The organism is Paenibacillus sp. FSL H7-0943 (genome assembly GCF_037963265.1).
Taxonomy (GTDB): Bacteria; Bacillota; Bacilli; order Paenibacillales; family Paenibacillaceae; genus Paenibacillus_AQ; species Paenibacillus_AQ odorifer.
In genome coordinates this window covers 6,113,176-6,574,548 of record NZ_CP150148.1, presented here as the reverse complement: position 1 = coordinate 6,574,548, position 461,373 = coordinate 6,113,176, and the positions used below count along the sequence as shown (strand labels likewise).

The window sequence follows — 461,373 nt, the reverse complement described above, 5'->3', positions numbered from 1 at the left end:
GATTGACAAGGCACTATGGCATGAATAATATGGAACTTAATCACAAGCCAATTGGAATCGACTGGACAGCCGGAGATTCAACGAAAGACGCGTAAATTGCGTCCCGTTGAGTCTCTTTTTTTTTACTTTAGAGAAGGGAGAGTTACGGATTTAAGGTACAAGAATGTAGTGAAGGGGTTTCTTATTTTATTTGAAAAGGATGGTACACATATGAAAAAGCTTTCGATCTCTTTGGTTGCCGCCGCTATCGTCTTCTCCGCATTGACGTATGCCGCGGTATCCGCTAACAAAAAAACAGCAGAGGCAGCACCCATTCAAGAGAGTAGTAATACAGCAGTAACCGCAGCAGCTTTACCAGCAGCTACTTCTGCGGTAGCAGTTGTTGTTCAGGCAGAAGCTACTGCAGCTCCTGTAACAGAAGCTGTCCAGCCGGAAGCTTCGGCTCCAGCAGCTGAGACAGTCACGGCAAAAGCGACTACGGCCCCAGCCGCAGCTGTTGATTCTGCGGCGAAGGTTGTGGCTTCAGCAGCTCCAGAAGCGGGTGCAGCTCAGCCTAAAGCAGCTGCATCCCCGGTTACGGACACCGCTAAGACGGCAACAGCTGCAACAACGGTATCTGCATCTGTTAAACCGCAAACCAGCGCAGCAACGCCTGCGCCAACTGCTGCGCCTACGACTGCTCCAAAAGCAAACGTAACCGCTAAAGCCGTTCAGCCGACTGCCGCTCCTGTTGTATCTGAACAGCCTAAGGAAACCGCAGCTCCCGTAGCAAAAGCAACGGAGACACCTTCCAAAAAGGCTATAACCTTCTCTACCACAGAGGTAGTTAAGGCGACCCCGGCTCCGGTAGTTGAGTCTTCTCAACCGAAAACATCGTTTTCTGCACCTGCATCTACAGTCAGCGCGCCAGCAGCTGCTCCAGTGGAAACGGTTCAGGCACCCGCACCGGCACCAGCCGCTGAGGAAGAGGTTTGTCCTTGATGAGCAGCAGGCTCATTCAGGATTCCTTTCAGCCCATTCATCCCATAAACCTATTTAAGGCGAGGTGCACATAATGATACGACCATTAACCTTCAAAAAAATTGTAACGCTGCTGCTGGCAGCCTCCCTGCTAATCCTGCCTACTCAGGCAGGGAGAGCTTATGCTAATTCGGATACCGCAGAAGCGATAACCTCTTCCCAAGGCGGCGTTAACCAGTTTGACTATTTCAGTCATGTCTATGACCGTCTAAATGATGCTAACCATGTATTTAAAACAGCGACGTATGAAGATATCGTTCATCTTTTTGAGAGTGAAGGCACATACGCTGTTCTGGTTGGCGGCGCTTGGAGTGAGAATACACAGGCCGATATCGGCTTTATCAACGAGGCAGCCAAGGAATATGGCATCTCAACGATTTATAACTTTGATACTAAGCTGGACGGGGACACCCTTCAGATTGCAGACAGCAATAATAAATTTGCCTATAAATATGTTGATCTGGTCAACAAGTATTTGAAGAATTTAAATCTGTCTTCCAAAGATGATCCAGAACGCAATGTCAGCTATACCAATACAAACGGGGAAGTTGTGACTGCTAACAAGCTCGAGTCTCCATTCTTATTGGTATACAACAAGGATCACAAGGATGCACAGGGAAATAGTGCTCCTGTCGTATCCTATCTGGATAAGAGCTATTCGTGGAATGAGTTCCTGACGAACGGAACACTTGATGCGGCGAAGGTTAATGCGTATAAAACATCAGTAAGTGAGGTGCTGGGTGCCGCTTCCCGATATGACACTATCGACGAGTCGGCTTATATCAAGGCTGCATTTAATAAGAACTATGAAGGGGAAAATGAGGGCAAACCTACGATCTTCAACGAAGCGGATGGCACGCTTGTTTATGAACATGTGACCTATCATCAGCTGAAGCAAATTTTAGCGAGTGAGGGAAACTATGCGATTTTGTTAGGCGGCTCGTGGTGCCCTAACACGCAAGCGGTGATTAAATATATCAACGAATATGCCAAAAAACATAATATCCATAAGATCTACTTCTTCGACACTAAGCTGGATGCTGGTGTGACCGTTGCTGAGCCTAATAACAACAGCGGCACTAAGGGCAGTGCGAATCCGCATAATAATAATGAACTTCAGATTAGAACCACCAATCATCCGTATGCGCAGCTTTATGTTGATCTGGTTCGTACTTATCTGACCAATATCAAGACCGAAAACAATACAGCTGCTAAACCAACTGTAATTAGTTATGTAGACGGACTTGGAAACACTGTGAGCGGAGACAGACTTCAGGTTCCATATCTGTTCACTTATAACAAGGACAACAAGGATGCAGGAGGCAAAAACACACCGATTCTAGGGCATGTTGAACTTATGTACAGCTGGACGAATATCCAACCGGATTACGTGCAGGCTAATTACCCAATCGGAGCCAGATACAATAACACTACAACAGCGCTGGATAAAATATTCTCCAGACTCGAAGCTGTGCCGGCAGGACTTACGGGTGTAGCACCAACTGCGGCCGACAATAAGGATGGGCAAATTGTAGGCACCAGTTCAGCATTGGAATTTAAGCTTGCTGGAGACGAGGCTTACACCCCAGTTTCGGGATCAGCCATCACAGGGCTTGCACCTGGTGTTTACAAGGTAAGATATGCCGCAACATCGGGCTATCAAGGGCCAACTTCCGCAGCTGGACCCACAATCATTCCTTATAATGCTGGCGAAGACGTAAGTGTGGAAGTTCCTGCTTACACCCATCAACAAGCAGCTCCGATAGGACTGGTGGGCGTAGCCCCTACTTCTGAAGCTAATGATGATGGGCAAATTACGGGTTCAGCGGAAGGACAGGAGTATAAAGGCGTTGGAGAAGCTGATTATAAGCCTGTAACAGGTGCGGCTATCACTGGTCTTACTCCGGGCTTCTATAATGTGCGATATGCGGCAAAAGAGGGATACAGCGTTGGTAAAGACGCTACAGTTGAAGTCCCGGCATATGGTGAGCAAGCGGCACCTACAGGATTAGTAGGTGTAGCACCAACCAGTGCAGCTAATGACGACGGTAAAATTATAGGAACTACGAAAGCACTGGAATATAAGCTGTCTACCGTTACCGATTATGTCTACGCATCAGATGTAGAGATCGTTGGACTTGTGCCGGGTATCTATCAGGTAAGATACGCAGCTAAAGAGGGATTTAACGCGGGTAGAGCAGCAGATGTAATCGTTCCAGCATTCACTGCGGAACAAGCAGCTCCAACTGGGTTACAGGGAGTTGCTCCTACCTCAGCAGCGAACAACGATGGAAGAATTACGGGAACCACGACAGCCTTAGAATATAAGCTGTCGAGTGTAACTAATTATGTGTATGCACCAGATAAAGAAATCACAGGATTAATACCGGGCACGTATCAAGTGAGATACGCAGCCAAAGAAGGTTATAAGGCAAGTCCAGCGACTGACATTGTGGTTCCGGCCTATGTGCCTATTTCAGATCCTGGAACAGGTGGAACAGGTGGATCGGGTGGCAATTCTACACCGAGCACGACTACACCAACACCATCAGCAAGCCCGCAACTGGTTGCTACGGCAACAGCAGGGAATACCGTGAACCTGTCAGCAACAGCGGCAACTAAAACGGATAAAACCACAGGAGTTACTACTGCTACGATCACAAAAGAAACGGCTGCTGAATTTGTGAGTCTCGCTAAGAAGGCAGAAGCTGATGGGAAGAAAGCTGTTCTTGAAATTAAAGTTGCAGCTACTTCGGATACTCAAACAGCTGATCTTATACTTCCAAGAAGCATAATTAATGAGTTAGCCGCCGGAACGAAGGCGGAGATTACCATTGATTATGAGAATGTGGGTACGATTACGTTTGATGCCAAATCATTGGCGAGCATTAGTGCAGCTTCAGATGCCGGAGACATCATTATTAGAATCGCGAAGGTGTCATTAACGGCAGAAGGCAAGGCTGTTCTCGGAGACAGACCGGTTTATGACTTGTCGGTTATAGCGGGTGAAAGCACGATTTCCACCTTCGGTGGGGGCAGTGTTCGTGTCAGCGTACCGTATGTGCTGCAAGCGGGAGAACGGTCAGATGCAGTTATTGTGTATCACATTAACAGCACTGGAAGCTTGGACAATGTACGTGGAAATTACAATGCCGCTAAGGGAACTGTAGATTTCGTAACCACACATTTCTCCCAATATATTATTGGATATAATCAGGTGAGCTTTGCAGATGTTCCAGATGCATCGTGGTATAGCCATGCAGTAGGTTTCTTAGCAGCACGCAGTATCACATCTGGTACGGATGCTGAACATTACAGTCCGAATGCTGCAATCACTAGAGGGCAGTTCATCGTCTTGTTGCTCAAGGCTTATGACATCACACCGGATGCCATTGCTGCTGATAATTTTGCAGATGCAGGCAATACGTATTATACGAATTATCTTGCTACAGCTAAACGTCTTGGGGTAGCAACGGGTTCGGGAGATAATCAATTCCAGCCAGATATTCAGATCACTAGGCAGGAGCTATTTACACTCTTGTACCGCTCGCTTGTAGCGCTAGGTGAACTGCCATCTGAGAAGACAGCGGCCACGCTTGCCGGCTTTAGTGATGCTGGACAGATCGCTGGTTATGCACAAGAAGCCCTTCAAGCGCTGGTAGAGAGAGGCGTAGTGACCGGAGCGAACGGTAAACTCAATCCAAAAGAAGTCACTACAAGAGCAGAAGCAGCACAGGTTATTTACAATTTGCTATCCAAATAATCAGCCACTAAGACATAGCGGACGTCACGTAAGTAGCGTTCAACTATGAATGCGGCGACTTGGTTTGACTAAGACAGCAGAGCAGCGGTTCCTCCTTTATTGGAGTATCGCTGCTCTGCTTTTTTGTTTGTTAGCTGGCTGGTTGCACTTGCCCTCATGCCCTCATGCCCGCTTGATTCAGCAGTTCATTCATTATCGACGCGGCTTTCGGACCCAGATGACGTTATTTCCCACTTTCCAGCCTTTGGGGCATAGTTTCGGACTCCAGCGACGCTATCGCTTAGAAAAAGGTGTGTTTATGGTGTTTTTCATGCTGATAGCGACTATGGGGTCCTTTAGCACTCCAAATGTGGTAAAAAGCCGCGTATAAGGTCAGCTGTGTCCGATAGCGTGCTCGCTCTCTTACTTATAAATGCTACCCAACCAAACGTACACTGATCTTAGTCCGGTTTGCTCAAATAAAGGGGGTGCCAACAGCCATTTCGTGGCATCGGTGGTGCTGCCTTTCGCTATAAATCTCTAGTGGGTGGCCTAATGGCCACACTTTTTTTAACTAGACATAAGATTAGCAGACTAAATCATGGAAGAGGATTCTACTAAATGATACAATTATTGTAATTACATAAAGTAGTAATATTTCACATTATTGATTAGTTACTAGAAAGGGGACTGAGATATGGGTTTAGCTGACGATCCGGTCATAGCGATTTCAGGTTTATGGATGAACTATACAGACCGAATGGTGCTAAAGGGAATTGATCTTAAGGTATATAGAGGACAAATTATTGGTTATATCGGTCCTAACGGGGCAGGCAAGAGTACAACGGTGAAGATTATGCTCGGTCTGGTAGAAGGATATAACGGTAAAGTGGAGATTTTCGGTAAGGATATTGCCGATGGAGATGTTTCTTACAAGAAACGTATAGGTTATGTGCCGGAGGTAGCCGAATTATATGATAGCCTCACTGCAAGAGAGTATCTAACCTTTGTTGGCGAGCTGTATGGGCTAGGTCGTGCGGAGGCGGACTACAAGGCCAAAAAATTAACTACACTGTTAGGTTTGGAGAAGTCTTACGATATGCGGATTTCTTCGTTCTCAAAAGGGATGAAGCAAAAGGTGTTGCTTATCTCCAGCATGCTGCATGACCCTGATATTTTATTCCTGGATGAACCGCTGAGTGGTTTGGATGCTAATAGCGTGATGATAGTGAAGGAGATTTTTGCATCGCTGGCAGCAAGGGGGAAGACCATTTTTTACTCCTCACATATCATGGATGTGGTTGAGAAAATCAGCAGCCGGATCATTTTGATTGATGGCGGGGATATTGTGGCGGACGGAAGTTTTGCAGAGCTGAAGGAGAAAGGCCGCGAAGGGACGCTTGAAGATATTTTCAATCAATTAACCGGATTTGATAAATACCGTGATATCGCTGGTGAATTTGTTGCGGTCATGCAGGAGCAAGAGGTATCCTCTTATGACTGATTTCTTCGTGCTGAGGCTGTTGGATAAGCTGCGGGGTGCCTTTATAAGATTTGGAGTCGATTACGACACCATGCGGAGTATTTTACAGATCAAACTGACCATGGACGGAAGAAGAACGCCTACAGCGCTTGCAGGTATGCAGAAAAAGGAGAACGCTAAAGAAGGTTCACCCTTGCGATTACAGTGGATTTATTTACTATTTGGTTTAATATTAATTCCGCTAACGCTATCCAACGATCACTATATGCTGCAAATGAGCTTAACCTTTGGGATCATTATGTTTTTTGTCTCCACAACCCTGATCTCTGACTTTTCTTCAGTAATGCTTGATTTACGTGATAAAAATATTCTTTTTTCCAAACCCGTCAACCGTACTACCTTAAATATGGCCAAAACCATCCACGTTCTCCTCTACTTAGGGACAGTTACATTGTCGATCACTGGTCCATCTTTGGTATTTAGCCTATTTAAGCAGGGGATCGCTTTTTTTCTGATGTATGCGGTGACAATTGTCTTGTTAGACTGTTTTATCCTCGTAATAACTGCACTGCTCTACCTGATGATCATGCGGTTTTTTGATGGGGAGAAGCTCAAGGATATTATAAATTATACGCAAATCCTTCTGACGATCGGAATAATGGTGGGCTATCAATTCATCTCCCGGTTGTTCAACCTCACTGAGCTTGGCGCTGCTTATCATCCTGCTTGGTGGCAGTACTTTATTTTTCCGGTTTGGTTCGCGGCTCCGTTTGAACTGTTGCTTGGTGGAGCGAGAGAACCCTATTACTTCATTCTTTCAATGCTGGCTTTGATAACCCCACTTGTACTGATCGCAGCCTATATTAAGCTGATGCCACAGTTTGAACGGAATTTGCAAAAGCTGGCGGAGCAAGGCTCCGGTGGAAAAGACAAGGGCCAGATCGCAGAGTGGCTCTCGCGCAGAGTATGCAAGGAACCGGCAGAGGGGATTTTCTTTCGGTTTACTTGGTCCATGATGAAGAATGAGCGCGATTTTAAGCTGAAGGTCTATCCTGCACTTGGCTTTTCTATCGCATTCCCGTTTATTTTTATATTTGGTATATTGCAGAATAGTTATGATGGTTCCCTTAAAGGTTCAAAAGTGTACTTGTTAATCTATTTCTGCACGATGTTAATGCAGACTGTAATACAGATGTTACGCTACTCTACAAGTTATAAAGGAGCTTGGATTTATAGGCTGATTCCTTTACCCGATAGCACGCCTATTTACCGTGGGATGCTTAAGGCGGCACTGCTACGGCTAGTCTTGCCTTTATTTGCTGTAGATGCGGTATTGTTCATTCTGTTGTTCGGTGTGCACATTGTACCTGATTTAGTAGTGGTATTATTCGCCATGCTGATTTTCTCAGTCATCTGCTTTCGTGTTTATCCCCGGAGCTTACCTTTTTCAGAGCGTTATGAGGCAGCCAAACAAAAGGATTATACTGGAGTCGCCTTCATGCTTATGTTTTTGCTGATGGGGATGGCGGGTATTCATTATGTCTTCACTTTATTTACCGGAGGAATTTACATCTATCTGTTAGTTCTGGTAGTTTTGAATCAATGGTTATGGCGAAAGACCTTCCCCAAAACCCCATCAACCACAGGTCACATATCCAACTTTTCGGGGTGAGTGAATGCGTCAAATATGGACATTTTTTGCCGACATAAAAAAAGGGTATAAATTCCAGTATTTTCTTAGACAATCGGCTGAATACAAGGTAGAATACATCTAAAGTTGCTTTTCAGGGATAACCTATAATCTTTACGCACTCTTCCATTTATCTGATATTCGTGTACTGATTTTTTACTTGAGAAATACGCTGCAGCGATTACGGTATTCAAAACCGGTGAAGAGGTTAACTAATGGATAAAATGGGAATCCACTATAACGTTTGGATTGTTTTACTATCATTTGCGCTAGCGGCGACTGCAGCTTATTCCGCGCTGAATCTGATCTCGCAAGTCCCTCGTTCGTTTGGGAAAGTTCGTCGCTTATGGTTAATATCGGGGGCATGTGTACTCGGTAGTGGCATATGGTCGATACATTATGTAGGGATTATGGCGAGCCGATTTCCTTTTAGCGTGAATTATTATCCAGGCAGGGCTGTATTATCGTTATTGGTTGGTGTGTTGTGCTGCTATTCGGCATTCCGGATTACGTTTGTGCCACGTTTAAGAAAAAGTTGTTTAATAGTTAGTGGTGTTCTTCTAGGCAGCGGAATTTCGGCTATGCATTATATCGGAATGTCCTCCATGAAGATCGCAGCGGAGATTCATTATGAGATATGGACTCAGACATGTGCTGTAATCCTCGTTATGCTCTCGTCTTTTATCGGATTATTTCTATTTCACAAGTTTAAAGACTATGTGGGTTTTAACCGCTGGAAGTTATACTCTGCTCTCTTTATCGGATTTTCGGTGACTGGATTGCATTATACGAGTGTAAGGGCGACTCATTTTGAATATAACGGTCTACTAGGCAATACAACTTTTTTTATGGAGACTGATGTTATTCTTTTAATGGGAGTGTCCTTGGTAACGCTATTTATGCTTGCGATTTCTGGTGGTGCTGTATTTCTGGACCGGCATGTGCTGGAACGGATGGCTTATTATGATCCACTAACTGATCTTCCGAACAGGCATGGCCTGGTACGTTATTTTAAAGATGAATTTTTCGGGAGTAGATCTGGCGCCGTATTTTTTGTGGATCTGGATCGGTTTAAGTCGATTAATGATACGCTTGGACATGATATAGGGGACTTGTTACTGCGAGAGGTCGCTATAAGATTAAGACGCTCTGTAGGAAGTAAAGGCAAGGTCTTTCGTTTGGGCGGAGATGAATTCCTGATCGCTCTTCCAGATTGTACTGTGGAGGATGCGCAAGAGGAAGCAGAGCACATTTTATATGAGCTTAAGAAATATTACAGTATTCAAGGTAATGAGCTATATGTTACTGCAAGCGTGGGGATCAGTATGACCCCTATGCATGGAACTGACCGCTCAGCGTTAATGAAGGCAGCCGATACAGCTCTTTATACCTCTAAGGATTCGGGTAAGAATAAATTCAGTGTGTTCGATCAGGAGATGAACCGCCATCAGCTGCGACGGATGTCGCTGGAGAAGGATCTTCGTAAAGCGCTGGCACGCTCCGAGTTTATGGTTGTGTACCAGCCGAAATGGGATTCGTATATGAACGTTACCGTGGGTCTTGAAGCACTGCTGCGTTGGCGGCACCCTGAACATGGGATAATCTCCCCGGCTGAATTCATTCCCATTGCAGAGGAAACGGGACTGATTGTCCCGATTACCTATTGGATGCTGCATGATGTATGCAGCCAGAACATGCTTTGGCATAAGGAAGAGATAGCAAATGTCGCAGTCTCTATTAATATGTCAGCACGGATGTTTGAGGGCGGGGGCTTATACGATGTTGTAGAAGAAGCACTCACACGTTCAGGTCTAGAGCCGCATTTCCTTGAACTGGAGATTACAGAGTCCATTGCGATGAATAACATGGAAGAGACGGTTGCGCAGCTCTCCAGACTTCGGGCACTTGGGGTAAGGGTATCACTGGATGACTTTGGGACAGGCTTTTCATCCCTTGGTAATTTAGATGAGATTCCAGTGAACACACTCAAGATTGATCAAGTGTTTATTCGTAAGAGCAAGATGCATTCCAAGAAAGCCATTATCAGTAATATCATTGCGATTGCCACCAATCTTAATATGGAGGTCGTGGCGGAAGGTGTGGAGACACCAGAGCAGATTGAGCTGCTGCAATCCTTAGGCTGCAGAGTGATGCAGGGTTATTATTATGGGCGGCCAATGCCGGTGCATGAGCTGGGCCAGTGGTTTATAGCGAATACAGCAGTATCGTAGCAGATGATCTCAATACATAGAATAAGGGGCTAGCGTCTAAGCAGAATATCTCTGCTTGGATGCTAGCCCCTTTGCTATTAAGAAACCTTAAAGCGTTCAATCAGAATTTGCAGCTTCTCAGCTAGTGAGGACAAGAAAGCTGCTGCAGACTCAACTTCCTCCATTGCGGCAAGCTGTTCTTCTGAGGAAGCGGATAATGTCTCTGCACTGCTGGCTGTCTGATTAGCGACATTTACGATATTCTGAAGGGTTGTAACGAGACGGTCGGAGATCAGCGAAAGCTGGCGAACCGTTCCTGAGATCTGCTGGCTTTGTGAGGCCATTCCCGAGACAGACATTTCAATCTCCGAGAAGGACTGGCCTGCCGTGGCAATCATTTCTCTGCCGTGCTCCATCTCTTCTGTAGAGCGTTTCATAGTTTCTCCTGCCTGATCCATCTGGTTTACGATGATGTTGACCAGTTGGCCAATTTGCGCAGCGGAATGGGCTGAGCGCTCAGCAAGCTTACGTACGGAATGGGCAACGACCGCAAACCCTCTTCCCTCTTCTCCAGCTCTTGCGGCTTCAATCGCTGCATTCAGGGACAGGAGATTGGTTTCTTCTGCGATGCTGGCAATAGTACCCACGATATTTTCAATTTCTTTGGAATAACCACCCAAGGTTTCAATAATGAGTGCTAGGTCGGTAATACTGTCACTTACGACTCTCATCTGCTGTGTGGTGGAATCCATTGCCTCACGGCCTGTACGCGCTTTATTAGCGTTGCTGACCGCATTATTCATTGCGTTATCTGCATTGCCTGCAATCTCTGTGATGAAATGAGACAGGTCTTGTACAGACTTATATTCACCCTCCATATTCTGCAGCTGCGAATTCGCGCTATCGGCAAGCTCAATCGTAACATTGACGCTATACTCACCGGCCCGGTTGGTTTCCTGCGCACTGGCGGAGAGCTCTTCGGAAGAGGAGGCTACCTGCATGGAGGTCTCATTGACCTCGGTAATAAGTAAGCGCAGGCTTTGGGTCATGTCATTGAAATCACGGGCTAATGTACCAATCTCATCCTTGCTGTTGAATAAAATAGGATTATGAGTAAGGTCGCCCTGTGCAACAAGATTGACCCCTTTGGACAGCTTCGTTAACGGACTAATCATTCGGCGGATTAACAGATAAGCTGCCACAATAGCTATAACCAGAATGGAAGCACCGATAATAAAAGGCTGAACAATGATATCTTGAGTTCGTTCTTGAATTATGGAGCCATCGAAATTAATAGCCATCAGCGCAACTATAGGTTTAGACGGATCATGATCCTGATAGATGGGGCCGTAACCTGTCTTAAGTGAGGTACCTTCGTATGTATAAACCTTGGAGTAGGAGGAATGCTTGGACTCAGTGATATGTTGCTTAACTTCAGCTGGGAAATAAAAAGTATCGCCTGCTTTATAACCTCTAGCCTGGAAGCTTGAATCTGCGGCAAGTACTTTTCCGTCTAAGGATAAGATGAATGCCTCTTTAAAAATAGCCTTATGTGCTACAATCCAACCGATTCGATCCTCTACAGCCTCCAGTTTACTTTGATCGCCTGCCAACAATGCGGAAATGTCTGCGGGGTCAATCAGGCCGGTTGTAATATTAGCGCATCCTACCAATTCGATACCTGCGGCTTCGTCTACTTGCTTATAAGCTGTACGGTATCCGAAAAACCCGATGGATGATCCTACAAGAAGTAAGACGACGAACATCATCCAAGTTAATTTAGTTGCTAATTTCATTCTTCGCACCAACCTTGACAAATTATGTTCTCAGTGATAATAGCTCTCACCTCTACGATTATATCGTATTGATATGCTTATAACCTTACATGGAATATAGTATTTCTGTGTCGGAAATTGGAGAATGGTGGAAGTTTGCGCTTTCCATCATGCTTTCAATGGTTTAGTAGACAAAACCATTGAATCATAACCAGTTCTAATGGTACGCTTGAGTTATTAAAAACGGATTGGGGTTGAACAAATATGCCACATCAAATAGATCCGTTAATAGATCGTCTAGGACTATCCATGTGGAGAGTACAGCGTAAGATTATGTCTCAAATGTCTTTGCACAAAGAACTCGGACTTACGGTGCCACAGATGGGTCTGTTAAATATGATAGCGAAAGAAAAGAAGTCGCGGGTGGTACAGCTGGCAGAATGTATGGAGGTCAAATCCAGTGCGGTGACGGTGATGCTGGACCGTTTGGAGGTGCTGGGTTATATCAAACGTGAGCCGGATGGGAAGGATCGGAGAGCGGTTGTAGTGACGATCACCGAAAAAGGTCAGCAGGTGCTCGAAGAAGGACATTTCCGGTCCAAAGAACTGCTGGCGGAGCATTTATCCATACTGAAGCCCGAAGAACTACGCAACTTTGCAGAGTATTACCGTATGATCGAGGACCAGAAGCGTTAGTCAGCTAAGCTTCGGAATGGATATCTTTATAAAAACAGCAGAGCAGCGGTTCTCCTTATTGGAGAATCGCTGCTCTGCTGTTTTTGTTCGTTGGCTGCCTACGCCCTGTAATTTATTGTTTAGGTTGTTTGTCAGGCAACTGAGTGATATAGCTGTGGGAAAGCTGTAAAAGCCTCAAGGCACGGTTATATTCGTCTTCAGTGGCACTCGGCGTTGTTCCATTGTTATAAATAGAGTACTGAGTGTTGTCTTCAAAGCTGTTACCAGGAATAAGCAATCCTGAGCTGGCAATGAATGAACCAGAAGGTAAATAATATCGTTCTGGCAGCAAATTATAAGTCTGACTGAGTAGATCTTGACCAAAATATACGTTATTCTCTAATGAAATCCCAAGCAGACTGGCTGCGGTTGGCATGATATCTACTTCCCCGCCTACTTCGTCAATGGTCTGCGATGCTACGCCAGCACCTGCATGAATAAGCAGAGGGATGTTCATCATATCCGCATAACTGTATTCATGACCATAGATTTCAGTCATCAATTCTTTATCATCATGATCGAGGGAATAAATCGGCAATCCCATATGATCTCCATAAATCATGATTACACTATTGTCCCAGACACCATTTGCTTTTAGCTCTTCTACAAAATGTCCAAAAGCATCATCCGCATAGTTCTGGGAACGGATATAGTCACCAACAAAAGTACCTTCATAACGCTCCGGCAGCTTCATGCGGTATTTTTCTTCCGGAATAGTAAAAGGGTGATGCGCTGACATTGAAATGACTTGAGCGTAAAAAGGCTGCTCCTGTTGGTCCATTTCTTTTAGTTTATCGGCTGTCTTACTGTAGAGCGTATCATCAGAAGCTCCAAAGAAGAAGACATCATCTTCACCAAAAAATTTGCGGTCATAATAATGATCGAAGCCGAGGGAGTCATACAGCTCGCCGCGGTTCCAGAATTCTACGACATTGGTGTGGAAGGTTGCAGTCTGATATCCATTTTCTTTAAGCACGCGTGGCAGACTTGGAAGTACCTTATCCACATAAGACATCGTTGCCGCTCCACGTGGAGGGATGTAGAAGGAAGTGTTAACTACGAACTCTGCATCCGACGTATTCCCTTGGCCAACCATTTGATAGAAATTAGGGAAGTAAAGACTGTCCTTCATTACCTTGTTCAGGTTCGGTGTAATTTCTTGACCGTCTAATTTAAGTCCCAGCAAGAAATTCTGGAAAGATTCCATTTGAAGAATAATAAGGTTCTTGCCTTTAGCGATGCCTTGAAGTGGAGAACTAGCCGCAGTATTAATCCCCTTCAATTTGTTGATGGCATCTTGTGTAATGTCACTTGAATCGACTAGCTCAGGCTCTTCTTTAGCGAAGATCGTATAAGCTTCATAATTAAGAATTCCCATTTCTTGAGCTTTCTTAATTTCGTTCATACTGGCCTTATTAGGCAAGATGTTGAACAAACATAAAGCAAGTGAGACTGCAAACAGAACACTATACTTAAGTTTTCCGCCACGGCGGTGGTTGATATTCTCTTTCTTATAGACCCGGCCTTTTTTATTAAAGAAGAAATAGACGCCAAGAATAATGATGTCTGTAAAAATCAGCAGGTAGTATGGATCCATTAGTGAGAATACGCTGTTGCTGACGGCGGTGACTTGATTCACCTGCTCCGCTGCATGGTAAGTCACAATAACACCGTAATATTTAAAATACATAATGGCTGCGAAGAAAATGGCTGTCACTAATAAATTTACGGTCATGTAATATCCGAGCTTGCGCTTGGAACCAAAACGTTCAATGATACAGAAGAGCGCCCAAGCAAAGGGGATTTCAGTTAATAATGATTTCCAGGGCAATATATCGTCAAAGATTACGCCCCATGCCAAGAAAGCTTTTAGAATAAAAATTATTGTGAAAAACACAAAAGGTTTAACGATCCACTGTTTAAAGTTAAAGGATGACACAGCTTCGCCTTCTTTCTACATGATAAAACGCCATTTCCCGGCTAGGAAGAAACAGCGCCCAGACAAAATAATTCCATAGTAATAAAATTTATTATGCAGGGCTAGCTATAGAATGTCAAAAATCAAGAACCTAAGTATAAGCTTAGTGGAGCGCGTAAAGTTGAACACAAAGGGTTGAAGCTGACGCTCCTGCTCTCATGCAGGGTTATACAACGAATTCAGGACTAAAATGGAAATTGGGAACAAAAAGGATATATGGATAATAAAAGGAGGTGATGCTGGATGAGCTCTACAGTAGCTTTATCAGTTAGAACTCTCGTTGAATATGTTTTTCGCAGCGGAAGCATTGAACCTGGCTTTCATGGAACGGGCGCTATGGTCGAAGGCACAAGAATTCATCAGAAGATCCAAAAGCAATATAAGGAAGGTGACCGCAAGGAGGTTTATTTGAAAACGGAGATTCCTTATGGAAACCTGCTTTATGTTGTAGATGGGCGTTGTGATGGATTGCTTGTCTCGGAGGATGGGAGCTTTACGGTCGAAGAAATCAAATCAACCTCCGGACTGCTGGATTTACTGGATGAAGGACATGAGGTTCATTGGGCACAGGCGCTGATGTACGCATATATGGTGGCTCTGGAGCAAGAGCTTTCTTCTATTCAGGTTAAGCTTACCTATGTCCACCGGGCCACTGATGAGCAAAAAAGCTTGTACCGAACGTTGTCTTTTGAAGAACTGATTTCATTTGTGAATGACACAGTGGCTAGATATGCTCCATACGCTGAGATGATGGTTCGTCATGATGCTAAGAAGGAGCAGAGTCTTCGGGGGTTGAGCTTTCCGTTCTCCTCTTATCGAAAGGGACAACGTCATTTTGCAGGAGCTGTATACAAGTCCGTCGTGGAAAAGGTCAGTCTGTTCGCTCAAGCCCCCACAGGTATCGGGAAAACAATGTCGACGTTGTTCCCTGTCCTTAAAGCGATGGGCGAAGGACAAGCTAAAGGATTGTTCTATTTAACGGCAAAGACGGTTACCCGTTTTGCCGCGCAGGAAGCCATCTCGCTGTTGCTAACGCAGGGTCTTCAGCTGCATGTCATCACACTTACCGCTAAAGAGAAGGTCTGTTTTCGCGAAGAGGGGATATGTGGTAAGGATTCCTGTCCTTATACGGATGGTTATTATGACCGGATCAACGAGGCATTAATGGATCTGTTAGAGCATGAGACGCTGATGAGCAGAGACACCCTTGCACTGTATGCTCACAAACACAAAGTGTGCCCATTTGAGTTCTCGTTGGATGCAGCCTATGCCTGTGATGCTGTGATCTGCGATTACAATTATATATATGATCCTCGCATCAGTCTGAAACGGCTAACAGAGGAAAGAAAGAGAGAAACGGTACTTCTAGTAGATGAAGCACATAATCTGGTAGACCGGGGACGGGAGATGTTCTCCGCCTCTTTGCTGAAAGCCCCTTTCCTGGAAATCCAGCGCCAATATAAAGAAATGAACCGGAATTTGAGTACAGCCGCTAAATCGGTGAATGCTTTTTTCATCTCCCTTCGCAAAATTTGCAATGAAGAGGGGCAAGGGCAGTGGGACTCGTTCCCGGAGGAGCTGCCGGCTTTGCTTGAGATATTTTCTTTGGAGGCGGAACAGGAGCTTATTCACCCGAGCTCCAGTATTGTCTCACTGAATGGGGAAGGAGAAGGGGAAAATGTCCTCTTGGATACCTATTTTGCAGTTCAGGGCATGCTCCGCACCTTTAAGACCTATGATGAACGCTACATTACCTATGCGGAGGTTCGTAGAGGGGATGTCTATCTCAAGCTATTCAATTTGGATCCCTCGCATCTGCTACGGCAGATGTCCAAGAGCTTTCGCAGTCAGATCCTGTTCTCAGCTACACTTTCTCCATTATCTTACTACCGGGATATGATTGGTGCAGCGGAGGAAGATTACAGTTTAACCGTGTCTTCCCCTTTTCAGAAAGAGCAGTGGGAAGTAACCGTCTTACCTGTCTCCACACGTTATCATGACCGGGAAGCCTCCCTAGTTCCGTTGACAAAAGCACTGAGCCAAATGGTCTCTAAAAAGGGCAACTATCTGGTGTTTTTTCCTTCGTACCTCTATTTGCAAAACGTATATCAGGCCTTTACGGAGTATTACCCTGAAATCCGGACATTGATGCAGGATACTGGCATGAGCGAGCAAGCTAGAGAAAGTTTTTTAGCCGCATTTAGTCCAGATAATGACGAGACGTTATTGGGATTTGCTGTACTTGGAGGGATTTTTTCAGAAGGTGTGGATCTGCCAGGGGATCGCCTCAATGGGGTTATGGTTGTTGGCGTTGGCCTGCCACAGCTTGGTCTTGAACGCAATCTGCTGCGTCAATATTTTAATGCCAGAGGAAAAAATGGCTTTGATTATGCCTATGTCTATCCGGGAATGTGTAAGGTACTCCAAGCCGGAGGCAGGTTGATTCGCAGCGAGACGGATACGGGCATTATCGTGTTGGCGGATGACCGTTTTTTGCAGAGTCCATATATGCATTTGCTTCCCGAAGAATGGAGAGATTATCTTATACGCTCATAAGAGGTTATAATCTACGAAAGGGTATTCATAATCAATCGGCAGGAGGAAATAATATGACATTAAAAGTGGGTATTGTGGGTACAGGTTGGTTCTCTAAGGTACATGCTGATTTGCTGGCAGGGATGGCTGATGTCCAGTTGCAGGCAGTCTGTGGAAGCAGTAAAGCCAAAGGCGAAGATATGGCACGTCCATACGGAGCTGCTGGATATGGTGATATTACAGAGATGTTGGATGCAGAGACGCTTGATGCTGTTTATATCTGTGTGCCTCCACAATCTCATGGTGCGATTGAACGTTCATTAATCAAGAGGGATATTCCTTTTTTTATAGAGAAGCCGCTTAGTATGACTACTGAAATTCCTGCCAGCTTGCTGCAAGATATTAAAGAACATAATTTATTGACCTCGGTAGGCTACCATTTCCGCTATCAAGAGAATGTTAAACGGCTCAAGGAAACACTACGTGGTGACAAGATCGGTATGGTCATGGGCCAGTGGATGGGCGGCATGCCGGGCGTAGCTTGGTGGCGTGATCAGGAGCAATCTGGAGGACAGTTCACCGAGCAAACCACTCATATCGTCGATTTGGTGCGTTATCTGGCAGGAGAGGTAAAAGAAGTATACGGCATGTTCGGAAATCGAATTATGCATGAGCAGCATGAAGGTGTGAGTGTAGCCGATGTAGGTACCGTATCTCTGAAGCTTGAGAATGGAATCATAGCTAATATTTCAAATACATGTGTGCTGCCTGATCCGGTAGGAAGTGTAGGTCTTAGTTTCTATAATGATCGGGGATTGCTGGACTGGAACCCGGATCGTCTCTTGGAAGTGCGAAGTGGCAATAGCACCGAATTTGAAAACACAGGAAATCCATATTTAGTGGAAAGTGAAGCTTTTCTGTATGCTGTACGGACAGGAGATCGTTCGCGTATTCTCAGTGACTATGAGGATGGATTCAAGACGCTTAAAGTAACTTGTGCGGCTTACGAGTCCGCACAAAGTGGACTTCCGGTTAAATTCTAAGTTTGGATTCTTAAAAAAAGGACATGCCGCCTTAGATGTGCTAAAGAGACATGTCCTTGGCTCAAGCTGGGTTAGCCTAGTGGAGGAATATTGCGAGTAAAGCTGGCGCCACACCTATGGATAACAGCGCGGACAGAATCATCGCAATACTGGAGATGGTTCCGGTCAGTGAACTAAGCTCGAAGGCCTTGGATGTTCCTGTACCATGCGCAGCGGTTCCCAGCGATACACCACGCGCGATTTCATTGTCAATGCGGAAGATGCGGAGTACTGTAGGGCCCATCATTGTACCGAGTATCCCGGTAATGATGACGAAGACTGCAGTAATACTCGGTACACCGCCGATACTTTGCGAGATGCTCATAGCGATCGGTGTAGTCACCGAACGTGGAACCAGACTGGCTGCCAGATCGCCGCTGACATGCAGCCATTTGGCGAGCAGAATGGAAGAGATCACCGCTGTTATCGTCCCTGACAGCACGCCTGCCGCAATTTCGGCGGCGTGCTTTTTGAGCACCTTGAAGTTTTTATGCAAAGGGATTGCAAAGGCCATAGTTGCCGGTTGCAGCAAATCCGTCAGCCATTTGCCTCCCGCATTGTAAGAATCATAAGTAATGCCTGTGATGAGTAAGAAGATAATCATAAGCACTGGTGTAATGATCAATGGAGAGGTGTACACTTTGCCACTAGAAGCATAAATGCGTTTCGCCAGTAAATATACAGCAACCGTAAGACCGAAGAATAATAGAGCGTTTAACATGATCCTTTCCGCTCCTTTGCTTTGTAAATTCTACTGGTAAGTAATCCGGAACTGGCCATTACAACAATCGTACCCAAAATGACCACCGCGAGGATTCGTAAACCATCAGTTTCCAGAATATTGGCGTATTTCATTACGCCGATAGCAGATGGAATAAAGAACAGCAAGAGCTCAGCCAGTAGCCAAGAAGCACCAACTTCAACCCAATTCAGATGAATGACACCAAACTCAAGCAGAAGAAACAATATAATCATTCCGAGTATGCTTCCGGGAATAGGGATATGCAAAAATGGGGTTACAGCATTGATTAGTAATGAGAATAGGGTGAGTCCCGCTACCTGCAGCAAGCCTATAACAATCTTTTTCATAAGGCTTCGCTCCTTTCATGATAATGAAAGTTTACATCAATTGTTTTCATAGGTAAAATGAATAGATTGAATAAATGACATTCCTTTTGTCTATGGATCGGAGGTTGGAAAATGGATATCCGACAATTAGAATATTTCGTCCAAGCAGCACGAATGAAAAGCTTTACTCGGGCTGCCGAATCCTTATATATTTCACAACCTACGATCAGTAAAATGATCCGGAATATGGAGATCGAGCTGGAGGCTGATTTGTTTTACCGTGAAGGGAAAAGTGTCCGGCTTACAGATGCAGGGGAAATTCTGTTCACCAAAGCGCAAAATATCGTGGAGTCGTTCGCCAGCTTGTCTTCTGAGCTGGATAGCTTACGAAATTTGGAGCAGGGCCACATCCGCATCGGTCTGCCTCCAATGGTAGGAGCGAGCTTTTTTCCTTCGGTGATTGGTCAATTTCATAAACGTTATCCGCAGGTTACTATTCGTCTGCATGAGGATGGCGCGAAAAAAGTGGAGGAAGATGTAGAAACGGGCTTGTTGGATATCGGAATGGTTGTGCTGCCTGTAAATACAGCCAAACTTCATTGCTTCACCTTTGTTGAAGAGAAGCTGAATCTTATTTTACCTGTTGGACATAGATTGGCCGAGGCAGACCTTGTTCCGTTAAGTGAACTAGCCGAAGAGGAGTTTGTGCTGTTCCGGGAGGATTTTACGCTGCATGATCGGATTATTACGGAATGTGTGAAGGCGGGATTTCAGCCTAAGGTTATCTATGAGAGCTCCCAATGGGACTTAATTAGCCGTATGGTGGCTGCCGGAATGGGAATCGCATTGCTGCCAGAAACCATTTGCCGGGATATGGATCGTTCACGATTGGTCGTTGTGCCTTTGACGGATCCGGTAATTCCGTGGCAGCTTGCTATGGCGTGGCGTAGAGACCGTTATTTATCTTTTGCGGCACGCGAATGGATTGCTTTTGCAAAGGGACTTTTGCGAGAACAGTATCCAAATGAGCTCTCTGACGAACTTGCGGAGGACTCTGAATAAGTAGTAATTCCGTTTTTGTTAGAAGCTCTACAATTTTTCTTTTTTTTGAAAATATGTTTTTTGGTATCATGACTTATGATAGGAGAAGATGTTGATAGAGAGAAGGAGAGAGATGTGACACAAAATCCAAATTCCTCCAAGAATAATCATAGAAAAGATTATAAAGAAGATGAGCTACTTGTAACTATAGAGAGTCTTAGATGTGAATTGCTGGAGGTTGCAGAGCAACGGAGTCTTAGTGACCGTGCTGTTCTAGAGCTCAGTGAGCGATTAGACAGCTATATTTTGCTGGCACAAAATAAGATGATGGAAAATTTGCGCAACCGGAAAGCCGGCATTACATCCTATAGTAGAAGTTCCAAAACCGCCATCACTGTTAGCTAAACTACCAACAACATAGAATTATAATACTATGAAGATGTTACTGATCTAGAGGAGCGTATTAGGCTCCTCTATTTGTCGTACAATCTATTTGTTGTACAATCCATAACTTTCACCTATAATGTCAATTAATAGAATCTTTTCAAGTCAAACTTTGGGGGTGCCGAGTGGAGGGAAAGTTAACAACTATACGCTCAGAAATTGAGAAAAATTTGTCCCGCTCCGGCCATAATCTCGCCTCATTTTCAAAAATTTGTGGCCTGAATCGAGGCAGCCTCAGTGCAATTCTGCATGGAAATCCGCCGAAGCCTATGTCCTTGGGACAAGTAGATGCAATTATAAAAGCCTTTGGTTTTCCAGAAGGTTGGTTATATCCTCTATATGTTGATGAATGCTTCAATGATGAGAAGGTCTCACGCCGTAGAGTGGAGCCTTTTTTGATTCGTTGTGCTGAATTGGGCAAACAGAATTGCATTGATGAAACTATAAGCAGATTATTAGAGTCTACCAAGCCGCTGGATATCATTTATTCTGTTGCTGATAAATTATTCAATAAAGGCAAAGTTAAGGAATCTATGTTTTTTTACAAGATTGTAGTAGAGAACGAGTCGGATAGTTATAGTGAACGTCTCGCGATTAGTCATTATCGTAATTTTAAATTTTTGCAAACACTTGATATGGAGGAGAAGCTACGCGCAGTCATTAGCTTTAGTCCTTTTAGGGGGCGCCTTCCGGAAAATTTGCAATTAGATGGTTTATTGATGCTGACACAGCTATGTTTCGCCCTTCGCAGATGGGAAGAAATGGAGATCTATGCTGATGAGTTGAGAGCTTTAGCCAATGCAGTTTACCGCCAAGAACTGCGGAGGAGCGGAGACAAACGAAGAGAAGAACTCTGTACGGAACGTCCGCTCGTTGTTTATTATGGACACGGATATTTGCTTAAAGCAATTTCGTTGACGAAGCAAGGTCAATATGAAGCGGCGAAGAAATATACCGCTGGTTATGCAGACTTAGGCTGGTTTGAGATGTTGGATGAAGTAGGCCAGCAAGCTGTAGAACAATTCCGATTATTTGCAGTTGGGAACAGTTTCACACTGGAAATGTTGGAGGGGAACGTAAAAGTTGTACCAGACTATGTAGCTTTTTTGGCTGAGCACCCCGGAGAAATATTGCCAGGACTCATTATTATTATGGAATCGGCTAATCATTACAGATTTTCTGTAGACGATGTGCTTAAACGTTTTGCACGGGAAATGTTACGATTTGAACAGTTTGAAGATCCCATTAATATTGACCGATTATATCGGTTGTACTATCAAATAGCCATGTATCTAATAAACAATGGACAATATATTACGGGTGTGGACTATATCATACAGTCTTTAGAGTTATCTATTAAGACTAATAATGGAATAGACTTCATTAAGTGCGTGACCTTGTTTGAGACCAATAGGGACTATGCAACTCTGAATCAACAGGAGAAATACAGAAAGCTGATAAGGGAGGTGAGAAAAGATGAAAAAATCTCTATTGATGATGGCAGGCATTTTAGCATTGTTTAGCTTCATCATTATCGGCCCAGTTGGTTCCGGAAGTAATGGACCAATCACAACTTATGAGCACGGAGCAGGATTCTAAAGGTTATCCTTGGCAATATTTTATATACAGATACATATACGCATAACTACTCCCTTGCACTCGTGCTGGGGAGTTTTCTTTTTCGTAATAATTGATAGCGTATTCATAATTTGACAAAGTAATCTGGCGAAAATATAATTAGGTAGCCTAAATAATATAGTGTTTAATAATTAGTTGACCTAACTAAAACAGAGGTGAAGGAAATTGGGATAAACGGAGGAAATACAGAAAATACTGAAAATTCAGTCGCACACGGGCTTTTTGCGGCGATGAAACGCCTGCACAAAGCTCAATGGCAAAAGGGCGTTGAGGGCCACAAGCCAAGTGAGATGACTTTAATGATATGCATTGAAAAATGGAATCATTCTGATGAAGAGGGTCTCAAGGTGTCTGAAATCAGCCGACTACTTGGATTCACTCCTCCTACCATCACGCAGCTGATTAACAGTCTTGAAGCGAAACAGATGGTGGAAAGACGCGCGGATCCTTCGGACCGAAGAGTTGTACGCGTGAAATTAACGGAAAGTGGAAAAGAACTCACACGAAAAGCAGAACATTATCGTGATGTGATGCTTGATAAGCTTGTGCAACACTTAGGCGAAAAAGACACTAAACAGCTCACAGAGCTATTGCTTAAGGTACATGAATACGTTGAGGATAATCCACCACCTGATTGGGATAGGCTACAAATGAACGGAGATGAGAAGCTTGATTAAATTATTTAAACAACTGAAGCCTTTTAGGGTAGCTATTGGTGCTGTATTAATCCTTGTATTTTTGCAGTCCATGGGCGATTTATACCTTCCTACTCTGATGTCCGACATCGTCGACAAAGGGATTGTTCAAGGAGATCGCGCTTATATTTGGAAAATAGGTAGTTTCATGCTCCTGGTTGCAGGTGGCGGTGCTTTATGTTCGGTAATTGCCAGTTACTTATCGGCAAAAGTGGCAGCCGGGTTTGGTAAACTCACCCGTGCACGAGTATTTAACCATGTAGAAAATTTTACGCTGCATGAATTCGATAAGCTGGGTACAGCTTCCTTGATTACACGTACAACAAATGATATTACACAAGTTCAAACGGTACTTACTATGATGTTGCGCATGATGATCGGAGCACCGATGATGATGATTGGTGGTATCATCATGGCAGTATCTGAAGATGCTAAATTATCATTGATTTTTGTAGTCGTTATTCCTGTACTTGTAGGGGCGATCTTCTTTATTGGGATGAAGGGTCTGCCACTGTTTAAAGCCATTCAGATTAAGCTTGATAAATTAAACCTGGTGCTGCGTGAGCATCTGACAGGTATTCGTGTTATTCGTTCTTTTAACCGGATTGATCATGAGAATAGACGTTTCACCGAAGCTAACCGTGATCTTACGGATACAGCTATCAAGGTCAATAAAATCATGGCCGGCCTGATGCCGCTGATGATGATTGTAATGAACTTTTCTATGATTGCTATTCTTTATTTTGGTGGAATACGAATTGGTGATGGCGACTTGCAAGTTGGGTCCCTGATGGCATTTATCCAATATGCAATGCAAATTATGTTCTCTCTGATTATGGTATCGATGATGTTCGTGTTAATTCCGCGTGCTTCAGCTTCAGCCGTGCGTATCAATGAGGTGCTGGATATGCAGCCTGAATTTACAGATCCTACTGAGAGTGAACTGCATACAACAGCTCAAGCTACTAAAAAAGATGGACGCGATTCTTTGCGTGGTTTTGTTGAGTTTGAGAATGTATCTTTTTCCTATCCAGGGGCAGAACAGCCTGCACTTTCGAAAATTAGCTTTAGTGCTCGACCGGGTGAAGTTACCGCAATTATCGGGGGTACCGGATCGGGTAAATCTACACTGCTTAGCCTGATTCCAAGATTCTATGATGTTAATGAAGGTGCTGTACGCGTAGACGGAGTGGATGTACGTGAGATGACACAGGAAGAGCTGCGGAGCAAAATCGGTTACATCCCACAAAAAGCAGTATTGTTCTCGGGTACGATTAATGAGAACATCCGCTACGGTAAAGAGGATGCTACGGATGAAGAAATCATTCATGCATCTAAGGTGGCTCAAGCCTACGATTTCGTATCCGCGATGAAGGATGGGTTTGACTCGGAAATTGCTCAGGGCGGGAATAACGTCTCAGGTGGTCAGAAACAGCGGTTGTCCATTGCTCGGGCGCTTGTGAGAAAACCTGAGGTTTATCTGTTTGACGATAGCTTCTCAGCTCTTGATTTCAAGACAGATGCCAAACTTCGCGCGGCTCTCAAATCTGAAACTACGGAATCCACCGTATTGATCGTAGCTCAACGGGTTAGCACCGTTATGGATGCGGACCGGATTATTGTAATTGATGAGGGTGAAATTGCTGGAATGGGCACTCACCGTGAACTGCTCGAGAGCAGTGATGTGTACCGCGAGATCGTATCCTCGCAGCTGTCAGAGGAGGAAATAGCATGAGCGAACAAAACAGAGAACATAAACCTGCAGCTCCCCGCGGCCATAAAGGACCGGGTGGACCGGGTGGTCCTGGAATGAGGATGCCGGCAGAAAAAGCTAAAGATTTTAAAGGTACACTTCGTCGCCTGATCAAATACTTGCGCCCGCGTATGGTTCAATTGATTATTGTACTAATTATGGCGATTGCCAGTACGGTGTTCAGTATCTTCAGTCCAAAAGTTATGGGTAAAGCTACAACCAAACTGTTCGAAGGTGCTTACGGCAAACTGATGGGTGTAGAGGGTGCCTCCATTGATTTTGGATATATTAATGATATTCTGATCCTGCTCGCGGGATTGTATCTGCTTAGTGCTCTGTTTAGTTACATTCAGCAGTATGTAATGGCTGGTGTAGCGCAGAAGGTAGTTTATGACATGCGTGAGCAGATCAACAGCAAGCTGGAGCGTTTACCTTTAAAATATTTTGACTCCCGTACACACGGGGAAATTCTTAGCCGTGCTACGAATGACGTGGATAACATCAGTACCACGTTGCAGCAAAGTTTAACGCAGCTAATTACTTCAATCGTCACTATTATTGGTGTTATTGTGATGATGCTTACCATCAGCCCATGGCTGACGTTAATCACGATTACTACGTTGCCACTCAGCTTTATTGTGATTATGGCGATCTCTAAACGTTCGCAGACTTATTTTGTGAGACAGCAGAAATCGCTTGGCCAGTTGAATGGTCATGTAGAGGAAATGTATACGGGGCACCGGATTATTAAAGCTTTCGGCCGCGAACCGCAGTCGCTTAAAGATTTTGATGAAATAAATGATAAGCTTTATGATTCTGGCTGGCGGTCTCAATTTATGTCAGGTATGATTATGCCGCTTATGATGTTTATCGGTAACTTGGGTTATGTGCTTATCTGTGTTGTGGGTGGTATTTTTGTTACTAAAAAAATGATTGATGTCGGGGATATCCAAGCCTTCATTCAATATTCACGTCAGTTCACCCAGCCGATTGCACAAACGGCTAATATTGCTAACATTATTCAATCCACCATTGCTTCCGCAGAACGTGTATTTGAACTTCTGGATGAAGAAGAGGAAGTTAAGGAAGTTAATAGTACACTTGTGAAGCTTGATGAAGGTGCTCCGGAAGGTTCCGTTGAGTTCCGTCATGTGAAATTCGGCTATAAAGAGGATGCTATTCTGATTGAGGACATGAATATTGAGGTTAGTCCAGGTCAGACTATAGCGATTGTCGGTCCTACTGGTGCTGGTAAAACCACTTTGATTAACCTGCTGATGCGCTTCTACGAGCTTAACGACGGGGAAATTATCATTGATGGCGTCAACATTACCGACATGAAACGGAGTGACCTACGTAGCAAGTTTGGTATGGTGCTTCAGGATACCTGGCTCTTTAACGGTACGATTCGTGACAACATTGCTTACGGTCGTGAAGGTGCATCTGAAGCTGATGTGGTGCGGGCTGCCAAAGCTGCGCATGCCGATCACTTTATCCGCACACTTCCGCTTGGCTACAATACGGTGTTAAATGAAGAAGCTTCTAATATTTCACAAGGACAGAAGCAGTTGATTACTATTGCTCGCGCTATTCTGGCCGATCCATCGATCCTTATTCTTGATGAAGCAACGAGCAGTGTCGATACACGGACTGAATTGCTGATTCAAAAAGCGATGAATGCGCTGATGCAAAACAGAACAAGCTTCGTTATTGCCCATCGTCTCTCGACGATTCGTGATGCGGATCTCATCCTTGTCATGAATCAAGGTAGTGTAATCGAGAAAGGCAACCACGAAGAACTGCTGGCCCAAGGCGGATTCTATGCGGATCTCTATAACAGTCAGTTCTCTGAAGGAGATTTGGACGTAGGCTAAATTGAAGTGAAGAAAAAAGTATAGATAACCCATAAACCCCTCTTTTCACATGTTGCTGATTTTTTATGTGAAGAGAGGGGTATTTTATATGTGATGATGTGTTTTAATTTTTCTGAAAAATAAAAAAAGTTTGATTAAAAATTAAAGCATATATATGATAGAATAAAAAATGACCCGCGGCTCATTTTTAAGGCTGCAAGGTAAAGGAGAGGATGAAGGGAATGTCAGGCTACGGAAAATGGGTGGCAGGAAAAAAGACGAAGTGGATTACTCTTCTCGTATGGATAGTGCTTGTAGGTGCACTTACCCTGTTATGGCCTGCAGTGAATTCTCAGGTTGCTAATAATGCGCCTAACCTCCCAGATGATTCACAATCGGTACAGGCAGCAGCTATTGCAGAGCAAGAATTCCCTAGTGGAAGTGGAGTGCCTGCGCTGCTCGTATGGCATAGAGAAGGTGGGCTTTCACAAGATGATTTAGTACATATCACTGCTGTGTACAAGAAGTTGGAGCAGCAACCATTGCCCCATCAGAATTTTGTTCCCCCATTAGGACAACTGCCGCCACAGGCATTACAAGCCTCGTTATCTGAGGATCTTAGTACGCTGGTAACCCCGGTGCTTTTTGATAAAACAGCAGATAGTGATCAGCTTGGCGAAGCTGTGACAGAAATGAAGAAGATCATAAACACAGAGACGGGTGGAGACCCCTCCGCGGCTAAGGTGGATGGAAAAGACCTGAGTTTACGTGTTACGGGTCCAGTGGGCATCTCCATAGATGCTTCAGGCCTGTTTCAGAACGCAGACGTTTCCTTGTTAATTGCTACGGTTATGCTTGTGCTGGTGTTCTTATTGGTGATTTATCGTTCACCGATCTTGGCTTTTATTCCACTTATTGCGGTTGGATTCGCTTATGGTGTAACTAGTCCGATTCTTGGAAAAATGGCGCAAGAAGGCTGGATCACAGTGGATTCACAGGCTGTCTCGATTATGACTGTTTTGCTATTCGGAGCTGGTACGGACTATTGCCTGTTCCTGATCTCACGGTTCCGGCAGTTGTTGAAGGTAGAAGAGAGTAAGAGTCGTGCGCTTCTTCGCTCCATTACCGAATCTTCAGGCGCCATTGCTATGAGTGGCTTCACCGTCGTGCTCGCGCTGTTTGCGTTATTGCTGGCTAAGTATGGAGCTTATCATCGTTTTGCCATTCCATTTAGCGTATCTATCTTCATCATGGGAATTGCCAGTCTAACCCTCGTACCAGCACTGCTGGCAATCTTCGGACGGACCTCGTTCTTCCCATTCATTCCGCGCACACCGCAAATGGAGGTAGAACGGGCTAAGGCTAAAGGCAAACCTATTCCGGAACCCAAAGTTTCCCGTAAAAAAGGAATTGGCGGTTTGGTAGTAACCCGGCCTTGGGCTATCGTAGGTGTGACCGTTATCGGACTGGGGATTTTGGCTTCATTCTCCAGTGGCATCAAATTTACGTATGATATCCTATCCTCTTTTCCTAAAAATATGGAGTCCCGCGAAGGTTTCGACCTTATTGGCAAACAGTTCTCTCCCGGAGAATTAGCTCCAGCGAAGCTGATTATTGATACCCAAGGAAAAGCGAGCGGAGAGGATTTAAAGGTCATTCTTGGCGGACTCACCTATGTGGACACGGTTTCCGATCCGCAGCAGGGGGCAGTAAACAAAGATATTGTTGGTTTTGATATTGAATTTAAAAGCAATCCATATTCACTAGAAGCGATGGGTCATATTCCTACCCTTCTTGCTACCGCAGAGCAGGCATTAATCGATGTAGACGTTGCGAACCCTGCGGATCACGTGTGGGTAAGCGGACAGACGGCAACACAGCACGACACTAAAGAGATTGGAGATCGGGATACCGATCTGATCATACCCGTGGTCATCGGAATGATCACCGTACTGTTGTTGATATATCTGCGTTCAATAGTGGCCACCATCTATCTGGTCGGCACTGTTATTCTCTCCTTCTTCTCAGCGCTTGGCTTAGGCTGGATTATCATTCACTATGTGATGGGAGCAGATGCTATTCAGGGAGCGATCCCACTGTATTCCTTTGTTTTCTTGGTGGCACTTGGAGAAGACTACAACATCTTCATGATCTCGAATATCTGGAAAAAGCGTAAAACCATGCCGCTTAAGCAGGCTATCGCGGAAGGAGTGAATGAGACCAGCTCGGTAATTACCTCTGCCGGCCTCATTCTGGCAGGTACATTTGCTGTATTGGCAAGCTTGCCGATTCAGGTGCTTGTGCAGTTCGGTATCATCACCGCTCTTGGTGTTCTGCTGGATACCTTCGTGGTTCGGCCGTTCCTTGTACCAGCTATTACAACGCTCTTTGGCCGTTGGTCGTTCTGGCCGGGTAAACATCAAGAGGTGGAGACCCCTCAGCCAGATGTAAGTAAATAATGAGTTTATAAACAAACAGGGATGTCTCAGAGCCATATTGGCTCCGGACATCCCTGTTTGTTTTAGGCTTGGGCACAGGACATCGCTGGATAATAGCGCTGCTTGTACCAACTAACTTAATTGTATCTATTAGGCTAATCAATCAGTCTGCTTGACGATAGTTATTCTAAGTATTCACTGTGCTAATTAGTATCTAGAAGCGATAACTGTGTTAATTAGCGGCTGATTGTCTTAGCCAAGAGGTAAAAGACAATTAGCTTGCTCCATCAGTTAACCAAAAGGTAATAGTCAATTAGCGCGCTGCATTGGTTAGCCCAGTGGTAGAAGAGAAATAGTCCGCTGCATTGGTTAGCCAAGTGGTAGAAGACAATTAGCTGGCTGTAACGGTTAACCGAGTGGTAGAAGACAATTAGCTGACTGCATCAGTTAGCCAAGAGGTAAAAGACAATTAGCTAACTGTACTTATCGGGCAACTATCCCGTACACACTGCTGGTTCCATCAAGCTACGGCTCTGTTTGGGGGTCCAAATACTTAGTTACCGGGCGTGCGGCTGATCATTAGTTCATATTTATCGATGGAAGCACCCAGGATTGCGTCATTACCACCAGCACCACGGTGCGACTGACGGAAGGACTCGCTGGAGGTCCAGCCTTTGAATGCATCCTCATTCTCCCATACGGTGCAGATTTTTAGTTCCTCGACACCTTCCTTGGCATTTCCACGCCAAACCTCCATACGTACAAACCCTGGCATATCCTGCACACCATTATTTCCTCCGAAACGTTGAGCAATAGCTTCGCCGTGGCCTTCTTTTACTTTAATAGTATTAGTTACTACCAGCATGATAGATAAACCTCCGATCAGAAAGTTAGTATATTTTTCAGGACATTGTGAATCGAAATAGTATAACATGGGAACCTCGAAAATTAGCCAATATCTCAAGGTAACATCGTGATTATCAACTAACAAAATAAAAGACCATCCCACAAGACACAAGAGTGCGGGCGTTTAATTGCACTTTGTACACTTAAATTATCCGTAACACCAGAAACGATCGAATAAGTGTATTCTCTGCAACTAATTTATGCGAATCTGGTGAATCGCCGAGATTAGCCTTCTTTTAACTGTATAGAGTGCAATTAAAGTATGATTTCTCCTCTAATTGCGCTGAATAGATGTACAAAGTGCAACTATTATCTATTTAAACGTTAAGTATTGTGCAAACTCAGGTACCTGCGAAAAATCAAAGTGTCTACTGCAAGTAAAGTGGCTATAGCAAGTTAAAGTAACTACTGCACGTTAAAGTAACTACCGCAAGTAAAGTGCCACCTCAACCGTAATGTTACTCTAAGCCAAAGTGCCAACCCAACTCCAAAGTTTTTACTCAAAACCACACCACCATTACAGCTAGCACCTAATTCCAGTCCCAGTTCCCTAATAAAGCCCCCAAATGAAGTTGCATTGCAGAATGTGCAACAGAATAGCCTGAATGTTATCTGAATAAGGCAGTCTGTTGCATTCTGTACAATAGAATCAAGCCCAAATCGCCTAAAAGGAGGGGAGCCACTAAACTGATTGCACCACGTGCACGTGCAATCACCCAAGGCTTCACCCTCGTCTAGAGCGATTCTATTGCACAAAGTGCAATCACCCCGGATCACCCGGCTCCCCCCGCGTCCAGCGCGATTTTATTGCGGATTGGTGGTCCATAGTCCTGCTGTTTTTAGGAAGACGCGATCCGGCAGCTTCAAAGCTGTCAGTGCCAATTCAGCAACATCTTCAGGTTGCATCATGCGGTCTTCGTCACCGATTTTAAGTCCAGCATTGGAAGCTAGGCCAGTGTTGACGGTGCTTGGAGTCAAGGCTACGACGCGAATATTGTGTTTGCGCACTTCTTGTGCGAGGGCTTCGGTCATGCCCATGAGAGCGAACTTGGACGCGCAATAAGCAGAGCCTGTCGCGAAACCGCGTTCTCCGGCTGTGGATGAAATATTGATGATATTTCCGCCATTTTTCTCAATCATCGCAGGAAGTGCTGCACGGGTTACGTAATAAGTACCGTAGAGATTAACTTGGATGTGGCGCTCCCAGTCTGCAGGGTCCATTTCTACTAAAGTGCCGAATTTTGCGATCCCGGCATTGTTGATTAATGCATCAAATGCTCCAAGCTCATTTTGCAGGGAAGCAACAGCACGTTCAGCTTCTTCGCGTATGGCGATATCGGCCACGGCAATGCTGACTTTAACGTCATATACTTCCGTTAAGGCTGATTTTAACGCTTCGAGATCACCTGAAGTTCTGGAGATCAGGCCTAAATTAGCACCTTCCTTAGCCAGTGCCATAGCCAAGGCTTTTCCGATCCCTTTGCCTGCACCAGTAATTACAACACTCTTTCCTCTCAAATCCATCTCTATCGTCACTCTCCTTCAAACTTTTTTGAAGCAGCTGCTTCATTCAAGTCTTATTATACCTGAATGCTATAGGGCAATTACAATCGCCCCTTAGAAAAGGGACTGTAAATTTTCATGAAGCCGAACTGCCTTTTCATGAAAAGTATTATTCATGGAGTTTCGTCAGCGGTACCGACGCAGGGCCCTCTAAAACTTCGCCATCGTAGGAGAAGCGGGAACCATGGCAAGGGCAATCCCAAGAGCGATCCCCGTTGTTCCATTCGCATTCACAGCCCATATGGGTGCAGGTTCTATCCACCAGATGAAGTTTACCTTCTGGATCCTTATAAGCTCCCACACGTTTGCCATCATGGAACACAACGGCTCCTTCGTCAGCTTCTAAATCAGTGGTCTTTTTATGGACGATTTCCACTTTGCCCGCCACGAGCTCTTTTGCCACATTGGCATTTTGCACGATGAAGTTTTTTAGGCTGGTGCCAGCTTTGAAGCGGGACGGATCGTACAATTCGGTATATGGATTATCTTTGCGCTGAATCTGATCCGAGATGATCTGTGCGGCCAGCGTACCGCTTGTCATGCCCCATTTTCCAAAACCTGTGGCGATATAAATTTCTTCGTTGTCTGAAATCTTGCCGATGTAGGGCACCCTGTCTAAGGTGATTAAATCCTGTGCTGCCCAGCGGTAAGGGATTGTTTTGATGCCGAGCAGATTTCCTGCGAAAAGCTCCAAATTCTCATAATGTCCTATCGTACAGATGCCTTGGCCTGTCTTATGATTGTCTCCCCCGACAATGACCAGATTCCTGCCTTCCCACTCTACTGCACGCAGAGAACGGGTGGGTTCGCTTGCGCTTAGATACATTCCACCCTCAAAATCCGTTTCAGGCTGGATCGCCAGACAGTAGGAACGTTCAGCATGCAGCCGCGAGAAATATAATGCTCCTCCATCGTAAAAGGGGAAATGAGAAGCTGAAACAGCGTAGCGGCAGGTAATCCGATACTCGTCCTTTTCAGTAAAAAGCGTAAGCTTATCGTTCTTCTCCACCTTATCCGCCATCATCGTATGCTCATAGATTACGCCACCTTTATCCTGAATGACCTTCAGTAGCCCCTTTAGATATTGCAGCGGGTGAAAGCGGGCTTGTCCTGGTAATTTAATGGCGCCACTGGCCATCAGAGGGATAGAGACGTTATCTAGCCACTCTCCGGGCAGCCCCAATTGTTCATAGGCTTTATACTCTTCCTCCAGCTGTTTAAGCGACTTATGATCTTCAGCATCTGCGTACAGAAAAGCTGCCTCCTGTTTCATGCCGCAGGATACTTCAAGCTCATCAGCCGTATTCTGGATCCAATTCATAGCCTCGCTGTTCGAGCGATAATAGAGCCGGGCTTGCTCCTGCCCAAAATGCTTTATCAAATGATGATAGATTAACCCGTGCTGTGCTGAGATTTTTGCACTGGTAAAACCCGTTGTGCCACTTAGAATTTCCCCGGCTTCCAAGAGCGTGACTTTGTAGCCTGCTTTGCTGAGGAGATAGGCTGTTGTAATGCCTGTAATTCCACCGCCTACCACTGCGACATCTGTAGAGATATCTTCAGCCAGCTTTGGAAAAGCCGGTAAATCCGTGGTATCTCTCCATAATGATTCCGGAAATTGTGGAAGACTTTGCGTTATCTTACGGTTTGGGTCCATCTATTATCCCTCCATCTTTACAATATTCATCTCATTTATTACCACAGTCCTGTGAAAAGAAACTTCCCATTCCATCGTGCTGTGCATGAATTCAGAGAAACAGTGCCAAAATAAGGTGGGAACCGGGACGTAAAGGATAAAGAGGAGGGATGATGTTCCATGTCAGATCAACAGGATAAGGACAATATTTCTCTGGAATGGATCAAAGATCAGCTGAACGGGTTCGCGGATTTAATCGATAAGACGATCGTTACCTCATTTGGGCAGGTCGACCTACTTTATATCAAAAGCGTTGCGGATTCGCAGATCCTCAGCCGAAATGTAATTGCACCGTTCTATGAGATGGAGAATATCAACGCTTATCAAAATTACATTTTGACGTATCCAGGCAGTGAAGAGGCGACTACAAAGGATAAGGCGATTGAGCTTTTGCTTAGCGGATATATTCTTCTGGGCTTGAAGGATACGTTCTGTTTCTTTGATGCTATGAATACGGAGATCAGCGGGGTTAATGAAACATCTGCAGAAAGCATTTCTCAGGGGCCTTCAGATGCACTAACTGAGGATATTGCAGTGAATATGAACATGATTCGTCGGCGGTATCAATCCACCAATCTCAAAATGGAGACGATGGTCATCGGCGATGTCTCCAAAACAAAGATAGCTATTTTATACGATGACACTCGTGTTGACCATAACGTTTTAAAAGAATTAAGGGAGAAAATGGGGACGTTAAAGGTTGATATTTTGCAAGCTACCGGAGAACTTGAGAAGTTTATTAGCAGTGATAAATTAAGAATACTCCCCAAGTCCATTATCACCGAAAGACCGGACAGGGTTGTGTTTAATTTGTCTGAAGGAAAAGTAGCGATAATGCTGGATACTACGGGTTATGCGATAGTGTTGCCGTCTATTTTTAATGATTTTTTCACATCCATGGATGATAAAATACAATTTCCTATCGTGGGACGTTTTCTGAAGCTGTTGCGGATTATCGGTGTAGGCATGACACTTTGGCTGCCTGCATTCTATGTAACCCTCACCTCGTATAATCCAGAAATTATTCGGGTGCAGATTGCACTGCTTATTTCGGGTAGTCGTGCAACAGTACCTTATCCATCTTTTGTGGAAGTACTTTTAATGCTCATGATGATGGAGTTTCTGACTGAGGCGAGTTTACGGCTCCCCAAGGCGATTGGTCCAACGGCTACAACTGTAGGAGGTCTGATCTTGGGGCAAGCGGCGACGGCAGCAGGGCTAGTAGGGAATATCATGATTATATTGGTCTCTGCGGTTGCGATATCCAATTTTTTAATTCCGCTGAATATGATGAGCTTGTCGATACGCGTGCTGAAATATATTTTCCTTTTTGCCGCAGCTTTTTTAGGGTTGATTGGTGTAGTGGTCTGTGTAGTGGGCTTTGCCATGTATTTATGCAATCAGCGCAGCTTTGGACAACCCTATTTCCGATTGTTTTTTCTAGATAACCTGGGCAAGAAGAAGGGCGGGGGGCATTGATGGCCAAAAGCCGTTATTTCTACTGTCTTTTTCTGATGAACAGCTTGATCAACATCATTAATTTTGTTCCAAGGGAACTAATAGACAGACGTTTTGGTGGTGCTTTGATGTCCATACTAATCGGAACGATCTTGGGCACTTTGTTTGTCTATATATTTACTGTTCTGATTGCTAAATTCCCCGGCAAGGGGTTTCCGGAAATATTTCACTCTTTGCTTCCTAAGAAGTTAGCCAGAACCTTACTGGTCCTTTTTGCCGGCTTATGGTGTGTGGCCGGGGGAGTTACATTGCTTTCTTTTGTAGATATCACGCTGCGGTTTATCAGCCCGGATTCGAATCCTTATACGGTTGTGATCAGTTTTTTAGTCTTGGTCTGCATCTGCTGTCGCTTCGATTCTCTATCACTCTTGTATGGGCTTGAAATCATTCTCAGCGTAACTTTACCGTTAATTATTTATGGCCTCGTAAAAGCGTTGCTCAATCCGGACTTCAATTGGGATTCTGTTCTGCAGATTACTACATATTTCTGGCATAAGCCGGACCTAATGAGCCTTGCGGCGGCTACCTTTTCGTTCAGTGGTTACTTAAATCTGGCCATATTTAATCGGGTATTTCATGGGCTGAAGCTGAAACATGTCTGGATTTTAGGGGTGGAGGGTCTTTTCGTATTGCTCTTGACTTTTTTAGTTCCCATCGGCTATTTCGGAACCGTTGCTATTGATAGGCATGTATATACATGGTTCTCGACGGCTGACAGTATTCGGATGGAATCCTTTATTATTGAACGGATGCTGTTTATTTTTTATTTTGCCTATTTGAGTTTATCTCTGGTGAGTGTAATCGTTCATTGGCATGGAGGTTTAGAGCTTTTTAAAGGTGCCCTTTCATCTGCAAAAAAACAGTCCCAAAAAACAGAAAGCTGGAAAGAGTGGGGCATCCTAGGCTTGTTTAGCGTGATGGTTCTGTCCTTAATGGGGCTGGATCAATATCAACTTAATATGTTTGGTGCCTGGTTTCTGCAAATTCGCTGGTTTGGTGAGATGTTCATCATCGCTCTACTGTTTTATTGTTATCGCAAAGTTAGGAGGGGGAAGCTATGAGAAGAGTACTTGCTGGAATTGGGATTACCTTACTCCTGCTTCTCCCCGGTTGTGACTTCAAGGAAATTGATTTGCGGATTTTTGTGCTAGCGATCGGCGTTGATGAAGGTACAGAAGAAGGGGATTTTAAGATTAGCTTGAAGCTTGCTATCCCTCAGGGGGATGTCACCAAGATTGATGAGAAGATGCAGATCTTGACGGAGGAGTCTCCAAGCATTTCGGAAGCCCTCCGTAGAATGAAATCCAGAGTGGAAAAGGAGCTTGATTACTCCCATTGTAAATCAATTATTTTGGGGGAAGGGGTTGCCCATAAAGATATTCTCCATGTTATGGACTGGGCTGTGCGACGTAGAGATATCCAGCTTATTGTCAATTTTGCAATAGGGCGTCCGGAAGCACTTCAAGTGCTGAAGGTAAGACCCGAATCGGAGCGGATTCCATCGAATTCTCTTATTCTGGCTATGAGTGGACAAGGCACGGAGTCTCCATTTATTTCTAGTGTGTATTCCTTTCAGCTGATGAGAAATATCTTTGAGGAGGGGATTGATCCAATCCTGCCGATTATCGAGGCTAAAGGGGATAAGGAGTTTTTAATTGATAAAATTGCTCTGCTGAATAACGAGAAAATCAAAATGGTTCTTACGCCCAACGAAACCCGGCTATATAATCTGTTATCACGCCCGAATCTGCGAACCAACTTACCCGCCCATTCCGAAGGCATTATGTATCAATACTACACAGAGAGATCATCTTCAGACTACAAAATCCTGACTCCAGAGCATGGGAAAGCTACTATTCGTTATCGTATTAAGATAAAAGGTATTCTCGAAGAGAGCAGTAGCCCCGATTTGGTGACACATCACATGTTGAAGAAGATCCAGGAAGCCGGGGAAAAGGAATTGGAAGCGGATATCTTAGCATTGCTGACCAAAATTCAAGCCAGTGGCCTAGATCCCTTTGGTTGGGGGCTGCATTATGGAGCAAGGCATTTTAATAACGATACGGAAATGAAAGTGTGGAAGGGGCTCTATTCAGATCTTAAATTTGAGATTAAAGCAGACGTGAATATTAAATATTCAGGGATGATCAAGTAGCTGGGAAAGTAAGGTGTGGATAAAAATGGGATTGACGTTCCCATTCACAAGATTTATACTTGATCTAAAAATAAGTTAGAGGATGATAGTAATGAAAAGTCTAAATTTGACCTCCCAACGTCAAGCCGTTTACGATATCGTCCTTAATTCACATGACCATCCTACTGCTGCGGAAGTAATGAATCGGCTAGTAGAGCAGGGACATAGCTTAGCATACGGTACGGTATATAACTCTCTGCGTTATCTTTCAGATAAACAAATGATTCGTGAGCTTAAGCTTGGTGAAGCTGCCAGCAGATATGACGCACGTATGGATGATCACCAGCATATCATTTGTGAGGTTTGTGGAGCAGTGGATGAGGTTATGAATCAAGTTCCGCGTGAATGGATGAATACAGTGGCCAAGGATACCGGTTATACCATTGGTCATGCTCATGTAGTATTCGGGGGCGTCTGCCCAAACTGTAAGAACAAAAAGAATAATTAGGATAGAGGTGCCGGAGCCTGTGCTGCGGTAATAATATGTATATCCGGAGAGACCGCTTTCATTGAGGCGGCCTTTTTTGTTGCATTTATATGACAATTCTCAAAAAAAATGAGAAAAACAAAGAAAGATAGGAGGAAAATCGGTTCCTAAAACAGATTTTAAATTATATATTAAGTCTGGTAAATGTATCCTTGCCTAAGACTCAGATGAGAGAGAGATGATGACGTCTATGAAAAAAAATGCGGGTATGACTATCCGTACCAAGTTAATTCTTACATACCTAATAATACTGCTGCTGCCCAGTATTATAATAGGCTGGCGAACCTATCAAGCTGCCAGCCAGGAAGTGGAAGATCAACTGGTGAACAATGCTACCGAAAGTGTGTTGGCCGTAAATGAAATCATTAACTCTAATATTCAATCCAAAATAGATGCGATTTCTTATTTTGCCGCGGAGTTTTCATCTGAGGGGACTTCCTCTGCTGTAAAAGCCAGACTGAAGGAATATGTGGCGCTGCATCCGGATGTACTGGACATTTATGTGGGTACAAGCAATGGCAAGGCTATTCATGCTTTAGATGCTAAGCTGCCAGAGGGTTATGATCCAAGGCAGGAAAGCGCCTATATTAATTCTCTGAAGCAAGGAAAAGGGGCTGTGATTTCTCCAGCTTTTCAAACCGTAAATAAAGAAACCGCGATTGCGATATCAACGGTTCTTAAGGGCGGTGATGGGGTGATCACAATGAATCTCAACCTGTCTACTTTAGGGGAGCTGACCTCAATTAAGGTGGGCAAGGAAGGTTATATCCTCATCGTTGATAACAGCAAGAAGTTTCTAGTTCATCCTACAGAGGCTATCGGGCAGGAATCGTCAGATGATTTTGTAAAGAAAATGTTCGAGAAAGAACAAGGGGTCTTCGATTATGTCTTCAAGGATACGTCCAAAAAGATGACCTTTATGGTCAATGAACTGACGGGTTGGAGAATCGGAGGTACGATCAGCATTGATGAGGTTAACTCAGCAACTAGTGGAATTCGCGATACAGCTCTGCTTGTTATTGTAGTTTCCGTTCTGCTTGCGCTGGTTGTGATCTATTTTAATATTCAATCGATTTTGAGACCGCTTTTCCGGCTGCGGAAAGCAACTGCGGTGATAGCCAAAGGTGATCTGTCGGAAGACATGGGTGTTTTCCGTAAAGATGAAATAGGGCTGCTGGCAGAGAATTTTCAATTAATGGTGATCAGCTTGCGCGAGATGATCATTGGCGTGCAGGAGATGACAAGCAATGTATCCTCCTCAGCGGAAGAACTGACGGCTAGTGCGGATCAGACTGCCCAAACGATTGAGCAGGTGACCATAGCGATTCAGGACGTAGCGGCAGGGACGGAGCGACAGGTGGTTAGTGTACGAAAAGGAATGGAGAGCACTGCCGCTACAGCTAGTGAGGTCGAGCAGATTTCCACATATATGGAGCAAGTATCCACAATGATGGACAAGACTTCACTCTCAGCATCAGAAGGTAATGATTCGGTTATCAGCGTGGTGGACAAAATCAATGGTATCCATGAAACGGTCGGAGAGCTGGGCAGTGTAATTGACAAGCTGAATGAAAGAACCAGTCAAATTGAGGGCATTGTTGGTGTCATCACCGGGATTGCCCGCCAGACCAACCTGCTGGCCCTCAATGCTTCCATTGAGGCAGCCAGAGCCGGGGAACAAGGGCGTGGATTTGCGGTGGTTGCTGCCGAGGTGCGTAAGCTGGCAGAGGAATCAGAGAGATCCGCACATTTGATTGCCGAACAGATTACCGCTATTAATAGTGAAATGCTGCTGGTAACTCATACGATGGAAGACACCAGACAGCGCGTATCCGAAGGTATTGAGGCTGTGGATACTTCCGGACGTTCTTTCTCTCGTATCCGAAGAGCAGTAAAGAGTGCCGCGGAGAAGATTGAAGCCATGGGTGGGGTTGTGCAGACTTTATTGGTGGAATCTAATGATATGGAGAAGGCTATTGGGGAAATTCGCGGCATATCGGAAGAGGCGGCTGTGAATACGGAAACTATCGCAACTGCCGCACAAGAGCAGCTTGCTTCTGTAGAGGAGATGGCATCCTCGTCTACCGACCTTAGCCGTCTTGCAGAAGAACTGCAGAAGCTGGCGAGCCGCTTTAAGATAAACGCTTCTGGTAATAAGAATGATTTCTGATAGGAGAACCGTGCTTTTTATCTTCCCTTTTGAACTCCTTTGCAAGTATACTGATAAACAATAATGTTGGGTTAGGCAATGGAGAGAGGAGAGATAATAGGAAATGGCAGAGCAATTAAAAGGGTTCACTGTCGCCTTGGCGGGTCCACGCAAATCGGAAGAAATGGCCAAGCTGGTTCAGAATATGGGGGGAACGGCAGTATGCCGACCTGCTCAAGGGACTGTATTTCTAGATGATGAGGCATTGCAGGAAGGTTTGAATGCATGGATCAATCAGCCTCCTTACTTGGCGATCCTGACTACAGGGATGGGACTTGATGCTCTCTTCGATATGGCTGAGCGAATGGGGATCGAAGAACGTTTCTTAGAAGTACTTTCTGGTTCTATTATTGCCGCACGGGGTTATAAGACAGTGAATGCTTTGAAAAAAAGAGGACTTACGCCGGAGGTTCGTGACGACGACGGAAGTACAATCGGATTGATTCGTGGGCTTCAATCCCTGAATTTGCAGGGGAAAGAAGTCGTTCTTCAGCTGCACGGCGATCCAGCTCCTCATATGCTTGCATGGCTGCAGGAGGCTGGGGCTACTACCCGCCAAGTGCTGCCGTATCGCCATACCCCACCTGAGCCGGGCGAACTGGAAAGATTGCTTCTAGAAATCATATCAGGCAAAATTGATGCCGTGGCTTTTACGAGTGCACCACAGTTTCGTTTCCTCTGTCAATTTGCCCGGGAACAGGGAAAGCTGGAAGAAATGCTGAAGTCTTTTGAGGATAAAGTGCTTGCTGTTTCTGTAGGGCGGATTACCTCTGAGGCGCTTAAAGAAGAGGGCGTACAGCGTATCATTATGCCTGAGCATGAACGGATGGGAAGCATGATTGTAGAGCTAGGCAAATATGTGGCGGCGAATCGCTAAGTCACAAGTTGCGTCAGCTTTACACGAATGACGTTATCACACAGAAGCATTCCCGCCTGTTATCATGGCCGGGGATGCTTTTTTACCCGGAAAAATAAGCCCAAAGAGCAATATACCTGCCATCTGCATGGACATTCGCGGCAGTTTTCCTTAGAATATAGGCAACATGTGACGAATAATAACAACGAATAAGGAGGAGGATCCCATGGACAAGAGAAAATGTCTATTACTTGGTGATTACACCCATCCCCGGTTTCATCCACTTCAAGGAGTGGACCAACAAATTAGTGAGATCTTAAATGATTTATTAACCGTGCAATGTTCAGAAAATAAAAAATTAATGCGCATTGAGCATTTAGCAAGTTATGACCTATGTATTGCTTACAATGAATTGTGGAACGAAACAGTCTCCCCTCAACAAACGGCTGGTTTGCTCAGCTATGTAAGTGGAGGAGGCGGACTCATTGTTCTTCATACGGGAGCTTCGCTGACGAAACGTAACGAGCTTGCACAGCTAATCGGGGGTCGATTTAACGGACACACAGCTTACGAACCCCTGAACTTCAAAGTGCTAGAGCATGACATCACCGAAGGTGTGGAAGATTTCCAATTGGATGAGGAGCCCTATCATTTTGAATTTGACCCGTTCACAGAACGGACTATTCTGCTTCAATATGAATCTGAGGGGCAATGGATTCCAGCTGCATGGTGCCATAGCTATGGTTTAGGACGAGTAGTATTCCTTATGCCTGGTCATCATGAACCTTCCTTCCGTCATCCGGCACTACGTAAACTAATTCTACAGGCGGCTACTTGGGCTGCCCGTATTCCGGTCACTAACTAAGCAATGTTGTGTTTTTTTTGAAATACGTACACAGTGGGGTATACTTTAATCATAAACTCCGTTATGTAATGAAACGGAATCTTTGGGAGGAAAGTGCCATGAGTGATTTGTTTAAAAAAGCGATCTCTTTAGGAGTGGGCCTCACCATTGTCAGTAAGGAAAAAGTAGAGAAGGTTGTTGAAGAACTAGTGAAACGCGGGGAGCTTGCTCCTTCGGAATCTAGGGCTCTCGTCGATCGGCTAATTGAACGTGGTGAGGAAGAACGAGGCATGTTCAAATCTGCTGTACAAGAGCAAGTACAACGCGTGCTGAAGGAAATGAATGTGCCTGTACAAAACGATATTGCCGAGCTGGAAGGGCGAATTGCAGTATTGGAGCGCCGGTTGGCCGAGCTAGAGGGGATTTCCCATCTAGAGGGAACATCGGCGGAAACGCGTTCGGACTAAATGGCAGTACGCATTAGACATGCCGGACGTTACCGGGCAATCGCCATGGCGCTTATGCGCCATGGTTTTGGCTATATGGTGGAAGAGCTGGGGCTCTATCACTTACTATCCCTTCCACGTCGTCTTGTAACGCAGGAAGCACACACAAGCCTTACGCTTGGGGAGCGGATTCGGCTGGTGCTGGAGGATTTGGGTCCAACCTTTATTAAGCTGGGACAACTCGCCAGTACCCGTTCAGATCTGCTGCCTGATTCTATTATTCAGGAATTGGTAAAACTACAAGATAATGTGCCTCCTTTTCCTGTCGACCGCGTGCGCGCGATCATTGAGCAGGAACTGGATCAGCATATGGATGAAATCTTTAATTCTTTTGAGGATACGCCACTTGCTGCGGCATCCATCGGTCAGGTGCATAGGGCTGTGCTTCACAGTGGACAAGTCGTAGCTGTTAAAGTTCAACGTCCGGGTATTCTGCGAACGATGAGCAGGGATTTGGAAATCCTCAAAGATTTAAGCACGCTTGCTGAAAAGCGGCTCGCTTGGGCGAGGCAATATCAGCTGTGCCGTATGGTAGAGGAGTTCTCGAAATCGCTGCTTGGCGAGCTGGATTACAGCCAAGAGGGGCGTAATGCAGAGAAAATCGATCAGCAGATGGATTATGAGGGAGTGTACATCCCGGATATCTATTGGGACTATACGTCAACACGAGTGCTGACGATGGAATATGTGGTAGGGACAACGCTGAGTCGTCGCGATGAGTTGCTGAGTAAAGGCGTTAAGCTTAAAGCCATTGCTCAGCAACTTGTGGAAATGATGCTTAGACAAATCTTCATTCATGGTTTTTTCCATGCTGATCCTCATCCGGGCAATGTTATACGGATGGGTGATGGAAAGCTGGCTTTGATTGATTTTGGCATGATGGGTCGGCTGAATGAGGAGATGAAGGAGCAGCTGTCTGCACTTATTATCGCTCTGATGCGCAAAAATACGGATGCGATGGTCCGGGCAATTTTGCGTCTTGGAGTCATTCCTGAGGATGCTGATCGAAGTGCGCTGCATGATGATATGGATCGGCTGCGGGATGAATATTATGATGTTCCATTTAGCAAAATGAGTATAGGCAAAGCCCTGAATGATCTGTTCGGCATAGCGCGAAAACACCGTCTAGTGCTGCCGCCGGATTTGACGATGTTAGGGAAGACAATGCTCACGCTGGAGGGAGTCATCAGCAACTTAGATCCAACTATCAGTATTTTGGAGATGGCGGAACCCTTTGGGCGGGAACTTGTGAAGCAGCGCTTTAGCGGCAGTCGATTGCAGCGTAAGTTCCTGGGAGGCGTAGCCGACTTAACAGAGAGTCTGCTGGAGCTTCCTGGGCAGGCTAAGCAGTTATCCGCGCTGATCAGTAAGGGAAAGATAAAGGTGGAGATTGTGGCACCTGAGATGCAGAATCTGGAGCGTAAGCTGGACCGGGTAGGTAACCGTTTAGCATTCAGTATTGTGATGCTCGCGTTTAGCATCATCATGACAGGACTCATTATTGGTACTGCGATGCGTGGACAGCCTTCAGTGTTATGGAATTTCCCTACAGTGGAGGTTGGCAGCGTAGTGGCACTTCTGATGTTCTTGTGGCTGATCTATGCGATTTTTAAATCGGGAAGGTTCTAGCTTAAGGGATTTGAATAATTATTCTTCAGCAGTTTCACACAAATGCCTTTCTATCAAGTACAATATAAAAGATAACTTTCTAAGCTTAACTTTACTTCTATTGTATAAAGTGGAATGGAACGCAAATGGAGTGCCGTCTTAACGTCCGGTGGATCGCTGCTGCCCAGAAACCGAACTTTGACCGCACTCTTTTAACGGGTCAAGGGATACATGGGACGGAAGGATGCCGGTGACGGTGTTCTTCCGCTTTTGTTTGAATATAGCTGAATCTGAAGCATATGCCCCAGAACAGGACAGCCTATGCAGGCTGCCTCATACAGGGCTTTTGAAGACGGAAGTTAAGAAAGAGATGTAATCAAATTAAACCGAGAAAATAGTGAGGTGGAGAATTTGCCGGGATTTAAAGATTTAGGAGTTTCAGAATTACTGTGTACATTGCTTCAAAGTCAAGGCATTGTTAAGCCTACGCCAGTGCAACAGGAAGCAATTCCGCCATTGGTGCAGGGCTTGGACGTAATAGCTAGAGCGAAGACAGGTACAGGGAAGACCTTGGCCTTTTTGCTGCCAATTATGGACAAGATCCATACGGAGCGGGCTTACCCTCAGGCGCTGATTATGGCTCCAACACGTGAGCTGGCTTTGCAAATTACAGAAGAGGCACGCAAGCTGGCGCGTCATACGGATATCAAAATATTGGCGGTTTACGGTGGTCAGGATGTAGAGAAGCAACTGCGCAAGCTGGAAGGCGGCAGACATCTTATCATCGGTACACCGGGCAGACTTTTGGATCATATGCGCCGGGAGACGCTGGATCTTAGCGGCGTAAAAATGCTCGTTCTGGACGAAGCCGATCAAATGCTGCACATGGGCTTCTTGGAGGATGTTGAGACCATCATTACGGCTGTCCCTTATCGTCGTCAGACTATGTTGTTCTCCGCGACAATGCCTGATCCGATTAAACGTCTCGCTGCTAATTACATGAAAGAGCCACTGGATATCATCATTAAGAGTGGTTCGCCGATTCCGCTGGATAATATCAAACAGCAAGTAGTGGAATGCTCGGACCGTAATAAAGAAGAAGCGCTCAAATCCCTCATTGAACGGGATCGTCCTTACTTGGCTATTATTTTCTGCCGGACGAAACGACGGGTATCCAATTTGAACGAAGCGCTGCAAGCAGCCGGTTATGAATGTGACGAGCTGCACGGTGATTTGTCCCAAGGTAAACGTGAAGGCGTGATGAAAAGATTCCGTGATGCGAAGCTGCAGCTGCTTGTAGCGACAGACGTAGCAGCTCGGGGTCTGGATGTTGAAGGTATTACTCACATCTTTAACTATGATATGCCGCTTGATGTGGATAGCTATATTCACCGGATCGGCCGGACTGGCCGTGCTGGAGGCAAAGGGCTTGCAATTACTTTCGTATCTCCACGTGATCAAGAGGGTCTGGATTTGATCGAGCATGGCATCTCGCAGCGGCTGGATCGCCGCCGTTACGAGAAGGATGAATTCGGCGTTGGCGAATTCATCCCTGTGCAAGGCGGCGGACGCCACGGCGGTCGCCAAAGCGGCGGCGCTGAGGCAGCGCGCACGGGCCGCGGGCCGAAGACCGGCGGCTCTGGCCGCGGAGGAGCTCCGCGCGGCGAAGGCGGAGCGCGGCAAGGTGGCCGTGGCCGCGGTAAAGAAGCAGGCGGCTGGGGCGCGCCTGCAGAAGGTCGCCGCGGTCGTTCCGATGCGGCGGCGGGCAAGCGTGGCGGCAGCGGCTATGACGCTGCTGCTCCTAAGGGCGGCGGCAAGGCTGCCGGCGTAGTGCGAGTAGGCGGCGGCTATGGCGCCTTCGCCTCCCGAGGCGAAGCGTCTGCCAGTGGTAACGCGGCAACGCCTAGCGCTGGTTCGCGCGGTGCGAACCGGAAGGGCGGACCAAGCACTGGCTACAGTGAGAACGTAGCTAGAGGTGCGGACGGCGGTGCCTACACTGGAGGCACTCCACGTGGCGGCTTAGGCAGCGGCTACGGTGCAGGCCCGTCTAGAGGCGGCAAAGGTGGTAAAGGCAGCAAAGGCGGATACGCCGGTGCCAAGGGTGGCGCTGCTGGCAAAGGCGGCCGCAACAGCGGCGGCGGATCTTCACGCGGTGGCCGTAGCAATGGATCCGGTGGCTTTAAAAGCGGCGGTCGCGGCACTTCCAGATAAAGTTAGTAGAGTTTTATAGATGAAACTTGTTACCATAGGGTAGTTAGCGCTGAAGCTAATGACCTATGGTAACCTTTATTTTATAGCGTGGAACATATTGATTTTTATATTAAAAATAGGTTCTTAGTGAAACATTTATGAAGGAAAGCCTGTCTAATAGATAAATAGAATGTTCGGCTTCGAGGAGGAAGAACTTACAGATGTCAAAAAAATTTAAAATTATAATCTTGTTAATTGTCGTTATTGCTGTCGGTTGGGGAATAGGAAAGTACACGTCTCCTTCTGCTTCGGAGAGTAACGGTTCAAATATAAATGTGGGGGATAATCTTCAAGGTGAGCCTGGGGAGACGGGGGAAAGTGATGGAGGGGGGATTACAGACCCGGCAGTAGCTGATCCATCGGATACACCAGATCCATCAGAACCCTCTAGTCCGCCTGAATCAGGCGGTGATAATGCAGGTAGTGTTCCAGATCCTATATCTGCAGAGCCTGATAGTATTACAGTGATGGTAAATAAGCAGTATGGTTTGCCTGATAATTATAAACCAACGGATCTTGTCTATCCTGATGTCCGATTTACCTTCAAAGAGAAAATCGAAAAGCGTATGATGCGCAGCGAAGCCGCTAAAGCCTTGGAGAAGATGTTCGCAGGTGCAGAAGAAGACGGAATTTATTTAGCAGGCGTTTCTGCCTACCGCTCACAGGCAACCCAGACGACTTTGTATAACCGTTATGTGGAGAGAGACGGGGAAGAAAAAGCCCGTACTTACAGTGCAGTCCCTGGCTATAGCGAGCATCAGACCGGGCTGGCTATTGATGTCTCGGGAAGTGATGGCAAGTGTGCCGCCGAGAGTTGTTTTGGTGGGACGAAGGAAGCCGAGTGGTTGGCCAAGCATGTAGGGGAATATGGTTTTATCATCAGATATCCTGAAGGTAAGCAAGACATTACCGGATATAAGTACGAGCCTTGGCATATCCGTTATGTAGGTAAGGACATTGCTGCCTATATCAATGAGAAGGATATTACGTTGGAAGAATATTATGACGCAATTCCGGTATCGAAATAACACAGACGCAGAGGGCAGTCCTATGAAATTTGTAGGGCTGCTTTTTTCTATGGCAATAAAAAAAGTTCAGAAGTTGCATTCCCTTACAGTTCGGGTAAGATACGTAGTGTAGTCTAAGTAAAAGGAAAGAAGGGGAATAAAGATGTCGATCTACAATTTTGCCGGCGTTACACCTTCGGGTAAAGAAGTGCCGTTTGCGGAGTATGAAGGTAAGGTGCTGCTGATTGCTAATACGGCTAGTAAGTGCGGACTTACGCCACAGTATGGAGATCTTCAGAAACTATACGAACAGTATAGCGATCAAGGACTTGTAGTATTAGGATTCCCCTGCAACCAGTTTGCGGGCCAGGAGCCAGGTACGAGTGAAGAGGCTGAGGAATTCTGTCAGATTAATTATGGAGTTACCTTTCCGGTATTCGTCAAAGTTGATGTTAATGGACCGGATGCCAGCCCGCTTTTCAATTATTTGAAGGAGCAGCAGCCTGGTGCTGGGGACAGCAGCGACATTAGCTGGAATTTCACGAAATTTCTAATTGATCGCAGCGGCAATGTAGTGGCTCGTGTGGAGCCCAAAGAATCGCCGGAAACGATGAAACAACATATTGAGTCACTACTGTAGATCCATTATGGGGTCAGTTGCAGAGTGATCTTCCAAGTATCCCTTCGACTCGGTTTCGACCGATGCTCGCGGGGATTTTCTTTTTTTAAAGGATTAATGGAGATTGCCTTGAATTTTTATTGTGATAAATTATACTTGACGCTTTAAAAAGACGATGTATCCTTTGAAGAGAATATAGCAACTGAGCGAACATGCATAAAAAAGCGGAGTACAGCAGGATAATAACGGCAGGAGGGTTTTATACAAGCATGAAGTTAATTACAGAGGTAGCAGCACAAGCAGGAATCGACGAGCAGCATCTGGAACTATACGGCAAATATAAAAGCAAACTCTCACCTTCCTTATGGGAGGATATGAAAAACAAGCCAGATGGCAAGCTGGTTCTGGTCACTGCGGTGAATCCGACCCCTGCTGGCGAGGGTAAGACCTTAACAACCATCGGGTTGGCGCAGGCAATGAATGCAGCAGGTGTGAAGACCGTGGCTGCTTTACGTGAGCCTTCGCTTGGGCCTTGCTTAGGGATGAAGGGCGGTGCAACAGGCGGCGGGAAGTCGCAGATTGTTCCGGCTGATGAGATTAATTTGCACTTTACCGGTGACATTCATGCGGTAACTTCTGCGCATAATTTATTGTCCGCAATGATTGACAATCATATCTTCCAAGGCAATGAGCTGGGACTGGATCCGCAGCGTATCGTTTGGAAACGTGTCATGGATATGAACGACCGCAGCCTGCGCAGTATTGTGACTGGGCTCGGGGACGGAAATGGAGCGGTACGGGAAAGTGGCTTTCAGATTACAACGGCTTCTGAGATTATGGCTGTGTTATGCTTATGCGATAACCTTATTGATCTCAAGAAGCGTTTAAACCGTATTCTGATTGGTTATGACCAAGAGGGACAACCGGTAACAGCCGAGCAAATCGGGGCCGTTGAAGCGATGACAGCGCTGCTTAAGGAAGCAGTTAAGCCAAACTTGGTACAGACTCTGGAAGGTACGCCTGTTATTGTACACGGGGGGCCGTTTGCGAATATCGCTCATGGCTGCAGCAGTGTTATTGGCACTCGTTATGCCCTTAAGCTGGGAGATGTTGTAGTCACCGAAGCAGGCTTCGGAGCGGATCTTGGTGCAGAGAAATTCATGGATATCAAATGCCAACAGGCTGGGTTAACCCCTTCTGCTGCTGTTCTTGTCGTAACTGTTAAGTCCTTAAAATATAACGGTGGTGTGCCTAAAGGCGAGCTTCTAACCGAGAATCGGACGGCGCTGCGCGCGGGATTGGTGAACTTAGAACGTCATGTAGAGAATCTCGGTAAATTTGGAGTCCCTGTTTTAGTTGCCATAAATCATTTTGAAGGGGACAGTGAGGGCGAGATTAATGATGTACTGGAGGCCTGCCGCAATTTAAACGTGCCGGCTGCGATCTCAAAAGTATGGGCGGAAGGTAGTGCAGGTGGACAGGAGCTGGCTTCTGAACTGAACAAGCTCTTGGACAATAGTGGCCCGAGCCAGTTTGCTCCTCTGTATGAGAAGGATCTCGACATTTCATCCAAAATCAACAAAATTGTCCGTGAGATCTACCGCGGGGCAGAAGTGAACTTTTCTCCGGCGGCTAAGCGGAGTCTGGCGGTTATCGAGCGGCTTGGGCTAAATGATCTTCAAGTATGTTTGGCGAAGACGCCTTATTCCTTCTCCGACCAGCCTAGACTCCTCGGAGCACCGGAAGGCTTTACGATTGGTGTCCGAGATATTACCCTTTCGCTTGGTGCAGGTTTTGCGGTAGTTATTACAGGCAATATCGTTACGATGCCAGGTCTGCCAGCTAAGCCAGCCGCTGAGGGACTATGGATGGATGAGGACGGAGAGATTCACGGTTTGGTGTAAAAGTTTTTTAATCAAAGGCTTCTCCTTGTTGGTATTAGAGGGGAAGCCTTTTTTTATGCTTCCTTTGGATTCCTGCAAATGCGGATCATAATGTACCTCCCACGTGGCAAAGCTAACGGAGTCGCATTCGGCAGCAGTGGCGGAAAAAAACTTAAAATTGTGAACAATATGAGGATATAGGTAAAAAAGACTTGTAATGTGATAAATATCACAATATAATCAGTTTATAAAGTGAAATAAATCACAACTAGCCCATTGTTGATCAGATTCCATCATTGATCGGTCATGCAAGTCAAATATATAACCCGATTGTCCATTTGAAGGAGGAAGAAATAATGAAAGTAGCTGTCATTGGATGTACCCATGCCGGAACCGCCGCAATTGTAAATACTGCCCAGCTTTACCCGGATGCCGAGATTACTGTATATGAGCGTAATGATAATATTTCCTTCTTATCCTGTGGAATTGCCTTGTATGTAGGTGGAGTGGTTAAAGACCCAGAGGGGCTATTCTATTCTTCACCAGAAAAGCTTGCAGAGCTTGGCGTAAAGACCAATATGCGTCATGAAGTAACTGCAGTGGATACGAAGTCCAAAACATTGCGTGTACGCAATCTGGAGACAGGCCACGAGTTCGCTGACACCTACGATAAGCTGATTATGACTACAGGTTCATGGCCGATTGTGCCGAAGCTTGAAGGATTTGAACTCGAGGGGATTTTACTTTCCAAGAACTATGATCATTCCAACACTATTATAGAAAAAGCTAAACAAGCGAATAAAATCACCGTCGTCGGCGCTGGATATATCGGCGTTGAACTGGTGGAAGCTTTTCAAATGAATGGCAAGCAAGTTACGCTAATTGATGGTGAAGATCGCATTCTGAGTAAATATCTGGACCAAGAATTTACTGCACCGATCGAACAATCTTTTCAGGATCATGGGATTAAATTGGCACTGAATGAGAAGGTCAGCTCTTTTGCAGGCAAAGACGGTAAGGTAACAAAGGTTATTACAAGCAAAGGTGAGCATGAGACAGATCTGGTCATTCTCTGCATTGGTTTCCGTCCTAATACTGAACTCTTAAAAGGTCAAGTCGATATGCTGCCTAATGGTGCCATTGTAGTCAATAACTATATGCAGACTAGCTGCCCGGATGTATATGCCGCTGGCGACAGCTGTGCGATTCATTACAACCCTACAGGCAAACACGCCTATATCCCACTGGCAACCAATGCCGTACGGATGGGAACCTTAGTTGCGCGCAACTTGGTAACAGAGACCATTCCTTATATGGGTACACAAGGAACTTCGGGCATTAAGATTTATGAAGACAATATCGCTGCAACAGGGCTTACTGAAGAAGGAGCTAAGGCTGAAGGAATGGACGTAGAAACCGCCATGATTATTGATAACTACCGTCCAGAATTTATGCCCACCTTTGAGCAGGTTCAGTTAAAAGTAGTGTTTGATCGCGCCACACGCCGTATTCTCGGGGCTCAAATTATGTCCAAGATGGATCTGACGCAATCGATCAACACAGTGTCTGTATGTATTCAAAATCATATGACAATCGACCAACTAGCCTTTATCGATTTCTTCTTCCAACCGCATTACAACAAACCTTGGAACTTCCTGAATACAGTAGGTCTTCAAGCGCTGCCGACAACAGTACCAAGCAAAGAGGCTGTAACGGTTTAAAAAGAAACGATTGTTTCTGAGTGATTTATCGACGGAAAAGACAACCTTATAAAGCTAGAAAAGCAGCGATTCTCCTGTAACGGGAGGATTGCTGCTTTTTTTGTTAGGTGCAGAATGATTAGCTGCTTGGGTAGATGCAATCCAATGGCTTCGGTGATGGTAGCGAGCCAAATGTGCTCAAAAGCTACGAATAGGGTCAACTGAGTCCGATCGTGCCGAGTCATCGCCCCCTGCAGAAGCTTTCTGACTCAGGAGCTCTGTATAAGGTCATCTGAGTCCGATCGTGCTGAGTCATCGCCCTCCGCAGAAGCTTTCGGACTCAGAAGCCGCTAATTAGCAAATAATCGCCGTTTGAGCGTGGTTTCGGACTCCAATGCAGCTATTACATAGAATGAGGTACAACTAGTGTGTTTTTCGTGCCAATAGCGACTATGGGGTCCTATAGCGAGCCAAATGTGCTCAAAAGCTACATATAAGGTCAACTGAGTCCGATCGTGCTGAGTCACCGCCCTCCGCAGAATTTATCGGACTCATAAGCCGCTATATAGCAATTAATCACCTTTTGAGCGTGGTTTCGGACTCCAATGCAGCTATTACATAGAATGAGTTACAACTAGTGTGTTTTTCGTGCTAATAGCGACCATGGGGTCCGATAGCAAGCCAAATGTGCTCGAAAGTTACGACTAGGGTCAACTGTGTCCGATCGTGCTGAGTCATCGCCCCCCGCAGAAGCTTTCGGACTCAGAAGCTGCTAATTAGCAAATAATCGCCGTTTGAGCGTGGTTTCGGGCTCCAATGCAGCTAATACATAGAATGAGTTACAACTAGTGTGTTTTTCGTGCCAATAGCGACTATGGGGGCCTATAGCGAGCCAAATGTGCTCAAAAGCTACGAATAGGGTCAACTGAGTCCGATCGTGCTGAATCATCGCCCTCTGCAGAATTTTTCGGACTCAGAAGCCGCTATATAGCAAATAATCGCCGTTTGAGTGTGATTTCGGACTCCAGTGCAGCTATTACATAGAATGAGGTACAACTAGTGTGTTTTTGGTGCTAATAGCGACTATGGGGTCCGATAGCGAGCCAAATGTGCTCAAAAGCTACGAATAAGGTTATCTGAGTCCGATGTCCGGGTGTGGGCCAAATATGCTCAAAAGCTACGATTAGAGTCATCCGAGTCCGATAGAATGCCGATAGTGAAGTATGACGATAGTGAGGTATGACTACAGTGAGGTATAGCTACAGTGAGATCTTGCTGCATATAAGGACAACTGTGTCCGATAGCTGCTGCGTACGCTCAAATGTAATCCAACGAAACAAGATATGCTGGCTTAGCCGGTCATACACAAACTTCTATTTGTGCACAGGTCGCAGTAAATTTGACATGTCAGTGAAAACTTTCACTTAGTTTTCTCAAAGTGATAATTATCACGTTAATGTGTTTTACGACACGCTACAATGGTCATAAAGGAACAAATTTGAAGTAAATAGATGAAGGGGATAGGAACCATGGCTTATAGCAAACCGCAGCAAATTGCCGAAGTAACTGTAGAGAACGGCATAAAAAAAGCTCATAATCCGCTAAGTACCGTACTTATTCTGGGCTTTTTGGGAGGAGCGTTTATTGCGCTCGGGTTTTTATTAGATATTCGCGTCATTGCTGGCGCACCACAGGAATGGGGTTCCATTGCTAACTTTATCGGAGCCGCAGTTTTCCCCGTTGGGCTGATCATGGTACTCCTTGCAGGTGGAGAACTGCTGACAGGGAATATGATGGCCGTGCCGCTCGCTTTTATGGCTAAGAAGATTTCTTTCTGGGAAGTTGTGAAGAATCTTTTGCTCATTACGATTAGTAATCTGGCAGGGGCATTATTTGTAGCTTATTTCTTCGGTCATGTGGTGGGTTTAACTTCAGAGGGTGTGTATTTAGAAAAATTGGTGGATATGGCTGGTCATAAAATCGATGCAGAATTCTTTCCGGCATTTGTTTCGGGTATCGGCTGTAACTGGCTCGTTGCGCTGGCCGTATGGCTCTCTTATGGAGCAGATAACTTCAGCGGCAAAATCCTTGGTATTTGGTTCCCGACGATGGCCTTTGTTGCGATCGGATTCCAGCACGTTGTAGCTAACATGTTCCTAATTCCAGCAGCTATTTTTGAAGGTTACTATTCATGGGGGCAATACTTCACTAACTTTGTTCCCGTCTGGCTCGGAAATCTAACGGGTGGGGCAATATTTGTCGCAGCTGCCTATTGGATGGCATACTTGCGTAAAGCACCTACGGCTATTCAATCCGTAGATAGCATGTCCGGCAGCAGTGTCAAAAAACACGCTTAAGCTCGTCTTATAGAGCACTCCATAGAACATTCAAGGTCTGCCTTATTGGTGGCGTTAATGTTTTAGGGGTGCTTTTTGTTATGTAGACACAAAAAAATCCGCCGTGATATATCCGCGCTCGGGGGAACGAAATCGGATCACGGCGAATTTTGAAGGGGGAGTGTTTCTAGGCTCTATTACCCCGTCTTTCTAAAAGCGAATCAGTTTCTTCTTGTTTAGTTTGCTTTACGGACGACAGCCACGGCTTTAAAATAAGAATAGATATTAGAACTAGGGAGGACTGCGGACGTGAACCCCAAGGAAGACGGGATATTTCATGCGATATGTGCGTCTTATCCTCTAGATTTCATGCGTACTTTATCACGATAAAACGTCAATGTGTATGCTTGCTCATAGCCCTGTTTTGGGATGATACTGGATGAATTAATGACACATATATAACAGGGGATGTACACTACTTATGAAGTTTTTACAGGCATATCCAAAAGAAGTGAAAATATTTCTAATTGCCAGCCTAATTAACGCAACAGGTAGTGCGCTGATGTGGCCGCTCGTTACGATGTATGTATTTGATGAGCTTGGACGCAGCATGTCAGATGCTGGACTGGTGATTCTTATTCAATCGGTTGGTGGGATCGTGGGTCAACTACTCGGGGGCTCACTCTATCATAAGGTAGGCGTTAACCGGCTGATTGTCGGAGCGCTCGCCATGAATGCTTTGGCACTGTTCACCTTGCCGGCAGCTAGTAACAACTGGACGTTATTTATGGTAGCAATGGGACTGGTAGGATTATTTAATTCCTTATCATTACCTGCCATTCAGGCATTTATCGGCTTTCGTTTCACGAAGCAGCGTGGTGAGCTGTTTAATGTTATTTATGTCGCCAATAATATTGGTGTAGCACTGGGGACGGCATTAAGCGGGTTTTTGGCCGATATTTCCTATATGCTAAGCTTTGTAATGAATGGTGTAACTTCGGCGGTATTTGCGGGTTTCTTTTTTATATATCTGAAGAAAATCGGTGGAGAACCTGCGCATGAGGTAATGGGGCATCAGAAGAATGAACCAGAGAAACAATCCACGTGGAAGCTAATGGGGCATACTCGTATTTATCTTTATATGGGGATCGGTTCTTTGTTCCTGCTTCTCGGTAACTCTATCTGGAATACAGGGGTATCTCCGTTCATTATTTCAGAGGGCTGGCCTAAGAAAACTTATGGTTTTCTCTGGACACTGAACGGTATTTTGATTTTTGCAGCTCAGCCATTGGTAACAATGATTAAGCGCTGGTTCGCGTCTACCTCAACGGCGCAAATGACTGCAAGTGCCCTGTTTTATTTGGGTGGCTATGCGTTTCTTTTGTGGATGCCTAATTATCCTGGCTTAGTGCTCGGAATGGTGCTTGCTACACTGGGAGAAATGCTGATTTCTCCAGCGATGCCATCCTTTATCTCGGATCATGCGGGGCGCAGCGCACCGTTTTATTTGGGACTAAGCGGAGGGATTGGTGCAGTCGGGAGAGTCATTGGCCCTTACTTCATGGGCAGACTGTATGATAGTGGTGGTTTGGCACCAACAGCCTGGCTGGCCTGTGCGATGGCGCTGCTGTCTGTAGGATTTTTCGTCATCCATGCTTTATTCAATCGTAAAGGCCATTCGTTAGAGCGGTCCCTAGGATAACTATATGAATTCTATAGAGGTGCAAGGCAAGGGGTGTACATCTTATGAAACAAATCAACAAGGCAAGGTTAACTATTAGACCATCAGAGATTAAAGACGTGCGAGAACTGATTGATCTGGACCATCTGATTTGGACAGAGGATACTAGCCCGGGACCTATGTTGTGGCGCTCACAAGAAGATTTCTTACTGAATGCTCCCCCGGGATCACAGCTCGTAGCGCTGCAAGATGACAAGCTATGTGGATATGTCGGGTTTGGCTGCCCTAGTAGAATGGAGAGCAACCGGCATGTGTGCGAGGTTAATATTGCTGTTCATCCGAACTATCAACGTTTAGGCATCGGCCGGCAGCTCATGGAAGCCATTAAGGAACACGCTGCGGCGCATGCTATTCGTAAACTTCGCCTGCGTGTATTATCCTGCAATGAATCAGCGATTTCTTTTTACAGGGAATGCGGTTTTATGGAAGAGGGGCGTCTGCGGGAGGAGTTTTATCTTGGCGGCCGTTATGTGGATGAGATATTTATGAGCTGCATGCTGACAGGAGGAAATGGATATGGAGATCGTCTCGCTTAATGTCGGTCGGCCGGTGACGGTGGATTATCGGGGAAAACCTTTGGAGACCGGAATTTATAAAACGCCTGTAGATGGATCAGTTCAGCTACATACCAATGGATTTGTTGGAGATGGCCAGGCAGATCTTAAACATCATGGAGGTCCTGACAAGGCGGTATGTGCCTATCCCATTGAGCACTATCCTTATTGGGAACAGCAGCTGGGAAAGAAACTGGAGTACTCGGCTTTTGGAGAAAATATCACCACAACGGGTCTACTGGAGACAGAGGTGTGTATTGGCGATGTATATGAAATAGGCACCACTTTGCTTCAGGTTAGCCAACCACGATACCCTTGCTTCAAAATCTCACAAAAGCATGGACCCGCAGATCTACCGGCTCAAGTTCTGGATACAAGGTATAGCGGATTTTACTTACGTGTACTTCGTGAAGGAATGATTTCAACCGGCGATGCAATTGTCAAAAAAGAAAACGGAGACAGCAATGCTTCCGTGGCGCATGTACTGCATTTAATGCAGGTTGGGCTGCAAGAGGAAGCTGCTCTGGCAGAGCTTGTGGAGCTGGAAGCTCTCTCAGCCGTAGTACGGAACAAGTTTCGAAAACAACTGGGTATGCCAGAGATCTAATCTTGGTCTGCACAATAAAATAAACCTGGGGGCGTATGCCAGCCAGGTTTATTTCTGCTTACGTGTTTGTTTAACTTTGCTTTGCTTAAGTAACTTAGCCGAGCAGCTGCCACTCACTACGCAATAAACCATATACGGCGTGATTCACGTAGCCATCGGGCAGCTTTTCTGCCTGTCTGATCACACCTTCGAGCACAAAACCAAGCCGTTCAGGAATTGCCCGGCTAGTTACGTTGGCGGTTGCGCAGCGAATTTCTACCCGCTGCAGCTCCATTTCAAGCAGGGCGTAGTCTACTAGAACTCGGCAGGCACTGGTCATATAACCTTTGCCTTCATATCCATCACCAAGCCAATAACCAATCCCTACGGAACGGTTATGCCAGTCAATCTGGTGATACCCAATGACGCCAGCGAGCTCGCCTTGGACCCAAAGTCCAGCAGTGAAGGCGCCATTGTCGGTGCCTTGTTTTATAGCATTCTTAATGAAATTAAGGGTGTGATCCTGTTCCGTAACGGCATCAACCCAAGGAAGCCATTGCCTAAGTCGTTCCCGCGAGCGCTCCACTAACGCGAATATGTGCCTAGCATGCTCAGGCATGAGTGGCTTTAAGATAAGCTCTTCGTCGATGACATAATTAAACAAGCGGTTGCCTCCTTTTCGGCACAAGGCCTTATGTATGATTATGGATTTTTTCTTATGATTATCATGCTACTCTATCGCCCGCAGAGAAGTCAAAAGGTCTAAAGATGCTAAAAATTGGTCCAGGCCATGTGCCCCCTTTTATTGAACAATCTACAGTTAACGGGTATATTAGTAGGAAACATGTTTATACAAGAAGTAGTGTAACACTACAGAACGAAAGGTTGATAGCTGTGGAGAACCGTACTACCCCCTCCAATTTTATTAAAAATGTTATTACCGAAGACCTCCGTACGGGTAAAGTAAAAGAAGTTGTCACACGCTTTCCGCCGGAGCCGAACGGTTACTTACATATCGGACATGCCAAGGCGATTTGGATTAACTTTACACTGGCGGACGAGTTCGGTGGCAAGACTAACCTAAGATTTGACGACACGAATCCTGCCAAAGAAGATACGGAATATGTGAACTCCATTCAGGAAGATGTAAAGTGGCTGGGCTATGAATGGGAAGAGCTGCGTTTTGCATCGGATTATTTTGAGGAAATGTACAAACGTGCCGAATTATTAATTACTAAAGGTAAAGCTTATGTAGATGACCTCAGCGCGGATGAAATTCGCCAATTGCGGGGAACGCTGACGGAGCCAGGACAGAACAGCCCACATCGTGAGCGCAGCATCGAAGAGAATTTGGATCTGTTCCGCCGTATGCGGGCAGGGGAATTCAAAGATGGTGAGAAGGTTCTTCGTGCCAAGATCGATATGGCTTCACCAAATATTAATCTGCGTGATCCTGTCATCTATCGGATTACTCATGCGCATCACCATAATACAGGGGATAAATGGTGCATCTACCCGATGTACACGTTCGCTCATCCACTTGAGGACGCCATTGAAGGTGTAACTCACTCCCTTTGTTCGCTTGAGTTTGAAGATCAACGCCCATTTTATGATTGGGTCGTAGCGGAATGTGAGATGCCTTCTGTTCCGCATCAATATGAATTCGGCCGTCTGAATCTCGCTCAAACCATGACTAGTAAACGTAAGCTGAAGCTGCTGGTAGACGAAAAACATGTGGATGGCTGGGACGATCCGCGGATGCCAACGATCTCCGGCCTGCGCCGCAGAGGATATACGCCGGAAGCGATTCGTAAATTCGTGTACGAAGCAGGGATCTCCAAGAGTCAGGGTCTAGTGGACCTGCAAATGCTGGAGCACTTTATCCGGGAAGACCTTAAGTTAACTGTGCCTCGCACCATGGCTATACTTCGCCCGCTTAAGGTTGTTATCACCAATTATCCGGAAGGCCAAACAGAATGGCTTGAAGCGGAGAATAATACAGAGAATGAAGAAATGGGTGTACGCCAAATTCCGTTCTCTCGTGAGATTTATGTTGAGCGCGACGACTTTATGGAGAATCCGCCCAATAAATATTTCCGCTTGTTCCCCGGCAATGAAGTACGCCTGAAGCATGCTTATTTCATCAAATGTAATGAAGTCATTAAAGATGAGAATGGCGAGGTTGTTGAACTGCATTGTACGTATGATCCGGAAACAAAGAGTGGCAGTGGATTTACAGGCCGTAAGGTAAAAGGTACTCTGCACTGGGTAGAAGCTAGTCAAGCTGTGCCTGCAGAATTCCGTTTATACGAGCCACTGATTTCTGCTGAAGAAGTAGATGAAGCTGCAGAAGTTGAAGGTCTGGATTCCACGGTAGAGAAAGCGGAGCCTAGCTTCTTGGATCAGCTTAATCCTAAATCCATTGAAATCTTACAAGGTTTTGTGGAACCCGCGCTTAAGGACAGTGTGGCTCAGGATAAATTCCAGTTCTTCCGTCATGGCTATTTTAATGTAGATAGCAAATATTCGGCGCCTGGGCATCTCGTATTCAATCTTATCGTTTCACTGAAGAGTTCATTTCAGCCTCCAAAACAAGGCTAACACTTGATTCGTTCAGGTTCTTTATAATAAAACAGGCACAAACGTCCCGTTTAGGTACGTTTGTGCCTGTTTTTTATATTTTCGCTTATAATATTTCGATGTGAGAGAGTTCTTCCTCATCCTCTGTAGGGGGCCGGTAGCCTCCACGGTTTACAAAGAGCCACATGAAAGTAAAGCCTAGCGTTCCAAACAGTGTCAAGAAGACACCCGCTTGATACATGCTCTGTGCCCCTAGATTTTGATACATCCACCCGCCGAGAACTCCTCCAACAATACCGGCTATACCGCTCCAAGTCAGTGTGTAGAGCGCTTGTCCTGAAGCACGGTAAGGTCTTGGAATAAGAAGCATGGTCAGTTGAGTGCCTACATAGAAGAAACCACCAAATGTTATGCAGTGTAAAATTTGAATGAGCACTACTTGGAGGGCTGTAGTCGCGTCCGCCATGAACCACCATCGTAGTACGAATAAAGCGCTAACCAGCGCAAGCCAGCCGAGCAGAACAGATATTTTACGTTTAAGGAATCGGTCGCAGAGAACAAATACACCCACTTCCAAAATAGAGGAGAGGAATACTGCGAGACCAATCATTCCCTTGGAGCCGCCTAGGTCCGTAATATACAAAGACATGAATGTAGTGTTCATGGTGTTCGGTATGGAAACTAGGATACCAAACAATATGAAACACAAGAAAAAGGGATTATAAATTAGTTTGCTGAAGCCTCTATACGGCATAGGAGCCATGCCAATGGTATGGTTAAGTTTCGGTAATGCAAGAATGGATAACATTGATGCACATAGTAAGCCTGCAAACAGATAGGACAAGATAGATACACCAGCCCAATCAAGGACCAATCCGGCGGCAATTGCAATTAGTGCCCACCCCAATGAACCCCAAAGCCGAAAAGAACGGAAGCGATAGTTAGTTCCGTCAATATAGCTGAGAATCATCGTATTGCTCTGAGCAAATAACGGTCCTTGGAAGAAATAGAACAAAAGAATGGAGATGTAGATCATCTCATATGTATTTGCCCGAAACATAAGCTGGGATAACACTAACGTTCCGATTAACATAAGCAAAACGATTCTCCGGATATTCTGGTATCGGTCAGTCCAGATTGCCCAGAATGGATTTGCAAAGATGGATACTAGCGCACCCATAGAAAATACGGCACCGATCTCTAATTTGTTCATCCCTACATCCAGCAGGTATAGTTGAAAGAAGCTGGAGAAGAGGACCATGGTTCCGTATACAAAAAAATTGAACCATTTTAAAGACGTGAAAGAAGATGGATAGTTAACGCCTTTCCGCAAATGCGTCACTCCTTTCCCACTAGATGTCTTGCATGGATATACTGACCAATATTAGGCCCTTCTATCACTGTAACACGTGTTGAAAAGGGATACAAACTTCCTTTTTTACTTTTTTACATTTTTTTAACGTTTATTTAAATTTGATCCGCTAAGTGACAAAAAACGCATATAACAAGTTTGCAGGTGGTAGAAATGTTAAGAGTTCGCTCCTCCTTATTAGGAATATGCCTGAGGATTATCCTATCTACGTTTGTATAAAAGAGAATCAATGGGTTTAACTTCAGTTTACAATTCAGGGCTAGGATGGGGTTAGGCGAAACAGAGAAGATACATTCTTCTCGCAGATTCACCAAGAAAAGGGGAGTTTTTGCATGAAAAAATCCGAAGCTAAGGGGAAAACGGCGCTGAAGCCATTCCTCACATTATTAAAAGAAACCAAGCCTTCATACGGCTTATTGGCAATAGCCATTGCACTAAGCATGATCTCGACATTGGTTAGTCTGGTGATCCCAATGTTCACCAAAAATCTGGTGGATGGCTTTTCTTTGGCTTCTGTCAGCAAGCTGCAAATTGTGGGCATAGCGGGTGCTTTTATCGCGCAGACGATCGCCGGGGGAATCTCTATCTATCTGCTGAATTATGTAGGCCAGAAGATGGTTGCAGGTCTTCGTGACCGGTTATGGCGTAAATTTTTAGTGTTGCCAGTAGCTTATTACAATGATAATAGGACAGGAGAAAGCGTCAGCCGGATGACGAATGATACAGGGATCATCAAAACGCTGATCTCTGAACATCTGGCCAGCTTATTTACCGGAGTGATTTCCATTGTGGGCTCCATTGCTGTGCTTTTATTTTTGAACTGGAAGATGACGCTTGTTCTGTTCACCGTTCTTCCACTATCTGCGTTGATTTTGGTGCCGCTTGGACGGCAGATGTACAAAATCTCCAAAGGCATGCAGGACGAAACAGCTTCTTTTACCGCCACACTTAGTGGTGTATTGTCAGAGATCCGTCTGGTGAAATCCTCGGGTGCAGAGAAAAAAGAGTACGAAGCAGGCAAAACCGGAATTATGAACCTGCTCTCCTTTGGCATTCGTGAAGGCAAAATCAGCGCTATGATCAGTCCACTTGTCTCTTTTGTCTTTATGATGTTACTTGTGGTCATTATCGGTTATGGCGGAATGCAGGTATCTTCCGGTGCTTTGACAGCTGGAGAGCTGGTAGCCTTTATCCTGTATCTTATTCAGATTATTATGCCGCTTACTCAATTGACCACGTTCTTTACACAGATTCAGAAAGCTAAAGGGGCATCAGAGCGCATTATTGAAACCCTGGCAGCAGAAGAGGAGGTATATGAGGGCCAGGAAGAGGCGAACGGTGCAGAGGGTCCTATCTCGGTAGAAGATCTAAGCTTTGGATATAAAAATGGTGAGAATGTGCTAACCGATGTAAGCTTCCGGATGCTTCCGGGTCAGGTGACGGCTATTGTTGGACCGAGCGGGGGCGGCAAGACTACATTATTTTCACTGCTCGAACGATTCTATGAGCCTCAGAAAGGTATGGTTAAGCTAGGCGATAAACCAGTGTCAACCTTCTCATTACGCTCATGGCGGAAACTGATCGGGTACGTCTCACAGGAAAGCCCATTGTTGGCAGGTACGATTGCTGAGAATTTAACCTATGGATTGGATCGAGACGTTAGCATGGAGGAGATGCGCGCAGCAGCAGCAATGGCTTATGCAGATGGCTTTATCGATGAGCTTCCTGAAGGATATAATACGGATGTCGGTGAGAGAGGTGTGAAGCTCTCGGGTGGACAGCGGCAACGGATTGCTATTGCTAGAGCGCTGCTGCGGAATCCAAAGATTCTTATGCTTGATGAGGCGACCTCCAGTCTGGATAGCCAATCAGAGGCCGTAGTGCAGAAGGCACTGTCCAATTTGATGAAGGGCCGGACTACGATTGTAATTGCGCACCGTTTGGCTACTGTTGTAAATGCTGAGCAGATTATTTTTATGGAAAAGGGCCAGATTACCGGGATGGGAAGACATGAAGAACTGCTGGAAAACCATGAGCTATATCGTGAATTTGCCACCCAGCAGCTGCAGATGAATAACCTTGAGATTCAAGACAATAAAGAGGAGGCTCCAGTGATACATGACAAAAATACTAGTAGCGGACGACGATCCGCACATCCGTGAATTGGTAGAAGTATTTCTGAGAGCTGAGGGGATGGATGACATCTATGGAGCTTCTGATGGACTGGAGGCTCTTCAGATTCTGGAGAGCCATAACATAGACTTAGCCATTATTGATGTGATGATGCCCAATTTGGATGGCTGGGAGCTGTGCCGGAAGATGCGCCAAACCTATGATTTTCCGATATTGATGCTGACGGCTAAGGGAGAGACCTCACAAATTGTGAAGGGCTTTGAGCTGGGAAGTGATGACTATCTCGTCAAACCCTTTGAGCCAGTGGTGCTTATTGCGCGAGTAAAGGCGCTGCTCAAACGTTACCAAATCTCTGCTGCACAAAGTGTGGGGATTGGCCGGCTGCGAATGAATCGTAAAACCTACGAGGTATCCTCAGCGTATGGAGAAGTCACCTTGCCGCTTAAGGAATTTGAGCTGTTATTTAAGCTGGGCAGCTATCCGGGGCAGACATTGACTAGAGACAGGCTAATCGAAGAGATATGGGGTTATGATTTTGAAGGGAATGAGCGGACGCTCGATGTGCATATCAACCGTTTGCGCGAACGGTTCGCTCCTGATAAATACGGGTTTGTTATTCGTACCATCCGCGGATTAGGCTATCGGTTGGAGGCAGAGGCATGAACCGGTTTAAGGAGCTTCTTAAGCGGATTGGGATGACTTTTATTTACTTCGGTGGTGTTGGGATTAGCTGGAGTGCAGCTTATTTCTTGATGAACTGGATATATGGCAGGGTTGGACGCCCCTCTTCGGAGTATTTGACCCAGTTAATCGGCGTGATGGTCGGAATTGTGATTTTGTTTTTGATGGCATTGGTAACCTCCAAGTTATTCCGGGGCTGGGAACGTGTTTTTTATAAATCAATTATCGAAGGTTTAGGGCGGATTGCTAAGGGTGATTTCAATGTGGTACTTGATAATACAAAGGACTACGGTGATTTCGGTGAGATTGTAGAGAGTATCAACGTAATGGCCAGCGAACTGAGCCAGATGGAGACCATGCGTCAGGATTTTATCTCTAATGTATCGCATGAAATTCAATCTCCGCTAACCTCTATTCGGGGGTTTGCTCTTGCGCTGCAGGATGAAACTCTGAGTGTGAAGAGCAGGAGGCACTACCTTAATATTATAGTGGCTGAGAGTACCCGCGTATCTGGGCTCAGTGATAATTTATTGAAGCTGTCCGCGCTTGAATCGGGCAATTTTCCGTTTGAAAATCAGATTTACCGCCTGGATAAGCAGCTTAGAGATACGATTCTGGCTTCTGAACCACAGTGGTTGGAGAAAAAAATAGAGGTAGAGGCTGAACTGGAAGAAGTGAATGTATCTGCTGTAAAAGATTTAATGAGTCAGGTTTGGACTAATCTGCTGCATAACAGTATCAAGTTTACTCCGCAGAACGGTTGCATCCATATTAGCCTTCGCATGGTGGATGAGCAGGTAGAGGTGGAGATTCAAGATAGTGGGATTGGCATCTCGGAGGAAGATCTGCCTCGGATCTTCGAGCGTTTCTATAAGGCAGATAAAGCTAGAACCGCAAGTGGTGGCGGTAGTGGACTAGGTCTGTCATTGGTTAAAAAAATCGTTGAGCTGCATGAAGGTAAGGTAACTGCAAATAGTCGCCCGGGGGATGGGACAGCGTTCAAGGTGAGCTTGCCAGTACGAATGAAATAAACTTGCTGTATGTGAAAAACAGCTGAAGCCGGTATTCTGGGTGGATTCGAAGACAATACCTTCCGTCCTGAGAAAAAGGCTACAAGAGCCGAGGAGGCGGCGACTATTTCTAAGCTGCTCGAAGCTCTATCTCTCTAATAGTGATTGAATAGCTCATCGCTAAGCTTTAAGCACAACGCCGCTTTCCCAGATCGTTCAGTGGGAAAGCGGCGTTTTTTGTATTTATGCAATTAAAAGAGGAACTATAATACCGGGATGGACGTTTATCCACCAATTTGAGACATGCGCCGAGCTGTCGGCGTGTGGCTCTGTGCTTTTTTCTCCAGAGCTAAGGCCATTTCATGATTATGGGGTTTGTTGCCCAGCGCTTTCCGGAATAAGGCCTGCACAGCAGCAGGATCGCTTATCAAAGGGCGGACATTGTATTCATCTGCCCAATACAGGCAAGCTTTGATGTGCCCATCTGCGGTAAGTCTCAGGCGGTTGCAATTATCGCAGAAGTGCTCGCTCACCGGATGAATCAGGCCGAATGTACCAGGGGATCCGACAACCCGCCGATTCTGGGAAGGGCCATTCCCGGAGGGCATTTCTGCCGCTTCCGTTTCCCAACCAGCCTCAGTACAAGCTTCTACAACCCTTTCCAGAGGCAGATAAGTTTGGCGCCAAGCATCAGTAGCACTGCCAATCGGCATGTATTCTATAAAGCGTACATTTAGAGGACTCTCCAGCGTAAGGGAGATGAAGTCTTTGATTTCGTCGTCATTAATTCCTTTCATCAATACAACGTTAAGCTTTATCGGTTGAAGTCCGGCGGCTTGTGCGGCCTCGATCCCCTTTAATACCTTGGCGACTTCGCCGCCACGAGTAATCATAGAAAATCGATCCTGCCGTAAGGAGTCTAGGCTGATGTTTACCCGTGACAGACCGGCTTCTTTTAGCTGTGCTGCTTTGGCTGGAAGCATTAAACCATTTGTAGTCAGCGAAATATCTTCTATACCTGGGATCGCAGATATCATAGCAACAAGCTTTTCCAGATCTTTGCGGACAAGAGGTTCTCCACCAGTTAGTCGTACTTTACGTAATCCAAGAGGGGCTAGCGACTTAACGACTGCGGTAATTTCCTCGTAACTCAGAATCTCGTCCTGCGGTTGGAATTGCATCCCTTCCGCTGGCATACAATAGATGCAACGCAGGTTGCAGCGGTCGGTAACCGAAATGCGGATGTAATCGTGTAAACGTCCAAAAGGGTCCGTCAGCGGCTCCATGGCGTTGCTCCCTTCCTTTAAATCTGGCTGATAAATTGCTCTTATACTTTCTCGTATACACGCATAACGTCCCTAATAGGACAGAACGCGAAGATGTTTATACTTGTTTAGAATTTTAAAGATCGCTTGGATTCACGTCAATGAGCAAAGTTCTGGACGACAGGGTTTCATTACATAAAACTGGACAAACTAGATAAGAAGATAACGCATATTGAACAACGGAAAGTGTGACAAAAGTACGACAAATAAAGTTTTTAGACATAGAATGCTCACGGAAAGCGCTTTTAATATCCGATATAATCTAGGTGCGGATTAGTTTTAACGTTCACTTTTGCGAAAACAGATAGGATACCGGAAACCGCACGTCGGTAATGTGACGGAGAGTGACCGGGAAACCATTGAGGAGGATTTGCAAAATGAGTACACATACTGTTCCATCGCTCACCGTTCCGGAGGCTTTTAGCCGTTGGTTGGAAAGTCGGGGATTAATATATCAGCTTTTAGTGGATTTTTTGGGTAGAAAACCATCACTCTCTCTAGTGGCTCAATGGAGCCGCAATCGCCAGATGAGTGTAGCGGCTGAGATGACGGAAGGCGGTCGGGAGCTGAAGCGCTATTTGAGTCAGGAACCGAACAAGCTGCCAATGATATGCGAGAAAGAGAGCAAAGAATATAAACGGCTTATGCAAGAACAGTCCGTTAGTTCTTTTAAATTGCGCGAAGCAGCGATTTTAGGACGCTCGGAGGATTTCTGTAACGTGCTTGCGGATGTGTACACCTCCGCTGGAATTGTATTCAATAAGTGTAATGGTGAAGCCGATGATCATATTGCTATTGAGCTCGAATTTATGGCAGTCATGCATGAGCGTATGCTTTACAATAGCTTTTCAATAAGAAGTGCTATGGAGCTGCTTGATATTCAGGAGTCCTTTTTGGAAAAGCATCTACTGCAATGGACACCGCAGTTCTGTCAGAAACTGAATGCAGCAACGGATAGTCCGCTATATCTAGGCCTCTCACATATGCTTGAGGAATTTCTGCCACTTGATCTGCAAATGCTTCGTTCCTGGAGAGCTTCACTGGAGAGCAGTGCAGCTACAAGCATTTAATATTAGAAAGCCCGGCCTATCCATTAGGTCGGGTTTTTGCGTGCTGGTCAAGTAGGTATGAAGCTTTAATAGAAGTTCTGTAGCAAATAGAAGTACCGTGTGAAGCATCCTAGTGATGATCTAATTAAACTCCGATAGAAGTAGAGGCTGAAGCACCAACTGAAGTAGTAATTGAAGTACCAACCGAAGCGCCTTATTGTTGCCCAACTGAAGCACCGATAGACTAATTGAGGAATTTATCCCTGGAATATTAGAGTTTCTCGTCATCAGACTAAAAATGAGGGAAAACCTCCCTAAAGTATAGCTGTTTCGGTGGTAATTAAAGAAATCCCCCTTATTATCAGGGAGGAAATCCCTAATTTCGTTCATTTAGAGCGAATATTGGCTTTTTTCAGGGAGTTTTTCCCTAATTAGTTTAAGATCCACTCCGCACATCGCCCAAACACAGAACGCAGTAAACACAAATGTACGCCGTCCAAACGACCCACGCAGATCACCCGCTGTATACCGCACATCGCAAACGTTCACGGTACATTAGCCTCCACCACGCACAAACGCACATCATCCACCGTTCTCTAATCAGCACCCTAATGGCGTTGAACATTGGCACAGCACACAGTCTATTGGCTAAAGCAAGAATCCGCTGTGCAGCCTTTTACTAAAAAAAGAAGCTGCCTCATAAGTAGAATTCACTACTTTGGAGACAGCCTCTCGTGTGAGCCTATTTACTTGTTCACATCATAGTTCTAATCAATTACCTTTTTGCTGCGGAATTTCATCAGGAATTCATACACGACTGGCACTACTACAAGTGTCAGAAGCGTGGAACTGACCAAACCACCGATTACGGTCACGCCGAGGCCCTTGGAGATAATTCCTGCACTGTTTTCAAGTCCAGTAACCAATGGCAGCAATGCACCGATCGTTGCAAGTGCAGTCATCAGGATTGGACGTAAACGTGTGCCACCTGCTTCAAGCAAGGCTTGACGCGTAGTGAGTCCTTCTTTTTCCTTATGAATAACGCGGTCGATAAGGACAATCGCATTCGTTACTACGATACCAATCAACATCAGCGCACCCATGAGCGAGGACACGTTTAAGGTTTCTCCAGCGATCAGAAGGGCAACGAGTACCCCGATCACTGTGAAAGGAAGTGAGAACAGGATAGCGAATGGTGCTAATCCACCGCCAAATGTAACCACAAGCACGAAGTATACGATGGCAATAGCAGCCGCCATAGCAATTCCTAATTGACCAAACGTATCATTGATCTGCTCGGTTACACCGCCGAAGGTAACAGTTACACCATCAGGCAATTCCATAGCGTCTATTTTTTCTTTCACGCTGTTCGAAGCGCTATTCACGTCACTCGAAATAATTTCGGCAGTAACATCTACCTTCATTTTACCGTCCATACGAGTAATCGAGTCAGGGGAGGAGCCATTTTCAATTTTAGCGACTTGCCCGATTGGCACGGAGATGCCTAGTGGGGAAGTCAAAGTAGCCTCTTCCATTTCTTTAATACTCTTGTACGTTTCTTTATCTGTTTCGATATAGACTTTGTAGTTCTTGCCGTCCAATTCTACTTCTGTGAGCACTGGACGTGTGCCTGCTGGACTCAGCTTCATCGCAATTTGTCCGGCTGTAAGTCCAAGGGAGCTAAGCTTCTGTTGATCCGCTACAATCGTATATTGATCGTAAGCTTCCTTGAGACTTGTTTCTGCGTCTTTGAAATTAGTGGTGTCAGCCTGTACGATTGAGGCAATCTCATCCGCGACTGGCTTCAGCTGATCCAGTTCATCTCCGAATACATTCACGGTCAGAGTGCTTCCACCCATGCCTCCACTCATCAGAGCGGACATGTCACCCCATACACCATCTGGCACTTCTGCGGTCAAACCTTCAATAAGCTTCTCTTTAACAGCTTCAAAATCAGGAGTGTCACTATCATAAACGATGAAAAATAGTCCTGAATTGCTGGATCCACCCATACCCATCGGGCTTCCGCCGCCAATGGAATATTGCATTTTGTCTATATGCTTCTGCGCTAAAATGTATTTTTCAGCTTTCAGACCTTGCTCTTGAACTTCCTCAATCCGTTGTCCAGCCTTTGGTGAATAAGTAAGCATTACGGTTTTATCCTCTTGGGATGGCATAAAGCTTACACCAATAGGTTTGATTAAGAACAAGCTGCCTGCAAGGAGAAGAACGGCAACTCCAAAAGTAACGAGCTTATGAGAAAGACACCAGTTTAGAATCTTTTGATAACCAGCAGAAAGTTTGTCTGGTTTCTCGCTGTGAGTTTTTTTACCTTTCAATCCATTACGGAACAACGAGTGAGCCATTGCAGGAACTAGGGTAATCGCAACTACTAATGAAGCGAGCAGGGCGAAGACCATGGTTAGAGCGAAAGGCAAGAACAGCTCACCAACCATACCACTAACCAAAGCAAGTGGTAAGAACACCGCGATGGTTACAATTGTAGAGGACATGATAGGCACGAACATTTCACGTGTGGCCGCACTGATTAATTCTCTACCCTTCAGTTTCTCACCAGATAAGGAGAGCCGTCGATATATGTTCTCTATGACTACAATCGAGTCATCGACTACCCGCCCAATCGCGACCGTCATCGCTCCCAGTGTCATCATATTAAGCGTAATGTCCATCTGCCGCAGACACAGCACTGCGATCAGCAGGGATAATGGAATAGAGATGATAGAAATAATCGTCGAACGAATATTCCGCAGGAACACCAAAATGATAATTACTGCGAATAAGGCACCAAATACCGCTTTGGATAACATCGTATTTACGGAGTCCTCAATGGGCTTACCTTGGTCAAGTAGAACAGTAAGGTCAATGCCTTTATATTGTGCTTTTAATTCTTCAGTTTTGTCTTTAACGCCATTTACAACATCAACAGTGTTGGCATCATTGGCTTTGACAATCTGAATACCGATCGATTCTTTACCATTTGTACGGGAGATGGATTCGGAATTGCCCACAACCTCAATCGTGGCCAGCTCTCCGAGCTTCACGGTTGGAAGTCCCATACTTGCAGCTCCGCCAGGAGCAGCATTTCCAGCACCAGCACCAGCAGCTCCGTTAGCAGCACCAGCATCAACGCCGGCAGCTCCAGTAGCTCCAGCACCAGCAGCGTTAGCGCCAGTTGGCATTACCGGAATGGTCACATTTTTAAGATCCTCAACGGTAGTGATGTTGCCATCCACGACAACTGCCTTTTGAGCCTTGTCCATCTCGAATAGTCCGAGTGGAACACGGAGGGAAGAGCCTTGAATGATACCTTTAACGGTATCTTCGGTCAGTCCATATTGATTGAGCTTATCTTGATTGAATTTGAGTGATACTTCTTTGACGTATTGACCAGAGATTTGGATAGAAGCGACACCCTCAACATCCTCCAGGGCCGGGCGAATATCGTTCTCAGCAATACGGGTCAGTTCCTCAAGATCCTGGGTATCCCCGTTAGAAAGACTGAGGGAGACAACAGGCATTGAGCTAAGACTAAAGCGGGAAATGGAAGGTTTCTGCACATTGTCTGGTAATGAGACTTCATTTAGTGATTCGCGCACTGCTGCTGTAGCATTATCCAGATTTGTTCCATAATCGAATTCAATTTGGATACTGGAGGCATTCTCCAAAGAAGTGGAGGTGATCGTCTTTACACCATCCACATTGCGGAGCTTTTGCTCCAACGGTTTGCTGACATCATTAACGACGCCTTCTGGTGCGGCCCCCGGATAAATGGTTGTTACGCTAAGATAGGGTATACTAATATTAGGCAAGGTTTCTTGCTTCATCGTCAGTCCGCTATATAAACCGGCAAACACAATAATTATCGTCAGAAGCCAAATGGCAAATTTGTTCCTGAGCGAGAAATTAATTAAGCTTTTCATAAGTTTCTTTTCTGCTCCTCTCGGCCCTCTTCTTTACGAAATAGGGCGCCATTATAAAAAATCATAATACTCACTATCCATGACTTTCTCTCTACCGAACTCTTCTTAGAGTCAATTAACGAAATACACATGAATTGTGCGGAATTGAGGCAATTAGCTTCCTCAGCTCTTCCAATTCTGCTGTGAGCTCAGAGCAGGATTGGAGGTTGGACAGCATCCCCTGAATGATTGCTTTTCGCGGGTGAGGGATAAGCACTTCACCTTCCAGAATGTTGAGCGATTCCAGCAGATCGGCTGCTTCTTCGGATGCTATACTATCTAGTTTACTGATCGCAGTCTTCATTTCTTTAATGAGCTGTAATGGATTTTTTCGTTTGTTCTCCTCGTTCTCCGCCATCCAGTTTGCTAAAGTAGCAGAGTTGATTAGTGGAGCCTGTTTACTAGTAAGCAAGCCAGACACGATCATATCCATTAAATTCATTAGATGATCTGCCATATCGGCAATAGGTACCTGCGTATCCTTACGAAAAATAACCGCAATATAAGATTTGATGAGACCATGTCCGATCATACATAAATCTCCGGTATAGGGAACGACGTCTTTTCCGTAGAGCAACTCCATTTTTACCTGGAACCATCTTAAGAAGGAAGCGTTGTTTCTACGCAGCCAGTCCGGGACTTCAGTATCAAATCCTTTGCCCGCAACCTCCTGAATTTGACGCTGCAAGAACTCACGTAATTCGTACACATGACTTAGCAGAATTTCTATCTGATTCCTAAGCTTCTCACGTGGTGTTCGTCGGGTTTCCTGTTCTTCACGTAACAAGGGGTCCCGAATCATCCGATAACAATAAAGGAAGATACTGCGCTCCAGTTCTTCTTTTGATTTAAATACCAGATATAAACTGCCCTTCGAAATCCCGCATAATTCAGCTATCTCTTGCATGGATGTGGACGAGGAGCCTTTTACAGCGAATAACTGCATAGCAATCTTAATAATCTGCTCCTGCTTATCAACAGTTTTATCATTCATTAAAGGATTAACCTCCTTTCTGACTACCCGGTTCTATAATTGACTAGTTGGTCAAAATAATTATATTCTATACAACCAGGCATTACAAATATCGGAACAGAAGGGTTACATTTTTGTCGTAAATAGATTTTAAACAGTAATTTGCTAGGAAGAAATGTGTTCTTCATGTAATATATAAAATGTGTCAATTTCGTGTTGCTTGTATGAATAAGAAGGTAGGTAGAGTATGAGAAGAGGACTTCAATCTATAATTATCATTGGGGCATTCATAGCATTTTATTATTTTGGTTTCGGCATTTTTGGGAGTACTGCGGGAACGATTATTAGTATCTTCTCCACTCTGACAGTGATTTCGATTAGCTTGGCTATTTTTATGGAGAACCGTAATCCTTCTACAACAATGTCATGGATCTTATTGCTTGCGTTGATCCCGGTGCTGGGACTGGTCTTCTATTTTCTATTTGGGCAAAATGTGTTCAAACGCCGTAAATATGATAAAAAGGCACAAAGAGACCTTATGGCCTACGAAAGAATTGAGAATGACGCTTTACGTACGCACCAAGATTGGTCAGTCTTTGATCCCTCGCGCCAAAAACTGCTGCTGTTATCCAAAACTTTAGCACGTACTCCTATTTCCTTCGCATCAGAAACACGTATCCTCACTAATGGTGAAGAGACGTTTGGTACGTTATTGTTGGAGCTCCGTCAAGCTAAACATCACATTCATATGGAGTATTACATCTTCCGGGCGGACCACATTGGAACACGCATTAAACAAATTCTGATCGATAAAGCTCGCGCCGGTGTTGCAGTCAGATTTATGTATGATGCCGTTGGCAGTTTTCAGCTTTCCAAAGCTTTTTTGAAGGAAATGAGTGATGCCGGGGTTCAGGTGGCTTCGTATGGAAATTCAACATCCTTTTTTTCCAGCCGTGTGAATTACCGGAATCACCGTAAGATTGTTGTGATCGACGGCGATGTCGGATTCATGGGGGGTCTCAATGTAGGCGATGAATATTTAAGCCGCAGTAAGACTTATGGATTTTGGCGTGACACACATATGTTGGTTAGAGGCGAAGCGGTACGGACGATGCAAATTATTTTCCTGCAAGATTGGATGCACACTACGGGCGAAAAAATACTGGAGCAAGACTATCTTACTCCGCAGCTTCGCTTTATGACAGGTGATGGTGCCGTACAGATTATTGCTAGTGGGCCGGATAACGAACGTCGTGCGCTCAAAAACATTTTCTTCTCCATGATCACTTCTGCCGAGAAATCGGTGTGGATTGCCAGTCCATATTTTATTCCTGATGAGGACATCTTAACTGCACTGCGTGTAGCTGCTGTTTCTGGTTTAGATGTGCGATTGTTATTTCCGGCTAAGCCGGATAAATGGATTCCGTTTCTGGCTTCACACTCTTATTTTCCGGCGTTGCTGGAAGCTGGCGTGAAGATTTATGAATATGAAAAGGGATTTATCCACTCGAAGCTGCTTATCGTTGATGGTGAAATAGCGACCATTGGCACGGCCAATATGGATATGCGCAGCTTCCACCTTAACTTTGAAGTGAATGCACTACTGATTCAGACGGAGAGCGTTGCTCGTATTGTTGCTGATTTTGAACGGGATTTATTATCTACCAGCTTAATTGAGCATGAGGAATTTATGAATAAGCGTATGGTGATCCGTATACTGGAATCTGCTGCTCGGCTTATGTCACCGTTACTATAACCCAAAAACCACCGCAGAGGGTGTTATCCCTCATCTGCGGTGGTTTTTGCTTTAAAAAGTGGTTAAACCCAAGGTGGTCTGCAACCGGAACAGAATGTACTTGAACCAAGTTACTTCCCCCTGATAAGCTTCAAGAGGCAGAGTATACTCATGGTCCTCGTTATTCCATAGTCGATTGAAGTAGGTTTCCATCTCGATATAAAGAGGCTGATCTTGTTTTACAGATACCCACAGATTATTCTCCAGGTTGTAGTCATCCAGATTGCGTGTCGTAAAATTGGTGGAACCGCCAAGAATGATGGAACTTCCAGTCTGTTTGGCAATGAAGAGCAACTTTGGATGATATTGCTCTTTGGTCGTATTGTACCAGCGAATAGAGATCTCTCCGTTTGTGCGCTTGTTCAAGTTCATGGCAACTGGACGGTTAGGAATGCCGATTTTATCACGGCCGAAGGCGTTCTGATTGGGGTCCAGTATCAATTTTACCGTAGCCCCTCGTTCGGTAGCCTCTACCAATTCATCGAGAATGGCATCATCGGCAAGGTAGAACATACCCATCCAAATGGTGTCACCCTTCTGCGCAGATTGGAGGGCTTGCCGTGCATATTTATATACCTTTCCTTCCGTTAAATAGCGGACCTCCATAGATTCTTCAGAGTGCTGATCCTTCTCCTTGGTGAAGTCTGGCTCATAAGTGAGTAGTGGCCCTGCATCCGAAAGATTGGCCGCGGCTTGTTCCGTCTGGAGAATATCAGCAATAATTGGGCCTTGTACTTCCAGAGCGATATTGGAATGATAGGCGCTGGCATCATGGATATTTCCTGAGGAGACTAGAGCGGTATTCTCACTAACAACCACCTTACGGTGGTTAGCCTTCACATTAAGTAGCTTCAAATAAGAACGTGCGGTAATATCCGGTCCTCCGCTGGCCATAAGATTGGGAATCCGGCCTTCGCCCGACTGGCCGAACCATTGAATAAAGGTACGCCAGACAGCGGAATAAGCAGGCGTAGAATCGCGTAGAGCATTTACATCGGTCAAAATCACTTTAATCCCCGCAGCCTTCAATTCTTCCAGAAGATGATTGGGTGCAGAGTTGTAATTGGTATTAACCTCATCTGTAATGAAGACGATCTCCATCTCAGGATAAGTTGTTTTTTGTAAAATAAGCTTGTCCGTCAACATTCGGCTGACCGGAGGAAATGACTGATCTTTATGGGTATAATCATTGAAAAGGAAGAGGTCAATCACCAAAAATTCTTTGGACTCCTCGATAATTTGTAGAATCCTCGAAAGAATCTGACTCTCTTGAGTGCCCGTGGCTGTACCGTCCGAATAGGTTAGGTCGTGCCAGAAGGATACATGATTCGTTTTGTATATAGGGCTTTCATAGGAAATGCCGCTGGGTAAAGGTTTGTGCGTCTGGTAAGTCATTACGCCGATTAGCCAGAGGATTAGAATGAAGACAGTCCATAACGCCATTCTGCGGCGGCGTGAACCGGAACGTTTCTTCGTAGTTAAACCGGGAGCGTAGTTTATTTCTTTAGGTTTATAGGGGTGAACGGGTTGCTGACGATCTGAATTCATGGAAGTTCCTCCTGAAATTATTGCAGAGCACTTCCTTGTGATTGTTATGCTCCGGTGTATTACCAACCTATTAACACCTAGTGGAGCGAAATGAAGCAGCATCCGTATCATTAACGTTTAATGACATAACACATAGGCTTATGTATAATGAGTGTGAAAGATTTGTATAATGTTTATGGTTTCGAATTTGGGCAGTTGCAATAAGGAAAGAGAGTGAGTTCTATCATGTATTCCATCAAACAGGTTGTTGAAATGCTGGATATTCCTTCTGTGACACTCAGAGCTTGGGAGAATCGGTATCAGGCGGTTACACCTGAACGAACCGAATCCGGGTACAGGCTGTATAGCCATGAGAATGTCGAGGATCTGCGCTGGCTGAAGGAACAGACCGAGCAGCAAGGGGTAAGCATATCGCATGCTGTTCGAATGCTGAAGGCTCGTAAAGAAAAACAACTGGATGATACTCTTTCAGTCGCAAGCGGAAACACTCAGGATGCTTTTGAGAAGATGAAAGAACAAATATACAATGCACTACATGACTTTCAGGGAGAGCGAGCTAATGCCTTAATTGACTTTGGGTTGTCTCTTTATGGTTATGAAGTAATGTTCCATCAGGTACTTGTGCCTATCTTGATACAAGTAGGCGATGCCTGGGAAGCTGGCATAGCAACGGTAGCGCAAGAACATTACACTACTCATATGATCTCCAACCGGTTCTATCAAATATTCCACGTATTCCCCGTTTACTCCCATTTGCCGAAGGTGCTGGCTTTCTGCCCTGCTGGAGAGCATCATCAAGTCGGGCTGTTGTTATTCGCCTTGTTTTTGCGCAAGAACGGAATGGAGGTCATCTACTTAGGAGCTAATACGCCTGAGGAAGGGATCATCACGATGCTGGGACAACAAAGTCGTGTAGGTTTGATTTGTCTGTCGATTACGGATAAAGAATTGATCCCCTTTAGTGAGGAGCTTATAGAGCGGCTAAGAAAGGTATGTCCAGGGGCTAAATTCCTCGTAGGTGGCAAGGGTTATGAAAGAGACCCTTCTTTATCTAAAGCGGATTATGTGATGACGGAACCTGCTGAACACTGGCAAGCGTGGTTTGATTATGTGTTTACAAGTATGAAGAGCAAGTAATCCTTCTGATCAAGAAAATAGAAATGTAAATAGGAGTCTGTAATATCACTTTCGGGTGATATGGCAGGCTCCTTTTTATTGGAAAGGGAGGAATGCTGCAGAGTTATTTACATAGCTGTTTAAACACTGTATGATATTTGTATAGTGTTTGTATGATTTTTGTATAATGTTTGATTGACATATAAAGCAGTAAAGGAGGGATCGTATGAGCAAAAGAAACAGAGCTAGAGTTGCAGTGGTTGGAGGGGGTCCGGGAGGACTTGCTGCGGCTATGCTCCTGGCTGCTGACGGCTATGATGTCACAGTTTATGAGAAGCAGGAGGTTGTTGGAGGTCGTTCAGGTGAACTTCGTCTGGGTGATTACCGATTTGATCGTGGAGCTACATTTTTAATGATGCCGCATTTGCTGGAAGAGTTATTTGCCTCCGCTGGTCGATCCCTGAAAGAGTATGTGGATATGAAAGAGCTTGACCCCCTATATTCGCTTCATTTTGGAGATACCGTATTTACGCCTTCTACGGATCAAGAGCGGACCGCTGAAGAGATAGAGAAGCTGTTCCCCGGAAACGGTAGTGGATATAAACGATTCATGGCTGAGGAACAGGATAAATTGGACCGGGTAATTCCGCTGCTGCAGCGGCCATTTCAATCTGTAGGGGACTATGTCAAAAAGGATGTCCTGCACGCGCTGCCTAAGCTGCATGCAACCGACACTGTATATAATAGACTTTCGAAATATTTTGATGATGAACGTCTGAGGTTTGCTTTTGCATTTCAGGCTAAGTATTTGGGGATGTCGCCGTGGGAATGCCCGGGTACCTTTACCATTCTTTCTTTTATGGAGCACCGATATGGACTGTATCATCCCATTGGTGGAATTAACCGTGTGCTAACGGCGATGGCAAAGGTTATTTCCGAGTACAGCGGAATCGTACATACTTCTTGCGGTGTAAAGCGAGTCTTGGTACAGAACGGGCAGGCGTGTGGTTTATTGCTGGAGAATGGAGAGAAGGTGGAGGCGGATTATGTGGTGCTGGGAGCTGATTTTGGTTCGGCTATGACACAGTTATTCGAGCCTGGCATTCTTAAACGTTATTCACCGGATAAAATATCCCGCAAGCGGTACTCTTGTTCTACCGCCATGCTGTATTTGGGAGTCGACGGAGCCGTTGATTTAGCTCATCACTCCGTTCATTTCGCTGATGATTATCGGCTTAATGTTGAAGAGATTACTCGCCTTGGCAAGTTGTCTGCAGATGCTTCGATCTACGTTCATAATCCCTCCGTTCTAGATTCTACGTTGGCACCAGCCGGGAAATCATCCCTTTATGTACTTATGCCGGTACCTAACCTGACGGCTGATATCGATTGGGAGCAGAAGGGGGAATTGGTGAAGCAAGATATGATGGATCGGCTTCAGCGCATTTCAGGATTAGAAAATTTGCCTCAGCGAATAGAGGAGAGTCTGTTCTTCTCACCATTAGATTGGCGGAACAAGCAGAATGTATATAACGGGGCAACTTTTAATTTGGCTCATAATCTCGGGCAGATGATGTATATGCGACCTCATAACACCTTTGAAGAGGTGAAGGGAATATGGCTGGTTGGCGGAGGGACTCATCCCGGAAGTGGTCTTCCAACGATATTTGAATCGGCGAAAATTAGTGTGGCGCTGCTGAAGGAGCAAGACCGTGCAGCTAGATCTAAGGTGGTATCCACAGGATTCGCCGGAACGGGAGCTTCATTATGAGCCGGGTTGCTATTGTGGGCAGCGGTATAGGTGGTCTTACAGCAGCACTTCTGCTAAGCCAGCGTGGGCAGGAGGTTACGGTGTATGAACGTGCACCTCGGGTTGGTGGACGTGTGGCTTTTGAAGAGAATGGCCGTTACCGGATCGATCAAGGACCAACAATTGTACTACTACCGGAGATGCTGCTGAACATTCTGGAAGAGGGCGGCCTACCAACGGAGAGTCTGGAGTTGCTACGGTGCGATCCGCTCTACCGTGTTCATTTTAAGAGTGGACGTACCTTGACCAAAGTGAACGGAATAGAGGCGCAGGCGGCTGAGATCGAGAGGTGTTTTCCCGGTGAAGGGCAAGGATTCATTAGATTCATGGAAGAGATGTCGGGTCTGTATCCCTTAGGGAAAGCTTCTTTTCTGGAACGAGGCTTCAAGACTCGCAGGGAATTCTTTAGCGTGAATAATTTGAGGCTAATGGTTCGTTTACGCGCCTATAAGAACCTTAGGGCCGCAGTTGGGCAGTATTTTCGCAGTGATGAGTTGAAGGATGCCTTCTCACTACAGAGTCTATACATTGGTGGAGCACCTTTCCGCACTCCGGGTCTTTATACAATGCTTCCTTATGCAGAGCATGCCTTTGGAGTCTGGATGCTGAAGGGAGGATATGGGGAGCTGCCTCGAATCATTGCACGAGAGCTAGAAATACGCGGAGTGTGCATGCACACAGGTACGGAAGTAGAGTCACTGCTTGTGGATGGTGGTAGATGCCACGGAGTAGTAGTTCATGGACAAGAGATAGCTTACGATGCTGTGCTCTATAACGGTGATTTTCCACACTTGTCCGGTCTTTTACCTGAAATTAAAGGGAGACAGTACCGTAAAGATTTCATGCCTTCATCAGGCTGTCTGCTCATCTATGTAGGAGTCTCCAAGCAATGGGAGGAGTCGCTGACACACCAGTTTTTTCTTCCTGATTCCTTGAATAAGAGCTTGCGTGATTTATTTGATCGCAAGAGCATCCCTGGTAAACCTTCCTATTATGTGTTCAATCCCGTGATGCTCGATGATACGGCAGCTCCTGAAGGAGAAAGTGTACTTTATTTTCTCATCCCAGTACCTGCCGGTGAAGAGATAGATTGGAATACGGCTGCAGAGCCCTTGGCTTCACAAGTCCTGGCAGACGCCGAAGAGCGAGGTTTTCCTGGGCTTGGTGCTCATACAGTTTGGCGAAAAATTCGTACACCGGCTGATGCTGCCAAGGAAGGTTTGTTCGGCGGTGGAAGCTTTGGGATCGCACCCGTGCTGACACAATCCGGTGTGTTTCGACCTCAGTCTAAGCCCTACAATATTGAAGGTTTATATGCTGCTGGTGCATCTGTGCATCCTGGCGGCGGCGTTCCTATTGTTATGCAGGGCGCAAAATTGGCAGTTCATGAACTGATGAAGGAGATGAACAATACATGAATGAACAAGTATTACAGAAATGTGAGGAAATGATCAGAAAGGGTTCTTCTTCGTTTTACAGGGCATTTGATGGCTTGCCTAGTCCGCGACGGGAGGCGGTGCATGTAATCTATGCCTTTTGCCGCCTAATAGACGACAGTGTAGATGAGCCGGAAAAATCACCGTATACGATTCATGAGCTCCGCAATCATTTCCGAAACTTAGAGCAAGCAGAGGGGCATTTCATTTGGCCTGCACTACGTTGGTTGCTGCATCATTTTCCTCATTTGGATAAACAGCCGTTTCTGTTACAAATGGAAGGTCAGGTAAGAGATCTCTCCTTCACTCATTATGAGACGCTGGAAGAGCTTCTATCTTATTGTTATCTCGTAGCAGGTACTGTAGGAGAGATGCTGCTACCTGTATTGAGAGACGACGGAGGCGATGAAGCACAGGAAGCAGGGATCGCACTTGGTATGGGTATGCAGATCGTAAATATTATCCGTGATGTGGGTGAAGATCTAGGGCGCGGAAGAAGGTATATTCCTTTGGAAATCATGAGAAAGAACGGGTACAGCCAGCAAGAGCTGGAACACGGAGTGGTTAATGAGTGTTTTGTAGCTGTATTGCAGGATCTTAGAAGAGAGGCATTGCTGTGGTTTGAGAAGGGCCTGAACAATGTGGATACTTATCCCCCGGAGAGTGGGATGGCAGTAGAATTGGCCGCCGCCTTTTATGCAGGTATTCTCGATGATGTAGCCGCAGGCAATTACGACGTATTTCGCAGGCGTGCCTATGTCAGTGATGAGGCTAAGCTTAGGATGTTCCATCGTACCGCTATGCGTTATGCGCCAATTTTAGGAGGCAAGGGCAGAACGGCGGTGTACTAAATGATCCGAATAGTATTCTGGGTATGGTACTTTATTGGAGCGCTGTTGTTAATATGGCTTGGCATTCCTGAAAGTTTACAATTTTCTAATGGTTTATTTCTTATTTTTTATGCAGCCTATGCTGCAGATTTAATTTACAAGGGATCGAAGCAGCAATTAATGTCTGACCAGTCAGTCATTAAACAATGCAAGCCTGTTATTTGGGTGTCGGCTATTCTTATTTGGACCTTAGGCATGTCCGTTGAGTGGATTGGTGTTCATTCCGGTAAGTTGTTTGGTACTTATAATTACTCTGATATTTTAGGTCCGCTACTGTATGGGGTGCCTATTACTTTAGGTTTTGCTTGGATTGCTGTAATATACAATGCTGCTTTGATTAGTTACGATTTCGGACTAAGGGGACCACGATTATGGCTGGCAAAAGCACTGCAGATTGGGTTTTGGACTGTACTGCTGGATCTCGTATTGGACCCTGTTGCTCATGCTAGAGGCTTCTGGCATTGGGGTAGTAGTGGAGGATTCTATGGTGTGCCTTGGAGCAATTTCGCCGGATGGTTCCTCGTAGGGATGATCTTATCCTTAACGCTACGTAACGTTAAGAGCACTAGTTTGTCTGCTCGTAGCGGGACCCGGTTATATCAAGCGATATTAATCTTATTTGGAACCATCGGTCTGCGTGAAGGCTTGCTGCTCTGTGGAGTTATTGCTGTGCTAGGGGCGTTACTTGCTGAAGGGAGCTTGCGTTATGTTGGAAGCCGTCAAACACAAAGGCTTTGATAAGTTGTTCTATCATTACAATCGGCTTTATTTGATTCAAAGACATTTCCGTTATGTTGGGGTCGCTGGACAATTGCAGCCAAAATCTGCGGGAGATAGACCCATTCTATATATTATGAATCATAGTTCTTGGTGGGATGGATTACTGGCTTACCATGCAGCGAGAACCATGACTAGTAGAGAGCACTTTTTCATGATGGAGGAAGAGCAGCTGCGGAAGTACGCTTTCTTCCGCAAGCTCGGCGCCTATTCTATTAATCGGCATAACACCGGGGATATCAGTGCCTCGCTCCGTTATACGGCAAGGTTACTACATAAACGGGGGAATATATGGATATATCCCGAAGGGGAAATTCGGCCGCTGGAGCACCGTCCATTAAAGTTGCAGGCAGGGGTAGGACTAGTACTTCGATTATGTCCAGAAGCACTTGTTGTACCTGTCACTCTTTATCATGGCTTGTTCCGGCATTCCAAACCGGAGGCGACGCTGTTGGCGGGCAATGCTATATCCCAGCCATGGCGTGATATGGATCGCAACAATATCATAAAGGAGCTGCAGGCTGTGCTTAGAGAGCAATTGGATCATCACCGTCTGATGATGGTTAATAACGGGGGTTATATTCCGGGAGGGTTTACTCCACTCATGAAGCAGGGCAAATCTATTAATGAATGGTTTGATGCTGTGCGACTATGGGGGAGAAGATGACTCTTTTTCTGCAGATCATTAGTGGATGCCTCCTCCTTCAATATTTATTTGCACTGTGGAATACAGCCCAGCTACCGAAGCTTGGAATATCGAATTCGAAACATACCACTAAGGTTAGTGGAAGTTCTTCTACAGAAGAATGTAATCGACGTGTGTCTGTACTGATACCGGCTCGTGACGAGGCAGACAATATTGGGGATTGTCTTACTTCCGTGTTGGCCTGTACAAGTACAGGGTGGGATTTGGAGGTTATTGTTCTGGATGACCGGTCTGGTGACGAAACAAGCAGGATTGCCAGAGCTACAGGAGATGAGCGTGTTAAGGTTGTGGACGGAAGAGAATTGCCAGATGGCTGGTTAGGCAAGTCTTATGCCTGCAATCAGCTAGTGGAGGCAGCCTCTGGAGAATGGTTGTTTTTTCTTGATGCAGATATTCGGCTGAAACCTGAAGCGTTGGAGAACGCTCTTGCCATGGCTGAAGCACAAAAAGAGGGTCTCATCACAGGATTTGCTTATCAGCATACTGGGACTTGGCTGGAAAAGCTTGTGGTACCTTTAATGACCTTTACGATCATTTGTCACTTGCCGATCCCTCTTGTTCGTGCTTCCCGTGATCCACGATTCGTAGCAGCACATGGAGGATTTATGCTGGTTCACAGGAATAGTTATATGCGCTGTGGTGGTCATGCGGCGATTCGAACGGATCTTGTAGATGATATGGCCTTAGCTCGTGCGGTCAAGAAGTCTGGTGACCAAGTAACACTTGCCGATATTACGGAATATGCGGAAATGAGAATGTATCATAATGCCATCGAGGTATGGAATGGCTACCGCAAAAATATTTATGCTGGATTGGGTCGCCGCCCAGTTATTCTACTGGGAATGTTAAGTTTGTATACTTTGTTATACGTGTTTCCTGTAGCGGCGTTTTTTTTCTTCAGTGCGACAGGTCAGGCTATTGAGGCTGCATGGGCTTTGTCGTCTAGTCTGTTAGGCATTGCTATTAAGCGGATTAGTGATGCCTCTGCCAGACAATCTGTATGGTTATGCTTGCTGATTTCTGCGAGTATTGTCTGTTTGTCAGCTATTGCGATTAGTTCTTGGTGGGGCAGTCGTCCTGATCAAGGCTATGAATGGAAAGGGAGGCGTTACCTATGAAATCAAAGGCAGTAATCATCGGTGCAGGTTTCGGTGGACTGTCCTGTGCTGTTGCCTTAGCCTCGAAAGGCTGGGAGGTGACAGTGCTGGAACGCCAACAGAATCCTGGTGGCAAGCTGCAACGGATCGAAATCGATGGCTATACCTTTGACAGGGGTCCGAGCACGATAACAATGCCTCATGTATTTCGCTCACTCTATGAGCTTGCTGGTGCTTCTATGGAGGATTATGTCCAAATATATGAGCTGGAGCCGCGCACACGTAATATTTTTGCGGATGGAACTGTAGTAGATTTCTCTCGCGACCAAGCGTTTATGAAGGCTCAGATAGCCAAATACAGTTCAAGTGATGCACTCCGGTATGACGATTTTATGGCTGAAGCTGCTATGCTCTATCAACTCAGTGAGAAGCAGTTCTTAAATAAATTGCTGTTGTCCTGGCGAGATAAGCTGTCTCTTCCTCTACTACGGGATCTGCTGCGAGTCAGGCCTTTTTTAAGTTTGCATTCACTCCTAATGAGATACTTTAGCCATCCTCACACCTTAGCCATGTTAGGTCGCTACGCGACCTACGTCGGATCTTCCCCGTTTCGTTCACCAGCTATTTTCGCCATGCTTGGATATGTGGAAAGTGTAGAAGGAGTTTATGGTGTGCGGGGCGGAACTTACAAGCTGGTCGAAGGTCTTTCGGAACTGGCACAAGGCTTAGGGGTTCGTATCATGACAGGGGTTGAAGTTACGAATATTTCCGTGGTAAAAGGAGTAGTCGAAGGTGTGGATACAACACGAGGCTTCTACAAGGCGAAGACGGTTATTGCAGGAGGAGATGTGCTCACTGTAAACCGTATGCTTGTGCAGGAGAATAGCCGTCCTTCTATGAGTGATCGCAAAATCGCTGCTTATGAGCCCTCTTTATCAGGGTTTGTAACACTCGCAGGTGTTCCTCGTAAATATAATGCTTTATTACATCACACGGTGTTTTTCCCAGAGCAATATGAGTCAGAGTTTAGAGATATTTTTGAACGCAAATGTCCTCCCGAGCATCCGACCGTTTATGTGTGCCACTCTGGATACTCTGAGTCAGGTATGGCCCCTGAAGGAAGCAGTAATCTGTTTATTTTGGCTAATGCACCTTATATAAATGAGGTCTGTGATTGGCGGACAGAGACTGCTTCCTATGGTAAAAGAGTACTATCGGTGCTTGCGAGCCATGGAATTACAGGTTTACATCAGAGCGATGTGCTCCAACATTATACACCTCAAAATATCGCAGATGACACACTGGCTCACAAGGGCGCGATCTATGGGATTTCTTCGAACTCAGTAGGGCAGACCTTCTTCAGACCGGGCAATCGTTCCAGCGATGTTAAAGGACTCTGGTATGTAGGTGGAACTACACACCCCGGCGGTGGCACACCGATCGTCTCGTTATCGGGAAGGTTAGTCGGTGAGCATATTGCTAGCCATGTGTAGAAGCTGATTTGTAGAATAATAGAGATGTGAATTGTAATCGCTAACCTCATATTGTAAATTCATCTGTAGGGATATGTTATAATAAATCGAGTTTGGAAATAGGAGGAACGCAGCATGAATCATACGCCAGAAGAGGCCGTGCCATATGATGCGACTAGGCAGTCTGGCGCAGATCATGGCAAGGACCTACCGGCTGCAGAGGCTTCTGACAAAAGATCTTTATTGCCTACATCGAAGACAGGCGAACGCAAAATTGAACATGTACGGCTTTGCCTAAATGAAGAAGTAGGTGGCGTCGGTGTGACTACAGGGTTTGAACATTACAGATTTCAGCATAATGCTCTGCCAGAGCTGAATTTCGACGATATATCATTGCAGACTACGTTTTTGGATCGTAAGCTGCGTACACCGCTGCTCATCAGCTCGATGACAGGTGGCAGTGCAGCTACAGGAGCGATTAATGCCCGGTTAGCCGCAGCTGCGCAGCGTCGTGGTTGGGCGCTGGGTGTAGGTTCGGTTCGGGCGGCAGTGGAGCGTTCTGAGCTTACGGCAACCTTTTATGTGCGGGATCAAGCGCCTGATATTCCGGTTATCGCCAATATTGGTGCTGTACAGCTGTCCTATGGTTTTGGGATTGAGGAATGTCGCCGGGCTGTGGATATCGCAGGTGCTGATTTTCTTGTACTGCATCTGAATGGCCTGCAAGAGGTCTTTCAACCGGAAGGGAACACTGGTTTTGCCTCTTTGCTATCGCAGATAGAGAAGGTATGCCGGGCACTTGAGGTCCCTGTAGGTGTGAAAGAAGTAGGCTGGGGCATTGATGGAGATGCAGCTGCACGTCTTTATGATGCAGGAGCGGCTTTTATTGATGTTGCGGGTGCAGGCGGGACATCTTGGAGTCAGGTGGAGAAGTTCCGCAGTGTAGATCCTATACGGCGGGCAGCGGCGGAGGCTTTCGCAGATTGGGGCACTCCAACAGCTGATTGTATCACAGAGGTGCGCGCAGTTTCTCCGCAGGGCGCTTTGATTGGCAGCGGCGGACTGAAACATGGCGTGGATGCAGCGAAAGCATTGGCACTTGGAGCTGATCTGGCAGGCTTTGGCCGCAATCTGTTAGGGCCGGCTGTCGATTCTGAAGAGGCGCTGGATGCTGCATTAGCACAGGTAGAACTGGAGCTAAAAATAGCAATGTTTGGTATTGGCGCTCCAGATTTAGCAACTTTACGTGGAACTTCCCGTTTAATACGTAAATAGGATGGTAAATATTGAAGCGAGGAAGTGAGTAAGATTATGATTAAACTGATCCATATGGATGAGTCGGCCTTTCAATTTTTCTTAGGTCAAGCTACCCGGGATTATGCGGAAGATAAGATCAGCGCCGGTGCTTGGGATCCAGAGATCGCGATGAAGCTGTCTGAGGAAGCTATAACGCGCTCTTTGCCAAAAGGGCTGCACACAGATGGTGCTTATCTATATTCTATAGTAGAAATAAGCAGTGATGAACAGGTGGGTTATATCTGGTTTAACGTAAGTGAAGGCCGTGGTGGCCGCGAGGCTTTCATTTATGATTTTTATGTTTTTGAACCGTTCCAGAGTAAGGGTTATGGCAAGCAGGCTATGATCGCACTCGATGAAGAAGCCCGGGAGATGAATGTTACCAAAATCGGGTTGCACGTCTTCGGCCAGAACAATCGCGCATTTGAGCTATACAAAAAAATGGGGTATATCGTAACTGACATCACGATGTCTAAAGATCTATAGTCCATAAGTGTGAGGACCTCGAAAGAGGTCTTTTTTTGTTTTTCTACTGAATTATTATGTAAATAATTGTGATAAATATATTTGATTTAGGATGATTAGGAAAATATGATTAAAAATAAATTCCTGAAAATAGATTGAGTCATAAAGAGAGAAAAGGGGGGATTAAGGTGAGGCCAAGGACTGTATCGTGGGTGGTTGTTTCCGCAGTAGTATTACTATTACTGGTTAGCTGCAACAGTGGCGATTTACCAGGAAAGAAGAAATCTGAGTCTGAGCAAGTCCAGGCAAGTCCGGTTGCACCGCTAGCCTCTCCAGCTGTAGTTGAAGAACAATCGAAAGTAACGTTGCCTTCATTGACAGTGGAAAAAAGGCTAGAGGATTTTGATTACATGTGGAAGATTATTGAGGAGAACTATCCTTTCCTAGAGGTGAATAAACGTCTCAATGGAGAGGATTGGCTTGCTAAAAAAGAGGAATACCGCAATAAAATAGCAGCCGTGAAATCGGATGATGAGTTTTTGAGACGAATGAGATTTGTCCTTAGCAGATTAAACAATGGGCATACGAATTTTATATCCAAGGAGGAATATCCTTGGTACCTACATACCTATGTTCAGGCAGGTTTTGGTTATGAACCTTGGATCGACGTGGTTCAACAGCCTAACGTATTGGCCCGTTACAACCAGAAACCTTTAACGGAGCAGCAAAACTCTAATGATATCAATAACGATATGCATAATGGTGGAGATGGAGTAGGAGATGTAACAAAAAAGACTTCTGGGAATGTAAAAAAAGTCATTATAGAGCCCGATCGAATCGCTTATCTCGGCATGCAAAGCTTTGACGGGAGTCTCATGGAGATGGACAGCTCCGAGATCCATGATTTTTTAATAGAGGTAAAGGACTATAAGACATTAATATTAGATATCCGCGGAAATGGGGGAGGAAACAGTAATTATTGGAGAATTCATATTGTTCCTCTGTTGATTAATAAACCTATCGAATATAATACATACTTCCTTTATACAAGAGGCAAATATGCGGAGACTTTTATGCAGGCACGTCAGATCACAGCCGGGCAACAACCTATTTCCGGCATCAAAGATGAGCAACTGCCTAATCTGCCATCTGAGGCTTTAAAGATGTTCAAGACATATAGAAAAATAAATGATGTAGTAACTCCTAATAAATCTGTTGGATTTGAAGGGAAAATCTATTTGCTGGTTGATAGCTCTGTGTATTCATCAGCGGAAGGTCTTGCAGCCTTTGCAAAAGGCACCGGGTTTGCAACGGTTGTAGGCGGCAGGACAGGTGGGGATGGACTAGGGATAGATCCGCTTGTTGTTGCATTGCCAAATAGCGGTTATGTATTCAGGTTTTCCTTTGAAATGGGTCTGAATTCTGATGGAAGTTGTAATGAAGAGGTAAAGACTGTGCCTGATGTGGAGGTTGATCCAGATAAATCTAAGCCATTACTGGACCAGCCGGCGATAAAAAAGGTATTAGAGCTTGCGCGTTCGGACACATCTGCTTGACATCCGGTGTTGCTGGCGAATATGTTCTAATATATAATGGTTTAGATCGTATAGCTTATTCGGATGATCAATTTAGCTGAAAATAGGAGTTGTCATATAAATGGCTTTGAAAGCTGGAATCGTCGGACTTCCTAACGTAGGAAAATCCACATTGTTTAATGCGATAACGCAAGCGGGAGCAGAATCCGCTAACTACCCTTTTTGTACCATTGACCCTAACGTTGGTGTTGTTGAAGTTCCAGATGAACGTCTTGATAAACTGACTGAGCTGGTACAGCCGAACAAGACCGTACCTACTGCTTTTGAATTTGTTGATATTGCTGGTCTCGTGCGTGGTGCGAGTAAAGGAGAAGGACTAGGAAACAAGTTCCTGGCCCATATCCGTGAAGTAGATGCTATCGTGCATGTGGTTCGTTGTTTTGAAGATGAGAACGTTACCCACGTTGATGGAAAAGTAAATCCGATCAGCGACATCCAGACCATTAATCTGGAGCTGATTCTTGCTGATATTGAGAGCATTGAGAAGCGGATTGAGCGTTCCCGTAAGAATATCAAAGGCGGCGACAAGAAATACGCTCAAGAAGTTGAACTGCTAGAACGCGTCAAAGAAGTGCTCTACGAAGATAAACCTGCACGCAGTATAGAATTGTCTGATGACGAGAAGCTTATTATCCGTGATCTTCATTTGTTAACATTGAAGCCAGTGCTGTATGCGGCGAATGTAAGTGAAGATGAAGTGGCAAGTGCTGAGGACAATCCTTATGTACAGCAAGTTCGTGATTTCGCAGCTACTGAAGGTGCAGAAGTGGTTCCGATCAGTGCTAAGGTGGAAGCAGAAATTGCTGAGCTTGAAGGCGAAGATAAAGCTATGTTTCTGGAAGAGCTGGGACTGGAAGAATCCGGCCTTAACCGGTTGATTAAAGCGGCTTATAAACTGCTTGGCTTGTATACGTATTTCACAGCAGGCGTTCAGGAAGTTCGGGCGTGGACGATTCGCCGCGGCACCAAAGCACCTGGAGCTGCCGGTGTGATTCATACAGATTTCGAACGCGGATTTATCCGTGCTGAAGTAGTGGCTTACGCGGATCTTGTGGCAGCTGGTTCCATGAACGGTGCGAAGGAACGTGGTCAACTACGTCTTGAAGGTAAAGAATATTTGGTGCAAGACGGCGACGTAATGCATTTCCGTTTTAACGTTTAAGAAGTTTTAAGTGTACGAATGATAAAGGGGTCATCTCGAGCAGTGGGAGTTTCTATTGCTGGGATGATCCTTTTTAAAAATATAAGCTTTTTATTAAGGTATTATGCGTACGGAACTGTAGCCATTTCACAATATCTTTGGTATAATATAAAGTCGTATATCTATTTTTATGACAGTACAAATTTGATGTTATATTTGCGAATTTGAAATTGAATCAGGAGAGGTGAATTCCCTTGTTGGACCGATTGCAATCCCTGGCGGACCGCTATGAGAAGCTCAGTGAACTGCTTTGTGATCCGGATGTTGCAAACGACAGTAAGAAACTGAGGGACTATTCCAAAGAACAATCAGACCTACAGCCCGCATTTGAGGCGTATACTGAATATAAGAGTGTAATGGAAGAGCTTGAAGCTGCTAAGCAGATGCAAGGCGAAAAGCTTGATGATGAGATGAAAGAAATGGTCAAGATGGAAATTGATGACCTTTCCAAACGTCAAGTGGAGCTGGAAGAGAGAATCCGCGTATTGCTGCTGCCTAAAGACCCGAATGATGATAAGAACGTAATCGTTGAAATTCGTGGTGCAGCGGGTGGTGATGAAGCAGCATTGTTCGCTTCAGACCTTTACCGGATGTACACTCGTTATGCTGATGCACAAGGATGGCGCGTTGAGTTAATGGATGTTAACGCGAGTGATCTTGGTGGATTCAAAGAGGTAATCTTCCTTATTAACGGCCGTGGTGCATACAGTAAGCTGAAATACGAAAGTGGTGCGCATCGCGTACAACGTATCCCAGCGACCGAATCCGGAGGTCGTATTCATACCTCTACTTCTACGGTGTCTGTGATGCCGGAAGCTGAGGCTTTTGAGATCGAGATCCATGATAAAGATATTCGTGTGGATACCTTCTGTTCAAGTGGTGCAGGCGGACAGTCTGTAAATACGACCAAGTCTGCAGTACGTGTAACTCATGTACCTACTGGCATCGTTGCTACCTGTCAGGACGGTAAGTCACAGAACTCCAATAAAGAAAAAGCGCTGCAAGTGCTTCGTGCCCGTATCTCTGATATGAAACGGCAGGAAGAAGAAGCGAAGTATGCTGGTGAACGGAAGAGCAAAGTAGGTACGGGTGACCGTAGTGAGCGCATTCGGACGTATAACTTCCCGCAGAGCCGGGTTACAGACCATCGTATTGGCCTGACACTGCACCGTTTGGAGCAGGTTATGAACGGAGAAATCACTGAAATTATCTCAGCCCTTTCAATCGCTGAACAAGCTGACTTGATGGATAATATGGATAATGGAGAATAATGCTTTGAACGATGGCGTATATGTCATGTCGGAAGTCAAAAGCATCCGGGAAGCCTTTGCGGAGGCTTCTTCTTTTTTGAGCCGGAGCGGCTGCAATGAACCGCAGCGCAGTGCACAATTGCTGCTGGAGCATGTGCTTGGAGTGTCTGGCGCAGCTTATTACATGGCGCTGGCAGATCCTTTTCCAGCTGCGGTTAAGGAAGCATTTGAGGCGGGAGTTACCCGCCGGGGCGCTGGTGAGCCGGTGCAGTATATCATCGGCGAGCAAGAATTCTACGGGCGGCCTTTTGAGGTGACGCCTGACGTGCTTATTCCGCGGCCGGAGACGGAGCTGCTTGTCGAGGCAATTTTACGTTACGGCGCGGAGCTTTGGCCGGACGGCGTTGTAACGCCGGGCGAAGCGGCGCTGGATAGCGCGGGCGGCGCTGCGGCCCGCAACGGAGGCGGCGCGGGGGACGTGTGCGCCGCAAGACCGCTGGCCGCCGTCGATATCGGCGCCGGCAGCGGTGCGATCTCCGTCACGTTGGCGGCGGAAGCGCCGGCGTGGCGGGTCTGCGCCGGCGATATTTCGCCGGCAGCTCTGGCTGTGGCCGAGCGCAACGCTTTGCGCAATGGCACAGCTGTGGACTTTCGGCTCGGCGATCTGCTCGAGCCGTTCGCGGGGATGGAGACGGATATTCTCGTCTCCAACCCGCCATACATCCCCGGCGAGGATATCGCCGGGCTGCAGCGTGAGGTGCGCGACCATGAGCCGCGCACTGCGCTGGATGGCGGAGCGGACGGGCTGGACCCGTACCGCCGCATGATGGAGCAGCTGACGCTGCTCCCGGCACCGCCGCGCCTGATCGGCTTTGAGCTTGGCTTCGGTCAAGCTGAGCAAGTCGCTGCACTCCTTGCGGCAGCGGGCCATTGGACTGAGATTATCACCATTAATGATCTGGCTGGAATCCCGCGTCATGTGCTAGGCATAACGAGATAATATTGCCTGCTATGCAGAGGGTTCATTTTGTCCGGGGTAGAGAAATTGTATTTTCAATCCGACTTCCTTTACAATAGAATTTAGCAGGATTTCTTAGGGGAACATAAAGAAAGCCCAGATATAGAGTAGGGAGGCAGAGCGTGCTTCAGAAGATTAAAAAGATTGATGGTGCTATTGTAGTCGTTCTGTTATTACTCATGGTGGTCAGCATCTTCGCCATATATAGTGTTACTCATGGAAGAGAGAAGCTGGACGGACATCATATTCGTATGATGATGTATTATGCTATTGGTTTTGTAGCTTTTATTGGAATGACCTTTTTGGATTACAGAATATTAGTGAAATATGCGATATATATTTATTTGTTTGGGATAGGGATGCTGGTGCTCGTCAGCTTTCTGGGCGAGACCAAAAATAATGCGCAAGGCTGGTTGACCCTGCCGGGGGGCCTGAGTCTGCAGCCTGCAGAGCTGTTCAAGCTGATATTAATTCTTTTTCTGGCAGCCATGCTTGTCCGCAAGAATAAGAGTAAGCTTCTGTTCTGGCGGGATGTTGTGCCGCTCGGCCTTCTGACCTTGTTTCCGTTCCTTATTGTCCTTACCCAAAATGACCTTGGGAATGCCTTGTCTTACGTTGTGATTCTTGCGGGTCTGTTGTGGATTGGCAATATTAAATACACGCATGCATTAATCGGGCTGGTCATCGTGGCTAGTTCTGCGATTGCGGGAATTATGAGTTATATCCATTATCACGATGAAATTAAAACCTTTCTTACGGATATTGGACGATCTCACTGGATTGAACGTTTTGATCCTTGGCTTGTTCCAGACAAAGCGACAGCCAAAGCCCTTTATCATACTAAAAACGCCAAGCTGGCGATTGCCTCAGGTGGAATGAGCGGCGAAGGCTACATGAACGGCAGTTCCGTTCAGACGGATCGGGTGCCATATACGTATTCAGATTCTATCTTTGTGCAGATTGCTGAAGAGTTTGGGTTTGTAGGTTCTGCGTTTGTGTTGCTGCTGTACTTTATTTTGATTCACCGGATGATTCTGATTGCGCTGGAGTCTAGGGATAGAGCTGGCCCTTTCCTGATTGTCGGCGTTGTCGCGATGATGTTGTATCAGATTTTTGAGAATATCGGCGCATTTATCGGCTTGATGCCATTGACTGGTATTACGTTACCTTTCATCAGCTTCGGGGGTACATCACTGCTCATTAATATGGCCAGCATCGGGCTGGTAATGAGTGTGCGCCTGCACGGGCAAGAAGTGGAAGAGGATTTTCCTAAACCTACTCCTTATGCAGCTGCCAAACAGGTGTAACCACGAAATAAAGTAGAACCGTCAGGTCCTTATTGTTTAATAGGGGTGCTGGCGGTTCTTTTTGATGGAGGACGGCTTCGTCGGATTAGTGTAATACGTAATACGGGCCGTTTCAGGTAAGCAAGCTGGAAGCAATTCGTATTTGTATTTGTATCGTATTCGTATTTGTATCCTGACTCGGACTCAGATGCCCTTATATTCGAATATTAACTACTTATTGGATAGTATCGGACCGCAAAGACGTTATTTGATCAAAAAGACTGGATTTACTGCAAAATGGCAAGTAATAACGACTCTGGAGTCCGCAAAAGTTCCCGTGGAGCAATAAATTCATAAATAAAGTCTACGGAGTCCGATAGGTTTGGATCATAGAGTAAAATTACGTCAGAGTGTAATTTTAATAGAAAGATATTTTATAGATTGGCTACATAAATTTGGAATTATATTCACGAATGTTCTACAATAGAAAGGAACGACTTTCCCTGAGAGAGGAGAGTTGAAACCTTAACAGAGTAAGGGGCTTGCAGATGCTTCAAAAGTTCAAAAGGATTGATAAGGTAATTGTTACTGTTCTGATTTTGCTGATGGTGATTAGTATTTTTTCAATATACAGTGTAACCAATGGAAGAATAACGCCTCCGATGAAATTGGATGGATTTCATTTACAAATGCTTAAATACTATATTTTAGGTTTTGTAGTTTTTATTGTGCTCGCTTTTGTGGACTTTAAGATATTTGTTAAACATGCACTTTATATTTATCTCTTGGGCTTAGTCTTGTTAGTGTCGGTTAGTTTTATTGGTAAAGTAGAGAACGGTGCTCAATTGGGACTTGAGATCGGTGGACTTAGGTTTCAGCCTGCCGAGCTGTTTAAATTGGTATTGATTCTTTTTTTATCATCGATCTTAATTCGAAAACAAGGGTCTACCTTAACCTTCTGGAAAGGGATTGTTCCTCTCACCATTCTTACGTTCATTCCATTTGGTATAGTGATTATGCAAAATGATTTGGGGAATGCCCTTAGCTACATCGTAATATTAATTGGACTTTTATGGATTGGGAATATCAAACTGTCGCATGCGCTCATCGGTTTGCTTATAGTGGGTGGGATCGGCCTTGCTGGGATTTTGAGCTACATAAACTATCATGATGAGGCAGTCAATTTTTTTGAAGGCATTGGTAAGGATCATTTAGTGGAGCGGTTTGACCCTTGGCTGGTACCTGATTTAGCGACAGATAAGGCAAGCTATCACACGAAAAATGCCAAATTAGCTATAGCCTCCGGGGGAATGAGTGGAGAGGGATATATGCAGGGCAGCTCTGTGCAGAATAATCGTGTCCCATATACCTATTCGGATGCGATATTCGTGCAGATTGCCGAGGAGTTTGGATTTGTGGGATCTGCGCTGCTTCTCTTGCTCTTTTTTATTTTGCTGCATCGGATGATATTGATTGCTCTCGAGAGTAAGGAGCGTAGCGGTCCATTTCTAATCATTGGAATTACGGCTATGCTGTTGTATCAAATTCTTGAGAATGTTGGAGCTTTTATCGGCCTGATGCCGTTGACAGGAATAACACTTCCGTTTATCAGTTATGGAGGCACGTCTCTTCTGATTAATATGGCCAGCATGGGGGTCGTGATGAGCGTGCATCTTTATGGGCAGGATGTAGAGGAAGATTTGCAGCTGCATAAGGAGCTGGCATTGAAGTTATAAATTTAATAGATTCATAGGTTTGCAGTCTCTTATCTCCGGGCATACTACTAGCATGAGAGTTAAGAGGAGAGGGGCTGCAACAAATGAACGATAATCATATGGATAAAAGAGATTCCTTACGTGTAACTTTTAAGTATACTGCCATTTTAATTTGTTTTTTTATGGTCCTCATGATGGCTTGGGAAGGTCAAAAAACCGATGCTGCAGTAGCTGAAGTATCTATTCCCCAAGAATCTATCCGGTTACGTATTCTAGCTAATTCTGACGGAGCGCAAGATCAGCTGGTGAAACGGCAAATTCGCGATAAAATTGTGGAGCAAATGAACCAGTGGGTATCCGCTCTTGAGGATCCACAGAGCTTGGAGCAGGCACGTGCTCTGATTAGAAATCATCTGCCGGAGCTTAACGCGTTGGTTGGATCAGAGCTGGAGAAACGGGGCATTGAATATTCCTATAAAGTGGAGCTGGGCGTAGTCCCTTTTCCAACCAAATTATACGGTGGTACCGTCTATCCTGCTGGGGAGTATGAAGCTGTACGGGTCACACTTGGTGCGGGCAAGGGACAAAATTGGTGGTGTGTACTGTTTCCTCCGCTTTGCTTTATCGACGCAGGCTCTGGAGATGCGGCAGCACCTGCTGCTGACAAAGGTACAAAAACCGTGTCCGCTGCTGGTGCGGATAACAGTGCTAAGGTGAAATCAGCAGCTGCAAAAACAGTGCAGGCTGATTCCTCGGCAGGAAGTGCTTCATCAGGAGAAACTGCTGCTGAGCCAGAGGTACGGTTCTTCGTCTGGGAGCTGCTGCAAAACCTTTGGAACTGGATCAGTGGATTATGGTCGTAAGACCCCAGATGTGTTACTATTTTATAAGCAGATCTATCACGGCTCCCTACAGGGGCCGTTTTTTTGCTAAGCTAAATTATATCTTCTAGAAAGCCTGTGATGAGAATGAATGAACACAATAATCCTTTATTCGCCGTTCAGCGGCGGAGTGGAAATAGAGATGAGACTGTATACTGGAAGTTGAATTCCGCTGAGGGAACGAACTCTGAGGTATTTCAGCCGAATGAAGCTGACAAGCTGGCGATAGCGGAGGCAGCAACAATGCTTCGTGAAGGCGGAACCGTGGCTTTTACAACCGAAACCGTCTACGGGCTAGGGGCGGATGCCCGAAATACGGCGGCAGTTGAGGCTGTTTTTGCGGCAAAAGGACGGCCCTCTGACAATCCGTTAATTGTGCATATTGCGGATACGGCAGCTTTGGACGAGCTTGTTGTAGAGGTGCATCCTAAGGCGGCCGCGCTGATGGCAGCTTATTGGCCTGGTCCGCTGACAGTTGTGCTTCCTGTTCGTGAAGGTGTACTGTCGCCTTGTGTGACGGCGGGTTTGGATACGGTTGGTGTGCGGATGCCGGATCATCCGGTAGCTCTGGCGCTGATTAGTGCCGCAGGTTGTCCGGTTGCGGCGCCAAGTGCTAATCGTTCGGGTCGCCCGAGCCCGACATTAGCTTCGCATGTGATGGAAGATTTGGCTGGATACATTGATGGCGTCCTTGATGGTGGTGCTGCTGGAGTTGGACTAGAGTCAACAGTCGTGCAGGTACAGCCTGACGGAAAAGTTGCTGTGCTGCGCCCCGGCGGGATTACTTCGGAGCAATTGGCTGCAGTGGTGGGAGCAGAAGCTGTAAGCTCAGAGTCCGGTAATGCTGAGACAACTGCTGCCGCTACCGCAACCGCTACTGTCTTGGCTGATTCGGGGACGACAAACTCTGTTATTGATTTCAGTACTGCTGAGCCAATCACAGCTAAAGCAACTACCGCGCAATCTTCAGCGGATTGCCTGAATGTTAACAATCGTGAGCCTTTCGAAAGGGCTACCGCATCTATTGAGCAGCATGGTGCGGATGCTGCTGGCGGCATTTCTGCGCCGCGCGCGCCGGGCATGAAGTACACGCACTACGCGCCGCGCGGCTGGCTTGCTGTAGTGCGCGGCTCTTCCCCGCAACGCGTGGCGGACGAAGCCGCTAGTCAACTTCAGGCGGCGCAGCTAAACGGCGAGGTCACGGGCTTGCTCATCTTCGAGGAGCATAAGGCCCTTTATCCCGCCGACCCTGCCGCCTGTGTTCTTTCCCTCGGCTCGTTATCCTCGCCGGAGGAAGGGGCTCGCTCCCTATATGCCGCCTTGCGGCGCTTCGATGAAGCGGGAGCGACTTACATCTTAGCCGAGGCTTGCCCGTATACCGGCCTCGGCGCTGCAATCATGAACCGGCTTATGAAAGCCGCCGGCGGATCTGTCATCGACGCCGGATAACCACGGCATTGCTTTTTCGTATATGACTCCCATATGAAGTCATGATTACCCCCTTGTCCGCATATCGTTGTTGTACAAGATATTTCGGACTTGGGGGGGTAAGCATGGGCTTAGGAGATGTATATACCGAATGGGGGCAGATTGTTACCATTACTATAATGGCGGTTGCATTAGGGATGGATGCTTTTTCGCTCGGTGTAGGGATCGGGATGAAAGGTATTCGTCTGCTGCATATTCTGCAAATGAGTCTGCTCATTGCTGTTTTTCATATGCTGATGCCTCTCCTGGGTTTATTGACAGGAAGTTATGTCGGACACCTGTTAGGTCAAGTAACGACTTATGCTGCTGGAGGTCTTCTAGTTCTTTTGGGCGGGCATATGGTGTACAACTCCTTTCGTCCGGACACAGGAAGCTCACGAGCTATGGATCATCGAACCTTGTGGGGGATGATACTTCTTTCGCTCAGTGTCAGTATTGACTCTTTCTCCGTGGGTGTATCACTGGGGATGTTTGTGAATGGAGTACTTTTGACCATCTTAGCCTTCGGTGCTTGCGGGGGACTAATGTCGATTCTAGGGTTGCTAATTGGACGGCATGTCAGTCGTGGTCTCGGGGATTATGGAGAAGCGCTAGGCGGTGCAATACTTCTGGGGTTTGGCTTGCTATTCATCTTTTGATACAATAACGGCATTAGAATATTTAATTTCATGGGGGTGCAAAACATGCTGCATATTTTATTCGTCTGCACCGGGAATACATGCCGAAGTCCTATGGCTGAGGGGCTTTTACGAAAGCTCGCGAAGGAACGTGGAATCGACCTGGAAGTGCGGTCTGCAGGTGTATCCGCCATTTCCGGTACTTCTATATCAAGACATGCTGCAGCTATACTGCAGGAAGAAGGAATTCATGATTCAATGGAGTCGTCACAATTGACAGGTCAAGCTGTCGCTTGGGCCGACCTTGTGCTGACCTTGACGGGTGGGCATAAGCAGCATTTGCTGCAGTATTTTCCAGATGCTGTAACGAAAACCTATACATTGAAGGAATACGTGCATGATGAAGATGCGGTGACGGAAGATATCAAGGAATTGGACAGCCTTTACGCAGATGCGGAGTTGAGCTTAGCCCTTGGTGGTGAACCGAATGCAACGGATCTGCAGCGGATGATTGAGATTCGCCAGCGTATTCCGAGCTTCGATATTTCTGATCCATTTGGTGGCACGCGTGAGGACTATGAGCTAACTGCTGCTGAGATTCGCACTGCGCTATTCAGTTTGCTGGATAAGCTGGAAACCTTCCGCCATTTGTAAATGGTTGATTTTCAGTTCACTTTGCTTTAAGATGAAGTTACAAATAATCGGTTCCGATGTAACTGGCGACAAATGTGGATCAAACCACGATGGAGCATCGGAATAAACGGCCGGTCGCCTGGGCAAAAGAGCAAATCCGCAGCTACCTGCGGACTGCTCTTTTTTGTTTAAAATAAGCTTGTTTGAAGTTTGAGGAGGTAGAGTGATGGACGAAGTTGTGGAGCTATCATTAACTGAAGCCACCGTCACTGTGTTAAGGGAGCTGGCGGAGGCTGGTAACCTTGGGTCAGGCAAAATTGTTGTCGTCGGAGTGAGCACAAGTGAGGTTGCTGGTGTCCGGATTGGAACTGGTGGTGCACTTGAAGTTGCAGAACAACTGCTTGAAGGTGTTCGTTTAGTAGCAGCGGAAAAAGGATTTCATCCGGTGTATCAGTGCTGCGAGCATTTAAATCGTGCACTTGTAATGGAACGCTCTCTGCTAGAGTCACTTGGTCTGAAGGAAGTATCAGCTGTACCTATACGAGGTGCTGGAGGTTCGATGGCTACGGCTGCTTATCACGCTATGAAAGATCCTGTTTTGGCGGAAACGATAGAAGCTCATGCTGGTTTAGATATTGGCGAGACACTGATAGGAATGCATTTACGGCGGGTAGCCGTTCCTTTCCGTCCGACTCTACGATACATTGGAGCAGCCAGAGTGAATGCGGCATGGACCAGACCCCCACTAATTGGCGGGGAACGTGCGGTATATCGTGCTCCAGAACAAAGTGGTTCACAGTTTTGTGATTAACGAACTTTAGTTTTTATATTTTTTGCAGAAACGTAGACCTAAGTCTCTTTATGGCGGGCAAATCGTTTCTACTTAAATACAACATATCTACACACACTAGGGAGGAAATAAGAACATGGAACAATTGCGTAAGAGTGACCCGGCAGTACTGGAAGCGATGGAACTGGAACTGAAACGTCAGCGTGCCAACATTGAGCTTATTGCCTCAGAGAATATCGTTAGCGAAGCCGTAATGGAAGCTATGGGCTCCGTGCTTACGAACAAATATGCAGAAGGTTATCCAGGCAAACGTTATTATGGCGGCTGTGAAGATGTAGATATCGTTGAGAACCTTGCTCGTGATCGTGCAAAAGAATTGTTTGGCGCGGATCATGTCAACGTACAACCACATTCCGGCGCTCAAGCAAATATGGCAGTTTATCTGGCTGCACTTAAGCCTGGCGACACCGTTCTTGGAATGAATTTGGCGCACGGTGGTCATTTGACACATGGTAGCCCAGTTAATGCTTCTGGATTGCTTTATAACTTCGTTGCTTATGGAGTACAAGAAGATACTTTCCTAATTGATTATGATGAAGTACGTAAAGCAGCCTTCAAGCACCGTCCAAAAATGATTGTAGCTGGTGCTAGTGCCTATCCGCGTATTATTGATTTCGAAAAACTTGGCGCTATCGCCAATGATGTGGGTGCGCTATTTATGGTAGATATGGCCCATATCGCAGGATTGGTTGCTGCTGGTCTTCATCCGAGCCCGGTTCCTCATGCTCATTTCGTTACAACTACTACGCATAAGACTTTGCGCGGTCCCCGCGGAGGTATGATTATGTGCAGACAGCCTTGGGCAGCTGCTATTGATAAAGCGGTATTCCCTGGTTCCCAAGGTGGACCTCTGATGCATGTAATTGCTTCAAAAGCAGTCGCATTTGGTGAGGCATTGCAGCCATCCTTTAAGACTTATGCTCAAAATGTAGTGAAGAACGCTAATGTTCTTGCAGAAACGTTGATCAGCGAAGGGGTTAACATTGTATCCGGAGGTACAGATAACCACTTGATGCTGCTGGATACCCGTAATCTGAACATTACCGGAAAAGATGCGGAAAAAGTACTAGATTCCATCGGGATTACTGTGAATAAAAACGCAATTCCATTTGATCCTACAAGTCCTTTCGTAACAAGTGGTATTCGTATTGGTACACCTGCAGTCACATCCCGTGGTATGGACGAGCAGGCGATGGTCACTATTGGACGTATCATTGCTAATGTTCTAAAGAATCCGAAGGATGAGGCAAACTTGGCAGAATCTGCGCGTCAAGTGGCTGAGTTGACTGACCAATACCCTCTTTATCCAGAGTTGAAATACTAAATCTTTGCTTCTAATAAGAAATGATTCTGCCTCCATCCATACCCTCTTCCGGGTTTGATGGAGGCTTTTTTGTTGCATATTGTTCACAAATATCACTGTAGGTAATAGATGAAATTGAATGAAATTAATCATGAAAGTTCATGGAACTTTCAATAAAATTAGTGAAAATAATGTGAATAGTATGAAAAAGCCAAAGTTGCACAACATAATCTAGGTTTTATAAGTGATTGGTTTCCTAATTAAGCCAATCATTACCTTTAAAAACAAGGAAATACAAAGGAATATGTTCAATGTGAGTTCAAGTACCATTCTGAGGTGAAATGCAGCGGCGGGAGTGCTATAATAGACAGGATTTAGCCACTGAGAAGCAAAGCGCTTTCTATGGCTATAGACAAGACTTACAATTACCGGAGGGACAGTAAATGGGAAAATTGGTGATTTGCGATCATCCTTTAATTCAACACAAACTAACATTTATTCGCGACGTTAGAACAAACACGAAGGATTTCAGAGAACATGTTGACGAAGTTGCCACATTGATGGCTTATGAGATTACACGTGATATTCCACTAGAGACCATTACGGTACAAACACCGGTCACTGAGACGGAAAGCAAAGTGATTTCGGGAAGAATGCTGGGGCTTATTCCTATTCTTCGTGCGGGTTTAGGTATGCTTGAAGGTGTACTGAAGCTTCTACCTGCGGCTAAAGTAGGACATGTAGGGCTTTTCCGTGATCCAGACACTCTTCAACCAGTGGAGTATTATATCAAGCTTCCAACGGACGTACAGGAACGTGAATTGATAGTAATTGATCCGATGCTTGCTACAGGCGGATCCGCAATTGCTGCGATTACCTCACTGAAGAACCGTGGCTGTACACAGATCAAAATGATGAACTTGATTGCAGCGCCAGAAGGTGTTGCTGCAGTTCAGGAAGCTCATCCGGATGTTGATATTTATGTAGCAGCGCTTGATGATCATTTGAATGAACATGGTTACATCGTGCCAGGTCTTGGTGATGCTGGTGACCGTCTTTATGGAACCAAGTAATAAGTAATTAAGTATTAAGTATAGTAATGCGAGAATATTTGATGAGAGGGTAGGGGTTATGTCCAAAATCAAAGTAATGACTATTTTCGGAGTGCGCCCCGAGGCGATCAAGATGGCTCCTCTGGTTCTTGAACTGAAGAAGCATCCTGAGCATATCGAATCAATAGTATGTGTAACAGCACAGCATAGAGAACTGCTCGATCAAGTGTTGGAAGTGTTTAATATCACCCCTGATTACGATTTGGACGTGATGAAGGACCGTCAGACCTTGAATGAGATTACTATTCGTGTGCTTGAAGGTTTGGAACCTGTACTGAAAGAAGTTAAACCTGACCTCGTGCTGGTGCATGGGGACACCTTAACAACGTTTTTAGCTAGTTACGCTTCCTTCCTGCAGCAAATTCAGGTTGGGCACGTAGAAGCAGGACTTAGGACATGGAACAAATTGTCTCCGTATCCTGAAGAAATGAACCGGCAACTCACAGGTGTGTTAGCTGATCTGCATTTCGCTCCAACCGATTTGTCAGCTAACAATCTGAGACACGAGAACAAAAAAGAATCAAGTATTTATATCACAGGCAACACCGTAACTGATGTGTTTCAATATACCGTACAGCCGGATTACCGGCATCCTGTTTTGGATTTTGCTTCAGGAAAAAGACTTATTTTGATGACCGCTCACCGCAGAGAATCTCAAGGTGAACCGCATCGTAATATCTTCCGAGCTATTAAAAGAATCGCTGATGAATTCGAAGATGTCGCCATTGTTTACCCTGTGCATCCGAGTCCTGCCGTTAAGGAACCTGCGCATGAGATACTGGGAGGACATCCGAGAATTAAGCTGATTGATCCGCTGGATGTCGTGGACCTGCATAATTTTTATCCGCATACCCACTTGATATTGACCGATTCCGGCGGTCTGCAAGAGGAAGCTCCTTCTTATGGAGTGCCTGTTCTTGTGCTTCGTGATACAACGGAGCGTCCCGAAGGGATAGAGGCTGGAACGCTGGAACTTGTGGGCACGGACGAGGAGAAGGTGTATCAACGGACACATGCTCTTTTGACTGATAATGAGCTCTATCAGTCGATGAGTCGGGCCGCCAACCCGTATGGAGATGGCAAGGCTTCCCAACGGATTGTCAATGCGATTTTGCACCATTTTGGTGTTAATAAGGAACGTCCTGAAGAGTTTCACAGAATGTTCACAAAAAATAAATAATTTCAATTAAACTAATATCTGATCTGATTAAAATCAACATACAGTGAAACTGTACGGTTTATATGGTTTTGGAACGTTTTGCTGTGATTATTTTCATGTTTTCAAGGGTTTTTAGGCAATGTTCAATGAATTGACAAAGACTCAGGAAATTCAGTAAAATTAGTTGGGATTGTAGCCCATGAAAGAACAAAATAGCAAGGACAGCTTGTTACAGACCGCGCTTGTCATTGGAAGTGCAGGCACTTTGCTTGCCGCTTACATTCTTATTGGTTTTTTTGCGGCAAGATGGCTGAAAGACCTGATGGAGGGGCCGAAATATTGGCTCGCCATTGGCACTATAACTGGAATGATTCTGGGAATTGTGAATGTCGCCTTGTTAATTAAAAAATTTTTGGGGGAGCAGAATGGATAATATGACTCCCATGATCAATACCGTCACTAGAGTTACGCTCGTCCTTATGGCAGGACTCTTAATGGGCTGGGTGCTTCATCATGAGACCCGGGCGATTACACTGGGCATGACTCTGGGTCTGGTGGCGGGATTGGTAAACTTTCGTTATCTGGCCGTCAAGGTTCGACGGGTTACGCAGTCGATTGCGAGCAACGAAGGGAATGCCTTCAGCCTCGGTTTTGTTACACGGATTAGCTTCGCAATTTTGGTCACCATGTTCTCGGTCAAGATTGAGCATTTCTCCCTGGTAGCAACTGTTTCGGGCGTATTCATTCCTCAGCTTCTCGCCATTCCTGCGGGGATATATCTGAGTGTGAAGAATAAGCTTTAACCAGATTAAAGAGAAAGGGGGATGATACTATGCATGACATGCCGAAAATATTTGTCGGGGGAATACCGATAGATTTATCCGCCGTGTTGATGCTTCTGATCAGTTGTACAGTGGTGTTTGTTCTGGTTATGCTTTCGGTTCGTAAGCTTTCCGTTGAAAATCCATCCAAGCTTCAGAACTTCATGGAATGGGTTGTGGAATTTGTAGAGGGTGTCATAAGCAGTGCCATGGATCTGAAGAAAGGAAAACCTTACATATCTTTAGGGTTGACATTGATTCTGTTTATCTTTGTTTCCAATCTACTTGGATTGCCTTTCTCCGTTGTAACTGAGGCGCATGGACCTGTAACAGTGTTTGGCCACGTGATTGAAGCAACTAAGAACTTGGCGAATGGTGAGCATGCAGAAATTTTATGGTACAAGTCGCCAACTGCTGACATTAACGTCACTGCAGGATTGGCAATCATAGTATTTGTACTGATGAACTTTCTGGGCATTAAGCTCAACGGCAAACATTATTTCAAACACTACATCGAGCCGTTTCCAATCTTTTTGCCACTGAACATTATCGAAAACCTGGCAAAACCTGTAGCGTTGGCTATTCGTCTATTCGCTAACATTTTCGCCGGAGAAGTACTGATTACAGTCATTTTGAAGCTGGGGATTCTCAGTATTCCGTTCCTGGCTGTATGGCAGGGCTTCAGTATTTTCGTCGGGGCACTACAAGCGTTTATCTTTACGATTCTGACGATGGTTTATATCGCACAGATGACGATTCACGAAGAAGAAGCACATTAATGAACTGCTGCGAAGAGAACGGCTATCGTCTGATTTTCCTTCGTGGGAGATATCTTATATCATTAAACACAAATATGAACCGAAATTAAAGGAGGATATTTACAAATGGAATTTTTAGCAGCAGCAATAGCGGTTGGATTGGGTGCACTTGGCGCAGGTCTTGGTAACGGTATGATCGTTAGTAGAACAGTTGAGTCCATCGCTCGTCAACCAGAAGCGAAAAATGCTTTGCAAACAACAATGTTTATTGGTGTAGGTATCGTCGAAGTTATTCCGTTGGCAGCAACAGTTATCGCATTCCTGATTATGTTTACTTAATAAACCGTAGTTACGGTTTGGCGGGGACGGCCGATGCCATCCGCGCCTTACTTTTGTATACGTCCGCATGACGCGGTAACGGAAGGGAGTGACCTCAGTGGATATTGTTTGGACAAACATAGTATTTTCAATTGTCGCCTTTGGGATTTTATATTTCTTGCTTAGCAAGTATGCGTTCAGCAAACTTTTTGCAGTTATGGAGAAACGCCGTGAGCTGGTAATGCAGCAAATGGACGAAGCTGCGAAGACTAGAGAACAAGCGGTCGCGTATGTGGAAGAGCAGAAGCAAGCGCTGAACAGTGCACGCCAGGAAGCTCAACAGATTATTCAACAATCGCAAATCACAAGCAATCTACAGGTAGAACAAACTTTGGCACAAGCCAAAGCAGATGCAGCACGTGTCAAAGAAGAGGCCGTGCGCGATATCGAGAACGAAAAGAACAAAGCAGTGGAAGAGTTGCGCAGCGAAATTGGAACGGCATCTGTTCGTATTGCTTCTAAACTTCTTAAGAAAGAAGTTAGTGCTAACGGCGAGCAGGAGCAACTTGTGAACCAATACCTCAAAGAGGTAGGAGGCCAATCATGAGCCGCGATACGGTAGTTGCCAAGCGCTACGCTAGAGCATTGTACAGTGCAGCGGTAGAGAAAGGGATTACCCTTGAAGTAGAAGAAGAGCTCAAGGCAGTGGTTGGATTATTACATTCCGACCAAGAGATAAAGCGGTTTATTCTTGCACCGCGCATCTCGGAGTCCGACAAGCTGAAAGTGCTGCGCACAGCGCTTCAAGATAAGCTCTCTCCCATCGTGATGAACATTGTAGAATTGTTAGTAGAGCGAGGCAGAACCGATATTTTTGCCGATCTGCTGGATACGTATATCAAGATTGAAGGAGACGCTCTTGGCATTGGTGATGCTAAGGTATACTCTGTTTATTCTTTAAGTGAAGAAGAAAAAGCAGCTGTAGCTGCAGAATTCGGCCAACTCGTAAACCGTAAAATCCGGATTACGAATGTGGTGGACCCAAGCCTGTTGGGAGGACTGAAAGTTTATATCGGCGATACGCTGTATGACGGCAGTCTGTCTAACAAATTGGAGCGTCTCGAGAAATCCTTTAATGATAAGCATAGAAGATAGGGGTGAGGATATTGGGCATCAGACCTGAAGAGATCAGCACTTTGATCAAAAGTCAAATTGAGGAATATAAAGCCGATATCGAAGTTGCCGAAGTCGGCACCGTCATTCAAGTCGGCGACGGTATCGCCCGTGTCTACGGTCTGGAAAACGCAATGGCTGGCGAATTGCTAGAGTTCTCCAACGGAGTAGTGGGCATGGCGCTCAATCTGGAAGAAAGCAACGTCGGTGTTGTTATTCTGGGTGAGTACAAGGAAATTCGTGAAGGCGATCAAGTAAAACGTACAGGACAAATTATGCAAGTTCCTGTTGGTGAAGCTCTGCTCGGTCGTGTAGTTAACGCACTTGGTATGCCGCTTGACGGCAAAGGCCCAATTGCTACAACTGAATTCCGTCCTGTAGAAAATAATGCACCAGGTGTTATCGATCGTAAATCGGTACATGAACCGATGCAAACAGGTCTTAAAGCCATTGATGCGATGGTACCAATCGGTCGTGGACAACGCGAACTTATCATTGGTGACCGTCAAACAGGTAAGACTGCAATCGCAATTGACGCGATTATCAACCAAAAAGGCAACGGTATGAAATGTATTTATGTTGCCATTGGTCAAAAGCAATCCACAGTAGCACAGGTTGTAGAAACTCTTCGCCGTCATGGCGCTTTGGAATATACAATCGTTGTAACTGCATCGGCTTCCGAGCCGTCCCCATTGTTGTACATTGCTCCATACGCAGGTTGCGCAATGGGCGAATACTTCATGTACAAGGGCGAGCACGTACTGATCATTTACGATGACCTTTCGAAACAAGCTTCGGCTTATCGCGAATTGTCCTTGCTGCTTCGTCGTCCACCGGGTCGTGAAGCATTCCCGGGTGACGTATTCTACTTGCACTCCCGTCTTTTGGAGCGTGCAGCTAAGCTTAGTGATGAGCTCGGTGGTGGTTCATTAACCGCACTTCCATTTATCGAAACACAGGCATCTGACGTATCAGCTTACATTCCTACGAACGTAATCTCGATTACAGATGGTCAAATCTTCCTTGAATCCGATCTGTTCTACTCTGGTCAACGTCCGGCGATCAACGTCGGTATCTCCGTTTCCCGTGTAGGGGGCTCCGCTCAAATCAAAGCGATGAAGAAGGTAGCCGGCTCGCTCCGTCTGGATCTTGCCCAATATCGCGAACTTCAAGCCTTCTCACAGTTCGGCTCAGATCTTGATAAATCTACACTTGCCCGTCTGAATCGCGGGGCACGTATGATGGAAGTTCTGAAACAAGGTGTGAATCAGCCGTTGTCTGTTGAGCATCAAGTGCTTAGCTTGTACACAGCTGTAAAAGGATATTTGGATGATATTCCAGTTAAAGACGTAAAACGTTTTGAAAAGGAATTCCTTGCTTACATGGATAGCAGTGCTGCTGATGTAGCTCAATCCATCAGGGATACAAAAGATTTGACAGCTGATAACGAAGCCGCTCTTAAAGCAGCGATTGATACCTTTAAAAGAGGTTTCGCTACTAGCTAATATAGATAGACTTTAACGGATTTTACTAAGTGAGCTTTGGCTCTGCCGAAGCTCAGGCTGTGCTTATGAAGTAGCTTTGACTTCGTCAAAGTTAAGAGAATGCTTACGAAGTTAGCTTTGACTCCGTTAAAGCTAAGATGATGCTTACGAAGTTAGCTTTGACTCCGTCAAAGCTCTAAGGTGGTGAAATCATGGCAAGAAGCATGCGTGATATTAAACGTCAAATTAAGAGTGTTCAAAACACAAGACAGATCACAAAAGCGATGGAAATGGTAGCCGCATCCAAGCTGAGAAAAGCTCAGGAGAAGGCAATTGCCGCCCGTCCTTATGCTGAGAAGCTAAAAGAGGTTGTATCGAGCATTGCTGCTGGCACAGAAGGTGTTCAACACCCTATGCTGGTTAGCCGCCCTGTGAAGAAGACTGGTTATCTAATCGTTACCTCTGATAGAGGGCTTGCAGGTGGTTACAACGCTAATATTTTGCGTAAGGTGACGATGCTCATCGCGGAGAAGCATAAGTCCAAAGATGAGTACGCATTGTTTGTTATTGGTCGTAAGGGCCGTGACTTTCTACGTCGCCGTGAATATCCGATTGTACAGGAAGTTACTGAGCTATCGGATGCGCCGAAGTTTGCTGACATCAAGTCTATCGCGAATTCGGCAGTACAGCAGTTTGTAGATGGTACGTATGATGAGTTGTATGTTTGTTACAATCAATTCGTCAATGCTATCACCCAGATCCCAACCGTTGAGCGACTGTTGCCTATGGATGGAGTAGGGAATCAAGAGCATCATGAAGCTTCTGCAAACTACGAATATGAACCTTCACCGGAAGGCGTGCTAGAAGTATTGCTTCCAAAGTACGCTGAAACTTTGATTTATAGCGCTATTCTGGATGGCAAGGCCAGTGAGCTGGGTGCGAAAATGACAGCTATGGGCAGTGCAACGAAGAACGCGTCGAAAATGATCGGAGAACTTACCCTTACGTACAACCGTGCCCGTCAGGCGGCAATTACGCAGGAAATTACCGAGATCGTGGCCGGAGCGAACGCGCAGTCTTAAAATACAAGAAAAGTTAAACTAAGTGCTTAACTTGTCTTGTGTTTTACGAGAAACAGTGTCGCTTGCTTAGGGTGCATAGCTCCTTAAGAACGGCACTGTAAGTTCTTCTTAAAATATAAGAAAGTATGGTTTTACACTATACAAAATGCTTATATTTCTACGAGAAACGGTTGTCATCTTTATATGACGACAACGTCGTTTCTTCTTGATGTAACAGCTTTCGAGGAGGGAAAAGAAGATGAACAAAGGACGCGTTGTAAGCATTATGGGTCCGGTTGTCGATATTGAATTTGAACGCGGCCAGTTGCCCGAGATTTTCAACGCTATCAAAATTGAAACCGTCTTGGACAATGGTCGTCAGCTTAACCTAACACTTGAGGTTTCCAATCACTTGGGAGACAATCTGGTACGTTGTATCGCGATGTCTTCTACTGATGGTCTGGTTCGTGGACTGGATGCGATCGATCAAGGAGGTCCAATTTCGGTTCCTGTAGGGGAAGCGACATTAGGCCGTGTATTTAACGTACTTGGCAATCCAATTGATAACGCTGGTGAAGTTCTTGCTGAGAAAAAGAACCCGATTCACCGTCTCGCACCAACATTTGACGAATTGTCAACACAAGCGGAAATCTTGGAAACAGGTATTAAAGTTATCGACTTGCTCGCACCTTATGCTAAGGGTGGTAAAGTCGGCCTCTTCGGCGGTGCCGGCGTTGGTAAAACAGTAACAATCCAAGAATTGATTAATAACATTGCCCAAGAGCACGGTGGTATTTCCGTATTCGCAGGTGTCGGTGAACGTACTCGTGAAGGTAATGACCTTTATCACGAAATGACGGATTCCGGCGTTATTAAGAAGACAGCAATGGTCTTCGGACAAATGAACGAGCCTCCAGGTGCACGTCTTCGTGTAGCTTTGACCGGTTTGACCATGGCGGAATATTTCCGTGATGTGGAAGGCCGCGATACGCTGCTCTTTATCGATAATATATTCCGCTTTACCCAAGCGGGTTCCGAAGTATCCGCTCTTCTCGGCCGTATGCCATCCGCGGTTGGTTATCAGCCGACTCTGGCTACTGAAATGGGCCAGCTGCAAGAACGTATCACATCGACTAAAAAAGGTTCAGTTACATCGATTCAAGCAATCTACGTACCGGCGGATGACTACACTGACCCTGCTCCGGCTACAGCGTTTGCTCACTTGGATGCAACAACTAACCTTGAGCGCAAAATTTCCGAGAAGGGGATTTTCCCAGCGGTTGACCCACTGGCTTCCAGCTCGCGTTTGCTAGCTCCAGAAATTGTTGGTGAAGAACATTACAACGTGGCACAAGGTGTTAAACAATTGCTGCAACGTTATACCGAGCTTCAAGACATCATTGCCATCTTGGGTATGGATGAATTGAGTGAGGATGATAAGGTTATCGTAGCTCGTGCTCGTAAAGTTGAACGCTTCCTGTCGCAGCCATTCCACGTGGCTGAACAGTTCACTGGCTTTAAGGGTAAATATGTACCAATCAAAGAAACTGTACGCAGCTTTAAGGAAATCCTGGATGGTAAGCATGATGATCTTCCAGAAGCAGCTTTCTTATTTGTAGGTACGATTGAAGAAGCAGTAGAAAAAGCGAAATCGATGTAACCTGAGCTTAGCTAATGCTTTCGATGCAAGCTTTACTTCGTAAAGCTTAGTGCATGCTTTCGAAGCGAGCTTTACAATGTAAAGCTTTAAGGAGGAATGGAAGTGAATACCTTTTTGTTGGAAATTGTCACGCCGGAGCATCTCGTTTACTCCAAGCAAGTGAATAGCTTGATTGTAAGAGGGGTCGAAGGCGAGTTGGGTATTTTGCCGGGACACATTCCGCTTGTGACTCCACTTCAGGTTGCTCCGTTATCCGTCAAATCGGACGGTGTTACGATCTCCATCGCTGTTCATGGCGGGTTCGTTGAAGTGCATAAGGACAAAGTAACCGTGCTGGCTGAAAGTGCCGAGCTGCCAACAGATATCGATGTTGAGCGCGCCGAAGCGGCTAGAGAACGGGCTCAACGCCGTCTCCAGACTCGGAGCAAACAAGATGATATCGATCACCGCCGTGCGGAATTGGCGCTGCAACGCGCTGTTACACGGATTAAAGTGTCCACTGGAAAAGGACAACAGTAGGATAAAAGCAGTCAAGCCTTAGGGTTTGACTGCTTTTTATTATAGTAATCTATTGAAAAAAGGTTAAAATTTCTTCATTTTTTTGGATAATGGCGTTGAATTGTTTAAAAATTTGTAAAAGTACTGGATTCTTTTGCCCTTCACAAGTATGATATAAGAGTCGATTTCCGAGTAATACGAACACGGAGGGTTAGCATGGAGGATATATTGTCGGGTGGGTTGTCTAGCGCAGTTGGAACCAGCAGTATGGTCTCAATGATTGTATCTTTGCTCAGTGTTGTATTATCTTGGTGGGCATTGCAGAACCTTAAGCTCGATTTGGTCATAAGATATCCCAAGAGTCCTCAGGGAAGGCTGCTGCACTTGCTGTTGGCCATTGTACTTGGTCGTTTTGTAGCGGGGTTCTTCCTGGATTACCTGAGCTGGAGTGGGATGATCCGATATATGTTTTAAGGGGATGTAGTTTGGTTATAAGTGTCTTAGGTCGCAGTGGTCAAAAGGTGTCGAATAATAAGGTTTTATTATGTCAACACTGAACTTTAAGGAACATGCCCGAGTAAATGGGCGTATTGATGGAGTAGAGAACTTTTTTGCAATTACTTTAATCTAAAAAAATAATTTAAGAAATAATGGACGCGGAGGGAAACCGAAAATGAGCAAATTTATCGTCCGCGGTGGCAACAGATTGACCGGGAGCGTGAAAGTTAGCGGCGCAAAAAATTCCGTATTACCGATCATAGCCGCCTCTCTATTGGCAGAAGAAGGAGTAAGCGTCATTGTAGACGCACCTCCGCTTGATGATGTGATGACGATATCAAAAATGCTGGAATCTCTGGGTGCAGGGGTTACATATCAGAACGATATTATCCAGGTGGATGCTACAAATATCACATCCTGTGAAGCACCTTATGAATGGGTTCGAAAAATGCGGGCGTCTTTTTTAGTCATGGGCCCACTGTTATCTAGACTTGGTCAGACAAGAATTTCCCTGCCAGGCGGCTGTGCCATTGGTACACGACCGATTGATCAGCATTTGAAAGGGTTTGAAGCACTGGGTGCGGAGATTAGTCTCGGCCAGGGCTACATTGAAGCGAAAAGCAACGGACGCCTGCGCGGTGCCAAAGTGTATTTGGATGTAGCAAGCGTAGGTGCGACCGAAAATATAATGATGGCAGCTACACTAGCCGAAGGCGTGACCGTTATCGAGAATGCGGCTAAGGAGCCTGAGATTGTCGACCTGGCCAATTACTTGAATGGTATGGGCGCAATCGTACGCGGTGCGGGAACAGGTGTTATCCGTATTGAAGGGGTAGAACGTCTGCATGGGGTCAAACATCATGTAATCCCTGACCGTATCGAAGCAGGTACGTACATGGCGGCTGCAGCAATTACCGGTGGCGATGTATATGTGGAAGGCGCAATTGCTGATCACTTAGGTCCTGTTATTGCTAAGATGGAAGAAATGGGCGTAACCATTATTCCTGACGAGAACGGTATTCGTGTAATCAGTGACAAGCCTCTCAAAGCTGTTGATTTGAAGACTTTGCCGTATCCAGGTTTTCCTACGGATATGCAGTCGCAAATGATGGCATTATTGCTGCGTTCTGAAGGTACCAGTGTCGTTACAGAAACTGTATTTGAGAACCGGTTTATGCATGTGGATGAATTCCACAACATGAACGCTGAGATTAAAATCGAAGGTCGCTCGGCGATCGTTACAGGTAATGCACAATTGGTCGGAGCTAAGGTTTGTGCTACGGATCTGCGTGCGGGAGCTGCGCTTATTTTGGCAGGTCTGGTTGCTGAGGGCACTACTGAAGTAAGCGGAACTCATCATATTGACCGCGGGTATGTTCATTTGGCTGAGAAACTGTCCGGACTGGGTGCGGAAATTTGGCGCATCTCCATGGAAGATACTTCAGCGCAAACCGTGAAGGATGAAGTTCTTAAACCGGAAGTATCCAAGAGTGAATCGACTAAAAACGAAGAGGTTAAACCACGCTTTCAGGTTCAACCAACTTGGGTATAATATCAATCATTAGGAGAGACCAGGCTGCAGTTTGCAGCTTGGTCTTTTTTTATGGAATCCTCATTTGATGGGGATTTTTTTGTATGCAATTTAATAGCCTGTGGTCTAGTAATAGATTGAGGACAGGAACTCTCTTTCTCTCAAATTGTGTTCTAGCAGTTGCTGCAAATTCATATCTATAAGAATCACCAGTGATTCACGGAAGGAGCCATAGAGATGAAAGATTTCCGCTACTTGCGAAGAAACAAGACAACGCGCTGGCACTCGCGTCCCCTTGCTCCCCGGCGCAGGCGACTCATCCCCGTCGCCTGGCTCGCAGCGCCTTTCCTGGCGGCGCTGCTGATTCCGCTGGCGGTTGTCCCACTACACCGGGGACAACCGGCGCCTGTGGCCGTGCCGGCGGTCACGGCCCCTCCGGCGGCGCCGGAGACGGCTGCGCAGGAAGCGCCGCAGCCGGACGTCTCTGTCTATTTGTCGCACAGCGGACAAATAGAGACATTGCAGCTGGAGGACTACGTCCGCGGCGTGCTAGCGGCCGAGATGCCGGCCGACTTTGAGCTTGAAGCGCTCAAAGCGCAGGCCGTAGCGGCCCGCACCTTTATCATGCGCCGCCTGATGGCTGGCGACAGAAGCGGCGTACCCGTTCCGGAGGCGGATGTAACCGATACGGTAAGCCATCAGGCTTACATATCTAAGGACACGCTGGAACGGCAATGGAAGCTCGGCGGTAGAAGCGCCGACCTCGCAAAGCTGCAGCGCGCGGTCCTTGAGACGCGCGGAGTGATCATGACTTATAAAGGGCAGCCGATAACGGCCTCCTTTTTCGCCTCCAGTGGAGGATATACTGAGAACTCAGAAGAGTATTGGAATGCAGCGATTCCCTATCTGCGCAGCGTGACGAGTCCTTGGGAGAAAGAGATTACCCCAAACTATGCAGTGACTAACACCTTTACTGTTGCTGAAATACTTACTAGATTGGGTCTGAACGATAAAGTCATTCCAGCCTCCAAAGAAACTACCAATTCAGGAACTACAACGAAGATTTCATCATCTTCGAGATTACCTATGGAAGTGTTGTCTCTTACCACTGGACATCGGATTAAAGAGGTCTCAATTGGAGGCTCTATATTTACTGGACGTGAAGTGAGAGAGAAGCTGGGCCTACGATCCAGCCAATTCAGTTGGAGTCGTAAGGGGAATAAGATCTTAATCACGACCTTCGGAAATGGGCATGGAGTAGGGATGAGCCAGTGGGGGGCAAATGGGATGGCTAAAGAGGGTGGAACTGCTACCCAAATTCTCAAACACTATTATAGTGGTATCTCATTTACACAAATCTCAACTCTTCTGAAAAAATAACTTGAAAGATACGTATAAAAGAGAAAACCCCGGTAACACTGGTTACTGAGGTGATAACCATATGAATGAACAAGACAAAAACAAAACAAACCAAGATGAATCTCTCAAAAAAACTCAGGGAGATTTACCTGGTGCAAAACCTTCTTCATGGAACAGACTGGTATCTAAACGTTGGGTATTCCCAGCAGTCTACACGGCGGCAGCGGCAATTATACTAACCTTGGTGTGGGTCTATCAGGATGCCGGCCAGAAGCCGCTCAACCAGGACACTGCCGCCACTTCGCAGCAAGTAGGAACTTCCGCTAACGAAGCTGGTACAACAACGGGAGGTCCAGATGCACTTGAAGTTGTTGCTTCAACGGAAAGTATGACTTGGCCAGTAGCTAATCCAGGTGAAGTAGAAGTAGTTAAGCCGTATTATGATGAGAATGGTACAGAGGACAATCACGTTGCCGCTATGGTGCAATATAACGACAAATTTATTCCTAATGTCGGAATCGATATTGCCCGTGAAGACAACAATACGTTCGATGTCAAAGCAGCGCTCAGCGGTGAAGTGACCAGAGTGGAAGATGTTGCGGTATTAGGTAAAGTGATTGAAATTACCCATCAAGGTAATTTGAAGACTGTATACCAAAGTCTTGGTGAAACAAAAGTTAAACAAGGCGATGTAGTGAAGCAAGGAGATACTCTTGCCACAGCTGGTCGCAGTGAGATCGAAAAGGACCTTGGAAATCATGTACACTTTGAAGTGTACGAAGATGGCAAAGTAGTCAATCCATCGGATTTACTGCCACAGCGATAAAAATTTCTATAGCAGGGGGCGAAAGCCCCCTATTTTTTTGTGTATATAAGGATTTTTAAGGTTGTGTTTGTGATGAGCCTTTTGTTTACGCGGGAAACGGTTGTTGACCTAAAGGGAGAACGACGGCTTTTCATCATGCTAATAACACGGGTTATTAGGTTGTCCATTAAATAAAATGAGCCCTCCATAGCTTGTCATGTCTTGAAAGCGCGAATATATAAGCCCGCCCCTCATATAATGTACCAAACTATCCACAGTTGGGAGGCGGGAGCGTGCACGATTACATCAAGGAACGTACGATCAAAATCGGACGCTGCATCGTGGAAACCAGGCATACGGTCCGGACCATAGCCAAGGAATTTGGCGTTTCAAAGAGCACGGTGCATAAAGATTTAACTGAGCGTCTGCCAGAGATCAACCCTGATCTGGCCGATCAGGTGAAGCACATTCTCGAATATCACAAGTCCATCCGACATCTTCGGGGGGGAGAAGCCACAAAAATCAAATATAAAAAATCGACGGGGAAAAAACGTGAGGTTGCTGTAGCATCAAAGCCATGAGATTTTCGGAAATTTAAGGAAATATTCAGCTTTAATACATTGTGTACTTCCCCTAAAGTATGGTATTTTTAAATTTAGTACTAACTGCTGTTTTTTCAATTAAAATAACACTTTGGGGGCTCTTTCATTATGTTTAGCAAGGATATCGGAATCGACCTCGGCACGGCCAATGTGCTCATACATGTTAAGGGAAGGGGAGTCGTTCTGGATGAACCTTCCGTGGTCACACTTGAAAGTGATACGAAGAGAGTCCTTGCGGTGGGAGAACAGGCACGTCGCATGGTTGGACGTACACCTGGAAATATTATAACAATCCGTCCTCTCCGGGATGGTGTCATTGCAGATTTTGAAATCACAGAAATGATGCTCAAGTATTTTATCGACCGCGTTGGCGGCCGGTCCTGGTACGCACGGCCCCGTATTCTGATTTGCGCCCCTACAAATATTACATCTGTGGAACAGAAGTCCATACGGGAAGCGGCAGAGCGGAGCGGGGCTAAGGAAGTTTTTATGGAGGAAGAGCCAAAAGCCGCTGCAATCGGAGCGGGAATGGATATTTATCAGCCTAGTGGGAACATGGTCGTCGATATCGGTGGCGGAACGACGGATGTAGCCGTACTTTCTATGGGCGACGTCGTTACCGCTTCTTCGATTAAAGTCGCAGGAGACAAGTTCGATGAGGCCATTTTAAGATATATTAAACAAAAGTATAAGCTGTTAATCGGTGAACGTACGGCAGAGGATATTAAGGTTACAATTGGCACCGTGCGTCCAGGCCTGATGCAGGCTGAAATGGATATTCGTGGTCGTGATATGGTAAGTGGACTCCCTCAGACGCTCACTATTACTTCAGGCGAGGTAAAAGAAGCACTATGGGATCCGGTTTCTTCTATTGTGGCAGCTGCTAAGTCCGTTCTGGAACGTACACCGCCTGAGCTATCAGCAGATATTATTGACCGGGGTGTTGTTCTAACTGGTGGTGGCGCTTTACTTAATGGATTGGACGAGCTCCTCTCAGAAGAATTACATGTTCCGGTGTGGATAGCGGAAGACCCGATGCATTGTGTAGTTAAGGGAACCGGAATAATGCTAGATAATTTGGACAAGGTCGTTAAGAAAAAGTTCTAAGCAGCCGATATAAAAGGTAGCAAAAGATTCGGAAGGGGACTACCTTCATGATAAGAGGATTATATACAGCCGCTGCAGGTATGGTTACACAGCAGCGTAGACATGATACGGCAACACAGAACATCGCTAACTTGAATACAACGGGGTACAAGCAGGTTGACAGTGTCAATCATGCTTTTCCGGATGTACTGATCTCTGCTATGAGTAATGGCAATACAAAGCCAGTGGGGCGCCTTAACACTGGGGTTTTTGCAGAACAATCGATATCCCAATATTTACAGGGTGATTTAAGGGAGAGCGGCAAGACCATGGATTTTGCTTTATCTACGGATTTGCAAGTAGCTGATCCAGTGACAGGTCAAAATATCTCCTTTGATGGTTCAGGCAAATATGTAAGCCCTGAGGGTGAGGTTGTTTATCGTCCACAGGCCTTCTTTACTGTACAGGATGCTGAAGGGAATAATCTGTATACGCGAAATGGGAGCTTCTCAATAAACGCGGCTACAGGAGAGGTACTGAGCAGTGGTGGCTTCAAGGTTCTTGATTCCACAGGCAAGCCCCTTGTCTTGACAGGAAATCAGGACACCCTTAAAGTGGACGGGCAGGGTAATTTGCTTAATCCAGTAACAGGACTTCCGACAGGGACCAAGCTTGGTGTGAGTGTAGTAACAAAGCCACAGGAGCTTGTACGTGATGGTAATGGTGTATTTCACGCTGATGATGTAGAGGCGGCAGATATCCGTTTCTCTAACGGAACAGATAACATGCAAGTACGCCAAGGTTACCTGGAAAGCTCCAATGTAGATCCTACTCAGGTTACTGTGGATTTGAATGCCGCCTATCGGGCTTATGAAGCGAACCAGAAGATTGTTCAATATTATGATGGCAGCTTGCAGAAGGCTGTAAGTGAAGTTGGCAGGGTATAGGCAGTGCTTAGGAATGAGCTTTACAGGTAGAGCTTATAGGAGGTTTGATCTATGAACAACTCAACGATTAGTGCAGCAGTCTCCATGTCGAGCCTTCAGCAGCGGCTTGATATTATAGCGGATAATCTAGCCAACATGGATACCAATGGTTATAAGAGCAAGCAGGGCTCTTTTGAGGACGTGCTGACTCGTGTACAACAGCAATCAGATGATTATGACCAACCGGGCCGTTCTACACCCCTAGGCTTTAATATGGGTTTTGGGACTTATGTGCCTTCGATCTCAACGAATTGGGAAGAGGGACCCCTTAAAGAAACAGGGAGTCCGACCGACTTAGCCCTTCAGGGCAACGGGCTTTTTGGTGTTCAGGTCAATGGTACTACGGCGTATACACGTCAGGGTGATTTTCACTTTATTCCTGACACGACTGATGCCAAAAAGATGGTATTGGTTGATAACACAGGAAACTCCGTTTTAAATACAGAGGGCAAACCTCTAACGGTTCCTGTAGGTGTGAATGCTGCTATCGATGAATCTGGTCGTGTGTTAACAAAAAAGACGGAGAATGGACCTGTTCAGGTAGCGGGTACTATAATGATAGTAGAACCTAAGACACAGAATGCCTTAAAGGCTGTCGACGGGAATTTCTATATGCTTGCAGATGGGGTTACAGCACAGCAGGCTTTTGTACAAAGAGCGGCAGGCGAGGCATCTGGAATTGGAGTGCGCTCAGGATGGCTGGAGCAGTCGAATGTCGATATGACCTCAGAAATGACAGAAATGATGCAGATTCAACGCACGTATCAACTCGTAGCTCGGGCACTTTCGTCCAGTGATCAGATGTTTGGTCTAGCCAATAACATGCGCGCGTAGAGGTGAAGGAATGGATCGACAGGAAAAAGTTAAATCGGAAGAGAAGAAAGAACCCTCTCCACGAGGGATCTCCAAATGGACCATGATACAATGGGTTCTTATTCCCTTGCTTCTCGTAGCTGCACTTGGAGGCGGCCTGGCCGTCGGTTACGTTGTCCTGGGTAAGAAAGAGTTAAGCGATGCTCTGCAGTGGAGCACGTGGAGACATGTATATGATTTGGTTTTTGCTCCATAAATGAAGATGATTTAACCACTCCCTTGTTATATAAGGGAGTTTTCTTTTTTATGCTGAAAAATGTATAATGGTGGGGGGCCTCGGGCAGCAAAAAGGGCCCTCTCCGCCATGCTGCCGCATCCGGTGGAGAAAGCCCCTTATCTCAACCTCCACTTCTGCAGTTGGTGAAGGATAAATATAGTTTTTACCGAACCTGCCTAATTTTATGCATTTCGGCAAAGAATAAAAGAAAATGTGCAACATCCGAAAGGAGTTTTGTCATAATGCTGGATATCAACCAAATTCAAGAAATCATCCCCCATCGGCCTCCATTTCTGCTGGTGGACAAAATTATCGAGATTGAAATGGGCAAAAAAGCTGTAGGAATCAAAAATGTAACGATCAATGAACCGTTCTTTGTAGGTCACTTTCCGGGCTATCCGGTAATGCCGGGTGTACTGATTACAGAAGCCCTTGCACAAGTGGGTGCGGTTGCTATCCTGGGTGTAGAAGCTAATCGCGGCCGAATCGGTTTTTTAGCTGGGCTGGACGGATTCCGTTTCCGTGGTCAAGTGGTACCGGGCGATACACTTACTCTTGAAGTAGAGATCACCCGCCTTAAGGGCAGTATCGGAAAAGGACAAGCTACTGCTTCCGTTGAAGGTAAGGTTGTAGCCTCTGGAGAAATTATGTTTGCTCTGAGCTAAATATTTTATTTTTCTATAAATATATCTAAAGGAGAGATTCATATGACTCAATTAAGTGCGAAAGCGGCAGACACATTATCCCGCTGGTTGCAGGACCCTTCTGTTGACGAGGCTACAAAGGCAGAGCTTCGCGCTCTGGAGAATGAGCCACAGGAGCTTGAAGAGCGTTTTTACAGAGACTTAGAGTTTGGTACAGGCGGCTTGCGTGGGGTTATTGGTGCGGGCAGCAATCGTATCAATCGTTATACTGTTGGCAGAGCTACACAAGGCTTCGCTAATTATATTCTAGAAAAGCATACTGGAGAAGGCAGACCTTCGGTTGTTATCGCGCATGACTCTCGTCGCTTCTCGCCTGAATTCACACTTGAGGCTGCTCTTGTACTGGCTGCTAATGGCATCGAGGCGCATTTGTTTACCTCCCTTCGATCAACACCACAGCTGTCATTCAGCGTGCGTTATTTGAAAGCAACGGGTGGTATTGTAATCACCGCGAGCCATAACCCTCCTGAATACAATGGTTATAAGGTCTATAATTCGGAAGGCGGACAGCTTGTACCACACGAAGCCGAAAAGGTCATTTCTTACATACTAGAGGTTGACACTTTTGATGGTGTAAAGCGGATTTCGCAAGAAGAAGCTGAAGCACAAGGGCTGTTGCACTGGCTAGGAGAGAAGGATGACGAAGCGTTTACCGATACTGTTGCTGCGGTCAGTCTTGCAAGTGAAGAGATTGCCTCTACGCTTGGAAAAGACTTTAAAATCGTATACACTCCGCTGCATGGTACAGGTAATTTGCCAGTCCGCCGTGTACTTGAGAAAATCGGCTTCACCCAGGTACATGTTGTACCTGAGCAAGAGCAGCCGGATTCTGAATTCTCTACAGTGAAATCGCCGAACCCGGAGGAACGTGAAGCTTTTACGCTGGCTATGAAGCTGGGCGAAGAGTTGAATGCTGACCTTTTGATTGGTACAGATCCTGATGCAGACCGTATGGGTGCGGTAGTTCGCGACAATGAAGGTAAATTCGTTGTTCTGTCCGGCAATCAATCCGGAGCACTGATGATTCATTACTATTTGAGTCGTTTGCAGGAACAAGGAAAGCTGCCTAGCAATGGTGCGGTTGTAAAGACTATCGTTACTAGTGAAATGGGGGCTGCTGTAGCTTCTCATTATGGTGCAACTGTATTTAATACGCTAACTGGCTTCAAATATATTGGAGAAAAGATGACCCAGTTCGAACAATCCGGAGAATACACATATCTTTTCGGATATGAAGAAAGCTATGGTTATCTTGCAGGCAATTATGCTCGTGATAAAGATGCTGTTCTTGCTGCTATGCTTATCGCTGAAGCAGGTGCTTATTATAAAGCTCAAGGCAAAACATTATATGATGTTCTTCAGGAATTGTACGAGCAGTTCGGATACTTCTTGGAAAGCTTGGAGTCCCGTACGCTGAAAGGCAAAGATGGCGTTGCGCAAATTCAAGGTATCATGAATGATTGGCGTTCTAATGCACCACAAGAAATTGCTGGATCTGCCGTAACAGAAATCCAGGATTATTCCCTGGGCTTAAATGGACTGCCGAAGGAAAATGTACTGAAGTATTTGCTGGCTGACGGATCTTGGTTCTGCCTGCGCCCTTCCGGCACAGAGCCTAAGATTAAAGTTTATTTTGCAGTAGTAGGAGACTCTCTGCAGAATGCTAAGGATAAGGTTGCTGCACTGTCGAAACAGGTTATGGCTCGCGTTGACGGGGGACAATAATAAATATAGAGTGCCTTCTATATTGTGAATTATATTTTATGTAGAAACGGGTACCGTCTCTAAAAGGATGACGATCCGTTTCTACTTTTGTTAAAAGAGTTTTTAAAGCGAAAGAGGAGGTACTTTTGGTGCGGCAAAAATGGCAACGTTGGAATATTACTTCCCGAAAGTGGCTGTGGATCATAGTTGTGGTTGGCGTTATAGCAGCCTTGCCTGTGGTCTATGATCGACTGCAGACGGAGAAGTCTTCCAAGACAGTAGAATTTGTATTTGATTATCGTGATCTGGTTGATGTAGCCAGCTATCGTGCAAATCCACAAGATTATATTTCCGAACAGTTAGATCGCCTTAAAGATGCTGGTGTTCAGAGTATGGCGATTTACGAAAGCACATTGGAAGATTACCGTAAGGCGCGTCGTCTAATGATATGGGGTGCGGCTGATATAGCTAATCTTACGGACACGATCATTCCTGAAAATGAAAACTATACCTATATTCTTTTTACCAGTGCTGATTACAGCGATACTTTAGCGCCTGTAATTAAAGAAGCATTTAGTAATCTTGGGATTAATTCAAGAGACTGGAGTTTCCGCGGACAGCAGGGTCTTATCATTGAGACCCCGCTAGAAGACGCTACATTGAAGCCGCTCCAGCCCGATCCATTTACACTGGACATGCTACACAACAAGGGATTCAGTATTGTACCTCGTCTTGTGGATTCTCTGACTTATAATGAAGCCACGGTAAAGAAGCTGTTGGATCGTTATGAGGAATTGGGTGTTAAACGGATTCTATTTGAAGGTGAGTCTGTTAAAGGGTTTAATGATGATGCCGATACTGGCAGTATCACTGACTTTGCTAATCTCCTTAAGGAACGTGGAATGGGGATTGCAGCAATTGAGAATATTAAAAAACAGCAAAAGGGCTTTAACAGGCTCGCTTATTTGCTGGATTATAATGTGACCCGTTTATATTCCCTTAGTGAGGGAGATTCTGCCTTAGATCCAAAAGTAATTTCGGACCGTTTCGCTCTGGCAACAAAGGATCGGAATATCCGCATGATCTACTTAAACACGATTCCTGCAAGAAATACTGCTAAGGCACAGGTTACAGATACATTAGATAACCTTATTACCAGCCTAAGCGAACCAGGCGGAGCAGTTGAGCAGATTAAAGACAATGGATTTAAACTGGGACAAGCTACGGCATTTGAGGTTGTAGATTCCTCTTATCAACGTTACTTTAAGCTAGTTGCGGTGGTTGGAGCAGTGTCTTTAGTGGCTCTGCTGGTCTCTTACTTCATTCCACAGCTCACGCTTGCTGCCTGGGTGTTAGGTCTGATTGGAAGTGCAGGCCTGATGCTAGTGAAGCCTGAAATGTTTGAACAAGCGCTCGCGCTTGCCGCTGCGATAAGTGCACCAACGCTTGCCGTTGTGCTTGCCATTCGTAAGGTTAATGAAATGGGGCCACCTCTACGGAGCAATCCCCTTACCTATAAGGCTATGAGCCCGCAACGCCGGTTTACACATAGCTTAGTGCTTTATTTTAAGACTTCACTGATCTCTTTGAGCGCTGTGCCGTTTATGATAGCACTGCTTAATAATGTTACTTATAGCCTGGTTCTCAACCAGTTCCGTGGTGTCAGTCTGCTTCATATGGCGCCTATCGGTCTTGTGGCACTTTACGTGCTTTTGTATCGCGGGGATTTTGTCTTTAACAAGACAGGTAAGCTGCTGCGGACACCAATCACATTTGCGATGATTATTATTGCCTTTGTTTTGGCGGTTGTTGGCTATTATTACATGACCCGTACAGGTAACGGTGGCAGTGTGAGTCCGTTGGAAATGGTTTTACGTACATTCTTGGAAAATACGGTTGGCGTTCGACCGCGTAATAAAGAGTTTTTGCTAGCGCATCCGTTATTAATTCTTGGCGCATTCTTGGCCTTTAGATATCGGAATGCAGCGTTTATCATGATTATTGCTGTAATCGGTCAGCTCTCGATGGTAGATACCTTTGCTCATATTCACTCGCCAGTTCTGATCTCGCTCATACGTGGCTTGCTCGGTCTTGGATTAGGACTGATCATTGGTGTGATTGCCGTAATCGTATGGCAAATTGCAGAAGGGTGTTGGAAACGATGGTCGCCACTCCTAAAAAGATAGTTATTTCCGGTTATTACGGTTTCCATAACAGCGGGGATGAGGCGGTACTGCAATCTATATTGATTGCACTGCAACAACATTCTCAAGCTGCAGGTATAGAGATCGAACCCATTGTCTTGTCCATCGATCCTGAGTGGACTAGCGCCACATATGGAGTGAAATCTGTGCACCGGATGAAGCTGGTTGAAGTCCGTCAAGCTATTTATGAGAGTTCTGGTCTGATTAGCGGTGGAGGCAGCTTGCTGCAAGATGTAACAGGAAGCAAGAGTATTCCTTACTATTTAGGTATTATTAAGCTTGCGCAGTGGATGGGTAAACCGACCTTTATTTATGCTCAAGGTATCGGACCTGTGCATCGTAAGCTTTTCCACCCATTAATCAAATCAGTGTTTCGCAAATGTACTTATATCTCTGTGCGGGATGAACAATCCCGCGAGCTTTTACTTTCTATGGGATTAGAACAGAAGAACATAGAGGTTGTTCCTGACCCGGTGATGGGCTTATCTTTACCTGAAGAGACTGATGCTGTTGAATTACCAGAGTCTTCAGATTCACTTCCGGTAGTAGGTATTTCGGTACGTTATTGGGAACAAGATCGCAAGGAGCTGGACGCTCTTGCTCAAGGCTTGATTAAGGCGAATCTTGAAAAACCATTGCATTTAAGATTCCTTCCGTTTCATCTTCCATCTGATATTGAAGCCTCACGTTATGTGATGGAGAAGCTGGAAGAAAATATAAGCCAGCATGGGGGGCAGGTCAGTATTTGTGAAGATGCCAGTCATCCGCAACACATGCTGCGGGAAGTAGGGCAATGTGAAGTGCTGATCGGAATGCGTCTTCATAGCCTGATTTATGCCGCAGGGCGGCGAGTTCCGCTGATTGGTATCTCTTATGATCCGAAAATTGATCATTTTCTAGACAGAGTTCGGTGTCAGCCTGTGGGCACGACCCAATCATTAGATGCTGGACAAGTTGCTGCTGAGATAGGCCATCTTTTGGAAACAGCAGAGGGATGGAGAAATGAGCGGGAGACGATCCTCTCCTCGTTGATTCAAGAAGCAGGGGCTCCAGCACGGCAAATCGTAGAATATTTTCACCATAAAGGATGATCTAAAGTGAAAGCAGAAAGCGCGGTACCTACAGTTCCTATTTTTGGGATTAGAGTCTCCAAGGTTGATATGGCAGCAACTGTTGCTTATTTGACAGAGGCGGTTCATACCCGTATCCCGCATCAAGTGATTACAGCTAATCCGATTATGGTTATGGCTGCTTTGGAAGATCCAGCTTATATGGAGATAATGAAGTCAGCTGAATTGGTTGTCCCAGATGGAACCGGTGTGGTATGGGCTGCTAATTATTGTAAGGAGCCTGTAACCGAACGGGTAGCTGGTTTTGACCTGTTACATGAATTGATGCAACAGGGTGAAAGATATGGTTGGAAGATATATCTCCTTGGTTCTACACCTGAGGTGATTCAGGAAACCGCTGAAAGGTTACAATTGCAATATCCGCGTGTTATTATTGCAGGATATCATGACGGTTATTTTGGTCCGGAATCGGACGATGAAATTATTGCTGGAATTGTTAAAACCAATCCTGACTTATTATTTGTGGCCAGAGGCGCGGATAGTCAGGAACCATGGATTGCAAAACACAAATCCAAGTTAGGTGTTCCGATCATGATGGGGGTCGGCGGCAGCTTTGATGTAATTTCTGGCAAGAGCAAGAGAGCACCAAAAGTTTTCCAAAAAATGAGAATTGAATGGTTGTACCGTTTATTAAAAGAGCCTACGCGGTACAAAAGAATGCTTGCGTTGCCGAAATTCGCATTAAAAGTGGTGCGTGAGAAAGATAAAGTAACAAAAGTCTAGTCAAATGCCGATATTCACCTGGAAAATCAGATGAATAGCCTAAAAAAGGGATTGGAATTTGTTTTTGTAACAGCGTATAATTCAATGCGGTAGAGAAATGGGGGTCGACTGATCAAATGTTAATCATATACATCGCTGGATTTATCGTATGCATGGGACTCGCACTTGGCCTCACACCTTTGGTGAAGAAATTCGCCATTAAGATTGGTGCGACAGATGTGCCGAATGCTCGTAAAGTGCACACGAAAATTATGCCCCGCCTTGGCGGATTAGCTATTTTTCTGGCGTTTGTGTTAGGCCTGCTTGCCGTATTGCCGATTATTCCATATGAGTTCACTCCGCGGGAGGCCAACTTCATCAAAGCGCTGCTGTGTGGCGGCGGACTGATTGTACTTATCGGAGGTTTGGATGACCGATTTGAATTATCAGCAAAGTTGAAGCTGCTGGGCCAAATTGTCGCAGCATGTATTGTAGTTTTCGGTTTTGGTATTACTGTAGATTTTGTGAATATTCCATTTAACAATACGTATTCTTCATTGGAAAGCTGGATTGCTATCCCGCTTACGATTTTCTGGATTGTTGGTGTCACCAATGCTGTTAACCTGATTGACGGGTTGGACGGGCTTGCTGCTGGTGTATCAGGGATTGCGATTGCTACGATTGCGGTAATGGCTTTCTTGATGGGTAACACGATGGTTGCCATGTTATGCCTGTTGCTTCTGGGTAGCATAATCGGATTCTTGTTCTTCAACTTCCATCCCGCCAAGATTTTTATGGGGGATACGGGATCGCTGTTCTTAGGCTTCTGCTTAGCTTTACTTGCTTTGCTAGGGTTTAAACAGATTGCCGTGGTTTCGTTTATTACACCTTTGCTTATCATTGGTGTACCGTTGTCAGACACGTTCTTTGCGATCGTGCGCCGAAAGCTGCAGAAGAAACCAATCTTTGCACCAGACAAAGGTCACTTGCATCATTGCCTTCGCGAGCTAGGCTTTAGTCATCGTCAGACTGTGCTCATTATTTATGGTATTGCTGCATTTTTCGGAGTTTTAGCTGTTATTCAATCCTCTGCCGCTCTTTACGAGGCGAACTGGGTTACCTTTGTAGTCATCTGCATCATGCTCTTCTTCTTGCAGATCGGTGCGGAAGTTACAGGTTTGATCGGTAAGACTAAACGTCCGCTGATTGATTTCTTTTTAAGAATTCGTATGAAGGCTAATCCGGAAAGAGGTTCCAAATCTTAAATTATTAATGGTATTATTCTAATATTTTCTATAACTAACAAAACTCATCCCTTTTCGGATGAGTTTTTTGTTGTTTTCCCTAAAAATATCGCTTCCTATGACCGATAAAGAACAAAGTGAAGGTTTACGAGAATTTATACTCAAAGGAGAGATATAACACATGCAACGCTTTAAGAGACCGTTCGTTTGGCTGATGCTGGCGGCTTTGATCGTTTCTATGTTCCCAGGTAAATACACGCCCATAGCGGCAGCGGCTACCACGAGTTCCACGACTTTCTTCAGTCCGGATGATCTCACATTACGTAATACTGTTCTGTTGAAACAGGATGTTGTAGCAACAACAGCTAATCCTAATCCTGAGGGACTTATTGACCGTTCTAGTGTTTACAAAGTAAGTAGCCCTACCTTTTCAATTACAGGAACCTACTCTCAGGTAACATCTTCCACGATGAAGGTTACTGTAGAGCAGCTTACAAAAGATAGTCAATCTAATAAATGGGTAACAGATGCTACTCACCTGACTACGGGAGCGGTAACAACAGATACCAATAGCCCGGATAACCGTTTTGTAGCATCTGGTCTTGTTTTGTATACAGGTTTTAATAAGGTGACCTTTTCTGGTATGCAAGGGAATCTCCAACGTTCAGAATCATTTTATGTTCTTTACGATAAAGTTCCCTATGTAACAGAATTAAAAGTTTTGGGTGGTCCTTCTGCGCTTAATTTAAATGAAGGAACACAAGTTGTCGTACCAGTATCTACAGTTACTCTTCAAGGTAAAGTAACGAATGCCACTAAAGTCAGTGTCTCCGTGAATGGAGGAACTGCATTACAAACTTCCCTATTGGAAGACGGAACATTTTTCACCCCCGCGCTGAACTTGAGTCCGGGATTAAGTACGCTTAAGATTGTTATTCAAAATGCTTCGGATTCAATAACAATAGACAGATCCGTATATTTCTTTGATAAGGATCAACCGTACGCTTCTTTGAACATCAACCACGACAATGCGGACTATAATATCTTAAATGATAATGTGCCTACGTTGACTGCTGATTTGACTCCAAGTGTTGCAGGTTTTACTGGACAGATCTTAGTTCCATATAACGTGGCTCCGTTTGCAACAAATGCTGTGCTAACTCTTAATAAAGGTAATAGTTCCGAAAAAGTTGTAACGATTAGTGCTGTGACAGAAGAATTAACAATTCCTGGTCCTGATGGCGTTACTCCAACGTATAAATTGGTTAAATTTAAGACTGCAGCTGATTTAGAAATCTTGGCGGGTGTAAATGACTTTAAATTGTCTGTAGATTATGGCAGCCACAGCAGTTCTCATCTTTATTCATATAAATTTTTGAAAAATGAGACTGTTATAACAGAAATGTACTACCTTCCTGGATATACAGGCTCAGGTGATCTTACCAATATCTCTAAATTGCCTTTGAATGGCCAACAGTTGGAGACGGATAGTTTCTATATAATGGCGAAGACAAATAGATCAACAACCCCAGCAGATATAACTGCAAACTATTTGCCTTTGAGTAATAAACCACTATCCATCGATTATGTAACTGCAGGCACAGGAACAAATGAATATATTTATAAAATATCAGGGTTCTCTAATGGTCAACAAAAGGTACAATTCCGTTATAAAGGATCCGAATCCTTCTATAATGCTGATATTTCATATGTATCGAAAAACTATATATATGTAAGTAATCTGCAAGATGGTCAGACCTACGAATTCGATTCCAGTGTAGAAAGAAAACTTAATGTCGCTGGGGAATATATCGGGTTCGAAAATATAGAAAATGCACAAGTGCAAATTAACGGTACAGACAGTAACTCATTATCTAGCAATCCTTTTAAGCTTGAAGTAGAAAAAAACTCAACAGTAAATAAAACAACTTTTAATTTCACTGTGACAATCAGTCAGACGGGACCACTGGTATACGGTGAGAATAAAATCGTGTTTACTGGAGTCTCAAGAGATAATGCTGGTAACCAACGTATTATCAAAAAAGAACTTAAAATTTACATCATTGATACCAACATTTCTGGGATAAAACAATTCCATCCTACTTTAGGGGATAATCGTTTACCTTTTACAACTACAACCCTTTCTAATGAAGTCGAGCGTAATGCCATGCTGGCATTGCCGGCTGAGATTGTATATAAGGATGAAAAATATACAACAAACAAAGATAAATTCGACTTGGTACTACAAGGTAGTGGTGCTACAACGCTGAATCTTTATCAGGGCTCTACTTTGGTGTTTACTTCGACGGGGCAGGATAAGCTGCTAATTGACGGTACGGAATCCGCTGGACCTATTGGTCCTAAACGTTATCCTGATGAAGTGGCTGCAAATGGTCTGTATTATGACTACATTGGCAGTGCTAAAAACTTTATTTTAAGATTACGTGACATTAAATTTGATGCCCCAGGAAGTCAAGTTTATACCCTAGAGCTTATTAACAAAACAGGAGCAAGAACTACACAACGTCTTGAAGTAGTGCGGGAAGTTGCTCCATATCGTCTTCTGTCACCTGTAGCGACGGTAGGTGAGCAAATTGTTGTTAACAAAAACTTTGTTCGTTTTGATATTGAGGCTGAAGGTGCCACTAAAGTAATAATTGGCAAAGAAGAAGCAATTAAACGTACGGATTTGCCAAATCAAGATCGCTTCACCTATGATTATGTGGGCTTAAAAGCAGACAAATCGAATCCCATTAAGATACAAGTGGTTCGTGCTAACTCCACAATAAGCGATACTATAAATGTGTATTATGCTAGTGCAGTGCAGATTGATACACAATATATGGCTGAGAAGGTAGCTACGAAGTATAGTGTCTTTAATAAAACCTTGGAATTGAACTTCCCTAAAGGCACGATTATGAAGGGATATACTAGCTCTGGTGCTGCAAAATATTATCCTAATACAAAACTGTTGTTTGGTATTGCGGATCCCGCTGATGGCGTTGTTGAACGTAAGAATGATTACGGGAACATTATCAACGTAACGGGTAGTGACGACAGAACCGAAGGCGGGGGCGGGCAGCTTGTGATTCCACAAGATCTTGCGCTGCGCTTTACATCAACCGTCTCTACTAATAACTTTTCGAGAGTATCGGATATCTATTGGCTTAGTGGTGGTCTAGGAAATGATGGCGTTAATCTTGAGACCAACGGGGTTACCCCGCATTTCGTGGATGCCAGTGGAAAGACTGGATACTTTACACAGTATAGTCAAACAAGAAAAATCGTACCTTCCCAACGTGGTGAATTGACGCTTACTTTCAACTCCAGCATTGTGGATGAAGTGGGATCGACTATTACAGTATTCCGATATACAGATTCAGGTAAGTGGGAGAACTTGGGCGGGGTCGTAGATACGAAGAAACATACCATCACCGTTCCATTCGATGAATTTGGTTATTACACTGTTATGAAGCTGCGCCGTGGTTTTGTTGATATTACGAATCATCCATGGGGCAGAAATATAATGAATGGATTGTATTCCAAAGGATTTATGACTAATCTTCGAGCAGATGCATTCGGAGCCGATGATTTGACCACTCGTGGTGAATTTGCTACATTGTTGGTGAAATCATTAAGTATTCCTTTGAACTATGATGCTAATAAACAAACCTTCTTTGATATTGTGCCAGAAGCCGTCGCGGCCACATGGGATTTCAAACACATTGAGACAGCTGCTAGGGCAGGTATTGTTACAGGCCTCAGTGATGGCTTCTTTGGGCCTGATCAAGCCTTAACACGTGAACAAGCCGCAGTAATGATAGCTAGGGCGTTGAAACTCAAGATGTCTTTGAATGACAGTAAACTGCTGGCAAGCTTAAGCAAATCATTTGTTGATACAAGTAACATGGATTTCTACTCACGTCCTGCAATTGAAGCTATATCTAAAGCTAAGATTATGGAAGGAAGCGCTGTGACCGTTACAGGCCAAAAGAAGCCCGTCTATAACTTTAACCCGAAGGGTAAGTTGACTAGAGCAGAGGCTGGTAAGATTACTGTGGCACTCTTACAGAAGAGTACAAGCATCTTCCCTAAGAACTTTAACTAAAGAATAAAAAAGTGCTCCGGCCTGCGAAAAGTATTCGTAGGTCGGAGTTTTGATGTAAAGATAACAATTACCAGTGACATAAATTTTGTAATCTGCACCGATTTACGATACAATAATGTAGAAAATATTATTTTCTGAAAGGTGAAAGCCATCGATGAAACCGATTTTATCAAAAGCACAGTTGGATTACATGAAAGCCAAGAATATGTTTGAGAATAGAGCAAAAGTGTTGGAGAAGGAAATTGCAGCTAAACGGGCACTACAGGAGATCACTCAAGAGGTCATGGAAGAACTGGTGCAAGCAACAGGATTCCACGATTCATACAACGAGCTTGTTGTTACTGAGAATGCTCTGATCGAATGGTCTCATACTACAATCAAGCATGAGAAGAGCTACCGCGAGAACCGCGCAGCTATTGATGCAATGTATGACAATGTGAACTCGAGTCCTGAGAAGCGTCAGGAATTGATCCAATTATCTATGAAGATTCGTTAGAAACAATGTAATAGAAGCAAGCGTCGGCAACGGCGCTTTTTTTGTTTTTTGTAGGAATGTTTAAATTAATAGTACAAGTGTTAATGATTCTTAGTAAATATTGCATAATGACGTTTAGAAAGCGACTATGATATACTGTTTTCCGTAGGCACCCATGATTAACAATAGTTAGTAGAACATACATATGTATCTTCTAATGGGATCACACCGGAAAATATAAAAAAGAAGATTTTTTTTGAGAAACCGCAACTTTTTCAAATCTTCTGCGTTTAAGGTGTAGAGTCATTTACACAGAGGCTGAAATTAACCGCTGGTAAAGCCAATTTAACAAAATGGAAAAATTAGCTTTACGTGACTTGAGGCACATTGTATAATACTTAGGTATAATTAGGAATCTAGTATTGTCATGTCCTAAAATCGTTTACCAGTTTCTGTGATACCCGTCACAGACATTATTTATACTTAATTTGCTCAACTCGGGAAAGGGGGTGCATCGGCTAATGAGTGACATGAGCTACTCAACTAAAGAAAAATCTCAGTTTATGAACGTCCAAGGAGGAGAAAAAAAGGTTATGAAGAAAATTTTATCCGTAGCATTATCTACAGCAATGGCATTCTCGATGTTTGCCTCTGTAGCGTTTGGTGACGCAGCAACAACTCCGCAACAAAAATTTGATGCTTTGGCAGCGAAAGGTATTCTCAACGGATACCCAGATGGTCAAGCTCACCTTGAAAAAGATCTTACTCGTGCTGAGTTCGCGAAGATCGTTACTAAATTGTTCGACCTTACTGAAGTAAGTAACAAATTGTCTTACAAAGACAAAGGTTACAACGCATCGAACTGGGCTGTGCCTTACATCGAAGCTGTTACTGCAGTAAACTACATGCAAGGTAAAGATACTGTTAAAGGTATCTTCGACTACAACGGTAAAGTAACAGTTGAAGAAGTTGCGGCTGTATTGTTCCGCGCTTTGAAACTGGAACAACCAACTACAACTGACAACTCTGCATCCGCATGGGCTAAAGGTTACGCTCAAGCAGTAATCAATGCAGGTTTGGTTGCTAAAGACACTAACTTCAAAGCTAACGCTAGCCGTTCTTTGGTAGTTGAAACAGCTTATGCTGTGGATCAATTGAGCCAAGCAGCTACAATCGTTTCTGCTGAAGCATTGAGCCCAACTAAAGTAGTTGTTACTTTCTCTGACAAAACTACTACAACTGTTGAATTGACAACTGCTCTTGTAGCAGGCGTTGAAACTACAATCAACTTCAAACACAATGATCATGATTACACTACAAAAGTAACTTTGGCAGCTCCTAAGGTTGTTTCCGCAGAAGCTCCAAATGCTAAACAAGTAGTAATCAAATTTAACCGTTCAATCGATGTTGATACACTGGCTGAATCCAGCAAAGTTATCGACGGCGTAGTAAAAGTAACTAAAGTGGGTAGTGATGTTAACGAAGTAGCTAATGCTAATGTTACCTTCAACGCTGACAACACTGAAGCTGTTATTACCCTGCCAGGAGTTAAATTCCTTAAAGGTAACTACACTGTAGTTCTTAACGATGCTGTAACAACAACATCTGCTGAAGCTATCCCAGCTTACACACAACTGATCACTGTTGCTGATACAGTTGCTCCAACACTTGCTTCTGCTAGCTCTACTGCAAAAGCAACTACTAAAGATGTATACGTGAAATTCAGCGAACCAGTTAAAACTACTGGTATTGTTGCTTACGTAAATGGTCAAGTTGCTACTGTAACTGTAACAAATGATACTTACACTGAGTATAAATTGTCTGCAGGAACATTGGATAGCGGCAAAACTTACGATGTATCGTTGCTTAACGTTACTGACTTTGCAGGTAATGTAGCTAATCCTAACCCAATCAAAACTACTGTAACTGTAGTTTCTGATGTTGCTGCTCCAGTAATCAAGAGCGTAACTCCAGTAAGTGACAAGTATGTTGAAGTTGAGTTCGACAAAACAGTTGATCGTGCTTCTTTGGTTGGTAATGTTCGCTTGTTGAACTCCGTTGGTGAAAGCCAAGGTACGTTCCAAGTGTTGACTACTGACAATGGCAAGAAGTTCACCCTTCAAAGCCCATTGACTAGCTTCCCTTCAACTGGAACTTTCACTGGTTCTGTAGTATTCGGAGCTTCTGTAAAAGATACTCTGGGTAACATTTTGGGAACAGCTGCTAGCCAAGCAATTACCTTTACTAAAGACACTGTAGCTCCTACTGTAACTGGTGTTACTTACACAACTACAGCTGTTAATAAAGGTCTGGTTCTGAAATTCTCTGAAAATGTTGTATACAAAGGTAAAGGCACCCTGCAACTGATTAATGATACTACTGGTGAAGCTACAACTGTACTTCACAATTCTAGTCTTGTTAAAGGTAGCGGAAGTACTTTCACTATCACTGGTGTAAGTGTACCAACTGCTGGTAGCTACACATTGCGTATTCCTGCAGGATTGTTCGTAGATAAATCCTACAGTGCAAATGAACTGACTGCTGCAGTATTGCCTGTAACAATCGGATCTACTTCAACTGACGATAAAGCTCCAGAATTGTTGGTTGTTAATGGCGCTGCTCCTATCAAGTTCTATGATAGCAAATCTGTTGGTGATGACACTTATGGTGATGCTTTGATCACTGTTGATCTGTTTGATGCTAGCGGTTTGAAATCATCCACAATTCTTGATAAAAACAGCTACACATTGAACAATGCTGGTCTTCCAAGCACTTCTTACGTTACAATTAAAACATTGAACGAAAAAGGCGAAGAAGTATCATCTGCTACTAACCCAACTCGTGCTCGTGCATATGTATATATCCCTAGCTCCAGCATCACAGAAACTAAAGACTATGTCTTTGCTGTGAATGGTGTTACTGATACTGCTGGTAACGTAATCGATGGTACAGTTGCACAACAAAAAGGTAAGCTGACTAGCAGAATTAGCCCTGCGTTTGATTCAGCTGTAGTATCCAGCGGAGGTTCAACTGAACTGATTCTCGGATTCTCCAAAGACCTGAATGAAGCTACAACTGAAGCTGACTTGAAAGCGAACCTGGAATTCTACATCAACACTGATGTTAATTCTAGCAACAAAATTTCATCAGATAACATTCTTTCTATCACTCCGATTAAATACGGATCTGATAAAGGAAAATGGTCTGTTAAATTCTCCAAGAAAATCATTGATTCCGCTGCTGGTGCTAAAGAAGAACTTGATCTTAACGCCAACGGTGTTAACAGAATCATTGTTAAAGTTAAGAAAGACGCTGCAATCTTCGATGCTGATGGCAACAAGATCAAAGGCGAAACAGAAATCTCCGCTAAGTAATCTCCGATTACCGAAGCACAGAATAGCCTCTTCGGAGGCTATTCTTTTTTTATAGGTTTTTATCCCCAATAATGAGGAGGAACTTCTTTGAAACCGGTATGGAAAGTAACAACCGCAGCCGTATTGCTGGCTGGTGGTGTATGGGCTGGATCTCTGCTAAACATTACTGCTGAAGGTGCTGGTGTTGGTTCTCAGCCTGGCACAACGGATGATCCTGTAGTTACGAAAAGCTACGTAGATCAGCAAATTCAGAAAGCACTATCAGGTGGTACAGTGACGACTCCGGTAGCGAGTGCTACACCTGCGCCTAGTGCAACCACAGCGCCAGTAGCTACGCCTGGTCAAAATAGCAGTAATGAATCTGTGATTGTTGATGTGAAGCCCGGCCAAACTTTAATTGCTTCTGCAGGCGCTGAATTTATCGTTCGCGCGGGTAAAGCAGTAATCGTTTCACAAGATGCCAATGGTGTAGCCGATTTAACAGACGGTAAAGATCTTACAAACGGACTAGCTGCACCATCTAACCACTTATTGTCCTTCCCTCGTGATGGTCGTGGAATAGCTGTTCAAGAGGGTCAAACGCTTGGTCTTGTAGTGATGGTTCGTGGTGGATATACCTTGAAATAATGTGTAATGATATATATTCATAATGCCCGTAAACAGACGTAATCATACCTTCAAACTGTTTTCCAAAGTTACAAATCATTGGCGCGATTGAAGATTAAGTGATGGACGCACAATATTCCTGTAATCTTACAAATTCACAGGAGGTGCTGTAACATGGCACGTAATAATCGTACAGTCGTACCTGAAAGTCGGACAATGCTGAAACAAATGCAATATGAAATTGCAGCTGAATTTGGTTTATATGGGGCTCATTATGGAGGCGGGGCAGACACGGAGTTTGCTTCTGAGTTAGGAGCAGTCGGAGGTAGTGGTTCTGGCCGTAGTCAGTACCTTGGGCATCTAAGTTCAAGGGATAATGGGTCTGTTGGAGGAGAAATTACGAAGAGACTCATTAAGCAAGCTGAACAGTCTCTTTTTCAATAATATCAGGGGTTAGGATGGCCTTATTCCTTGTCTGATATTGCTTTTTTATAGCGTGAAATCAATATTCATACTCTCACGGGGGGCGCTGTGTTTAATTGACACCACCCCCTAAATAAGATAATATGACTTTTGAGGAAAGCCTTAAACCTTTTCCATATGGAAAAGGTTCATTTTTTGAAGAGTTTAGTGAATGCAGGCATCAAATTTTGCGAAAATCCTTCATAAAAAGAAATCAGGCAAACCTGAATTATTTATATTATTTAGTTTTATTATTTGGCCTGTTATCATTAAGGAATCCCTTATACAGTGTCAGACTAACCATATGGGAGGTTGTTATACTTGTCTATTAAAGGGCGTCATTTGTTTACTTCTGAGTCCGTTACGGAAGGGCATCCGGATAAAATCTGTGACCAGATTTCCGACGCGGTATTGGATGCATTTTTAGTTAATGATCCTAATGCACGTGTAGCCTGCGAAGTAGCAGTAGCAACAGGTCTTGTACTGGTGATCGGGGAAATCAGTACCAAATCAGAGTATGTTGATATTCCTGCCATCGTACGCAATACCATCAAAGAAATTGGATACACACGTGCGAAATATGGTTTCGACTATAATACATGTGCTGTGTTGAGTTCTCTTAACGAGCAGTCCGCTGATATTGCCCAAGGTGTTAACTCTGCTTTAGAACACCGTGATCCTGCTCAAGTAGCTGAAGAAACAGCTAATATTGGTGCAGGCGATCAAGGGCTCATGTTTGGTTTTGCTACGAACGAGACACCTGAACTGATGCCACTGCCGATTGCTTTATCACATCGTATTGCACGTCGTTTATCTGAAGTTCGTAAGAACGGAACCTTAGACTATCTTCGTCCAGACGGCAAAACACAAGTTACGATTGAGTATCAAGATGAAAAACCTGTACGCGTAGACGCTATCGTAGTATCTACACAACATGCAGAGGAAATTTCTCTTGAACAAATTCAGGCGGATATTAAAGAACATGTTATTTTACCTGTTGTTCCTGCGGAACTGCTTGATGCAGAAACCAAATACTTTATTAACCCAACCGGACGTTTTGTTATTGGGGGTCCTCAAGGGGATGCTGGTCTAACTGGCCGTAAGATTATCGTCGATACATACGGCGGATATGCTCGTCATGGCGGCGGAGCATTCTCAGGTAAGGATCCAACTAAAGTGGACCGTTCTGCGGCTTACGCGGCTCGTTATGTAGCTAAGAATCTTGTAGCTGCTGGTTTGGCCGACAAATGTGAGATCCAACTTGCCTATGCCATCGGTGTAGCTACTCCTGTCTCGATAAATGTGGATACATACGGAACAGGCAAAATCAGTGAAGAGAAAATGGTCCAACTGATCAGCAACAACTTTGATCTTCGCCCTGCGGGCATCATTTCTATGCTTGATTTGCGTAAACCGATTTACAGACAAACCGCAGCTTACGGTCATTTCGGACGTACTGATGTTGATCTTCCATGGGAACGCGTAGATAAAGCAGAATTGCTAAGAGATCAAGCAGGGTTGTAATTCATCATACGGTCTTATAATAAGTTAACCCGCAAGTTGGCCATGGTGTCAGCTCTGCGGGTTATTTTGCGTGCGAAAATGAGCAAGGCTAGTGAATCTAACCATAGAGAAGTAGACTACTAAACTTTGCCAGCCTTTTAGCCGAAATATAAGAATATACATAAAGACGATAGTATGGCTTGAGAGGAGTCTATCACGGAATGAAAAGAAAAATTTCAATATGGACGGCACTTATTCTAGCGGGAGAGTTAGTACTTGGTTCGGGTTATCCTGCTATTGGAATAGGGAATTCAGCAGTGTACGCTGCATCAGAGTTTGGTATAACAGTCTCACCAGCGCCAGGAGCAAGTTATGTAACTATCGGATCATCCCTTAGACTGAGCTTTGATCGTCAAGTAAACCCCCAGTCAGGTGAAATTACTATCACGGGTCAAGGTGATAGCTCACCTTTTTTAACGATTCCTATTGGTAGTTATGGTCTAATTGGTAGTTCAAAAGATTACGAGCTTAAGCTAAATCAACAGTTTACTTCAAACAAGACTTATACAGTGACAATCCCTAAGGGGTTGTTCAAGGATAATGATGGTAATGAGTCAGGTGTTACTTCATGGGCATTTACTACTGCGCCTGAGAGTAATACAGCGATTACGGCAGGCAACTTTTCACCTGCTAATAATACAAGAGTGGATGCAGGAGCCCTTAAGGAGCTAAGTCTAACCTTAAATAAAAACCTGATAAAAGGTGGAGGTTCCATTCGAATTTTGTCGTCTGCAGATAATGCAACCGTACAAGAGTTCAAAATTAAGGATGATGATACTAGAGTTAACGTTCAGACTGATGCTAACTCTACTACAGTTAAACTAACATTAGATAAAACATTGGCCTCCGGAAGTAACTATTATGTTCTTATAGATTCTTATGCTTTTAAGGATGTTGATAATCGAACGTATTCCGGGATTTCAAGCGGTGATGTGTGGAGCTTCTCTACTAAAGGTGTGGCAGAGATTCCAGTGACTCCTGCACCGGCAAACGGATCAGGTGGGGTATCTACCACTGGAGCCCTACAGCTTACATTTGATCGTCCTATGATGCCTGCAGCTGGCACCATAACAGTATCTCCAGGTGCAGCTAACGATGCTAGAACGAGATGGCTTAATGTAAACTCCCCAGCCGTTACAGGAGGAAGCAGCAGAACTATAACATTGCTTCCAGCATCAGCAGCATCACCCTTGCTAAACAGTACGCAGTATACGGTGACGATACCGCAGGGAGCTTTTTACGATCAAGACGGAAATGTATTTCCGGCTTCGGGTGCGTATACCTGGACATTTACAACGGCTTCTTTGACAGGACTTAACGTAAGCGCGCTAAACCCGGCTGACCGGAGTGAATCCATAGCTAACAACAGATCATTTTCTGTCACATTCAATCGTAATGTGAATTATAACAGTGCTGTGGAAAATGGCGTAGCACTTTATAAAAGTGGCGGCGCACAGGTTCCGGTTACTGTTAACCGGAGTACAACTGCTGCAAACGAATATGTAATTACACCTAAAACAGCTTTAGATAGCGACTCAACCTATTATATTGATATTGCTAAAGGAGCTTTTGTAGACGCTATTGATGCTAATGTTATCTATGATGGACTAAGCGGAAAAAATTCATGGAGCTTCCGGACCTTGTCTCAGGACAAAACAGCTCCACAGCTCACATCTGCATCACTCGAGAACAATCGGACCATTCGTTTAAAATACAATGAGAGTCTCAACTCTTCCATTGCACTGTTGATCTCCAGTTTTGGTGCTACGGTGAATGATGAGAGTCGTACAATTGAAAGCGTCTATATCCAGGGAGACAGCGCCTATGTGGTACTCAGTACAGGGGTAGCGGTTGGACAGAACGTGAAGGTTAGCTATACAGGGGGTCTGCGGACCATTCAAGATCCAAGCGGAAATGCAGCCAGCACCTTTAGCTCAAAGCAGGTTACTAACACTATCGAGTCCTCCATGCCTACACCAAAAGATGGACGGATCACGGGTAGAACGGTAGCGTTGAATTTCAATGACTCCTTAAAGGCAGTTTCCTCTTACGCACATAGTCAGTTTCTAGTGACTTCAGATGGGGGATCCCTAGGGGTCAACTCCATAAGCTCCAGCGGGAACACTGTATATTTAGGGTTAAATAGCGATGCTTCTAATGGCCAGACCGTTCGTGTCTCCTATTATGCAGGCTCTTATCCTTTGCAGAATTCTTTTGGACAAAATATTGCGGATTTCACAGATTTCTACATTCGCAACAGCAACGATACAATTCCACCCGTGTTCCAAAGTGCAACCGGAGGTGGCAATAAAATCCTTCTGAATTACAATGAAGGCTTGTCAACGACAAACCTCCCGATGAACAGCCAGTTCTCTGTGCTTGTTGGCAGCACTCCTAACTATGTTACGAATGTATCAGTCAGTGGCTCACAGGTCACGCTAACGCTCCAGAGTGCTTTGACGGTGAATCAGAATGTTACTGTATCCTATGTTCCGGGGACTACCGGAATAAGCGATTTAAATGGAAACCGTGCAGCTTATATTAACCTGCAGCCTGTGTCCATCTCGGAAAATAGCGGCACTAGCATACCTGAGATTAGTTCTGCCACCATCAATGGCGACGAGCTTACGGTTACATTCAGTAAAAACATGCAGGCATCTGGTTCCCTCTATGCTAATCAGTTCGGAGTTAGAGCAGATGGAAGCAGTATGGGTGTGCAAAACTACACTTTGTCAGGGGATATTTTGAAAATAACAACATCCTCAGTAGTAAAGACCGGGCAAACTATCGATTTGTCCTATATGTCAGGTTCAGGTACGATCAAGGATCTGACCGGTAATGTACTGTCCTCATTCTCTTCTCTCTCTGTTAAGAACCTAACCGGCGTGAGCACCGGAACGGGAAATCGTCCATCCTATCTAGGGACGCTTGCAACAAGTGAGTTTGGAAAAGAATACGCGCTGCTGAAGAGTGACTCTTCACAAATCGTGGATGACCGTTCGTTATACAATCAATCTGTAAAAAGATATACCTTAAACACAGATCGCCTGACGGCCAGTTATGAATATCTGTATAAGGCAAGTAGTGATACATTAGCTTTTGAGGTGCCTGCTACAGAACAATCGGCCTATGTGACTGTTCCTTTAAAGCCTTTGCTTGATGCTGTAAATCGCAGTAAAACCACAAAATTTATGATACGTTATGGCGATCACTTATATAGCGTAGGACTAGACGATATCGATATGAACGGATTAGCGACTAGCTTGATTGCAGACAGTAAAAATATCTCGCTGGTGTTCCGCTTAGAAAAGGTTCCGGCAGGTACGTTCTCCCCATTTGAGCAAAAGCTAAAAACTATGGGGATGCAGAGCGTTACTAGTCTTATGGATGTCCGGGTGACTGCGATAGTAAGCAGCAATTATTCTAATGCTAAGGCATTATCGGTACCTGGAGAATACACTGTGCGTACAACTTCTTCATTGAACAATGCGCAGACATCTGCTGCTAGACTGGATCTTTCCTATTACGATGCAGCCTATCTGCCAACAAAAGTAAGTACGGTAGGTAGCTATACGATTATTCGTGCTCGTACGGAGGGTAATCAGGTGTTAGGAACTTTTATATCAACCCGGGCCTTCTCAGATATGAGTAAGCATTGGAGTAATTCGATCGTAGCAGAGCTTAGTGCAAAAACTATTATCGATAGCAGTTACGGGACTACATTTGGTCCAGAAAAAAAGATTACCCGTGCAGAGTTTGCAGTAATGCTTAGCCGGGGACTTGGTTTGCTAGGCGATCGAGAGACCGCACAGCGCTTCCGGGATGTGCAGCCTTCCACACAAACTGGAGACTATATTGGTGCAGCAGCTAAGGCTGGTATTATTACAGGGAACACGGATGGCTCCTTCCGGCCTAACGATAATATCACTCGTGAGCAGATGGCAATCATGATGATTCGGGCAATGGAATACACCAAACATCCTATTACGTTAAGCGGCACTTCTGCCTCAACACTGGCTCGCTTTAAGGATAAGTCCAAAATTCAGAATCAAAGTGCAGAATTCGTAGCTAAAGCTGTGCAATCGGGGATTATTTTGGGAATGACCACAAGTGAGTTCCAACCTCAGGGTAATGCCACTCGTGCACAAGCTGCTGTGATGTTGCATCGGATGCTGAAGCAAACAGATTATTTGTAGAATAAATTGATTGGTAAAGCCTGGCATTCTGCTGGGCTTTTTTTTATGTTAATAGTTTGTGCTACGAGACTCTATAAAGCTTGAAATCTCTCAATTTCGCAACTTTTTCGCTTATTTTCAGTCTATTAAAAGAGTACTAGAAAAATAGGAACCAGTTTCCAGACTTTTGATAACGGACTTGAAGAGTAAAAAAGAGATGGGAGAGTTACGTCGAAATGAATGAAGTTTTCATGGAGAAGAAGAGTAGAGAAGTTGTTCGGGGAATAAAATTATCATCTACTAAAAAATGGGTTGCCGCTTCATTAGCAGGTGTGTTGTGGATTATGCCGGTAATTGGCAGTGAAGGCTTAGCTATGTTTGGTCATAGTTCCACACCAATTGCTGCCGCAGCCACATCTAATTTTAAAGTAAGCAAGCTGGGAGAAGAAGTAATTACTTCGGGCGCCATTATGATGAAATACAAATATACGGCTACACGTTCAGGAGCGAGTGCTTCTGGCTTGGCGGATGTTATTCGCGTTGACCTCAACAATCCATATGTTTCATTAGATGTTATGACAGGTAAAGGTGGAAACCTGACAACACGTCAAAGTACTGGCGGGATGGCTAAGGAAACTGGAGCCGTGGCTGCAGTAAACGGAGATTATTTTAATACAGGCGGGGAAGGCGCTCCGATTGGTGGACAAGTATCCAGTGGAGTATTGGTATCCACCCCTTCGCAATTGGATGGAATGTATGCCTTTGCAGTGACTAAGGACCGCAAGCCTCTTATTGATGAGTTCAGCTTTGAAGGAATGATAACCGCACCTGACGGCGCACAGTTTGAGATATCCGGTATCAATAAAGGTGCTTATAGTCCTGAAGGTGGAAGCTCTACTTATAGCCATGCTAATGCAATGTACATCTATACGGATGTATGGACCGCACTCGATCGTCCCAAAAACAGCTCAACCACACCGACAGAGGTGCTCGTTGAGAACGGCGTAGTTACTCAAATATCTGAAAATGCTGCGCTTCCTACAGCGGTTCCAAAGGGAGCTTATATTTTGCGGGCCCATGGCTTAGCCGCACGGTATGTTACTGCCCATCTGACTGTAGGACAACCGGTAACAAGTGTGTACTCCCTGAAATCCAAGACTACGCAGCAATCGCTAGATCCTGCTAATCTGCAAACAATGATTGGTGGACATACGATTCTTGTAAATAACGGAAAAGCAGCAACGTTCTCTCGCTCGACTAGCAGCATTGGCGGTTATCGTGCACGTACGGCTTTAGGATACTCTCAGGATGGACGTTATGTTTATATTATAGCTACTGAAAAAAATGGCAACAGCTCCGGAATGTCATTGACCGAGCTGCAATCTTTTATGACCAATATTGGAGTCTGGAAAGGGCTTAACTTAGACGGAGGTGGCTCTACAACGATGGTAGACCGGCCTCTTGGTGAAAGCTCAGCCACACTAACCTTTAATACAGAGTATGGCACAGAGCAGCGCAGCATTGTTAACGCGCTTGGTGTTTATACTAACGCACCACAAGGTGAAGTGAAAGGAATTAAAATTAGCGGAAGCACTTCGCTATTAGTTGGACAAAAGGCTACTTATTCGTTAAAAGGTTATGACACTTACTATAACCCTATAGATGTAGCAGCAGGCAATCCTACTTGGACATCAAGCGGAGGAAGCGCAACTGTAAGTGCAGGAGAAGTAACGGCAGTGAAGCCAGGCACCGTTACCTTAACGGCTAAAAGCGGTGTAGCAAGCGCTTCTACAACCCTTACAGTCTTGGGTGGAGATGATCTATCCAGCATGAGTGTAGGCAATGCTACAGCGCCACTGACAGCTGGTACAACTGTATCTGTCCCTGTAAAGGCCTCTACGAAGAGTGGAGCAACCATAAGCGTTCCAGATTCAGCGCTGAAGTGGGAGTTTGTAGGCTTTAAGGGAGTCGTGCAAAATGGCAAGCTTACTGTAAACTCTGTGGATGCAGGGGTTACTACAGGTTACGCTATTGCTCGTTATGATGGATTTAGCACAGCGGTTGTATTATCGACAGCAGCAGCTACAACATGGGAAGATTTCGAGAAGGTAAGTTATCCAGTTAACTTTACTACCAATGTGCCAGCGGTACAGGGGACTGCAACAATAGTAGACGGATCGGCTGAAAGAGTAGGCTCCAAGGTGCTGTCACTCAGTTATGATATGACGGCTGGCAGCGGTAAAATGTACGCTTATGCTCAACTTAACGGCACAAGTGGAAAAGCCGTTCCAGCGCTTGCAACTTCGATGTCAGTTGATGTGATGGGCGATATGAGCTTAAACTGGCTGCGTGCTGAGTTTGTCGACAATAGTGGAGCTACAGCCTATGTAGATCTTGCGAAGATTATCGATTGGAACGGTTGGAAGAACATAAACATCGACTTGTCAGGATCAGGGATTAAATTCCCGGCTACGCTGAAGAGACTTTATGTAGTCAACGTAGAGGAAGGCCAAGATGAACGGGCGAAGACAGGTACCGTTGCTTTTGATAATATCACCTTCACAATGCCTTCACTTTCCAGTGATGCAGGGTTACCAAAGGGTACGGCTTCGATGAGCATCGGCTCCAAAGCAATGACCGTAAACGGAAATAAGAAGGCTATTGATGTAGCTCCAATTGTGAAAGACGGCAGTACTTATGTGCCGATCCGTTATGTGCTGGATGCTTTTGGAGGGAATGCTACCTGGGATCAGGTGAATAAGAAGATCATGGTGTTGCGCGGAGCCAAGGCACTGGATCTGACGGTAAATAAAAAGGAATACCTGTTAAATGGTAAGCGACAAAGTGCTGAAGTAGCACCTATTATTTTACAGGGTAGGACTTTAGTACCTCTGAGACTGGTTTCTGAACAGTTAGGATTAACTGTAAAATGGGAACAGAAAACGAAGACCGTAACTATCGAATCGTGATATGTTAATATATAAGGAAAACCTTAATACGATCCGATAGAAAAGGGGCAAGCATCCGTGGAATTTCAAGCCGATGCGATTGATCGCGTTATTAAAAATACCATCGACGTGATGGAGAGCAGCAAGTATCAGATTTTTGAAATATTGCAGGTTGCACGTGATGAACTTGCTGCACTCAACAAGGAACTGCAGCGGGTCATGGACGAAACGGATGAAACGTTGAAAAAGGTAGACAAGCTGGAGTTACAGTATCACCGCTCCAGAATCCGGCTGACAGAGGTCAGCCGGGACTTTGTCCGCTACTCAGAGAAGGATATCCGTATTGCTTATGAGAAGGCTACAGAGCTTCAGCTCGAACTCATGATGACGCGTGAGCGAGAGGTCTATCTTCGAAGCAGACGTGATGAATTACAAATGCGAGTGCGCAGTGTCGAAAATTCTGTAGAGCGTGCAGAGTCAATTGGTTCGCAAATGAGCGTAGTGCTCGAATATTTGTCGGGAGAACTAGGCCAAGTGACGAGAATTGTCGAATCGGCGAAGAACAGACAGATGATCGGACTCAAAATTATCCTGGCTCAAGAAGAAGAACGGAAGAGAATTGCCCGGGAAATTCATGATGGTCCCGCTCAAATGCTGGCAAATCTAGTCCTTAGGACGGAAATTGTAGAAAGAATGCTGGTAAAGCAGGAATTTGGGCTGGTGCAGGACGAAGTAGTAGATTTAAAAGGGCAGGTTCGTAACAGCCTGGAAGAAATGCGTAAGGTTATTTTTAATTTACGACCGATGGCTCTCGATGATTTGGGCTTGATTCCGACTTTGCGGAAATATGTGCATGATTTTGAAGAGAAGACGAAACTGCGGACGACTCTGGAAACCCGGGGACAGGAACACCGACTATCTTCAGCGATGGAGGCGGCGGTATATCGTCTTGTTCAGGAAGCATTGTCTAATGCAGCAAAACATGCCTACCCAAGCTTCGTATTGGTGGAGATTACATACCAAGCGCAGTTAATTAAGATTGTGATTAAAGATAACGGATTAGGCTTTAATGTACAAAAGTTAAAAAATCAGCAAGGTAATCGGGAAAGCTTCGGGCTAGTAGGTATGCGGGAACGTGTAGAACTGCTTGAAGGAAGAATGGAAATTGTATCAGCCGAGAATCAGGGGACAACAATCGTGATCCATATTCCGACGAATGTGGAGAAGGGGAAGGAGTAGTGTGATGGAGAACTTAAACTCTAGTAAAACGCCCATTAAGGTTCTTTTGGCGGATGATCATCAGCTTTTTCGTGAAGGGCTGAAACGCATTTTGAATATGGAGGAGGATATCGAGGTCATAGGGGAGTGCGGCGACGGTATTCAGGTATTAGAGTTTTGTAACGGTACTAAACCGGACATCGTATTGATGGACATCAATATGCCTGTTGAGAACGGCGTAGAAGCCACTCAAAAACTTCGGGAAATGTTCCCGGAGGTTAAGGTAATTATTTTATCCATTCATGATGATGAGAGTTATGTATTTGAGACCCTTCGTAAGGGCGCCAATGGTTATTTATTGAAGGATATGGAGGCCGAATCCCTTATTAATGCCATTCGTTCGGTCTGTGAAGGACATGCTTTTATCCATCCAAAGGTTACTGGAAAGCTTATCAATCAATTGCGGCGTATGACTTACCTTAACGAGACTGGCGTAACTACAGATACAGTGGTGAAGGAAGCTGGTGTTAAATTTATTGCTGGTGACAACAATCCTCTAACCCGTCGTGAAGCAGAAGTGCTGCGTCTAATGGCTGAAGGTAAGAGCAACAAAATGATTGGTGAATATTTATTCATTAGTGAAAAAACAGTTAAAAACCATGTTAGCAGTATTTTGCAAAAAATGGAAGTGGATGATCGGACTCAAGCCGTTATTAATTCGATTAAATATGGCTGGGTAACCTTGTAGAAGCTTTACAGTAATACGTTACATATAGGAAAGAAATTAAGTAGACACAGCTTGCTTCCCTGATGGGTGTTCTAGGCAGTCACCGACCTTTTAATGCCGGCATATAGTGTTGGTATACAGAGGAGGTGCATCTCCATGGTAGCCCAGTTGATATGGATTGCGGTTGTTTATGTATCCGCTGCAGTGATGATTCATATGTTGCATAACCGGCAGAAGGTGCGTAAAACACCGCAGTCCGGAAAATGGATTCATTATATTTTTATTACCCGCAATCATGAATCTGTTGTGGAATGGTACATTCGGGCACTGACATTTCAAGCTCTTCTAACCGGAAAACGATTGCGAGTAACGTTCATGGATGATGGTTCGAGCGATGGAACACTTGGGATTGTTTCCAAAATGGCCGCTAGCGGCTGCTCTATCGATCTTGCAACATCTATGTACTCTCTTCAGATGAGTGAAGAATTGCAGCATGAAGGAATTGTAGTAGACTTGCGGCTGTCAGGGCAGTCTGTATCGCTGCCTTTTATGGGGATGGCAGGAAGTAGGGGATGCGAATCAAAGCGCAACAGATCTTAAGTAAATATGTAAGTAACGGGTGAAGCACACTCTCCAAGAACTGGGGGAGTGTGCTTTTTGCGTTTGGGGAGACGGAGTCGTGAATTTGGGATCAAATATGGAGTTGCTAAGTACAAGCGAAAGGTAGGAGGGATTATTATACAAGTCGCTGTATATGCTGTGGAATGCAAGGGGAGCTGGAGGGTTGGAATTTCATTAGATCTTAGCGTGGATAGATGGTGGTGGTCTGTAGCTAGACCGGAGAAGAAAGCTGGGAGTTCCTTAGCGGCGAATAGTTTGGTTCTGCTTTCTTCTGCGTTGCCGCTAGGTTGGGCTGTGAAGCTCCGGGACAACTTTAAACAAAGAAGCGCAATGAGCACCTGGGGGATTAAGGAGTGGGGGCAATATATTAATAGTATGCTTGAGGCTGAGTTGAGAGAGGAGAAAGAGGCAGGGGGACTGTGGGAGGCTCAGTGGTTGAATGATGGAATATTCATATGGAAGCCTAATGAATCAAGTTTCGGAATAGATCAGGACAATAAGAAGAATGAAAGATACGATTGGTGTGAAAAAGAGGATTTTGAATCTGGATTACTAGAATCGGATTCAGAACAATTATTGCGGGCTGTGGCCGGGCGCTCTTTATTGGAGCCGGAAGTAGAAGCGCTGCTGGCAGAAGAATTGCCAGAGCTAGGGGGTTGCTGGCGCCAGGCGGCACAACTGGCGTATCTGCAGGGGCGGCTGTTGCTTACAGCCGCCGTAGGCAATGCGCCCCCGGCTACGCACGGGGCGCGGGCCCGCCAGCTCCCTGCGGGTGCTGGCGTTATGATGCGTGCGGCGGCTAAGCTGCCGCACGTATTGCGGCGCGGCGCTGTCGCTCGCCGCGCGGTTTCGCGCTGCCTGCGTTGCGGCAGCGTGCCCACCGGCCGCACGGCATGCGCCGCGTGCGGGCTTATGGGCTGCGCCTATTGCGAGGCCTGCCTCGCGCTTGGGCGCAGCCGGGCTTGTGCGCTGCTGCTGCGTAGCGCAGCACTTCCGGCCGTGCGGTGCACGGCCGCCCTTGACCCCGCCGCGGCCGCAGGCCGGTGGGGGCTGAGCCCAGCGCAGGCGGGAGCCGCTGGCGCTGCGCTGGGTTTTCTGGCGGAGGCGCGCAAGCGCTCCGCCAGTACATGCCCAGAGCGGTTTCTGCTCTGGGCGGTAACGGGAGCGGGGAAAACGGAGATGATCTTCCCGCTCCTAGAGGCCGTGCTCGCCGCCGGAGGGCGGGCGCTGGTAGCGACGCCGCGCCGCGACGTCGTACTTGAGCTCGCGCCGCGGCTCGCCCGGGCTTTTCCGGCGGAGGTCATCGCCGTACTTTATGGCGGCAGCGCAGATCGCTGGGTGAGTGGTCGCTTAACGCTCGCAACCATCCATCAGCTCCTGCGCTTCCATCAAGGTTATGATCTCGTAATCATCGACGAGCTGGATGCGTATCCTTACCACAATGATCCTATGTTGGCCTATGCCGCTGAACAAGCCTGTAAAGTGGACGGCTCTTTCATCTATTTATCAGCTACGCCACCACAAGAAATGCAGCGTTTGGTCCGGTTAGGCAAGCTTCCACATGCCAGAGTGCCTGTCCGCTTCCATGGTCATCCCTTGCCTATCCCGCAGCATTTGAGTATACCCTCGGTTCTAACCTGTCTGAAGCGTGGGAGTTTGCCAAGATCGCTTATACAAAATCTTCAAAAGTCACTGGAGCGAAAAGCACAAATTTTTCTATTTGTGTCTCGAATAGCTCATATCGAAGGATTGCTGATCCTACTTCGTCGTAGCTTTCCCGGCGTGGTTATTGAAGGCACCTCGTCCAAGGATTCATTTCGGGCAGAAAAGGTGACTGCTTTTCGCAACCGTATCATCTCTTTGTTAGTAACTACTACGATCCTGGAACGGGGAGTTACCGTGCCACGCAGTGACGTATTTATTTTGGATGCAGACAGTGGTCTTTTTGACGAAGCCTCTTTGGTACAGATGGCAGGCCGTGCTGGTCGTTCTAAAGATGATCCTGATGGCCATGTTGTATTTGCCTCCCCTCAGTGGAGCCGATCCCAGCGTGGAGCGATTGCTCAGATTCGTACTATGAATATCATCGCTCGCCGCCATGGATATTTCCGTAAAGGTGGGGCTAAATGAATACCATGCTTATAGGGGTACGAAAATCTTTGTCTCTCCTCCTCACCCCCTCGTTGTCTCAATGTCTAACCTGCGGGAAGCACAGCCCACAGTCCTCACAGCTGCCTGGTATCTGTAAGGATTGTGCGGAATCCATTCCTTGGATACGCGCTCCACGTTGCTTGATATGTGGGCGGCATGTAGGCTGTCCAGACTGCACTCGCAGCGCTGAGCCCTCACCCATTGTATGTAACCGGAGTGCGGTAGCCTACACTAATGAGATGAGAGAATGGCTCGGTCAATATAAATATCGCGGGAATGAACGATATGCCCCTCTACTTGGACTCATGCTGGATAGGGCATATTTAACCCTAAAGGAGGAAAAGCAACAGGGGGCTCTTTCATCCCAGAAGGCATCGTTTTTTCATCTTATTCAACATATAAGGTACAAAAAAAACAGCCTTTGGTCAGCTGATTTATTAGTTCCGGTACCTGTCAGTGATTCAAGGCTTCTAGAACGGGGGTTCAATCAAGCGGAAAGATTGGCCGATGTTCTATCTCGTCATAGGAAGATTCCTCAGCTACCGCTACTAATTCGTACGCATCATACGGGTAAGCAGAGCTTTAAAGGACGTGCGGAGAGACTGGCCGATATGAAGAATGCTTTTGGAGCGAATCCGGCAGTCTCCACACCATTTAAGGATTGGCTGAAAGATAACTCACCTGTAAGCCGTCCTATTCGAATTATTATTGTTGATGATATCTATACAACCGGAAGCACGATTCGTGCTTGTGCCGAAATTCTAAAACAAATGGTTTCTAACTATGATTATGCTGCAGAAATCTATAGCCTAACCTGGGCGCGTTCCTAAAGCGAAAATGCATGATTGTGAACAGCTATATCCATTCCATTAAGGATTAGTTGCGGTTGGTAGCGTTTCTTCTGTCCCATAGACGAATTCCTTGCAATCATGTAATCTAGGAGCATAAGAATATTATGCATTGCACAGAATGTACGGAGAGGAGCGGCTGCTTGTTATGAATTTAGACAATTGTCCAAGGTGCGGCCGGTTGTTTGTCAAGAATCTTATGGGGTTGTGCCAGGTCTGTATCAAAGAGCTGGAGCATGAATATGAGATCTGCGTGAATTATTTACGGGAAAACAAAGGAACCAACATTCAGGAGCTCTCCGATGCTACGGGGATTTCTATTAAAGAGATTACCCGCTTTATTCGAGAAGGCCGGATTTCTATAGCTAATGCACCCAATATGATGTACCCTTGCGAAGTGTGTGGTACACTGATTCGGGATGGCCATATGTGTGACAGCTGTCGTAGTCGGCTCAGGAAAGATCTCACGAATGCTGTCAAGGAAAATTCTGCTGAGGATACTACTAAAAAGACATCTGATGGTGCATATCGTGCCATAGATAAGCTGCGTGACCTATAAAATCTGCAAAAAAACGTTTGCAGCTATAAAGAATGTTTCAGTCTACGCCGATAAACTTAGTAAAGATTATCGGCTTTTTTATATTAGAAGGAAGGTGGAAGTTATGAAAATTAACGAGACCGGACGAATTAACGCGATTAATCCGTATCAACGCAGCGCGGAAGCGCAAAGGCAGGAACAAATGAAGAAAAGCACACGCAAGGATGAGGTTTCGATCTCTGATGAAGCGATTCAACTCTTGCAAGCACAAAACACTGGCAAGAATGATCCAGAACGCGCACTTAAGATCGACAATCTAAAGCAGCAGGTCTCCGCAGGTACCTATCAAGTTGATGCATCTAAGCTAGCAGAGAAACTCGCCCCTTACTTTAAGCAATCCTCCGAGAATTAGGTGAAAACATCCATGGCATTGACGACATTAATAGAACTATTGGAGCGGCTAGATGGAGTGCATGTTCAAATGCTGGATCTGGCCGCTGAGAAGAAACAGATAATTATGGATAACAAGGTGGATGCGTTAATCGACATCCTTAATCGTGAATCCAAGCTAATGAAGGTAATTGGGCAGCTCGAGGAAGAGCGAATATTAGCCGCATATACCGTTTTGCAAGGTGTGGGTATTCGTTCCAACCTGAACCTGAACCTAACGGAGCTGTCCAGGCTTATATTTGATCCTGAAGACAAGGCACGACTGTTGCATATTCAGCAGAAGCTTTCGGGCACTTTGCATCGCCTGAAAGAAGCCAATGACCTAAATCAGAAGCTGATAGAGCAGTCGCTTACATTTATAGATTATTCTTTGGATCTGTTGGTCGGAAGACCAAATCAGGATATTACTTATCATCGTCCGTCCGACAAAGGCAATAACGTAAATCGGTCGGGGATTTTTGATGCACGAGGTTAGAATTGTACTGATGAAGTGTTCTGCCGGAGCAGAACATAAGGAGGAGTAAGAAGCATGACATCCACATTTCACTCGATAGAGACGGCGAGACGCAGCCTTTTTACTCAGACCGCAGCTCTTAATACAACTGGACACAATATCGCTAATGCGAATACCGAAGGTTATACTCGTCAACGTGTTAATATGCAAGCCTCTTTACCTATAGAAGCGTACGGATTGTTAAAATCTACCGTTCCAGGTCAAATGGGTACAGGGGTGGAATTCTCATCTATCGATCGGATTCGAGAAATGTTTCTGGATGATCAGTACCGTGGTGAGAACGCTGCTTTCGGCAACTGGAGTCTTCAAGCAGATACGCTCTCTAAGCTGGAAGCTATCGTTAATGAGCCATCGGATACAGGCATTCGTACAGTTCTGGATAACTTCTGGAAATCGTGGTCGGATCTAAGTAAGAACCCTGAAGATCCAACGGCCCGTAAGATTGTAGTGCAAACTGCACAATCTTTGACGGATGCTATGAACTATATGAGCACGCAACTGAATAATCTGGAGCGGGATCTAACCACTAATATAGATGTTAAGGCAAAAGAAGCTCAGGGTTACCTGACCGCGATCGCAGATCTAAATAAATCGATCTATAAGATTGAGGGTATGGGGGATCATGCGAACGATCTACGTGATCAACGCGACTTGATGGCGGACAAGCTCTCCAAAATTGCTAATATTACTGTTGTAGAGACGGAAGCAGGTTATAACATTTCTTTAGGGGGACAACCTCTCGTAGAGGGTGGGGAAGTAACTGCAACCGTAGATGGCGCGTTTCTTAATAATGCTTATGCCTCCGGAACCTTGAAGGGCGGCGAGGCTTACGGAATGATTTTTTCCAATAATACCTATGTTGCCGATTACAAGAAACAGCTCAATGACTTGGCGAGCACTATTGCTACAGGTGACGTTGAAATTACAGTGCCAGCTGGCTCCAATCTTCCTGAGGGCACAGTGTTGACTAGTGATGCCAAGATTACACAAGCTGACGGTACCGTAGTTACTTTGACCGCTGGTCAGGCCATGCCTAAGGGCGCAACAATGTATGAGGACGCCAAGACCATTGTCAAAGGGTTAAACGGACTTCACAAGTTAGGTTACGCGATGGATGGAAGCGTCGGACGCGATTTCTTTGTAACATCAGGTGAGGCTGGAACGATCAAACTGAATCCGGAAATTGCAGCTGACGTAAACCTATTTGCAACTTCGTTACGTACAACTGTTGATGCGAATGGAAATACGCAAGTCGTTAAAGGAAATAACACCTTGGCGCTTCTATTGACGAACTTGAAGGATAGTAAATTTACTAAGCCAGACGGTAGTGTGAGCAACACTGTTGGTGGGCTTTTCAGCTCTATGGTTGGTCAGCTGGGTATTCAATCCCAAGAGGCTGCACGTCAGACGGATAACTCAGATTATCTCGTAGAGCAAGTTAACTCCCGTCGTCAATCAGTAAGCGGTGTATCCCTAGATGAAGAAATGTCGAATATGCTAGTATTCCAGCATGCTTATAGTGCCGCAGCGCGTTTTATGACTACTTTTGATGAACTGCTCGACAAATTGATCAATTCCACCGGCACAGTCGGCAGATAAAAGGAGATATAGCGTATGTTGAGAGTAACCTCTAACATGATGAATTCACAGCTTCTGCTTAACTTAAACCGTAATGCACGTACGATGAACGATACACAGTTACAGCTTTCTAGCGGACGCAAGATCAATAAGCCTTCCGATGATCCGGTAGGAATCACGTATTCCCTGCGCTATCGTGCGGAGCTTTCCTCTAATGAACAATATACTAAGAATGTAGATAGCGCTCTTTCGTGGCTAGATTATAATGATACAGTTCTAGGTCAAGCTGGAGATGTTGTTCAAAAAATCCGTGAATTGACAGTACAAGCAGGGACAGGAACTAATCCGCAGTCCGCACTTGATAGTATCAATTCAGAAGTGTTGCAATTGAAAGAACAGCTTGTGGATATTGCTAACAGCACACTAAATGGTAAATATATCTTTAATGGTGAACAATACAATACCAAACCTTATGATTTTGCTAAAGGTGCAGATGGTACCTATGATGTAACTAAGCCGATTACTACAGATACTGGGCAGATTCAGTTTATTGTAGGTGAGGGTGTACGTATGCCTATTAGTACTAGTGGCAATGACGTGTTTGGCAGAACAGGTGAAGCGGATAATTTATTTACCATTATTAATAATATTTCCGGTGCCTTACAATCGGGTGATATTACTGCAGTTTCTAATCAACTTGCAAATATTGATACGCGTATGGATAACCTATTAACGGTCCGTTCAGAAATAGGAGCTAAGACCAATCGGGTAGAACTAATGCAGGAGCGTTTGAGCGATTTAAATATCAATCTTACCGATTTGCAGGCCAAGACGGAAGATGCTGATTACGAAGGTTTGATTATGCAGTCGAAGATTCAAGAAAATATATATAACGCCTCATTATCTGTAGGTGCAAAGATTATATCTACAACTCTCGTGGACTTTATCAGATAACGGAGGTGGTTTTCATTGCTTCAGCCGATATTGCAAATCCGTCAGACGCCTGCTGTGATTGGGATTGATGCTGATCCGGGCACCTATTCGATTTCTCAGCCTAAAGCTGAAGTCAATGTAACAACGACACCGGGACAACTAACGGTTAAATCCACTCGGCCTGAGCTTACCATAGATCAATCTCGTGCATGGGCAGCCTATAATGGTGGCAATATGTTTGATATGAACAAACGTATCTATTCTGGCATCCAGCAGCTTTATCTTCAGGGTATCGCCAAAAAGGTTGAGCAGGGGAATCGGATGGCAGAGTTTTTTAAACCAGGTAATACGATTGCAGAAGTGTATGGCACAGATACGGAACCTAATTCATTTCCTGAGACTCGTGGGCCAGCATCATATGATAATGTCGATATTCACTTTGAGACTAGAGCTCCTCAAATTAATTTTCGGGCCGCCCATGTTGACGTACAGGTGGAAAAACGTAATCCTGAGATTGAATATACCCGAGGTAAGTTAAATATATATATGCAGCAATATGCAACCATAAAGTTTTTTTTACCTGAAGTTAACGTTCAATTGTAGGTCTTTAAAGCTATAGATGTGCTGGGAAGCGCCTCTATAGCTTTTGTGCTATAAATAGTTTGGTAGTAGTATTTTTATAATGCTAGTTATTTTGAGGAGTGAACAACTTTGATTATAGAAACATTATCTTGGGGCGAGATCGATGTAGATGAGGAACAGTTATATCATTTCCCTAAAGGATTACCCGGTTTTGATGAAGAAACAGACTTCGCTTTAATTGCTGTGGAAGAGACACCTTTTTGGTACTTACAGTCTATGAAGGAAAAGGGACTGTCCTTTTTGCTAAGTGACCCATTTGTATTTTATCCATCTTATGAGTTTGATCTTCCAGATGATGAAGCGGACGAGCTAGGGATCGACAAACAGATTGTCGTTCGTTGTATTATTACTCTGAAGGAACAAGCTGATCAGTCTACGATTAATCTCCTTGCACCCATTGTATTGAATCCAGTGAAGCATTCCGGGAAACAGATCGTTCTGCATACAGCTCCTTATCATACGAAGCATAGCCTTCTGCAGGAACAGTCGGTTATCGATGGAAAGGATGGTGTGTGATATGCTTGTACTTACTCGCAAAAAAGGCGAATCCATCGTTATTCAGGACCAGATAGAGTTGACGATCCTAAGTGTGGAAGGTGATACAGTAAAGGTAGGCATCTCGGCGCCTAAGCATGTCGATATTCTGCGTAAAGAAGTATACCTTTCTATTCAAGAGGCTAATCGTGAGTCTGTTGCTCCTTTACAGACTGATTTGAATGCCTTGATCCATCGATTTCTTGGAGAAAAAAAGAACGATTAACAGACATGTTTTTAATCGTAGAAACTGAAACCTAGAGCTGCTCAAATGCAGACTTAGGTTTTTTTATTTGGTTTGATTATGTTTTTTGAGAAAAATTTTAAAAAAACATCGAAATACTCTAAACTGTTGGGCGTACGCCGTCGATATATGTAGTAGACGCTGAACCTGCAGGGCGGCCGACCTTAAAGGTTTAGCGTTTACCACATGGATGTGGAACTAACTTAATTTCAGGGAGGAAATATCAAATGATTATCAACCACAATATCGCTGCAATGAACACACACCGTCAGTTGGGTGTAAACACTGCTGCAACTAGCAAAAACATTGAAAAATTGTCTTCAGGTCTTCGTATTAACCGTGCAGGTGATGATGCAGCTGGTCTAGCAATCTCCGAAAAAATGCGTGGACAAATTCGTGGCTTGGATCAAGCTACTCGTAACGCTCAAGATGGTATCTCGTTGATTCAAACAGCTGAGGGTGCATTGAATGAAACTCACTCCATCCTGCAACGTATGCGTGAGTTAGCAGTACAATCTTCGAATGATACGAATACTGATGCCGATCGTACAGAGCTTCAAAAAGAAGTTACAGCTCTTACAGCTGAAATTGATCGCATTTCTACTACTACAGAATTCAATACTCAAAACTTGCTTGACGGTAAGTTTACAGGTAAACAAATTCATATCGGTGCGAACGCTGGACAAACCTTGTCAGTAAAAATCTCAACTATGGGATCTAAAGCTCTCGGAATTAGTGGTTTGAGCTTGTCTAAACAAACTTCAGCGAATAAAGCAATTACTGCAATTGCTAAGGCAATTTCACGTGTATCAGCACAACGCTCATCTTTGGGTGCGATTCAAAACCGCTTGGAACACACAATTAACAACTTGGGTACATCTTCTGAAAACTTATCGGCTGCTGAATCCCGTATTCGTGACGTTGATATGGCTAAAGAAATGATGAACCAAACTAAGAACTCTATCTTAGCTCAAGCAGCACAAGCAATGTTGGCTCAAGCCAACCAACAACCTCAAGGGGTTCTTCAACTTCTTAGATAATAGTTTGAGTTAAGATTATAATGAGGTAGATGGCGTAACCGCTATCTACCTTGTTTGCTAATGAGGAGAATGAAAAATGATCTATTATATTAATGGAGAAAAGTTCAACCAGAAGGAAAACCTCCAAGAAACTTATCAAGATTTGGTTTTATATCTAAATCAAATTTCATCAATCATTGTGAATAATGCGGGAGAACCTCTCGATGAATTGGATATAAAGGATCTTTTAAAGGGAAATAACAATCTAATTTTTGAAACAAAGTTGATTATAGATCATGAACAAGAAGTACTTTTAAACGTCTACCAGTTTTCAAAAGAACTTTTATTAACAATTGAGAACTTGAATTTGAAAAGCAATGAAGATATATTGTCAGCGTTTTCTGAGTTGTCTTCCACATTATTAGAGTTATCGAATGTGGATAGTTATTTTAATCTCAATAAGATTAATAAGGCGAGTATAGAATTAACTGTGAGACAAGCAGAAGAAAAAATAGTGGAAAATGATTACTCATCTGTTGTTGAGATTATCGAACTAATCTACTCAGAATGGATTGAGGATTTTATAGAGGAATTAGAAACCAGAAAGGGAATCATTCATTGAGCATGTATGAAATAATAAATGGAACAGCCGATGATGGAAGTCAGATATATATTTATAAATCAGATTGTGTAAATATTCCATTAAATTCTAAAATCTCTCCTAAGAGAGAAATAGCTAAACTTTTAAAAAAAGAAATATCAGAGAAAAATAAAATTACATTTGTAATAGGCATTGGAAATGGTGAGATTGTTGAAACGCTTCATTCAGTCTATCAAGATATTCCGAAGGTAATTATAATTGAGCCCTTTCAAGAAGTTAAATTGAACAATGTCACATTAAATGAAATAAAAAAAAGTAAAAATATTGAATTTTATTATTTGAAAGATTTACTGCCAATAATGATAACTTCTATTTTAGAACAATTTAGAGGACTTTCTTCGCAAATAATTATTCATCCTAAGTATGACCAAACTGATTCGGTACTTATAAATGATACTCTAAAACTAATAGAAAAAAGCTTGAGCTTGTATGTAATCAATAATAATACAGTGAATTTTTTTAAAAAAAATTGGATCATAGAGCCTATACTAAACTTAGTATACACCTATGAAATGGATCCTATAGATAAGTTGTTGGGCGAGTTTCGAGGAAAAGGAGCTATATTAGTCGCTTCTGGCCCTTCTTTAACGGATAATATAGATTTTATCAAAAAAGCAAAAGATCATATGTATGTTTTTTGTGTAGGATCTGCTTTAAGGGCGTTGATGAAATATGATATTCATCCTGATTTTGTTGTTTCTATTGACGCTAGTTTAACAAATTATGAAGCTCACTTCAAAGGACTAGAGTATAAAGGTATTGCAATATTTGATACTATGACACATCATTTGATTGTGGAAAACCATCAGGGTCCTGCTCTGAAAATGTTAAGTGAGATGGATGGTATTACGGGAAGTTTATTTCCTGAAATGACTCGATTTATATCTGTTGCTTCGGTCGCTATCTCTACCTTAAACCTAACACATCAACTTGGATTTGAAGAAGTCTATTTAATTGGACAGGATTTATCCTTTATTGATAAGAAATACTATGCCGAAGGTATAACAATACATGAAGGAGTTAGGATAGAAGAGGAATTATGGGTAGATAGTAATGATGGGCGAAAGGTTTTAACTTCTGAAACACTATACGCACAGATAGATTCATTCAATCAATTAACGAATCTTATAAAGGATCATATCAAAATTTATAATGTTTCGGCAAAAGGTGCAAAGATTAACCACGTTCCATATATCCCTTCTGAAAAAATTAATTACCAGAGGTTTGAAAAAAATGTTTCTTTTAATGTTAATGAAAACATAACGAAAGTCATTGGGAAAGAAAAAGCAATTGATGTAATAAAAAATCTATATCAAATTCTTGATGTGGTAAAAGTAGAAGAAAGAAAAATGAAAAAAATACGTGAAAATATAGTTAATATTTCCGATATAAGAACGTTGTTGAAAAGCGTGAAGAAGTTAAGAAAAGAGCCCCTCGTTGAAGGTTCTTTATTAAATCAGCTGATAGACGATGTTCAAAGAATAAGTAATCATTTTGAATACAATTATAATGAGACACAGACTACAAATGATCAAAGAAAAGAAATGAGAGATAGTATTCACGTGTTATTTATAAAACTAAAGAAATATTTAGAACTATTATTAAACGATGATGAGATTCAAAAGTTTTATTCTAAAGGGTGAATGTAAATGAAGAATAAGGTATTAATAACAGGAGCGGACGGATTCATCGGCTCACATTTAGTAGAAGAACTTATACGCCAGGGATATGATGTACGAGCTTTCGTCTATTATAACTCATTCAACTCGTGGGGATGGCTTGACTCGTTATCAGGTGAGGTTAAGAGAGAGTTAGATGTATTTTCAGGTGATATTCGTGATCCACATGGAGTAAAAGAAGCTATGAAGGGGTGCAATATGGTTTTGCATCTGGCCTCGTTAATTGCAATTCCTTATTCCTACCATTCTCCAGATACGTATGTAGATACAAATATAAAAGGAACATTAAATATACTTCAAGCAGCACGAGAGCTTGGCGTTTCTAAAGTAATTCATACGTCAACTAGTGAAGTATATGGAACTGCTCAATATGTACCTATTAATGAAGAACATCCTTTACAGGGACAATCACCGTATTCTGCATCGAAAATTGGTGCAGATCAAATGGCATTATCTTTTTATCGTTCGTTTGAAACGCCAGTAGCAATTATCAGACCGTTTAATACGTATGGGCCACGTCAATCTGCACGTGCTGTTATTCCGACGATTATCACACAGATTGCATCGGGTAAGGAGAAGATCAAACTGGGTGCTTTAAGTCCGACGAGAGATTTTAATTATGTTAAAGATACTGTCAGTGGGTTTATTTCAATTATGAATAGTGAAAAAGCACTTGGTGAAGTGATTAATATAGGTAGTAATTATGAAATTTCAATAGGAGACACAGTTAAGACTATTGCTGATGTAATGGACAAAAAACTTGAAATTGAAACAGATGAAGTTCGCTTTCGTCCTGAAAAAAGTGAGGTGGAACGATTGTGGGCAGATAATCAAAAAGCGAAAGAATTGCTCGGCTGGGAACCATCATACGGTGGAATAGAAGGATTTAAACGTGGATTAAAAGAGACAGTTGATTGGTTTACAGATCCCGCGAATTTATCAAAATATAAGGCAGATGCATATAACATATGAACAAGCAGTGGCAGGAAATAATTCAGGGCATAAAAGAAATTTATGGTAATAAAGACTTTATTCCCTTACATGAGCCTACCTTCAGTGACAAAGAAGTTGAGTATGCAACGGACTGTATTCGAACGGGGTGGGTCTCATCTGTTGGTAAATATGTCGATGAGTTTGAGAAGAGGCTTGTAGAATATACAGGTGTGAAGCGAGCTATTGCTGTTGTTAATGGTACTGCTGCTTTGCATATTGCGTTAAAAATTGCTGGTGTGCAGGCGAATGATGAGGTTTTTATGCCGGCGCTTACATTTATAGCAACAGCAAACGCGGTTTCTTACTTACAGGCAGTTCCTCATTTTATTGATGTTTCTGAAGAAACATTAGGCATTGATCCCAAAAAACTTGAAGAATATATTCGAGAGATTGGTGAGATACACAATAATCAGCTCATTAATAAAATGACGGGCCGTGTAATACGGGCTATAGTTCCCATGCATACATTTGGTCATCCTGTAGATATTGATCCGTTAATTGATGTTTGTAAACGGTATAATCTTGTTCTTGTCGAAGATGCAGCGGAATCACTGGGTTCTTATTATAAGGGAAAGCACACTGGGGGATTTGGCCTTGTAGGCGCGCTCAGTTTTAATGGTAACAAAATCATGACCACTGGTGGCGGTGGGGCGATATTAACGAATGACGAACAACTTGCAGATTATGCAAAACATATTACTACAACTGCCAAAATACCGCATCGTTGGGAATACCGTCATGATGAGATAGGGTATAATTACCGAATGCCCAATATTAATGCGGCTCTAGGATGTGCCCAAATTGAAAAGATGGATGTATTTCTTGCAAAAAAAAGAGTGTTAACTCAAAGTTATAAAAAGTTGTTTGAGCAAATAGATGGAGTAGAATTATTTGTAGAACCTGCATTTGGTACGAGTAATTACTGGCTTCAAACCATTATCCTTGATTCGGAGCAACACAGTCGTGATGACGTGCTAGATTTATTGAATAAGGATGGAGCAATGGCAAGGCCAATTTGGACGCCAATGAATGAGTTAACTCCTTATATGCATTGTCCAAAAGGTGATTTGACAGTGACAAATGAGCTGAATAAAAGAGTTATTAACATTCCATCGACTCCTCTTTGAAAGGGGTAATCAATCATGAATAAACGTAAAATTTGTGTTGTCACTGGAACACGATCTGAATATGGGTTGTTGTATTGGTTGATGAAAGAAATCCATTCTAATGCTGAATTGGAACTACAATTAGTTGTTACTGGGATGCATTTATCTCCTGAATTTGGCCTAACTTATAAGCAAATTGAGGAAGATGGATTTACAATTGATAAAAAAGTAGAGATACTCTTGTCATCAGATACCTCTGTAGGTGTAGTTAAATCAATTGGAATTGCAACAATAGGATTTGCGGATGTACTTGATCAATTAAAGCCTGATTTAATTGTTATCTTAGGAGATCGATTTGAAATGTTGGCTGTGTCACAGGCTGCACTAATCATCGGTATCCCGATTGCACATTTACATGGTGGAGAGTTAACCTTTGGCGCATTTGATGACTCTATTCGTCACTCTATTACGAAGTTGGCCACGTGGCATTTCACTAGTACCGAAGAACATAAACAACGAGTAATTCAACTTGGTGAATCACCAGATCGAGTGTGGAATGTTGGTGCGTTAGGAATTGAAAATATTTTGAAAGTGCCACTTTTATCAAAAGATGAGCTATACAATCAGTTAAGTCTTGATAAAAACAAGTCACTTTTGCTTATTACATATCATCCTGAAACACATGGAGATAGGGATGGAATTCATCCGTTATTAAGGGCTTTAAGTGAATATACAAATGTGAACTTGCTCTTTACAAAAGCGAATGCCGATAATGGTGGACGTTATATTAACGAAGAGATCGAAAAGTATACTAAACAAAATGAGACTGCCTTCTTGTTTGATTCGCTAGGGCAATTGCGGTACTTGAGTGCAGTTAAACATGCTGAATCTGTTATTGGTAATTCATCCAGTGGGCTTATTGAAGTCCCCTATCTACAAACGCCTACTGTAAATTGTGGTAATAGACAGGCGGGGAGACATAGACCGTCATCGGTTTTTGATGTTGAGTTAGACGAAGAATCTATTAAAAATGGCATTGAACAAGCTCTGCAATATGCTGGGCCGTATGAACAGCTCTTTGGTGATGGAAATGCTTCTCGCAAAATAGTGGAAATTCTTAAAGATATACCTTCCTATTTGATTCAGAAGGAGTTTTATGACTTATGAACAATCAAGTATATATAATCGCCGAAGCTGGTGTAAATCATAATGGTTCTCTTGATCTTGCTTTTAGACTAGTTGACGCAGCAGTGCTAGCTGGAGTAGATGCGGTAAAATTTCAAACCTATAAGACAGAAAATCTTGTCACCAAAAATGCAAAACAGGCAGAGTATCAAGTGGAGAACATTGGAGAAGAGACCTCACAATTTGCAATGTTAAAGAATCTAGAACTTTCGTATGAAGAGTTTTTCCAAATTAAGGCTTATTGCGATGAGAAAAAAATTGAATTTTTATCTACACCCTTTGATCGTGAAAGTATCGATTTTTTAGTAGATGAACTCGCGATTCGTACTGTGAAAATTTCGTCTGGTGAATTAACAAACACACCGTTCGTTCATTATATTGCTACAAAACGTAAACCAATAATTTTATCAACAGGTATGGCAACTATTGAGGATATACATGAATCTTTGTCCTTTATTGCCTACGGTCTGGCGTATCCAACAGATGAAGTGAAAATAGAAGCTGTGCAAAAGTTTTACCCCTCCTCTGAGGCAAAGAAGTGGTTGAAGGATTATGTAACGGTATTGCACTGTACAACTGAATATCCAACTCCATACGGAGATATTAATTTGCAGGCGATTGATCATTTAACAAGAGAGACTCAATTAGATGTGGGGTTATCTGATCATTCAGAGGGGATATACGTGCCTGTAGCTGCGGTTGCCCGTGGTGCTCAGGTTATTGAAAAACATTTTACAACAAGTAGGCTGTTGCCCGGTCCAGACCACCTCGCATCCTTAGAGCCAGATGAATTACAAGAGATGGTGAAGGCAATCCGCATTATTGAACTCTCATTAGGAGATGGAAATAAAAAGCCAACTATCAAAGAGCAGACAAATCAAATCGCTGCTCGTAAAAGCTTAGTAGCTGCGAAGTCAATTATGATTGGAGATACTATTACTAAAGAAAATTTAACTGTCAAAAGACCGGGAAGTGGTATGGCTCCTTCGCAATATTGGTCACTAATCGGTAAAAAGGCATCGAAAAGCTATAGTGAAGATGAGCTAATTGATGAGTAAGCCTGTCATCCTTATTGGAAACGGTGGCCACGCAGCGGTTATAACTGATATTCTGTTACAGCAAAAACGTTCAATTATGGGTTTCACAGCACCGGAAAAACAAGAGAATCGTTTTGGACTTTCATATCTTGGCACAGATAAAGTCATTGACTCATACAATATTTCTGATATTGAACTTGTACTTTGTTTAGGTTCTATTGGAGTACCTTATATTAGAGCGGATATATTTCAGCAATTTAAAACAAAGGGTTATACATTTTCCTCAGTCATTCATCGAAATGCAATTATTTCTCCTTACTCAAAATTAGGTGAGGGTGTGCAAATTATGGCGAGTGCTGTTATTGAATCTTTTGCAAGTGTTGCCGATAATACTATTATAAACACATCTTCAAGTATCAACCACGACTGCTCAGTTGGAAGTAGTTCTCACATTGCGCCGGGAGTTACACTTTCTGGAAACGTGATAGTCGGTGATTTAACACATATTGGAGCAGGATCGACAATTATTCAAAACGTTCAGATTGGAAGTCAAGTAATAATTGGAGCAGGATCGCTAGTTTTGCAGACGATAAGGGATAGAAGCAAGGCATACGGAACTCCCGCTAAGGAAGTGTAGAATAATGACAAAGTGGAGAAAAATTTTGATAAGCCCTCAAGTAACGATTTTGCAAACTATGAAATTAATTGATGATTCTGCATTACAATTCGCAATAGTCGTAGATGAAAACAGGTGTATACTTGGGACCGTTACAGATGGCGACATTCGCCGAGGACTCTTAAAGGGTTTATCTTTAGATACTTCAATTCAAAAAGTCATGAATGAAACTCCTATATACGAAAACGCTGGAAAGAAGCAGTTTTATTATAAAGAAGTAATGAAAAAGCTGAAATTAAAGCAACTGCCGATTGTAAATCAAGAAAAGCAGATTCTTGATGTTATTTTTGTGGATAATATAGTAGAAACGTCGCAAAAAGAAAATACCGTTATATTAATGGCTGGCGGTCTTGGGACGAGACTTCGTCCTTTGACGGATCATGTGCCGAAACCTATGTTGAAAGTTGGAGACAAACCTATTTTAGAAACAATTATTGAAAGTTTTAAAGGTTTTGGATTTACTAATTTCATTTTGTCGGTAAATTATAAGAAGGAAATAATTAAAGATTATTTTCAAGATGGATCTCATCTCGATGTAAATATATCATATATAGAAGAAACAAAGAGGCTCGGTACAGCAGGTGCATTGTCACTTATAGTGGAGAAGCCCGACCATCCTTTTTTTGTGATGAATGGAGATCTTTTGACTAAAGTTAACTATGAGCAACTACTCAATTTTCATAGCGAAACCAATTCTGTTGCGACAATGTGTGTAAGGGAGTATGAGTATCAGATACCATATGGTGTTTTAGAGATGGAGAATCACCGCTTGTTATCGATTGAAGAAAAACCGATTCATAAAAGTTTTGTTAATGCAGGTATTTATGTGTTAAGTCCTGAGGTTTTAAGTGAGATTCCTCAAAATGAATTTTATGATATGCCAGATCTTTTTAAGAAATTGATGAATGAACAAATAGACGCGTCAGCTTTTCCCTTGAGAGAGTATTGGCTTGATATAGGACGATTGGATGATTATGAAAAGGCTAACTATGAATTTTATGGAGGCTTAGTATGATAAAAAATAAAAAAATACTAGCCATTATCCCCGCACGCGGTGGCTCAAAAGGGCTTCCAAGAAAAAATATTCGTGAATTAGCAGGGAAACCTTTGATTGCATGGACGATAGAGGCTGGGCGAAAATCTAAATATATAGATAGGTTAATTGTATCAACAGAAGACTCCGAAATAATCGAAGTAGCAAAGGAATATGGAGCTGAGATCCCTTTTGTTCGCCCGAAGCATCTTGCAGAGGATGAATCCTTAGGATTGGATCCGGTGTTTCATGCATTGGGAGAGTTGCCTGGCTATGATATTGTAGTTCTACTACAACCGACATCACCATTGCGCTTAACTGAGGATATTGATGCTTGTATTGAACAACTAATAGTTTCAGGGGGACCTGCATGCGTCAGTATGACAGAGACAGAAATATTACCCTATTGGATGTATACTTTGCAAGATAGTGGATTAATGAAACCTATTATTACAAAAAAAGAAATCGGGATTAGGCGGCAAGATTTACCACCTGTTTATATTTTGAATGGTGCAGTTTATGTTGCAGAGATAGAATGGTTGTTTAGAGCAAAGTCATTTATAACAGAAGAAACTTCAGCATTTATTATGCCTAATAGCAGATCTTATGATATTGATACCGAAGAAGACTTCTTGTTGTGTGAGTGGAAGATGAACAAGGATTAGGTATATTGTTTTTTTTGAGAGCATTATGTTTAAGAATAATATATATCTAATCACCTTTTAAGGCTTCTCTACGGAGAGGCTTGTTTTGTTTTGCTTGTTTAGTTTGAAAAATAAGCTCGCGTAAAAAACTAATAAACTTAACAATGAAACTAATATTCAGACTAGGGTCTCGGAGGCTATAAGCATTTGAAGCATAATCGAGAGAAACTTATATTTCTATATTCTCAAGGATAAGTCCTAAAGTATCCCAGAAATCAACCGATATATAGAGTATAATATGAGCGCTGTTGGAGGTCGGGGTATATGAATGTACAGTTTTCTTTATCTGCCAGTTCTATGTCTTTCGGACAAAGCAGAAATGAGGTAACATCTGGAGCTTTACCGGAGAAGGTTCAAAGTAATACGGTTACTATTCGCGATGCTAAAGATATCAGTCTGAAAGAAAAGCAAGGGGAGAATATAACCGTTGCTGAGGAACAGCTTATTCGTACGATTGAGCGAGCAGTGAAATCTCTACAGGGTCCCCAAACCGCACTAGCAATCAGCATCCACGAGAAAACGCATGATATTATTGTAAAAGTGCTTAATAAGGAAACCGGAGAACTTATTCGTGAAGTACCACCAGAGAAGACTCTGGATTTAGTAGCTAAAATGATGGAAATTGCAGGTATTCTTGTAGACGAAAAAATATAATGTAGGGGGTACTAATTTGGTTACAAGAATTAATGGGTTTTCAGGGATGGACATAGATAGTATGGTCAAGAGTATGATGGCCGTCAAGCGTGTCCCACTGGACAAACTATACCAACAAAAAGAAATTTTGAATTGGACCAGAGATAGCTACCGTGAAATCAGTAGTAAACTATATGACTTTCGAATTAATAAGTTATCGGATAAATATAATTTATCATCTGCATTAAACTCAAATAAAGCTGTTGTTACTGGTAATACCAGTGCAGTCAAAGCCGAGTCGACATCCACCGCTAACGGAATAGATATGGATGTCACAGTAAAGCAGTTAGCAACCAGTACTACGTTAGAGACAAATGGAGTTGGGCTAAATAAAACTGGGAAAACAACACTGGCAGAACTTGTAACAGGTAAAGCTTTTAACGATCTTACTGATGCAGAAAAGGAAAAAGATTATACTCTAAATATTAACGGCGTTAGCTTCAGTAGCGTGAATGATGCAACGAAATCTTTATTTACTGGAGCTACGTCTATTTCTACTTTAGTATCAACAATTAATGCTGACAGTAAAGCCGGTGTTATCGCAAGTTTTGATGAGATCACAGGGAAATTGATTATTCGATCTAAGACAAGTGGTGCTCCGAGTAATGATCCGACAAGTATGGATGGGAAAATAGTATTAGGAGCAGATAACACCATACTTAGTAATGTTTTTAATGGTATAAAGCAATATACCAATCAAGATGGAAGTTTGTCGGACACAAAACCTGGATTAGACGCTGTTATCAGCATAAATGGTTCTAGCGACATAAAACAAAAGAGTAATACGTTCACTATAAATGGAGTACAACTTACATTGCTTGCTGAAACTGGTGGGAACGGAACAACCAAGATCAGTAATCAATCTGATCCAGATAATGCTATCAAAAATATAAAAAGTTTTATTGAAGATTATAACAGTCTACTTGAATTGTTTAACAAGAAAGTGAATGAAGCTAAATATAGTGATTTCACTCCTCTTACTGATGAGCAAAAGAAGGAAATGAAAGAAAGTGAAATTCTAACTTGGACTCAGAAGGCTCAGAGCGGGCTTCTTAAAAATGATGACATCTTAAGATCAACCATATCGTCCATGCGTATGGTTATCTCTGAAAAAATGGGTAAACTAAGTGAGTTGGGCATTACAACGGGGAATTATTCTGAGGGCGGAAAATTAATAATTAATGAAGCGAAACTCAAATTAGCGATTAGTAATAATCCTCAAAGTGTAATAGATTTATTCCAAGGTTCTGCTAGTGAACCAAATGAGGGGCTTTTTGATAAATTGGGAGATACATTGGCTAAACCATTGGAAAGTATCTCTATACGTGCAGGTACTAACAAGTATACTGCTGACGTCACTAGTACATTTAAAGAAGAGAGTGTTATGGGTAAAAAGCTCAAAGATTACAATACTCGAATAAACAACATGCTTACAATATTAACAAATGCTGAGACTCGTTATTATAAACAGTTTTCAGCGATGGAGACAGCTATGAATAAGCTAACGACACAATCTTCCAGTCTGTTATCCAGTTAATATAATTATTATAAAGAGGGTGAGTTTTTTGATTAGATCTCCTTATGAGACATACCGCAAGTCTTCAGTCCAAACCTCAACCCCTGCGCAGTTGGTGATCATGCTGTACGACGGAGCGATCCGTTTTGTGAGAACAGCAATTGATGGACTTACAAAAAAAGACTTTGAGAAAACAAATCTTAATTTTGGGAAGGCCCAGACAATTATGAGTGAACTAATGTCTACATTAGATCATTCTTATGAAGTTTCTAAGAATTTGTTCTCACTTTATGAATATACTAATCATCTTTTAATTGAAGCCAATATTCGCAAAAGCCCAGAAAAGGCAGAAGAGGCTATTGGCTACTTAACCGAGCTTCGGGAAACTTGGCTACAGGCATCCAAAATCGCTGCAGGTCAGGGACAGGCTGAAAGTGCTCATGGATGAATTAATCCGGAGTTTGGATCAACTCACCCGGGAGATCGAAGAAAGTCTTCAAGAGACCACCTATGAGGAGTTGGAGGCTTTTGTGGACGAGCGCCAGAAACTTGTCGATTCAATTGCAGAAGAAGCCAAAATTTGTCGAGCAACGCCTGCACAAAAGCAAGAAATTAATCTAATTTTGGAACATGATAATATGATCTTAGATAGAATGAATGCTCTTCGCTTCGAAGCTCAAGACTGGCTGCAGAAGCGGAATCAGGCCAAAACACAACGCAACGCCTATGAGGCCGCCTACACCCCAGACAGTTTTCTTATGGATCGCAAAAAATAGTTTTATCAGTGTTTCACTATAGGAGTAGACGGGTATTAAATACCGTCTGCTCCTTTTTTTGATCATTGTACCGAATCTATTTCTTGTTTATGGAAAATTTAATAGTTTATTTTACGTGGTAAATTATTGAATGTAAACATTTTCTTTTCCAATTGACAATAAAGAAGTTACGGTGGTATAGTCGAATTGTGAGCAAGACTCACGTTCATCTGATGACGAAGGGAATGTTTAATCAATGGAAGGTAAAGTAAAATGGTTTAACGCAGAAAAAGGTTATGGTTTTATCGAGACTGCAGACGGTGGCGACGTATTCGTACACTTTTCCGCGATTCAAACTGATGGTTTCAAGACATTGGATGAAGGTCAATCCGTAGAATTCGATATCGTTGAAGGTGCACGTGGACCACAAGCAGCTAACGTAATCAAATTATAATCATCCGGCGAAGCCGAACTACATATAAGTAGATGGTTAGCAATTTAGACAGCGCTAGCAGGGATCTTGGAATCTTCCAAGATCCTTTTTTTGTGCGTTCATATGTGTCTAGTATAGCCAATCCTAGTAGAGAAAATAGCCTATTTTGTAAATTCATTTTATGGAAAATGTTAGAACTCTGCAAAAGGTGGGTAATAGATATACGTTGAGCTGTTTATCTTACCTCGACACACACTATGTTAGCCTAGGTTACTACATTCACGAAGAAATTCAATATAGCCTAAGCTATCAAAACAATTAGGAGGGTGATTAGCAGGATGAAGAAGATGTGGCGCGGTCTTATGACCGGAATATTAGGTACTAGTATGTTATTGGGGTCTCTCGGCAGCGTATCTGCTGCAACTGTACCTAAGGATATTCAAGGCCACTGGGCACAAGGTCAGCTGCAGGAATGGCTAGATAGAGGTTACCTTGGAGGCTACCCAGATGGAACGGTGAAACCAAACAAAGCAATTACGCGTGGTGAGTATGTGACTATGGTAAATCGCCTGTTAGGTTTTACAACTAAAGCAACAGTAACTTTCAAAGACATGAAGAGCACAAACTGGAATTACAGTGAAGTGGCTAAAGCTGTGGAAGCTGGATATATCGGAGGATACGAGGATAATACGTTCCGTCCTAATAATCCGCTTACAAGAGAAGAAGCAGCTGTAATTACTGCAAAATTACTTAAATTGAGCACCAATACAACTTCGAACAAATTTAAAGACAATGCACAAATTGCAGCATGGGCAAAAGGTGCTGTAGCAGCCGCAGTGGAAAAGAAGATTGTTAACGGTTATCCAGATGGAACCTTTGGTCCTAAGAGATCGTTAACACGTGCCGAGGCTGTAGGTATTATCAATACTTCAGCTATCTATTATCCTGGTAGTGGCACAAGTGGTGGTGTAACACCTACACCAACTCCAACGGCTACTCCGACACCAACAGCTACACCAACCCCAACTGCTGCTCCAGGTGGCAGTACTGGCGGAGGTTCTGGTGGTGGTAACGGTGGCGGCGAAAGTAGCACAGCGCCAACAGTAAGTGGGGCAACCTACGGTAATGTTGGTTCGGTCACAGCGGATGTATACCTGACACCTTCCGTAACTGGTGCAGTATACTATGTTGTAGCTCCTTACAATGCTGATGTAACTGCTCCAACTGCATTGCAGGTGGAAAAAGGACAAACTAGTAACGGGACTGCAAGTGGTATCCATGGTAGTGTTGCGACTGTAGCTAAAACAACGGTTACATTCTCTGTTTACGGATTGAATCCTGGTACAGAATATGCAACATATATCACGCTGGCGGATGCAGCTGGTAACTTGTCTACTGTAACGACAGTTCGGTTGACTACTGCTCAAGCTACTGCTAGCTCGATTTCGCTTTTTGAGCCGGGACAAGTTAGTACAGTTACAGCAGATGTATATGTTAAATATGGTGTGACAGGTGGCACTACAACCCCAGTTAGATATGTAGTATTGCCAGCAAATGATAAGGCACCTACTGCAGCGCAGATTGCTTTAGGTCAAAATGGTAGCGGTAGTGCATTGGCTGCTCCATGGACTAACACGCTTACGTTTGCTCCTGGTGTAAAGCATACACAGACTTTAACTGGTTTAGCAGCAAATACTGCCTATAAGGTATATGTTATTGCAGGATCGGGTTCTCAATGGTCTCCTGTAGAAATCATTCAAATTCATACCAAATAGCCTGACCTTATGTGATTTCATTCGGAGAATATAAGAGTGGAATCCGTACTATAATAACGACAGGTTTACTTTTGGTCCGGTAGGGCGATTGGTTGCTCTCACCGGACTTGTTTTATTTGTGAACGCTATGACAACATTTGTTATCTAAATGTAAGGGCTGTAAGGAATTGCTTTTTACTTAGCGCTTACAATTTGGTATAATGAAGGTGTAACTAAAGGAGGAGTGGCCATGCAATTCACCATTCGAGGTCAACAAATTGACGTGACCGACGCTTTGAGAGAGTATGTTGATAAGAAGCTCAGCAAACTTGAGAAGTATTTCGAAGCACCCCCTACCTCTGAAGGGTCTGTGACGCTTGGCGTAGTTCGCGGCCTTCATACGGTGGAAGTAACCATTCCGCTTGCTGGCGTGACGCTTCGTGCGGAAGATCGCAGCGATGACATGTATGCTTCCATAGACGCCGTTGTGGACAAGCTGGAACGCCAAATTCGCAAACACAAAACGAAGCTGAACCGTAAGTTCCGTCAAGAGGGACTCAAGACGCTGTTTGTGGATGGAGCTAGTGCCGCTGTTGCTGTAGAAGAACAAGATTATGATGATTTAGAAGTGGTTAGGAACAAACGCTTTACGATGAAGCCGATGGATGTGGAAGAAGCGATTCTGCAAATGAACATGGTAGGACATAATTTCTTTGTGTTTTCCAATATCGACACCTCGGAAGTTAGCGTAGTTTACAAACGTGATGATGGTAAATATGGACTGATTGAACAGGGCTAAGATACAATGATGCCAGTTATGCTCTAAGTATAAAGGGCCTCGAGAGTTAGTCAGAACCTAGGAAATTTAAACCGAGCCCCTATTCGCTTATAGCGAATAGGGCTCTTGTGCGTATATATGAAAAATGTGGCTGTTACACCTTGTATTGCGGCATCTCTTACAAACTGTTACAATTTATGAAGCAGCGGAATCGAATTTATAAATGGCCCTTTCAATTTTGTGAGGATGGGCTCGGTTCCACCATCTGTGTTGCATGAAAGGGGTTAACCATGCTAGGACTTGTAAAGAAAATATTCGGAGACACAAACGATCGTGACGTTAAACGTCTCATGAAGACAGTCGATGTAATTAATGGATTGGAGCCGGAATTTGTAGCACTATCCGATGAAGCTTTAAAAGCTAAGACGGAAGAGTTCCGCGCCCGTATTGAGAAAGGCGAAACCTTGGAAGAAATTCTTCCTGAGGCATTTGCAACCGTACGTGAAGCTTCCAAACGGACGCTTGGCATGCGGCATTTTGATGTACAGTTAATTGGTGGTATGGCCCTGCATGAAGGCCGAATCTCCGAGATGAAGACTGGTGAAGGTAAGACTCTAGTAGGAACATTGCCAGTGTACTTAAATGCTTTGCTTGGTAAAGGCGTACACGTAGTAACGGTCAATGACTATTTGGCTCAGCGCGACAGCGCACAAATGGCACAAATCTATAACTTCCTGGGCATGACGGTTGGGGTTAACCTAAGCGGTATGGACCATGCTGATAAACAAGATGCTTACGCCTGCGATATTACGTATGGCACGAACAACGAATTTGGTTTCGATTATTTGCGTGACAACATGGTGCTTTATAAAGAACAAATGGTTCAGCGCCCTCTTTATTTCTGTATTATTGATGAAGTGGACTCCATTCTTATTGATGAAGCACGTACACCTCTTATCATTTCCGGACAAGCTGAGAAGTCTACTGAATTGTACTTTGCAGCAGACCGTTTTGTGAAAAAGCTTAAAGCTGAAGAAGACTACACAGTTGATATCAAAGTGAAGTCTGTAGCCTTGACTGAAAAAGGTGTAGCTACTGCTGAACGTGCTTTTGGTATTGAGAACTTGTATGATCACAGTCATGTAACCTTGAATCACCATATCGTCCAAGCCCTGAAAGCAAACGTAATTATGCGTCGTGACGTAGATTACGTTGTTAACGAGGGTGAGGTCGTTATTGTTGATGAATTTACGGGACGTTTAATGTCAGGCCGTCGTTATAGTGACGGTTTGCACCAAGCGATTGAAGCGAAGGAAGAAATCGAAGTACAGAATGAGAGCATGACGCTTGCTACGATTACTTTCCAGAACTATTTCCGTATGTATCGCAAATTGGGCGGTATGACAGGTACAGCTAAAACTGAGGAAGAAGAGTTCAAGAAGATTTATGGTCTTGAAGTTCTTCAAGTCCCTACGAATAAACCAAATCAGCGCATAGATATGCCGGATGTCGTCTACAAGAGTGAGAACGGTAAGTTCAACGCTGTAGTGGCAGAAATTGTAGAACGTCACAAAAAGAACCAACCTGTACTTGTGGGTACAGTGTCGATTGAGAATTCAGAGCTCGTATCTGAAATGCTGAAGCGCAAAGGCGTTAGACACCAAGTGCTTAACGCGAAGCATCACGCTGCGGAAGCTGAAATCATTACACATGCAGGTCAGCCTGGTACAGTTACGATTGCTACCAACATGGCAGGTCGTGGTACGGACATCGTTCTGGGCGAAGGTGTGACAGATCTTGGTGGTCTGCATATCATTGGTACAGAGCGTCATGAATCGCGCCGGATTGATAACCAGCTGCGTGGTCGTGCGGGTCGTCAAGGAGACCCAGGTTCTACACAATTCTACTTGTCCCTTGGTGATGAATTGATGAAGCGTTTCGGCGCTGACAACGTTTTGAGTATGATGGATCGCCTTGGGTTTGAGGAAGATCAGCCCATTGAGAGCCGCATGATTACGCGTGCTGTGGAATCTGCTCAGAAACGTGTTGAAGGTAATAACTTTGATATTCGTAAAGTCGTATTGCAATATGATGACGTGATGAATCAACAGCGTGAAATTATTTATAAACAACGCCGTGAGATTCTGGAGTCTGAAAATATTAAAGATATCGTGCTTGAAATGATCAAGCCGGTTATTGAACGTATTGTTCACGCACACTGCAGTGACGATATTCCTGAGAACTGGGAGCTGCAAGAAGTTGCTGATTACGTAAACAGCAAGCTGCTTGAAGAAGGTGCTTTGACTCGCGATATTCTGTGGGGCAAGGAAGCAGAAGAGATCATTGAGTACATCTTCGAACGTGTACTTGAGAAATATGCTGCTCGTGAAGAACGCCTGGGTTCAGAATTGGTACGTGAATTCGAGAAGGTAATTGTGCTGCGCTCCGTGGACAGCAAGTGGATGGATCATATCGATGCGATGGATCAATTGCGTCAAGGGATTCACCTACGTGCTTACGGTGGTACAGATCCACTTCGCGAGTATCAATTCGAAGGATTCGAAATGTTTAATACTATGACGGCTACGATTCAAGAAGAAGTAGCTACTTATATTATGAAGGCTCACATCGAGACAAATCAGGAGCGTCAATCCGTTGTAGAGGAAAATAAAATTTCCACTAACAGCGAACCTGCTGAGAAACGTCCGGTACATGTTGAGGCGGCAGCTGGTCGTAATGATCTTTGCCCTTGCGGAAGCGGCAAGAAGTACAAGAACTGCCACGGTCAAAACGCATAAGACAAACGTTTAGTAGCGCTCATATTCAGGTGTTGAAGATGTAAGTCTTTAGCCCTGATCTCTATGGGTATACTAACCATAAAGAGCGGCTGGGCCCGGGGGTATCCCCCGTTTACGGCCCAGTCGCTTTTTTGGATATTTAGCACTTGAGTGAATGTGGAATGGAGAGAAGGTTTGGAACTGGAGAAACGGAGTGTTCGCCTTTGTTTCGGGATTCCAACCACTATGCGGTTATTAATTCAAGGAATCTGGAAACAACAGCGATCGGAAGTCCAATCCTTCTCGGAATGGCTGAACATTCACTCATTACTAACTTTCCAATAGCGAAGACCGTAACAACCTATTTTGAAAGGTGAAGTGACCATATGATTGAAGCTAATGTAAAGCAGGATCTGCGTGAAATAGGCAAGAAACTAACTGACCTTAGGGGGTCTCTTTGACTTAGATCTTAAGCAAGAGATGATCTCGAACTTTGAAGAAAAAATGGCTGCTCCAGGCTTCTGGGATAATCCAGAGCAGGCACAGAGCGTGATCGGCGAGATGAATGCCGTGAAATCGTCCGTGGATCAATACGAGAAGCTGCAACAAGAATACGACGATGCTGCGATGATGGCGGAGCTTGCGGATGAAGAGGGCGATGAAGGTCTTGCGGCAGAGATTGGGGAGACGATCAGCAGTTTAGGCAGTAAAGTGGATGAATTCGAGCTGCAATTGCTACTTAACCAGCCGTATGACAAGCTGAATGCTATTCTTGAGCTCCATCCGGGTGCGGGCGGTACGGAATCCCAAGACTGGGGCCAGATGCTGCTGCGGATGTATACCCGTTGGGCTGAAAAACGTGGATTCAAGGTTGAGGTGCTGGACTACTTACCGGGTGATGAAGCGGGAATCAAGAGTGTCACATTACTTATTAAAGGCTTCAACGCCTACGGATATCTGAAAGCTGAAAAAGGTGTACATCGGCTAGTACGGATTTCTCCGTTTGACTCTTCGGGCAGAAGGCATACTTCTTTTGTATCCTGTGATGTCGTTCCGGAAATTGCCGATGATGTAGAAGTTGAAATTCGTACTGAGGATTTGAAGATCGATACGTATCGGGCGAGCGGCGCCGGTGGACAGCATATTAATACCACAGACTCTGCGGTGCGGATTACCCACTTACCTACGGGTGTGGTGGTAACCTGTCAGAACGAACGTTCACAGATCAAAAACCGCGAACAAGCGATGAAAATGCTGCGTTCCAAGCTATATGAGCGCAAACTGCAAGAGCAGCAGCAGCATTTGGATGAGATTCGCGGTGAGCAATCCGATATTGCTTGGGGCAGTCAGATCCGTTCCTATGTATTCCATCCGTATAACATGGTTAAGGATCACCGTACTTCCGTGGAAACGGGGAATGTGGGTTCTGTTATGGACGGAGATATTGATGTATTCATTGATGGTTACCTGCGTAGCCAGATCAAGATTGAGGCAGAATAAAAGAGAGAGTTTCGGGGGAAACGGATACCATTCATGGATTAGGATGGGATGGCCGTTTCTTCTTTCGTAGAGCAAGATGACACTTTAAGGAGAGCCTTTGAAATGCAAAAAGTCAATTCACGTAATAAACCCCCACTGATTCCTCTGAATGGGCCACTCCGACATGTGGTGGATACGATGTTAATTTTGCTCGGATCGCTAGTTACAGCGCTGGGGTTTAATCTTTTTTTTCTGCCTAATCATATTGCTTCTGGTGGTGTATCCGGTCTGTCGGTATTGGCTGAAGCTTGGTTTGGGGCTGAGCCGGCATTTACGCAATGGGCGCTTAATATTCCGTTGTTTGTACTCGGGGTAATCTTCTTGGGTAAACAATACGGAGTTCGCTCGCTCCTTGGGAGCTTTGTGTTGCCGCTCTTTATCTTGTTGACAAAAGATTTGCCTGCACCTACCACCAATCCACTCTTAGCCTCCATTTATGGCGGTATCTGTGTGGGGGTGGGGTTAGGTCTTGTGTTCCGCGGACGGGGCTCGACAGGTGGACTTACTATTTTGGCGCAGATTATTCAAAAGATATCCGGTCTCAGCTTCTCGATTTCTGTAGTGCTGCTGGACGGGACGGTCATTATGCTGGCTGCTTTTATACTCGGTATGGAACAAGCGCTGTATGCACTGATCGGTCTGTTTGTTACAGGTAAGGCCATTAATGCGATAGAGGTAGGCTTCCGTTATACAAAGGTGGCTTACATAATCTCGGACAAGACGGAAGAAATATCTGAGGCGATTTTGAATGATCTGGATCGGGGTCTGACGAAGCTGGATGCACATGGCGGTTATACTGGTGATGAGCGTACGGTGCTAATGGTTGTAGTAGGCCAGAATGAGGTTTCCAGATTAAAAGCGATTGTTCAATCGGTAGATACTAGTGCTTTTGTGATTATAACTGAGGCGCATGAGGTGCTGGGTGAAGGCTTTAAAAGAGAAGTGTAATTTCTCCGAAAGGAGAAGCTACGCTTCTCTTTTTTTGTAAATAGAATTATATTTAGGAATAAAGAAAGTTAACACTATGTGTTGTATTTATATTAATTGAGTCGTATAATAATACATATTTCTAAGACGGTATGCATTATATTATTTATTATAATTCATGATAAGCAGGAAGTGGGGATGACAGTGGAAGGCAAGCTGAGAGCGGCGATTGTTGGATCAACGGGTTATGGGGGCGTAGAGCTGATTCGGCTGCTACAAAGTCATCCTAAGGTAGAGATTACTTCGGTAATTTCCTCATCAAGTGCAGGGGATGCTATAGAGGAAGGTTTTCCGCATTTGACGGGCATCATTGATCGAAGGCTGGATGGCGTTGACCCGGCTCAGATGGCTGAGCGGGCGGATGTGGTATTTACGGCAACGCCGTCGGGTGTGAGCGCAAAGCTGGTGCCGCAGCTGCTGGAAGCTGGACTTAAGGTCGTGGATCTGTCCGGTGATTTCCGATTGAAGGATGGTGCAGAGTATGAGCACTGGTATAAACATCCCGCTCCGGCTGATGAATATCTTGAGCAGGCTGTATACGGACTTTGCGAGGTGTTTGGAGAGCGTGCGGCTGGGGTTGATTTTATATCTAATCCAGGCTGTTATCCTACAGCTACACTTCTTGGACTAATTCCTGCAATTCAGGCAGGTTGGATTAAGCATGACAGTATTATTATTGATGCGAAATCAGGAGTTACTGGAGCAGGACGCGGAACAAGCCTGATGGTACATTATGCAGAGATTAATGAGAACTTTAAAGCTTATAAAATCAATAAGCATCAACATATACCAGAAATTGAGCAGACACTCACAGAGGTTGCTGGAGAAAAGGTAACGGTAACGTTCACCACACATCTCGTGCCGATGAGCCGGGGAATTATGAGTACGATGTATGCAGGGATGACGGACAATTATACGGAGCAGGATTTTGTGAATTTGTACCGTGAATATTATGCGGGCCGGCCATATGTGCGGGTGCGTGATGTAGGTGTGATTCCGGCGACAAAAGAAGTTAGCGGCTCTAATTATTGTGATATCGGATTTGCAACAGATGCTCGTACAGGGCGGGTGACCATAGTCTCCGTCATTGATAATGTTGTAAAAGGTGCGGCAGGGCAGGCAATACAGAACCTTAATTTGATGATGAGATGGGAGGAAACCCTTGGCCTCGGCTACACACCTGTGTATCCATAAGGATCAGCGGTACAAATAATATGAGCGAGATTGAGTTATTTACCACCTTGGAGGGTGGAAGCATCACTTCACCTAAGGGTTTTAAGTCCGGAGGATTGCACTGTGGATTAAAAAAAACAGATCGCAACGATCTCGGAGTGATTCTGTGTGAAGTTCCGGCAACGGCTGCGGCCGTGTATACGACGAATGTTTTTCAGGCGGCTCCGCTGAAAGTGACTCGGGAAAGCCTTTCGAACGGAGTATTGCAGGCGGTTATCGTGAACAGCGGGAATGCCAATGCCTGCACAGGCGAACAAGGTGAAGCAGATGCTTATGAGATGCGCGCTGCTGCGGCTCAGCATTTAGGTGTGGCCGTTAATGATGTGGCTGTTGCTTCGACTGGAGTTATCGGTGAACTGTTGAAGATGGACTGCGTACGTAGCGGGATCACTGCAATACCAGAGAAGCTGGATGGAGGAGCTATTGGCGCGGAGGAATTCTGCCAAGCTATACTTACCACTGATTTAGTTAAAAAAGAGATCGCCGTGAAGGTGCTCGTTGGCGGTGTAGAAGTTACAATTGCCGGAGCTGCAAAGGGCTCAGGGATGATCCATCCTAACATGGCTACCATGCTTGGCTTTATGACCACGGATGCTGATATTGCAGCGGAGGATTTACTTAGTCTTCTGCGTTCAGCTACGAATGTTACTTTTAATATGATTACAGTCGATGGAGATACTAGTACCAATGATATGTTAGTGTCGATGGCGAGTGGGCTTGCCGGTAATGAGAAGCTGACACGACTGCATCCGGATTGGGACGCTTTTGCTGCTGGATTCACGTATGTCTGCCAGACGCTTGCCAAAGCGATTGCTCGTGATGGCGAAGGTGCAACTCACCTGATTGAGGTTCAAGTGAATGGTGCTGTTCATGATGAGGCGGCGGCAGCGATTGCCAAAACAGTGGTTGGTTCTAGTCTAGTGAAATCTGCTATTTTTGGAGCGGATGCGAACTGGGGACGGATTATTGCTGCGGTTGGACGCGCGGGTGTTCCGGTATCTCCGGAGCGTGTGAACATTTCGTTAGGGGATATTGAGGTGCTTTTGCACTCGAAGCCAGTTGCTTTTGACGAGGAAAAGGCTTTGGCCTATTTGCAAAAAAGTGAAACTGTGCTGATCACTGTAGATCTGCATGATGGAAGCGGGAAAGCAACGGCTTGGGGCTGTGACCTAACTTACGATTATGTGCGTATTAACGCCGCATATCGCACTTAATTTATGGCGTGTTAAGCCCATAAGGGAAGGATACCGATTATATGACGCTAAATAGCGAGCTTGAACTTATAGATGCTTTAGATGGTAGTGGATTGTTTGTAATGAAATGCGGCGGCAGTACGCTTGCGGCTCTACCTGATTCTTTTTTTGAGGATTTGCGAGATTTGCAGGAGGAGGGCATTCAGCCAGTAATTGTTCATGGTGGAGGGCCAGCCATTTCTGGAAATCTAGCGAAACTGGGCATTGAAAGCAGCTTTGTGAATGGCCTGCGAGTAACCACCGAGGAAGTACTAGATGTTGTAGAGATGACGCTGGCAGGGAGTATAAACAAGGCGATTGTCCGGCGAATTCAAGGGAGCGGCGGTCTAGCTCTGGGGCTTTCGGGCATCGATGGCAATTTGATTATTGCTAAACCAGTGGCGAACAGCGCCGAAGTAGGTTTGGTAGGAGAAGTAACGGAAGTTAAGGCTGAGATCATAACTGGTATTGTTGGGATGGGTTATATTCCTGTCATTGCACCTATCGGAGTAGATGCAGCAGGTCAGCGCTACAATATTAACGCAGATACGGCAGCAGGGGCAGTTGCTTCCTATGTGGAGTCTCCCAAAATGATCGTCGTCACAGATGTGCCAGGCATCATGAGTACAGTGGAAGGTGAAAAGATTGTGCTTCCCTCCGTTACTGTACAGGAAATCGAAGCCTTGATCGAAAGTGGGGAAATCTACGGTGGCATGATCCCCAAAGTGCGGGCAGCTATCGATTGCATTCAGGGCAGCGTATCAGAGGTTATCATTGTGGATGGAAAAGAACCACGGGTGCTTAGTCGAGTACTGCAAGGTGAAGCGATAGGTACACGTATTATTCGTTCGTAGAATCATAGATGAATACAAATTAGAGGCGCAGCCTGTTCACAGGAGCAGCCGATGGGAGAGTGACTTAGAATGAGCAAGCTTACACAAGCGGAGTTGGATTCGCAAGCAGGGGCAAAGCAGACCGATACAGTAGGATCAGGTACACCGGATGTTGCAACAAGCAAGCTGAGTGCAGTGTTCCCTTCTTACGCCAGATATGATATCAGCTTAGTTAAAGGCAAGGGTACCTGGGTATGGGATGATAAAGGCAATAAGTATCTGGATTTCACCAGTGGATTGGCTGTGACCAGTCTAGGTCATGCTCCTGAAAAAGTCGGCGTTAAGCTGAAGGATCAGATTGATACGCTCTGGCATGTCTCGAATCTGTTCCATATTCCGGGACAAGATAAAGTTGCCAACCTTCTGACAGAGAATAGCTGCGCTGATCAAGTGTTTTTCTGCAATAGCGGGGCAGAAGCGAATGAGGCTGCTATTAAGCTGGCCCGCCGTTACCATCAGAAGATTAAAGGTGTCGACCGTTATGAGGTTATCACATTCGAACAATCCTTCCATGGACGTACACTTGCCACACTAACAGCTACAGGCCAGCAAAAGGTGAAAGAAGGGTTCCTGCCGCTTCCAGCAGGTTTCAAGACCGTACCCTTGCATGATCTCCCAGCGTTAGAAGCTGCTATCGGAGATCATACAGCTGCTATCATGCTGGAGATGGTGCTTGCAGAGGGTGGCGTGCTTGAGGTAGAACCTGAGTTCTTGAACGCTGTAGTGGCCTTGTGTAAGAAACACGGATTGCTTCTGATTGTAGATGAGGTACAGACAGGTATGGGACGTACAGGCAAGCTGTTCGCTCATCAGCATTATGGAATTGAACCGGATATTTTCACCTTGGCTAAGGGGATTGCTAGCGGGTTCCCGGCAGGTTTAATGCTTGGCAAAGGGTATTTGCGTGAAGCCTTCTCAGCGGGCAGCCATGCGTCCACCTTCGGGGGAACACCGCTAGCAACAGCTGTTATGGCAGCGACGATTGAGACGATGCTGGAAGATGAGCTTCCACAGCGCGCCGAAGATATGGGTAAGTACCTGACAGGTCTTTTGAAAGAGAAGCTGGCGGATTGTTCTTTTGTGAAGGATATCCGTGGTAAAGGGCTGTTGATCGGGATTGAATGTCAATCCCCAGTGGGCGATATTGTACTGGCTGGACAAAAGAAAGGCCTGTTGTTCGTGACAGCCGGTCCTAATGTCCTTCGTCTGCTCCCTAATCTATATGTAAGCAAAGAGGAGATCGACCAAGCGGTGGACATCCTATGCGAACTCATTCATACTTATGCTAAACAAGCAAACGGGGAGGTAAGCTCATGAGTCAGGGCGTACAGAGTAACAAGCACAACATTGCGCAGCAACTGAAAGGCCGTGATTTACTGGAGCTGAACGACTACAGCCCGGAGGAAATTACGTATCTGATTGATTCGGCGATTGAGCTGAAGAAGAAGCAGAAAAATGGCGAAGAATTTCAGCCGCTGAAGGGAAAGACGATTGGACTTATTTTTGAAAAATCCTCTACACGTACACGTGTGTCGTTTGAAGTTGGAATGTATCAGCTGGGAGGGCATGCCCTTTTCTTGAGCAAAAATGATATCCAGCTGGGACGCGGAGAAACTGTTGGAGATACAGCGCAAGTAATGTCGCGTTATCTCGATGGAATTATGATCCGTACCTTCGGTCATGACAAGGTTGAAGATCTCGCTCGTTATGCTTCTATTCCCGTAATCAACGGTCTTAGTGACCTGGCACATCCTTGCCAAGTGCTGGCCGATTATCAAACGATTTATGAGCACAAAGGAAAGCTCAAGGGCCTGAAGCTGGCTTACATCGGCGATGGCAACAATATGGCGCATTCCTTAATGATTGGCGGAGCTAAGCTGGGCGTGGACGTATCTATCGCCGGACCGGAAGGTTATGAGCCAGATGCAGCGGTTGTCGCAGAAGCGCGTGAGATCGCTAAAGAAACCGGAGCGAAGATTGTGGTCACTCGCAGCCCGCAAGAAGCTGTACAAGACGCTGACGTCATCTATACAGATGTATGGGCGAGTATGGGCTTCGAGGAGGAGCAAAAGGCACGTGAAGCGGCATTCAAGGACTATCAGGTCAATGAGGAGCTTGTAAAAGGCGCTAAGAGCGACTATCTCTTCCTGCACTGCCTGCCAGCCCACCGTGAGGAAGAGGTCAGCACAGGCGTGATTGACGGCCCTAACTCGGTGATCTTTGATCAGGCTGAGAACCGCCTGCATGCGCAAAAAGCTTTAATGGCTGCGTTGATGAGTTAAGGAATTTTAAAAATATAAAATATAAATCACTATATAAATTGAATTAATGTTGGGCGAAGTTAGACTTTGGACGATGGAGTAATGGAGCGGAATTTTTGGAACTGTAGGAGCGTAGCGTTCGCCTTTATCATCAGATTTTATCCGCACAATGCGGTTTGAAATAAAAGAAATCTGATGATAACAGCGACCGGAAGTCCAAATATTCAGTGTAATTGCGATTTATCGTCAGAGTGCTGGCAAAGGCACGTTTATTTTAATTTATATAGCCCACACGAAAGGAAGTTGCCACACCATGGCTAAAGAAAAAATTGTACTCGCCTATTCCGGCGGATTGGATACATCTGTTATTTTGAAATGGCTTAAAGAAACTTATGACGCGGAGATCATCGCCTTCACAGCCGATATCGGCCAAAAAGAAGAGCTCGACGGTCTGGAGGAAAAAGCACTTGCTACTGGCGCATCGAAAGTATACATCGACGACCTGCGCGATGAGTTCGCTAGCGATTTCATCTACCCGATGTTCCAATCTGGCGCACTTTATGAAGGCCAATACTTGCTCGGAACTAGTATTGCTCGTCCATTGATCGCTAAGCGCATGGTAGATATCGCCATCGCTGAAGGCGCAACGGCTATCGCGCACGGGGCGACAGGCAAAGGGAATGACCAAGTCCGTTTCGAGCTTGGCGTAGCTGCATTGGCTCCGAACATCAAGGTGATCGCACCTTGGCGTCTAGAAGAGTTCCGCAATCAATTTCCAGGTCGTGCGGAAATGATCGCTTATGCGGAAGCTAATGATATTCCGGTACAAGCCTCTGCGGCGAAGCCGTATTCGATGGACCGTAACCTGCTGCACATCAGCTATGAGAGCGGCGTATTGGAAGATCCTTGGTTCGATCCAAGTGCACCAGAGAACAAAGGAATGTTCCTGCTGAGCAACGCTCCTGAGGATGCTCCGGATGAAGCGGAATATTTGGAGCTCGAATTCGTTAAGGGAGACTGCGTAGCCCTGAATGGGGAGTCTTTATCACCCCTTCAAGTTATGGAGAAACTGAATGATCTAGGTGGTAAACACGGCATCGGACGTGTAGATATGGTTGAGAACCGCTTTGTCGGCATGAAGAGCCGCGGCGTGTATGAGACTCCAGGTGGAACAATCCTGTTCGTCGCTCATCGCAAAATGGAATCCATCACGATGGACCGTGAAGTGATGAACCTGCGTGACAGCCTGATCACTCGTTACAGCACTTTGGTGTATAACGGTTTCTGGTTCGCTCCAGAGCGTATCGCACTGCAGGCTCTTGTAACACAGAGCCAACAAAATGTAACGGGTACTGTTCGTCTTAAACTGTACAAAGGCAACATCATCGGCGCTGGAGTGAAGAGCCCAGTCAGCCTGTACAATCCTGAGATTGCAACGATGGAAGCTGATCCTACACAAGCTTATGATCAAGGGGATGCCACTGGTTTTATTCACTTGAACGCATTGCGCCTTAAAGTTTCTACAGGTGTAAATGGAGCTTCTAAATAGTACGATAACATAAACTTAAACGGGCAACCCCGAAGGCCGTTCCTCCCGTCAGGATAGGAGCGGCCCTCTGGCGTCCAAGAGGAGGAAACTACAGGTGAGCAAGCTTTGGGGCGGACGGTTTACTAAAGGAACAAACAAGCTGGTAGAGGAATATACGGCTTCCATTGGCTTTGATAAGGCTTTGGCCAAAGAGGATGTGCAAGGCAGTCTGGCACATGTCACGATGCTGGGCAAATGCGGAATCCTTCCACAAGAAGACGTGGAAACAATCAAACAAGGCCTGAATAAAGTGCTGGACAAGGTCAATGCTGGAGAGGTTGTTTTCTCAGTATCGGATGAAGACATCCATATGAATATTGAAAAACATCTGATCGAGGAAATCGGTCCAGTTGGCGGTAAGCTGCACACAGGACGTAGCCGTAACGATCAAGTGGCGACGGACATGCACCTTTACTTACGTGGCCGTGTAGTTGAGCTAGTTAGTTTGCTGCATGAGCTGCAGGAAGCTTTGATCGAACAAGCAAAAGACAATGTGGAGACCATCATCCCTGGTTATACGCATTTGCAACGGGCACAGCCGATCCTGTTTGCTCATCACTTGCTGGCTTACGTATCGATGTTCCGCCGCGATGCAGAACGTCTGACGGACAGCTACAAACGGATCAACGTGCTGCCACTCGGAGCAGGAGCGCTTGCTGGAACGACCTTCCCGATTGACCGTCATTTTGTAGCGGAACAACTGGGTTTTGACAGTGTGTATGAGAACAGTCTGGATGCTGTCAGCGACCGCGATTTCATCGTGGAGTTCTTGGCGAATGCTTCCCTTATCATGACACATCTATCCAGACTCAGTGAGGAACTGGTCCTGTGGAGCAGCACAGAGTTCAGCTTTGTAGAACTGGATGATGCTTTCTGCACAGGCAGCAGCATTATGCCGCAGAAGAAGAACCCTGACGTACCAGAGCTGGTGCGGGGCAAAACAGGCCGCGTTTACGGCAACCTAATTGGCTTGCTGACGGTGCTGAAATCATTGCCACTGGCGTACAACAAGGATATGCAGGAAGACAAAGAAGGCATGTTTGATACGGTTACTACGCTGACTGGTGCACTGCAATTGTTCGCGCCGATGATCTCCACTATGAAGGTGAACAAAGGTCGTATGCGTGAAGCGGTGAACACGGATTTCTCGAATGCAACGGATATTGCCGACTTCTTGGTAGGCAAGGGGCTTCCTTTCCGCCAAGCGCATGAAGTAATCGGGAAAACGGTACTCTACTGTATCAATGAAGGCAAGTTCCTCTTGGATCTGACGCTGGAAGAGTTCAAGCAATTCACACCGCTCTTCGACGAGAATATCTATGCTGTTCTTCAACCGGAAGCTGTAGTTAACGCTCGTAACGTTTATGGCGGCACAGCCACCGTTCAGGTGAAGGCTGCAATTGAACGGGCAGAGCTGGCATTGCACGAAGCTAATGAATGGGTTGTACAACACGGAGACGCTATATTGTGAAAATATGATATAAATCCCGCCTCGCATTGTTAATAATGCGGGCGGGATTTTTTTGGGAAATATCTTTCAGTTATTAATTAGTATAGCCATATATGCCATTGAGGTGTATTCATTTCTCTTAAGCAATTCAATAACCCCACGTAAGTACAAGGAATCATGCTCAACCGATTTGGCAAAGGATTGAATTAATTTAATTACGTGATCAACCCCGAAATCCTCCTTGTGATGTCCAGCCATGCCAATCAAATGTAATTTGATTGATGAATAGTGTACTACAAGCATAATATAAGATTCGAAAATATCTGTATCATCTGAGCTTGGAAATAGATTTTTGTAAACATAATTCACTAAATAGTTCTCTAATATATATTCGTTAGCTCTCATAAATGGATCATAGTAATCTGTGTAAGCAAGTTGGTATCTTTCTGTAATTTCCTCAACTGTTGCATCTTTCGTATATTGAATGCCCTTAAGTACCTCTGCAAAACACTCCATATATCGTGTGCTCAGCACCCCCTGAGATACACGAATATCGGCCAGTGCTTTTAGAAGCTGCATTTGAATGGTTGTTGAGGTGGGGATAGCTGATAAACCTTCCCGGAAGCTACCGTCTTCTAACAAGGTATTATAGGAGGCGATTTGCTGAACAATTTCATCTAATTTTCCTTCTGAAAGGTATCCTTGTACTTTTTGATAGAACATTCCAAGCACAATTAATCTATGTGCTATGGTATAATTTCTATTTTGTAAGACTTGTATTGTGAAAATACGGAGATCCCAAAAATATTCATCAATTCTGTGCTTAGTCTTTTCACGATTAGTGTTTAATAGTCTACTCATGGGATATCTGATATTCATGGATTCTTCAATCTCATTAAATTGAATACCGTCTGGGTTTAACAAAGCTAGACGAGCCGCTTCAGGACAAGATAATGTGGCGGATTTCTCTAAATTTCCATTTACCTGATTGGTTATACGAGGGTAAGAACTACAAATCTCAGATAAGTAGTCTTCTCCTAGAGACTTTTGTATTGAACACAATTTTTCTTCATTTAGAAGAGGACAAGAGGCATCGGATTTCATCGCTATTTTTGCATAACTAGCTTCTGATGGGTTAGAACGTTTGCGTTTTATATGTTTATTTAGTGATGATTTCATTTCTCTATCGCCTACATTTTTATACTTTTTATAGGTTTGCCGATCAATATCAACATTCCAGCCTATACAACATGTATCTTCACAATCTGATCCAATACAAGAGAATTTCTCCAAATAAGCAGGAATAAGAACGATTCGTTTTTTTTCTGTCATGATCTATTTCTCCTTACGGTGTAGAATGCTATGTAGATTTATTATCGGCAGATATCATGAACAAATGAATGCTTATCTCCTTCTTAAAGGTAGTTCATGTCAGTACATCACGGAATCTCAATTTATCGGTGTATGGGGATCTTTTGTGCTACAGCATTGGTATAGTGCTAGTTTTGGTCCCGTGGAGAGCTTAGCCCTCTCGAGCATACGGAGACGCTATATTGTAAACCGTATCAATATCAAATCTCGCCTCAGACCTTTATAGGTGGCAGGCGGGATTTTTTTTATTATCTAAATGAACTATGACTGGATTAGCAGTGTTCTTTACGGTTATCCTTAGGTTAGGATAGGAGGGTTCGTAGGTATGAACAGAGAGCAAATCCTAGACGAGCTTAGATCGGAATTAAAAGTAGGCAATCATATTATTGGAGTAGCCACCGGTGCTGGTATAACGGTAAAGTATGCGAAGCAGGGTGGAGCTGATTTCATTCTGATGTTAAACTCGGGTAAATTTCGCCAGATGGGGAGGAGCTCTCTCGCTGGTATTTTACCATTTTGTAATAGCAATGATATGGTGATGGACTTTGCATCTAGAGAGATCATACCGTTGGTCAGAGATATCCCTATTATTTTTGGCCTCAATGCAACTGATCCGACCAAAGATATGGAATCCTATATAAGTGAAATAAAGAATAGAGGCTTTGCCGGCATTAATAATTACCCCACGGTGGGTTTAATAGATGGTCAATTTGGAGAAGCGCTCGAAGAAGAGGGGAATGGTTATCTACTTGAAGTAGAAGCCATTAGAATAGCCCATGAGAAGGATTTGTTTACCATTGCTTTTGTATTTGACGAAATCCAGGCAGCACAGATGATTGAGGCTGGAGCGGATATTATTTGTGCACATCTAGGTCTAACAGAAGGCGGGTTATTAGGCGCTAAAAAAGTATTCTCTCTGGAAGCTGCCAAGGTTAAAGCGGACAAGATATTTAATACATGCAATGAGCTAAAGCCTGATTTAATTAAGCTGGTTTACGGTGGTCCGGTGAAAACGCCAATTGATGTGCAATATATGTACAGCAATAATCAAAACTTGATGGGATATATCGGGGGCTCTGCTTTTGAAAGAATTCCCTCGGAGAAGTCCATTACGAATATAACCAAAGCTTTTAAAGTGTCGGGGACGCTGGATGAAGATGATTTTATGGTCAAAATGTTAGACGGCATCACAAAGCACTATGATTATGTTGAATTTGTAAAAGAATACGTAGCTCAAAATTATAGGAATGAGATCTTGTTTGCAGATTTAGCTAAGGTGGCACATGTATCCCGAAGTTACTTGAGTAGTTTGTTCACCAAAAAAGTAGGCTGCAGCTTCCAAACGTATCTCGTGCAATTTCGGATGGATAAGGCGGCGGAAATATTACATAGAGACCCTATCCAGTTATCTGAGCTAGCGCCATTAGTTGGATACCAGGATTATGCGCAGTTTAGCAAAATGTTCAAGAAGTATAAAGGGTTCTCTCCAAAACAATATAAATCTAACATAAACACAAAAACATAAGACATAAAAGCGTTTTCATCCATAAATCAAAGAAGTATGATTAACTCATAAGTTGATCATGCTTTTTTTAATATAAGAAAGTATAAGTTTCACATTATACATTATCCTTATATTTCTTGTTGTAGATATTTGAAGAGGAGGTTGAAGAAATGAAGACGATTGCTATTGCCGGAACTTTTGACACCAAGGGTGAAGAATATCTCTACATTAAAAATTTACTGGAAAGCTTGGAGTTAGGCACGTTTACGATTCATACGGGTGTGTTTGAGCCCACTTTTACACCGGATATCTCTAATAGAGAAGTAGCAGCAGCCGCGGGTGTAAGTATAGATGAGCTCGTTGCCAAAAAAGATAGAGCACTAGCAACAGAATTATTAGCCAAAGGTATGGAAAAATTAGTACCTGAATTATATAAGCAAGGCAAATTTGATGGAATTATCTCCTTTGGGGGCACTGGAGGCACTTCACTTGTAACACCGGGTATGCGGGCATTACCTATTGGTGTACCTAAAGTGATGGTTTCGACCGTAGCTTCAGGGAATACTGCTCCATATGTAGGCACTAGTGATATTGTCATGATGCCATCCGTAGTGGATGTTGCTGGTCTGAACTCCATTTCAACAAAGATTTTTACCAATGCAGCTTTCGCCATCGCCGGTATGCTTAAATTTGAGAATAAACAAGTGATAGAGAAAAAACCATTAATAGCTACAACAATGTTTGGGGTAACAACCCCCTGTGTGACGGCAGCCCGTAACTATCTTGAGGCTAGAGGATATGAAGTGCTTGTATTCCATGCAACAGGTGTAGGCGGCCAGTCCATGGAAGCGTTAATCGAGGCTGGTTTTATTGAAGGTGTATTGGATCTGACTACAACAGAATGGGCGGACGAAATTATTGGTGGTGTGCTAAATGCAGGACCTCATCGGTTAGAAGCTGCTGGTAAACATCATATTCCACAGGTTGTCTCGGTAGGCGCGCTTGATATGTGCAACTTTGGCCCTTATGATACGGTACCAGCGAAATTTGCTGGACATAAGTTTTATAAACACAATCCAACAGTTACTCTGATGAGAACAACAGTAGAAGAAAATGAAGCCATCGGCAAAAAGCTTGTCGAGAAATTAAATATGGCCAAAGAGAAAACGGTGTTAATGCTGCCGCTTAAAGGGATATCTGGCATTGATGTTGCAGGGGAAGCTTTTTATGGGGTAGAGGAAGATCAAATGTTATTTGATACCTTAAGAAATGGTGTAAACAGAAATGTTGTCGAGGTTATCGAAATGGATTGTGCCATTAATGATGTGGAGTTTGCAGAAGCAGCAGCGCAGAAGCTAATAGATCTCATGAGCAAATAAGGCTTTTATAAGATAAATAAATATTTAAATGGAGGCGTTACACATGAACAAAAATACAAGAACTGAAATCATGGCGAAGTTTAGAGAAGAAGTGGCAAATGGAAAGATTCTTTTAGGCGTGGGAGCCGGCACAGGGATTACTGCAAAAAGCAGTGAAGCTGGCGGAGCAGATATGCTGATTGTTTATAATTCAGGAAGATACAGAATGGCAGGCCGTGGATCACTGGCAGGGTTATTATCTTATGGGGATGCCAACCAAATTGTGGTCGAAATGGGCTCGGAGGTATTGCCTGTTGTAAAAAACACCCCTGTATTGGCAGGCGTATGCGGAACGGACCCTTTTAGAGTAATGGAAGTTTATTTAAAACAACTTAAGGAACAAGGTTTTAGCGGCGTGCAAAACTTCCCAACCGTAGGTTTGATCGATGGCGTGTTCAGACAGAATCTAGAAGAGACCGGCATGGGATATGGTTTAGAAGTAGATATGATTAGAGCTGCGCATGAATTGGATATGCTCACCACTCCTTATGTATTTGATCCTGAGCAAGCAAAAGCCATGGCAGAAGCAGGCGCAGATATTTTGGTGGCACATATGGGCTTGACTACCAAAGGTACAATTGGAGCTAAGACCGCTCTGACATTGGATGATTGTGTAGAAAGAATCGAAGCGATTATTAAAGCAGGGAAAGCAGTAAATCCAGATATTATGGTGATTTGTCACGGTGGACCGATTGCAGAGCCGGAAGATGCGGCGTACGTAATTGAACGGACAGAAGGCATAGACGGATTCTTTGGTGCATCGAGTATTGAAAGATTTGCTGCTGAAAAAGGAATCACAGAACAGACTGGATTATTTAAAAATATCACCAAACAAGCATAATTGCCTTCGGCGTCCTTATAATTAAAAAGAACCCTCCGAAGAGGGCAATCTGAGTAGAACAGATATTAAGATGCAGCTTATGGCTGCATCTTTTTGTTGTCTATTAAGTACAGCTAGTTACTTTTTAAAGGTAGCCATGCCAGCACATCGCGGATTTTGGCATCCCAGTATCCCCATTCATGTGTCCCCGGACCTTCTTCATAGGTTAAAGAAAGTGAGGTTGCCTGGCAGGCATCGCGGAATCTCAAGTTATCGGTGTATAGGAAATCTTCTGTGCCACAGCATTGATACAACGCTGGTTTTGGTCCCGTGGAGCGGTTCACTTCCTCAAGCAGCCAAAGAAGGTCTTCCGGCGTTCCGGCGGTATCTTCTTTTCCGAAGATCATTTCGTATTCTTTGCTTTTAGTGGTAGCACCTTCCCCGTTCAAGAAATTATGCGCCATATCAAGTGCTCCAGACAAACTCGCTGCCGCTGCAAAAGACTCGGGTCTACGCAGTCCCAGCTTAATTGCTCCATAACCACCCATCGACAACCCGGCTACAAAGTTCTCCTCGCGTTTATCGGATAGCGGGAAAAATGAGCGTGCCAACATTGGCAGCTCCTCACTAATGAAGGTCCAATAACGGCCTCCCATCGCCATATCTGTGTAGAAACTGCGGTGCACATTTGGCATTACCACAGCTATCCCCATCTCCGCTACATACCGTTCTATAGAAGTCCGGCGCAGCCAGATCGAATCATCGTCAGACAAGCCATGCAGTAAATACAAAGTAGGGTGAAGATCACCTCTTGTTACATTACTCATCCCGATTTGTGTAGTTGTTTTTTGCGGCAAAATTACAGTCATTGAGGTATTCAAACCTAGTACTTCAGAATAAAATTTGCACTCTATTAAAGCCATTTCATTCATCTCCTCTCTTTCCAAATCATAGCATAGACCTAAAGTGAGAGATATTGTAGAAATATCTGAATTATAAGGGTTTTGAGGATTGCTGTAGCTGGATATGAGAGAATATAATGGAAGTAGAAAATTTAGGAAAAACGTGCAAATACGAAAAGTATTTTCATAGGCGAGAGGCGGAAAGTAGGATGAAACCGGGCCTAAAGCAGGAAAAAGGATTTACGTTAATCGAAGTTCTGGCCGCTATTGTAATTTTATCGATAGTTTCTCTGGTGCTTACGTCTTACTTTACTAACGCCATGAGTTACTCTAAATCGAACCAGAACAAAACGATTATGGTCAATCTGGCGCGAAACGCGCTGTTTTATGTGGAGAAGCAGGATTTTGAGGCGATGAAGGAATTTTTTACGCAAGGGGAAGATGCGATAGAGGCTGAAAAATGCACCATAGTTAATTGCAGCTATAGTAATCTATTCTCAAACATGACAGCTTTGGCAAATGTTCTGAATCCAACAGTTAATGATATCCGTTATAAGATCAATATTATCTATCAACCGGAATTAGTCGATCATCCGTCCACTACTCCGATTGATAAATCAGCTGTAAAGTATTATTTAATACCCGTTAAAGTTGAGGTAAGACGAGTAGAAAATAATGAACAGCCCGCTTATAACGTAATGTTGGAGGGATACATAACTGATGAAAGAATTCGCTAAACGACTTAGGTCGGAACAAGGTTTTACTTTGGTGGAATTAATTGCGGCACTGACTGTATTTGCTATGATAGTCGGTCTAATCTCTGGAGTTACTATGTATGGATTTCGCAGCTATCATAAAATCTCAGTTCAGAACGCTTTACGGGACGAAGCGGATCTGATCATGTCCTCTATTATTACTGAACTCTATACATATAGTCCTGAACGGCTACAAAATATATCTGGAGGAATTGAACTAATAAAAGGCGGGAGTTCTCCGCGTGTGATTCGGGTATCAGGAAATGAAATTGTTATAAATGGTAAGGAAAGTGGAGCGGAATCTGGTTCTCCTATCGCGGTACAATCGAATATGGCAGGTTCTATCATAACTGCTTCCACATCAGATGGTAGATCATGTAATGTAGCCTCGCTATGCAATTCTGGTCTGATCCAGATTAAGTTGGTATTAAAGTATAAGGGAAATGAAACGGATAAGATGGAATTGGAAAGCCAATTTGGATTTTAGGAGGAAAACAGAGATGTTGAGGCGGGCAAGCCTTCGATCGGAACGAGGTTCGGCTTTGGTACTTGTGATGTTTATCGTCCTGTTGCTCACTATTTTAGGAGTTACGGTGCTTAGTGCTACGATTGGAGGAGCTAGGCGTACCGAAACTCGTGAGAATGATGTACAAAGCCTTCATTTAGCGCAGAAATCGATTGATGAGGCGATTGCCTATATTACAGCAGATTTAAATCAGAAAATACAAGTTAGTAGTAATACTACTCAGGCACAGTTTGATCAAGAAATAGAGACATTTTTAAGGGGCCTCAATTCTAATAAAGGAGCTTTTGTTACCGATACAAGCTTACAGGGAGCTAGCAATGAAATCACGGGAATTACTCTCGATGGCAATTCTACAAGTAGTAAGCATGTAGTTACGATTAAGGCCAATGCAACAGTAAACGGCGTGTTAAGGACGTTGCAACAAAAGGTTGTGATTACGACATTCCCAGATTTTTTGAATTATTCATTAGGTTCTGAGGGAACGATCTATTTGAATGGTGCTCCTTATATTCAGGGGAATATTTATGCTGGAAATCAATTAAAAGTTAGCCAAGTGGCTAAGTATAGACATAACGCAGATTTGGAAAAACGCAGTCTATTTCCGTTAGTCGATGGAGAAGCTCATATTCAATCAATGAACGATCTGCTTTATTCCAGAACGGGTGATATTTTTGAAAAGGTGCCGACAATTGATGATGCCGACTATTCTTCACTAGATAATAGGGTGAAGACGATCGTTGAAAAAGCAAAGATCAAAAAGAAAACGACGTTTGTCCAAGTGAATGTGGAGGATTCCTTCCTAGATAAAGTTGCTGAGGCTTCAGGGTCGGCTGGAAATAAGAAGGTATTCAGCGATAGATATTATGGAGAGACTGGATCAAATAGTAGTGAAGAACCCATTGCTAGAGGAACAAGATTAATTAACACGCTTCAGCAACCCGGAGGCATTTCCACCTTATGGATGCCTATGTTAGAAGATTTTGAGGACATTGCAACTGGTGATACAGATGAAGAGAAAGAGCAGGAGAAACATAGACTTTTCGAAGAAGCGAAGCTATCACTGAAGCAAAACCTTGAGAGATTGGAGAGAAGCACGATCTTTATAGGGAATCTAAAGTTGGATGGAGTAATGTTAAATCAGATAAGGGATACTTCTAAGCTTAATCTAAGCACAGGGGCTCATTGGCTTATTGTAAACGGTGATTTAACAATAGATAGTTATTCAACGGCCATTGTCCAAAGCAACATTCTGGTGACAGGGAATTTATATATCAGAGGAAAAGCTGAATTTGATTCTACTATGTTTGTGCTTGGAAAAACTGATATTGTGGATGCCACGATATCAGGAATACCAACTGCAGGTAGCGGAAGTAAAGAACTTGTATTGATCTCAAAGGGAGCTATACTTATTAATCGGGTTGAAGAGTTTAAAAATGAGGCTACAAGATTAAGAGCCTTTTTTTATACGGATAGTACGGCAGAGTTGTACGGTGTGGGCTCTATATTTTCACTGGATGGTGGCTTTTTTGCTAAAGGAGATTTGATAATCAATGCGGTTGTTGGCAAAGTCAAGAAGGAGACAGGATCCGCAAACTTTAATTTTGATATCCAGACGGAGGTTGAGTCTCCTCGTTTTATTGTTAATTATAATGAACAAGTATTCGAAGATCAAAATGTGGGACTTCCACGTGTGAATCAAATAAACATTAATGTAGGTCCCATCGAATTGTTGATCTCTGGAAATTAAAGGATAATATGAATTATAAAAGCAGCCGATCAACTTCTGATCGGCTGCTTTTACATAATATAGATTTTGATGTGATTTAGTAGCGATTTTCTATAGTATCTTGTGTTCCAATAACCGTTATCGTATAATACGCTTCAATTGTCTTCTTACTTTGGGTAAAATAATAAGCTCTAATAACAGCTTCTCCTTTACTGAGCCCACGATAGACTCCATTCTGTTCTTGCAGAACAACTGGCTTAGAAGCATCCTCACTTGATTTATTACTTACTATCTCCCATTGTAGTTTGTGTAAAATGCTATCAGGTAGATTTCCATAAGGAGTTATCCATAAGCAGGGTAGCAAATTAAGGGATTCTCCGACTGTGATTTTTCCTGATTCCGGGTGGAATAATAGTCCAGGATCAAGAGGCACACTTATTGTATGAATATTACTGATAGTACCAGCGGCTTTGACCTGGATCTGGATATTTTCATGTGAACTTAAGCCCTTTAATATAACGTTCTTCGTGGAAGTTGTTATAGTTGAGACAGGAGTAGGATTATCCGCTGCGACAAATCCAGCATAATCAAGATCATTCTGGTTAACCAAACTCCATTCATACTGCTCTTTACTTGCGCTGTCAGGATCAGTAATTACCTCTAAATTAATTGTTTCTTCCTGGAAAACACTCTTAGATCCTTTGATTGTTAAGGACTTAAGTCCAACAGTTATTGTTTTGAAGGTATTAACGCCACCTGTATTCAAATCAGTAGTTACAGTAAGTTTTACAGTATATACCCCTGATTTTGTTGCTGTAAGATGAGCCTGGTCGTTATCACTATTAAGAGCTACATCATTAGTTGGTAATCCATTTGCATCCACGACGCTCCATGAAAATTGGGTTCCCGTTTCTTTTGTTAAGTAAGTAGCGTTGAAATCTATTTTCTCATTTACAAGAGCACTGTTAGGTCCAACAATATTTAATTGTGGATCGAGAACAGTAACAGTAGCCTTACTAATAAGATTACTTCCATCGTTAGCAGCTACTGTAATTTCAGCAGAGCCAACCTTTTTACCAGACACGACGCCTAATGGACTAACACTAACAATATTATCGTTGCTTGATGTCCAGATCAGTTGATTGAATTTCTCCAAGGGCTTAATAATCAGAGAAAGCATTTGGCTATCTCCTAATAAAAGTTGTGCTCCACTTAACTCTAAAGTAGTTATTCTGTCGATGGCAGTAATCGTCATCTCAGAAAATTTAATGATCGTACGCACTAGTGGATTAGAAGACGGCGACGGTGTCGGCGTTGATGATGGTGTCGGTGTTGGTGATGGTGTTGGTGTCGGTGTTGGTACAGGAATTGGTCCTATGTAGGGCAGGATGTCAATTAATGATGAAGCATTCAAGGATGCGGCAATTACATTGCCATGAACCTGGCCATTGGTAAAGTTGAGTGTCGCGTTTGGTGCAAGGATTGAACCTCGAATGTCTACCCCCGAGATATTGACCGTTGTTGCATTAGGGAAATTAAATAATACGTTGTTTCCTGTTGTATTCTTTGGTAGTCCAAAAGCTTTAGTGAAATTAATGGTATTACCAAAAATTGTATAAATTATAGAAGAATTATCGGGTGCGGTTAATTTTGGCCATCCTGATGGAAAATCCCCTGTGTTATCACCTATTGAAAACCTAAAAATATTTACTAATTGAGTTCCGGTTAAATATAAGTTTCCATATTCCAAATTGTATGTTCCATTTTGCGGTACCGATGCTAGTTGATTTGACAAATTCTCATAATAACTTCGAGCAGTTTCAAAATCGATCAGAGTGCCTTGGTTATGTGTACCATCAATGATATTACCATTATCCACCTTATTGTAAACACCTTGATGCAGAATGTTTCCATATACACTTCCGTTTGTGAATTTCAGGTTTCCACCTGTAATGACAGCATAAGGAATCTTAATCCCTTTATCATAATTTGTTTTGTTAATATCTACACTGCCAGTAGTTACATCACCCCCAGCTGCCAGATTACCCCTCAAAGAAGCAGTCACTGTGGCTTTTCCAAATATAAAAGCATTATAATCACCAGCAATTCCAAGCCCGGAGCCAGTTGCAGAAACCGATGGGTTAAAATTAGAAGTAGCGCTAGGTGATGGACTAGCCGTGACAACTGCTGTCGCCGTTGGAGTAGGAGATGCAGAAGGAACAGCATGAATATCTACGAAGTCAACTAAGGCATTATTGAATATATATCTTGCTGCTACATTTGCTGATACATTAATAGTGAATTTGATGGGTTCATTAGAATCGGGTTGGAACGTCTTCATCCCATTCACGTTCTTCAATGTATAAGTAATGTTATTAAGCGGCTTCTCTAATGTTAGTCCTGTTTCTACACTACCAGAAGGATTAGTCATCCCATCAGGTAAACCTGATGCTTCAAGTTTAATGTTCGCTGGTAGAGTATCACGGAAAATAATATTAGAAATTACTTGATGATCGTAGGCTTGATCGATAGTACTTACTTGATCAAAAGGAATAGGCTTGGCTTGAATGATATAAGTGATAGTAAAAGGTTCGTTTTTTGCTACTTCGCCGCTAGTGCTAACATTGGTTGACAATTCCCGTGATAATTCAAGATTCGATCTTGCCTCCGAAATGGTAATATCAATATTTTTGGGAGCTGCATAAGCGCCTTGCTTATCACGCGCTGTAATTTCTATTGTGAGTTCACCACCGCTCGGCAGAGGGTTTGGAAATACCTGATGAATAGTTTCTCCTGAAAGAATTGCCTTCTCTGCCATCCCTGTATTAGGTAGATAAGTATCCCCGGACTTAAAACGAATAGTTGTAAATAAATCACGATCTTTTAAATCAGGATCTTCGACAATATAATCTATTAATAGTTCATTCTGGTAAGAAGGCTTTATTTCACCTTGCTGAGGTGTTGATACAGTGATCTCTGGCGCATGATTTGCACCAATATACGCGCGATACATTGTATTGACGAAGAGCTTTTGCTCCCATTCCGGAAATTTAATGCTGGATGTTCCGAATACATGACCGGTACCTGAGTAAGTGACATTTCCTTTTGAGTATGTGTAATAGTGGTTCCAGCTATCATCGATATCGCGCGAACTCCCGGTTATGTTATACCATGGGATGACCGAAGCATCCTCCAGATCCAAAGTGAAGTATTGATTATGTGTAGTTGCTACTTGTGGTGGAATAATATTTGTCTGCTCATTATTTGCATTGATAGTACTTAAGTAGAAAGGGTACTGGGTCAGCAAGCCATCATTGATTGGTTTGACTGTAGTTGAGGGACTAGGAGCGTTTAAACCTAAGTTTGTTTCCGGGTCGATCTGACCCGTGATTTTTTTGAAATTTTTAACCCAATTACTTTTATTTTGATATACCGTATCATGTGTGAACATAACGCTTTGTTTAGTAACCTCGGTAAAATCAATAACAGCCTGGGTTGCAAGGTCACTTAACGGGGCTTTGTCATTATAAACATCGCGAAATCCAAAAATGAGCATATCATATACGCCGTTTAATCCATATTTATTATCTTTGGCATACTGAGCCGCAATATCGGTGTTGAATTCGGAAATGGTCTTGGTTGTAATTTTTAACTCGTAGCTGCTATTACTTAGGAAGCTTTGCGTCATATTTTCAGGATTGCGTAAACTACTGCTTCTTTCATTAGCAGCGATAGTAGGCAACACCTGAAGAATATTAACGATTGTTTTCTTGCCAAGGAATTGAATCGTACCGCTATCCAAGTCTTTTAATTTGTTCGGATTTAAGTTATCTACGATTTCTAGCTTCCAATATAGAAGCCCGGAGTATGTATTAGGAAGCTTGTATACAATTTCACCATTAGGATCTTGATTTAAAGTCTGTACAGCTACGACGTCATTTTCAGTCATTTTAATCGACTTATCTACACTGATATACAATTTAGCTAGAATGGGACGATCGTTGAGATTATTTACATTTGATACGTTGAATTTAAAACTAAGATTATTTCCGGGTTTATAAACATGCTCCTGATTCTGGCTGTAATCAATAATGTTAGCTTTATTAGTAATTTGAATACGAGGGCGTTGCTTTAAAAGATCCTTCTGAGCAGAAGGATCTTTTTTCAAATTTTCGATCCATGTATTTAACTCATTGTTATCGACGAACTTAACATTTGATTTTGGTGTTAATGTCCGGTAGGTATTGAAGGTGTTGTACAATATTCCGCGTTGGTTAGTTGTTTGCGTATCAAACGGCTCTTTGTTGAGTAATACGTAAAGTCCTTTATTAATAAAATAGTCGGTAATTTCTTTGGCTTTCAGGGCAGTTATGTCATTCATAACTGCTTTGGTATTATGATCTTTTCCGGAGACCCCACTTGTACTGTAAGTCCCCTTCCCGATATATACCGCATCATATCTCCCGTCCAGATCATCCCGCAGCGCCACAAAGCGCTTCATACTCATCGTGTCGATGGTAAGGTTAGATATTCCCGTTTTTAGAGACGCAAGCTCACTAACCCCACTCTCTGTAACCTCCAGCATACGAATTTGGTATTCATTAGAACTGGCATCGACATTCATAAAGTGATTTTTGATTGGCAGAACAAGCAGAAGGAGAAGCAGGGTAGTTACTGTAAAAATAAAAACTTTTTTGTTACTGGCAAGTTTCATTGTCATCTCTCCCTGATTGTTAACTATTGGCAGATATGGTCGTATTCCGTCTCGTATATGCTAGATTCCGACAGCCTTTTTCATTCCGTGTCGTTGTAAAATTATCCAATCTATGTTATATACATTCTAGGACATTCAGCATTGATAGACAACATAAATCTATTGAAATATACCTATTAAATTATAACTAAAGTCCTAGTTAGATTGAAAAATACTCAAAATTGACAAATTTATGGAAGGTATATTTATGGTAATTATATCTTTCGTTTTTGAGTGAATTTTGCTGGGAGTTTGATTTCTATTTCTATAAAAAATATCCATTATTTCAGCCGGCATAAATAACGGCATACGGAGATGAATAGATTTGGCTATCGCGAAAAAGAGACTGGGAGACTTGCTGGTAGAAAATAATATTATTTCGCAGGACCAGTTGCTTGAGGCTCTCGCGGAACAGCGTAAGAGTAAACGTAAGCTCGGCGATCTGCTAATCTCTCAAGGCTATATCACGGAGCAGCAGCTGATTGAAGTGCTTGAATTTCAACTCGGCATCCCGCATGTCAGTTTATTTAAATACCAGATAGATCCCGCAATCACGCAGATTATCCCTGAAAGTATGGCTAAGCGATATCAGGTGCTTCCATTCTTAAAAGAGGGCGGCAAGCTGATGGTTGCGATGGCGGACCCGCTGGATTATTTTGCGATAGAAGATTTACGTATGAGTACTGGCTTCCGGATCGAACCCGCTATTTCTACGAGAGATGAGCTGCAGCGGGCGATTGCGCGTCACTATGGCATGCGCGATTCTATGAATCAGATGCTGGTAGAACTTCCGACACAGGAAGAAATAGAAGAGACCGAGATTACAGATGAGGACTCTCCAATCGTACGTTTGGTCAATCAGATGATTCAGCAGGCAGTTGCCCTGCGGGCGTCTGATATACATATGGATCCAGGTGAAAATAATTTAACCATCCGCTACCGCATTGACGGAACCTTACGGACAGAGCGGATTATTCCTAAGCAGATGCAGGGCTTTATCACCGCCCGTCTGAAAATAATGGCCCGCCTGAATATCGCAGAACGGCGTTTGCCGCAGGACGGGCGGATCAAAATGCAGTTCGATTACAAAATGGTAGATATTCGTGTGTCTTCATTACCAACGATGCACGGAGAGAAGATTGTGCTGCGGCTGCTAGATTTAAGCACAGGGGTCAAATCCGTAGATGCTTTGGGATTCAGTGAGGGGAATGCAGAAGCTTTTAAGGAGATGATAGCTCGTCCTTATGGGATTTTGCTAATCACGGGCCCTACAGGTAGCGGAAAAACAACAACTTTATATTCAGCGTTAAATCAACTTAATGTAGAAAGCGCAAATATTATCACAGTCGAAGATCCAGTGGAATACCAGCTTGAAGGAGTAAATCAGGTGCACGTAAACTCGGCTATTGGACTAACCTTTGCAGCTGGGCTGCGTTCGATTCTTCGACAAGATCCGAATATCGTAATGGTCGGTGAGATACGGGATGCTGAAACTGCTGAAATTGCTGTTCGCGCCTCATTAACGGGTCATCTAGTGTTGTCTACTTTACATACAAACGATGCGATTAGCTCCGTCTCCCGATTGCGGGATATGGGGGTAGAACCTTATTTGATCGCTTCTTCGCTGATTGGTGTGGTAGCACAGCGGCTGGTGCGCAAAATTTGCACTGACTGCAAAGAAACCTACAAACCATCTGAACAGGAAGCAATTATGCTACGTAGCCTAGGACTACCTGCGGAAGAGTTACAGCGTGGACGCGGCTGTGGTAGCTGTAACAATTCTGGCTATCGTGGACGAATAGCGATTCATGAAGTACTCAGTATTGATGATCACTTACGGCAGCTCATTACAAACACTGCCTCAGTAGAGGAACTGCGTGCAGCAGGTAAAGCGCGAGGGCTTGTTCAACTGATGGATGACGGACTACTCAAGGTCAGTCAAGGAATTACAACGCTTCAAGAAGTCATGCGCGAGACGGTCTCACATTAGAGGTTAACAGCGATTTAGCATTCTAACTTAGGGGGAGCGGCTAATGCCAACGTATACGCGGGATATTAGACAACTATTACAAACGGCTTACTCCTCCAAAGCTTCTGACTTACATATTTCCGTAGGATCACCGCCGGTTATTCGGATGGATGGAAAGCTGCACTCGCTTGAGGGTGAGTCCGTGGTTGCTGAAGAAGCGGCAGATATGGCCAAAATGCTACTTGGTAGTGAACGAATTGAAGCATTTCGGAATGCGGGCGAGTTGGATTTTTCATATCCGCTTGATGGTGGGGGAAGATTCCGGGTGAACGTTTATCGTCAGCGGGGCGAGGTTAGTATCGCCGCCCGGGCCATTCCTGCAGAGATTCCGAGTCTGGAACAGCTGTCGATGCCTTCGATTTTAACTACTTTGTCGCTTAAGCCACAAGGTCTAATTTTGGTTACAGGACCCACAGGCAGCGGCAAATCTTCTACGCTTGCAGCTATGCTGAATTATATTAACCAGACGGAGAGCAAGCATATAGTGACGTTGGAAGATCCGATAGAATTTCTACATAACCATGGAACCTGTCTAGTAGATCAACGTGAAGTGGGAAGTGATACGGCTAGTTTTGCTAATGGATTACGTGCTGCCTTACGTCAGGACCCGGATGTTATTCTCGTTGGTGAGATGCGGGATTTGGAGACCATTTCAGCAGCGGTTACGGCCGCAGAGACAGGTCATCTTGTGATGGCAACTTTACACACAACAGACGCACCACAGACGATTGACCGAATTATCGACGCTTTTCCGGGCCATCAGCAGGGACAGATTCGTTCACAACTAGCATCAGTGCTGCTGGCAGTAGTCAGTCAGCGGTTGTTCCCAAGGGCTGGAGGTCGGGGGCGATTATGCGCAACGGAAATTTTGGTCAATACACCAGCCGTAGCCAATCTTATTCGTACCGAAAAAACACATCAGATCAAAAATGTGATGCAAACCGGACGCTCACAAGGCATGCACACCTTGGACATGAGCATCCGTGACTATTTATCGCAGGGGCTTATTGATCCAGCAGCAGCTAAGGCGTTTATGGCGGAGGTGAGCAGCTGATGCCTCTTTTTGAATATCAGGTGAAGACATCCGCGGGCAAATCTATCAAAGGGAAACTAACGGCAACCGATAAACCTACGGCGATGGAGGAGCTACGCAAACGGGGACTTACGGTATTTTCACTGATTGAACGCAAAACCACAATTTTATCGATGGACATTTATATTGGTAATCCCGTTAAGCCGATTCATTTCATCATTTATTGCAGGCAGTTTGCCACGCTTATGCGGGCGGGGGTATCGATTGTGGATGCAACGCGTATTTTGGCAGAGCAGACCGAGAGTAAGCCACTGCGCAAAGCGTTAGTAGATGTTAATTCCAGCCTGATGCGCGGGATATCGTTCTCACAAGCCGTTCAGGATCATAAAAAAATCTTCCCGCAGCTATTTGTCAGCATGATCCGTGCCGGTGAGGAATCCGGTGATATTGAGGGGACGTTGGACAGGTTGGCTATGTTTTTTGAGAAACAGCACACCACGACAGAGAAAATAAAATCAGCGCTTACGTACCCCATTACCGTAGGGGTTATGGCGATTGCCGCGGTTATCTATCTACTTTGGGCGATTGTGCCGCAGTTTGTAACGATGTTTGAATCGATGGATGCCGAGCTTCCGGCAATTACACAGATGGTCTTGGCACTTAGCAAAAGCATTCAAGGTCAATGGTATTTCTGGATACTCGGAGTACTCCTCCTAGTGATAGCTTTTCAGATTACAAAACGTACGGAAAAGGGTGCTTACGCTCTGGATTATGCCAAGCTTAAGATACCTGTGTTTGGTAAGCTGAATCAAAAAGGCTCGATTGCTCAGTTTACGCGCACATTTTCTTCTCTTTATGCCAGCTCTGTACCGATCCTACAGTCCTTGGTGATTGTTGAGGAGGTAGCAGGAAATAAGGTCATCGGGAAATTCATCCGTAGTGCAGGCGATTCGCTAAGACAAGGAAATCCACTATCTGAGCCGCTAAAAAAAGCTTGGGTCTTTCCGCCACTAGTTACGCAGATGATAGCGATTGGCGAAGAGACAGGGGCGCTCGACACGATGTTGTCCAAGGTAGCTGATTTTTATGAGATGGACGTGGAGAATACCGTCGACCGTCTGAAATCGCTGCTTGAACCATTATTGATCGCTTTTCTAGCCGCTGTTGTAGGTGTGATTGTGGCCGCCATTATGCTGCCGATGTTCAGTCTGTACGGTAATATGTGAACCACTTGGTTCCTTGTATATATTGAGAGGGGTGACGCCGGGGAGGCGGGGCAAGATCCACGAAACTTACGCTGGCGATTAGACGACGATGGACGAGCTGTTTCCGTAAGCACAAGAAAGATGATGCTGGATTCACTGAAATGAAGGATATAGGCTTTATCACTCACACACCACTTAGAGGGGGAAATTAAATGTTAGCACAAGCGATTAAGAAAAGATTGAGCAAAGAGGAAAATCAAAAGGGGTTTACGCTGATTGAGTTGCTGGCAGTTATCGTTATTTTGGGGATTATTGCGGTTATTGCAATTCCGATGATTGGTGGAATAATTAATAATTCTAAGAAGGATGCAGACCTAGCGACAGCCCGACAACTTTATGATGCATCTCGTATGTATATTATGGGTGAGAAAAATGGCAATTTCACATCTGTTTCCAAGGTAACCCTTGCTGAACTAAAATCAGGTAAATATATTGATCAAACTCTTGTTTTACCAAGTTCAAAAGAATCACTTAATGGTACTACAACATTTGTAGAATATAACACAGAGGGAGAGCTAGTTTCGGTTACTATGGATCCTAAACCAGCGGGAAGTGATGGTGGGGTCTATGTTGCCAAAAAGGTGCTAGGTGAGAAAACAGCAGCGTCACCAACGCCAACACCAGCGTCTGGTAGCTAACAGGAATATCTAATTAATATCTATAAATTCAAACTTACAATCTATCCTAAGGAATCGGATTTCCCGATTCCTTTTTTAAAATCCAGAAGCTAACAGAGGACAGCCATGACGATATTTATCGCAAGTTACATCACATTACTGGGTCTGATTCTAGGCTCCTTCTATAACGTAGTGGCGCTGCGGGTGCCGGCCAAGGAATCCTTGCTTAATCCGCCGTCACATTGCCCGAACTGCAATATGCGGCTAAAAGCGCGGGATTTGTTTCCAGTGGTAAGCTACCTGCTGTCAGGAGGCAAGTGCCGATACTGCGGAACGAGGGTTTCGCCATTATATCCGCTTGGAGAAGCGGCAACGGGTTTGCTTTTTTTATGGGTGTATTTGCAATTTGGCCTGACGGGTAAGGGAATCATCGGGTTCATTCTTGTGAGTTTAGCGGTTATCGTGACGGTTGCGGATTTGAAGTACATGCTGATTCCCAACAAGGTATTGTTGTTTTTTTTACCGCTGCTGCTGATTTTTGTACTGCTATTTCCAGAAGGACCGATATGGCATCATCTGCTAGGAGCTGTGCTTGGGGGAGGGGGCCTTATCCCTTTTGTTCTATTAGGTGGCATGGGGGCTGGAGATGTGAAGTTATTTGCGCTGCTGGGCTTGGTGATTGGCTTTCCAAATGTGATTTTAGCCTTTTTTGTGGCTTGTCTGCTTGGGAGCGTGGTGGGCGGACTGCTGATGCTGCTCGGTGTAATCAAACGTAAACAGCCGGTACCCTTCGGCCCATGGTTAGCTATAGGAGCTTTAATTAGTTTTGGATATGGTTCACACATCATCGGCGCGTATCTCTCACTCATCGGATAGGAGGACATCGATCACATGCTTGGATTAGGCCCCAAAGTGGCCGGACTTTCAATTGAAGCTGCCGGAATCCGTTATATTAGTTTTAAGAATAAACAGTCATGGGAAGTCCGTAAAAAACGGTTTCTCCCGCTCCTTCCAGGCATGATCATTGAGAATCAGGTGGCGGATAGCGAGGCGCTTTATGATCGGGTAAGGCAGTGGGTGAAGAAGGAAGGGTTAAGGGGAAGTAAGGTTTCTTTGTCCATTCCACCTTCGCAGATCATTATCCGTAAAATGAGTATTCCTAGTACCAATGACAAACAGGTAGAACAACTCGTGAAGCTGGAAGTGGAGACGGGATTGCATTTACCTTTTGAAAATCCTGTCTACGACTATGTAACGCTCGAAGTGGATGAGGAGCAAAGTCACCTGCTCGTATTTGCTGCTCCGCGAAAATCGATTCAGGATTACGTAGAAATTCTGGAGCGGGCGGGTCTTCGGATAAGTAGTGTCGAAATTTCGGCAACCGCCTTAGCGCGTGCTATAACCACTGGGCACGGGGAGAGCTTTGCGGAGACGATGCTGATTAATATGGAGCCATCGGTAATGGACATTTATATGTTCAGAAACGGGAATCCGGTCTTCATTCGTACGATAAACTTACTTGATCTACATAAAGGAAGAAATTTAGCGGGAATGGATCTTTTGACAGACAGTGAAACCTTGGCAGAAACAGCTGTCGCTGTGGAAGAACATTTATCACCCGAGCAAATGGTGGAAATCACTGCGGAAATCTCCCGTATGCTCAGCTTTTATCAATACAGCTTGCATGACGGTTCCACTCGTATCAACAATTTAGTGATTACGGGCACTCCCTCGATTCGTAAACAACTGGACCTGGAGCTCCAGCAGTCCCTAGCTGAACTTGAAATAACACCAATAAGTCTGGAACAGATGGCTAGTGCTGCTGTTTCTGACCCTGAACTAAATGATTACCGTGTAGCTGCCGGGACCGCTCTAAAAAATAGCATCAACACGGATACGATTGATCTATTGCCGAGAGAAGATCGGGAGACATTGCTATTTCCTTATGTCACGATGGGGCTTGTAGCGATTTGGCTGCTGGGGATGATCGGAACGGGGATTTATTTTTCTGCCAATAAGGGTCAAATCTCTAACGGTAAAGAACAGCTGCAAGGCCTGCAGGATCGCAGTTTAATGCTCCAAGTGGAGCTCGCGAAGCTTAAAAACAGCGGACCTGGACAACTGGATCGGAAAGCAGCCATCACAGTGCTTCAGGACAATAAGGTGATTGCTGTCCCTATCTTGGACGAATTAGTGGAAGGATTGCCTAATGAGGCACTAATCCGTGATATTAACTATACCTACCGGACATCTATAGATCTGACTGTAAATGTATCCACTATGGAGGATGCTTCCAACTATTTAAGACAACTTCGCCAAATGTCTTTTACGGCCGATGCCTCTATTCAAAAGCTTACTGAAGGAGCCGCCGATGCCATTTCATACAATACGTATACGGCTATTTATAAAGTGAACTTAGCAGCGGCTAAGCAGCAAAACAGTGATACGGATGCCAGCCAAGGGGAGGTGAGCAGCGATGGAACAGATCAATAAATATCGCTCTCCCATCGTACTAGGGGTGTTAATTCTATTCCTGATATTGTTTGCATTCTATATGCTGGGTGTTCAGCCGACTAATAAGGAAATTTCCGCACAGAGCAGCGAGATCAGTCAGTTGGAAAAGGAAGCAGAAGTCCTCCAAAACAAAATCAATGAGTTGAAGGGCAGCGGTAATGAGGGAGATCTAGAACAGAAGGAATTACTGGGGGAACTCCCAAAGGGCGATGACAGCGAAGGTCTGATTGTTGATTTGCGGGAGGTTAGCACGTCCTCACAAGCGCGGCTAAAGGATCTTAGTTTTGTTTTGGATGAGGCTAATCCGATTCAACAAATGACAGGTTCAGCTGAGGTGTCATTCCCGACGGTCAAACAGATCAAAATGACTGCAGTGGTGGAGGGGACATATTCGGGGATACGGCAATGGATGGATGAAATACAAGCCTTACCTCGTATTGTGAATGTGGACTCTTTCAATTTTCAGCAATCCTACGAGGATCGTACTAAGAACAATACGGAGAGTATTTTGACTGCTAACGTAGCTTTTACAGCGTATTATGAGGCCACCGCAGCAGCATCCAATTAGGGTTCTAGTACTACTTTATTTAATTATATTACTCCGCTTTTCCTGTGAATCAGGAGGGTGGAGTTTTTTTATATTTTCAAAAGAGTTGTAATACGTTTTCATTCCTCTGTTTATTGGGTATTTTAGCTTGCGGGGTGCATAAGCTGAAACAGTGGCGATCGCCTGTATTTTTTAGATGAAAGAGGAGGAACTTCAGATGAACAAAAAATGGATGCTTGGTTCGTTGGCCCTTTCCCTAGGCCTTTTATCAGCAGGTAGCGGAGTTATGGCAGCTTCATCATCAGTGGGAAGCTCGGCAATAAAAAATGTGGCTGTGATTGGCACAGGAAAAGAAGGCCCAGCTACCATAAACAATTTGACGGTAAAAAGTGTGGTTCCGCTTGTTGTACATGCCAGAGCAATCTATTTCTATACTAGCCGCGGGGGCAACTTTTTCCCGATGGAAACCTTCATGTATAAAGCGCAAGAGTACCGTTACCTTTCCAATGATATTGGGACAAAGGCGAAGCTGATGAATTACATAAAAAAAGCCTACACGCATAATGCAGCAGCTTATTATGTGCAGACTCAATTTTTGGAGCATGAAGGTAGAATGTCACAGGTGAATGCGGATCTTGGAAACTCATTAATGTTTGAGAAAGCCACCGCCCGAATGCTCTCCAAAACTGCAACAACCGCTGAATTTGACTTAACAGTTCCTTATTCGAGCGGGCAGGAAGGCAGTGAGTCGGTGTATGTGAAGCTGAAAAAGGTGAATGGATACTGGAGAATTGATACGTCACCGGATATTCTTTTTTGAGGAAGGTTTAGGGTAGAAGAGGAAAGGTAAAGAGGTTCTATGCTTGGGCGCGGATAAGGTCAGAGGTATATGCAACACCAGCGAATTTACCTTTGCGAGTGATAATGACACAATCATTTTTCATAGGATCCGGGCGGTTCATAGCGAGGCTCAATACCATATCGAGTGGAGTGGAAATGTCAAGAATGAGCGGGGTTTTGTTCATAAGCTTCATGGCAGGTTCTCTGTAGAATAGATCTACTCCGGATCTTCCTGTAGCTTTCAAAAAGAAACGTTCGCTCATCAACATTCCTAGGGGTTCATTCATAGCATTGCAGACGACGATACATTTGGATTCTGGATGCTGAAACATGACGCGAAGGGCTTCTCTGCAAGTGCGTGAGGCAAAAATAGCAGGAGCACTGCGGACAATACCAGTAAGATCATTTACAAGAGCTGTTGTCATAGGATGTTCATCCTTTCTGATTATGGGTCTACTTCTAATGTACCCCTGAATCGTAAATTTCAAAGCCGGGTAACGTAAGCTACAGGTAAAATAGATTGCTAACAACAAATAACCGATCAGACCTTAGGGGCTCTGACCGGTTATTTGTTGTTAGCTATTCACTGCGGACGCCGTCCTCCACCAGCTGCTTTCGGGGGACATCCGGGATTATGGATTTGCTCACGCCTCCACGATTAATGGCGATTAATCGTTTTTGTGCGTAATATACGTCGCGGGACAGTTTATTCACCTCAGTGGATTTACCGTCAACATACTTTGTAATGTAGGTTTCAACAATATATCCGGTTTTCCCATTTTGAATAACACGTGAGCTGCCACGAGGCAGTGAAGAATCGTTTACGTATTTATCGACTGGTGGGAGTACCTCTACTGTTTTTGAATGAACTTTGTAAGTGACATTTTGCGGAAACGTGCCGAACAGCTTTATGGTCAGTGATTTACCCTGCACAGCTGCTTTAATTATGAGATATTTGCCAGTCGTATTGCGAAAACGAAAGTTGATATAACCTTCAGCGAATGTTGCGTCCTGACCTTTGGGCAAGTAGTTGACGGGCAAGGAATGATTACGGCGTTCCACAATTTCTAGCCCTATACGCAGTGCGGCATTGTAAAGAGTGCTCGACACTTGGCAGATCCCTCCACCAACACCTGCTTGCAGCTTGCCGTTCACAATCACCGGCGCTTCACGGAAGCCGTAATTCACCTTTGCTTTTTCTATAGCTTTTCCATAATCAAAGACGGCTCCAGGCGGGAGAATGGTTCCATCCACAGCTTTGGCAGCAGCTTCCACGTTGTAGCTTCGTCCAGGTCCACTTGCACCTAGAGAGGTGCTGAACTGCATTACTTTTCGCTCGATACCTTGTTCCTTTAATTTCTTTAAAGTTATGTCAGGCTGCAGGATTAACAAAGGGACCTCCATCGTGATTCCCTTCTCCAGCAGGGCATTCAGATGATTAAAGCTGGTGGGGGCAGCTGCTCCTAAGGAAGTCTCCAGAGCTGTCCAATCAACCTCCAGGGAAGTTTTCTCAGAAGTATATACGATTCGGTCATCGCCTGTAATTCGTCGTGTAGCGTCCACTGGTTCACCAAAGGACTCCTTCTCCCAACTGGGACTTAGAATCTTTTGAAATTGTGCGATTTCCAGATGGGTTTCAAGCTTCCACAACTTAGGGAAGTTATAGCGTGCCTTTACCCGCTCCCAAAGCGTTCCTTCGGCAAGCTCTTTTAAGCCCTGCTGAAAAGCAAAGGCTTCATAGCTCAACCCAGTCTTATTAAGGGTTAGGGAGAGATCTGCATTGCCTTCCACTTTTAGCACTAGAGGGACGGTTTCGAGGGCATGCAGCCGTTTATCCAGCTGGGAGCGGACCTCGGTGAGGGTCATGCCTCCGACCTGCCAGCCGGCAAGGGTTGTACCCTTTGGAAGCGTGGTTTTGCTGCCATATAGATGAAGCCCTCCGTAAATACAGGAGCCGATAAGGACGAGTGCGATGACCACTATGAGGGCAGCATGGATTTTTTTCATGATTAATCTCCTTTTGGGGATTTGGATTGCGCTAAGCAGGCGCGGCCCTGTAACAGAACTTAAAGAACACTTCGTGGGATACCGATAATAAATTAGTAAGAAATAAGTAGTCTCTAATAAAGGGAGTTAGTTACGACATCTGATAACAGGCACCGCTAGGTGCTTTTTTATATGTATATGTCTAGTCACTACAAAACTTTCGAATAGTCGTGCAGTTACGGGGTACTCAATCAGTTACAGATTTGTTACAATAGATACATTGCGGAAATATTGAAGTTTATGGAAACTTGAGGTGGACAATGTCGATTCGCACAAGTGGAAAATGTCATAATTGGGAAGTGAGAAAATGATTGAAATGCAAGATGTATGGAAAACGTACCCTAACGGAACTCACGCACTGCAAGGAGTTTCAGTGAAAATCGACCGCAATGAATTCGTGTACGTTGTCGGCCCTTCCGGCGCGGGTAAATCTACTTTTATGAAATTGATTTATAGAGAAGAAGTGCCTACCAAAGGACAGATTTCGGTGGGAGGTTTCAATATAGGAAAGCTAAAACCACGCAAAATCCCTTATGTCCGCCGTAATATCGGCGTTGTATTTCAAGATTTTCGGCTTTTGCCCAGAATGACGGCATACGAGAATGTAGCTTTTGCTATGGAAGTTATTGAAGCGCCGAAAAAAGTCATCAAGAAACGTGTGAATGAGGTTCTTGATTTGGTTGGGCTGAGAAGTAAAGCGAATCGTGAGCCCTCACAGCTTTCTGGTGGTGAGCAGCAACGGATCGCTATTGCACGGGCTATCGTCAATAATCCTTCTGTTATTATTGCGGACGAGCCTACAGGTAACTTAGACCCCGAGACTTCATGGGGCATTATGCAGCTGCTTGACGAGATTAATTTTCGTGGAACAACGATTGTAATGGCTACCCATAACAGAGATATTGTGAACAAAATGCGCAAACGGGTGCTTGCGATTGAGAATGGAAACATTGTCAGAGACCAAGCGAGAGGGGAATATGGTTATGAGTTTTAAAACCTTCTTGCGACATGTGCGGGAAGGCTTCAAAAGCGTATTCCGTAATGGCTGGATGTCGATCGCCTCAATCACTTCGATTGTTGTTTCTCTTTTTGTTCTAGGTGTATTTATTCTTCTTGTTCTTAACGTAAATTCTGTAGCTGATGAGGCAGACAGTCAGGTACAGATCAAAGTGCATCTAGCTTTGAATACAGATCAGAAGATGCGCGAGACCCTGCAGACTGAAATTGGCAATATGCCGGAGGTCAGCAAGATTACGTTCATCTCCAAGGAACAGGGACTTAAAGATCTCCGCGCAGATATGGGCGAGGAGGCAGCAGAGCTTCTGGAAGGGTTCGATGAAGACAATAACCCGCTTCCAGATACCCTTCAGGTAGAGGTTATTGAACCTACTACCGTTGCTTTTGTGGCTGAGAAGATTCAAGCCCTTAACAAGACACATACCGAACAGCCTATCTACAAAGTGAAATATGGCAAAGGCTCGATAGAAACATTGTTTAAAATTACGCGTGCCGTACGCAACATTGGCTTTATTTTTGTAGCGGGGCTGGCACTTATGTCTATGTTCCTCATCTCCAATACTATTCGGGTAACGATTCTTGCCCGGCGCAAAGAGATTGGGATTATGAAGCTGGTAGGTGCGACAAATTATTTTATTCGTTGGCCTTTCTTTATAGAAGGGGCATTAATTGGACTCATTGGATCATTGATTACTTCGGGTGTTTTATATGCCGGTTACAAGGGTTTGGAATCTTCGATACAGGGAGATCCAATGCTCGGATTGCAGCTGATCCCTTTCAGTGATATTTGGCTGCTGCTCGTAGGTCTGTTAGTTGGACTAGGTGTGTTGATCGGCGTCTGGGGAAGTACGGTTTCTATTCGTAAGTTTTTGAAAGTTTAATTTAAGAGTGAAGGATGGGGAGTGCGAGTTGAAGAAGATTGCCGCCGGACTAGCCGTAATGTTACTAGCTGTCACTATATTCCAACCCTCTGATGGATATGCCAAAAAAACAAGTGTTGCCGAAATCGATAAGCAATTAAAGCAGCTGCAACAAGAGGTGCAGGAAGCTAAGGCGCAGCAAGAGAAAGCGGAGTCCCAAACGCAGGAAGCGCAGCACTATAAGAATAAGACAAATATCAATTTACAATATGTATTGCAGCAAGTGGATCAAGTTAAAGGCAAAATGACCGAAATCTCTAACAAAATTTCCGACACAGAAGAATCTCTTAATGTTACAGCAACGGAATTGGATGAAGCAGAGGCACGAGTGGCCTCAAGAGAAGAACTCTTAGGATCCCGTGTCCGGTTGATGTACACGGATGGAGCGGTATCTTACCTAGATGTTTTGCTCTCATCGACAAGCTTCTCTGATTTTCTGGGCCGCACCGATTCGCTTAAGATGATTGTGGATCAGGATCAGGAGCTGTTAGTCCAACACAAGCTGGACAAGCAGACAGTTGTAGAGAAAAAGCAGGAGCTTGAGGGGCAATATGCTCAAGCCAAGCAGTTATACACCTCCTTGGAAAATCAGAGAAGCCTGCTGAAAGAGAAGGAAGCGGAGAAGCAGGAGCTTATCGCATTTTATGATAAGCAGATTCAAGAAAGCGATGATCTAAGTGAAGAGCAGAATGAGAAGCTGGTTAAGCTGGCAAGCGAACGTTCTGCTTTGGAAACCCAAAAGGATAAGATTAAAGCTGAGGAAGCAGCGCGCAAAGCAGCAGCCGCCAAAGCAGAAGCGGCACGCCGGGCAGCAGCAGCTGCCAAGAAAGCCGCAGCCAGCAAGGCAAGCAGCAGTTCAAGCTCCAGCTCCTCAACCGCGTATGCTGGTGGAGATGGACCCTTCCTGCTCCCTGTAGGCTCGGCAAGAATCTCCTCCTCCTACGGACCACGGACACACCCTATTACGGGGGAGAAGGGGAAAGTACACACCGGGGTAGACTTTGCAGTTCCACAAGGAACCAATATTCATGCGGCTGATTCGGGAACGGTAATCGTAGCTGAATGGTATAGCGGTTATGGATATTGTGTAATTATTGATCATGGCGGCGGAGTTTGGACCCTCTACGGCCATATCCGTAAAGGTGGTATCAAGGTTAGTCCTGGGGATAGAGTCAATCGTGGGGATGTGATTGCTGAATCCGGTTCTACAGGTAATTCGACGGGCCCCCATCTCCATTTTGAAGTTCGGATCGACGGCAAGACAGTAAATCCGATGCCTTATCTCTAATTTTTAAGAACTTATAACTCATATTATTTGAGCGTACGGCATATACTGGAAGAGATACCGTACCTTTCAGGACGGACTTATGGAGTTGTTTGCGAGATGGACAAGAAGGGACGGTGGGAACATCATGTTAAAAAAAAGCACAGCGGCGTTTATGATTATCGCCGCCCTGCTATGCGGTAGTCTGGTGACCTTGGGCGTGACGGGTTATAGTCATGTTATCGGACAAGCTGCAGGAGAAGGACTGGCCTCAGCATTGCAGGTTACTGGCCTTCAGCAGAAGGAATCCCAGAAGCTTGGAACGGCTCTCAATCTGATTGAGAGCAATTACTACGAGACAGTAGATCGGGAGAAGCTGATAGACGGTGCTGTCAACGGTATGATGGAAGCGCTGGGCGATCCTTATTCCAACTATATGGGCAAAGAAACAGCTGAGAAATTCGAAGAAAGCATTGAGGGTTCCTTTTCAGGTATCGGTGCGGAGGTCTCTTCGGATAATGGCAAGGTAGTCGTGGTCTCTCCGATCAAGGGCTCACCTGCTGAGAAAGCTGGGATTCAGGCCAAAGATGTTATTCTGTCCGTTAACGGTGAATCGCTGGAAGGCATGGAGCTGAATGCAGCTGTTGCCAAGATTCGCGGTCCTAAGGGCAGTGAGGCCACTTTGAAAATACAACGTTCCGGCTCTGTAGAGCCACTCGAATTTGTTCTTACCCGGGATGATGTGAAGCTCGAAACAGTCTACGCTACTATGGAAAAAGACAATGTGGGTGTAATCGAGGTTACGCAGTTCTCCCTGAATACCGCAGAACGATTCAAGGAAGAGCTGGAGAAGCTGGAGAAGCAAGGCATGAAGGGACTTGTTATTGACGTCCGTAATGATCCAGGTGGTGTTCTTCCGATTGTTATTGAAATGGCAGAGCAATTCGTTCCAGCTGGAAAATCTATAGTGCAAATAGAATATAAAGACAAAAAACGCGAAGTTAGTACCTCAAAAGGATCGAGTAAAGCTTATCCAGTGGTCGTGCTGATGAATAAAGGTAGCGCAAGTGCTTCGGAAATATTGGCGGGTGCTTTGCAGCAGTCGGCAGGAGCTAAGCTAATCGGTGACAATTCTTTCGGTAAAGGTACCGTGCAGACGAGCTTTGATAAACAGCTTGGAGACGGCAGCTTGCTGAAAGTTACCATTGCCAAATGGCTTACGCCAGACGGCACATGGATCCACGGTAAGGGCATTAAACCGGATATCGCGGTAGCGCAGCCGGATTACTTCTCGGTGGCTCCGATTAACAAGAGCGTGGCGCTGCAATATAATATGAACAACGCTGATGTGAAGAGTGCACAGACGATGCTGGACGGTTTGGGTTATAAGCCTGGACGTAAAGATGGCTATTTTGATGCTGGCACTAAGGACGCAGTGAAGAAGTTCCAAAGTACAGCAAAGCTCCAAGTCACAGGCATAATTGACGCCAAGACAGCCGAGGCGCTGGAAGCGGCGCTGATCAAGGTCATTCAAGACCCTGTTCACGACAACCAACGGAATAAAGGGATTGCTGAGATTCAGAAGGAAATTAAGGCGGCAGCGTCGAAAAAGTAAGAAGGCTGAATTCAGCCTTCTTTTTTTCTTTTAGATATGAAAATGCCAACCGACGTAGAGGAATTAGAATATATACAAATCAGTCATCGGACGAAAAGGAGTGTGACGAACAGTTTGAATGTGATTCAGGAACTGTTAGGAAGCTTGGGCACTGCGTTCTTACACTTATTGATCCAGCCGTATTACTACATTGCTATTATATTTATTGCGTTATATTACCGTAGGCAGGTGGCATTAGAACGAAAGCTGATACATGTGAAATTACATAGCTGGGGTCAGGAAACGTGGCGGACGGTATGGAGTGGTCTAGTCATGGGTTTGGTCGTCTCTATAGCAGCCGTTCTGCTAGGAATATCATTATCAGGTACCGCTGTAGCCTGCATTTGGGTAGTTAGTCTCGTGTTGTCGCTACTGCGTGTACGGTATTTGTGCTTCGCGTATTCTATAGGGTTGTTAGGTATCATACAATTTGTAATTTCTTTCTTTCCAGATACTTTAGATAGTGGAACGGTAGGGAATATTACCACCGCCATACGGGAGATGGATATTCCTGCTTTGCTAGTGTTAGCTGCGCTGCTGCACATGGCGGAGGCACTGCTGGCCCGCAGACAAGGGGCCAAGCTTGCAACGCCGCTCTTCCTGAAGGGAAAGCGCGGCATGGTCGTCGGCGGCTATCAGCTGCAGGCCTTCTGGCCGCTGCCGCTGTTCCTGCTGCTCCCTTCGGGTGCAGGAACGGATTTGCCATGGCACTCGCTGCTCGGCGGCAGCCTTGGCATCGTCTCTTTGCCCGTCATCATCGGCTTCAGCGAGATGACACAGGGCATGCTGCCCGGGCGCAAGGCGGCCCGCACTGCAGGACGACTGCTGATCTACAGCATCGTCCTGCTCGGCTTAAGCCTGCTTGCCGCTTGGTGGAGCCCGCTGACTCTGGTCGCGGCGCTCGCAGCTATTGTGCTGCACGAAGGGTTAAGCTGGTACGGCGCTCTGGAAGAGCGCAGCATCAGCCCCATCTTCGTGCATCCACCGCGCGGCCGCAAAGTGCTGGCCGTGCTGCCGGGCAGTCCCGGTCAGGAGCTGGGCATCCTGCCCGGCGAGATCTTACTGAAGGTCAACGGGGTCCTGTTGACCGATGCGGCGCAGCTACATGAGGCGCTGCGCATGAATCCAGCGTTCTGCAAGCTGGAGGTGCTGAACCGTGAAGGGGAGAGCAAATACCTTCAAAGCCCGATCTATGATGGGGATCACCATCAGCTCGGCATTATTTTGGTGCCGGAGACAGATGGGATGATTACCGCTGAGGCGAAGCCTTCCAGCATCTACAGCATCATCAGGATGAAGACAGGCATACGCAGCCGGAACTTTCCGGACGGCCAACTTAAACGAAAAAAAACCACTGAAGCCAAGCAGGAATCAGCGGAAGGATAACTAGAAGATGCCCCATAAGCCATGAAATGGTGAATGGGGCATCTTTGTTTTTGATTAGATGGTAATTTCGCGTGCGAGAAGTTGCTATCGGACCCAGTTGCCCCTAATCACAGCATTTTCGCTTTTTTAGAATGGTAACGGACCCAAAAGGCGCTATTGGCATCAAAAACACCCCAAATGAGCCTCTTTCTGAGGAATAACGTCGCTGGGGTCCGAAACTCTGCTCAAACGCCGATAAAATTGTAAATAGCGTCACTGGAGTCCGAACCCGCGTCCAAGGAGTAATGTCACTGGAGTCCGAACCGGCGCCCAAGGAGTAAAGTCACTGGAGTCCGAACCCGAGCCCGTGCCCAAGGAGTAACGGTACTGGAGTCCGAACTCGCGCCCAAGGAGCAGCGTCGCTGGAGTCCGAACCCGCGCCAAGGAGCAACGTCACTGGATTCCGTAAGAAAAACCAACTTTGGCAGTGGCCTATTCACAGGCTATATGTTACTAGTTCAACCCCGCATGTTCTTCAAATAAAAAATTGCAATTTGCGTACGATCGCGGAGCTCTAATTTGCTTAATATATCCGTTATGTAATTTTTGACGGTGCCCTCGCTTAAAAAAAGCTGTCCGGCGATTTCTTTGTTGCTATGCCCCTCAGCGATAGAAGCGACTACAGCCAGCTCTGTTTTGGTCAATCCGAAGGATTCCAGTGGCTGTACCTGTGGCAATTCTTGCCGTGCCGTAGGCTGCAGAAAGGTTGCCAGCTTGCGGGCGATATCAGGGTGGATAAGCATGTTCCCTTCAAAAACCGTTTTAATGCCCTGGATGATCCGGTCTGGCGGTATGTTTTTGAGCAAATATCCACTAGCTCCGTTACGCAGTGCCTCAATGATATATTCATCATCGTCGAAGGTGGTCAGCATCAATATCGCAATTTGCGGAAAAGCCTGCTTAATCTTCTCCGTTCCTTCAACGCCACCGCAGCCGGGCATGCGGATATCCATCAGAGCCACATCGGCCATTAATCCTTCTTGAAGTAATTCCAAGGCTTCGTTACCTTCACAAGCTGCTCCAACAACTTCAATATCTGGGTCCATCCCTAGCAATACTTGCAGACTTTGGCGAATAAAGGGGTCGTCATCAACAATTAACACTTTAATCATTAGCATGGCTCCTTTCGTTATACAATCTCATCTTGCTTATAAATGGGCAGCCGCGTAATGACTGTAAAATGTGGCTCCTGCCTTAGTTCGAGTGTTCCACCGATCAGATGAGTGCGCTCGTACATGCCTTTCATCCCGTCCCCACCACTCCCCAATAATTTGCGGAGCTTCTCTTCTTCTGGAAGTGATCCATTGTTGCTAACCTCCATAGTGATTCCTGCTTGCGCGTAGTCAATTTTGATCCGGATGGACGTTGCTTTTCCATGCCGCAAGGCGTTGGTTATAGCCTCACGGGCGTTTTTGTACAGGATCACTTGGATACTAGGATAGAGCGGATAAGGTATGCCCTGTACTTGGTATGAGGTCTCGATCCCCGTCTCACGCCCAATCTCTTCGAGCAGCCGGTCTAACGCATAAGCTCCCTCAAGCTTCGGGGTGTAGTTGATACGTTTAACTGCGGACCGCATATCGTCCATGCTAGCCGACAGCTGGTCACGAATCAATTCCATCATTTGCATTCCGCTCTCGGGAGAGGTGGGCAAGGTCTGGAGGGCGGCCTCCATCATCATTTTAATCCGGATTAACCGGTGGCCGATATCGTCATGGAGCTGGCGTGAGATTCGGACGCGCTCTTTGGACTGGGCAGACTCTTCTACTTGCGCGCTGAACTCCAGCAGGCGGTTGCGAGCTTCATCGAGTTCGAAATGCTTTTTGCGCAACTCATCATATAGAAGAAGAGTGTCTTCGCGCCGCTGGCCAGCTTTCAATAATAGCTTATTTAGGTAGGCAGTGAGCAGAAATGAAAGGTTAATGTAAGTCACTACGAGCGATGGAGAATTCTGGAGTGCGACGTTCAAAGCTATCAGATGTACACCTGTGAACACGTAAGGCACCGCTTTAGGCTGGAGTCTGGAATAATAAAGCAGTGCTGATATAGCGGGGAAAATCATCATGCTGCCATATTGATAACATAACCAGGCCGTGAACAAGATTTCAATGATACTAATCAAAGCATGAATGGATCGAGGGAGCTTTGGCACCATGACCACAAGGAATAGAAGCATCAGGATATGCAGCGTGAAGATTCCATAATCGTTATATTGATAGACATAAATGGTAATAAACGCAGGGATTAAGATGAGTCCGTAACGCAATAAGTTTAGCTCTCTGGGCACGCCTTAGTCATCCTTTATGTTTTTTAATAATCTTAGCATATTATCCCACTACTTCAGGAGATGACTTTAGTCACCTTCAAAAAATGACCTTTCGTACATCCGCAAAAATTCAACCTAGAATAAAATTGAAAATATAGAAGCACACACGACAGGGGAGATAAGAGATGGCAATCGCGGTGTTGACCGATGTGGTGAAACGGTATGAGAACAAATTAACGGTAGATCATGTGAATGTTACGATTCAAGCAGGAGAGATCTTTGGCCTGCTAGGCCCGAACGGGGCAGGTAAAAGTACAACTATAAGTATGATTTGCGGCCTGCTAAAGATTGATAGTGGAGACATTGTTATTGATGGGTTATCAGTCTCTTCGTACGCACTGGAGGTTAAGAAAAAGATCGGTTTGGTTCCGCAGGATTTGGCTTTGTACAATACAATGACAGCAGCTGAAAATGTAACTTTTTTCGGAAGATTGTATGGCTTGCGGGGGAAATTGCTGAAAGAGCGGGTGGCGGAAGCTCTTGCTTTCACAGGACTTAGTGACCGGGCCAAAGAAAAACCAGCCACCTTCTCCGGAGGGATGAAAAGACGTTTGAATATCGCTTGTGCCATCATGCATCATCCAAAGCTGATTATTATGGATGAGCCGACCGTAGGGATTGATCCGCAGTCTCGTAATCATATCCTTGAGTCGGTCAAAGAGCTGAATCGGCTTGGCTCAACCGTCATCTACACTAGTCATTATATGGAAGAGGTTGCAGCCATTTGTGATCGGGTAGCGATTATGGATAAGGGACATATCATTGCTTGTGGCACGGAAAAGGAGCTGCGGGAACGGGTTTCTCAAGAAGAAAAAATAGTGGTCAAAGCAACGAACATCACCCCGGAGCTAATCAATGAGCTTAGTCTACACCCGCGGATCACGAGAGTGGAAAGTAAAGAGGGAACGGTAGAAATGTATCTCCCCTCCTCACAGGATGAGCTGCAGGATATCTTATTTATTTTTGCTAAACATGAAGGCATTATTGGTTCTTTAAATATTGAGGAGCCGGATCTGGAGACATTATTCCTTAGTTTGACAGGACGGACATTGCGCGATTAAAGGAGGGAGAGAACGCTTTGAGAAATATTTGGACAATTATGATTTATGAGCTTCGCAGGCTGTTTATTTCACGCTCAATCATCATTAATATGTTTCTGCTACCGCTGCTTTTGATCTTTCTGCTGGGTGCTTCCCTCTCCAGTGTAATCGGTGATAAGGCAGCGTCTAAGATTGACCCTGTACGTGTTGGTGTAGTTAATCTTTCTGGAGAAGGGTATGAAAGCTCGGCGATGATAGACAGCTTTTTGAAGACGCCGGAGCTTAAGGATATCATTATTCCGGTCAAAGTAGGGAGCCGAGAGACAGCGGAAAGCGGCCTGCGCGCCGGGAAATATGGTTATGCGGTTATTGTTCCCCTAGGCTTCGATAAGAAAGTACAAAGCGGCGAAACTGCACAGTTAGAGTTTGTTCTGGGCAAAGATCGGACAGATAACATGGTTGCGGGGACGGTATTCGATAACTTTTTGAACAATATTAACTATAAGCAATCCGTAGCTATGACGTTGGGTCCAGAAGCTTTGACTGCTACTGCACCAAGTTTGGGAGAGCAGCCTTCTGTTAAGGTTGGGGCGCTCAGTGAAGGTGGCCGATCCTATACAGCCTCCCAATTCTATGCGGTATCCATGATGCTGATGTTTCTGCTATATAGCGGTTTGACCGTCAGCAGCTCTCTTTTTAATGAAAAAGAAAATCACACCCTCTTCCGAATAACCTCAATGCCGGTAAAAGGTTCTGAGCTGTTTATTGGTAAAATGCTAGGCGTAGGGGTTGTAAGTGTAGTGCAGTGCGCAGCGATTATTATCCTGACTCATTTGTTGTTTGGCGTAAATTGGGGCAATCGTCCGGGCTTGCTGCTGCTCTTCTGTCTCTTAATGATCATAGCTTCCATGACATTATCGATTGTTATTTCAATGTTTTGCAAAACTAAAGCAAGTGCAGGAAGTATTGTTAATGTTATCACTGTGGTCATGACCTTCATTAGTGGAGGGATGGCTCCACTTCCGGAATCATGGGTGAACTCGGTCGGGGCATTTACCCTGAATCACTGGGTACTACAAGCTGTTCTAAAAATGATGCTGCATGCAGAGGTCTCAGAGATTTTGCCGAATCTGCTGGTCTTGTCGATCATCTGTCTGGTTCTATTCAGTGCAGCGGTTATCTCGTACCGGAAGGTAGGTTACCATGGATAAGATCTTAACGATTGCTTGGAATATGGTGAAAAGAACGATTGGTTCTCGGAATGGGCTGCTTTCGTATATTCTTCTGCCATGTCTTGTCGTGGCCGGGGTAGTAGCAATTAGTGGAAGTATGGGTGAGAGACCGGCTACTATTTTATATTCGAATATGGACGATGGTACAGCGGGCAAACATTTGCTTACCGAGCTGGAGAATACCGGTGATTATAAGCTGGTAGAGAAGACAGATGAGGCTGATTTGAGGGAGAGTATTATCGATCAGAACGGAGAAGCCGGTATTTTGATACCGCAAAACTTCACCTCCGCACTGCTTGCTGGAGAAGAGCCACAAATTAGTGTGTATGAGCTTAAGGCTACTGAAACATCCATTATGGTAAAAATGAAAATCAGTGTAATTGCTGATGAAATGCGAAACACTGCTGGACTAATTGGAGCAGCTCGGACTGAGGCTACGGACTCGGACTCACAGTTTGCTGCCGTAATGCAAAGAGCTGAGCAACATAGTGTAGGCAGTATAAGAACAGATTATGATTTATATCCCAAAGAGGGCTTAAGCATCGTCACAGGATTTACTTTGATGTTCTTAATGGGGCTGGTTACAAGTTCAGTGTCGCTTATTATGGATGATCGAAGAGAACGAACAATGAAACGTATGTTCAGTGCCCCGGTTCGTTCGTATGAGATTGCCCTCGGTAATTTTCTGGGAAGCTTCATTGTTGGGTTAATTCAAATTGTTGTAGTACTTGCTTTGGGCCGTTATGTACTGCAGTTTGACTTTGGATTACCGCTCTACTTGTATTTTTTGGTTCTTGCAGCATTTATGCTCGTTTCCATGGGCTTAGCCAGTACGGTAGCAGGTCTGATTCGCAATCCCAATAATACTGGCATGCTTAATTCGCTGATCCTGACCCCGACATGTATGCTTGGAGGCTGTTTCTGGCCGTTATCCATTATGCCGGATTATATGCAGAAGGCAGCTAATTTTGTACCGCAAAAATGGGCGATCCAAGCGATCGATATCGCTGCTACAGGTGGAGGCTGGAATGAATTATGGCTGCCTTTTGCCATCTTGGGTCTTATGGCCGCGGTGCTGCTGGCGATTGGTTCTGCTATTCTACGTCCGAGTGAAGCCGGAATTAACGCTTAAAAAATTTACAGATCATATAGATATGCATAGCTTGGACTACTCTATTCAGGTACAATAATAGGTATCAAATGTCCCTAGTTCTTAATATGTGTAAAAGAGGGGATTTCTAGGAGGATGAGCAGATGAGCAGCAATAAATTGGCTTGGACATGGCGGGTGAAGGAAGAATGTTTAGAGGAGTATGTAGCTATGCATTTAAATCCTTGGCCAGAAATTTTGGAGGAGCACAGTAAGGCTGGTATTTCTAACTATTCCATCTTTCAGAATGGCAATCAATTTTTTTACTGTTATGAGTGTGAGGATAGTAAGGCGGCTTTCGATTACATTGCCAAAAGTGATGCTTGCAACCGCTGGAATGCGATTACCTCTAAGATGGTTGAAGGTTCATTTGATTTCAATGATGAGGTGCCTATGCAGCCCTTACGTGAAGTGTTCTATCTGAAATAAGCAATTCAATTCTAGAACAAATCAAATGTGCATAATTTATATTATCGGCGCATCTGGTTTACAGTTATTTTAAATATAGGTATAATATAATTTATAAAGTTAAATTGAATAATTATTTGTTTTTTGGAGGAGCCTGTCAACAAGGGCTCCTCTTTGTCTTTTTTTGGCTTGGAGAAGCTCCTGGTTGGCAGTTCTTATATACAACAAGGGAGTGGATTGAAAGATGGAGTTTGTTTTATATCTTATGCTGATCATATTGTTCACCAAAGTAGCTGGTGATCTATCTGTGCGGCTTGGGCAACCAGCTGTGCTAGGTAAGCTTATTGTGGGAATCATACTGGGGCCTGCGGTACTGGGCTGGGTTCAGGATGGAGAGTTTATTCATTATATCTCTGAGATCGGTGTTCTACTGTTAATGTTCATAGCGGGGCTTGAGACGGATCTGGATCAATTGCGCAAGAACTGGAAATCAGCTTTTGCAGTAGCCGTCGGTGGAATTATATTACCCTTTTTGGGTGGGTTCGCCTTAGGAGAAATGTTTGGTTTTGCTTATCATAATGCTTTGTTTATGGGCGTTATTCTTAGTGCAACATCGGTCAGCATATCGGTGCAGGTGTTAAAAGATATGAATAAGCTGAACACACGTGAAGGCTCTACAATTCTGGGGGCTGCCGTAGTAGATGATATTCTAGTTGTTATTTTGCTCGCTGTTCTGATGAGCTTTTTTGGTACAGGTACAGACGTTTCTATTGGTCTTTTAATTGGGAAAAAGGTGTTGTTCTTTGCCGTAGCGATTATTGCCGGCTGGTTCATTGTTCCTCGGGTCATGAAATGGATGGCTCCGTTGAAGGTGACAGAGGCGATTATTTCAGCAGCGTTAATGATTTGTTTCGCATTCGCCTATTTTGCTGAAATCATGGGGATGGCAGGAATCATTGGTGCCTTTGCGGCTGGGATTGCTATCTCGCAAACTTCCTTTAAGCACACGGTAGAATCCAAGCTCGAGCCGATTGCTTATTCGATTTTTGTGCCGGTCTTTTTTGTAAGTATCGGACTTAGTGTTTCCTTTGAAGGAGTAGGCAGTCAAATAGGCTTCGTGATCTTGCTTACGGTTGTTGCCATTCTGACCAAGCTGTTTGGTGGCGGTCTGGGTGCGCGTCTTACAGGCTTTGATAACCACTCGTCTGCCATTATTGGGTCTGGGATGATTTCACGGGGGGAAGTTGCGTTGATCATTGCCGCCACAGGGCTGCAAAGCGGCTTGTTACAGCAACAGTATTTTACTTCGGTCATTATTGTTGTCATTGTAACTACACTTGTAACGCCGCCACTATTGAAATTTATGTTCCGTGATCCAGTACGTGCGGAAGGGAAATAAACCATAACAAAAGGGAGTCCTGTTGGTCATTTATATGGCTAACGGAGCTCTTTTTTTATGCTCACGTTCCAGTTGCCATCATCAAGAAAAAGGACGGGGATCTGTCTACAGAAGGGGAAAGTTCCCCGTCTTAAGACTGAGTACGAAACCAGCCGTAGGGCTGTTTTGAGTTCAGCCAAAAATGACTAAACTAAATCTCGGGATGGAAATTAATACATAATCAAACAGACATAAGGGGAGTGCCAGAAATCATGTGGAGTGGAAGGGGAAAAAGAAAATGAAATGGTTAACAAAATGGTCGTTCGGTAACAAGGCTGCGGTGGGGCTTTTAGTAGTCATGGCTCTTGTGGTGGGAGGGATGAGCTACACTTCGCTACCGATGGAATTTATGCCAGAGGCGGATAATCCTCAAGTGACTGTAACTGTGCTGGGTCCTGGCCAGGATACACATGCTATGGAGACTAATGTAACGAAGCCGATAGAAGCTGGAGCAGCTTTTGTGAAAGGGAAGAAGGAAATACTGTCCACTTCCGGAGACGGATATGCGCAGGTAAATATTTTTTATGATTCGAAAACGAATATGAAGGATGCTGCGCAGGAGGTTCAGAAGGTCGTCGATTCATTGAAGTTCCCGGAAGGGGTAATGGCTCCTTTTGTACTTCAGTTGAATACCTCCATGATTCCTGTATCACAGGTTACTCTTGCTTTTGACGAAGGCCTGACTAAAGAGAATCTTAAGCTTGCGGAAGAAACTATCATTCCAGAGATGCAAAAAGCTGAAGGGGTAGCGAACGTTGCTTTATATGGTAAGGTAACTCCGCAGGTCAGCGTTAAGCTGGACCCGAAATTAATGGCTGAGAAGGGAGTCACGACTCCACAAGTATTAGGTTTACTTCAAGGACGTAATGTATCGGCATCCCTTGGGGAGCAAACGATTGGTGGGCAGACCGGCAATGTTAACGTAGTTTCTACGATAGATAGTATGGATACTTTGAAAAAGCTTCCTGTATCTGCGGGCGTTAAGCTACAGGATATCGCTGCTGTCGAATTGAAGCAGGATCAGGAAAGTGTCAGCCGTTCGAACGGGAAAGACGTTCTATTCGCCATAGTGACCAAAGAGGCTAATGCGAATGCAGTCAGTGTCGGAGATAACATTCAAGCTGCCGTAGATCATATTAATACAACCATTCCTAATGCAGAAGCAGCAGTAGTATTCAGTACATCGGATATGGTAGTTAGCTCGGTGAACAGTATGATGCGTGAGGTATTGCTAGGTGCATTATTTGCGACGATTGTGATTCTGTTGTTCCTGCGTAACCTGCGGGCTACTCTGATTACGGCAGTATCCATCCCACTTTCGTTAGCAGTCACCTTATATCTGCTGAATATTTCCGGCATAAGCTTGAATATCATTACACTCGGGGGAGTCGCGGTTGCGGTAGGCCGTTTGGTCGATGATAGTATCGTGGTGATTGAGAACATTTACCGTAGGCTGCAAAAAGAACCCTTTTCCCGTGAAATGATTATTAGTGCAACTGGGGAAGTGGCTAGAGCGATTACCTCATCAACTATTGCTACCGTAGCAGTATTTCTGCCGATGGGTCTCTTGCGTGGTAGTTTGCAAGCTTTCCTACTGCCGTTTGCTTTAACAGTGACCTATTCATTGCTTACTTCACTAGTAGTAGCTTTGACGGTTGTTCCTCTTTTAAGCTCATGGCTGCTGAGAAGAACATCAATGAAAGAACACGAACCTTCTAAATGGTTTATCCGCTTTCTGGACTGGAATCTTCGCCGTAAATGGGTTAGCTTATCGTTGGGTCTCCTGCTTCTGATTGGCTCCATTGCTGCTTATGTGACTATGCCCAAAGGGGCGCTCGATGCTTCGGATGCCAGCTATGTTTCTGTTCAGATGAATTATCCGAAGGATGTTCCTGTCAAAGATATTTTGGAAAAGGGAAAGCAGTTAGAACAAGATTTGATGAAGCAGCCACAAGCAGAAACGGTAATCATGCAATCAGGGAATAGTGCGGACGCCGCTAAGTGGGGGAGTGTTACCTCTGAAACCTTAGTGGACTATACCGTTGTTATGAAAAAAGGTGCAGATGCTCAGGCTTTTATTGATCATGTTCGTGAGGTAAAAGATTCATACACTGGAGCAACACTTGTTGCTAACCAAATGAGTATGATGGGATCCAGCTCTACCAGTGAATATATTGATATTGTCGGAGATAATCTTGCGGATATTACTACTGTAGCAACAGAAGTCACCGCTAAGCTGAAGACCGTAGAGGGAATTCAAAAAGTCAGCAGCAATATGGAGGACACGAAACCTGTATTTTCCTTTAAGGTAGATCCGGCGCAAAGTAATGCGCAAGAGATTTCAATGCAGCTGTCAGCGATGCTTAATCCGATTCCAATGGGGCAAATTGAGCTCGATGGTGACGCAGCAGGTGTAGTGTTAGATCCTATGGTTCAGCCGCAAACGGAGCAGGATTTAAAAGCGCTGACGCTCATGACGGCTGAGGGGCCAAAGCCACTGTCTCAGCTCGCAACTTATGAGGTTCGGAATGAGCCTGCAATGTTGTTCCATAAAGATGGGAAGCCGTATGTACGAATTACAGCAGAGGTTGATCCGAAGAAGGTATCTGAGATCGGTGCGAATATTAAAAAAGAAACCGATAGTCTTACACTTCCGAAAGGCGTGACCTTATTTGCAGGTGGAGCGTCAGTTGATCAGTCAGAGGATTTCAACGACCTGGGTATGACGGCATTAATCTCCATCGGGTTGGTGTATCTGATCATGGTACTCACCTTTAAAACCCTTCGGGCTCCACTGGCGATTATGTTCTCCTTACCGCTCGCAGCGATTGGTGCGATTGTTGGACTTATCGTGTCCGCTGTAACGCCTGACTTCACAGCTCTGTTCGGGGCGTTGATGTTAATAGGTATTGTTGTTACGAATGCCATTGTGCTCATTGACCGGATTAAGCAAAATGAAGCCAATATGAGTATCCACGAGGCTATTCTAGAAGCTGCCGGAACACGGATGCGTCCGATTCTCATGACGGCGATTGCCACCATCTGCGCCATGACACCGCTGCTGTTCGGCCATGCCGAGATGGGCAGCATCGTCTCGCAAAGTTTGGCGATTGTAGTCATTGGCGGTTTAACCGCAGCAACACTGCTTACGCTGATTGTAGTGCCGGCGATTTACGAGTTGTTCTACTTCCGTAAATCGGCAAAAGAGCGTAAAGGAGCAGAAAAGACTAATGCTCCGGCGCTTTAAATAAGCAAACGGCAAGCCTTCGGGTTAATGGGGCTTGCCGTTTTTTTTGTTTTGTTACAAATTCTTATAATTATGGAGTTAACTTGTCCACACTAATAGCCAAAACTTTGTTTAGGAAAGGCTGAAAGGCGCTTTGCCAGATTGCAATATCCCCCCCCCTGAAATAAATATTTATTTTTTAATTTTAAATATTGCTATTTTCACAACAATGTACAGAGCATTTAACATAATTATTAAAAAAGATATTATTGGGAATATTCTATTTACCGCAGAAAACGCCAATATAAATAATGAAAACAAAATTAAAAATGGAATAGAATTTGTATACTTTCTACTGAAAATCCCTACTAAACTCTTGATAAAATTCATTCCTTTCAGGGTAACAGATATAAATATGTTGAGCATGATTTCTCGCTAGTCTCAGACTCCATTGTGAAATTTTTTTCTAATCAACGAATATCCCTATTTTCATAGGAAAAATGGATTTCGTATATATTCTAGGTAGGATATAGACAAGTGGTAATTGTTATGCTCTATTCTTTTTTGACGAAATTTAAAGAATACAGGACAGGTGAAAAGTTCTTATCAAATAATCGGCCATAGAAAAATAACCTAAACAATGTTATTTCAATTCTTACTAATCTCCCACAACCCTAACTAATTATGTCATTGTTTTCCTTTGGATGGAGTGCTATGCTCTGTTTAATAAATACCATTAGTTAGGAGAATCGACTGTTTGAATATTCTTGAATGCGAACGAGCTTGGTTTACAGTAGATGATGTAGATAAAAAATCTAATAATTCCTTGTGTGAATTTTACCAACCCTGGAGTAACCTCAAAACAGAAAAATCCTTTTCTATAGAAGAGCTGGTTCCCTACGAGATTTTAGTTGAAGTATTACATTCAGAATTGGCGAAAGTAATGGAATTTCTCTTATTGCCCTTTGTCTTTTTCTTAACAGATCAAGCCGGCAATATTATTAATATTGTCAGTCCATTCGAAACGTTTCAGGAGAAAGTAGATCATTATGGAATTAGGAGTGGAACTAATCTTTCGAAGCAAATCTCTGGAGTGAATGCAGTTTCTTTAGCGATGGAGGTTGAGTCAATTGCAGTAGTGCGTGGAGAAGAGCATAGTATGCCAATGTTTAAAGAGTGGAATTGTGTATGCGCTCCTATAATGATAAATGATTGTATATGTGGATATATAGACATCTCATTTGAAGCCGAGAGGCAACTTGGTTTTTCGATTCTCTTTATTAAACAATTATCCGAAAAGATTGTGTTGAAGTTGAAGGAACGAAGCCCGAAGTTAATTGAGTACATATTTCAGGAGAAGTGTGATTTGTATCGATTATCCCCTAGAGAGAGAGAGGTAGCGTATCACTGGGCACTAAGAAAAGGGGCGCTGCAAATTTCCAACGACCTTAATGTGAAAGAGGGAACTGTGCGGAATATCGTTAAGAGTATTTACAGTAAGATGAATATCAGCGAGAGATGGGAACTGATTGAAAGATTGGCCATTGTGGTCCCAACTATTTAGGAACTGTTCTATATCCGTATCAGCCAGAGAACGTAGGGGAAGCGGGTAAGATTGAGCTCCGGCGCTTTAGATAAGCAAACGGCAAGCCTCCGGGTTAATGGGGCTTGCCGTTTTTTTTGTTTTGTTACAAATTCTTATAATTATGGAGTTAACTTGTCCACACTAATCGGATAGGTCTGATCCAGCATCCATCTGCCTGCTTTGGATTTCTTCAGCGTTGTGACAGAGGTGGATCGGTTATCCTGAAACTCTGGACCCTTAAGCTTGATGCTCGTCTGAACCATATATATGGCTGCGGTATCCTGGGTATAATGAATGATTTTGGCAGATTCCAGAGTGAACTTTAGATCATAGACTGTGAAAATTTGGCTGAAGAGCTGTTTGGTTTGTTCGAGAGCAGGGGACTCAGGATCAATAGTAGATAGCACACCTTGAATATTCTCTGTATTGGTATAGTCCAAGTTGCTCTTAAGCACAGCTAATATATCCGTTTCATCCGACTTCGTCACAGCTGGCTTAGCGTTCAGCAGTTTATCTGGGAGGATATATTGTACGCCTTTAATCTGCAGGTTGTTGATTTTCCAGTCTTCAGTGCTGGCAGTACGCGTTAAGCTATAAATATATTCAGTGGTATTGTCTAAGGTGAATGGACCGCTGAGGTGTGTAGTCGTTTCAACGGTGTGAACCGTAGCCTCTGTGGGTTGAAGGCTGATAACCTCTAATTGATCAAGTGAAATGGTCAGATCGTATTGTTCCATTTGGCTCTTAATCTGTGGCCCGATGACCACAAGAGGAGACTTGCTATCGATTAGGCTCATGAACCCTTCATAATTCTCATTGTTGGTATAGGTTACGTATTTTTCAAAAAAAGCATTGATTTCCTGCGGGTTTACCTGGTTAGTCTTGCCTGTAATGGTTACTGTCTTCGAGTGTGCATTCCAGGAGACTTCATTACCTGTAGCCTCCCCAACGAAGCGCAGCGGAATGTAAGTGGAATTATTGATGAGCTTAGGGGCAACAGAAAGTTGGGTTATTACACCATTGACGCTGGCCTGCTTGCTGCCTGGTCGCAGTGTAATCGTAAGCCCTTCCTTAGTACCTGTTATGGTACCTGTGGTTTGATTCCAATCGATTGAAAGTCCTAGTTTTTCAAAAACCGGGCGAAAAGGAACGACAATTGTACCATTATCATTGAAGGGAGCCTGTCCCTTCAGTGCGAGCTGTTGCTGATTGATCTGAATGGAGATTGGCTTCTCTGCGGCATGGACAGGCCAGGCGATAGCGGTAGAAAGAAGAGTTGCTGCGATTAGGCTAGATATGGTTTTCAACTTGTGATATCTCCTTTGGGTTTTGAATGATAAATTAATAGTTATTAGAGGATAACTCCACTAAGAGCCAAAGTAACTTTTGCTTGGAATAAACCGTACTTTACTTTTTGCTTATCGAATTGCCGATTTAAGTTTAGTAAATCCAGCTTGTCCTGATCTGCCTGAGCCGCTGAGATTAACCCGCTATTTAGGAGAGTATCATTATCCTGGGAGACGCGTACGAGTTCCAATTGCTGCTCTTTTAGTTCTGAATATTCAAAATCAATTTCATTTGCTTCCGGCTTATAACTAGCCAGTTTTTCTTCGAGTTGTTGTTGTACTATATTTTTGTGTGCAATCTGGCTAGACCATAGGACTGAATAATAAGTGATGAGTTCAGCATCGGAAGCTTTAGCTGCATCAAGATTATCTTTGGCGAGTGTGATACGTGCATCTTCTTCGCGTAAATCATAATTACTAGAGAGGCTAATTACTGTATTACAATTCACAGGCTCTGGTGTACTGGAAATGACATCATCTAGAAGGACTTCTGAATAGGATGATAATCCTAACTCAAGCTTAAATTGTTCTAACTGAGCTTCATAACTTCGAAGGTTACGTTCAAAAATAGATTTTCGTACTATGTTTTTACGATTAAAATCGTCCAAACTTCTCTTAGACAGAAGACCATGCTCATAGGACCGCAAGGTATCCTCAGACTGTTGAAACCAATATTGGCTTTCTTGTTTGTCATATTCAATCGTTTTTTTTAGAGAAGAGAGTTGATAATATTTCTGCACAGCATAGTAGCGGATGAGGGCTTCTGTTTTTTGAAGTCGTAACTGATTAATTACTTTATCTGTTTCTAATGTGCGTAACTGGTCACGAAATTCCTTAAGCTGCGCTGTTTTAGTCTCTTGATTGTAACTGTTTTGGCTTTCATTCTGAGCGCTAACCCATTGATTCAGAGATGTGTTAATCATAATTTGAATGAGAATGGATTGATTGACCCCTGCCTGTTCTTCTTCACTTAAATCAGCGTAACCAGGAATACTATTGATAAAAATATCAGGATTTACTGGCAGCAGCCCGCTGGTTGTGACTACATTTTTTTGCTCCAACTTTTTCTCTTCAGATGATACATATGAAAATTTGGAATCCGTTTCTGCAATATTCCATTGTGAGAGCTTGATATCTACATAGTTAGTTAATGCTAGCTGGATTGCTTCTTCCATGGAAAGCGATTTTATTGCGCTAGATACCTGCGTATCAGCATAAACTGTAATGGAATGCGGCAATAGGAGTAATAAGAAGGAGAGTATCAAGAGAGCTGATTTCTTTAACATTTAGCTGGCAACCTCACTATTCCTTTAAGTTGATTTTTTCAAGAACAAAATCAATGATCTTCTTGGAGTCGGTAATAACAGAGGCTTGCGCTATCATCCCTACACGAAGCTCTCCACGTTCACCTCTGCGATTAACAAGGGGGTCATTGGATATCGTTGCCTCCACCAGATAGTAGCTTAGACCGTCTTGCTGAACAATTGAATCTGTGCTGATAGATGTAATCGTACCTTTTTGGGAACCAAAATTTTGTTTAGGAAAGGCTGAAAAGCTGAAATCAACTTTATTGCCAATCGCTATTTTTCCTGCTTCAGCATTAGGTACAGCGATGCTCATTTTATATTTTGACTCGTTGCTAGGTATAATGGAGATCAAGGCTTCGCCGGATTGTACCATGTCCCCGATGCTGGTTTCTTTTAAAATATTAATGGTCCCGGAAATTGGTGCTATGAGCAGTCTTTTGTCTCGTTCAAGCTCAAGTCCCTTAACAGCCTCTTGCAGCGTAATTAAGGTTCTTTTATTTTCTTCTATTGCTGAATGAATCTGTACAATACGGTCAAGTTTCAGTTTTTTCAATGAGGTTGCTTCAGATGAACGGTTAAGTTTCTCTTGATTCAGTAGATCATTTTGCTGCTCAGCCAGCTGTTTCTTTTGCATTTCTAAAGTTTTTCGTTCTGAAACTGATGGATCGTGCCCATTTTTTAGCAAATCGAGGCTGACCTCTATCTCAACCAATTGCTGATTGTAATTGGTGATATTGCTTTCTGAGCTGAGCACGGCTTCGGTTTGGAATTGGTTGATTTGCAAATATGAACTTTCATATTGATGCTGTTCATCTGTAATCTGGGATTGAGGCACAAGGCGGTCCCCCAAGCTGAGCGAACGATTATAGATTTCTTTTTTCTCAGCAGATTGTTTAGACAGTTGGACATATTTAATTTGGTATGTATTATATTGTTCCGTCCGTTTGGTATCTTCAATTGGAAGAAGATTTTGATTCTCTTTGATGGATTGCACAAGCAATTTCTCGTTTGCAATTTCAACATTTAGCAGTTTCTTTTTTCGTTCCAATTCAATTTTATTCTGAAGAGATTTATCCGAACTAGATTCGGCACTAAAGGTAGCAGAATCTTGCAAGCCTATATTCTCGTGAATGGCAGCTGTAAGCTGATCCTGGGTTCCTTGAAAGGTCTGCTGCTGCTGGCTGTATTCAAGGAGAAATTGTTCTACCATGTCATAATAGTAACCCTCATCTGCACGTTCAGAAGAAAACTGATTATCTAAATTGCTAATGCTTTGTTTATACAGCCCGAGATAGTGCAGTTTCTTAGTGAGCTTATTGATTTCTGAATTACGATTTGATAATTCTATATCAAGTTCTTTATGCTCAAAGGAAATTAACTGCTCGCCCTGCTTAATTTGCATCCCTTCATGGACATATACCTGTTCCACTTTTCCCATAGATGAAGTCTGAATGGTACTGACTTTTTCATTGGGTCTAACTACAGCAGAGGCTTTGGCAACTTCATCGATCTGGCCAAAATAGGACCAGACTAACGCAGCCCCCAATAGAATGAATAAGATAAGTATGAAAATGGAAATCACAGGACTGGTCTTGGATTCCATGATTTCTCTGCTATCTGTCATTTCTGATAAGTTATGTATTTGTGCGCTCATACAAGAGACACCTCGCCTACTCCTGCGGCATATTGATGGTTATGTTCTTGTTTTTGTTCAACTCCAGGGAGTTGATCTTTCCACAATTCATAGTACTTTTCACGGTAATCCAGAAGCTCCTGATGAGTTCCATGCTCAATAATCCGTCCTTGATCCATGACATAAATCCGATCACAACGCATGATTGTACTCAACCGGTGAGCGATAATAATCGTAGTCATGTCTTCAAAAGCATTAATCGTCTCCGATACAGCCTTCTCCGTTGTAGAATCCAGATTACTAGTGGCTTCATCCATTATAAGAATATCGGGCTGTTTAAGAACTGCCCTGGCGATAGCTAGTCGCTGCTTCTGTCCCCCGGAAAGGTTAGTAGCATTTTCTTCTAACAAAGTGTTGTAGCGGAGTGGAAGCTGATTAATGAATTCGTGTGCCTGTGCGGTCTGGCAGGCCGAAACAATTTGTTCCAGATCCGTATCCTGATTGACACCCAGACATAAATTTTCCCGGATTGTTCCGCTAAAAAAGAAAGTATCCTGTGATATATATGCGATTCGCTGTCTCAAGCTATCTAAATGAATATCTTTAATATTGTAGTTGTTAATTAAGATATCGCCTTTTTCATGTTGGTAAAATTGCATGATCAATTTGATCAGGGTGGTTTTACCCGAGCCGCTCTCACCGACAAAGGCGACTTTCTCGCCCTGTCTAAGTCTCAAATCAATATCATGAAGTACAAGGGAACGTGTACCATATCTGAAGCTGACACGATCAAATCTAATATCACCTTTTAATGAAGCGGGTTGAATCTTCTTGTCCTCATCCTCAAGCTTCTCCGCTTCTAAGTCGAGTATTTCCCCCAATCGGTCCGCCGCTACAACAGCTGTTTGCAGGGTAGGCTGGAGATTGATGAGATTTTGAATAGGTTCAAGGAAGTAAGCAAGTAATGAGTTATAAGTGATAAGTTGACCCATGGTCATATTTCCTTTTATTACTTGATTACTACCTACCCAGAGGATGGCTACACCTCCAAGCAACTGAACCACACCTTTTAGCGAGCCTTGTATATTATTGAAAATACCAAAGCTGAACACGGATTTCAGAAACGTGATGAATTTCTGTTCCGTCTCAAAGCCAACTTTAGACTCCGCATGGTAGGCTTTGACCGTCTCGATACCGTCTATGGATTCAACGATGTAGGAGGTAAGTTGGGCGTTTTTCTCCATTTGTTCACGGTTTAACCGGTCGAATGGCTTGTGGAATCCCCACACTAACGCTAGATACAAAGGAACCAGCAGCACAGTTACACCAAATAAAAGGGCACTCTGCGAATAAAGAATGATTCCCCCCGCAATAACCATGATAATATCGATCATGATGGTTAGGGTTGCGCTGGAGATGGCATCCCGTACCTTAGAGGCATCCATAAGTCTTGAGATGATTTCCCCCGTCTTGCGAGTACCAAAAAAGTTCATGGGTAGCTTCAACACATGATGGTAATAGCCGAGAATTAGCGAAATATCAAGCTTTTGGCTCAATGTTAGTAGAATGTGACTACGAAAAGCGTTCAATAAAACTTTGAATAGATATAGAATGATTACTCCAATGGATACTATATTCAGAGTCTTCTTTAAGCCAAAAGGAAGAATCTCATCTAGCAGAAATTGAAAATAAAAGGCTGATAATATACCTAATATTGTATAGAGCATGGATGTCAAAAAAATTCCTAGTAGCATTCTTCTCTGAGGAATAAGTAAACCAAAAAAACGAGTGAATAAACCCTTGGACTCACCGCCCTTTTTGAACTGAGGGGTAGGAACCATTAATATGAGAACACCGGTCCAGATTTTAAAGAAGTCTTCTGGTGTATATTTAACAATGCCCTTCGCAGGATCCGAAACGACAACTGTTTTTTTTGTGATTTTATGAATAACAACGTAATGCAATAAAGTTTGGTCTATGACCACATGAGCAATAGCCGGAAGGGGGAAATCTTCGAGGAATGCCTCGTGAGTCCCTTTTACAGCCTTGGCAGTGAATCCTAATTTTTCAGCAGCTTTAACAAGGCCATAGGCGCTGGTACCCATTTTATCGGTTCCCGACATCTCGCGAATTTTAGTTATAGGATAGTTGAGACCATAGTTTTTACTTATAGTGGCGAGACAGGCAGCCCCGCAGTCTTTAATATCTTGTTGTTTGACACATTGGTATTTAGTGAATGCCATATAATCCTCCGAAAAGCAATTATTAAATGATGATTTTATATTGTGACCTGTGCTATACAATGAATCATTTATCTTTGTTGCTCATGTAAAATGCAATGAAAAATCCGATCAGGCCTAACGCCACTAATCCTACGCTTAATAAAATATCTCCAGATCTATTGTCACTTCGAATAATACCTTTTGAAGTTAACATATCTAATATGACTAAAGAAAAATAGATGAAAGCATAAATAAAAACTGCTATAAATGTCTTGTTTTTATTTTTCTTATATATATATATACCTGTTAGAAAAATTAAGAAATTCATTATAAACCATTGGGATGGGAGGATTATATTAGGTCTTACAATTAATAAGAATGATATTACTAGCCCTAAAGTAATGTCTATTCTAATTAGATACGATATTAATTTATCTATTTTCAAAAAAATCACTCGCAATCTATTTATGATTATTCTCTTCTTTTATAGAAGAAAAGATGGAGACATATCCATCTGAAGATGAATGTCTCCATCAAAATTTAGAATGAAGTACCCACTAAATATCCGGCAGCCACTGTACCACTTATGTAGACAACTGCGGCTGTGGCTGTTACTGGTGCGGCAGCAACAGCAGACATGATTGTAACCATACCTAACACTCCTGCACCTACCTTGGCCCAATCAACGCCACCATCAATATTGATACTATCTTCAAGTGTAAGTTCTGAAAAACTAGGGGCATATGAAAGCATTTAATTCCTCACTCCTTATAACAGATATTTAATGTTTTAGTCCGCTACCAGTAAGATATCCAGATACTATTGATCCACCCACTGCCATAATCGCAGTAGGAATCGTTACTGGTGCTGTGGTAACAGCGGCTACCACGGTTACCATTCCCAAGACTCCATAAGCAACATTATCCCAATTTATACCTCCGGAAATCTCCATCGTTTCAATGTTGGACAATGTTGAAAATTGACTATTAAGACTCAGTTCCATTCTATTCACCTCCTTTCGAGATAGACGAGTTTTGACTAGTTAAAGAAGACTAGGATTGATGCCAATACAAATATCTATTTTTATATTTTCACTAGTACCTTCAGATAAGTTTATATTATATGCGGATGTTATTTGATGTAGATTGTTTTGAGAGATATATTTGACTAAAAATTCATAAGCAGAATTGATGCCATTCATTTTACCTTCATACATCAAGCAAATTGCATTTATTAACTTGAATTCTTGTTTATATATAAAAGGGGGATTTTTTTTAATTTCTCCTTTTACTGGTACCATAATCTCAAAATCCACCATCTCTATGCCATTATTTCGGGATACAGAATGAGTAGAAGTGATTAAAGGACCATTCTTTTGGAGGTTATAGTTGTTTAGTGAAAGGATAAATTCGTTTAGTTTATGATGTAAACAACTGGAAGGAATAGTGTTGCGATATGAGACTAAATTAAAATACTGGAATGTTTGTTTTTCATTAATTTTATACAATTCCACTGTGTTATCTCCTTAGAGGTTTCTTTTTTCTATGACTTAAGGCACATTGAATAGAAGAGAGTGTAAGGATAATTATTAATAATAAATGGGGCATCTAGCGGTTATTTAAGTTCTACAAATGTAATTATGGTCTTTATAACAAAGTTTGAAAATATCCCCCATTGGATATTTACTAATATGAATAAATATGTTAATAGTTGGTTGAATCTTCAATATTTAAATATATAATGGTATCATTTTACATTATAAATGATGGAAATCAGGAGGAGTTGGAATTGACAGTAACATACGATCAGACAAAACTTTGGTGTTCAGCTGAAGATCTAAAAAAGGAACAAATGGATTCTATCTCTTCATTGGGTAAAGTCAAAAGTTCAAAGGCCCCACAAAGAACGAGTGCGCACTCTTTTGAGGAGATTGGCCAGGAATCTATTTATCACGAGGCAATGATTCTTTCCCTACATAACGAGATGATTAAAATTAGTAAGTATATATCGGTAGATTTTGCGGCTTTTCTAACAGATGATATGGGGGGAATTCTCGATCTGTATTTCTCTTCAGTACATATAAAAGAAGAATTTGATAAGGCAGGAATAAGAGTTGGGAAGAGTTTTGCCAAACAGGATTTCGGGCTAAATGGTGTTTCACTTTCTATGGAAATGAATTCTATTGGAGTAGTTAAAGGGAGCGAACATACGAATTCTATATTTTCTAATTGGAACTGTGTATGTTCTCCTCTCTACTCAGATGGTGTTATAAGAGGCTATGTAGATATTTCTTTCTACAAAGGACTGCAAATCGAATTTGCTATTCCATTTATGCAACAGATAGCTGAAAACGTTACCGAGAAATGGATGTGGAGTAACCCTGAGATGCAGTTACTTAAACTAGAGTTTAGTTTTGAACAATTCAACTTGACTGCCCGAGAAAAAGAGGTGGCTCAAATGTGGTTATGTGAAAAAAGTGCATTGCGTATTTCTAACGAGTTGGGAATTAGTGAAGGTACAGTTAGAAATGTAGTGAAGAGCATATATAACAAAATGAATGTAACTGACCGTTGGCAGTTTCACTAAGAAACTTTCATTTAATCCCGTACATAATCCAGAACTTCTGTATGTAAAATAGCATTTTTTAATATGAGAAAAGGAGACCACGTGTTAAGTGGTCTCCTTTATTTAGTGCGCCCAGCCGATAGTTATGGATTTCGTCCGAAAAGACAAGGGCATGATGCGGTAAGGAAAGCCAGAGCATTCATGAAAGAGGGATATCGATTCGTAGTCGATCTAGACTTGGAGAAATTCTTTGATCGCGTCAACCATGACCGACTGATGATGAAGATTTCGGCTAAAGTGAAGGACAAGAAAGTTCTCCTGCTGATTCGTAAATATCCTCAGTCAGGTGTGATGGAGAACGGGCTAGTAAATACGACAACAGAAGGGACACCGCAAGGTGGTCCACTCAGTCCGTTGTTATCTAACATCGTTTTGGACGAGCTCGACAAGGAACTCGAGAAAAGTGGACACCGCTTCGTCCGTTATGCGGACGACTGTAACATCTATGTGAAAACACTAAGAGCAGGAGAGCGAGTGAAGGCATCCGTCACCAGATTCATTGAGACAAGACTAAAACTAAAGGTGAACCAAGCGAAGAGTGCGGTGGACCGCCCATGGAGACGGAAATTTCTTGGGTTTTGCTTTAGTAGCGATAAAGAGCCCAAGGTGAGGATAGCAAAACAGTCCTTGCAGAAAGCGAAGGCTCGAATTCGGGAGATAACGTCCCGGAAGAAAGCGATGCGAACGGAAGAGCGAATCCAGGAGCTCAATCGATACTTGATGGGATGGCACGGATATTTCTCGCTGGCGGATACGCCAAGTGCCTTTAAAGCGATGGATATGTGGATTCGAAGGAGATTGCGAATGTGTCTCTGGAAGCAATGGAAGAGCCCGAGAACCAAAGTCAAAAGGCTTATATCCTTAGGCGTGCCTAAGGATATAAGCCTTTTGAGTGGGGAAATACTCGGAAAGGGTATTGGCGAATTGCAGGGAGTCCAATTCTGCAACGTGCATTGAATAACCAATATTGGGAATCCAATGGATTAAAGAGTGTATTGGACAGATACAACTCCTTACGGAATACCGCCGTATACCGAACGGTACGTACGGTGGTGTGAGAGGCCGGGGGCTCGCCGCCCCCTCCTACTCGATTTATTATTGAAATATTAACCGCAAGAACAATTCAAAACCGGCTTACGCGCAGCCTGTGTCTCATCCAAACGGCTAATCTCTGTGGTATGCGGTGCGTTGATTACGATTTCCGGTGTCTCCTGCGCTTCTTTAACGATCTGAATCATCGTATCGATGAAGCCGTCTAGCGTTTCTTTACTTTCGGTTTCCGTCGGCTCGATCATCATGCATTCCTCAACGGTCAGAGGGAAGTACACGGTTGGCGGGTGGTAGCCGAAGTCGAGCAATCGTTTAGCAACGTCTAAGGTGCGCACGCCATATTGCTTGAGGTTTTTACCGGACATCACGAATTCATGCTTACATACACCCGGATATGGGATTTCAAAATACGGCGCCAGACGGTGCATCATATAGTTCGCATTCAGCACGGCATTTTCGGATACCTCACGCAGTCCGTCTGGACCATAGGTCCGGATGTAGGCATAGGCACGAACCAGAATACCAAAGTTTCCGTAAAAAGCTTTCACGCGTCCAATGGATTCGTGTCCGCCGAAGTCGAGTGAGAAGCTGCTATCTTCATTCTTCACCACAGTAGGTTGAGGCAAGAATGGAATGAGGATAGATTTTACGCCGACTGGTCCGGCTCCAGGGCCGCCACCGCCATGTGGGGTACTCATCGTTTTGTGCAAGTTCAGATGCACAACGTCAAAGCCCATGTCGCCAGGTCGGGTAATGCCCATAATGGCATTGGAGTTGGCTCCATCGTAATAGAGTAGGCCGCCTGCTTCATGCACGATCTCAGCAATCTCGACGATTTGGGTTTCGAACAAGCCGAGTGTGCTTGGGTTAGTTAGCATTAGTGCGGCTGTGTCGCTACCGACGGCTGCTTTCAGTGCTTCAAGATCGACCATTCCTTTATCTGTGGAAGGAATCGTGATCGTTTCAAGTCCTGCTGCTGAGGCACTAGCAGGATTGGTTCCGTGCGAGGAATCCGGCACGATAACCTTAGTACGCGTCTCGCCGCGACTTTCATGGTAGGCGCGGATCATCATGAGGCCGGTCCATTCACCATGAGCACCTGCGGCAGGCTGTAAGGATACAGCATCCATGCCCGTCAGCGCGGACAGATCATTTTGCAGGGTATACATTAATTCCAGTGCGCCTTGAATACTTTCTTCCGGTTGGTAGGGATGAATTTTGGCGAAGCCGGAGAAGCGGGCAACATCTTCGTTAATCTTCGGATTGTATTTCATCGTGCATGAACCGAGTGGATAGAAGCCATTGTCTACACCAAAGTTACGACGTGAAAGAGAAGTGTAGTGGCGAATGACATCCACTTCCGATACTTCTGGAAGTACGACGGGTTCGCTACGGAGTAAACCTGATGGAATCAGGGACTCCAAGGTTTCTTCCTGTGGTACATCGCATAGTGGCAAGGAGTAGGCCGAGCGGCCCGGACGGCTTAATTCAAAAATTAGACTTTGCTCCGGTTTCATAAACAGCCCTCCAGTGCGCTAGCGAATTGGTCGATTTCGGTTTTGCTTCTTTTTTCCGTTACGGAAACCAGCATATGTCCAGCAAGTTCAGGATAATCACGACCCAGATCATAACCGCCGAGATAACCGTCCTTCAGCAGCTTAGAATTAATAGCGGTCACGCTGCTGCCTTCAGGAAGCTTCACAACAAATTCGTTAAAGAATGGGGAGGAGAAGGCAAGTTCAGCACCTGTTAGTCCGCTAAGTTTATTAGCAGCGTAATGGCTTTTGCGAATATTTAGTTCGCCTACTTCACGCATGCCTTCTTTGCCCATAACGGACAAGTAGACGGATGCGCAGAGAGCCAGCAGTGCCTGATTGGAGCAGATATTCGATGTCGCTTTTTCACGACGAATATGCTGTTCACGCGCTTGAAGTGTAAGAACGAAGCCACGTTTACCATTACGGTCTACCGTTTGGCCAACGATCCGGCCTGGCATGCGGCGCATCAGGTGATCAGCTACGGCAAAGAATCCGCAAGTTGGACCCCCGAGAGAAGCTGGAATACCGAGTGGCTGAGCATCACCGACTACGATGTCGGCTCCAAGTTTGCCCGGAGTTTCAAGTACACCAAGAGCTATTGGGTTGGCGCTGACTACAAGAAGACCTTTAACCGCGTGAATCAGCGGCTCAACCGAGCGAAGATCCTCAATGCTACCGAAGAAGTTAGGCGATTGCACCAGTACTGCGGCAGTATCACCATCGATAGCTTCAGCAAGCTTAGCTTGATCGGTAACACCGTCTTTATAGTCAATCTCCACCACCTCCAGACCCCAAGCATTAGCCGAAGTACGTAGCACTTGGCGAGCCTCAGGATGAACGGTACGGGAGACGATTAATTTTTTTCGTTTGGTAGCACCAGCCGCGAGAACCGCTGCTTCGGATAAAGCTGTAGCGCCATCATACATACTGGCATTGGCAACTTTCATACCGGTTAGTTCGCAAATGTAGGATTGGAATTCGAAGATCGCTTGCAGCTCACCTTGGCTGATCTCCGGTTGGTAAGGAGTGTAGGCAGTGTAGAATTCAGAACGGGAAATGACATGGTTGATGACCACAGGGATGTGATGATCGTATAATCCGGCGCCGAGGAAGCTGGCGTGAGAATCAAAGTCGGCATTTTGGTCAGCCAAACCTTTCATGTGGCGCAGCAGGGCGTATTCATCGAGTGGTTCAGACATCGGCATAGTGCCTTGGTAACGTACCGCTTCAGGAATATCGGAGAACAGCTCATCTATAGACTGAATTCCGACGGCCTCCATCATCTCTACGCGGTCCTGTTCTGTCATGGGCAGATAACGGTGCTTCATTAAGGTTTCACTCCTTGGCTTTTTTAGAATATAAGAAAGTACAATTTTCACGCTATACTTTATTCTTCTATTTCTCGCTTAAAAGCTCACCGTCCTTATATGGACGCTAAAGGCGTTTATACTTGTAAAAAGGGGCCTTAATCACTACAGCCTTAAGCTGCTTGCCGCGTATCTCTACGTAAACCTCTGTGCCTATTTCACTGTAAGCAGCATCAAGCAATGCCAACCCCAGGTTACGTTTCAGCGTAGGGGACTGTGTTCCGGTTGTGACCTCACCAATCTTAACCCCATCTGCCCAAACAGGATAATGGGAGCGTGGAATGCCTCGATCAATCATTTCTAGGCCGACAAGGCGACGGGGAATCCCAGTTTCTTTTTGCTGTATTAGTGCATCGCGTCCGATAAAGTCTATTTTGTCCAGCTTCACGAAGAACTGTACTCCTGCTTCAAGCGGGGTGATGTCAGCGGATAGCTCCTGACCGTACAGTGGTAATTTTGCCTCAAAACGCAGGGTATCCCGGGCACCCAGTCCAGCAGGTGTTAATCCGTGAGGCGCGCCTGCTGCAAGCAGTCCGTTCCATAACGTTTCTGCACCTTCCAGCGGAGCGTAGATCTCGAAGCCATCTTCACCGGTATAACCCGTACGGGAGATAAGTACCTCTACACCGCAAACGGTAGCGCGTTCGATGAAATGGAAAGACTTGAGTGCTGAAATAGGGGCATCAGTAACTTCCGCGAGAATGGTCTCTGCCAGAGGACCCTGCAAGGCGAGCAAAAGCGTCTCGTCAGAGACATTAGTGAGCGTGACTTCGCCGAATTCAGAGGTCAAATGCTCTTGCAGCCACTGGAAGTCCTTGTCGATGTTGGAGGCATTAACGACGAGCATATAACGCCCTTCGCTTAGGCGATACACGAGTAGATCGTCGACAACTCCGCCATTTGGATAACAGAGCAGCGTATATTGTGCCGCACCATCCGTGAGGCGGCTGACATCATTGGTTGTCATTTTTTGCAAAAAGGCTTCTGCACCGCTCCCAATCACCATGAGTTCACCCATATGCGAGACATCGAACAGCCCAGCCTGCTGGCGAACGGCTTCGTGCTCTTTCACGATACCTGTAAACTGTACTGGCAGCTCCCAGCCACCGAAGTCAATGCACCTGGACTCCGCATAAGCGGAATAGAGATCATAAAAAGGTGTTCTTCTCAAAGCATCCATGTCGTCACTCCCCTTGATCTGATTACATACGAAAAAAGGACAGGCAGAAGCAATCATGCATAAATGCACAAATCGCTTTCTGCTCTGTCCTTTGTACCTGAGAGTTACCCTGCCGTAACTAGCTTGCAGGTTTCCCCGTTGGTGATCTGACGCATCTAGCCTTGCGTCTGATGCTCTCCAGAGATACGTCCGACAAAGGTCCTTTTGCCTGAGAGATTCACCCCTGTTAGGGCTTACTCCTTCGGCGCCGTCTTCAAGTGAGACAGTCTCTCCCTATGCCATCATCCGCAATTATATTTCTTCGAGAAACGGTTATTGTCTATAAAAAGACGACAACGTCATTTCTACTTGTATGTCTCCATTAAACGGGTATAGTCGGACGCTGTCAACAAGAAAACGTCGAAAAAATGACAAATTTAAATTTCCTGTTAGTAATATTGACATTGTGAGCCGGGATAACTTAGGCTATAACTAAATTTAGAACTCCAAATTGGAAATGAGGCGGCTTGAAATGAGTGAAGTATTAGACAACCTTCTTTACAGCGAAGAGCATGAATGGGCACAGCAAGTAGAAGGACGAGTAGTACGTGTTGGGATTACGGACCATGCTCAGCATTTATTAGGCGACATCGTATTTGTTGAGTTTCCTGAGGTAGGATCGACCATTTCGGCCGGTGACAGCGTAGGCAGTATCGAATCCGTTAAGACGGTATCGGAGTTGTATTCGCCCGTCTCTGGGACGGTTACCAAGGTGAATGATGGATTAGAAGCTAGTCCGGAGCTTATCAATGATCAGCCGTATGGCGGGGGTTGGATTTTTGAGATTGAAGTTGATGGAGAGTATGCTGATGCTGTAAAAGGTCTGTTAGATGCAGCCGGTTATAGCGCGTTAGTTGCTGAATAATTGGAAATCGGGGACGGAAAATAGTCTGATCAAGTGTGATATTTTTAGCAGCAAGTTTCTGTGATTCGGGGACTTGCTGTTTGTGTTTCTTATGTGGATTGTGCGAGTATTCGTAAACCCAATCGAGTGGTTTGAGGGTCTAGTGGAGTATGGAATTAGGGAAAACCTCCCTCATTTTAGACGATTATAGCGTGAGAGTTAGGGTTTTAGGGAATTCCTCCCTAATCATCTCGGTAAAACCACTATTTCAGACTAAAAAGAGTAATAATCAGGGAGAAATTCCCTCATTCCGCGATTGGATACGATAATAGGTGAATAATCAGGGAGGTTTTCCCTAATTAAATTGGATGAAGCCCCTTGTAAGCTCAATGTGGTAATTGCAAAGGCCCCTGCCGCCGAACTTAGCTCTGAGCGCAAGCAACTATATTTTATTCCACCTCTTGAAGCTGTCGAAGTACAATGATCTCTACGCGTCGATTTTTCTGTTTGCCTGCTACCGTAGTATTATCTGCTGTTGGTCGGGTATCGGCATAACCTGCATATTGAAAAGTGTCCGGGTTCAGTCCTTCATTATCTAAGAAAAAGCGCAGCACAGAAAGCGCACGAGCACCCGATAGCTCCCAATTGTCGTTATAACGTGAAGCTGATGACACTGGTGTATTATCCGTATGTCCTTCAATGCTGATCGTTGCTCCGATATCTTTGAATAAGCCAGACAACTGCTGAAGAGCAGGAAGGGCTGGTGACTTCACATCTGCTTTACCCACATCAAATAGAAAACGGTCGCTGAGCGTTATTTCTATGCCCTGCGGTTTGTCGGCTACAAATATTTGTTCACCGAGATTATTCTCCTCCACATAGTGGGTGATCACACCCATTAACTCAGCAAGCTTCGCCTCTTGTTCTCGAAAAGCCAACTCCCGCGCTGAAGGTGTTTCATTCTCCGTTTGTTCATCAGAACCGTCATTTGGTTTTGCAGTTGCGTTCGCATTCCCATCTGTACTCTCTGGTTTGTTGTCAGGGGTCTTTCCAGCATCTAAAATACCATCCCCGCCTTCAAGAACAGTGCTGCTCGACTTGAAAGTCTGGGATAAAGAGCCGGTCACGATATTATATTTGTCAGTGTCCAGGCTGCTCATCGCATACAATATAACGAAAAATATAAGTAAAAGTGTAATTAGATCAGCGTAAGTAATCATCCAACGATCACGGCTTTCTCGATTCTCTACCCGCCGTTTGCGCCGGTCTCTTTGTCTCATATAAAACCTCTTGCTTCTGCACGGTCATCTGTGGTGGTGTCTGAAATGAAGGAGTTCAGTTTTTTACGCACCAGCAGCGGATGATCCCCGTTCTGTAGAGAAAGAATGCCTACTAGCAGCATCTCCATGCTATGCAGCTCACTTTGGCTGCGGGATTTGATTTTGGAAGCAATGGGTAAAAATATTAGATTAGCGATGGCTACTCCGTACAGTGTTGCAGTGAACGCTACTGCGATAGAGGTACCTAGATTTGATGGGTCCGTAAGGTTGCCCAGTACCCTAATGAGTCCCATAACTGTACCGATGATCCCCATCGTTGGAGCATATCCGCCAGCGGCTTCAAAAATCTTGGCGTAGCTTTCATGCTTCAATTCTTTCGCATCCATTTCCAATTCCAAAATCTGTCTTACCTGCTCAGGGTCAGTGCCATCGACGATAAGCAACAGTCCTTCGCGTGTAAAAGGATCAGGATGCAGTTCCGCTTGTTTTTCGAGCATTAAAACGCCGCCGCGGCGGGCCACTGTGGCCATTGCGATAAGCTCTTCTGCTTTCTCTTCATCACGTTCAGGATTGCGGCCAAAAGCCATGCGCAGAGCGGCGGGAATGGAGCGTAGCTTAGCTGCCGGGAAGCTGATCATTACGGCAGCAATCGTACCTCCAAATACAATCAAAGCTGCATTAAGCTGCAGCAGTCCGGAAAGGCTTCCGCCTTCCCAGAGGTAGCCGCCGATTAGCGCAGCCAGTCCGGCCACTAGGCCGATTATTGCGGTAATATCCATGCTTCAAGCTCCTAACATTTCTGTGTATTATGGTTTGCATCGATCTAAGCAACACTGTATAATGAACGGGAACACATATTCTTATCTTCCATATTTTTTACTGTCGTATGGAGAGAGAAGATTCAGACAACAATTATAATATATTAATCTAGTTTAGACGATAGAGGGGAGACGGGCAAATGAGTGATATTGTCGTCAGTACGAAGACTTTTGAATTGGAGTCCGAGTATACACCCCAGGGCGATCAGCCTCATGCCATAGATGAATTACTACAAGGCATCCGGCAGGGTAAGAAGCACCAGACGCTGCTGGGAGCGACAGGTACAGGGAAGACCTTTACTGTCGCGCAAGTTATTTCCAAATTAAATCGCCCCACGCTGGTTATTGCGCATAACAAGACACTGGCTGCCCAGCTGGCAAGTGAGTTTAAGGAGTTTTTCCCGAATAATTCGGTAGACTATTTCGTCAGCTACTACGACTATTACCAACCAGAGGCGTATATTCCCTCCTCCGATACTTATATTGAGAAAGATTCCAGTATTAACGAAGAGATTGATAAACTTCGCCACTCCGCGACAAGCTCCTTGTTCGAACGGCGTGACGTTATTATTGTAGCGAGTGTGTCTTGTATTTACGGTCTCGGTTCACCAATGGAATACGGAAGCTTGCTGTTGTCCTTGCGGGTTGGGATGGAGAAACCGCGCAATGAGATTCTGAGCAGACTGGTGGATATTCAATACCAGCGCAATGATATCAATTTTGTACGCGGAACATTCCGTGTACGTGGTGATGTGGTTGAGATCTTCCCAGCCTCTCAGGGTGAACATGCGATTCGTGTTGAATTGTTTGGGGATGAGATTGAGCGGATCACTGAAATAGATGTTTTAACGGGCGAATTGATCGGTGAACGCGATCATGTCGCCATTTTTCCGGCTTCTCACTTTGTTACCAAGGAAGAAACGATGCGTGTAGCAATAGTCAATATTGAACGGGAGCTGGAAGAGCGGCTGACCGTGCTTCGTGACGCAGGCAAGCTTCTGGAAGCGCAACGTTTGGAACAACGGACACGTTACGACATTGAAATGATGAAGGAAGTGGGTTTCTGTTCGGGGATCGAGAACTATTCCGGGCCACTAACCTTCAGGGAACCGGGAGCAACTCCATATACGTTAATGGATTATTTTCCTGATGATATGTTAATCGTCGTAGATGAATCCCATGTTACCCTTCCGCAAATTCGGGCGATGTATAACGGTGACCGGGCGCGTAAAACAGTGTTGGTAGAGCATGGTTTCCGTCTGCCTTCTGCACTGGATAACCGTCCGCTTCAGTTCGAAGAGTTCGAAGATAAAGTAAACCAGATCATTTACGTTTCCGCGACACCTGGACCTTATGAAATGGAACACTGCGAAACTATGGTGCAGCAGATTATCCGTCCGACTGGTCTATTGGATCCAATCATCGAGGTCCGTCCTACAGAAGGTCAGATTGATGATCTGATTAGCGAAATCCGTGACCGGGTTGAACGCGATGAACGTGTACTCGTTACCACTTTGACGAAGAAGATGTCGGAGGATCTGACAGACTACTTTAAGGAAATCGGGATTAAGGTTCGTTACATGCACTCTGACATCAAGACACTGGAACGGATGGCGATCTTGCGGGATCTTCGTCTCGGTACGTTCCATGTACTGGTAGGGATTAACCTCCTGAGAGAAGGTCTCGACTTACCGGAGGTATCTTTAGTTGCAATTCTCGATGCCGATAAAGAAGGGTTCCTTCGTTCCGAACGTTCACTAATTCAGACGATTGGCCGTGCGGCTCGTAACTCTGAGGGTCGTGTAATCATGTATGGTGATCGGATCACTGATTCGATGGAAAAAGCGATGAGCGAAACATCGCGCCGTCGCGCCATTCAGATTGCTCATAATGAGAAACATGGCATCACCCCAACCACCATTAATAAAAAAGTGCGTGACATCATCGAGGCAACGAAGGTTGCTGAGTCTAAAGCTGATTATCTCACAGGTGTTGGTGGCAAGATGAATAAGAAAGAAAAACAAAGTCTGATCCAGCGTCTGGAAGCTGAAATGAAGGACGCTGCCAAGAACCTGCAATTCGAACGCGCGGCAGAGCTACGCGACGCATTGCTGGAGCTTCGGGCTGAGTAACAAACCATTAATGCATCACCGATATTTAAAATAGGTATTGAACGGTGCTGTCCTAGACCGTTCTTTTTGAATCAATAGAGGGTCGCGTATCCCGCGATGTTTATCGCACTTATGCATATCCGCAGGGACAGTGCCCGAAATGCACTTGGCACTTATGCGTATCCCACAGGGACAGCACCATGCAATGAACTTGGCACTTATGCGTATCCCACAGGGACAGCACCATGCAATGAACTTGGACTTATGCGTATCCCGCAGGGACAACACCATGCAATGAACTTGGCACTTATGCGTATCCCGCAGGGACAGCACCATGCAACGTCTATGACAGTTGCTTGTACCTGCTTTTAGGTAGTGCGAGAATGTCCAAGCGGTCCCGCAGGGATAAGCGCTCCGAGCGTCGTAGTCACTAAGTTACCTCCCACCATACTCCTTCTCCAGAAAATGCGGGTGTCCAGAGGGTGCAACCCTTGGGGCCCTCCCTTGGAAGGGAGGGTTTGGGAGGGATCGAAAGGCTTTGAAAGGGCTTTGAAAGGGCTTTGAGAATATTTTGAAATAAAGTTGAAATAGTTTTTTTAAAAGGAGAGGTTCCGTTGGCGAACGAAAATATTGTAATTAAAGGCGCGAGGGCGCACAATCTCAAAAACATCGATGTGACGATTCCACGTGACCGTTTCGTCGTGCTGACGGGACTTAGCGGCTCAGGTAAATCATCGCTTGCATTTGATACGATTTATGCTGAAGGACAACGGCGTTATGTTGAATCTTTGTCGGCTTATGCACGTCAGTTTTTGGGACAAATGGAGAAACCAGATGTGGATTCGATTGATGGTTTGTCCCCGGCGATATCTATAGATCAGAAGACAACAAGCCGGAACCCACGCTCCACGGTAGGTACAGTTACGGAGATTTATGACTATTTGCGGCTGCTCTTTGCACGTATTGGTCATCCCCATTGCCCAGAGCATGGCATTGAGATTACCTCCCAGACCGTTGAACAGATGGTAGACCGGATTATGCAGTATCCAGAGAAAACTCGGTTACAGATCCTGGCGCCAATCATTTCAGGACGTAAAGGTGAGCATAAAGGACTTTTCACAGATATCTCTAAGCAAGGCTTCGTACGTGTGCGTGTGGACGGGGAGCTAAGAGATCTGTCAGAGGATATTGAACTAGAAAAGAATAAAAAACATACAATAGAAGTTGTGGTAGACCGGATCGTTGTTAAAGACGATGTGGAGACCCGGCTGACGGATTCACTGGAGACGGCGCTTAAGCTTTCGGGCGGTAAAATCCTTGTTGATATCATCGGCCAGGAAGAGCTGCTTTTCAGCTCTAACTTTGCTTGTCCAATTTGTGGTTTTAGTATTGAAGAGTTGGCACCACGGATGTTCTCTTTCAACAGTCCGTTTGGAGCTTGTACAGAGTGCGATGGACTTGGCATGAAGATGGTGGTCGATCCAGACCTGCTTATTCCTGATGCTGAGAAATCCATTGAAGAAGGTGCTTTTTTAGCTTGGACTGGAAGTACTTCTAATTACTATCCACAATTTCTGAAGTCGGTTTGTGAACACTTTAAAATTCCTCAGAACGTTCCGGTAAGCAGTCTGACACCTGATCATATGAATAAATTACTGAATGGTACAGGCAGTGAGAAGGTTCGCTTCCGTTATGAAAATGATTTCGGTCAAAAGAAAGATGCGATGGTTGCTTTTGAAGGGATTATACCTAACCTCGAGCGGCGTTACCGTGAAACTGCTTCGGATGGTATTCGTGAATTTATCGAAGGATTTATGAGTGCTAAGCCATGTCATGTATGTAAAGGTAAACGTCTGAAAAAAGAAATATTAGCTGTGACTATCAATGATCATAATATTTCTGATGTTACGGACCTTTCAATAGGAGACTGTCAGCATTGGTTTGAAGAGATAAAATTGAGCGAAAAAGAAACAGCCATCGCCAATCTCATTTTAAAAGAGATCTGCAATCGGCTTGGATTCCTTGTGAATGTAGGCTTGGATTATTTGACGCTTAGCCGTGCAGCGGGTTCGCTTTCCGGTGGTGAGGCGCAGCGTATTCGGTTGGCTACTCAGATCGGTTCAAGTCTCATGGGTGTATTGTACATTCTGGATGAGCCAAGTATTGGTTTGCATCAACGAGATAATGATCGCCTGATCTCTACGCTTGCGCATATGCGTGATTTAGGCAATACGCTGATTGTTGTAGAGCATGACGAAGACACGATGATGGCAGCGGATTACATTATTGATATTGGTCCGGGCGCAGGTATTCATGGTGGACAAGTTATGGCTCAAGGGACGCCAGAAGAGATTATGAAAGATCCGAATTCATTAACGGGTGAATATTTAAGCGGACGTAAATTTATTCCGGTTACCGCTAAACGCCGTCCTACCGATGATCGCTGGGTAGAAATACGTGGTGCTAAAGAGAATAACCTGAAAAATGTGAATGTGAAGATTCCATTAGGTGTATTTACAGCGGTGACAGGTGTATCGGGTTCTGGTAAATCCTCGCTTATCAACGAGATTCTTTACAAGAGTTTGGCACGGCAGTTGAATAAGGCTGTGAAGGTGCGTCCTGGTCAGCATAAAGAAATTCGTGGACTAGAAAATCTCGATAAAGTTATTGAAATCGATCAGTCGCCAATCGGGCGGACGCCGCGTTCCAACCCAGCAACCTATACAGGTGTATTCGATGACATCCGGGACCTGTTCTCCAAGACAAATGAGGCTAAGGTACGTGGTTTCCAAAAGGGACGCTTCAGCTTTAACGTAAAAGGCGGACGTTGTGAAGCTTGCCGTGGAGACGGGATCATTAAGATTGAGATGCACTTCTTGCCGGATGTGTATGTCCCTTGCGAAGTATGTAAGGGCAAACGGTATAACCGGGAAACACTAGAAGTGAAATATAAAGGCAAAAACATTTCAGATGTGTTAGAGATGACGGTAGAGGACGCAACAGAGTTTTTTGTAAATATCCCGCGTATCCATCGTAAAATGCAAACATTGATGGATGTAGGACTTGGGTATATTAAGATTGGTCAACCGGGAACCACTTTATCCGGTGGTGAAGCACAGCGGGTAAAGTTGGCTTCTGAGCTCTACCGTCGCAGCACGGGTAAAACACTTTATATTTTGGATGAGCCTACAACAGGCCTGCATGTAGATGACATTGGTCGTCTGCTTGAGGTATTGCATCGTTTGGTGGATTCCGGAGAATCGGTTCTTGTTATTGAACATAATCTGGATGTAATCAAGACAGCGGATTATATCATCGATATGGGACCGGAAGGTGGTAGCGGCGGTGGTACCGTCCTGGCAACAGGGACACCGGAGAAGATCATTACAGTCACAGAGTCTTACACAGGTAAGTATCTGAAGCCGGTTCTGATTCGTGATACAGAGCGGACCGAAGCGCTTATGCTTGAGACGGCGGAAACCCTCTAAATAAACGGTAAGTAATATAACCTATGTATAATAAGGCCTCGGTATCTTGCCGGGGCTTTTATTGTAGGTTGTAAGCAATAATTTTCACAGGGAAAATATCTAACAAATAACAACGAACAGCTAATCTCGTCCTCTAGAATGGAGTAAAGGCCATTTAAGGCGTGGTAGGATTATCCGGTAATTGTACGAAAGACGGCTCTTAGATATATGATGTGATATTTCTAGCAAAAGTTATACGAATTCTTATAGAAAAAATGGATTTAATAATAGGCAAGGTAGGCATATGTAGGACATGTTCGTAGTAAGATTCAATGAGGAGTATTCTGTTGATAGGGTTAACGGGTAATTGACTAACGTTAGGGTCAAAAGTTCCTTGAAAACCGAATAATTAATCATTCATATCATTCTATCAAATAACTGTTTATTAGATTAGGGAAAACCTCCCTGAAAATCCAAGTTTTTAGATCATAAAAGGTGAAATCCGGGAAAACCTCCCTAATTATCGGGTAGATTCATTCATATAGCCGGTTTTCTAATGATTTTTAGGGAGGAATTCCCTGATAATCACAAAATGAGCTGATAATCGGTCAATTTTAGGGAAAATTTCCCTAATTCATTAAAACCCTAAATTTCGAGCCCAGAGTTCTAAGTTCTAAGTTCTGAATTCCAATTCCAATTCACTGCTCAATTTATCTCATCTCTAAAGCAGTTAACGGACTTTCTATTGTAACCTTTATGACGATAGAGTTGATTGGACTCACAGTACTTTCACTAATCCACCCCAATTGTCAGTGATCAATCTCATCGTTATTACGGATTTTGCAGGGATAAAATATATTTTTTACGACAAATACATAATTTTTCTACAAAACCTATTGCATCGCCCAAATGGTAGCGATAACATAGAAGGTGATATGGGGATTACTGGATCTTGCTTGACAACATTTTTGAGGAGGTAAGGTTATGCTGCTTGCAGAAGTTGCCGCGCAAGGACCGTCTAAATTTCATACCTTTGATGTGTTTATGATTTTATTTACCATCTTGATTTTGGTCGGGGTTGTTCGACTATTGAAAGCTCCCCAGAAGAACAAATTTGCCATTGGTTTTGGAGCCGTTAGCTTGCTGGTTTTTGTGATCTCTGACTATGCCATGGTGATGCATTGGTTAAGTTAATGAAAGAACTAAATTGAACAGCTTTGCACCAAAAGACTCCTTTAACGCCATGGGCGCATTGAAGGCGTCTTTTTTCAAATGATATAATGTAAAATTTATCCATGAGCAAAGAGAGGGTCTGGTGAGGAATGAGGAGTATTGGGGAGAAGCTGGTGAAGAAAGGATTAGGTCTATTACTGTGCGGCGTAGTGCTGTCGGGAGTATGGAGTCAGTCGGTGTTTGCTTTTGATAGTACTAGTAAGGTGGTTAGTAAAGCAGCGGCAGAAGATTCGATACCTGGAATTATTAAAAGTATCACTCCTTCTGTTGTGGGCATTATCGGCAAAGACGAGAGTGGCGGTAATAGTGGCCCGGATGATCGGTACAATCTGACGCATGGCTCCGGCATCATTGTGAAATCGAACGGATGGATTGTAACCAATGCTCATGTAATCAAGGATCTGCAAAATGCCATAGTGGTCACTTCGGACTCCAAAACCTACAGCGTTAAAGAAACCTATCTGGATGAAGTTAGTGATCTGGCGCTGATCAAAATTAATGCCACCCATTTAAAGCCCGCCAAGTTTATTCCAGCGAATAGCAAAACAGTGGTTGGGGAGAAGGTTATTGCTATCGGAACACCGATTAGCTTTTCTCTACGAAACTCAGCGACTGTAGGCGTTATAAGTGGTCTTAACCGTGAGGTAGATGCGGCTTATCGTCTTATCCAGAGTGACACTGCGATTAATCCCGGAAACAGCGGAGGGCCTCTTGTAAATATGAAAGGTGAGGTGCTGGGAATCAACAGCCTGAAATACTCAGCGGTGGGTGTGGAAAATATGGGGTTTTCGATTCCAGCGAATACTGTGCAGTATATTATGAACCAGCTTTTAAAATATGGTGAGGTACAGCATCCGAGTCTAGGGCTAGAGCTGGAGGCGAGCTGGTCTACGATTGTGGGATTGCCAACGCTGGACCCGCTGTCCGTCACTAAGGTGGTGTCTTCAGAAGCGCTCAAGTCAGGGGTTGCTGAAGGGGACGTCTTGTATAGCATCGATGGGCATCGTGTGGTCTCACTAGTTGATATTAATGAATTGTTCAAAAGCTACCTGCCGGGAGCAACTGTGCGGCTGGTTATGCAAAGCGATGGGGATATCGTCGTCCGTAAACTCGTGCTCACTCAAGGTGATCCATTGTTAAGCGGAGATGATTATGAAACGGATGGGGACGAGCACGCGGAAGAGTGATTAGCAAACTGGAGAGGGGGACGGTAAATGGGCTTTAAAATTTTAAAACAAGGATTTTGTGCGATGCTGACCTTATTACTGCTATTTTCTATATTACCCATACAAACAGTATTAGCTTCACAAGGAGATAAGCTACAGCTGAGTCTAAAAGTTGGCAGTACTTCAGCTACGGTGAATGGTAAGAAGGTGGCTATCGAGCGGCCTTATACGGAGAATGGAACGGTTATGGTCCCGCTTGGGGTTTTTAAAAAGACGTTTGGCAGCACTGTTTCCTTAGAGCAGAACAATGTTGTAAAAGTAACCTATGGTGCTCATTCAGGGGTGATGACGATTGGGAGTGATATCGCTTGGAAGGATGGGATCAAAGTTAAACTGGGCTCAGCGCCCCGGATGGTTTCAGACGTGCTGATGGTACCGCTACGTTTTGTAGCTGATGTGTTAGGTGCGACTCTCTCTCAAGGGAGTGGGGGTGAGCTAATGGTTACCCTAGTGCCTATAGACAACGAAGAAGAAACGCCAGAGGAGACTGGGATTGACAGCGATGTTGGTAAGACTCAAATTGGGAACAGCTATTTTCAATGGACACTGAATTATCCCTCTGGGCTGATTGCTGGAAATAGCGGTGGAGATGAAAGTGTGGCTACCTTTTCAAGTGCGGACAATCTATATTATGTGGAGATTCATGTAAGTGACCAGGCGGTTGCGGTGGATGCGGATGGGCTGCTGGAACAGCTGGTTCGGGAGGTCGAGGCAGGTGGGGAGTTGATATTGGATCGGGAGTCGTTCCCCAAAGCCGCGGTACCTTATGCTAGATTGATCAGTAAAGATTCCAGTGGAGCGCTCTGGGAGAGCAGACTGTTATATGCTGAAGGTCGACTATACGAGATTTATTTGACGGATAACAAAGCAGTTAATTATAAGGATTTTGCTAAATATACAGGATTACTTAACTCTTTCCAGCCTTCTTTTGATACTAAAAGCAAAAAAATCCGTGATCTTTCTACGGTGAAAAGTGGATTGCGTGACGCGTACAATGAGGACTATGGGATTTCACTACAGGTTCCCGCAGATTGGAGTAAGGACGACCAGCATCTCTATTACGAGAGTAAGCAGGGAAGTCATCTGAGTGTGGCAGTTACCTCGGCACCTGCTGGTTCTACACTAGAGAGCTGGGCTGAAGATCTGAAAATGAAAACTAAAGAAAACTTTGTAGCGGATGCTTATATTCTGAAAGACAGCAACAAGTCGGAGATCTCGGGCGTATCCGCACAAATTAATGAGCTACAGCTAAATTACGGCAACGGTGTTACTACAGAATATCAAGCTCTCATACTCAAAAATGGGTATCGTTATTATTTTGAATATGTAACAGCAGCTGGGCAAGATGACGATAAGGCAAAATTCAAAGCCATCATATCCTCTATTGAGATTGATTTTGCTCTGCTGAAGGAGAACTTCGGGCGGCTCGCTAGTGATGATTATAAGACGCTCAAAAATAAGACATTAACCAAAGTATCCAAAACCTACGGCTATGCCATCGATATTCCAAGTTTATGGACACCTTATCAGGATATTTTTGAGACGCAGTCGATTGAATATCGGTTCAGCGGAGGACGTCTACAGATCAACTCAAAACCCGAGGGTTCAGTGGATTATACAGTTAATGTGCTCAAAGATGCTTATCAAAATAAAAATAATGATCCCAAAGGCCCTCGTATAGAAAGTGTAGTGGAGTCTACCATTGCAGATGTCCCTGCTACGATCATAACTTCACATCAAATCAAAAATGGTATCCCTCTTCGCAGTAAGCAGGTTGTGTTTGGTAAAAATGATGTGGTCTACACGATTACCGTTACGCTGAATGATGCCAATGCCACTGCAGAACAGCAGGCTCTGTTAGACAAGACACTACAATCGTTTCGGTTTACAGGCAGCAAGTAGTTAAAAGAGTACCAATGTCGTAGTTGACACACGAATAGAAGCGTGTAATTCAATCAGACGAAGAACGTCCCAGTTGCCGATTTGGCTTGGGGCGTTCTTTTTTTGTATAAAGGGGGAAAAGGGATTCGACCTAAGGATGTTATGAACGATTATGGCGTTAACTTTCGTTTTGCTCGTAAATGGTTGCAGAGTTTAGTGGATAAGGGTTAGCTGCGGCCTATTATTAAAAATACATATATTTGTTACTATAAACCGATAGAAGGGTTGTCGGAAGGGTTGTTTTAGGAGGTTTTGATCCAATGTTATCCAAGTTGGGCATAATGTGAATAGCTAAAATGATGCTTTATGTACAACATTTAGTTGTCGAAGCACTGGATTAGGCAATAAAGTTGCATGTTCTACAACATTCATGGAGTAAAGTGCAATAAGCAAGAAGTCAGCTTCCTGACAGCATTATGACTTTTATTCTATATAAATGTTGGTAAACGCATAGCGCTCAAGTGTGATATTTGATACAATTATCAAGTTAATCAACTAGAAATGACCCGTCAAATGGCGGTTTGGGAGGATATAAATGAAAGAGCAACAAATACGCAGAGAAGACGTGGAGCTATTGGCACCCGCAGGTGATTGGGACTGCATGCGTGCAGCGGTAGCAAATGGAGCGGATGCTATCTTTTTTGGCGTAGAGAAGTTTAATGCACGGGCCAGAGCGAACAACTTTCGCATGGACGAGCTGTCGGAAATTATGGCGTTTTTGCATAGCTATGGTGTGAAGGGCTTTTTGACCTTTAATATACTGGTATTTGAAAATGAATTGTCTGATGCAAAAGAACTGATTGATGCGTGCGTGGATGCTGGCGTAGACGCAGTAATTGTACAAGATTTAGGTTTGGTCAAAATGATCCGCGAAATCTCACCGGATTTCCCGATTCACGGATCGACACAGATGACCATTACTTCGCCGGAAGCGGTCGAGTTTACTAAACCTTTCAGTTTGGAACGTGTGGTATTAGGTCGTGAGAACAATTTGAAACAAATTCGTACGATCGGAGAGCAAGCCCGCTTACCGATGGAAGTATTCGTACACGGTGCTTTGTGTGTTTCCTACTCAGGTCAATGTCTGACCTCTGAAATGTGGGGCGGACGTTCAGCCAACCGCGGTGAATGTGCTCAGGCTTGCCGCTTGCCTTATGATCTGATGGTGGATGGTGAGGTAAAACCTATGGGAGACGTAACTTATTTGCTTTCTCCTAAGGACCTTGCAGCAATTGATCTAATGCCCGAACTGATCGAGGCGGGTGTGACTTCTTTTAAAATCGAAGGCCGCCTCAAAAGCCCGGAATATGTAGCGAATGTAGTTAGTAAGTATCGTAAAGCGATTGATCGGTATTTTGAAGGCGATCTGTCCAAACCTTCGAAGGAGGAGGTGCGCGAGCTGCAACAAAGCTTCTCCCGCGGGTTTACACATGGTTTCCTGGATGGAACGAACAATAAGAAACTGGTAGACGGGACTTTTCCAAAAAGCCGTGGCGTATATTTGGGGACGGTTGAGCAAATTCTGCGTGACGGAGTGGTCTGCCGTATTCATGCACCGCTTAAGCGTGGGGACGGAATTGTTTTTGACGCTGGCGATCCGACGAAAAAAGAAGAAGGCGGTCGTGTCTACGACCTTCGTCGTAAAGGTGTGAAGCTGGAAGGCGAAGCCGGAGAAGGCTGGATCATTGACATCGTAGCCGGTCGTAATGATGTGGATCTTCGTCGTCTAAATGTCGGTGACCGCATTTGGAAGACAAATGACCCTGCGTTAGATAAGGCGCTGCGCCAGACTTATGAAACTGAAAAGCCGTACCGGGTATTTCCGGTACATGTTAGAGTGCAAGGCTGCGTCGGCGAGAAGCTGACGACTTGGTGGACGGACGTTCAGAAGAACGTTACCGTCCGTGTGGACTCGGAGCTCGCGCTGGAAGCCGCGCAAAAGCGTCCGATGGATACCGCGCTGCTGGAAGAACAATTCGGCCGCCTGGGCGGGACCGTGTTCCAGCTTGACGCGTTGGAGTCGCATCTGCAAGGCGACGTCATCGTCCCTATGCGCGAGCTGAACAGCATCCGCCGCCAAGCGGTGGAGCTGCTTGCGGGCGAGCGCCCGAAACCGCCCGTCTACGTGAAACGGGCGATCGAGGTTTACGGCGACGCCACCCGCAGGGGCGTCGCTCCGCAGCGCGCTGGTGAAGCGGAGCTCACCGCGCTGTGCCGCAGCCTGCCGCAGGTGCAGGCTGCGCTCGAGGCCGGCGTGAGAAACATCTACGCCGACTTCGAGTTTATCAAGCAGTTCCCGGCAGCGGTAGATGCGGTACGGGCTGCAGGGGCCAGCATAGCGCTGGCCACGCCGCGCATTCATATGCCGGGCGAGAACGGCTACCACGCCAATATCCTGCGCTTGCAGCCGGATGCTGTGCTCGTGCGTAATACAGGCGCGTTATATTATTATCTGCGCCGCCGCCAGGAGCAGCCGGATGCTGTGCATCCACGCCTGATCGGTGATTTCTCACTGAATATCGCCAATCATAAAGCAGTGGATTTGTTCCTTGAGGCTGGCTGTGACATAGTAACGCCATCCTATGACTTGAACATTCAACAGATGGTTGATCTGCTTGAACACAGTGATACGTCCCGGATGGAGGTTGTTATTCATCAGCATTTGCCGATGTTCCATACTGAACATTGCGTGTACTGTACCTTTATGAGTGAAGGCACAGACTATACGAACTGTGGTCGTCCTTGTGAAGAGCACCGTGCTTCTTTGCAAGACCGTATTGGAATGTCACATCCAGTTCGTGTGGATGAAGGCTGCCGTAACACCGTCTATAACGCTGTTGAGCAGTCTGGTGCGGAGTATCTGAATAATTTCCGTGACCTAGGAGTATCTTCATACCGTGTGGAGTTCTTGGAAGAGACACCAGAGCAAGTGGCTGAGGTAATTAGCCTCTACAGCCGCGCTCTGCGTGGTGAAATCTCTGGTACACAGGTATGGAAGAGCCTAAAGGCTACTAACCAACTTGGTGTAACGCGTGGGCAATTGGTGAACGCGAAGTAATAAGAGTTAAGAGTTAAAGATAAGGGCTAAGTAACTACCAGGTAGATGCTGGTATTGCTTAGCCCTTTTTTCGGAATTGATCTCGTCCTCACCCTAATTTGCATATACTAAATAGTAGTATATTATAGGGTCAGCCAAGTATTTAAAATAGCAATAATTGATTATAATTCCTGCCCTCTTATTTCATTGGAATAGATATACAAATATAACAAACACTCTGACATAAATGTGCTGTAACTGCTATAATTGAAAGAAATATGCCATTTTAGGGTACTTACAGATATGTAATTGAAAAGAGTATACGATAGAAGGAGTTAATGTGATGAAGATCCGTAAAGCGATTATTCCCGCCGCAGGTCTCGGCACTCGTTTTTTACCTGCAACTAAAGCAATGCCTAAAGAAATGCTACCGATTGTAGATAAACCAACGATCCAATATATTGTTGAAGAAGCAGTCGCTTCCGGGATCGAGGATATTATTATTGTAACGGGGAAAGGCAAACGTGCGATTGAGGACCACTTTGATAACTCATTTGAACTGGAATTTAACTTGGCTGAGAAGCAGAAGTGGGAGTTGCTTGAATCTGTTCGCAAATCTTCTGAAATGGCTGATATCCATTATATCCGCCAAAAAGAGCCAAGAGGTCTCGGACATGCGATTTGGTGTGCACGTAAATTCATAGGAAACGAACCGTTTGCTGTCCTACTCGGCGATGATATTGTTGAAGCGGACAAACCGTGCCTCAAACAGATGATTGACATATATGACGAGTATAAATCTTCTATCGTGGGTGTTCAGCCTGTTCCGTGGGAGGAAGTATCACGGTATGGTGTGGTAGATGGTTCGCCTTTGGCGGAACGTGTCTACAAGGCGAATCGTCTAGTAGAGAAGCCGAAGAGAGAAGAGGCTCCTTCTAATTTAGCGATTTTAGGACGATACATCTTAACCCCACGTATCTTCGATATGCTTGGAGAACAGCAGGTGGGTGTAGGTGGAGAGATCCAACTTACTGACGCGATAGCACGTCTAAGCGAGGTTGAACGAATTATTGCCTATGACTTTGAAGGTAAACGTCATGATGTGGGTGAGAAAATGGGCTTTATCCAGACTACCATTCATTATGCACTTCAACACGAGGAACTTAAAGATGACCTGCTTCGTTATATGAAAGAGCTTGTCGAGAGCGAAGCAGCTAAGGTCGGGCTATAAGTAAATCTCATATATCGAAAAAAGGCGCGCCACTGTAATTACAGTGGCGCGCCTTTATGGTTTCTTTCTTTTTTAAAATTGTGAATTTGTAATGGCCTCAACTTGTGCTGCTTCCGCAGGATCAGCTGCGATCAGCGAATCGTATAGTACCTGATCTTCACCACCAGTTTTCGCCAGTGCAGCAAGGTACCAACGGGCAATCTCACGATTGGTTGCATCAGCGAAATCTTGGCTTAAGGCTGTTTTTAAGATGGAGGCTGCAATTTGTATCTTTCCAGACATATACTGCATCTTTCCTACCTTCAGTGTTACATCCGGATTAAACGTCTTCGAAGGATCATTATCCGCAAGTACATGATTATAGGCCAAAAGCCCAATGACAAAACCAGCTTTCATGTTGTCTATTCTATCTGGATTATCTTGTTGTGCATAAGCTGCCTGCCCCAGATCAAATGAACGGCTGATGAGTGAACTGTACCAGTTTATATCCCACGGAGCTTCACTGTTCATGATATCCGTGTAATTAGCATCTGAATTCAGCTTGAGGGTGGACTTCGCTGCATCCTCTTGTCCGGATAAAAGTTGCATTTTGCCAACGTTCAAAGCGATAGTTGGCGTTACTGAGAAAGGACGCCCTTGCAGTTGTTCTGGTGGAAGAGTCTTCAGATGTTCTATTCCAGCAAGAACATGATTATATGCTTCTTGCGCTTCATTGAAATACTCTTGTTTCTTTGTCTCATCCTTTTGATTAAGTGCCTGCTGACCTAAGGCAAAGGAACGGCTGATTATTGCATCATACCAATCGATATCCCAGTTGAACTTATCTGCGTTGTCACGGTAAATACCCAAGGAGACGTCGCTTTGACCTTTCAGATCGTAGTAGCTCACTAATTGGAGCAGAAGATTTTTGTTGTATGGCTCATCTTTGAGTGCGCGAGTTAATACACTGTATGCCTCGTCAAGGAACTGTTCCTGTTGTGTTTGACTAAATACCTGCTGATCCAAGGCCGATAGATAAATTGTCGATTCTGGATGACTTGGACGTTTGTTCAAAGTCTCAATCAATGGGGCTCTGAGCTCTTCGTAGGAAGTGCTATAACTTCTCAATTGTTTAGCTTTCAAAGCAGAGTTACTGGAGCCAATATAGCTGATTGACAAGAACACTAGGAACAAGGTTCCTAAAGAAAGCACAGCGAGGTATCCGAAACGGATGCCCGCTTTATTCCAATTTTTCCGCAGTGGCTTGCTATCCATAACGGAGGCCATTCCGGCAAGGCCAATAAAAACTAGTATGCCCATAAAGGCATAACTCATGTTGAAATCAAGTAGACTGTGCACAAGAATAGATAGAGCAATAATTAGATAGAAGAAACCATTCTCAAATTCGTTTTTATCCCGTTTTACATATCCACGAATATATTTATAGAAGATATACAGAATGAAACTCATAAATATGAGAAATCCAACAATACCTACTTCAATGAGAAATTGTAAGAAGAAGTTATGCACCTGCCGGCTTGTATAAGGGTTGTTTTGATAATGCTCATACAGTGAGGCCCAGCCTCCTCCACCAGCACCGAGGATCGGATAATCCTTAACCACCTTCACGGCATCCTTATAAAAAGTAATCCGCTCGAGTACGCTATGTTGCTGGAAATTGATGTTCTCGAGGCGAGTCTCCATGTTGTCAGGTAAGATGCTTTTTGCACTCGTACCGATAAGCAAGAAAGCTACAATAGCAACTAGAGCGACAGATCCGAGCGGAATCCAAAGACCTGTCCGTTTACGGGATGACCAATTCTCTAGTTTTGCATACAACCATGGTGCGACGAAACGCTGAATGACCCAAGAAAGGCCAGCCACAACTATTGAGGCTCCTAATAGATACGCCCAACCTTTTAAAGCTGAAGAAGAAGTGAAATTAGCATTTAACTCTATTCCTAGGTTAGTAACGGGTGTCGTAATGAGCAAAGCTACAATACCAGCAATTCCTAGATGCAGAATCCAAAGGATTTGCTGTGCAGGTTTTAGGAATAGAAGTAGGAGTATGAATACTACAGGTAGCAGGACTAAGCCGCCACGAGATAAGGTTAACAAGATCGACACAATGATGGGAACTAACATAAAGCCATGCGTCAACGTTCCATACCATTTTTTAGAGCGAATAAGCGCGAATATTGCTACAAATAGAAAGGCCATCAAGAAGGCTGCGTACGTATTTGCGTACTGAAAGATCGAAGTCAGACGAAGTCCGTTAGAGTCAGTCATAACTGCATCTAAGTAGACATCATTTCGGACGGTGTTTGAGAACCAGCCCACAAGAGCTCCTGCTAATTTACTGCTGCCTAACCAATTTAAAAGTCCAAAACCCACTATAAAATATGCAATCGCAAATATAGCATTTTGAATGACAACATTTACTTGCTTTTGCTTCATGAGATAAAAGGCTATAATGAAAACTGCGGCATATGTACACTGAATAAATAGCATATTCATCGCCGTGTAATGCGAAACTGCGACAAACAGTGACAGAGCATAGGTCACAGGGAGCAATAATGCTGCCCAAGCTACTAAATCACTCTGCCCTTCAAGCTTGAACTTTTTGTAATACAAGCCAACACAGGTCAGCAGCATCAGTGCGCTTAATAGTGCTGATACATATATTGGCTTCTCGTAATCAACTAGTGATCCATTAAACAATCCCACTTGAAATGGGGTCCAACACAAAAATAAAATAAAACCAACAACTAATGCCCATATCGGACTTGCTATCTTTTCAACATTTCTCGACTGAGCGGCGTTTTTACCGTATACTGGTTTCGACACGTTATAATCTCCTTTTCCTGTAGGTACGTGGATATTTTAACATATAGTACAATATGAGAGCTAGTTGCTTGGACAATTAACGCCTCCATATTATAATGTTTCTCTTGATAGAGACCTTGAGAAGATGGATTTATATTTGGTGCGCATTTAGAGGTGATATACAACGTATGACTTATTGAATATTTCCTGAAGTGTGTTTTAATGTTCGGACAAATAAACAAAGATAAGGCGATGAAAATGGATTTTTATAGACGGATACAGAATTACCTAAAAAGTATATATAAATCGAAAGATTTGCTCTTTGAGCTTACTAAGAGAGATTTCCAACAAAGATATAAAGGTTCACTTCTTGGTGTAATATGGGCTCTATTATCTCCTTTATTAATGCTTGGAGTGTATAGTTTCATATTTGTTAGCGTATTTAAATCAAAATGGGGCGACTCATCTATTCAAGATGGAAATATGCTTTACACAATGATGATTTTCGCAGGACTTATTCCATTCCAAATTTTTTCGGAGTCCGTTAATCGTTCTGTGAGCCTATTGGGGCAAAGCGCGAATTATATAAAAAAAGTGGTTATACCAATTGAAATACTTCCTTCTAGCATAGTACTCTCCACGATAATTAATAGTTTTTTTTCTGTAGCGCTCTTAATAGTTGGTAAAATATTTTTTCTGAACACACCAAATTGGACTCTTGTATTTGTTCCTTTAGTATTAGTTCCAAGCATGCTTCTTTCTCTTGGATTTGCACTAATCGTTGCAGCATTTGGGATTTACTTAAGGGATTTGGTTTATATAGTGGGTCTTTTAGTAAATATTCTTTTTTACATGTCTCCAATATTTTACTCTTCCGAAGCGCTTCCGGAAAAATTTAGGTTTTTAATTAATTTGAACCCCATAGCTCCGATAATTACTCAATTTAGAGATATTTTTGTGAATGGGCAGTTATTCTCGATTTCAAGTTATTTAATATCGTTATCTATTTCATTTGTTATTTTTATTCTAGGATTATCAATCTTTAATTATTTAAGGAAGGGATTTGCAGATGTCATTTGATGAGGTAGCAATAAAAGTGAGCGGTGTATCTAAAATATATAAAATGTATAATACACCTGCGGATAGATTAAAGGATCTTTTTAATGTTTCTAAAACTAAAAAAAGGCATCAAACATTTTCTGCTCTTAATTCTATAACGTTCGAAGTGAAAAAAGGAGATACGGTTGGGATTGTTGGGAAGAATGGTTCAGGCAAGTCTACTTTACTACAAATAATTGCTGGTACAGTAACCCCAACTAGTGGCAAGGTTGAAGTGTTTGGAAAAGTTGTTGCACTTTTAGAACTTGGATCGGGTTTTAATCCAGAATTCACAGGACGTGAGAATGTTTATTTAAATGCTACTATGTTTGGAATTAGCAGAGAATCTATAGAAAGTAAATTTTCTGAGATAGAAAGCTTTGCTGACATTGGTGAGCATATCGATCAACCTGTTAAGACGTACTCTAGCGGTATGTTCGCTAGATTAGCGTTTTCCGTTGCTATTCATATGGAACCAGACATTTTGATTATAGATGAAATTCTAGCAGTTGGGGATGCAGCATTTCAAGCGAAATGTGTCTCGAAAATGCGCCAACTTAAAGATGGCGGCGTTAGCTTGTTATTCGTAAGCCATTCCGTAGATGCAATAAAGTCAATGTGTCATTCGGCAATACTAATATCACATGGAAATCTAGTTGATCAGGGAAGTTCGGAGAAAATAACAAATCATTATCTGGCTATGATCCGCGACGAAATGAATCAATACAATAGTGATGACTCAATTCAAAACGATGAAACTATAGAAGAAATAACAAGTATTGATGCTAGCTCTAGTTTTAGATATGGTTCAGGACTTGTTTCATTCAGAGATGTGCATATGGCTAATGAAAATGGAGAACCTACCAAGGCATATGAATTTGGTGAACAAGCTTCAATAATCTGCACTTTGTATTCTAAGGAAAAGGTAACGGATATAAATGTATCTTTTTTAGTTAGAGATATTACAGGAATAGATTTATTTGGAACAACTATGTTCGATGAAGATATAACTCTAGTTTCCTTAGAAAAACAAGAGAAAAGAACTATAAGATTCAATTTTCCGATTTGGCTTAGACAAGGGAGTTACTCTGTATCGGTTGCTGTTAATCGAGTGACAGATCGCGATTATTCTGATGTTTTTTTATATGAACAAATTGATGGAGCCAGTGCCTTTGAGGTTATAAGGAAAATTGATCGACCCGTCCATTACAAGGTTCATTTTCCAATTAGAATAGAAACAGAAGGTGGTCTATATGACAAATAATATATACGAAAATGAAGCATGGTGGCAACAAAATGGAATGGGGTGGGCAGATGAGGTTGAGAAAAGAAGATCGCTACAACCTCTTTACGGAATTCAGGAAGTCATTTTAACACATATATTTTCCAAGTTGCCTAAAGAATCTAAAGTTTTGGAGTTTGGAGTGGGATTTGGGAGACATGTGGATTATTTGAGTGATATACCTAATATAGAAGTTTATGGCGTTGATCAAAGTCCTACAATGTTAGAAAGCTTAAGGAATCGCCTCTCCCATAAGCCGGATTTAATAAAAAACATTGTCCTTATAGAGCCACGAACGAAACTCCCTTACCCTGATAATTATTTTGATTTTGTGTATACAGTATCTGTACTTATTCACATCAATCCTGCAGATATGGAGGGAATATTAAAGGAACTGGTCCGCGTCTCTAAACATGGTATTATTCATTTTGAAAATAATTTTTCTGAAAATACGGAATTGAAATATATGGATCATAATGGATGTTGGCAGCATTCAATAGTCCATGATTATTTGAAATTGGATTTGCCTTGCTCTGTATTGTCAAAAGTGGCCTCGGAACAGGATATATATTATACAAAGTTATCAGATAGTTGGAGTGTAGAAGATTTAGAAAATAAAGTTATGTTCTCTCGTCTTCATTTAATGGATGATAAGATTAGACCGACTATAACAAAATTTGAAGGGGAGATAGGCTGGAGAGCTGAAGAGCTAAAGGAACGTATAGAGAAAGAGTTCAAGATGCAAGATGATATGAACTCTTTAAATCAGGAATTGTCAGATGTGAGAAATGAAAATGATAGAAATAAGACAATGATAGCAGAACAAACAGCAGAAATCGCCATTCTTAATGATGACAAGAGTAAACTCAGTAGCAAATATACCGATCTAAATAAACTTTATCAAGCACTTTCGTTAAGCTTTAATTCACTTGAAGAACAGATAGAAGAACTGGAGAAATATAGTGGGAATCTATCGCATGAGGTATCACAGTTGACCTCCAATAAAGTACTCTTAGAGTCGCGGTTATATGATATAGAAACATCTCTTGCTTGGAGAGTCATTACTAAGATGCGCAGTCTAGATCGTGTTTATAGACTCTCAAAGCCTGTTAGAAAGCTTTTAAATACTATCCGCAATTATCGTCTGAAGTCTAAAGAACAACAAAAACAACACAATAGTTATGAAAATAGCAACAATGAATTGAGTCAACTTGTTAATAATAAGCAAAGTGAAAGAAAAAATAACAAGTATAGTTGGCTTGAGATAAAACTTGAGCTAATTCCTGAACAATCAAGTATTGCTATTCATCAACCTGAATGGCTAGGTGTCTCGCATTCAACCCAAGAATTATTTCCGTTTACACTTCCCATTAAGGAATTATTTGATACTAACGAAATTATGCGTGTAGGTAAATTGATTGCTGAAAGCAAACCAAAAGCAATTGTTTTTAGCGGCTTTGCTATTGGTTATTATGAATTAGCGAAATTTATTAAAAGTGTAGATTCTAAAATAGCAATAAAAATTTACTGGCATGGAAATACAACACATATGTATGAAGACTACTCATGGAGTCGGTATCAGGAGATCATTCAACTCTGCAACGAAGGCATAGTAGATAGTTGGGGGTTTGCTAAGGAAAGTATGGCTGAACTGTATAAGGAGAACGGATTCCCAAGTTTCTTTGTGAAAAATACTGTGAAGAATGAAAGTCTCGAATTCCTGGAAAATAAAGATCTAAAACATAATGAATCTGTGAAAATAGGTATTTATGCATCAGGTAACACTTGGAATAAAAATGCATATACTCAGATTGCAGCAGTAAGTCTAATAGAGAATGCTAGTATAAATGCCATTCCCTACAATAATAGAATGAAGTCATTTGCTCAACAATTAAATTTGAACATGGAGGGCTCTGAAAAGGCAGTTCCTCGTGAAGAACTTTTAGTTACTTTGGCATCTAACGACCTCAATTTGTATGTTACTTTCTCAGAATGCGCCCCGCTACTCCCATTGGAAAGTATGAACATGGGTGTACCTTGTTTGACAGGGCCAAACCATCATTATTTTGATGGAAGTCCTTTGAAAGATTATCTAATTATTAATAGTCCGGATGATCCAGTGGAAATTGCCAAGAAAGCTAAGTATGCAATGGAAAATAGAAAAGAAATCTTGGATTTATATAATATATGGAAAAAAGAAAATGACATCGCATCAGAGTTGAGTATTCAAAGATTTCTTGAGGAGAATTAATATATGGTTAGAACATATGTCTTTACTTCGTATGAGCTTTACCCTATTAACGCCGGAGGGTGCGGTGTGTTTATTTATAATGCTATGCAGCAGTTGCTTCAGAATGCAAATAACCGCGTGATTTTATTATTAGATATGCCGAAACATGAGTGTGAATCATATATTAAAGACTTTCAGCCAAAGCTTCCGAATAGTAAGAACTTAGAGGTAATATGTTTGTCTGAATGGATACAAGAAGAACCTTATGGGCAAAAATTTTCCAATGTGTTCCTGCAAAAAAGCTATCGTTTTTATAAGGGGCTTCATAAATTAACTCTTCTTCAGCAAGTAGATTATATTGAATTTTTTGATTATGTAGGTATAGGCTATTTTTCAGTTAAAGCAAAACGATTTGAAGGACAGTTTTCCAAAACTGTCCTTGCTGTGAGAGCACATTGTACAATTGAGTTGATGGATCTTGAACAAGTACCTAATAGCTTTGATTTATACAAGCTTGAAATGTACCAAATGGAAAAAGAAGTTATACAAGATGTAGATATTTTGCTCGTTCCTTCTAATGCTTGGGGGGAGATTTACACTCATCGTTATGGAGTGAAAAACGATAGAGTTGTAGTTTCTCCTCCTCCTGTAGAAGTATGGAATGATGTTTCTTATAGCCTTAATGAGAGCCAACAGAATGTTATATTTTACGGTCGTATATTTCAATTAAAGGGAGTAGATCTTTTCGTTGATGCTGCAATAGCATTGATGATAAAACGGCCTGAAAATAATAGTATTTTTTATCTTGTAGGATATGATGGTTTAGACTTAAATGGACAACCTTATAAGGAGCAACTTTTGCTTCGAATACCCGATCATCTAAAGGAAAGATTCATATTCACTGGCCAGCTCAATCATCAGAAATTAGAGCAATTGTTAACAAATATTCGATTTGCAGTCTTTCCAAATTATGTAGAGTCTTTTTGTTATAGTATTCACGAATTGTATAATACGGGGATTCCAATCATTGCGAATGATATTCCAGCATTTAGAGATTATTTTAAACATCAAGAAAATGCTTTGTTATATCATGGTACATCTAGTGACCTCGTTACACAAATGGAATGTATGTTTGACAATGATGAGATGCGTCATCGCATGAGCAGACCATATGGAGTAACAAAAAATCAAGAGTTCAATGATATTTATGAAAGTTTAATTAATTCTATTCAGCCAGAGACTAATACGTCATATTCAATTAATAGGGTTCTAGAGAAGAATAAGTTATCTCTGATTATTTTGGATGAAGGTATCTCAAGTGATACTGGGCCTATATCATTAGTGAATCTATCAGATATAGATAAAGACAGAAGTTATATTCTTAAGAATCAATCTCCGGGAACACCAGTTCATTATCTTGGGAAATTAAGATATGCTTCTAAGATTGATGGGAGTTTCGACGATTTGCTCCCAGTCAATAAGTTCATTTTAACTTGTTATGCTAATGATAATTTTGATTGTGATTATATTACAAATTCTTTGAATATTTTAGCGGCTAATGATTCCATTCGATATGTGGGTGCACAATTTAGAAATAAGGATCACTATGAGCAGTATAACTTACTAGAACCCAATACTTATCGGGATTATACTAGTTTAACAAGAGCTATCTATAAACTGGATGATTATAGTAAATCACTTAGAGATATTTATGATATTAGGTTGAAGGAACTAGGTGAGAAAAAATTTCTTCAAATGACAGGATATATTCTACCAAAGGAATATATTACATTAGGTGAAACAAAGATTCTTGATATTAAAGAAGAATACTATATTTACAGTACTCATTATTCTACCCGTAATAATGAATGGACTCCCTTTGTGCTATATCCCTACTTAATGAATTCTAGTTCTTCAAATGATCTAACTGTTAGTCAACAAAATAATTATAGAGCGAAGAAAATATATCATCGCCTAAAACATAAAGTTGATGCAGTTGGTGGGAAAAAAGGAAAGTTTTTAGTTAGAGTAGTCGACGTTTTGCATAGAGAATTTAAAAAACGATTCTAATACATGGCGGTGTTTAAATGGAGATCTGGTATATTGAAAGTATATTGAGCCAAAAGTTACCACAACCATTTGAAGACTGGCTGTGTGAGCATGTTCATAAGATAATTTTGCAAAGTGGAGTACCAGTTAGAACTTGGTTTGAATCTAAAAATATTGTTAGGTATTCTGACTCTATCCCATCGGAAATAGAACTAAATGAAGATTTTTCGTATTCTCTGAATTTGTCAAACACTTTAGTTGAACAACGGGAATTAAATAGGGAACCAATATGTATATTCATTAATAATAATAATAGGGCACTCCCATATTATTTGCTGCAAAATTTATGGTGTAAAAATCCTGCATTTAATGAAGTGTCAATAATCACCATACAAAACACTGTATTTACTCCCCACCACGATGCAAGTGCGTTTCGATTTCCAGAGTATTGGTTGAAAAAGAAAAATCAATTTTCGCTTGATGCATCACATTTTATTTTAACGTGGGATAAAACAGTACGTGATACTTGGCAGAATAAAACGGATGTTCTTTACATTGAAGCAGACAAGGATGTACAACTAGATCTTAATCATCTCCACGAGAAAAATATGAATAACCAGAATGAAAAATATCCTATCAGTTCGAGTATTCCATATTTAAATAAGAAGGACTTTGTACAGAAAGAGGGTAGCTTACTCTCGGTAATAATTCCATTCTATAATATGGGATCGATGATGCTAGAGACTATTCAGAGTGTTATTGACAGTACTTACCCTGAGATTGAAATTATAATTGTAGATGATGGTAGTGATGAGTTAGAGAGTAAAGAGATTTTAAGGAAAATAGAGTTGTCAATGCCTTTTATACAAATTATAACCATTAAAAATGGGGGGTTGTCAAATGCTCGCAATGTAGGGGCTTATGCGTCAAAGGGAGTATTTATATCTTTTTTAGATTCGGATGATTTAGTAGCGCCTGAATATTATCAAAGATGTATTGAAATTCTTGAAAGTTATATAAATGTTTCTTTTGTTTACTCATGGGTGCGTTTTTTTGGTTTACGAGAAGATGTGTGGGTTACTTTTGATACAGAATTTCCTCTGCTTTTGTTATCCAATATGCTGAGTGCTTTTGCGGTAATCAGAAAAGATCATTTTTTGGAGTATGGAATTAACAAAGTGGAAATGAAAAAGGGAATGGAAGATCATGAATCATGGATAAATATGTGTGAGAATGGATGCGCGGGTGTCAGTATTCCCGAAGCACTCGTTTATTATCGCATTCGTGGTAATTCAATGTCTAGGCAATTCAACCGAGAAATTGTAAACGATCTTTATTATAAGATTAGTCAGTTTCATAAAGAACTTTATAAACGGTTCGGAGACGAAATATTTAATCTTATATACATGAATGGCCCAGGGTATATGTGGAATAACCCTGCGGTGTCATATCCTGAATTAGGATATTTGCAAGATCATGAAATAGATAATAACCTCAAATATGAATTAATGAGGATTTTTAACACGAAAAAAGGGAAATGGCTTATTAAATTATTCATAAAATTAAATTTGAATAAATGGTTTAAATAAAAAATGGAGTTGTTAAAAGAATGCGAGCAAAAATAAAACAATTAATAGCTATATTGTTAGCTATTCTTTTTTTCTTTTCTTTCAGCGAGATATTTATACCGATCCATAATAAAGGTAAGGTATATATTATTTTTGTTTATATGTATCTTTTTGCTCTAGGTTTCTTTACTTTTAGATACTTAATAAAAAAAAGTATTAGCTTGATGAGAAATAATTCATTAACTAAAAAAGTACTGAAGCTATTTCTAGTTTTTTTTATAAGTCTTTTTATTTCATTTGCATTTATTCCGAAAAATTACTTCGAACCAATGAACTATACAAATATAATATTGACGCCAATGAGTGAGGCTTCTAACTCAAATAGAACAGAGGTTTGGTTGAACGAGATTATAATAGATCAGAGTAAACTGGATCTCAAGAGTATAGATATTTCTAGTGGCTGGATGTATAAGGATGGAGCAATAGTATCAATGAGCGGTAACATCAATCCCCAAAAACTAAATGTGTCATCTAAAAGCAGTATTGAACTAGTTTTTGGAAAGCATGCTTGGTCTGGTAAGGTGGGAATATATAATGGAAGTACTCAAATAATTAATTTGCATTCTGAAAATCCTTCAGAGAAAAGTGTCAGGATAGCAGAATCAAGTAAATCAAATGATAATTTTATTAAGTTTGCGGCATATTCAGTATGTGTATCTGTTCTATCCATGATTTTATTAATAATATTTTCTTTTTTTAAAAAAATATTATTAAAACGTAAATAATATTAAAAAGTAGGTGGGTTATGATGAAAATATTAGTAACTGGTGGGTGTGGATTCATTGGATCACATATTGTTGACGAACTATTAGCTAATGGGCATGATGTCTTAGTAATTGATAATTTATCTAGCGGTTATATTAGGAATTTAAGTAAATCGGCTCGCTTTTACAAAATGGATTTTATGTCATTGGAGGCGGAAAGGATAATAAAGGAATTTACACCTGAAGTTGTGATTCATCATGCGGCTCAAGTAAGTGTGCAAAAATCGATGATCAATCCAGTAGTGGATGCTACAACAAATATAATAGGCACAATAAAACTTCTTGATTACTGCAACAAAGCAGGGGTTCGAAAAATAATTTATGCGTCGTCAGCTGCAGTATACGGAAATCCAGATTATCTACCTATCAATGAAGATCATCAAATACATCCAATATCATATTACGGAATATCAAAATATACTCCTGAACAATATATTAGGACTTTTTGCAGTAATAATGAGCTTAATTACACAATATTACGTTATGCTAATGTATTTGGAGAAAGACAGGATGCTAAGGGAGAAGGTGGTGTGGTAGCTATATTTTTGGATCGTCTACTTAACCATGAACCTCCGAGTCTTTATGGTGATGGTGAACAAACCAGAGATTTTATTTATGTAAAAGATATTGTTAGCGCAAATTTATTTGTAATGGATAAAGGCAATAATGATTTGTTTAACGTAAGTACTGGTGAAGGGGTTTCATTAAATAATCTCTATGACTTAATGAATAGTGGATTAAATAAAAATATCACTCCTATTTTTGAAAGTCCAAGAAAAGGGGATATTCTACATAGCTATTTAGATAATGCAAAATTGAAAGCATTAGGATGGGCACCGAAGTTCAATATTGAAAGTGGATTGAGAGATGTTTTTAAAAATCTTAACAATTGAAAAAAGGAACAAATATAAGGAAGTGGCTAAGTTCTATTACTTTATTAGTCTGAGTTTGAGTAATCGAAAAGTTGGAGGCTGAAATGTCTGATAGAAAAATGCTTCATTTAAATGGTCTTCGTGGTGTTGCAGCGTTAATGGTTGTACTATCTCATTATACTTTAAGTTTTTATCCGGCACTGCATACAGGGAATCCTAGTGATGTGTATAACTCGTTTGAACTATTTGTTTCAGCTTCGCCATTTAATGTGCTATATAACGGGAGCTTCGCTGTTTTTATTTTTTTTATATTAAGTGGTTTTGTTTTAAGTTATAAATACTGGAGATTAGAGCACTATACGTTCAATGATTATCTAGGGAATATAATAAAAAGGTATATTCGTTTAAATATTCCCATTGCAGTATCAATAATTTTAGCGTTTACTTTGCTTGCTCTTGGATTATTTTATAATACAAATGCAAATGAAATAGCTAACTCACTGGGATGGCTAAAAGGAATATATAACTTCTCCTCAGATTCTTTAGAAGCATTAAAAGAAGCTTTTTATGGAGTTGTTTTTCAAGGAAAGCAAAATTATAACCTGATTTTATGGACTTTAAAATATGAATTTTATGGATCAGTCATGATTTATTCATTTATGCTCGTACTTAGAAAGACTAATATACGTTATGCAATATATCCTCTGATATTTGTTCTTTTATGGAATAGCTACTATTTAGCATTTTTTCTGGGTTTATTATTAAGTGATCTCCACTCTAAGGATTTATTGAAAATTAAAAATAGAATAGCTTTGTTTTTAATATTTTTATTAGCTCTATTTTTCGGATCTTACCCTTGGCGTGAACAATTCGGAGCACCTACTAGATTATATGGCTTTTTAAAGTTGGATTTCTTAGGGGTGAATTCTTACTACGAGTTCTATCATACTGTTGGTGCATTTCTTCTACTAATTTGTGCTTTGAACTCATCGTATCTAAAGAGACTACTTAGTAGTCGAATTTGTTTGTTTTTAGGAGAAATATCTTTCTCATTATATCTCTTACATTTGCTTATGCTTTGTTCATTATCCAGTCTTATGATGCACTATTTAACTGGTCAATTATCATATAATATTAGTTTTGTTTTGATGTTTACTATTTCTATGTTCCTATTGTTTTTGAGCAGTTATCTATATTATAGATTTGTTGATCTACTAGGTATTAAGTCGGCAAGCATAGTAGTTAAGAGATTTGAGAATCTTATAAATAAAGAAGACATCGCTTCTACACTGCCGTATCAATCGAGAAGACTTGATAATACAAAGAATTTAAAATTGTGAAATAAGCTGTGTTTTTGAAAAACATGTATTGGAGGGAGAATAAAATGAAGGGAATAATCCTAGCCGGAGGCACAGGCTCACGTCTTTATCCTCTAACAAAAGTCACCAACAAACATCTTCTCCCAGTAGGCAAATATCCAATGATTTTCCACTCAATCTATAAGCTCAAACAGGCTGGTATCAAGGATATCTTAATTGTTACTGGTAAAGAACATATGGGTGATGTGGTAAATCTGCTTGGAAGTGGAAACTCTATGGGTGCTTCTTTTACCTATAAAGTTCAGGATGAAGCTGGCGGTATAGCTCAAGCACTCGGCCTTGCAGAGCAATTTGTTGGAGATGACCAAAGTGTTGTTATTCTTGGGGACAACGTATTTGAAGAGGATATTTCTCAATATATTGAAAATTTTAAAGCTCAGGGAACTGGAGCTAAGATTCTGATTCAAAAGGTTTCCGATCCACAGCGCTTCGGTGTTCCTGAACTCCAGGGCGATAATATCATATCTATTGAGGAAAAGCCTACTGCTCCAAAAAGTGGATATGCAGTCACTGGGATTTACATGTTCGATAGTAAGGTTTTCGAGATTATTAAGAAGCTTACTCCTTCAAATCGAGGAGAACTAGAAATAACGGATGTAAATAATGCATATATTAAAAGAAATGAACTGACGTATGATGTTTTGGGCGGTTGGTGGACTGATGCGGGTACGCATTCTTCACTAGCGAGAGCTAATGAATTGGCCAAGGATATTCTGTTTGATGAAGAATTCGGTAAATTAAAACTATAGAAACGAGGAGGAGCTCCAAGATGAATGTCACTCCTTTAAAGTTACAAGGCGCAAGCCTACTAGAACCGGTTGTCCATGGCGACAACCGGGGTTTTTTTATGGAAAGCTATAACGAAGAAATAATGCATAAACTCGGAGTTAACTATCAATTTATTCAAGACAACCAGTCCCTCTCAGCAGAGGTTGGGGTGTTACGTGGCCTGCATTACCAGTTAAACCCTAAAGCTCAAACTAAATTAATTCGCGTCTTATCCGGTGCTATTTATGATGTTATCGTCGATATACGTCGTAATTCCCCTACATTTGGTCAATGGGTCGGAGTAATTCTTAGCGAATATAATAAACGTCAGCTACTGGTGCCTAAAGGCTTCGCGCATGGTTTTTGTACGTTAGTGCCTAACACCCAAGTATTATATAAGGTGGACGAATATTATTCCCCTGAAAATGATCGTGGCATATTATGGAATGATCCAGCCTTAGGTATTGATTGGCCGACTTCTAGTCCTATATTGTCGGATAAGGATCAACGTCATCCATTACTGATAGATGCGGAAATAAACTTTGATTAACAGTGGTAAGCAAAAATTTAAATATAATCTCAAAGAACAAAAGGTGGGCTATAAATGAAACTGCTAGTTACCGGCGGAGCCGGATTTATCGGCAGCAACTTTGTATTATACATGCTGCAACAACATCCTGATTACCAGATCGTCAACGTGGATGCATTGACTTACGCAGGTAATCTGGAGAACCTAAAATCGATCGAGAATCATCCGAACTATACGTTTGTGAAGGCCGACATTACAGATGTTACTGCGATGGATGAACTGATTAGCCAGGGTGTGGATGTCGTTGTCAATTTCGCGGCGGAGTCGCATGTGGATCGGAGTATTTTAGAGCCGGAAGTGTTTGTGAAGACGAATGTACTTGGAACACAAGTGCTTTTGGATGCGGCGAAAAAATACAGTATCACTAAGTTTGTTCAAGTATCTACGGATGAGGTATATGGATCACTGGGAGCGACAGGATTATTCACCGAAGAAACTCCTCTGGCTCCTAACAGTCCATATTCAGCAAGTAAAGCAGGCGGAGACTTGCTAGTACGTGCGTATCACGAAACGTTTGGACTGCCAGTGAATATTACCCGCTGCTCAAACAATTATGGCCCGTACCAATTCCCGGAAAAGCTTATTCCGCTGATGATTTCCCGTGCACTTGCTGATCAAGCGTTGCCTGTTTATGGCGATGGAATGAATATCCGCGATTGGTTGTATGTTGAGGATCATTGCAGCGCGATTGATTTGGTTATTCATGAGGGTGTGAACGGCGAAGTCTACAACATTGGTGGCAATAATGAACGTACGAATGTGCATATTGTAAACACGGTATTGCAGGAACTAGGCAAGCCTGATTCTTTGATTACTTATGTTCAAGACCGTCCTGGTCATGATCGCCGTTATGGGATTGATCCAACTAAGATTATGAATGAACTGGGATGGAAGCCGAAACATACGTTTGAAACAGGTATTAAAGAAACTATCCAATGGTATCTCAATAACCGCGAGTGGTGGACCCGTATTCAATCTGGGGAATACCAAAAATATGCTGAACAGCAATATGGTGATCGTTTAGGTGACTCATTGTAATTTTGATACGGGGGTAAAATAGCTATGAAGGTACTTGTTACAGGTGCGGCCGGACAACTAGGTCAGGACGTAGTTTTACTGCTCCAGCATCAAGGTCACGAAGTGTTGGCTTGCGATCGTCAGGAGATGGATATTACTGATCTGGATCAGTGCATCCAAGTTATTGGCGGGTTTGGACCGGATGCGGTTATTCATTGTGCTGCTCATACGGCAGTAGATGCGGCAGAAAGTGATATTGATGCAGCTTATTTAATTAATGCTACTGGCAGCCGAAATGTAGCGCTTGCTTCTGAAAAAGCTGGAGCCAAGCTGGTGTATATTAGCACGGATTATGTATTTGATGGTATGGGTGCACAGCCTTACCATGAATATGATAATACAGACCCTAAGAGTATATACGGCAAATCGAAACGTGCGGGTGAGGTACTCGTTCAATCCCTCTCCTCTAAGTATTTCATCGTACGAACGTCATGGGTGTACGGCAAATACGGAAATAACTTTGTCAAAACAATGCTAAAGCTTGGTCAAGAAAAGCCAATGCTTCAAGTTGTCGATGACCAAAAAGGTTCGCCTACTTACACAGTCGATTTAGCTCGATTCTTGCTTGAGCTTGTTCAAACTGAGAAGTATGGTGTATACCATGCGTCAAATAGCGACTCTTGTACCTGGTTTGAATTTACACAGGCGATCTTTGTAGAGGCCGAGGATATTTTGGGTTTCAAATTCACTGCTACGCTTGAACCGTGTGCTACGGAACAGTTTCCGAGACCTGCACCACGTCCTCGGAATTCGGTGATGGAGCATCTGTCGATACGTACGAATGGTTTTGAGGACATTCGACCTTGGCGTGAAGGCTTGAGAGATTTCCTCTTAGAGCTAAAAGAATAGAATAACACCAATTGAAACTCCTAAATCGTTTATAACGATGCGGGAGTTTTTTGTGTTCTTTCGTTATAATAAGAAGGAAGCAGGTAGTTAATTAGAAATTACAAAGTCGAGGATACTCATGAATAACAAAACAGTTAGTGTACATATCGTCACCTACAACAGTGCGGATGACATTATAGATTGCTTAGAGGCAGTAATGGCACAGGATTATCCTATTGAGAAAATTGTTGTTGTGGACAATGCGTCTTCGGACGATTGTGCAGAGAAAGTGAATATATTCTTTAACGCGATCGATAAAGGGGCTTTTTTTAGTAATTCACTAGAGGAATTAGATCTGTTCAATTCACAAGCTAACAAGGAAGCGCCCACGAGCCTGCTACTTATCCAAAATCAAAAAAACACAGGCTTCGCCCCAGCTCATAACCAAGCTATAGCTGCTACAGAAACAGATTATGTGCTTGTCCTCAATCCGGATTTGACGCTGGCTCCAGACTATATCTCCAGACTAATCACACAGATGGAGAATAATCCACAGATCGGCAGCGCCACAGGTATGCTTTTGCTAAAGGCTGATCACGGATCAGTGGATAGCACTGGTCTTCGGATGAACAAGGCACGTCGTGCGTTTGACCGTGGTGCAGGGGAGCCAGCAGAACTATGGAAACAGTCGGGTACAGTATTTGGTGTATCTGGGGCGGCGGCGATGTATTCTCGACGGATGATTGAAGACGTTAGTGTTGATGGGGAGTTTTTTGATGCAGATTTTTTTGCATATAAGGAAGATGTGGATGTGGCTTGGAGAGCCCAGCTATTTGGCTGGCAGGGGTATTATGATGCTGAGGCAATTGGGTATCATGAACGTGGGTGGAAAACGTCTGGCCGTAGTACCAAACCAATGTTCATCCGGCGAATATCTTACATTAATCGCTACAAAATGATCTACAAGAATGAATCGGCTCGAACTATGCTGAAGACAATCTTAGTTTCTCTTCCCTATGAAATTGCCGCGCATGGTTATATGCTTCTGAGAGAGCCAAAGTTAATCGTAGCGTGGAAATCCTTTTTCACTCAGCTCCCAGCGTTAAAAAAGAAACGAAAATATATACAGACCATCGTAAAAGAGCGAAAGAACACGTAAATCAAACAGTATCTGGAAAAACCTCCCTGAAAGGTCACCTCCTCTCAGGGAGGTTTTATGTTATAATAATTGTCGGTAGATTACTATATTTGTCAGGAGCGTTACGCAGTGAATGTAGATGTAAGCATACTTATTGTCAATTACAACACGTGTCGCCTGACGATGGACTGTATCAGGTCGGTATATGACTCAGAAACGAACTATTCCTATGAGATTATTTTGATAGACAACAATTCCCATGATGATTCGGTAGAGATGATTGGTAGAGAGTTTCCAAGTGTCATGTTGATCGCAAATAACGACAATGTCGGTTTTGCCCGTGCAAATAATCAGGGGATGGAAGCTTCATCCGGACGTTATGTGCTTTTGCTCAATTCAGATACGGTGGTACGTAGGGAAACGCTGGAGACGATGATCTCCTTTATGGATGGTCGTCCTGATGTTGGGGCGTCAGGATGTAAGATTATATTGCCAGATGGGTCGCTGGATAAAGCGTGTAAGCGAGGATTTCCTACACCGTCAGCTTCCTTCTATTATGCTTTTGGTTTCAGTAAGTTGTTTCCGGATCGACCGAAGTTTAACGGTTATCAGTTAGGTTATCTGGACCCTGATCTTGATTACCCGATAGATTGTCTGGTGGGTGCGTTTATGCTGCTGCGGCGGGAGACGATTGATCAGGTCGGCGGATTAGATGAAGAGTTTTTTATGTACGGTGAGGATTTAGACTGGTGCTATCGTATTAAAGAGGCTGGTTGGGAGATTTATTATTATCCGAAGACCTCCATCGTACATCTCAAAGGCGGCAGTGCCAGACGTAGACCGTTCAAGATCGTCTATGAATTTCACAGGGCAATGATTTTATTTCATCGTAAGCATTATAGTAGGAAGTACAACAGTATTATAAATGGAACAGTATATGCTGGTGTTGGTATGAAGTTTGCTCTGTCCCTTTTGCGGAATGCCCTAATCTTTCCTAAAGCAGTTCCATCACCTGCACAGAGTCTTAGCTCTGCTACGGAAACAGGCGCTCGTAACGATAAGAATACTGAGGTGAGATTATGATTCGGCGGAATCAGAAATTTTTGACACAGCTCTATATGGTTGCTGACTTTCTTGTCATCCAACTGTCCTTTTTAGCGGCTTGGTGGATCAAGTTCAAGAGCGGATGGATGGAATCCTATAACACGCTGCCTGTAGAGTCTTACGCTTATTGGAGTATGATTTATGGCGTAGTAGCTGTCTTAATTGGTATCCTTTTATCGCTTTATTTGCCTAAGCGTAAGAAACGTTTTGTCGATGAATTTATTAAGATTTTCCAAGTGCATATCATGAGCATCTTCATCCTGCTTGGTTTAATGTTTTTCGTGAAAGAAATTGATATCTCCCGTACATATCTGGCTATTTATATGGGATTTAATGTTCTTTCCATTATGCTTTACCGTTATGTGTTGAAGAAGATGCTTAAATCTTTGCGCGAAAAAGGATTGAATCGCCAGTTCGTACTTATCATCGGCGCAGGTACTCTTGGTAAAAGATTCTACAACAATTTGGAACAATATCCTGAGCTTGGATATGAAGCCATTGGCTTTTTAGACGATTACCATACTTGGGACGGGATTGAGGAGCAACGGTATAAACCTATCCTGGGAACGGTCGATCAGTTATCCGGAATGCTGGAGATGCTGCCTGTGGACGAGGTTATTTTAGCCTTGCCGCTCGATGCGCATTCTAAATATCCTTCGATTATTGCAGCCTGTGAAAAAGCAGGGGTACGCACATTGATTATTCCGGATTTCTTTGATTATTTACCAGCTCGTCCTTACTTTGATAACTTTGCAGGTATGCCAATGATTAATGTTCGTGATATTCCACTGGATATGACGGGGAATAAGATGGCAAAACGTTTGTTTGATATCGTGTTCTCTCTATTCGCTATTATTATGATATCTCCTGTGATGCTGATCGTAGCTCTCGGCGTACGTCTTACCTCACCGGGACCGATCATATTCCGGCAGGAACGGGTGGGACTTAATCGGCGTAATTTTATGATGTATAAGTTTCGTTCAATGAAGATGCAGCAGGACGGGGAAGAGGATACAGGTTGGAGTACGCGGGAAGATCCTCGTAGAACTCGATTTGGAACCTTTATCCGTAAGACAAGTCTGGATGAGCTTCCGCAATTTTTTAATGTATTACTCGGTCATATGAGTGTAGTTGGCCCACGGCCAGAACGACCATTTTATGTAGAACAATTCCGTGATGAAATTCCGAAGTATATGGTGAAGCACCATGTGCGTCCAGGAATTACGGGCTGGGCACAGAGCAATGGGCTGCGCGGGGACACTTCAATTGAGGAACGGATTAAGCACGATATTTTCTATATCGAAAACTGGTCCTTACTGTTCGATATTCGAATTATTTTCAAAACGATTCGCAACGGCTTCGTTAACAAAAACGCATATTGAGACCTGCACTTATTTAGATTTGTGAAATTTTAATAATACCCCGTTTTGCCACTGGCAGAGCGGGGTATTAATTTTCTAATCTAAACTTTGCAAAGGAAACTCACAACTATGAATAAGAAAAAGATTATTGCAACCGTAGTAATGATTGTCGCACTAATAATGATTCTTGTAATAACGTTGAACAAAGAGGAAGAGCAACCCACGAGCGGTTTTGAAGCGCACAGAATCGTTGCACATGCCATGGGGGGAATTAACGGATATACGTATACCAATGCTTGGGAGGCCTTTGTCGCTAACTATGAACGGGGAACTCGCGTATTTGAAGTTGATTTTTTGTTATCGAAGGATGATCAGTTGGTTGCTCGGCATGAATGGACAGGCAATATGAGCAAGCTTTTAGGTCAGTTGGAGGTTCTCCCTGCTAATAAACAGGGTGTGGCACTAGATTACGAGGAATTTATGGACAGCCCCATCCTGAATATATACTCTCCGCTTGATATTGAGAAGGTGCTTGATCTAATGCAGAATTATCCAGATGCTTATATCGTTACGGATACCAAAGAAATCCAACCGGAACTTATAGAGAAGCAATTTACATTGCTGACCGAAGCGGCGCAGCGTCGGGATCCAGCGTTGTTGGAGCGGATAGTTCCACAGATCTACAATCAGCCGATGCTTGATGAGATCAATAAGGTGTATTCTTTTCCAGAAGTGCTTTACACCCTGTACCAATCTAAGGATACGGATGAACAAGTTATTGAGTTTGTTAAAAAAACAGGTGTGGATATTACGATGCCAGTTAGCCGGGCCACCAAGAGTTTTGTCAAACAGTTAAAAAATATCGGAGCTCGTGTATACGTTCATACAGTGGATGAAGAGGATGAGATTAGAGAGCTATCTCGTATGGGTGTAGACGGATTTTATAGTGATTTTGTGCCTGAAAATGATTTGAATAACCTCAGAGGTATACGTTGAAATCTATATCCACTCATTACAACTAATATATCCCTGCAAAGTGCTGCTTTCCTCAGATGCGTATTCAGGTACTTTGCGGGGACCTCAAATTTACATACGAAAAAATGTTCGTATTTTTGTTCGCTTTAAATTGACACACCTCCTGTGCTGGCATAGACTAGATCTATATCTTTTGCGGCGGCAGGAGTGTTTTGTCTTGCCCAAATGACAATTAAGGATGATTCCCATGAAATCAGTACAGCAAATGATCAAACCTTGGCGGCATGTGTTTAAGTTGGACCCAGATCGTATGATTTCAGATGAGGATTTGGAGGCCGTTTGCTTGTCCGGCACGGATGCCATATTGATAGGAGGCTCTACAGGAGTTACTTATGAGAATACAGTAGATCTCTTATCAAGAGTAAGACGTTTTGAGCTGCCCTGTGCACTCGAGGTATCCGAACTTGAAGCTGCTGTACCCGGATTTGATCTTTATATGATTCCTATGGTGCTAAATACACCTGATCCAGCTTGGATTGTAGGCCATCATCGTCGAGCTATAGAGCGTTATGGATTTATGATCCCATGGGATCAGCTGCTAACGGAAGGTTACGTCGTTTTGAACAGTGATTCTTCAGTTGCGCGGATTACAGGGGCCGAGACAACCATTAATGCTGAAGAGGCGGCTGCGTATGCCCAGGTTGCGGACAAGCTGATGTCCCTGCCAATAGTCTATCTTGAATATAGCGGTAGATTTGGGGATATGGAGACAGTACGTATAGTGCGTGAGATGGTGGAGCAAGCCCAACTATTTTATGGAGGCGGCATTACTTGTGAGGCAGAGGCCGAGCAGGCAGCAGCTCTATGTGATACAGTAGTTGTCGGCAATATTATTTATCGGGATGTAGAGCAGGCAATTCGTACGGTATTTGCTGTTAAAAAGACGGTGCAAGAGCAGTTCGACTAGCGGTTAGCTTATGGACTACTTATGATTTGTAATTTCATTTTTAGAAAGGAGCATGTTACACATGCAACTTATTAACATACAAGACGCGGTCAGCCGATTGAATCCTCCACAAAGGCAGGCTGTCGAAACTACTGAAGGACCCCTTTTGATTATGGCTGGTGCGGGCAGTGGGAAGACGAGAGTGCTGACTCACAGAATTGCCTGGCTGATTGCTAATCGAAAGGCGCCGCCTTGGGCGATTTTGGCGATTACATTTACGAATAAAGCTGCGAGGGAAATGCAGGAACGTGTATCTAAGCTCGTTGGACCTGAGGGAAGAGATATTTGGGTATCCACCTTTCACTCCATGTGTGTTCGGATCTTGCGGAAGGATATTGAGCGCATTGGATTTACTTCCAACTTCTCGATTCTGGACTCTACAGACCAGTTATCAGTAATTCGTAATTGCATGAAGGAACTGAATATTGATACGAAAAAATTCGAACCGAAAGCTGTACAAGCCATAATTAGCGCATCTAAGAATGAACTGATTACTCCGGCGCAGTATGAGCAAAAAGTCGGTGATTATTTCGAAGGTTTAGTTGCCAAGGTTTATAAAATGTACCAACGGCGTTTGAGAAGCAATAACTCGCTTGATTTTGATGATTTGATTATGAAGACTATCGAATTATTTAAGGAAGTTCCCGAGGTTCTGGATTTTTACCAAAAGAAGTTCAAATACATCCATGTGGATGAGTATCAGGATACGAACAGAGCACAATACATGTTGTGCCGCATGCTGGCAGACAGCCACCACCGCATTTGCGTGGTAGGGGATAGTGACCAGTCGATCTATCGCTGGCGTGGTGCGGATATTACGAATATTCTTAATTTTGAAGAGGATTATCCGGAAGCGAAGACGATTCTGCTAGAACAGAATTACCGTTCAACCGCTAATATCCTGAATGCAGCCAATGGGGTAATCGCGCTTAATAGTGGCCGTAAACCGAAAAAGCTGTGGACCGATTCCGAGGAAGGCGCCAAGATTAAGGTGTACCGGGCGGATTCCGAGCATGACGAAGGGTATTTTGTAACCGGAGAAATCAGCAAAAATGTGAAGCAAGGTCAAGCTTACCAGAATCACGCGATTCTGTATCGGACGAATGCTCAGTCACGGGTAATAGAAGAAATTTTGATCAAATCAGATATTCCATATCAAATCGTTGGCGGGATCAAGTTCTATGATCGTAAAGAAATCAAGGATCTGCTGGCGTATCTACGTTTACTGTCTAACCCTGATGATGATATCAGCCTGACGCGTATTATTAATGTTCCTAAGCGTGGATTAGGAGATACAACGGTTGGCAAGCTGGCAGCTGCTGCTGGTGAACGTGGTGTTTCTATTTTCCGAGTACTGCAAACGGTCGATGATTTGGGCTTTGCTGGACGGACGCGGAATATGCTAGTAGAGTTCTACGATATGATTGAAGCTCTACACCGTATGGTGGAGTTCTTGTCTGTAACCGAATTGACGGAAAAAATACTGGAAATGTCGCAGTACCGTTTGGAGCTGCAAAATGAAAACACACTCGAATCACGCTCGCGGCTAGAGAATATCGATGAGTTCTTATCGGTGACGATGGAGTTTGAAAAGAACAACGAAGACAAGTCGCTGGTCTCCTTCCTCACAGATCTTGCACTTATCGCAGATATCGATAGTGTGAACGATGATGAAGAGGATCGTAGTGATGCTGTTGTGTTAATGACGATGCACAGCGCCAAAGGTCTGGAGTTCCCGACGGTATTTATCGTCGGAATGGAAGAAGGCGTGTTCCCACACAGCCGTGCCTTCCAGGACAACGACGAGCTGGAAGAGGAACGCCGGCTTGCGTATGTGGGGATCACCCGCGCGGAGAAACAACTGTTTCTCTCTTGTGCGCGGATGCGTACGCTCTTTGGCCGGACGACGGCGAACCAACCGTCCCGCTTCTTAGAGGAAATTCCGGAGGAACTGAAGGAAGATACCGTTAAGACTCAAGACCGCTTCCAGCGCGGAGGCGCGGAGGCAGGCGGTGCTTACGGCGGACGCGGCTTCGGCAGCGGTGGCCGTGGGAACTTTGGCGGCCGGGGTGGAGCCGCCGGAGCTACGCCGACAGGCGGCGGAAGCACGGCGTCAGCGGCGGCAAGCAAGAGCAGCGTGACCGTGACCTCCGGAGGCGCACAGCGTGCTACCGGAGCAGGGGCTGCAGCAGCTGGCGATTACAAAGCGGGTGACAAGGTCTCCCACGGCAAATGGGGCACGGGCACCGTTGTATCTGTTAAAGGCAGCGGGAATGACACGGAGCTACAGATTGCTTTTCCGGCTCCCGTGGGTGTGAAACGCCTGCTTGCGGGGTTTGCGCCGATTACCAAAGTGGAATAATAGCAGACAACGATTAACGAACGGATATTTAGACCACGCTAACTTTAGGAAACTTATTGACGGAGGGATGTACCTGCATGGATGCTATGCATGTGATGGAAGAGCTTGTTGCGGAATTAAATAACTATAATTACCACTACTACACGCTGGATGCACCGCTAGTCAGCGATAAGGAATACGATGTTTTATACGACAAGCTTGTAGCACTGGAGGCTGAGAGTGGCTTCGTACTACCGGATTCGCCTACACAACGTGTAGGTGGAGAGCTGCTTAAGGGCTTCACGCCGCATCGGCATCTGGCACCGCTTTGGAGTCTGGATAAAGCACAGAATATTGAACAGCTGCGCAGCTGGAATACCCGGGTGCTCCGGTTAGTGAATGAATACAATCTTAAGAATCCAGATACCCCTCTTCCTGATCCTTGTTATGCAGTAGAACTGAAGTTCGATGGCTTAACGCTGAATTTAACCTATCGTAATGGTGTTCTCGAACAGGCATCAACGCGTGGCAATGGTGTAGTTGGCGAAGGAATACTTGCACAGGTGAAGACCATCAAATCCGTTCCATTGACGATTCCCTTCAAGGATGGGGCCATTGAGGTTCAGGGTGAAGGGATTATGAATCTGTCTGTGCTGGCTGATTATAATACAAGGGCTGCAGAGCCGCTGAAGAATGCGCGTAATGCAGCAGCAGGTGCACTGCGTAATCTTAATCCGAAGACTACTGCGGACCGCCGTTTGAACGCTTTTTTCTATAATGTAGGCTTTGCAGAAGGCGCGGAGTTCGCTGACCATCAGGAAATGATGGATTTTCTGCGGAATAACAAATTTAAAGTGAACCCATACCTGACCTACTGCAATGATTTTGATGATGTAACTGAGCAGCTCGCTGGAATCGAGGAGAGTCGTTCGAGTCTTGATTATCTCATTGATGGGGCTGTAATTAAGATCACGGATTTTAGAATCCGTGAGGTGCTTGGATATACTGACAAGTTCCCGCGTTGGGCAGTTGCTTATAAATTTGAAGCCGAAGAAACGACGACCGTGCTGGAGTCTGTTAGCTGGAATGTAGGTCGTACAGGTAAAGTGACTCCGCTGGCTCGGGTTGAGGCTGTAGAGCTTGCCGGAGTTACCGTTCAGAACTGCACCCTGAATAATGTGGGTGATATTGAGCGCAAAAACTTGAAATTCGCCTTAGGTTCGCGGGTCTTTATTCGCCGTTCCAATGATGTTATCCCAGAAATTCTCGGCAAGGTAACAGAGGAGAATGACGGTGGAGAGATTATTTTCCCTGAGGACTGTCCAGCTTGTGGATATCCGTTAGAAATGCGCGGAGCACATCTTTTCTGTAACAATAAACTGAATTGTAGGCCGCAGATTATCAGTCGGATCACCCACTTTGCTTCGCGTGATGCGATGGATATCGAGACGTTCAGTGAGAAGACGGCGGGTCAGCTCTATGATGAGCTTAATGTACATGACTCTGCGGATCTGTATGAACTGAACTTTGAGCAGCTTGTACAGCTGAACCGTTTTGGTGAGAAAAAAGCACAGAATTTGCTGCAAGCTTTAGAAGATAGCAAAGGTAGAGATCTTGCTTCATTTCTCTTTGCGTTAGGGATCCCTAACACTGGTAAAGCAACGACGAAGATGTTAGCTGATCATTTCCGTGATCTGGATGCTGTGATGCAGGCCAAAGCCGAGGAGCTCGCTGAGTTACCAGACATTGGTGGGATTGTCGCCGAGAGCATTGTCAGCTTCTTCGCAGATCCAGTTGTAGTAGCTAATGTTTCCCGCTTGCGGGCGTTGGGTGTGGAAGCGAAGGCTCCTGAGGCACCACGTCCTGTTAGTACCGATTCCTTCTTTAGTGGCAAAACGGTCGTATTGACCGGTTCCTTGCAAAAGCTTACCCGAGATGAAGCAGCTGAACGTCTGGAAGCACTCGGAGCAAAGGTGTCCGGAAGTGTGTCCAAGAAGACGGATTTAGTTATCGCTGGTGAAAAAGCTGGCAGTAAGCTGGCCAAAGCCCAGCAGTTAGGCATTCAGGTCATTGAGGATGAAGATGAGCTAATTCGCTTGTTGGATATGTAAGTAACAAACTATATTCGATTCCAAAAGGTTCCCGGTTCCATTTCGTTTAAGTACGAGAGGAGCAGGGGCCTTTTTTGCGTGGATTACAACTAAACGTTTCTTTTTTAGAAAAAAATTCGGTTGATCTGCTAATATATAGGCTATAGATATTTATTACTATATTTGAAAGGAAACCCTTCCTGTGAAGAGAGAAACGATATTGTTAGTAGACGATGAGAAGGAAATTGTAGAACTGTTAACGATTTATCTCTGTAATGAAGGCTATAGACTGCTAAAGGCTTATGATGGAATGGAAGCGCTGGAATGTCTGCAGAAAGAGGAAGTTGATCTAATTATTCTTGATGTCATGATGCCTAAAATGGACGGGCTAGCTGCATGTATGAAGATCCGTGAAGAGCGGAAAATGCCAATTATCATACTATCAGCCAAAAATACAGATATGGACAAGATCTCCGGCCTGAGCCTCGGGGCAGATGACTACGTGGGCAAGCCGTTTAATCCTTTGGAGATTGTGGCACGAGTAAAATCACAGTTGCGCCGTTATCACGGATTTAATAAGGATAGTAATACGTTGGGAAACGACAGCAAACTAAGCTTTGAGGATCTGACTATAGATACGTCTAAGCATGAGGTGTATGTAGACCAGCAGAAGATTAAACTGACTCCGCGGGAATTCTCTATTCTAGAGCTTTTAGCGAGACACCAAGGTCAAGTGCTTAGCTTGGAGCAAATTTACAATAAGGTATGGAATGAACCCTTTTTAGATGGCGGTAACACAGTGATGGTACATATTCGTAATCTCCGAGACAAAATCGAAATCGATTCGAAACGCCCACGTTATATACAAACCGTCTGGGGAGTTGGCTATAAATTAGACGGACCTTCCTGAAAGGATTAGGTGAGGCTTCTTGAATTCTAAATATATAACGACGATTCGCTGGAAGTTTATGTTTGCTTTTTTGCTGAGTGTGCTTTCGGGCGCTTTGCTGCTCATGGCAGGGTACCAACTCGTCAACTTTATGATCTATCTAAATCCGGCTTCAGAGTCGGCTCCCTATTCACGCATACTGCGCTGGATTATTAATCATATTGGCTCTATGCCACTAATGACAGCAGCGGGTATTATCAGCTTTTTATTATTCTTTTTTATCTACACTCGTAAAGTTGTGCTGTATCTGGAAGAGATCACAAAAGGGATTCGAGAAATTACAAGCTCCGGGATGTCCCATAGAATTGAAGTCAGAACCACGGATGAGCTGGGTGTGCTGGCTGAGAATATTAATGAAATGGCTGAGCGTTTGCAGCACTCCATAGAGGAGGAACGTAAAGCTGTAAATGCGAAAAATGACTTGATCACAGGTGTTTCCCATGATTTACGCACCCCGCTTACCTCTGTCTTGGGCTTTCTGGAATACATCGAACAAGATCGATGTCAGGAAGAAGCGGAAATCCGGTATTACGTGGATATAGCCTACAACAAATCCCTGGTGCTGCGTAAACTGATCGATGATCTTTTTGAATACACACGTGTAAATAGTGGAGAGTACCCTTTGGTTATGCAGAGATTGGATTTGAAGGCCTTCATACGGCAGCTGGCGGAGGAGTCAGTTCCTGAACTAACAAAGGCGGATATGATCTATGAAATCGAGGACGTTGCTGATGAGTTATGGATAGAGGCTTCGCCTAAAGAATTAGTACGTGCTTATGAAAATTTGATTACTAACGCGATCCGTTACGGCAGAAGCGGCGGAAAATTGGAGATAGGTTTCAGTAAAAAGGAAAATGATGCTGTGGTCCGAATTAGCAACTTCGGAGAGAGAATTGCGGAAAGTGATATCCCTTTTATTTTTGAACGATTCTATCGGGCAGAAAAGTCGCGTTCACAGCATACAGGCGGCTCAGGGCTTGGACTTGCGATTGCCAAAAGTATCATCGAACGCCACAATGGCGTTATTTATGTAGAAAGTACATCTCTTCGCACGGATTTTATTACCCGTTTCCCATTCTTCATAGAATCTTAAGAAAACTCTGGCGGGTTCTTAAGATTTGGAAGTTATCCTTGTGGCACAAGGAGGGAACTACCATGCCAAAACTTCGGACGGTTCGTATCAGCTATTTATATATTTTTATGGGTTGCGCTCTTTTGAGTGCTGCCTTTCTTTTTGTTGTCCAGCGGGCTGTCGCTTTGCTGTATTCTCATTATTCGGGTCAACCAGGAGCCTTTTTTGTCCGGCTTATTCATTGGGTTATTAATCATATGGGTCAAACCCCTAGTGCCATCCTTCTATTTATTCTAGTCTTCGGTGGGCTGTATGTTCTTCGTTCACAGAAAATGGCTGATGATTTGCGCTCGCTAGTGGTGGGAACCACGGAGCTGGCAGATAAAGGAGTCGCCCAGAACATCAAGGTTCTCTCTGGAGGAGAAATAGGTGAAATTGCTGCTAACCTCAATCGAATGCAAAGAATAGAAGTTCCAGATAGAGGTGCAAGCTCAAAGCGGATAGAAGACACACCAGCAGTAGCTTTATTAATAAGAACTAGGGCGATACTTCGCACTCTCCGTGAGGTTGAAGAGGATGGGGCGGAAGTACATACACTTCTTGCAGCAGCGAATGATGAAGTACGCAGTATGGAGCGGTTCCTGGAGAACCTGATTATCGAATCATGAGCAGATGGAATGCACGCACCCGGATATTGCGAGTAGGGTACCTATTATTTGATGTGAGTGTTATTAGTACGGTATTGGTGCTTTTGATTTTGTTCTATGTATACCAGTATGGGGGGATTGTACTTAACCGGCATGAGGAGAGGCTGCAATTGCCAGAATCAAGCCTCATCACAGCTTCAGATGGAACAGTTATACGAATGACTCCGCTACCGAGCTCTGGTTATAGGCTTACAGCAGAGCTTGAGGAGATGCCGGCTTTATTAATAGATACGTTTTTAACAGTAGAAGACCGCCGTTTTTATAGCCATCAAGGGGTCGATTATAAAGGGATATCACGCGCTTTCTTGAAAAATATCTTGGACATGAGTTTATCAGAAGGTGGCAGTAGTATTACTCAACAGCTTGCTCGCAATCTTTATTTGAACAGAGATAAGAATATGCTGCGCAAGTTAAATGAAACCTCTATTGCTTTTGCCTTGGAGCAGCGACTGACGAAACGTGAGATTTTGCAGCTGTACCTCAATCAGATTTATATGGGGCGGGGACAATATGGAGTAAAAGCAGCAGCGAAGCGTTACTTCGGCGTGTCTGATCTGAAAAAATTGGAGATCTGGCAAATAGCCACTCTGGTGGGAATCCCTAAAGGCCCCTCTATTTATAACCCAGTAGACAATAGTGCATTATCCAAAACGAGAAGAAATGTAGTGCTAAAGATGATGTTCAATCAGCGACTAATCACGAATGGGCAAATGCAGGAAGCTATGAATAAACAATATCAGCCTCCAGCTGCGGTCGAAAATGGGGTTGCCGGAGTGTACTATGTGGATGCCGCCCTTAAGGAAGCGGCTCAGATCACAGGGAAATCCGTAGAGGAGCTTCGTACAGGCGGCTACACTATAGTTACAGGTTTGAACATCAAAGCACAGCAGGCACTTGAGCAGGCCGTTCTCAAAGAGGCTTCATTTCCACCTGACGGAAAAGATCAGCAGGTAGAAGCAGCTATGACCATAATGGATCATCGTACAGGAGAAGTAGTGGCATTGATTGGTGGGCGAGATCAAAACGAGGGCAATTTGAACAGAGCTATTATTGATGCACGTCAGCCGGGTTCCAGCTTTAAGCCGATCATTGATTATGGACCTGCACTGGAGAGCGGGAAATTCAACCCGAATAGTATGCTGTCCGACCGTAAAGTTGCTTATGGCAGCTACAAGCCTGAGAACTTGAACGGTATATACCAAGGTCAGGTCACAATGAACACAGCTTTGCAAAAATCCATCAATGCACCAGCCGTATGGGTATTGAAGCAGGTTGGAATCTCTTCTGCGCGGCAATTTGCCGCCAAATTAGGAATTGTACTGACGGAGGAGGACAATCATTTATCAATAGCTTTGGGGGGGCTTCATAATGGGGTTTCTCCACTAAAAATGGCCCAGGCCTACAGTGTCTTTGCTAGTGGAGGGAAATTTAATGCGGCTCATATGGTGCGCTCCATAACGGATTCAAAAGGGAAGGTCTTGTATACTCATCCCTCTGAATCACGTCAGGTAATCTCGCCGCTTACCGCAGAAGCGATGACGGCTATGTTACGCAATGTTGTTAATGAAGGAACAGGGAAAAAAGCGCAGATGAACAGACCAGTAGCGGGAAAGACCGGTACGACCCAATTGGACTTGGCTGGCGTGAGCAAGAAAGCTAATCGGGATCTTTGGTTTGTAGGCTATACTTCGGAGTGGACAGCTGCGGTATGGATGGGTTTTGATCGTACGAATCAGGATAATTACATGACTGAAGGCAGCGGGAAGGCTGCCGCTCTATTTTCTACAGTAATGAGTAAAGCCTTAAGTGATCATTGAGAAGTTATTGCGCCGCCCATTCTTCTAATTTCTCATCTCTAGGAAGCAGCAAGGCAAGAAACCCAAGCAGCGGGAGGAAGCCGCAAGCGATGAACACTTTAGCAATCCCGATACTATCAATGAGGTTGCCGAGGACTAATGAGCCGATCCCGCCGAGTCCAAAAGCAAGTCCCGTGATCAGACCTGAAACTGTGCCAATGTTGCCCGGATATAGCATTTGAGCATAAATGACGGTAACAGAGAAGCTGGACAGAAGGATGAAACCGCCAATCAGCAGCAATACAGCCGCCCATAATGGACCTACAAAGGGTAGAGCAAGTGCAAAGGGAACGGTTCCTACCATTGATAGTAAGATGAGATTACGCCGTCCAAAACGGTCAGCCAGCGGACCTCCAAAAAATGTGCCCACTGCGCCAGCAGCCAAATACATAAAAATATAGATTTGGGCTTTATCCAGCGTCATTTGATATTTGTCCATTAGATAGAAGGCGTAGTAACTGCCGATAGAAGCGCCATACCAAGACCTAACAAAGACTAGGAATACAAGAATAATCGTTGCTGTTCGTATGCTTTTTCGGCGGGCGGGGTCGATTGCCCGTGCTGTTGATTTTTTATGAAAGGTATAACCGGCATCTAGCATTTCTCTATACCAGCGAGCTACATAGGTCTGAACAGCGATTCCGGCAGCCGCGACGATCGTGAAGCCTAGGGCACCAATCTGGCCAAAGGGGATGAACACCCATTTCGTAAGCATTGGACCCAGGGACTGGCCAGCATTGCCGCCCACTTGAAAAATAGATTGCGACAATCCCTTTCGCTGACCTGCGGCCATATGAGCAACACGCATACCCTCTGGGTGGAAGGTGGCTGAACCGAATCCGATCAGGATAACCGAGAATAAGACCAGAAAATAGCTATTGGCATAAGCCAATAGAAGTACACCTAAAAATGTGCTGCACATACCCAGTGGTAATAATATAGGACGGGGTTTACGGTCTGCAGCATATCCAATGACGGGTTGGATTACTGATGACGTCATATTTAAAGCGAATGAGATCCATCCAATCTGGGCGAAAGAGAGCAGTAGATTATCTTTGAGAATAGGGAAGATTGCTGGAATGACTGCCTGTATAGAATCATTAAATAAATGAACAAAACTGACAGCTAACAAAATTTTATAAATCGTTGCCTGCTGCAGATTACGCTGCTCCTTGTTCTTGCTGTCTACCGTGGATGCAGCGTCTGTAGGTTTGGTCTTCATTTTGACTCCTCTCTGTACTGATAGTTAAAAGGTAAGATTGGCGAATACGATAAATTCTATTTAGCCACAAATAATGGATGAATGGTATCAATTTGTGTTGTATCGAAGTTATTTATACGAATGATTTTTTTATTTCAAAAAAAGCTTGCAAACTCAATGACAGCATGGTATATTATCTCTTGTGCTTACGACGCATCGCACATACGAAACACAAGCGATGAAGAAATAAGTTGACAAGATAGAAACAAACATGATATACTCTAATTCCTGTGCAAGAGACATTGAATGTCGAAATGCTAGGAGCAAGTTCTTTGAAAACTGAACAAATGGAACACGTTAATTTTTAAAAAGATTCAATTAATGAATCGTCAGTTTCAAAATGAGCATATCGCTCTTTTCAATACTAATTGGAGAGTTTGATCCTGGCTCAGGACGAACGCTGGCGGCGTGCCTAATACATGCAAGTCGAGCGGAGTTATTTTGAAAGCTTGCTTTCAAAATAACTTAGCGGCGGACGGGTGAGTAACACGTAGGCAACCTGCCCTTCAGACTGGGATAACTACCGGAAACGGTAGCTAATACCGGATAATTTCTTTTTTCTCCTGAGAGAAGAATGAAAGACGGAGCAATCTGTCACTGAGGGATGGGCCTGCGGCGCATTAGCTAGTTGGTGGGGTAACGGCCCACCAAGGCGACGATGCGTAGCCGACCTGAGAGGGTGAACGGCCACACTGGGACTGAGACACGGCCCAGACTCCTACGGGAGGCAGCAGTAGGGAATCTTCCGCAATGGGCGAAAGCCTGACGGAGCAACGCCGCGTGAGTGATGAAGGTTTTCGGATCGTAAAGCTCTGTTGCCAGGGAAGAACGTCCGGTAGAGTAACTGCTACCGGAGTGACGGTACCTGAGAAGAAAGCCCCGGCTAACTACGTGCCAGCAGCCGCGGTAATACGTAGGGGGCAAGCGTTGTCCGGAATTATTGGGCGTAAAGCGCGCGCAGGCGGCTATTTAAGTCTGGTGTTTAAACCTTGGGCTCAACCTGAGGTCGCACTGGAAACTGGGTGGCTTGAGTACAGAAGAGGAAAGTGGAATTCCACGTGTAGCGGTGAAATGCGTAGATATGTGGAGGAACACCAGTGGCGAAGGCGACTTTCTGGGCTGTAACTGACGCTGAGGCGCGAAAGCGTGGGGAGCAAACAGGATTAGATACCCTGGTAGTCCACGCCGTAAACGATGAGTGCTAGGTGTTAGGGGTTTCGATACCCTTGGTGCCGAAGTTAACACAGTAAGCACTCCGCCTGGGGAGTACGGTCGCAAGACTGAAACTCAAAGGAATTGACGGGGACCCGCACAAGCAGTGGAGTATGTGGTTTAATTCGAAGCAACGCGAAGAACCTTACCAGGTCTTGACATCCCTCTGAATCTGCTAGAGATAGCAGCGGCCTTCGGGACAGAGGAGACAGGTGGTGCATGGTTGTCGTCAGCTCGTGTCGTGAGATGTTGGGTTAAGTCCCGCAACGAGCGCAACCCTTAACTTTAGTTGCCAGCAAGTAATGTTGGGCACTCTAGAGTGACTGCCGGTGACAAACCGGAGGAAGGTGGGGATGACGTCAAATCATCATGCCCCTTATGACCTGGGCTACACACGTACTACAATGGCCGGTACAACGGGAAGCGAAGCCGCGAGGTGGAGCCAATCCCATCAAAGCCGGTCTCAGTTCGGATTGCAGGCTGCAACTCGCCTGCATGAAGTCGGAATTGCTAGTAATCGCGGATCAGCATGCCGCGGTGAATACGTTCCCGGGTCTTGTACACACCGCCCGTCACACCACGAGAGTTTACAACACCCGAAGTCGGTGGGGTAACCCGCAAGGGAGCCAGCCGCCGAAGGTGGGGTAGATGATTGGGGTGAAGTCGTAACAAGGTAGCCGTATCGGAAGGTGCGGCTGGATCACCTCCTTTCTATGGAGAATCGTTCTCTGCAATGAGAACATTCAAATCGGAAGTTTAACTTCCACAACCAATTAACGTGTATCCATTTGTTCGGTTTTGATGGAATTTGCGGGGCCATAGCTCAGCTGGGAGAGCGCCTGCCTTGCAAGCAGGAGGTCAGCGGTTCGATCCCGCTTGGCTCCACCAACAAACTTCATCTATTTGTTATGTCTATACACTTGATCCTTGAAAACTGGATACCGAAACGAATTTGCGTTTTAGAACATCTTTTAGCAACTTGTGTAAACAAGTAAATGTTATTAGTGAGATGATTCCAAAGAGAATGTCATCGTATGATATTTTCCTGCGGAAAAATCAAGGTTAAGCTAATAAGAGCACACGGAGGATGCCTAGGCGCCAGGAGCCGACGAAGGACGTGGCGAACAACGAAACTGCCTCGGGGAGCTGTAAGCAAGCTTTGATCCGGGGGTGTCCGAATGGGGAAACCCAGCTGTGGTAATTCGCAGTTACTCATTTCTGAATACATAGGAAATGTAGAGGCAGACCAGGGGAACTGAAACATCTAAGTACCCTGAGGAAGAGAAAACAATAGTGATTCCGTCAGTAGCGGCGAGCGAACGCGGAACAGCCTAAACCTAAGAGCTTGCTCTTAGGGGTTGTGGGACGTCTCACATGGAGTTACAAAGGAATATGGTAGGTGAAGAGGTCTGGAAAGGCCCGCGATAGAGGTAAAAGCCCTGTAGCCTAAACTGTATTCTCTCCGAGACGGATCCCGAGTAGTGCGGGGCACGTGAAACCCCGTATGAATCCAGCAGGACCATCTGCTAAGGCTAAATACTACCTGGCGACCGATAGTGAAACAGTACCGTGAGGGAAAGGTGAAAAGCACCCCGGAAGGGGAGTGAAATAGAACCTGAAACCGTGTGCTTACAAAAAGTCAGAGCCCTATTAATGGGTGATGGCGTGCCTTTTGTAGAATGAACCGGCGAGTTACGTTTAACATGCAAGGTTAAGCCGAGAAGGTGGAGCCGCAGCGAAAGCGAGTCTGAATAGGGCGAATTAGTATGTGGACGTAGACCCGAAACCGTGTGATCTACCCCTGTCCAGGGTGAAGGTGCGGTAACACGCACTGGAGGCCCGAACCCACGTACGTTGAAAAGTGCGGGGATGAGGTGGGGGTAGCGGAGAAATTCCAATCGAACTCGGAGATAGCTGGTTCTCCCCGAAATAGCTTTAGGGCTAGCCTCGGTATAAGAGTAGTGGAGGTAGAGCACTGATTGGGTGCGGGGTCCGCAAGGATTACCAAGCTCAGTCAAACTCCGAATGCCATATACTTATTGCCGGGAGTCAGACAGTGAGTGCTAAGATCCATTGTCAAAAGGGAAACAGCCCAGACCATCAGCTAAGGTCCCCAAGTGTGTGTTAAGTGGGAAAGGATGTGGAGTTGCACAGACAACCAGGATGTTGGCTTAGAAGCAGCCACCATTGAAAGAGTGCGTAATAGCTCACTGGTCGAGTGACTCTGCGCCGAAAATGTAACGGGGCTAAACACACCACCGAAGCTATGGCTAGATACTATGTATCTGGGGTAGGGGAGCGTTGTGTAGGGGTTGAAGGTGTACTGAAAAGAGCGCTGGACACTACACAAGTGAGAATGCCGGTATGAGTAACGAAAAGATCAGTGAGAATCTGATCCGCCGAAAGCCCAAGGTTTCCTGAGGAAGGCTCGTCCGCTCAGGGTAAGTCGGGACCTAAGGCGAGGCCGAAAGGCGTAGTCGAAGGACAACAGTTTGAAATTACTGTACCACCGTAATCCGCTATGAGCGATGGGGTGACGCAGGAGGGTAGTGACGCGGACTGATGGATGTCCGTCTAAGCAGTGAGGCTGATGTGTAGGCAAATCCGCACATCGATAAGGCTGGGCTGTGATGGGGAGCGAAAATTGTAGTAGCGAAGGTCATGATCTCACACTGCCAAGAAAAGCCTCTAGCCAGGAGAAGGTGCCCGTACCGCAAACCGACACAGGTAGGCGAGAAGAGAATTCTAAGGCGCGCGGAAGAACTCTCGTTAAGGAACTCGGCAAAATGACCCCGTAACTTCGGGAGAAGGGGTGCCCCGGTAGTGTGAATAGCACGAGGGGGCCGCAGTGAAAAGGCCCAAGCGACTGTTTAGCAAAAACACAGGTCTGTGCGAAGCCGCAAGGCGAAGTATACGGGCTGACGCCTGCCCGGTGCTGGAAGGTTAAGGGGAGTGGTTAGGGGTAACCCGAAGCTATGAACCGAAGCCCCAGTAAACGGCGGCCGTAACTATAACGGTCCTAAGGTAGCGAAATTCCTTGTCAGGTAAATTCTGACCCGCACGAATGGCGTAACGACTTGGGCGCTGTCTCAACGAGAGATCCGGTGAAATTTTAATACCTGTGAAGATGCAGGTTACCCGCGACAAGACGGAAAGACCCCATGGAGCTTTACTGCAGCTTGATATTGAATTTGGGTACGATCTGTACAGGATAGGTGGGAGCCGTAGAAATCGGAGCGCAAGCTTCGGTGGAGGCGCCGTTGGGATACCACCCTGATCGTATCTAGGTTCTAACCTAGTACCCTTATCGGGTACGGGGACCGTGTCAGGCGGGCAGTTTGACTGGGGCGGTCGCCTCCTAAAGAGTAACGGAGGCGTTCCAAGGTTCCCTCAGAATGGTTGGAAATCATTCGCAGAGTGCAAAGGCATAAGGGAGCTTGACTGCGAGACCTACAAGTCGAGCAGGGACGAAAGTCGGACTTAGTGATCCGGTGGTACCGCATGGAAGGGCCATCGCTCAACGGATAAAAGCTACCCTGGGGATAACAGGCTTATCTCCCCCAAGAGTCCACATCGACGGGGAGGTTTGGCACCTCGATGTCGGCTCATCGCATCCTGGGGCTGAAGTAGGTCCCAAGGGTTGGGCTGTTCGCCCATTAAAGCGGTACGCGAGCTGGGTTCAGAACGTCGTGAGACAGTTCGGTCCCTATCTGTCGTGGGCGCAGGAAATTTGAGAGGAGCTGTCCTTAGTACGAGAGGACCGGGATGGACGTACCGCTGGTGCACCAGTTGTTCCGCCAGGAGCATGGCTGGGTAGCTACGTACGGACGGGATAAGCGCTGAAAGCATCTAAGCGTGAAGCCCCCCTCAAGATGAGATTTCCCAATTAGTAAGACCCCTTGAAGACGACGAGGTAGATAGGTTGGAGGTGGAAGTGCAGCAATGCATGGAGCTGACCAATACTAATCGGTCGAGGGCTTATCCTATACGTAGGATGCAGATTCGTTTCGGATTCAGTTTTCAGGCATCAAGCCTGAAATACGCTTAGAAATTCATTGTCACTTCTGGTGATGAACTGAATTTCACGCGGCAGCGTCTGTTTCACAGACGCATGTTTGGTGGCGATAGCGGAGGGGTTCCACGCGTACCCATCCCGAACACGACCGTTAAGCCCTCCAGCGCCGATGGTACTTGGACCGAAGGGTCCTGGGAGAGTAGGACGTTGCCAAGCACAAATAGACCACTGTTGATAACTCGACAGTGGCTTTTTTGCGTCTATTATAGATTGTGGAAAACTTGTGGATAATTCATTGGAATTTGCAGAAAACTTACGCACATGTGGATAGATGATTAAAAGGCAAAAAATCACCAAATGGTGTGGATTAAGTACATATTTATGTAGATCTGTCAACAGAAAACCTAAGTAATACACGGGTTGCTGTGGATATAGTCATATTTATGTGGATAGAGGGATTGATAAGTGGATAATTATTTTAACTTGAATAGAACAAGATTACAAGACTATTTTTAAAACTGCCTAAGGCTGTGGATAACTGAAAAAAGTTCGAAAAATATCCTTATAATTCGCACACAATACACTCTCTTGTTATACTAACCATAAAAGTAAATTCATAAATGATGAGGTGAGTTTTGTGGATATCAGACAGTTGCACTCAGAAGAGTTTGATCTAAGCATGGATTTATCTGAATATGCTTTTCAATACAAGCTGCCTAGTGAGAAAAGGGCGAATGCTAAGGAAAGATTTAAAGCAGAACGCGTATGGGGTGCTTTTGAAGAAGGTACTTTGGAAGCTAAACTTACTCTTCTTCCGTTCGAAGTGTACATACAAGGTAGATTAGTACCTATGGGAGGGCTCGCAGGGGTAGCGACATGGCCAGAGAATCGCAGACAGGGACATGTGGCAAAGCTCCTAGCGCATACGCTGCAAACGATGAATGAGGCGGGGCAGACATTATCTTTTCTGCATCCGTTCTTGATCCCCTTTTATCGCAAATTTGGTTGGGAAGTTTATTGTGAATATAAGAAATACTCCATTCCTGTTGCCAAGTTTCCCAAGAAGGTTGAAGTTGAGGGCAAGGTAAGACGTGGTGTTATAGATATCGAAGTATTGGACAACTTATACAATCGTTTTGCAGTTAGATATAACGGAACACTTAAGCGTGATTTGGACTGGTGGGAAAACTCTGTTCTGGATGATGAAGGTCAGACTGCGGTATTTTATTCACAGCTTGGGGAACCTGAAGGATACGTACTATATAAGATAGAAAATAGAGAGCTGGTCATTGATGAATTTGTGTTTTTGAACGAACAGGCCCGGCAGGGGCTGTGGACATTTCTTGCGAATCACGATTCGATGGTGACCGGTGCATCGCTAAAACTGGTGCCATCCGATGATATGTTACCCTTTTTGCTGCCTGATCCGCGTATAGAGCAGGAGAATTATCCTTATTTTATGGCGCGTATTGTTAATGCTAAAGCATTCGTGGAGAGTTATTCTTTTAAGCGTCACAACAGTCAGAAGAAACAGGTTATCTATATTGAAGATAAATACGCCCCATGGAATGACGGGTTGTGGGAATGGACTGTCTCCGAAAAGGGAGCAGCAGCTTTCTTGCGTATAGAGGGTGAACGGGATGCAGCTGACTTAAGCTGTGAGATTGGTACGCTGACGATTCTAATGTTTGGATATAAACGCCCGGCAGAGCTGGCTCGTTATGGACGTGTGACTGGTAATCCGAGGGCTCTGGAATGGCTCGAAGAAATCATACCGCAAGCTGAAACTGCACTTTTTGATCATTTTTAGAAAATAATTAGGCTCTCCCCTTCGAAAGATGCTGGGAGAGTTCTTTATTTCCGAATACATTCGCTGAAAAAAGTGAAAAATAAGAGAATCCTCTTGGAATTAGCACAGAATATGTTATAATATTAAAAAGTCAAAGAAAGTCAAAGTCAACGCACCTGATGACATACAGTGCGATCCTCTGAATTTGTGAAGTTTTCTTCAGACTTATATGAATGAAGTTCACTAATGAATGTCATTAAGGATGCGGGCGCAAGCGATATTATGAAGCTTTAAAGAGCACTGGAGGATGAGTGATGCGCAATATCTCTGATATTATTGAACAATATCTGAAGAATATTTTGCATGAAAGTCCCGAAGGTACGGTGGAAATCCAGCGAAATGACCTGGCGGACCAGTTCTCATGCGTACCGTCACAGATCAATTATGTTATTAGTACACGCTTTACACTGGAAAAAGGCTATGTGGTGGAAAGTAAGCGTGGTGGCGGGGGATATATTCGTATTCAACGTTTTGAATTGCCGCCCAACGTGGCACTGCATGCCCATTTAAACCATACTATAGGTGGCGGGATAGATCAGAACGCTGCCGAAGGGTTGATTTATCAACTGGAAGAAGCTGGTTTTCTAAGCAAGCGTGAGGCGTGTCTTATGCGCGCTGCTGTTTCTCGGGATTGCCTAACGGTTAAGATTCCATATCGGGATGAGATTCGGGCCAAGATTATGAAGGCGATGTTAATCTCTTTGTTAGGCAAATAATTGTCAATCATAAGGGAGGGGCTTTCGCTTATGCAATGTCAGGAATGTGGCGTCAAGCCAGCAACACTCCATTTCACCAAGATCGTGAATGGAGAGAAGACAGAATTTCATATCTGCGAGAGCTGTGCGCGGGAGAAGGGTGAACTGATCCCGGGAACTGCTGGAGGATTCTCCATTCACAGCTTGCTGTCCGGTCTGCTTGATCTTGAAGGGGCCGGTAAGGAAAAGACGGCTGCTACGAAGACTACGCAGAGTCTGCAATGTGAGAATTGTGGAATGACGTACTCGCAGTTTAGCAAATTGGGTCGTTTTGGCTGCAGCTCCTGTTATAAATATTTTAACAGTGCACTGGACCCGCTCTTTAAACGGGTGCATGGCAGCACTTCGCATGTAGGCAAGATTCCTAAACGTGCTGGAGCACAAATTGTGTTCAAGCGGCAAATTGATGAATTGAAGCTGGAATTACAGCAAAGTATCGCACAGGAGGAATTCGAAACTGCGGCAGAGCTGCGGGATCAAATTCGCCAACTTGAAAAAGAAATGGCACAAGAGTAAAGTCTTTGATATATAGGGGGGATATGACATGTCAAGTCTCCGATTTACTGAACAAGCGCTTAGTGATTGGATGCGCTCGGGAGGCAGTCACTCCGAGATTGTAATTAGCAGCCGTATGCGTATTGCACGTAATTTAGAGCATCTTCCATTCCCTATGCTTGCTTCCTTAGAGCAATCGGAAGAAGTATTAGAGCTGCTGGCCCCTGTGTTTCATGGGGAAACTGCTGCCGAATTCGGATCTTTTCAACTAATAAAGCTTGCTGAAGTGAATGAACTGGATAAAAAGGTATTGGTCGAGAAACATCTCATCAGTCCTAATCTGGCTAATGATTCACGTGGCGCAGCTGTGATATTAAATGAAGATGAGTCGGTCAGCATCATGATTAACGAAGAAGACCATCTGCGGATCCAATGTCTGTTCCCGGGTCTTCAGGTAAGAGAAGCATGGCAACGTGCGACAGCCATCGATGATATCTTCGAATCGGCTGTGAATTACGCTTTTGATGATAAAAGAGGATACTTGACCAGTTGTCCCACCAATGTGGGTACAGGGCTGCGTGCCTCAGTAATGCTGCATTTGCCAGCACTAGTAATGACCCAACAGATCAATCGCATATTGTCAGCAGTGAACCAAGTGGGATTGACTGTAAGAGGAATTTATGGTGAGGGCAGCGAAGCAGTAGGGAACATCTTTCAAATTTCCAATCAGATTACTCTCGGTCAAACAGAAAGTGAAATCATCGAGAACCTTCACAGTGTAGTCACCCAGATTATAGAGCATGAACGAAATGCCCGTGAAAGGCTGCTTGTAGATTCCGCTTTGAGAATTACAGACCGAGTGAAAAGATCTTATGGGATTTTGTGTTACGCTGCTCTAATGGAGCTTAAAGAATCCGCACAACGGCTGTCTGATGTGAGACTTGGGGTTGACCTTGGCATACTGGAAGGCCCTTCGATTTCCGTGCTTAATGAGCTTAACGTTAAGACACAGCCAGGATTTCTGCAAAAAATGTTCGGTGACGAGATGAACGCCACTGAACGGGATATGTATCGGGCGAAACTGCTCCGAGAAACACTGGGAACACAACATTAATATAGATATTTATTATTCATGGAGGTGCAGGAGATATGATGTTTGGAAGATTTACGGAACGCGCACAAAAAGTGCTAGCGCTAGCGCAGGAAGAAGCTGTTCGTTTAGGACACAACAATATTGGCACAGAACATATTTTGCTAGGACTTATTCGTGAAGGAGACGGCATTGCTGCTAAAGCATTAATCGCTTTGGGTCTGGGTCTTGAAAAAATCCAGGACGAAGTGGAGACACTGATTGGCAGAGGCCAAGAACAACCTACGAACATTGCTTATACTCCTCGCGCCAAAAAAGTAATCGAGTTGTCGATGGACGAAGCCCGCAAGCTGGGACATACGTATGTCGGCACTGAGCATATTCTGCTAGGACTTATTCGTGAAGGAGAAGGTGTCGCGGCTCGTGTGCTTAATAACCTCGGCATCAGCTTGAACAAAGCTCGTCAGCAAGTGCTTCAGCTTCTGGGAAGCAGCGAGGCTGCATCCAGTCATAGCGGAACACCTGCTAATGTCAGCACACCTACTCTAGACGGTCTAGCACGCGATTTGACGGCTTATGCCAAGGATGGCAACCTGGATCCAGTTATCGGTCGTAGCAAGGAAATTGAACGTGTTATTCAGGTACTGAGCCGCCGGACGAAGAACAACCCGGTGTTGATAGGTGAACCTGGGGTTGGTAAAACAGCTATTGCTGAAGGCTTGGCCCAAAAGATCATTAATAATGAAATTCCAGAAACACTGCGCGACAAACGCGTAATGACGCTCGATATGGGCTCGGTAGTGGCTGGTACTAAATATCGCGGTGAGTTTGAAGACCGCCTCAAGAAAATCATGGATGAGATTCGCCAAGCGGGGAATATCGTACTCTTTATCGATGAGCTTCATACACTGATCGGTGCTGGTGGCGCAGAAGGTGCTATTGATGCTTCCAACATTCTTAAGCCGGCTTTAGCCCGCGGAGAACTTCAGTGCATCGGTGCGACTACGCTGGATGAATATCGTAAATATATTGAAAAAGATGCAGCTTTGGAGCGCCGTTTCCAACCCATTACGGTGGATCAGCCATCCCCAGAAGAAGCGGTACAAATTCTATTTGGACTTCGCGATCGTTATGAAGCACATCACCGTGTGAAAATTACGGATGAAGCTATCGTGGAAGCTGTAAAGCTGTCTGATCGTTACATTCCGGATCGTTTCCTGCCGGATAAAGCTATTGACCTTATCGATGAAGCAGGGTCTAAAGTAAGGCTTCACTCTTACACTATCCCGCCAAATCTGAAGGAACTAGAAATGCGCTTGGATGATATCCGCAAGGAGAAGGATTCCGCTGTTCAGAGCCAAGAGTTTGAGAAAGCGGCTGCCCTGCGTGATACGGAGCAAAAAATCCGTGAAGAGCTTGATACGACTAAGAACCAGTGGAAAGAAAAACAAGGACGCACCGATTCTGAAGTTACACCTGAAGATATCGCACAGGTTGTTGCAAGCTGGACGGGAATCCCTGTAAGCAAGCTGAAGGAAGAAGAGACCGACCGTCTGCTTAACATGGAAGCTCTGCTGCATGAACGAGTGATTGGTCAGGACGAAGCTGTTAAGGCTGTCAGCCGGGCATTGCGCCGGGCGCGTGCGGGTCTTAAAGATCCGAAACGTCCAATGGGCTCCTTTATCTTCCTCGGTCCTACGGGTGTAGGTAAAACTGAGTTGGCTCGTGCGCTTGCTGAAGCCATGTTCGGCGATGAGAATGCGGTCATCCGTATTGATATGTCGGAATACATGGAGAAGCACTCCACATCCCGTTTAGTTGGTGCCCCTCCTGGATATGTCGGCTATGAAGAAGGCGGCCAATTAACAGAGAAGGTACGTCGTAAACCATACTCGGTAGTACTGCTTGATGAAATTGAAAAAGCACATCCGGAAGTATTCAACATTTTGCTGCAAGTGCTTGAAGATGGTCGCCTCACCGACTCCAAAGGCCGGGTAGTTGACTTCCGCAATACACTTATCATTCTGACCTCTAACGTAGGCGCACAGGCAATCAAGAAGAACTCAACGCTTGGATTCACGGCTGTGCAGGATGCAGGAGCAGAATACGGCAATATGAAGGGCAAGGTTATGGAAGAGCTCAAGAAGAGCTTCCGTCCAGAGTTCTTGAACCGGATCGACGAAATCATCGTCTTCCACTCACTCGATGAGAAACATATCGCTGAGATCGTTACGTTGATGTCTGATGAGCTGCGCAAGCGCCTGCGTGAATATGATGTTGATTTTGTACTCACGGATGCAGCGAAGGCATTCTTGGCTAAAGAAGGTTATGACCCAGCCTTTGGTGCACGTCCATTGCGCCGGGCAATTCAGAAGCATATTGAAGACCGTCTTTCTGAGGAATTGTTGAGAGGAAATATCCAAAAGGGTGATTCCCTCAATATTGATGAGGTCGGCGGAGAACTTGTGGTGACTAAAGTGGACGCTCCAGTAGCGCCAGCGCTTGAAAAAGAAGTAGAATCCGAATAAAATAAACAAGGCTTTCGCTCCTTATTTATAGAGGAGCGGAAGCTTTTTTTATTGGAAATAGATCAATTTAAAATATACATTTAATGCAAATACCGAATGACCTTTCGTTAAAGGGGTAGAAATGGTAAACTTTCATTAGAAGAAAATGATCCGAATTGTAAACAGTTCGGACCGTAAGGAGAACAAATGGCTAAAGCAAAAACAAAATTTTTTTGCACCGACTGTGGATACGAATCGCCAAAATGGTTCGGGAAATGCCCAGGGTGCCAGGCTTGGAACTCCATGGTGGAGGAAACGGAAAGCGTAGTCAAAACACAGGGAATGAATGCCCCTATTTTTCATAGTAAAGAAAAGGCACAGTCGATCATAAGTATAGAAAGTGACAAGGAACCGCGCATACTGACAGGTATAGGTGAGCTTAACCGTGTTCTCGGTGGGGGGATCGTACCAGGATCGCTGGTACTAGTAGGGGGAGACCCAGGAATCGGTAAATCTACGCTCTTATTACAGACCTCGCACGCCCTTACAACACAGGGATTGCGAGTATTGTATATCTCGGGCGAAGAATCGGTAAGGCAAACTAAGCTGCGCGCGGATCGCCTCGATGCGTTGTCAACGGAGCTTTATGTACTATGTGAGACAAATATGGAAAGCATAGAAGAAGCGATCGAACAAATCCAGCCACAATTTCTTGTCATCGATTCTATTCAGACCGTATTTATGCCAGAAGTAACGAGTGCGCCAGGCAGCGTGACCCAGGTTCGGGAGTGTACGACAAGATTTATGCGTATCGCTAAGATTCGTGGAATTGCAACAGTTCTCGTTGGTCATGTTACCAAGGAAGGGGCTATTGCTGGACCACGGATGCTTGAACATATGGTGGACTGCGTGCTGTATTTTGAGGGTGAGCGGCATCATACGTATAGACTTTTGCGGGCTGTAAAAAACCGCTTTGGCTCTACGAATGAAATCGGCATTTTCGAAATGGGTGAAGCGGGGCTTACCGAAGTAGAGAATCCATCGGAGCTCTTTTTATCGGAACGTCCGCTTGGCGTGGCTGGTTCTACTGTGGTGGCAAGTATGGAGGGAACTAGACCTGTGCTTGTAGAACTTCAGGCACTTGTTGCTGCCACCCACTTCCCTTCCCCACGGCGAATGTGCACAGGCATGGATCACCAGCGGATGGCACTTATTATCGCTGTACTCGAGAAACGGATGGGCATGTTCCTGCAGAATCAGGATGCATACCTTAATGTTGCCGGGGGAGTAAAGCTGGATGAACCGGCGATTGATCTAGCTGTAGCTATTAGTATCGCCTCCAGTTTTCGTGATATTTCAACAAAACCTTACGACGTTTTCTTCGGAGAAGTAGGACTTACCGGTGAGGTAAGAGGCGTTTCGCGCGCGGAAATGCGCGTTAAGGAGGCCGCAAAGCTTGGCTTCCGGCGGGTGATTATGCCTGAAAAGAGCATGAAGGGATGGAAGCACCCGCAAGATATCCAGATTATTGGCGTCAGTACCGTAGCAGATGCACTATCGGTCGCGTTAGATTAGGGGGCACAGGGATATGAAAGAATATAACCAATTAGAGAATATGAATGATCTGCTCAGACTGGCGGCACCGGGTACACCTTTTCGGGAAGGTTTGGAGAATGTGCTGCGCGCTAAGACAGGGGCACTTATTGTCGTAGGGTACAGTCCTGAGGTGATGGACGTAGTGGATGGCGGATTCTCCATTAACTGCGATTTTTCGCCCAATTATTTATATGAGCTAGCTAAAATGGACGGAGCTATTATTCTAAGTGAGGATTTAAAGCGTATATTGTATGCTAATACACAACTTATACCGGATTCTTCTATCTCATCCATCGAGACGGGGATCCGTCACCGGACCGCGGAGCGGGTAGCGAAGCAAACGGGTAAGCTGGTGGTTTCCATTTCACAACGCCGCAATATCATCACGCTTTATCAAGGCTCGATACGTTATGCACTCAAAGAGATCGGGGCTATTTTGGCAAAGGCTAACCAAGCGATTCAGACACTCGAGAAGTATAAAGCAGTGCTCACGCAAGGACTGACGAATTTGTCAGCTTCAGAATATGAGGGCATTGTTACCGTTGCTGAAGTAGTGGGTGTTATCCAGCGTGTAGAGATGGTTTTGCGCATAAAAATGGAGATCAAACGCTATATCAACGAATTGGGCAACGAAGGACGCCTGATCAGCATGCAGATGGAAGAACTGGTTGGAAATACAGAGGAAGAAGCATGGCTTCTATACAGAGACTATGCTAAGGAAGAGCAGGAAGATAAAATCCGTGAAATTATCGCCGGTCTCAAACGGATAAGCGATGATGATCTGATGGATGACAACCATATTGCCCGTATACTGGGTTATTCTTCTACGGCAATTACCTCTGAAGAAGTGGTGACTCCACGTGGTTATCGCCTGCTTAACAAAATTCCGCGGCTTCCGAATGTGATCATTCACAATCTGGTGGAGCGGTTTGAAATGCTGCCTAATTTGATGTCCGCAAGCATAGCTGAATTGGATGAAGTGGACGGAATTGGGGAGGTGCGGGCCCGTAATATTCAGGATGGGCTCAAACGTTTACAGAAGCAAGTTCTTATTGACAGGCAAATGTAAATAACATACAATCACGTAATATTGGGGACGTTAAAGGCCAAAGTTAGAAAATTGAGGTGAAGAAATGATACAAAAATCAATTCCGAGTCTTTTTACGATAGGTAATTTGATGCTCGGAATGTTTGGTATCATGATGGCGTTTGACGGTAAGATTAGCATGGCCGCTATCATGGTTATTATTGCTATGCTGTTAGACGGCTTAGATGGTCGAGTAGCTCGCGCTCTAAAATGCGAAAGCGAATTTGGCAAGGAGTTGGACTCCTTATCTGATGTCGTTTCTTTCGGAGTCGCACCGGCCGTTATTTTGTACGTCTCAAGCCTGCAGGATTTGAACTCTGCATTAGGCTGGACAGTAACTGCGATTTTTCCGGTGTTTGGTGCTTTGCGCTTAGCCCGTTTTAATGTTCGTCCGGGGGTTCCGGGTTATTTTATCGGTTTGCCAATTCCTGCTGCAGGTGGTGTACTGGCCACATTAGCTCTTTTTAATAAAGATGTTTCGGCTCCGTTTATGATCGTTGCTACACTGCTCTTATCCTATTTGATGGTCAGCACTGTTAAATATCCTAATTTTAAAAAGATTGGATTGCCGAAAAAAGCGGTGGTTGGAGCGCCAGTGGTTATTGTTGTTGCAGTGGCTGTAGCTGTTGTGTTCCCAGAGCAAATCGCTAAGCTGATCTTTGTCTTACTTGGAATTTATGCATTATACGGCTTTAAGCAAAATATTGATCGGTTGACAGCCAGACGCCGTCATCGTCGTCGTAGTCGTTCAGAGGATAAAGTGTATCATTCCAAGAACGGTTAATCGGTCCAAAAGGTAAGGTAACTGAATAAATTATGACCAAAGGTTTTGTCTTCCCTGGGGGATGGCAAAGCCTTTTTGCATTTCCAGCGCTACCCTAAGTTTATCGTCTTGAAAATTGGAACATACTGGTGAGGAATAGATCCATTTAGGATGAATAAAAAGGAGGTGCGTTAGGTTATGTGGAAAAAAGTGATTTTGTCTTTTGCCTTAATATGTGGTGCTTGGTCAGGTTTTTCGCTATACCATGCGCTCGAAAGAGGATTCCCCAAGGGGATGGAAAAGCTGGGTGAAAGCTTACCTGTAGAAGGAAGCATTTTATTTACAGTGCTGGGTGCCATTATTTTTTTGTTTGCGGGGTCTTTATGCGCGGAATGGGGAGGTTCAAAACTGCGGGAGGCGGTTCACTACTGTTCGCGTATTCCAATGAATGAATTAGCTGCAAGTGCAGCTGGGTTAACAGGGGGGCTTCTGTTATCTCTCCTGTTATACCCTGCAATGATCTGGCTTGGGAAAGCTGGGCAGCTGCTGCAAGTGCCAGCTACGTTAGCTTTTGGATATCTGGGGCTGCGGATCGGTTTGGAGAAAAAAGAGGAGCTAGCTGCACTGTGGACATCTGGACGCTGGGGTCAAGCGGCTGAGCCGGAAGGCCGCGGGCTTGAGGAACATAAAATTCTCGACACAAGTGTTATTATCGATGGAAGAATCGCTGACATTTGTAAGACGGGATTTATTGAGGGAACCATTGTCATACCTGAATTCGTGCTTGAAGAGCTCCAGCATATTGCTGATTCTTCGGATCTGTTGAAGCGGAACCGGGGACGGCGTGGGCTTGATATTCTCAATAAAATTCAAAAAGAGCTTGATGTGAAGGTATTGATCTATGAGGGAGATTTTGAAGAAATCTCTGAGGTTGACAGTAAGTTAGTGAAGTTAGCGAAGGTACTCCAAGGTAAAGTAGTCACTAATGATTTCAACTTAAATAAGGTTTGCGAATTGCAGGGTGTTTCCGTTCTGAATATTAACGATCTGGCGAATGCTGTGAAGCCTGTAGTGCTGCCTGGTGAGGAAATCGTAGTTCAGGTCATTAAGGATGGCAAAGAACATGGGCAAGGGGTAGCCTACTTAGACGATGGAACGATGATTGTTGTAGAAGGCGGACGTGAATATATCGGGACTACGATGGAGGTTCTGGTCACTAGCGTGCTGCAAACTTCGGCTGGCCGAATGATATTTGCTAAGCCAAAACTTTTGGAAAAAGCGCAATAAGTGAAGATAAAGTGTATGGGGACTGTCCTATGGGTTGGAAATGCCCGCCAAACACGTTATGATGGGATTATACGTGAAAGACAGGAGCCAGATTAATGTCAAACAGTGTGGGCGTCGTCATTGTGGCGGCAGGCAGAGGAACGCGAATGGGAACTCCGGAGAGCAAGCAATATTTGTTACTGCAGGGGAAGCCGATTATCGTTCATACGCTGGAGGTATTCCAGCAGCACGAATTGATCTCTGAAATCGTGCTCGTAACCGGTGAAGAGGATATTGAACGCTGCCGGGAATGGATACAGCTCTATAAGCTGGACAAGGTTAAGGCTATAGTAACTGGTGGATCTGAGCGTCAGCATTCCGTACATAAAGGGTTGTTGAAACTTACGACACAGTGGGTAATGGTACATGATGGTGTTCGTCCGTTTGTACAGCCGAATGAAATTGAGGCTTGCTACGAACGAGCGAAGCAGATGGGTGCTTCGGTTCTTGCTGTACCCGTTAAGGATACGATCAAACAGGTGGATAATGAAGGACAAGTACTGTCTACGCCGGATCGGCGAAGTCTGTGGGCGATTCAAACCCCGCAGACTTTTCGTCTTTCTGATTTGCTGGAGGCTTATGCAGCGGCAGAGCGGGATGGCTTTCTGGGCACCGATGACTCCAGCTTGGCGGAGCGTGCGGGGATTCCGGTTTCTGTGGTAGAGGGAAGCTACAGAAATATTAAGATTACGACACCTGATGATTTGGATTATGCAGAATTTACAGAAAGAAACAGGGGAGAGGGACAATCATGATCGCTGTAGGACAAGGATTTGATGTGCATCAGCTGGTAGAGGGCAGGCCTTGTATTATTGGGGGAGTTACGATTCCTTACGAAAAAGGATTGCTTGGGCATTCCGATGCAGATGTGCTGCTGCATGCAGTTAGTGACGCGATTCTAGGCGCACTTGGACTTGGTGATATTGGCAGACATTTTCCGGATACAGATCCAGCCTTTAAGGACGCAGATAGCTTGAAGTTATTAGAAGAGGTATGGGCACTTGCTCGTGAGCGAGGATATAAGCTGGGAAATATCGATTCAACGATTATCGCCCAAAAGCCTAAGATGGCTCCGTACATTCCACAAATGACCGAGATTATTGCACGTGCACTTAATGCCGACCCGTCCAAGGTGAATGTTAAAGCTACTACAACTGAGCAGCTTGGTTTTGCCGGACGCGGCGAAGGAATTGCCGCACAATCTATTGTCTGTCTACTCCAAGATGTGATATCATCTTGAGATGGTCTAAGTAGTAAATTAAGTTCAACCATATGAAGCGGAGGGAATACAATGACGGATGAAGTCCGGGTGCGTTACGCACCGAGCCCTACGGGACATTTACATATAGGTAACGCCAGAACGGCGCTGTTTAACTATCTGTTCGCCCGTAATAAAGGCGGTAAATTCATTATCAGAATTGAAGATACAGACGTAAAGCGCAATGTCGCTGGTGGTGAAGAGAGCCAGCTTAAGTATTTGAAATGGCTGGGTATGGATTGGGATGAGAGCGTTGATGTTGGCGGAGAGTACGGACCCTACCGTCAGACAGAACGTCTTGACTTATATCGTGTACATTGGCAGGATTTGCTGGACAGAGGTTTGGCTTACCGCTGCTATTGCACAGAGGAAGAGCTGGAAGCGGAACGTGAAGAACAGACTGCCCGCGGAGAAACGCCTCGTTATTCTGGCAAACACCGTGATCTGACTGAAGAGCAACGTTTAGCTTTTGAAGCTGAGGGACGAGTGGCTAGCATTCGCTTCCGTGTGCCAGAAGATCGTACGTATGCGTTTGATGATCTCGTAAAAGGCAGTATTTCTTTTGACACAAAAGAAATGGGTGACTTTGTTATTGTGAAGAAGGACGGAATTCCGACCTATAACTTCGCGGTAGCTGTTGACGATCATCTGATGGCTATTACTCACGTATTGCGTGGAGAAGACCATATTTCCAACACACCCCGCCAGCTTATGATCTATGAAGCGCTTGGCTGGGAGCCACCTTTATTTGGTCACATGACGCTTATTGTTGGCGACAACCACAAGAAGCTCAGCAAACGGGATGAATCCGTTATTCAGTTTATCGAGCAATATGATGAATTGGGTTACTTACCTGAGGCTCTGGTTAACTTCATTTCTCTGCTTGGCTGGTCTCCAGAGGGAGAAGAAGAGATCTTCAGTAAAGAAGAACTTATTTCTATTTTTGATGCGGACCGTTTGTCCAAAAGCCCGGCTGTATTCGATAAAAACAAGCTGGCGCATCTGAATAATCATTATATTAAGCATGCTGATCCTAAACGGATCTCTGCGCTAGCTATTCCACATCTGCAAAAAGCGGGTAAAATACCTGCTGAGCTGAACGAAGAGCAACAAGCATGGGCGGAAAGCCTTGTCGCGTTGTATCAAGAGCAGATGACTGCAGCTTCTGACATCGTGGCGCTATCGGAACTGTTCTTCCGCAGTCACCTAGAGTTAGAGACGGAAGCAGCGCAGGTTCTGGCTGAAAGCCAAGTTCCTGAGGTATTGTCTGCTTTTCTGGCTAAGGTTGAAGCCTGTCAGGATTTCAGTGCAAGCAACATGGCTGTTCTGATTAAGGAAGTACAGAAAGAAACAGGTCATAAGGGCAAAGCACTCTTTATGCCAATTCGTGTGGCTCTGACCGGACAAACGCACGGACGTGATCTTAATATAACCATTGCTTTGCTCGGCAAAAACCGGGTCATCGAACGTTTGAAATCACAAATTAAGGGCGCTTAAGGTCGTATTTCATACGACTAAACCCCCTTGTCAGTATCTTGTCTTTTGCGCTAAGATAGAATTATATGATAATAGCTGTGATCAGGAGAAGTACGTCCATTGAAGACAATTGCCAGAGAGAATAACCGAGAAAGGGACACCCTTTCGGGCTGGGAGTTATTCATTTGTCCGGGGCAGAACATGCGCCTGTGAGCTGCACGGTTGAATGACCTTTTTAAGGCTCATTAGATCGCGCCGGGAACGTCGCCGTTAATGATGCCAAGTGGAACGAAGAAATTCTGCCGTTTGTTACAATAGCGGCTCATTTGATTCGTTCAAGCAGAGTGGAACCGCGGTTAAACGTCTCTGCAGCATTATGCTGCAGGGGCGTTTTTTGTCTAAATATAAGCAAAAATAATTTTCATACAATACTCTTTGTCTTATATTTCTACGAGATAACAAACCAAGCGAACACTCACCGCATATGTATGATAAGGATGATGGGCCTGGAGACAATACCTTTCTTGTGTACCTGTAAACAGGAGATAAGGAAGTTAAGAAGAGAGGAACCGTGATGTTTAAGCATATTAAGTCGGACATTCGGGCGGTATTTGATAACGATCCTGCTGCCCGCAGCTGGTTCGAGGTTGTCTTCACATATGCCGGCTTGCACGCCATTTGGGGTCACCGGATCGCCCACTCTTTTTTCAAACGCCGCTGGTATACAATGGCTCGTATGGTTTCGCAGTTTAGCAGATTTATGACTGGTGTTGAGATCCATCCTGGAGCTGTCATCGGAAATAGGCTGTTTATCGACCATGGTATGGGGATTGTTATTGGAGAAACCTGCGAAATCGGTGATGATGTTATAATCTATCAAGGGGTTACGCTTGGAGGAACAGGAAAAGAAAAAGGTAAGCGACATCCCACGGTCGGCAACAATGTAGTTATTGGTTCCGGTGCGAAGGTTTTAGGATCTTTTCGTATTGGTGACAATTCAAATATAGGTTCGAATGCAGTTGTGTTGCGTGAAGTGCCTAACAACAGTACAGTAGTAGGGAATCCAGGTCGTGTGGTAAAACGTAATGGAGAACGGGTATCCGATCGGCTCGATCATACGAAGATGCCTGATCCGCTTGTCGATTCACTGCGGTTTTTGCAGAAAGAAATCGAAGAAATTAGGGAAAAGCTTGGCGCAGAAGATAAACAAAAAACCGCACAGCGGATAGCAGAAGCTCAGCAGTATATTGGTGACTACGAAATTTAAGCATCCCGGTATTAATGAATCCGGAAGAACAGAAAGGGCTGGAATAAGGATGGCTTTACAAATATATAACACAATGACACGCAGCAAGGAGCAGTTTGTGCCCCAGGAGCCGGGCAAAGTTAAGATGTATGTGTGTGGTCCAACCGTTTATGGATATATGCATATCGGAAATGCTAGACCTATAATTGTTTTTGATATGGTCCGGAATTACTTGGAGCAGTTAGGTAATGAGGTGCGTTATGTTACGAATTTCACGGATGTTGATGATAAACTGATTCGCAAAGCCGAAGAAATGAACACTACTGTAGCAGAGGTAGCGGAAACTTTCATTGCTGCTTACCGTGAGGATCTGGAAGGGCTTGGTGTTAAACCGGCAACCTTGAATCCCCGTGTAACGGAAAGCATGGAGCTGATCATTGGATTTATTAAAGAGCTTGAGGAAAAAGGATACGCATACGAAAGCGGCGGCGATGTATATTACCGCACTTCAAAATTTGAAGACTACGGTAAATTATCTCGTCAGAATCTGGATGAGCTGCAGTTTGGTATCCGTGTTGAGGTGGACTCACGTAAGGAAAAACCGGAGGATTTTGTGCTTTGGAAAGCAGCCAAACCTGGTGAAGTGCACTGGAGTAGCCCTTGGGGAGACGGACGTCCCGGCTGGCATATTGAATGCTCGGCTATGGCGCGCGAGTTCTTGGGAGATACGATTGATATCCATGGTGGTGGACAAGATTTGCAGTTCCCGCATCATGAATGCGAATGCGCTCAGACCGAAGCTCTGACTGGTAAACCACTCTCTAATTACTGGATGCATAATGGATTCATCAACATCGGGGACGAGAAAATGTCGAAATCGCTCGGTAATGGCTGGCTTGTAAAAGACATCCGTGAGCGTTTTAAAGCAGGAGCTATCCGCTATTTCATGCTATCGACCCATTACCGTAACCCGCTGAATTTCTCAGAGGAATCTATGACTTCTGCCGAAAAGAGCGTTGAACGGATCGCGCTTGCAGAGAGTAACGTTAAACATCGGCTTGAACTCGCTGCTGATGGTGCTCAAGGTGAGGTCAACTCAGAGATTAATGATAAGCTGTCGGCTATAGTGGCCAATTTCCATGCTAGAATGCAGGATGACTTTAATACGCCTGATGCGATCACGGCTATGTTCGATTGGGTGAGCCTGGCAAACCATACGCTTGCGAATAACGAGGCTGCTCCTGCTGATTTTGCTGCATTACTGCAAGCTTTTGGCGAAATGAATGCTGTGCTGCGTTTGACGCCTGAACTAGAAGAGGAAATTGCAAGTGAAGAAGTTGAACGGTTGATCGCCGAGCGGGTTGAAGCTCGTAAGAATAAGAATTGGAGCCGGTCTGACGAGATCCGTGATGAATTAGGCCGCTTGGGCATATTGCTTGAGGATACTCCACAAGGAATGCGGTGGCGTCGTAAATGAGTGAGGAACGCAAGTTTGATAACGGATGGTTTCCTTATGAGCCTTCCAAACCTGCGCGACTACTTTCACCTATTGTTCTAGCTTATGTAGGAGATGCTATCTATGAGGTGGCTGTTCGCCAGTATTTAGTATCTCTTCCGAATTTGCGTCCGAACCATTTGCATCGTTCTGCTACAGGGCTGGTATCCGCTAAAGCACAGTGTGCAATTCTGAACTTTTTGGAGCCTAGTCTCACGGAAGAGGAGAAGGATGTCGCCCGTCAGGGGAGAAATGCGAAATCGGGAAGTGTTCCTAAGAACGCGGATGTGCTTGAATACCGTCATGCTACAGCTTTTGAGTGCTTGATTGGTCACTTGTACTACACAGGACAACAGGAGAGAATAGAAGAAATTGTGCACAAGGGTATACAGTTTATGTTGAAACAGCCGTGATAGGCTTTGGCGAAATAGAAAATAGGAGAAGTGAACATGGAAGAAGAATTGAAGACTGAAGAGGAAATATTGGCAGGGAAGCATTCTGTGCTTGAAGCGCTTCGTGCTGGTCGTACATTAAATAAAATTTGGATTGCAGAGACAGCCCAGAAGCATCTGACAGCACCCATCGTTGCCGAAGCCCGGAAAGCGGGAATTGTCATTCAGCATGTGGACAAGCGTAAGCTGGATCAATTGGCACCAGGCGTGCAGCATCAAGGGGTGGTTGCACAAGCAGCACCATTTGCCTATGTTGAAGTGGATGATCTGTTAGCTATAGCAGAAGCCAAAGGAGAACCGGCATTCCTTATTTTGCTTGATGAAATTGAAGATCCTCATAACCTGGGCTCGATTCTGCGGACGGCAGATTGTACTGGAGTACATGGGGTAATCGTACCTAAACGCCGTTCGGCTCAGATAACTGCGACCGTGTCCAAAACATCCGCGGGTGCTGTGGAGTATGTTCCGGTTGCCCGGGTTACAAACCTGGGTCAGACCATTGACCGTCTAAAAGAACAGGGAGTCTGGGTAGTAGGAACAGACGTGGATACCGATCAGAATCTATACCAATCCGATATTTTCACGGGTCCGGTAGCTGTTGTAATCGGCAATGAGAATAAAGGAATGGGACGCTTGATTCGTGAAAAATGTGATGTACTTCTTAAGCTGCCGATGGCCGGAAAGATCAATTCATTAAATGCCTCTGTCGCCGCAGGAGTCATTATGTATGAAGTGATACGCCGCCGGCAACAGCAGGGATAGCTATGGCCGACTGGCGCGATGTGCTGCTTGTGGATGGATATAACATGATCGGTGGCTGGCCGGAACTTGTGGCACTGTCCCAGATTGGTATGCAGGAAGCACGCGACCGCTTGATGGATTTGCTGGCAGATTACCAGGCTTTCTCTGGACGAAGAGTTATTGCTGTTTTTGATGCATACCGTGTTCCGGGGTTGGGAAGGTCTTTTGTCCAGGGTAAGGTCCAGGTGTACTTCACCAAGGAAAAAGAAACCGCAGATGAATGCATTGAGCGACTGGTTGGGGAATATAGCAATCGGCGCCGGCAGATCTATGTGGCTACGAGTGATTTTATAGAGCAGCATATTATTTTTGCACAAGGTGCGTTGCGAATTTCGGCAAGGGAATTGCATCTGGAAATTGAAGAGAATCAGAAACAAGTAAAAAAAGCTATTGAACCTGGCGGTGTCAGTTCTACTCGTCATTCTTTGGAAGACAAACTGCCTCCCGATGTGCGCAGTAAGTTGGAAAAATGGCGCAGACAGTGAGATCGAGGAAGAATCAGGAAATATTTTATTCCAATTTATGCTATTCTAGATTGATTTTGGACAAACTCCGGTTGACGGTGGAAGGTAACATAATATATACTGATCCTATATTTCGCGAAGTAACGATGTGTCTTGCGTTGCAGCCGGGGGGATTCTTGGTGAGTGTCGACCTCAAGGAAATAATGCTGTCTGAGTATGATTTCATAAGTGATGAAGATATTGTCGAGGCTTTCCGTGGTGGCGACAGTGGCGCATTAGAACACTTGATTAATAAATACCGTAACTTTGTACGTGCTAAAGCCCGCTCTTATTTCTTGATCGGGGCAGACCGTGAAGATATTGTACAAGAAGGAATGATTGGTCTATACAAGGCTATTCGTGACTTTAAAGGTGACAAGCTCTCTTCATTCAAGGCTTTTGCTGAGCTCTGCATTACACGACAGATTATAACGGCTATTAAGACGGCCACTCGTCAGAAACATATTCCGCTGAACTCTTATGTTTCCTTGGACAAGCCCATTTATGACGAAGATTCTGATAGAACACTTATGGATGTCATTTGTGGAACACAGGTTCTAGATCCAGAAGAGCTAATTATTAATCAAGAAGAATTCATTGGTCTTGAAGATAAGATGGCGGAGATTCTAAGTGACTTGGAGCGCAAGGTTCTGATGTTGTATTTAGACGGAAGATCCTATCAAGAGATTGCTGAAGATCTTAAGCGGCATGTAAAGTCTATTGATAACGCTCTACAACGAGTAAAAAGGAAATTAGAAAGATATCTAGAAGTACGTGACAATTGATGATATAATGAACAAGAGAGGGCTCGGACATCGAGTTCTTTTTTTTAGTCTTTTTGAAATCACTCGGATAGAATTAGGTGCTTGCACCATAAATTACTATTTGAGCCGATTTTAGTCGTTGCCGTTGAAGGTAGGTTTATACACAGACGGAATACCCCATAATGGTAAGGAAGACAGCGAAGTGTGAGGAAGAGATAGACCCAAAGACAGGGTACGGCCATATGACTACTAAACCCGGAATTACCCAGTGCAGAACGGAATTCTTTCGTTGACACAGACCTTGACATTATGCTAAAGTGTTTTAGGTAGGCCTAAATTCGCGGCTTTTTTTTAGGATCAATATTTGCGTCTTCTAATGTGAATTAGAAGGACGTCTCGGGAGGTGCACATCATGCGGGTAATTATCACTTTGGCTTGTACAAGTTGCAAACAAAGAAACTATGCGACTACCAAAAACAAGCGAAATCACCCCGACCGCATGGAGATGAAGAAATTTTGCAAGTATTGTAACTCGCAAACTCCTCATCGCGAAACCAGATAGTCTGTGGAGGTGTAGTCGGCATGAAACGTAGTTTCAAGTCTATGTTTTCCTTTTTCACTGAGAGCTGGAGTGAACTCAAAAAGGTTCGCTGGCCAAGTCGTAAAGAATTGACCAACTATACATTGATCGTTCTCGGTACGATTGTAGTTGTCGCTATTTACTTCTGGGTTCTGGACATCGGTATTTCCGCTGTGATTGAAGCGATTATTTAGAGAGGTCCCAGGTGGCTTGATATGGAAAAAAGATGGTATGTCGTTCATACCTATTCTGGGTATGAGAATAAGGTCAAAGCCAATTTGGAAAAGCGCGTTGAGTCCATGGGCATGGAAGACAAAATATTCCGCGTTCTTGTTCCTATGGAAGAAGAAATCGTAAACAAAGACGGTAAGAAAAAAACCGTTATGCGTAAAGTTTACCCCGGATATGTTTTGGTGGAAATGGTTCAGACTGATGATTCCTGGTATGTTGTCCGCAATACTCCGGGCGTTACTGGATTTGTTGGTTCGACAGGCTCAGGGTCTAAACCAACAGCTTTGCTTCCGGAAGAGGTAGAACAAATTCTGAAGCATATGGGCATGGTTGAACCTAAAGCGAAGATTGATTTCGAAATCAAGGAATCCGTACGTATTATGGTTGGTCCGTTTGCGAATTTTGTGGGCTCCGTGGAAGAAATTTTGGCTGACAAGAGCAAGATCAAAGTGCATGTTAACATGTTTGGACGGGAAACCCCGCTAGAGTTGGATTTCACTCAAGTGGAGAAAATATAACATAAGCTAGGGTTTCTTGTGGGAGAGCGCTATTGGCGTTCGAAGACCACTATTTTTGCAAGGAGGTGTCACTCATGGCTAAAAAAGTTATTAAAATGGTGAAACTGCAGATTCCTGCAGGGAAAGCGAATCCAGCGCCTCCAGTAGGTCCGGCGTTAGGTCAAGCAGGTGTCAACATCATGGCATTCTGTAAGGAATTTAATGCTCGTACTGCCGACCAGGCTGGCTTGATCATTCCGGTTGAAATTACAGTATTTGAAGACCGTTCCTTTACTTTCATCACTAAAACTCCTCCGGCTGCTGTTCTGCTTCGCATCGCTGCTAAAGTAGAAAAAGGATCCGGCGAACCAAACAAGAAAAAAGTAGCAAAAATCGGCCGCGCTGCGGTACGTGAAATTGCTGAAACAAAAATGCCTGACCTTAACGCTGCAACTGTTGAAGCTGCAATGCGTATGGTTGAAGGTACTGCCCGCAGTATGGGTATCACAATCGAAGACTAGTAGTTTTCGAAGAATCGGTCATTCGTGACCCGCAAGTATGTGGGAGGAATTTCCGCTAACACCACAAAGGAGGAACATTTTCATGGCTAAACATGGTAAGAAATACCAAGAAGCTGCTAAGCTGATCAACAGCGAAGCAACTTACGAGCCTTCAGAAGCTGTAGAGCTTGTGAAAAAGGCAGCGACTGCTAAGTTCGACGAAACCGTTGAAGCAGCAGTTCGTCTGGGTGTAGACCCACGTAAACAAGACCAAGCAGTTCGTGGTGTTGTTGTCCTGCCTCACGGCACTGGTAAAACACAACGCGTGCTTGTATTTGCAAAAGGTGAAAAAGCGAAAGAGGCTGAAGCTGCTGGCGCTGATTTTGTTGGTGATCAAGACATGATCAACAAAATTCAACAAGGCTGGTTTGAATTTGATGTCTGCGTAGCTACACCTGATATGATGAGTGAAGTCGGTAAACTGGGTCGTCTGCTTGGTGGTAAAGGTCTTATGCCTAACCCTAAAGCTGGCACAGTTACATTCGATGTTTCCAAGGCTGTGCAAGAAATCAAAGCCGGTAAAATCGAATACCGTCTCGACAAAGCAGGTCAAATTCACGCGCCAATCGGCAAAGTGTCCTTTGATGCTGCACAATTGAACGATAACCTTAAAGCTCTTATCGACGCTTTGAACCGTGCGAAACCAGCTGCTGCTAAAGGTGTATACCTTAAAGGCATCTCGATTTCTTCCACAATGGGACCTAGCGCTCGTGTGAACACAACCGTCTTCAGATAATTAAGGGTTGACTCTTTGAGTCAATTTTGATAATCTATAACAGTTGTGAAACTTAAGGTATCAATCTTAACCTTGAATATGCTTACCGTAGACAGTAGGTGCCTTAGTGCTTAATTTCCTACCGAGGTGTTGTGATAGAAACAAGAAGTAACGAGCTCGCTCGTATAACTTTCGTTTTATCAAGCCTTCGTGATTCTGCGGAGGCTTTTCTACTGCCTGCGTAGGAGCGGTGAAGCTTTCCTTGGAAAGAACGCCGACACATAAATTTTCAGGAGGTGTATACATTGGCAAATGCAAAAGTAATTCAAGCAAAACAAGACGCGGTTGACGTCGTTACTGCAAAACTGCAAAACAGTCTTTCGACTGTTGTAGCTGACTACCGTGGATTGAACGTTTCCCAAGTGACTGAACTGCGTAAGCAACTTCGTGAAGCTGGCGTTGAGTTTCAAGTCCTGAAGAACACATTGCTACGTCGCGCAACTGCTGCGGCTGAGTTGAGTGAATTGGATGAAGTTTTGACTGGTCCAACAGCTATCGCATTCAGCACAACTGATGCAGTAGCACCAGCTAAAATTTTGAACGATTTCGCCAAGAAAAACGACGCTTTGAAATTGAAAGGCGGCGTAGTTGAAGGTCGTGTCATTGACGCGGAACAACTGAAAGCACTGGCTGAGCTTCCATCCCGCGATGGTTTGCTGTCCATGCTGCTTAGCGTACTTCAAGCTCCAATGCGCAACTTCGCGCTTGCAGTTAAAGCTGTTGCTGAAAAAGAAGAACAAAGCGCGTAAGCCTTTGACTCTTGCAGCATAATCAATACCACAAATAAATTTAAATATAAAATGGAGGTTCAATCATGAGTAAAGAAGCAATCTTGGAAGCAATTAAAGGCATGAGCGTATTGGAACTGAACGACCTGGTTAAAGCAATTGAAGAAGAATTCGGCGTAACTGCAGCAGCTCCAGTAGCAGCTGGCGGTGCAGTAGCAGCAGTAGCTGAAGAGCAATCCGAATTTGACGTAATTTTGACAGGCGCTGGCGCTTCCAAAATCAACGTTATCAAAATCGTTCGCGAAATCACTGGTCTTGGCTTGAAAGAAGCTAAAGATCTTGTAGACAACGCACCAAAAGCAATCAAAGAAAAAGTAAGCAAAGACGAAGCCGAAGCTACTAAAGCAAAATTGGAAGAAGCAGGCGCAGCTGTAGAAGTGAAGTAATTCCTTCTATTACTGAAAACCCCTTGAACTTGTTCAAGGGGTTTGTTTTATAAATAGAGTTAGTAGGGCGTATATACCAACTGCTAACATAATAGGAAAGGGAGGAAAGAGATGTCGCAACATTATTATTCGCAGCAGCCGGAAGTACGTCATGACAGACGTAGCATTGATACCGTACTAAGAGGCAAAAGCTTTCGTTTTACGAGCGATGCCGGTGTATTCTCTAAAGGGGACATCGATTACGGTAGCCGAGTTCTTATTGAAGCTATGATAATTCCGGACGGTTCAGCGGTGCTTGATGTAGGTTGTGGTTATGGGCCGATTGGATTAAGTGCAGCATACCTAGCTCCCAAAGGACATGTAACCATGATTGATATTAACAGTCGTGCGGTAGAACTGGCGCGTGAGAATGCTCAGCACAATGGAATCCGGAATGTTACGATAATGGAAAGCGATGTGCTCGGCGCATTGAATGAGCAGCAGAAGTTCGATGTGATTCTAACTAATCCTCCGATTCGTGCAGGAAAAGCTGTAGTGCATAAGATTTTTGAAGATGCGTATGAACATTTAAATGAGGGTGGCTATCTGTGGATTGTGATTCAGAAGAAGCAGGGCGCTCCATCCGCAGTGGCAAAACTAGAAAGCTTGTTCTCAATGGTGGAAGAAGTGGGGAAAGACAAAGGCTATCGTATTATTAAAGCGCAAAAATAAAATACAATAGGTTATTGACATGTGATAGTGATAATGGTATTATTATAAAATGTCAGTATTAAGATAGGCTCCATGTCTTTAGTTTGCTGAAATGTCAAGCAATATATTGTCGCCCGGCTAGCGCATGCCGCACGGCAAGTTTTTGCGAGTTGGTTGTCTATGCTCTAACGTAGCAAATGCTGCGTGGTAATAGATAATAGCGCATAAACTATTGCTTGGTGACGTATAATATGTACGTTTTGGGCAAATCTACTTGATAAGGAGTATTTTGGTCATGGATAAATGCGCTCTTTTTTCGAAGATTTCGATAAGGGCTTTTCTTTTATTTATGACTGAATCCTTGTAGTATGGTTCCATTATACGGTTCCAAACAAGGGTTCGCAATCAATTTTTAAGTGAGTAGACATGAGGGGTGAGTAAAGTTGGCAGGACATCTTGTTCAGTATGGTCGACGCACTCGGCGGAGCTATGCGAGAATTAACGAGGTACTCGAGGTCCCGAACCTGATCGAGATCCAACAAAAATCTTATGATTGGTTTTTGGAGGAAGGATTGCGGGAAATGTTTCAGGACATCTCGCCGATCCAGGATTTCACAGGTAATTTGGTACTAGAGTTCATTGATTACAGCCTGGGTGAACCGAAATATACGGTTGACGACGCTAAAGAGCGGGACGTAACGTATGCGGCTCCTCTGCGTGTAAAGGTGCGGCTCATTAATAAAGAGACCGGTGAGGTTAAAGAGCAGGAAGTGTTCATGGGAGATTTCCCGCTGATGACGGAGACCGGCACTTTTATTATTAATGGTGCGGAACGGGTTATTGTCAGCCAGTTGGTTCGCTCTCCAAGCGTCTATTTCAGCACAAAAGTGGATAAGAACGGCAAAAAAACCTACACCGCCACAGTAATCCCGAACCGCGGAGCCTGGTTGGAACTTGAAACCGATGCTAAGGACATTATGTATGTTCGTATCGATCGGACTCGTAAAATTCCTGTTACCGTACTTTTGCGTGCTCTCGGTTTCGGTAGTGATGCCGAAATTCTGGAATTGCTTGGCAATGATGAATATATTCGCAATACGCTGGATAAAGACAACACGGACTCCACGGAGAAGGCGCTTATTGAAATTTATGAGCGTTTGCGTCCGGGCGAACCGCCGACACTAGACAATGCCAAAAGTTTGCTGGTTGCGCGTTTCTTTGATCCAAAACGCTACGACCTAGCTAATGTAGGCCGTTACAAAATCAATAAAAAGCTACACATTAAGAACCGTCTTTTCAATCAACGTCTTGCTCAGCCTTTGGTTGACGACTCTACTGGAGAAATCCTGGCAGAATCCGGCCAAATGGTCGATCGTAGACTGCTTGATGAATTGATTCCATATTTCGAAAAGAATGTTGCCTTTAAAAACTACCGTGTTACTGGTGGAGTTATGGACAGCGAAGATATTCCTCTTCAAACAATTGACGTATTCTCGCCAATTGAAGAAGGCCGGGTTATTAAGCTGATCGCTAACGGCAATATCGACAAATCTGTTAAGCATATTACTCAAGCTGATATTATATCCTCAATCAGCTACTTTATTAATTTGCTTCACGGAATTGGCAATACCGATGATATTGACCACTTGGGTAACCGTCGTCTGCGTTCTGTAGGTGAACTCTTGCAGAATCAGTTCCGTATCGGTTTGTCCCGGATGGAACGTGTTGTTCGTGAAAGAATGTCGATTCAGGATGCTAATGCGATTACGCCTCAGGCTCTGATCAATATTCGTCCGGTCATCGCGTCTATTAAAGAGTTCTTCGGTAGCTCCCAGCTGTCTCAATTTATGGATCAGACGAACCCGCTTGCGGAACTTACGCATAAACGTCGTCTGTCCGCCCTCGGACCTGGTGGTTTGACACGTGAACGCGCGGGCTTTGAAGTTCGTGACGTCCATCACAGTCACTACGGTCGGATGTGTCCAATTGAAACGCCGGAAGGTCCAAACATCGGGTTGATCAACTCCTTGTCTACCTTTGCCCGCATCAATGAATACGGCTTTATTGAAGCTCCGTATCGTTGGGTGGATCCGAAGACTGGTAAGGTGACTGAGCAAATTGACTATCTGACTGCTGATGAGGAAGATAATTATGTAGTTGCTCAGGCTAACGTGTTGATCGAAGAAGACGGCACCTTTAAAGAAGACATGGTAATCGTTCGTTACAACAAAGACTCAGACAACATTACAACGATGCCAAGTAATCGTGTCGATTACATGGACGTTTCGCCTAAACAGGTTGTATCTGTCGCTACGGCGCTCATTCCGTTCCTTGAGAACGATGACTCCAACCGCGCACTGATGGGATCTAACATGCAACGTCAAGCTGTTCCGCTTCTAATTCCAAAAGCTCCGCTGGTCGGAACAGGGATGGAACATAAATCCGCTAAGGATTCTGGCGTATGTATCGTTTCCAAGTATGACGGTATTATCGAACGTTCTTCAGCTAATGAAATTTGGCTGCGTCGCGTTGAGACTGTCGAAGGCAAGGAAGTTAAAGGCGATATCGTTAAATATAAATTACACAAATTTATGCGTTCTAACCAAGGTACCTGTATTAACCAACGTCCTCTAGCTAAAAGAGGGGACATTGTTAAGAAGGGTGATATCCTGGCAGACGGTCCTTCCACAGAAATGGGCGAACTTGCTCTTGGCCGTAACGTAGTCGTTGCGTTCATGACTTGGGAAGGTTACAACTACGAGGATGCGATCCTGTTAAGTGAAAAGCTGGTTAAGGAAGATGTATATACTTCGATTCATATCGAAGAATACGAATCTGAAGCTCGCGACACTAAACTGGGACCTGAAGAAATTACGCGCGATATTCCGAACGTCGGCGAAGAAGCTCTGCGCAATCTTGATGAGCGCGGAATCATCCGCATCGGTGCGGAAATCAGCGCTGGTGACATTCTGGTGGGTAAGGTTACTCCTAAGGGTGTAACTGAACTGACAGCAGAAGAACGTCTCCTGCACGCTATCTTTGGTGAGAAAGCTCGTGAAGTACGGGATACCTCTTTACGCGTTCCTCATGGTAGTGATGGTATTATCGTGGACGTTAAAGTCTTTACACGTGAGAACGGCGATGAGCTGCCTCCTGGTGTAAATCAATTGGTTCGTGTCTACATCGCTCAGAAACGTAAGATCTCTGAGGGTGACAAGATGGCCGGACGTCACGGTAACAAGGGTGTCGTTGCCCGTATCCTGCCAGAAGAAGATATGCCGTTCCTTCCGGACGGTACGCCAGTACAGGTTGTTCTTAACCCTCTGGGCGTTCCTTCTCGTATGAACATCGGACAGGTGCTCGAGGTCCATATTGGTATGGCCGCATTGCGTCTGGGAATTCACATTGCAACGCCGGTATTTGACGGAGCACGTGAGTACGACGTGTTTGATACGATGGAAGAAGCAGGTATGCAGCGTAATGGTAAAACTGTGCTGTATGATGGCCGTACAGGTGAACGCTTCGAACGTGAAGTTACTGTTGGTGTCATGCACATGATCAAACTGGCGCACATGGTTGATGATAAGATTCACGCCCGTTCAACAGGGCCTTACTCGCTAGTTACGCAACAACCATTGGGTGGTAAAGCTCAATTTGGTGGACAGCGTTTCGGGGAGATGGAAGTGTGGGCGCTTGAAGCTTACGGTGCTGCATATACATTGCAAGAAATTTTGACCGTGAAATCCGATGACGTGGTTGGTCGCGTGAAGACGTACGAATCCATTGTCAAAGGTGAAAATGTACCGGAACCAGGTGTTCCTGAGTCGTTCAAGGTATTGATCAAAGAACTGCAGTCCCTGGGTATGGATGTTAAGATTCTTAGCGGTGACGAGCAGGAAATTGAAATGAGAGAATTGGACGATGAGGACGAGACGTCAGGCGACAAACTAAGCCTCAATTTAGAAGGTTCAGAAGTCGGAGTAGAATAATCAAGCTGGAGCTTAAAAGTTCCATTTTATAAAGGACCGCACGCCCTCTTTTGATGTAACAGTCAGAAGAGGGCAAAGCGGTACTAAATCAGGATTAGGTTAAGGAGGGTTGCTCCTTGTTGGACGTTAACAATTTTGAATTTATGAAAATCGGACTCGCTTCTCCGGAGAAGATTCGTTCATGGTCCCGCGGAGAAGTTAAGAAACCGGAAACCATTAACTATCGTACGTTGAAACCGGAAAAAGAGGGTCTTTTCTGTGAGCGTATCTTTGGACCACAAAAAGACTGGGAATGTCATTGCGGTAAATACAAACGTGTCCGTTATAAGGGCGTAGTCTGCGACCGTTGTGGCGTTGAGGTTACCCGTGCTAAAGTTCGTCGTGAACGTATGGGTCACATTGAATTGGCTGCTCCGGTATCTCATATCTGGTATTTCAAAGGTATCCCAAGCCGCATGGGGCTTGCACTAGATATGTCTCCAAGATCACTTGAAGAAATTATCTATTTCGCATCTTATGTTGTAACGGATCCAGGTGAAACTCCACTGGAAAAGAAACAACTTCTGTCCGAGAAAGAATATCGTAGCTACCGTGAAAAATACGGTTACGGTTTCCAAGCCGGCATGGGTGCTGAAGCTGTTAAAAAGCTTCTTCAAGATATCGACATTGATAAAGAGCTGGAATTCCTCAAAGAAGAACTGCGTACGGCCCAAGGCCAACGCCGTAACCGGGCGATCAAACGTCTGGAAGTCATTGAAGCATTCCGTAACTCCGGCAACAAGCCCGATTGGATGATCATGGATGTTCTTCCGGTTATTCCTCCGGAGCTTCGTCCGATGGTTCAGTTGGATGGTGGCCGTTTTGCTACGTCCGATTTGAATGATCTCTATCGCCGTGTTATTAACCGGAACAACCGTCTGAAAAGACTGCTTGATCTCGGTGCTCCTGATATTATCGTGCAGAACGAAAAACGGATGCTCCAGGAAGCTGTCGATGCTCTCATCGATAACGGCCGTCGGGGACGTCCGGTAACTGGTCCTGGTAACCGTCCGCTTAAATCGCTCAGCCATATGCTGAAAGGTAAACAAGGACGTTTCCGCCAGAACTTGCTCGGTAAACGGGTTGACTACTCTGGACGTTCCGTTATCGTTGTAGGACCGTACCTCAAGATGTATCAGTGCGGGCTTCCTAAGAAAATGGCGTTAGAATTGTTCAAGCCTTTTGTTATGAAAGAATTGGTCAATAAGGGTCTTGCCCACAACATAAAGAGCGCGAAACGTAAAGTTGAACGCGTAAGTCCTGAAGTTTGGGATGTACTCGAAGAAGTAATTAGAGAACACCCAGTACTTCTAAACCGCGCACCAACACTTCACCGTCTCGGTATTCAAGCATTTGAACCGATTTTGGTGGAAGGTCACGCTATTCGTCTTCACCCACTCGTATGTACGGCGTACAATGCCGACTTTGACGGTGACCAAATGGCGGTGCACGTTCCTCTGTCTGCAGAAGCTCAAGCGGAAGCACGCATTCTCATGCTTGCATCTGGTAATATCTTGAACCCTAAAGACGGTAAGCCAGTTGTAACACCTTCCCAGGATATGGTCCTTGGTACTTTCTACTTGACCATGGATAACAAGGAAGAAAAGGGTAGTGGTATGATTCTGCGTACCGTTAACGAAGCTGTATCAGCTTACCAACGCGGAACTGCAGGACTTCATGCTCGTGTTGCTATTCCGGCTAAAGCACTTGGCAAAACATGCTTTACGGAAGAACAACAAAATGCAATGTTGATTACTACGGTCGGTAAGATCATTTTTAATGAAATCTACCCAAGTAGTTTCCCTTATATCAACGAAGCAACCAAAACTAACTTGCTGCACGGCACACCAGAGAAATACTTTATCTACGAAAAAGGCGCGAACATTCGTGAGCTGATTGAATCCGCTCCAGAAGCCAGTGCTGTAGGTAAAGAATATCTGGGTCTGATTATTGCTCGTTGTTTTGAAACTTATCACACAACCAAAACTTCTATGATTTTGGATAAAATTAAACAACTCGGATTCACTTACTCCACACGTTCTGGTGTTACAGTTGCCGTGTCGGACGTTATTGTTCCTGAGGAAAAAGTAACCATCCTGAAAGAATCTGAAGCTAAGGTTGATGTGGTTGCTAACCAATATCGCCGTGGTTTGATCACCAATGACGAACGGTATGACCGTGTTATTGAGATCTGGTCGAAGACTAAGGATGATCTTACGAACATCCTGCTTAAGTCGATGGACCGTTTCAACTCTATCATGCTCATGGTTGACTCTAAAGCGCGTGGTAACAAATCGCAGATCACTCAGCTGGGTGGTATGCGTGGTCTGATGGCAACACCTTCAGGTCGGATTTTCGAATTGCCAATCAAGGCGAACTTCCGTGAAGGTCTTACCGTCTTGGAGTACTTTATCTCCACTCACGGAGCGCGTAAAGGTCTTGCCGATACCGCACTTCGTACCGCTGACTCAGGGTATCTGACTCGTCGTCTTGTTGACGTTGCCCAGGACGTTATTGTCCGTGAAGAAGATTGTGGAACCGATAAAGGCTTCACAGTTAGTCGTATTCAGGATGGTAAAGAAGTTATCGAAGATCTGTATGACCGTATTGAAGGTCGTTACTGCTTCGAAACTGTTCGTCACCCAGAAACAGGCGAAATCATTGTTCACCGCAATGATTTGATTGACTCCGATAAAGCGGAGGCAATTGTAAACGCAGGTGTAACTAAGCTGCAAATTCGTTCTGTACTGAGCTGCCGTGCCCGTCATGGTGTTTGTAAGAAATGTTACGGACGTAACTTGGCAACTGGTAAACACGTTGAGATTGGTGAAGCAGTTGGTATTATTGCCGCACAATCTATCGGTGAACCAGGAACTCAGCTTACAATGCGTACGTTCCATACCGGCGGTGTTGCCGGTGATGACATCACTCAAGGTTTGCCGCGTATTCAGGAGTTGTTTGAAGCTCGTAACCCTAAAGGTCAAGCTACAATCAGTGAGATCGATGGCGTAATCAAGGAAATCCGTGAAACCAAAGACCGTCGCGAAATCGAGGTTCAAGGTGAAGCAGAATCCAAGACTTATTCCATTACTTATGGTTCACGTCTACGTGTTAGCGAAGGCCAAGAAATCGAAGCCGGCGATGAGCTGACAGACGGTTCGATTGACCCTAAAGAAATGCTGCGTATCAAAGGGATCCGTGGGGTACAAAACTACATTCTGCAAGAAGTACAGCGTGTATACCGTAACCAAGGCGTTGAGATCAATGATAAGCACATTGAAGTTATGATCAAGCAAATGCTTCGGAAGATCCGTATCATTGACGCAGGTGACACAAGTCTGTTGCCAGGTGCATTTGCGGATATTCATGAGTACGAAGGTGCTAACAAGGAAGCTATCTTGTCTGGTAAAGAGCCTGCTGTTGCTAAACCAGTCTTGCTCGGTATTACCAAGGCGTCTCTTGAAACGGATTCCTTCTTGTCAGCTGCATCATTCCAAGAAACTACTCGTGTCCTAACAGACGCTGCTATCAAAGGTAAAGTAGATAAGTTGCTTGGACTTAAAGAAAATGTTATTATCGGTAAGTTGATTCCTGCAGGTACTGGGATGAACCGTTACCGTAACGTTAAGCTAAGTGATCCAAATGCAGAAAGCGAACTTGAATCTTTAGAGACGGTTCCTGCTGAATAAATTAGCAATCATGGTAGTGTGCTCATGTCATACCTACTCATAGGTGTGGCATGAGTGTTCTGCTGTGTATAATTTCTATAAAAATTGTTGCTGAATTTCTTGACACCATCTATTGATAATGCTAAAATGTCTAAGGTGCGTGAGTAGCCATGTTATCCTTGTTCATTGGAGGTAAAGAGAATGACTGATGATAGAGGACTACAGGATGCTCAGGTCAAGATCGGTACCAAACAAACCGTCAAGGCGGTAGAGTTGGGCCTAGCCGCAGAAGTCTATGTGGCAGAGGACGGAGATCAAAGGCTTACTTCCAGGATAGTTTTGCTTTGTAACAAACAAGGTGTTAAGATCACATATGTGGATACGATGCTGAATTTGGGCAAGGCCTGCGGAATAGAAGTTGGCGCTGCGATGGCAGCCGTCTTAAAACAATAGCTACAGAAATGTTTTTGTACTGGGGTGAACACCAGCGGCAAGAACTTTTCATTTGTCTTTTTATGAACCGCCTGGGTCTGTGGGCTTAGAGTTCTTGAATCGACTATCATTTCAGGAAGGGGGTGGCAACAACATGCCAACAATTAACCAATTGGTTCGTAAAGGCCGTCAAGCCAAAATCGAAAAATCTAAATCTCCCGCTCTTCAAAAAGGGTATAACGCCCTCAAGCGTGAGGCTACAAATTTGAGCGCTCCGCAAAAACGCGGTGTGTGCACTCGTGTAGGCACAATGACTCCACGTAAACCAAACTCAGCGCTTCGTAAATATGCCCGTGTTCGTTTGACGAACCGTCTCGAGGTAACAGCTTATATCCCGGGTATCGGACATAACTTACAAGAGCACAGTGTTGTATTACTTCGCGGAGGTAAAGTAAAGGACCTTGCAGGGGTTCGTTACCATATCGTTCGTGGTGCTTTGGATACAGCAGGTGTAGCTAACCGGATGCAAGCTCGTTCTAAATACGGTGCAAAACGTCCTAAAGCTAAGAAGTAAGATAACAATATCTGAATAATAAACATTTAAGAAAGGGGGATATCCATGCCACGCAAAGGTCCAGTTACAAAGAGAGACGTATTGCCAGATCCGTTGTATAATAGCAAGTTGGTTACTCGTTTGATTAACCGCATTATGCTGGGTGGTAAAAGAGGTGTCGCTCAAAGCATTCTGTACAATTCATTCAAATTGATTGAAGAACGTACGGGTAAAGATCCGATGGAAGTTTTCGAAGCTGCCATCAAGAATATCATGCCGGTTTTGGAAGTCAAAGCTCGTCGTGTCGGTGGTGCTAACTATCAAGTACCTATCGAGGTTAAACCAGAGAGACGTACTGCTCTGGGATTACGTTGGCTCGTAAACTACTCTCGCAACCGCGGTGAGAAGACTATGGAAGAGCGTTTGGCGGCTGAGATCATCGACGCTTCCAACAACACAGGCGCTTCTGTTAAGAAACGTGAAGATACACACAAAATGGCTGAAGCAAACAAAGCGTTCGCTCACTACCGTTGGTAGGATAAAGGTCATTCAAATAACTTATATTTTGAAGGGAGATCCATTTCATGGCTAGAGAGTTCTCCTTAAAAAATACACGTAACATCGGGATCATGGCGCATATTGATGCTGGTAAAACAACTACCACAGAGCGGATTCTTTTCTATACAGGCCGTACGCACAAAATCGGTGAAGTACACGAGGGTGCTGCTACAATGGACTGGATGGAGCAAGAACAAGAGCGCGGAATCACGATTACGTCCGCTGCTACGACTGCTGCGTGGAAAGGTCACCGCATCAATATCATTGATACCCCAGGACACGTTGACTTCACTGTTGAAGTTGAACGTTCCCTGCGTGTATTGGATGGGGCAGTTGGTGTATTTAGTGCAAAAGAGGGCGTTGAGCCTCAGTCTGAAACCGTATGGAGACAGGCTGACCGTTATAACGTTCCCCGGATTGCATATGTAAACAAAATGGACATTATCGGTGCGGATTTCCTTAACGTAATCGAAACTATGCGTGATCGCCTTCAAGCCAATGCAGTTGCTATTCAATTGCCAATTGGTGCAGAAAGTGATTTCACTGGTATTATCGACTTAGTTGAGCAAAAAGCACACATGTTCAGAGATGATCTGGGCCAAAACATCGAAGTAACGGATATTCCGGAAGAATATTTGGCCAAAGTTGAGGAGCTGCGTCTCGAGTTGATCGAGAAAGTTGCTGAACTTGATGAGGATCTGACTATGAAGTATTTGGAAGGCGAAGAAATTACAATTCCGGAAATTAAAGCTGCAATTCGCAAAGGCGTAGTTGAAGTTAAATTGTTCCCTGTAATTGCTGGATCTTCCTACCGAAACAAAGGGATTCAGCTTATGCTGGATGCTGTTGTTGATTACTTGCCATCTCCTCTTGACGTTCCAGCTATCACTGGACATCTTGATGACGGCACAGAAGCTGTTCGTCACTCTTCGGATGAAGAGCCGTTTGCAGCTTTGGCATTTAAAATCATGACAGACCCTTATGTTGGTAAACTTACGTTCTTCCGTGTTTACTCAGGCGTACTTGAGTCCGGATCATACGTAGTTAATGCAACTAAGAACAAGCGTGAACGTATTGGTCGTATCCTTCAAATGCATGCGAACAGCCGTCAAGAAATTTCCATCGTGTATTCTGGCGACATCGCAGCTGCTGTTGGTTTGAAAGATACCAGTACAGGTGATACACTGTGTGATGAGAAGAATCCAGTAATTCTGGAATCAATGAACTTCCCTGATCCAGTTATCGAGATCGCTGTTGAACCAAAAACTAAAGCTGACCAAGATAAAATGGGCGTTGCTCTCGGAAAGTTGACTGAAGAGGATCCAACTCTTCGTGCTCACACTGATGAAGAAACAGGCCAAACAATCCTGGCTGGTATGGGTGAACTTCACTTGGACATCATCATCGACCGTATGCGTCGTGAGTTCAAAGTAGAAACTAATGTGGGTAAACCACAGGTAGCTTACCGCGAAACGTTCAAGGCACCTGCTCGCGTCGAAGGTAAATTTGTACGCCAATCTGGTGGTCGTGGTCAATACGGTCACGTATGGGTTGAATTTGAACCCCTCGAACCAGGTACTGGTAGCAAATTCGAAAGTAAAGTTGTTGGTGGCTCGGTTCCTAGAGAGTACATCGCTCCTGCACTTGCGGGTATTGAAGAACAAATGAAAAACGGCGTACTTGCTGGCTTCCCGCTAGTAGACGTTAAAGCTACCATCGTAGATGGTTCTTATCATGATGTCGATTCCAACGAAATGGCATTTAAAATTGCCGGTTCGATGGCACTCAAAGCAGCTAAAGACAAGTGTAAGCCTGTCCTGCTTGAGCCAATCATGAAAGTAGAAGTAACTGTTCCTGAGGAATATATGGGTGATGTAATGGGTATGCTGAACTCCCGCCGTGGCCGTATCGAAGGTATGGATTCCCGTGGTGGAGCGCAAATTATCCGTGCTAAGGTGCCTCTTTCCGAAATGTTCGGATACTCTACAACACTTCGTTCTGGTACACAAGGACGTGGCGTATTCTCAATGGAGCTTTCTCACTATGAAGAAGTTCCTAAATCCATTGCGGAAGAGATCGCTGCAAAGAACAAAGGCGCTGAATAATTACCAGTTTTAACTTGCCGTCCCGGGTATAAACACTCAGTCATCTAAGATTACAGGTATGCGGGCGGCTCAAATATAAGGAACCCCACATTAAGGAGGAACTGTTCAAATGGCAAAGGCAAAGTTTGAACGTAACAAACCGCACGTTAACATCGGTACTATTGGTCACGTCGACCATGGTAAAACGACTCTGACTGCTGCAATCACTACTGTATTGTCCAAAACTTACGGTGGCGCAGCTATCGCATTCGATCAAATCGACAAAGCTCCTGAAGAGCGCGAACGTGGTATCACAATCTCCACTTCCCACGTTGAATATGAAACTCCTAACCGTCACTACGCTCACGTAGACTGCCCTGGTCACGCCGACTATGTTAAAAACATGATCACTGGCGCAGCGCAAATGGACGGAGCTATCCTGGTTGTATCTGCAGCTGATGGCCCAATGCCACAAACTCGCGAGCACATCCTGTTGTCCCGTCAAGTAGGCGTTCCTTACATCGTTGTCTTCTTGAACAAATGCGACATGGTTGAAGACGAAGAGTTGTTGGAATTGGTTGAAATGGAAGTTCGCGACTTGCTTAGCGAGTATGACTTCCCAGGCGACGATACTCCAATCATCCGTGGTTCTGCTCGTGAAGCTCTGCAAAACCCAGATGGCGATTACGCTAAAAAAATCATCGAAATGTTTGAAACAATCGATGAGTACATTCCACTTCCTGAGCGTCAAACTGACAAGCCTTTCTTGATGCCTGTCGAAGACGTATTCTCCATCACTGGCCGTGGTACTGTGGCAACTGGTCGCGTAGAACGCGGAACAGTTAAAGTCGGAGAAGAAATCGAAATCGTTGGTATTCACGAAGATACTAAGAAATCCGTAGTTACGGGCGTAGAAATGTTCCGTAAATTGCTGGATTCCGCTCAAGCTGGGGACAACATCGGAGCATTGCTTCGTGGTGTTGACCGTAACATGATCGAGCGTGGTCAAGTATTGGCTAAGCCGAACTCCGTTAAACCACACACTGAGTTCACTGCTCAAATTTACGTTCTGACAAAAGAAGAAGGTGGCCGTCACAAGCCTTTCTTCACTGGATACCGTCCACAGTTCTACTTCCGTACAACTGACGTAACTGGTATCATCAACTTGCCAGAAGGTACTGAAATGGTTATGCCTGGTGATAACATCTCCGTAACCGTACAACTGATCTCCCCAATCGCTATTGAAGAAGGTACTAAATTCTCCATTCGCGAAGGTGGCCGTACAGTTGGTGCTGGTAGCGTAGCTTCTATCCAAAAATAATAATTCGACTTCTATCTGCGGGTAGATTCCGAATTACAAACACCCCTGATTCTTCTTGCGGAGAATCAGGGGCTTTTTTTTTTGAGAATAATGTATTATTCGACACCAATTGATAATAAAGCATAACAATATGATTTTTTTCTACATAATTCGTCAAATTACAACAATCAATTGTTTACAATTATACTAATGATAGAGTAAAATGAAGGAGAAATAATAATGTAAAATAATAGGAATTGTGGGAGAGTGGTAATATGGGGAAATGTCCTTTTTCCTTCATGCATGCGTTAACTGCACGTAATAATAATGTGGATTCTCCTGCCTCTCATTCCTTAGACTTCAAGGATCAGAATCATTCTGTGGCAGAGTCTTTTCATAAGCTGGATGGACATGGTGAGCTTAACGAGCAGATGAGAATGATTGATCTAACTGAAGCAGATTTGAACTTACTACGCAGGGTGAAACCTGTTGTTGAGCAAAATATAGACTATATCATTGATCAATTTTACAATTCGGTATTAGGCGTAAATAAACTTGAAGCTATTATTTTAGAGCATAGCAGTATAGACAGGTTAAAAACTACTCTTCGTGGGCATATTCTAGAGATTTTTAATGGAAAGGTTGATGATGAGTACATAGCAAAGCGTCTATTGATCGCTAATATTCATAAAAAAGTAGGGCTTGAGCCCAAATGGTACTTATCTGCTTTTCAGAATCTTCAGAACGTATTTATACGCGTTATATATAATGAAACAAACGATGATAATACACGCCTTCGAGTGGTTCAGACCGTGACCAAACTCCTTAACCTTGAGCAGCAGCTGGTTCTAGAAGAATATGAGAAGGAGAACATAAAAGAGAAGGAAGAGCAATATCTATTGGTGAAAAATGAATTAAAACAAAAAATTTCAGAGTTTAGCGTTGAATTGATAGATTATAGCATCGATACTAATGCTGCTGTGAAGCAGCTAGTGGCAAGCAGCAATGAAGTAAGTAGAACATTCCAACGTACGGCTGCATCCGCCCTGGAGTCACAGGGATTAGCTACAGATGGGCATGAACACTTGGGTGATTTGACTGAGCAAATTAATCTTATATATCAGACCACCAGCGAGATGGAAGACTCGATCATTGAGTTAAGCGATTCCTCTAAGCAAATTCAAAAAATTGTGAACTCAGTAAGGGAAATTGCCGATCAGACTAAAATCCTCTCACTTAATGCAACGATTGAAGCCGCTAGAGCCGGTGAGCATGGTAGAGGTTTTAGTGTGGTTGCTCAAGAAGTTAGCCGGCTTGCAGAGGATACTAAGAGTACTGTAATTCAGATCGTAGAGCTAACAAATAAATCAGGTCTACTCACTCAGCAGGTTGTAGAAGAGATTCGTAAGGTGCAGGAGTTAACTAAGAATGGGAAGCACCAATCGGTCGAGACTAGTCTTTTGTTCTCTGATATTGTAGACGCTATGCGTAGCAGTACACAGGAGATTGTAATAGTGGAAGAAGAAATAAGAACCTTAATCCAAACCATTGAGGGGATCGGAACAGCAACGGCTCAGACTGCTTCCTCCGCAGAGTTTTTTAAGTCTGCCACAGAGAATCTTTAACATATATATAGTAGAAGAACAGCGCATGAAAAAAATATGCGTTGTTTTTCTATTTTCGCTTGCAATACTGCTGCCTATTATATATAATAATAAATGTTGTTCTGAGACGTTGCGATGATGTGAGAGGTTACTGACACACCCGGCCCCTTTGCCATGGGGACGAGGTCAGAAAATTTTCACGGAGTATGTCCGATACCAAATTGGGCGATAGAAGGAGGGACTAAAATGGCAAAGCAAAAAATTCGTATTCGCTTGAAAGCATACGACCACAGAATTCTTGATCAATCCGCTGAGAAGATTGTTGAAACAGCAAAACGTTCGGGTGCAGGTGTGTCCGGGCCGATTCCGTTACCAACTGAGAAGCAAATCATTACTATTCTCCGTGCGGTACACAAGTACAAGGATTCCCGTGAACAGTTTGAACAACGGACTCACAAACGTTTGATCGATATTGTGAACCCAACACCACAAACTGTGGATGCCTTGATGCGCTTGGATCTACCGTCCGGTGTAGATATCGAAATCAAATTGTAATTCTATTTTAAGTAATTTAGGAAAAGAAAAGAGGTGTCAACATTGAAAGGTATCTTAGGAAAAAAACTCGGTATGACTCAAGTGTTTACTCCAGAAGGTAACGTAATTCCTGTTACTGTTATCGAAGCAGGCCCTTGTGTAGTACTGCAAAAGAAAGACCTGAATATCGACGGATATGAAGCAGTGCAATTGGGCTTTTCTGATAAAAAAGAAAAACGCTCCAATAAGCCTGAACAGGGTCACGCCAAAAAGGCAAATGCAACACCTAAGCGCTACGTTCGTGAAATTCGCGGTGTTGATCTCGGGTCTCTCGAGGTTGGACAAGAGCTGAAGGCTGATATCTTTGCTGAGGGCGAATTTGTTGACGTAACTGGTACATCTAAAGGTAAAGGTTTCCAAGGTAACATCAAACGTTGGGGACAAAGTCGCGGACCAATGGCACACGGATCGCGTTACCACAGAAGACCGGGTTCCATGGGTTCTATCCAAGCTAACCGTGTTCCTAAGGGCAAACGCCTTCCAGGACATATGGGTCACACGACTATTACGGTTCAAAAGCTTGAAATTATCAAGGTTGATGTTGAACGTAACGTATTGCTGGTTAAAGGCGCTATCCCAGGTCCTAAAAACAGCTTCGTGAAAGTTAAACAAACCGTTAAGAAATAATTATTGAAGAAAGGAGGAACATGAAATGCCAAAAGTAACACTTTTTAATATTAGTGGCAACGAAGTTGGTGAAGTGGAACTGAGCGATACAGTATTCGGTATTGAACCGAATGAGCACGTTCTACATGAAGCTGCGCTTATGCAAAGAGCTTCCCTACGTCGTGGTACGCACAAAGTAAAAGGACGTTCTGAAGTTCGTGGCGGTGGACGTAAACCTTGGAAACAAAAAGGTACAGGTCGCGCTCGTCAAGGCTCCATTCGTTCTCCACAATGGAAAGGCGGCGGCGTTGTCTTCGGACCAACACCACGTAGCTATTCCTGGAAACTGCCTAAGAAGGTTCGTCGTTTGGCGATCAAATCCGCTTTGTCCTCGAAAGTACTCGAGAATGACATTATCGTATTGGATAGCTTGACAATGAATGCTCCGAAGACGAAAGAATTCGCAGCAATCTTGAACAACCTGAAAGTAGATCGTAAAGCGTTGATCGTAGCTACTAGCTATGATGATAACGTAGCACTTTCCGCTCGTAACATCCCTGGGGTGAAATTCGTAGCGGCTGACGGCATTAATGTTCTTGACGTACTGACGTACGACAAACTGATCATCACTAAAGAAGCAGTTCTGAAGGTAGAGGAGGTGTTCGCGTAATGAAAGATCCTCGTGATATTATCAAACGTCCGGTGATTACGGAACGTACTTCCGACTACATGAGCGAAATGAAATACGCTTTTGAAGTGGATATCCGTGCTAACAAAACCGAAATCAAAAAAGCTGTCGAGGCTATTTTCAAAGTAAAAGTAACTAATGTGAACACAATGCGCGTACCTGGCAAACTGAAACGTTATGGTAAATATTCTGGTTACACTCCAGAGTGGAAAAAAGCCATCGTTAAGCTTAGCCCGGACAGCAAACCGCTTGAATTTTTTGAAGCGGTAGAATAATACTCTGTTGAAGTAAGGAGGGAACTACAGTGCCAATCAAAAAGTACAAACCGACCTCTCCGGCAAGACGCGCTATGTCCGTGTCTACGTTTGAAGAAATTACAACAAACCAGCCAGAGAAATCGTTGCTTTCTCCGCTGTTCAAACATGCGGGACGCAACAACCAAGGTAAAATTACGGTTCGTCACCATGGCGGCGGACATAAACGTAAATACCGTATTATCGACTTCAAGCGGACTAAAGACGGCATACCAGGTAGCGTTGCTACAATCGAGTATGACCCGAACCGCACATCTAATATTGCTTTGATCCACTATGCTGATGGAGAGAAACGTTATATCATCGCTCCTAAAGGTCTAAGAGTTGGGGATAAAGTAGAGTCCGGTCCTGCGGCCGACATCAAAATTGGTAACAGTCTTCCACTGGAGAACATTCCAGTAGGTACAGTTATCCACAACATTGAGTTGAAACCAGGTAAAGGCGGACAATTGGTTCGTGCAGCTGGTACAGAAGCTCAATTGCTTGGTAAAGAAGAAAAATACTGTTCCGTTCGGTTGTCATCCGGTGAGGTTCGTAAGATCCTTAGCGTATGCCGTGCAACTATCGGTTCCGTAGGTAACGAAGATCACGAATTGATCAAAATCGGTAAAGCTGGACGTAGTCGCTGGCTCGGCCGTCGTCCTGAAGTTCGCGGGGTAGTAATGAACCCTAACGATCACCCACACGGTGGTGGTGAAGGTCGCGCTCCAATCGGACGTAAATCGCCAATGTCTCCATGGGGCAAACCAACCCTTGGTTACAAAACGCGTAAGAAAAACAAGGCATCTGATAAATATATCGTTCGCCGCCGCACTAAATAAGACGCTTCTGGCAAGTTAATAAAGCGCGAAGCGTCGATTCGCGGTTTGAAGAACCGGATGAAGGGAGGATTCACACATGGGTCGCAGTTTAAAGAAGGGGCCGTTTATCGATGGCTACCTGCTTAAAAAAGTTGAGGAACTGAACGAGGCTGAGAAAAAGGTTGTAGTTAAAACTTGGTCCCGTCGCTCAACCATTTTCCCTCAGTTTATCGGACATACGTTTGGTGTATATGACGGCCGTAAACACGTGCCTGTATACGTAACAGAAGATATGGTAGGTCACAAGTTGGGCGAGTTCGCGCCAACACGTACTTACAAAGGCCACGCGGGTGACGATAAGAAAACAAGAAGATAATAATAAGGTCTCTGTTTGAAAGGAGGTTAAACAATGGAAGCAAAAGCACATGCAAGATCGGTGCGAATTTCCGCTCGTAAAGCGAAACTGGTTGTTGACTTGATTCGCGGTAAGCAAGTGGGGGAAGCAATTGCTATTCTTCGCCACACTCCGAAATCCGCTTCTCCGGTCGTTGAAAAGTTGCTTAATTCGGCAATTGCGAATGCTGAGCATAACTATTCTTTGGACGTGAACAGTTTGTTCGTTAGCGAGGTTTTCGTTAACCAAGGACCTACTATGAAACGTTTCCGTCCGCGCGCCATGGGCCGCGCAAGTCGGATCAATAAACGCACGAGCCACATTACACTGGTGGTATCTGAGAAATAAGGAGGGATAACACGTGGGTCAAAAGGTAAATCCAATCGGACTCCGAATCGGTATTATTCGCGATTGGGAATCTAAATGGTATGCAGGAAAAGATTTCGGTACTCTTCTGATGGAAGACGTCAAAATCCGGGAATACCTTAAAGGCAAATTGAAGGATTCCGCTGTTTCCCATATCGAGATCGAAAGAGCGGCTAGCCGCGTGAACGTTACAATTCATACAGCTAAACCAGGTATGGTTATTGGTAAAGGCGGAGCAGAAGTAGAAGTACTTCGCAGCGCAGTTACAGCAATCGCTGGTGGCAAAAAAGTACACATCAACATCAATGAAATCAAGCACCCTGAATTGGATGCAATTCTTGTAGCTGAGAGCATTGCTCAACAATTGGAACGTCGTGTATCGTTCCGTCGTGCCCTCAAACAAGCGATTCAAAGAACTATGCGTTCTGGCGCAAAAGGGATTAAAACTCAAGTGGGCGGACGTCTTGGCGGAGCTGAGATTGCTCGTTCAGAAGGTTATAGCGAAGGAACAGTTCCACTTCATACGCTTCGTGCCGATATCGATTACGGAACGGCTGAAGCACATACAACTTACGGTCTTATCGGCGTAAAAGTATGGATCTACCGTGGAGAAGTTCTTCCCCCAGCTAAGAAACAAGCTGCTCAGGAAGGAGGCAACTAATCATGTTGGTACCAAAACGCGTAAAACACCGCAAGCAACAACGCGGACACATGAAGGGTATGGCAAAAGGCGGTACTGAATTGAACTTCGGCGAATTCGGCCTGGTTGCACTTGAACCGTCTTGGATCACTAACCGTCAGATCGAAGCTGCTCGTATCGCGATGACACGTTATATCAAACGTGGCGGTCAAGTTTGGATCAAGATTTTCCCAGATAAACCTATTACTCAAAAGCCTCTCGAGGTTCGTATGGGTAGTGGTAAAGGTAACGTTGAGAAATGGGTAGCCGTAGTTAAACCGGGCAAGATTATGTTCGAACTCGGAGGCGTGTCGGAAGAAATCGCTCGTGAAGCGATGCGTCTTGCCGCTCACAAGCTGCCTGTAAAGACTAAGTTTGTGAAACGTGAAGAATTGGGTGGTGAAGCAAATGAAAGCTAATGAACTTCGCAACTTAACCACTGCTGAGATTGAACAAAAGATCGCTGGATTCAAAGAGGAACTTTTTAATCTCCGTTTTCAATTGGCAACTGGCCAATTGGACAACCCAACTCGGATTCGTGACGTGCGTAAGGAAATAGCTCGTGCTAAAACCGTGATCCATCAAAGAGTGCTTGGGATTAGTTAAGTGAGACGGATCGCAGATCCGTATTCAGGAAGGAGGCTAACTAATGAGTGAAGAACGTAATGCACGTAAAGTGCTAATCGGTAAAGTGGTCAGTGATAAAATGGATAAAACCATCGTAGTTGCTGTTGAAACCTATAAGAAACACAATTTGTACCACAAACGCATCAAGTCTACGAAGAAATTCAAAGCACATGATGAGGGAAATGTTGCAAAGATTGGCGATACCGTAAAACTCATGGAAACTCGTCCGTTGTCTAAGGACAAACGTTGGAGACTAGTTGAAGTGGTAGAAGCAGCGGTTATCATCTAAGATAATCAAGAGAGTTTTTCCGGAAGGAGGAAATTATAATGATTCAACCATTTACACGTTTGCATGTGGCTGACAACTCTGGTGCGAAGGAACTGATGTGTATCCGCGTACTGGGTGGTACTGGACGCCGTACAGCAGCAATCGGTGATTTGATCGTTTGTTCCGTTAAACAAGCAACACCAGGCGGCGTTGTCAAAAAAGGTGATGTTGTTAGAGCGGTAGTTGTTCGTACGAAACGTTCCGTTCGTCGTAAAGATGGATCTTACATCGCATTCGACGAAAATGCAGCTGTTGTTGTTAAAGACGACAGAAGCCCTCGTGGAACACGTATCTTTGGACCAGTTGCTCGCGAACTTCGCGATAAAGACTACATGAAGATCGTTTCCTTGGCACCGGAAGTTATCTAATAAACACGGCACCAATAAGTTGAAGGTTAGTTATAGGAGGTGTAATAAATGCCTAGAGTGAAAAAAGTTCTGGAATCCCATAACAATAAACTGCACGTGAAGAAAGATGACGTGGTGCTTGTGATCAGTGGTAAAGACAAAGGCAAAAAAGGCCGTGTCATCGCTGCTTATCCTCGTGAAAACCGCGTTCTGGTAGAAGGCGTCAATATGGTGAAAAAACACCAAAAGCCGAACCAGCTGAATCCACAGGGTGGAATTATTGAGCAGGAAGCTTCGATTCATGTGTCCAACGTAATGCACATCGATCCGAAGACCGGCAAAGTAACCCGTATCGGTTACAAAGTTTTGGACAATGGTAAAAAAGTTCGGATTGCTAAAAGATCCGGAGAGATTATCGACTAATCTAGCCCTTAAGAAAGGAGGTTAAATCTTCATGGCAGCAAGAATGAAAGAACGTTTTCTTAACGAAATTACACCTGCTTTGATGCAGAAGTTTAACTATACAACTGTTATGCAAGTGCCTAAGATCGAGAAAGTTGTCATCAACATGGGTGTGGGTGACGCTGTTCAAAACTCCAAAGTACTTGATGCTGCAGTTAATGACATGCAGTTGATCGCTGGTCAAAAACCAGTAATCACTAAAGCTAAAAAATCCATCGCTGGTTTCAAACTACGCGAAAATATGCCGATTGGGGTTAAAGTAACACTGCGCGGAGAGCGTATGTATTACTTCTTGGACAAATTGTTCAACGTAACACTTCCACGTGTACGTGACTTCCGTGGTGTTTCCACTAAAGCCTTTGACGGCCGTGGTAACTACACACTTGGTCTTAAAGAACAATTGATCTTCCCCGAGATCGAATATGACAAAGTGGATAAAGTCCGCGGTATGGACATCGTTATTGTAACGACTGCTAAGACGGACGAGGAATCCCGCGAGCTGCTGGGTCAGCTGGGAATGCCTTTCGCAAAATAAAGTCGGTTAATCCATTTTCTCCGAAAATGTTTAGGAGGTGTCAGGCTAAGTGGCAAAAACTTCGATGAAAGTTAAACAACAACGTACGCCTAAGTTTAAAGTACGTGCATATACACGTTGCGAACGTTGTGGTCGTCCACATTCGGTACTGCAAAAGTTCAAAATTTGCAGAATTTGTTTCCGTGAATTAGCTTATAAAGGCCAGATCCCTGGCGTGAAAAAAGCAAGTTGGTAAGAAGTTTATAAACGGGAAGGAGGTTTACACACATGACTATGTCTGATCCTATTGCAGATATGCTTACTCGTATTCGTAACGCTAACATTGTGCGTCACGAGACGGTAGAAATGCCTGCTTCTACTATGAAGAAACAAATCGCTGACATTTTGAAGCGTGAAGGTTTCATCCGCGATGCGGAATTCGTTGAAGATAGCAAACAAGGGATTATCCGTATCTTCTTGAAATACGGCCCTAACCAAGAGCGTGTTATTTCTGGTTTGAAAAGAATCAGTAAACCAGGCCTTCGCGTATACACGAAGAGCAATGAAGTGCCTCGTGTACTCGGTGGTCTAGGAATCGCGATTATCTCCACATCTAAGGGAGTTATGACCGACAAAGAAGCTCGTCAATCAAAATCTGGCGGAGAAGTTGTCTGCTACATTTGGTAATAAACGTCACAAGATAAGGAGGTGCAACACATGTCTCGTATTGGTCGCAAACCAATCGCAGTACCTAGCGGTGTAGATGTCACTTTGGACAACGCCGTTATTACAGTAAAAGGTCCAAAAGGTTCTTTGACTCGTGAGCTTCATAAAGACATGAAGGTTACAGTTGAAAATAACGAAATTACCGTTGTTCGCCCGTCGGATAACAAATTGCATCGTTCACTTCACGGCACAACCCGCTCCGTTGTCAACAACATGGTAGCAGGTGTGACTGAAGGTTTCTCGAAATCTCTGGAACTGGTTGGGGTCGGATATCGTGCAAGCAAATCCGGAGATAAAATCGTTCTGAACGTTGGTTATTCCCACCCGGTTGAAATTACACCGGAAGCTGGTATCGAGTTCGAAGTTCCTGCGAACACGAAGATCATCGTTAAAGGTATCGATAAAGAACGCGTTGGCGCATACGCTGCTAAAATCCGTTCCGTTCGTGAACCAGAACCGTATAAAGGTAAAGGTATCAAATATGAAGGCGAGCGTATCATCCGCAAAGAAGGTAAAGCTGGTAAGAAGAAATAACCAGTTTAAACTTAATTGTAAGATACCCCGTGCATCTTAAAGTGAAGCTGTTTACGGCAAACTGAAGGGAGTGAAAGGGAAGTCATGATTACAAAAGAAGATAAAAACAAGGCTCGTCTCAAAAGACACCTGCGTGTTCGTAAGAAGATCCAGGGAACTACTGAGCGTCCACGTTTGAACGTATTCCGTTCTTCGAAACACATCTACGCTCAACTGATCGATGATGTTAAAGGGGTTACTATCGTATCCGCTTCTACACTTGATAAAGATCTGAGCGCTAATATCGGTAATGGCGGTAGCGTTGAAGCTGCAGCGAAAGTTGGCCAATTGGTCGCTGAGCGTGCCAAAGAAAAAGGATATGCAGTGGTCGTATTCGACCGCGGAGGTTACTTGTACCATGGACGGATTCAAGCATTGGCTGATGCAGCTCGTGAAGCTGGTCTTGAATTCTAGAATAATTCTTAAAAGGAGGTTAACGACTTGCGTGTAGATCCGAACAGTTTAGAACTGACAGAAAGAGTTGTACACATTAACCGTGTTGCAAAAGTTGTAAAAGGCGGACGCCGTTTCAGCTTTAGTGCACTTGTTGTTGTGGGCGACGGCAACGGCTACGTCGGTGCTGGTATCGGTAAAGCCGGCGAAGTTCCGGATGCCATCCGTAAAGGCATTGAAGACGCCAAGAAAAACCTGATTCACATCCCAATCGTAGGAACTTCGATTCCCCATCTCGTTACTGGACACTTCGGCGCAGGACGCGTGTTGTTGAAACCAGCATCAGAGGGTACTGGCGTTATCGCTGGCGGTCCAGTTCGTGCGGTATTGGAATTGGCAGGCGTTGGCGACATTTTGACAAAATCACTGGGTTCTTCGAATTCCATGAACATGGTCAATGCAACTTTGGAGGGACTTTCCCGTCTGAAACGCATTGAAGAGGTCGCGAAACTTCGCGGCAAATCTGTCGAAGAATTGCGCGGTTAAGGAGGGGAACGTCAATGGCAAAATTGCAAATTACCCTCGTACGTAGTGTAATCGGACGTCCAGAAACACAACGTGTTACTGTTAAGACGCTCGGCCTGCGTAAACTCAACACGACAGTGGTTCACAATGACAGTCCTGCAATTCGCGGAATGATCAATAAAGTGAGTCACTTGCTATCTGTAACTGAAATTGAAGGCTAAACGCCTCGCATAAATTAACAAACATAAGGAGGTGCAAACGATGAAGTTACATGAACTTGCTCCAGCTCCTGGTTCCCGCAAAGAACGCAATCGCGTTGGTCGTGGTCCTAGTAGCGGAAATGGTAAAACTTCCGGTCGCGGTCACAAAGGTCAAAACTCACGTTCTGGCGGTGGTGTTCGTCCGGGCTTCGAGGGTGGACAAAATCCGCTCTATCGTCGTCTGCCTAAACGTGGTTTCGTCAATCCTACCCGTAAAGAGTATGCGATTGTGAACCTGGAAGATCTGAATAGCTTTGCAGAAGGAACTGAAGTGACTCCGCAGTTGTTGCTTGAAACTGGTGTTGTCAAGAATTCCAAAAGCGGCATCAAGATTCTCGGCAACGGTGAGTTGACCGTAAAATTGACTGTACAAGCAAATAAGTTCTCTCAATCTGCGGTAGAGAAAATCGAGGCTGCCGGCGGTAAAACCGAGGTGATCTAATGTTCAAGACGCTTAAGAATATCTGGCATGTTGAAGATTTGCGCAAAAAGATCCTGTTTACCTTGTTCATTCTGATTATCTACCGTATCGGTTCGTTTGTTCCGGTTCCTGGTGTGAACAAAGATGTACTGCAAACAGCAAATCAGAGCGGTGACGCTTTGATGGGACTCTTGAACACCTTTTCGGGCGGAGCGCTCAAAAACTTCTCGATATTTGCGATCAGTATTTACCCGTACATTACAGCATCCATCATCGTGCAATTGCTGTCGATGGATGTTGTTCCTAAGTTTGCTGAATGGGCTAAACAAGGGGAGCACGGGAAAAAACAATTGGCGCAAATCACTCGTTACGGTACAGTGATATTAGCCCTGATCCAAGGTTTTGCTACGTCGATAGGGTTTAACCGGATATATAATACTCAAATGATGCCGAATGCGACATTTGCTGATTACTTGCTGGTTGCCATTATCTTGACGGCGGGTACTTCTTTCTTGATGTGGCTTGGTGAACAGATTACCGAAAAGGGAATCGGGAACGGGATTTCGATCCTGATTTTTGCGGGAATCGTCGCCGCCATTCCGGGATATATCACAAGTACGGCTAACTCAAGTTTTATTCAGCCGGATCAGGTGTTCCTGAATATTCTTAAAGTCGTTATCGTGCTGATTGTGATTGTAGCGATTATTACAGCAGTTATCTTCGTACAGCAAGGTATTCGGAAGATTCCTGTTCAATACGCTAAACGCGTAGTCGGCAATAAAATGTACGGTGGACAGAATACACATATCCCATTGAAAATTAATGCGGCAGGTGTAATTCCGGTAATCTTCGCCGTATCATTGCTTCAGTTCCCAGTTGTTCTCTCCAGTTTCTGGTCAACACATGCCTGGGCTCAATGGATTGCTAAGTATTTAGCAACCGATGCTCCACTTGGTATGCTTCTGTATGTAGTGATGATCATCGGGTTCACGTTCTTCTATACGTTCGTGCAGATGAATCCTCAGCAGATGGCCGATAACATGAAGAAGAATGGTGGTTACATTCCAGGTATCCGTCCTGGTAAAGCTACAGAGAAATATCTGACTAGAGTAATGTCTCGTCTGACTATGTCCGGCGCTTTGTTCCTAGCTTTGATCTCTGTTCTGCCGATGTTCTTCGGTGCTTTATCTGGATTGCCTAAAGAAGTTCGTATTGGCGGTACATCACTGCTGATCGTAATCGGTGTGGCATTGGATACTATGAAGCAGATCGAGAGCCAATTGATCAAACGCCATTACAAAGGCTTCATCAATAAATAGGTGATAGGTTCCGGTGAAGCTTAAGTTTTTATTCTTCCCGGCACCTATTATGCTGTTTCTTGCTTGGTGGCGAACTTTTGGGGGGAGAGAGAAATCGTGAACATTTTATTCATGGGCCCTCCTGGGGCAGGCAAGGGAACACAAGCGGCAGAAATCGTTAAAGAATTTGGTATTCCTCATATTTCGACAGGAGATGCTTTCCGTTTGGCAATCAAACAGGAAACTCCGGTAGGATTGAAGGCCAAATCATTTATAGATCAAGGTTTGCTTGTACCAGATGATGTGACCATTGGGATAGTCGAAGAACGGTTGCAGCAGTCCGATTGCGAAAAAGGATTTCTATTGGATGGTTTTCCAAGAACTCTTTCGCAAGCGGAAGCGCTGGATGATATTCTTAGCCGTTTGAACACTTCTTTGGATCATGTCATCAACTTGAATGTTGACCGTGGATTGCTAATGGCGCGTCTTACTGGACGTCGTATCTGCAGCGTTTGCGGAGCATCCTACCATTTAATCTTCAACCCGCCGAAGCAAGATGGCATTTGCGACATTGATGGCGGTGAATTATATCAACGTCCGGATGACAACGAAGAAAGTGTAGGCAAGCGCCTGGATGAGTATGATAATAAAACAGCGCCGCTGCTTGCGTTTTATGATAATAAAGGTCTTTTGCGTCAGGTAAACGGGGAAAACGAAATTAATGTCGTTACTTCTGAAATCGTGTCTTTAATGCGGGGTTAATGTAATGATCATTTGTAAATCCGAACAGGAACTTGCCTTTATGAGGGAAGCTGGTCGAATTGTTGCCGAGAGTCACCGTCTTATTGCTCAGGCCATTGAGCCTGGCATTACAACGGGTGAGCTCGACAGAATCGCCGATCAATACATTCGCAGTCAAGATGCTGTGCCGTCTTTCAAAGGCTACAACGGTTTTCCTGCCAGCATTTGCGCTTCAGTCAACGAACAATTAGTGCATGGATTTCCTGGTAAACGTAAACTGATCGAAGGCGATATTGTTACGCTGGATATCGGTGCAGAGTACCGCGGTTATCACGGTGATTCCGCCTGGACCTACGGTGTGGGCAGCATTTCCGAAGAGGCTCAGCGTTTGCTGGACGTTACGGAAGGCTCCTTGTACGCGGGACTGGCGTTAGTTAAGCCGGATGTGCGCTTGTTTACAATCTCCCATGCTATTCAGCAATACATCGAAGAGGCTGGTTTCTCAGTCGTACGTGAGTATGTTGGTCATGGTATTGGGGCAAAACTGCATGAAGAACCGCAAATTCCGAATTATGGCATAGCGGACCGCGGACCACGTCTGAAACCGGGTATGGTGCTCGCGATTGAGCCGATGGTAAACGCAGGAAAGAGACATGTCAGAACACTGGAAGATAACTGGACTGTCGTTACGGTTGATGGCTCACTATGTGCTCACTTCGAGCATACAGTAGCAGTTACTCCGGACGGCATGGAAATTTTCACAAAACTGAATGCGTAGGTGATCTCCTCTTGAATACTGTGAGCAGCCCGCAGGTTGGTCAATTAGTGAGAATTCTCAAAGGCAAAGATGCCGGAGAGGCAGCCGTTGTTATCGCAGTTGTTGATAGCAGATTTGTATACATTGCAGATGGAGACAAACGTAAGTTTGATGGGCCAAAGAAGAAGAATATTCTTCATCTTGAGCTCATACCCTTCATCAGCAGTGAGGTTGTGGACAGTTTGAAGGAAACTGGGCGGGTAACAAACGGAAAGCTGCGATTCGCAGTCATGAAGTATGCTGGACCCACCGGAATAAGTGCTGATGAGAAAGGAGACTAACTGTGGCTAAGGAAGATGTCATTGAAGTAGAAGGTACTGTCCTTGAACCGTTGCCAAACGCAACGTTTAAGGTTGAGCTTGAGAACGGTCATCAAATACTTGCCCATGTATCCGGTAAATTGCGGATGCACTTTATCCGTATTTTGACCGGAGACAAAGTGGTCGTGCAGTTATCGCCTTATGATTTATCAAAAGGTCGTATAACTTACCGTAAATAGATGGGAACTACGAAAAAAGTTTTGCTTCGCAAAACTTTGAGGAGGTAATTAACATGAAGGTAAGACCTTCTGTAAAGCCCATTTGCGAGAAATGTAAAGTAATCCGCCGCAAAGGGACTGTTATGGTGATTTGCGAAAATCCGAAACACAAACAAAAACAAGGTTAAGAAGGGGGTGTAGCGTAAAATGGCTCGTATAGCTGGAGTGGATTTGCCACGTGACAAACGCGTTGAGATCGCCTTGACTTATATTTTCGGAATCGGTAAAACGACTTCTCAGAAAATTCTTAATGAAACAGGCATTAGCGCTAATACACGTGTCCGTGATTTGACGGAAGATGAAGTCAGCAAACTGCGTGAAACGATCGACAAAACGGTTAAGGTTGAAGGTGACCTGCGTCGTGAAATTTCCTTAAATATTAAACGTCTTACTGAGATCGGCTGTTACCGCGGTGTTCGCCACCGTCGTGGATTGCCTGTTCGCGGTCAACGTACTAAAACGAATGCCCGTACCCGGAAAGGCCCGCGTCGTACGGTAGCAAACAAAAAGAAATAATAAGGGGGGATAAGAGACAATGGCTAAACCGAAAAAAGTCGTACGTACCAAACGTCGCGACCGTAAAAATATCGAATCCGGCGTGGCACATATTCGTTCCACGTTCAACAACACCATCGTTACCATCACGGATCCTCACGGAAATGCAATTTCCTGGGCAAGCTCCGGCGGCCAAGGATTTAAAGGTTCCCGTAAGTCCACTCCATTCGCAGCGCAAATGGCAGCTGAATCAGCAGCTAAAGCAGCTATGGAGCACGGCATGAAGTCGGTTGAGGTTATGGTTAAAGGACCGGGCGCGGGCCGCGAAGCAGCCATCCGTTCCCTTCAAGCTGCAGGGCTTGAAGTTAACCTTATTAAAGACGTAACTCCGGTTCCTCACAATGGATGCCGTCCGCCTAAGCGTCGTCGCGTATAGTGAAATCAGTATTGTGAATGTGGTATAATTCTGACGCATCTGCTAATAATAGGTGTTTAGGCATACTACATGATGCACCTGATGGGGTGACAGTTTCATATAGGAGCGACGTTGAAGGAGGGGTAAACTCGTGATAGAAATCGAAAAGCCGAAGATTGAGACCGTAGAAGCTAATGATGAAGGTACCTATGGGAAATTCGTAGTTGAACCGCTGGAACGTGGGTATGGCACGACTCTGGGGAACTCGCTTCGCCGGATATTGCTTTCTTCGCTTCCAGGAGCCGCAGTGACTTCGGTCCAAATTGACGGCGTTCTGCATGAGTTCTCGACCGTTCCAGGCGTAATGGAAGATGTGACGGAAATCATTCTGAACCTTAAAGCCTTGTCTCTGAAGATTCATTCAGACGAGGAAAAAGTGTTCGAGATTGATGCTGAAGGGGAAGGCATCGTTACCGCAGGTGATATCCGTGCGGACAGCGATGTTGAGATCCTCAATCCGGATCTTCACATTGCAACGCTGGGACCTGGTGCGAGACTTCATATGCGTATTTTTGCAGGCCGTGGTCGCGGCTATGTCCAAGCGGACCGGAACAAACGTGACGATCAGCCAATTGGTGTTATTCCAGTTGACTCCATCTACACTCCAATTTCACGCGTTAACTACGGCATAGACAATACACGTGTTGGTCAAGTGACTAACTACGACAAATTGACGCTTGAAATTTGGACGGATGGAAGTATCAGACCGGAAGAGGCTGTAAGCCTCGGAGCCAAAATTTTGAACGAGCACCTCGTTCTGTTCGTAGGTCTTACGGACGAAGCGAAAGACGCCGAAATTATGGTTGAAAAAGAAGAAGACAAAAAAGAAAAAGTACTTGAGATGACAATCGAAGAGCTTGATCTTTCTGTTCGTTCCTACAACTGCCTCAAACGTGCTGGTATTAATACCGTACAAGAGCTTACCACGAAGACTGAAGAAGATATGATGAAGGTGCGTAACCTTGGTCGCAAATCTTTGGAAGAAGTTCAGGAAAAGCTTGAGGAACTTGGTTTGGGTCTCCGCACAGAAGAATAGCTGCAGATTGCTTTAGTAAAGGAGGGAAAACACAATGGCATACCAAAAATTGGGCCGTGATTCCAGTGCGCGTAAAGCGTTATTTCGCGACATGGTAACGGATCTGTTTTTATACGAGCGCATCCAAACAACGGAAGCTAAAGCGAAAGAAGTTCGTTCTATCGCTGAAAAGCTGATCACTAAAGCTAAAAAAGGTGATCTTCATGCTCGTCGTCAAGTAGCTGCATTTGTTCGCCGCGAGACTGTTGATGGTGAACAAGATGCAATTCAAAAATTGTTCTCTGACATTGCTCCTCGTTACACTGAGCGTCCAGGTGGATACACTCGTATCCTTAAACTAGGACCTCGTCGTGGCGACGCTGCGCCTATGGTTTATCTTGAATTGGTAGACCGCGCGTAGTATCACAAGTATTGATTTCCGATGCTTCCCTTTCATCCAGCCCTCTTTGGAGTAAAGATGGGGGAAATATCAGCGTTATTGTGCTGCAGAGGCGCAAGACTCTGCTGTACTAATAACCGTGGGAATCACCTTGGTTCAATTGAAGGAGCTCCCGCAGGGGCTCTTTTTTTTGAAATTAAGGATCCTATAGGACTTGTAGTTCTATATATGAAAAATGGATGCCGTCCTTCTAGGGACGGCGAAGCCATTTCTTCAAATAGAAGATCAGACAGTGCTTCGATCGACGTTCTGCTGACCGGTTTAAAAAGGAGAACGGAATGCGTAATCTATTGATGAAGGTCAATTATGACGGAACGAATTATGATGGCTTTCAGACCCAGCCTCAGGGCAATACGATTCAGGATCGGCTGGAGCAAGCCATACTCCATCTGACAGGTGAGAAGCTTAAGATTACTGCTTCAGGCCGCACAGATGCCGGAGTACATGCCTATGGCCAGCCTTTTAACTTTACAACCTCCTCTCGAATCCCAACTGAACGTTGGTGTCTAGCGCTTAATGCCCGGCTGCCACAAGACATCGTGGTTACAGAGGCTAGGGAAGTTCCGCTAACGTTTCACTCTCGTAGAGGGGCTAAGCGTAAAACTTACCGATACACGATCAATGGCAACAGGTTTCCAGATCCGTTTCAGCGGCGCTGGCAGCTTCACCATCCAGTGAAGTTGGATATTCCTGCGATGCAGCAAGGCTTAACGCAAATTATAGGGACACATGACTTCACTTCGTTTGCATCACGACGGTCTACGAAGACTTCTCATGTACGAACGATCTTTGAAGCTCATATGGAAGTAGACCGCAGTATGTGCCGACCCTCTTCATCAGATCAAGGAGTTATCCATACTTATATAACGGGTAGTGGATTTCTTCAGCACATGGTTCGCATTATTATGGGGACTTTGATCCATGTGGGGGAAGGTAAAATACCTGCTGATAAGGTTGCTGAAATATTGGCAGCATGTGATCGATCACATGCTGGTCCAACAGCTGTGGCCATGGGGTTAGCTTTGTGGAGTGTTGAATATGACGAGATTGAAAGTGAATAGTTTTTTCTATAAATTTCTTCCTGATTAATAGGCTAAATGTTTAAAAATCACTTGCACTTGTTATGTTTATACTGTAATATAAAAGTTGTGTTTTCTTGATGGCTATCCCACAGCCCCGATCGAGAAAATGCCAAAAAAATGCTTTGCTTAACTCACATAATCGTAATTCAATGAGAAACAAGATATACGAAACAGAAGATTTTCGTACGAGAACAAGGAGGAAACATTCATGCGTACCACCTATATGGCGAAGCCGAACGAAGTTGAACGCAATTGGCACATTATTGATGCCGAAGGCAAAACACTCGGTCGTTTGGCCAGCGAAGCCGCTGCTTTGATCCGTGGCAAACACAAACCGCAATTCACTCCACACGTTGATACAGGAGATTTCGTTATCGTAATCAACGCTGAGAAAATTCACTTGACCGGTAAGAAATTGCAAAACAAAAAATACTACCGTCACTCGATGCACCCAGGTGGTTTGAAAGTTACTAATGCTGAAACTCTGCTGAATACTAAACCAGAACGCGTAATTGAATTCGCGGTTCATGGTATGATTCCTAAGACTCGTCAAGGGGACCACATGAAGCTGAGATTGAAAGTATATGCAGGCGCCGAGCATCCACATGCAGCACAAAAACCTGAAGTTTACGAACTTCGCGGATAAGAATAGAGGAGGACAGTTTCATGGCACAAGTACAATACTATGGGACAGGTCGTCGTAAACATTCGGTAGCACGTGTTCGCCTTGTACCGGGTGAAGGACGCATTGTCATTAACAAACGTGAGATGGACGAATATTTCGGTGTGGAAACACTGAAAATGATCGTAAAACAACCTTTGAACCTGACTGAAACACTGGGCAACTACGATGTAATCGTTCTTGCACATGGTGGCGGCATTTCCGGTCAAGCTGGAGCAATTCGTCACGGTATCTCCCGTGCATTGCTTAAAGTTGACCCTGAATATCGCGGTGCATTGAAGAAAGCCGGCTTCCTGACTCGTGACCCACGTATGAAGGAACGTAAGAAATACGGCTTGAAGGCTGCACGTCGTGCGCCTCAGTTCTCGAAACGTTAATATCTACAGAATTCAACCCTTGGCCATATGGCCAAGGGTTTTATTTTTTTATATCAGAACAGAATTATATTTAGAACTGTGTTCCAAAAAAACCTATTTCTTTCGAGAATAGGTTTTTTTATTAATATTTTTTTATTTAATCATAGAAACTTTTTCCAATTATAGGCGTTTAAGGTTATAAAGGAGGAGTTGAATTTATGGAAATTGAGAGTTCTTTGAGTAAGAGGAAATTTATTTTGTCCTCAATCGTTCTAATGGTTGTTGCTTCGATTTTTATCTCACAGGTAGATGCTTATGTACTTCGCGGAAACAGAGTGGATAGACCTAACCAAGTTAAATATTGGCTTGATGCCTCTATATCATCAATTGGCTACAATGCCGCTGCCATACATGGAAGTACAGCGTGGAATGGTCTTACTGCTGGTAGACTGTCTATTAACGTTACTTCAACAACTTCAGCCTCTGCTGCTGACGTAAAGTGGTACGCTTCGTCAGAAACAAATGATCTTGGACAATTTTATGCGCAAACCTCTACTTCAGGTACACTAACCTCTACATCAATCGTTAGAATTAACACGGTAAGATTCAAGACAGTAGATGGAAATAGACAAAAAGAAACCACTGCTCATGAAATGGGACATGTACTAGGCTTAACTCATGAAGATACAGTTCCGTCCATTATGCTTTCTGGACCAGCTTGGTTATATGGAACTTACCCAGTACAAGATGATAAAGATGGTATAGCGCATATTTACCAATTTGATTAAGGGGGTCAATATATGAAAAAACAAAATAAGTTTCTTTCAATAGGTGTGTTGGCTTTCGTATTGGTTGTCGGTGCTGCAGGATTCATTAACAATAACAAAGCTGTAAAGGGAGATAATTTTCCTGCATTTATCAGTTCTGAAGCAAAAGTTATTGGTTATCGTGATTTTAATGAGCTAGACAACACGGCTGAATTGATACTGAAAGGCACAAAAGCTAAAGTCATAAATACATTTATCGATAAAAATGAATTTGATGAAACGATTGATTATCATACGCAATCTGCAATAAAGATTAATCAGATTTTCAAATCTGATAATCAAGATATTGTAGAGGGCTCTGAAGTTACAGTGCAAGAAAATGGAGCTATCGAAACAACAGAAGATGGAACATTTATCTATGGAATTGAAGGTTATCAGTTAATGAATGAAAATGAAGAGTATTTATTATTCTTAGATAAAAGTTTAACCGATCCTAATGTTTATTTTGTTAAAGGAGTTTACTACGGTAAAATTCCTTTGAGTGAACCAAAAGTGAATAAGATATTGGAACAGTCTGAGGAAGAGTCTTCTCAAGATTTAGAAATCTATGGTGAGTATCCTGAAGCGTTAAATACTATATTTAAAGAAGCCTTAGAAAAATACGGGAGATAAAAAAGCACATAAGAAACCTTTAACCTTTATGGTTAAGGGTTTTTGTTGTTTAGCCCCTTTCCACAAGAAATGGGCTTTTTTTGCATCTATTTACTAATTCTAACGGTTGAAACGCATTGACTTCCTCAGTAAAAGTTATATACTATTTCATATAGAATTAGTTGGTTTTATTACTTCTTTTACCTCATTTATTCATACGATTAATATTTTGGATGGAGGAATACCTTAATGAACCTGCTCGAGAAAGAAGATTTAATCAAAGTTAAGGCCGAAGAATTAGAAACTGCTTCACCCGAGGAAATTATCCGCTGGGCTGTAGAAACATTTCCTAACATTACTTTTGCCTGCAGCTTTGGTGCCGAAGATGTAGTGCTAGTTGATATGCTTCACAAAGTTAGTCCGTCTACAGACGTCTTTTATCTCGATACAGATTATCATTTTAAGGAAACCTATGAGACCCGAGATTTGATGGCAGATAAATACGGGCTGGAGTTCGTACGAGTGTCTCCACAAATCACTCCGCAGGAGCAAGCACTTCAACACGGTGATGCGTTATGGACAGTAGATCCTAACCAATGCTGTGGGATTCGTAAAGTAGAGCCGCTGACTCGTATCCTATCTCAATATGAAGCTTGGATTACAGGCATTCGTCGTGACCAAGCGCCTACCCGTGCTAATGCCAAAAAGGTTGAGTATGATTATAAATTTGGTTTGGTTAAGTTTAATCCAATTGCGGATTGGACAACCGAAGATGTATGGAACTATATTCGTGAAAATGATGTAATTTATAACCCTCTACATGACCGTAACTATCCAAGTATCGGCTGTGAGCAATGTACACGTCAGGTTATGCCTGGTGAAGATCCGCGTGCTGGACGTTGGGCTGGATCAGAGAAGACTGAGTGCGGATTACACAAGTAGGACCTATCCCCGTGAGAACACAGAAGGAGAGACGATAATGACTTCAATACGTCCGCATGGCGGAACATTAGTTAACCGTGTAGTAGAGGGTACAGAAAGAGAAGAATTACTGCAGCTTGCACGTGATTATAAGGCGATTGCCGTGAACACCTGGACTTTATCTGATTTGGATTTAATTGCGGTAGGTGCATTTTCTCCACTGACTGGATTTTTGAATGAACAAGATTATCACTCCGTAGTCAAAAACATGCGTTTAGCAGATGGCACAGTGTGGAGCATTCCAATAACACTTGCTGTAGAAGAGGATGTGGCCTCTGGTTTAGCTATTGGAGACAAGGTATCTCTAATCGGTGAAGAGGATGGCGAGATCTACGGTTTATTGGATATTGAGAGTATTTATACGGTTGATCAAAACCTTGAAGCGCAAAATGTATTCAAAACAACAGACCCTGAACATCCAGGAGTAAGTAAGCTGTTGGCCCGCCCGGCTATCTATGTAGGAGGACCAATTACAGTGCTGAATAGACCACAGCCAGAAAAGTTCGGAGAATTTTATTTTGACCCTTCAGCTACACGTAAGATATTTGCAGACAAGAGCTGGAGAACAGTTGTAGGCTTCCAGACGCGTAACCCAGTTCATCGTGCACATGAATATATTCAAAAATGCGCTATGGAGGTTGTAGACGCTCTGTTCTTAAACCCGCTAGTGGGTGAGACGAAGTCTGATGATGTACCGGCAAATGTACGAATGAAGAGCTACCTGGCGCTTTTGGAGAATTATTATCCTGAGGATCGTACCTTTCTAGGTGTTTTCCCGGCGGCCATGCGTTATGCTGGTCCGAGAGAAGCGATTTTTCATGCTATGGTTCGCAAAAATTACGGCTGCACCCATTTTATTGTCGGACGTGACCATGCGGGCGTAGGTGATTACTACGGAACTTATGAAGCGCAAGAAATTTTTGCGAATTTCACCGCTGAGGAACTTGATATTACTCCATTATTTTTTGAACACAGCTTCTTCTGTAAAAAATGCGGAAATATGGCTTCCAGTAAAACCTGCCCACATCCTGGCGACGATCATATGACTTTGTCGGGTACAAAGGTACGGGCTTTGCTTCGGGAGGGTCAATGTCCGCCTCCTGAATTTACGCGACCTGAGGTTGCGCAGATTCTAATTGAAGGCATGACTCAAGAAGTAACAGCTTAATCATCGTTAGCTAGTACTATTTGGCCTTCTTGTCCCATATAGATGAGTATTATCTATCGGGACGAGGGGGTCTTTGTTATGTCTGGCCGAAAACACAGTAAAGTCTCGGTCTGGATCTCATGGAGCAGTATCAAAAAATGTATGCTGGGCGCGACACTGCTGGCTATAATGATCGGCATTATAGCGTATGACATGCCTACTGCCAAAACGTTAAATTATTGGAGTCTGCCTTTGTCTGGTAAAGTGATCGCTATCGACGCTGGACATGGGGGAGCAGATGGAGGGGCAGTTAGCCGGGAAGGGCTAATTGAGAAAGACATTAATCTTGCGGTCTCTCTTTATTTACGTGATTACCTGCAACAGGCAGGGGCTATTGTTGTAATGACCCGTGAAGGGGATTATGATTTGGCTCAGGAGGGCACTAAGGGCTATTCTAAGCGCAAGACTGAAGATCTTAAGCAAAGAGTAAGAAGTATTGAAGAGAAGGGCGCAGATCTTTTTATAAGCGTTCACATGAACAGTGTGCCTTCGAACCGATGGAGCGGGGCGCAGACCTTTTACTATCCCAATCACAAGGATAATAAAGCTATCGCAGAGTTTGTACAGAGTGAGCTGAAGACTACACTGGAGAATACTGATCGTGTAGCTAAGACTGTAAATACTGTTTATCTACTAAAAGCATTAAAAATACCTGCGATCCTTGTAGAGGTCGGTTTTTTGTCGCACCCTCAGGAATCAGTTCTACTCGGAGATGATGTTTATCAACGCAAGGTAGCGACTAGCATATATCGTGGCATTCTTCGTTATGCTTCCGAGTAGCCGGGACTACTCATCAGGAGATGGGTAATGCTATAATAGACAAAAACTCCGGAAGAATTCTCCTCCGGAAAGGAAACAGAGGTGCTTTCCATGCTGACTAGGGAACATATCCAGGAAATACTGCAGTCAATAACAGACCCGGAAACCGGAAAAAGCCTTGTGGAACTACAGCTGATCCGTGACATTATGATTAAAGAAGATCGTATATCTTTATCAATCGTATGTCTGGATCCTGAAGAGCAAAGTCGCATGGATCTAGAACAACGGGTTCGTGAGTTGCTTGAAGCGGGTGGAGTCACTAATGTGCATATCCGGCTGCGTGATGCAACCGATTATGAACGTGCTCTGCTTCGCGGAGAGAGTGCCGGGGAAGAGCCGTTGGTTGATGAACCGGGGAAACTTAAGGGACATGCAGCTGGCCTTGACGATCATGAATTAATCAATGAGAACTCTGGTGTTAACTTTATCGCCATTGCCAGTGGTAAAGGCGGTGTTGGAAAGTCTACAGTTACTGTGAATTTGGCAGTAGCTTTGGCTAGAAAAGGTAAAAAGGTTGGATTGATTGATGCGGACATTTATGGGTTTAGCATCCCTGATATGATGGGAATCGAAGAGGGACCCGTTGTAGAAGAGGGAATCATTATTCCTGTGGAACGTTTCGGAGTGAAGGTCATGTCTATGGGCTTCTTTATCCGTGAGAATAGTCCGGTAATTTGGCGGGGACCTATGCTTGGCAAAATGCTGCGCCAATTCTTCGGTGATGTGGGCTGGGGAGAACTTGATTATATGCTGCTTGATCTTCCTCCAGGTACAGGTGATGTGGCGCTTGACGTACATCAGATGCTTCCTCACAGCAAAGAGATTATTGTTACTACCCCTCATGCTACCGCAGCGTTTGTGGCGGCTAGAGCGGGCTCTATGGCTCTGCAGACAGAACATGAGATTATTGGGGTCATTGAGAACATGGCTTATTATGAGTGTAAAGACTGCGGTAAAAAAGATTATATTTTTGGCAGAGGCGGAGGCGCTCGGCTTGCGGAGACACTCCATACCGAGCTGCTTGCACAAGTTCCATTGGGCGCACCGGACAACCATATTTCTGAACCGGATTTCTCACCTTCCGTATACAAGGAAGACACAGCTACTGCGTTGTTGTTTGCTGATATCGCCGATAAGCTGATTGCGAAATATGAGCACTAATTATTGTGCATAAAAAGAGGCCGTCCCACTTTGTTAGGTGGGATAAGGCCTCTTTTTGGTTATGTGCTTGAATCATCGCCGCTACCGCTGCCACTTTCACCACCGCTGCCGCTGCCTTCCTGTTTATCGCCGCTTTCGCCGCCCTTTTTCTGTTCCTTCGGTTCGAGCTCGTCCTGAACGACCTTTTTAAGTAAATTCAATACCTCCATCCGGAATAATGGAGTCTGCATAGATTCCTGGATGGTCTTCATGGATTGCTTTCGGTAGTCAGGTGTTTTGGTGAGATTAAGAAACATGGTCATCATTTCTGGAGACTTCATGATTTCCTCGACGGATTTTTGATAGGTGGGATCTTTAATTAGTTGCAGGTGCAATTCTTTGCTTTGTGATTGAATGGCTTTAGCAAAATCGCCTGCAAACTTGGGATCAGTCATAATTTTTTCGATTTCCTTTTGATATTCCGGTGCAGTGAGGGTATCTTTAACAGCGGTTTTTATATCCTCTGTTGTTTGAAGTGGCATCATTTTCATACTCATTCCGCTGGTGCCTCCAGAACTGGAATTTGATAATGATTCCTCAACTGCTTTTTTTCCATCTTCACTTTTTAATATATCAATAACCATGGTCTTCATTTCTTTATAACTGCCCTGACCAGAAGAAGAACTGCTCTGCTCACTTCCGCAAGCCGTTAAGGCCATAACAAAGCTTAAAGCCAAACCCACAGATCCGATAAATCTCCATTTCATTGGCGCTGCCCTCCTTTATTAGGATTCTCCAGTTGTATTATGCCGCATTAACACACATTTATGTTGCTGATGTAATGGTGTTTTGTCGGTATCCTTGGTAAAATAAATCTGACATAGGGGAGGTGAAGTGGCTGAGTATAAAAAAATGGTTTTATTTATTTTGGACAACCCTTCTAATAGGAGCGGGCGGAGCAGTAATCGCAGGTCTGGCACTGCAATTCGTGAACGGTCGAATTGATTTCAAAAGTGTCGCTGATTTCTTTTTATACCCGCTGATACTATTCGGCTACGGTATGCTTGTCAGTGTTTATGCGCAACTTGGTTTTTTTGCTTATCTAATTTTAAATTACATGGGCAATGGTGTTTTCCCGCCAAAAATTTGGAAATACATACAACTGGTGCTTTCTGTGCTCGCATTGCTTGAACTGATTTTTTTGCGTACCGTCGTTGGCGGGGAAAGAAGTGTCTTGTCTGATCTAATATTAGGAATCTTTATTTTGTTAGCTGCCATTATTGTGTCTTATTTCAAAGTGAAAAGTACAAACATCTCAGCTTGGATTCCAACCCTCTTTTTTATGACAGCTATTTCAATTGTGGAAATTATCGGCGTGCTCCGTATAGGTGTTGATAGTGCGACAGTGTTTATTGTTGTTCCGCTCATCGCCTGTAATGCATTCCAAATTTTGATGCTTCACCGTATTCTCAAGCCGGCAGCCGGATAAAGGCTGGGGCGAATTCAGCAAATCATGAACCCCGTGCTCTGGCCTTCAGAAAACGGGGTTTTTTGCTCTAGAATGTATCCTAACGATTAAAATCCGCTGGAGGAGGTTAATCTTAAAGAACAATAGAGCGGATTCTTTGTGTGTAGTAACGCTCACAAAACTAAGTAGATGCTTCCTAAGTGAGTTTTGTACGAAGTTTTTCAATGATGCACATGCTTCACAAAACTAAGCGTATGCTTCCGAAGCAGTTTTGTACGAAGTAATACAAGCGTAGCAACGCTCACAAAACTTTTAGGAGGGGAATATATGGACATCAAGCGCTATATGATAAAAGACACAAATGAAATCCAGCTTAACAAGCTGGACCCGGACGATACAGGTAACTTTAAATCAAAAAAAGAAGCAGAAGCCAAAACAGAGCAGTTAAAGGAACGGTTGGCAGAGCTTCAAGATATTCTTTTTGCACAGAAAAAGCACTCACTGCTCGTAATTCTGCAAGGGATGGATTCCAGCGGTAAGGATGGAACGGTTAAACATATTTTTTCAGGGATTAATCCACAAGGCTTTATAGTGACCAGCTTCAAGAAACCTTCTCTGGAGGAAGAAGCTCACGATTTCTTATGGAGAGTGCATCAAAAGACACCCCCTAAAGGCTACATCTCTGCATTTAACCGCTCACACTATGAAGATGTATTGGTACCGCGGGTACATGGGGGCTTGAAAAAGGATGATTTGAAGCGCCGCTTTCGTTACATACGGCAGTTTGAGGAGATGCTGGTGGAAGAGGGAACGACAATTATCAAGCTTTTTCTGCATATTTCAAAAGAAAAGCAGCTTAAGAAAATAAAAGAACGGCTTGAAGATCCCAAAAAACACTGGAAATTTGACGCAAGTGATCTACAGGAGCGGGAGTTTTGGGATGATTACCAAGAGGCATATGTAGATGTTTTTAAGGAGTCAAGTATTGATAAAGCACCCTGGTACTGGATACCAGCCAATCATCAATGGTACCGCAACTATTTGGCCTTATCCATCGTTGTAAAGACACTGGAGAGTCTGGATCTGAGCTATCCGAAACTGAATACCCCCACACCCGACATATCGGAGCTCATTTCCCCGCGTCATTAATATTTGGATAAGACCAACATCTATTGCGGTACCTAAGATTGGGAGGAACGTTACAGCCCGGCAGCATCCTGTAAGGCGCTATTTAGTGAGGCCGAGTCGCGAACCTCTTTACCCTCTGCATTGCTTTGGCTGATCAGCTCAGAGACGGTAACGAATTCATAACCTTGTCTGCGGAGCTCATCGATAATTTGCGGAAGAGCTTCGTGAGTTTGTTTGCAGGAATCGCTGGCATGTAGTAGAACGATATCACCAGGATGTGCTTTAGTCGTTACACGCTTCACGATATTGTCTACACCTATGTTCTTCCAGTCTAGAGAGTCTGTGTCCCACTGAATGACTTTGTAACCAAGATCATTGGCCACTTGCAGAACTCTTTTGTCAAAATCACCATTAGGCATACGAATTAAGTTTGGTTCTTTACCGGTTAATTCTGTAAGCACAGTGTGAGCCGTTGTGATCTGAGTGCGAATCTCTTCGTTACTTAGAGTGCTGTAATTGACGTGTTTATGGCCATGGCTGCCAATTTCGAATCCTGCGTTTTTAATGCTTGTTACAATATCCGGGTGAGTCTTACTCCATGGTGACGATAGGAAGAAGGTGGCTTTGTCCACTTTCTTGTCTTCAAGTACCTTCAAAATTGGTTCGGGTCTCTTTTCTCCCCAGCTAATATCGAAGGTTAGGGCAATCAGCTTCTTCTCTGTTGGCACACTGTAAATGGCAGAAGGTCCAGCCTCAGAAAAAACGGTGATATTACCCCTCTCGACATAGACAACTCCAGCAGCAAGAAGCACAGCGGCGAAGATATAGATGAACCTTTTGATCTTTTTGCCGCTGAATACATAAAAAGAATTCATTAATGACAGCGCTCCTCTCCCATGCGAAATGCTTGTTTGTTCTAAATGTATGCTCGTACCGCACGGTTATGACCTAAGAAACAGAGATCACAATTTCAGGAGGTATTTATGTTGTCGTTCTTCACGTTTGTTAAAGATATTAAATCGATCCGCAAGGCTTTGCTGCTATCCTGTCTGCTCTTCGTAATAGGAGCGGTTGTTGGCTGGGTAGCGACAAGTAGTCTGGAAAAGCTATTGGTTCAGCAATTGGAAGGGCTTAGTGAGATCAGTGGGAACTTAAGAGACACCGCTAATCCGCAATGGAACTTCTTTGTATTTATATTTCTGAATAACGCCATCAAGGGCGTGGTTATTATTTTCCTGGGAGCGTTGTTCGGCATATTGCCAGCTATATTCTTATTTATAAACGGAGCGGTAATTGGCTACTTGATACATTTATCCGCACTGCAAGGACAGGATTTGTTCGATTTAATCGTAAAAGGATTGCTGCCACACGGGATTATAGAGATTCCGGCAATCATTATCGCGTGTGCCTTTGGGCTGCACTTTGGCGGAAAAGTGATTTCAAGTCTATTTCAATCTACAGATAGAAAAGAGGAGAGAAGCGCAGACTGGTCTGCTTTCATGCGTCAAACACTTACGGCTTCCATATGGACTGTAATCCTGTTATTTGTTGCAGCCATTATTGAAAGTACAATTACTTTTTCACTTTTATCATAAAACTTCCGGGAATAGAGCATAACATTAAGGGCGTTCATCCAAGGATTGCCTAAAGGTAAGGAGTATATAATCTAGACGAAACCATAAAGGGAATTTTTAATAATTATGGTTATAAAAAGAGGACTCCGGTTAATCTAGTGTAAGAGGATCTTAAGGCAGCTTTCTCCATGAGATGTACTTACTGATTATGCAAAAAAGGTTTTGGGGGTTTAGAGAAGGTGTTAATTGCAACTTCATGAAGGAGGCCAAGCATATGTTGGGAATGTTGTTTAACGAAAAGGAATGCAAGGAACTGGATTATGTTTTGAGAAAAGAACTAGATGAGATGCTGTTAGATTTGAGTGATCAGCGCTTGGACCAAAATATCAGGCACGCCATCGCTAATAGATATAAGACTGTATTCCGGATGTATGCTCGCTTCGCTCCTCAGAAAGAGCTTTCCAAGTATGCATGGGGTGGGCGTTCTTCTCAGTATAAACACTGAAGATATACGAGAATTGCTACAGTTTTATAAAGTTTTCAGATTATTTAATAAAATAGCTTGACTAAAAAGGAGTGCTCATGATAAATTATATCTCGCGCTCCTTTTGCTTGTGTAAAAGGGAAGCGGAAGGCAAGAAAAATTGAAAAAAAGATTTTTCAAAAAAAAGACTTGCCAAACAGCTTAACACTGTGATATATTATAAAGGTCGCCGCTGATAAACAACGACGACGAAATGAGAGACATTGATCTTTGAAAACTGAACAACGAGTGAGTGGGAAATCACGCAAGTGAAATCCAAATTAGAGAATTAATTTTCTCGTCAGATGTTTCAAAATGAGCATATCGCTCTTTTCAATACTAATTGGAGAGTTTGATCCTGGCTCAGGACGAACGCTGGCGGCGTGCCTAATACATGCAAGTCGAGCGGAGTTATTTTGAAAGCTTGCTTTCAAAATAACTTAGCGGCGGACGGGTGAGTAACACGTAGGCAACCTGCCCTTCAGACTGGGATAACTACCGGAAACGGTAGCTAATACCGGATAATTTCTTTTTTCTCCTGAGAGAAGAATGAAAGACGGAGCAATCTGTCACTGAGGGATGGGCCTGCGGCGCATTAGCTAGTTGGTGGGGTAACGGCCCACCAAGGCGACGATGCGTAGCCGACCTGAGAGGGTGAACGGCCACACTGGGACTGAGACACGGCCCAGACTCCTACGGGAGGCAGCAGTAGGGAATCTTCCGCAATGGGCGAAAGCCTGACGGAGCAACGCCGCGTGAGTGATGAAGGTTTTCGGATCGTAAAGCTCTGTTGCCAGGGAAGAACGTCCGGTAGAGTAACTGCTACCGGAGTGACGGTACCTGAGAAGAAAGCCCCGGCTAACTACGTGCCAGCAGCCGCGGTAATACGTAGGGGGCAAGCGTTGTCCGGAATTATTGGGCGTAAAGCGCGCGCAGGCGGCTATTTAAGTCTGGTGTTTAAACCTTGGGCTCAACCTGAGGTCGCACTGGAAACTGGGTGGCTTGAGTACAGAAGAGGAAAGTGGAATTCCACGTGTAGCGGTGAAATGCGTAGATATGTGGAGGAACACCAGTGGCGAAGGCGACTTTCTGGGCTGTAACTGACGCTGAGGCGCGAAAGCGTGGGGAGCAAACAGGATTAGATACCCTGGTAGTCCACGCCGTAAACGATGAGTGCTAGGTGTTAGGGGTTTCGATACCCTTGGTGCCGAAGTTAACACAGTAAGCACTCCGCCTGGGGAGTACGGTCGCAAGACTGAAACTCAAAGGAATTGACGGGGACCCGCACAAGCAGTGGAGTATGTGGTTTAATTCGAAGCAACGCGAAGAACCTTACCAGGTCTTGACATCCCTCTGAATCTGCTAGAGATAGCAGCGGCCTTCGGGACAGAGGAGACAGGTGGTGCATGGTTGTCGTCAGCTCGTGTCGTGAGATGTTGGGTTAAGTCCCGCAACGAGCGCAACCCTTAACTTTAGTTGCCAGCAAGTAATGTTGGGCACTCTAGAGTGACTGCCGGTGACAAACCGGAGGAAGGTGGGGATGACGTCAAATCATCATGCCCCTTATGACCTGGGCTACACACGTACTACAATGGCCGGTACAACGGGAAGCGAAGCCGCGAGGTGGAGCCAATCCCATCAAAGCCGGTCTCAGTTCGGATTGCAGGCTGCAACTCGCCTGCATGAAGTCGGAATTGCTAGTAATCGCGGATCAGCATGCCGCGGTGAATACGTTCCCGGGTCTTGTACACACCGCCCGTCACACCACGAGAGTTTACAACACCCGAAGTCGGTGGGGTAACCCGCAAGGGAGCCAGCCGCCGAAGGTGGGGTAGATGATTGGGGTGAAGTCGTAACAAGGTAGCCGTATCGGAAGGTGCGGCTGGATCACCTCCTTTCTATGGAGAATCGTTCTCTGCAATGAGGACATTCAAATCGGAAGCTAAGCTTCCACGATAGAACCCTCGGGTTCGAACACTCACTCGTGTTCAGTTTTGAAAGAGCAAGTCTCTTTCGTATGCGTTTGGTGGCGATAGCGGAGGGGTTCCACACGTACCCATACCGAACACGACCGTTAAGCCCTCCAGCGCCGATGGTACTTGGACCGAAGGGTCCTGGGAGAGTAGGACGTTGCCAAGCGGACAACCAATTCATTGGTTGATTCACAATGTTATATATGTTATATGGGCTTTTAGCTCAGTTGGTTAGAGCGCACCTCTGATAAGGGTGAGGTCGGTGGTTCGAGTCCACCAAGGCCCACCATATAACATTATAGAGTAATTTTATGGGGCCATAGCTCAGCTGGGAGAGCGCCTGCCTTGCAAGCAGGAGGTCAGCGGTTCGATCCCGCTTGGCTCCACCATAAATTTTTAAATGAATAACTTTTTTAACTTGATCCTTGAAAACTGGATACCGAAACGAATTTGCGTTTTAGAACATCTTTTAGCAACTTGTGCAAACAAGTAAATGTTATTAGTGAGATGATTCCAAAGAGAATGTCATCGTATGATATTTTCCTGCGGAAAAATCAAGGTTAAGCTAATAAGAGCACACGGAGGATGCCTAGGCGCCAGGAGCCGACGAAGGACGTGGCGAACAACGAAACTGCCTCGGGGAGCTGTAAGCAAGCTTTGATCCGGGGGTGTCCGAATGGGGAAACCCAGCTGTGGTAATTCGCAGTTACTCATTTCTGAATACATAGGAAATGTAGAGGCAGACCAGGGGAACTGAAACATCTAAGTACCCTGAGGAAGAGAAAACAATAGTGATTCCGTCAGTAGCGGCGAGCGAACGCGGAACAGCCTAAACCTAAGAGCTTGCTCTTAGGGGTTGTGGGACGTCTCACATGGAGTTACAAAGGAATATGGTAGGTGAAGAGGTCTGGAAAGGCCCGCGATAGAGGTAAAAGCCCTGTAGCCTAAACTGTATTCTCTCCGAGACGGATCCCGAGTAGTGCGGGGCACGTGAAACCCCGTATGAATCCAGCAGGACCATCTGCTAAGGCTAAATACTACCTGGCGACCGATAGTGAAACAGTACCGTGAGGGAAAGGTGAAAAGCACCCCGGAAGGGGAGTGAAATAGAACCTGAAACCGTGTGCTTACAAAAAGTCAGAGCCCTATTAATGGGTGATGGCGTGCCTTTTGTAGAATGAACCGGCGAGTTACGTTTAACATGCAAGGTTAAGCCGAGAAGGTGGAGCCGCAGCGAAAGCGAGTCTGAATAGGGCGAATTAGTATGTGGACGTAGACCCGAAACCGTGTGATCTACCCCTGTCCAGGGTGAAGGTGCGGTAACACGCACTGGAGGCCCGAACCCACGTACGTTGAAAAGTGCGGGGATGAGGTGGGGGTAGCGGAGAAATTCCAATCGAACTCGGAGATAGCTGGTTCTCCCCGAAATAGCTTTAGGGCTAGCCTCGGTATAAGAGTAGTGGAGGTAGAGCACTGATTGGGTGCGGGGTCCGCAAGGATTACCAAGCTCAGTCAAACTCCGAATGCCATATACTTATTGCCGGGAGTCAGACAGTGAGTGCTAAGATCCATTGTCAAAAGGGAAACAGCCCAGACCATCAGCTAAGGTCCCCAAGTGTGTGTTAAGTGGGAAAGGATGTGGAGTTGCACAGACAACCAGGATGTTGGCTTAGAAGCAGCCACCATTGAAAGAGTGCGTAATAGCTCACTGGTCGAGTGACTCTGCGCCGAAAATGTAACGGGGCTAAACACACCACCGAAGCTATGGCTAGATACTATGTATCTGGGGTAGGGGAGCGTTGTGTAGGGGTTGAAGGTGTACTGAAAAGAGCGCTGGACACTACACAAGTGAGAATGCCGGTATGAGTAACGAAAAGATCAGTGAGAATCTGATCCGCCGAAAGCCCAAGGTTTCCTGAGGAAGGCTCGTCCGCTCAGGGTAAGTCGGGACCTAAGGCGAGGCCGAAAGGCGTAGTCGAAGGACAACAGTTTGAAATTACTGTACCACCGTAATCCGCTATGAGCGATGGGGTGACGCAGGAGGGTAGTGACGCGGACTGATGGATGTCCGTCTAAGCAGTGAGGCTGATGTGTAGGCAAATCCGCACATCGTTAAGGCTGGGCTGTGATGGGGAGCGAAAATTGTAGTAGCGAAGGTCATGATCTCACACTGCCAAGAAAAGCCTCTAGCCAGGAGAAGGTGCCCGTACCGCAAACCGACACAGGTAGGCGAGAAGAGAATTCTAAGGCGCGCGGAAGAACTCTCGTTAAGGAACTCGGCAAAATGACCCCGTAACTTCGGGAGAAGGGGTGCCCCGGTAGTGTGAATAGCACGAGGGGGCCGCAGTGAAAAGGCCCAAGCGACTGTTTAGCAAAAACACAGGTCTGTGCGAAGCCGCAAGGCGAAGTATACGGGCTGACGCCTGCCCGGTGCTGGAAGGTTAAGGGGAGTGGTTAGGGGTAACCCGAAGCTATGAACCGAAGCCCCAGTAAACGGCGGCCGTAACTATAACGGTCCTAAGGTAGCGAAATTCCTTGTCAGGTAAATTCTGACCCGCACGAATGGCGTAACGACTTGGGCGCTGTCTCAACGAGAGATCCGGTGAAATTTTAATACCTGTGAAGATGCAGGTTACCCGCGACAAGACGGAAAGACCCCATGGAGCTTTACTGCAGCTTGATATTGAATTTGGGTACGATCTGTACAGGATAGGTGGGAGCCGTAGAAATCGGAGCGCAAGCTTCGGTGGAGGCGCCGTTGGGATACCACCCTGATCGTATCTAGGTTCTAACCTAGTGCCCTAATCGGGTACGGGGACCGTGTCAGGCGGGCAGTTTGACTGGGGCGGTCGCCTCCTAAAGAGTAACGGAGGCGTTCCAAGGTTCCCTCAGAATGGTTGGAAATCATTCGCAGAGTGCAAAGGCATAAGGGAGCTTGACTGCGAGACCTACAAGTCGAGCAGGGACGAAAGTCGGACTTAGTGATCCGGTGGTACCGCATGGAAGGGCCATCGCTCAACGGATAAAAGCTACCCTGGGGATAACAGGCTTATCTCCCCCAAGAGTCCACATCGACGGGGAGGTTTGGCACCTCGATGTCGGCTCATCGCATCCTGGGGCTGAAGTAGGTCCCAAGGGTTGGGCTGTTCGCCCATTAAAGCGGTACGCGAGCTGGGTTCAGAACGTCGTGAGACAGTTCGGTCCCTATCTGTCGTGGGCGCAGGAAATTTGAGAGGAGCTGTCCTTAGTACGAGAGGACCGGGATGGACGTACCGCTGGTGCACCAGTTGTTCCGCCAGGAGCATGGCTGGGTAGCTACGTACGGACGGGATAAGCGCTGAAAGCATCTAAGCGTGAAGCCCCCCTCAAGATGAGATTTCCCAATTAGTAAGACCCCTTGAAGACGACGAGGTAGATAGGTTGGAGGTGGAAGTGCAGCAATGCATGGAGCTGACCAATACTAATCGGTCGAGGGCTTATCCTATACTTAGAATGCAGATTCGTTTCGGATTCAGTTTTCAGGCATCAAGCCTGAGCATTTACGCTGTAAATGCCCGTTTGGTGGCGATAGCGGAGGGGTTCCACACGTACCCATCCCGAACACGACCGTTAAGCCCTCCAGCGCCGATGGTACTTGGACCGAAGGGTCCTGGGAGAGTAGGACGTTGCCAAGCGGATATTCCCTGATAGCTCAGTTGGTAGAGCACTCGACTGTTAATCGAGTTGTCACAGGTTCGAGTCCTGTTCGGGGAGCCATGCTCTCATAGCTCAGCAGGTAGAGTGCTTCCATGGTAAGGAAGAGGTCACCGGTTCGAATCCGGTTGAGAGCTCCACAGATTTGCAAGGCCCGTTGGTCAAGGGGTTAAGACACCTCCCTTTCACGGAGGTAACATGGGTTCGAATCCCATACGGGTCACCAACTTTTACTTGTACTTACCCTTAGAGGGTCCCATAGATATGGAGGCTTAGCTCAGCTGGGAGAGCATCTGCCTTACAAGCAGAGGGTCGGGGGTTCGATCCCCTCAGCCTCCACCATAATCTTCCTAAGAGATTATGGGCAACATAGAGGTACCATCAATGGGGATTAGCCAAGCGGTAAGGCAACGGACTTTGACTCCGTCACTCATAGGTTCGAATCCTATATCCCCAGCCAAGTGCGAGCCATTAGCTCAGTTGGTAGAGCACCTGACTTTTAATCAGGGTGTCGAAGGTTCGAGTCCTTCATGGCTCACTTTTATTATTATCATGCGCGTGTGGCGGAATGGCAGACGCACCAGACTTAGGATCTGGCGTTTCACGACGTGGGGGTTCAAGTCCCTTCACGCGCACCACTTATTGCGGACGTGGCTCAGCGGTAGAGCATCGCCTTGCCAAGGCGAGGGTCGCGGGTTCGATTCCCGTCGTCCGCTCCATAATTTTGCGCCCTTAGCTCAGCTGGATAGAGCGTTTGACTACGAATCAAAAGGCCGGGAGTTCGAATCTCTCAGGGCGCGCCATTTTATTATTAAGCAATTATAGTATTTATAACGGGATGTAGCTCAGCTTGGTAGAGCACCTGGTTTGGGACCAGGGGGTCGCATGTTCAAATCGTGTCATCCCGATTTTCACCTTTGCGGGTGTAGTTCAATGGTAGAACTTCAGCCTTCCAAGCTGATAGCGTGGGTTCGATTCCCATCACCCGCTCCATAATTTTATAGTAACGGGATGTAGCTCAGCTTGGTAGAGCACCTGGTTTGGGACCAGGGGGTCGCATGTTCAAATCGTGTCATCCCGATACTCAGCTTAATCGCTGCTCAAAAGCTCTTACTTCGGTAAGGGCTTTTTTTGTTATGTATTTAATATACATATAAATACAGCCAAAGAACATATGTTCTATTATTCCTCCAAAAAAAATCGGACTTCCGGTGGAATTCCAATCCGTAGATAATAGTTTCTCCATGATTCCTCTTGTTCGGGGCTTCTGCCTGAAGATAATAATTTTACAGCAAAGACATTAGCTTGACGTTCAAGCTTCCCAGGAGAGAAATAGGAACTTTCCTCCAGAAAAAAGCGATTGATCCCCTTGTGAAGCCGATCATGTCCTAATTCATGCGCACAAACGAAGCGCTGCCATTCTACAGGCAACTCATTATGAATGACGATAAACCTTCTTCTTAGTTTTCGATAATATAATCCCTTTGTGCCAGTCCCCAGATTCATGAAACGAATTTGAATGCCTAGTGCTGCGGCAAGCTCGAACGGGCAGTTGGTTTTATATTTTTTAATCAGACTATTGATCAGTTCATCCATGTTCTTCACCTGCAGCATGTTAGTATAGTTATTTAGTGTCTTTGGATTTTTTTCTCTTATTCATCTGTTTGGCTTCCCAGAACAATCCGGTTAGTACATCTTTTATCCTCTGTTTATCTTCTTTGTCTAATGGAATTCCGTCAAACATCAGCTCTCCATCATCCTCTAGCATTTTTCGAAAGTCTCTTTTATCTTTGCTTGTGGCCCAATCTGGGACAGCCTCATCGCTTGAAAGAGTCTGGTCCTGCAAATACCCTGCTTGATCCATTAGCTCCTCGTAGGGGACGCCAGTGGCCTCAGCAATTTTGCGTAACGTGGTTGGTTTAGGAACCCCTCTTAATCCATTCTCAATCCGGGAAATTTGCGAACCGCTGATTCCGGCAGCTACTGCTAATTGATTAATGGTGAGTCCCTTTGTTTCCCGAAGATGCTTCATATAATCCCCGAATTCCTGTTTCATCTCAACTCACTCCTTATTGGCTGTAACCTTATGATAATAATATAAGCCATTTTTGCCAATAGGTAAACAACAAAGCGTATATTATTGCCAAAAGGCAAGATAATGGAGGGATATACGCTCTTTTTCGATAAAAACAGCCTAAAACGGGGTTTTACGAGATTGGTAAAGAAGTGGTATATTATAGAAAAAATACGAACAGAATACGAACAAGATTTATTTTATCACATTGGGCTGGAAAATTCCGCAAATTAAATCTCATTCAGTTAAACCCAAAAGGAGTGCATAAATGATGAACATATCAACTTTACCAGAGTTGGACCGTCGCCGAACCCAGGTCGCTATAGAGAGCATGTTGGAGAAATACCGTATTTTTAAGACCGTTACATTTGAAGCTAAGGAAGCAAGCACAACTTATTCATACACAGAAAGATTTCATGGTCCTACTAACACTGTAACTGATCAGACTGCTGCGATAGCTTCTTATAATGTGGACATCCCCGCCGCAAGGAGAGCTTATTGTTCCGCAATAGACTCTGTGGTAGAGAGACTCGATACGAGAGAACAGCAGCTGGTACGGGAAAGGTATATGAGAAGAGACGAGATGTACGATTATACGATTTACAATCATGTGTTTGATCCACCGGTAAGTAAGGACACTTACGTGAAGATACGCTCGAAGGCTTTTTACAAGATGGCATTAGCGTTAACGGATCTCGGCTTACTGTCTCTGCAAACTTTAGTAACAACAGCGCCTAGGGTAAAGAAAGAGAAAATGAGTATTACTTAATAGAAGTAGAATAGTTTGATTAGTAAAGAAGACTGTATCGTCCGAGCGGATGATGCGGTCTTTTTTTGAATTATAAGAAAGTATAAGTTTCAGGGTGTACTTTATCCTTATAATCCTCGCACAAATGCTTGCCGTCCATAAAAGGAGGGTCGAAGGCTCTTTAGCTTGTCTTCAATTGTGTACCTCCAAAAAACCGCTCTATACCATCCCAAAGCTAGCCAAAACCTCGTCCGTTTACCCTCTCCGCAAGGATAATATGGGGGTATGATTATAACATGGCAAATGAAGCAAAAGAACACCGCAAGAGCATGAATGCTCTGCTAATAGTTCCGCCCTAAGGGTGATGAGAACAACCTAGCGGTGAAAGATTCTTCTCGCATTTGCCTAATGAAGAAGGGATATTATCCAACCTCGGATAGTATCCTTTTTTCTTAAATCTAGTTGAGGGGGTGTCTGCTTAATGTTCATGCAGTTGAAGGTTAACACCATCAAGGATCGACGAACGGTCGCAGATCAGAAAGGAATGGAGTGATGTCGGTACAACAATTGCGAGAACACATTACAAGTACACTTGAACGGTATTTTCCTGATGTGCCTGTATATGTAGAAGGAGAAAAACCTCAAACCGCTTATTTTCATCCCGGATTGATCTCAGCAACACTGGATCGGCAGCGGGAGGGGAGGTATTTAGCGGTCTACCGTTTTGGCATCCGTTATGAGCAAGGCAATTTGCTGGAAGCTGAGAGAATGGCAGATAAGCTAAGTGAGGCGATGGCAGGAATGGAGCAGGATGGTGGAGCTTTTCGTGTAGTTAGGCAAGCTTGGGAAGCTGGAACTGAAGGACATGGGCCGCTGTTTACAGTTGACTATATGTTGTATTTGCAAAACGACAAGCCTGACAGCATTAAGATGGGACAAATGATTGGAGGAGAACGATTGAAATGAGTACTAAAGGGAGTAACGGGAATGGGTTCAGTAAGGAACAGGTTGTGAATTCCTCACTTTTTACGCCGAGGGAAAAGGATATATTGAACGTTATTTTGCAGGATGGCAAGAACTATACGCTCGAAGAAGCAAAGCAATCTATGGGATTGTTCAAAAATAAGGAGGTAATGAACTAATGGCAGGCGGAACATGGACAACGCAAAATAAGGTGCGCCCTGGGGTGTACGTAAATGTAGCATCAAATCAAGGTGCCATCGGCAAAATGGGAGAAAGCGGGATTACGGCATTGGCGCTTGCCCTATCTTGGGGAGAGCCGGGAGTAATCATGAAGATTACCCCGCAGGATGATGTGAATAAGCTGCTAGGAGTGGATTTGGAACATCCAACTCTACTGCCAGTGCGTGAAGCGCTGAAACGGGCGGGAACCTTGCTGCTCTATCGATTGAATGAAGGCGTTAAAGCGGCAGTCACGAATAACGGCCTTCAGGTAACAGCTAAATATGGCGGTGTACGCGGAAATGATCTTTTGATTGTGATTGAGAAAAATATAGAGAATGCTGCTCTTTTTGATGTAAAGACGTTGCTTAATGGAACCGAACTGAACAAGCAAACGGTCGGAACGGCTGAAGAGTTGGTCGCGAACGATTATGTTCAATTCCAGAAAAATGGTGCAGAAGGCTTGAAGCTAATTGCAGGCATGCCGCTTACAGGGGGGGCTAACGGAACCGTGACGAATGGAGCACATAGTGACTTCCTGTCTGCTCTTGAGGTGCAGGAATTCCAAACAGTGGGTCTAGTATCGCAGGATAGTGCTCTGAAGGCACTCTACAGTTCTTTTGTGAGACGGCTTCGGGATACAGAAGGGAAAAAGGTACAGGCTGTACTATCCGATTATGCGGCTGCAGGTCATGAAGGTGTGATTAGCGTGAATAATGGGGTAGTACTGAGCGAAGGAACTACGATTGATAACGTCAATGCCGTTGCTTGGGTAGCTGGTGCTACAGCAGCAGCTGCTGTTAATGAATCGCTGACTTATCAGGGTTATGATGATTCGGTGGATGCTGATGTAAGACTTAGCCATTCTGAGACTACAGCTGCGTTGCTAAAAGGAGAGCTTATCTTTACTTACAGTGGCGGACGGGCTGTGGTGGAACAGGATATCAATACATTTACCGCGTTTTCACCGGACAAAGGCAAAGCATTCTCCAAAAATCGTGTACTGCGCGTGCTGGATGGAATTGCAAATGATATGAAGCGTATTTTTGAGAACTACTATATCGGTAAGGTCGCGAATAATGAAGATGGCCGTGCTCTTTTCTGGTCACAGTGTGCGACTTATATGAATGATTTGCAGGATATGGGTGCGATTGAGGGCTTTAACGCGCAGACAGATGTTGTAGTTGTGGCTGGTGCAGATAGTGATAGTATCGTGCTGGATGTGGCTGTGAAACCGGTAGATTCGGTAGAAAAAGTATATATGAAAGTGAAGGTGGTTTAAGATGGCATTTTTAAAAGCTAGTGATACAATTTCCGGCCAGGAGGGCCGTGCTTATGCTGTGATTGGTACGCAAACCGAAGAGATGTTCTATGTGAAAACTCTTGAAGCTACAGTAGAAAAAACAAAGGCAGAGGTGAAAACACTGGGCCGCCGGGGTGTTCAGCATAAAGCGACTGGATGGTCGGGCAGCGGTTCGATGACGATTTTTTATATGACTAGTCGTTTCCGCCAGATGATGCTCGATTATATGAATACGGGTGTTGATCAGTACTTCGATATTGAGGTTACGAACGAAGATCCATCGTCCAGCGTGGGAGCACAACGTATTATTTTAAAAGGCGTGAACCTTGATAGTGTCATCATGGCCTCACTCGATACAGAGTCAGACGCTCTAGAAGAAGAAGTTAGCTTTACCTTTGAAGATGTGCAGATTGTGCAAGCTTTTGGTGCTCCGGCAGGTTCCGGGCTTTAATTAAGACAACTAGATAGATTGGAGCAAGCAAGACCCGAACGTAGAATGAGCGACGGGTCTCTTCTCTGTCTATTGGCAGCTAGTAGCAGGAGAAGTATCTAAATAAATAATTCTAGGAGGAAGACAATGAGCGAATTAAGTTTATTTTTTGCCCAAAATGTAGCATGTGACACGACCGAGGAGTTTGTAGTATCCCAGCGTTTTAAGGATAAGGAAGGAAATGCGGTAGCTTGGAAGCTGCGCAGTATGACTGAGGATGAGAATCAGGAATGCCGCAAGGCCGCAACCCGTAAAGTCAAAGGTAAAAACGGAGTGTATACCTCCGAAATTGAGCCTAACGATTATATGGCGAAGCTGATGACCTCAAGTGTAGTGCATCCGGATCTGAAAAATGCTGAATTGCAGCGTTCTTATGGCGTACTTGGCGCTGAGACACTGCTGCGTAAAATGCTGCTACCAGGTGAATTCGCGGCGTTGGGTGAGCGGGTGCAGGCCTTAAATGGTTTTGGCACGGACATGAACGAGCTGGTGGATGAAGTAAAAAACTAATCAACGAGGGCGATAGTGAAGCCAATTTTGCTTATTACGCCCTCCATGAGCTGCACATTTTACCCCATGAGCTGATGAAGCTGTCTTCCCGCGAACGCGCCGCAATATATGCGATGATTGCTGTTCGTGTGGAGAAGGAGAAGCGGGATCAGGCACGGAGTAAGGCGAGGAAGAGATAGTTAGGGGGTGAGAGAATGAAGATAGACGCATCTAAAGCCGTAATGCTACCGATGAAATCTCTGGGAATTTGGAAGAGTGTTAATAAACAATGTGTTCGTGTGAACAGCAATCTGGATATCGTTAATCGATTGGTCAAGGGAGTGCAGGTAGTTGTTAAGCGATCAAGCGATGAGATGAGCCGTTCTCTGAATCTAGTGAACCAATCTTTGCAGGATATCAATGATACGCTGCTTGAAGGCTTTAAGAGACTTTCTCCTAAGGTCATAGTTTCTAGAGATATAGTTATCGAGCAAAGCCAACAAGCAGGGCAATCACAACAGTTAGCGCTTCGAACATTAAATAGCTCCCCAAGTGTGCAAAAAGGTAAGGCTGAAGAAGAAGAGGCGAAAAAGGTAGAGTGGTGGAAAGGGCTAAAAGCGAAGGAGAAAAAGAAAGAAGAGGAGAAAAAGCCGGAGGTTAAGGCTGATCCAGTCCCCAAGCCCAAAATTAATCTGAAAAAGGAACCTCCGGTTCCACCATCCCCACCAACTCCTGAGTCGAGAATTATGAAGTTTCTCAAGACAGTTGATGTGGTAAAGCCATTTAATGCCGTGAAGTCTTTTGGGGAGAAAGCTGTAAAAGCTGCGGCACAACCAGGAGATATCGACGACTGGAATAAGCTGAATGACAATACAGATGTTGCACTTGGGAAAATTGGTGAGAAAGCGATGGGTGCCCTAAGGCCAGTGATGGATACCTTGAACAATGCGCTGACTTCAGGCCAATTTATGCCGATTATAGATGCTATGGCTAACGGCTTTCTGATCATTGCTAATGTGATTGGCATGGTAGTGGATGGCTTATTATGGTTGGTTGGAGTGTTGCAGGAGAACTGGTCTTGGATTAAACCGATTCTTGAAGCGATAGCCATTGTCTATCTCGTAGCTATGATCGTACAAGTGGCTCTACTTGTAGCAGCCGCTTATCAGCTTGCAGCAGCATGGTTGGTAGTAAACTGGCCTATTTTAGTGGTTATCGCTGTTATAGCTGTTCTTATTTATATTTTTCAAATGTTAGGTATTTCTGCGGGGGATGTCGTTGGAGCTATAGTGGGAGCATTTGGATGGTTAAGCGCAGTGATGGATAACATTTGGATTTTTATACAGAATGCAGCTATCTCTGCATGGGATTATATAGTGAATAAATTTCATGAAGCGGTCAATTTTATGAAGCAGCTGCTATATGATTTGGGTATGGGTGCCCTTAATGTTCTTTACAATATGACAGTTGGAGCAGAGGGCTTTGCCGGGGGATTCATGAAGGTAATGGCAAAAGCAATCAATTGGGTACTAGACAAATTCAATTCCATGATTGAGGCTTTAAGTCATATTCCATTCTTCGACGAATTGGGGATAAGTGAACTAAAAGTTGAGAGGAAGGAGCCGGAAATTCCTCATGCAGCAAGCGATATGATCGATAAATACCGGCAAAATTTTAAGGCGTTTGCTCCTACCGCTGATAATTTTCCAGAGCAAAAGACTGCTAAGATCGAGTACGTTAATCTTGAAGATAGTTTTAATAGCGCCAGTCAAAAAGGAAAGAATGCCACGAACAAGTTGATGGACAAAGGGCGCGATGCTACTGAAAAAGTGAAGGATATGTTGAATCCGATCAGCAGTACAAAAGCACTGGATTCAACAGGTCTACTAGCTACTCAGGGCAATAATCTGAACACCGTCAACCGTGTGAACGAGCTCGGCTCCATCAACGACACCGTAGACATCTCCAGTGATGATCTGAAAATGCTGCGCGAGCTGGCCGAGATTCAGGCGATCCAGAATTTTGTGGAGCTTACGCCGACGGTGCAGGTGACGACCGGGAATATTAACAATGCCGGAGACATTGATACGATTATCAACAAGATCGGGCAAAAGCTGAACGAGGAGTTTGTCTCTACGGCGCAGGGGGTGTATACGTAACGTGGAAGAGTACGGGATTTTTTTGGGCTTTAATAATCAGGAGGATGCAATCCGGCTGCCAGTCAATCCAGAGACCTTGGAAATCAAGGAGAGTGGAGATGGAAAAAGCTATACCATTATCGATCTGGGTGAGATCAATACGATTGCTTATCCGAAGCTTACGGAGATCACAATTGAAAGTATTTTCCCGGCACAAAGGTATCCGTTCGTATTGGTGCAAGAGGATGGATTGAAAAGGCCTTTTGAATATGTGGAGCTTATTAAGAAATGGATGAAGAGTCGTCGTCCTATTCGGTTTGTGTTCTCCGGTGTGAGGTATCCCGATGATACGAAAAAGGATGAAAAGAAGTTAAACAAACCGCAGAAATGGCTAGAGGAATCTTCAATTAGTGAGGATAGATCTTTAGAAATTGATTTTGCTGTGAATATGGCTATGAGCATTGAAGGTTTCACTTGGAAGCTTAGTGCGGGTACGTCAGGGGATATTGAATATTCGTTATCTCTCAAAAAATACGTATTCTATCAGGCGGTAGCTGTGAAGGTTGTCAAAGGTGAAGTGAAGGCGGAACAGAAGCGGGCCAATGAAAAAGCAAAGCCTACTACCTATACCTTAAAAGCTGGAGACAGTCTATGGAGCATCGCTCAAAAAAACCTAGGAGATGGCTCGAAGTACAAAGTCATTCAGAAGCTTAATGGCATTCCGGATAGTGAGCTGAAGAAGCTGCCCATCGGTAAAGTCATCAAGCTGCCGTAGGAGGATGTTATGGAACTGCTAGTGAAGAATAAAGAAGGAAATCTATGGGATATTTCTGGCATCGTCTCAGATATTTCTTGGAAAACCGCACGGTCAGGTAAACCGTCAACGCTAGAGTTAACGCTTGTGGACAGCGGAATCTATCAGCTCCCCAAGTTCGGGATCAGCAATGGTGATATTATTCAGTTCAGTAAAGATAATGTGGATGTATTTTACGGATTTGTGTTCAGCATTGATACGGGCTCGGATCAGGAGATTAAGCTGACTGCCTATGATCAGATTCGTTATTTGCTGGGCAATGGTAGTTATGTTTTGCAGGATGTTACGGCTAGTGATGTGATCAAGAAAATAACAACGGACTACGGATTAAAGACAGGTGTGCTGGAGGAGACAGAGTACCGGATTCCTTCTTTAATTGAAGATGACAAAAAGCTGTTAGACATCATTATGGGAGCCATCGGCAGTGAGCTTCAGTATAAGGGGCGGTTGATGGCTTTTTACGATGATTTTGGGAAGCTGACGCTGCGTAAACCGGATTCTATGCTGCTTAACCTGGTGCTCGGAGCGGGTCATTATCTGTACGATTATTCGCTCAAAAAAAGTATTGATGACGATACGTACAACACGATTTTTCTGTACAAGGATAACGAGGCATCGGGCAAACGCGATTTCTTTCCGGTTAGTGACAAGGATAATGTGAAACGCTGGGGTATCCTGCACTTGTATCAGAAGGCTGATGACAAAGCGAATACTGCACAAATTCAGGAGAAGGCAAACAATTTACTGAAAATGCACAACCGTGAAAAGCTCAGTCTCTCCGTACAGGCGATTGGTGATATGCGTGTAAGAGCAGGCAATTTCATTTATGTCCTATTGGATGAATTCGAGACTCAATTGTTTCTGGTAGACCAATGCAGCCATAAGATTTCTGGAGGGGAGCATACCATGTCCCTCGATATTAAGGTGGTGTAGAAATGATGTTAGATATTATTAAAAAAGCAAGTCTAGGAGCCGTGGGAAGTACAAATCCCGTGGCTTTTTCTTATGGAACGGTAACGGAGGCAGCTCCTTTGCAGATCCAGGTGGATCAGCGGTTTATTTTATCGGGGAATGCGTTAGTGCTGCCTGAATCGGTAATGGAAAGCAAGATCGATATCGAGGGCAAAGAAGTAATACTTCGGCGAGGATTAGCGAGTGGGGACCGCGTATTAATGGTTCGAATGCAGGGCGGACAAAGCTACATTGTTCTGGATCGGCTGGTGAGCCCGATATGATCCCGGCGATTGGAAAAGCTGGACCGATAACGGCCTTGCTTGAGGGGGAGGTCAACCTTGAGCGTGGGGAAAGCCCTAGTCTTACGTACCGAATGGATTGGGAGAGAAAAAGGATTACAGGCCAAACGGATGGACTAGAAGCAGTTCAACAGGCAGCGGCAAAAATTTTGCGAACCGATCGGTTTGAACATCTGATTTACAGTTCTGATTACGGAACAGAGTGGCGGTTGGTGCTTGGTAGGGACCGGCTGCTGGTTAGAGCTGAAATCAGACGTATCGTTAGTGAGGCACTACTTCAGGATGAACGAATACTTAGCTTAGAAAATATTGTTGTTTCGTTTACCGGAGATAATCTAACTTTTGACTGTAAAGTCGTCACACGTTACGGAAATTTTCAGCTGAGAAAGGAGTGGAATGAGGATGTATGAGGATCAGACGTATGAGGCTCTTTTGGAGCGGATGTTGGACCGGATTCCATCAGGATTGGATAAACGCGAGGGCAGCATCATTTATGACGCGTTGGCTCCAGCAGCCGCTGAGTTGGCACAGATGTATATTGAGCTGGATGTGAATAATAATCTGTATTTTGCAGATACGGCTACCGGAGAGTACTTAGAGCGAAGTATCTCCTGGTCAGGCATTGTAAGGCGTGAAGCTAGCAAGGCGCAGCTGAAAGGGATTTTTTATAAGGCGGATGGAGGATTGTTAGATGTTCCACTCGGCAGCCGCTTCTCACTCGAAATGCTGAATTATACGGCTGTAGAGAAGTTATCTCCTGGAGTGTATCGCTTGGAAAGTGAAACCGCTGGAGAAGAAGGAAATCGATATTTTGGCTCTTTACTACCAGTGGATTATATCTCAGACCTAGCGCGCGGAGAAATAGCTTCTCTTCTGATCCCTGGGGAGGACATTGAAACGGATGATGCGCTACGCCAGCGTTATTTGGATTCAGCCAGACGCCCAGCTACTAGCGGAAATAAATATCACTATATGGAGTGGGCACTGCAAGTTCCGGGTGTGGGAGGCGCACGTGTTTTTCCATTATGGAAAGGTCCTAAAACTGTGAAGGTGATTATTGTGGACGCCGAAAAAAAACCAGCATCCGAGCTGTTGGCGGCTCAGGTGCAGCAATACATTGATCCGGTCTCAGGAGCGGGTGAGGGACAAGCACCGGTAGGGGCTGTTGTGACCGTGGCGCCGGCTGCGGGCAAAAACATCAGTATAAGCGCCAAGGTAACCCTTGCTTCTGGCTATGCTCTGCAAGCTGTAAACCAAGGCTTTCAGGTGATGCTTGAGAAATATCGCAAGGAGAAGGCTTTTTCAGCAACCTATATCAGTCAGTCTGTCATCGGGGCATTATTGCTTGCTACTGAAGGAGTTGCGGATTACACAGAGCTGAAGTTGAACAGTGGAGCGGGCAATGTGATGTTGAACGAAGAAGAAGTACCGTTGTTCGGCAACGTTCTACTGGAGGTGTAGCATGGGTTATCCAGAGCAAATTGATATTTTTCAAGAAAAACTTAATAAAAAAGCAAACGGTAGCAGTTATGTTATCGAAGAGAGATTACCGCTTGTAAATGGCGTTTATAGTGGTCTTCTAGCGCATGACAATATTAATAATCAGACCATTGCGGTGTACACAGGGTCACAGTATTCCGGGATCGAGCTACGCAATTTCACTGTGTCTTTTCCGGATGAGGCGCCCTGGCGGCGGTTGATTAAGATTTTTGCCGATGTGCCTGAGGTATATGTGACTTACGAAACTCCCGGCGATACGGTTGAAGCAGAGGATATTAACGGTTTGCAGGTGAGTCTTACTGCTGTCCAGACTGAAATAGAGCGTTATAAGAACAAGGGCCAGATTGACGGAGGATCATTTAGAAGAGAGGTGTAAAATGGCACAGACCATACAAATAAAGCGGGGTACAAAGGCTGAGCTAACGAGTTATGGCGTGTTGAAGGCAGGCGAGCTTGGTTTTTGCAGTGATACTAAGGAAGTTTATATTGGTGACGGCACGTCCAATTCCATGGTCGGCAGGGCGCTGTCAGGGCCAGAAGCTTCGCGTCCGGTTGCAGGATCCGTTGGTCGTTTGTATTACGTGACTACGGGTTCGAATAGCGGATATTTATATTTTGATGATGGGGCAGCTTGGCGGCGGGTGAATGCGCAGAAGCTTACCGATCTGACAGGTACAATTGATGATATCGCTGATGGAGCAACCTATGCGAAGGTGCTTAAAGCGGATATTAGTGCGGGACATATCAATAAAGTATCGGATGGCACAAACGTAAAGACTGCCGCTGAGATCAAGACTCACATTGATGATGTGGCCAAGCACCGGACAATCAATGATACAGGGACTACGATTACAGACTTGTGGTCTGCGCAGAAGATTAAAAATGAAATTGAGCTGGCTAAGCATAACATCGAACCGCAAGCGTCGGTAAAAGACCAGAACCTGCTGGCTCCACCTGCCAGTCCGGTTGAGGGGGATCGATATATTATTCCAGCAGGGGCAACCGGGGCATGGGCGGGCAAAACGAATCAAATTGTTGAATACCAATCTGCCGCTTGGGTATTTTATGTTCCTGCCGTCGGTTGGACCGCTTACGTCGATGATGAGCAGAAGATTTATAGCTGGAACGGCAGCGCATGGGTACGTACCGGTGGTGCACTACAGACCATTACAGCTGGGAACGGGCTAATTGGTGGGGGTCAGGCCGATGTTGTGACACTCAATATTGGTGCAGGCAATGGAATCACGGTTACTGCAGACGCGATTGCGGTTACGGCAGGAAAAGGGATCACCGTAGATGGATCCGGTGTAGTTGTAAGTGTGGATGGAAGCAGCATCATTTATGATGCAGCGAATGGCAATAGACTTACCGTAGCCAGTATTGATGGCGGAACATTCTAGGGGGCGGGACAATGGCTCTAAAAACATTGATTCAAATACGCCGCGGCTTGGAAAGCGCCATTGGAGCGCTGGCTATTGGTGAGCTTGGGTATTGTACAGACAGTGGCAAGCTGTACATTGGTTCTGCCGCTGGTAATGTCTTGCTGGTAGCCGCGCAGAGTACCGGGGATATGCTGAAAAGCATTTACGATACGAATAACAATGGCAAGGTGGATTTTGCGCAACAAGCGGATAGTGTAGCTTGGGCGGGGGTAGCAGGTAAACCAGTGGTATTTCCTCCGGCGGCGCATACACATGATTATTTGCCCAAAGGCCCCCTAACCTGGAATCAACTGAAGGGGGTGTAGAGGATGAGTTACGGCAGCTCTTTATACAGCGAATTGCAATATTCCGCAGATAAAGATTCGAGCCATCCGGGTGAAGTCGAGGCGCCTGATCTAATGCAGTATTTGCCGGACTATTATAAGGATGTCCGCGAAATGGAGAAGCTTCAGGAGACCATCGGGCTAGAAATTGGTGGACTGAAGCTGGGCACTATAGACGTACTGGATCAGGCTTTTGTTGAAACGGCAACGGTGAGCCTTGGACGATGGGAAGCTGAGCTTGGACTAAATATCGATTCATCCAAGTCATATGCCACACGCCGAGAGATGATTAAGGCAAAGCTGCGTGGAAATGGGACGACCACACCGGAGATGATTCAGCGGACGGCGTCAGCTTTTTCAGGTGGAGTGGTTGAAGTAAAGGAAGTGCCTGAGGAGTACCGTTTTGAGATTCATTTTGTGAGTACACTGGGGATTCCTCCAAATATGGCAGGGTTGATTCAAATCATCGAAGAGATTAAACCTGCGCATTTAGCTTATGAATTTGTGTTCAGCTATACCTGGTGGGACTCTGTTAAGGCTTTGACTTGGGAGAGTGCTCACAGTAAAACATGGAACGAATTAAGAACTTATAGATAGGAGAGTGACATATGCAAACCACAGGAAATTTGGGCTTAAAAAAGCCAGAGGGAACAGATATCGTTGATATTGCCGATCTGAACGGGAATATGGACATTTTGGACAATGCCGTTAATGGCAAGGTCGATAAAGTAACAGGCAAACAGCTATCTACGAACGACTACACCGCAGCTGAGAAAACAAAGCTGGCGGGGATTGCAACAGGAGCGAATAATTATGTGCATCCTAATCACACGGGGGATGTTATAAGTACTGGTGACGGGGGGACCGCAATTGCGGCTGGGGTGATTGTAAACGCCGATGTTAATGCTTCAGCCGGAATTGAGGCTTCGAAGATTGGAACGGGAGTGGTCTCTAATGCAGAGTTTGGGTACTTGGATGGGGTAACTAGTGGGATTCAGGGGCAGTTGAATGGTAAGGCGCCGTTGGTTACTACTCCGCAGCAGACGACAGCAGATATTACGTACTACGTACGGACGGACGGGAATGATAATAATACGGGATTGGTGAATACGGCGGGTGGGGCATTTAGGACTATACAAAAGGCGATTAACAGTATTTCTAAACATGTTCTTCATAGCGTCACTATCAATGTCGCTGCCGGTACGTACGCCGAAGATATCTCTTTTGCAGATATGAGTGGTGGCACCGAAGTATGGCTTAACGGCGGAACAAGCTACGAGACGGCCGCAAACTTCAAGGTTAAAAGTATGACCTTTTATGGTGTTAGTAATCAAGTAGTTGTAACTGGATTCAGTGCAACTTCTACAACGAGAGTCGGATTTCTTATTAATAACTCGATATTTATTCAGATGCTATATTGCCGTATATCAGCAGATGGCAAGACAAACTCCGTTGGAGGATTCGAGGCCAGTAACCATTCTGGTTTGCGACTTTACGGCTGTGAAGCTTCTAATCGTACTGCAGGCATCGTCAGTAACCAAGGATCAACGGTAATATCCAGAAATAGTTTTGGGACCTCAAATACTATTGGACTTTCAGCATACGACGGTGGCACAATAACAAAAAAAGACGGTCAGCCCGCGGGCACAACAAATGAACAGATTGACGCAGGTATCATAACTTGGGGTGTACTTAACCCATGGGGAGATAACACGATTGATACACGCCCCTTTGCAGCAATGTATATGGATGCCGGTGGCGATGTACCTTTAACTGCCGGTGTAGATAAAAAACTTATTTTTAACGGTGTGCACATGAGTCAGAAGGGAGTAGCTGAACCTTCACAAGGCGGTTTCTATGCGCCCGAGAGAGGGATTTATGAATTATCTGTTCGGGTTGGATTTGGGATTACGACGAGTGTTACAAGCGGTGTTGCAACTAAGATCTATATAAACGGAGTTCTAAACTGTACATTGAGCGAGGGGGCTATCACAACTGCACTTATGGGCTGTACCCTTAATGGTAATACTACCTTGGTTTTAAATCCAGGAGACCGTGTTCATATCTATGCCGTTGCTCTTCACAATTCAAATGTTTCATGGGCTTCTCAGTACACATATGCCACTCTTGCGAGAGTTGCATAACTAATGGAGGTGACTAAAATATGGATTTAATGAAGAACTTGCTATTTCTATTTCCGGATAGTCAGTTGGGAGTCGATTTCACTTTGAGAGACGACGGCCCAATAGTAAATTATCTTAAAGAACCTTTGCTTACGAAGCATATACAGACGCCTGGTGAGACTACGGAAGAGGCAGATTGGATAGAAGGCGTACATTATATACTTCGTCCAGCACACCTCGAAGAGTTAGAAGAGGGCGTAGATTATGAAATAGAGGAACGTGGCCCATACATCGCGGCCTGGAACCTAGCTGCCCCGCAACCAACGGAAGCGGAGCTTGAAGCCGCGTGGGAAGCATATCTAGAAGCAGAAGCTAACAAACCACCAGAATTAAGCGAATTCGAGCAACTCCGTGCTGAGAATACTACTTTGCAAGACAGGCTTCAAGATGTCGAAGTCATTATGGCTGAATTACTCAGCATATAAACCCAAAAGGAGGTGAGTTGTAATCATGACAATGGATTCATTGACAGCCGCCAAACTCCGCTTGATGGCCAATGCCTGCATCACTCGTTTTGATCGTGAGGAGGGTCCGATAGAGAATATCATTTCTTCCTATAACATGCAGCCGGATAATGAGATTTTGGTTAAGGATCAGATTATCGAGAAACGATCAGATATTCATTTTGCTGAAAACGATTCGACTGAGCAAGCTTCATCAGCCAAATAATTAGCACGCATCCACACAGGAGCGTGTTTTTTTGTGCCCTCGGTGGTGCCGGGGGCTATTACGCATCAACATCATTACAGAAAGGAGCAGACGAATGGGCGAAGGGGATATTGCGCAATTGGAGAAGCTGCTGCCGCTGGCAGATAAGTATGGGCTGGCTTATATTGTTGCTTTCATTTTGATGATCGTACTGATGGTGTTATTGCGTGCGATTGTCAAAGGGAACCTTGTACCGCGAGAAATGCTGGATCGGGCAGAGGAGGATCGGGATCGTCTGCAAGCGATTTTGGATAAGGAGCGCTCGGAGTTTATGCAGCCCACACTGGACGTCTTAAAGAAACTGAAGATTGACCATACGGAAGACAGGGGGAGTTAGGAATGCTGTCACAATGGATTCGGCGGCTGCTTCTCCCCCGGCATGTTGATAAAGAGATGGAGCTCCGCAGAGCCTCTACCAGCGTTACACTGACCATAAGTCATTATAAAAATGTCTCGCAGGAAATTCAGGAGGAGATTGATCGTAACCGGTTCGCCAAATATTTAGTTTATGATCGAGGGGATCATGATGCACATGATTGAATTTTTATTATTGGTGCTATATGGCACTACTACGGCCTGCGGAATATACATTATTCATCGCCACAGGCAATATTTTTACGAAAGATTCCAAAAAGGTGTGGTCAGCGTGTTTATGCTGGCTATGCTTTTTTTCTTATTGGCTTATACATTCAATATGCTAATCGTTCTACTATTCCGTTTGGCAGAATTACTAGGAGTGGACATGGCAACAGGGCTGACTTGGCTTCATTATAGCTGGGCTATTGCCCAATTCGGTACAACTGGTGGAATTATCATATTAGCGATACTGACACGTTCCGGGAAATACGACCAATTTATTTATCTGAAAAAGATAGACAGAAAAGAGGAACTTCATGCTGACAATAACTCAGGTGAAAAATAAATCAGCCCAACACCTAACAGGCCTACACCCCGTAGTTCGTTCCGCTGCTACTGCTCTAATCGAACGTTGTTACAAACTCAACATCCCCATTCTCATTACGCAGGGACTTCGCACAATTGCCGAGCAGGATGCTCTATATGCACAAGGGCGCACTAAGCCCGGAGCGATTGTAACCAATGCACGTGGCGGATATAGCTATCACAATTTTGGATTGGCCGTAGATTTTGCTCTTTTGCTGCCGAATGGATCGAGTGTGTCATGGGATATGTGCCGGGACGGCAATAACAACCAGATCGCAGATTGGCTGGAGGTTGTGAAGGAGGCAAAAGGGCTGGGCTTCGAGTGGGGAGGCGACTGGACAAGCTTCAAGGATTACCCCCATTTTCAAATGGCGTTTGGGTTAACACTCACACAGTTACGAGCAGGGACAAAACCCTCAACATCTGCGGTTGAGTCAGCGTATAAGGTCATCAATCGGAAGGAGGAGGAAGAATTGAAGAGTGATGTTATTGCTGTCGTAAAGGTTAATGGGGTTAAGGTTGCAGATGGAGTGCTTGAAAAAGGCATCACCTACGTCCCTGTACGTGTTATTGCAGAAGCGCTGGGTGCTCAGGTAGGTTATGATTCTGCGACTCGAACGGTTGAGATTATAAGTAGCCACTAAGGAGGGAAAAGGATGGAAACTGGAACAATTTTAGATGATGTTATGGCGTTCGCCTCTATATTAGCAGTATTCGTACTGGCACTGGTTCAGTTGGTCAAAAATAGTATCAACATCCCGCGTAATGCAGTACCGATTATCGGACTATTGATAGGTTTGTTCATCGGCGTAGTAGCGTATCCTTTTACTGAACTTGATTTAGTGCTTCGCCTTTGGGCTGGGGGTCTTGCAGGCTTATCTGCAACCGGGTTGTTTGAGCTAGCTTTTAAGGATCGCCCGGGCACGACGAAAGGGTAAGTGGATAATAGGTACGAATTATAAAAAGGGCTGTTCCAAAAAGTCTGAAAAAGACCTAAGGAAGAGCCCCATTGTTTTTCTCATGATATTACATAAATAAGTTTCAGAACGAAAGCGTGCTGCCGGGTTGTAAAGAATATAGTCCTGTGAAACCTTCTCCTTTTAATATAGAAGCTACTTGGTCGATATGTGGTTTGGGAGCATGGACGAGCACTGTCCGGTGGCTGGGAATCGTTTGGAGCATTTTGCGAATGTCCGGCAAACCTTGATGGACTTTATAGCGGATAAGTGAGACTGTACAGCGTACGCTGCTAGATTCTCCGATCATAGCTTGCTCAACAAGACGATGTCCAAAGCTTCCGGCCGCTAAATGTCCCGTAAAAATCACATGGTTGTCTGGAGAAACAGAGAGTTGCTGAAAGTATTCTTGTGCTTTTGCCGACTGCATCATCCCGTCATTGGTGAATACGATAGCTCCCTTAAGATTCAGCATTGCCTTCGCGCGTTCGTCCGAATTAGATACAACACACAAGTTTTTTCTGTTAAAAAGCGCATTTACACGCTGAATAGCGTCCTCTTTCAGCCATTCCACCTTGTCGCTTAATGCTCGTAAAGGAGCGACGAGTACTTCTTCAACGATCAATTGATGATCTGGAAAACATTCATTTGCCCATACGACCAATTCCTGGCTTCTGCCATGGATAGGCACAGGAAGGAGGACTGAGCCCCCTTTTTGCAAGGTGTTATGGATGGCTATCTCTAATTGCTGTAATTTTACAAGCTGCTCATCAGGATCAGCCCCATAAGCGGCATCGATAATGGACAGATCAGCCACATTTTTAGCTTCGGCTTCCATAATTGCTGGGGTGTCTGCCGTGAGCAGCTGCGACTCCTCTGTATAATCCCCCGAGAAATATATGAATTTTCCGTCCCATTGGATAACCAGCCAAACCGAACCTGCTAAATGCCCGCTACGTCCCCATTGAACTCGAAGGTTAGGCGCAAGCGTCAGCCAAGTTTGAGGGGAGACATGCTCCTCTAAATACTTGAATTGAATAGCTTCTTTATCCGTTTCCTCATAGGGGAGCGGGGCGGATTGAGCCGCCACATATTTATCCCAGGCCTCGAAATAATCAGGAAGCTGTAATGAGGTGGATCTAGTAGTCCATACCTTCCCTCTGTATCCGTGTTTATAAAGTAAGGGCAGCGCTATGGAATGATCCTCATGAGCATGAGACAGAAATACTGCCTGCAAATGTGGAATAATATCCTTATCAAGTAGGGGGTATTCCCCTGGGCCTTCTTTTTTTACGCCACAATCGAGCAGGATGCCATTTCGTGAATCCTTGCCCTGCAAAAGATAGGAGGAACGGCCATGCTCTCCGGCCCCTCCCCAAATCGTTAGTCTGCTCATTGTTGTCTCCGCTTTCTATCTGGGCTTAAATATTCTAAGACTAATAGTAGTATGGTGGTGATACCTACTGAAATTACAGCCATGGCCATCCCCATCGCTACCGCACCTTGTTCAAACTGGGCAAAAATATAGGTTGCCGAGGTCTGCATTGAAGGCGGAAGAATGAGTAATGAGGCTACCAGTTCCCGATTGGAAATGGTGAAGGTCATCATCCAGCCAGCCACCATCCCCGGAAGGATGAGGGGAAGCAGGATACGGCGGAACACATACAGCTTACTACCTCCGAATACTTGTCCCGCTTGCATGAGAGAGGAATCGATTTGCCCATAGCTTGCTTTTACATACTGAACAGTATAAGGAAGGAAAAGTACGACATAAGTCAGTACAACCATCCAGTAGGTATTATAGAGCGGGATAGGCATCCAGCGGGCATTCCACAGCAGAATTAGCCCTACTACAATTACAATTCCAGGGACTGTATTTGGAAGCAAGCTGAATAAATCTGTAATTTTCTGCTTGAATGTAGCCCCTTTTCCTACCGTTAAGGCAAACCAAGTCCCCAGAATAACAGCGATACTGGAAGCAACGATAGCTAATGTGAAGCTATTTAATAAGGCCTCAAGTCCTTGCGAACCCGGGGATAACAGCTCTGCATAATGTTTTAAGGTTAGATTGCTCCAGGATACACCTTCTCCCCGAAGCTTCAATAATGAGGCTGTTATGATAGAGAAATAAGGAATGCCGATGGATGCCAGAAGCAATAGAAGAACATAACCCCAGCTAAGAAACCCTACGATGCCTGTACTCTTATAACGTTTAGTACGAGTTCCTTTTCCACCGATCAGACGGTAAGAGTAGCGGCTGCTAATTATAGTTTGGATGTACCACATGACAAGACAAACTCCGAGCAGCAAGGAGGCTAGTGAAGTAGCCTTACCAAAATCAATCGGCCAACTGGAGATATATTTATGGATCTCAGAGGTCAGCACGTAAAAGCCGATCCTGCGGCCAAAGGTCGCAGGGGTACCGAATTCAGCAATGGTTTTGACGAAGATGAGCAGTGCTCCAAGCCCATAGCTAGAGAGCAGTAAAGGAATAATCACTCTTTTAAATCTGTAAAAGAAGGGGGCGCCGTGAACCGAGGCTGCTTCCTCCAGATTGCCCCCGATCTGCAAAAGCGCATTGCGCAGCAGCAAATACAAGAAAGGGAACAGATGAAGGCTCATGATCAGCACCATACCCCCATAACTAAAGAAATACGGTGTCAACACGGAGGAGGAGGGCAGAAACTGCTCCATATACCCACCCGTCTGCATAAACAACATCCAGCCCATAGAACCAATGTAAGGCGGCGTCATAAATGGAATTAACAGCACGACATCCAGCCAGTTGTGGCGCCCTAAGTCGGTTTTTGCCATAATCCAGGCTAGAGGCAGCGCAAACAACGTAGTTAGCAGAATAACGCTTACCCCAAGCCCGATAGAATTCAGCAGCACCTCTACTAGGTCATTGCTCGCCATAATGGTTCGTAGTGGTGCGGCTATGTCGAGATGCCCCTCTGGATAAATACTGGTCCAGAAAATGAGCAGGAGTGGCAGCAGCACGAGCACGGTTAGTATAAATAAAGCCAGTCCACCGCTCACCCATTTAAATGAGCGCAAAGAGTTAGTATTCATTACGCTTATTTAAAAATTTGTGTGAAGGTCGAGGAAACTTCATCGCTGTGCTCATTCATCCATTCCCAATTCACATCAAATGTTTTGATTTCTTCAAGATTGGCACGATTTTCTGCCTTCACGTCAGTTCTGCCTGGCAGCAAATAGGCTTTGGCAACAAGGGCTTGCGCTTCATCGGAGAGAAGGTAGTCGATAAAAGCCTTAGCGTTATCTACATTTGGGCTTGTCTTAATGATCGCAGCTGGGCGGGGGCTGATCACTGTTCCTTCAGCAGGATAGACGATATCTACAGGTTCTCCGTCAGCTTTTGCTTTATAAGCCATGTAATCTACGCCAGCAGCAACGACGGATTTAGCACCGGTAATCACCGGATCAAGTGCCTCTTGATTGGCGCCTGCCATAGCTACTTCATTGCTTTTATATTGTTTAAAAAGATCCCAGCCACTGTCCCCCTTAGCACTTAAATACCCAGTCATGAAATCAAGAGCCGAGCCGGAAAGTGAAGGATCGGGGATATTAACTGCACCCTTCCATTCCGCTTTGCTGAGGTCATCCCAGGAGGTCGGCGGTGAGCTTACTTTTTTGGTATTGTAGACAATACCGAGTGCGGATGCACTGTAACTGAAATAGTTACCTTCATCTATATCTGACCAATCGCTAACCAGCTTGTCTGCATTAATCGCTTCTTTATATGGAAGTAATAATCCGTCGTTTTTCATTCCTTGCATGGACGGAAGAGAGGCGAGGACAACAACATCAACGACCGGATTGGATTTTTCTGCTTCCATGCGGGCAAGTATTTTTCCTGTAGTGCCTTGGAACATTTCAACCTTAACGCCAGTTTTGGCTTCAAAGCCGTCTTTGATTTTATTGGCTAAACCTTCAGGGCCTGCACTGTAAACGACAAGATTGCCGCTTAGTGTCTTTTCTGTTGGTTGTGGGGCTTCAGTTTGCGTCGCCGCCGCAGTATCGGTTTGGTTGTTGCTTGCGTTAGCCGCAGGGGTGTTCGAGGATCCGCAGCCTACTAAAGTAATACCAAGTGCAGTTGTTAGAAGAAGTGAACTTAACCCTTTTGTCTTTTTCATTTGATTCAATGTAATTGCCTCCCTAATATTGTTGTGTGCATCTTGCTGCATGGAACAGCATCATATAGAGCCATTCCATGCAGTGGACGCTTAATTCAGATGATGGATCTGGTGCTCTGAAGCGTACAGCTGAATCTTTTCCCCTACAGGTAGGCGCCGATCATGATAAGCGGTCCAAGTCCCATTGTGCTCCATGTCCAGAATGATCTCATAGCGATCCCCCATATAACTCACATGCTGAATAGTCCCTGTAAAAGGAAGAGAGGAAGCATTCTCCTGAGACCAGCGTAAATGTTCTGGACGCAGCATCTGTTTATCCGGAACGATCCAGTTGGATTTACCAATAAAGCGGGCTACAAAAGGATGACTCGGTTTACGATAAATGTCCTCAGGAGATCCACTTTGTAAAATAGTACCACCTTGCATTACAACTACTTCATCTGACATAGACATCGCTTCGGTTTGATCATGCGTCACATACAGGGCTGTAATGCCCATGTTTTTCACCAAGGAGATTAACTCCAGCCTCATTTCATCTCGCAAGACCGCATCCAGCGCACTTAATGGTTCATCGAATAATACAAGCTGAGGGCGCATGACTACGGCTCTGGCAAAAGCAACCCGCTGCTGTTGTCCACCGGACAGCTGATGTGGAAAACGCAGCTCCAGCCCCTCCAGCTTGACCGATCGAAGCGCCTCCTGTACCCGAATCCGTAAATTCTTTTTTTGTTTGGAAGCTCGAAGTCCGAAGGCTACATTCTCGAACACAGTCAGATGCGGCCAGAGGGCGAAATCTTGAAAAACCATGCCAAAGTTACGGCGATGAATGGGGTGGCTAATTCTTTTGCTGCCTGAAAAAATAAACTCATCATCGATCAGAATTTCTCCTGCATCCGGTGTTTCCAGCCCAGCAATCAGACGGAGTAGTGTCGTCTTTCCACAACCTGAAGGACCGAGTAATGTCGTAAAGCTTCCAGCGGGAATCTTTAGATCTGCAGCTTTCAAGGCATGCACATCTCCGAATTTCTTTTCCAATCTGTGGATTGTAATTTCCTTCATTCTATCTACCTGCCTGTTCTTAAGCTTGTTCTTAGTGTAAAGGTAAAGAATTCCCGCTATATTTGCTGAATGTAACTGTGATATTAACTTTTTTGCCGATTTATTTTAACATTCATAGAATTCTTCTATGTTACCGTTTAGGAAAAGGCGAGGGAGTGGAAGAGAATGAACCTTAATCTAATGAAGCTGGAAATTGTAGAACTGCTGAATAAACATAAAAAAATTACCACGGTAGCAGATAAACTCGGACTAAAGCAGCCCACCGTTACGTATCATTTGAAGAATTTAGAGCAGCAATTGGGGGAGAAGTTATTTGAATCCAGAATGGATAAAATGATTCTTACGGAGAGTGGCAAAGCTTTTCTTCATTATGCGATCAAAATCAATGCGCTTGCTGCGGAAGCGGAGCGGGTGGTAAAAGAGTTCAGTCAGGCAGGTCGGGGGACACTGAAAATTGGCGCCAGTTATGTTCCAGCTACTTATATTCTTCCACAAATATTGGGGCAGTTTGGCGAACAGCATCCGGGGATTACCATTTCTTTATCGGTTAAGCCTTCACCGGTGATCAAAGAAATGCTTGCCAGTCATGAGATTGATCTTGGTATTTTGTCTACGGAATCTTTTTATCTGCCTGATCTGCATACTCAAGCCTTATGTGAGGATGAGCTTGTCCTTGTTTTTGCACCTACACATGATTTTGCCGGATTTTCTAATTTAAACTCAGCGATGATTGCTTCAGCGAGCTTTATTTTACATGACAAGGAATCAAGCACACGCCAGTTGACGGATAAATGGTTTGAACGAGAGGGAAAAGAATCAAAACCGCATATTTTGCTCGATTCACTGGAGGCAATTAAGCAATCGCTCATGAGTGGACAACATGTTTCATTTATTTCACGCCTTGCTGTGGAGGACGAGGTAGCCAGAGGAAGATTGCTAATCCGAGCCATTCCGGATTATAATTTTGAAAGACATATTTATTATTCGTATAACCGTGATCGCCATTATTCTCCTTTAATTGGACTGTTCATTGATCAGCTCCGTACAATCCGAATATAAGCATACATAGAGAATATACGATAGAGCCATTATATATATGAAAGAATACATAAAATATAAGGACTGTATAAATTCAGAAATTGGTGTATAATCTTAGGTGCTGTGTCGCTTTACAGCACAAAAAAGTTGCAGATTTTCAAACGGTTTTATTGTATGATATGAGGAAGCTTTAATAGACGATATTTAGACAGACAAACTTAACACATTGATCCGGAAGAGAATGGGGGGAGCAGCATGACCGAACTTACGACTACCGTCAGCAAAAGCAACTCTAACAATCTGCTGCGACGGGACGTACGGTTCTTGGGGAACATTTTAGGAGAGGTCTTGGTTCACCAAGGCGGTAACGAACTGCTAGAGATCGTGGAGAAGATCCGCGAGACCAGTAAATCGCTACGCTCACTATTTTTACCTGAACTGCATAGTGAATTTAAGGAGTTAATCAATTCTTTGGATCCGGAGAACCGTCATCAGGTAATAAGAGCGTTCGCCATTTATTTTCAATTGGTGAATATTGCCGAACAGAACCACCGGATTCGCCGTAAACGTGACTATGAACGTTCAGCTGGGGAGACAGTACAACCCGGTTCTATAGAAAGCGCTATTCAAGAGCTTCGTGAACGTGATTTCTCTCATGAGGAAGTCAACGAGATTATTGAAGGATTGTCTCTGGAACTTGTAATGACGGCACATCCAACGGAAGCTATGCGCCGTGCGATTCTCGATATTCATAAACGGATATCCGATGATGTTATGGGTCTTGATAACCCTACTTTAACTTTCCGTGAACGTGAACAGCTTCGCGAGAAGTTATTGAATGAAGTGATTACGCTTTGGCAAACGGATGAGCTGCGTGACCGCAAGCCTACAGTACTCGATGAAGTGCGTAATGGAATGTACTATTTTCATGAGACGATTTTCCATGTATTGCCTGACGTGTATCAAGAGCTTGAACGCTGTCTGAGCAAATATTATCCAGGACAGAATTGGCATGTGCCAACCTACTTGCGTTTTGGATCATGGATTGGCGGAGACCGTGATGGTAACCCTTCGGTAACCTCAACAGTCACTGCGCAGACTTTACGCATGCAGCGTAAGCTGGCCATTCGTGAATATCAGCGTATTATGCGTGAACTCATGAAATATCTAAGCTTTAGCACAAGTATTGTTAAAGTGACGCCTGAGCTAGTAGAATCCATCGAAGCTGATCGTCAGATCATTAACCTAGGCAAGATGGAAGAATGGCGCAATGACAATGAACCTTACCGTATCAAGCTTAGCTACATGATCTCTAAGACACAAAATGTTTTAGATGATGAGAAAAAAGATACTCCTGAGCGTTATGCTACACCTGAGGAGTTCATAGATGATTTGAATGTCATTGACCGCAGTCTACGGCATCACTACGCCGACTATGTGGCCGATACTTATATTAAAAAGCTAATCCGCCAAGTGGAGCTGTTCGGATTCCATACGGCAACTCTTGACGTGCGTCAACACAGTCAAGAACATGAGAATGCCATGACAGAAATTTTGGCGAAGATGAACATTTCGCCGGACTACTCTAAGTTGACGGAGATCGAGAAGATTGATCTGCTGGAGAAATTGCTGAATGATCCACGTCCGTTGACCTCTTCTTACCAGACGTATACTGAAAGTACAGAGGAGTGTCTGGCGGTTTACCGGACGATCTTCGCATCGCAGGAAGAGTACGGCAAACAATGTATCACCAGTTATCTGATCAGTATGGCTGAAGCTGCGAGTGATATTCTGGAGGTTATGGTCTTCGCCAAAGAGGTAGGACTATTCCGCAAGGATAACGACGGTACAGTTGTATGTACCCTGCAAGCTGTGCCACTTTTTGAAACGATTGATGACTTGCATGAAGCACCGCAAATTATGAACACACTGCTCAATATGCCGATCTACCGTGATGCGGTAAGAGCAATGAATGATTTGCAGGAAATCATGCTTGGATATTCAGATAGTAATAAAGATGGCGGCGTGGTTACTGCTAACTGGGAACTGCGTGTTGCCCTAAAAGAAATTACAGCGACAGCGGATAAGTTCGGAATCAAGCTGAAGTTCTTCCATGGTCGTGGTGGAGCGCTCGGCCGCGGGGGTATGCCACTTAACCGCAGTATTCTTGCTCAGCCTGCTTCGACAATTGGCGGCGGGATTAAGATTACCGAGCAGGGAGAAGTAATCTCCTCCCGTTACTCCATGCAAGGAATTGCTTACCGCAGTCTGGAGCAAGCGACATCTGCGCTTGTAACAGCAGCAATTAGTGCGAGAGTGCCACAAGCGGATCTTTATGAAGAGAAATGGGAAGAGATTGTTGCCCGTATTTCTGAGGTCTCGCTGAACAAATATCAGGATTTGATCTTCCGTGATCCGGATTTCCTGACTTATTTCAAAGAATCAACACCTCTGCCTGAGGTTGGAGAGCTTAATATCGGTTCCCGTCCTTCCAAACGGAAAAACAGCGACCGTTTTGAAGATCTGCGTGCAATTCCTTGGGTATTTGCATGGACACAAAGCCGTTATTTGCTCCCAGCCTGGTACGCTGCTGGAACCGGACTGCAGAGTTTCTATGAGGGTAAGGAAGAGAATCTGAAGATAATGCAACATATGTATGAGAACTTCTCATTCTTTACTACACTGATAGATACGCTGCAAATGGCTATTTCAAAAGCGGACTTGATCATTGCTAAGGAATACGCCAGCATGGGCAAGAACGAGGAAGCACGTCAACGGATCTTTGGCCAGATTGAAGATGAATTTAATCTGACCTCTGAGCTGATCCTGAAGATTACAGGCCAGCAGGATATTCTGGATAACGTTCCTGTGATTCAAGAGTCGATCAGACTCCGCAATCCATACGTTGATCCGCTTAGCTACCTGCAGGTTCAATTGCTATCTGAGCTTAGAGCGCTCCGTGAAATTGATGGAGATGATAGCGAGCTGCTTCGCGAAGTATTGCTTACCATCAACGGCATTGCCGCCGGTCTTCGGAATACCGGCTGATATAGTCTTAACAACAAAAAGTCCGCCCTATTTGGGGCGGACTTTTTTTGCCTAATACAAGTGTTGTGATCATAAACTGTATATTGCTGCTGTGAACATTACTTGTTTCTAAATATTGGAGAGTCATACCCGATAGTTCTTTATTGCCCTACCCAAGTAACCGAGTTGTAAACGTAGGTAAATAACGTGGCACTTATTACTTCGGTGATGGAGCAGCGTAGGGAATATTTGGAACTGTAGGAGCGCCAGCGTTCGCCTTTATCCTCAGATTTCGACCGCTATATGCGGTTTCTAATCAGGAAATCAGAGGATAACAGCGACCGAAAGTCCAACATTCTTTGGAATGCTATCGTATTCACACCGTGTTTTATTCCTAAAAATTAACTCAGTTTACATAGAAGGTTACAATACAATCCTTGATTTTTACACAAACTTGAATTACGATTTAATTGCTTGTACCGTGGATATTTGCGAAGAAATACCAAGGGCGGCAAGTCTGGGGGAGTTAACAGGTGGAGAATTTGGAAGGCAGATTGACAAAGCTCGCCTTGAAGGGCGACCAAAGGGCATTTGCCGAGCTTGTGGAACTATATAAAGACAAAATATATCATTTAGCTTACAGGATGTTGAACAATCGCCATGAGGCGGAGGATATTGTTCAGGAGACCTTTTTGCGTGTGTATAGGAATTTGGATCGTTATGATGATAAACAGAAGTTCTCCACATGGATTTACCGGATTGGAACGAACCTCTGTATTGATAGATTGCGTAAACGAAAACCAACCTATTCGCTGGATGCTGAAATGAACGATCAGGAGGGCCTTGATGGCTATTCGTTGATTCCGAGCGACAATGTGACACCTGAGACCGAACTATTGCTCTCTGAGACGCAGGGGCTAATCTATGAAGCGATTGACAGTCTGCCTGTGAAATACAGGTCGGTGATGATTCTGAGATACCTGCAGGATCTGTCCCTTCAGGAGATTAGTGATGTCCTGGATATGCCCGTGACCACGATTAAGACGCGTGTACATCGAGGTCGTGAATTTTTGCGTAAAAAATTAGGCCCAAAAATGTAAAAATAGATTTTATTTATGAAACATCTTTTCGAGAGCGACGTATGTAAGTTAAGCAAGTCTTATGTGTCCTGACCCTTTGTCTTAGGATAATTAAATAGCACTCATGAAAGGATTGGCTCCTATGGAATGCAAACTGGCCGTCTCTATGATGCATGACTACTTGGATGACGACTTGCCCGAACAGCAGCAGAGGGAATTGAAGGAGCATCTTCTATCCTGTCCAGATTGCCGTGCAAAGTTTAAAGAATTGGAACAGACAGATATGTTGATGTTCTCTCTAATGCATCAGAATCCTGTAGCTTCAGATGATCTTGTGAGCCGGATAATGAGTTCATTGCCAAAGACTAAGAAAGAAAAAGCCTTTATTACCTGGATCAAGAGACACCCTGCACTTACAGCGGCATCTCTATTCCTTGTCGTTATGCTGATGAGCACCGTAACTTTTTGGAGTCCAGACCGACAACTTGTAGTTAGAGGTGTTGATTTGGATCAAGTGGTCATCAAAGGGGATACTGTAATTGTACCTTCCGGCAAAATAATTACCGGAGACCTTACCATAGAGAACGGTAAAGCACAGGTATATGGAGAAGTGAACGGCAACGTGACAGTCATTGACGGATCTCTATATCAGGCTTCAACAGCTCATATTTCTGGGCAAGTCAAAAGCATAGACCAGGCAGTAAGCTGGTTCTGGTATAAAGTGACGAACATGTTCTCTGAAGTTGCCTACCGTTAATGCGGGCAGTGGTTACCTTGAGCAGGAATATTAATTAGCGCCTCTTTTTCCGGAAAGATGGCGCTTTTTTGTTTCCTTAAATTGGGTGGTTTCGGAAAGGATTGAGGGACTAAACTTGCAACTGAAGCCCGAACGTTATAACCTAGATATGATACAGAGCTAACAGACATTTTACATAAACCCAGCTAATTTGAAATGACGGGGGTTTTAGGCAATGAGTTATTTTACTGAGCTAACATGGAAAGATTCCATTAAAGATATAATTGATATCCTAATCGTCAGTTACATTATTTATAAAGTGCTTAATATGGTACGCGGGACGCGGGCGATTCAGCTTTTAAAAGGGATACTGGTTCTGGTCTTGATTTGGGCGGTAAGCACAATCTTGGACTTGTATACACTTAAATGGCTAATGAATCAAATGTTTACTTTCGGGGTCTTAGCTGTCTTTATTATTTTTCAGCCGGAACTACGAAGGGGACTGGAGCAGCTTGGACGGGGCAGATTTTTCGGACGGGCTGGAGAAAGTGACGAAGAGATCAGTAAGTTAATCGGCGAAGTGATTAAAGCCGTGAATTATTTATCTCGCAGAAAAATAGGGGCGTTAATCGTTTTTGAGCGGGAGACGGGGCTAAACGAATATACAGAGTCAGGTATACCCATGCGTTCCCTGGTAAGCTCCGAATTGCTTATTAACATCTTTATTCCCAATACACCTCTGCATGACGGAGCCCTTATTATGCAGGGAAATCAGATTGCTGCGGCTGCTTGTTACTTGCCTTTGTCCGAGAATCCTTTTATCAGCAAAGAACTGGGAACCCGGCATCGGGCTGCTATAGGAATAAGTGAGGTTGCAGACTCGGTGTCTGTCATTGTCTCGGAGGAGACAGGGCAGATTTCCCTTGCCATCAATGGCCAGATCGTTAGAGACATTAAGGAAGAATCCATGATATCGAAGCTCCATCAAGAGCTTAGTGTAAGTTCATCGCTGAAGGAGAAGGGTTCAACTTTCTGGAAACGGAAGGGGGACAAGAATCATGGATAAGTGGATGAACAATAACAATTTCAATAAGATTCTAGCCCTTGTGTTTGGGATCATTTTGTTTACGATGGTTCATGTCGATACTGCGCCTTCTGGACAGACAACAGTGGATATAAAAACAAAAACTATTGAGAATGTGAAGATTGAAGTGACCGGCCTTGACGAGGACAAATATGTCCTTGAACCCTTGGCTGTCGATAGTGTCAGTCTGGAGGTAGCGGGTAAAAATTCCGATATCTCCTTTCAGTTCTCGGATGACTATAAAGTGATGCTTGATCTGAGTAAGGTTGAACCTGGGGACACCACGTTGCCACTTTACTATAAACTACCCAAAGGTGTATCTCTGGTAAGAATGAATCCTAAAGAGGTTACTGTACATGTAGAACCGCGAAACACGAAGTCTTTTCCCATAACATTGGTTACAAAGGGAAAACCTGCAGCGGGTTATCAAATAGGCACGCCTGTCTTGCAGCCTACAGATACTGTAAAAGTGACACTTGCGGATAATGAACTAAGCAAGGTAGCCAAGATACAAGGGACTATTGAGCTTAACGGTGAGAACGAAACCTTTGTAGAAAAAAAGCTGAAGCTACACGCTTATGATAATAATGGAAATGAAATTAAAAATGCTGTAATTGAGCCTTCTACTGTATCTGTGGAATTGCCGATTACCTTACCTTTTAAGAGTGTGCCGCTGGAGATTGGCTTTACTGGGCAACTTCCAGATTCACTCGTATTATCCAAAGTGACCCCTGAGCAGGAAACGGTCGTAGTGTATGGACAAGCAGAGGCTTTAAAAGCTTTATCTGCTTATGAAGCTACAGTCGACCTTAGTGCAATAGATTCTGCGGGGACGAAACAAGTAAAGGTTGATCTGAAGGCACTGGCTGGAACGGAGAAAGTTATGCCAGAAGCTGTGAATGTTTCATTAACCATCTCAGAAATTGCTGAGCGGACGATTGAGGCGGTACCCATCAAGCTCCAAGGCGTGGGGGATGATTTGGAAGGAAGTATTGTTAATCCTTCAAGCAAGGAAATTGCGCTTACCTTAAAGGGTGCACCTGCTTTACTTGATCAACTTGATAAGAAAAATATAGGGGTTGTGGCTGATGTTAGCGGACTTTCAGCTGGAACTCACGAGGTTTCTTTGCGGGTATCATTACCCAAGTTCATCGCATTAGCCAATGCAGGGGTGCCACTTACTGTGACCGTGCAGCTGCTATCGCCTGCAGCACCAGTCCCTACGCCTCATCCAGATACTGGGGGTGTGACTACTCCTGAGCCGAGTTCTGAACCTGTTATAGGCGATGTGGAACCTACGGAGAAGCCCACGCATAGTGGAGAGGCTGGTGGAGCAACACCAACGCCTGTCCCGACGGATAACAATCCGGAGAATAACGGCACAGCTAACACAAGTACGAATTCCGAGAATCCTGTAAGTACAGGTGGGACGTAATCTTTTGAGCCCAGAGGTACACCAAAATAGTATGCAATTCATATGATAGTACATTAAGCTAACGTAGCGTATTCAAAGGAGAAAAATAATGGGGAAGTATTTTGGAACTGACGGTGTGCGGGGAGTAGCAAACCGTGAATTGACTGCAGAAATGGCTTATAGTATTGGCCGTTGTGGAGGATATGTACTAGCGGGTAACTTGGATAAACCGAAGGTTGTTATCGGAATGGATACACGTATTTCCGGTCCTTTATTGGAATCCGCGCTGATAGCGGGCTTATTGTCTATTGGAGCCGATGTAATCCGTATAGGCGTAGTGAGTACCCCTGCTGTTGCTTATATTACGAGATTGTTAAAAGCAGACGCAGGCGTCATGATTTCAGCTTCTCACAATCCTGTAGAGGATAACGGCATTAAGTTCTTTGGTGGGGATGGCTTCAAGCTTACAGATGAAACTGAACTGCGCATTGAAGAGCTTATGGATGCTGAGGTAGATGAATTGCCACGTCCTATCGGTTCGGGTTTAGGTATGGTTATCGTAGATAATGATGCTAAGTATCTTTATCTGGAGTATTTGAAAACTACCATTTCTCAGGACTTTAAGGGAATCAAGGTTGTACTGGACTGTGCGCATGGCGCAGCGTATGAGCTTGCTCCAAGACTGTTCAGAGAGCTTGGCGCTGAGGTTATTTCTATCGGGGCTGAGCCAGATGGATTGAATATTAATGATGGATTTGGTTCGACACATCCAGAGACTTTGCGTGAAGAAGTCTTGCGTCATGGAGCCGATTTGGGACTTGCTTTTGACGGAGATGCTGACCGCCTGATCGCTATTGATAATAACGGTGATGAAGTCGATGGCGACTTTATCCTTTGTATTTGTGGTGATGCCATGAACCGTGCAGGTAAGCTGAAGGATAGCACGATTGTATCAACCGTTATGAGTAACATCGGATTCTATAAAGCTACCGAGAAATTATCCCTGAATACTGCTAAGACAGCTGTAGGGGATCGTTATGTTATGGAAGAAATGCGTCGTGGGGGCTTTAATCTAGGCGGAGAACAGTCTGGACATGTTATTTTCCTGGATTACAATACAACTGGTGATGGTATTCTTACAGCTATTCAGCTGGTAGATACGCTTAAGGATACAGGCAAACAGCTTAGCGAAGTTAAGAGTATGATGACTAAATACCCGCAGGTGCTGGTTAATGTTCGTGTACAGGATAAGACTAACTACCCTAATAACCCGGCTATAGAAGCGGCTATCGCTGAAGTGGAAGGTAAGCTAGGTGACAATGGCCGTGTGCTTGTACGTCCGTCAGGTACGGAATCTCTAATCCGCGTTATGGCAGAGGGACCAGATAAGTCAGATCTAGATCTTTATGTGAATCAAATTGTGGAAGTAGTTCAACGCGAATTGGTATAATCCATTACCTTAACTATAAGGCTGGTGCAGTGAGCGGGAGCGATTCGAACTCGTTGCACCAGTGTTATTTTATTTTAGGATTGGATCGTTTGAACTGGTTTTGTAAAATTTAGGTTGGTGTGCCATTGCCAAAGTACTACAAGGTGCATATAATAGATTAAGTGTCATTCTAGATGGAAAGCGGGGATTGTGAGGTTAGCAATAGCAAGCGCCAGAGCTTGGTCTAGCGCGGGGGAGAAGGGAAAGCTGCTTACTTGTTATGTAGGCTATGGCTTGAACGGATCACGGCAGACGTAAGCTGACGAGGTGGAGGTGTTCGAAATGTTCGGCGGGGACCTCCCGGTGATGCACCAGAGCCGTAAATGGATACGGAAAATGAAAGGGCGACCTTTCACACAACGTTTTCATGGGTGCAACAAATTATATTATTCATGTGTGCGCGCATCAGAAGGAAACACGTTATTTCTGCCACGGCAGAGGAGAAGGCTGTGCATTTCATGAACATTAGAATGTAAGTGACAGTTTATTTTGTTGATCCTAAAATACAACAGAATATTTGCTTTTTCTCAAAAACATGCCGCACGGCACGTTTCTTTCCTTATGCCGCCACATTACGATAACTCGGACGGGGGAAATTATAATGTGTGGTATTGTAGGATATATTGGTAATCAGAATTCGCAGGGGATCTTGGTTGAGGGTTTGAAGAAATTGGAATATCGTGGATATGATTCCGCTGGTATTGCTGTATTTACCCAAGAAGGACTGCAAGTAGTGAAAGCTCAAGGCCGTTTGGCGAATCTGCAGTCGAAGCTCGAAGACAGCCCGCTGGCAGGTAGCGCAGGTATCGGACACACACGCTGGGCGACTCACGGTAAACCATCCGATGAGAATTCACATCCACATACGGATAACAGCATGAAGTTCTCGGTAGTTCATAACGGTATTGTCGAAAACTATCTGGATCTGAAAGAAGAGCTGATCGCTGGCGGATGCCACTTTGTCTCTGAAACCGATACAGAAGTTATTTCACATCTGATTGCTCGCGAATATGACGGAGATATCGTGAAGGCTGTACAAAAAGCGATTACGTTCATGCGCGGTGCGTTTGCATTAGGTGTCCTGACTGAATATGAGCCAGATAAACTGGTGGCTGTGCGTCAAGCTAGCCCGCTCATTATCGGTCTTGGCGAAGGAGAAAATTTTATCGGGTCAGATATTCCGGCACTGCTTGAATATACCCGTAACGTATATATTTTGAACGACGGCGAAATGGCTGTGCTGACAAGAGATGCTGTCGAATTGATGACGATTGAAGGCAACTTTATTTCTCGGGAAATGATTACTGTCGATTGGGATGCAGTTACCGCAGAAAAAGGCGGCTACGAGCATTTCATGCTGAAAGAAATACACGAGCAACCTAAGGCTTACCGCGACACCATGCGTGGTCGTATCAATGCCGAAGGTAACAAGGTTGTATTGCCTGAACTGAACATGACTGAAGAACAAATCAAGAACATTCGTAACATTCAAGTCGTTGCTTGCGGAACGGCATACAACGCAGGTGTGGTAGGACGTACTATGATCGAATCTTTGGTTCGTATTCCAGTTGAAAATGATATCGCTTCGGAATATCGTTACCGTTCACCAATCGTGACTCCAGAAACTTTGGTTATCGTAGTCAGCCAATCCGGTGAGACTGCAGATACTTTGGCAGCTCTGCGTGAAGCGCAAGCTAACGGGGCACACGTATTGGCGATCACTAACGTAGTGGGCAGCTCTATTGCTCGGGAAGCAAACGATGTGTTGGTAACCTTGGCGGGTCCGGAAATTGCAGTAGCTTCGACCAAAGCTTACACTTCACAATTGATCGCATTTGGATTGTTTGCTCTTTACTTGGCTGAAGTTCGTGGTACACAAACCGAAGCACAAGTTACTAAGATTCTTGCAGCTATGCAATCTCTACCAGAGCAAGTAGAAGAGATCCTAGCTCAAAAAGAAGCGATCAAAGGTTATGCTGAACAAATTTCTGAGCACAAAAACTTGTTCTTCATCGGCCGTGGCGTAGACTACGCTGTTGCTCAAGAAGGATCCTTGAAGCTGAAAGAAATTTCTTATATTCACTCCGAAGCTTATGCTGCAGGTGAATTGAAACACGGTACATTGGCTCTGATCGAAGAAGGCGTTCCAGTTATTGCCCTGGCAACTCAGGAAGCTGTACTTGAGAAGACCGTCAGCAACATCAAAGAAGTGAAAGCTCGCGGCGCAGATGTGCTGGCAATCACGCACCAAGAGCATTTAACTGACCTGCTTAGATCAGTTGATCAAGTGTTCGTGATTCCTAAAACACTTCCAATGCTGACAGCAGCTTTGTCCGTAGTGCCTCTGCAATTATTGTCCTATTATGCTTCTCTTGCGCTGGGTCATGATGTGGATAAACCACGTAACTTGGCGAAGAGTGTTACTGTGGAGTAGAATTGGTGATGTAAAAGTACAGTTGTTGACTAATTACATTAATTTGTTGTTCTGAACATTAAAGTATTGTTTTGAGTAACAAAATTGCAATAAAGTTGTGTTTTGAAAAGCTTAAGAAAAAAATGAGCGTGGAACAGCAACACTGACATCTAGAGCCGTCCTGAAAATACAGGGCGGCTTTATCTTTTTTTTATATGGGGGAAGATGATCTCACAAGGCCGACTTAGTGAAATTGAGCAGGGAAAGACTAAACCCTCTGCCGAAACTCTAAAAGAATTAAGGAAAGAAATTAATGTTGATTTAAACTGGTTATTCGACGAGGATATTTAATTTTGTTAATATGTTGATGGAGTGTCTGGTGACATTTAACTCAGTGTTTAGGTGGTGTCTTTAAAACAAAGTTTGAGTTTTTATAATAGAGTTGGTGCTTAATGAAGGCGTCAAATATTGTTTGTAGCTAGAAAAAAAGAATGTAACTGTTGATTATTGTCAAAAGAAAATAAAGTTCTAGACTGAGAAAATAAAGTATTTTCTTAGTGCTTTGGATAAGATAAGTCCCCTGTTTAAGCACTACATGCTACCCGCGTACGTTCTTTAATAGGTAATTGGAAATGGAATATAATGAGGAGGACGCAGCCCAAGCGAAGGAGCGGGAGCGTTCTTTTTATTAAACTAACGGGCAGGATATCCCTCAATTCAATGTTTTAAGTACGGTAGCATAACGAAACAGTAGTTCATTAGCGTTCGAACCAAAACAGTGAGATACAGACAACTGAAGCACGGATGAGTCGGAACGAAACTATCATACGGACGAAGATCCTGTCGGGCAGCATATCTGACCTCCACCTCATGGACAGGTTGAATGAAGGAATGAGGAGATCCATAAGTGCAACCATACTTTTCCTAGGTAACCACTTTCTTCAGACTGTGGTTAAGGAGATGTTCATTTGCGCTTTTCCTCGTCCCAACATTTTCTTCGATTTCAACTTGATTCCACCATGAAGTCGTCTGCACTGAACGAATAAAATCAGAAACCTAAGATATTACGAGCATTCAAGAGAAAAGTGATTCCTCATAGAGGGAGAATAGTTTAACAAAGGACAGGATACCGAAGCACCTGCTCTTCAATAATTTTTTCAACTATCGTGACGATTACTTGAATAATTCGATTCTGAATCTGATCATCTTCTGTTTGGAAAATCTCCACGAAAAAAAGCGCCGGCTCATGATGTTATCGTGAAACCGGCGCTTTTTCGATCGATACCACATATACGTTTAAATGGAGTCTATATTAGGAAGCCTAATTAATTGATGATATGGATCTGGTATAACAACTGTTCCAAGAGTACCGCTTGTATTATACTGATTAACAACCCTGCCCCTGGGTCTACTCAGTCCTATTGGACGCCGCAGGACTCCGGCTGATTACTATTCAGGAAGCACGTATCAATTGCGATGAGCCGTTCGCTCTATGCCATCAGCGATTACTTTGTACAGTTGCCGCGGAATGTTGTGTCCAATACCGTCCACCAACATTAGCTCGGCTCCAGGGATAGCAGTAGCCGTGTTTTCGCCACACTCCGGTAGGATCAGGGGATCACAAGCTGCGGACGACGGTCGCCAGCGACAGCCATAGCAGCAATTTGTCGTCCGACACTGCTTGGGTCGGGTCGTAGTCTCGCTGGATTTCCTCCAGAATGAGCGCCCGATAAGAATCCTTTTCAAACGGATAGCCGGTGCCGGTGATGCGTTTGGCAAAAGAGAGCTTTTGTGCCAAAAATTCTGTTTCATCCTTGTCCAGTGACATTAAAGATGTGAAGTGTAGATTAAAGTTAGCGCTTCTCCAATTTATGAGTTCAAGTTATTTAGGGTGAAATTTCTTGATTTGTTTGCAGTAACTTTAATACAATGCCAAATACTAAACTATACATTTAGATTTTGGAATTTAATAACCAAGTTTTTAGGAATATAACCATCATTACTGTTCACCATACTTCGGCTACTCTTTGTAAGTGGATTGATCTGTGTCCATGTAGACTACACATTAAAAGACTTATTAGAACATAATATTACATAGAGGAGAATTGGAGATTATTGCGTAAGGAAATTAATATTATAGTAAACTGATGTTCACATGCACTTTAAAAGGTAGTATAATAAAATAAGGAAAATAATACATTTTATAGTTTAATATTTTCCTTTACGGACCTTATCCATTCGTTCAACATTTAAGTGAATATAATGTTTTAAAGTAGGAAATAATTTATTGGTATAGAAAGGGCGGGATAATATGTTTAAAAAAATATATTTAATAGCCTTTGCAGTGACTATTATTTCAGGAGTGGCATTAATATCAAATTCAAAAGCAGACACCTATCCAGAAATGGAAACCGTAAATAAGACAGTTGAAAATCCTGTTAACACTAATTTTTCAACAAATAACGTAAAATCCGTAGAATCCGTAGAATCAGTAAAAAACGTAGAATCCGTAGAATCAAAAATCGCAAAAGGGTATTATAGTCAACTATATACACCTCATGGCATGTTCTTGCGAGCAGATAAACAAAGTATCTTTAAGGAATCGGAGATAGCAAGAAATTTAGATCAAATCGGGCCTAATACGAATCAACTAATTTTTGAAGGCGAGTTTTTTTTAAAAGTAGATGAATCAACATTTCTTAAATCGTATCCCAATTCGTTGCTCTTAAATGAAACCTTAAATGAAACAGATGAAAACGCAATTAGACTGACGATGCTTCATTAAGCTAACTGGCAGGAAGGTTTGAATATTCAATATACGGTATTATTTTAATTATATCGATAGTAGTACTTTTTATATGCATCGGATACATTCAGTTCCAAAGGATGGTTCAAAACAGTCAAACAAAATCATGAAGGTATAAGCCGCTGTAATGCGGCTTATACCTTATTTTGATGGAATTCACTATCAAGCTTATATATTTTGGCCTTCGGGTACATCATAAGATAATCGATTTACGGGTCGGATCAACAACTTTATCAAGGTGATTTTCCATTACAAGACGGATATTTTATCGGTTATAGGCCGGTGGAATAGTCGAAGAGGTAGGACCAGAAGTTTCAAAAGTGAAACAGGGGTTATCCCTTTCAATATTGTATCGGACTTCATACGAGCTAATATTTAACTACTGGCTACTCAGAAAATTGTAAGGTAATATCGCCGTTATTTGTATAAGCAGATAATTTTTTTGAACCATTCTCTTTATTGGCAGGCAAATTGCTATCTCCTTTCTTTACCTTGCTTAAGATCGCGAAATCATCATATGACCCTAGAATAGAACCGCTAATATTTCCGTTTTTTGTTTCAAGGGTTATAGCCGTCCCTACATTCAATTTGTCCAGTTGGATATTTCCGTTATTTATGTTTACTTCCACTGTCCCTAAAAACACGATTGTTGGTAATACAATACTTTCATTTGATGTTTTTAAAGTCAAATTTTTTAAAGTTGCATCAGGTATCCATACCTGAATAGTTCTGGTTACTTGCGAGTCTTTTCCTCCGATATAGTCGTTCCATTCCTTATTACTGTCACTTACCATTGACAGTTCTTTATCGTCAGATAGATCAATCTTGTAAAAATCTTTCTCACTTTCATAGTAAACAATATGAATTTGTTCATCTTTAGATTGGAGAATAGTTATTTTTTTGTCCTTTGCATCAATTGTTAAGGTATCAATCTTTTGGGCAGGGATGATGTAATTTTTTTCCTCCATGGAAGTGGGGTGGGAGGAGCATCCTGCCAATGATATCAATAGTGTCACCAATATGCCTATAGTAGTTAGTAATTTTTTTGCAGTGCTTTTCATTATAAAATGCTCCTTTGTTAAATCATTTTTCTTTTTAATATAGCCAGTCCTACGAATACCAATCCTAAGCTGCTCTGCAAAAAAAATTGCGATATGCAACAAAGTATTAGAGTTGAACATAATGATCTTGAAAAGTCTACCCAAATATGTTGCAAGAGTTGGATCGGATCATTTTTGTATTTCGTTGCGTTTATCAGTCGCATATGTTTTAATCATCATAAACTTTTGTGTTACAAAAAGGTCAAGAGGGTAGATATGAACAACTATTTTACAATTAAGCAAGCAGCAGAGATCGTAGAGACGACCAGTGAGACCTTGCGGCACTATGATCGTATTGGATTAGTCAAGCCATGCCATAAAGATGAATTGTCGGGATATCGATACTATTCCGAGCAGGAGCTCGTAAAGCTGCAAACCATTGAACTGCTCAAAGCAATGGATCTTACTTTAATGGATATTAAAGATATATTGCAGCAGAATGATCTCTCTAAAGTAATTGAATTTCTAAAACAGGCAGAAAAAAGAGCAGACGATAAAATTGCTCGTCTGCAGTATGCAAAATCGAAAATTAAACGTGCCTATCTACATTATGAAAATAAGTTCCACAACGGTTATAGTCAAAGTGAAAATTACTTTGTCAGAAACATAGAGGAAAGGGTAATTATGCTTTCGAATAAAATGGAAAGCCCCACACTTAAGAATTTATGGGACTATCACAGACATTTCTATCAACAAATTGAGACTTCTCTGCATTCACAATTTCTATTTGAAGATATGGCGGGAATGTTCACGACTGAAGGAATAACACGGTTATTTGCTGTTTGCTTGAAATATCCGTCTTTAGAGGGGTTAACTGTGCTACCAGAAGGGGACTATCTGTGTGCAAACTGTACCGAAGAGAATAAGAATGCTGTATTACAAAATTTACTTGAAAGGGCAAAGACGGAATACGATGTGTGTCCAGATTTTGTTCTTCATAACATTATTGTGACTGGAATATTGCAGTGGGATTATCAGATACAACTGTTCATTAAGAAACGCACATGTTAGATTAAATACAAAGGAAAGGGTTTAGAAAAAGAAAATTGTTTGATTAAAAGTCGCTAATTTAGCGGCTTTTTTTGATTAAGGAAGCACGTTTCTTACCCCAGGCTGAGGACAAGAACGTTATACTTCGCCGATTAGCTAAATATTTAACTATAGTTCAATGTTATCTATTTAGCTAACTGGCAGATTAACGCTATAAGTCTTAGGAATAGTATGCTTAAGTGAAAAAAGTATTTTCATGAATTCTCTAATGTGAATAAATACAAATTCCACTGCAGTTAATCCATTTTCTATACATATTTTTAATAGTACATTGAGGTAAATAAAGTGATTATTCACTTTGATAAATTCGAAATTGCTTTGTCGGTATTATTTTATGGCTTCGTAAGGATTGCAAAACCAGCGAAATATGGGAGTTTAAAACAGATGTGTGCCGTAGTTAGTTTTATGAAAGGAAGGTATAGCGGTGAGTATTTATTACGCTTCAAGCAAAGAGGATATCACTAAGGATGCACTCCAAGAGTTATTTCTTTCGGTAGAATGGGAGTCTGGCAAGTATCCAAACGAGCTTTTACAAGCAATCGGAGGGTCTCATTCAATTGTTACCGCTTGGGAAGGAGGAAAGCTTGTCGGTTTAATAAATGCTTTGTCAGATGGTGTTTTAACGGTATATTTTCATTATATGCTTATTAATCCGAGTTATCAGAGTATAGGTATAGGTAAGGAAATGATGAATATAATGCTTGATAGATATAAAGGGTGTAAAACAAAAGTATTAATTTCTTATCCTCATGCAGTGGATTTCTATAATAAATTTGGCTTTAATACAGAGGATGGAGCTACACCAATGTTTATCTCAGAGTTGATATGATTAAACTAACGGATCACGATAGTTTAATCGCAACATGAAGGCAGCCGATCAGAGGATCAGCTGCCGTTTTTATTGAAGTAAAGGGGCAGGATAACTCAGTAATTTCGCGAATACTCAAAAGATGTAATTATCACAAAGTTCCCGAATAAGACGTTATAAGAAATCGGCGAGAAACTATAAGGAGCAGAAAACATGAAATGCCCTCACTGTAACAACGAATTAAGTGAACTTCCTTTATGTTACGGAAGTGAAGCACCATATTATTTTTACACTGTACCAGAAGAGAAAAGAACAGAATTAATTAGAGATTTTTGTGTAATTGATGAACAGCATTTCTTTATTAGAGGCCATATTGAAATACCAATAATCGATAGCAAAGAGAAATTTATATGGAGTGTGTGGGTTTCTCTTAGTGAAGAAAACTTTCTGAAGTCTAATGAATTATTGCACGTAGAAGGAAGGGAGACGGAAGAACCTTATTTTGGTTGGTTATCGACTGAACTTTCAATATATCCAATAACTACATTATCGTTAAAGACAATGGTGCATACACAAGAGGTTGGTGCTGTTCCGTTAATAGAATTAGAACAAACGAATCATCCACTTGCAGTTGAACAAAGAGAAGGAATTACAATGGAGAGAGTTAAAGAAATTGCTCATTTAATAAACCATAGTCAGTAAGAGAAAAATTTGAATCTATAGTCGAAGAAGCTGCCGACAGCTTATTAAATCATATCTACGCCAGCAGACAACCTTGCAATGCTAAACTCGGTGTGTAATGTCGTTTAAGCTAACAGGAGACTTTTGTTCAATGAAACAGAGACAGTCTTAATATTTTATTTTCTGCTGACAATGACACTTTTTTATCCAAAAGGCAAACTTTCGGAGGGTATATTCTTGAGGCAGACTAAGCTAACTGAAGTGTTTTTTTATAAGTTGTCGCCCGTGAAACACTCAACGTCACCCGTACTCCTATTAGGGAGTTAACGGGTGGCGTTTTTTCATGCCCGATTCTACAGATGTAGTATCAACAAGGCGTGCCCTAAATCATTACACCTATAAAGATCACGGGTTAAATTGCAATCAACTTCAGCTGATGGAAAGTTAGCTTTACATGTATAATCCAATATGTTATTCTTACGGAAAGTTAACTTTCCATAATTGCTTCAGGAGGTAAGATATTGAAAAACAGGCTTGAAGAGATTAGAAAAGAAAAGGGCATTAAACAAGAAGAACTAGCGGATAAATTGGAAGTATCCAGGCAAACGATTGGTTCACTTGAAAATGGCCGGTATAACCCATCCATCATTCTTGCATTTAAGATTGCGCGATTTTTTGAAATGAGTATTGAAGATATTTTCATTTACGAGGAGGAGCTGGGTAATGAAAACGGCAAGTAAATGGGTGCTCTTAACAATTGCAGGTGCTATTATGGTTTATATGGGTGGATTTATTTTAACTGACGAGAAGCTAAAAGGAATTTCCGGTTTGCTCATTGGTGTGGGTTCAGTCCTTGCAGTGCTTGGAGTAGGAAATATGGTGTATTCGTTATGGCTTAATAAGCCCCAGAACAAAATAAAGAATGATGAGAAAGTTAGAATGAGTAAAATTGAGGCTAATGATGAACGGAAAATAAGAATAAGAGAAAAAGCGGGTTGGAAAACTAATATTGTTAACTTTTACATCCTAATGGCTCTAACTGTTGTATTTAGTTTAATGGGAGTAGATCAAACTGTAGTCACTGTGTTATGTGGTGTTTTTGTTTTTCAAATCTCCTTAGGAATCTTCCTGTTTAATTATTATGCTAAGAGAATGTAATTGGAATGACGTAACATCAATTAGAATATTCGAAAATATTTTGTTAGGAGAGAATGACATGGAAGTATTTGCAGAATATTTAGCGCAGATTGATAACCCGCAACATCGGGAAAGAATGGAAGAGGTTTTAGCTTGGGTAGCTGGAAAATTTACTGATTTAAAGCCAAAAGTTGCGTGGAATCAGCCTATGTTTACCGATCACGATACTTTTATTATTGGTTTTAGTGTATCCAAACATCATTTGGCGGTTGCCCCTGAAATTGCAGGAATTAATCGTTTTTCTGATGAAATTGTGCAGGCAGGTTATGATCACACCAAGCAGTTGTTACGCATCCGGTGGGAAAGTCCAGTTGATTTCTCATTACTTGAAAAAATGATCGAGTTTAATATTTTGGATAAGGCAGACTGTTCAACTTTTTGGCGGAAATAAAACATATTATTTAGCGTTCAATTCATTTTAAGCAAATTTATAAGTGGAAGCACCAGAGGACAAGTCACTTTTAATATGTGATTTGTCTTTTTTATTTGAATTCTCAGCACGAAATATTCAATATTTTGGAAGGTGGATGGAATGTTGGAAGCGAATTTATACACGTTAGTTCAACCTGCTGAATGATGAAAAATGGAAGTGAGACAAATGGCTACTGTAAGCGAGAGCCAATTCAGATTGGAGGATGAAAATGCCACTAAACGATGATCAACTATTAGAGCTATTAAGAGGTCAGGGTATTCCTGAGATTCTTGAGATTAAAAGAACAAAACAAGAAATACGCAATCGAGCAGCACTCAATAAAATAGAAGTGTATACGAAAGACAATAAGGTTTTGTCGTTATTAGAGAAAATTACGAAGTCAGATCATATCCCATTTGAAAATACTATTTACAATCATTACTCTACCAAGGATGTATCTATTCCGAGAGTCTTTTTTAATAAATATGATACAGTTGGACAAGAAGGTATATTGTTGATGGAAGATCTGACCCCGACACATAACAATTTAGCAGACTGGGAAGTGCCTATTGATTCTGATAAATTAGCAAACATTATTGATGTGATCGCACAGTTTCATTCTGCTTCTTGGGAGACAAGCGAGTTAGCTCATCCCGAGCATTTGAAAAGTATAGAGCATTATTTAAAGCATATTTCGTATTTGGAGAGAGATTATCTGGATTTTAGAAAGCACCAGACTTATAACCTTGGGGAAGAACAGTTTAGTATTTACGAGAAGTGTTTACTTAGCTTGCGTGAAAATGCCCAGAAACATATTAGTCGTATCTCCAGATATCAAAATACAACATGCATCCATGGTGATCTAAATGTTGGCAATTTATTATATCCGATGTTCAGCAGTTCAAGGCCGTGCATCATTGATCTTGAAGCAGTGAAGGTTGGGCTTTGTACCGAGGATCTCGTTATGTTATTTATCCACGATTTGTTTCATGGCAGTGAGGAGACTACACGTATTTTTGATCTGTATTTTCATTCAATTAACAATAAAATCAGGAGCGCATACACGTACACACAATTTGTGGAGGACGTTAGATTATCGATTATGGAAGGAATCTTTTTTCCAATAAAGTTATTTGTCCATGAAGGAATTAAGGATGAGGAGCTTATATGGAAATCGATATATGCTTATAAGAATCTATTCTGAAAGGAAGTGGCCCTCGTTGTTTTTTCTTCAGATGTCTGGATACCCCGGATCAGGGAAGTCTTCATTAGCCAGAGTAATAGCGCAGCATACTTCTGCTGTAATTCTTGATCACGACATTGTAAAGTCTTCTCTTATGGAATCACTTGGAGCAAACATTGGGTTCAAGGAAGTTGGAAAAATTTCGTATGACATTGAATGGGCTTTGATAGATTTCCACTTATCTCAAGGTCATAATGTTATACTCGATAGCCCTTGTTTATACTCTGAAATGATAGAGAGAGGATTGAATCTGACCCAGAAATATAATGTGGAATATAAATATGTAGAATGTCTATTAAATGACTATGATGAGCTCAATAATAGACTGCGAAATAGAAAAAGAATGATTAGCCAGATTGAAAGAGTGCCTTCTGAAGAGACATTACTAAAAACTATTGAAAATGCTAAAAAGCCATCTAATGTCAGAATACATATTGTTAATACAAAGGAACCGATTGAATCCTATATTAAAAGTGTCATTGAATACTTAAATACTTAGCCTAAATTTTGAGGAGGGGAACAGATGGATTTTGAGAAAGCAGCCCATTTCATTTGGACACATGGCAGATTATTAGAAAGAAGGGTTTTTGAATATATTTTCCACGGTGGATCAATGAGCAATGTTGTGACTTCACTAACAGCCTACCAAAACGAAGATGGTGGGTTTGGAAATGCAATAGAGCCGGATTTACGGGTACCCGGTAGTCAGCCACTTTTCATGGAATTTGCACTACGTTTTTTATATGACTGTAACATAAAAGACGAAGAACTTTCTCAAAAAGCATGTGATTATATTTCAAAGCATGCTGATTTAAAAAAAGGGATTCCAACAATATTTCCTTCATCAGCAAACTATCCAAGAGCAGAACATTGGAGTAACCCTCTTTCTACAGAGCCATCATTTAGCAGACTTACTGGTCTTGTCGGGCTTCTTAAGTGGCAAGGGATAGAACATTCCTGGCTTGATAAGGCGACAGAAATTTGTTTGGAAGATATTCACGCACAAGCATATGACGATGCGCATACAATTTTGACTGCATTTTATTTATTGGAAAGCTTACCTCAATCGGATTTTATCAAAGGATTATTTCAAAAATTATCTAAGGAGCTTATTACTGCCAACTTCTTTTGTATGGATGCCGCATCCCACAGTTATGGACTCTCTCCTCTAGAATTTTCACCATCACCCACTTCTTACTGTAGCAGCATATTTTCTGATGAAACCATTCTTGATCACTTAAAAGTATTAGAACACCAACAGGATGATGAAGGAGGATGGCAGATAACATGGGAGCCTCCCGGTGAAACAGCGAGGTTGGAATGGAGAGCCTATAAGACGCTAAAGAGTTTGATGATACTAAATTCATACAACAAGATTAATCTATGAGGCTATTAAGGAGATAATAAACACTCCAAGGAGAGGAACCTATGAACAAATTAAGGGCAATCATAGTTCCGTTATTCTTAATCTTTTTATTTGGATGTAGTAAGGAGCAAATTAGCGATAATTCAAAAAAAGAATATAGCAAAGCTGAACAATTTATTACCGATATGGGCTATCTGATCATTAGTAATGAAGGAATTGTTTCTGAATATTTATTAGATAAAAAACTGCTGACGGAAATGCCATACATGCAATACTGGAGTGTTCAAAGTGTTGATCCAGTCGATTATATAGGCAAGGAAATAACTACAAGTAAGTTCATCGTTAAAAATCACCCCTTAGATAATAAGAAGGATAATACAAAAAAACAAACCCTGATTTTTCTGCTAGAAGCAGACGATCAAGTGATAGGAGGCTATAGTTTTCCTGATTTCGATGAATTACATATGGGCTGGGTTTATACCATTGATGGGAATACACTCGAAGAATTGACCGGAGAAGCTTTCCCGAAATGGTCTAAGGAGTGGAATTTAAGATATAAATAATGGCTGGGGAGTATTTATAAAGGAGCAGATATGAAAAAACTAATCCTAGTACTTGTAGCTGTGGTTATTATTTCGAATGCGATATGGAGTTATTTATATTTCAATAAAGAGGTCGAAACAAATTTAAACACTGGTGTTCAAGTATATACACTTAAGGGTACAGGGGATACATGGGATGTTTTAGATTACAAAATAATAATTTCATCTAATAAAATTTTACGGGGACATGGGAAGTTAGTGTTCAAGGGAGACCCAAGCGCTTTAGTGAATAGTAGCTATTATAAGTATGAAGTCAATGAAAAAAACAATAATAATAAGGATGAAACAGTTCTTGTAAATGAAGCTAGGTCAACGGATGGACCCGTTTCAATATTAAGTAACACTGATATCGCGTCTATAACAGGTCCGTATTCGTATGACGAATTAAATAAAAATAGACAAAATTATGAAAATACCACTTTATCTATTACATGGAATGATAATGAAGGGGAGATTCATTCCGAAACAATAAGTTTAGATATTGAGAGTGAAATTTCTCTTAAGGATGATCTTTAAGGGTGATAAATCCAAGAGACTAAGATTGAATCTCAACGGACTGAAGGAAGATCCTCTACGCCCCAAAAGCCTGCCGGTACTTCACAGGAGACATGCCTTCAAACCTTCTGAACACTTTAATGAAATAGCTGGACTGGGCAAAACCGGACTGAGTCGCAACCTGAGCAATGGAGAGTCCTGTGGACACCAGTAAAAGCTTGGCTTTAGCCAGCCGACAATCGGTTAAATAACGGTTAGGTGTTTTACCCATAACCACCCGGAACAGCCTTAGAAAATGATAGCTGCTGTACCCGGTCAATCTTGCCATCGATTCCAGAGACCAAGGGCTGGCACATTCGACATGGATGATATCTGCAGCACTGCGGATGGACTGCCTAACCTCGTGCGGTACTGAGCCGTGAAGCGGCTCGGAGTTCTGCAGCAATTTTACTAGAAGCTCATACAGCAGAGCAGATAGTCTTGGCTCACTACGGATCACGTAGGAAGCGCTTAGTATATACATTTCCTCGAATAGTTCGTCCAGCTTAGCATCCAAATCAAAAGTGAACAGGTATGCACGAGACTGGTCCACTTCTTCTAATAAGGGAAGGACAATTTCAGTGTTAAAATGAACCCAGCGGACATCCCAAGGCTCGCCTGGGTCAGAGCCGTATTGCTGATAAGCCCCTTTGGGGTACAGAAAACCTCGTCCTCTACTCATCGGAATACGTTCGCCCTCATGGAATACATAACCCTCCCCACCAAAGATCAAATGCAGGTTATAACTCCCCAGAAACCCTTCGCTTCTTCTCTCTGTATGTTGTGGAAAGTGAGTGTAATGTCCCAAAAATTCAGGATAAGAGACATATTTTGAAAAAGCCGGTGTCGGCAAATACCATTGTTTCTTCATGTTTGGCAGCACCCATTTCTGTAGCGCAACAGAGCGCAAGTTGGATTAAGGCAATGAACGCAAGATTGTTATATGATAGCAATATTTTGTTATATAAGACCTCTTATCATTGATACTACAATAGAATTATATAATATTGAAAGCATATTTTTAATACTTTGGAGGTAATGATGAAGAAACCTGTCGCAACTGAAAAATTCGAGCTTGGCGTCTGTTATTATCCGGAGCACTGGCCAGAAAACATGTGGGAGGACGATTATCGCCGGATGCGTGAACTCGGCTTTACGATCATTCGGATGGGGGAGTTTGCTTGGTCTATTTTTGAACCGGCAGAAGGGCAGTTTCAGTTCGGGCTCTTTGATCGGGCGATTGATCTAGCACATAAATATGGTCTTCAGGTTGTACTTGGTACTCCGACGGCGACGCCTCCAGCTTGGTTGACTGATAAGTATCCCGAAGTTTTAAATGTAACCTACGAAGGTGTTACACTTCAGCATGGCATGCGCCGTCATTATAATTACAGCAGTCCTAAATACCGGGAACTGTGTGCGCGTATTGCAGAACAAATGGCTGAACATTACGGCAATCATCCGGGTGTAGTTGGCTGGCAAATTGATAATGAGCTCAACTGTGAGATCAGTGAATTTTATTCGGAGAGTGACCATAAGGCTTTCCGGGAATGGCTACAGCAGAAATATGTTACGCTTGAGCATTTGAACGAGGCCTGGGGAGCTGTTTTTTGGAATCAAAGCTATAGTGACTGGTCTCAGGTCTATCTTCCACGTCCGACTCCAGTACCGAAGCAACCCAATCCTCATCAGGCATTGGATGAAAAACGGTTTATTTCGGACAATACAATTTCTTTTGCCAAAAACCAAGCGGATATCATCCGTAAACTTGCCCCTAAGCAGTGGGTAACCACGAACGGTCTGTTCGGGCATCTCGATAGCCATGAAATGACGGATGAACTGTTGGATTTCTTCAGCTATGATTCCTATCCTCAGTTCTCTACTATTTTTTATGACCCGAATGAGCGGAATCCGCTGAATGATAGAGGCTGGGGACTGTCGTTATCTGTTGTTCGTTCGATATCCCCGAATTTCTGTATTATGGAGCAGCAGTCAGGCCCGGGTGGCTGGGTGAACCGGATGGATATGCCTTCTCCAAAGCCCGGGCAGATGCGGTTATGGACTTATCAGTCGATCGCTCATGGAGCAGATATGGTGTTATATTTCCGCTGGCGGACAGCTACGATGGGCAATGAAATTTATTGGCATGGAATCAATGACTATCATAATCAGCCTAACCGGAGAGTGCGGGAAGCGGGGCAGATCGGTCAGGAGCTGGCAGCAGCAGGTCATGCGTTTGTCGGTACTCGTAATCAGGCTAACATTGCTATTGTACGTGATTATGACAATGAGTGGGATGGAGAATACGATGTTTGGCATGGCCCGTTTATGTGGAAGAGCAATAAGGAGTGGTACAAGGCGCTTCAGCGGAAGCATATCCCGAATGACGTACTCTATTTACGCAAAAAAACAACGCTGGAGGAGCTTGCAAGGTACGACGTGCTTATCTATCCTCACCCAGCGATTATGACAGATGAGACAGCAGCACTGCTGGATGAATATGTTCAGCAAGGCGGCAAACTGATCTTCGGCTGTAGAACCGGCTATAAGGATGAGCGCGGTCAATGTTATATGCGTCCTTTCCCAGGTGCTGCTAAGGATCTATGCGGGATCACAGTTGAAGAATTCACAATGGTTAAGGGCAGTCGTCAGCCAACAACAATTAGCTGGTCGGGCGTGACCGAAGTCGTTACAGGAGCAGATGACTTTAATGATATTCTCAAAATAGAGGAAGCTTCGGTTGAAGTGATGGCGGTTTACGCCTCTGATTATTATGCGGGAAAACCGGCGGTAACTAAAAATCGTCGCGGCAAGGGTGAGGTTTGGTATTACGGAGCCGTATTTAATGAACAGGCAGCGGCTGAGATCATAAATTTAATTGATCTACAATCGCCAGCAGATTGGCTGGAGCTCCCAGAAGAGGTAGAGCTGCAAGTCCGTACCGGAGCTTCTTCCAGTTATGCTTTTTTGCTTAATTATAGTGAGACTCCTGTCACGATCCATCTTCGTGAGACCAAAACAGATTTACTGAGCGGCACAACATTGTCGGGCGAGGTGCTTCTGGAAGGATTTGGGGTATTGGTGTTAAACTAACGTATACATTGATCTCACATTTGAGTAGATTTGGATAATTCTCTCTTTTCGGTTATACTTTGAAGTAGCAATTATATAGTCACGGGAGCTTGGTGGGACCAGGCTGAGAGGATAGTTATAACTATCGACCGTCAAACCTGATCTGGATAATGCCAGCGGAGGAAATGGAGCTCTATTTCTATTTGTCTACTCTAAGGCCGCATCTTATACAGATGTGGCCTTTTCTATGTGTGGGGAGTAGACCGTCTCCGCTTGATCAAATCACCTTATAGGAGGAATTGAGATGACAAGCGAATTGAACAACGATCCAATCAATCTATCAGCTTTTCCAGCAAGTCAAAAAGTGTATGTAAAGGGTTCACGGCCTGATATACAGGTGCCTATGCGGGAGATCTCACTTAGTCCAACTGCGGGCATAGACGGCGAAGAGGAGAATGCCCCAATTCATGTCTATGACACAAGCGGGGCTTACACGGATGCTAATATTCATACTGATATTCGTCAGGGGTTAGAGCCCAATCGTCTAAGCTGGATTGAGGAACGAGGGGATGCGGAAGCGTACGAAGGAAGAACCGTGAAGCCTGAAGATAACGGGAATGCAACGGGAAAAGCTGTGGCGGAAGTGTTTCCAGCGCTCCATAGAAAACCTTTGCGAGCGAAAAAGGGGCGTAATGTCTCTCAAATGCATTATGCACGCAAAGGGATTATTACTTCGGAAATGGAATACGTTGCGATTCGTGAGAATGTGGCACCGGAATTTGTAAGAGATGAAGTAGCCCGCGGCCGCGCCATCATCCCATCGAATATCAATCATCCAGAGAGTGAACCGATGATTATTGGACGCAATTTTTTAGTGAAGATCAATGCCAATATAGGAAATTCCGCAGTATCCTCCTCCATAGAGGAAGAGGTAGAGAAGATGAGATGGGCCACCCGCTGGGGTGCAGATAATATAATGGATCTCTCCACAGGTAAAAACATCCATACGACACGCGAGTGGATCATCCGTAATTCTCCTGTTCCTATTGGCACGGTGCCTATCTATCAAGCGTTGGAAAAAGTGAATGGGAAAGCGGAAGATTTAACGTGGGAAGTGTACCGTGATACGCTCATTGAGCAAGCGGAGCAAGGGGTTGATTATTTTACCATTCATGCGGGGGTTCTGCTTCGTTATATCCCGTTGACGGCACAACGTATGACTGGCATTGTTTCAAGAGGTGGTTCCATTATGGCGGCATGGTGTCTTGCGCATCATCAAGAGAACTTTTTATATACACATTTTGAAGAGATATGTGAAATCATGAAGCTGTACGATGTTTCTTTTTCCCTAGGCGATGGATTACGTCCGGGTTCGATTGCTGATGCGAATGATGAAGCACAATTTGCCGAGTTAGAGACGTTAGGTGAATTAACAGCTATAGCTTGGAGTCATGATGTACAGGTGATGGTAGAGGGTCCAGGACATGTGCCGATGCACTTGATTAAAGAGAATATGGATAAGCAACTTGAAACCTGTAACGAAGCCCCTTTTTATACATTAGGTCCACTGACTACAGATATTGCGCCTGGTTATGATCATATTACCTCTGCTATAGGTGCAGCGATGATTGGTTGGTTCGGTACAGCAATGTTGTGTTACGTAACTCCGAAGGAGCATCTTGGCCTGCCTAATAAGGAAGATGTACGTGTAGGGGTCATTACTTATAAAATAGCGGCTCATGCCGCAGATTTGGCGAAAGGGCATAAAGGAGCACAAGACCGGGATAATGCTCTTTCGAAAGCCCGTTTTGAATTTCGTTGGCGTGATCAATTTCATTTATCGTTAGATCCTGAGCGAGCGCTAGAATATCATGATGAGACATTGCCTGCGGAAGGCGCTAAAACAGCTCATTTTTGTTCCATGTGCGGGCCGAAATTTTGCAGTATGAAGATCTCTCATAATATCCGTAATACGACGAGAATTGAATCAGGAATGCAAGAGAAGGCGCAAGAGTTTCTCCAAGGCGGGAGCCTCATTTATAGATAACTTTTTTTGCTAAAAAGAAATATCTAAAAGAAGTCGTCATTGGCGGCTTCTTCTTTTATACTTTGAATAGATAGGAGTTGATGAAATGGAAGCGATTCGTTCAGAGGAAGCCATTTTAGAGGATTTAAGTAATAGTTTCTATCATTTTTTTGGATTGAAAGTCCTTCATGCTACCCCAATAAAACGTGGCTGGTTAAATCTTAAATGGAAAATCATAACGGATTCAGGACCATTTCTACTTAAACAATACAACAAAAAAAGATATAAATTGTATAACCCAGAAGAGCTGAACTTTGCTTTTTCTCAACAGAAAAGACTGTATCTACAGGGGCTCCCATGTCCCGAATTGTTGGCTTATAACCATAAAGTTTTATTGGAATCAGATATGGGAGAGACGTTTATGGTTATGGAATATTGTGAAGGGCGTGTCATAGAGCCGGGCAAAATTAACATCCTTCAAATGTTTGATTTGGGTCGTGCCACAGGTAAAATGCATCGTTTATTAAATGATGGGACCCTTAGTTTGAAAAGAACCCCACAATTTATTCCCCAAAGCCCTGAGGAACGTTTAGAACATTGGAATGTACTCCTACAACAATCAAAGGAAATGGGCAAAACTTCACTCATCACTGACCTAGAGATACAACTGAGAGCGACTGAAGAAATAGATCCGGAAATATTCGAAGGACTTGTAGCTGGATGGGCACATCGTGATTTATGGGTTGATAATCTTTTATTTCAAGATAGCCAATTGTCTGCAATTCTAGATTTTGATCGGTTCAAATATGATTATCCGCAGCTTGATGTAGCGCGAGCAGTGATGTCATGTGCTTTAGATGAAGATTTAGATGGAGCACTAGCTTCAGCATTTATTGACGGATATCGTGAGGAACGAACGGTGGAGCAGGGGTATTTAACAAAATCATTGCAGTTGTTGTGGTATATGGAAAGCCCGTGGTGGATTAATGCCGCGATGGACAAACATAGTGTACCTCCAAAACGTTTTGCAAAAGAAATGAATTGGCTGGCTAAGAACCTGAACAATTTACCTGCTATCTTAGGGAACTTATAGTGAAAACGATTGAATTATAGCCTAAAAGATGCATTGACCAGCAAAAGTTTGGCGCCTATAATCTTAACAAGGAAAATCCATCAGATATAGAGCTGTTTGTAAACGCATACAATGAGTTTTTTCCTTATTAATCATTGAAGGAGGAGATCAAACCTATCAAGTATTTCTTTTTTTCTCATTTTTGCAAACGTTTGCACCCCACGATGGCGCTTAAAATCGTAAGCTGCACTTAAAATTATGAGGAGGTTATTTACTTGGTATCCAAACAATCCAGGCGTTATATTTCGTGGTTAATTATTTTTTCACTCATTTTTAGTTTATTTGGTTTATCGGGTGGAGCATCGGCCAGCAATACGGATCATACAGTCACCTATACCAATCCTACAGCGGCAGCTGTGACCTTACATTGGACTACGAATAACTGGGCTAATACTACGGACACGGTGATGACCAAAAATGGAACCACGTTCATCGCCAACCTCAACGTTCAGGAAGGCGCCACCCTAATTTATTGTTATCACATCACGGCTCCAACGGATAGTTGGGACAATAACGGCGGGAAGAACTGGACGGTTGTTATTCCGGTCGCCGGGAAATACGAAGCAGAGAGTGCATCCCTGTCTGGTGGTGCAAAAGTAAATACGAATCACACCGGATATTCGGGCACTGGTTTTGTTGATGGATATACAACTACAGGAGCAGCCACCACTTTTAACGTCCAGGCTTCCGCAGCAGGGTCCTATAATGCCACGCTTCACTATGCTAATGCATCCGGCAGTGCTAAAAAAGTGTCCATTTATGTCAATGGAATAAAGGTTACACAGACAACATTAGCCAACCTGACCAACTGGGATACATGGGCAGACCAAACAGAAACACTCTCTTTACAGGCAGGAAATAACACGCTTGCTTATAAATATGACTCGGATGATAGCGGGAATATTAATATCGACTATGTGACCCTTTCGGCCGGAGCTACACCAACACCAACGATAACTCCTACCCCAACAGTGACACCAACACCTACGGTAACTCCTACCCCAACAGTGACGCCAACACCTACCATAACACCCACACCAACGCCAACAGTGACGCCAACACCTACACCTACTTCAGCGGGGCTAACCGTTCACTTTAAGAAACCAGCAAGCTGGAATGCAGCGATCCGCATCCATTACTGGAATCTGAATCCGGCAACCGTTCCGACTAGTGGAGCATGGCCGGGAATACTGATGAAATCGGACGGGAACGATTGGTATAGCTATACTGTTCCAAATGCTACAGGGGCAAGCCTGATCTTTAATGACGGCAATGGCAAACAGACGGCTGACTTATCTCGCAGCGTAAAAGAGGGCTGGTATAACTCAGATAACGTATGGTATGACGCCAATCCAGACGTTCCTAAGGTTCCGGTGATATCCGTCTCGCCTGTGCCCAAAACCTATGATTCTGCCCAAACGGTGACCCTATCCAGTACAAATAGCGGCGATAAAATTTATTATACGACCGACGGATCAACACCTACGACAACCTCAACGTTGTATACGACTCCAATCCAAGTACCTTCTTCTTTGACTATCAAAACATTCGGCGTTAACTCTATAGGGCAAGCGGGTAATGTAGGCTCTTTTGCTTATGTGATTGATCTGAATGCCGATTTGCAAGCTCCGATTATCACTGCGAATCTGCCTGTTGGGAATTCGAGCTCAGCGGTTTCCATATCTTTTAATATAAAAGACAACAAGGCGGCAACGACCACAGCATATTACACAGATAATGGTACGGAACCAACAACGAGTTCAAAAGTCTATATTTCAGGCAATGCACTGACATCTCTTACCGGACCGTCTATCTTGATTAACAAGACGACAACCTTAAAATTCCTTGTGATCGATGGTGCCGGAAATGAAACTAAACAGAGTTTTGTTTATAACATTGGTAATAAGGGCGATTTTCGTGAAGATACGATTTATTTTGTAATCACTTCCCGGTTTTATGACGGTGATCCGAGTAACAACGAACATGCATGGGAGGATGCCAAGGCAGGAAATCCGGACTCTGATCCAGCTTGGCGAGGGGATTTTAAAGGACTGATTCAAAAGCTCGATTACATTAAAGCACTAGGCTTCAGTGCCATCTGGATTACACCTGTGGTGCAGAATGCCAGCGGTTATGATTATCATGGGTACCATGCAATAAATTTTGCAAAAGTAGATCCAAGATATGAATCCGCAGGGGCATCTTATCAGGATTTGATCAATGCAGCACACGCTAGAGGGATAAAGGTTATTCAAGATATTGTCGTCAATCATACCGGTAATTTTGGAGAAGAAAATCTGTTCCCGATGTTCAAAAAAGATCCAACGGCGGCGGACACCGTGAGTAACATGCTCAAAATTACGGATAAGCTGCCAGCTAACTATGATTCCATGACCCCGGATCAGCAATATCAGGCAAGACTTGCCTTAATGAAGACTGCGGAGACTAACAATAATATTTACCATACGGAAAAAAGTCTTTCTTGGGAGTCTTACACCGTCCAGACAGGACAGATTGCGGGAGACTGTGTGGACTTAAACACAGAGAATCCTCTAGTGAATCAGTATCTAATCGACAGCTATAATCAATATATTGATATGGGTGTGGATGCTTTCCGGGTCGATACTGTAAAGCATGTAAGCCGGTATATTTTTAACAAATATTTTGTGCCGGCATGGAAAACAAGAGGGGGCTCAGACTTCTTTGTCTTTGGGGAAGTGGCTACTCGGTACAGAGATGTGTGGAACAGTGGAATTCCGGCGATATCAACACCATTTTATACTTGGAAAAGCTCAAAACCCTATCCAGGTGACGGTCAAAATGACTACGCTTCCAACAAGCTATCGGTGGAACAAGAGTGGGCAGATAACTCTACTACAGCAGGACAACCTACCTCGAACAATGCTTTTTTAACAGGAAATACTTATCATACGCCTGATTATTCGAAGAAATCGGGTATGGATGTTATTGATTTTCCAATGCACTGGGCTTTCAAAACTGCTCAGGAAGCATTCAGTATGAGAAGCGGTGATCAATTCTATAATGATGCTACCTGGAATGTAACTTATATTGACTCTCATGACTATGCACCTGACCAAGCACCAGAAAATCAAAGATTTGCTGGCACACAGGACACTTGGGCTGAGAATCTCGCGCTGATGTTCACCTTCCGAGGAATACCTGCGATCTATTATGGTTCTGAAATTGAGTTCAAAAAAGGATCAGTCATCGATGTAGGTCCAAATGCGCCGTTAAGTACAACAGGCCGTGCTTACTTTGGCGATCATATTGAGGGTAGTGTTACTGTTCAAGATTACGGTAAATATACCAATGCTACTGGCACACTTGCAGACTCGTTAAATTATCCTCTGGCGAAACATATCAGACAACTTAATTTAATTAGAAGAGCTGTTCCTGCTTTGCAAAAAGGCCAATATTCTACAGAAAATGTATCAGGTGATTTGGCATTTAAAAGAAGATACACTGATAGTAGCAAAGGAATCGATAGCTTTGCTTTGGTTACGATCTCAGGAAATGCAACATTCACCGGAATTCCTAACGGAACATATGTGGATGCGGTCACTGGTGATACCAAAACCGTTACCAACGGTGTGATCACAATCAACTGCTCCGGGAAAGGAAATGCACGGGTGTATGTATTGAACGGTAGTGGTGGAATCGGAGAGTCAGGAACCTATCTGAAGTAGAACCTATATAAGTTATCAAAAATAGCCTCAGTTCGGGATGAACCCGTACTGAGGTTGATTTTATATAGTACAGATTGAAACGTCAGTATTTTTACCCGTGTTTAATGCAAAGTTCTTGCCATTTCATAAGCCAACTATATTGTTCATCGCAGAATTCTTTGGATATACTTTGCAATCCTTGACACTGCACTATTCTTGAGATGATTTGAAAATGTCTGATCGCAATAAAATCGAAAAGAGCCTTAAACTCATTACTACTTATTGTACGTGTTGTACTATAACCCGAATAAAAACGTTCGTACAAACGCATGGTTTGATCATACATCGATTCATTTGAGTGATTAAAATCGGTAGCATCACACATGTATGCAACATCCATACTCGGATAATCACCCGAAGCATCATCGAAGTCCAAAAGAATATATTCACCGCACTCATTTCTGAGCATATTTCCTGTGTGAAGGTCACCGTGACAAAAGCTTTTGGGAAGCCTTGTGATACGTTCCCATAATTCATTGCCGTAATGATTTAGTTCAAGGATTTTTCCTGGGTCAAATTGGAGATCTTGCATATTGGAGATATAACCATCGATGTAATCGAATTTTGTTCTACGGATAAGCTTCTCGGGGTATCGCTCCATTAAGTTATGGAGTTTCCCGATCTGTGTCCCGATGCTCTTCGCCTCGATTTTACCATCGGGTGTTGCTCCCTCGACATAATCGTATAGTATTCCAACGCAGCTGCCAGCCTGACTACTGAGTATAATGTGGCTATCATTCTGTACAGTTCTAATCACAGAAACTGCTGGATATGAGTTAGCTTTTAAATAATCGAGGATGCGAACCGTCTGCAGAGCATCATCCGTTTTAAAGCTACGAAATATTTTGAACATATACTTTTTCTCTTGGTTCTGCAAAAAATACACCCTACCGATCATCTCACGATGAAGGTTGATATTCTCTATATTTATTTGATAGGAGTGTTTAATTTCATTGATAAGGCTATCATATTCCATATACAAAGATCTCCTTCTGATATATATCGAGCTATAAAAAAGTATATTCTCTTTGTACTTTATAACTAATATATAAAGCTTACACATACCATATGTCACAAGAAAATATTTAAGACAACCAAATAATGCTTGTAAATCATGATTGGAGATATTTATGCATACTATAGACGTCGATTTAGTAGCAAGATTAATAAATGAACAATTTCCTGAATGGTCCGATTTAGAGATCAGGCCTGTAAAATTCAGTGGGCATGATAATCGGACTTTTCATTTAGGTGAACAGATGAGTGTGCGATTACCAAGTGCAGCCGCTTATGTTCCTCAAGTGGAGAAAGAACAAAAATGGTTACCTTTTTTAAAGAAAGGACTTACGTTACCTATTTCAACACCATTAGCGAAAGGGACACCTACCAAAGAATATCCCTGGCCTTGGTCTATTAATAATTGGCTAGAGGGAGAGACTTTATCCCATGAGAACATTAATGATCTCAATCAATTTGCGAGAGACTTGGGAAGCTTTTTAATTGAATTACAGTCTATTGATGCTAGTGGGGGACCTTTAGCCGGAGAGCATAATTTTTATAGAGGTGGGTCCTTAGCTGTATATGATGAGGAATCTAGAAATGCGATTGAGCATAATAAAGATATTTTTAATGAAGGTCTATTGAAAAAGATCTGGGAACTGGCATTAGACTCTGAATGGGAGTCAGAACCAGTTTGGGTTCATGGTGATGTCGCACCTGGAAATATATTAGTCAAAGACGGACAGCTTTGTGCAGTCATTGATTTTGGCATATTAGGGGTGGGTGATCCTGCTTGTGATGCTGCAATGGCGTGGACTTTTTTTGATGAGGCTAGTAGAAGAATCTTTAAAAAGGTATTAAACATGGATGCACAAACGTGGAATAGAGCAAGAGGGTGGGCTTTATGGAAAGCACTGATCACCTATAATGGAAATCGATATTCTAATCCAACAGTAGCGGAAGAATCCTTGAATATTATCAATCTAATAGTAGAAGACATCGAATTGTAGAAATTGAACTACATAAAACATGTAAACTAAACCATAATAGTCAATAAGCACGAATGAGCATCAGTCAGATGATAAAGTGTTGTATTTAAATCCGAAAGAAAGGAATTTGTATGAACATTTAGCGACTGACAACGATTATCATATTAGAATTATTATAAATAACTTGACAGGCCTTAATTTGGTTAATTATAATAATTATAAATAGTATCCACTCTATTCATAAATTAAACCCAAAGGAGATTAAACAATATGTCATTAATCGGAACAGAAGTACTACCATTCAAAGCAAGCGCATTTCAAGATGGGAAATTTATCGATGTTACAGAAGAAAACTTCAAAGGTAAATGGAGTGTAGTTTGCTTTTACCCAGCTGACTTCACATTCGTATGCCCAACTGAACTAGAAGATTTGCAGAACCAATATGAAACCCTCAAACAACTAGGTGTTGAAGTATATTCCGTTTCTACTGACACACACTTTACACATAAAGCATGGCATGAAAGCTCCGCAGCAATTGGCAAGGTGAAATACATTATGATCGGCGATCCTTCCCATGTGGTTTCCCGCAACTTTGATGTATTGATCGAAGCTGACGGTCTTGCTGATCGTGGTACATTCATCATTGATCCAGACGGTGTTATTCAAACTGTTGAGATTAATGCTGGTGGTATCGGCCGTGATGCTAGCGCTCTTGTTAACAAAATTAAAGCAGCGCAATATGTACGCAATCATCCAGGTGAAGTTTGCCCAGCGAAATGGTCGGAAGGTGCAGAAACTCTTAAACCAAGTCTCGATCTTGTAGGTAAGATTTAAGGAGCGAAAGCTAAATGAAACTAGATCAAGAAATAAAAGCTCAACTAGCGCAATACCTAGAACTCTTGGAAGGCGATGTAGTACTGAAACTCAGTGCAGGCGCTGACGAGGCATCACAAGAGATGACTGAACTAGTTGATGAAATTGCCAAAATGTCAGCTAGGATTACGGTGGAAAGAACCGAACTATCTAGAACCCCAAGCTTTAGTGTAAATCGTGTGGGTGAAGATACGGGTGTAACCTTTGCCGGAACTCCGCTTGGGCACGAATTTACTTCATTAGTATTGGCTCTGTTGCAGGTTAGCGGAAGAGCTCCTAAGGTTGAGCAAAGTGTAATTGATCAGATCAAAGGCATTAGTGGTGAATATAAGTTTGAAACTTATGTTAGCCTGAGCTGTCATAATTGCCCTGATGTTGTACAAGCACTGAATCTTATGAGTATCTTTAATCCGGGCATTACCCATACGATGATTGACGGTGGAGTATTCAAAGAAGAGGTAGAAAGCAAAGAAATTATGTCTGTTCCAAGCGTCTACCTTAATGGTGAATTTTTCGAAAGTGGTCGTATGACGGTTGAAGAAATTTTAGCTAAAATGGGCAGCAGTGTGGACGCATCAGAGTTTGACAATAAAGCTCCATATGATGTGCTTGTTGTCGGCAGCGGCCCAGCTGGTGCAAGTGCAGCCATTTACGCGGCACGTAAAGGTATTCGTACAGGTATTGTTGCTGAACGCTTTGGCGGACAGGTTAACGACACGCTTGGTATCGAGAACTTTATTAGTGTGAAGTACACTGAAGGTCCTCAACTCGTAGCTAAACTTGAAGAGCAAGTAAAAGAGTATGGCATTGATGTGATGAAATTGCAGCGTGTCAGACGTCTAGACAAAAATGACTTAATTGAAGTTGAACTCGAGAACGGTGCTGTTCTAAAGAGTAAGACGGTCATTTTGTCTACAGGTGCTCGCTGGCGGAATATGGGCGTGCCTGGTGAAGCTGAATTCAAGAACAAAGGTGTAGCCTACTGCCCACACTGTGATGGTCCTTTGTTTGCAGGCAAAGATGTTGCAGTTGTTGGCGGTGGTAACTCAGGTATTGAGGCAGCTATTGACCTTGCAGGTATAGTGAAGCATGTAACGGTTCTGGAATTTGCTCCAGAGCTCAAAGCTGATGCTGTACTGCAAGATCGTCTCTATAGCCTTCCTAACGTTACTGTTCTTAAAAACGTGCAAACTAAAGAAATTACCGGAACTGATAAGGTAAATGGTATTTCTTATGTTGATCGTGCGACAGAAGAGACTCACCATGTTGAATTGCAGGGTGTATTTGTACAGATCGGTCTGGTTCCAAATACAGAATGGCTAGGTGACACAGTTGAACGTACTCGCGTAGGTGAGATTGTTGTAGATAGCCATGGTGCTACTAGCTTACCAGGAGTATTTGCTGCTGGTGACTGCACTAATAGTGCTTATAAACAAATCATTATCTCGATGGGATCCGGTGCAACTGCAGCGCTAGGAGCATTTGATTATCTGATCCGTAACTAATCGATATTATTAGTAACAGCAAGAGAACGAAAGCCCTCACTTTTCACAAAGTGGGGGCTTTTTTTATCTTTTGTGAGAGAGAAATGGGTGTTTGTAAACTTTTTTGGAGGATTTTATGAAGATTTTCGCGAATACATATCTAAAATATGAATTAAGCAAAATTAAGGATTTAGATTAAATGCATGTCTGCAAGGCATAATCTGGTTAGACTTGGTGCGCTATAAATAACGTTTTGCTGGAATGGAGACTATATTTCTGTGATTAACAACATTGAATCTTTAGACAAATTTATCTCACTTATACCAATTATAAAATTATCTATCCCCGCTGATTTATCAATAGCGATATGTGATTTGGAACGGTTCGTTGCTTATTTTCCTGGCGACACCATAAATTTAAACATTAACGAAGGACAACCTTTACACAAAGAAGAACCGCTTTACTTAGCGATACAAGAGAATCGTACCTTGAAGTCCGATGTTCCAGCCCACTTTTATGGATTTGAGTTTACAGGTACAGCGACACCTCTTCACGATCAAACGGGACAAGTCATTGGCGGGATTGCAGTTCAGATTCGAAGACAAAGTGAATTAAAAGCCATTGTAGAACAAATCTCGGAATCATTATCCCAAGCCAATGAGCAAATTAATAATATTTCCTATGGCGTAAGTTCGCTTTCGGATCACTCTCAGGAACTACTCATTCAATCTCAGCAGGCTGGAAAAGATGTGGAGAATACAACAGAAGTCCTATCCATTATAAACAGGGTTGCTGATCAAACGAATTTACTTGGGCTGAATGCTGCAATAGAAGCAGCGCATGCAGGTGAGAAAGGTAGAAGTTTTGAAGTCGTAGCCAAGGAAATCCGGAAATTTTCAAGGGAAACCGTCGCCTCGACGCAAAACATAAATAAAACCATGTTACAGATTAAGGGAATTACGAATCAAATGGCTAATTCGATAGAGAAGATAGCAGCTATCGGCCAAGAACAGGCGGCATCTGTTCAGCATACTTCTACATTTATTGAGGAAATAAAGATAATGTCCCAAAAACTTAATGAGTTTGCTAATAAATTATAAAAAGAGATTCAGTAGCAGTATTTTTGTCGCAATAAAAGAAAATTTTAAACGTATATTTAAAATCATGAATGGTATAGTAAGATAGTAATGAGTAATCAACATAGGAGGAATAAATTATGTCAACGCCGCACAATGCAGCACAAAATGGTGAAATCGCCAAAACAGTATTAATGCCAGGAGATCCTTTGAGAGCGAAGTATATTGCAGAAACCTATTTGGAGAACCCAACCCAATTTAATACGGTACGTAATATGTTTGGATATACAGGAACTTATAAAGGCAAAGAGGTTTCGGTAATGGGTTCGGGAATGGGAATGCCAAGTATCGGTATTTATTCTTATGAACTATACAAAAACTATGGTGTGGAAAACATCATTCGTATCGGTAGTGCTGGAGCATACACTGATAAATTGAATTTATTTGACGTGGTGTTGGCGGATAGCGCGTGGAGTGAATCTACATATGCCTATGTGCAAAGCGGTGTAGAAGGAGATATCCAGCTGCCAAGTAAAGAATTGAACGAAGTCATTGAAGCAGCGGCTACACGTATTAACAAGCCAGTTCTGACGGCGAGAATTCATTCCAGCGATGTATTCTATCATGAAGACAATGTGCCTGGAGTTAATGAATTTTACAATGAACATGGCTGTGTTTGTGTAGAAATGGAGAGTTATGCGTTGTTCCATAATGCGAAAGTGTTAGGTAAACAAGCTGCATGTATTCTTACCATTTCTGATTCATTAGTTACTCATGCTGTAACCACGGCAGAAGAAAGACAAAATTCTTTCAACGGCATGATGGAAGTAGCTTTAGAAGCAGCGATTTCTATTTAATAAAAAAGATTAAGCAGCTTAAAAAGTTCTACGAGCAAAAGCTTGAGAGCCTATTAAATTCAGGATTAGTCCTGATATTTAATAGGTTTTTTTCTCATTTGTAAGGTTGTGGAAATGGATAGGTGAAGCGTGTAAATTATTGTTGTTTTTAATCAAAATTTAATGTTAAATTCGTAATAATTCTCTCGGATTATACCGATATAAAAATCAAACCAAATGGCTACAAATCTTAGAAAAGACATCTAATCTCCATATGGTGGAAGTATTTATATTTTGGTGTAATGCCAAAGGGGGAAAATTGTGATTAAGCGGAGTGGCAATCTTTTATTAGCAATAAGTTTAGTATTCTCTATCGTCAGTTCTCTGTTTATGCCTGCAGTAATTTATGCAGCACCCAGCAATAGCAATATCATAGATCAAAGCTCCACATCAGCTGGAAATTTGAGCAGTGTTGCATTTGGTAACAATGTTTTTGTAGCGGTGGGCCAAGGAGGGATATCTACATCATCAAATGGCGTAGATTGGTCTATCTCAAAAAAGGCGGGGAACCCCAAACTAACTTCTATTGTGTTCGCTAATGGGCTGTTCTTAGCTATTGATGGTAGCGAAAAGGCAGTTTACAATTCACTCGATGGTGAAAATTGGACAAAAAAAACGTTAGCTATCACACCGGAAAGGTTGAAAGCGGTCAATGAAAAGTTCTTTGTATGGCAGTCAGTATATAAACCTGGCACCAATCCACCTTCTTATGATGTAACTCTACTACAATCCTCGGATGGCATTAACTGGACAGACACAGGAATCACTTCTACCAATGCAATATTCGGAATGCAAAGCTTAACAGATATTGCTTATGGCAACAACAAATATGTGGTCTCTGCTAACAATGCTGTCTATTATACCTCAACGAATCTGATCAATTGGACAACGGTCACCTTAACCGATCTTGTGATCAACCACTATAATTCTAGTTGGCCTTATGTTACGAATGTAATCTATTTAAATAATCGTTTCTTTAGTTATATCGTGACTCCTTATGCTAAAAAAGTATTCACCTCTACAGACGGTGCTAATTGGACCGTTGATGCCTCATGGGATAACAAGCAATTTTATGGGGGAGGTTCTTTAAATGGGAGCTATTTGTTGTTTGGGCAGGGTGTAATTTATAAATCTTCTGCGGCTCCGCTGGACAGCACCCAGTGGACATCTTCGGATACCCATACAACAATGATGGTGAACAATATGGTTTACGGAAATGGCAAATATGTTGCTTCAGGGGGCAACGGCTTACTGGTTTCTTCTGATCTATCGGCGTGGAGTAATGTCAGCGGTAATCTGAAAAGTATTGCTAAGGATGGTAATGGCAATTATGTTGCCGTCTCATCCGGGGAATATGGCTCTATTTACAAATCTAATAGCTCCGCAGTATGGAACGATGTCACACCCTCCAAGCTGCCGGGAATGAATGCGGTCACTTATGGAGCAGGGAAGTTTATTGCGGTTACAGATAAAGAAAACTACAATCTTAACGCCAAAGTGGTGACCTCGACCAACGGTGATACTTGGACTATGACAGATACCGGAGTGCAGGACAATCTGACTGGCGTTGCTTTTGGCACAAATCAGTACGTTGCTGTTTCCGATTATGGCGGAATTTATTCTTCAGTTAACGGAACCTCATGGACTGAGAGATTTAAAAATGGGGATTTTGCATTTAATACAGTAGCTTACTTGAATAATCAATTTGTAGCTCTTGGGATGAAATACAATAGTACTACTTATGAGCAAGAGAGCGTTGTTATCGCAAAATCATCAGATGGAATACAGTGGAATGTGCCCTTAGAGATTGGGTTCCCCAATACTTCTTTAAAGGGAATTGCCTATGATGGTAGAGCTTATATTCTGGTTGGAGAAGATACACTTAGCCAGCAGGCAGTAATTCTAACCACAGAAGATTTGGTAACTTTTACGAAGGTTACAATATCAGCTAGCGCACTAAATAATATCAGCTTTGGTAATGGAAGTTTTCTGGCTGTTGGATTGAAGGGGGAGTTATTCTCCTCGGCAGACGGATCCACGTGGACTCAGGAAACATCTGATCTTACCTCTAATCTTAATGGCATTATTTACGATGGTACTAACTTTAAGGTCGTGGGGGATTATTTCACTAAAATGACCCTGAACCTAGGACCTACTCTTGCATATAGCATCACCGCCTCAGCGGCGACGTTGACACCTGTCGTAGGTGTGGATAATGGGATTACGCTGACCGTGAAAAATTCGCTGGGCGATACGGATACAACGTTCACCGGAACGAAAGAAGTGACGGTAACGGGTTATGATGTTGCGCCGGACGGAACGTACGGAAGCTTAGGAAGTACCGCTTTGGCAGCTTCACCGAGCAAGATCAACGTTGATTTCGTTGAGGGTGTAGCACAGGTGAACCTGAAGCTGAATAAAGCTGGCGCGCAAGCGGTTGTGTTCAGCCAAGCAGGCGTAACCTCGCCAGCGGCAACAGCGCTGAACATTGCACCTGTCGCAGGTAGCACGGCGACAATGAAGCTGACCACGGGCGTAAGTGCCCCGCAGGTCAATGGCGGCAGCTTCGCGCAGCAGCCAGTAATTACTTTGCTGGATCAGTTTGGAAATGTAAACCTTGGCGACAGCAGTACGATTGTTACTGTGTCGAAGAAGGATGCAGGAAGCTGGATGTTGACGGGGAATACGACGTTGACGGCAGTAGCGGGTGTCATTTCCTTTACGGATCTGGGAGCTACGAATGCAGCTGGAATCACCGGAGCCCAACTGGCATTTGATGCGACAGGACTTCCACAGATCACTAGTGTAGCGTTGAATCTTCCAGAGCCACAGGGAGCCCAAAGCATCACCGCCTCAGCGGCGACGTTGACACCTGTCGTAGGTGTAGATAATGGCATTACGCTGACCGTGAAAAATTCGCTGGGCGATACGGATGCAACGTTCACCGGAACGAAAGAAGTGACGGTAACGGGTTATGATGTTGCGCCGGACGGAACGTACGGAAGCTTAGGAATCAACGCTTTGGTAGCTTCACCGAGCAAGATCAACGTTGATTTCGTTGCGGGTGTAGCTCAGGTGAACCTGAAGCTGAACAAAGCTGGCGCGCAAGCGGTTGTGTTCAGCCAAGCAGGCGTAGCCACGCCAGCAGCAACAGCGCTGAACATTACACCTGTCGCAGGCAGCACAGCGACAATGAAGCTGACCACAGGCGTAAGTGCTCCGCAAGCTAATGGCGGCAGCTTCGCGCAGCAACCAGTAATTACTTTGCTGGATCAGTTTGGGAATGTAAACATTGGCGACAACAGTACGGTTGTTACTGTGTCGAAGAAGGACACAGGAAGCTGGACGTTGACGGGGAATACGACGTTGACGGCAGTAGCAGGTGTCATTTCCTTTACGGATCTAGGAGCTACGAATGCCACTGGAATCACCGGAGCCCAACTGGCATTTGATGCGACAGGACTTCCACAGATCACTAGTGTAGCGTTGAATCTTCCAGAGCCACAGGGAGCGCAAAGCATCACTGCCTCAGCGGCGACGTTGACACCTGTCGTAGGTGTAGATAATGGCATTACGCTGACCGTGAAAAATTCGCTGGGCGATACGGATACAACGTTTACCGGAACAAAAGAAGTGACGGTAACGGGTTATGATGTTGCGCCGGATGGAACGTACGGAAGCTTAGGAATCACCGCTTTGGCAGCTTCACCGAGCAAGATCAACGTTGATTTCGTTGAGGGTGTAGCACAGGTGAACCTGAAGCTGAACAAAGCTGGCGCGCAAGCGGTTGTGTTCAGCCAAGCAGGCGTAGCCACGCCAGCAGCAACAGCGCTGAACGTTACACCTGTCGCAGGTAGCACAGCGATAATGAAGCTGACCACGGGCATAAGTGCCCCGCAAGCCAATGGCGGTAGCTTCGCGCAGCAGCCAGTGATAACGCTGCTGGATCAGTTTGGGAATGTGAATATTGGCGACAACAGTACGGTTGTTACTGTGTCGAAGAAGGACACTGGAACCTGGACGTTGACGGGGAATGTGACGTTGACGGCAGTAGCGGGTGTCATTTCCTTTACGGATCTGGGAGCTACGAATGCAGCTGGAATCACCGGAGCGCAACTGGTATTTGATGCGACAGGTCTTCCACAGATCACTAGCGCTACCGTGAATCTTCCACAACCACAGGGAGCGCAAAGCATCACTGCCTCAGCGGCGACTTTGACACCAGTTGTAGGTGTAGATAATGGCATTACGCTGACTGTGAAGAACTCGCTGGGCAATACGGATACAACGTTTACCGGAACGAAAGAAGTGACGGTAACGGGTTATGATGTTGCGCCGGATGGAACGTACGGAAGCTTAGGAATCACCGCTTTGGCAGCTTCACCGAGCAAGATCAACGTTGATTTCGTTGAGGGTGTAGCACAGGTGGATCTGAAGCTGAACAAAGCTGGCGCGCAAGCGGTTGTGTTCAGCCAAGCAGGCGTAGCCACGCCAGCAGCAACAGCGCTGAACATTGCACCTGTCGCAGGTAGCACAGCGATAATGAAGCTGACCACGGGCGTAAGTGCCCCGCAAGCCAATGGCGGTAGCTTCGCGCAGCAGCCAGTGATAACGCTGCTGGATCAGTTTGGGAATGTGAATATTGGCGACAACAGTACGGTAGTTACTGTGTCGAAGAAGGACACTGGAAGCTGGACGTTGACGGGGAATACGACGTTGACGGCAGTAGCGGGCTTCATTTCCTTTACGGATCTGGGAGCTACGAATGCAGCTGGAATCACAGGAGCCCAACTGGCATTTGATGCGACAGGACTTACAGAGATCACTAGTGCAGTTATTGACCTTACCTGGCCTGAACTTGCTGCGCCAAGTATTGAGTCTGTAACAGCAGGAAACGGACATATTCGTATTACTTGGAGTCCCGTATATGGTACCGATAGTTACGCTGTATATCAGTCTACAGCTTCAGGTGTTTATGGAGCTGAGGTAGCTACTATAAGTGGCTCTGAGAACAGTTACGATGCTGTAGGATTAATTAATGGAACTGCTTATTATTTTATTGTTAAAGCTGTTAATCCTGATGATATCAGTGCGGCTTCCAATGAAGTAACTAGAACGCCTCAGGTTCCAGCGCCGGGCGCGCCAATACTTCATTCACCTGTGGCAAGTAATGGCCTCATCGGCTTAACATGGGATCCGGTGAAGGGTGCGATTGGATACACTATATATCAAGGTATCACTTCCGGAATCTATGAGACCCAAGTGGCTACAGTAAGCGAATCTGTCTACAACTATGATGTGACAGGGTTAACTAATGGCCAATCTTATTATTTCGTAGTTAAGGCATCTAATCCGGGCGGGGAGAGTGCAGCTTCTAACGAAGTCAGCACGAAACCAAGAACATCACCATCTGCACCTACGGACTTAATAGCGGTAGAGGGAGATGGCGAGGCGACTGTGACATTTGCAGTTCCTGATTCGAACGGGGGAACTCCAATTACGAATTATGAGGTAACTGCTTCTCCGGGTAATATCGTAACGGTTGGGGCAACAAGTCCAATAAAGGTAACAGGTCTAGCGAATGGCACCACTTATTCGTTTACAGTTAAAGCGATTAATAGCGCTGGTAGTAGTGTAGCTTCTGAAGTTTCGAACTCCGTGACACCGAAGTCATCAACGGAGGTTGAGGTTACACCTACACCGCCAACACCAACACCAACGCCAACAGAATCACCGACATCAACACCGACTGCACCACCTTCAACAACTGCACCAACTGCAACAGCAGGATCCACTGCTACAGCTACAGCTACACTATCTAGCAGCATGGTTGAGGTATTGGTGAACGGTAAGGTTGAAAATGCCGGAACAGCAACGATATCTGAGCATAACGGGCAGACGGTTACCACGATTGTTGTAGATCAGGCAAAAATAGAGCAACGTATCGAAAAGGAAGACCAGAATGCAATTATAACTATCCCTGTGACTGCGACTTCAGATGTGATTATTGGCGAGCTTAATGGCCAAATCATCAAAGATATGGAGCAGAAGCAGGCGCTGCTAATCATTCGTACTCCAAAAGGTACTTATACAATATCAGCAGCACAGATTGATATCAGTGCAATTTCAAAACAGTTTGGCACAGACATTGCTCTACAAGATGTGAAGGTGCAAATTTCAATTTCTGTTCCGACTGCGGATGCACTGAAAAGAATAGAAATGTTGGCAGCCAATGAAAAACTAACGTTGGTAGCTCAGCCATTAGATTTCACGGTGAAGGTTACTTACGCTGGGAAAACTGTTGAACTCACTAAGTTTAATACCTATGTGGAAAGAACTATTCCTCTAGCGGATGGTGTAGACCTTAAGAAGATCACGACTGGGCTAGTGCTTGAAGCGGGGGGGACGTTCCGCCATGTACCCACACAGATTGTTGCCATTGATGGCAAACACTTTGCGAAAATACACAGTTTAACGAACAGTACGTATTTTGTAGTTCAAGATCCACAGAACTTCAAGGATGTCGCTACCCACTGGGCTAAGGACATTGTCAATGAGATGGCTTCCCGTAAGGTTATTAATGGAGTCGGCGACGATTTGTTTAACCCTAATCTGGAGATTACACGTGCAGAATTTGCGGCGATTATCGTACGTGGATTGGGATTGAAGTTGGAAAGCGGGACAACATCCTTTACGGATGTAAAGGTCTCAGATTGGTATAATGATGCGGTGCAGACAGCTTACTCCTATAAGCTAATCAACGGTTTTGAAGATGGAGCGTTCCATCCAACAGACAAGATTACTCGGGAACAGGCGATGAGTATTATTGCTAAAGCTATGGTGATTACCGATTTGAAGACAAATCTTCCTGCCAAAGAAGCAAGCGAGCTGCTGAGCATTTACACGGATGCGAATGAAGCATCAGACTGGGCGAAGAGTGGCATCGCAGACAGCCTGCAAGCAGGAATCATCACGGGCAGAAGCGGAAATGTACTTGCCCCACAAGCCTTCATTACGAGAGCAGAAGTTGCGGCTATCATCCAAAGATTGCTGCAACAATCAGATTTGATTTAATACACGGTTCTGATTCGAGAGGATCCTTCATGCAGGAAGAGCTGCGGAGGGTCCTCTTTATTTTATTAGGTCAGAGACAATCATTTGTTGCTTTTTTATTGACAAGAAGAAAAATCCAGTTAATAATAACATATGAACACATGCTCATATGTTATTATTAACTGGAGCTTTTGAATGTAACTGCGCAGGGCTACGAATACTATCTAGCTGAAGGTAATAGGAGGTTAAGCATGATGAACAAGAAGAACAAACGCAATCATCAGGTCGAGAATGTACACGGGCAACAGTCCAATCACGATCACAGTAACCACGACCACACTCATGAAGGACACAGTCACTCCCATGGCTCTCACGGGCATCAACATTTTGATCCTAGTGGAAATAAAAAAGGGCTTTTGATTGCGTTGATCATTACGGTTGGAATTATGTTTTTGGAGTTTTTTGGTGGGTTGATTACTAACAGCTTAGCCCTGTTATCGGACAGTGGGCATATGCTAAACGATGCAAGCTCTCTAGCATTAAGCCTAGTAGCGGTCTGGTTTGCAACTAAACCTGCTTCTCCGAACAAAACGTATGGTTTTCATCGATTTGAAATTTTGGCGGCACTCTTAAACGGAGTTACTTTATTTGTAGTTGCTGGATTTATCATTGTAGAAGCTTATGGGCGGTTTTTTGAGCCGCCGACAGTTGCCAGCGGATCTATGATGCTGATCGCAAGTATTGGTCTTTTAGCCAATGTGGCTAGTGCATGGTCGCTTATGAGAAAAGGGGATGTGAAAAATAACATTAATCTCCGTAGTGCTTATCTCCATGTGCTTGGTGATGCTTTAGGTTCAGTAGGGGCAATTATTGCCGGTTTAATCATGATGATTTTTGGCTGGTATGTTGCTGATCCAATCATAAGCGTACTGGTTGCTCTATTGATTCTTAGAGGGGCATGGGGAATTATCAAACATACCGTTCACGTCCTTATGGAAGGCACCCCGATTACAATTAATCCAGCTGAAGTAAAGGAAATCCTCGAAAGCATTGAGGGGGTTAAAAATGTCCATGACCTGCATATATGGACCATAACTTCGGGATTAGATTCACTCAGCTGTCATATCTTAATTGAAGAGGAAGCAGATGACCAACGCATTTTGCAGCAAGCGATTCGGTTAATTGCCGATCATTTCAAAATTCAACATACAACCATTCAGGTTGAAACTTCAGCTATAGTTCATGAAGAATTGAAAATCTAATCAATGATTTATTTTTTGAATAGAATAGGGGGGCTATAGTATAATAAAAATACGAGGAAAGGGGTGATCGGTGCATGGATAATCTGACTCACGAGCATGAATCATGCAGTACGGATGAGCGGAAAAGTCATCACTCAGATAAAACTAAAAAGAATTTGATTAGCCGGCTAAATAGAATTGAAGGTCAAGTTAGAGGGCTAAAAGGGTTAATTGAAAAAGACACCTATTGTGATGATGTGCTGCATCAAATCTCCTCGGTCCAATCTGCATTGAACGGCGTGGGCAAGCTTTTGCTGGAGCATCATATGAAAAGTTGTGTAGTGGAACGTATCCAGGAAGGTGAGAACGAGGTACTGGATGAACTATTAGTTACCATTAATAAATTAATTAGATAATTGATCAATCGGAAGGATTCCTCGGAATCCTTTTTTATTTGCTTAAATTGGGTATATATAGAGTAGGGGACTATCCTAATTAATGAATTGAGAGGAGAATGTGTTATGGCACATCAAAACTACAAAGAGTGTATCGATGAGTGTTTAAAATGTATGATAGCTTGCAATCACTGTTACTCAGCTTGTTTGGATGAGGATCATGTGGGGATGATGAAGGAGTGCATTCGCCTGGATCGTGAATGTGCAGATATATGCGAGTTTGCAGCTCATGCCATGTCGATGAACAGTAAATATGCAACAGAGATTTGTTTAGCTTGTGCAGAAGCTTGTGAAGCCTGCGGCAACGAATGCCAAAAGCATGATCATGAACATTGCCAGCAATGTGCAGAAGCTTGTTTTGCTTGTGCAAAAGTTTGCCGTGAAATGGCGGCGTAAATTAAAGCTTGAAACTGAAAGGGCTGCTGCGGCAGCCCTTTATTCATGAATAGGAAGCCAAATCTAAGGGCAACTAGTGAGGTTTTGTAAAATTATTAAGCAATATAGGTAAATATAGTGTTAAAATTTATTGAAATAATACCTTTATAATCAAGAGATATAGATGCATAGGGGATGGCTGAGAAAAATAAACAGTTATGAGAGGGATGTTAACGACGGTATGATCAATCTTAGTCCAGAACGACTCCAGCAAGTTAGCTATATAGGGATTACTGAGGCTGATTTAGAATTATTAAAAAGCAAGGAGAAAGAATTCAACTTAATCGTTAGCTCATTGGTTGAGGAGCTGTATAAACAGATGACGATGGAGCCAGAACTGCTCCACATCATTGAGCAGCACAGTACACTGGATCGATTGAAAGAAACACAGCAGTGGTATTTTTTATCTATGGCCGCTGGTGTGATCGATGAAGCATTTATTGAAAGACGTTTGCTTATCGGGAAAATCCATTCTCGTATTGGATTAACAACGAATTGGTATTTGGGGACGTACATATTATATCTGGATTTGGCTACTGCTTATTTTGAACGGATATTACCAAACGAATGGAAGCCTGTTATTCATGCCTTAACCAAGATGTTTAATCTCGATTCACAGCTCGTTCTTGAAGCCTATGAAGTGGATGAAAAAGCAAAAATAGAAAACTTGCTGGAGAAGCAAAATCACCTGCTTACAGGAGTGAGTTCAGCCGTTCAGGAGCTGGTATCTTTGATGGTTCAATTAAAGGATAGCAGTGAATCGATAGAAAGTTTAGCTAGTAAAAATGCTGATTATCAAGAGAAAACGCATCAAACGGTATTATATTTGGACAAAGAGGTGGAGTCTATTCATCAAGTGGGTACGATGATTAGAGAAGTGGCTGATCATACGCATCTTTTAGGCCTAAATGCGGCTATTGAAGCAGCCAGAGCTGGGGAGTTTGGAAGAGGTTTTGAAGTTGTGGCTAATGAAGTTCGTAAGCTAGCCCGTCGCTCAAAGGATTCACTGGTAACCATTGACCAGAAACTCGACAATATCAATGCCACCCTTTCCAAGGTGAAAAAAGAATCGGAACACAACTCCATGTATTCCAAGGATCAGGTCAAAAGCTCTCAAGAGCTGGCTTCCTTCGTGAACTTAATTGAAAAAGTGACTGCTGAGTTAGAGAGCTTGAAATGAAACTGCTACGGATTGAAACACTCCTTCAGAAAAATCTGAGGAGTGTTTTTTTGTTTGAAGAAGTTATTAGCGGTATAGCTTAAACATCAGTTTTGGAGACACCGTTTAAGCTGGGCACATAATCAGCAGCCTTATCGATGTTCACCATCTGAGCGGCTTCATTGAAATTGTTGTTATTCTCCGCATTGTTTTTCTTACTTGGTTGATGTTTTCCTGGAGCTTCTTTGGGATTGGCACTATTTTTGGGCATGACATTCACCTCCATATTCTTCACCTAGTATGAGAAGGTAGTTTTAATTTTATGCCAGCAGTTGACAAGTGTATCATTAAAAGATATAGTTCATTTAATGATATATCTTTTAATGATACATATGAGGAGGTGATTAAGTGTCAAGAACGGACTCATTGGAAATGGGAGAGCTCACAGACACTGCATTTTATATTCTCTTGTCTTTAGTCGAAGCCAAACACGGATATCTGATTATGAAATCAATCGAAACGATGACGAACAATCAATTTTCAATTGGGCCTGCTTCCATGTATACAACCATTAAGAAGCTGCTAGCGGCTGAATTTATTGAGCTGTATAAAGAAGAAGAGGACGACAAACGAAAAACGTATATTGCAACGGAAAAAGGGATTGGATTGCTAAGAAAAGAAGTAGAGCGCCGAAAAGAAATGATTAGACATGCAGAACAAATTCTCAAATAAAAGGTGGGGAATAGGCATGAAGAATACAAAATATGTGACCAGCGGGGGCTTAGCTTTTACTGAAAAAGGAGATATGCAGAAATTGAGTAAGTATGCCAAAGGGGGCTGGCTCCTGGAGAGCTTTGCACCTTTGGGTTATAAGTTAAGAAAGGGAGATCCTCAGAATCTTGAGTACAGTGTAGATTATCACACAAATGTCGATGAGGAGTATTATTTGATTTTTGAAGATGCCGGATGGACTTATGTCTGTTCTGCCGGAAATGGGTTTCATATCTTTCGGGCAGCTGCAGGTACGGCGCCTATCTACTCGGACACAGGGACCCTCATTGACAAATATGAACGTGAAAAGAAAACGATGGGCAAAGTAGCCTTGCCATTGCTTATAGCTTTGATTGCTTTTATCTTCCTAGCGATCTTGGGCGTTAATGGATGGTTACCTGAGATCGTGAGGAATATCAGCCTGGTGTTAGTAGTGGTCACACTTTGTATGTTGGTCTTTCCGGGTCTTCCATACATTGCGTATCGATTCAAATTGAATAAATTACGAGAATAGCGAATGGATTTTTATCTAAAGGATGTTTGCACAGCCATGAATGAAGTTGGTTGTGGAACCATCCTTTTTTTAGTTGAGGAGTGAGAACAAATCTAAGTCTCAGATATATAGTACTAATGATCTATTAATGGAATTGCTTATATATTAATTCCATATTCTGTATTACAATGATAGCGAATACGAATTAGCTTGCTGTTTTCTTTCAAATTTATTACCACAATTGAAGAGGAGGCAATGAATGATGAAGAAGGATGCAAAGCTTAGGTTGAGTTGGAAAAGCCTTATTGTCGTATGCTTGGTAATTAGTATTCTTCCTGCCGGTTCCGCGTTTGCAGCAGTGAACAAACCTTTTCCGCAACATACCACCTACACGAGTGGATCTATCAAGCCAAACAATGTAACCCAGACCAGTATGGATAATTCAGTGAAGACCAAATGGGATGCGTGGAAAACGGCCTATCTCAAACCAGCTGGCACTGGCAAATATTACGTTAAGTATAATTCAGATGGAGAAACGGTATCTGAAGCACATGGTTACGGGATGTTGTTCACAGTTTTGATGGCTGGTTATGACAGCAATGCTCAGACTTATTTTGACGGCTTATATAATTATTACAAGGCTCACCCAAGTGCAATTAACCCTTATTTGATGTCCTGGAAGCAAAACAGCAGCTTTCAAAATATTGAAGGCGAGGACTCTGCTACAGATGGAGATATGGATATAGCGTTCTCATTGCTGCTTGCGGACAAGCAGTGGGGAAGTAGTGGGACGATCAATTATTTACAAGCTGCAAAAGATATCATTAATGCGATTATGGACAATGAGATTAACCAGACACAGTGGACGATCCGTCTAGGTGACTGGGCGAATAGCGGCTCGTATAATACGGCAACTAGACCTTCTGATTTCATGCTAAATCATTTAAAAGCATTCCAACAGGCTACAGGAGATACCCGCTGGACGAATGTTATCGATAAAACGTACACGATTATAAATAGCCTTTATACGGGTTATAGCTCTAGCACTGGGCTCTTGCCTGATTTCGTAGTTTACTCTGGGGGTGTGTATAAACCTGCTGCGGCGAATTTCCTTGAGGATGCCAATGACGGGAATTACAATTACAATTCTTGTCGTACCCCATGGCGGATCGCAACAGATTATTTGATTACTGGAGACAGCAGGGCGCTTACGCAGCTCAATAAGATGAATAGCTGGATTAAGACTAAAGTAAGCAGTACACCTGGTAGTATAAAAGATGGGTACAAGCTAAACGGAACCGTATTTGGAAGTTACAATAGCGGTGCCTTCTATGCTCCATTTGGAGTCAGTGCGATGACCTCATCAACTTACCAAAGCTGGTTGAATTCTCTCTGGAGCCACACAGCAAGCAGTGCTGCAGAAGATTACTATGAAGACAGCATCAAGCTGTTTTCGATGATCGTTATGTCTGGTAACTGGTGGACCTATTAAGATAACGTATAGTTAGAAAAAGGCTGTCCCCAAAACGTTCATGCCCAAAACCATAAAAGTCAAACAGAACAGCGATTCTCCTAATATCGGGGAATCGCTGTTCTGCATTTTTGGTCAACTACTGTTTGCTTCAGTAGATTAGGGGCAAAAGTAAAGCCACCTGATCTCTAATGTTACGGCGGAGCATCCTTTATTTGATAACCAATTGAATCATGGGGCGTACCTAATGATGCTCCAAATGATGCAATAAGTGAAGCACTTATACAGTAATTAGGGAATTTCTCCCTAAAATTCAGAGAATTTTGTTCATCAGACTTATAATTAGGGAAAACTTCCCTGAATTTTGGCCGATTCAGTAACTAATAAAGAAATCCCCCTGATTATTAGGGAGGAATTCCCTGATTCCGTCCTTTTAGAGCCAAAATCGGCTATTTTCAGGGAGTATTTCCCTAATTAGTTTACACTTACGCTGCACATCGCACATCGCACATCGCACATCGCACATCACACATCGCACATCGCACATCGCTCACCAATTCACTATTTTTAGGACAACCTTACTGAAGACTTTGCGGCATACAGATAAGCAGTACCGCAAAAGAATTGTGGTTTTAACGAACGTTGTTTTCGGTGAAACGTCCTGCCTGGTTATATACAATTGGATTAAATAGGAAGATATAGTTCCTTATATCTAAAAAGGGTAGGTGATAATATTGCTCTCAGACAAGAAACAATCTCTTCTATTTATTATTATCGTATGGGCGATGGCGTTAGGGATGTTGCTGCTTCCGGAATCGGCGCAAGGTCTGTATGGATTTACTCCTTTTTTCACAGTATGTATCATGATGTTTCTGATTGTGAGAGATGGATACAGTGCTGAGGGATGGAGAAGGTTGGGCTTCAAATTTAGGGGAGGCAAAGAATACATATTGGCTTTAGTTATTCCCTTAGGTTCACTGGGAGCGGGATATGCTGTCTATTGGATGGGATGGAACTCAAGCTTAATTTCTCCAGATTCATGGATCAAGACTGCTATATATTTGCTCGTTTACATTGTTCTTGGTTCATTATCTGCTTTGGGGGAAGAGATCGGTTGGAGGGGTTGGCTGCTCCCGCGTTTTCAATGGATGGGAAGAGTAAGTTCTAGTGTAACAATGGGCTTAATCTGGGCTATATGGCATTATCCGGCGATTCTTGGGCCGCGTGCTTATCATTCCTCTGGAAGCCGCTGGCTCGTGGTGGTGCTCTTTACCTTATCTGTTATGTTTGCGGGCATCATTATAAATGAACTGCGTCTGACCTCCGGTAGTATTTGGCCGGCAGTGCTTTTACACGGAACTAATAATGCTGTAGATAGTGTTTTGCACAATATTACTGTCAGTTCTTCACCTATGTTGGAGTATGTAGCCGGGGAGAGTGGTTGGGTTCCGGTGATTTTATATGGTTGCGCAGCTATATGGATTCTGAATCGAAACCACAGAGTGAAGCAGCAAAAAGCCAGGATAGAGCTATAATTCAATGCGGATATTTAGAGGATAAGGAATATCATGCATAAAAGTATATAATTTCCTGTGTGATTCATATAAAATGGTAGGGGAATACCAAATAAGAATAGAGATATGTATAATTTTGTTCGTTCGGGGGATTTGAAATGACAGTAAAACTCCGCCAGTTATTCATATCAGGGTTACTTTGCATTTTTGTTTTTCTTATTATTCATTTTGTGTGGGTCATTCACTCTAACATCTTGCTTGGCGTTGGTCTGGAGCAGAATGAAGAAGGGCAATATTATATTGCTGAGGCAGACGTTTCAAGCGAAGGGTATAAACAGAATTTAAGGGAAGGGGATATCTTATTACGGGTTAATGGGAAACCGATTGATAAAGTGGATGAAGCTGTGAGATATGGAAGCTTAACTCAGGTTCAATCCGTTGACCTTCTTCGTAACTCCAAAGGGGGGGCTCCACTTGCTTTGCATTATGATATTGAGAATAAGTCCTCCATCTATCATACGTTTACCCAGCTTGTAGTCCCTGGAGCGACATTTGTTTTTTTGGCAGTGTTAAGCCTTTTATTATACCGCAGGAAAAGCGGGGATCGCTCAGCAGAGCTGCTGATTTTATTCTTTTTATTAGTCGGAATAACTTACTTTGCGGGATATGCCTCAAGTAGATCTGATCTTATAGGTAGAATCGCGATGGGTAGCGTGTTGCCTTTAATTCCACTGGTTTTTATTCACTTTCTCCAAGTATATCTGAAACGATTTGATGTATTAGTTCTATCTACTACTGTAATCAAAATATACTATGGCCTGGTCATTTTACTAAGCCTATTTTCCACCTCCAGTCTAATGGTTTACTCCTGGGATAGATCTTTGTATTCCTTTATAAGGTTAATTATTATTGGGTTCTTTATTTTTGGGATTTTTTACAGCATATTTAAGCTGCTATATTTATACATTACTTATCGAAGCACAGCGCTTAAATCGATGTTTAAAATTATGCTTACCGGACAAATCCTTGCGTTTACACCGTTTGTTCTCTTCTCAGCTGCACCCATTGCTGTTGGGGTCAACCTGATTCCTTACGAAATTACTACGATCTTTTTGTTTTTGATGCCAGTTACTTATTTTTATCTGCTGACGGCTAGGCAACTATTTGATATTGATTTCGCTTTTAATCGGTTTAAATATTATTTATTAATTGCTTTTTTTCCGGCGCTAATGATTGTAGCCGTACTTGCGATCATTCAGAGCAGGCAAGAGTATGATTGGATCAAATGGATTCAGATGTTTTTGGTTGTATATTTATCTATTACAATCTTTTTATTCTTTAAGGAGAAAATAGATTATTATTTCCGGCCTAAACTGTTCCGTGAGCTTTATCATTATCAAGGTAGTCTGGAGCGATTCTCGAAGCAAATCTCCAAGGTTATGAAGCGGGCTGATTTGGAGGCTGCAATTCACAAGGAAATCAATGAGATTTTACCGGTTAGTCGGTCTGCTTTTTTTGAGAGAGATGAGGATATGAGTAACCTCGAACAAATAGTCGACAATTCGGGCCAAGAGATCAACATAGAATTTGTATCGAAATCTCCAGTTTTTAAGGTAGGAGAAGTAGTTCAACTCAAACAGGGGATCTTACTCGTAATCGGACGTCACCAAAAAAAAATTCATCTCCTCTGGATTGATCATAAGAAGAACCATACAAAGCTTAATTCGGATGAGCTTAACTGGTTAAATACCCTCGCAAATTATGCGAGTATTGTCTATGAGAATTTATATCTTATTGAAGGCTTGATTGAAGACCTTGAAGCAGAGATGAAAAAAGAGCTACATGCAGCACCATGGGTTCTACGCCTGATCTTTAACTTATCAGAGAAAGAACGCAGAAAGCTGGCGGCCGATTTACATGATTCTGCTCTTCAGGATCAGCTTATTTGGCTTCGCAAGCTGGAAACACTGATCTCCGATCATGATATTGAGGCGGATATTTTGCCAGAGCTGCTTCAGATTAAAGAGGGACTTCTGGATGTGATATATCAGATTAGGGAGACCTGCAATGAACTGCGTCCACCGCTGCTAAGAGAGACCGGAATTGTGAAGGCACTGGAACTATTGTTTGAGTATGCCCAGCTGCAGTCCAACTACATTATCACTTTTACATCCAGTCCGATTGGTGAGCTAAGTGATGACCTGGTGATTGCGTTGTATCGAATAGTACAGGAGCTCCTGCGGAATGCCGGGAAACATGCCAAGGCGAATCAGATTGAAATTGAGCTGGACCAGCAAGAGCACCTCTATTTTCGATATAAGGATGATGGGATTGGCATGAATATAGTTGATATCAGGGAATCTTTTCAGCATATGGGCCTGTCTGGAATCAAAGAACGTGTTGCTAGCTTAGAGGGGGAGTGCACTTTTACCTCGGAGAAAGGGAAGGGACTGGAGGTTATTATTTATTTACCGACAATGGCTTTTGTAGAAGAAAAGCACAGAGGAGGCGATGACGATGATACGTATCTTGTTGGTTGATGATCATCCTTCAGTCGGAGAAGGAACCAAAACTATGATTGAGCAGGACGCGGATATGGAGGTTACTTTTGTTTTGTCAGCGATGGAAGCTTTGGATAGGCTGGAGCAACAAGAATTTGATGTGATCTTATGCGACCTCAACATGCCTACGATCAGCGGACTTGAATTCGCCAAAAGAGCCGTTCAACGTGATCCTGAATCTAAAGTGGTGATTTATACCGGATATGAGATCAGTGCTCATTATAATCTTTTGATGGAGTCAGGGGTCACAGGATTTATCTCTAAAACAGCTTCCCGAGAACAGTTGTTAAATACCATTCGTTGTGCACTAAGGAATGAGGCGGTCATTCCGGTGTCTTTACTTAAACAGCTACGAAGAAATGATATCAAGATTTCTAATCACCGGGATAATCGGCTGCTTGAAGAAGTGTCCATTAATCAAAGAGAACAGGAAATACTCCAAGAAGTAGCTAGTGGAAAAAGCAATAAAGACATAGCCAGCAAGCTTTTAATGTCACAAAGGACTGTAGAGTATAACCTGACGAGAATCTTTGAGAAGCTTAGTGTACATTCCAGATCCGAAGCTATAGTGGAAGGGAAGCGACTAGGTCTTGTTAGGATGGAGACTTTCTAAGTTGAAGCCCATACAACCCAATACATAGTTTTGTTAGTTTTATTCATGGTGTTAAGCACCTCACTTTTGCATCTTGATCGTCATTACCTGTAATTCATAATTCTGAACCATTCAGGTATTTAGAGTATTATTCTGAAGAAATCAAGGAGGAACATCCATATGATTGACATGAACCAAATATTTTTGATTACAGATATCCCAGGTTACTCCCCGCAAATCAGCCGACTTTTATCCATGATGAACTATGCAAGATATACAACATTAGAAGCCGTTAAGGGTCTAACTGTGGAACAACTGGATTATTTATTGGATGCTCAGAGTAACTCTATTGGAGCGTTATTATTGCACTACGCTGCTGTAGAATATGCATATCAAGTGGCAACGTTTGAGCAAAGAGATTTGTCTGAAGAAGAGCTAACAAGATGGGGACCAGCATTAAATTTAGGCGACGAAGGACGAGCCAATATTAAGGGAAATGACCTGAGCTATTATTTAGATCGCCTAAATGAAGTTAGACAAAAGACTTATGAATTATTCGCAACCGTCGATGATAATTGGTTATATACTGAAGAGGAATTCTGGCATAACAAACCTGCGAACTACTATTTTATGTGGTTTCACGTTTTTGAGGATGAAATCAATCATAGAGGCCAGATTAGGCTGATCCGAAAAAGAGCACTAGCTTAAGAAAGGAGGCGCGCGCGAATGGAGTACATAGAGAAAAATATAAAGCCTTTATTTAAGAAATATCCGCTGCTCTCGAAATTTATATTAACAGTGGTGATTATAGACATCGTTTATTACGCCGGAAAACAAGTTGGAGGATTAGCTTATCACCTCATGCACTAATTTCTTTTGAAAATAAGTCGAATAGAAAAGGCGAGTTCCACTCATTTTGAGTGTGAATTCGCCTTTTTATATTGCTTAACCTAAATATCTGCTGTAGCTCTGACTCTTCCATGTGGCTATCCAGTTCATTATCAGTTCACACAAATTTGTTAGGATATGAAACATCAAAAGAGATATAGAGCATGACCAGGAGAGGAAGAGAAACAAATGAAAATATTAGAAGTTAAACATGTAAAGAAATCATATACTTTGTACGGTAAAGAAAAGGTGCCAGTACTCCATGATGTGAATCTAAGCTTTGAGACAGGTGAATTCGTCTCTATTCTAGGTGAGTCTGGCTGCGGAAAGTCCACACTGATGAACATCATTGGGGGAATGGACTCCGATTATGAAGGCGAGGTCCTTGTCCGCGGAAAGAATTTAAGCACGATGACCGAAAAGGAAATGGATGATTATCGTAAGAACAATATTGGTTTCGTTTTTCAAAATTTCAATCTGATCCCGCATCTGTCAGTTTTGGAGAATGTTACAGTGGCGATGCAGATGACGGATACCAGTGAGAAGGACCGTAATAAACGTGCTATAGATATTTTGACTGAGGTAGGCTTGAAAGAGCACCTGAAAAAACGTCCCAATCAGCTGTCCGGTGGACAGAAGCAAAGAGTGTCCATCGCCCGCGCGCTAGCGAATAATCCTGATATTATTTTGGCAGATGAACCTACAGGGGCCTTGGACAAGGATACCGGCGATCAAATTTTAGCCTTATTGGACAGTATAGCCAAAAGAGGGATATTGGTCATTACCGTGACCCACTCACAGAAAGTAGCCGACTCTGGTACCCGTATCGTAAAGGTGGAAGAAGGACGGATTAAAGATGATATTCAGTTAAAGGACCGCTCTTTGATTAGTTACGATGGAGGAGAGGGGTCATCCCGGAATCTCAGTTTATTTGCATCTTTTAAAATGGCTCTGCAGAACATGAAACTCAACGCCAAACGTAATGTATTGGTAGCTTTGGGTGGGTCTATTGGTATTTTAAGCGTACTGTTGATGCTTTCCTTAGGGAATGGAATTACGAACTATATGAATGACGAAATTAATTCAAGTATGGATCCTTTACTCGTGGATATAACTAAACCCAGTGAAGAAGCTAAAGGCATGCAAGGTCCAGAGGCAATGATGTTGCCCGGCGAAACGTTTACGGCTGCCGATATTGAAACCATCCGAAATATTCCAAATGTTGATTATGTAGAAACCATCACTTCCATTTCGGGCAAATCTACTATGGTTTATGCAGATCAGACGGTTAGTCTTACACAATTAACAACCTTAACGGATGCTTTTGCTAAAGAGACGATTACCGCAGGGGCTTTTCCAGAGGGCAAAGAGATATTATTACCCGTGAAAACGGCAAGTAAATTAAGTGGAAATGACAGTCCAGAGTCTTTAGTAGGGAAATCGATTTATCTATATATTAATGAAATGGATGCTAAGCATAAACCGATCACATTGGAACAAGAAGTCACTATCTCTGGTATTTATGAAAGCACTGATCCAAGAGCGCAAATGCAACCCACGGGTTATCTTCCAGCGCAGACTTTGGAGCAAATGTATGTTGACAAGGGGATTACAATAGGTCCAATTCAAGTTAATGCTTTTGCAACCGATATGAAATATGTGAATGATATTAATGCAGCCGCTGTTGATGCTGGATTCTCAGGTTCTCAATCGGCAAAAATCATGGAGCGAATCACAACTTATGTGAATATGGCTACTATAGTTCTCTCTGGTATTGCCGGGATTTCACTTCTCGTATCAGGGATCATGATATTGGTTGTGCTATATATCAGTGTAGTGGAACGGACTAAGGAAATTGGGATTCTTCGGGCAATTGGCGCAAGGAAAAAAGATATCAAACGTATATTCTTTTCTGAATCAGCTTTATTAGGTGTATTCAGCGGTATCTTTGCGGTACTCTTTGCCATTGTCATTAGTTATGTGTTAAATATTCTCTTGGACAATGCTTTTGGAGTGAAACTTATTAATCTATCCGGTTATTATGTGTTATTTGGGATCGTTGTGAGTACCCTGATTAGTATTATCGCCGGTTTGATGCCATCCTCTAAGGCTGCCAAACTGGATCCAATGGAATCTCTACGATATGAATAAATAGGTTAGCGGAGAGGAAAATTGAGAGATGAACACGATTCTAGTGGCGGATGATGATTCTCATATCCGTAGATTAATACGATTATATCTTGAAAAAAACCAATTTTCCGTAGTGGAAGCAGCAGACGGTCAAGAGGCATTAGACATTCTAGCGCATACAAAGATCGATTTGGTGATTGTAGATGTGATGATGCCAAATGTAGATGGTATTGAATTGACCGAAGATATCCGATCTTATATCGATATTCCAATTCTGATGGTTACAGCTAGAGGAGAATCTAAGGACAAAGTCAGAGGATTTAATGCCGGATCAGATGATTATTTAGTCAAACCGTTTGATCCCATAGAATTGGTCCTGCGTGTAAAATCATTATTAAAAAGATATCATTTAACCTCCTCGAGTGTGATTCAATTAGGCGCAGTGATGATTGATCTGGGAAATTTGACCGTTGTTGCGGCTCAGAGAACGGTGGAGTTGAAGAAAAAGGAATGTGAGTTGTTATTTGCTCTGGCGGGTTCGCCAGGGCAAATATTCACGCGTTCTCAGCTCATAGAAAATATTTGGGGTGTCGATTATGAAGGCGACGAGCGTACGGTAGATGTGCATATCAAACGTCTGAGAGAAAGATTGGAATCGATTCCCGAGCTAATTATTTCTACGGTAAGAGGACTTGGATACCGTCTGGAGTTGGCCTAAATGTTGAAAAAAAGCCTTCGTCTGCGTATTGTCATTACGTTCATTGGGATTGTGATCGTCAGCTTAATGATCTCTTTTTTGCTAAATGTACGGTTTTCCGAAAATAATGTGACCCCAAACCATATCTTCATTAGAGTAGCTGGAGACGTAGCCAAAGTGCTTACCCTAATCGATGATCCGGAAAAAGCACAGGCATTTACTAAACTACTCAATAAATATGGTGTCGATATTGCGAAAGTGAGAGTGAATGAGTGGAGTGATGCTGTTTTTTCAGTGGATAAGGAGAAGGTTGCCGCTCTATTTAAGCCAGATTCCACAGACGCAGTGATGCTTAATGATAAGTCTGGTGTTGCTATTGTTGGCATTCCCATCGTAGATAAGGAGAAAGCTGCGCTCATCATTAAAATTGATTTTTCGTCGAGCTTGATCACATTCAGACGCAACGTATTTTTTACACTTCTAACGGTCTTAGTCATCGGAAGTTTACTGATTCTCTTGATGTCCGGATTCATTGTGAAGCCTATCAAACGTCTGACGGAAGCAGCTAAGAAAATGGCATCAGGGGATTTATCTGTTAGATTGACGTATAAAAATCAAGATGAGTTCGGTGAACTGATGGAAAGCTTTAATCATATGGCTAGTGAGCTGCAAAAGATAGATTCAGTTCGTGATGATTTTGTCAGCAATGTGTCCCATGAAATGCAGTCTCCACTTACGTCGATTAGAGGGTTTACTCGAGCGCTGCAAGATGGGGTCGTTCCAATAGAAGAGCAAAAAGAACATCTGGATATTATTTATCAGGAAACGCTGCGCTTATCCCGCCTAAGTGACAATCTGCTTAGATTAGCCTCGCTTGATTCAGAACATCATCCGGTTAATCTCACCACTTTTCAGCTGGATGAACAGTTAAGAAGAGCGATCGTTCTGGCGGAGCCACAATGGGCACAGAAAAACATTCAGATAGAATTGGATTTATTGCCCTGCGAAATTACGGTGGATAAAGATTTGTTTGATCAAGTCTGGCAAAACCTAATCAATAATGCTATAAAATATACAAGCCAAGAAGGTATCATTCATGTCGAAATCGAGCGTTCTATAGAGTTTGTGAAGGTTTCTATTAAAGATTCTGGTCAAGGCATACCAGAGGCAGCATTGCCCCGCATTTTTGATCGTTTTTATATGGTGGATAAAGCGCGGAGCAGCGTTCATAAAGGGAATGGACTTGGATTATCCATTGTTTTAAAAATTCTAAAAATGCATGATTGTAAAATAGAAGTGGAGAGCAAGGTTGGGGAAGGAACCCAGTTTATCGTCTCGATCCCTGTCTCTCAACCCTATGAATAGTTAACAGGCTGAAGCTTAAGGCAAACGCTGAGGGGAAGATGATGATGCTAGAGCGAAATCCTATCTATTTACGCGAACTGAAGTTTACGGACTGGCAAGATGTTCATACCTATTGTTCACAAGAACGTGTATGCCGTTTTCAAGCTTGGGGTCCAAATACTGCTGATCAGACCCTTTCATTTGTGAACCAAGCACTAGAAGACTCTCAAAAAGTTCCCAGAACTCGGTTCGCGCAAGCCATAGTTGCAGTAGGAACTGAACATTTGATCGGCATGATTGAATTAAATATTAGAAGCCATACAGACAGAAGCGGTGAAATCGGCTATATTGTCCATCCTGATGCCTGGGGACAGGGAGTCGCTACAGCAGCGGCCAGACGAATGTTGAAATTTGGCTTTGAAGAACTGCAACTACATCGAATATATGCGACCTGTGACCCTAGAAATAGTGGATCATCCAAGGTACTCACCAAGATAGGTATGACCTATGAGGGAAGATTAAGGGATGCTTTGCTTATTAAAGATGGATGGCGGGATTCTTTGATGTTCAGTATGTTGGAGCATGAGTGGACGATAGCCCGCTAAAAATTAACTCTTGCTTCCGACTGGTAGATTCACTAGAATATAAGTATTAGCTTATATACTTTCAAGAGGAGGAGAGAAGGAATGCAGACACTAACGGAAATTGCTGAAGACTTGAAGCTGTTCGGAGATAAGACACGATTGGCAATGCTTTCTCTTCTGAAAGAGCGGGAATGGTGCGTGTGTGAATTCGTTGATATCTTTGACATTTCCCAGCCGGCGATTAGCCAGCATTTACGGAAATTGAAAAGTAGAGGAATCGTTCGGGAAAGCAAGCGGGGACAGTGGGTACATTATTCGTTAAATGTCGAGGATAAACCACATCTTAAAGCTGTTCTTCAACAGATGCCTAGTTCCAAATCGATATTGGCTGAACTGAATAAAGAGGCTAAAGAGCCATGCTGCGACTAAATTTCAGGTAAGAATTTTTATGACTTATATATAACTATATAGTTATATAATGATGTTGGATTGAAGTCACATGCTTATATAGGAGTGTTGAAAAAGATGTGGATTGGCAGTAAAAGGAGGATGGCACTTTGGCTATTGTAGCTATCCTTATATTTTTAGTAACTTTAATCCTTGTAATCTGGCAGCCCCGTAATTTATCGATTGGATGGTCAGCCTGCGGTGGCGCGATTATAGCTTTGCTAGCTGGGGTAGTCAGCTTTAATGATGTTCTGGATGTAACGCAGATCGTGTGGAATGCTACTTTAGCGTTTGTGGCTATTATTCTGATTTCTTTAATTCTGGATCGAATCGGATTTTTTGAATGGGCTGCTTTACATATGGCGCGGGCTGCCCGCGGGAATGGCAGACGAATGTTTGTGTATGTCATCGTTCTTGGTGCGTTAGTGTCTGCATTTTTTGCGAATGATGGAGCGGCTCTGATTCTTACGCCTATTGTGCTTGCGATGGTAAGGGCGCTGCATTTTGATGAGAAAAAAGTATTTCCGTTTATTATCGCCAGCGGTTTTATTGCCGATACCACCTCATTGCCGCTCGTGGTCAGCAATCTGGTCAATATCGTATCAGCGGATTTTTTCGGGATTACGTTTATGGAGTATGCAGGCAAGATGATCATACCTACGCTGTTCTCACTTGTGGCGAGCATCGTGGTGCTCTATTTCTTTTTTCGCAAAAGTATTCCCAAGCACTTTAACGATTCACAGCTAAAAGATCCGCATGAGGCGATTAAAGACAAAAAAATGTTCCGGCTGTCATGGATTGTATTGGCTGTTCTTTTGGTAGGATATTTTGTCAGCGGATTTTTGGGTATTCCGGTATCTGTGGTTGCGGGGATCATAGCTATTTTGTTCCTTCTTCTCGCGAGAAGAAGCCCTTACGTCAAGGTGAAAGAAGTGATTACCGGAGCGCCTTGGGCGATTGTGTTCTTTTCTATCGGAATGTATGTCGTAGTATATGGACTTCGAAATGTTGGGCTGACGGATTTGCTTGCTAAGATGATTGGGTCTATTGCTGATCAGGGCTTATTTGCCGCAACGATGGGTATGGGCTTCATAGCTGCATTGATCTCATCGCTGATGAATAATCTGCCTACCGTTCTGATTGACGCGCTTGCCATTGATGCGACGCATACCACTGGAATCATTAGAGAGGCTTTAATATATGCGAATGTTATAGGTTCGGACTTAGGACCGAAGATCACTCCAATTGGCTCACTCGCCACACTGCTGTGGCTACATGTACTTTCGGCTAAAGGCGTGAAGATTTCTTGGGGAACGTATTTTAAGACAGGTATTATTTTAACCATTCCAACGTTATTTATTACGCTTTTAGGTCTTTATATGTGGTTGTTGATTAACTAATTTGGACAGGGGAAGATCAAGATGAACAAGAGAACGATTTATTTTTTATGTACAGGGAATTCCTGCAGAAGTCAAATGGCTGAAGGCTGGGCTAAGCAATATCTAGGAAAAGAATGGAGCGTGTACAGTGCAGGTATTGAAGCTCACGGTCTAAATCCAAAAGCTGTACAAGCGATGAGCGAAGTAGGCATAGATATTTCCGGCCAGACTTCGGATATTATTGATGCTAATCTGCTGAACAATGCCGATCTGGTCATTACCTTATGCGGAGATGCTGCGGATAAATGTCCAATGACCCCTCCGAAGGTCAAACGGGAACACTGGGGCTTCGATGATCCGGCAAAAGCGCAAGGGAGTGATGAAGAGAAGTGGGCAGTGTTCCAGCATGTGCGTGACCAGATTGGTAAAAGAATCAAACAATTTGCGGAGACGGGTGAATAAGCAAAGGGAGGAATTAACCTATTCTTTTAACTTAGGGTATTTCACCACTGGCCATTTCACTTTCCGTAAGGCATTGATCACTTCGGGCCCAACGTTCAAATTACTTTGAACCAATTCATGGGGAGTGAGAGCCATCCATTGGTTCAGAGAGACATCGGCAAAACGGTCACTTTTGAACATTTCGAGGAACCACAACGATTCTTCTCCTGTATTCTGAATATAATGTCCAAATGCAAAAGGAACATACCCAACATCGCCAGCCCTGTAATTAAAAGTACGTGCTGCACCGTTTCCGGCAAACACAGTCATCCGTCCTTTTCCGGTAAGATAATATTGCCACTCATCGTTGTTGGGGTGCCAGTGGAGTTCTCTCATTCCTCCAGGTTCAATCTCTACCAGTGCAGCAGCCACGGTCTTGGAGACCGGAAAGTTGCTGGAGTCAACGATTCTGACGCTCCCGCCAGGAGTCTTCAATGGAGGCTGTGCCAACAGCGAATGTTTGAAGCTCTGTGGAATTTCTCCATATGGCGATTGCACCTTTTGGCTTTGTAATGAGCCGGGAACTTGATCCTGATAAATGTAAACCTGTTCAGTGGGGATGGAGTCGAAGGCCTCGGCAGGTATTCCAAAGTTAGCTGAAAGTACCTCTTTGGGCGTATGGGCGAACCAATCGGAAATAGACAAGGTATTCAGATCAGAGAAGCTTCCGTCGTCGAAGACAAGGAGAAATTCACAGCCTTCTTCAAGACCTTGTATAGAGTGAGGAATACCCGGCGGAAAATACCATAGATCACCAGGTCCTACATCTGCTATAAAGTTCCGTCCATTCTGATCCACAGCAGTAATCCGGGCGCGGCCTAACAGCATATAAGACCATTCCGCTTGCTGATGCCAGTGAAGCTCTCGTACTCCACCGGGGGTCAGGCTCATATTCACACCTGCCAGTGTAGTTGCGATAGGGAGTTCTCTGACGGTTACTTCTCTGGACCAGCCACCATGATTAAGCTGCATATGCGCATCGGAGAAAGAAAATTTCAAATTGGGAACCAGGCCCGCATCAGTCACCGGAGGTACGAACATATCCGGATTCTCAAGATCCCGCATAACATCGCGGGGTCCTTTATCTAATCCCCCTGTGCCATCGCTTCGGATGGGCTGGGGGATGTTTGTTTTGTTTGCCGAATCCTGTCCAGCAGAAGTCATAAGATGTTCTCCTTTCTTGTTCCTTAAGAGTTCAATGAAAATATATGCGGAATGCTGTCTTTTATGATGGATAGCAGAAGTGGTACAAGTTGACATGTGTAGGGTCATCATTGATTATTACTAATAGAGGCTAAGGTTCTAGATGAACTGGAGAGGGGTTTGTGATGATTCACATCAAGGAGTCCTTACAACGATTAGGGAAAATAAAAGCTTACGTAATAGGTCTATTAGTGATTATGTTCGCCGCGGGATCTGCGGTTACACCTACATCGGTGTCGGCAGCTGTCCAGTTAGGGACACAGGTAATGCCACTGTCATACGGGGGATATTACGTGCTTTTTCCAGGTAAACTCGCCCCTTATTTCAAAGCAGGTAAATTAATGGTGCCGATTCGAGCCTTCTCCAATGCGATTGGCGCAGATTTGCTCTATGACGCTCTGAGCAAGAGTATTACTGTTTCACTGCTGGACCGATCGGTAGGAAATATTAAAGCAGGGCAGCTAGAGGCAGATTTTAATGGGGAGACCGTAGATTCATTAGGCGTTGCTCCAGAGATAAAGGATGGCACTCTGTTTGTTCCGGCGTCCCCCATTTTAGAAGGGCTTAAGTCTTTTCGCTGGGAAGTGCAATTTAATAATGTGAATAAATTAACCCTTGGCATTGGAGCCAGAAAAGGGGAGGAATGGGTGAAGCCTGAGGCAGATCGTGCGCTTGCTCCTTATCCACTCGAAACGACAGCACATCCGTATCCGTTATATCCTACTATGCTAACGCAGGCTCAATCCGGGAAAGAATATAGATTGACCTTAGGCGTGCAAAATACCTCCGGATTCATCATCCCTAAAGGAAACGCGGAATTAGAGCTGGTGAGTGTGGACAGTAAGGGGAATTCTTTTTATCAAACGTTGAAAGGACCTGATTCCTCAACCTCCAAGGCGGCATTATTATCATTTTCCGTTACCATTCCAACAGAGGCTGAATACGTCATTTTCAGGTCACGCACATTGAGAGCGCAATAAGGCAATTGCTATAGATTATTCCAACAAGCTAGACAGAGAGCGGGTAAAGAAACAGATGACAGGTAACAAAGAACAGCAATATCGCTTCAGCGAAGCACCGATTTGGGAATTGCAACGAACATATTATGAAGAGCAGGGATTAAAGGCTTGGAATAATGATCAGGTCCCGCAGTACATCACGAGTAACCCTATGATTGCGACAGCATACGCAGAGATGATCTTTGGATTTCTGCAAGACCGGGCTGGACAAGGGCATCTCTCAGAGACCGTTACGATTCTAGAACTTGGAGCGGGAGCAGGCCGGTTAGCCTTCCATGTGCTTAAAAAGTTATGTGAAATCGTAGACTACGCAGATATTCCTCTTCCTCCTTTT

The 461,373-nt window shown here is 44.0% G+C and carries 395 protein-coding genes, 15 tRNA genes, 7 rRNA genes, 2 pseudogenes, 3 riboswitches and 1 other annotated feature (1 of these 423 only partly in view); of the genes and pseudogenes, 371 read left to right on the top strand and 48 right to left on the bottom strand.

The annotated features are described in order from the left end of the window. Nucleotides 1–210: 210 nt before the first annotated feature. From NSQ55_RS28765 to NSQ55_RS28745, 5 genes are all read left to right on the top strand, one after another. The gene (locus NSQ55_RS28765; protein WP_339170329.1) at nucleotides 211–981 is read left to right on the top strand and encodes a hypothetical protein; all 771 of its coding nucleotides are present in this window, start codon (nucleotides 211–213) and stop codon (nucleotides 979–981) included. Nucleotides 982–1,054: 73 nt separating this feature from the next. Then, nucleotides 1,055–4,783 carry an S-layer homology domain-containing protein gene (locus NSQ55_RS28760; RefSeq protein ID WP_339170327.1) on the top strand — a complete coding sequence of 1,243 codons (3,729 nt, stop codon included), beginning with the start codon at nucleotides 1,055–1,057 and terminating at the stop codon, nucleotides 4,781–4,783. 676 nt (nucleotides 4,784–5,459) lie between these two features. Next, nucleotides 5,460–6,266, top strand: a complete 807-nt coding sequence (locus tag NSQ55_RS28755; RefSeq protein WP_036682032.1) for an ABC transporter ATP-binding protein — start codon at nucleotides 5,460–5,462, stop codon at nucleotides 6,264–6,266. Then, on the top strand, nucleotides 6,259–7,917 hold the full coding sequence (locus NSQ55_RS28750) for a hypothetical protein (protein WP_076124007.1): 1,659 nt from the start codon (nucleotides 6,259–6,261) through the stop codon (nucleotides 7,915–7,917). The genes NSQ55_RS28755 and NSQ55_RS28750 overlap by 8 nt, the downstream gene beginning before the upstream one ends. A gap of 233 nt (nucleotides 7,918–8,150) precedes the next feature. Beyond that, on the top strand, nucleotides 8,151–10,166 hold the full coding sequence (locus tag NSQ55_RS28745; RefSeq protein ID WP_038573706.1) for an EAL domain-containing protein: 2,016 nt from the start codon (nucleotides 8,151–8,153) through the stop codon (nucleotides 10,164–10,166). Between the two features lie 77 nt (nucleotides 10,167–10,243). Here the strand turns inward: NSQ55_RS28745 and NSQ55_RS28740 are convergent, their stop codons facing one another. Beyond that, complete coding sequence (locus tag NSQ55_RS28740; protein ID WP_076278297.1) at nucleotides 10,244–11,941, bottom strand: methyl-accepting chemotaxis protein; 1,698 nt, start codon at nucleotides 11,939–11,941, stop codon at nucleotides 10,244–10,246. A gap of 243 nt (nucleotides 11,942–12,184) precedes the next feature. On the opposite strand from NSQ55_RS28740, the gene NSQ55_RS28735 reads away from it, so the two are divergent. Beyond that, the gene (locus NSQ55_RS28735) at nucleotides 12,185–12,616 is read left to right on the top strand and encodes a MarR family transcriptional regulator (protein WP_081383180.1); all 432 of its coding nucleotides are present in this window, start codon (nucleotides 12,185–12,187) and stop codon (nucleotides 12,614–12,616) included. Between the two features lie 112 nt (nucleotides 12,617–12,728). Here the strand turns inward: NSQ55_RS28735 and NSQ55_RS28730 are convergent, their stop codons facing one another. Further along, nucleotides 12,729–14,594 carry an LTA synthase family protein gene (locus NSQ55_RS28730; protein WP_076124004.1) on the bottom strand — a complete coding sequence of 622 codons (1,866 nt, stop codon included), beginning with the start codon at nucleotides 14,592–14,594 and terminating at the stop codon, nucleotides 12,729–12,731. A 282-nt stretch (nucleotides 14,595–14,876) separates the two neighbouring features. Here NSQ55_RS28730 and NSQ55_RS28725 point away from each other — a divergent pair, with 282 nt between their 5' ends. Together NSQ55_RS28725 and NSQ55_RS28720 are read left to right on the top strand one after the other, a co-directional pair. Next, on the top strand, nucleotides 14,877–17,189 hold the full coding sequence (locus NSQ55_RS28725; RefSeq protein WP_339170321.1) for a helicase C-terminal domain-containing protein: 2,313 nt from the start codon (nucleotides 14,877–14,879) through the stop codon (nucleotides 17,187–17,189). Between the two features lie 53 nt (nucleotides 17,190–17,242). Continuing rightward, on the top strand, nucleotides 17,243–18,211 hold the full coding sequence (locus NSQ55_RS28720) for a Gfo/Idh/MocA family oxidoreductase (protein ID WP_339170318.1): 969 nt from the start codon (nucleotides 17,243–17,245) through the stop codon (nucleotides 18,209–18,211). A 76-nt stretch (nucleotides 18,212–18,287) separates the two neighbouring features. Here the strand turns inward: NSQ55_RS28720 and NSQ55_RS28715 are convergent, their stop codons facing one another. Both NSQ55_RS28715 and NSQ55_RS28710 read right to left on the bottom strand, forming a co-directional pair. Next, a complete protein-coding gene (locus NSQ55_RS28715) occupies nucleotides 18,288–18,971 on the bottom strand; it encodes a CidB/LrgB family autolysis modulator (protein ID WP_076123999.1) in 684 nt (227 codons plus the stop codon). After that, a complete protein-coding gene (locus NSQ55_RS28710) occupies nucleotides 18,965–19,339 on the bottom strand; it encodes a CidA/LrgA family holin-like protein (protein WP_076123997.1) in 375 nt (124 codons plus the stop codon). The genes NSQ55_RS28715 and NSQ55_RS28710 overlap by 7 nt, the downstream gene beginning before the upstream one ends. Nucleotides 19,340–19,450: 111 nt before the next feature. On the opposite strand from NSQ55_RS28710, the gene NSQ55_RS28705 reads away from it, so the two are divergent. The 7 genes from NSQ55_RS28705 to NSQ55_RS28675 all read left to right on the top strand — a co-directional run bounded on the left by NSQ55_RS28705 (nucleotide 19,451) and on the right by NSQ55_RS28675 (nucleotide 29,201). Beyond that, nucleotides 19,451–20,380 carry a LysR family transcriptional regulator gene (locus NSQ55_RS28705; RefSeq protein WP_076123996.1) on the top strand — a complete coding sequence of 310 codons (930 nt, stop codon included), beginning with the start codon at nucleotides 19,451–19,453 and terminating at the stop codon, nucleotides 20,378–20,380. Nucleotides 20,381–20,494: 114 nt separating this feature from the next. Beyond that, nucleotides 20,495–20,764: an aspartyl-phosphate phosphatase Spo0E family protein gene (locus NSQ55_RS28700; RefSeq protein ID WP_076099698.1), complete on the top strand. Its 270-nt coding sequence runs from the start codon at nucleotides 20,495–20,497 to the stop codon at nucleotides 20,762–20,764. A gap of 164 nt (nucleotides 20,765–20,928) precedes the next feature. Then, the gene (locus NSQ55_RS28695) at nucleotides 20,929–22,326 is read left to right on the top strand and encodes a DNA-binding protein (RefSeq protein WP_339170312.1); all 1,398 of its coding nucleotides are present in this window, start codon (nucleotides 20,929–20,931) and stop codon (nucleotides 22,324–22,326) included. A 270-nt stretch (nucleotides 22,327–22,596) separates the two neighbouring features. Then, nucleotides 22,597–23,118, top strand: coding sequence for a MarR family transcriptional regulator (locus tag NSQ55_RS28690; protein WP_081383179.1), 522 nt, complete (start codon nucleotides 22,597–22,599; stop codon nucleotides 23,116–23,118). Beyond that, nucleotides 23,111–24,871: an ABC transporter ATP-binding protein gene (locus tag NSQ55_RS28685; RefSeq protein ID WP_076123992.1), complete on the top strand. Its 1,761-nt coding sequence runs from the start codon at nucleotides 23,111–23,113 to the stop codon at nucleotides 24,869–24,871. Before NSQ55_RS28690 ends, NSQ55_RS28685 begins: the two co-directional genes overlap by 8 nt. Beyond that, entirely contained in the window at nucleotides 24,868–26,763 is a 1,896-nt protein-coding gene (locus NSQ55_RS28680) for an ABC transporter ATP-binding protein (RefSeq protein ID WP_076182009.1), read from the top strand. The genes NSQ55_RS28685 and NSQ55_RS28680 overlap by 4 nt, the downstream gene beginning before the upstream one ends. 212 nt (nucleotides 26,764–26,975) lie before the next feature. Beyond that, on the top strand, nucleotides 26,976–29,201 hold the full coding sequence (locus NSQ55_RS28675; protein ID WP_076182011.1) for an MMPL family transporter: 2,226 nt from the start codon (nucleotides 26,976–26,978) through the stop codon (nucleotides 29,199–29,201). A gap of 532 nt (nucleotides 29,202–29,733) precedes the next feature. Here the strand turns inward: NSQ55_RS28675 and NSQ55_RS28670 are convergent. The 3 genes from NSQ55_RS28670 to NSQ55_RS28660 form a co-directional block, all read right to left on the bottom strand. Then, nucleotides 29,734–30,045, bottom strand: a complete 312-nt coding sequence (locus tag NSQ55_RS28670) for an antibiotic biosynthesis monooxygenase (RefSeq protein ID WP_076201979.1) — start codon at nucleotides 30,043–30,045, stop codon at nucleotides 29,734–29,736. Between the two features lie 845 nt (nucleotides 30,046–30,890). Beyond that, entirely contained in the window at nucleotides 30,891–31,610 is a 720-nt protein-coding gene (locus tag NSQ55_RS28665) for a 3-ketoacyl-ACP reductase (RefSeq protein WP_339170304.1), read from the bottom strand. A gap of 148 nt (nucleotides 31,611–31,758) precedes the next feature. Further along, nucleotides 31,759–33,306, bottom strand: coding sequence for an FAD-dependent oxidoreductase (locus tag NSQ55_RS28660; RefSeq protein WP_339170301.1), 1,548 nt, complete (start codon nucleotides 33,304–33,306; stop codon nucleotides 31,759–31,761). A gap of 159 nt (nucleotides 33,307–33,465) precedes the next feature. Here NSQ55_RS28660 and NSQ55_RS28655 point away from each other — a divergent pair, with 159 nt between their 5' ends. From NSQ55_RS28655 to NSQ55_RS28570, 18 genes are all read left to right on the top strand, one after another. Continuing rightward, complete coding sequence (locus NSQ55_RS28655) at nucleotides 33,466–34,824, top strand: spore germination protein (protein ID WP_339170298.1); 1,359 nt, start codon at nucleotides 33,466–33,468, stop codon at nucleotides 34,822–34,824. Further along, nucleotides 34,824–35,924, top strand: coding sequence for a GerAB/ArcD/ProY family transporter (locus NSQ55_RS28650; RefSeq protein WP_339170296.1), 1,101 nt, complete (start codon nucleotides 34,824–34,826; stop codon nucleotides 35,922–35,924). The genes NSQ55_RS28655 and NSQ55_RS28650 overlap by 1 nt, the downstream gene beginning before the upstream one ends. Continuing rightward, on the top strand, nucleotides 35,921–37,018 hold the full coding sequence (locus NSQ55_RS28645) for a Ger(x)C family spore germination protein (protein WP_339170294.1): 1,098 nt from the start codon (nucleotides 35,921–35,923) through the stop codon (nucleotides 37,016–37,018). Before NSQ55_RS28650 ends, NSQ55_RS28645 begins: the two co-directional genes overlap by 4 nt. 91 nt (nucleotides 37,019–37,109) lie before the next feature. Beyond that, nucleotides 37,110–37,505, top strand: a complete 396-nt coding sequence (locus NSQ55_RS28640; RefSeq protein ID WP_076123979.1) for a transcriptional repressor — start codon at nucleotides 37,110–37,112, stop codon at nucleotides 37,503–37,505. Nucleotides 37,506–37,734: 229 nt separating this feature from the next. Continuing rightward, nucleotides 37,735–39,714 (top strand): methyl-accepting chemotaxis protein, encoded by a 1,980-nt coding sequence (locus tag NSQ55_RS28635; protein WP_339170291.1) that lies wholly within the window; start codon nucleotides 37,735–37,737, stop codon nucleotides 39,712–39,714. A 103-nt stretch (nucleotides 39,715–39,817) separates the two neighbouring features. Next, nucleotides 39,818–40,630, top strand: a complete 813-nt coding sequence (locus NSQ55_RS28630) for a uroporphyrinogen-III synthase (RefSeq protein WP_339170288.1) — start codon at nucleotides 39,818–39,820, stop codon at nucleotides 40,628–40,630. Nucleotides 40,631–40,835: 205 nt separating this feature from the next. Next, nucleotides 40,836–41,474: a ThuA domain-containing protein gene (locus NSQ55_RS28625; protein WP_076123974.1), complete on the top strand. Its 639-nt coding sequence runs from the start codon at nucleotides 40,836–40,838 to the stop codon at nucleotides 41,472–41,474. Nucleotides 41,475–41,572: 98 nt separating this feature from the next. Then, nucleotides 41,573–41,920, top strand: coding sequence for a phasin family protein (locus tag NSQ55_RS28620; RefSeq protein WP_036681962.1), 348 nt, complete (start codon nucleotides 41,573–41,575; stop codon nucleotides 41,918–41,920). Continuing rightward, the gene (locus NSQ55_RS28615) at nucleotides 41,921–43,588 is read left to right on the top strand and encodes an AarF/UbiB family protein (RefSeq protein ID WP_076123972.1); all 1,668 of its coding nucleotides are present in this window, start codon (nucleotides 41,921–41,923) and stop codon (nucleotides 43,586–43,588) included. A gap of 390 nt (nucleotides 43,589–43,978) precedes the next feature. Continuing rightward, complete coding sequence (locus tag NSQ55_RS28610) at nucleotides 43,979–45,778, top strand: DEAD/DEAH box helicase (RefSeq protein WP_081383618.1); 1,800 nt, start codon at nucleotides 43,979–43,981, stop codon at nucleotides 45,776–45,778. A 200-nt stretch (nucleotides 45,779–45,978) separates the two neighbouring features. Further along, the gene (locus NSQ55_RS28605; protein WP_076179201.1) at nucleotides 45,979–46,845 is read left to right on the top strand and encodes a M15 family metallopeptidase; all 867 of its coding nucleotides are present in this window, start codon (nucleotides 45,979–45,981) and stop codon (nucleotides 46,843–46,845) included. Between the two features lie 142 nt (nucleotides 46,846–46,987). Beyond that, nucleotides 46,988–47,464 carry a glutathione peroxidase gene (locus tag NSQ55_RS28600; RefSeq protein ID WP_339170283.1) on the top strand — a complete coding sequence of 159 codons (477 nt, stop codon included), beginning with the start codon at nucleotides 46,988–46,990 and terminating at the stop codon, nucleotides 47,462–47,464. Nucleotides 47,465–47,712: 248 nt separating this feature from the next. Next, the gene (locus NSQ55_RS28595; RefSeq protein WP_076123967.1) at nucleotides 47,713–49,347 is read left to right on the top strand and encodes a formate--tetrahydrofolate ligase; all 1,635 of its coding nucleotides are present in this window, start codon (nucleotides 47,713–47,715) and stop codon (nucleotides 49,345–49,347) included. 335 nt (nucleotides 49,348–49,682) lie between these two features. Then, nucleotides 49,683–51,047, top strand: coding sequence for an FAD-dependent oxidoreductase (locus tag NSQ55_RS28590; protein WP_038573671.1), 1,365 nt, complete (start codon nucleotides 49,683–49,685; stop codon nucleotides 51,045–51,047). A 1,508-nt stretch (nucleotides 51,048–52,555) separates the two neighbouring features. Beyond that, nucleotides 52,556–53,383, top strand: coding sequence for a formate/nitrite transporter family protein (locus tag NSQ55_RS28585; protein WP_036681949.1), 828 nt, complete (start codon nucleotides 52,556–52,558; stop codon nucleotides 53,381–53,383). A gap of 460 nt (nucleotides 53,384–53,843) precedes the next feature. Continuing rightward, nucleotides 53,844–55,064, top strand: coding sequence for an MFS transporter (locus tag NSQ55_RS28580; protein WP_076279115.1), 1,221 nt, complete (start codon nucleotides 53,844–53,846; stop codon nucleotides 55,062–55,064). A gap of 44 nt (nucleotides 55,065–55,108) precedes the next feature. Continuing rightward, nucleotides 55,109–55,639, top strand: coding sequence for a GNAT family N-acetyltransferase (locus NSQ55_RS28575; protein WP_339170276.1), 531 nt, complete (start codon nucleotides 55,109–55,111; stop codon nucleotides 55,637–55,639). Continuing rightward, nucleotides 55,620–56,264 (top strand): MOSC domain-containing protein, encoded by a 645-nt coding sequence (locus NSQ55_RS28570; RefSeq protein WP_081387159.1) that lies wholly within the window; start codon nucleotides 55,620–55,622, stop codon nucleotides 56,262–56,264. The genes NSQ55_RS28575 and NSQ55_RS28570 overlap by 20 nt, the downstream gene beginning before the upstream one ends. A 94-nt stretch (nucleotides 56,265–56,358) precedes the next feature. Here the strand turns inward: NSQ55_RS28570 and NSQ55_RS28565 are convergent, their stop codons facing one another. After that, nucleotides 56,359–56,907, bottom strand: coding sequence for a GNAT family protein (locus NSQ55_RS28565; RefSeq protein WP_339170272.1), 549 nt, complete (start codon nucleotides 56,905–56,907; stop codon nucleotides 56,359–56,361). Nucleotides 56,908–57,137: 230 nt separating this feature from the next. Here NSQ55_RS28565 and NSQ55_RS28560 point away from each other — a divergent pair, with 230 nt between their 5' ends. Then, complete coding sequence (locus tag NSQ55_RS28560) at nucleotides 57,138–58,844, top strand: glutamine--tRNA ligase/YqeY domain fusion protein (protein WP_038574952.1); 1,707 nt, start codon at nucleotides 57,138–57,140, stop codon at nucleotides 58,842–58,844. A gap of 85 nt (nucleotides 58,845–58,929) precedes the next feature. Here the strand turns inward: NSQ55_RS28560 and NSQ55_RS28555 are convergent, their stop codons facing one another. Further along, nucleotides 58,930–60,165, bottom strand: a complete 1,236-nt coding sequence (locus tag NSQ55_RS28555; protein WP_305953522.1) for an MFS transporter — start codon at nucleotides 60,163–60,165, stop codon at nucleotides 58,930–58,932. Nucleotides 60,166–60,527: 362 nt separating this feature from the next. On the opposite strand from NSQ55_RS28555, the gene NSQ55_RS28550 reads away from it, so the two are divergent. Genes NSQ55_RS28550 through NSQ55_RS28540 form a run of 3 tightly spaced genes read left to right on the top strand, consistent with a single transcriptional unit; the run spans nucleotide 60,528 to nucleotide 64,040 of the window. Next, nucleotides 60,528–62,357, top strand: coding sequence for an ABC transporter ATP-binding protein (locus NSQ55_RS28550; RefSeq protein WP_339170269.1), 1,830 nt, complete (start codon nucleotides 60,528–60,530; stop codon nucleotides 62,355–62,357). After that, entirely contained in the window at nucleotides 62,314–62,991 is a 678-nt protein-coding gene (locus NSQ55_RS28545; RefSeq protein ID WP_076123953.1) for a response regulator transcription factor, read from the top strand. Before NSQ55_RS28550 ends, NSQ55_RS28545 begins: the two co-directional genes overlap by 44 nt. After that, on the top strand, nucleotides 62,988–64,040 hold the full coding sequence (locus NSQ55_RS28540; RefSeq protein WP_076192343.1) for a HAMP domain-containing sensor histidine kinase: 1,053 nt from the start codon (nucleotides 62,988–62,990) through the stop codon (nucleotides 64,038–64,040). Before NSQ55_RS28545 ends, NSQ55_RS28540 begins: the two co-directional genes overlap by 4 nt. A gap of 263 nt (nucleotides 64,041–64,303) precedes the next feature. On the opposite strand, the gene moaA is transcribed toward NSQ55_RS28540, so the two are convergent. Then, nucleotides 64,304–65,305 (bottom strand): GTP 3',8-cyclase MoaA, encoded by a 1,002-nt coding sequence (gene moaA / locus NSQ55_RS28535; RefSeq protein ID WP_339170265.1) that lies wholly within the window; start codon nucleotides 65,303–65,305, stop codon nucleotides 64,304–64,306. 416 nt (nucleotides 65,306–65,721) lie between these two features. Between moaA and NSQ55_RS28530 the strand changes: the two genes are divergently transcribed. Then, on the top strand, nucleotides 65,722–66,414 hold the full coding sequence (locus NSQ55_RS28530; protein WP_076123947.1) for a molecular chaperone TorD family protein: 693 nt from the start codon (nucleotides 65,722–65,724) through the stop codon (nucleotides 66,412–66,414). A 746-nt stretch (nucleotides 66,415–67,160) separates the two neighbouring features. Here NSQ55_RS28530 and NSQ55_RS28525 read toward each other — a convergent pair. Next, nucleotides 67,161–70,334, bottom strand: coding sequence for an efflux RND transporter permease subunit (locus NSQ55_RS28525; protein WP_076301451.1), 3,174 nt, complete (start codon nucleotides 70,332–70,334; stop codon nucleotides 67,161–67,163). Nucleotides 70,335–70,449: 115 nt separating this feature from the next. Further along, nucleotides 70,450–71,367, bottom strand: a complete 918-nt coding sequence (locus NSQ55_RS28520; protein WP_076276923.1) for a TetR/AcrR family transcriptional regulator — start codon at nucleotides 71,365–71,367, stop codon at nucleotides 70,450–70,452. Between the two features lie 226 nt (nucleotides 71,368–71,593). On the opposite strand from NSQ55_RS28520, the gene cls reads away from it, so the two are divergent. Then, a complete protein-coding gene (gene cls / locus NSQ55_RS28515; protein WP_076123942.1) occupies nucleotides 71,594–73,102 on the top strand; it encodes a cardiolipin synthase in 1,509 nt (502 codons plus the stop codon). Nucleotides 73,103–73,153: 51 nt separating this feature from the next. Here cls and NSQ55_RS28510 read toward each other — a convergent pair whose 3' ends face one another. Next, nucleotides 73,154–74,689 carry a phospholipase D family protein gene (locus tag NSQ55_RS28510; protein WP_339170259.1) on the bottom strand — a complete coding sequence of 512 codons (1,536 nt, stop codon included), beginning with the start codon at nucleotides 74,687–74,689 and terminating at the stop codon, nucleotides 73,154–73,156. A gap of 225 nt (nucleotides 74,690–74,914) precedes the next feature. Between NSQ55_RS28510 and NSQ55_RS28505 the strand changes: the two genes are divergently transcribed. The 97 genes from NSQ55_RS28505 (at nucleotide 74,915) to argH (ending at nucleotide 183,992) form a co-directional block, all read left to right on the top strand. Beyond that, nucleotides 74,915–75,826 carry a MerR family transcriptional regulator gene (locus NSQ55_RS28505; protein ID WP_339170256.1) on the top strand — a complete coding sequence of 304 codons (912 nt, stop codon included), beginning with the start codon at nucleotides 74,915–74,917 and terminating at the stop codon, nucleotides 75,824–75,826. Between the two features lie 205 nt (nucleotides 75,827–76,031). Beyond that, a complete protein-coding gene (gene crtI, locus NSQ55_RS28500) occupies nucleotides 76,032–77,576 on the top strand; it encodes a phytoene desaturase family protein (protein WP_076182051.1) in 1,545 nt (514 codons plus the stop codon). Then, nucleotides 77,573–79,033, top strand: coding sequence for a phytoene desaturase family protein (gene crtI / locus NSQ55_RS28495; RefSeq protein WP_076182053.1), 1,461 nt, complete (start codon nucleotides 77,573–77,575; stop codon nucleotides 79,031–79,033). The genes crtI (NSQ55_RS28500) and crtI (NSQ55_RS28495) overlap by 4 nt, the downstream gene beginning before the upstream one ends. Further along, nucleotides 79,030–79,902: a phytoene/squalene synthase family protein gene (locus NSQ55_RS28490; protein WP_111505823.1), complete on the top strand. Its 873-nt coding sequence runs from the start codon at nucleotides 79,030–79,032 to the stop codon at nucleotides 79,900–79,902. The genes crtI (NSQ55_RS28495) and NSQ55_RS28490 overlap by 4 nt, the downstream gene beginning before the upstream one ends. After that, nucleotides 79,903–80,679, top strand: a complete 777-nt coding sequence (locus NSQ55_RS28485) for a carotenoid biosynthesis protein (RefSeq protein ID WP_339170252.1) — start codon at nucleotides 79,903–79,905, stop codon at nucleotides 80,677–80,679. Further along, on the top strand, nucleotides 80,648–81,385 hold the full coding sequence (locus tag NSQ55_RS28480; RefSeq protein WP_339170249.1) for a lysophospholipid acyltransferase family protein: 738 nt from the start codon (nucleotides 80,648–80,650) through the stop codon (nucleotides 81,383–81,385). Before NSQ55_RS28485 ends, NSQ55_RS28480 begins: the two co-directional genes overlap by 32 nt. Beyond that, nucleotides 81,382–82,542 (top strand): glycosyltransferase family 2 protein, encoded by a 1,161-nt coding sequence (locus tag NSQ55_RS28475; RefSeq protein WP_339170246.1) that lies wholly within the window; start codon nucleotides 81,382–81,384, stop codon nucleotides 82,540–82,542. The genes NSQ55_RS28480 and NSQ55_RS28475 overlap by 4 nt, the downstream gene beginning before the upstream one ends. Then, complete coding sequence (crtI, locus tag NSQ55_RS28470; protein WP_081393905.1) at nucleotides 82,539–84,014, top strand: phytoene desaturase family protein; 1,476 nt, start codon at nucleotides 82,539–82,541, stop codon at nucleotides 84,012–84,014. The genes NSQ55_RS28475 and crtI (NSQ55_RS28470) overlap by 4 nt, the downstream gene beginning before the upstream one ends. A 114-nt stretch (nucleotides 84,015–84,128) precedes the next feature. Continuing rightward, the gene (gene fni / locus NSQ55_RS28465) at nucleotides 84,129–85,268 is read left to right on the top strand and encodes a type 2 isopentenyl-diphosphate Delta-isomerase (protein WP_081391782.1); all 1,140 of its coding nucleotides are present in this window, start codon (nucleotides 84,129–84,131) and stop codon (nucleotides 85,266–85,268) included. Between the two features lie 36 nt (nucleotides 85,269–85,304). Then, nucleotides 85,305–85,775: a GNAT family N-acetyltransferase gene (locus tag NSQ55_RS28460; protein ID WP_232061473.1), complete on the top strand. Its 471-nt coding sequence runs from the start codon at nucleotides 85,305–85,307 to the stop codon at nucleotides 85,773–85,775. A gap of 167 nt (nucleotides 85,776–85,942) precedes the next feature. Further along, complete coding sequence (locus NSQ55_RS28455; RefSeq protein WP_139329814.1) at nucleotides 85,943–87,310, top strand: S41 family peptidase; 1,368 nt, start codon at nucleotides 85,943–85,945, stop codon at nucleotides 87,308–87,310. Nucleotides 87,311–87,410: 100 nt separating this feature from the next. Next, nucleotides 87,411–88,511, top strand: a complete 1,101-nt coding sequence (gene ychF / locus NSQ55_RS28450; RefSeq protein ID WP_036681604.1) for a redox-regulated ATPase YchF — start codon at nucleotides 87,411–87,413, stop codon at nucleotides 88,509–88,511. Nucleotides 88,512–88,744: 233 nt separating this feature from the next. Beyond that, complete coding sequence (gene prfA / locus NSQ55_RS28445; protein ID WP_036681601.1) at nucleotides 88,745–89,821, top strand: peptide chain release factor 1; 1,077 nt, start codon at nucleotides 88,745–88,747, stop codon at nucleotides 89,819–89,821. A gap of 25 nt (nucleotides 89,822–89,846) precedes the next feature. Beyond that, nucleotides 89,847–90,800 (top strand): peptide chain release factor N(5)-glutamine methyltransferase, encoded by a 954-nt coding sequence (prmC, locus tag NSQ55_RS28440; RefSeq protein ID WP_339174633.1) that lies wholly within the window; start codon nucleotides 89,847–89,849, stop codon nucleotides 90,798–90,800. A 140-nt stretch (nucleotides 90,801–90,940) separates the two neighbouring features. Beyond that, nucleotides 90,941–92,125 carry an FtsW/RodA/SpoVE family cell cycle protein gene (locus NSQ55_RS28435; protein WP_076123938.1) on the top strand — a complete coding sequence of 395 codons (1,185 nt, stop codon included), beginning with the start codon at nucleotides 90,941–90,943 and terminating at the stop codon, nucleotides 92,123–92,125. A 527-nt stretch (nucleotides 92,126–92,652) separates the two neighbouring features. Continuing rightward, on the top strand, nucleotides 92,653–93,840 hold the full coding sequence (locus NSQ55_RS28430) for an FtsW/RodA/SpoVE family cell cycle protein (protein ID WP_038573648.1): 1,188 nt from the start codon (nucleotides 92,653–92,655) through the stop codon (nucleotides 93,838–93,840). An 83-nt stretch (nucleotides 93,841–93,923) separates the two neighbouring features. Beyond that, a complete protein-coding gene (spoIIR, locus tag NSQ55_RS28425; RefSeq protein WP_081382511.1) occupies nucleotides 93,924–94,682 on the top strand; it encodes a stage II sporulation protein R in 759 nt (252 codons plus the stop codon). Between the two features lie 105 nt (nucleotides 94,683–94,787). After that, nucleotides 94,788–96,149, top strand: a complete 1,362-nt coding sequence (locus NSQ55_RS28420; protein WP_339174631.1) for an L-threonylcarbamoyladenylate synthase — start codon at nucleotides 94,788–94,790, stop codon at nucleotides 96,147–96,149. A gap of 104 nt (nucleotides 96,150–96,253) precedes the next feature. Continuing rightward, nucleotides 96,254–96,826 (top strand): manganese efflux pump MntP family protein, encoded by a 573-nt coding sequence (locus tag NSQ55_RS28415; protein WP_076182070.1) that lies wholly within the window; start codon nucleotides 96,254–96,256, stop codon nucleotides 96,824–96,826. A gap of 45 nt (nucleotides 96,827–96,871) precedes the next feature. After that, nucleotides 96,872–97,459 (top strand): low molecular weight protein arginine phosphatase, encoded by a 588-nt coding sequence (locus NSQ55_RS28410; RefSeq protein ID WP_036681588.1) that lies wholly within the window; start codon nucleotides 96,872–96,874, stop codon nucleotides 97,457–97,459. 48 nt (nucleotides 97,460–97,507) lie between these two features. Continuing rightward, a riboswitch (ZMP/ZTP riboswitch) is annotated at nucleotides 97,508–97,590 on the top strand. Nucleotides 97,591–97,664: 74 nt separating this feature from the next. Beyond that, a complete protein-coding gene (locus NSQ55_RS28405) occupies nucleotides 97,665–98,249 on the top strand; it encodes a TIGR01440 family protein (RefSeq protein ID WP_076099682.1) in 585 nt (194 codons plus the stop codon). A 115-nt stretch (nucleotides 98,250–98,364) separates the two neighbouring features. Continuing rightward, nucleotides 98,365–99,612 carry a serine hydroxymethyltransferase gene (gene glyA / locus NSQ55_RS28400; protein WP_038573642.1) on the top strand — a complete coding sequence of 416 codons (1,248 nt, stop codon included), beginning with the start codon at nucleotides 98,365–98,367 and terminating at the stop codon, nucleotides 99,610–99,612. Nucleotides 99,613–100,034: 422 nt separating this feature from the next. Then, complete coding sequence (gene upp, locus NSQ55_RS28395) at nucleotides 100,035–100,664, top strand: uracil phosphoribosyltransferase (RefSeq protein WP_036681583.1); 630 nt, start codon at nucleotides 100,035–100,037, stop codon at nucleotides 100,662–100,664. Nucleotides 100,665–100,722: 58 nt separating this feature from the next. Next, nucleotides 100,723–101,883, top strand: coding sequence for a UDP-N-acetylglucosamine 2-epimerase (non-hydrolyzing) (gene wecB, locus NSQ55_RS28390; RefSeq protein WP_076123932.1), 1,161 nt, complete (start codon nucleotides 100,723–100,725; stop codon nucleotides 101,881–101,883). Nucleotides 101,884–102,061: 178 nt separating this feature from the next. Next, on the top strand, nucleotides 102,062–102,295 hold the full coding sequence (locus NSQ55_RS28385) for an AtpZ/AtpI family protein (RefSeq protein WP_036681579.1): 234 nt from the start codon (nucleotides 102,062–102,064) through the stop codon (nucleotides 102,293–102,295). Further along, nucleotides 102,288–102,665, top strand: a complete 378-nt coding sequence (locus NSQ55_RS28380; RefSeq protein WP_036681578.1) for an ATP synthase subunit I — start codon at nucleotides 102,288–102,290, stop codon at nucleotides 102,663–102,665. Before NSQ55_RS28385 ends, NSQ55_RS28380 begins: the two co-directional genes overlap by 8 nt. A gap of 29 nt (nucleotides 102,666–102,694) precedes the next feature. Further along, nucleotides 102,695–103,462 carry a F0F1 ATP synthase subunit A gene (atpB, locus tag NSQ55_RS28375; RefSeq protein WP_036681575.1) on the top strand — a complete coding sequence of 256 codons (768 nt, stop codon included), beginning with the start codon at nucleotides 102,695–102,697 and terminating at the stop codon, nucleotides 103,460–103,462. Nucleotides 103,463–103,567: 105 nt separating this feature from the next. After that, nucleotides 103,568–103,780, top strand: a complete 213-nt coding sequence (gene atpE, locus NSQ55_RS28370) for a F0F1 ATP synthase subunit C (RefSeq protein WP_036681574.1) — start codon at nucleotides 103,568–103,570, stop codon at nucleotides 103,778–103,780. A 97-nt stretch (nucleotides 103,781–103,877) separates the two neighbouring features. Beyond that, entirely contained in the window at nucleotides 103,878–104,366 is a 489-nt protein-coding gene (gene atpF, locus NSQ55_RS28365; RefSeq protein ID WP_076123930.1) for a F0F1 ATP synthase subunit B, read from the top strand. Continuing rightward, nucleotides 104,363–104,914, top strand: a complete 552-nt coding sequence (locus NSQ55_RS28360; protein WP_076123928.1) for a F0F1 ATP synthase subunit delta — start codon at nucleotides 104,363–104,365, stop codon at nucleotides 104,912–104,914. The genes atpF and NSQ55_RS28360 overlap by 4 nt, the downstream gene beginning before the upstream one ends. Before the next feature lie 11 nt (nucleotides 104,915–104,925). Continuing rightward, nucleotides 104,926–106,437 carry a F0F1 ATP synthase subunit alpha gene (gene atpA, locus NSQ55_RS28355; RefSeq protein ID WP_036681566.1) on the top strand — a complete coding sequence of 504 codons (1,512 nt, stop codon included), beginning with the start codon at nucleotides 104,926–104,928 and terminating at the stop codon, nucleotides 106,435–106,437. Nucleotides 106,438–106,628: 191 nt separating this feature from the next. After that, on the top strand, nucleotides 106,629–107,498 hold the full coding sequence (atpG, locus tag NSQ55_RS28350; protein WP_036681564.1) for an ATP synthase F1 subunit gamma: 870 nt from the start codon (nucleotides 106,629–106,631) through the stop codon (nucleotides 107,496–107,498). A gap of 238 nt (nucleotides 107,499–107,736) precedes the next feature. Further along, on the top strand, nucleotides 107,737–109,137 hold the full coding sequence (gene atpD / locus NSQ55_RS28345) for a F0F1 ATP synthase subunit beta (RefSeq protein ID WP_036681562.1): 1,401 nt from the start codon (nucleotides 107,737–107,739) through the stop codon (nucleotides 109,135–109,137). Nucleotides 109,138–109,239: 102 nt separating this feature from the next. Further along, on the top strand, nucleotides 109,240–109,656 hold the full coding sequence (locus NSQ55_RS28340; protein WP_036681559.1) for a F0F1 ATP synthase subunit epsilon: 417 nt from the start codon (nucleotides 109,240–109,242) through the stop codon (nucleotides 109,654–109,656). A gap of 195 nt (nucleotides 109,657–109,851) precedes the next feature. Then, nucleotides 109,852–110,109, top strand: coding sequence for a DUF1146 family protein (locus NSQ55_RS28335; protein ID WP_036681556.1), 258 nt, complete (start codon nucleotides 109,852–109,854; stop codon nucleotides 110,107–110,109). 199 nt (nucleotides 110,110–110,308) lie between these two features. Then, a complete protein-coding gene (gene murA / locus NSQ55_RS28330) occupies nucleotides 110,309–111,685 on the top strand; it encodes a UDP-N-acetylglucosamine 1-carboxyvinyltransferase (protein ID WP_076123926.1) in 1,377 nt (458 codons plus the stop codon). Between the two features lie 216 nt (nucleotides 111,686–111,901). Further along, a complete protein-coding gene (spoIID, locus tag NSQ55_RS28325; RefSeq protein WP_339170224.1) occupies nucleotides 111,902–113,044 on the top strand; it encodes a stage II sporulation protein D in 1,143 nt (380 codons plus the stop codon). A gap of 61 nt (nucleotides 113,045–113,105) precedes the next feature. After that, nucleotides 113,106–113,849, top strand: a complete 744-nt coding sequence (locus NSQ55_RS28320; RefSeq protein WP_076123922.1) for a M23 family metallopeptidase — start codon at nucleotides 113,106–113,108, stop codon at nucleotides 113,847–113,849. A 272-nt stretch (nucleotides 113,850–114,121) separates the two neighbouring features. Beyond that, nucleotides 114,122–114,409 (top strand): sporulation transcriptional regulator SpoIIID, encoded by a 288-nt coding sequence (gene spoIIID / locus NSQ55_RS28315; protein WP_036681548.1) that lies wholly within the window; start codon nucleotides 114,122–114,124, stop codon nucleotides 114,407–114,409. 129 nt (nucleotides 114,410–114,538) lie between these two features. Beyond that, nucleotides 114,539–115,537 (top strand): rod shape-determining protein, encoded by a 999-nt coding sequence (locus NSQ55_RS28310; RefSeq protein WP_036681546.1) that lies wholly within the window; start codon nucleotides 114,539–114,541, stop codon nucleotides 115,535–115,537. A gap of 47 nt (nucleotides 115,538–115,584) precedes the next feature. Continuing rightward, nucleotides 115,585–116,463 carry a flagellar hook-basal body protein gene (locus NSQ55_RS28305; protein WP_038573634.1) on the top strand — a complete coding sequence of 293 codons (879 nt, stop codon included), beginning with the start codon at nucleotides 115,585–115,587 and terminating at the stop codon, nucleotides 116,461–116,463. Between the two features lie 51 nt (nucleotides 116,464–116,514). Then, nucleotides 116,515–117,336 carry a flagellar hook-basal body protein gene (locus NSQ55_RS28300; RefSeq protein ID WP_339170219.1) on the top strand — a complete coding sequence of 274 codons (822 nt, stop codon included), beginning with the start codon at nucleotides 116,515–116,517 and terminating at the stop codon, nucleotides 117,334–117,336. Nucleotides 117,337–117,346: 10 nt separating this feature from the next. Then, a complete protein-coding gene (locus NSQ55_RS28295) occupies nucleotides 117,347–117,571 on the top strand; it encodes a DNA-directed RNA polymerase subunit beta (RefSeq protein ID WP_036681538.1) in 225 nt (74 codons plus the stop codon). Between the two features lie 263 nt (nucleotides 117,572–117,834). Then, on the top strand, nucleotides 117,835–118,257 hold the full coding sequence (gene fabZ, locus NSQ55_RS28290; protein WP_036681536.1) for a 3-hydroxyacyl-ACP dehydratase FabZ: 423 nt from the start codon (nucleotides 117,835–117,837) through the stop codon (nucleotides 118,255–118,257). Nucleotides 118,258–118,299: 42 nt separating this feature from the next. Beyond that, nucleotides 118,300–120,021: a phospho-sugar mutase gene (locus NSQ55_RS28285; RefSeq protein WP_076123920.1), complete on the top strand. Its 1,722-nt coding sequence runs from the start codon at nucleotides 118,300–118,302 to the stop codon at nucleotides 120,019–120,021. Nucleotides 120,022–120,149: 128 nt separating this feature from the next. Then, nucleotides 120,150–122,186, top strand: a complete 2,037-nt coding sequence (locus tag NSQ55_RS28280) for a DUF5693 family protein (protein ID WP_076219972.1) — start codon at nucleotides 120,150–120,152, stop codon at nucleotides 122,184–122,186. Further along, nucleotides 122,162–123,295, top strand: coding sequence for a polysaccharide pyruvyl transferase CsaB (gene csaB, locus NSQ55_RS28275; protein ID WP_339170216.1), 1,134 nt, complete (start codon nucleotides 122,162–122,164; stop codon nucleotides 123,293–123,295). Before NSQ55_RS28280 ends, csaB begins: the two co-directional genes overlap by 25 nt. A gap of 6 nt (nucleotides 123,296–123,301) precedes the next feature. After that, complete coding sequence (locus tag NSQ55_RS28270) at nucleotides 123,302–124,057, top strand: WecB/TagA/CpsF family glycosyltransferase (protein WP_280753185.1); 756 nt, start codon at nucleotides 123,302–123,304, stop codon at nucleotides 124,055–124,057. Between the two features lie 116 nt (nucleotides 124,058–124,173). Further along, nucleotides 124,174–125,301 carry an MraY family glycosyltransferase gene (locus tag NSQ55_RS28265; RefSeq protein ID WP_036681523.1) on the top strand — a complete coding sequence of 376 codons (1,128 nt, stop codon included), beginning with the start codon at nucleotides 124,174–124,176 and terminating at the stop codon, nucleotides 125,299–125,301. Nucleotides 125,302–125,461: 160 nt separating this feature from the next. Continuing rightward, nucleotides 125,462–129,388: an S-layer homology domain-containing protein gene (locus NSQ55_RS28260; RefSeq protein WP_339170211.1), complete on the top strand. Its 3,927-nt coding sequence runs from the start codon at nucleotides 125,462–125,464 to the stop codon at nucleotides 129,386–129,388. Between the two features lie 154 nt (nucleotides 129,389–129,542). After that, entirely contained in the window at nucleotides 129,543–129,884 is a 342-nt protein-coding gene (locus tag NSQ55_RS28255) for a hypothetical protein (RefSeq protein WP_036681520.1), read from the top strand. A 500-nt stretch (nucleotides 129,885–130,384) separates the two neighbouring features. Next, the gene (locus NSQ55_RS28250; RefSeq protein ID WP_052097368.1) at nucleotides 130,385–133,237 is read left to right on the top strand and encodes an Ig-like domain-containing protein; all 2,853 of its coding nucleotides are present in this window, start codon (nucleotides 130,385–130,387) and stop codon (nucleotides 133,235–133,237) included. 87 nt (nucleotides 133,238–133,324) lie between these two features. Beyond that, complete coding sequence (locus tag NSQ55_RS28245; RefSeq protein ID WP_076303592.1) at nucleotides 133,325–133,864, top strand: hypothetical protein; 540 nt, start codon at nucleotides 133,325–133,327, stop codon at nucleotides 133,862–133,864. A gap of 153 nt (nucleotides 133,865–134,017) precedes the next feature. Next, nucleotides 134,018–134,287 carry an alpha/beta-type small acid-soluble spore protein gene (locus NSQ55_RS28240; protein ID WP_036681516.1) on the top strand — a complete coding sequence of 90 codons (270 nt, stop codon included), beginning with the start codon at nucleotides 134,018–134,020 and terminating at the stop codon, nucleotides 134,285–134,287. A 339-nt stretch (nucleotides 134,288–134,626) separates the two neighbouring features. Then, nucleotides 134,627–135,829 (top strand): methionine adenosyltransferase, encoded by a 1,203-nt coding sequence (gene metK / locus NSQ55_RS28235; protein ID WP_036681514.1) that lies wholly within the window; start codon nucleotides 134,627–134,629, stop codon nucleotides 135,827–135,829. A gap of 200 nt (nucleotides 135,830–136,029) precedes the next feature. Continuing rightward, entirely contained in the window at nucleotides 136,030–140,064 is a 4,035-nt protein-coding gene (locus tag NSQ55_RS28230) for an Ig-like domain-containing protein (RefSeq protein WP_339170205.1), read from the top strand. Nucleotides 140,065–140,279: 215 nt separating this feature from the next. Next, entirely contained in the window at nucleotides 140,280–143,012 is a 2,733-nt protein-coding gene (locus tag NSQ55_RS28225; RefSeq protein WP_339170203.1) for a stalk domain-containing protein, read from the top strand. Between the two features lie 57 nt (nucleotides 143,013–143,069). Continuing rightward, on the top strand, nucleotides 143,070–144,230 hold the full coding sequence (locus tag NSQ55_RS28220; protein WP_036681511.1) for a sensor histidine kinase: 1,161 nt from the start codon (nucleotides 143,070–143,072) through the stop codon (nucleotides 144,228–144,230). A gap of 4 nt (nucleotides 144,231–144,234) precedes the next feature. Further along, a complete protein-coding gene (locus NSQ55_RS28215; RefSeq protein WP_036681509.1) occupies nucleotides 144,235–144,957 on the top strand; it encodes a response regulator transcription factor in 723 nt (240 codons plus the stop codon). A 135-nt stretch (nucleotides 144,958–145,092) separates the two neighbouring features. Beyond that, nucleotides 145,093–145,536, top strand: coding sequence for a glycosyltransferase family A protein (locus tag NSQ55_RS28210; protein WP_076123908.1), 444 nt, complete (start codon nucleotides 145,093–145,095; stop codon nucleotides 145,534–145,536). Between the two features lie 138 nt (nucleotides 145,537–145,674). Then, nucleotides 145,675–147,687, top strand: coding sequence for a helicase-related protein (locus NSQ55_RS28205; protein WP_339174629.1), 2,013 nt, complete (start codon nucleotides 145,675–145,677; stop codon nucleotides 147,685–147,687). Beyond that, nucleotides 147,684–148,538 carry a ComF family protein gene (locus NSQ55_RS28200; RefSeq protein ID WP_254856993.1) on the top strand — a complete coding sequence of 285 codons (855 nt, stop codon included), beginning with the start codon at nucleotides 147,684–147,686 and terminating at the stop codon, nucleotides 148,536–148,538. Before NSQ55_RS28205 ends, NSQ55_RS28200 begins: the two co-directional genes overlap by 4 nt. A 166-nt stretch (nucleotides 148,539–148,704) precedes the next feature. Beyond that, on the top strand, nucleotides 148,705–149,115 hold the full coding sequence (locus tag NSQ55_RS28195; RefSeq protein WP_076182297.1) for a TIGR03826 family flagellar region protein: 411 nt from the start codon (nucleotides 148,705–148,707) through the stop codon (nucleotides 149,113–149,115). Between the two features lie 103 nt (nucleotides 149,116–149,218). After that, entirely contained in the window at nucleotides 149,219–149,506 is a 288-nt protein-coding gene (gene flgM, locus NSQ55_RS28190; protein WP_036678454.1) for a flagellar biosynthesis anti-sigma factor FlgM, read from the top strand. Nucleotides 149,507–149,518: 12 nt separating this feature from the next. Beyond that, nucleotides 149,519–150,019 carry a flagellar protein FlgN gene (locus NSQ55_RS28185; protein ID WP_076182091.1) on the top strand — a complete coding sequence of 167 codons (501 nt, stop codon included), beginning with the start codon at nucleotides 149,519–149,521 and terminating at the stop codon, nucleotides 150,017–150,019. Nucleotides 150,020–150,073: 54 nt separating this feature from the next. Next, nucleotides 150,074–151,657, top strand: coding sequence for a flagellar hook-associated protein FlgK (flgK, locus tag NSQ55_RS28180; protein ID WP_076106998.1), 1,584 nt, complete (start codon nucleotides 150,074–150,076; stop codon nucleotides 151,655–151,657). A gap of 15 nt (nucleotides 151,658–151,672) precedes the next feature. Continuing rightward, a complete protein-coding gene (gene flgL / locus NSQ55_RS28175; RefSeq protein WP_076205587.1) occupies nucleotides 151,673–152,590 on the top strand; it encodes a flagellar hook-associated protein FlgL in 918 nt (305 codons plus the stop codon). Nucleotides 152,591–152,605: 15 nt separating this feature from the next. Continuing rightward, the gene (locus NSQ55_RS28170) at nucleotides 152,606–153,172 is read left to right on the top strand and encodes a DUF6470 family protein (protein ID WP_076123902.1); all 567 of its coding nucleotides are present in this window, start codon (nucleotides 152,606–152,608) and stop codon (nucleotides 153,170–153,172) included. 108 nt (nucleotides 153,173–153,280) lie between these two features. Beyond that, nucleotides 153,281–153,727, top strand: coding sequence for a flagellar assembly protein FliW (locus NSQ55_RS28165; protein WP_076123900.1), 447 nt, complete (start codon nucleotides 153,281–153,283; stop codon nucleotides 153,725–153,727). A gap of 1 nt (nucleotide 153,728) precedes the next feature. Beyond that, a complete protein-coding gene (gene csrA / locus NSQ55_RS28160) occupies nucleotides 153,729–153,971 on the top strand; it encodes a carbon storage regulator CsrA (protein ID WP_076123898.1) in 243 nt (80 codons plus the stop codon). Between the two features lie 245 nt (nucleotides 153,972–154,216). Further along, entirely contained in the window at nucleotides 154,217–155,029 is an 813-nt protein-coding gene (gene hag, locus NSQ55_RS28155; protein WP_076123896.1) for a flagellin Hag, read from the top strand. 76 nt (nucleotides 155,030–155,105) lie between these two features. After that, on the top strand, nucleotides 155,106–155,630 hold the full coding sequence (locus tag NSQ55_RS28150) for a hypothetical protein (protein WP_076123894.1): 525 nt from the start codon (nucleotides 155,106–155,108) through the stop codon (nucleotides 155,628–155,630). A gap of 2 nt (nucleotides 155,631–155,632) precedes the next feature. Further along, nucleotides 155,633–157,312 carry a 6-hydroxymethylpterin diphosphokinase MptE-like protein gene (locus NSQ55_RS28145; RefSeq protein WP_254856997.1) on the top strand — a complete coding sequence of 560 codons (1,680 nt, stop codon included), beginning with the start codon at nucleotides 155,633–155,635 and terminating at the stop codon, nucleotides 157,310–157,312. 6 nt (nucleotides 157,313–157,318) lie between these two features. Beyond that, a complete protein-coding gene (locus tag NSQ55_RS28140) occupies nucleotides 157,319–158,320 on the top strand; it encodes an NAD-dependent 4,6-dehydratase LegB (RefSeq protein ID WP_076123890.1) in 1,002 nt (333 codons plus the stop codon). After that, nucleotides 158,317–159,468: a LegC family aminotransferase gene (locus NSQ55_RS28135; protein ID WP_076123888.1), complete on the top strand. Its 1,152-nt coding sequence runs from the start codon at nucleotides 158,317–158,319 to the stop codon at nucleotides 159,466–159,468. The genes NSQ55_RS28140 and NSQ55_RS28135 overlap by 4 nt, the downstream gene beginning before the upstream one ends. 15 nt (nucleotides 159,469–159,483) lie before the next feature. Further along, nucleotides 159,484–160,614: a UDP-N-acetylglucosamine 2-epimerase gene (gene neuC / locus NSQ55_RS28130; protein ID WP_076123886.1), complete on the top strand. Its 1,131-nt coding sequence runs from the start codon at nucleotides 159,484–159,486 to the stop codon at nucleotides 160,612–160,614. Beyond that, the gene (gene neuB, locus NSQ55_RS28125; RefSeq protein WP_076123884.1) at nucleotides 160,611–161,690 is read left to right on the top strand and encodes an N-acetylneuraminate synthase; all 1,080 of its coding nucleotides are present in this window, start codon (nucleotides 160,611–160,613) and stop codon (nucleotides 161,688–161,690) included. The genes neuC and neuB overlap by 4 nt, the downstream gene beginning before the upstream one ends. Further along, nucleotides 161,683–162,306: an acetyltransferase gene (locus NSQ55_RS28120; RefSeq protein ID WP_076182097.1), complete on the top strand. Its 624-nt coding sequence runs from the start codon at nucleotides 161,683–161,685 to the stop codon at nucleotides 162,304–162,306. The genes neuB and NSQ55_RS28120 overlap by 8 nt, the downstream gene beginning before the upstream one ends. 4 nt (nucleotides 162,307–162,310) lie before the next feature. After that, on the top strand, nucleotides 162,311–163,360 hold the full coding sequence (locus NSQ55_RS28115; protein ID WP_076123880.1) for a nucleotidyltransferase family protein: 1,050 nt from the start codon (nucleotides 162,311–162,313) through the stop codon (nucleotides 163,358–163,360). After that, the gene (locus NSQ55_RS28110) at nucleotides 163,357–164,043 is read left to right on the top strand and encodes an acylneuraminate cytidylyltransferase family protein (RefSeq protein ID WP_076182099.1); all 687 of its coding nucleotides are present in this window, start codon (nucleotides 163,357–163,359) and stop codon (nucleotides 164,041–164,043) included. The genes NSQ55_RS28115 and NSQ55_RS28110 overlap by 4 nt, the downstream gene beginning before the upstream one ends. A gap of 303 nt (nucleotides 164,044–164,346) precedes the next feature. Beyond that, the gene (locus NSQ55_RS28105) at nucleotides 164,347–164,736 is read left to right on the top strand and encodes a flagellar protein FlaG (protein ID WP_076123876.1); all 390 of its coding nucleotides are present in this window, start codon (nucleotides 164,347–164,349) and stop codon (nucleotides 164,734–164,736) included. Between the two features lie 16 nt (nucleotides 164,737–164,752). Beyond that, a complete protein-coding gene (fliD, locus tag NSQ55_RS28100) occupies nucleotides 164,753–166,312 on the top strand; it encodes a flagellar filament capping protein FliD (RefSeq protein WP_339170183.1) in 1,560 nt (519 codons plus the stop codon). A 28-nt stretch (nucleotides 166,313–166,340) separates the two neighbouring features. Then, nucleotides 166,341–166,739, top strand: a complete 399-nt coding sequence (fliS, locus tag NSQ55_RS28095) for a flagellar export chaperone FliS (RefSeq protein WP_076182102.1) — start codon at nucleotides 166,341–166,343, stop codon at nucleotides 166,737–166,739. After that, nucleotides 166,732–167,067, top strand: coding sequence for a flagellar protein FliT (locus tag NSQ55_RS28090; RefSeq protein ID WP_076182105.1), 336 nt, complete (start codon nucleotides 166,732–166,734; stop codon nucleotides 167,065–167,067). Before fliS ends, NSQ55_RS28090 begins: the two co-directional genes overlap by 8 nt. A 235-nt stretch (nucleotides 167,068–167,302) precedes the next feature. Next, on the top strand, nucleotides 167,303–167,500 hold the full coding sequence (locus tag NSQ55_RS28085) for a cold shock domain-containing protein (protein WP_019915069.1): 198 nt from the start codon (nucleotides 167,303–167,305) through the stop codon (nucleotides 167,498–167,500). Nucleotides 167,501–167,817: 317 nt separating this feature from the next. Continuing rightward, nucleotides 167,818–169,254 (top strand): S-layer homology domain-containing protein, encoded by a 1,437-nt coding sequence (locus NSQ55_RS28080; protein WP_076182107.1) that lies wholly within the window; start codon nucleotides 167,818–167,820, stop codon nucleotides 169,252–169,254. A 229-nt stretch (nucleotides 169,255–169,483) separates the two neighbouring features. Beyond that, nucleotides 169,484–170,032: a ribosome-associated translation inhibitor RaiA gene (gene raiA / locus NSQ55_RS28075; protein ID WP_036678506.1), complete on the top strand. Its 549-nt coding sequence runs from the start codon at nucleotides 169,484–169,486 to the stop codon at nucleotides 170,030–170,032. Nucleotides 170,033–170,301: 269 nt separating this feature from the next. Continuing rightward, nucleotides 170,302–172,809, top strand: coding sequence for a preprotein translocase subunit SecA (gene secA / locus NSQ55_RS28070; protein ID WP_036678509.1), 2,508 nt, complete (start codon nucleotides 170,302–170,304; stop codon nucleotides 172,807–172,809). A gap of 365 nt (nucleotides 172,810–173,174) precedes the next feature. Further along, a protein-coding gene (gene prfB, locus NSQ55_RS28065) for a peptide chain release factor 2 (protein ID WP_139330096.1) occupies nucleotides 173,175–174,288 on the top strand; the annotation gives its coding sequence in 2 pieces (ribosomal slippage) (nucleotides 173,175–173,246 and nucleotides 173,248–174,288; 1,113 coding nt in all). Between the two features lie 102 nt (nucleotides 174,289–174,390). Beyond that, a complete protein-coding gene (locus NSQ55_RS28060) occupies nucleotides 174,391–175,275 on the top strand; it encodes a YitT family protein (protein ID WP_339170161.1) in 885 nt (294 codons plus the stop codon). Between the two features lie 183 nt (nucleotides 175,276–175,458). Continuing rightward, complete coding sequence (gene argC, locus NSQ55_RS28055) at nucleotides 175,459–176,508, top strand: N-acetyl-gamma-glutamyl-phosphate reductase (protein ID WP_339174626.1); 1,050 nt, start codon at nucleotides 175,459–175,461, stop codon at nucleotides 176,506–176,508. Between the two features lie 20 nt (nucleotides 176,509–176,528). Beyond that, nucleotides 176,529–177,761 carry a bifunctional ornithine acetyltransferase/N-acetylglutamate synthase gene (gene argJ / locus NSQ55_RS28050; RefSeq protein WP_339170158.1) on the top strand — a complete coding sequence of 411 codons (1,233 nt, stop codon included), beginning with the start codon at nucleotides 176,529–176,531 and terminating at the stop codon, nucleotides 177,759–177,761. Between the two features lie 41 nt (nucleotides 177,762–177,802). Continuing rightward, the gene (argB, locus tag NSQ55_RS28045) at nucleotides 177,803–178,633 is read left to right on the top strand and encodes an acetylglutamate kinase (protein ID WP_339170156.1); all 831 of its coding nucleotides are present in this window, start codon (nucleotides 177,803–177,805) and stop codon (nucleotides 178,631–178,633) included. Nucleotides 178,634–178,702: 69 nt separating this feature from the next. Next, on the top strand, nucleotides 178,703–179,989 hold the full coding sequence (locus tag NSQ55_RS28040; RefSeq protein ID WP_339170153.1) for an acetylornithine transaminase: 1,287 nt from the start codon (nucleotides 178,703–178,705) through the stop codon (nucleotides 179,987–179,989). Then, entirely contained in the window at nucleotides 179,986–180,954 is a 969-nt protein-coding gene (argF, locus tag NSQ55_RS28035) for an ornithine carbamoyltransferase (RefSeq protein WP_076182119.1), read from the top strand. The genes NSQ55_RS28040 and argF overlap by 4 nt, the downstream gene beginning before the upstream one ends. Nucleotides 180,955–181,246: 292 nt before the next feature. Beyond that, on the top strand, nucleotides 181,247–182,482 hold the full coding sequence (locus tag NSQ55_RS28030) for an argininosuccinate synthase (RefSeq protein WP_036678522.1): 1,236 nt from the start codon (nucleotides 181,247–181,249) through the stop codon (nucleotides 182,480–182,482). 94 nt (nucleotides 182,483–182,576) lie between these two features. Then, entirely contained in the window at nucleotides 182,577–183,992 is a 1,416-nt protein-coding gene (gene argH, locus NSQ55_RS28025) for an argininosuccinate lyase (protein WP_339170149.1), read from the top strand. A gap of 66 nt (nucleotides 183,993–184,058) precedes the next feature. On the opposite strand, the gene fliB is transcribed toward argH, so the two are convergent. Beyond that, on the bottom strand, nucleotides 184,059–185,303 hold the full coding sequence (gene fliB, locus NSQ55_RS28020; protein WP_076123859.1) for a flagellin lysine-N-methylase: 1,245 nt from the start codon (nucleotides 185,301–185,303) through the stop codon (nucleotides 184,059–184,061). A 364-nt stretch (nucleotides 185,304–185,667) separates the two neighbouring features. On the opposite strand from fliB, the gene NSQ55_RS28015 reads away from it, so the two are divergent. The 3 genes from NSQ55_RS28015 (at nucleotide 185,668) to NSQ55_RS28005 (ending at nucleotide 189,105) form a co-directional block, all read left to right on the top strand. After that, the gene (locus NSQ55_RS28015) at nucleotides 185,668–186,867 is read left to right on the top strand and encodes a phosphoenolpyruvate hydrolase family protein (RefSeq protein ID WP_339170143.1); all 1,200 of its coding nucleotides are present in this window, start codon (nucleotides 185,668–185,670) and stop codon (nucleotides 186,865–186,867) included. 149 nt (nucleotides 186,868–187,016) lie between these two features. After that, nucleotides 187,017–188,225, top strand: coding sequence for a Tm-1-like ATP-binding domain-containing protein (locus NSQ55_RS28010; protein WP_076099668.1), 1,209 nt, complete (start codon nucleotides 187,017–187,019; stop codon nucleotides 188,223–188,225). Nucleotides 188,226–188,268: 43 nt separating this feature from the next. Continuing rightward, nucleotides 188,269–189,105, top strand: coding sequence for a phosphoenolpyruvate hydrolase family protein (locus NSQ55_RS28005; RefSeq protein ID WP_038573568.1), 837 nt, complete (start codon nucleotides 188,269–188,271; stop codon nucleotides 189,103–189,105). A 113-nt stretch (nucleotides 189,106–189,218) separates the two neighbouring features. On the opposite strand, the gene NSQ55_RS28000 is transcribed toward NSQ55_RS28005, so the two are convergent. Continuing rightward, entirely contained in the window at nucleotides 189,219–190,007 is a 789-nt protein-coding gene (locus NSQ55_RS28000) for an alpha/beta hydrolase family protein (RefSeq protein WP_076182126.1), read from the bottom strand. Nucleotides 190,008–190,195: 188 nt separating this feature from the next. On the opposite strand from NSQ55_RS28000, the gene NSQ55_RS27995 reads away from it, so the two are divergent. The 3 genes from NSQ55_RS27995 to NSQ55_RS27985 are packed head-to-tail and all read left to right on the top strand — an operon-like array spanning nucleotide 190,196 to nucleotide 193,014. Next, the gene (locus NSQ55_RS27995) at nucleotides 190,196–190,723 is read left to right on the top strand and encodes a type II secretion system protein (RefSeq protein ID WP_076182128.1); all 528 of its coding nucleotides are present in this window, start codon (nucleotides 190,196–190,198) and stop codon (nucleotides 190,721–190,723) included. After that, on the top strand, nucleotides 190,707–191,228 hold the full coding sequence (locus tag NSQ55_RS27990) for a prepilin-type N-terminal cleavage/methylation domain-containing protein (protein WP_076182130.1): 522 nt from the start codon (nucleotides 190,707–190,709) through the stop codon (nucleotides 191,226–191,228). Before NSQ55_RS27995 ends, NSQ55_RS27990 begins: the two co-directional genes overlap by 17 nt. A gap of 13 nt (nucleotides 191,229–191,241) precedes the next feature. Then, nucleotides 191,242–193,014, top strand: a complete 1,773-nt coding sequence (locus NSQ55_RS27985) for a hypothetical protein (protein ID WP_339170138.1) — start codon at nucleotides 191,242–191,244, stop codon at nucleotides 193,012–193,014. A 76-nt stretch (nucleotides 193,015–193,090) separates the two neighbouring features. On the opposite strand, the gene NSQ55_RS27980 is transcribed toward NSQ55_RS27985, so the two are convergent. After that, nucleotides 193,091–197,707 (bottom strand): DUF5057 domain-containing protein, encoded by a 4,617-nt coding sequence (locus NSQ55_RS27980; protein ID WP_339170137.1) that lies wholly within the window; start codon nucleotides 197,705–197,707, stop codon nucleotides 193,091–193,093. A gap of 364 nt (nucleotides 197,708–198,071) precedes the next feature. Between NSQ55_RS27980 and NSQ55_RS27975 the strand changes: the two genes are divergently transcribed. From NSQ55_RS27975 to NSQ55_RS27940, 8 genes are all read left to right on the top strand, one after another. Beyond that, the gene (locus NSQ55_RS27975; RefSeq protein ID WP_076099665.1) at nucleotides 198,072–199,736 is read left to right on the top strand and encodes an ATPase, T2SS/T4P/T4SS family; all 1,665 of its coding nucleotides are present in this window, start codon (nucleotides 198,072–198,074) and stop codon (nucleotides 199,734–199,736) included. Nucleotides 199,737–199,779: 43 nt separating this feature from the next. After that, nucleotides 199,780–200,829 carry a type IV pilus twitching motility protein PilT gene (locus NSQ55_RS27970; protein ID WP_339170133.1) on the top strand — a complete coding sequence of 350 codons (1,050 nt, stop codon included), beginning with the start codon at nucleotides 199,780–199,782 and terminating at the stop codon, nucleotides 200,827–200,829. Next, nucleotides 200,829–202,034: a type II secretion system F family protein gene (locus NSQ55_RS27965; protein WP_076123841.1), complete on the top strand. Its 1,206-nt coding sequence runs from the start codon at nucleotides 200,829–200,831 to the stop codon at nucleotides 202,032–202,034. The genes NSQ55_RS27970 and NSQ55_RS27965 overlap by 1 nt, the downstream gene beginning before the upstream one ends. Before the next feature lie 191 nt (nucleotides 202,035–202,225). After that, the gene (locus NSQ55_RS27960; protein WP_339170131.1) at nucleotides 202,226–202,711 is read left to right on the top strand and encodes a type II secretion system protein; all 486 of its coding nucleotides are present in this window, start codon (nucleotides 202,226–202,228) and stop codon (nucleotides 202,709–202,711) included. A gap of 105 nt (nucleotides 202,712–202,816) precedes the next feature. After that, nucleotides 202,817–203,566 (top strand): prepilin peptidase, encoded by a 750-nt coding sequence (locus NSQ55_RS27955; protein WP_339170128.1) that lies wholly within the window; start codon nucleotides 202,817–202,819, stop codon nucleotides 203,564–203,566. Between the two features lie 15 nt (nucleotides 203,567–203,581). Beyond that, nucleotides 203,582–205,183 carry a pilus assembly protein PilM gene (gene pilM / locus NSQ55_RS27950; RefSeq protein WP_339170125.1) on the top strand — a complete coding sequence of 534 codons (1,602 nt, stop codon included), beginning with the start codon at nucleotides 203,582–203,584 and terminating at the stop codon, nucleotides 205,181–205,183. Next, nucleotides 205,167–205,772: a type 4a pilus biogenesis protein PilO gene (pilO, locus tag NSQ55_RS27945; protein WP_339170122.1), complete on the top strand. Its 606-nt coding sequence runs from the start codon at nucleotides 205,167–205,169 to the stop codon at nucleotides 205,770–205,772. The genes pilM and pilO overlap by 17 nt, the downstream gene beginning before the upstream one ends. A 196-nt stretch (nucleotides 205,773–205,968) precedes the next feature. Then, nucleotides 205,969–206,571: a DL-endopeptidase inhibitor IseA family protein gene (locus NSQ55_RS27940; RefSeq protein ID WP_051491029.1), complete on the top strand. Its 603-nt coding sequence runs from the start codon at nucleotides 205,969–205,971 to the stop codon at nucleotides 206,569–206,571. Between the two features lie 37 nt (nucleotides 206,572–206,608). Here the strand turns inward: NSQ55_RS27940 and NSQ55_RS27935 are convergent, their stop codons facing one another. After that, nucleotides 206,609–207,016: a CBS domain-containing protein gene (locus NSQ55_RS27935; protein ID WP_076182146.1), complete on the bottom strand. Its 408-nt coding sequence runs from the start codon at nucleotides 207,014–207,016 to the stop codon at nucleotides 206,609–206,611. Between the two features lie 154 nt (nucleotides 207,017–207,170). Beyond that, nucleotides 207,171–208,598 (bottom strand): VanW family protein, encoded by a 1,428-nt coding sequence (locus NSQ55_RS27930; RefSeq protein ID WP_076279160.1) that lies wholly within the window; start codon nucleotides 208,596–208,598, stop codon nucleotides 207,171–207,173. 346 nt (nucleotides 208,599–208,944) lie between these two features. Between NSQ55_RS27930 and ftsE the strand changes: the two genes are divergently transcribed. The 5 genes from ftsE to NSQ55_RS27905 all read left to right on the top strand — a co-directional run bounded on the left by ftsE (nucleotide 208,945) and on the right by NSQ55_RS27905 (nucleotide 214,878). Continuing rightward, on the top strand, nucleotides 208,945–209,631 hold the full coding sequence (ftsE, locus tag NSQ55_RS27925; RefSeq protein WP_036678556.1) for a cell division ATP-binding protein FtsE: 687 nt from the start codon (nucleotides 208,945–208,947) through the stop codon (nucleotides 209,629–209,631). Beyond that, on the top strand, nucleotides 209,621–210,535 hold the full coding sequence (gene ftsX / locus NSQ55_RS27920; protein WP_076182150.1) for a permease-like cell division protein FtsX: 915 nt from the start codon (nucleotides 209,621–209,623) through the stop codon (nucleotides 210,533–210,535). Before ftsE ends, ftsX begins: the two co-directional genes overlap by 11 nt. 28 nt (nucleotides 210,536–210,563) lie before the next feature. After that, the gene (locus tag NSQ55_RS27915) at nucleotides 210,564–211,862 is read left to right on the top strand and encodes a peptidoglycan DD-metalloendopeptidase family protein (protein WP_076123826.1); all 1,299 of its coding nucleotides are present in this window, start codon (nucleotides 210,564–210,566) and stop codon (nucleotides 211,860–211,862) included. Nucleotides 211,863–211,986: 124 nt separating this feature from the next. Further along, nucleotides 211,987–213,453: a S41 family peptidase gene (locus tag NSQ55_RS27910; RefSeq protein ID WP_076301416.1), complete on the top strand. Its 1,467-nt coding sequence runs from the start codon at nucleotides 211,987–211,989 to the stop codon at nucleotides 213,451–213,453. A gap of 540 nt (nucleotides 213,454–213,993) precedes the next feature. After that, nucleotides 213,994–214,878, top strand: a complete 885-nt coding sequence (locus NSQ55_RS27905) for a PDZ domain-containing protein (protein ID WP_339170112.1) — start codon at nucleotides 213,994–213,996, stop codon at nucleotides 214,876–214,878. Nucleotides 214,879–215,375: 497 nt separating this feature from the next. On the opposite strand, the gene NSQ55_RS27900 is transcribed toward NSQ55_RS27905, so the two are convergent. Then, a complete protein-coding gene (locus NSQ55_RS27900) occupies nucleotides 215,376–216,029 on the bottom strand; it encodes a response regulator transcription factor (protein ID WP_076182156.1) in 654 nt (217 codons plus the stop codon). 17 nt (nucleotides 216,030–216,046) lie between these two features. Further along, entirely contained in the window at nucleotides 216,047–217,204 is a 1,158-nt protein-coding gene (locus NSQ55_RS27895; RefSeq protein ID WP_076279161.1) for a sensor histidine kinase, read from the bottom strand. Between the two features lie 164 nt (nucleotides 217,205–217,368). On the opposite strand from NSQ55_RS27895, the gene NSQ55_RS27890 reads away from it, so the two are divergent. The 7 genes from NSQ55_RS27890 to NSQ55_RS27860 all read left to right on the top strand — a co-directional run bounded on the left by NSQ55_RS27890 (nucleotide 217,369) and on the right by NSQ55_RS27860 (nucleotide 227,300). Then, complete coding sequence (locus tag NSQ55_RS27890) at nucleotides 217,369–218,304, top strand: ABC transporter ATP-binding protein (RefSeq protein ID WP_076182161.1); 936 nt, start codon at nucleotides 217,369–217,371, stop codon at nucleotides 218,302–218,304. 17 nt (nucleotides 218,305–218,321) lie between these two features. Further along, the gene (locus tag NSQ55_RS27885) at nucleotides 218,322–219,494 is read left to right on the top strand and encodes an ABC transporter permease (RefSeq protein WP_248549033.1); all 1,173 of its coding nucleotides are present in this window, start codon (nucleotides 218,322–218,324) and stop codon (nucleotides 219,492–219,494) included. Beyond that, nucleotides 219,487–220,647, top strand: coding sequence for an ABC transporter permease (locus tag NSQ55_RS27880; protein WP_339170104.1), 1,161 nt, complete (start codon nucleotides 219,487–219,489; stop codon nucleotides 220,645–220,647). The genes NSQ55_RS27885 and NSQ55_RS27880 overlap by 8 nt, the downstream gene beginning before the upstream one ends. A 122-nt stretch (nucleotides 220,648–220,769) precedes the next feature. Next, nucleotides 220,770–221,093 (top strand): L-rhamnose mutarotase, encoded by a 324-nt coding sequence (locus NSQ55_RS27875; protein ID WP_038573529.1) that lies wholly within the window; start codon nucleotides 220,770–220,772, stop codon nucleotides 221,091–221,093. A gap of 223 nt (nucleotides 221,094–221,316) precedes the next feature. Further along, nucleotides 221,317–222,471, top strand: coding sequence for a cation:proton antiporter (locus tag NSQ55_RS27870; protein ID WP_076123814.1), 1,155 nt, complete (start codon nucleotides 221,317–221,319; stop codon nucleotides 222,469–222,471). 277 nt (nucleotides 222,472–222,748) lie between these two features. Continuing rightward, a complete protein-coding gene (locus NSQ55_RS27865) occupies nucleotides 222,749–225,757 on the top strand; it encodes an efflux RND transporter permease subunit (protein ID WP_339170101.1) in 3,009 nt (1,002 codons plus the stop codon). A 736-nt stretch (nucleotides 225,758–226,493) separates the two neighbouring features. Beyond that, a complete protein-coding gene (locus NSQ55_RS27860) occupies nucleotides 226,494–227,300 on the top strand; it encodes a helix-turn-helix transcriptional regulator (RefSeq protein ID WP_076192459.1) in 807 nt (268 codons plus the stop codon). Between the two features lie 140 nt (nucleotides 227,301–227,440). On the opposite strand, the gene NSQ55_RS27855 is transcribed toward NSQ55_RS27860, so the two are convergent. The 7 genes from NSQ55_RS27855 to NSQ55_RS27825 all read right to left on the bottom strand — a co-directional run bounded on the left by NSQ55_RS27855 (nucleotide 227,441) and on the right by NSQ55_RS27825 (nucleotide 235,342). Beyond that, a complete protein-coding gene (locus NSQ55_RS27855) occupies nucleotides 227,441–228,628 on the bottom strand; it encodes a copper amine oxidase N-terminal domain-containing protein (protein WP_339170098.1) in 1,188 nt (395 codons plus the stop codon). A 44-nt stretch (nucleotides 228,629–228,672) separates the two neighbouring features. Then, nucleotides 228,673–229,953, bottom strand: coding sequence for a hypothetical protein (locus tag NSQ55_RS27850; RefSeq protein ID WP_339170096.1), 1,281 nt, complete (start codon nucleotides 229,951–229,953; stop codon nucleotides 228,673–228,675). 16 nt (nucleotides 229,954–229,969) lie between these two features. Continuing rightward, on the bottom strand, nucleotides 229,970–231,628 hold the full coding sequence (locus NSQ55_RS27845) for an HlyD family efflux transporter periplasmic adaptor subunit (RefSeq protein ID WP_339170094.1): 1,659 nt from the start codon (nucleotides 231,626–231,628) through the stop codon (nucleotides 229,970–229,972). After that, entirely contained in the window at nucleotides 231,625–233,850 is a 2,226-nt protein-coding gene (locus tag NSQ55_RS27840; protein ID WP_339170092.1) for a peptidase domain-containing ABC transporter, read from the bottom strand. Before NSQ55_RS27840 ends, NSQ55_RS27845 begins: the two co-directional genes overlap by 4 nt. Before the next feature lie 519 nt (nucleotides 233,851–234,369). Then, on the bottom strand, nucleotides 234,370–234,582 hold the full coding sequence (locus NSQ55_RS27835) for a hypothetical protein (protein ID WP_076123801.1): 213 nt from the start codon (nucleotides 234,580–234,582) through the stop codon (nucleotides 234,370–234,372). Between the two features lie 28 nt (nucleotides 234,583–234,610). Continuing rightward, nucleotides 234,611–234,832 (bottom strand): hypothetical protein, encoded by a 222-nt coding sequence (locus NSQ55_RS27830; RefSeq protein WP_076123799.1) that lies wholly within the window; start codon nucleotides 234,830–234,832, stop codon nucleotides 234,611–234,613. A 39-nt stretch (nucleotides 234,833–234,871) separates the two neighbouring features. Further along, nucleotides 234,872–235,342: a hypothetical protein gene (locus NSQ55_RS27825; RefSeq protein ID WP_076123797.1), complete on the bottom strand. Its 471-nt coding sequence runs from the start codon at nucleotides 235,340–235,342 to the stop codon at nucleotides 234,872–234,874. A 275-nt stretch (nucleotides 235,343–235,617) separates the two neighbouring features. Between NSQ55_RS27825 and NSQ55_RS27820 the strand changes: the two genes are divergently transcribed. Both NSQ55_RS27820 and NSQ55_RS27815 read left to right on the top strand, forming a co-directional pair. After that, the gene (locus tag NSQ55_RS27820) at nucleotides 235,618–236,415 is read left to right on the top strand and encodes a LuxR C-terminal-related transcriptional regulator (protein ID WP_339170089.1); all 798 of its coding nucleotides are present in this window, start codon (nucleotides 235,618–235,620) and stop codon (nucleotides 236,413–236,415) included. A 120-nt stretch (nucleotides 236,416–236,535) separates the two neighbouring features. Further along, nucleotides 236,536–237,512: pseudogene (locus NSQ55_RS27815) on the top strand (reverse transcriptase domain-containing protein); the annotation flags it as partial. A gap of 48 nt (nucleotides 237,513–237,560) precedes the next feature. Here the strand turns inward: NSQ55_RS27815 and gcvPB are convergent. The 3 genes from gcvPB to gcvT form a co-directional block, all read right to left on the bottom strand. Continuing rightward, nucleotides 237,561–239,021, bottom strand: a complete 1,461-nt coding sequence (gene gcvPB, locus NSQ55_RS27810; protein ID WP_076192472.1) for an aminomethyl-transferring glycine dehydrogenase subunit GcvPB — start codon at nucleotides 239,019–239,021, stop codon at nucleotides 237,561–237,563. Continuing rightward, a complete protein-coding gene (gcvPA, locus tag NSQ55_RS27805) occupies nucleotides 239,018–240,370 on the bottom strand; it encodes an aminomethyl-transferring glycine dehydrogenase subunit GcvPA (protein WP_339170085.1) in 1,353 nt (450 codons plus the stop codon). Before gcvPA ends, gcvPB begins: the two co-directional genes overlap by 4 nt. 106 nt (nucleotides 240,371–240,476) lie before the next feature. Then, nucleotides 240,477–241,589 carry a glycine cleavage system aminomethyltransferase GcvT gene (gcvT, locus tag NSQ55_RS27800; RefSeq protein WP_339170082.1) on the bottom strand — a complete coding sequence of 371 codons (1,113 nt, stop codon included), beginning with the start codon at nucleotides 241,587–241,589 and terminating at the stop codon, nucleotides 240,477–240,479. A 186-nt stretch (nucleotides 241,590–241,775) separates the two neighbouring features. Further along, nucleotides 241,776–241,874, bottom strand: a riboswitch (glycine riboswitch). A gap of 226 nt (nucleotides 241,875–242,100) precedes the next feature. Here gcvT and gcvH point away from each other — a divergent pair. Next, on the top strand, nucleotides 242,101–242,493 hold the full coding sequence (gene gcvH, locus NSQ55_RS27795; RefSeq protein WP_036678614.1) for a glycine cleavage system protein GcvH: 393 nt from the start codon (nucleotides 242,101–242,103) through the stop codon (nucleotides 242,491–242,493). A gap of 428 nt (nucleotides 242,494–242,921) precedes the next feature. Here gcvH and NSQ55_RS27790 read toward each other — a convergent pair whose 3' ends face one another. Continuing rightward, on the bottom strand, nucleotides 242,922–243,752 hold the full coding sequence (locus NSQ55_RS27790) for a flagellar motor protein MotB (protein WP_038573513.1): 831 nt from the start codon (nucleotides 243,750–243,752) through the stop codon (nucleotides 242,922–242,924). Further along, nucleotides 243,749–244,531 (bottom strand): flagellar motor protein, encoded by a 783-nt coding sequence (locus tag NSQ55_RS27785; protein WP_076123782.1) that lies wholly within the window; start codon nucleotides 244,529–244,531, stop codon nucleotides 243,749–243,751. The genes NSQ55_RS27790 and NSQ55_RS27785 overlap by 4 nt, the downstream gene beginning before the upstream one ends. Before the next feature lie 179 nt (nucleotides 244,532–244,710). Here NSQ55_RS27785 and uvrB point away from each other — a divergent pair, with 179 nt between their 5' ends. From uvrB to galU, 7 genes are all read left to right on the top strand, one after another. Continuing rightward, complete coding sequence (uvrB, locus tag NSQ55_RS27780) at nucleotides 244,711–246,702, top strand: excinuclease ABC subunit UvrB (protein ID WP_036678623.1); 1,992 nt, start codon at nucleotides 244,711–244,713, stop codon at nucleotides 246,700–246,702. Between the two features lie 593 nt (nucleotides 246,703–247,295). Further along, nucleotides 247,296–250,169, top strand: a complete 2,874-nt coding sequence (gene uvrA / locus NSQ55_RS27775) for an excinuclease ABC subunit UvrA (RefSeq protein WP_076137311.1) — start codon at nucleotides 247,296–247,298, stop codon at nucleotides 250,167–250,169. Between the two features lie 963 nt (nucleotides 250,170–251,132). After that, on the top strand, nucleotides 251,133–251,342 hold the full coding sequence (locus NSQ55_RS27770; protein WP_036678627.1) for a DUF2759 family protein: 210 nt from the start codon (nucleotides 251,133–251,135) through the stop codon (nucleotides 251,340–251,342). Nucleotides 251,343–251,518: 176 nt separating this feature from the next. Then, nucleotides 251,519–252,568 (top strand): trypsin-like peptidase domain-containing protein, encoded by a 1,050-nt coding sequence (locus NSQ55_RS27765; RefSeq protein WP_339174624.1) that lies wholly within the window; start codon nucleotides 251,519–251,521, stop codon nucleotides 252,566–252,568. Between the two features lie 27 nt (nucleotides 252,569–252,595). Continuing rightward, nucleotides 252,596–254,509, top strand: a complete 1,914-nt coding sequence (locus NSQ55_RS27760) for a stalk domain-containing protein (protein WP_339170074.1) — start codon at nucleotides 252,596–252,598, stop codon at nucleotides 254,507–254,509. 574 nt (nucleotides 254,510–255,083) lie between these two features. Continuing rightward, nucleotides 255,084–257,606 carry a U32 family peptidase gene (locus NSQ55_RS27755; protein WP_076282455.1) on the top strand — a complete coding sequence of 841 codons (2,523 nt, stop codon included), beginning with the start codon at nucleotides 255,084–255,086 and terminating at the stop codon, nucleotides 257,604–257,606. Between the two features lie 322 nt (nucleotides 257,607–257,928). Beyond that, nucleotides 257,929–258,816 carry a UTP--glucose-1-phosphate uridylyltransferase GalU gene (gene galU, locus NSQ55_RS27750; RefSeq protein ID WP_076099650.1) on the top strand — a complete coding sequence of 296 codons (888 nt, stop codon included), beginning with the start codon at nucleotides 257,929–257,931 and terminating at the stop codon, nucleotides 258,814–258,816. A gap of 72 nt (nucleotides 258,817–258,888) precedes the next feature. Here the strand turns inward: galU and NSQ55_RS27745 are convergent, their stop codons facing one another. Further along, the gene (locus tag NSQ55_RS27745; protein ID WP_339170069.1) at nucleotides 258,889–261,642 is read right to left on the bottom strand and encodes an O-antigen ligase family protein; all 2,754 of its coding nucleotides are present in this window, start codon (nucleotides 261,640–261,642) and stop codon (nucleotides 258,889–258,891) included. 201 nt (nucleotides 261,643–261,843) lie between these two features. Between NSQ55_RS27745 and NSQ55_RS27740 the strand changes: the two genes are divergently transcribed. From NSQ55_RS27740 to NSQ55_RS27630, 23 genes are all read left to right on the top strand, one after another. Next, on the top strand, nucleotides 261,844–262,701 hold the full coding sequence (locus NSQ55_RS27740; RefSeq protein ID WP_081388010.1) for an ABC transporter permease: 858 nt from the start codon (nucleotides 261,844–261,846) through the stop codon (nucleotides 262,699–262,701). Next, nucleotides 262,691–263,983 (top strand): ABC transporter ATP-binding protein, encoded by a 1,293-nt coding sequence (locus tag NSQ55_RS27735; RefSeq protein WP_339170066.1) that lies wholly within the window; start codon nucleotides 262,691–262,693, stop codon nucleotides 263,981–263,983. The genes NSQ55_RS27740 and NSQ55_RS27735 overlap by 11 nt, the downstream gene beginning before the upstream one ends. After that, nucleotides 263,973–266,252: a methyltransferase domain-containing protein gene (locus tag NSQ55_RS27730; protein ID WP_339170064.1), complete on the top strand. Its 2,280-nt coding sequence runs from the start codon at nucleotides 263,973–263,975 to the stop codon at nucleotides 266,250–266,252. Before NSQ55_RS27735 ends, NSQ55_RS27730 begins: the two co-directional genes overlap by 11 nt. A gap of 3 nt (nucleotides 266,253–266,255) precedes the next feature. Beyond that, nucleotides 266,256–268,301 (top strand): glycosyltransferase family 4 protein, encoded by a 2,046-nt coding sequence (locus NSQ55_RS27725; RefSeq protein WP_339170061.1) that lies wholly within the window; start codon nucleotides 266,256–266,258, stop codon nucleotides 268,299–268,301. Nucleotides 268,302–268,318: 17 nt separating this feature from the next. After that, nucleotides 268,319–269,869, top strand: coding sequence for a glycosyltransferase family A protein (locus tag NSQ55_RS27720; RefSeq protein WP_339170058.1), 1,551 nt, complete (start codon nucleotides 268,319–268,321; stop codon nucleotides 269,867–269,869). 20 nt (nucleotides 269,870–269,889) lie between these two features. Then, complete coding sequence (locus NSQ55_RS27715; RefSeq protein ID WP_339170055.1) at nucleotides 269,890–270,633, top strand: hypothetical protein; 744 nt, start codon at nucleotides 269,890–269,892, stop codon at nucleotides 270,631–270,633. A gap of 20 nt (nucleotides 270,634–270,653) precedes the next feature. After that, entirely contained in the window at nucleotides 270,654–271,565 is a 912-nt protein-coding gene (locus NSQ55_RS27710) for an NAD-dependent epimerase/dehydratase family protein (protein ID WP_339170052.1), read from the top strand. Between the two features lie 83 nt (nucleotides 271,566–271,648). Beyond that, nucleotides 271,649–272,884, top strand: a complete 1,236-nt coding sequence (locus NSQ55_RS27705; RefSeq protein WP_339170051.1) for an acyltransferase — start codon at nucleotides 271,649–271,651, stop codon at nucleotides 272,882–272,884. 44 nt (nucleotides 272,885–272,928) lie between these two features. After that, nucleotides 272,929–273,672, top strand: a complete 744-nt coding sequence (locus NSQ55_RS27700) for a sugar phosphate nucleotidyltransferase (RefSeq protein WP_339170049.1) — start codon at nucleotides 272,929–272,931, stop codon at nucleotides 273,670–273,672. A 20-nt stretch (nucleotides 273,673–273,692) separates the two neighbouring features. Beyond that, a complete protein-coding gene (rfbC, locus tag NSQ55_RS27695) occupies nucleotides 273,693–274,241 on the top strand; it encodes a dTDP-4-dehydrorhamnose 3,5-epimerase (RefSeq protein WP_339170047.1) in 549 nt (182 codons plus the stop codon). Between the two features lie 54 nt (nucleotides 274,242–274,295). Continuing rightward, complete coding sequence (gene rfbB / locus NSQ55_RS27690) at nucleotides 274,296–275,318, top strand: dTDP-glucose 4,6-dehydratase (protein ID WP_076310680.1); 1,023 nt, start codon at nucleotides 274,296–274,298, stop codon at nucleotides 275,316–275,318. Between the two features lie 24 nt (nucleotides 275,319–275,342). Then, entirely contained in the window at nucleotides 275,343–276,206 is an 864-nt protein-coding gene (gene rfbD, locus NSQ55_RS27685) for a dTDP-4-dehydrorhamnose reductase (RefSeq protein WP_038573485.1), read from the top strand. Between the two features lie 118 nt (nucleotides 276,207–276,324). Continuing rightward, nucleotides 276,325–277,344 carry a glycosyltransferase family 2 protein gene (locus NSQ55_RS27680; protein WP_339170039.1) on the top strand — a complete coding sequence of 340 codons (1,020 nt, stop codon included), beginning with the start codon at nucleotides 276,325–276,327 and terminating at the stop codon, nucleotides 277,342–277,344. 108 nt (nucleotides 277,345–277,452) lie between these two features. After that, nucleotides 277,453–278,406, top strand: a complete 954-nt coding sequence (locus tag NSQ55_RS27675) for a glycosyltransferase family 2 protein (RefSeq protein ID WP_339170036.1) — start codon at nucleotides 277,453–277,455, stop codon at nucleotides 278,404–278,406. Then, nucleotides 278,403–279,809, top strand: coding sequence for an undecaprenyl-phosphate glucose phosphotransferase (locus NSQ55_RS27670; protein WP_076205799.1), 1,407 nt, complete (start codon nucleotides 278,403–278,405; stop codon nucleotides 279,807–279,809). The genes NSQ55_RS27675 and NSQ55_RS27670 overlap by 4 nt, the downstream gene beginning before the upstream one ends. Nucleotides 279,810–279,917: 108 nt before the next feature. Next, nucleotides 279,918–280,784 (top strand): phosphatidylinositol-specific phospholipase C/glycerophosphodiester phosphodiesterase family protein, encoded by an 867-nt coding sequence (locus NSQ55_RS27665; protein ID WP_076179707.1) that lies wholly within the window; start codon nucleotides 279,918–279,920, stop codon nucleotides 280,782–280,784. A 226-nt stretch (nucleotides 280,785–281,010) separates the two neighbouring features. After that, entirely contained in the window at nucleotides 281,011–281,730 is a 720-nt protein-coding gene (locus NSQ55_RS27660) for a heptaprenylglyceryl phosphate synthase (protein ID WP_139330100.1), read from the top strand. A gap of 61 nt (nucleotides 281,731–281,791) precedes the next feature. Beyond that, nucleotides 281,792–284,131, top strand: a complete 2,340-nt coding sequence (gene pcrA / locus NSQ55_RS27655; RefSeq protein ID WP_339170025.1) for a DNA helicase PcrA — start codon at nucleotides 281,792–281,794, stop codon at nucleotides 284,129–284,131. Nucleotides 284,132–284,208: 77 nt separating this feature from the next. Then, entirely contained in the window at nucleotides 284,209–286,221 is a 2,013-nt protein-coding gene (gene ligA, locus NSQ55_RS27650) for an NAD-dependent DNA ligase LigA (protein WP_339170022.1), read from the top strand. Between the two features lie 181 nt (nucleotides 286,222–286,402). Then, nucleotides 286,403–287,110 carry a response regulator transcription factor gene (locus NSQ55_RS27645; protein WP_036678667.1) on the top strand — a complete coding sequence of 236 codons (708 nt, stop codon included), beginning with the start codon at nucleotides 286,403–286,405 and terminating at the stop codon, nucleotides 287,108–287,110. A 19-nt stretch (nucleotides 287,111–287,129) separates the two neighbouring features. Then, nucleotides 287,130–288,242 (top strand): HAMP domain-containing sensor histidine kinase, encoded by a 1,113-nt coding sequence (locus NSQ55_RS27640; RefSeq protein WP_076099628.1) that lies wholly within the window; start codon nucleotides 287,130–287,132, stop codon nucleotides 288,240–288,242. Nucleotides 288,243–288,304: 62 nt separating this feature from the next. Next, a complete protein-coding gene (locus NSQ55_RS27635) occupies nucleotides 288,305–288,889 on the top strand; it encodes a HAMP domain-containing protein (RefSeq protein ID WP_076220674.1) in 585 nt (194 codons plus the stop codon). 53 nt (nucleotides 288,890–288,942) lie between these two features. Continuing rightward, complete coding sequence (locus NSQ55_RS27630; protein ID WP_339170011.1) at nucleotides 288,943–290,745, top strand: PBP1A family penicillin-binding protein; 1,803 nt, start codon at nucleotides 288,943–288,945, stop codon at nucleotides 290,743–290,745. Between the two features lie 4 nt (nucleotides 290,746–290,749). Here the strand turns inward: NSQ55_RS27630 and NSQ55_RS27625 are convergent, their stop codons facing one another. Next, a complete protein-coding gene (locus NSQ55_RS27625; protein WP_076123743.1) occupies nucleotides 290,750–292,006 on the bottom strand; it encodes an MFS transporter in 1,257 nt (418 codons plus the stop codon). Between the two features lie 404 nt (nucleotides 292,007–292,410). Between NSQ55_RS27625 and NSQ55_RS27620 the strand changes: the two genes are divergently transcribed. The 78 genes from NSQ55_RS27620 (at nucleotide 292,411) to NSQ55_RS27235 (ending at nucleotide 358,631) form a co-directional block, all read left to right on the top strand. Continuing rightward, nucleotides 292,411–293,968: ribosomal RNA gene (locus tag NSQ55_RS27620) — 16S ribosomal RNA — on the top strand. A 101-nt stretch (nucleotides 293,969–294,069) separates the two neighbouring features. Further along, nucleotides 294,070–294,145 (top strand) — tRNA-Ala (locus NSQ55_RS27615). Nucleotides 294,146–294,317: 172 nt separating this feature from the next. Further along, a 23S ribosomal RNA gene (locus NSQ55_RS27610) occupies nucleotides 294,318–297,243 on the top strand. Between the two features lie 128 nt (nucleotides 297,244–297,371). Continuing rightward, nucleotides 297,372–297,488, top strand: a 5S ribosomal RNA gene (gene rrf / locus NSQ55_RS27605). Together the 16S, 23S and 5S rRNA genes with 1 tRNA gene alongside form the textbook arrangement of a ribosomal RNA operon. Nucleotides 297,489–297,909: 421 nt before the next feature. Next, on the top strand, nucleotides 297,910–299,082 hold the full coding sequence (locus NSQ55_RS27600) for a GNAT family N-acetyltransferase (protein ID WP_076186631.1): 1,173 nt from the start codon (nucleotides 297,910–297,912) through the stop codon (nucleotides 299,080–299,082). A gap of 293 nt (nucleotides 299,083–299,375) precedes the next feature. Continuing rightward, nucleotides 299,376–299,837: a CtsR family transcriptional regulator gene (locus NSQ55_RS27595; protein WP_036680465.1), complete on the top strand. Its 462-nt coding sequence runs from the start codon at nucleotides 299,376–299,378 to the stop codon at nucleotides 299,835–299,837. 30 nt (nucleotides 299,838–299,867) lie between these two features. Continuing rightward, nucleotides 299,868–300,392: a UvrB/UvrC motif-containing protein gene (locus tag NSQ55_RS27590; protein ID WP_036680467.1), complete on the top strand. Its 525-nt coding sequence runs from the start codon at nucleotides 299,868–299,870 to the stop codon at nucleotides 300,390–300,392. A 28-nt stretch (nucleotides 300,393–300,420) separates the two neighbouring features. Beyond that, complete coding sequence (locus NSQ55_RS27585) at nucleotides 300,421–301,485, top strand: protein arginine kinase (RefSeq protein WP_076186629.1); 1,065 nt, start codon at nucleotides 300,421–300,423, stop codon at nucleotides 301,483–301,485. A 35-nt stretch (nucleotides 301,486–301,520) separates the two neighbouring features. After that, a complete protein-coding gene (clpC, locus tag NSQ55_RS27580) occupies nucleotides 301,521–303,989 on the top strand; it encodes an ATP-dependent protease ATP-binding subunit ClpC (RefSeq protein ID WP_036680471.1) in 2,469 nt (822 codons plus the stop codon). Between the two features lie 186 nt (nucleotides 303,990–304,175). Then, the gene (radA, locus tag NSQ55_RS27575; RefSeq protein ID WP_036680472.1) at nucleotides 304,176–305,543 is read left to right on the top strand and encodes a DNA repair protein RadA; all 1,368 of its coding nucleotides are present in this window, start codon (nucleotides 304,176–304,178) and stop codon (nucleotides 305,541–305,543) included. 13 nt (nucleotides 305,544–305,556) lie between these two features. Next, nucleotides 305,557–306,633: a DNA integrity scanning diadenylate cyclase DisA gene (gene disA, locus NSQ55_RS27570; protein WP_036680475.1), complete on the top strand. Its 1,077-nt coding sequence runs from the start codon at nucleotides 305,557–305,559 to the stop codon at nucleotides 306,631–306,633. Between the two features lie 64 nt (nucleotides 306,634–306,697). Then, nucleotides 306,698–307,435: a CDP-diacylglycerol--serine O-phosphatidyltransferase gene (gene pssA, locus NSQ55_RS27565; protein WP_036680477.1), complete on the top strand. Its 738-nt coding sequence runs from the start codon at nucleotides 306,698–306,700 to the stop codon at nucleotides 307,433–307,435. 177 nt (nucleotides 307,436–307,612) lie between these two features. Next, on the top strand, nucleotides 307,613–308,701 hold the full coding sequence (locus NSQ55_RS27560) for a PIN/TRAM domain-containing protein (RefSeq protein WP_036680481.1): 1,089 nt from the start codon (nucleotides 307,613–307,615) through the stop codon (nucleotides 308,699–308,701). A 95-nt stretch (nucleotides 308,702–308,796) separates the two neighbouring features. Next, a complete protein-coding gene (gene ispD / locus NSQ55_RS27555; RefSeq protein ID WP_339170003.1) occupies nucleotides 308,797–309,495 on the top strand; it encodes a 2-C-methyl-D-erythritol 4-phosphate cytidylyltransferase in 699 nt (232 codons plus the stop codon). Then, nucleotides 309,492–309,980 (top strand): 2-C-methyl-D-erythritol 2,4-cyclodiphosphate synthase, encoded by a 489-nt coding sequence (gene ispF / locus NSQ55_RS27550; RefSeq protein ID WP_036680486.1) that lies wholly within the window; start codon nucleotides 309,492–309,494, stop codon nucleotides 309,978–309,980. The genes ispD and ispF overlap by 4 nt, the downstream gene beginning before the upstream one ends. 51 nt (nucleotides 309,981–310,031) lie before the next feature. Continuing rightward, nucleotides 310,032–311,495, top strand: coding sequence for a glutamate--tRNA ligase (gene gltX, locus NSQ55_RS27545; RefSeq protein ID WP_036680487.1), 1,464 nt, complete (start codon nucleotides 310,032–310,034; stop codon nucleotides 311,493–311,495). Nucleotides 311,496–312,048: 553 nt separating this feature from the next. Next, complete coding sequence (gene cysE / locus NSQ55_RS27540; RefSeq protein ID WP_036680489.1) at nucleotides 312,049–312,741, top strand: serine O-acetyltransferase; 693 nt, start codon at nucleotides 312,049–312,051, stop codon at nucleotides 312,739–312,741. Nucleotides 312,742–312,790: 49 nt separating this feature from the next. Further along, entirely contained in the window at nucleotides 312,791–314,197 is a 1,407-nt protein-coding gene (gene cysS / locus NSQ55_RS27535) for a cysteine--tRNA ligase (RefSeq protein WP_339169999.1), read from the top strand. Further along, on the top strand, nucleotides 314,194–314,628 hold the full coding sequence (locus NSQ55_RS27530; RefSeq protein WP_076099622.1) for a ribonuclease III domain-containing protein: 435 nt from the start codon (nucleotides 314,194–314,196) through the stop codon (nucleotides 314,626–314,628). The genes cysS and NSQ55_RS27530 overlap by 4 nt, the downstream gene beginning before the upstream one ends. 36 nt (nucleotides 314,629–314,664) lie before the next feature. Next, nucleotides 314,665–315,429 carry a 23S rRNA (guanosine(2251)-2'-O)-methyltransferase RlmB gene (gene rlmB, locus NSQ55_RS27525; protein ID WP_076105935.1) on the top strand — a complete coding sequence of 255 codons (765 nt, stop codon included), beginning with the start codon at nucleotides 314,665–314,667 and terminating at the stop codon, nucleotides 315,427–315,429. Between the two features lie 2 nt (nucleotides 315,430–315,431). Beyond that, nucleotides 315,432–315,953, top strand: a complete 522-nt coding sequence (locus NSQ55_RS27520; RefSeq protein ID WP_036680494.1) for an NYN domain-containing protein — start codon at nucleotides 315,432–315,434, stop codon at nucleotides 315,951–315,953. A gap of 158 nt (nucleotides 315,954–316,111) precedes the next feature. After that, complete coding sequence (gene sigH, locus NSQ55_RS27515) at nucleotides 316,112–316,756, top strand: RNA polymerase sporulation sigma factor SigH (protein ID WP_036680496.1); 645 nt, start codon at nucleotides 316,112–316,114, stop codon at nucleotides 316,754–316,756. A gap of 391 nt (nucleotides 316,757–317,147) precedes the next feature. Beyond that, entirely contained in the window at nucleotides 317,148–317,297 is a 150-nt protein-coding gene (rpmG, locus tag NSQ55_RS27510) for a 50S ribosomal protein L33 (RefSeq protein ID WP_076099620.1), read from the top strand. A 20-nt stretch (nucleotides 317,298–317,317) separates the two neighbouring features. Then, complete coding sequence (secE, locus tag NSQ55_RS27505; RefSeq protein ID WP_036680497.1) at nucleotides 317,318–317,509, top strand: preprotein translocase subunit SecE; 192 nt, start codon at nucleotides 317,318–317,320, stop codon at nucleotides 317,507–317,509. Between the two features lie 21 nt (nucleotides 317,510–317,530). After that, entirely contained in the window at nucleotides 317,531–318,064 is a 534-nt protein-coding gene (gene nusG / locus NSQ55_RS27500; protein WP_036680499.1) for a transcription termination/antitermination protein NusG, read from the top strand. Between the two features lie 74 nt (nucleotides 318,065–318,138). Continuing rightward, the gene (rplK, locus tag NSQ55_RS27495) at nucleotides 318,139–318,564 is read left to right on the top strand and encodes a 50S ribosomal protein L11 (RefSeq protein ID WP_036680502.1); all 426 of its coding nucleotides are present in this window, start codon (nucleotides 318,139–318,141) and stop codon (nucleotides 318,562–318,564) included. 82 nt (nucleotides 318,565–318,646) lie between these two features. Then, nucleotides 318,647–319,339 (top strand): 50S ribosomal protein L1, encoded by a 693-nt coding sequence (rplA, locus tag NSQ55_RS27490; protein WP_036680504.1) that lies wholly within the window; start codon nucleotides 318,647–318,649, stop codon nucleotides 319,337–319,339. Between the two features lie 67 nt (nucleotides 319,340–319,406). Continuing rightward, nucleotides 319,407–319,559: a sequence feature (ribosomal protein L10 leader region), on the top strand. Nucleotides 319,560–319,623: 64 nt separating this feature from the next. After that, on the top strand, nucleotides 319,624–320,127 hold the full coding sequence (gene rplJ, locus NSQ55_RS27485; protein ID WP_076099619.1) for a 50S ribosomal protein L10: 504 nt from the start codon (nucleotides 319,624–319,626) through the stop codon (nucleotides 320,125–320,127). 65 nt (nucleotides 320,128–320,192) lie between these two features. Then, complete coding sequence (gene rplL / locus NSQ55_RS27480; protein WP_036680508.1) at nucleotides 320,193–320,552, top strand: 50S ribosomal protein L7/L12; 360 nt, start codon at nucleotides 320,193–320,195, stop codon at nucleotides 320,550–320,552. A gap of 111 nt (nucleotides 320,553–320,663) precedes the next feature. Beyond that, entirely contained in the window at nucleotides 320,664–321,263 is a 600-nt protein-coding gene (locus NSQ55_RS27475) for a class I SAM-dependent methyltransferase (protein ID WP_076186625.1), read from the top strand. A 422-nt stretch (nucleotides 321,264–321,685) separates the two neighbouring features. After that, entirely contained in the window at nucleotides 321,686–325,231 is a 3,546-nt protein-coding gene (gene rpoB / locus NSQ55_RS27470; RefSeq protein ID WP_038573461.1) for a DNA-directed RNA polymerase subunit beta, read from the top strand. A 116-nt stretch (nucleotides 325,232–325,347) separates the two neighbouring features. Further along, entirely contained in the window at nucleotides 325,348–328,959 is a 3,612-nt protein-coding gene (gene rpoC / locus NSQ55_RS27465) for a DNA-directed RNA polymerase subunit beta' (protein ID WP_076130019.1), read from the top strand. A gap of 180 nt (nucleotides 328,960–329,139) precedes the next feature. Then, entirely contained in the window at nucleotides 329,140–329,391 is a 252-nt protein-coding gene (locus NSQ55_RS27460) for a ribosomal L7Ae/L30e/S12e/Gadd45 family protein (protein WP_038573459.1), read from the top strand. A 133-nt stretch (nucleotides 329,392–329,524) separates the two neighbouring features. Next, entirely contained in the window at nucleotides 329,525–329,944 is a 420-nt protein-coding gene (gene rpsL, locus NSQ55_RS27455; protein ID WP_036680518.1) for a 30S ribosomal protein S12, read from the top strand. A gap of 45 nt (nucleotides 329,945–329,989) precedes the next feature. After that, complete coding sequence (gene rpsG, locus NSQ55_RS27450) at nucleotides 329,990–330,460, top strand: 30S ribosomal protein S7 (protein WP_036680520.1); 471 nt, start codon at nucleotides 329,990–329,992, stop codon at nucleotides 330,458–330,460. Nucleotides 330,461–330,507: 47 nt separating this feature from the next. After that, nucleotides 330,508–332,586, top strand: coding sequence for an elongation factor G (fusA, locus tag NSQ55_RS27445; RefSeq protein ID WP_036680521.1), 2,079 nt, complete (start codon nucleotides 330,508–330,510; stop codon nucleotides 332,584–332,586). A 109-nt stretch (nucleotides 332,587–332,695) separates the two neighbouring features. Then, complete coding sequence (tuf, locus tag NSQ55_RS27440) at nucleotides 332,696–333,886, top strand: elongation factor Tu (RefSeq protein ID WP_036680523.1); 1,191 nt, start codon at nucleotides 332,696–332,698, stop codon at nucleotides 333,884–333,886. A gap of 254 nt (nucleotides 333,887–334,140) precedes the next feature. After that, nucleotides 334,141–335,490: a globin-coupled sensor protein gene (locus NSQ55_RS27435; protein WP_076280122.1), complete on the top strand. Its 1,350-nt coding sequence runs from the start codon at nucleotides 334,141–334,143 to the stop codon at nucleotides 335,488–335,490. A 225-nt stretch (nucleotides 335,491–335,715) separates the two neighbouring features. Further along, nucleotides 335,716–336,024 carry a 30S ribosomal protein S10 gene (gene rpsJ, locus NSQ55_RS27430; RefSeq protein ID WP_017692074.1) on the top strand — a complete coding sequence of 103 codons (309 nt, stop codon included), beginning with the start codon at nucleotides 335,716–335,718 and terminating at the stop codon, nucleotides 336,022–336,024. A gap of 42 nt (nucleotides 336,025–336,066) precedes the next feature. After that, on the top strand, nucleotides 336,067–336,690 hold the full coding sequence (rplC, locus tag NSQ55_RS27425; protein ID WP_036680532.1) for a 50S ribosomal protein L3: 624 nt from the start codon (nucleotides 336,067–336,069) through the stop codon (nucleotides 336,688–336,690). 25 nt (nucleotides 336,691–336,715) lie between these two features. Next, on the top strand, nucleotides 336,716–337,339 hold the full coding sequence (gene rplD, locus NSQ55_RS27420) for a 50S ribosomal protein L4 (RefSeq protein ID WP_036680536.1): 624 nt from the start codon (nucleotides 336,716–336,718) through the stop codon (nucleotides 337,337–337,339). Continuing rightward, the gene (gene rplW, locus NSQ55_RS27415) at nucleotides 337,339–337,632 is read left to right on the top strand and encodes a 50S ribosomal protein L23 (RefSeq protein ID WP_036680537.1); all 294 of its coding nucleotides are present in this window, start codon (nucleotides 337,339–337,341) and stop codon (nucleotides 337,630–337,632) included. The genes rplD and rplW overlap by 1 nt, the downstream gene beginning before the upstream one ends. A gap of 29 nt (nucleotides 337,633–337,661) precedes the next feature. After that, nucleotides 337,662–338,492 (top strand): 50S ribosomal protein L2, encoded by an 831-nt coding sequence (gene rplB, locus NSQ55_RS27410; protein WP_036680541.1) that lies wholly within the window; start codon nucleotides 337,662–337,664, stop codon nucleotides 338,490–338,492. Nucleotides 338,493–338,568: 76 nt separating this feature from the next. Beyond that, entirely contained in the window at nucleotides 338,569–338,847 is a 279-nt protein-coding gene (gene rpsS / locus NSQ55_RS27405; protein WP_036652940.1) for a 30S ribosomal protein S19, read from the top strand. 33 nt (nucleotides 338,848–338,880) lie between these two features. Then, nucleotides 338,881–339,213: a 50S ribosomal protein L22 gene (gene rplV / locus NSQ55_RS27400; RefSeq protein ID WP_036680546.1), complete on the top strand. Its 333-nt coding sequence runs from the start codon at nucleotides 338,881–338,883 to the stop codon at nucleotides 339,211–339,213. A 13-nt stretch (nucleotides 339,214–339,226) separates the two neighbouring features. Continuing rightward, a complete protein-coding gene (gene rpsC / locus NSQ55_RS27395) occupies nucleotides 339,227–339,892 on the top strand; it encodes a 30S ribosomal protein S3 (RefSeq protein WP_038573452.1) in 666 nt (221 codons plus the stop codon). Nucleotides 339,893–339,894: 2 nt separating this feature from the next. Further along, the gene (gene rplP, locus NSQ55_RS27390; RefSeq protein WP_036680552.1) at nucleotides 339,895–340,329 is read left to right on the top strand and encodes a 50S ribosomal protein L16; all 435 of its coding nucleotides are present in this window, start codon (nucleotides 339,895–339,897) and stop codon (nucleotides 340,327–340,329) included. Then, nucleotides 340,319–340,516, top strand: coding sequence for a 50S ribosomal protein L29 (gene rpmC, locus NSQ55_RS27385; RefSeq protein ID WP_019908232.1), 198 nt, complete (start codon nucleotides 340,319–340,321; stop codon nucleotides 340,514–340,516). The genes rplP and rpmC overlap by 11 nt, the downstream gene beginning before the upstream one ends. 43 nt (nucleotides 340,517–340,559) lie before the next feature. Continuing rightward, nucleotides 340,560–340,826 carry a 30S ribosomal protein S17 gene (gene rpsQ / locus NSQ55_RS27380; RefSeq protein WP_036680554.1) on the top strand — a complete coding sequence of 89 codons (267 nt, stop codon included), beginning with the start codon at nucleotides 340,560–340,562 and terminating at the stop codon, nucleotides 340,824–340,826. Nucleotides 340,827–340,864: 38 nt separating this feature from the next. Beyond that, entirely contained in the window at nucleotides 340,865–341,233 is a 369-nt protein-coding gene (gene rplN / locus NSQ55_RS27375) for a 50S ribosomal protein L14 (RefSeq protein WP_036680556.1), read from the top strand. 48 nt (nucleotides 341,234–341,281) lie between these two features. Further along, the gene (gene rplX / locus NSQ55_RS27370) at nucleotides 341,282–341,635 is read left to right on the top strand and encodes a 50S ribosomal protein L24 (protein WP_076099615.1); all 354 of its coding nucleotides are present in this window, start codon (nucleotides 341,282–341,284) and stop codon (nucleotides 341,633–341,635) included. A 31-nt stretch (nucleotides 341,636–341,666) separates the two neighbouring features. Beyond that, entirely contained in the window at nucleotides 341,667–342,209 is a 543-nt protein-coding gene (gene rplE, locus NSQ55_RS27365; RefSeq protein WP_036680558.1) for a 50S ribosomal protein L5, read from the top strand. Nucleotides 342,210–342,258: 49 nt separating this feature from the next. After that, a complete protein-coding gene (locus NSQ55_RS27360; protein ID WP_013312154.1) occupies nucleotides 342,259–342,444 on the top strand; it encodes a type Z 30S ribosomal protein S14 in 186 nt (61 codons plus the stop codon). 32 nt (nucleotides 342,445–342,476) lie between these two features. Then, the gene (gene rpsH, locus NSQ55_RS27355; protein ID WP_036680560.1) at nucleotides 342,477–342,875 is read left to right on the top strand and encodes a 30S ribosomal protein S8; all 399 of its coding nucleotides are present in this window, start codon (nucleotides 342,477–342,479) and stop codon (nucleotides 342,873–342,875) included. A 30-nt stretch (nucleotides 342,876–342,905) separates the two neighbouring features. Further along, nucleotides 342,906–343,448, top strand: coding sequence for a 50S ribosomal protein L6 (gene rplF, locus NSQ55_RS27350; RefSeq protein WP_036680562.1), 543 nt, complete (start codon nucleotides 342,906–342,908; stop codon nucleotides 343,446–343,448). An 84-nt stretch (nucleotides 343,449–343,532) separates the two neighbouring features. Beyond that, complete coding sequence (gene rplR, locus NSQ55_RS27345; RefSeq protein ID WP_036680564.1) at nucleotides 343,533–343,901, top strand: 50S ribosomal protein L18; 369 nt, start codon at nucleotides 343,533–343,535, stop codon at nucleotides 343,899–343,901. A gap of 27 nt (nucleotides 343,902–343,928) precedes the next feature. Continuing rightward, entirely contained in the window at nucleotides 343,929–344,426 is a 498-nt protein-coding gene (gene rpsE, locus NSQ55_RS27340) for a 30S ribosomal protein S5 (RefSeq protein WP_036652980.1), read from the top strand. A gap of 14 nt (nucleotides 344,427–344,440) precedes the next feature. Continuing rightward, nucleotides 344,441–344,626 carry a 50S ribosomal protein L30 gene (gene rpmD / locus NSQ55_RS27335; RefSeq protein ID WP_036680567.1) on the top strand — a complete coding sequence of 62 codons (186 nt, stop codon included), beginning with the start codon at nucleotides 344,441–344,443 and terminating at the stop codon, nucleotides 344,624–344,626. 40 nt (nucleotides 344,627–344,666) lie between these two features. Continuing rightward, nucleotides 344,667–345,107: a 50S ribosomal protein L15 gene (gene rplO / locus NSQ55_RS27330; RefSeq protein WP_036680569.1), complete on the top strand. Its 441-nt coding sequence runs from the start codon at nucleotides 344,667–344,669 to the stop codon at nucleotides 345,105–345,107. Then, on the top strand, nucleotides 345,107–346,405 hold the full coding sequence (gene secY / locus NSQ55_RS27325) for a preprotein translocase subunit SecY (RefSeq protein ID WP_076130016.1): 1,299 nt from the start codon (nucleotides 345,107–345,109) through the stop codon (nucleotides 346,403–346,405). Before rplO ends, secY begins: the two co-directional genes overlap by 1 nt. A gap of 96 nt (nucleotides 346,406–346,501) precedes the next feature. Then, nucleotides 346,502–347,146 carry an adenylate kinase gene (locus NSQ55_RS27320; RefSeq protein WP_038573451.1) on the top strand — a complete coding sequence of 215 codons (645 nt, stop codon included), beginning with the start codon at nucleotides 346,502–346,504 and terminating at the stop codon, nucleotides 347,144–347,146. A 4-nt stretch (nucleotides 347,147–347,150) separates the two neighbouring features. Then, nucleotides 347,151–347,903, top strand: a complete 753-nt coding sequence (gene map, locus NSQ55_RS27315; RefSeq protein WP_038573450.1) for a type I methionyl aminopeptidase — start codon at nucleotides 347,151–347,153, stop codon at nucleotides 347,901–347,903. Nucleotides 347,904–347,914: 11 nt separating this feature from the next. After that, nucleotides 347,915–348,223, top strand: coding sequence for a KOW domain-containing RNA-binding protein (locus tag NSQ55_RS27310; RefSeq protein ID WP_036680581.1), 309 nt, complete (start codon nucleotides 347,915–347,917; stop codon nucleotides 348,221–348,223). A gap of 2 nt (nucleotides 348,224–348,225) precedes the next feature. Continuing rightward, a complete protein-coding gene (gene infA, locus NSQ55_RS27305; RefSeq protein WP_036652996.1) occupies nucleotides 348,226–348,441 on the top strand; it encodes a translation initiation factor IF-1 in 216 nt (71 codons plus the stop codon). 53 nt (nucleotides 348,442–348,494) lie between these two features. Beyond that, entirely contained in the window at nucleotides 348,495–348,608 is a 114-nt protein-coding gene (gene rpmJ / locus NSQ55_RS27300) for a 50S ribosomal protein L36 (protein ID WP_003322638.1), read from the top strand. Between the two features lie 19 nt (nucleotides 348,609–348,627). Beyond that, nucleotides 348,628–348,996 carry a 30S ribosomal protein S13 gene (rpsM, locus tag NSQ55_RS27295; protein ID WP_036680583.1) on the top strand — a complete coding sequence of 123 codons (369 nt, stop codon included), beginning with the start codon at nucleotides 348,628–348,630 and terminating at the stop codon, nucleotides 348,994–348,996. Between the two features lie 19 nt (nucleotides 348,997–349,015). Next, complete coding sequence (gene rpsK / locus NSQ55_RS27290) at nucleotides 349,016–349,411, top strand: 30S ribosomal protein S11 (protein WP_019908251.1); 396 nt, start codon at nucleotides 349,016–349,018, stop codon at nucleotides 349,409–349,411. A gap of 130 nt (nucleotides 349,412–349,541) precedes the next feature. After that, nucleotides 349,542–350,486: a DNA-directed RNA polymerase subunit alpha gene (locus tag NSQ55_RS27285; protein ID WP_036680585.1), complete on the top strand. Its 945-nt coding sequence runs from the start codon at nucleotides 349,542–349,544 to the stop codon at nucleotides 350,484–350,486. 34 nt (nucleotides 350,487–350,520) lie between these two features. Beyond that, nucleotides 350,521–350,886, top strand: a complete 366-nt coding sequence (gene rplQ, locus NSQ55_RS27280; RefSeq protein ID WP_019908254.1) for a 50S ribosomal protein L17 — start codon at nucleotides 350,521–350,523, stop codon at nucleotides 350,884–350,886. 317 nt (nucleotides 350,887–351,203) lie between these two features. Next, entirely contained in the window at nucleotides 351,204–351,986 is a 783-nt protein-coding gene (gene truA, locus NSQ55_RS27275; protein ID WP_036680587.1) for a tRNA pseudouridine(38-40) synthase TruA, read from the top strand. A gap of 229 nt (nucleotides 351,987–352,215) precedes the next feature. Next, nucleotides 352,216–352,653 (top strand): 50S ribosomal protein L13, encoded by a 438-nt coding sequence (rplM, locus tag NSQ55_RS27270; RefSeq protein ID WP_036680589.1) that lies wholly within the window; start codon nucleotides 352,216–352,218, stop codon nucleotides 352,651–352,653. Between the two features lie 20 nt (nucleotides 352,654–352,673). Then, the gene (gene rpsI / locus NSQ55_RS27265) at nucleotides 352,674–353,066 is read left to right on the top strand and encodes a 30S ribosomal protein S9 (RefSeq protein WP_025706574.1); all 393 of its coding nucleotides are present in this window, start codon (nucleotides 352,674–352,676) and stop codon (nucleotides 353,064–353,066) included. A gap of 197 nt (nucleotides 353,067–353,263) precedes the next feature. Continuing rightward, a complete protein-coding gene (locus tag NSQ55_RS27260; protein ID WP_076194820.1) occupies nucleotides 353,264–353,833 on the top strand; it encodes a matrixin family metalloprotease in 570 nt (189 codons plus the stop codon). A gap of 12 nt (nucleotides 353,834–353,845) precedes the next feature. After that, a complete protein-coding gene (locus tag NSQ55_RS27255) occupies nucleotides 353,846–354,484 on the top strand; it encodes a hypothetical protein (RefSeq protein WP_339169958.1) in 639 nt (212 codons plus the stop codon). A 228-nt stretch (nucleotides 354,485–354,712) separates the two neighbouring features. After that, entirely contained in the window at nucleotides 354,713–355,405 is a 693-nt protein-coding gene (locus NSQ55_RS27250) for a phosphoadenylyl-sulfate reductase (protein WP_036680616.1), read from the top strand. A 37-nt stretch (nucleotides 355,406–355,442) separates the two neighbouring features. Further along, nucleotides 355,443–356,612: a sulfate adenylyltransferase gene (sat, locus tag NSQ55_RS27245; RefSeq protein ID WP_076305238.1), complete on the top strand. Its 1,170-nt coding sequence runs from the start codon at nucleotides 355,443–355,445 to the stop codon at nucleotides 356,610–356,612. Nucleotides 356,613–356,690: 78 nt separating this feature from the next. Beyond that, nucleotides 356,691–357,431 (top strand): N-acetylmuramoyl-L-alanine amidase CwlD, encoded by a 741-nt coding sequence (gene cwlD, locus NSQ55_RS27240; RefSeq protein WP_038573445.1) that lies wholly within the window; start codon nucleotides 356,691–356,693, stop codon nucleotides 357,429–357,431. A 90-nt stretch (nucleotides 357,432–357,521) separates the two neighbouring features. After that, nucleotides 357,522–358,631, top strand: coding sequence for an Mrp/NBP35 family ATP-binding protein (locus NSQ55_RS27235; protein ID WP_076130012.1), 1,110 nt, complete (start codon nucleotides 357,522–357,524; stop codon nucleotides 358,629–358,631). Nucleotides 358,632–358,690: 59 nt separating this feature from the next. Here NSQ55_RS27235 and gerD read toward each other — a convergent pair whose 3' ends face one another. Next, nucleotides 358,691–359,377 (bottom strand): spore germination lipoprotein GerD, encoded by a 687-nt coding sequence (gerD, locus tag NSQ55_RS27230; protein WP_036680627.1) that lies wholly within the window; start codon nucleotides 359,375–359,377, stop codon nucleotides 358,691–358,693. Nucleotides 359,378–359,508: 131 nt separating this feature from the next. On the opposite strand from gerD, the gene NSQ55_RS27225 reads away from it, so the two are divergent. Both NSQ55_RS27225 and NSQ55_RS27220 read left to right on the top strand, forming a co-directional pair. Next, nucleotides 359,509–360,099: a KinB-signaling pathway activation protein gene (locus NSQ55_RS27225; RefSeq protein ID WP_038574906.1), complete on the top strand. Its 591-nt coding sequence runs from the start codon at nucleotides 359,509–359,511 to the stop codon at nucleotides 360,097–360,099. A gap of 306 nt (nucleotides 360,100–360,405) precedes the next feature. Beyond that, nucleotides 360,406–361,227 (top strand): PPK2 family polyphosphate kinase, encoded by an 822-nt coding sequence (locus NSQ55_RS27220; RefSeq protein WP_052097348.1) that lies wholly within the window; start codon nucleotides 360,406–360,408, stop codon nucleotides 361,225–361,227. 50 nt (nucleotides 361,228–361,277) lie between these two features. Here the strand turns inward: NSQ55_RS27220 and pdaB are convergent, their stop codons facing one another. Then, nucleotides 361,278–362,081: a polysaccharide deacetylase family sporulation protein PdaB gene (gene pdaB / locus NSQ55_RS27215; protein WP_339169953.1), complete on the bottom strand. Its 804-nt coding sequence runs from the start codon at nucleotides 362,079–362,081 to the stop codon at nucleotides 361,278–361,280. Nucleotides 362,082–362,189: 108 nt separating this feature from the next. On the opposite strand from pdaB, the gene NSQ55_RS27210 reads away from it, so the two are divergent. The 20 genes from NSQ55_RS27210 (at nucleotide 362,190) to NSQ55_RS27115 (ending at nucleotide 370,050) form a co-directional block, all read left to right on the top strand. Further along, on the top strand, nucleotides 362,190–362,801 hold the full coding sequence (locus NSQ55_RS27210) for a stage II sporulation protein M (RefSeq protein ID WP_339169951.1): 612 nt from the start codon (nucleotides 362,190–362,192) through the stop codon (nucleotides 362,799–362,801). A 253-nt stretch (nucleotides 362,802–363,054) separates the two neighbouring features. Next, a complete protein-coding gene (locus NSQ55_RS27205) occupies nucleotides 363,055–363,285 on the top strand; it encodes a hypothetical protein (protein ID WP_036680631.1) in 231 nt (76 codons plus the stop codon). 358 nt (nucleotides 363,286–363,643) lie between these two features. After that, nucleotides 363,644–365,201 (top strand): 16S ribosomal RNA (locus tag NSQ55_RS27200). Nucleotides 365,202–365,325: 124 nt separating this feature from the next. Continuing rightward, a 5S ribosomal RNA gene (rrf, locus tag NSQ55_RS27195) occupies nucleotides 365,326–365,442 on the top strand. 46 nt (nucleotides 365,443–365,488) lie between these two features. Beyond that, nucleotides 365,489–365,565 (top strand) — tRNA-Ile (locus NSQ55_RS27190). Nucleotides 365,566–365,589: 24 nt separating this feature from the next. Beyond that, nucleotides 365,590–365,665 (top strand) — tRNA-Ala (locus NSQ55_RS27185). Between the two features lie 169 nt (nucleotides 365,666–365,834). Continuing rightward, a 23S ribosomal RNA gene (locus NSQ55_RS27180) occupies nucleotides 365,835–368,760 on the top strand. Nucleotides 368,761–368,833: 73 nt separating this feature from the next. Continuing rightward, nucleotides 368,834–368,950 (top strand): 5S ribosomal RNA (gene rrf / locus NSQ55_RS27175). A gap of 6 nt (nucleotides 368,951–368,956) precedes the next feature. Further along, nucleotides 368,957–369,032 (top strand) — tRNA-Asn (locus tag NSQ55_RS27170). 1 nt (nucleotide 369,033) lies between these two features. Next, nucleotides 369,034–369,109: transfer RNA gene (locus NSQ55_RS27165), tRNA-Thr, on the top strand. A gap of 11 nt (nucleotides 369,110–369,120) precedes the next feature. Further along, a tRNA-Glu gene (locus NSQ55_RS27160) sits at nucleotides 369,121–369,195 on the top strand. A 40-nt stretch (nucleotides 369,196–369,235) separates the two neighbouring features. Continuing rightward, nucleotides 369,236–369,311 (top strand) — tRNA-Val (locus tag NSQ55_RS27155). Nucleotides 369,312–369,354: 43 nt separating this feature from the next. Continuing rightward, a tRNA-Gln gene (locus tag NSQ55_RS27150) sits at nucleotides 369,355–369,429 on the top strand. A 5-nt stretch (nucleotides 369,430–369,434) separates the two neighbouring features. Next, nucleotides 369,435–369,507: transfer RNA gene (locus NSQ55_RS27145), tRNA-Lys, on the top strand. A 16-nt stretch (nucleotides 369,508–369,523) separates the two neighbouring features. Then, nucleotides 369,524–369,607, top strand: a tRNA-Leu gene (locus NSQ55_RS27140). A 6-nt stretch (nucleotides 369,608–369,613) separates the two neighbouring features. After that, nucleotides 369,614–369,688, top strand: a tRNA-Gly gene (locus NSQ55_RS27135). A gap of 7 nt (nucleotides 369,689–369,695) precedes the next feature. Further along, nucleotides 369,696–369,772: transfer RNA gene (locus NSQ55_RS27130), tRNA-Arg, on the top strand. A 31-nt stretch (nucleotides 369,773–369,803) separates the two neighbouring features. Next, a tRNA-Pro gene (locus NSQ55_RS27125) sits at nucleotides 369,804–369,877 on the top strand. 11 nt (nucleotides 369,878–369,888) lie between these two features. Beyond that, nucleotides 369,889–369,962: transfer RNA gene (locus tag NSQ55_RS27120), tRNA-Gly, on the top strand. A gap of 14 nt (nucleotides 369,963–369,976) precedes the next feature. Further along, nucleotides 369,977–370,050: transfer RNA gene (locus tag NSQ55_RS27115), tRNA-Pro, on the top strand. A gap of 101 nt (nucleotides 370,051–370,151) precedes the next feature. On the opposite strand, the gene NSQ55_RS27110 is transcribed toward NSQ55_RS27115, so the two are convergent. Next, nucleotides 370,152–370,565, bottom strand: a complete 414-nt coding sequence (locus NSQ55_RS27110; protein WP_036681396.1) for an ImmA/IrrE family metallo-endopeptidase — start codon at nucleotides 370,563–370,565, stop codon at nucleotides 370,152–370,154. A 28-nt stretch (nucleotides 370,566–370,593) separates the two neighbouring features. After that, nucleotides 370,594–371,025 (bottom strand): transcriptional regulator, encoded by a 432-nt coding sequence (locus tag NSQ55_RS27105; RefSeq protein ID WP_076129758.1) that lies wholly within the window; start codon nucleotides 371,023–371,025, stop codon nucleotides 370,594–370,596. Between the two features lie 286 nt (nucleotides 371,026–371,311). On the opposite strand from NSQ55_RS27105, the gene NSQ55_RS27100 reads away from it, so the two are divergent. The 24 genes from NSQ55_RS27100 (at nucleotide 371,312) to NSQ55_RS26985 (ending at nucleotide 387,496) form a co-directional block, all read left to right on the top strand. Further along, nucleotides 371,312–371,812 carry an ArpU family phage packaging/lysis transcriptional regulator gene (locus tag NSQ55_RS27100; RefSeq protein WP_094902361.1) on the top strand — a complete coding sequence of 167 codons (501 nt, stop codon included), beginning with the start codon at nucleotides 371,312–371,314 and terminating at the stop codon, nucleotides 371,810–371,812. 531 nt (nucleotides 371,813–372,343) lie between these two features. Further along, nucleotides 372,344–372,757: a DUF6838 family protein gene (locus tag NSQ55_RS27095; RefSeq protein WP_038573440.1), complete on the top strand. Its 414-nt coding sequence runs from the start codon at nucleotides 372,344–372,346 to the stop codon at nucleotides 372,755–372,757. Then, complete coding sequence (locus NSQ55_RS27090; protein WP_339169945.1) at nucleotides 372,754–372,933, top strand: hypothetical protein; 180 nt, start codon at nucleotides 372,754–372,756, stop codon at nucleotides 372,931–372,933. The genes NSQ55_RS27095 and NSQ55_RS27090 overlap by 4 nt, the downstream gene beginning before the upstream one ends. Beyond that, nucleotides 372,933–374,255 (top strand): phage tail sheath family protein, encoded by a 1,323-nt coding sequence (locus NSQ55_RS27085; RefSeq protein WP_339169943.1) that lies wholly within the window; start codon nucleotides 372,933–372,935, stop codon nucleotides 374,253–374,255. The genes NSQ55_RS27090 and NSQ55_RS27085 overlap by 1 nt, the downstream gene beginning before the upstream one ends. A gap of 1 nt (nucleotide 374,256) precedes the next feature. Then, complete coding sequence (locus NSQ55_RS27080; protein WP_036681245.1) at nucleotides 374,257–374,727, top strand: phage tail tube protein; 471 nt, start codon at nucleotides 374,257–374,259, stop codon at nucleotides 374,725–374,727. 126 nt (nucleotides 374,728–374,853) lie between these two features. Then, nucleotides 374,854–375,276, top strand: a complete 423-nt coding sequence (locus NSQ55_RS27075) for a phage portal protein (RefSeq protein ID WP_076129761.1) — start codon at nucleotides 374,854–374,856, stop codon at nucleotides 375,274–375,276. Between the two features lie 194 nt (nucleotides 375,277–375,470). After that, a complete protein-coding gene (locus NSQ55_RS27070) occupies nucleotides 375,471–377,414 on the top strand; it encodes a hypothetical protein (RefSeq protein WP_339169941.1) in 1,944 nt (647 codons plus the stop codon). Between the two features lies 1 nt (nucleotide 377,415). Continuing rightward, nucleotides 377,416–378,168: a LysM peptidoglycan-binding domain-containing protein gene (locus NSQ55_RS27065; protein ID WP_076186589.1), complete on the top strand. Its 753-nt coding sequence runs from the start codon at nucleotides 377,416–377,418 to the stop codon at nucleotides 378,166–378,168. A 9-nt stretch (nucleotides 378,169–378,177) separates the two neighbouring features. Further along, entirely contained in the window at nucleotides 378,178–379,140 is a 963-nt protein-coding gene (locus NSQ55_RS27060) for a hypothetical protein (RefSeq protein ID WP_339169939.1), read from the top strand. Nucleotides 379,141–379,145: 5 nt separating this feature from the next. Beyond that, nucleotides 379,146–379,442, top strand: a complete 297-nt coding sequence (locus tag NSQ55_RS27055) for a DUF2577 domain-containing protein (protein ID WP_076099903.1) — start codon at nucleotides 379,146–379,148, stop codon at nucleotides 379,440–379,442. Then, nucleotides 379,439–379,870: a DUF2634 domain-containing protein gene (locus NSQ55_RS27050; protein WP_076186586.1), complete on the top strand. Its 432-nt coding sequence runs from the start codon at nucleotides 379,439–379,441 to the stop codon at nucleotides 379,868–379,870. Before NSQ55_RS27055 ends, NSQ55_RS27050 begins: the two co-directional genes overlap by 4 nt. After that, complete coding sequence (locus tag NSQ55_RS27045) at nucleotides 379,863–380,921, top strand: baseplate J/gp47 family protein (RefSeq protein ID WP_036681258.1); 1,059 nt, start codon at nucleotides 379,863–379,865, stop codon at nucleotides 380,919–380,921. Before NSQ55_RS27050 ends, NSQ55_RS27045 begins: the two co-directional genes overlap by 8 nt. 1 nt (nucleotide 380,922) lies before the next feature. Next, a complete protein-coding gene (locus NSQ55_RS27040) occupies nucleotides 380,923–381,336 on the top strand; it encodes a hypothetical protein (protein WP_036681259.1) in 414 nt (137 codons plus the stop codon). Between the two features lies 1 nt (nucleotide 381,337). Further along, the gene (locus tag NSQ55_RS27035; protein ID WP_076303129.1) at nucleotides 381,338–382,360 is read left to right on the top strand and encodes a DUF2793 domain-containing protein; all 1,023 of its coding nucleotides are present in this window, start codon (nucleotides 381,338–381,340) and stop codon (nucleotides 382,358–382,360) included. Between the two features lie 11 nt (nucleotides 382,361–382,371). Continuing rightward, entirely contained in the window at nucleotides 382,372–382,707 is a 336-nt protein-coding gene (locus NSQ55_RS27030; RefSeq protein WP_076099872.1) for a hypothetical protein, read from the top strand. A gap of 3 nt (nucleotides 382,708–382,710) precedes the next feature. After that, nucleotides 382,711–383,322, top strand: coding sequence for a putative phage tail protein (locus tag NSQ55_RS27025; RefSeq protein ID WP_076186581.1), 612 nt, complete (start codon nucleotides 382,711–382,713; stop codon nucleotides 383,320–383,322). A gap of 11 nt (nucleotides 383,323–383,333) precedes the next feature. Further along, nucleotides 383,334–384,869, top strand: a complete 1,536-nt coding sequence (locus tag NSQ55_RS27020; RefSeq protein WP_339169934.1) for a hypothetical protein — start codon at nucleotides 383,334–383,336, stop codon at nucleotides 384,867–384,869. Nucleotides 384,870–384,952: 83 nt separating this feature from the next. Continuing rightward, nucleotides 384,953–385,333 (top strand): XkdW family protein, encoded by a 381-nt coding sequence (locus tag NSQ55_RS27015; RefSeq protein WP_339169933.1) that lies wholly within the window; start codon nucleotides 384,953–384,955, stop codon nucleotides 385,331–385,333. Between the two features lie 25 nt (nucleotides 385,334–385,358). Beyond that, the gene (locus NSQ55_RS27010; protein ID WP_076186574.1) at nucleotides 385,359–385,577 is read left to right on the top strand and encodes a hypothetical protein; all 219 of its coding nucleotides are present in this window, start codon (nucleotides 385,359–385,361) and stop codon (nucleotides 385,575–385,577) included. 94 nt (nucleotides 385,578–385,671) lie between these two features. Next, the gene (locus NSQ55_RS27005; RefSeq protein ID WP_036681272.1) at nucleotides 385,672–385,953 is read left to right on the top strand and encodes a hypothetical protein; all 282 of its coding nucleotides are present in this window, start codon (nucleotides 385,672–385,674) and stop codon (nucleotides 385,951–385,953) included. Nucleotides 385,954–385,955: 2 nt separating this feature from the next. Continuing rightward, nucleotides 385,956–386,156 carry a hypothetical protein gene (locus NSQ55_RS27000; protein ID WP_036681274.1) on the top strand — a complete coding sequence of 67 codons (201 nt, stop codon included), beginning with the start codon at nucleotides 385,956–385,958 and terminating at the stop codon, nucleotides 386,154–386,156. Continuing rightward, nucleotides 386,149–386,538, top strand: coding sequence for a hypothetical protein (locus NSQ55_RS26995; RefSeq protein ID WP_339169929.1), 390 nt, complete (start codon nucleotides 386,149–386,151; stop codon nucleotides 386,536–386,538). The genes NSQ55_RS27000 and NSQ55_RS26995 overlap by 8 nt, the downstream gene beginning before the upstream one ends. Continuing rightward, entirely contained in the window at nucleotides 386,510–387,202 is a 693-nt protein-coding gene (locus NSQ55_RS26990) for a M15 family metallopeptidase (protein WP_339169927.1), read from the top strand. The genes NSQ55_RS26995 and NSQ55_RS26990 overlap by 29 nt, the downstream gene beginning before the upstream one ends. A gap of 12 nt (nucleotides 387,203–387,214) precedes the next feature. Continuing rightward, nucleotides 387,215–387,496 (top strand): holin, encoded by a 282-nt coding sequence (locus NSQ55_RS26985; RefSeq protein WP_076099882.1) that lies wholly within the window; start codon nucleotides 387,215–387,217, stop codon nucleotides 387,494–387,496. 103 nt (nucleotides 387,497–387,599) lie between these two features. Here NSQ55_RS26985 and NSQ55_RS26980 read toward each other — a convergent pair whose 3' ends face one another. The 4 genes from NSQ55_RS26980 to NSQ55_RS26965 form a co-directional block, all read right to left on the bottom strand. Further along, a complete protein-coding gene (locus NSQ55_RS26980; RefSeq protein WP_076274761.1) occupies nucleotides 387,600–388,910 on the bottom strand; it encodes an MBL fold metallo-hydrolase in 1,311 nt (436 codons plus the stop codon). Continuing rightward, entirely contained in the window at nucleotides 388,907–390,586 is a 1,680-nt protein-coding gene (locus NSQ55_RS26975) for an iron ABC transporter permease (protein WP_076274762.1), read from the bottom strand. Before NSQ55_RS26975 ends, NSQ55_RS26980 begins: the two co-directional genes overlap by 4 nt. A 5-nt stretch (nucleotides 390,587–390,591) precedes the next feature. Then, the gene (locus NSQ55_RS26970) at nucleotides 390,592–391,671 is read right to left on the bottom strand and encodes an ABC transporter substrate-binding protein (RefSeq protein ID WP_036681403.1); all 1,080 of its coding nucleotides are present in this window, start codon (nucleotides 391,669–391,671) and stop codon (nucleotides 390,592–390,594) included. Between the two features lie 90 nt (nucleotides 391,672–391,761). Next, entirely contained in the window at nucleotides 391,762–392,730 is a 969-nt protein-coding gene (locus NSQ55_RS26965; protein WP_248549689.1) for an ABC transporter ATP-binding protein, read from the bottom strand. Nucleotides 392,731–392,895: 165 nt separating this feature from the next. On the opposite strand from NSQ55_RS26965, the gene NSQ55_RS26960 reads away from it, so the two are divergent. The 8 genes from NSQ55_RS26960 (at nucleotide 392,896) to glmS (ending at nucleotide 405,031) form a co-directional block, all read left to right on the top strand. Then, nucleotides 392,896–393,789: a LysR family transcriptional regulator gene (locus tag NSQ55_RS26960; protein WP_339169921.1), complete on the top strand. Its 894-nt coding sequence runs from the start codon at nucleotides 392,896–392,898 to the stop codon at nucleotides 393,787–393,789. Between the two features lie 234 nt (nucleotides 393,790–394,023). Continuing rightward, nucleotides 394,024–396,816: a phosphoenolpyruvate carboxylase gene (gene ppc / locus NSQ55_RS26955; protein WP_038573414.1), complete on the top strand. Its 2,793-nt coding sequence runs from the start codon at nucleotides 394,024–394,026 to the stop codon at nucleotides 396,814–396,816. 512 nt (nucleotides 396,817–397,328) lie between these two features. Then, nucleotides 397,329–397,895 (top strand): RNA polymerase sigma factor SigW, encoded by a 567-nt coding sequence (sigW, locus tag NSQ55_RS26950; protein ID WP_036681288.1) that lies wholly within the window; start codon nucleotides 397,329–397,331, stop codon nucleotides 397,893–397,895. A 121-nt stretch (nucleotides 397,896–398,016) separates the two neighbouring features. Continuing rightward, nucleotides 398,017–398,631, top strand: a complete 615-nt coding sequence (locus tag NSQ55_RS26945) for a zf-HC2 domain-containing protein (protein ID WP_036681404.1) — start codon at nucleotides 398,017–398,019, stop codon at nucleotides 398,629–398,631. A 214-nt stretch (nucleotides 398,632–398,845) separates the two neighbouring features. Continuing rightward, on the top strand, nucleotides 398,846–399,676 hold the full coding sequence (cdaA, locus tag NSQ55_RS26940; protein ID WP_036681290.1) for a diadenylate cyclase CdaA: 831 nt from the start codon (nucleotides 398,846–398,848) through the stop codon (nucleotides 399,674–399,676). Next, entirely contained in the window at nucleotides 399,669–401,129 is a 1,461-nt protein-coding gene (locus NSQ55_RS26935; protein ID WP_339169915.1) for a CdaR family protein, read from the top strand. The genes cdaA and NSQ55_RS26935 overlap by 8 nt, the downstream gene beginning before the upstream one ends. A gap of 88 nt (nucleotides 401,130–401,217) precedes the next feature. Continuing rightward, nucleotides 401,218–402,558, top strand: coding sequence for a phosphoglucosamine mutase (glmM, locus tag NSQ55_RS26930; protein WP_339169914.1), 1,341 nt, complete (start codon nucleotides 401,218–401,220; stop codon nucleotides 402,556–402,558). A 640-nt stretch (nucleotides 402,559–403,198) separates the two neighbouring features. Beyond that, a complete protein-coding gene (glmS, locus tag NSQ55_RS26925) occupies nucleotides 403,199–405,031 on the top strand; it encodes a glutamine--fructose-6-phosphate transaminase (isomerizing) (RefSeq protein WP_076129781.1) in 1,833 nt (610 codons plus the stop codon). 1,597 nt (nucleotides 405,032–406,628) lie between these two features. Here glmS and NSQ55_RS26920 read toward each other — a convergent pair. Then, entirely contained in the window at nucleotides 406,629–406,808 is a 180-nt protein-coding gene (locus NSQ55_RS26920; protein WP_339169912.1) for a hypothetical protein, read from the bottom strand. Between the two features lie 513 nt (nucleotides 406,809–407,321). Between NSQ55_RS26920 and NSQ55_RS26915 the strand changes: the two genes are divergently transcribed. Together NSQ55_RS26915 and NSQ55_RS26910 are read left to right on the top strand one after the other, a co-directional pair. Further along, complete coding sequence (locus NSQ55_RS26915) at nucleotides 407,322–407,795, top strand: hypothetical protein (RefSeq protein ID WP_339169910.1); 474 nt, start codon at nucleotides 407,322–407,324, stop codon at nucleotides 407,793–407,795. A gap of 225 nt (nucleotides 407,796–408,020) precedes the next feature. Beyond that, a pseudogene (locus NSQ55_RS26910) lies at nucleotides 408,021–408,148 on the top strand (glutathione-dependent formaldehyde dehydrogenase); the annotation flags it as partial. A 54-nt stretch (nucleotides 408,149–408,202) separates the two neighbouring features. Here the strand turns inward: NSQ55_RS26910 and NSQ55_RS26905 are convergent. Next, nucleotides 408,203–408,877: a DUF4097 family beta strand repeat-containing protein gene (locus NSQ55_RS26905; RefSeq protein ID WP_339169908.1), complete on the bottom strand. Its 675-nt coding sequence runs from the start codon at nucleotides 408,875–408,877 to the stop codon at nucleotides 408,203–408,205. A gap of 255 nt (nucleotides 408,878–409,132) precedes the next feature. On the opposite strand from NSQ55_RS26905, the gene NSQ55_RS26900 reads away from it, so the two are divergent. From NSQ55_RS26900 to NSQ55_RS26850, 11 genes are all read left to right on the top strand, one after another. After that, entirely contained in the window at nucleotides 409,133–409,927 is a 795-nt protein-coding gene (locus NSQ55_RS26900; RefSeq protein WP_076129790.1) for a MerR family transcriptional regulator, read from the top strand. A 463-nt stretch (nucleotides 409,928–410,390) separates the two neighbouring features. Next, nucleotides 410,391–410,795, top strand: coding sequence for a GNAT family N-acetyltransferase (locus NSQ55_RS26895; RefSeq protein WP_038573410.1), 405 nt, complete (start codon nucleotides 410,391–410,393; stop codon nucleotides 410,793–410,795). A 192-nt stretch (nucleotides 410,796–410,987) separates the two neighbouring features. Next, complete coding sequence (locus tag NSQ55_RS26890; protein ID WP_076208636.1) at nucleotides 410,988–411,476, top strand: DUF2199 domain-containing protein; 489 nt, start codon at nucleotides 410,988–410,990, stop codon at nucleotides 411,474–411,476. 500 nt (nucleotides 411,477–411,976) lie between these two features. After that, the gene (locus NSQ55_RS26885; protein WP_036681352.1) at nucleotides 411,977–412,195 is read left to right on the top strand and encodes a helix-turn-helix transcriptional regulator; all 219 of its coding nucleotides are present in this window, start codon (nucleotides 411,977–411,979) and stop codon (nucleotides 412,193–412,195) included. After that, nucleotides 412,179–412,613: a hypothetical protein gene (locus NSQ55_RS26880; protein ID WP_076129794.1), complete on the top strand. Its 435-nt coding sequence runs from the start codon at nucleotides 412,179–412,181 to the stop codon at nucleotides 412,611–412,613. Before NSQ55_RS26885 ends, NSQ55_RS26880 begins: the two co-directional genes overlap by 17 nt. A 58-nt stretch (nucleotides 412,614–412,671) precedes the next feature. Beyond that, nucleotides 412,672–413,043: an iron chaperone gene (locus NSQ55_RS26875; RefSeq protein ID WP_076138373.1), complete on the top strand. Its 372-nt coding sequence runs from the start codon at nucleotides 412,672–412,674 to the stop codon at nucleotides 413,041–413,043. 250 nt (nucleotides 413,044–413,293) lie between these two features. Beyond that, complete coding sequence (locus NSQ55_RS26870; protein WP_339169901.1) at nucleotides 413,294–414,268, top strand: phosphotransferase; 975 nt, start codon at nucleotides 413,294–413,296, stop codon at nucleotides 414,266–414,268. Between the two features lie 16 nt (nucleotides 414,269–414,284). Then, nucleotides 414,285–414,806: an AAA family ATPase gene (locus NSQ55_RS26865; protein ID WP_339174620.1), complete on the top strand. Its 522-nt coding sequence runs from the start codon at nucleotides 414,285–414,287 to the stop codon at nucleotides 414,804–414,806. Between the two features lie 24 nt (nucleotides 414,807–414,830). Continuing rightward, the gene (locus NSQ55_RS26860) at nucleotides 414,831–415,694 is read left to right on the top strand and encodes a hypothetical protein (protein ID WP_339169899.1); all 864 of its coding nucleotides are present in this window, start codon (nucleotides 414,831–414,833) and stop codon (nucleotides 415,692–415,694) included. A 41-nt stretch (nucleotides 415,695–415,735) separates the two neighbouring features. After that, nucleotides 415,736–416,236, top strand: coding sequence for a hypothetical protein (locus NSQ55_RS26855; RefSeq protein ID WP_076303170.1), 501 nt, complete (start codon nucleotides 415,736–415,738; stop codon nucleotides 416,234–416,236). 30 nt (nucleotides 416,237–416,266) lie between these two features. Then, nucleotides 416,267–416,791, top strand: a complete 525-nt coding sequence (locus NSQ55_RS26850) for a hypothetical protein (RefSeq protein WP_076303171.1) — start codon at nucleotides 416,267–416,269, stop codon at nucleotides 416,789–416,791. A 55-nt stretch (nucleotides 416,792–416,846) separates the two neighbouring features. On the opposite strand, the gene NSQ55_RS26845 is transcribed toward NSQ55_RS26850, so the two are convergent. Then, nucleotides 416,847–417,680 carry an AraC family transcriptional regulator gene (locus NSQ55_RS26845; RefSeq protein WP_339169896.1) on the bottom strand — a complete coding sequence of 278 codons (834 nt, stop codon included), beginning with the start codon at nucleotides 417,678–417,680 and terminating at the stop codon, nucleotides 416,847–416,849. A gap of 170 nt (nucleotides 417,681–417,850) precedes the next feature. On the opposite strand from NSQ55_RS26845, the gene NSQ55_RS26840 reads away from it, so the two are divergent. The 4 genes from NSQ55_RS26840 to NSQ55_RS26825 all read left to right on the top strand — a co-directional run bounded on the left by NSQ55_RS26840 (nucleotide 417,851) and on the right by NSQ55_RS26825 (nucleotide 426,746). Beyond that, entirely contained in the window at nucleotides 417,851–419,902 is a 2,052-nt protein-coding gene (locus NSQ55_RS26840) for a beta-galactosidase (protein WP_076129800.1), read from the top strand. Nucleotides 419,903–419,973: 71 nt separating this feature from the next. Beyond that, nucleotides 419,974–420,082: riboswitch (TPP riboswitch) on the top strand. A gap of 103 nt (nucleotides 420,083–420,185) precedes the next feature. After that, a complete protein-coding gene (thiC, locus tag NSQ55_RS26835) occupies nucleotides 420,186–421,928 on the top strand; it encodes a phosphomethylpyrimidine synthase ThiC (protein WP_076129801.1) in 1,743 nt (580 codons plus the stop codon). A gap of 85 nt (nucleotides 421,929–422,013) precedes the next feature. After that, complete coding sequence (locus NSQ55_RS26830) at nucleotides 422,014–423,000, top strand: phosphotransferase (RefSeq protein WP_339169894.1); 987 nt, start codon at nucleotides 422,014–422,016, stop codon at nucleotides 422,998–423,000. A gap of 254 nt (nucleotides 423,001–423,254) precedes the next feature. Beyond that, on the top strand, nucleotides 423,255–426,746 hold the full coding sequence (locus tag NSQ55_RS26825) for an alpha-amylase family glycosyl hydrolase (protein WP_339169893.1): 3,492 nt from the start codon (nucleotides 423,255–423,257) through the stop codon (nucleotides 426,744–426,746). Nucleotides 426,747–426,837: 91 nt separating this feature from the next. Here NSQ55_RS26825 and NSQ55_RS26820 read toward each other — a convergent pair whose 3' ends face one another. After that, nucleotides 426,838–427,761, bottom strand: coding sequence for a phosphotransferase (locus NSQ55_RS26820; RefSeq protein ID WP_339169891.1), 924 nt, complete (start codon nucleotides 427,759–427,761; stop codon nucleotides 426,838–426,840). A gap of 154 nt (nucleotides 427,762–427,915) precedes the next feature. On the opposite strand from NSQ55_RS26820, the gene NSQ55_RS26815 reads away from it, so the two are divergent. The 10 genes from NSQ55_RS26815 (at nucleotide 427,916) to NSQ55_RS26770 (ending at nucleotide 443,466) form a co-directional block, all read left to right on the top strand. Continuing rightward, nucleotides 427,916–428,794, top strand: a complete 879-nt coding sequence (locus NSQ55_RS26815) for an aminoglycoside phosphotransferase family protein (protein WP_076219985.1) — start codon at nucleotides 427,916–427,918, stop codon at nucleotides 428,792–428,794. Between the two features lie 249 nt (nucleotides 428,795–429,043). Then, entirely contained in the window at nucleotides 429,044–429,607 is a 564-nt protein-coding gene (ahpC, locus tag NSQ55_RS26810) for an alkyl hydroperoxide reductase subunit C (protein ID WP_036681373.1), read from the top strand. A 14-nt stretch (nucleotides 429,608–429,621) separates the two neighbouring features. Then, nucleotides 429,622–431,151, top strand: coding sequence for an alkyl hydroperoxide reductase subunit F (gene ahpF / locus NSQ55_RS26805; RefSeq protein ID WP_036681374.1), 1,530 nt, complete (start codon nucleotides 429,622–429,624; stop codon nucleotides 431,149–431,151). A gap of 257 nt (nucleotides 431,152–431,408) precedes the next feature. After that, nucleotides 431,409–432,230 carry a methyl-accepting chemotaxis protein gene (locus tag NSQ55_RS26800; RefSeq protein WP_076129804.1) on the top strand — a complete coding sequence of 274 codons (822 nt, stop codon included), beginning with the start codon at nucleotides 431,409–431,411 and terminating at the stop codon, nucleotides 432,228–432,230. Nucleotides 432,231–432,346: 116 nt separating this feature from the next. Then, complete coding sequence (deoD, locus tag NSQ55_RS26795) at nucleotides 432,347–433,063, top strand: purine-nucleoside phosphorylase (RefSeq protein WP_036681380.1); 717 nt, start codon at nucleotides 432,347–432,349, stop codon at nucleotides 433,061–433,063. 300 nt (nucleotides 433,064–433,363) lie between these two features. Further along, on the top strand, nucleotides 433,364–440,176 hold the full coding sequence (locus NSQ55_RS26790) for an S-layer homology domain-containing protein (RefSeq protein WP_339169884.1): 6,813 nt from the start codon (nucleotides 433,364–433,366) through the stop codon (nucleotides 440,174–440,176). A 233-nt stretch (nucleotides 440,177–440,409) separates the two neighbouring features. Then, nucleotides 440,410–441,417, top strand: a complete 1,008-nt coding sequence (locus tag NSQ55_RS26785; RefSeq protein ID WP_339174618.1) for a cation diffusion facilitator family transporter — start codon at nucleotides 440,410–440,412, stop codon at nucleotides 441,415–441,417. 74 nt (nucleotides 441,418–441,491) lie between these two features. Beyond that, nucleotides 441,492–441,812, top strand: a complete 321-nt coding sequence (locus tag NSQ55_RS26780; protein ID WP_076128794.1) for a metal-sensitive transcriptional regulator — start codon at nucleotides 441,492–441,494, stop codon at nucleotides 441,810–441,812. A gap of 105 nt (nucleotides 441,813–441,917) precedes the next feature. Then, entirely contained in the window at nucleotides 441,918–442,247 is a 330-nt protein-coding gene (locus tag NSQ55_RS26775) for a four-helix bundle copper-binding protein (protein WP_076128792.1), read from the top strand. Between the two features lie 220 nt (nucleotides 442,248–442,467). After that, nucleotides 442,468–443,466: a globin-coupled sensor protein gene (locus NSQ55_RS26770; RefSeq protein WP_076137072.1), complete on the top strand. Its 999-nt coding sequence runs from the start codon at nucleotides 442,468–442,470 to the stop codon at nucleotides 443,464–443,466. Between the two features lie 79 nt (nucleotides 443,467–443,545). Here the strand turns inward: NSQ55_RS26770 and NSQ55_RS26765 are convergent, their stop codons facing one another. Beyond that, nucleotides 443,546–443,716, bottom strand: coding sequence for a hypothetical protein (locus NSQ55_RS26765; protein ID WP_155288200.1), 171 nt, complete (start codon nucleotides 443,714–443,716; stop codon nucleotides 443,546–443,548). A gap of 137 nt (nucleotides 443,717–443,853) precedes the next feature. On the opposite strand from NSQ55_RS26765, the gene NSQ55_RS26760 reads away from it, so the two are divergent. From NSQ55_RS26760 to arsC, 15 genes are all read left to right on the top strand, one after another. Continuing rightward, nucleotides 443,854–444,177, top strand: coding sequence for a PadR family transcriptional regulator (locus NSQ55_RS26760; protein ID WP_036681391.1), 324 nt, complete (start codon nucleotides 443,854–443,856; stop codon nucleotides 444,175–444,177). A 16-nt stretch (nucleotides 444,178–444,193) separates the two neighbouring features. Beyond that, nucleotides 444,194–444,730: a DUF2812 domain-containing protein gene (locus tag NSQ55_RS26755; RefSeq protein WP_076185471.1), complete on the top strand. Its 537-nt coding sequence runs from the start codon at nucleotides 444,194–444,196 to the stop codon at nucleotides 444,728–444,730. A 238-nt stretch (nucleotides 444,731–444,968) separates the two neighbouring features. Further along, nucleotides 444,969–446,201, top strand: a complete 1,233-nt coding sequence (locus tag NSQ55_RS26750) for a glycosyl hydrolase family 8 (protein WP_254847763.1) — start codon at nucleotides 444,969–444,971, stop codon at nucleotides 446,199–446,201. 713 nt (nucleotides 446,202–446,914) lie between these two features. Continuing rightward, entirely contained in the window at nucleotides 446,915–447,715 is an 801-nt protein-coding gene (locus NSQ55_RS26745; protein ID WP_076282684.1) for a CPBP family intramembrane glutamic endopeptidase, read from the top strand. A 137-nt stretch (nucleotides 447,716–447,852) separates the two neighbouring features. After that, the gene (locus NSQ55_RS26740) at nucleotides 447,853–450,234 is read left to right on the top strand and encodes an ATP-binding protein (protein WP_339169877.1); all 2,382 of its coding nucleotides are present in this window, start codon (nucleotides 447,853–447,855) and stop codon (nucleotides 450,232–450,234) included. After that, a complete protein-coding gene (locus NSQ55_RS26735; RefSeq protein ID WP_038573390.1) occupies nucleotides 450,212–450,868 on the top strand; it encodes a response regulator transcription factor in 657 nt (218 codons plus the stop codon). Before NSQ55_RS26740 ends, NSQ55_RS26735 begins: the two co-directional genes overlap by 23 nt. A gap of 168 nt (nucleotides 450,869–451,036) precedes the next feature. Further along, nucleotides 451,037–451,555 carry a DinB family protein gene (locus NSQ55_RS26730; RefSeq protein ID WP_076128815.1) on the top strand — a complete coding sequence of 173 codons (519 nt, stop codon included), beginning with the start codon at nucleotides 451,037–451,039 and terminating at the stop codon, nucleotides 451,553–451,555. 18 nt (nucleotides 451,556–451,573) lie between these two features. After that, nucleotides 451,574–451,717 carry a hypothetical protein gene (locus NSQ55_RS26725; RefSeq protein WP_175620025.1) on the top strand — a complete coding sequence of 48 codons (144 nt, stop codon included), beginning with the start codon at nucleotides 451,574–451,576 and terminating at the stop codon, nucleotides 451,715–451,717. 207 nt (nucleotides 451,718–451,924) lie between these two features. Continuing rightward, nucleotides 451,925–453,886: an ABC transporter ATP-binding protein/permease gene (locus NSQ55_RS26720; RefSeq protein ID WP_076128781.1), complete on the top strand. Its 1,962-nt coding sequence runs from the start codon at nucleotides 451,925–451,927 to the stop codon at nucleotides 453,884–453,886. 28 nt (nucleotides 453,887–453,914) lie between these two features. Continuing rightward, on the top strand, nucleotides 453,915–454,583 hold the full coding sequence (locus NSQ55_RS26715; protein ID WP_076206634.1) for a response regulator transcription factor: 669 nt from the start codon (nucleotides 453,915–453,917) through the stop codon (nucleotides 454,581–454,583). Next, entirely contained in the window at nucleotides 454,584–455,927 is a 1,344-nt protein-coding gene (locus tag NSQ55_RS26710; RefSeq protein WP_248549612.1) for a HAMP domain-containing sensor histidine kinase, read from the top strand. A 38-nt stretch (nucleotides 455,928–455,965) separates the two neighbouring features. Continuing rightward, a complete protein-coding gene (locus tag NSQ55_RS26705; protein WP_339169871.1) occupies nucleotides 455,966–456,511 on the top strand; it encodes a GNAT family protein in 546 nt (181 codons plus the stop codon). 81 nt (nucleotides 456,512–456,592) lie between these two features. Then, complete coding sequence (locus NSQ55_RS26700) at nucleotides 456,593–456,919, top strand: metalloregulator ArsR/SmtB family transcription factor (RefSeq protein WP_076128778.1); 327 nt, start codon at nucleotides 456,593–456,595, stop codon at nucleotides 456,917–456,919. Nucleotides 456,920–457,047: 128 nt separating this feature from the next. Beyond that, entirely contained in the window at nucleotides 457,048–458,337 is a 1,290-nt protein-coding gene (locus NSQ55_RS26695) for an arsenic transporter (protein ID WP_076282681.1), read from the top strand. Nucleotides 458,338–458,358: 21 nt separating this feature from the next. Further along, on the top strand, nucleotides 458,359–458,778 hold the full coding sequence (gene arsC, locus NSQ55_RS26690; RefSeq protein ID WP_248549614.1) for an arsenate reductase (thioredoxin): 420 nt from the start codon (nucleotides 458,359–458,361) through the stop codon (nucleotides 458,776–458,778). Between the two features lie 18 nt (nucleotides 458,779–458,796). Here the strand turns inward: arsC and NSQ55_RS26685 are convergent, their stop codons facing one another. Continuing rightward, a complete protein-coding gene (locus NSQ55_RS26685; protein WP_076128773.1) occupies nucleotides 458,797–459,981 on the bottom strand; it encodes an oxalate decarboxylase family bicupin in 1,185 nt (394 codons plus the stop codon). Between the two features lie 164 nt (nucleotides 459,982–460,145). Here NSQ55_RS26685 and NSQ55_RS26680 point away from each other — a divergent pair, with 164 nt between their 5' ends. Both NSQ55_RS26680 and NSQ55_RS26675 read left to right on the top strand, forming a co-directional pair. Continuing rightward, nucleotides 460,146–461,000 (top strand): copper amine oxidase N-terminal domain-containing protein, encoded by an 855-nt coding sequence (locus NSQ55_RS26680; protein ID WP_076128771.1) that lies wholly within the window; start codon nucleotides 460,146–460,148, stop codon nucleotides 460,998–461,000. Nucleotides 461,001–461,055: 55 nt separating this feature from the next. Next, on the top strand, nucleotides 461,056–461,373 hold the 5' portion of the coding sequence (locus NSQ55_RS26675) for an SAM-dependent methyltransferase (protein WP_339169866.1). The gene runs 1,239 nt beyond the window's last position; only the first 318 of its 1,557 coding nucleotides appear in the window; its start codon is at nucleotides 461,056–461,058; the stop codon falls past the right edge of the window.

Coding starts and splice junctions, on each gene's coding strand:
- NSQ55_RS28765 (WP_339170329.1), top strand. CDS start 211: ATGAAAAAGCTTTCGATCTCTTTGGTTGCCGCCGCTATCGTCTTCTCC.
- NSQ55_RS28760 (WP_339170327.1), top strand. CDS start 1,055: ATGATACGACCATTAACCTTCAAAAAAATTGTAACGCTGCTGCTGGCA.
- NSQ55_RS28755 (WP_036682032.1), top strand. CDS start 5,460: ATGGGTTTAGCTGACGATCCGGTCATAGCGATTTCAGGTTTATGGATG.
- NSQ55_RS28750 (WP_076124007.1), top strand. CDS start 6,259: ATGACTGATTTCTTCGTGCTGAGGCTGTTGGATAAGCTGCGGGGTGCC.
- NSQ55_RS28745 (WP_038573706.1), top strand. CDS start 8,151: ATGGATAAAATGGGAATCCACTATAACGTTTGGATTGTTTTACTATCA.
- NSQ55_RS28740 (WP_076278297.1), bottom strand. CDS start 11,941: ATGAAATTAGCAACTAAATTAACTTGGATGATGTTCGTCGTCTTACTT.
- NSQ55_RS28735 (WP_081383180.1), top strand. CDS start 12,185: ATGCCACATCAAATAGATCCGTTAATAGATCGTCTAGGACTATCCATG.
- NSQ55_RS28725 (WP_339170321.1), top strand. CDS start 14,877: ATGAGCTCTACAGTAGCTTTATCAGTTAGAACTCTCGTTGAATATGTT.
- NSQ55_RS28720 (WP_339170318.1), top strand. CDS start 17,243: ATGACATTAAAAGTGGGTATTGTGGGTACAGGTTGGTTCTCTAAGGTA.
- NSQ55_RS28715 (WP_076123999.1), bottom strand. CDS start 18,971: ATGTTAAACGCTCTATTATTCTTCGGTCTTACGGTTGCTGTATATTTA.
- NSQ55_RS28710 (WP_076123997.1), bottom strand. CDS start 19,339: ATGAAAAAGATTGTTATAGGCTTGCTGCAGGTAGCGGGACTCACCCTA.
- NSQ55_RS28705 (WP_076123996.1), top strand. CDS start 19,451: ATGGATATCCGACAATTAGAATATTTCGTCCAAGCAGCACGAATGAAA.
- NSQ55_RS28680 (WP_076182009.1), top strand. CDS start 24,868: ATGAGCGAACAAAACAGAGAACATAAACCTGCAGCTCCCCGCGGCCAT.
- NSQ55_RS28675 (WP_076182011.1), top strand. CDS start 26,976: ATGAAGGGAATGTCAGGCTACGGAAAATGGGTGGCAGGAAAAAAGACG.
- NSQ55_RS28670 (WP_076201979.1), bottom strand. CDS start 30,045: ATGCTGGTAGTAACTAATACTATTAAAGTAAAAGAAGGCCACGGCGAA.
- NSQ55_RS28665 (WP_339170304.1), bottom strand. CDS start 31,610: ATGGATTTGAGAGGAAAGAGTGTTGTAATTACTGGTGCAGGCAAAGGG.
- NSQ55_RS28660 (WP_339170301.1), bottom strand. CDS start 33,306: ATGGACCCAAACCGTAAGATAACGCAAAGTCTTCCACAATTTCCGGAA.
- NSQ55_RS28655 (WP_339170298.1), top strand. CDS start 33,466: ATGTCAGATCAACAGGATAAGGACAATATTTCTCTGGAATGGATCAAA.
- NSQ55_RS28650 (WP_339170296.1), top strand. CDS start 34,824: ATGGCCAAAAGCCGTTATTTCTACTGTCTTTTTCTGATGAACAGCTTG.
- NSQ55_RS28645 (WP_339170294.1), top strand. CDS start 35,921: ATGAGAAGAGTACTTGCTGGAATTGGGATTACCTTACTCCTGCTTCTC.
- NSQ55_RS28640 (WP_076123979.1), top strand. CDS start 37,110: ATGAAAAGTCTAAATTTGACCTCCCAACGTCAAGCCGTTTACGATATC.
- NSQ55_RS28635 (WP_339170291.1), top strand. CDS start 37,735: ATGAAAAAAAATGCGGGTATGACTATCCGTACCAAGTTAATTCTTACA.
- NSQ55_RS28630 (WP_339170288.1), top strand. CDS start 39,818: ATGGCAGAGCAATTAAAAGGGTTCACTGTCGCCTTGGCGGGTCCACGC.
- NSQ55_RS28625 (WP_076123974.1), top strand. CDS start 40,836: ATGGACAAGAGAAAATGTCTATTACTTGGTGATTACACCCATCCCCGG.
- NSQ55_RS28620 (WP_036681962.1), top strand. CDS start 41,573: ATGAGTGATTTGTTTAAAAAAGCGATCTCTTTAGGAGTGGGCCTCACC.
- NSQ55_RS28615 (WP_076123972.1), top strand. CDS start 41,921: ATGGCAGTACGCATTAGACATGCCGGACGTTACCGGGCAATCGCCATG.
- NSQ55_RS28605 (WP_076179201.1), top strand. CDS start 45,979: ATGTCAAAAAAATTTAAAATTATAATCTTGTTAATTGTCGTTATTGCT.
- NSQ55_RS28600 (WP_339170283.1), top strand. CDS start 46,988: ATGTCGATCTACAATTTTGCCGGCGTTACACCTTCGGGTAAAGAAGTG.
- NSQ55_RS28595 (WP_076123967.1), top strand. CDS start 47,713: ATGAAGTTAATTACAGAGGTAGCAGCACAAGCAGGAATCGACGAGCAG.
- NSQ55_RS28590 (WP_038573671.1), top strand. CDS start 49,683: ATGAAAGTAGCTGTCATTGGATGTACCCATGCCGGAACCGCCGCAATT.
- NSQ55_RS28585 (WP_036681949.1), top strand. CDS start 52,556: ATGGCTTATAGCAAACCGCAGCAAATTGCCGAAGTAACTGTAGAGAAC.
- NSQ55_RS28580 (WP_076279115.1), top strand. CDS start 53,844: ATGAAGTTTTTACAGGCATATCCAAAAGAAGTGAAAATATTTCTAATT.
- NSQ55_RS28575 (WP_339170276.1), top strand. CDS start 55,109: ATGAAACAAATCAACAAGGCAAGGTTAACTATTAGACCATCAGAGATT.
- NSQ55_RS28570 (WP_081387159.1), top strand. CDS start 55,620: ATGGAGATCGTCTCGCTTAATGTCGGTCGGCCGGTGACGGTGGATTAT.
- NSQ55_RS28550 (WP_339170269.1), top strand. CDS start 60,528: ATGAAAAAATCCGAAGCTAAGGGGAAAACGGCGCTGAAGCCATTCCTC.
- NSQ55_RS28545 (WP_076123953.1), top strand. CDS start 62,314: ATGACAAAAATACTAGTAGCGGACGACGATCCGCACATCCGTGAATTG.
- NSQ55_RS28540 (WP_076192343.1), top strand. CDS start 62,988: ATGAACCGGTTTAAGGAGCTTCTTAAGCGGATTGGGATGACTTTTATT.
- moaA (WP_339170265.1), bottom strand. CDS start 65,305: ATGGAGCCGCTGACGGACCCTTTTGGACGTTTACACGATTACATCCGC.
- NSQ55_RS28530 (WP_076123947.1), top strand. CDS start 65,722: ATGAGTACACATACTGTTCCATCGCTCACCGTTCCGGAGGCTTTTAGC.
- NSQ55_RS28525 (WP_076301451.1), bottom strand. CDS start 70,334: ATGAAAAGCTTAATTAATTTCTCGCTCAGGAACAAATTTGCCATTTGG.
- NSQ55_RS28520 (WP_076276923.1), bottom strand. CDS start 71,367: ATGAATGATAAAACTGTTGATAAGCAGGAGCAGATTATTAAGATTGCT.
- cls (WP_076123942.1), top strand. CDS start 71,594: ATGAGAAGAGGACTTCAATCTATAATTATCATTGGGGCATTCATAGCA.
- NSQ55_RS28510 (WP_339170259.1), bottom strand. CDS start 74,689: ATGAATTCAGATCGTCAGCAACCCGTTCACCCCTATAAACCTAAAGAA.
- NSQ55_RS28505 (WP_339170256.1), top strand. CDS start 74,915: ATGTATTCCATCAAACAGGTTGTTGAAATGCTGGATATTCCTTCTGTG.
- crtI (WP_076182051.1), top strand. CDS start 76,032: ATGAGCAAAAGAAACAGAGCTAGAGTTGCAGTGGTTGGAGGGGGTCCG.
- crtI (WP_076182053.1), top strand. CDS start 77,573: ATGAGCCGGGTTGCTATTGTGGGCAGCGGTATAGGTGGTCTTACAGCA.
- NSQ55_RS28490 (WP_111505823.1), top strand. CDS start 79,030: ATGAATGAACAAGTATTACAGAAATGTGAGGAAATGATCAGAAAGGGT.
- NSQ55_RS28485 (WP_339170252.1), top strand. CDS start 79,903: ATGATCCGAATAGTATTCTGGGTATGGTACTTTATTGGAGCGCTGTTG.
- NSQ55_RS28480 (WP_339170249.1), top strand. CDS start 80,648: ATGTTGGAAGCCGTCAAACACAAAGGCTTTGATAAGTTGTTCTATCAT.
- NSQ55_RS28475 (WP_339170246.1), top strand. CDS start 81,382: ATGACTCTTTTTCTGCAGATCATTAGTGGATGCCTCCTCCTTCAATAT.
- crtI (WP_081393905.1), top strand. CDS start 82,539: ATGAAATCAAAGGCAGTAATCATCGGTGCAGGTTTCGGTGGACTGTCC.
- fni (WP_081391782.1), top strand. CDS start 84,129: ATGAATCATACGCCAGAAGAGGCCGTGCCATATGATGCGACTAGGCAG.
- NSQ55_RS28460 (WP_232061473.1), top strand. CDS start 85,305: ATGATTAAACTGATCCATATGGATGAGTCGGCCTTTCAATTTTTCTTA.
- ychF (WP_036681604.1), top strand. CDS start 87,411: ATGGCTTTGAAAGCTGGAATCGTCGGACTTCCTAACGTAGGAAAATCC.
- prmC (WP_339174633.1), top strand. CDS start 89,847: ATGTCGGAAGTCAAAAGCATCCGGGAAGCCTTTGCGGAGGCTTCTTCT.
- NSQ55_RS28430 (WP_038573648.1), top strand. CDS start 92,653: ATGCTTCAAAAGTTCAAAAGGATTGATAAGGTAATTGTTACTGTTCTG.
- spoIIR (WP_081382511.1), top strand. CDS start 93,924: ATGAACGATAATCATATGGATAAAAGAGATTCCTTACGTGTAACTTTT.
- NSQ55_RS28420 (WP_339174631.1), top strand. CDS start 94,788: ATGAATGAACACAATAATCCTTTATTCGCCGTTCAGCGGCGGAGTGGA.
- NSQ55_RS28415 (WP_076182070.1), top strand. CDS start 96,254: ATGGGCTTAGGAGATGTATATACCGAATGGGGGCAGATTGTTACCATT.
- NSQ55_RS28410 (WP_036681588.1), top strand. CDS start 96,872: ATGCTGCATATTTTATTCGTCTGCACCGGGAATACATGCCGAAGTCCT.
- NSQ55_RS28405 (WP_076099682.1), top strand. CDS start 97,665: ATGGACGAAGTTGTGGAGCTATCATTAACTGAAGCCACCGTCACTGTG.
- glyA (WP_038573642.1), top strand. CDS start 98,365: ATGGAACAATTGCGTAAGAGTGACCCGGCAGTACTGGAAGCGATGGAA.
- upp (WP_036681583.1), top strand. CDS start 100,035: ATGGGAAAATTGGTGATTTGCGATCATCCTTTAATTCAACACAAACTA.
- wecB (WP_076123932.1), top strand. CDS start 100,723: ATGTCCAAAATCAAAGTAATGACTATTTTCGGAGTGCGCCCCGAGGCG.
- NSQ55_RS28385 (WP_036681579.1), top strand. CDS start 102,062: ATGAAAGAACAAAATAGCAAGGACAGCTTGTTACAGACCGCGCTTGTC.
- NSQ55_RS28380 (WP_036681578.1), top strand. CDS start 102,288: ATGGATAATATGACTCCCATGATCAATACCGTCACTAGAGTTACGCTC.
- atpB (WP_036681575.1), top strand. CDS start 102,695: ATGCATGACATGCCGAAAATATTTGTCGGGGGAATACCGATAGATTTA.
- atpE (WP_036681574.1), top strand. CDS start 103,568: ATGGAATTTTTAGCAGCAGCAATAGCGGTTGGATTGGGTGCACTTGGC.
- NSQ55_RS28360 (WP_076123928.1), top strand. CDS start 104,363: ATGAGCCGCGATACGGTAGTTGCCAAGCGCTACGCTAGAGCATTGTAC.
- atpG (WP_036681564.1), top strand. CDS start 106,629: ATGGCAAGAAGCATGCGTGATATTAAACGTCAAATTAAGAGTGTTCAA.
- atpD (WP_036681562.1), top strand. CDS start 107,737: ATGAACAAAGGACGCGTTGTAAGCATTATGGGTCCGGTTGTCGATATT.
- NSQ55_RS28335 (WP_036681556.1), top strand. CDS start 109,852: ATGGAGGATATATTGTCGGGTGGGTTGTCTAGCGCAGTTGGAACCAGC.
- murA (WP_076123926.1), top strand. CDS start 110,309: ATGAGCAAATTTATCGTCCGCGGTGGCAACAGATTGACCGGGAGCGTG.
- spoIID (WP_339170224.1), top strand. CDS start 111,902: ATGAAAGATTTCCGCTACTTGCGAAGAAACAAGACAACGCGCTGGCAC.
- NSQ55_RS28320 (WP_076123922.1), top strand. CDS start 113,106: ATGAATGAACAAGACAAAAACAAAACAAACCAAGATGAATCTCTCAAA.
- NSQ55_RS28310 (WP_036681546.1), top strand. CDS start 114,539: ATGTTTAGCAAGGATATCGGAATCGACCTCGGCACGGCCAATGTGCTC.
- NSQ55_RS28305 (WP_038573634.1), top strand. CDS start 115,585: ATGATAAGAGGATTATATACAGCCGCTGCAGGTATGGTTACACAGCAG.
- NSQ55_RS28300 (WP_339170219.1), top strand. CDS start 116,515: ATGAACAACTCAACGATTAGTGCAGCAGTCTCCATGTCGAGCCTTCAG.
- NSQ55_RS28295 (WP_036681538.1), top strand. CDS start 117,347: ATGGATCGACAGGAAAAAGTTAAATCGGAAGAGAAGAAAGAACCCTCT.
- fabZ (WP_036681536.1), top strand. CDS start 117,835: ATGCTGGATATCAACCAAATTCAAGAAATCATCCCCCATCGGCCTCCA.
- NSQ55_RS28285 (WP_076123920.1), top strand. CDS start 118,300: ATGACTCAATTAAGTGCGAAAGCGGCAGACACATTATCCCGCTGGTTG.
- csaB (WP_339170216.1), top strand. CDS start 122,162: ATGGTCGCCACTCCTAAAAAGATAGTTATTTCCGGTTATTACGGTTTC.
- NSQ55_RS28265 (WP_036681523.1), top strand. CDS start 124,174: ATGTTAATCATATACATCGCTGGATTTATCGTATGCATGGGACTCGCA.
- NSQ55_RS28260 (WP_339170211.1), top strand. CDS start 125,462: ATGCAACGCTTTAAGAGACCGTTCGTTTGGCTGATGCTGGCGGCTTTG.
- NSQ55_RS28255 (WP_036681520.1), top strand. CDS start 129,543: ATGAAACCGATTTTATCAAAAGCACAGTTGGATTACATGAAAGCCAAG.
- NSQ55_RS28250 (WP_052097368.1), top strand. CDS start 130,385: ATGAGTGACATGAGCTACTCAACTAAAGAAAAATCTCAGTTTATGAAC.
- NSQ55_RS28240 (WP_036681516.1), top strand. CDS start 134,018: ATGGCACGTAATAATCGTACAGTCGTACCTGAAAGTCGGACAATGCTG.
- NSQ55_RS28230 (WP_339170205.1), top strand. CDS start 136,030: ATGAAAAGAAAAATTTCAATATGGACGGCACTTATTCTAGCGGGAGAG.
- NSQ55_RS28225 (WP_339170203.1), top strand. CDS start 140,280: ATGAATGAAGTTTTCATGGAGAAGAAGAGTAGAGAAGTTGTTCGGGGA.
- NSQ55_RS28215 (WP_036681509.1), top strand. CDS start 144,235: ATGGAGAACTTAAACTCTAGTAAAACGCCCATTAAGGTTCTTTTGGCG.
- NSQ55_RS28210 (WP_076123908.1), top strand. CDS start 145,093: ATGGTAGCCCAGTTGATATGGATTGCGGTTGTTTATGTATCCGCTGCA.
- NSQ55_RS28200 (WP_254856993.1), top strand. CDS start 147,684: ATGAATACCATGCTTATAGGGGTACGAAAATCTTTGTCTCTCCTCCTC.
- NSQ55_RS28195 (WP_076182297.1), top strand. CDS start 148,705: ATGAATTTAGACAATTGTCCAAGGTGCGGCCGGTTGTTTGTCAAGAAT.
- flgM (WP_036678454.1), top strand. CDS start 149,219: ATGAAAATTAACGAGACCGGACGAATTAACGCGATTAATCCGTATCAA.
- NSQ55_RS28185 (WP_076182091.1), top strand. CDS start 149,519: ATGGCATTGACGACATTAATAGAACTATTGGAGCGGCTAGATGGAGTG.
- flgK (WP_076106998.1), top strand. CDS start 150,074: ATGACATCCACATTTCACTCGATAGAGACGGCGAGACGCAGCCTTTTT.
- flgL (WP_076205587.1), top strand. CDS start 151,673: ATGTTGAGAGTAACCTCTAACATGATGAATTCACAGCTTCTGCTTAAC.
- csrA (WP_076123898.1), top strand. CDS start 153,729: ATGCTTGTACTTACTCGCAAAAAAGGCGAATCCATCGTTATTCAGGAC.
- hag (WP_076123896.1), top strand. CDS start 154,217: ATGATTATCAACCACAATATCGCTGCAATGAACACACACCGTCAGTTG.
- NSQ55_RS28150 (WP_076123894.1), top strand. CDS start 155,106: ATGATCTATTATATTAATGGAGAAAAGTTCAACCAGAAGGAAAACCTC.
- NSQ55_RS28145 (WP_254856997.1), top strand. CDS start 155,633: ATGTATGAAATAATAAATGGAACAGCCGATGATGGAAGTCAGATATAT.
- NSQ55_RS28140 (WP_076123890.1), top strand. CDS start 157,319: ATGAAGAATAAGGTATTAATAACAGGAGCGGACGGATTCATCGGCTCA.
- NSQ55_RS28135 (WP_076123888.1), top strand. CDS start 158,317: ATGAACAAGCAGTGGCAGGAAATAATTCAGGGCATAAAAGAAATTTAT.
- neuC (WP_076123886.1), top strand. CDS start 159,484: ATGAATAAACGTAAAATTTGTGTTGTCACTGGAACACGATCTGAATAT.
- neuB (WP_076123884.1), top strand. CDS start 160,611: ATGAACAATCAAGTATATATAATCGCCGAAGCTGGTGTAAATCATAAT.
- NSQ55_RS28120 (WP_076182097.1), top strand. CDS start 161,683: ATGAGTAAGCCTGTCATCCTTATTGGAAACGGTGGCCACGCAGCGGTT.
- NSQ55_RS28115 (WP_076123880.1), top strand. CDS start 162,311: ATGACAAAGTGGAGAAAAATTTTGATAAGCCCTCAAGTAACGATTTTG.
- NSQ55_RS28110 (WP_076182099.1), top strand. CDS start 163,357: ATGATAAAAAATAAAAAAATACTAGCCATTATCCCCGCACGCGGTGGC.
- NSQ55_RS28105 (WP_076123876.1), top strand. CDS start 164,347: ATGAATGTACAGTTTTCTTTATCTGCCAGTTCTATGTCTTTCGGACAA.
- NSQ55_RS28090 (WP_076182105.1), top strand. CDS start 166,732: ATGGATGAATTAATCCGGAGTTTGGATCAACTCACCCGGGAGATCGAA.
- NSQ55_RS28085 (WP_019915069.1), top strand. CDS start 167,303: ATGGAAGGTAAAGTAAAATGGTTTAACGCAGAAAAAGGTTATGGTTTT.
- NSQ55_RS28080 (WP_076182107.1), top strand. CDS start 167,818: ATGAAGAAGATGTGGCGCGGTCTTATGACCGGAATATTAGGTACTAGT.
- raiA (WP_036678506.1), top strand. CDS start 169,484: ATGCAATTCACCATTCGAGGTCAACAAATTGACGTGACCGACGCTTTG.
- secA (WP_036678509.1), top strand. CDS start 170,302: ATGCTAGGACTTGTAAAGAAAATATTCGGAGACACAAACGATCGTGAC.
- NSQ55_RS28060 (WP_339170161.1), top strand. CDS start 174,391: ATGCAAAAAGTCAATTCACGTAATAAACCCCCACTGATTCCTCTGAAT.
- argJ (WP_339170158.1), top strand. CDS start 176,529: ATGAGCGAGATTGAGTTATTTACCACCTTGGAGGGTGGAAGCATCACT.
- argB (WP_339170156.1), top strand. CDS start 177,803: ATGACGCTAAATAGCGAGCTTGAACTTATAGATGCTTTAGATGGTAGT.
- NSQ55_RS28040 (WP_339170153.1), top strand. CDS start 178,703: ATGAGCAAGCTTACACAAGCGGAGTTGGATTCGCAAGCAGGGGCAAAG.
- argF (WP_076182119.1), top strand. CDS start 179,986: ATGAGTCAGGGCGTACAGAGTAACAAGCACAACATTGCGCAGCAACTG.
- NSQ55_RS28030 (WP_036678522.1), top strand. CDS start 181,247: ATGGCTAAAGAAAAAATTGTACTCGCCTATTCCGGCGGATTGGATACA.
- fliB (WP_076123859.1), bottom strand. CDS start 185,303: ATGACAGAAAAAAAACGAATCGTTCTTATTCCTGCTTATTTGGAGAAA.
- NSQ55_RS28015 (WP_339170143.1), top strand. CDS start 185,668: ATGAACAGAGAGCAAATCCTAGACGAGCTTAGATCGGAATTAAAAGTA.
- NSQ55_RS28010 (WP_076099668.1), top strand. CDS start 187,017: ATGAAGACGATTGCTATTGCCGGAACTTTTGACACCAAGGGTGAAGAA.
- NSQ55_RS28005 (WP_038573568.1), top strand. CDS start 188,269: ATGAACAAAAATACAAGAACTGAAATCATGGCGAAGTTTAGAGAAGAA.
- NSQ55_RS28000 (WP_076182126.1), bottom strand. CDS start 190,007: ATGGCTTTAATAGAGTGCAAATTTTATTCTGAAGTACTAGGTTTGAAT.
- NSQ55_RS27995 (WP_076182128.1), top strand. CDS start 190,196: ATGAAACCGGGCCTAAAGCAGGAAAAAGGATTTACGTTAATCGAAGTT.
- NSQ55_RS27990 (WP_076182130.1), top strand. CDS start 190,707: ATGAAAGAATTCGCTAAACGACTTAGGTCGGAACAAGGTTTTACTTTG.
- NSQ55_RS27985 (WP_339170138.1), top strand. CDS start 191,242: ATGTTGAGGCGGGCAAGCCTTCGATCGGAACGAGGTTCGGCTTTGGTA.
- NSQ55_RS27980 (WP_339170137.1), bottom strand. CDS start 197,707: ATGAAACTTGCCAGTAACAAAAAAGTTTTTATTTTTACAGTAACTACC.
- NSQ55_RS27970 (WP_339170133.1), top strand. CDS start 199,780: ATGCCAACGTATACGCGGGATATTAGACAACTATTACAAACGGCTTAC.
- NSQ55_RS27965 (WP_076123841.1), top strand. CDS start 200,829: ATGCCTCTTTTTGAATATCAGGTGAAGACATCCGCGGGCAAATCTATC.
- NSQ55_RS27960 (WP_339170131.1), top strand. CDS start 202,226: ATGTTAGCACAAGCGATTAAGAAAAGATTGAGCAAAGAGGAAAATCAA.
- NSQ55_RS27955 (WP_339170128.1), top strand. CDS start 202,817: ATGACGATATTTATCGCAAGTTACATCACATTACTGGGTCTGATTCTA.
- pilM (WP_339170125.1), top strand. CDS start 203,582: ATGCTTGGATTAGGCCCCAAAGTGGCCGGACTTTCAATTGAAGCTGCC.
- pilO (WP_339170122.1), top strand. CDS start 205,167: ATGGAACAGATCAATAAATATCGCTCTCCCATCGTACTAGGGGTGTTA.
- NSQ55_RS27940 (WP_051491029.1), top strand. CDS start 205,969: ATGAACAAAAAATGGATGCTTGGTTCGTTGGCCCTTTCCCTAGGCCTT.
- NSQ55_RS27935 (WP_076182146.1), bottom strand. CDS start 207,016: ATGACAACAGCTCTTGTAAATGATCTTACTGGTATTGTCCGCAGTGCT.
- NSQ55_RS27930 (WP_076279160.1), bottom strand. CDS start 208,598: ATGAAAAAAATCCATGCTGCCCTCATAGTGGTCATCGCACTCGTCCTT.
- ftsE (WP_036678556.1), top strand. CDS start 208,945: ATGATTGAAATGCAAGATGTATGGAAAACGTACCCTAACGGAACTCAC.
- ftsX (WP_076182150.1), top strand. CDS start 209,621: ATGAGTTTTAAAACCTTCTTGCGACATGTGCGGGAAGGCTTCAAAAGC.
- NSQ55_RS27910 (WP_076301416.1), top strand. CDS start 211,987: ATGTTAAAAAAAAGCACAGCGGCGTTTATGATTATCGCCGCCCTGCTA.
- NSQ55_RS27905 (WP_339170112.1), top strand. CDS start 213,994: ATGGATATTCCTGCTTTGCTAGTGTTAGCTGCGCTGCTGCACATGGCG.
- NSQ55_RS27900 (WP_076182156.1), bottom strand. CDS start 216,029: ATGATTAAAGTGTTAATTGTTGATGACGACCCCTTTATTCGCCAAAGT.
- NSQ55_RS27890 (WP_076182161.1), top strand. CDS start 217,369: ATGGCAATCGCGGTGTTGACCGATGTGGTGAAACGGTATGAGAACAAA.
- NSQ55_RS27880 (WP_339170104.1), top strand. CDS start 219,487: ATGGATAAGATCTTAACGATTGCTTGGAATATGGTGAAAAGAACGATT.
- NSQ55_RS27875 (WP_038573529.1), top strand. CDS start 220,770: ATGAGCAGCAATAAATTGGCTTGGACATGGCGGGTGAAGGAAGAATGT.
- NSQ55_RS27870 (WP_076123814.1), top strand. CDS start 221,317: ATGGAGTTTGTTTTATATCTTATGCTGATCATATTGTTCACCAAAGTA.
- NSQ55_RS27865 (WP_339170101.1), top strand. CDS start 222,749: ATGAAATGGTTAACAAAATGGTCGTTCGGTAACAAGGCTGCGGTGGGG.
- NSQ55_RS27850 (WP_339170096.1), bottom strand. CDS start 229,953: ATGTTAAAGAAATCAGCTCTCTTGATACTCTCCTTCTTATTACTCCTA.
- NSQ55_RS27845 (WP_339170094.1), bottom strand. CDS start 231,628: ATGAGCGCACAAATACATAACTTATCAGAAATGACAGATAGCAGAGAA.
- NSQ55_RS27840 (WP_339170092.1), bottom strand. CDS start 233,850: ATGGCATTCACTAAATACCAATGTGTCAAACAACAAGATATTAAAGAC.
- NSQ55_RS27835 (WP_076123801.1), bottom strand. CDS start 234,582: ATGCTTTCATATGCCCCTAGTTTTTCAGAACTTACACTTGAAGATAGT.
- NSQ55_RS27830 (WP_076123799.1), bottom strand. CDS start 234,832: ATGGAACTGAGTCTTAATAGTCAATTTTCAACATTGTCCAACATTGAA.
- gcvPB (WP_076192472.1), bottom strand. CDS start 239,021: ATGAAACCGGAGCAAAGTCTAATTTTTGAATTAAGCCGTCCGGGCCGC.
- gcvPA (WP_339170085.1), bottom strand. CDS start 240,370: ATGAAGCACCGTTATCTGCCCATGACAGAACAGGACCGCGTAGAGATG.
- gcvT (WP_339170082.1), bottom strand. CDS start 241,589: ATGGATGCTTTGAGAAGAACACCTTTTTATGATCTCTATTCCGCTTAT.
- gcvH (WP_036678614.1), top strand. CDS start 242,101: ATGAGTGAAGTATTAGACAACCTTCTTTACAGCGAAGAGCATGAATGG.
- NSQ55_RS27790 (WP_038573513.1), bottom strand. CDS start 243,752: ATGAGACAAAGAGACCGGCGCAAACGGCGGGTAGAGAATCGAGAAAGC.
- NSQ55_RS27785 (WP_076123782.1), bottom strand. CDS start 244,531: ATGGATATTACCGCAATAATCGGCCTAGTGGCCGGACTGGCTGCGCTA.
- uvrB (WP_036678623.1), top strand. CDS start 244,711: ATGAGTGATATTGTCGTCAGTACGAAGACTTTTGAATTGGAGTCCGAG.
- NSQ55_RS27770 (WP_036678627.1), top strand. CDS start 251,133: ATGCTGCTTGCAGAAGTTGCCGCGCAAGGACCGTCTAAATTTCATACC.
- NSQ55_RS27760 (WP_339170074.1), top strand. CDS start 252,596: ATGGGCTTTAAAATTTTAAAACAAGGATTTTGTGCGATGCTGACCTTA.
- NSQ55_RS27755 (WP_076282455.1), top strand. CDS start 255,084: ATGAAAGAGCAACAAATACGCAGAGAAGACGTGGAGCTATTGGCACCC.
- galU (WP_076099650.1), top strand. CDS start 257,929: ATGAAGATCCGTAAAGCGATTATTCCCGCCGCAGGTCTCGGCACTCGT.
- NSQ55_RS27740 (WP_081388010.1), top strand. CDS start 261,844: ATGTTCGGACAAATAAACAAAGATAAGGCGATGAAAATGGATTTTTAT.
- NSQ55_RS27735 (WP_339170066.1), top strand. CDS start 262,691: ATGTCATTTGATGAGGTAGCAATAAAAGTGAGCGGTGTATCTAAAATA.
- NSQ55_RS27730 (WP_339170064.1), top strand. CDS start 263,973: ATGACAAATAATATATACGAAAATGAAGCATGGTGGCAACAAAATGGA.
- NSQ55_RS27725 (WP_339170061.1), top strand. CDS start 266,256: ATGGTTAGAACATATGTCTTTACTTCGTATGAGCTTTACCCTATTAAC.
- NSQ55_RS27720 (WP_339170058.1), top strand. CDS start 268,319: ATGGAGATCTGGTATATTGAAAGTATATTGAGCCAAAAGTTACCACAA.
- NSQ55_RS27715 (WP_339170055.1), top strand. CDS start 269,890: ATGCGAGCAAAAATAAAACAATTAATAGCTATATTGTTAGCTATTCTT.
- NSQ55_RS27710 (WP_339170052.1), top strand. CDS start 270,654: ATGATGAAAATATTAGTAACTGGTGGGTGTGGATTCATTGGATCACAT.
- NSQ55_RS27705 (WP_339170051.1), top strand. CDS start 271,649: ATGTCTGATAGAAAAATGCTTCATTTAAATGGTCTTCGTGGTGTTGCA.
- NSQ55_RS27700 (WP_339170049.1), top strand. CDS start 272,929: ATGAAGGGAATAATCCTAGCCGGAGGCACAGGCTCACGTCTTTATCCT.
- rfbC (WP_339170047.1), top strand. CDS start 273,693: ATGAATGTCACTCCTTTAAAGTTACAAGGCGCAAGCCTACTAGAACCG.
- rfbB (WP_076310680.1), top strand. CDS start 274,296: ATGAAACTGCTAGTTACCGGCGGAGCCGGATTTATCGGCAGCAACTTT.
- rfbD (WP_038573485.1), top strand. CDS start 275,343: ATGAAGGTACTTGTTACAGGTGCGGCCGGACAACTAGGTCAGGACGTA.
- NSQ55_RS27680 (WP_339170039.1), top strand. CDS start 276,325: ATGAATAACAAAACAGTTAGTGTACATATCGTCACCTACAACAGTGCG.
- NSQ55_RS27670 (WP_076205799.1), top strand. CDS start 278,403: ATGATTCGGCGGAATCAGAAATTTTTGACACAGCTCTATATGGTTGCT.
- NSQ55_RS27665 (WP_076179707.1), top strand. CDS start 279,918: ATGAATAAGAAAAAGATTATTGCAACCGTAGTAATGATTGTCGCACTA.
- NSQ55_RS27660 (WP_139330100.1), top strand. CDS start 281,011: ATGAAATCAGTACAGCAAATGATCAAACCTTGGCGGCATGTGTTTAAG.
- pcrA (WP_339170025.1), top strand. CDS start 281,792: ATGCAACTTATTAACATACAAGACGCGGTCAGCCGATTGAATCCTCCA.
- ligA (WP_339170022.1), top strand. CDS start 284,209: ATGGATGCTATGCATGTGATGGAAGAGCTTGTTGCGGAATTAAATAAC.
- NSQ55_RS27635 (WP_076220674.1), top strand. CDS start 288,305: ATGCCAAAACTTCGGACGGTTCGTATCAGCTATTTATATATTTTTATG.
- NSQ55_RS27625 (WP_076123743.1), bottom strand. CDS start 292,006: ATGAAGACCAAACCTACAGACGCTGCATCCACGGTAGACAGCAAGAAC.
- NSQ55_RS27595 (WP_036680465.1), top strand. CDS start 299,376: ATGCGCAATATCTCTGATATTATTGAACAATATCTGAAGAATATTTTG.
- NSQ55_RS27590 (WP_036680467.1), top strand. CDS start 299,868: ATGCAATGTCAGGAATGTGGCGTCAAGCCAGCAACACTCCATTTCACC.
- NSQ55_RS27585 (WP_076186629.1), top strand. CDS start 300,421: ATGTCAAGTCTCCGATTTACTGAACAAGCGCTTAGTGATTGGATGCGC.
- clpC (WP_036680471.1), top strand. CDS start 301,521: ATGATGTTTGGAAGATTTACGGAACGCGCACAAAAAGTGCTAGCGCTA.
- radA (WP_036680472.1), top strand. CDS start 304,176: ATGGCTAAAGCAAAAACAAAATTTTTTTGCACCGACTGTGGATACGAA.
- disA (WP_036680475.1), top strand. CDS start 305,557: ATGAAAGAATATAACCAATTAGAGAATATGAATGATCTGCTCAGACTG.
- pssA (WP_036680477.1), top strand. CDS start 306,698: ATGATACAAAAATCAATTCCGAGTCTTTTTACGATAGGTAATTTGATG.
- NSQ55_RS27560 (WP_036680481.1), top strand. CDS start 307,613: ATGTGGAAAAAAGTGATTTTGTCTTTTGCCTTAATATGTGGTGCTTGG.
- ispD (WP_339170003.1), top strand. CDS start 308,797: ATGTCAAACAGTGTGGGCGTCGTCATTGTGGCGGCAGGCAGAGGAACG.
- ispF (WP_036680486.1), top strand. CDS start 309,492: ATGATCGCTGTAGGACAAGGATTTGATGTGCATCAGCTGGTAGAGGGC.
- gltX (WP_036680487.1), top strand. CDS start 310,032: ATGACGGATGAAGTCCGGGTGCGTTACGCACCGAGCCCTACGGGACAT.
- cysE (WP_036680489.1), top strand. CDS start 312,049: ATGTTTAAGCATATTAAGTCGGACATTCGGGCGGTATTTGATAACGAT.
- cysS (WP_339169999.1), top strand. CDS start 312,791: ATGGCTTTACAAATATATAACACAATGACACGCAGCAAGGAGCAGTTT.
- NSQ55_RS27530 (WP_076099622.1), top strand. CDS start 314,194: ATGAGTGAGGAACGCAAGTTTGATAACGGATGGTTTCCTTATGAGCCT.
- rlmB (WP_076105935.1), top strand. CDS start 314,665: ATGGAAGAAGAATTGAAGACTGAAGAGGAAATATTGGCAGGGAAGCAT.
- NSQ55_RS27520 (WP_036680494.1), top strand. CDS start 315,432: ATGGCCGACTGGCGCGATGTGCTGCTTGTGGATGGATATAACATGATC.
- rpmG (WP_076099620.1), top strand. CDS start 317,148: ATGCGGGTAATTATCACTTTGGCTTGTACAAGTTGCAAACAAAGAAAC.
- secE (WP_036680497.1), top strand. CDS start 317,318: ATGAAACGTAGTTTCAAGTCTATGTTTTCCTTTTTCACTGAGAGCTGG.
- nusG (WP_036680499.1), top strand. CDS start 317,531: ATGGAAAAAAGATGGTATGTCGTTCATACCTATTCTGGGTATGAGAAT.
- rplK (WP_036680502.1), top strand. CDS start 318,139: ATGGCTAAAAAAGTTATTAAAATGGTGAAACTGCAGATTCCTGCAGGG.
- rplA (WP_036680504.1), top strand. CDS start 318,647: ATGGCTAAACATGGTAAGAAATACCAAGAAGCTGCTAAGCTGATCAAC.
- rplL (WP_036680508.1), top strand. CDS start 320,193: ATGAGTAAAGAAGCAATCTTGGAAGCAATTAAAGGCATGAGCGTATTG.
- NSQ55_RS27475 (WP_076186625.1), top strand. CDS start 320,664: ATGTCGCAACATTATTATTCGCAGCAGCCGGAAGTACGTCATGACAGA.
- NSQ55_RS27460 (WP_038573459.1), top strand. CDS start 329,140: ATGACTGATGATAGAGGACTACAGGATGCTCAGGTCAAGATCGGTACC.
- rpsL (WP_036680518.1), top strand. CDS start 329,525: ATGCCAACAATTAACCAATTGGTTCGTAAAGGCCGTCAAGCCAAAATC.
- rpsG (WP_036680520.1), top strand. CDS start 329,990: ATGCCACGCAAAGGTCCAGTTACAAAGAGAGACGTATTGCCAGATCCG.
- fusA (WP_036680521.1), top strand. CDS start 330,508: ATGGCTAGAGAGTTCTCCTTAAAAAATACACGTAACATCGGGATCATG.
- tuf (WP_036680523.1), top strand. CDS start 332,696: ATGGCAAAGGCAAAGTTTGAACGTAACAAACCGCACGTTAACATCGGT.
- NSQ55_RS27435 (WP_076280122.1), top strand. CDS start 334,141: ATGGGGAAATGTCCTTTTTCCTTCATGCATGCGTTAACTGCACGTAAT.
- rpsJ (WP_017692074.1), top strand. CDS start 335,716: ATGGCAAAGCAAAAAATTCGTATTCGCTTGAAAGCATACGACCACAGA.
- rplD (WP_036680536.1), top strand. CDS start 336,716: ATGCCAAAAGTAACACTTTTTAATATTAGTGGCAACGAAGTTGGTGAA.
- rplW (WP_036680537.1), top strand. CDS start 337,339: ATGAAAGATCCTCGTGATATTATCAAACGTCCGGTGATTACGGAACGT.
- rpsS (WP_036652940.1), top strand. CDS start 338,569: ATGGGTCGCAGTTTAAAGAAGGGGCCGTTTATCGATGGCTACCTGCTT.
- rplV (WP_036680546.1), top strand. CDS start 338,881: ATGGAAGCAAAAGCACATGCAAGATCGGTGCGAATTTCCGCTCGTAAA.
- rplP (WP_036680552.1), top strand. CDS start 339,895: ATGTTGGTACCAAAACGCGTAAAACACCGCAAGCAACAACGCGGACAC.
- rpmC (WP_019908232.1), top strand. CDS start 340,319: ATGAAAGCTAATGAACTTCGCAACTTAACCACTGCTGAGATTGAACAA.
- rpsQ (WP_036680554.1), top strand. CDS start 340,560: ATGAGTGAAGAACGTAATGCACGTAAAGTGCTAATCGGTAAAGTGGTC.
- rplN (WP_036680556.1), top strand. CDS start 340,865: ATGATTCAACCATTTACACGTTTGCATGTGGCTGACAACTCTGGTGCG.
- rplX (WP_076099615.1), top strand. CDS start 341,282: ATGCCTAGAGTGAAAAAAGTTCTGGAATCCCATAACAATAAACTGCAC.
- rplE (WP_036680558.1), top strand. CDS start 341,667: ATGGCAGCAAGAATGAAAGAACGTTTTCTTAACGAAATTACACCTGCT.
- rpsH (WP_036680560.1), top strand. CDS start 342,477: ATGACTATGTCTGATCCTATTGCAGATATGCTTACTCGTATTCGTAAC.
- rplF (WP_036680562.1), top strand. CDS start 342,906: ATGTCTCGTATTGGTCGCAAACCAATCGCAGTACCTAGCGGTGTAGAT.
- rplR (WP_036680564.1), top strand. CDS start 343,533: ATGATTACAAAAGAAGATAAAAACAAGGCTCGTCTCAAAAGACACCTG.
- rpmD (WP_036680567.1), top strand. CDS start 344,441: ATGGCAAAATTGCAAATTACCCTCGTACGTAGTGTAATCGGACGTCCA.
- rplO (WP_036680569.1), top strand. CDS start 344,667: ATGAAGTTACATGAACTTGCTCCAGCTCCTGGTTCCCGCAAAGAACGC.
- secY (WP_076130016.1), top strand. CDS start 345,107: ATGTTCAAGACGCTTAAGAATATCTGGCATGTTGAAGATTTGCGCAAA.
- map (WP_038573450.1), top strand. CDS start 347,151: ATGATCATTTGTAAATCCGAACAGGAACTTGCCTTTATGAGGGAAGCT.
- rpmJ (WP_003322638.1), top strand. CDS start 348,495: ATGAAGGTAAGACCTTCTGTAAAGCCCATTTGCGAGAAATGTAAAGTA.
- rpsM (WP_036680583.1), top strand. CDS start 348,628: ATGGCTCGTATAGCTGGAGTGGATTTGCCACGTGACAAACGCGTTGAG.
- rpsK (WP_019908251.1), top strand. CDS start 349,016: ATGGCTAAACCGAAAAAAGTCGTACGTACCAAACGTCGCGACCGTAAA.
- rplQ (WP_019908254.1), top strand. CDS start 350,521: ATGGCATACCAAAAATTGGGCCGTGATTCCAGTGCGCGTAAAGCGTTA.
- truA (WP_036680587.1), top strand. CDS start 351,204: ATGCGTAATCTATTGATGAAGGTCAATTATGACGGAACGAATTATGAT.
- rplM (WP_036680589.1), top strand. CDS start 352,216: ATGCGTACCACCTATATGGCGAAGCCGAACGAAGTTGAACGCAATTGG.
- rpsI (WP_025706574.1), top strand. CDS start 352,674: ATGGCACAAGTACAATACTATGGGACAGGTCGTCGTAAACATTCGGTA.
- NSQ55_RS27260 (WP_076194820.1), top strand. CDS start 353,264: ATGGAAATTGAGAGTTCTTTGAGTAAGAGGAAATTTATTTTGTCCTCA.
- NSQ55_RS27255 (WP_339169958.1), top strand. CDS start 353,846: ATGAAAAAACAAAATAAGTTTCTTTCAATAGGTGTGTTGGCTTTCGTA.
- NSQ55_RS27250 (WP_036680616.1), top strand. CDS start 354,713: ATGAACCTGCTCGAGAAAGAAGATTTAATCAAAGTTAAGGCCGAAGAA.
- sat (WP_076305238.1), top strand. CDS start 355,443: ATGACTTCAATACGTCCGCATGGCGGAACATTAGTTAACCGTGTAGTA.
- cwlD (WP_038573445.1), top strand. CDS start 356,691: ATGTCTGGCCGAAAACACAGTAAAGTCTCGGTCTGGATCTCATGGAGC.
- NSQ55_RS27235 (WP_076130012.1), top strand. CDS start 357,522: ATGCTGACTAGGGAACATATCCAGGAAATACTGCAGTCAATAACAGAC.
- gerD (WP_036680627.1), bottom strand. CDS start 359,377: ATGAAATGGAGATTTATCGGATCTGTGGGTTTGGCTTTAAGCTTTGTT.
- NSQ55_RS27220 (WP_052097348.1), top strand. CDS start 360,406: ATGGACATCAAGCGCTATATGATAAAAGACACAAATGAAATCCAGCTT.
- pdaB (WP_339169953.1), bottom strand. CDS start 362,081: ATGAATTCTTTTTATGTATTCAGCGGCAAAAAGATCAAAAGGTTCATC.
- NSQ55_RS27210 (WP_339169951.1), top strand. CDS start 362,190: ATGTTGTCGTTCTTCACGTTTGTTAAAGATATTAAATCGATCCGCAAG.
- NSQ55_RS27205 (WP_036680631.1), top strand. CDS start 363,055: ATGTTGGGAATGTTGTTTAACGAAAAGGAATGCAAGGAACTGGATTAT.
- NSQ55_RS27110 (WP_036681396.1), bottom strand. CDS start 370,565: ATGGATGAACTGATCAATAGTCTGATTAAAAAATATAAAACCAACTGC.
- NSQ55_RS27105 (WP_076129758.1), bottom strand. CDS start 371,025: ATGAAACAGGAATTCGGGGATTATATGAAGCATCTTCGGGAAACAAAG.
- NSQ55_RS27100 (WP_094902361.1), top strand. CDS start 371,312: ATGATGAACATATCAACTTTACCAGAGTTGGACCGTCGCCGAACCCAG.
- NSQ55_RS27095 (WP_038573440.1), top strand. CDS start 372,344: ATGTCGGTACAACAATTGCGAGAACACATTACAAGTACACTTGAACGG.
- NSQ55_RS27090 (WP_339169945.1), top strand. CDS start 372,754: ATGAGTACTAAAGGGAGTAACGGGAATGGGTTCAGTAAGGAACAGGTT.
- NSQ55_RS27085 (WP_339169943.1), top strand. CDS start 372,933: ATGGCAGGCGGAACATGGACAACGCAAAATAAGGTGCGCCCTGGGGTG.
- NSQ55_RS27080 (WP_036681245.1), top strand. CDS start 374,257: ATGGCATTTTTAAAAGCTAGTGATACAATTTCCGGCCAGGAGGGCCGT.
- NSQ55_RS27075 (WP_076129761.1), top strand. CDS start 374,854: ATGAGCGAATTAAGTTTATTTTTTGCCCAAAATGTAGCATGTGACACG.
- NSQ55_RS27070 (WP_339169941.1), top strand. CDS start 375,471: ATGAAGATAGACGCATCTAAAGCCGTAATGCTACCGATGAAATCTCTG.
- NSQ55_RS27060 (WP_339169939.1), top strand. CDS start 378,178: ATGGAACTGCTAGTGAAGAATAAAGAAGGAAATCTATGGGATATTTCT.
- NSQ55_RS27055 (WP_076099903.1), top strand. CDS start 379,146: ATGTTAGATATTATTAAAAAAGCAAGTCTAGGAGCCGTGGGAAGTACA.
- NSQ55_RS27050 (WP_076186586.1), top strand. CDS start 379,439: ATGATCCCGGCGATTGGAAAAGCTGGACCGATAACGGCCTTGCTTGAG.
- NSQ55_RS27045 (WP_036681258.1), top strand. CDS start 379,863: ATGTATGAGGATCAGACGTATGAGGCTCTTTTGGAGCGGATGTTGGAC.
- NSQ55_RS27040 (WP_036681259.1), top strand. CDS start 380,923: ATGGGTTATCCAGAGCAAATTGATATTTTTCAAGAAAAACTTAATAAA.
- NSQ55_RS27035 (WP_076303129.1), top strand. CDS start 381,338: ATGGCACAGACCATACAAATAAAGCGGGGTACAAAGGCTGAGCTAACG.
- NSQ55_RS27030 (WP_076099872.1), top strand. CDS start 382,372: ATGGCTCTAAAAACATTGATTCAAATACGCCGCGGCTTGGAAAGCGCC.
- NSQ55_RS27025 (WP_076186581.1), top strand. CDS start 382,711: ATGAGTTACGGCAGCTCTTTATACAGCGAATTGCAATATTCCGCAGAT.
- NSQ55_RS27020 (WP_339169934.1), top strand. CDS start 383,334: ATGCAAACCACAGGAAATTTGGGCTTAAAAAAGCCAGAGGGAACAGAT.
- NSQ55_RS27010 (WP_076186574.1), top strand. CDS start 385,359: ATGACAATGGATTCATTGACAGCCGCCAAACTCCGCTTGATGGCCAAT.
- NSQ55_RS27005 (WP_036681272.1), top strand. CDS start 385,672: ATGGGCGAAGGGGATATTGCGCAATTGGAGAAGCTGCTGCCGCTGGCA.
- NSQ55_RS27000 (WP_036681274.1), top strand. CDS start 385,956: ATGCTGTCACAATGGATTCGGCGGCTGCTTCTCCCCCGGCATGTTGAT.
- NSQ55_RS26995 (WP_339169929.1), top strand. CDS start 386,149: ATGATTGAATTTTTATTATTGGTGCTATATGGCACTACTACGGCCTGC.
- NSQ55_RS26990 (WP_339169927.1), top strand. CDS start 386,510: ATGCTGACAATAACTCAGGTGAAAAATAAATCAGCCCAACACCTAACA.
- NSQ55_RS26985 (WP_076099882.1), top strand. CDS start 387,215: ATGGAAACTGGAACAATTTTAGATGATGTTATGGCGTTCGCCTCTATA.
- NSQ55_RS26980 (WP_076274761.1), bottom strand. CDS start 388,910: ATGAGCAGACTAACGATTTGGGGAGGGGCCGGAGAGCATGGCCGTTCC.
- NSQ55_RS26975 (WP_076274762.1), bottom strand. CDS start 390,586: ATGAATACTAACTCTTTGCGCTCATTTAAATGGGTGAGCGGTGGACTG.
- NSQ55_RS26970 (WP_036681403.1), bottom strand. CDS start 391,671: ATGAAAAAGACAAAAGGGTTAAGTTCACTTCTTCTAACAACTGCACTT.
- NSQ55_RS26965 (WP_248549689.1), bottom strand. CDS start 392,730: ATGAAGGAAATTACAATCCACAGATTGGAAAAGAAATTCGGAGATGTG.
- NSQ55_RS26960 (WP_339169921.1), top strand. CDS start 392,896: ATGAACCTTAATCTAATGAAGCTGGAAATTGTAGAACTGCTGAATAAA.
- ppc (WP_038573414.1), top strand. CDS start 394,024: ATGACCGAACTTACGACTACCGTCAGCAAAAGCAACTCTAACAATCTG.
- NSQ55_RS26945 (WP_036681404.1), top strand. CDS start 398,017: ATGGAATGCAAACTGGCCGTCTCTATGATGCATGACTACTTGGATGAC.
- cdaA (WP_036681290.1), top strand. CDS start 398,846: ATGAGTTATTTTACTGAGCTAACATGGAAAGATTCCATTAAAGATATA.
- NSQ55_RS26935 (WP_339169915.1), top strand. CDS start 399,669: ATGGATAAGTGGATGAACAATAACAATTTCAATAAGATTCTAGCCCTT.
- glmM (WP_339169914.1), top strand. CDS start 401,218: ATGGGGAAGTATTTTGGAACTGACGGTGTGCGGGGAGTAGCAAACCGT.
- glmS (WP_076129781.1), top strand. CDS start 403,199: ATGTGTGGTATTGTAGGATATATTGGTAATCAGAATTCGCAGGGGATC.
- NSQ55_RS26915 (WP_339169910.1), top strand. CDS start 407,322: ATGTTTAAAAAAATATATTTAATAGCCTTTGCAGTGACTATTATTTCA.
- NSQ55_RS26905 (WP_339169908.1), bottom strand. CDS start 408,877: ATGAAAAGCACTGCAAAAAAATTACTAACTACTATAGGCATATTGGTG.
- NSQ55_RS26900 (WP_076129790.1), top strand. CDS start 409,133: ATGAACAACTATTTTACAATTAAGCAAGCAGCAGAGATCGTAGAGACG.
- NSQ55_RS26890 (WP_076208636.1), top strand. CDS start 410,988: ATGAAATGCCCTCACTGTAACAACGAATTAAGTGAACTTCCTTTATGT.
- NSQ55_RS26880 (WP_076129794.1), top strand. CDS start 412,179: ATGAAAACGGCAAGTAAATGGGTGCTCTTAACAATTGCAGGTGCTATT.
- NSQ55_RS26875 (WP_076138373.1), top strand. CDS start 412,672: ATGGAAGTATTTGCAGAATATTTAGCGCAGATTGATAACCCGCAACAT.
- NSQ55_RS26870 (WP_339169901.1), top strand. CDS start 413,294: ATGCCACTAAACGATGATCAACTATTAGAGCTATTAAGAGGTCAGGGT.
- NSQ55_RS26860 (WP_339169899.1), top strand. CDS start 414,831: ATGGATTTTGAGAAAGCAGCCCATTTCATTTGGACACATGGCAGATTA.
- NSQ55_RS26855 (WP_076303170.1), top strand. CDS start 415,736: ATGAACAAATTAAGGGCAATCATAGTTCCGTTATTCTTAATCTTTTTA.
- NSQ55_RS26850 (WP_076303171.1), top strand. CDS start 416,267: ATGAAAAAACTAATCCTAGTACTTGTAGCTGTGGTTATTATTTCGAAT.
- NSQ55_RS26845 (WP_339169896.1), bottom strand. CDS start 417,680: ATGAAGAAACAATGGTATTTGCCGACACCGGCTTTTTCAAAATATGTC.
- NSQ55_RS26840 (WP_076129800.1), top strand. CDS start 417,851: ATGAAGAAACCTGTCGCAACTGAAAAATTCGAGCTTGGCGTCTGTTAT.
- thiC (WP_076129801.1), top strand. CDS start 420,186: ATGACAAGCGAATTGAACAACGATCCAATCAATCTATCAGCTTTTCCA.
- NSQ55_RS26830 (WP_339169894.1), top strand. CDS start 422,014: ATGGAAGCGATTCGTTCAGAGGAAGCCATTTTAGAGGATTTAAGTAAT.
- NSQ55_RS26820 (WP_339169891.1), bottom strand. CDS start 427,761: ATGGAATATGATAGCCTTATCAATGAAATTAAACACTCCTATCAAATA.
- NSQ55_RS26815 (WP_076219985.1), top strand. CDS start 427,916: ATGCATACTATAGACGTCGATTTAGTAGCAAGATTAATAAATGAACAA.
- ahpC (WP_036681373.1), top strand. CDS start 429,044: ATGTCATTAATCGGAACAGAAGTACTACCATTCAAAGCAAGCGCATTT.
- ahpF (WP_036681374.1), top strand. CDS start 429,622: ATGAAACTAGATCAAGAAATAAAAGCTCAACTAGCGCAATACCTAGAA.
- deoD (WP_036681380.1), top strand. CDS start 432,347: ATGTCAACGCCGCACAATGCAGCACAAAATGGTGAAATCGCCAAAACA.
- NSQ55_RS26785 (WP_339174618.1), top strand. CDS start 440,410: ATGAACAAGAAGAACAAACGCAATCATCAGGTCGAGAATGTACACGGG.
- NSQ55_RS26780 (WP_076128794.1), top strand. CDS start 441,492: ATGGATAATCTGACTCACGAGCATGAATCATGCAGTACGGATGAGCGG.
- NSQ55_RS26775 (WP_076128792.1), top strand. CDS start 441,918: ATGGCACATCAAAACTACAAAGAGTGTATCGATGAGTGTTTAAAATGT.
- NSQ55_RS26770 (WP_076137072.1), top strand. CDS start 442,468: ATGATCAATCTTAGTCCAGAACGACTCCAGCAAGTTAGCTATATAGGG.
- NSQ55_RS26765 (WP_155288200.1), bottom strand. CDS start 443,716: ATGCCCAAAAATAGTGCCAATCCCAAAGAAGCTCCAGGAAAACATCAA.
- NSQ55_RS26755 (WP_076185471.1), top strand. CDS start 444,194: ATGAAGAATACAAAATATGTGACCAGCGGGGGCTTAGCTTTTACTGAA.
- NSQ55_RS26750 (WP_254847763.1), top strand. CDS start 444,969: ATGATGAAGAAGGATGCAAAGCTTAGGTTGAGTTGGAAAAGCCTTATT.
- NSQ55_RS26740 (WP_339169877.1), top strand. CDS start 447,853: ATGACAGTAAAACTCCGCCAGTTATTCATATCAGGGTTACTTTGCATT.
- NSQ55_RS26735 (WP_038573390.1), top strand. CDS start 450,212: ATGATACGTATCTTGTTGGTTGATGATCATCCTTCAGTCGGAGAAGGA.
- NSQ55_RS26730 (WP_076128815.1), top strand. CDS start 451,037: ATGAACCAAATATTTTTGATTACAGATATCCCAGGTTACTCCCCGCAA.
- NSQ55_RS26725 (WP_175620025.1), top strand. CDS start 451,574: ATGGAGTACATAGAGAAAAATATAAAGCCTTTATTTAAGAAATATCCG.
- NSQ55_RS26720 (WP_076128781.1), top strand. CDS start 451,925: ATGAAAATATTAGAAGTTAAACATGTAAAGAAATCATATACTTTGTAC.
- NSQ55_RS26715 (WP_076206634.1), top strand. CDS start 453,915: ATGAACACGATTCTAGTGGCGGATGATGATTCTCATATCCGTAGATTA.
- NSQ55_RS26710 (WP_248549612.1), top strand. CDS start 454,584: ATGTTGAAAAAAAGCCTTCGTCTGCGTATTGTCATTACGTTCATTGGG.
- NSQ55_RS26705 (WP_339169871.1), top strand. CDS start 455,966: ATGATGATGCTAGAGCGAAATCCTATCTATTTACGCGAACTGAAGTTT.
- NSQ55_RS26700 (WP_076128778.1), top strand. CDS start 456,593: ATGCAGACACTAACGGAAATTGCTGAAGACTTGAAGCTGTTCGGAGAT.
- arsC (WP_248549614.1), top strand. CDS start 458,359: ATGAACAAGAGAACGATTTATTTTTTATGTACAGGGAATTCCTGCAGA.
- NSQ55_RS26685 (WP_076128773.1), bottom strand. CDS start 459,981: ATGACTTCTGCTGGACAGGATTCGGCAAACAAAACAAACATCCCCCAG.
- NSQ55_RS26680 (WP_076128771.1), top strand. CDS start 460,146: ATGATTCACATCAAGGAGTCCTTACAACGATTAGGGAAAATAAAAGCT.